Genomic DNA, 461,373 nt, shown 5'->3' on the forward strand with positions numbered 1-461,373 from the left:
TGCGGCGGACGCGAAGGACTCGAACGGTGTCGGTTCGATCGGACCCACCAATGGCACGGGACCGGAGACCGAGCAAACCGAATCCACCGAACCGAAGCAGGCCGGGCACAGCGTGCCGGGTGACGGCGGGGACGTACAGTCATGAGGATGCGTAGCTGGTATCCGAGGCGCACCTCGCTCCGGCTGTCCGCGCTCGGTGCGGCGGCCGTAGCTGCGCTGATGGTGCTCACCGGATGCGCGAGCCTGCCGGAATCCTCCGCACCGCAGGCGCTCGGCACCATCAATCGCCAGCCCACCTCCGACGGTCCGCCACCGCCCATCGGCGGTCGCGATCCGGACCTGTTGCTCCGCGATTTCCTGCAGGCCACCGCGGATCCGGCCAACCGGCACCTGGCCGCACGGCAGTACATGACACCGTCGGCGTCGGCGCAGTGGGATGACACGGCGGGCACGCTGATCGTGGACAGGGCCGATACCCTGCGCGAATCGCGCTCGGGCGATAAGGCGACCTATGTGATCCGGGCGCACAAGGTCGGCGAACTGGCCGCCGACGGCGCCTATCGGGCGATCGACGCGCCCTTGGAAAACAAGATCGAAATGACCAAGGTCGACGGCGAGTGGCGCATCGATGAGCTGCCCGACGGCGTGGTGATGGAGCAGACCGCCTTCGCCAAGTCCTACCGCCGCTACGTCCTGTACTTCATCGACCCGACCGGCACCACCGCCGTCCCAGATCTGCGCTGGATCTCGGTGGCCAAGAACCAGCTGGCCCAGCGCCTGCTCAGCCTGCTGGCCGAGGGCACCCAGCCCGCGCTCACCTCGGTCGTGCGCAATCAACTCGCACCACCGGTGACCCTGCGCGGCCCGATCACTAGGCCGAACAATGACGACAACGACGTCGGTGTCGGGCTCGGCGGCGTGCGCATCGATTTCGCCGGCGCCTCCGGGTTGTCCCCGCGCGATAAAGAACTCCTCGCCGGACAGGTGGTACTCACGCTGGCGGGTGCGGAAATTCTCGGACCGTACATGCTGCTCGCCGACGGCAAACCGTTCGACGATCGCTTCGCCGCCAACGGCTGGTCGGTCGCCGATGTCGAACAGCTGAGCCCAGCTGTCTACGCGCGCAACCAGATCGGGTTGCACGCGCTGCGCAACGGCTCGCTGGTGCAGGTCACCGACGGCGGGATGATCACACCGCCCGGCTACTTCGGTGCGGTGAACAATCTGCAGTCGGTCGCCCTCTCCCCGGACGGTCAATTGGTGGCCGCGGTCGCCGACGCCGGACGTCCGCCGCCGGAGCCGCCGCGCACACTGATGGTCGGCAGCTACGGCGGCAACGCCTTCCCGGTCGCCGAGGGTTCCACCATCAGCCGACCGTCCTGGAATGCCGACGGCACCGCCGCCTGGGCCGTGATCGACGGCGAACGGGTCATCCGCGCCGTCAACGATCGCGCCACCGGAAACGTCTCGGTACAGGATGTGGACATCTCGGCCCTGCTGGCCTCGGCACAGGGATCGGCGCTGCGGCTGCCGATCACCGAGTTGCGGGTATCGCGCTCGGGTGTGCGCGCCGCGCTCATCGCCGACGGCAAGGTCTATGTCGCGGTGGTCGAACGACGCCCGGACGGCAAATACGCGCTCACCTCGCCGGTGCCGCTCGCGCTCTCACTCAGCACCCGCGCGGTTTCGTTGAGCTGGCTCACCGCGGACACCATCGTCATTGCCAGGGAGGGCAATGTCGATCCGCTCTCGACCGTCTCCATCGACGGATCCCAGTTCGCCCCGCAGACCAGCCAGAATCTGACCGCGCCGGTCCGGGTGGTCAGTGCTTCGCCGGAGACCGAGTACGTCGGCGACTCGCGTGCGGTGCTCCAACTGCAGTACAGCGAGCAGACCTCCGACCGGTTCTGGCGCGAGGTGCCTGGCCTCAACGGCGACAACTCGGTACCGGTACTGCCCGGCTGAGAAGTCGCCGCCGGTCCAGCGCTTTCGGACCCAGGGAGCTCACGTCGACAATCGACGGCTCCATCGGTAGCGTACTTCGTTGTCAGGAGTGGTGTAAATGGCTCTGCTGCAACGGAATCAGCGCATTGGCTGACTGAGCCCCATGTTGTGCGGCCGTGGGTTTGTGGCCGACTCGGTCGATGAAATCTGTCGGTGGGTGGGCGCAGACTCGGGCGATGCGAACCCTGTTGGATCTGATCCTGGCGACGGCCTGTGCCGGATGCGGTGTGGCGGGTGCCGGCTGGTGTGTGGACTGTGCGGCCACCCTGGCCGGGCCGCCGATGCGGGTGCGGCCGCGCGCCGATCCGGATGTGCCGTGCTGGGCGCTGGCGCCGTATGCGGGCCCAGCGCGCCGGGTGGTGCTCGCGGCGAAGGAGCACGGGCGTCGCGATCTGGCCGAGCCGGTGGGGCTGGCACTTGCCTGTGCTCTGGCGCGACTGCGCGATGACGAGCGGTCGCTGGTATTGATCCCGGCACCGAGTCGGCGGGTGTCCGCGCGCCGCCGCGGCGGAGATCCGGTGGTGCGCACGACGCGGGCGGCGGCGCGGTGGCTGCCGGATAGCCGGGTGATACCGATGTTGCGGGTGTGGTGGGGTGTGCGCGATTCGGTGGGCTTGACAATCGGTGAGCGACAACACAATCTGCGCGGTCGGATCGTGGCCCGACCAGCCACCGGAGCCGGGGCCGAAATCGCGGCGAATGCCGAGGTCGTACTGGTCGACGATGTGCTCACGACCGGCGCTACGGCCCGCGAATCGGTGCGCGCACTCGACCGGATCGGGATACCGGTACGTGCCGTGCTGGTGACGTGTTCGGCTTGACTCCGGGAAATTTGCGTGAACAGTGGCGGACCTCGCGTTGACGTACTAGCGTCGCGATCACACACCCGAACCGGGAGTTTGGAGGTGGCGCCTCGGACATCATGTGCCGAGAGATTGTCTATCGGCACGGCTCATCCCGCCGCACGCACGCTGGTCTGTGCGGCCATATCCGGGAGGTACGCGTGACGACTTCTTCACGACCTTCAGTGAAAGACGCCCTCGCTGTGAAAGAAACACAGGCCTCGGTGCTCGATGACAGCACCTTGGATGCGACAGAGCAATCCACAGCGGACCGACCTCGCGCCCCGCGCGGCGATGTCGTGGTGAAGGGCCGCAATGTGGAGGTTCCCGACCATTTCCGAATTTACGTCGCGGAGAAACTCTCCCGTGTCGAACGCTTCGATCCTTCGATATTCATCTTCGATGTGGAGTTGTTCCACGAGCGCAATCGTCGTCAGCGTAAGGCCTGCCAGCGCGTCGAGATCACCGCGCGAGGCAAGGGCCCGGTCGTCCGGGCGGAGGCATGTGCGGACAGCTTCTATGCTGCCCTCGAATCGGTGACCGCGAAGTTGGAGAGCCGGCTGCGTCGGACCAAGGATCGCCGCCGCGTCCACTACGGGGACAAGACCCCGGTCTCGGTGGCCGAGGCGACCGCCGATCTGATCGATGACTCACTGTTCGCTCAGGCGGAGGGCGCCACCGCACACGAGCATCCCGAGGCCGAACGTAGCCGACACGAAACCGAGTCCCCGGATTACGCGGCAGGCCCCGGCCATATCGTACGAACCAAGGTCCATTCCGCGACCCCGATGTCGGTCGACGACGCCCTCTATCAGATGGAGCTCGTCGGGCACGACTTCTTCCTCTTCCAGGACAAAGAGACCGACCGACCGTCTGTCGTCTACCGTCGCCACGCATTCGACTACGGCCTGATCCGGCTCGCGTAGTACAGCGCTTCCCTGGTTCTCCGGGCATTCAGCGCGTCAGTTGAATGCCCGGAGAATCTTGTTGTTGTCTGTGTAACAACTGATTTCGTATGCACAGGGGTAACTCATCGGGGACGTCCAAACCTCAGCCAGGCTGTCGACCGCCGGTCCGCGACGGTGCTGCTGTGGCTACCGACGTCCGGCCTGAGGTTCGGGGAGGCGGGGGAGAAAAAGGTTCTGTGCAGCACGGAATCTCGGCGCTGCGGACGCATGGCCTGCAACATGACCAGGTCGGCGAAGGTTTCGGCATCACGTTCGCGGGCGGATGCGTAATCGCTGCGCCCGAGCACATAGGCAATGGACTCCGCGGAAATCGAGGGCAGTAGGTCCGCGAGGGCCGACATCGGTTGTGGCGCGGGGGTTTCGGTCCCCGATTCCGGTCCGTGGCCGAGCAGCATATGACCCAGTTCGTGGACGATGATGTGCTCGGCATGCCATTCGGTGGTGTCGGCGCCGTAGACGATGATGTCGCTGTCGCGCTTGGCAATCCACAGACCGCTGCCGGTGCCACAGCCGGTGCCCGCGAGCAATGCGGTGTCGACCGGTCGCAGGGTGATGGTGCGACCGCGGTGGTCGGCGACGGCATCGAGGTATGCGGTCAGATTCCACGGGGACGGTATCGGTACGTCCCGGGATACTTCCCGGAACCGGTTCTCCATACCCGGCATTCGTCGGCAATCTCCTACAGCGCTGCGGTCCCGCCCCATGCAACCGACGATGCTACCGACTGTTCGGAAACTGCCCGGTCTACGGTCGCTCGACCGGTTGATCCGCGCGGTGGATGAGCGCGGTCAGCGTGGTGAGATCGACGTCGGATCCGCGCAGCGCGATGCTGGCGACATTGGCATCGCGCATGGTGGCGAGCAATTCGAGTTCCCGATCGATCGCGGCCGCCGCCGCGCCGGTGGTGATCAGATAGTCCGCGCTCACGCCGAAGCACTGTGCGATGGCGCTGAGCAGTTCGGATCCGACCGGCGCCGAGTCGAATTCGCCGCGCCGCAACCGGTCGAGCTGATCCTGCGGGACGGTGCGGCCCAATTGCGCACCGACCTGTTCGGCCACCGCTGCTGTCGTGCGTTCGGGCTCCGACCGCGGGTGCACGGTCGCGAATAGTCGATTCACCTTGTGGCTGAGCGTCAGTCGCGCTCGGCTTGTCGCATCGTCGGTCATCTGTACTGCCCTCTACTGCTTGCCGTTTCGAATAGATGCCGCTCGGGGATCGGCTGCCAGCCAACGTGCGCGGAAGCGGCCCTCGGTGCCGGCGTCCACATCTTCCGCGCGTCCGGCCAGCCAGCGGCGATAGCGGCGTTCCTCGAGGTCGGCGGGGTCGCTGGACTCGGCGGGCACATCGAGCAGATGCGAGAACGCCATTGCGACCAGTGGATGCAGGGTTTTGCCCGGTCCGCCATTGCGTTCCAGCATTGCGGTGGCATAGCGCGCGGAGAGCCGGGAGACCACTGCGTTGAGTTCCGAAATAGCCGCCACCACATGGGGTTCGGTGGTCCGGCCGCGCTCGACCGCATCGTTGAGCCGACCCGCCGCCGCGAGCAGTCCGGTCAGGTCGGAGAGTTCGAAGCGGATCGAATCGGGTCCGGAGACGATCGACTCGTCGGTACCCGGGGTGTGCGTCGCGACCTCGTGCGTGGTCGGATCGCCGCCCGCATAGGTGCGCGCCGCGCTGCCGGGCAGCCAGCGCAGCGGCGCGTCGAGTTTGTTCAGCGTGTGCGTGCTGATGGTCGCATCGCCGTCTTCGATCTTGCGGATCGTCGGCGCCGAGGGCCCTCCCAGATCGCCGATTTGCATCTGGGTGAGGCCGAGTTCGTCCCGGCGTTCCTTGATGATTCGGCCGAAGCGCTTATGTCGCGACAGCTCCGAAGGGCTTTGCATAGTGAGCACCATGCTAGAGGTCCTTTGGTAGTAATGACAACTTCATAGAAAAAGTTTGAAAAACTAATAGAAAGATTGCTACTGTTTCCTCGCGCCGAGTGGTGTCGACGTCGACCTTGCGGGTTCCGGGACGAGCAGGGGCGTTCGCCGGGACAGGGCGCCGCTCATCCGCCTCCCGTGGCTTTGTTCGGTGCGGGGTGCCGCGACAGTGTCGTCGCGGGCCGGCGGTTGAGTGCCGGGTCCGCTTACGGGCGTGCCCGAGAGTTGCCGATGCGCTTGCGAAGTCGGGCGCAGCGGGACGGTTGAGAATGCCCGGCTCAGCGGCGATGGAGGGGATCGCTGAGCCGGGTACTCGCGGGTCTGGACCTCGAACTTACTTCCGAGTAAGTTTGTGGGGTAGATCTCTCGAGGAGGAAATTTCATGGCTACCAGTGCTGCTCGCCGTGCCGTCATCGTCTCCGGAGCGCGCACGCCATTCGTCAAGGCGTTCGGTGATTACACGCGGATGGATTCGATCGCGCTGGCCGATGCCGCGGTGCGTGGGCTGTTGGAGCGAACGGGTCTGCCCGGCGCGCAGGTGCAGGCAATCGTGTGGGGCGGGGTGATTCTGCCGAGCGCCGCACCGAATATCGCGCGGGAGATCGCACTGGATCTCGGTCTCGACCCCGGGTGCGAGGGGTACACGGTGACTCGGGCATGCGCCTCCGGACTCCAGGCGATCACGTCGGCGGTGGCGGCCATCGAGCGTGGCGAATACGACATCATGATCGCCGGCGGCAGCGATTCGACCAGTAATGCCGAGGTGAAGTTGCCGCAGAAGCTGGTGCACGTCGGCGCGCCGCTCGCATTGGGCAAGCCGAAACCGAAGGACTATCTGGCGGCGGCGCGTCAGCTCGCGCCCTTCACCGATCTGCTGCCCAGCCGACCGAAGATCGCCGAACGCACCACCGGCGAAGTGATGGGGGAATCGGCCGAGAAGATGGCCCGCATCCACGGGATCAGCCGCGCGGATCAGGATGAATTCGCCGCGCGCTCACACCACCGGGCCGCCGCGGCCATCGACTCGGGCCGCTTCGACGACGAGGTGCTGCGCGTGCGCACCCCCGAAGGCACGGAGGTCACGCGCGACGGACTGGTGCGCGCGAACGCCAGTGTCGAGAAGTTGGCGAAGCTGAGGCCGGTCTTCGCCCGCGACGGCAGCGTGACCGCGGGCAATGCCAGTCCGCTCACCGACGGCGCGGCCGCGGTACTACTGATGAGCGAGGAGCGGGCGCACGCCCTCGGCTACCGTCCGCTGGCCGCCTTCCGCTCCTGGAGCTACGTCAGTGTCGACCCGGCCGATCAGGTGCTGATCGGCCCGGCCATCTCCATGCCGCGCGCCCTCGACGAGGCCGGAATGTCGCTGGGAGATATCGATTTCGTCGATATCCACGAGGCATTCGCGGCCCAGACACTGTCCGTGCTCGCGGCCCTGAACAGCGACGAGTGGGCCAAGACCCGCCTCGATCGCGATAGCGCGGTCGGCGAGATCGAGATCGACAGGCTCAACGTGCACGGCGGTTCGGTGTCGCTCGGACATCCGTTCGGCGCGACCGGCGCACGCATGGTCACCACCATGGCAAACGAGCTGGCCCGCTCCGGCAAGAACGCCGCCCTACTCGGCATCTGCGCGGCGGGTGGCATCGGCGCGTCGGCCGTGCTGGAAGGCGTCTGATTGCCGCCTCCACCCCTGTTCCGCCGGATTCGACCATCGGGGCGAGGGGTGGGTTTCGCTAAGCGTGCTGCGGTGGATCCTGTTGTCCTGCACCGACTTCTCGGGGTCTTGCCGGTCCCGGAACGGTTCAGCGGTCTGTGGTTTGCCTTTAGCTCCCAGCCCACTCGACCGGCTGTGGTTGCGTTCTCGAGAGTTCGCCGAGCGTAGTCGAATGGTGGGTGGTGGGGTTTTGGGCCGCCGTCCGACTACCCGGGATGAGTCCGAAGCGCCACTTGACTGCGCTCGATCAGCTCAGGCGCGGAAGGTTTCGTGGTGGACTGCTTCGGTGAGGGGACGGCCGGTGCGCCAGGCGAAGCGTTCGAGGTCGGGTACGCGTTGGAATTCGTCTACCGGGCCGACGCACAGCCAGGCGACGGGGCGGATGCCGTCGGGTAGGCCGACGAGGTCGGTGAGGAATTCGGCGTCGTAGAACGAGACCCAGCCGACGCCGATCTGCTCGGCGGTGGCGGCCAGCCAGAGGTTCTGGATGGCGAGAACCGCCGAGTAGATGCCGGTTTCGGGGACGGTGGTGCGGCCGAGGACCTGCGGGCCGCCGCGGTCGTGGTCGTAGGTGACCACGATGCCGGTGCCGCTCTCGGTAATGCCCTCGATCTTGATCGGGTCGAAGGTCGCCGCCCGATCCGGCGGCAGTGCGTCGCGGAATTCGATCCGCTTCTGTGCGACGTGGTCGGCGAACTTCCGCAGCGTCGCATGCTCGCGCACCACGACGAAGTCCCACGGCTGCGAGTTGCCGACACTGGGCGCGCGATGTGCGGCATCGAGTATCCGCCACAGCGTCGCATCGTCGACGAGGTCACCGGTGAACTCGGCCCGTACATCCCGCCGCGTCCGGATGGCCTCGTAAACGCTCAGATCTTCAGCACACACACCCTCAGTCAACCAGCCGCAACCGGTGCTCCCGCCGAGGCCCAGGCGGATACCATGAGCCCGTCGCGCTCGGAGTGGCCGGCCCATCGAAAGACGAAGGCGCCCACGGACTTCCGTGGGCGCCCTCGGTGCGACTGTGCGTCAGGCGACGGAAACGGCCCGACGGGCGAACCGGCGGCGCCCATCCTTCAGCGCCGTGCGCAGCCCACGACGCTTACCGGTGGCCGGGTCGAAGCTCGGCATGGTGGAGCCGTCGAATTTGCGCTCCGAGGCGGTCTCGGGGGCGTCGTCGGCGGTTGCGCGCAGGTACTTGTTCGGCAGCGCCAGCTTCAGGATGGTGCGCCAGGACTTGAAGTACTGCACCGGAAGCGAGCCGGTGGTGTAGGGCAGGTCGTACTTCTCGGCCAGGGCGCGCACCCGGACCGCGATATCGGCGTAGCGGTTGCTCGGCAGATCCGGAAACAGGTGGTGTTCGATCTGGTGGCTCAGGTTGCCGGTCATGAAGTGCATGACCGGACCGCCGGATATATTGGCGCTGCCCAGCATCTGGCGCAGGTACCACTGGCCCTTGGATTCGCCGTCGATATCGGCCTTGGTGAATTTCTCCGCGCCGTCCGGGAAGTGGCCGCAGAAGATCACCGCATTGGTCCAGATATTGCGGATGATATTGGCGGTCAGGTTCGCGGTGAGCGTCGAGAAGAACGCGGGCCCGGTGAGCAGCGGGAACAGCAGGTAATCCTTACCGGCCTGCTTGCCGATCTTTACCAGCACCTCGCGGCGCTTGACCTCGAATGCGGCCCGCTCCGGCGAGCCCTCCTTCAACCGGTGCACCTTGCCGAGCTCGAGATGCTGGATCGCGACGCCGTATTCGAAGAACAGCTGCAGCACCAGATTGTAGACCGGATTGCCGATATTGAACGGCCTCCACCGCTGATCCCGGGTGACGCGCAGCAGGCCGTAGCCGATGTCGTCGTCCATGCCGAGCACATTGGTGTACTTGTGGTGCAGGTAGTTGTGCGTCTGCTTCCAGTGCTTGGACGGGCCGGTGTTATCCCATTCCCAGGTGCTGGAGTGGACTTCCGGATCGTTCATCCAGTCCCACTGCCCGTGCATGACGTTGTGCCCGATCTCCATATTCTCGATGATCTTGGCCGTGCTGAGCAGGGCAACACCGGCGAGCCAGGCGGGCGGCAGGAAACTGGCGAACAGCACCGTGCGGCCGCTGATCTCGAGCGCACGCTGCAGGCGGATGACATTGCGGATATACCGCGCGTCGCGATCACCGCGCGAGGACTCGATATCGCGCCGGATCGCGTCGAACTCCGCACCGAGTGCCTCTACATCGGCTTCGGTGAGGTGCGCGTATTCCTTGACATCCGAGATCGCCATGGCGGTTACAGTACCGTAAGTTACGAGACCGTAGGTTGCGAGGGCTGCCCAGGGGATGTGGCAAATCCCGCATTGCGAAAGCGGCTGGGAGATGCTATCTCATCGGCGGCGCCAGCCGCGAAGGATCGCTCGCTCGCGTATGGCCTTTCGCTGCAGTGTCGCCTTCTCCTGACGTGCCTTTTCCTGCAGCGCCAGCTTGGCCTCGTGCAGCACTTCCTTCTCGTGCCGAGCTTTTTCCCGCAACACCACCTTGGCCTCGTTGAGCGCCGAACGCAGGCCGCGACGCTTACCGGTCTCGGGGTCGACGGGCAGCCAGTGCGTCTCGTTCCACTTGTCGGCCCAGCGCTCGGCATTGGGCATCGACGGCATGGCGGGCAGTGAGACGCCGGCGAACTTGCGCTCCGAGGAGGTCTCCGGTGCGTCATCGGCGGTGCGCTTGAGGAAGCGGTCCGGCAGTGCGAGCTTGTGGATGGTCCGGAAGGCCAGCAGATACTGCTTGCCGAGCGAGCCGGTGGTGTAGGGCAGGTCGTACTTGTCGCACAGTTCGCGGACCCGCTCGGCGATTTCCGGATACCGGTTGCTCGGCAGGTCGGGGAACAGGTGATGTTCGATCTGGTAGCAGAGATTGCCGCTCATGAAGGCCATGGCGGGTCCGGCCTTGAAGTTGGCGCTGCCGAGCATCTGGCGCAGATACCATTCGCCGCTGGTCTCGCCCTCGAGCTGTTCGATGGTGAATTTCTCGGCGCCGTCGGGGAAGTGGCCGCAGAAGATCACCGCGTAAGCCCACAGGTTGCGTACCAGGTTGGCGGTCGCATTCGCCTTCAGCGTGGACTTGAACGCCGGTCCGGTGAGCGCCGGGTAGATCAGGAAGTCCTTGGCCACCTGACGGCCGATCTTGCGACCGAACTCTTTGTTCGGCTCCGACATCAGCTGTTTGGGCGGCGTGCCTGCGAGCTCTTTCTCGATGCTCCAGTCGTGCAGCGCGATACCCCATTCGAAGGTGGCCGCGAGCAGGATATTGGCCAGCGGCTGGATCAGGTGGATCGGCCGCCACTGCTCGTCGCGGGTCATCCGCAGGATGCCGAAGCCGAGGTCCTCGTCCTTGCCGAGCACATTGGTGTAGGTGTGGTGCGAATAGTTGTGCGCCCGCCGCCACTGCACCGACGGCCCGGTCATATCCCATTCCCACGTGCTGGAGTGGATTTCCGGATCGTTCATCCAGTCCCATTGCCCGTGGCTGATGTTGTGCCCGAGCTCCATATTCTCGATGATCTTGGCGACCGAGAGCAGAGCCGTCCCCGTCAGCCAGGCCCACCGGTTGCGGCTGCCGAACAGCACACCGCGCGCGAGCACTTCGAGCCCGCGCTGCGCCGCGATCGTGCGCCGGATGTACTTGGCGTCACGTTCGCCGCGGGACAACTCGACGGAGCGCCGGATGGAATCGAGTTCCTGCCCCAGTGTTTCGATGTCGGCCGCCGTGAGATGGGCGAACGCCTTGATATCGGTGATGGCCACCGGGGTCCTTTCCCTGACTGGATGTACCTCGAGGGTACCTGTCGGATCCCCCCGAGGGTGTGTCTGCGAGTGTCGCTGTCTCAGACGTCGAGTGCGCAGTCGCCCGCCGCGGCCGAGATACAGGTCTGTACCTTGTCGCCCTCGCGGCGCTCGTCGCCATTGCGCAGATCGCGGGCATGTCCGGAAGTCAGTGTGACGACACAGGTTTGGCAGATGCCCATCCGGCAGCCGAACGGCATCTGCACACCGACGGATTCGCCCGCTTCCAACAGACTGGTGGCGCCGTCGACCTCCACGGTGCGCCCGGTCTTGTCGAATGTGACCGTGCCGCCCTCGCCGACGGCGGAGCGCTCGATCTCGAAGCGCTCGACATGCAGCCGGTCGCTGATGTCGGCCGCACGCCAGTGCTGTTCGATCTCGTCGAGCATGGCGGCCGGCCCGCAGGCCCAGGTCTGGCGCTCGCGCCAATCCGGGAAGTGTTCGTCGAGTGTGGTGAGGGAGAACCGGCCCTGCTCGTCGGTGAGGTGCAGATGCGAGGAGAAGCTGGGGCGGCGAGCGTGCAGATCGCGCAGTTCGGCCCCGAACATCACATCGTCGCGGGTGCGCGCGGAGTGCACATGTACGACATCGGTGACCATGTCGCGGCGATCCAGCGCGCGCAGCATGGACATGACCGGGGTGATACCGCTGCCCGCGGTGAGGAACAGCACCTTTTCCGGCGGCGGCGACGGCAGCACGAAACCGCCCTGCGGTGCGGCCAACCGGACGATGGTGCCCGCGGCGACACCGCTGACAAGGTGGCTGGACAGGAAACCCTCGGGCATCGCCTTGACCGCGATGGAGATCAGCCGCTTGCCGCGGTGTTCCGGATCGGTCCAGTTCGGCGGGCAGGTCAGCGAGTACGAGCGCCAGTGCCAGCGGCCGTCGACCAGAATGCCGATGCCGATGTATTGACCCGGCTCGTATTTCCAGTCGAAGCCCCAGCCCGGCTTGATGACCAGGGTGGCCGAATCGGCGGTTTCCTTGCGCACCTCGACAATTCGGCCGCGCAGCTCACGCGCCGACCACAGTGGATTCGCCAGGTGCAGATAGTCGTCGGGCAGCAGCGGCGTGGTGACGCGCGCGACGGCGCCGCGCAGTACGTTCAGCCGTCCACCGCGTTCGGCGACTTCCGCCGCCGGAGCCTCCAGCCACTCCCGGACCGTGCGCACCGAGACTGCCGCTTTTTTCAAGACCATTGCCGCCGTTCGTCTCCCTGTCATTAGCGACCGGTGAAGCCGCCTCGCAGCCAGGTTACGGCATCGTAGGTTAGTGCGGGATGTGCAGGTTGCCGCGTCACTGCTCCACCTCGCCGGCGCTCGGCTCCGCCGTGCCCCGGAGGGCGCTGTGTTATTGGTTCACTCGTTGGCGCTCGCTCACAGTAATTCGAGCAGGAACGGCAGCTCCTGGGCGGCGTACCAGGCCAGCTGATGGTCCTCGGCATCGCCGAGCACGAATTCGGCATCGGCGTCGCCGAGGTCGGCGGCATCGACGACATCGACCGCCTTGGCCACCTCGGGTTCGGCCTCGGCCAGGTCGACGTGTACCGAGGCGATCCGGTCGTAGCCGATCGTTCCGGCCAATCGCACCACCGCGTCGTCGAGGTCGGGGCGCAGCTTCGCACCGGTCACATCGGCGGCGATGACCGCGCGGCGATAGACCGGGCTGTGGTAGGTGGTGGCTGGGTCGTCGGCGTCGCCGTCATCGTCGTCGGACGCCTCGGTCGCCTCCTCGCGCTCGGCGGCGAGCAGGCGCAGCGAGGCCCGCGCGGCCTCGGCCATCGCGACCTCGGCCAATTCTTCGTCGTCCCCGGAGGCATAGGCCTCGCGCAGTGTCGGCGTGACCGCGAAGGCGGTGCCGCCGGCGGGGCGCAGTTCCCGGTTCGCGACGAGCTCGCGCAGCATCGGCACGGTGGCGGGAATATAGACCCGCATGGTGTTCTCAGACGCAGGCACCGAGCATCTCCTCCATGGACTCGTGCACCGACGCGGCCAGCACGCCGATATCGGCCATCGCGTCGCGGTCGGCGTTGAGTCCGTAGAAGACGCGTCCGTCATAGGACGTGATCCCGATGCTCGAGGCCTGGTTGCGCAGCAGCGGCGACACCGGATACATCTCCAGCATCCGCGCGCCGCCGATATACATCGGGGTCTGCGGACCCGGTGCGTTGGTGATCACCAGATTGAACGTGTGCTCTGCGAACGTACTCGCCGCCCGCACACTCATCGCATGCAGGCTCGCCGGAGCGAAGCCGGCCAGGTGCACCAGGGTGCGCGCCCGCACGCCGCGCCGGTGCTTGCTGTTGGCCTCGGTGGCATGGGAGATATGCGATAGGCGCATCACCGGATTCGGTTCGCCCACCGGCAGGTCGATGAGGAACGAGGAGACCTCGCTGGTCGGTTTCAGCTGGTCGTCGATGCCTTCGACATAGACCGACATGGGCACCACCGCGCGCAGGACGGTCGATTCGGTGAGCGCCTCACCGCGCGAGAGCAGCCAATTGCGCAGCGCCCCGGTGACGACGGCCAGGATCGCATCGTTGATCGAGCATTCGAAGCGCTTGCGGATCTTGCGGTAGTCCTCCAGATCCGTGCGCACCACATCGAAGCGGCGGTTGCGCGAGGTCTTGGCGTTGAGCGGGCTGTCGGGTGCGCCGATGGTGGCCGCACGCACGGCCGAAACCATCGAATCCACCGCCTTGCCCGCGGCCTCGACCACCGAGAACGCGTGCGCGCTCGCGTCGCGCGCCACCTCGAGCGCCTCGCGCGGCTGCGCGGCCAAGTGGGTGAGCGCGCCGATCAGCAGTTCCATCTCGTTGGGTTCGCGCGGCGCCACCCAGGCGTCATCGGCGATACCGCGCGGTGATGCGCTGGTATCGAGGATGACGTGTCCGATCTCGAGTGCGGTATCCCCGTCGACGAGCGCCGAGTGGGTTTTGGTGAAGATCGCGGACCGGCCCTCGGCCAGGCCCTCGATCAAATACATCTCCCACAGTGGGCGGCTCTGATCGAGCGGTCGCGAAGCCAGCCGCGCAACCAGATCGTGCAGCTGACAATCGTTGCCCGGCTCGGGCAGTGCGGAGCGGCGGATGTGATAGGTGATATCGAAATGGCTGTCCTCGACCCAGACCGGGCGGCCGAGCGCGAACGGGACTTCGCGGACCTTCCTGCGATAGCGGGGGACCAGGGAAAGCCTGCTCTCCACCAGATCGACCAGTCCGTCGTAGTCGAGTGCCGTTTCCCCCTGTGCAGAGTCGCTACCTCGGACGATCGCGAGAGAGCCGATATGGATCGGATTGCTGCTCGACTCGAGCTGATAGAACGACGCGTCCTGCGGCGTCAATCTCGTGATCACGCTGCCCGGTGCTCCTTCCGATGTGGCTCCCACCCGAGCCGTCTCATCGCCCATTGTGGTCGCCCACAACGGTTCGTCCTGCCCCCTGTGGCATATCCAGCGATATTCGCGCAACCCTTTACCCACGTCTGGTTCCGTGGAAGGCTGCATCGGTTCGAGACCGGAGGAACTCGATTCGCACACATTAATCGGGGTGCCGCATAACGGATGCCTTTTGAGCTGCGCTGCCCCTTGGTGTCGTCACGTGCCGTCGGATGACGGGTCGTCCCTGGTAGGCAGGGCTCGCGGCGTCCGGCACGACGAACGACTTACATCGTATGACACCCGCGCTGAAACAGGTTCCGGTCCATCGGATTCCCAGCCGATCCGAGCGCCGACACACGGGTACGGTGAAAAGAAACGGCTGCCGCCTCGGCGGTAGCGGCGGATGCGGCGCTATGTCGCTGGTCATCGGCACCTACCATGGATGCCGCATTACCATGAAGCGTGCTGCGGATTCCGCCGTGCTCGGCGGGGGCCATGTGCACACTGCCCGCCCCGGGTGACGGCCGAACATTTGACACACCGACCAGAGGACTGACGAGACCCGTGCCTGCGCTGACACTGACGAGGTTGCTACGGATTGGTGAGGGACGCACGGTCAAGCGGCTCGCCCACCTCGCGGAAGAGGTCCTCGCGCTCGGGCCCGAGATCGAGGAGCTCACCGACCACGAGCTGCGTGCCAAGACCGACGAATTCAGGGACCGCTACGCCGACGGCGAAACGCTGGACGATCTGCTCCTGGAGGCGTTCGCGGTCGCCCGTGAGGCGTCCTGGCGGGTGCTGAACCAGAAGCACTACAAGGTGCAGATCATGGGTGGCGCGGCGCTGCACCTCGGCAATATCGCCGAGATGAAGACCGGTGAGGGCAAGACCCTGACCTGTGTGCTGCCCGCCTACCTCAACGCGATCTCCGGCGACGGGGTGCACGTCGTCACGGTCAACGACTACCTGGCCAAGCGCGATGCCGAGTGGATGGGCCGCGTGCACCGCTTCCTCGGGCTGAGCGTCGGCGTGATCCTGTCCGGTATGACCCCGGCCGAGCGTCGCGAGTCCTACAACTCCGACATCACCTACGGCACCAACAACGAATTCGGCTTCGATTACCTGCGCGACAATATGACCCACTCGCTGGACGATCTGGTCCAGCGCGGGCACAACTTCGCCGTGGTCGACGAGGTCGACTCCATCCTCATCGACGAGGCCCGCACCCCGCTGATCATCTCGGGCCCGGCCGACGCCTCCTCGAAGTGGTACGCCGAATTCGCCCGCATCGCACCGCTGTTGAAGAAGGACCTGCACTACGAGGTCGATATCAAGAAGCGCACCATCGGTGTGCACGAGGCTGGCGTGGAGTTCGTCGAGGATCAGCTCGGCATCGACAACCTCTACGAGGCGGCCAATTCGCCGCTGGTGAGCTACCTGAACAACGCCATCAAGGCCAAGGAGCTCTACCACCGGGACAAGGACTACATCGTCCGCGACGGCGAGGTCATCATCGTCGACGAGTTCACCGGCCGCATCCTGGTCGGTCGACGCTACAACGAGGGCATGCATCAGGCGATCGAGGCCAAGGAAGGCGTCGAGATCCAGCCGGAGAACCAGACCCTGGCCACCATCACGCTGCAGAACTACTTCCGCCTCTACGACAAGCTTTCCGGTATGACCGGTACCGCCGAGACCGAGGCCGCCGAGCTACACCAGATCTACAGCCTCGGCGTGGTCCCGATTCCGACGAACAAGCCGATGGTGCGTGCGGACCAGTCCGATCTGATCTACAAGACCGAAGAGGCCAAGTTCTCGGCCGTGGTCGACGATGTCACCGAACGGCACGAGAAGGGCCAGCCGGTGCTGATCGGTACCACCAGCGTCGAGCGCTCGGAGTACCTGTCCAAGCAGTTCACCAAGCGCGGCATCGCGCACAACGTGCTGAACGCGAAGTTCCACGAGAAGGAAGCCGAGATCATCGCCGAGGCCGGTCGCCCGGGCGCGGTCACGGTCGCGACGAATATGGCCGGTCGTGGTACCGACGTCGTGCTCGGCGGTAACCCGGACATCATCACCGACATCATCCTGCGCAAGGAGGGTCTGGATCCGGTGGAGACGCCGGAGGAGTACCAGGCCGCGTGGTTGCCGACGCTGGAGCGGGTCAAGGAGCAGACCGCCGAGGATGCCGACGCGGTGCGCGATGCCGGTGGTCTGTACGTGCTCGGCACCGAGCGCCACGAATCGCGGCGTATCGATAACCAGCTGCGTGGTCGTTCCGGCCGTCAGGGCGACCCGGGTGAGTCCCGGTTCTACCTGTCGCTGGGTGACGAGTTGATGCGGCGCTTCAACGGCGCCGCGCTCGAGGCCATCATGACCAGGCTCAACCTGCCCGACGATGTGCCGATCGAGGCGAAGATGGTCTCCAAGGCCATCAAGAGCGCGCAGACCCAGGTCGAGCAGCAGAACTTCGAGATCCGCAAGAACGTGCTCAAGTACGACGAGGTGATGAACCAGCAGCGCACCATCATCTACGGCGAGCGCAACCGGATTCTGCGCGGCGAGGATATGGAGGGCCAGGTCCAGGAGATGATCACCGACGTGATCACCGCCTATGTCGACGGCGCCACCGCCGAGGGCTACGTCGAGGACTGGGATCTGGACAAGCTGTGGACCGCGCTGAAGACGCTGTACCCGGTGAGCCTGGACTACAAGGAGCTGACCGGTGAGACCGGCGTCGGCGAAGCGGGCGATCTGACCAAGGACGAACTGGTCGAATCGCTGCTCGATGACGCGCACGACGCCTACGAGAAGCGCGAACAGCAGATCGACGGTCTGGCCGGCGAGGGTTCGATGCGCAATCTCGAACGCCAGGTACTGCTTTCGGTGCTGGACCGCAAGTGGCGCGAGCACCTCTACGAGATGGATTACCTCAAGGAGGGCATCGGCCTGCGTGCCATGGCGCAGCGCGATCCGCTGGTCGAATACCAGCGCGAGGGCTTCGACATGTTCGCCGCGATGCTCGAGGGCCTGAAGGAGGAGTCGGTCGGCTTCCTGTTCAACCTGCAGGTCGAGGTGCAGCAGCCGCAGCCCGAGGGCGTCGCGGTCGATCCTGGTCTGCGCTCGCCGGTCGGCGCCACCGCGCCGCGTCCACTGCCCACCCAGGAGGCGCCGGTCGGCAATGGCGCACCTGCGGCGTTGCGTGCCAAGGGGATCGGCGATTCCCGGGCCAACAACGGCTTCCACTATTCGGGTCCGGACGAGGGCGGCCACGCCGCGGTGCACAGTGACGCCGAGGAGTACGGCGACGGCAGCACTCGCCGTGAACGCCGCGAGGCGGCCCGCGCGCAGGCCAAGCCCAAGCGCGCACCGAAGACGCGTCGTCGGCACTGATTCGATCACGAAGGTGCCCATGGACTCGAGTCCATGGGCACCTTCGTCGTCGGTGAAGCTGATCCTTTCGAGCGACCTGCAAGCAGTCGCTAACGGCCACGAGGGGTGGTGTGGCGGAGTAGCTTACGAGGCGTGGACCGGGACGCTGTCGAGAAATGGGTCGGTGGTTATGAACGGGCCTGGCGTGCGCCGGGTACCGCGATGCTCGGGGAGCTGTTCACCCGCGATGTCGAGTATCTGGTGTCGCCGTGGGCGGATCCGATCGTCGGTCTCGAACCGCTCGAGGTGTTCTGGGAGGCCGAGCGCAGTGGGCCGGACGAGGCGTTCACGATGGCAGCCGAGGTTGTCGCGGTGGAGGATTCGACCGCCGTGGTGCGGGTGAGCGTGGAATATCGGTGGGACAGCCTGTCGCGCTGGCGGGATCTGTGGATATTGCGGTTCGACTCCGACGGTCTGTGCGACCGATTCGAGGAGTGGCCCTTCGCGCCTGAACAGGCCGACGGGCACTGACTACCAGGATTCGTTGGAGTTCAACGCGGTCAGCAGCAGGCGGATCGCGGCCACGCGGCGCTCCTTGCCGGGCAAGGAATCCAGCGCGCATTCAGGGTCCGCCGGAGGACCGAGATGGGTGCAGCCGCGGGGGCAATCCTCGATGGCGGCCGCCAGATCGGTGAAGGCGGCGATGACATCGTCGGGCGTGATGTGCGCCAGTCCGAAGGAACGGACACCGGGTGTGTCGATGACCCAGCCGCCCTGCGGGAGCGGCAGGGCGACGGATTGGGTTGAGGTGTGTTTGCCCTTGCCCACGCCGGAGACCTCGCCGACCGCGCGATCCGCATCGGGCACAAGGCGATTCACCAGCGTCGATTTGCCGACGCCGGAATGGCCGATGAAGGCGGTGAGTCGGTCGGTGAGCAGATCGAGGACCGGTTCGCTCGGGTCGTCGATGCCGCCGTAGATGATGGTGAGGTCGAGATCGTCGAAGGCTGCGGCGAATTCGGATTCGGCGGCCAGATCGTGTTTGGTCAAACACAGAATCGGTTGCAGTCCACCGGCATACGCGGCGACCATGGCGCGTTCGACGAAACCGGTGCGCGGCGGCGGATCGGCGAGGGCGACCACGATGAACAGCTGTTCGGCATTGCCGACGACGATCCGTTCGAACGGATCGGTGTCATCGGCGGTGCGGCGAAGGACGGTTCGGCGTTCCCCGACGCGGACGATGCGGGCCAGGGTATCGGGTCTGCCGGACAGATCGCCGACCACGTCGACCTGATCGCCGACGACGATCGGGGTGCGGCCCAGTTCCCTGGCCCGCATGGCGACGATCAGCTTGTCCGAATCGCCGCCGAGCACGCAACCCCAGCGACCGCGGTCCACCGAAACGACCATGGCCGCTTCCGCATCATTGTGCTGCGGACGGGTTTTCGTGCGTGGACGAGACGACTTGCCCGGGCGCACCCGGACATCCGACTCGTCGTAATCGCGTCTTCTCAGCGGGCCGCTCCCTGATCGGTGAGCGTGGGATCGAGCATCTGCTCCCACAGGCCGACGAATCCGGGCAGCGTCTTGGCCGTGGTACCGATATCCTCGATCGCCACGCCGGGCACCCGGAGTCCGAGAATCGCACCGGCCGTTGCCATTCGGTGGTCGGCATAGGAATGCCAGTTGCCGCCGTGCAGTGGGGCCGGGATGATCTCGAGTCCGTCCTCGGTCTCGGTGACATTGCCGCCGAGCCGGTTGATCTCGGTGGACAGGGCCGCGAGCCGATCGGTCTCGTGGCCGCGCAGATGGGCGATACCGCGCAGCCGGGACGGTGAATCCGCAAGTGCCGCAAGGGCGGCCACGGTCGGGGTCAACTCGCCGACATCGTGCAGATCGATATCGATACCGGCAAGGCGCTCGGGGCCGCGCACGGTCAGCACACCGTCGAACCGGGTGACTTCGGCGCCCATCCGAACCAGGATCTCCCGGATCACATCACCGGGCTGGGTGGTCAGGCGCGGCCAGTGCGGGATGCGGACCTCGCCACCGGTGACGGCGGCCGCGGCCAGGAAGGGCGTGGCATTGGACAGATCCGGCTCCACATCCCAGTTCACCGCGCGGATCGGGCCGGGTGCGACGGTCCAGGTCTGGGCCTTGCGGCTGTCGGCCGGAGAATCGACGGCGACCTCGGCGCGCCGCAGCATCTCCACTGTCATCTCGATATGCGGCATCGAGGGCAATGCCTTGCCGTCGTGGTGCACCACGATGCCCTCCTCGAACCGGGCTGCCGACAGCAGCAGTCCGGAGACGAACTGGGACGATCCGGAGGCATCGATGGTGACCGCGCCGCCGCGCAGCGCACCCTTGCCGTGCACCGTGAACGGCAGTGCGTCGCCCTCGATTTCCGCGCCGATCCGGCGCAGTGCTTCCAGGATGGTGCCGAGCGGACGAACCCGGGCCTGCTCGTCACCGTCGAAGGCGACATCGCCGGTGGCCAGGGCCGCGACCGGGGGCAGGAACCGCATGACGGTGCCGGCCAGGCCACAGTCGACGGTGCCGCCGTGCAGCGGCGCGGGTGTCACGGTCAGCGTGTCGGCGTCGCCCTCGATCCGTGCGCCCAATGCGCACAGCGCACCGATCATGAGTTCGGTGTCGCGGCTGCGCAACGCGCCGGAGATTGTTGAGGGACCCTCGGCGAGTGCGGCCAGGATCAGGGCCCGATTCGTGATCGATTTCGATCCGGGCAGGGTCACGGTCGCGTGCACGGGGACATCGACATAGGGCGCTGGCCAGAAACTCACCCGTCCATCTTCGCCCATCGCGCCACCGGACACACGGGCTGGGCTGTGTTTGATGGCAGCGCCTTCGGCGCTGCGTGTTCGCGGCCCCCTGGTGTCTCGCGTCCGAGCCGTCGAGACTCGCGACTTCGTCGCATGCGCTTCGACGGCTCGGACGCGAGACGGGCCGCGAACGGGTCGCTCGCAAGACTCGCTCCGTGGTGGTCGGTGATAGCGGATCGTTCGGCACCGATGTGTACGCGCCGGACGGTCGAGGCCCCGCACCTGCGGCGCATGCGCTTCGACGGCTCGGAACGAGACGGGCCGCGAACTCCCCGCTCGTAAGACTCGCTCCGTGGTGGTCACCGATAGCGGATCGTTCGGCACCGATGCGTACGCGCCGGACGGTCGAGGCCCCGCACCTGCGGCGCATGTGCTTCGACGGCTCGGACGCGAGACGGGTCGTGAACGGGTCGCTCGTAAGACTCGCTCCGTGGTGGTCACCGATAGCGGATCGTTCGGCACCGATGCGTACGCGCCGGACGGTCGAGGCCCCCACCTCCAGCGCATGCGCTTCGACGGCTCGGACGCGAGACGGGTCGTGAACGGGTCGCTCGTAAGACTCGCTCCGTGGTGATCACCGGTGGTGGATCGTTCGGCCACCGAGGTACGCGACGGGTGGTCGAGTCCTGCGGGTGCGGTGTGTTCGTTTCGGCCTCTCGGACGTGAGGCGGGTCGTGAACGGGTCGTTCGTAAGACTCTCTCCGTGGTGGTCGGTCGTAGACTCGCTCCGTTGTGAGTCGGCAGTGTGCGGGGGCTCGTCCGACATGCGAGCCCAGGGCCGAAGCTACTTGTGGCGTCCGTGCAGGATCGGGACCATGCGACGCAGCAGCTTCATGGTGGACTGGGTACGCGAGTAGCTGAGCAGTGCCATGCCGGGAATCGCGAAGCGCTGCACCGCGATCGAATGCGGCCGGGCGAATTCGCGCAGGCCGGGCTCGCCGTGGATGCGCCCGATTCCGGAATCGCCGACACCGCCGAAGGGCAGCCCCGCGATGGCGGCGAAGGCGAGTACGGAGTTCACCGAGGTCGCGCCGACGCGCAGCCTGCGCGCGATCTCCAGGCCGTTCTTCTTCGAGTAGACCGCCGAGGACAGGCCGTATTTGGACTTGTTCGCCAGCTCGACCGCTTCGTCGACGCCGTCCACTGTGCGAATGGTGACGGTCGGGCCGAAGGTCTCCTCGGCCACAGCCTCGGAGTTCTCGTCCACATCGACCAGCACGACCGGCTCGATGAACGGACCCTTGACCGACTCCGGCCCGCCGAGCACCGCGGTGCCGCCGTTCTTCAGCGCGTCATCGATATGGCGCCGCACGATATCGATCTGGCTGGGCATGGTCATCGGACCGTAGGAAGCATCGGCGTCCGAGCCCGGCTTGATGTCGGTCAGAATGCGCTCGACCTCGGCGACGAATTCGTCGCGCACCGAGCGGTCCACATAAACCCGCTCCACACCGGCGCAGGTCTGGCCACTGTTGGCGGTGGCGCCCCAGGCGACCGCATCGGCCGCGGCCTTCACATCGGCATCGCCCGCGACGATCACCGCATCCTTACCGCCGCATTCCAGCAGCACCGGGGTCAGCGATTCGGCGGCCGCGGCCATGATCTTCTTGCCGGTCGCGGTGGAGCCGGTGAACGCGATCTTGTCCACCCCCGCCTGAACCAGCGCTGCGCCGGTCGCGCCGTAACCATTGACCGTCTCGAAGACGCCTTCGGGCAGCTCCGGATTGGCCTTCTTGAACGCGTCGGAGAGGAAATTGCCGATGCCGGTGGAGAATTCGCTCGGCTTGAAGACGACGGTATTGCCCGCGGCCAGGGCATAGGCGATGGAGCCGTTCGGGGTATAGACCGGATAGTTCCACGGGCCGATCACGCCGATGACACCGAGCGGACGCTGCTCCAATCGCGCGGAGAAGTTCGCCATCAACGCGCCGGGGAAGATCTTCTTCGGCGACAGCACCTTCTTGGCGTTCTTGGCCGCCCAGGCGATGTGCTCGAGCGCGAGCATCAACTCCAGGAACGCGTCGTCGAGTGGCTTGCCGTTCTCCTTGTGGATGAGCGCGGTCAACTCCGCGGAGTCCGCGACCAACTGGCTCGACCAGCGCAGCAGATGTTTGCGCCGCTCGTCGAAGCTCAGTGCGCCCCAGGTGGCGGCGGCGGTACGGGCCTTGGCGACGGCGGCGCGCACCGCGTCCGCATCCGCGATGGTGTGGGTGGCGATGACCTCTCCGGTGGCCGGATCGACCGATGTCAGCGCCGTCTGTGGCGCCGCTGGGGTGGTCTCGATGGTTGTCACGGTTGGTCTCTCCTCTTGCCGAAATAAGTTAACGACCATTCTCTGAGATGATGCTATGCCACAACTCTCACCAGGTCACCCCTCCCGTCAATTCTTCCCGAGTCTGTCGGCGCCGCGTGGAAGTATCGAGATATGTGCGGCAGATATGCGACAACTACCGATCCCGGTCGGCTCGCCGCCGAACTGGACGCCATCGACGAGACGCCGGCCGTTGACAACGGCGGTTCCGCCAACTACAACGTGGCACCGACCACCCAGGTGCTGACCGTGGTGGAGCGCCATGAGCACGGCCACCCCGACGACGACCCCAGGTTGCGCGTCCGGCGGATGCGCTGGGGCCTGATCCCGGTCTGGACCAAGGCCGCCGAACCCGGCGTGCCGGTCAAGGGCAAACCGCTGTTCAATGCCCGCGCCGACAAGGCAGCGACCACGCCGTCGTTCCGCGATGCGGTGAAGTATCGCCGCTGTCTGGTTCCGATGGACGGCTGGTACGAGTGGTTGGTCGAACCGGATGCCGGGGCCAAGGGCAAGGTCGCGAAGCATCCGTACTTCATGGCGAATGCCGATGGCTCACGGCTGTATATGGCCGGATTGTGGTCGGTGTGGCGGGACCGTTCGCAACAGGACAGCGAACCGCTGCTGTCGTGCACCATCCTGACCACCGACGCCGTCGGTGAGCTCACCCGCATCCACGATCGGATGCCGCTGCCCATGCCGCAAGCGAATTGGGCGGCCTGGCTGGATCCGGATCATCCGGCACCGGCCACGCTGCTCGAGACGCCGACCGAGGAATCGGTGGCGGGCATTGTGGCGCGTCCGGTCTCGTCGCTGGTCAACAGTGTGCGCAATAACGGCCCTGAGTTGTTGGCGCCGTTGGACACTCGGCCCGGTACGGAAAAGGCCGGGCAGATCAGCTTGCTGTGATCGCCCGGCCCGCCGTTCATCGACTCACAGCTGGCACTTCACGCTGTTCGTCACGATATTCAGCACGCACTTGGCGATACCGCCGCCCAGGTCGATGACTTTGCGAGCCACGCCGCCGCCCAGGTCGATGACCTTGCCTGCGACGCCGCCGCCCAACTTCTCGGCCTTGTCGGCCTTCTCATCCTTCGTCGGGTTGTTGTTCTTCTTCGGCCCGTCGTCAACGACATGTTCGTCGAACGGGAAGTCGTTGACGTCGATCACCAGGGGGCTGCCAGGTGCGGCGGTGGCCGTGGGCGCTAGCAGCGCGACCGGGCCGTTGGTGAGCAGGAGAACTCCGAACAGGGTGACGATCACGGTGCTGCACAATCGCTGGCGCGCGGACATTTCACATCACATCCTCGAGTCGGACGATCTGGGCCCGTTCAGTAACGCACAAATGTTGCTGATGTGGTGCGGATTTATACGGATGTGACTGGTGCGGTTACTGCATCGGTGAGTCGGACAAGGTCCGCCGGTGCCAATTCGATCTCCAATCCGCGCCTTCCCGCGCTGCAAAGCATGCGGTCCCAGGCCAATGCCGAGGCATCGACCACGGTGGGCAGCAGCTTGCGCTGGCCCAGTGGGGAGATGCCGCCGAGTACGTAACCAGTGATTCGCTCGGCCTTCGCCTTATCCGCCATGGCCGCCTTGGGCGCACCGAGCGCCGCGGCAGCCGCCTTGAGCGACAAGGTATTCGGCACCGGTAGCACCGCGACTGCGAGCGCGCCGGTCGACAATTCGATCACCAGCGTTTTGAAGATCTGCGCCGCCGTCACCCCGACCTCGGCGGCGAGTGCGTCGACCGCCTCGGTGCCGTAGGAGTCGGCACGCGGATCGTGCTTGTACGCGTGCACGCGGTGGGCCACACCGGCCTTGGCCAGAGTGCGGATCGCCGGGGTCGAGGCTCCTGCCATGCCGGTCACCCTAATGGCGGTCCGCAACGCGTTTTTCGGTGCGGGGGTTCGCTATGGGAACACAGGCGAGCACGGACATGTTGCATGCGATACGGAAGCCGCTCGGCGGTTGTACGACGTGAAGGAGAGGTCGGTGCCGGTTCTGCTCGAAGAACGCCCGGTGACGTCGCAGGTGTCCGATTGGCGGCGCTCCCGGCGCCCTACGTGGTTACGCTCCGCTACCGCCTCCGGGCGCGTCGAGAGCACCGCGGGGGACTCTCAGTTCTCACTCGATCTGGTCACGCCTGTAGATTTGGCAGGTACGGCGATCGAAGGGATTGGTGTGACGAGCGACGATGACGTGGTGACCGACGGTGCGGTCGGCGCCGCGGTCGACGATACCGAGCTGGTGCAGCGATTCGAGCGCGATGCGCTCCCGCTGCTCGACCAGCTCTACGGTGCCGCGCTGCGCATGACCCGGAATCCGGCCGATGCCGAGGATTTGGTGCAGGAGACCTACGTCAAGGCGTTCCAGGGCTTCAAATCCTTCAAGGAGGGCACCAATCTGCGTGCCTGGCTCTACCGGATCCTGACCAACACCTACATCAACTCCTACCGCAAGAAGCAGCGCCAGCCCGCGCAGTATCCGACCGACGAGATCACCGACTGGCAGCTCGCCGCCACCGCCGAGCACACTTCGACCGGGCTGCGTTCGGCCGAGGTGGAGGCGCTGGACGCGCTGCCGGACGACGACATCAAGGCCGCACTGCAGGAACTGCCGGAGGAATTCCGGATGGCGGTGTACTACGCGGATGTCGAGGGTTTCCCATATAAGGAAATCGCCGACATCATGGGCACCCCCATCGGTACGGTGATGTCCCGGCTGCATCGCGGCCGCAAGCAGCTCAAAGGATTGCTCGCCGATGTGGCGCGCGAACGTGGATTCAACCGCAACGGCGCGGAACGCCAGGAGGTCAAGCAGGCATGAGCGAGCGTAGCGAGCGGACAATAGGCACAGCCGAGCATCGCTCGGTCATGGCGGAGCCGAGCGCCAGCGAGGTGGAGTCATGAGCGAGCGTAGCGAGCGAATCAAAGGCACAGCACCTTCCGGTGCGACGGAACCGAGCGCCAGCGAGGTGCAGTCGTGACGGAGCGTGACCCCGATATGGAGTTGGACTGCACGGCTGTGCTCGCCGATGTCTGGCTCATGCTCGACGGTGAATGTGACGACGCCACCCGGGCCCGCCTGCAGCACCACATGGATCACTGCTCACCGTGCATCGAGGCCTACGGCATCGAGGAGAAGATCAAGAGCCTGCTGAGCCGCAAGTGCGGCGGCGATCGGGCGCCGGATTCACTGCGCGATCGGCTGAGTCTGCAAATCCGCCGATCCGTCACGGTCACGCGGGTCGAGACCACCGAGTAGTTCCGGAAACAGAAAAAACACCGAGTGCCTACGGAAGATCATGGCCCTCGGTGTTTTTCGTCTGTTACGGCTCAGGCGTTAGGACGCTTGCCGTGGTTGGCCGCGCTTCCCTTGCGGCTGCGCTTCTTACGACCACGCTTACCCATAGGTAGTCTCCCTTCTGATTGAAGGCCATTGTTTCATGTGTGGTTGGCTGTAGCTTCAGCGGATACGGGCGAACGAGTGGATGAGGTGTCATGGCGGAGGAAGTGCTCTCGGAGCTGGTGTCGGTCGTGCAGCAGGTGGTCGTTGCCGAGGGTGACGAGGTACACGAGGGCGACACCCTGGTGATCCTCGAGTCGATGAAAATGGAGATCCCGGTGCTCGCCGAGAGCGGTGGCACGGTTACCTCGATCGGCGTCAAAGAGGGCGATGCGATCAAGGCCGGGCACCTGATCGCCGTCATCTCTTAACTTCTGAAGCGGGTAGATCGAAAATGGCGACACTGAGTGAGCTGCTGGCCGAACACACCGACCTACCCGGCGTCGCCGTGGACCATCTGCAGCGAGTGGTCGGCGATTGGCAACTGCTCGCCGATCTGTCCTTCGCGGATCTGCTGCTGTGGGTCGGTGCGGGACCGATCGCCGACGGCGCCGATATCGTCTGCGTGGCACAGTGTCGCCCGACGACCGCGCCCACTGTCCATCCGGAGGACCGGGTCGGTGGAACCGCGTTGCAGACCGATCATCCGCAGGTGTTCGACGCGCTGATGACCGGCAAGATCGTGCGCGCGGACAGTGATATCGAGGCCGAGGGCGTCTACCATCCGCATCCGGTGCACGCCATCCGCGAGGCCATTCCGGTGCGCTGCGGCGACGATGTCATCGCGGTGCTCAGCCGCGATACCGATCTGCAGCGCTCGCGCGTGCGCAGCACGCTGGAGATCGCCTATGTCGCCTGCGCCGACGATCTGTGCCAGATGATCGCCGACGGCACCTTCCCGACCACCGAGGACCGCGCCGCGACGCACTCCAGTCCGCGTGCGGGCGACGGCTTCATCCGGCTCGATACCGAGGGCATCGTCGTCTACGCCAGCCCGAACGCGCTGTCGGCGTATCACCGGATGGGGCTGCAGTCGGATCTGGCCGGTCAGGATCTGGCCGTCACCACCCGATCGCTGATCACCGATCCGTTCGACGCCCAGGAGGTCGTCGGCGATATCCAGGCCGCCCTGGCCGGCCGCACCGGGCGTCGCATGGAGGTCGAGGCGCGCGGCGCGACCGTGCTGCTGCGCACCCTGGTGCTGCGCCCGCACGGGGAACTGGCCGGGGCCGCGGTGCTGGTCCGCGACGTCACCGAGGTCAAGCGCCGCGACCGCGCGCTGCTCAGCAAGGACGCGACCATCCGTGAGATCCACCACCGGGTGAAGAACAATCTGCAGACCGTCGCCGCGCTGCTGCGGTTGCAGGCGCGCCGAACCGAGAACGAGGAGGCGCAGGTCGCGCTGACCGAATCGGTGCGCCGGGTCACCTCGATCGCCTCGGTGCACGAGATGCTGTCGATGTCGGTGGATGAAGAGGTCGATCTCGACGAAGTCGTGGACCGGCTGCTGCCGATCATGGCCGATGTCGCGACCGTGCACACCGCGAGAATCAAAGTGCGCCGGGCGGGTTCGCTCGGCGTGTTCTCCGCCGAACGTGCCACCCCGCTGGTGATGGTGCTCACCGAACTGGTGCAGAACGCCATCGAGCACGCCTTCGATTCCGGCGAAAACGGCACGGTGACAATCCGTTCCGAGCGTTCGGCGCGCTGGCTGGACGTGATCATCAGCGATGACGGCCGCGGCCTGCCGCCGGGTTTCAGCCTGGAATCCTCCGACCGCCTCGGCCTGCAGATCGTGCGCACCCTGGTCACTGCCGAACTCGGCGGCTCCATCGGCCTGCACCCCGGCGCCGACATAGGCACCGACGCAGTGCTGCGAGTCCCATTGGGTCGCCGCTCCGGGCGTTAGTCGAATTCGCCTGGCAAGCAATAAGACTCATCTTTCACGCACACCTGACCACCACGGAGCGAGTCTTACGAGCGACGTTCGCGGCCCGTCTCGCGTCCGAGTGGTCGAAGCGCATGCGCCGCAGGCGCGAGTCTCGGCCACTCGGACGCGAGACATCCAGGGGCCGCGAACACGCGGCGCCGCAGGCGCCGCAATTAGACACAGACACAAAATAGCCCGGCACCTGAGTGCCGGGCTTGACTGCGTTACCGGGCCGGGCTGAGAGGTCCGGTAACGCTGGTCGTCCTACTAGACGACGGTGCGGGTGCGCGTGCGGGCGTTGCGACGCTTGAGCGCCCGACGTTCGTCCTCGCTCATACCGCCCCACACGCCGGCATCCTGCCCGGACTTCAGGGCCCAGGACAGGCAGTCAGCGGTAACGGGGCAGCGAGCGCAGACCAGCTTGGCATCGGCAATCTGCGCGAGCGCCGGACCACTGTTACCCACCGGGAAGAACAGCTCGGGGTCCTCATCGCGACAGATGGCCTTGTGGCGCCAGTCCATTCCTCTGCTCCTTTGCTGGGCGCCGCAAAGGGCGCCTATGGTTTGTGGATCGTTCACTTGTGCGACTCGAATGTTTCCGCACGGTTGCTTGTGAATGCTTTCACGAACACCGTAGATGTCAATAGGTATCCGGTGCACCGTGGGGAAGCTCACGCTCTCAAGGAACCCCTTGGGGAACCTGCCCGGTCCTTTGTACTCGCTCTACCCGGTTTTCGCAGCACAACACCGAGTTTTTTCGCGCGTTTCGTGCTCATTTCGGGCGGGGAGCGACGACCTCGAGCACATCGGGCACGGCTGTGAAATCCACCATGTTGCGTTTTCCGATAAAGTCGCCGTCGATTTGCAGGCCGATCGGCTCACTGGCCTCGATGTGCACGGACGGCACATCGTCCTCACGAAATAGGTTGCGGGACTTGGGATTTCCATTGGCCGCGAGAAGCTGCCTGGCGAGCAGCAGGGTGGATACCACCGACATCGACCGCACGGCAAACACGCCGAGACCGGTTTCGAAGGCGGTACCGGGGTTGGTGTGCACCGGGGTGGCGTTCAGGTAGGTCCATGGGCTGGCGTTCGTTACGAAGGCGTAATGGACCTCACTGATGGGGTCGAATCCCGGGATCTCGATCCGGACGCTGGGCTCCTTGCGCTTCGACTTGAAAAACTGTCGGACAGTGGTGCGAACGTAGCGGCCGGGGGTGGCGGCATGGCCGTTGGCGCGACTGTTGTCGATCGCTTCGCAGACATCGGCGTCGAGGCCGACACCGGCGCTGAAGCCGAACCAACGGTCATCGGCGAGGCCGAGCCCGATTTTGCGGTCGTGGTCGAGGGTGAGCAGATCGATGAGCTGGTTGGTTGCGGTCACCGGATCCGGAGAGATGCCGAGGGCACGCGCGAACACATTCGCCGAGCCGCCCGGAATCACGCCGAGGCGCGGCAGCCAGGCCTGTCCGTCGTCGACCTGGGGCAGCGGCAGAAAGCCGTTGATGGTCTCGTTGACCGTCCCATCGCCGCCGTGCACGACGATCAGGTCCATCTCGTTGGTTGCTGCCCACTGCGCCAATTCCGCCGCGTGGCCGCGGTGCTGGGTATGCGCGACGGTCAGCTGAGTCCGGCTCTCCAACGCGTGCGCCAGCAGGTCCCGCGTCGCCGGCGTAGTCGAGGTGGCATTCGGATTCACGATCAGCAACGTCCGCACCTTCGGCAGCCTAATCGGCGCACGGCCCGGTCCGAAAAGCCGCCGAGTGCGTTCTAGGCTTGGCCACGTGGCGGACAGCGGCAAAGACGAGGTTTCGGCGGGTGTGCCCGCGACGGTGCGCGGTGCGGGCGGATTGGTCGCCCTGGAGGGGGCGGTGGCCGTGGTCGTGGCGATCGTGCTGATCGTGCGTGGCCTGCTCGGACACGATCAGAGCGCCGCGAGCGGATACGGCACCGCCGCGTGGTTCGGGATTCTCGGCGGCGCGGTGCTCGCGGCCGGGATCGGACTTTTTCTCGGGCACCGATGGGGCCGTGCCATCGCCGTGATCGCACAGGTGCTGCTGCTTCCGGTGACCTGGTCGCTGCTGACCGATTCGCATCAACCGGTGCTCGGCGCGCTGCTCGGCCTGGTCGTGGTGGGCGCGCTGGTGTTCTTGTTCGCGCCCGCGTCGAATCGCTGGATGGCTGAGGTGTACGGGATCGAACCGGAATCGAAGTAACCGGGATCAGGCGGTGACGGCGCGAAGTGCCTGACGGCACAGGTGATCGGCCCGGCGGGTGGTTTCCGGCTGACGGTAGCGCGGGGTGAGCGCGAGCACCTGGGTGCATGCGGTGTCCAGGTCGATGAGATGTCCGACCGAGACGAAGACCGGTTTGACGCCGCGCCGCGTGCGCAGCGCGCGCCCGACGACTTCGCCGTCGATCGCGATATCGCTGCCTGCGCCGCGCTCCGGACCGGGCTCGGCGTAGTCGCCCCACGGTGTCTTGGCTACGCCGATCGTCGGTGTGCCCGTGAGGATTCCGACGTGGCAGGCCAAGCCGAAGCGGCGCGGATGTGCGAGTCCATGGCCGTCGCAGATCAGCAGATCCGGTGTGGTACCGAGCTTTTCGAGTGCCGTGAGGGTTATCGGCAGTTCACGGAAGGACAGCAGGCCCGGCACGTAAGGGAAGGTGACCGAGCCGTGCGCTACCGCGGTATCGACGGGACCCAGTGTGGCACTGTCCAATACGACGACGGCTGCGGCGGCGATCCCGGTTTCGTCGTCGTAGGCGGAATCGAGTCCGGCCACGGTGCGGAAATGCGGTTTATGTGGGTCGGTCGTAATCACCAATGGCCGCAACGCATCCTGGATCGCCATGGCCTCGTCCGCGGTGGTCGGCCAATCCGTGGGGGCGGTAACCCTCACGCGCTCACCAGGCTTCGGCGGCGAGCTTATCGATGGCCGCGCCGGTGAGCCGGTAGCCGACCCATTCGTTCTGCGGTTCGGCGTCGATGGATTTGTAGAACTCGATGGCGGGCGTATTCCAGGTCAGCACGGCCCAGTCGACCCGGCTGTAGCCCTTGGCGGCGGCCTCCTCGGCGAGCGCCGCCAGCAGCGCCTTGCCGTAACCCTTGCCGCGGGTCTCCGGTTTGACGTACAGGTCCTCCAGGTAGATGCCGTGTACGCCGGTCCAGGTGGAGTAGTTCAGGAACCAGATCGCGCAGCCGACCACACCGGTTTCGTCTTCGACGACGTGGGCGAAAACCGCGGGCGACGGCCCGAACAGCGCGGTGTCGAGTTGCTCGGCGGTGAGCGTGCACTCCGCGCGGGACTTCTCGTACTCGGCGAGATCCTCGACCAGGCCGAGCATGGCGGGTACATCGGCGGGGGTGGCGCGTCGGATCTGGCCGGTGCGGGTCATAGTGCGGCTCCATGGTTTGCGGGAACTAGGTTGTGCGCCAGGATGGTTCGGTCGTCGTGTTCGTAACCGAGCACGGTGATCGCGGCGGTCGACATGGCGAAGCGCCGCCCCTCCCGGATATCCAGCTCGGCCCAGCGGGCGATCAGCGCCCGGGAGAAATGACCGTGGCCGACCAGCACGATATCCCGGTCCGCCAGTGCGGGTTCGACCGATGCCAGCACCCGATCGGCACGCGCACTGACCTGTGCGGCCGTCTCGCCGCCCGGCACGACTCCGGTCCAGATGGTCCAGCCGGGATCGTGCGCACGGATCTCGACGGAGGTCTGCCCCTCGTAGTCGCCGTAATCCCATTCGGCCAGATCGTCGTCGACGACGGTATCGGTCAGCCCCGCGAGCGCCGCCGTGCGCACCGCGCGATGACGCGGACTGGTGAGCACCAGCGGGTCGCGCAGCTTCAGCTCGCCGAGTAGCCCGCCCGCGGCGCGAGCCTGCTCCGCACCGCGCTCGGTGAGCGGCAGATCGGTGCGGCCGGTGTGGCGCCGCTGGCTGGACCAGGTGGTTTCGCCGTGCCGGAGCAGGACCAGTCGGGCGTCGTCGCGTGCGGACATGGCTAGTCCGCCGCCCCGAATCCTTTGCCGGTCGTCAGTGCCTCGATCGTCATTTGCCTGGCCGGCAGTAGGTGCGGCCGGGTTTTTGGGCGTTCCCGATGAGTTACCCATGTTCTTACTAAATCAGTAATCACGAGCCCAGTGCGAACATCTCGGCGCCACGTCTTTCCAGCACGGTTGTGCCGAGGACGGCCAGCGAGATGGGCGAGCCGTCGTAGCCGGGGCGGGCAACCGGAATGCGCGACACCTCGGTGCCCGAAGTGGGATCGAGGACCGCGATGGCGCCATCGACCGGCACGAGTAGTCGGCCCGCCATGAAGACGGGACTGCCGAGTGCGCCGGGGGCGGCCCAGATCGGATCGAAAGTGCCCGCGTTCAAGGCGATCAGGCTGTTGCCGGTGAATACCAGGAACAGCGAACTGATCCGAGTGGTTGTCGTCTTATCGCTCAGCGGTGCGGAAAGTTGGTGCACCACAAGCGCATTCCCGGTGCCGTCGAAGACCTCCAGCCGCGGTGAAATCGCCTCGGCGGTCGCGGTCGCGGGCGTATCCGGCAGGTAGAGCACGATTCGGTTGTCGGACACCGCGATTACCCGCCCGTCGGCAGAGTCCGCACCGGATCCGTTGAGCACATGCGAGCCGTACTCCTCGGGCACCGTATTGTCCTTCGGCGCCGGATTGAGCACGCTCAGCCGGTTGGACGGATCTTCGGGGCAACGTTCGAGGACGGCGAGCCGGGTGGAGCTCGAACTCGACGAGATCAGCTTGCAGCCCTTGCGCGGTTGGGTTTTCACGTTCACGGGTGCGTCGACGTAACCGTATTCGAGGGTGCGCACCAGATCCGAGCGCCACATCTCCAGCCGCCGCGGGCCCTGGGCCAGCACATAGGTGCCGTCGACCGATAGCTGCACGGTCGGGTCCATATAGCTGCTGCGGGCGGTCCGGCGGGAACCGTCCTCACCGGCCAGCAGCGTGGCCTGGCTGCAGCCGCGCTGATCCTTGTACACCGCGATCACCGTGCCGAACTGCGACTCCACGCCGCACAGGGGTAGGTCGCGCCGGTAGTGCCACACTTGCGCACCGGTACGCGGATCGTGTCCGGTGACCGTGCCATCCGCGCCTGTCACGACCGTGCCCGCGGCCACCAGCGCCCGGTTCGCCGCGGGGTCCGGCGCATGCCACAGTTCGCGCAGGCTCGTCGGAACCTGATCGGCGGCCGCGGGAGTGGAAACCGGATGTTCCGCCGTCACCGATTCGGTCCCCCTGGCATCACTGCGCGCCCACACGACCGCCGCCGCGATCACCACGACCACGGCGATCGCGACTGCGGAGATGATGTCGGCGCGCGTTCGCCGCTCGGGTGCGAGCACGTTTGCGAGACTACAACGTGTCGCCCGGGGGATGCGATCGGTCTCGCGTGGACGTTCGCCGACGTATGACGGCCGCAGCCGCTTTCAATGGCGCTCACCTGCCGGTATTTCCACGTTCGGCGACCCGTTGCCGCGAGCCAGGCGACCGTGCATCGGACGCGTCCGCGTCGCCGCGGCTGAGACGCCACGGGCGCGCCTGTCCATGACAGACGCGCCCGTGTATCGGACTATGCCGAGGCGGTCACCGTTTCGGGAGCGGTGTCCGCGGTCGCTTCGCCGGCAGCCGCTTCGCCTGCGCCCGCCTCGCCCGCGGGCTTGCGACGGCGGCGCCGACGGCGTGCGGGCTGATCGGTGGTTTCGGCGTCATCGGAATCGCTGTCCGAGTCCGACTCGGCGGTCACGCCGTTTCCGTTGTCTCCGTTGTCTTTCGACTCGGTGCCGTTCTCGGTGCCGTCTTCGGTGGCACCGGCGGACCTGCGGCGGCGACGGCGGCGACGCGCGGGCTTGTCCGCCGTCTCATCGTCGGTCGCATCGTCGAGCGGGGCTGCGGGGGTTTCGGTTTCGGCTTCATCGGTCTCGATGCCGTTGGTTTCGCCGTCGATCGGCTGACCCGCGCGGGTGCGGCGACGATTGCGCTTGCGTGGCGTGCGAGCGGGGCGCTCGACCACCTCGGCGTCCTCGTCGCGGACCGGCTTCGGCTTGCGGATCGTGCCGGTCACACCCTCCGGAATGCCGAGGTCGGAGAACAGGTGCGGGGACCGCGAATAGGTTTCGACCGGATCCGGGATGCCGAGACCGAGGGCGGTGTCGATGGACGCCCAGCGGTTCAGTTCGTCCCAGTCGATCAGCGTCACCGCGACACCGGTGCGGCCGGCCCGGCCGGTGCGCCCGATCCGGTGCACGTAGGTCTTCTCGTCCTCCGGGCACTGGTAGTTGATGACGTGGGTGACATCGTCGATATCGATGCCGCGCGCCGCGACATCGGTCGCGACCAGCACATTGATGGCGCCCTTGCGGAACTTGGTGAGCGCCTTCTCCCGAGCGATCTGCCCGAGGTCACCGTGTACGGCGCCGACGGCGAAGCCGCGGTCGGCCAGATCATCGGCGACCTTCTGCGCGGTGCGCTTGGTCCGGGTGAAGATCATGGTCGCGCCGCGGCTCTCGGCCTGCAGCACCTTGGCGACCAGCTCGCTCTTGTCCAGCGCGTGCGCACGGTAGACGAACTGCGCGGTGCGGTCGTGCACGGCGGAATCGTGCGGTTCCTCGGCGCGGATATGCGTCGGCCTGGTCAGGAAGGTCCGGGCCAGGGTGATGATCGGGCCCGGCATGGTGGCCGAGAACAGCATGGTCTGGCGCTGCGTCGGAACCATGCCGAGAATGCGTTCGATATCGGGTAGGAAGCCCAGGTCCAGCATTTCGTCGGCCTCGTCCAGGACGAGCACGCCGATCTTGCCGAGGATCAGATGGCCCTGATCGGCCAGGTCCATGAGTCGGCCGGGCGTACCGACGACGACGTCCACACCGGAGCGCAGCGCGGCGATCTGGGACTCGTACGGGCGGCCGCCGTAAATCGAGAGCACACGCAGCTGGCCCTGGTGGTTCTTCAGGTACTTGCTCGCGTTCTCCAGATCCTGGGTGACCTGGATGCAGAGTTCGCGCGTCGGCACGATGATCAGTGCCCGCGGGGTGCCGTCCAGCGGGGTCGTCCCCGTATCGGCGGTGGCGATCCGGTGCAGCAGCGGCACACCGAATCCGAAGGTCTTACCCATACCCGTGCGGGCCTGACCGATCAGGTCTTCGCCGGCGAGTGCCAGTGGCAGGGTCAGTTCCTGAATTGCGAATGTGCGTTCGATTCCGATCTCGCCGAGTGCTCGCACGATTTCATCGCGAACCCCCAATTCGGCGAATGTCGGAGCGGTGTGGGTTTCGTCCAGTTCGGCGGTCAGTAGCGTATCCGCCAGACCAGGTTCCTGTTCGACAGTGATCTTGCTCAGGTTCGTGCCTTTCCTCGTTATCGCGTCACGCGCGCACGAGGTGTGGGGCGGACCGGCCGGCCCGCGACAACCACATATCCGCCTGTGATACTCACCTCGGCCACTGCCCTGATGTCTGCGGGAGCTCGTCGTTTCGGCAGCTGACCTCGGCAGATATCGGCGCGGCGCAAGGGTGATGCGGATCTGGTGCGCGCACATATTCCCGGACTTCGAAAACCTCGTCGGCGACACTCGGGCGACCGTACGATCCGGCGACTCGACGGACGAAAATTTCCGTTGTCCGCAGAGATTGTAGCGTGATATTGTGCTGGGCTCGAATTCGACGTAACAGACCGCTGCCGTAGCGACTGCTTGCAGGTCGCTCGAAATGGTCGGTAATTCCGGACAAAATGCGCGGTTTCCTTGCGTTGACCGTCGACGTACGCTGCGCGACATGGCAATTCATCTGGCGCGTCGAATCTGGCACACTCTCGAACCCATCCACGATGTCGTGTATTTCGGCGCGGGCGTCAAGCAGGCCGGAGTTGCGCTCGGACTGCGCGGATTCTGGCAGACCTACTTCGCGTTCCGAGCCGCGCCACTCGGGGCGGTGGGCGCGGGCGCGGTACTGGCGACCTTCGCCGGATTCCATCCGGACATGGTGGCCAAGGCGGTGCCGGATGCCTGGGCCCGTGCGACGCCGGAGGCATGTCTGCAGGCCCGGCTCGCCTTTTCGGTCGGATTGTTGCGCGGGGCCGGAGCGGGTGACGCCGATTGCGCCCGTGCCGCCCAATTGCTCGAACCGGTGGCGCGCACGGCCGATCCGACCGGCCGCCCGTTGTATGCGGCGAATGCGGAATTGGCGCTGTCGGCCGATCCCGTGGCCGCGCTGTGGCAGCTCACGACCACGCTGCGCGAACATCGCGGCGACGGACATGTGGCGGCCCTGGTCGCCCACGGTCTGTCCGGGTCGCAGGCGCTGGTGCTGCAGGTGGCGGCCGGTAAGTCGCCCGAATCGGTGATGCGGCCCGCGCGCGGCTGGCCGGAGCGGGAATGGTCCGATATCGCCGACGAGTTGCGTGCCAGGGGTTTGATCGTGGGGGAGCCGATCAGTCCGGAGTTGACCGGCTCCGGCGCCGAATTGCTCGAACGAGTGGAGGCCGACACCGACGAGGCTGCGTGGAACGGCGCACTGGCGGCGCTCTCGCAGGACGCCATCGCCGAGCTGACCTACTTGCTCGAACCGTTGACGAAGCGTGTTCAGGAGAGCGTGGTGCCGCCGCTCAATCCGATCGGCATGAGGCGGGGTTGAGCGGTGCCCGATTGCTCACAAATCGGAGCTGCCTGTTACCGCCGGTAACGGGATGTGAGACATTCTCGAGGTGAGTTTCACCGACACCGTCACCATCGCGGCGCGCAACGCCTGGGCGCTGACCTTCGGCCAGGGCGTCGAGGCGCCGGATCCCGCCCCGTCGACGGTGCTGTGGGACGAACCGCATCGGCAGCTGCGTCGCTTCGAGGGTACCGGATCCGCCGCTGCCGCAACGGATTCGGCGGTGCTGCTGGTGCCGCCGCTGGCCGCACCCGCGAGCTGCTTCGATCTGCGTCCGGATCAGAGCCTGGCCCGATTCCTGCTGGAGACGGGCCGGGCGCCCTACGTCGTCGACTACGGCGAGATCAGCTTCGCCGACCGGCGGATGGGCTTCGAGACCTGGATCGACGAGATCCTGCCCGAGTCGATCCTGCGCACCTGCGCCGATCGCGACGGCCGTCCGGTCGATCTGGTCGGCTGGTCCATCGGCGGCACCCTCGCACTGCTGAGCGCGGCCGCCCACCCCGAACTGCCGATCCGCTCCATCACGGCGGTCGGCTCGCCGCTGGACTACGACAAGATGACCGGCATTCCGCAGGTGCGCGCGGTGGCCAAGCTGACCGGCGGCATCGCCACCTCGACCGCGGTGCGCGCAGCGGGCGGCATTCCGGCCACGCTGACCCGAATCGCCTACAAGGTCACCGCATGGGACCGCGAACTCACCCGCCCCTGGTTCGTCGCGAGCAATATCGCGCGCACCGAAACCCTGGCCAAGATGGAGTCCATCGACCGATTCATGTCCGAGATGCCCGGCTATCCGGGTCGCTTCTACGGCCAGCTGTGGGGCCGCCTGATCTTGAACAACGACATCGGCCGCGGTGTCGTGAAACTCGGCAAGCGCCGCATCGAATTGGCCGACGTGACCGCCCCGGTACTGCTGGTCGGCGGACCCGCCGATGTCATCACCCCCGCCGCCGCGGTGGCCGCCGGGCAGCGCATCCTCACCGGCGCGCAGTTCGTTCGCTACGAAACCGCACCCGGCAGCCACCTCGGCATCCTCACCGGCGAAACCGCGCGCGACACCACCTGGACCTATCTCGACAAGTTCCTGTCCGAGCTGTCCTGAACAAACGACGCTCCCGATGTTCGTCGGGATGACGGCGACATGTAACGGGATGACGGTGTCACGTAACAGACCGGGACTAGGCTGTGTCGACATGGGAGCACAGTCACCTGCAGCGGTAGGGGTTTCGTTGTCCGGCTCGTTCATTTCCGCCGACGATACGGGCGTGAACGACCTGTTCGCGGTGCTCGCCTATGGTGAGATCTCCGCGTTCTACCGGCTGGCCGAGGAGGCCAAGCTGTCGCCGACGCTGCGTGGCAAGGTTGCCGTCGCGAAGATGGCCGCCGCCGAGATGCGGCACTTCGAAACCCTGGAGTCCGCGCTGGCCCAGCGCGGTGTGGATATCTTCGACGCGATGGCGCCGTTCGTGCGCGCACTGGACGCGTACCACGACTCCACCGATCCCTCCACCTGGCTCGAGTCGATGGTGAAGTTCTATGTCGGTGACGGCATCGCCGCCGACTTCTACACCGAGATCGCCGGTGCGCTGTCTCCCGAGGTTGCCGCCGTGGTCCGGGATGTACTCGCCGAGACCAGCCACTCCGAATTCGTGGTGGAGGAGGTGCGCCGCGCGGTCGCGACGAGCCGCTCCGAGCGTGACCGGCTGACGCTGTGGGGTCGGCGACTGCTCGGTGAGGCGATCACCCAGGCGCAGTACGTGATGGCTCAGCGCGACGAACTCACCGAGCTGGTGCTCGCCGCGACCGGTGACCTCAACGGCATTGCCGCGCTGTTCGAGCGCATGCAGGCCAGCCACGCCGAACGCATGGCCGTCCTGGGAATCTGATTACTCGTTGACCGCGCGGACCAGTCGCAGGCCGGGTGATTGCGCCTGCGCCTGGTCGGTGAGCCAGACGACGATGCACTGATCCTTATCGGCGTTCAGTGCCTCGAACCGGATATCGATATGGCCGTACTCCGGGTGGTCGAACCGCATCGTGCCCGAGACCAGGTCGTCGATATGCTGTGGCTGCCAACGGCTTTCGAACTCCGGATAGGCGAGCAGCGCGTCGATCAGCTCGAGCAGCCGATGCTCGCCCGGCCAGCGGATCGTCGCGCGGCGCAGTACGGCCGAGAAGATATCGGCCACCTCGTCCCAGTTTCGCAGCACCTGCTTGGCGCGCGAATGCGCGAAGGTGAACCAGGCCAGATTCACGACCTCTGGATTGTCGAGCAACCCAACGGGTTTCGCGATGTTCTCCCAGGCCGGATTCCAGCCGAGCACATTGAGCCGCCGCCCGATCACGAAGGCCGGGGTGGGATGCAGTGCGCGCAGGATGGTCTCGATCGCGGGCGTCGGCTGCTCTTCGACGGATTCGGTGGTGGGACAGCGGGATTCGTTACTCGAAGTGACGGCGAGCCAACCGAAGTGGTGGCGGTCCTTACCCTCGATCAGCAGCGCCTGCGCGAGCGCGTCGATGACCGCGGGCGACGGATTGGTATCGCGGCCCTGCTCGAGCCGGGCCAGATAGTCGGCGCTCACCCCGGCGCGCACCGCGACCTCTTCGCGGCGCAGTCCCGGCGTACGGCGGCGACCGCCCTCGGAAAGTCCCACATCCGCCGGCCGCAATTGGGCGCGGCGGGCGATGAGGTATTCCGCGAAGGGATTGGCTGCCATACGTTTCATCGTGCCCCGTCCTGGGATGGTTATCCGCGCCCTGACGGGTCCAGGATAACGGCGGTCTGGCTAGCGGACCACGGTCCGGTCATGGTTTATGGCATGACATCTTCCGCTGAATCCACCACCACGCTCACCCCGGGCTCCTGGGCCCTGGACGCGATGCATTCCCAGGTCGAGTTCACCATCCGCCACCTCGGCATCTCCAAGGTCCGCGGCCGCTTCAACAAGTTCGAGACCGAGTTCGTCGTCGACGACAACGGTTTCGCCACCCTCGGCGCCACCATCTACCTCGACTCCTTCGACACCGGCAACGCCGATCGTGACAACCACGTCCGCACCGCCGACTTCCTCGATGTCGCCAACCGCCCCACCCTGAGCTTCCGTGCCGTCGAGCCTGTTCAGATCACCGAATCGTTCGAGGTCGAGGGCGAGGCCACGCTCGGCGGGATCACCAAGCCGGTCACCCTCGATGTCGAGTGGGGCGGCGTCCAGGTATTCGCCGGAACCGGCGACCGGCATGCCGGCTTCTCCGCGAGCGGCACCATCAAGCGCACCGACTTCGGCGTCGGCGGCCCGCTGCCCGGCATGCTCAGCGACACCGTCAAGGTCGAGCTGGAAATCCAGCTCATCGAGCCCAAGTAGCATTTTTTCGCTCTGAGCGCAGGCGGGCGTGCTACCGGCTACGGGGTGCTGCATTAGCCTTGAATTCGACAGCACACAGGACTCTAGGTTCGGAGGTTGGCCGTGGAGGTCAAGATCGGTATTTCGGATAGCCCGCGCGAACTCGTCATCAACAGCGGGCAGACCCCGGACGAGGTCGAGGCGCTGGTGTCCGGTGCGCTGGGCGGCGAGGGCGGCGTCGTCGCGCTCACCGACGAGAAGGGCCGCAAGTTCCTGATCCAGGCCTCGAAGGTCGCCTACGTCGAGATCGGCGCCGCCACCGGCGGTCGCGTCGGCTTCGCGGCGGTCTGAGCCGAACCGCGACGCAACAGACGAGAGCCCCCGCACTCGGGCGAGTGTGGGGGCTCTGCTGCCTCGATGCTCGATCAGTGGATCGGATGCAGCGGAACGTGCGACAGACCGCCCCATGCCAGCGCGACGGTCGTGTCGACCGCCTCTTCCTTCGGAATCGGCCGATCCGCCTCGAGCCAGTACCGTGCGGTGAACTGGCTGGTGCCGACCAGTCCGACCGCGAGGATCCTGGCCCGGTAGGGATCCAGACCGGAATCGTGGGCGACCAGGTCGAAGACCGCGTCCACGCAGGCCTCGGTGGCCTGCTCGACCCGGCGCTGCACCTGCGGCTCGCTGATCAGATCGGATTCGAAAACCAGTCGGAAGCCCTGCATTTCGTTGTCGACGAAATCGAAGTAGGCCTGTACCGCGGCGCGCACGCGCTGCCGGTTGTCGGTGGTCGAACGCAGCGCCTGGCGCACACTCGACACCAGCATGTCGACGTAGTTCTGCAGCACCGCCAAGTAGAGCTCGAGCTTGCTGGCGAAGTGCTGATAGAGCACCGGCTTGCTCACTCCTGCGCACTGTGAGATCTCGTCCATACCCGCGGCGTGGTAGCCGCGCTGGACGAACACCTCACTGGCGGCCGCGAGTAGCTGTTGACGACGCTCGTCGCGCGGAAGCCGGGTACCGCGCTTGGTCGGCGCCATGGCATCGGAGGACGCTTTGCGGGACGTCATCCGGTCCACGAGGTCAGTCATTTTTCGGCTCTCCCAGTCGATGCCCCGGCAAATTGGGGTGTACACCGGGTATCCCATGAACGATACCCGTTTGTATCTCGTCTGCCGATCGGGGCCGCAGATGCAGTCCACTCGGTGAGATATATCGCACCGCTGGCGACTGCTCGCAGGTCGCTCGAAAGGGTCGGCATCAGGCGTGGAGAACTGCTGGGTGAGGGGTATTGCGCCCTGTGAGACGCTGGTTGACGTGACCGACCGACCGGAAAGACCCTCCGGCGCCGGACGCAGTGCGTATCGCCGGGCTGGCTCCACCGCGTCCGGTTCCGTAGTCTCGGGCTCTGTGGAAAGGCCAGGCCCCGAGGTGCGTACGGGGGCAGCCACCCGAAACGGTGTCGCTGCCCGAGACGGCGCCGAGGGTGAGATCGAATGGAGATCCGGTTCGCCACCGCAGGATGAGAATGGTGTCGAGGTCTATGACCCGCTCGGCTTACGCGAACCAATGGTCGACCGTTCCTATCAACCGCTGCGGGCCCGCTGGGATCCCACCGCACCCGATGAGAGTCGTTCCCGCGCACCGAGACCCGAGCGTGACACCAAGAAACAGAGCGCGGTCGGTCGTTTCATCCGGACCTATGGTTGGCGTGCTTACGCACTTCCCGTACTTTTCGTGGTGACGGTGCTGGTGATCGTGGACGCGGTGCGCGGGGGCACCGATCCGGCCAATATGGCAGGCGGGGCACCGGGATTCGGACGATTGAGCCCGCGCGCGGCATCCGCGGGAATCATCGGCGCACCGCCCGGCGACGGCCACTTCCCGACGAATCTGCCGACCGGCGCGCTGCCCGACGGCGGACCGTTCACCGAAACCGGTACGGGCACATGGCATCTGGTGCCGGGGACCACCGCGCAGGTGGGCACCGGATCGGAATTCCAGTTCAAGTACACCGTCGAAATCGAGGACGGCGTGGACACTTCCGGATTCGGCGGGGACGAATCCGTGGCCAAGCTGGTCGACAGCACCCTCGGCAATCCCAAGAGTTGGGCGCACGACACCAAATTCGCCTTCCGGCGCATCGATCACGGCGAACCGGACTTCCGCATTTCGCTCGCTTCCCGCGAATCCGCGCGCAAGGCCTGCGGTTTCGACATTCCGATCGACTCCTCCTGCTTCAATGCCGATCTGCGGCGAGTGGTCCTTTCGGAGGTGCGCTGGGTGCGCGGTGCGCTGGCCTTCGAGGGCGATATCGGTTCCTATCGGCAATACCAGGTCAACCACGAGGTCGGCCATGCCATCGGCTACCACCAGCATCAGCCGTGCGAGACCGACGGCGGGCTCGCGCCGGTGATGATGCAGCAGACCTTCGGCACCAAGAACAACGACATCGCCGCCCTCGATCCCGACGGTGTGGTCCCGATGGACGGTAAGCGCTGCCGCTTCAATCCCTGGCCCTATCCCCGCGGCTGAGATATTGGCAGCGCCTTCGGCGCTGCGTGTTCGCGGCCCCCTGGTGTCTCGCGTCCGAGCCGTCGAGACTCGCGACTTCGTCGCATGCGCTTCGACGGCTCGGACGCGAGACGGGCCGCGAACTCCTCGCTCGTAAGGCTCGCTGCGTCGTTGTCGAGTGAGTGTGCAGGTCGGCGCCTGGGTATACCCGCTCAGGGGGTCGGGTTGGTGGTGCGAGAGCATGGTCGGGAAGAACGGCCCGATTGTCGGTGTTGAGTAATAAGGCGCTGAGCCACCACAGTGCGATCGGCCAATTGATTCGAGGAGCCCTGGACGTGTCATCACCGAAGTCCCTGCCGCCGCTGGTCGAACCGGCCGCGGAGCTGACCAAGGACGAGATCGCCCGCTATAGCCGTCATCTGATCATCCCGGACCTGGGTGTGGACGGGCAGAAACGGCTGAAGAACGCCAAGGTGCTGGTAATCGGCGCCGGCGGGCTCGGCTCTCCCGCGCTGCTGTATCTGGCGGCCGCCGGTGTCGGCACGCTCGGCATCGTCGAATTCGACGAGGTCGACGCTTCCAACCTGCAGCGCCAGATCATCCACGGCGAATCCGACATCGGCCGCCCGAAGGCCGACAGCGCGCGCGATTCCATCCTCGAGATCAACTCCGGCATCGAGGTCCGGCTGCACAAGATCCGCTTGGAGCCGGAGAACGCCGTCGAGCTGTTCGCCGAGTACGACCTGATCGTCGACGGCACCGACAACTTCGCCACCCGCTACCTGGTCAACGACGCCGCGGTGCTGGCGGGCAAGCCTTATGTCTGGGGCTCCATCTACCGCTTCGAGGGCCAGGTGTCGGTCTTCTGGGAGGACGCACCGGACGGCCGCGGCATCAACTACCGCGATCTCTACCCGGAGGCCCCGCCGCCCGGCATGGTGCCCTCCTGCGCCGAGGGCGGTGTCCTCGGCGTGCTGTGCGCCTCCATCGGTTCGATCATGGTGACCGAGGCGATCAAGCTGATCACCGGCATCGGCGAACCGCTGCTCGGCCGTCTCATGGTCTACGACGCACTGGATATGAACTACCGGACCATCAAGCTGCGCCGCGATCCGGAGCGTCAGCCGATCACCGAACTGATCGACTACGAGGCGTTCTGCGGTGTGGTGTCCGAGGAGGGCCAGGCCGCGGCCGCGGGTTCGACGATTACCGCGCGCGAGCTCAAGGAGCTGCTGGACGCGGGCAAGGAAATCGAGCTCATCGACGTACGCGAACCCGTCGAATGGGACATCGTGCACATCGAGGGCGCCAAGCTCATCCCGAAGGATCGGTTCCTCTCCGGTGAGGCGCTGTCGGATCTGCCGCAGAACCGTCCGATCGTCTTGCACTGCAAGACCGGCATCCGCTCGGCGGAGGTGCTCGCGGTCCTGAAGAACGCCGGTTTCGCCGACGCTTCGCACGTGCAGGGCGGCATCGTCGCTTGGGCGAATCAGGTCGACAAGTCACTGCCGGTCTACTAGACCGGGTACTCGTGCCGAGAGGTTGCTTCGCGGCGCAACCACCACGGAGCGAGTCTTGCGAGCGGGGAGTTGGCGGCCTTTCTCGCGTCCGTGTCGTCGAAGCGCATGCGCTGGAGGTAGGGGCCTCGACCGTCCGGCGCGTACACATCGGTGCCGAACGATCCGCTATCACCGACCACCACGGAGCGAGTCTTACGAGCGACCCGTTCGCGGCCCGTCTCGCGTCCGAGTCGTCGAAGCGCATGCGACGCAGTCGCGAGTCTCGACGGCTCGGACGCGAGACACCAGGGGGCCGCGAACACGCCGCGCCGAAGGCGCGGCCAACGATAGAGCACACGGCGCGCCGCAGGCGTGCCAAATTCAACACAGGTACCGTACGGCCGTGACTTCTGTGGAACCCCCCGAGCACGTGCGAGCCACGTTCGGTCTGCGCGAAGTGACCCCGGTTTCGCTGGGAGACTGGGACGGTGGCTGGCGGCTCGGTGATGTGGTGCTCAGCCCGATCGCCGATCATGCCAGGGCGGCGTGGTCGGCGAAGGTCCGCGAAACCCTGAAGGTGGACGGCCTACGCCTGGCCCGCCCCGTGCGTGCCACCGACGGCCGCTACGTGGTGTCCGGTTGGCGCGCGGATACCTACCTGGAGGGTGTGCCCGAGCCACGTTACGACGAGGTCGTCTCGGTTTCGTTGCGACTACACAAGGCCACGGCGGAGCTCGAACGACCACGGTTCCTGGTCCAGCCGCCGGTCGCCCCCTGGGTCGATGTCGACGTCTTCGTCGCCGCCGACCGCGCCGCCTGGGAGGCGGTCCCGCTGCGAAGTCTGCGCGCCGGTGGCATCACCCCGGCAACATCCCCCGACGGTCAACGCAGCATGGAACTGATCGGCCAACTCGCCACACTCCGCAAACCGATCCGAACACCCGCGCAACTGGTGCACGGAGACCTGTTCGGCACGGTACTTTTCGCCGGCGTCTTCACCCCCGGCCTCACCGATATCACCCCGTACTGGCGTCCGGCGCCGTGGGCCGCCGGTGTCATCGTCGTCGACGCACTCGCCTGGGGCGGCGCCGACGACGGCCTGCTCGACCGCTGGTCCGATCTACCCGAGTGGCCGCAGATGTTGTTGCGAGCGGTCATGTTTCGGCTTGCTGTACATGCGCTACACCCCCGCTCGACTCCCGAGGCGTTTCCCGGATTGGCGCGGACCGCCGACATGGTTCGCCTGATGCTCTGAGTTTCGTCCCGACCGCGCGATCTCCCGGTTACCCGATCTGCGCCGTGCGCTGCATCGGTTGCTCTATGCTCGGACAACCGCCATCAGGCGGCGTCGTTTTATTCGCTTTTCGGGCCACCGAATGCTGTGTGGTTGCCCGTGCTCGAACGGCCCCGCGACCGGTTCAGATGATGCCGGAATGGAACCGGATCGGACCCTCGTGGAGCAGCGTAAGCGTTGTGCCCGTGCTAATTTGACGTTCGTGGACGCGGTGAGGAGCGGCGCGCCTGCGACTTGGGGTGAGGACGGCAGCAGGTGAGAATCCAACCGAGGCAACAGATTCTGGATGTATGGCGCGCCATGCTCGCCGCGTGCTGGGATGGCAGGGACTGGCGCTGGGGCGGTCGGATGGACGCCAACTCTATCAGCGATTCCGAACAGTTGCTCTGCCTGCTGTATCCGGCCACCGAGATCGATATCTTCGCACTGGACAATCCGGATCGCATGGAGGACGACGTCAGTTCGGTCCTCGAACCGCTCGGCGGTCCGAAGCAGATCGGCAGCTTCGTGGTCTGGCTGCTCGAGCACTACATCGAGCAGAACACCCGTAACGACGGACAGCCGAACTTCTCCGCGGGCAGCTATCTGCGCTCCGCCGATGAGCGCGAACCCAATACGGCGCAGCGTGGTATCGAGGTCGTCGACTCGTACTCCATGTCGCTGACCGTCTGTATGGCAGGCCTGCGCTTCCTGCGCGCCTTCCGCGGTTGGGCGCGACCAGGGGAACTGACACAGCGGATCGATATCCTCTCCGGGCAGCTCAGTGCGCGGCTCACCGCCGCGATGACCGGACTGGTCCGCAGCTTCGTCGTCAATACCGTCAAGCCGAAATCCCCTGAGGGACAGGCGATTCTGGGGATGCTGAACCAGACCGGCGAGCCCGAGCAGGCCATGGTCGACGGTGTGCGGCGCAGTCTGGAACGGGTGCGGGCGCGGTTGCGCAGTGACGTCACCCTGGGCCAGGAGGAATCGGTCAAGGAACTCGAGGACGAGAACCTGCTGTTCGAATGCGGGTGGAGTTGGGGTGTGGTGCGCGACGCCACCGAGGTCGACTTCGTCGAGGCGCAGATCGCGAGTGAGAAGGGCATCGCCGATCCGCGCCCATATCTCTATTTCACCGTCGTCGCGTTGGACGGCATCAACGACCTGGTCTCCCCGCGCACCGGTGAGCTCGGTCTGCTCGACGAGAAACAGCACCGGCTGGCCCAGGCCCTGCGTACCCGCTGGGAGTTGACCCAGCGCTACTGGTCGACGGTCGCGCGGTTCGGCTCGGGCAGTTGGCCGCTGGAGGATATTCCGTGGCGCACCTCCGACGGCGAGCAGTCGGACTACTTCAGTCTCATCGTATCCGCGGTACTGATCCAGGATCTGGTCGCGCGCACCGCCTCAGATGACGACTTGACAAGGGCCGTGGCCATTTTCGACGAATTGGCCGGCCGGGGCCGGATCATTCGCCGGACCATGCGCGAGGACCCCGCGGTCGCGCTGCACACTCCCGGCGTGCGACTGACCCTGCGCGGCAGTGAGGGCGTCGAGGACGGACCGACACTGCAGTGGGAGGTTTCGGACTTCTCAGCGGTGCTGCTCAAGCGAATGTTGCAGGCGGCCAGGCTGTCCAACAATGTCGCGGCCCGCGACAAGCTGATGGAATTGGCCAAATCGGTGATGGAGCATCTGGATCGGCGCATGCTTCGGGCCGGTGCGCCCGGACTGTGGGACGATCCGGCGGGCGCGTTCGGGGAGAACGGCGATGCCGAGGTCACCAGGCCGTCCTGGTACATGACCGAACGCGTCGTCGAATGTCTGGTGGCCGCGGACCGCACCTACCGTGAACCGCCGCCCAACTGGCCGGATCTGCAGGACGTCGCGCGGGTCATGCTGAATACCGCCGAGCATCGGTTCGATCAGGAGATGCTCGGTGTGAGCATCGATGACACCTCGGGCAATCGGGCCGCGCTCGATCGCGTGGAGGACCATATCGATCAGGCCAGGCGTTTGGTGCGCGAGGATTCCGCGACCACTTTCGTGCACGCCCTCGACGCGCTGCGTGAACTCGACCGACTGGCCGCCGCCCGCCGCGATGCGACAAGGAACCCCTAGCGCATGATCGTGTTCGCAACCTCCGACAAGGGCGGCACCGGCCGCTCGGTGACCAGCTGCAATCTCGCCTATCGGATGTGTGTGCGGGGTAAGCGGGTCGCCTATCTGGATTTCGATTTCGGTTCCCCTACCGCGGGTGCGCTTTTCGAGATCAGCGGTGTGGAGCGCGGAATCACCGGTGGCGACGGCCTGCATTCCTATTTGCTCGGTCGCGGCGTCGCCACTCGAATCGACGTGCGGGACAATACCGATCGTCGCGAATTACGCAAGATGCGCACGCGCACCGGCAAGCTGTTCCTGTTGCCCGGCGATGCCGGTGGCGCGGAGTTCACCAAGATCGATGACCGCACCCTCGACAATTGCGCCCAGTTGCTGCTCGAACTCGATCAGGACTTCGACGTATGCATTGTCGATCTCAGCGCGGGACGCTCGGTGGCGATGGAAATCGCGCTCAAGGCAACGGCTTTGCCGCAGCTGGCCGCGCGAACGGTGCGTTGGTTGGTATTTCATCGCTGGACCCGTCAGCACATCATCGCCGCACACGGTCTGGTGCGCGGACAGTACGGGATCCTCGATTGCGGTGCGGGCGCGGGCCACGATCCCGAGGTGCTGCTGGACAACATCAGGTACGTGCGGACCGCGGTGCCGCAATTGAACGATGCGACCGAATCTCCTGGTCCGCAGGCGGCTTGGTTGCACCAGCAGGACTCCATGTTGAAACGGCTGGCATCGACGAACAAGGTCGGTGCGAGCGCGATGCTCGGCGAGACTCCGGTCGAGCCGGTATTGCAATGGCGCGAACAGCTGATTCTGGACATCGACGTGCAGAAGGAAATTGCCAACAAGGCAACCGTCGAGGCCTTCGACACGCTCGCCGATCGCGTGCTCGATCCCGCGACCTGGCGCCGGATCTGAATCGACCGAACTCGAGAACACCATCGGAGGAAAGGGATTTCGAGCACATGGAGCATGCCGCAGGCTACAGCGAGGCCACCGAGCACCCGCGCGTCGCCAAGGTGCCGCTGTCCCATGTTTCGATCGAGGTCGGACATTTCTATATGCACGATCTGGCCAATGGCGAGGAGAAGATTCGCACGCAGTTTCGTCGGATCGTACCGCTGGTCACGGCTTTCACCGAGGCCGCGAAAATCGAATTCGGTCCGCGCGCCAGGGTGAGCACCTGCTTTCTGGTCGACGACTATTTCCGGTCCGACACCAATCCCGGCGAAATACTCGACAAATTGCTGCGCAATGCCGACGAATGTGGTCTGAGCATCGACTATTTGGCGCGCGAGGCGGGCTGCTGGGAGGTTCCGGCCGCCGAATACGGCGCGGCGAGCGCGCCGCGTATCGAGCTGGCCGAGTTGGTCCGCGCCCGCATCGTGGCCGAACCGCCCGAGGGCGCGAACGGACGCAGACCGCCCACCGCGGAATCCGGCTGGCTGTGCAATGGTCGACGCGCCTCCGATGATCCCTCGGAGCAGGCCATGCACGACGAACCGTACGAACCGGCCGAGGAGTTCGGGCGGCGCGAGCATTCGATTTTCCTCGATGTCGAAATGTGGAGCAAACAGACCCGAAAGGTGAACGGGCGCAAGGAAGTCTTCACCAAATGGTCCTGCCCTTATCTGGCCTCCATCTGGCAGTTGCTGCGTCTGGGCATGCTGCGCTTCGACGGTATGCCGGTGGTCGAGCCGCAGCCGTGGGAGGCGGGTATGGCGTGGCCGAGCAGTTGGTGGGAGATGCCCGCGGTGGTCCAGCTGAATCCGCGGGCCAAACCTTTTGCCGCATATCGGTCACTTTCGCTGCTGCCGCAGCGATATCTGGGTATCGAGCACGCGGTGCGGGTAATACTCGATCACATCCAACTCGACGACGAAGTGGTGGATCAGATCGTCGCCAGGGGCGACGAGGAGGGTATCTACGTATCGCGCAAGGTGACCGAACGCCTCACCCATTTCCTGCTGGACGGATCCTGACGTGAACGAACCGAACGATTCGGCGGCGCGCCGGATGCGCACGGCCCGCTCGACGCCGCATCTCAGGCAGCTGCGTCGTGGCCGAGCCGTGCGCCTGCTGGTGCGCGCGGGTGCGGCACAGACCAGGACACCCACAGGCCCCCTGATCGTGTTCGGTGAAGTGGACACCTGCCTGCTGCCCGCGGCGGCGCCGCTGCCGCGCGGTGATCTCGAGCAACTGCTCGAGCTGGTGCCGGGCCGTCCGATGCTGTGGCGGGAGCGGCCGATGTCGCTCGCGGTTTCGCCGACTACCGCCGAGGGCGTCGATTGCCGGTTGGCCGCCCCTTCGCATCCCGATGTGCGGGCGATCGGCACGGTGGCAACGCATGCGGTCGTGGTCGGCGGACGGGTGCTGCAGAGTTCGGCACAGACCAGAGTCGTGCGCGCCGCAGGCGATCAGCGCCGGACGTGGTCGCACTATCTGAGCCAGGTCGGGGTGTCCGAGGTGATCACCAAGGTCACCGCCGAAACCGGTGTCCGGCTGGCCGAGGGCTTCCTGGCCGCGGGCCCGCCGCCGGTGGGCACCCTCGATCTCGCGTCGATCGCCAATCGGCTGCTCGGCCGCATTCGGATGGATCACCGCCTCGATCAGAACACGCCGGTGCAATCGGGAACGACCAGGCTGCGCTGGGCGGCGCGGATCGGTGATCCGGCGCAGCCGGTGGTGTGGTTCCGGTTGCAGAACGATACGGTCCGCACCGCGTTGATCTCCGTGCGCACCGAGGCGGAACTGGCCGATGTGCAGCGGTTCTGTGAGGATCTCGCGGTGCACGATTGGCTGCTGTCGGTCACCACCGCGGCGCTCGAGCAGTCCGATCTGTACCCGCCGGGCAGTGCGGAGTCGGTGGCGGTGCTCGCACCGGTATTGCATCACCTGGCACATCTGTGGGTGCCTGGCGCGCATACGCCGCCGGCGCTGCGTGGGCTGTGGACGCAGCTGAACACCGATCCGGATTTCTCCGCGGGACGGCGGGCGTTGATCGATCAGCTGCACAATCGGGTGCTGGTGGCGACACTGGATGCGGTGCGGCACACCAGGATCGGCACCGAGGACTACAGCGCGGATTAGCCTGCGCGGTGCCGATCAGATCCGGAACCATCGCCGGACCAGCAGTGCGAAGAACAGCGAATTGAGTACGAGTCCGGCATAGGCCTCGATGACCAGCAGTGTCCGTCCGGAGCCCCTGATGTCCTCGAGATCGCCGAGGCCGAGTGGATTCAGATAGTTGATCAGGCACATGTGCAGCGCGGTCGGGATGGGCTGGCCGTCGGTGGCCCACAGCACGACGGTGCCGATGAGCAGTACGGCGGCGATCCAGCAGAGCAGCCGGAACGGCCGAAAACCATAGCCGCACAGCACTTCCAGGGTCCAGTGCGGGATCCGCTTCCAGACCGGATAGACGGCGCGGCAGCGGGCCTGCGCCAAGGCGTGTCCGCAGCGGTCCTGTGCCTCGAAGTCCTCCTCCACGCGGTGCAGTCCCACCGCGCGTTTGAAGGCCAGTACGGCATGCTGGGGCAGCTCGGCCGCGATCAGCGCGCGGCCGAGCTGCTCATAGATTTCGGCGATCCGGGTGTTCTGGGTGCGGCTCAGCCGTCGTGGTCCACGGAATTCGACCTCTGCGGCGAGCAGAGCCGTCAATGCGCGTAATCGGCCGTCGGCGTCCGTGACGGGTTCCTGTGCCGCGGTGTAGATATGGGAGAAGACCAGGCTGTCGCCGGGCTGGGAGATCTTCACCGGGTCGTAGTCCAGCTCCAATGTCTCGACATGGGTGTTCAAGGAGTCGAGAAGCGGCTGTTCGGACCCGCCCTCGGCCTGTTGGAGGTATTCGGTGATCTCGCCCGCGTATCGGTCGGCATGGCGATCTATCAGCATGGTCATCGAATTGACCACAGGTGAGAGTTGGGATAGGCCCGCGTATTCGGTCATCGTGTGTTCCCCCGGGTGCAGCCGTCACGTTCGACGTGATACCCACCATACCAACGCGATTCGACTATCAATCCGGCGTACGACCGCCCTTGAGCCATCGCTTGTCGTTCGGTTCGGGGAACTGCGAGGCGGTAGGCCAGTGATCGATGCGGTGTACCAGCACATCTCGCGGTTCGTCCGCGCCGAAATAGCGCTGTTCGTATCCGGCCCAACGGAATCCCGCGTTCTTGTACAGCTTCGCCGTGCGCTGATCGGTCGGACGAACCGTGAGGTATACCGAATCCGCCTGTGCGGTGCGGCAACTCGTCACCGCCCGGTCCAGCAGCGCGCGGCCGAGGCCGCGATTGCGGTAGCTGGGTGCGACCGCGAGACCCATCACCCAGCCGCGGCGCCGGGTGCCGACGCCGACGAGCGCGTAGCCGCGCACTCTGCCGCCGATTTCGGCCACCACCCAATCGGGTCCGTGCAGGTCGAACAGTTGCCGCAGCGTCACATACGGGTAGCACAGGTCGCCGAAATGTTCTCGCTCCAGCGCGGCGATATCGTCGAGATCCGCCAATCGTGCGGTTCGGAACATCGGTTCCCCCGCCCCCTCGGAATTATCCAATGCCCACCCTCCCGTGTGAGGCTGCTTTCCAGCGTAAAGTGCTGGCGCAGTTGACGGACCGAGACCGCCAAATGCGATCCCTGCTCAGTCGCGGGGGTGCTATGGATGGACGGCCGAATGCCGCGCTGGGGACCTCGTCCAGCGCGGCATTCGGGTCTAGCCGGTGATGTGGTTATACGTTGGCGTGGGCCAGTGAGGGGACGCGGGCCACGGCGAACGAGGAGCGCAAGTAGAAGAACCAGGTGACCGCGGCCATGACCAGGAAGGCGCCGGCGTAGGCCCAGAAGGCCGGGTTCATGCTGTGAAAGTTGATGTTGGACAGGCGAAGTGCCTGCTGGAGCAGATAGCCGCCGGAGGCGCCGACCGCGCCGATGACACCGATCGCGGCACCGGCCTGACGCTTGGCCGAGGCGGCGGCGTCGGTGAGGTCGAGTCCGTGTTCGGATGCGTACTTCTTGGCTTCGGCGCTGAAGATGGACGGGATCATCCGGTAGGTCGAACCGTTGCCGATTCCGGTCAGCACGAACAGCAGCAGGAAGGCGACCAGGTAGAGCGGGAAGCTCTTGGCTTGCAATCCGGCCATGATCAGCACACAGGCGACCGCCATACCGCCGAAGACATAGATGGTCATCTTGGCGCCGCCGACCTTATCGGAGATCCAGCCGCCGAACGGACGGCTGAACGAGCCGACCAGCGCGCCGAGGAAAGCGAGATTACCGAGGGTGGTGATCCAGCCGATCTTGGCCAGATCCGGGAAGTTGGCCTTGATCAGGGTCGGGAAGGCGAAGGAGAAGCCGATGAACGAACCGAAGGTGCCGATGTAGAGGAACGACATCACCCAGGTGTGCTTATTGGTCAGCGCCAGTTTGTAGGACTTGCCGTCGGCCTTGGCGGTGCTGATGGCGTCCATGTACCGCAGCGCGCCGAACATGGCGACCAGGATGAACGGCACCCAGACCAGCACCGACAGCGTGATGCCGAAGCGGTAGCCCGCCGCGTCTTTGGCCATGATGTGTGTGCCGAGGGTGATCAGCAGCGGCAGCACCAACTGGGTCTGTGCCACACCGAGATTGCCGCCCGCGGCGTTGATGCCAAGGGCCGCACCCTTTTTCCCTTCCGGGAAGAAGAACGAGATATTGGCCATCGAGGACGAGAAGTTGCCGCCGCCGAAGCCGGCCAGTGCGGCAAGCACCATGAACACCCACATGGGTGTGCCGGGCTGGTTCACGAAGTAGGCCAGGCCGAGCGTCGGAATCAGCAGCATCCCCGCGCTGAATGCGGTGAACGCGCGTCCGCCGAACTTCGGAATGGCGAAGGTGTACGGAATGCGCAGCGCCGCACCGACAAGCGTCGGGGTCGAGGTCAGCAGCAGGGCATTGCTCACCGCGGTCGGGTTGCCCTTGCCGAGTCCGGCCAGGAAGTCGAAGCCCGCCAGGCCCATGCTGGTCACCACGGTGCCCCAGATGACCCAGACGCTGAAGCCGAGATTCTCGGCGAAGACGGAGAAGATCAGGTTCTTGCGGGCGGTGAGTTTGCCGCCCGATTCCCAGAATTCGGTGTTGTCCGGCTCCCAGTGATCCAGCCAGCGCCCCTTTTTCTGGTGCGTGAATACTGGGGTGTCCGACTGCTGGCCGGTGGCAGCTACTGCGGCAGTCATCGGCTTCCTCTCGATCTGGCTCGGTGGGTTCGCCGAGCTGCGGTCGAGACAAAGGTAAAAGCCGGTTGTTGCGTGTGAATGGCCTGAAGTGACGTTCCAGGCAAATCCGACTCACATGGCGGCGAGCCGGTCGGTGACCGATTGGTTACCTGTTGGGCGCAAGAGTTCTCGGTCGGTTGACCAGAAGTCTAGCGGTCCGGGTATTCGGCGATCAGCGAGGCGAGGAAGCACCGCGCGGCCTGGGCCGCGCGTTCCGGATCGCCATCGATAACGGCCTGCACCAATTCATTGTGCTCCGCGTCGTAGGCGTCGTCGGATTTCGCGGTCCGCGCCCGGATCACCTGTTCGATAATCGGCAGCAGTGAATCGTAGAACTCCAGATATACCGCGTTGTGGCTGGCGACGACGATCGCGCGATGCAGTTCGACATCGGCCTCGATGGCCGCGAGATTCTGTTCATCCCAGTGCTGCTGACTGCGTTCCTCGAGCAGCCGCCGCAGAGTGGCGATATCGGTCTCGTCGCGCCGGCGTGCGGCCAAGGCCGCGGCATTGGTGTCCAGGGCCATGCGCAGCTCCAGCACATCGCGTTCCTCCGCGTCGGCGAAGTACTTCGCGAGGGTGCCGCCGACCTCCGAGGCCGCTATGACATAGGTGCCCGAGCCTTGGCGACGCTCCAGCATCCCGGAGTGGACGAGAGCCTGCACCGCCTCGCGTACCGTATTTCTCCCGGTCCCGGTGAGCTCGGTGAGCTCGGGTTCGGTGGGGATTCGGGAGCCGATAGCCCAACGGCCGGAACGAATTTCGGCACGCAGCTGCTCGGTTACCTGGGCAATGAGGCTGGTCCGCCGGACGGGTTGCACGGCATCAGAGTACCGCCCGTCACAAATCCTTGCCTCCTATCATCGGGTCATCCTATGATTCCGCGGTGACTGCAACTCTCCCGGAAACTGTGACTCGCCCGGAATCCGTCCGGGTCGAGCGGCGCAAACGTGCACTGACGGAAGGCCGACTGCTCGTCCTCGCCGCCATCGTGACGTCCGCGCTCACCCTCCGGGTCGCCGTCACCGCATTCTCGCCGCTGGCCGAGCGCATCGGCGCCGACATCGGTTACTCGACGGCCGTCGTCGGTGTCTTCGGCATGATCCCGACCCTGATGTTCGCGGTTTCCGGTCTGCTCACTCCGCTTTTCGTGCGCCGGATCGGGCTGGAGCGCACCGCGCTCGTCGCGATGCTGATGGCCGGACTCGGCATGCTGATCCGGGCGGTGGTCGGCGGCACGGCCGAACTGCTGATCTTCTCCGCACTGGCCCTCGGCGGCATGGGTATCGGCAATGTGGTGATTCCGCCGCTGGTCAAGCGGTATTTCCCGGACCGGCTCGCGGTGGTCAGCTCGCTGTACATCACCATGGTCCAGCTCGGCACCGTGGTGCCCGCGCTGATCGCGGTGCCGGTTGCCGACGCGCACGGCTGGCGGATCTCGCTGGGGCTGTGGGCGATTCTCGGTTTCGCGGCCGCGCTGCCGTGGCTCGGTGTGCTGCGCGATCGCCGCGGCCACGATCGGGTCGACAGCACGGCGGTCCCGTCGCGAACCCAGGAGCCCAAGGGCAAGGTATGGCGTTCGCCGGTGGCCTGGGGCATGGCGGGCATGTTCGGCATGACCTCGCTGACCACCTACGCCATGTTCACCTGGCTGCCCAAGATCCTGTCCGAGGCGGGCGCGAGTGCCGGGTTCGGCGGAACCATGGTCGGTGTGTTCGCGCTGGTCGGTCTGGTGTCGGCGTTCACCGCGCCGACGGTGGTCGCGCGGTTCCGCAATCCGTTCCCGTTCGTAGTGGGTTGTGCCGTCTTCTTTTTCACCGCATTCGCCGGACTGCTGATCGCGCCGATGACTGTGCCGTTGCTGTGGGTCGTGCTGTTGGGCCTCGGCCCGAGCACCTTCCCGATGGCGCTGACGCTGATCAATATGCGCACCAGGACCCCGCAGGGTTCGGCCGCGCTGTCGGGCTTCACCCAGGGCGTCGGATATGCGGTGGCCTGCATCGGTCCGGTGCTGTTCGGCATGCTGCACAGCGCGACCGAGGGCTGGGGCGCACCGTTCGCGATGCTCGTCGTCGCGGTGCTGGTGCTGCTCGCCGGAGCCTGGCAGGCCTGCAAGCCGCGCATGCTCGAAGACACCTGGAATTGATCCCGCTTTCGAGTTGCGAGGTGGTGTGACCGCGCGCATGCTATGCGCGTCACACCTCACGAGCCGGTAATTCGGAGATCGGCTGTTTGTGACGTGTGGAAACCGGTGTGTCACCTGCCCGAAACATTTCGTTGAAACTCACCCGGCCTTCCCGGTAATCGTGAGCAACCGTTGATTTGACGGTCATTTGGGGCAGCATTTCGGCAATACCCGTTTCCTACCGTGGGGCTAACCGATTTTGGGAGGCCCCTGTTGAGCACGCTGACGCGTAACCACAACATCGAGCATTGGGATGCCGAGGATGTCGCGGCCTGGGAGGCCGGTGGCAAAGACATCGCCAAGCGGAATCTGATCTGGTCGGTCTTCGCCGAGCATGTCGGGTTCTCGGTGTGGTCCATCTGGTCGGTCATGGTGCTGTTCATGCCCACCGATAAGTTCGGCATCGATCCGGCGGGCAAGTTCTTCCTGGTCGCCATGCCGACGCTGGTCGGTGCGTTTCTGCGCATTCCGTACACCGTGGCCACGGCGCGCTTCGGCGGTCGCAACTGGACCATCTTCAGTGCCTCGTTGCTGCTGATTCCGACGCTGCTCACGCTGTACTTCATCAATCAGCCGGGCACCTCGTACACGACCTTCCTGGTGGTGGCCGCATTCGCCGGATTCGGTGGCGGCAACTTCGCCTCCTCGATGACCAATATCAATGCCTTCTACCCGCAGCGGCTCAAGGGATGGGCGCTCGGGCTGAACGCGGGCGGCGGAAATATCGGCGTGCCGGTCATCCAGCTGGTCGGTCTGCTGGTCATCGCCACCCTCGGCAACAGCTACGCCTCGCTGATCTGCGCGATCTACCTCGTGCTCGTCGCGCTGGCCGGTGTCGGCGCCGCGCTGTTCATGGACAACCTGAAGAACCAGAAGGCCGATCTCACCTACATGATCACGGCACTCAAGGTGCCGCAGTCCTGGGCGATCGCTTTCCTCTACATCGGCACCTTCGGTTCGTTCATCGGCTACAGCTTCGCCTTCGGTCAGGTGCTGCAGATCAGCTTCAAGGCCGGTGGTGACACCGTCGCCCAGGCCACACTGCATGCCGCGCAGATCGCCTTCATCGGTCCGTTGCTCGGTTCGCTGGCCCGGCCCTACGGCGGCAAGTGGGCCGACCGGATCGGTGGCAGCCGGGTCACCCTCTACACCTTCGCCGTGATGACCGCGGCCGCCGTACTGGTCGGCGTGGCGAGCACCGCGGGCGACCGCAGCGGCGGTGCGCCGAGCGGTGCCGCGATGGCGGCGCTGGTGGCCGGATTCATCGCGCTGTTCGTGGTGTCCGGTATCGGCAACGGCGCGGTCACCAAGATCATCCCGTCGGTCTTCGACGCCAAATCCAAGAGCCTGGACGCGAGTCCGGCCGCCCAGGCCGCCTGGTCACAGAACACCTCCGGTGCTCTCATCGGTTTCGTCGGCGCGATCGGTGCGCTCGGCGGTGTCGCGATCAACCTCGTCCTGCGCTCCTCCTACGCCTCGACCAAATCGGCGACCACCGCGTTCTGGGTCTTCATGGCCTTCTACGTGGTCTGCGCCGCGGTGACCTACCTGGTGTTCCTGCGCCGCCCGCGCGGCGCCGTCGACTCCGAGGTCGTCGCGGAGGCCGAGGCGCTCGTCCTCGAAGCCGAGGCAGGCAACCCGTCCCAGTCCACCAGCACGTCGGCCCGAGCCTGACGCCGAATCATCAACGGAGGACAGTCATGAACTCGACAGTCGACCCCACCCAGCGCAAGACCGTCGTGGTCGCCGGCCACGGCATGGTCGGGCACCGGTTCGTGGAGGCGCTGCGTTCTCGGGACGAGGCAGGCAAGTGGCAGGTCGTCATCCTCAGCGAGGAGCAGCTGCCCGCCTACGACCGCGTCGGACTCTCGTCGTACGTCGGCACCTGGGATCCCGCCGCGCTGGCGCTGCCCGGTAACGAATACGCCGGTGACGAGCTGGTCGAGCTGCGCCTGGGCCAGACCGCGCAGTCCATCGACCGCGAGGCACGCAAGGTCACCACCTCGGCCGGCGACGCCATCGCCTACGACGCCCTGGTGCTGGCGACCGGTTCGTACCCGTTCGTGCCGCCGGTGCCGGGGCACGACCTGCCGGAGTGCTTCGTCTACCGCACCATCGATGACCTCGACGGCATTCGCGCGGCCGCCGCCGCGGCCGGACCAGGTGCGGCCGGTGTGGTCGTCGGTGGTGGCCTGCTGGGTCTGGAAGCGGCCAACGCGCTGCGCCTGCTCGGAATGACACCGCATGTCGTGGAGTTCAACCCCCGTCTGATGCCCGCCCAGGTCGACGAGGGTGGTGGCGCCATCCTGGAGAAGCTGGTCACCGATCTCGGGCTGCAGGTGCACACCGGTGTCGGTACCGCATCGATCGAGGCCATCGCGGACGCGGAATCGGCTGAGCGCCTGAAGGTTACGCTCTCCGACGACACGGTGATCGACGCCGGAGTCGTGGTCTTCTCCGCCGGTGTCCGCCCGCGCGACCAGATCGCCCGCGACAGCGGCATCGAGGTCGGCCCGCGCGGTGGCATCATCACCGACCTCGGTCTGCAGACCTCCGATCCGAACATCTACGCGATCGGCGAATGCGCTGCGGTGGAAGGTGTTTGCTACGGCCTGGTCGCCCCCGGCTACACCACCGCCGAGATCGTCGCGGACCGATTGCTCGGTGGCGCAGGCGAATTCCCCGGCGCGGATATGTCGACCAAGCTGAAGCTGCTCGGTGTCGACGTCGCCAGCTTCGGTGATGCGCACGGCACCACCGAGGGTGCGCTATCGGTCGTACTGCACGACGCCGCCAAGGGCACCTACGCGAAACTCGTCGTCTCCGATGACGCGCAAATCCTGCTCGGCGGCATCCTGGTCGGCGACGCGACCGCGTACTCGGCGCTGCGTCCGCTGGTCGGACGTCCGCTGCCCGCCGAACCGGCCGCGCTGATCTCGCCCGCAGGCGCCGAACTCGGTGCCGACTCGCTGCCCGACGATGCCCAGATCTGCTCCTGCAACAACGTTTCCAAGGGTGCGATCTGCGGGGCCATCGCAGAGGGCGCCTGCGATATCGCGAGCGTCAAGAAGTGCACGTCCGCCGGAACCTCTTGCGGCGGTTGCGTTCCCATGCTCAAGAAGTTGCTCGAGCAGTCCGGCGTCGAGATGTCCAAGGCGCTCTGCGAGCACTTCTCGCAGTCGCGGGCCGAGCTGTTCCAGATCGTCCAGGTCACCGGCATTCGCACCTTCTCCGCCCTGATCGCCAAGCACGGCACGGGCACCGGCTGCGATATCTGCAAGCCGACGGTCGCCTCCATCCTGGCCTCCACCTCGAGCGATCACATCCTCGACGGTGAACAGGCCGCGCTGCAGGACACCAACGACCACTTCCTGGCGAATCTACAGAAGAACGGCACCTACTCGGTGGTGCCGCGGATGCCCGGCGGTGAGGTCACCCCGGATCAGCTGATCACCATCGGTCAGATCGCCAAGGAATTCGACCTCTACGTCAAGGTCACCGGCGGTCAGCGCATCGACCTGTTCGGCGCCCGCGTCGAACAGCTGCCGCAGATCTGGCAGCGCCTGGTCGATGTCGGCATGGAATCCGGGCACGCGTACGGCAAGTCGCTGCGCACCGTGAAGAGCTGCGTCGGCTCCACCTGGTGCCGCTACGGTCAGCAGGATTCGGTCGGCATGGCGGTGCTGCTGGAGAAGCGCTACCGCGGCCTGCGTTCGCCGCACAAGCTGAAGCTGGCCGTCTCCGGTTGCGCCCGGGAATGCGCCGAGGCGCGCGGTAAGGACGTCGGTGTGATCGCCACCGAGCAGGGCTGGAACCTGTATGTCGGTGGTAACGGCGGTCTGACCCCGAAGCATGCGGTGCTGCTCGCCGGTGAACTCGATGACGAGACGCTGATCAAGTACATCGACCGGTATCTGATGTTCTACATCCGCACCGCCGACCGGTTGCAGCGTACGGCGCCGTGGCAGGAGGCGCTGGAGGGTGGCATCGACTACCTCAAGCAGGTCGTGTGCGAGGACAGCCTCGGAATCGCCGCGGATCTGGAGGCGGCCATGGCCCAGCATGTCGCCGGTTACCGCGACGAATGGGCCGCGGTGCTCGAGGACGAGGAGAAGCTGTCGCGTTTCGTGTCCTTTGTCAATGCCCCGGAAGAGGCAGATCCGACCATTTCGTTCGACGAGACCGGGGAGCGGAAGGTGCCTGTGTTGCTCGGCATGCCGGAAATCCCGGTCGCCACACACGGGAAATAGCCGCTTAACCCCGAAGAAACAGGACGCCGGTACCAATGGGTAAGGCGTTTGGAGGATGACACCGATGACCGTGATCGATACCCCCGGCATTGCCACAGCTACCGCTGTGTTCACCCACCCCGTCGGCTCCGCCGACTTGCCATCCCGTTCGGGTTGGACGCAGGCGTGCCGACTCGACTACCTGATTCCCGGCCGCGGCGTCGCGGTGTTGCTGAAGGGCGGACGTCAGGCCGCTCTGTTCCTGATGACCGACGGCACGCTCGCGGCCGTCGGAAATATCGATCCGATCGGCCGCGCGGCAGTGATGTCGCGCGGGATCGTCGGTGACCGCGCCGGTATTCCGGTCGTGGCCTCACCGCTGCTGAAGCAGGCTTTTTCGCTGCTGGACGGGCACTGCCTGGACGACGATTCGGCGACGCTGCCGGTTTACGCGGTGCGCGTCGAAGACGGCATCGTTTCGGTTTCCAACGACCCGGTCGATGCCGGACTCGTCGCCGCGGACGGTGGATAAGCATGACGACAATCGATACGGGCGCCTGTCTGGCCGGTTTCACGGTCGGCGTCACGGCCGCCAGGCGGGCCGATGAGTTCGCCACGCTGCTCACCCGAAGGGGCGCCGGTATCGTCGCCGCTCCCGCCATCCGCATCATCCCGTTGGCCGACGACAACGAACTGGAGCGGGTGACCCGCGAGATCGTCGCCGATCCGCCGCAGATCGTGGTGGCCACCACCGGCATCGGATTCCGCGGCTGGATGGAAGCGGCCGAGGGCTGGGGCATTGCCGAGGATCTGCGGCTGACGCTGTCGTCCACCAGGATGCTGGCGCGTGGGCCGAAGGCCAAGGGCGCCATCCGCGCCGCCGAACTGCGTGAGGAATGGTCGCCCGCGTCGGAGTCTTCCGCCGAGGTGCTCGACCACCTGCTCGCCGAGGGCGTGGAGGGTGTGCGGATCGCGGTCCAGTTGCACGGCGCGACAACCGAATGGGAGCCGGTACCCGACTTCTGCGAGGTATTGCGTTGTGCCGGTGCGGATGTCGTCGCGGTGCCGGTGTACCGCTGGGTGCCGCCGGATGATCAGGGTCCGATGGACAACCTGATCGAGGCCGTCATCACCTCCAGCCTGGACTGCGTGACCTTCACCAGTGCGCCCGCTGTGGCGTCGATGTTGATGCGCGCCAAGGAAACCGGGCTGCTCGAGGGTGTGCTGCACGCGCTGCGCGGACGGGTGCTGCCCGCCTGCGTCGGACCGATTACCGCGGCTCCGCTGGAGGAGCTGGGTGTGGCGACCTCGATGCCGGGACGGGCGCGCCTCGGTGCGCTGGCCCGGCACGTCGCCGAGGAATTGCCGCGGCGCGCCAATCGAATTCAGGCCGCCGGACACACCATCAGCGTGCGCGGTGCGTGCGTCGTGGTCGACGGTTCGGTGCGTCAGCTCGCGCCCGCGCCGATGGCACTGATGCGATCGCTGGCGCGGCAGCCCGGCCGGGTGGTTTCCCGGGAGGATCTGCTCGCGGCGCTGCCCGGCGGCGGTGACGACACCCATGCCGTGGAGACCGCGATCGCGCGGCTGCGCGCCGGGCTCGGCACCCCGAAAGCCATTCAGACCGTGGTCAAGCGGGGTTACCGACTGGCGCTGGACGCCGCGGATTGCGCCGATGACTTTCCGCGCACCGTCGCCAACGGCCGTGCGCCGGTAGCGGGTATCGCTACCCCGGCCCGCGCGCCGAGGTACGCACAGCCTGCGGGGAGCTGGTGACGGCTCCGGCCCTGGTCCTGGTCGCACACGGCACCAGGAGCACCAGGGGTGTGCAGATGATCGCCGCGCTCGCCGAGGCGGTGGCTGATGAATTCAGCAGGACGGCAGCCGGTGTGGTTGGAGAGCGTGCGGGAATGGCGGCAAGCGGGGGTGAGCTCGGCGTCGCGATTTCGGGGCGCGACGCCGATACCTCCGCGGCTCCGGTTTGTGAACATCGCACCGTCGCTCGCGGGCCGGAGGCGGCCGAGAAGCCCTGGGTGCGTACCGCTTTCGTGGACGTGCTCGGTCCATCGCCGTCCGAGGTGCTGCGTGATCTGACCGATGCCCAAGGCGAATCCGTTCCCGCCGTGGTTGTTCCGGCCTTCCTCGCCTCCGGATACCACGTCTATCAAGATGTGCCGCGAGAGGTCGCCGAGAGCGGTCATCCCGAGGTCGCGGTCACACCCACGATGGGACCGGACCCGGCATTGGCCCGCATCATGGCCATGCGACTGCGTGCCGCAGGCTGGCGTCCGGGTGACGCGGTGGTTTTCGCGGCGGCCGGCTCATCGGATGCCCGTGCGCGCCAAGATGTTCGGCGTGCGGCGGGCATGCTGGCGGAACATCTCGGTGTTCCGGTTCGCATCGGCTACGTCGCCACCGGAGCCCCGCGCGTGCCGGAAGTCGTTGCCGAACTTCGCGAATCGGGTGCACAGCGTGTCTTCATCGCCTCGTATCTGCTGGCCCACGGCCTGTTCCAGCAGCGCCTGCACGAGGCTGGAGCCGATGGTGTTGCCGAGCCGATCGGCGTTCACCCGGCTGTCGTCCGTCTGATCGCCGACCGATATCGCACCGCCGCACGCGAGTTGGTCCGTGCGCGCCTTACAAGCGGGCGCTAGTTCCTCACCTGGGAGTTCCGCCTCTCTGTCGAATGGCGGTCGCCCACGCCGAATTCAACCGTCACAGAGAGGATGTGGGTGAGCACCTTCCGCCCGGGTCTGACCCACCATTATCACTACGCTCGGCGGACAGTCAGCTGTCTGGGCGCGGCACTCGCTAGCACGCCGCAGGCGTGTTGGCTCGAGGCCGAGAATTAGCGTGTGGTGCGGTGGGATCCACATTTGGCTGCCGCGCACCGATTCTCACGCCGCGCAGGTTTTGCCCTGCGAATTCGTGCGTGGCGTGCGAAAAGATGCGTGGCAGTCAGCATCGGGCCGCCCGGGTGTAGCAGATGTCGGCGAAACGTGTCCGGAGCAGATCGAGCTGTTGGGGCGCTAGGGAGTGTGCTCGTTTGCTGGTTCAGGAGATTGTCACTGGATCTGAATACCAGCGATGCTCTGGGCGTTCTGTTGGTCCTGCTCGGTGATCCGTTGAACCGATACCTTGATCGTGTCACGGATCAGCTTCACTACCTCGATGTGCTCGGCGAGCGCGGAATCGACGTCCCCGTCACCGCCAACGGCTTTCTCGCCCAGCATCTTCGCCAGCTGGTCCGAGCATTCGAATCTGCCCAGACCAGTGACGGTGCTCATTCGTTTGAGCAAATCCCGGCCGTCTTCATAGATCTGAATCTGCTTCTCGCAGGCTGCATAGCAGTCGTTTGCGACCGATGGATCGAGAGTCAGCCGACCCGCCTGGGCTTCATCCGCGAGGTGCCGCCAGCGAGTGATTTCTGCGTCCATGGACATAGCGGCCCCCAATATCGCCCGGTCACTGTGGCAATAATGGAACCACAATCTCGGCAACGGCGATAGCGCGGTCACACGGCGCCACCGGACTGCTTGCCTCCTGCTTCAATACCGTTACCAAGAACGCGCCCTGCCTGGCGGGGAACAACAGGTCGCATTGGTCACCACGCTTGTCGGCTGCTGGCCGGTACCGGACACCGGCGCGCCCCGCGACGTTGACGGGTACGAACTCAGTATCGGCTTCCTTCCTCTTGTAGTCCTCCATCGTGTGGACAGTTGAATACACGTCGACGTCGAACGTCCGTTCCGGCTTGGTGTCGTGGCCGCCGCACAGCTTGAACCCGGGTTCTTGCGTGCCGCCGATATCAGAAGTCAGTGTGGATGGGTCGACTCCCATCCTCCGCCAGACATCCTGTGGGATCTGGCAGGGATCCCACAATGCCGCTGTCGCGGCCGTAATGTCAGGAGTAGCAGTCGTGCTCGCGATGGGTTTGCCGTTGGTGGTCGACCCGCAGCCCCCGATCAAGAGAACCACCCCCGCCAAAACCGCGATGACCGTTGCTGCTCGCTGTCGCACCTGCACCCCTCCGTTCGGCATCCACGGGCCGCATCACAGTGTAGGTCAGGCTCACAGCCCCCGACATGTTCGACAAGCGCAGACGCATAGGGCACTGAGCTGGTCTGCTCGTCATCGAGTACGTCGGTTTGGTCCAGATCGTCATACGCGATCAGCCAGCCGTCCGCACCTACCGCACACAGTGAACCGTCCGCGAGCTGGCACAGCGTGACGCCATTGGTGGGAGCCAGTTCGAGCTTGCGTATTGTGCCTTCGTGGAAGGCGGTGAGCAGTGCCTTTACAGTGGGGTCGGTTTCTTCTCGGTGGCTCTCGATCTCATTCATCTGCGTTGTGGCCCAACGTGTTCGGAAAATCCGTCGCGCACAGCAGCGCGGTCCAGTAGTCATTGCGCACTGCGTCCCAAAGGTCGTCGTGCGCGGGCAGCAACTCGCGCGCGTCGGCCAGATCCGTATTTACGTCGAACAGAATGGTCCCGGGCTGCGCGTCCGGAAGTGGTGTGCGCGACGGCAGTCGATGCGCGATGAACGACTCGCGGGGAAACTCCACCCGCAGCACACGCGCCGAACTACGGATGAGCTGCCACACCGCAGCCTTACCGCCATCCTGAGTTCGACTGGTACGCAACATATCTCGCTGCATCAAGCGACCTCACTATTGGCACGTCCGATGCCGGGGGACTCGACACCCCGGCACCGGGACGACTCTGCGGGCGCGGGCTGGTTTGCCCACTCGTGAACCGCTTCGGCGAACAACTCGACTACATCGGCTGACGCACCGACGTAGTCAATGGGTGGCCCAATGAACGGATCGCGTTGGGGGAGCTCATGGTTCGACATCTCCGGTTCTCCCGTACCTCGATGGCTATAGTTGTGTGTCTGCGCCTCGGCAATCCCTGGATGTCTTCGGGGTGGAAGCGGATTGCTCGAGTGGAGCTGGCGCCCTGTCCGGCGCCTATGTAGAAGACCACCGAGCAGGCCGCTCGGAGCTACCGATCTGAAATTTCGCGAGAAGTCCTGCAAATGGCCTGCACGGATTACAGATATTTCGCGACGCTGCTTCAAATTGAAACGTCACAAAAGGGGAGATGGGCATGGATGAAACGGACGAACCGCAGTCGTTGCCGAAGCGTCAACTCGGCCAGTACCTTCGAGAGGCGCGCGAGGAGCAGGGCATGAGCCTTGCCAAGGCGGCCGAGCACATCAACCGCTCGGCCCCGACCCTGCTGCGGATCGAAAAGGGCATTACGAAAAAGCTTCAGCCGCTGGAGATCGAAGCGCTTTGTCGCCTGTACGGCTTCGATCGGGTGAAGACAGAGGCGATGAAAGGGCTTGCTCAGCAGGCGGATACGAAGAACTGGTGGCGCGAGTTCGATGACCTGATCCCGGCTAACTTCGACATCTACGTTGGACTGGAGACTGCGGCTCAGGAGATTGCCACATACCAACCCGATCTGATCCCCGGCCTGTTGCAGACTCCCGACTATGCCCGCGCACTTATGCGCAGCGCGTACCCGCTCGATGCGACAGAAGAGATCGAACGCCGGGTGCAATTAAAGGTGAGACGGCAGGTCCTCGTCACACGCAAGGTCAATCCGGTGGCCTTCCAACTTGTCATCCACGAGGGCGCGATTCGCCGCGTCGTTGGTGGCAGCAAGGTGATGGCTGCACAGTTACGCCATCTCGCCGACATGAGCACCCGCCCCAACATCACCGTCCAAGTACTTCCCTTCACTGCGGGCATCCCGCTGGGCGATCCTGTCGGATCATTCGTCATCTTGAGGTTCGGCGCGCGGGTGCGCACCGTCGTGTATGCCGAAATCTTCACCGGTGACCTCTACCTGGAGAAATCCGCTAGCCTGCGCCGGTATGCTGATGCGCACGAGGCCATTCAGCAAGCTGCGCTGAATGAGACCACAAGCAGGAGCCTGCTCCGGCAGGTGGCGAAGGAGTATCGAGGGTGAACGCTGATCTATCCGCTGCCAAGTGGTTCAAGAGCAGCCGGAGCACGGCGTCCAAGGAATGTGTGGAGGTTGCGTTCCTTGGTGGCGGCATGGTTGGTATTCGCGACTCCACGAATCCAACCGGCCCGGCGCTTGTATTCACCTCTGGCGAATGGTCGGCCTTCACCGCTGGCGTAAACGATGGCGAGTTCGCGCGCCGCTGACCTGGTAGGAGTACATGGCGTGAATGTTGATCTGTCCGGGGCCGAGTGGTTCAAGAGCAGCTACAGCGAGACCAGTGGTCAGTGTGCGGAGGTCGCTTTCCTCGATGGCGGCATGGTCGGTATCCGCGACTCCAAGAACCCAACCGGCCCAGCGCTCGTCTTCACGCCATCCGAATGGGATGCATTCACCGCTGGCGTGAATGGCGGCGAATTCGAACGCCCCTAACCCAATTCGAGACATGCGCCCCGCCTGACCCAGTGCTCAGGCGGGGCGTTCCTTTGCTCTGGACTTACGCTGTCCGTTCCGCGGCAACGTGGCGGGCGCTGCGCTGGCGAACTGTGGTGCGCCGGGGAATTCCGGGCGGACCGAGTTCCGACTGTCCAGAGAAATTCCGTGGCCCGATCACGAATCGGTTCCTCTGCCCCAGCTGCCGCAAATAGCTTGCTGCACAGACTGTTTCGGATCGGTGAGACGGTGCGAGGCGCTGTCGTCGCTGTTCATCACCCAGAGCTCACGGAACTCGGCTCCTTGTGTGGACTCCGGATCGCGGGTGGCACGGGTATAGATGATCTTTGTGCCGTCCGGTGAGAACGACGGGCCCCCGTCGTCGTTGAGCAGTCGGATGTGCTGACCATCGACGTCCATCACGTAGATCCCGGACCGGCCATTCCGAGCGCGGTTGCTGGCGAAGGCGATCCCGGTTCCGTCAGGGGTGAAGACCGGATCGGAATTGACATTCGGATCGCCCGGCAGCAATTGCCTCGTCTCGGTTCTATCCGATGCCATCACCCAAACAGCTCCGGATCTGGCGACCAGGATCTTCGAACCGTCCGGCGAGAATGCGGGACGATCCGTCGAGCCCTCGCTGTCAGGGTCCCCGACGCGATCTGTCGGAACAGGGACGTTAGTGCCGGGGATGACGATGCTGGGGAGGCCAGTCGGATCGGGATCGGGGATCACACCGAGTTGCTTGGGTTCGCCGCCATCGGCATTCATCGCGTAGACGGCACGACCACGAACGAACGCAATCCTGGCGCCGTCGGGAGAGAACGTCGGGTGGGTGTACCCACCGTGGGTGAGTTTCATGACGTTGCTGCCGTCTGGATTCATGACCGCGATCGTGTACCCGCCGACGACGGTTTGCGAGCCGTCACGGGCGAAGCTCGGACAGTCGCCGTCCCCGATCCGGGTGATCCCGGTGCCGTCGGGATACATTGCGAAGATCGAGTACCGGTCACCAGCGAACACGATCTGCGCCGGACGCGGCGACTGCTCGAGATCCGTACCGCAGCCGGCGGCCAGCCCCGACACGGCAACAGTGACGGCGACGACCCGCGCCAATCGGCTTCTTATCCCGCCCATGCCGATCACCTGGCTGGTCCGGTGTGTGATGGCGGCCCAGCGCGTGGGAGTGAGATGACTGCTCGACATGTCGAGCATCGTCTCCGGCCCCACCCCGCACGCTTTACCGGTCGCGGGAATCCCGGCGGCGTCCGCGGCAACATGGTGGTCTCACACAAGCTGGCAGGCGACACCGGAAACTCGAAACAACAAGACCAGCAATAAGATACATACCTTTGAGGAACGCGGTATCAATCGCGTCGGCCCGGCAATTCACCGACCGCGACGGCGCCCGGCATGGCCGGGTTCGGATATGCTCGCGACGCGCTGCGTGTAGGAAACAGGGGAGCTGGTGGCTCAACTGGATATCGGATCGTCCTTCGCCGATTTCGCTATCGAGGGGGTTTTGGGCCGCGGCGGCATGGGCTCGGTGTATCTGGTCCGGCATCCGCGGCTGCCGCGCCAGCTCGCGCTCAAGCTGCTCAATCAGGAGGTCTGTGCCGACCCGGAGATGCGCCGCCGCTTCGAGCAGGAAGCCAGCGTTGTTGCCCGCATGGAACATCCGGGAATCGTGGGGATCTACGATCGCGGGATCCACGACGAACAGCTGTGGATCGCCATGCAGTACATCCACGGGACCGATGCCGCGCGACTGTCACCGGATCAGCTGAGCATCGAGCGGGTGCTGCGGATCCTCACCGGCTGCGCCGCCGCGCTCGACTACGCGCACTCGCGCGCAGTGCTGCACCGAGACATCAAACCGGCGAACATTCTGCTCGCAGCCCCGGTGACCGGGCTCGAGGAACGCCCGGTGCTCACCGATTTCGGGATCGCGCGGGTACTGGGCGCCACCTCCCAGCTCACCGCGACCGGAACCTTCACGGCCACCCTCGCTTTCGCCGCGCCGGAACAGCTGGCCGGCTCCGAAGTGGATCATCGCACCGATCAATATTCGTTGGCTTGCACGCTTTTCACGCTGCTGGCCCACCGCACGCCCTTCGATGCCGAACATCCCGCGCAGGTCATCGCCGGACACCTGAGCATGCCGGCACCGCCGCTGACCCGATTCCGCCCCGACCTGCCGCCAGCGCTGGATCAGGTGCTGGCCCGGGGCATGGCCAAGCAGCGCGAGCAGCGGTTCGGCAGCTGTGTGGAATTCGCCGCGGCCGTGCAGGATGCGTTGCAGAGGCGGACGTCGGCGGAAACTGCGCGCACAGCGGAAACCGTTGTGGCGCAGGGATATCCGACCGCATCGCAGCAAGCCAAGGCGGCGCAGCATTTCACCGCACCGCCCACGGCAATCGGCGCCGGGTCACCTATGGTTGCGCAGACCCCCGCCGCGGCCATGCCTTCGATGCAGACTCCACCCGGATCGCCTCCCGCAGTGGCGGTTCCGGCGGGAGCAATTCCGTCCACCGCGTTCCCCGGCACCCGGTACCCAACCGCACCCCCGCGCAAGGCCAGCGGTCGCCGCGCTCTGTTCATCGGACTGGGATCGGTTGTGATGGTGCCGGTGCTGGCCGTGGCGGTGATGTTTTGCGCGGCGTTGTACGACTCGAAATATCCCAGTTGGAACAGTGACGAGCAGCGCATCGCCGCCGCCTTTCCGAAACTGGTGCCCGGCAAGCCGAAACAACCCGGCTGGCACGACACCACTTGCGACAGCCATGAGAAGGCAGTCATCTACTGCGTCAGCGCGAACACCGATTTCTCCCTCACCCTGGCCTATTTCGACACCCCCGAGGCCGCGGACCAACATATCCACGCGCCGTCAACGCATGAACAGTTGCGTACCGAAATCCACCCCGACGTCTCCGCACCGATGAAGCTGATATTCACCGACCCCTCGGATCAGTACAGCGTGATCTGCACCGGATTCAGCATGGATTCCGACCGCAACCGGTTCACGGTGGAAATCGAGCAGTACGAGACCCCCTCAAACGACGATCAGAAGCTGTCCCTCTGGAAGTCCATGCCGCTCGGTAAGTGACGCACGTCAGTCCCGAAGCCGTTCGCGCGGTTCGCTGTTGAGTTGCGCGGCAGCGTCGAACAGCAGATCACGGGTGTTTGCGCTAGAACCCCGAACGGTGGCAAACGACATTCGCGGATCTGCCACTCGCCGATGCTGGTGCGGGATCAGCTTGTCGATGACGGAGTGCGGGTGAAGGAGGCGCGGTAGGCGCTCGGGGGGAGGCCCACATGGCGGATCATGTGCTGACGCAGGGATTCCGCTGAGCCGATGCCGCTGTGGCGGGCTACCTGGTCCATCGGCAGGGTGGTGGATTCGAGGAGTTCGCGGGCGCGCTGAATGCGTTGGTGCAGTAGCCATTTCTGCGGGCTGAGGCCGGTTTCCTCGTGGAAGCGGCGGGTGAGGGTGCGCACGCTGGTGCGGGCGTGGGTGGCCAGCTCGTCCAGGGATAGGGGAGTGTCGAGACGTTCCAGGGCCCAGGTGCGGGTGGCCGAGAGCGTGCGGCCGTTCTCCGGCGGCAGTGGCGAGTCGACGAATTGGGCTTGGCCGCCGGGCCGTACCGGTGTCACCACAGCGGCGCGGGCCGCGGCATTGGCGACCGTCGCGCCGTAGTCGGTGCGAATCAGGTGCAGGCACAGGTCGATTCCGGCGGCGGCGCCTGCGGCGGTGGTCACCGGTCCGTCCTCGATGAACAGTGCGTCGGAGCGAACGGTCACCTCGGGAAACATCTCGGCGAGTTCGTCGGCCAGCCCCCAGTGCGTGGTCGCGATGCGGCCGGATAACAGCCCGGCCTGGGCCAATACGAATGCGCCACTGCAGATCGAGGTGACGCGCTTGCCTTGATCGACGGCCCGGCGCAGTGCCGCGATGGTGGCCGCATCGGCGGTCCCACGACTGCCGGTGCTCGGCACGATGACGGTATCCGCCTCGTCGAGCGCATCCAGTCCGCGCGGCACCACGACATCGAAGCCGCCAAGCGCACCGGGAACAATGCCGGGTTCGGCGGTGCACACCACCATCCGGTAACACGGCTCACCGTCCACCGTCACCGAGCCGAGCATGGTTGCGGGCATGGCGAGTTCGAAGGGCTTCACCGGCGCGACGGCGACAACGGCCACGGTCTTCATGGCTGGATCCTTGGGATAGATGGCTAACCGGCCACTAGTCTAGCGCTCCCGCACCGGGCAATGTTGACCGCACGCGATCGGCAAATTGCCTCGTTCGCGTGAATCATCTTGTCTCAGAAGGGAAGTCGCATGCCTTCGCATGTCATCATCGGCCGGGGCGCCACCGCCTCGGCAACCGCGGTCCGATTGGCCGAATCCGGCGACCAGGTGCGGATGATCAGCCGCAGCGGGACCGGCCCGCGGCATCCCGATGTCGAGCTGATCGCCACCGATGCCGTGGACGCGACTGCGCTCACCGATCTCGTCAGGAACGCGGACACCGTATTCAATACCGCGATGCCCGCCTATCACACCTGGCCGGAGGCGGTACCGCCATTGTTCAGCGCGATACTGTCGGCCGCGGAGCAGTCCGGTGCGAACTACGTGATGCTCGGCAATCTGTACGGCTACGGCCCGGTGGACGGTGTGGTCACCGACGACACACCGCTGGCGGCCACCGGACCCAAGGGGCAGGTGCGCGCGCAGATGTGGCTCGATGCCAAGGCGGCGCACGATGCGGGCCGGGTGCGGGTCACCGAGGTCAGGGCAGGCCAATTCCTCGGCCGCGGTGCGGTATCGCTGTTCTCGCTGCTGGTGCAGCCGAAAGTTGTTGCGGGCCAACTTGCTCTGGTACCGCAGGAGCTGGATCTGCCGCACTCCTACACCGCGATCGGTGACGTGGCCGCCGCGCTAGTGGCGGTCGCGCGCAGCGAAAACGCTTGGGGGCGTGCCTGGCTCGCTCCGACCGTTACCAGCACCCTGCGTGCGGCCGCCGAGCGCTTCGCCGTAACAGTGGATGCGCCGAAGCCTCGGCTCGAGGTGATGACGGACCGCGAACTGGCCCTGCTCGGCCACACCGACCCGTTCTGGGCCGAATTGTTCGAGACCTACCACATGTCGCATCGCGAGTTCACCGTCGACGACACCACCACCCGGGAGACCTTCGGCGTCACCGCAAGCAACCTCGACGATGTCTTCGCGGAGGTGGTTTCGGCATCCTGATCGGGCCTTACGACGGCGGTCGGCGGCGGCATTCCGGAGCGCGTCGAATGAGTTTCCGGTCGGCCATAGGCTCAGCCCTGGCCGGGGTCGATGAGCGCGTGTGCCTCAGTGCGTCCCGCGCGGGCATCCTCGGCGGACTGGAGCAACTTCACGCCGCCGTGGGTGCGCAGAACGTATAGCGTTTCCATGAGCGAGTTGTAATCGCTTTCGGCCATGAGTACGGCATTTTCGCCGCTCTTGGACACGACGGTCACCGTGTCGTGGTCGTCGTTGACCTGCCGCACCAGTCCGAACAGGTTCTTGCGCACGGTCGATATGGGTAGCGCTTTGGTCATCGCTCGCACCTCACACGGTAGTCGTACAAATTATTGTGCGTGTCTTGCCGTAGCCGGGCACCCTGTGTGTTGGGCGCCCGGCTATCAGACACGGTGCCCGGTCTCAGGCGTTGTCGTACGCGTCCTGCAGAACCTTGATATCGAGCTTGGACATGGACTGCAGCGTCGCGGCGGTGGCGGCGGTCTTGGTGGGGTTCGCACCGTCCATGAGGGTGAGCAGGGTTGCGGGGACGACCTGCCAGGACAAGCCGTAGCGGTCGGTGAGCCAGCCGCACGGCCCGGGCGCACCGCCATCGATCAGCGCGTCCCACAGGCGATCGACCTCGGCCTGGGTATCCACGATCACCTGGATCGACGCGGCATCCGTGAACGGATGTCCGGGACCACCGTTCATCAGCGTGTACGGGTGACCGTCGAGTTCGATCGAGACGATGAACGCCGAGCCGTCGGGGTGGCGATTGACATCCACGATGCGAGAGTTGGGGATCAGCGCGGTGTAACGGGTGGCGGCTTCCTCGGCGTCGTTGTCGAACCAGAGGAAAGTGTTGACCGACATGGTGGCTCCTTGGGTTGGTTATGACCTGCTGTCACCCTTCGGTCGGAGCTGCCCCGACGTCTTCGACGTATCTCCGCGAATTTTCTGAAGAAATTTTTCGTGCACGTCAGACGCTCGCGACGGCAATGAAGCGGTCTGGAGTGATCGTGATCAGTACCCGCGAGCGCTCCACCTCACCCAGCACCGGGCCGCTGCCGTACTTCTCCCAGATGCGCTGGGTCCACGCACCATCCGCATCGATGGTCAGTTCGGCATCCCCGATCACCCGCACCTGCCGATTCGGTCGCTGTCCGCCGTCCCGCGAGCCCACCACTTCCCGATCGATTACCAACCCGACCCGCGGATTCGCCAGAATCCGCCGTAAATGCGGCCGCCCGGCCCAGCTTGTCAGCCGAAAAGCCTGCTGATCCCACAGAAACCACATCGGCGTGACATGTGGATATCCGGCCGCGTCGATGGTGGCCAGATGCGCGACGATATCGCTGGCCAGCAACCCGGCAATCTCGGCTCGACGTAACGCCCGCATCCAGAACCCCTCGATTCGAACTTATGTTCGAGTCTACCTTGTGCTGGCGCGTCGAGTTTGCGGGCTCGACCGATCGGATCACGGTCCTGCCACGGGCGGTAGCACTGCCAACTGCTGCAGCAGCCCGAGCACGTCCTTGTCGGACCACTTCTCGGCGATCTTGCCGGCCTCGATCCGATGGATCGTGGTGCCGGTCATCTTCAACTCGTGGCCGGTCGCCGGAATCCCCGGTAGGTCCCCGGTGTGGCGACCGTAGGCGGTGATTCGGGTGACGACCCGGTCGCCCTCGGCGACCTGATCCTCGATTTCGTGCCGCCCCGGGGTGGCATCCCAGAACATGCGGAACGCATGCTTCAGCCCCTCCCGGCCCGGACCGATGCCGGGGAACGGAGGGGGCGAATGGTCCAGGTATTCCTCGGCTACGAGTTCATCCATGGCATCGATGTTTCCCGCATCGATCTCGTGATAGAACCGGCGGATCAGGGCCTTGTTGGCTTCGATCGACATGATCAACCTTCCTCCTCGATTGCCCGGCCGGCAGGTATGAGACAGTTTGCTCGAGAGTCGAGTACTAGAGGTCGCAGCAGAGCGGCGACGATCGTGTCAGCGCTGCACGATCGGCGCTTCGCCCGAGTTCCCTACGGAAAACCAATTCGGTGAAAGAGGCAGACCCTCGAATTCTCCATCGGCAATGTGCACGTGTCGAGCAAAGTGCAGGTCCATGTGTCGCCACCCGAAACCGGCATGAGCGTGCGTTGACGGGGAGCGACTGCCTGCCGGGCAGGGGCAGCGAATGTCGAACCGGCTACGCGCAGTCGGGGGCGTCGGCGTCTTCGAAGAGCGGCTTACCGGTGGGCGGCGCGTAGACGACGTCGAGGACGAGCGGATCGGGGCCGAGATTGCGACCGATGTGCACGTTCCAGGCGCCCTCGGGTTCGTAGATGAAATCGCCGGTGTGGAAGACCGGAGCCACGCAGTCGGGGCCAGGATGGGTGAGCGTGCCCGAGCGAACGAAGCCGAAGACCGGACCGTAGTGATAGTGCCAGCCGGTGGAACCTCCTGGCGCAATGGTGATTTCGCGGACGACGAGGTCGGTGCCCGCGACGAACGGCAGCAGGCCCGCGGGGATCTGCGCCTGGGCGAGGGTGACCGCGGTGATATCGGTACCGGGCGTCGCATGTGCGGTCGCGGCGCCGAATACGGAACCGCCCAGGACGACCGCCACGGCCGCCGCACGCGTAAATGACGTCATCGCCGCAGCCTAGTCCCGAAAACGCCGTCGAAAAAGAGTGAGATCACCACTGTCTCTGGGGCATTCGTTCCTTTTGGGCGAATTGCGTAGCCAAGTTTCGTGAGGGCCCGAGAGTTCATGAATTGTTCGTGCGTGGGAAGCGGTGTCGAGTTGCGTGATGCGCTGGGGCCGTAGAGCATCGGTGCCGTGCCGTCGAATCCGATGAACCCCGCTGGCGATCTTCCGGATACCGGAATTCCCGCTGCCAACGCCGCCCATATGACCATGGACGAGCAGCATGAGTGGCATCGGAACTACCTACGCCGGCACGCGGTCTCGCGCCGCAATGTATTGCGCGGTACCGCGGCGGCCGCCGCGGTCGCGGCCGTCGGCACCTCGCCGTTCGGCAGGCGCGCCTACGCCGAGGACGCGCAGCTCGCGGTCGGCGGTCGACGTGTCGGATATGGAGCGGATGCGACGAGTCAGCTCCGGTTCGCCGGTCAGCTCTCCCGGCCGCCGGCCGGTACCAAGGTCTTCCTGGACCACGGCCCGACGCCGGCGCTCGGCGGCACCATCGAGGCCGAGGTGCGCAATCTGCTGACCCAGGTTCCTTCCGCAGATGGCGGTGTCCTCGCGGCCGAACAGTTCTACGTGCACGCCCCCGTCGACGGCCTACCCGGACGCGTGCCGCACTTCTATCGCTGGCGCACCTCCGACGGCTTCACCGGCGATATCCGTGCCGCGGCACCCGCGATGCCGAGTGCGCGTAGCGCGATCCTGCCGTTCCGGTTCACCATGATGGGCGATCAGGGCACCGACGAGACGCCGGCGCTGCCGCAGGGCACCGTGTCCGGCGACTACGACGACAAGTACTACAAGGCCGATAACGATCCGAACGCACCGCACGCGAGCAATGTGCTGCGCCAAATCGCCGCCGCCAAACCGGATTTCCATATTCTCGCCGGTGATATCGCCTATGCCGACCCGTCCGGCGGGGGCAAGCCGAACGAATTCGTCGCCAACGGCGCGAAGCTCGAATCCGGTTTCGACAAGTACAACCCCTACGTCTGGGATGTCTACTTCGGGGCCATCGAACGCAGTGCCGCCGAGGCACCGTGGATGTTCGCCACCGGCAACCACGATATGGAAGCGACCTACGGCCAGCACGGCTACGGCGGACATCTGGCGCGGCTGGACTTCCCCGGCAACGGCCCCGCGGGCTGCCCGTCGGCGTACTCGTTCACCTACGGCAATGTCGCGGTGCTCTCGCTCGACGCTAATGACGTCAGCTATGAGATCAAGGCCAATACCGGGTATTCCGGTGGGGCGCAGACGAGTTGGGTGGAGCGCACTCTCGCCGCCTACCGCGCGGACCCGAACATCGACTTCCTGGTGTGCTTCTTCCACCATTGCGCGTACTCGACCACCGATGCCCATGCCAGCGACGGCGGCGTGCGCGATGCGTGGGCCGGATTGTTCGACCGGTATCAGGTGGATCTGGTGCTGCAGGGCCACAATCACGTCTACGAACGCACGGACCCGATCCGCGCCGGCGCCGCGACCAGGATCGCCGCGGACAATTCGATCGTCTACCCGGATACGGACGGCACGGTCTACTACACCGTCGGCGGTGGTGGCCGACCGCGCTACGACTTTCAGCCCGGTTCGCAGGAAACGTTCCGCGGCCACGAATTACCGGACACGACAGTCCCGAACAGCTATGTGTGGACCGCGTCCGGCGGCAAACAAGACGAAGCGGCTTCCTGGTCGCGAGTGCGGTTCCGCAACTACTCGTTCCTGCGCGTCGACGTCCGCCCCGGCATTTTCGCCAGCGAAATGGATGTGGTCGCGGTGGACGAATACGGTCGGGAATTCGACAAACTCACCTTCCGCCGCCTGGTCCACTGAACCGCTATTTCTCCTTCGGCGGCAGCGAACGCGCATAGCTGACGCCGCGGTCGACCCATTCATCGAGCGCTTCGTCATCGGCGACGGCCGCGCCGTCGACCCGCAGCCAGTTGTTCATTTCGCGACCGCCCATCACCATTGTGCCGACGTATTCGCGGGCGAGCAGGGTGGTGCTCTCCTGCGGGTCGACGCGGACGAGTAGACCGCCCGTCCGGCTCGCTGCCACCGCCATATTGCCGTTGATCAGGAAGGCGAGACCGCCGAACATCTTCTTTTCGCTCACCTCGGGTGTCGGGTCGATGAGCTCCCGGATTCGATCGGCGAGCACTTTGTCATAGGCCATACCGCATTGTCGACCAGGGCACCGACAAGTGTCGGCTATGCGCCCAGCGCGGCGGCGAACAGCGGCCAGGACTGGTGGAGGTCGTCCTGCCAGTACGACCAGGCATGCGTACCCGCCGGACGGAGATTCACGGTGGCGGGTATGCCTGCCTCGGCCAGCCGGTCCACGAAGGGGCCGGTGCAGCCATCGATGACGGTCTCCATGACACCGCCGACCAGCATGCGGTCGAGCAGCCGGACCGGATTGCCATCGATGCCGACATCGCCGAGGGTTTCGTGCACTCCCGGAGCGCCATTGCCCGACGAGACGTAGAGCGCCAAGCCACGCAGTCGGTCCACGTGCAGCATCGGATCGTGCTCGGCCCAGGCCGGATTGTCCGGGGCGCCCCACATGTTGCCCGCATTCGCGCCGAAGACCGCGAGCTGGGAATGCAGATAGGCGATGGCGGCGGGGTCACTGGTGCGCGGGCAGCCACTGTAGGCACCCACAGCCTGATAGCGGCCGGGTGCGCCGATGGCCAGATTCAGTGCCGAGGTCGCCGACATCGACAGGCCCGCAACGGCATTGCGCCCCGTCATACCGAAACGCGTTTCCAGCAGCGGCGGCAGCTCCTTGGTCAGAAACGTCGTCCACTTGTTGCGGCCCAGGACCGGATCGTCGTCGAGCCAATCGGTGTAGTAACTCGCGCGCCCACTCATCGGCACGATCACATTGACGTTCTTGTCCGCGAAGAAATCCGCGACATCCGTACGGCGCGTCCACGGACCGCCGTCCTCGCCGCCGTCGATCGCATTGAGCAGATAGAGCGCGGGCGCACCTGTACCGGGATGCGACATCCACAGTGTGATGGGCCGATTCATCGCCGCCGAATGGACCACGACCTCGAACTGTCGCCCGCCGAGCGGCCGGACATCGAGGATCTGGGAGCCGGGATCGGCTCCGGCGGTTACGGGAATGGTCGCGGCGTAGACCGCGAGGAGGAAAACCAGGCAGCGCGTGAGGGAGCGCAGCGAGCGAACCATCGGCACAGCGCCCATCGGGCGTGCCGGAGCCGAGCGCCAGCGAGGTGTGGGCACGAGCCGGTACATGGGTCGAATGTTTATCACGGCCGTGGGCGTGTCTTCGGGATTCGACAAGCGTGTTTGCCGGGAAAGCACACAGCCCCGCCCTCCTGATCAGGGCGGACGGGGCTGCGGGGCATCGGGTGAGAGGACCCGAACTCGGGGGTCAGCGCCAGGTTTCGGGCGTGACGGGAGCATCCCAGGCGCGCGCGTAGCGACGCTTGTCCGCGGCGTTGGATTCCTTTGCGCGGTACACGATGTACGGCCGGGTCAGGTAGCCGACAGGCGCACTGAACATGTGGACCAGCCGGGTGTAGGGCCAGATGGCGATGAGTGTCAGCACGACGAGACCGTGCAACTGGAAGGTCCACGGAGTGCCGACCATGAGTTCGGGCTCGGGATGGACCGTGAAAAGGCTACGGAACCACGGCGATACGGTCTCGCGATAGTTGTAGGTGCCCCACAGCAGATTGCTGCCCCAGGTATTGAGCAGACCGGTGATCAGCGCGGCGGCCAGCAGCACATACATGAGCTGGTCATTGCGCGTGGTGGCCTTGCGGACGGCGGGGACGGTGATGCGGCGGTAGAGCAGGATGCCGACGCCGAGGATCACCGCGAGTCCGGCGACCGAACCCGCCGCGACCGCGACCACGTGGTAGGTGTGCTCGGAGATGCCGACGGCGTCGGTCCAGGACTCCGGGATCAGCACGCCGAGCACGTGCCCGCCGATGACTCCGAGCATGCCGAAGTGGAACAGCGGGCTGCCCAGCCGCAGCAGGCGGCTCTCGTAGATCTGGGAAGACCGTGTGGTCCAACCGAATTGGTCGTTGCGATAGCGCCACAGGTGGCCGAGCACGAACGAGGTGAAGGCCACATAGGGCAGCGTCGTCCAGAAGGCGGTGGTCATCGGCGGGCTTCCGATCCGTCGAATAGCGATGGGTCCATGGCGAAGGGGTCGAGACCGACCTCTTCCTCGGGCGGTCCCTGGGCGGCGAGTTCGGCTATGCGTCGCCGGTCGGCGGTGGTCAGCGGCGGCAAGGTGGCGACGATGGCCGCCAGCACTCCGGCGTACGGGGAGTCGTTGTCTACCAGCGAAAGCCGCAGCAGTTCGATCACTGGAACGTGTTCGCCGAGCAGACGCTCACCGCCGATCGGGTCGACGGTCGCGGCGAATTCCAGCAGCACCGGCAGGTGGTCGGGCAATTCCTCGTCACCGAGTTCGACACCGGCGTGCCGGTAGGCGTGCTTGAACCGCAACAGCGCCATACCGCGTTTGCGGGTGTCACCGTAGGCGTAGAACGTCAGGTGCATGCTGGAACGGCGGCGCATATCGAAGGTTTCGACGTACTGCTGTGCCAGCGTGATCGGCGGGGTGGCGCGCAGATGGTGGATGAATTCCAGCAGCGGCGCGCCGACCACGTCCGGCAATTGCGTTGCGGCATCATCGATCTGGTCGACGGTCGCCAACATCTGCTCGCTCGGATAGTCGAGCAGCAGCGCGGCGATCCGCCACACCAGGCGGCAATCGCGCTCGGACAACTGAGCGACGGGCTCGGGCCTACGGCGCACCTTCAGCAGTGCCATCATGCGCCTCCGGGCGTCAGCGGATTCATTTGGTCGCTCCGGTCGGCGTCGGCGCGACGGAACCGTTGGTCGAGCCATTCGCGGCCGCACCGTTTTTCACCGAACCGTTGGTCCCGTTCGAACCGTGCCCATCGGCCCCATTGCCATTGCGCGCGGTCGGCAGCAGTCCGTCGGTGTTGCGCCCATCCCAGTTCAGCAAATTGATCCGATTCGACTTCTCCTCCGGCGCGGCGCCATTGGTATCGGTCAGATGGAACTTCTCCACCATCGTGTCGAATGCCGTCATACCCGGTCCGCCGTCGGTATCCAAGCTGCATCCGGTCGCCAGCGAATCCAGTTCGTGCGCCTGCGTAGTCGCGCCGTGCGGAATCACATACCGGTGTTCGTATTTCGCGATCGCCAGCAGCCGGTACATCGCCTCGATCTCCTCCGGCTCCAACCGCACCGACGGTGCGATCGACGGATCCGGCTCCATACCGAGATTCACCGAGCGCATGAACGACCGCATGGCCGCCAGCCGCTGCAGCGACGCCCGCACCGGCCCGATCTCACCGGCGGTGAAAAGCTCGGCCAGGTACTCGACCGGAATGCGCAGTGCGTCGATGGCGCCGAACAGATTCGACGCGTCCTCGGCATCGTGTCCGGTCTCGGCGAGGACATCCACCACCGGCGACAGCGGCGGCACGTACCAAACCATCGGCATGGTGCGGTATTCCGGATGCAGCGGCAACGCGATCTGGTAATCGACGATCAATTTGTAGACCGGCGAATTCTGCGCGGCCTCGATCCACTCCGGCGAGATCCCGGCCCGCTCGGCCTCCGCGATCACCCGCGGATCATGCGGATTGAGGAATACTCCGAGCTGTGAAGGGTACAGATCCTTGGTTTCGGTGACCGAGGCCGCCGCCGCCACTGCATCCGCGTCGTACAGCATGACGCCGATGTAGCGCAGCCGCCCGACGCAGGTCTCCGAACAGACTGTCGGAATACCGACTTCCACGCGTGGGTAGCAGAACGTGCACTTCTCCGCCTTGCCCGTCTTGTGGTTGAAGTAGATCTTCTTGTACGGGCAACCGCTTACGCACTGTCGCCAGCCACGGCATTTGTCCTGGTCGACGAGCACAATGCCGTCCTCGGACCGCTTGTAGATCGCACCCGACGGGCACGAGGCCACACACGACGGATTGAGGCAGTGCTCGCAGATCCGCGGCAGGTAGAACATGAAGGTCTGTTCGAACTCCAGCTTCACCTGATCCGACAGCTTGGCCAGCAGCGGGTCCTTGCCCACCTGCTCCGGCCCGGAGCCCAGGTCGTCATCCCAGTTGGCGCCCCAGGTGATCTTCGTATCCTGGCCGGTGATCAGCGATTTCGGCCGCGCCACCGGACTGGTGTCCATGGCGGGCGCGGACAGCAGATTGTCGTAGTCGTAGCTCCACGGCTCGTAATAGTCCGAAACCGTGGGCAGATCCGGATTGGCGAAGATATTGAGCAGCCGCTTCAGGCGCGAACCGGATTTGAGGGTCAGCTTGCCGCGCTTATTGAGCGTCCAGCCACCCTTCCACTTCTCCTGGTCCTGGTACTGGCGCGGATAACCCTGTCCAGGACGGGTTTCCACATTGTTGAACCACATGTACTCGGTGCCGCCGCGGTTTGTCCACGCCTGCTTGCAGGTGACGCTGCAGGTGTGACACCCGATGCACTTGTCCAGGTTCATCACCATGGCCATCTGTGCCATAACACGCATGTCAGTACTCCACTTCCTGCGAGCGACCATCGAGCGGAGCGTCGTGACCTCGTCGGGTCATGTCAGTACTCCACTTCCTGCGAGCGACGGCGAATGGTCGTGACCTCGTCGCGCTGATTTCCGGTGGGGCCGTGGTAATTCAGCGCGAAGGACTGCTGCGCATAACCGCCGATGAGATGCGATGGCTTGATCATGATGCGGGTCAGCGCGTTGTGAATGCCGCCGCGCTTACCCTTGCCGGGCTGCTTATCCGGTGCGCTCCAATCGAATCCGCCCGGCGCTCCCTCGATGCGCGGCACATCCACCGCCCGGTCCTGGGCGTGGTACATGAACACCGTGCCCTCTGGCATCCGGTGGCTGACGATGGCTCGCGCGACAACCACACCGTTGCGGTTCACCGCCTCGATCCAATCATTGTCCGACACACCGATTTTCGCGGCGTCCCGATCCGACATCCAGATCGACTGCCCGCCGCGCGAGAGCGTCAGCATGTGCAGGTTGTCCTGGTAGGCCGAGTGGATGGACCACTTGGAATGCGGGGTCAGGTACCGAACGGTGACGCCGTTGTCACCGACGGACCCCACCCCTGGCTCGCTGAACAGCGCGCTCATATCGAGCGGCGGCCGGAATACCGGCAGCTGCTCGCCGAGTTCGGCCATCCAGTCGTGATCGAGGTAGAAGTGCTGGCGCCCGGTCAGGGTGTGCCATGGCTTGAGTCGTTCGGTATTGATGGTGAACGGCGAATACCGCCGTCCGCCGGTCTCGCTGCCCGACCACTCCGGCGAAGTGATCACCGGCACCGGTCGGGATTGGGTATCGGCGAAGGTGATTCGCTTGCCCTCGTGCTCGGCGGCGAGATCGGCCAGCTCGGTGCCGGTACGCCGCTCCAGTGCATGGAAGCCCTCGACCGCGAGCCTGCCGTTGGTGGTGCCGGACAGGGCGAGGATCGCCTCGGCCGCGTGGGTGTCCTTGGCCAGCGACGGACGTCCCTGGGCCACACCGGAAACCACGGTGCCGTTCACGCCGGCGAGGTAGGCCACCTCTTCGTCCGGATGCGTGGTGACGCCCTTGGTGGTGACGCCGAGAGTATCGATCAGCGGTCCGAGCGCGGCCATCTTCTCCGCGAGCTTCGGGTAGTCCCGCTCGACCACGACCAGCTTCGGCATGGTCTTACCCGGAATCGGTTCGCACTCACCGGCTTTCCAGTCCAGTACGCGCCCACCGGCCTGCGCCAGCGCATCCGGCGAATCGTGCTGCAGCGGTACCGCGACGATATCTTTGCGCTTGCCCAGATGCTTCTCGGCCATCCAGGAGAATCCACGCGCGATCCGGTGGAATGCCTCGAAGTCCGTCTTGGCCTCCCACGGCGGGGAGATGGCGGGGGAGAAGGCGTGCACGAACGGGTGCATATCGGTAGAGGACAGATCGTGCTTCTCGTACCAGGTGGCGGCGGGCAGCACGATATCGGAGAACAGCGTCGTGCTGGTCATCCGGAAGTCCAGCGAGAGCAGCAGATCCAGCTTCCCGCTCGGTGCCTCCGCACGCCAGACCAACTCCTGCGGCCGCACCCCCTCGGCATCGGTGGTCTGCAGATTGGAATCCGCGCCGAGCAGGTGCTTGTGGAAGTACTCGTTGCCCTTACCGGAGGAGCCGAGCAGATTCGCCCGCCACACGGTCAGGCAGCGCGGAAAGTTCTCCGGCGCATCGGGATCTTCGCAGGCGAAGCGCAGGTCACCGGATTTCAGCCCGTCCACTACGTGTTCGGGCGCGGTCTTGCCGGCGGCCTCGGCCTCGTCCACCAGATCCAGCGGATTGCGGTCGAACGTCGGGTAACTCGGCATCCAGCCGAGACGACTGGCCAGCGCGATATTGTCCGCGGCGGTGCGGCCCGCGAATTTCCCGGTGCCCAGCGGGGAAGCGAAGGACTGGGCGGTGAACGGGTCGTAGCGCCACTGGTCATTGCTGAGGTACCAGAACACCGTGCCCTGCATCTGACGCGGCGGTCGCTGCCAGTCCAGGCCGAAAGCCAGGGTGGACCAACCGGTTACCGGACGGCACTTCTCCTGGCCGACGTAATGCGCCCAGCCGCCGCCGTTCACGCCCTGACATCCGGTGAGCAGAGTCAGCGTGAAGAAGGAACGGTAGATCTGGTCGGAGTGGAACCAGTGGTTGGTGCCCGCACCCATGAGGATCATCGAGCGGCCGCCGGATTTATCGGCGTTATCGGCGAATTCGCGGGCGATACGCTGCGCCTGTGCGGCGGGTACGCCGGTAATGGCTTCCTGCCAGGCCGGGGTGTAGGGCTGCGCGGCATCGTCGTAGCCGGTCGGCCACATGCCGGGCAGCCCGTCACGGCGCACGCCGTACTGCGCCAGCAGCAGGTCGAACACCGTGGTGACCCGCTTGCCCGCGACGGTGATCGTCGGCACGCCGCGCACCAGCACGCCCGCGGTATCGGTATCGAAACGCGGCAGCTGCACCGCGACCGGGTGCTGGTCGGCGCGGTCGTGCAGGGTCAGCAGCGGATCGACGCCCTCGAGATCCAGATTCCACTTGCCCGCATCACCCGCGGTGAAGCGATGTCCGAGCGAACCGTTGGGCACCACCGGATTGCCCTCGGCATCGAGCAGCACCATCTTGTGTTCGGCGGTCTCGTCGGTGTGGCCGAGATCGGCGGCGGTGAGGAATTTGCCGGGCAGCGCACCGTCGTGGTGGTAGTCGCCATCGGCGTCCCAGCCCTCCGGATCGTCGAGGCACACCAGGAACGGCAGGTCGGTGTAGCGCTTGACGTAGTCGAGGAATCGCGGCGTGCTGCGCTCGACGAAGAATTCCCTGAGGATTACATGGCCCATCGACATGGCAAGGGCCGCATCGGTTCCCGGTCGCGCGGGCACCCATTCATCGGCGAACTTGGTGTTGTCCGCGTAGTCGGGTGAGACCACGACGACCTTCTGACCGCGGTAGCGCGCCTCGGTCATGTAGTGCGCGTCCGGGGTCCGGGTCACCGGGACATTCGAACCCCACATGATGAGGTAACCCGCATCGAACCAGTCGGCCGATTCCGGCACATCGGTCTGATCGCCGAACACCTGCGGGGAGGCAACCGGCAGGTCGGCGTACCAGTCGTAGAACGACAGCATCGAGCCGCCGAGCATCGAAATGAACCGTGCGCCCACGGCATGGCTGACCATCGACATGGCCGGAATGGGGGAGAACCCGGCCACCCGGTCGGGCCCGTACTTCTTGATCGTGTGCACGTGTGCGGCGGCGGCGATTTCGGCGGCCTCCCACCATTCCGCGCGGACGAATCCGCCCTTGCCGCGAGAAGACTTGTAGCGCTTGGCCTTTTCCGGATCCTCCACAATGGATTCCCAGGCCAGCACCGGATCCTTGAGCCGCTCCTTCGCCTCGCGATACAGCTCGAGCAGGACACCGCGCACATACGGATAGCGCACGCGCGCGGGGGAATAGGTGTACCAGGAGAAGGACGCGCCGCGCGGGCAGCCACGCGGTTCGTATTCGGGCTTGTCCGCGCCGACCGACGGGTAGTCCGTCTGCTGCGATTCCCAGGTGATCACGCCGTCCTTGACGTAGATCTTCCAGGAGCAGGACCCGGTGCAGTTGACCCCGTGCGTGGAGCGCACGACCTTGTCGTGCGACCAGCGATCCCGATAGAACTCGTCGGCACTGCGCCCGCCCACCTGATGCAGGCTGCGCTGATCCGCCGAGACCTCGCCTCGGTGGAAATATTTGCCGAGACGCAGCAGTGCGTCACTTGCGTCGGTAGATTGCCGATCGGCCGAATCGGAGGACGCGGAAGCCTGAGTGCGCGAATTAACCACGACGCCCCCTTCGAGCTGTGAAACCGGGCTGTTGCACCGACTGTAAGGAGGCCGCGACGCACGTCCAAACGAATCTCTCACAGCCCGCACGCCGCGATCGTGAGCTGTGAGGTCGACGCAACGTGGCGGTCACCGCGCGATTGCCGCGAAATGCCGAAGACATCGATGTGACCAGGGCGGATCCGCTCTGACCGGCCGAAATACGGCTCGCGGATGATGTTTCGGGGGCTAGCCGGTGATGCTTTGGAAACCGCCGGTTCTCAGGCGGTTTACATTTGTTAACACGTCCGGCGAGGGGTCGGAAGGTCGATTCCGCACCCACGCGCGGTGGTCGAACCGCCCCGTGTGGAGCCGTTCTGCGTGTCGTCGATCCATTCGCTATCGGTTTGCCGACAGTTGAGGTGCTGGCGGATCCGGCCGCGGCGCCGGGGTGCGCGGGGCATTCGATGCGTTGTCGTTTCGACCCGCCGTGAACTCGTTACGGGGGTGAACGCGGCGAAGCGTCCGGCGATCCGGACCTGCCGCCCCGGGAAGGCGGTCGCCGCGGCGAGGTGTGCTACCGGCCGCTCGGCATGAATATTATTGCTGCTCAAGTACATTCGCACGCGGACCAGATGTCCGCGTGGCGGCCCCGACACGCGGGCGTTGGTCGGAAATTAGAGCAAACCCTTCGTTTAATATCGGATCGGCTCGCCTTGTGCAGAACTACCCGACTTTTCGATACACCTACAGCTTCATAGGAGTGGATTGCTGTGCCAAGCAGGTCGACCGATGGCCGTGACGGGGCTCCGGTGCGCCCGCCCACGTTCGGGGGTGAGTTGCGCAGACTGCGCGACGATCGACGTATTTCGCGCGAAAAACTGGCATTCGCCGCGGGTGTGAGCGCCAGCTATATCACCCACCTCGAGGGCGGCGATCGGGAACATCCCACCAGAACGGTGGTGAATGCGCTCTTCGGATATCTGGATCGGATCGCGCCGCTCACCGATGCCGAACGCCGACTGTTTTTCGATCTGGCCGGACTGGGTGTGGACAGATTTCCCTCGGTGCTCGAACTGCGCGATGAGATCGGCACGGATATGCGTGACGGACTGCGCCTGCACGAGCCGAATGCGGCGGGCTATGTCGATACCCGGTGGAATGTCCTGTCCTGTAATGACTCCTACGCCGCCGCATTTCCCGGTCTGGTCGACGACGTGAATGTGCTGCGCTGGTTCTTCGGCAACGAGCTGTCCAAGCAGGTCATGGTCGAATGGGAGCGCGAGGCCGCGCTCACCGTCGACTGGCTGCGCGGACTGATCGGTCAGTCCGGCGATACCGCCTGGTCCACCGAATTCCTCGACGAACTCGGCGCGTATCCGGAATTTCGAAGAATGTGGGCGGCGGGCGGTACCACCTACGGCCGGGATCGACCCATGCATGTGCGCGATCTCGGCTCCGGGGCGTGTTATCGACTCGATGCCCAACTGTTCCGCGTGGATTCGGGCAACCATCCGGGTAGAATTCAATTCTTCCTCGGCATCCGGAGCCTATGTGCCAGCCACCGACCGGTGTAGTTACCTCCTGGGGTGCTACGGATGTCACAATTGTCGGGACAGCGCCACACCGAACGTATTTGATCCGGTCATCGGAAAATCGAAAACGGGAGGCATTTCATGATCCACAATGCTCGTGGCACCGCCCAAACGGCCGTCGATCCCGGCGTCGAGTTGCGTTCCGCACTGGAAGCGCTGCTGCTGCACGACGCCGTCGGATTGGATGCCAAAATGCGCCACGCTATCGCCGCTGTGGTCCATTTGGCCGTTGACACCCCGCACGGCGCACCCGAGGACGCCGAGGAATTCCTCGGCCGCCTCGACGCCGCCTGGCTACTCGCCGCTTGGTCGGGCCGGGACAGCGAAATGTCGCTTATCGCAACCCTGGCCGCGGGTGATGTGCCCGCGCTGTCCTGGTGTGAACTCATGTTCACCACCGCCCTGGCCCCCTGGTCCATCAATCCGGCGGCGGTACACGCGCGGCGCATCTTCGCGACCGTTGAGCCCGGCCGCCTTGGCGCGGTCCGCCCGTCGATCGGCATCTCCGGTGCCTGATGCTCGCGCGGTGGCTCAGGGCAGGCTCAGTTCCGCGAACGAGGAGATCCAGTGATGCGGGGGACGTGGGGGATTCGGTTCACCAGGACGGTGGACACCGGTCACCGACCAGCCCGCGGTGACGGCGGCATCGAGTTCGTCGGGATGGTCGGACAAGAACAGGATGCGATCGGCGGGGGTGCCGATGGCGCTCGCGATCTTTTCATAGGAGGCGGGTTCGCGTTTCGGGCCCGCGCTGGACAGGTCGAAGTAGCCGCTGATCAGTGCGGTCAGCTCGCCGCCGCGGGCGAAGGTGAACCAATCCTGTTGGTTGCGTACCGATCCCGAGGAATAGACATAGAGCCGCAGACCGGCGGCGTGCCAGGCGGCGAGGGCGGGCGCGACGTCCGGGAAGAACTCCCCGTGTAGTGCGCCGTTGCGGAAGCCCTCGGCGCAGATGATGCCCTGTGCCGCCTTGAGCGGTTCGGCCTTCACATCGGAGCCGAGCCAGTCGCGCAGGATCGCGGCGATCTCGTCGGTGTCGGCATCGGGGCGGTCGGCGAGTTCGCGGGTGGCCACGATAATGGGAGCGGCCGCGGCCGTGCGGTTTTCGGCCAGCCATTCGGGCAGGCGGGCGCGGGTGTAGCCGTAGAGATCCTCGCGTACCGAACTTGTCGGGCTGGTCGTGCCCTCGATATCGATTACTACGGTGGCGATCACGGGGCCGTCAGCAGCTGATCGAGGGTCGGGAAACCCGCACTGATGGGGTCACCGGTGAAATCGCCGACCCACCCGTCTGCCTCTTCGAAGAAGCGGATGGCGATGAAGTCGGGGCGGGTGCCCATATCGAACCAGTGCAGGGTCCCCGCGGGGACCGAAAGCAGGTCCCCGCCTTCGCATACCGCCGCCACGACCTCGTCACCCAGATGCAGGTAGAAGCAGCCGCGGCCGGCCGCGAAGAACCGCACCTCGTCCTCGGCGTGCCGATGCTCGTTCAGGAACTTCTCGCGCGCGCCCTCGGCGATCCGCGGCCACTCCGGATTCGTGTCGTCGGGGTGGATGCGGGCGATATCGATATGCTTGTAGCGCCCGGAGGCATTGAGTTCGGCCACGCGGTCGTCGTATTCGGCGAGCAGTTCGTCCGAGGCGGTCTCGGTGGCGCTGTCCAGCACCGGCCAGCGGTCGAAAGTTATACCGCGGGCTGCCAATTCGGCGCCGATCACCGCATCGTCGGTGGTGCGCAGCAGTACCTTGTCGGCATCGTCGGCGGCCATAACCTGCAACAGCGTCATGATGTCAGTCCAATCTCGAGGATCTCGTTCGGATTGCGCGCTGATCGTTTCGAGCGACCTGCAAGCAATCGCTAGCGGTGAAGGCCTGCCGACGGCCGGTGCGGGACACCAGCTCACACAGGGCTTCGAGGCATTCGGCGCGGTCGCGTGCCTGGGAAAGATTGTCTCCCCATGTCGTGATCCCGTGTCCCGCGATGGCCAATACCGGTGCGGCGGTAGGATTTTCGAGCAGATAGGCCTCGATATCCGCGCCGATGCGCGCGACGTCGGGCCAGTTCGGGAAGACCGGTAGTTCGAGGACGGCCGGATAGGTGCCGTCCGGCTGCTCGGCCACCAGACCTTTGATGAGTTCGTAGTCGGTGATCCGCAGGATGGTCAATGCGTCGGGGGACCCGGAGCGGGTCGCGGCGGCCGTCGCGTAGGGCGGATGGATGTGGACAACGGCTGTGGCACTGGTGGTTCGGTACACCGCCGTGTGAATTGTGGTCTCCGCCGAAGGCTTTCGTCGCTGATCCGGTGTCGGCGCGGAGTCGGCGATGCGGACGGTCACCATATCCGCGTCGGTCAGTTCGCCCTTGGACAAACCGCTGCCGGTGATCACCGCGGTAGCGCCGGTGCGCACCGAGATATTGCCCGCCGTGCCCGGCATCCAACCGCGTCCGTACATCTCGCGTGCGATATCGGCGATGGCCGCACCTTCGGCATTCGCGCCGTACACGACACCCAGTTCGGTGACCACCGCCGTCACCAACTCCGCGGGCGTCACATCGAAGGCCGGATTGAAAGCCTCGGTATCGACGGGAGCCGTTGTGACACCGCCGAATCCGGTCACCTCGGCGGTGGCCCGCTGTTCGACGACGATATCCGCACCGGTCGCCATCTTCGGATCACGCGTCGACTCCGGCGCCACCACGATGAACGGAATGCCGTGGTGGTGGGCTGCGATGGCGAGGCCATAGGTGCCGATCTTGTTCGCGACATCGCCATTGGCGGTCACCCGGTCCGCGCCGACCAGCACACAGTCCACCTGACCGGTCGCCATCGCCCACGCGGCGGCGGAATCGATGGTGAGCCGATGGGGTATGCCCGCCTCGGCCAGTTCCCAGGCCGTCAGCCGGGCGCCCTGCAATAGCGGCCGGGTCTCGTCGACCAGGACATTCTCGATCGCGCCGCGCTCCGACAGCACCCGCATCGCCCCGATCGCGGTGCCGAAGGCGCTGGTCGCCAGCCGCCCGGTATTGCAATGCGTGAGCACTCGCAGCGGCCGGTCCGGGCAGAGCCGCTGCACCAGATCGGCGGCATGGGTCGCGGCGGTCCGGTTTACCCGGCCGTCCTCGGCCAGCATGGCCAGGGTTTCGGCGAGTACCGCATCCGCGCCGAGCGGCACCTTGGTCAGCACCCGCCGCACCGCCCAGGCCAGATTGACCGCGGTGGGCCGGGCATCCGCGATCCGCTGGGCATCGGCCTCGGCCCCCGCCACATCCATGAGACCGTCGGTGGTGTGCGCGGCGGTGGCGATGACCACGCCGAACGCACCGGCGATGCCGATCGCGGGCGCACCGCGGATGGCCAGGGTCTTGATGGCGTCGATCACCTGGTCGACCGTGCTGAGCCGCAGCTCGCGCACCTCGTGCGGCAGTTCGCGCTGGTCGATGGTGACCAGCGCACCGTCGTCCCAGATCAGGGAACTGTCGTTCATCAGGTGCATCCTTCGGTCGGGCAGAGCGGGGTGTTGTCCCTGGTCAACGGTATCGGACGGGCGGTGCCGCCGGAAATCCGCACCGCATGTGCAACCGGCTCATTCCGCGACGAACTCCGCCTCGCGTTCGACCGCCTCGATCCTCTGCTGTGGCACCTGGCGCATCAGCCACGACCGCGCGGTGGTCCACCAGGTCGCCGACCGCGTCGTGGTCCCACGTGAGGGTGCCGTCGTCGAAACCGGACCCGTCGCCGAGGTATTCGCCCCCCGGGCCGACTACACACACGCAACCTCCTGGAAGCAGTTCGGCAACGGACGAGTCGAAATGATCGCTTGTGCACGGGAGTCGCTGTTCGACTCGCTTCTATGCGCACGCAGAATTTTCTGCGGCAAAAGATAACTCGCCGGGCGTGGCCATCGGCGGTGTAATTCGAACCATGTGTGACCCGTTCGAAAGGGCGCGTCAAGCTTTTATGAATGATCGGCTGGAATGTATTGCCGTGAATAGTTTCCCAACGGCTGGCGAACCCGGAGACGGGGCGTAGCGAACCGGGCTGCGCACAAGCGGGCCGCCGGCTCACGTAGAGAACCGGCGGCCCGTTTCAGATCAGTGCTGTCCGGGTCGGCGCTGCTCAGCGCCTCGCCGTTCCGAGCTCGGCTCCCGCCGCTGCTCGTCACGGTCGCGATCGCTCATCGATCCGGATCGGTTCATGCCCTGGTCCTGGCGCTGCTGTTGCTGCTGCCGTTCCATCTGCTTGGGCATTTTCTTAGGCGCCTTCTTCGACTTTTCAGCCATCTCCACTCGGTCCTTTCCGAAGTGATGTTGGATTCGCCTAACCACCCCACAATAGCGAGCGGACATCATCAGTGGAAGAAGAACATCGATTATTTACGCCGGGAGCGGGAGGAATTCGACGAGGTCGTCGTCGGTGGCCTCGGCGGGGACGATGACCAGGCCGTCACGGTCGACGAGGCCGCCCAGATGGGTGGTACGGATCTGCGGATCGCCGAGCCAACCGCCGTATGGGGCGAGCCGAGCCGGGACGATGCGGGTAGCGGGTCCGGAGATCGCGCTCGCATTGCGCAGTGGCCCGATCAGCGGTCGCAGCGGATGGCTGCCGGTTCGGCCCTCGACGACCGCGGGGGACAGCGCCATAAGTATCGCCACGGCCGCGAATGGGTTTCCTGGTAGGCCGAGAACGGTTGTACCGCTCGATAATTCGGCGACCACAGTGGAGCCGCCCGGGCGCAATTTCAATCGGTGCACCAGGATTCGAGCTTCGGCACGCGCGATCGCCCCACGCAGTTGATCCGCCGCGCCGCCACCGGTCGCGCCGACGATGACCAGCAGATCGCAATCGTCCGCCGCGCCGAGCACCTCGTCGAAGCCGCGCGGGGTATCGCGCAGGTGTACCCGGTCGATCGCGCGAATTCCATACCAGGAAAGCACATCCGGCAGAATCGGTCCGATCGAGTCGCGGGTCTGACCGGTCTGCAGCGGGCCGGTGCTGCGGATCTCGTCACCGGTCATGATGATCCGGGCCCGCACCGGGCCACGCACCATCGCCTCGGTCACTTCCACACTGGCCGCGGCGGAGATCAGCCCGGCCGTGACCGGTGTGCCCTCGGGCGCGACGAGATCGCCCGGTGCCCGGTCCTCGCCGCGACGGCGAATATCGTTGCGCAGCGGGGAATCCTCGTGCTGGTAAAGCATTTCATCGTTTTCGATCCGCGCGTATTCGTCACGGAGCACCCGCGTGGTGCCGTCCGGCACATGTGCACCGGTAGCGATCCGCACCGCCTCACCGGGTAACAGCCCGACCGGCCGCCGGCCGCCCGCGAACCCGATATCGCGCCGCAGACGCCATGGTCCGTCACCGGCGACCGCGTATCCGTCCATGGCGGAGACATCGAAGCGCGGCAGTGCTCCGACGGCCGTCAGCGGCGCGGCGAGGGTCGCACCGCGCACGGAAGCCAGTTCGGCCCGGTACTCGGTGAGTCGAGAGATGTTGGTACGCAGGACATCCCGTGCCTCGTCGAGTGGCAGCGGCGTTGTGGGAACCGCGGCCGCCGGTGCGGGACGAGGCGCACCGACGGTACCGGCGTCCCAGGCCATCCTGGCGCTTCGCACCTGCTCCTCGGTATCGCAATCGGCGATACCGGGCATGGCGACGGTGATCGTATCGGCCGGTATCAGCGCCTTCATCGGCTGATTGATCAGCGAATCCAGCCGCGCCAGCGCCTGCGCCAGCGCCGTCCGTCGCCACACTCCGATCAGATACTGCGGCCGACCGGATTCATCGGCTGCGAAGACCGCGTCCGCCCCGGATTCGGTGCCGCGCCGGATCAGCTCGGTCACCGTCGTCTGCGACAGGAACGGCAGATCCGCCGCGAGCACCACCACCAGTGGCGCGGCGGTCGGGCCGAGCGCGCGCAATCCGGCTCCAACCGCGGCGACCGGACCCGAACCCGGCGGCACCTCGCGCACCTGCGCGATCCGCACGTCCAATTCGGGCCGATGCGGTCCGACCACCACGGTCCGCGCACACGGCGCCACCGCGGCCAACGCCGCATCGAGCATGGATCGACCACCGATGATGACGGCGGGCTTATCGACGCCCCCCATGCGGCTGGCGCGTCCGCCCGCGAGCACGATCGCGTCGGCGGTGGTCACCGGTCAGCGCCTGGCGCGAGAGAGGGCATGGCCGACATGCTAATTCGTCGGCTGTACAGATCCGGGGAGGGCGGTCTGGTTCCAGTGGTCGCAGGCCTAGAGCGTCGAATAGTCCGGCGCCGGTCGGTGCAGGCAGAACTCGTTCGTCTCCGGATCGGCGAGGACCACCCCGGGCGTGCCGTCGGCATCGACCTGGGTTGCGCCCGCCGCGCGCAGTCGAGCCACCTCGGCGGCCGGATCGTCGGCGGGAAAGGACACCAGGTCCAGACGCAGTCGATTGCGGCCGCCCTGCACATCCGGCGTCTGGACGAACTCCAGCCATGCTCCGAGCCCCGTCGCCGAGCGCAGCCCGGCCACCCGCGTGCCGCCGTAGGCGATCGGCCAGCCGGAGGCGGTGGACCAGAACTCGGCCAGCCGCGCCGGATCGTGCGTATCGATCACGATGGCGGCGACCGCTCCGGTATCCACGTACTCCTCGCGCGGCTCCAGCACGCAGAACTCGTTGCCCTCCGGATCGGCGAGCACCACCCACGGCACCGTGCCCTGGCCGATATCGACGGGCCGGGCGCCCAGCGCCAGTGCGCGGTCCACCTGCGCCCGCTGATGATCGAGCGAGCGACTGGCCAGATCCAGATGCATCCGGTTCTTACAGTCCTTGGCGCGCGCCTCGGGCCGGAAGGTCAGGGCCAGATCGTGGCCGTCCGGATCGGGCGCCGCCACATCGACCTGGTCGCAACGATCGATCGTCACCGCCCAGCCGAGCAACTCGGCCCAGAAATCCGCGACGAACCGGGGCCGGTCGGCATCGAAGACGACACACGCCAGGCGGGTGGACATGCTTCAACGTTAACCGCCGATCGACGGCGGCGTGGCCGTTTACGGCAGCGGAAAACGCGCGGCGCGCAGGTCGACTCGGCCGTCGCGGACCGGTACGCCCTCGGCGGCCAGTAGGCGCAATTGACGATCGGCCAGATGCGCGGCGGGCTTGCCGCCCGCGCCGATCACCCGATGCCATGGCAGATCGGCGGAGTCGGTGCGCATGATCCAGCCGACCGTGCGCGGGGTGGACAATCCGGCCGCCGCGGCGATATCGCCGTAGGTGACGACGCGGCCCGCGGGCACGGTCGCGACCAGCGCGCGTACCCGCTCGACCTCGGCATCGGTGGTGGCCATCCGACTACAGCACCGATCGGATCAGCGCCGCGGTCTCGGCCGGCCGGGCCTGGGCGACCATATGGTCGCAGTCCCATTCGAGCACGGTGAGATTCGCGCCCAGGTGCGCGGTGAGGGCGGTCCGGAACTCCGGGGTGACGAAGGGCGGCACCACCTTCATGGCCTGCACCAGGATCGTCGGCAGGTCGACGGGCGGCAGCACGTAGTGCCGGGCCAGCTGACCCCAGTAGGAGTTGACGGCGGGCAGACTGATTCGCCAGCCGACCCGGCCGTCGGCGGTGGGCATCAGATGTTCGGTGAGTTCGGCATCGAGCAGGCGCGGCTCCACCTCGCCCCAGCCGGTCGCGATTTTGTCCTGGCGGGCGTGCTCGACGGTGTCGTAGTCCGGTGAGGCCAGGCTGGACAGCGCGATATCCATCAGGCGCTCGGGGTCCAGCGCGATCGCCGAATCGAGCAGGATCAGCTTGCGCACCAGGTGCGGATGCCGATGCACCAGGTGCAGTGCACACGCACCGCCGAAGGAGTGCGCGACGATGACCACCGGTTCGTCGCTTTCCGCGGTGAGCAATTCGACCAGATCCTCGACGATGGTCTCGAAGTTCCACGGCGGCAACGAGGTCGAGCGACCGTGTCCGCGCAGGTCGGGGGCGATGAGCCGGACCTCGGGCAGATGTCGGGTGGCCAGTTCCTCCCAGCGTTTGCCATGGCCGGTGACACCGTGCAGGGCCAGGACCTTCGGCCCGTCGGCGGGGCCGAATCGATACACATGGAGAGGCGACACAGGTCTCATATTGACGCATCTGGGGATCCGTCGCAGATCCAGGCGTGTGTCCGACCTCACCGATCGGTGAATCGCCCGCGTGGCGTGTCGGAGGTGTCTGTTGCAATAGCCCGCGTGGTGCGATCGGATAGCGCGGTGCGACTTGTTCGCCGGAATGTGGCGGCACCCCCGGCTCGGACCTGGGGTGCCGATGTCCGCGCGCTGTTCGATGCCGCGGCGACGGTCGGCCCGATCCGGCCGGACTGGCTGCCGTGGCAGGTGCTCGGCGGGCCGGGAACCGGTAAGACCGCACTGCTGATCGATCTGGCCGCCGAGCGCATCGCCGCGGGGGCCGACCCGGAATCGGTGCTGGTACTGACCCATTCGAAGCAGGCGGCGAGCACGCTGCGCGACGCCATAACCGCCCGGCTGACCGATCCCGATTCCACAGAGGGCGGGGTGCCCGGCGCCACCAGGGAACCGCTGGTGCGCACACTGCATTCCTACGCTTTCTCGGTGCTGCGCAGACATGCGAGCGCACACGGCAATCCGCCACCGCGTTTGCTGACCGGTGCCGAGCAGGATGCCGTGCTGCGTGAAATGCTGCGCGGCGATCTGATCGATATCGCGGCCGGGGCGAGCGGTCTGTGGCCGGAACGGCTGCAACCAGCGCTCGGCCTCGGTGGATTCGCCGAGCAGTTGCGCGATCTCATGCTGCGGGCCACCGAACGCGGCCTCGGACCCGAGGATCTGGTGCGGCTCGGCCGCGAGCACGGTCGGCCGGAATGGGTGGCGGCGGGCAAATTCGCGGTCCGCTACGAGCAGTCGATGCTATTGCGCTGGTCGGTCGGGGTGGAAGCGCCCGAGGCGACAGCGCCAGCGCTGGATGCGGCCGAACTCGTCGGAGCCGCGCTGGACGCGCTGGCCGGCGACGCCGATCTGCTTGCCGCGGAACGGAATCGGATCCGATACCTGCTGGTCGACGATGCCCAGCATCTGGATCCGCAGGCCGCGCTGCTGGTGCGAGTGATGGGTACGGCCGCGCATACGGCGGTCGTTGCGGGCGATCCGGATCAGGGTGTATTCGCCTTCCGCGGTGCGGATTCGCGCTTCGTCGCCGAACTCGCCGCGCCGGATGGACAGCGAATCATCCTGCGGGACAACCACCGATCGGGCGGCGCGGTGGAACTGGCGCTCGCGCGAATCGCGGCCAAGTTGCCCGGCAGTGCGCCACAACGCTTTTCGGCACTCGAGCACACGTCGGCACCGAAGGCCGACGACACCGAGGTGCGCGTGCGGGTACTGGCCACCCCGGCGAAGGAAGCCGCCCTGATCGCCGACCATTTGCGCCGCGCCCACCTCACCGATGGTGTGCCGTGGTCGCGCATGGCGGTGATCGTCCGCTCGGTGCCGTTGTCACTGGCTCCGCTGCGCCGCGCCCTATTGGCGGCCGGAGTGCCCATACAACAGCCCGCACTCGACGCGCCACTGGCCCGTCGGCGCGGCGCGGCCTGGATGCTGCTCGCACTGCGCGCCGTGCTCGCCGAGGATGCGCAGCGGCGCCGGCGTCGACGTTCGGCCGAGGCAATGTTCTCGGCCGAAGACGCATTGGATTTGCTCGCCGGACCGCTCGGTGGCGCCGATCAGATCACTCTGCGCCGGTTACGTCGCGGTATTCGCCGCAGTGTGCTGGAGTCCGCACGCAGCGAAATCAAGGCCGCACGGGCGCGTGCGAGTTCCGCGCTCGGTGATGAACCCTATTGGGCCGGTTTGCCTCCGGATGAGGAGGCGTTCGCGCCGGAAGACGAAGGCTTCGAGTCCGTGGACAGCTCCGAGCGGAATGTCACGACGACCGAACGGAATATCAGCCAAGTCGAGCGGATCACCGACGATGCCGATTGGTATGGCATCGAGCCGGAGTTCAGTAGCCGAGATTTGGAATGGCAGAGCGATCAGCCCGAACCGGAAGTCGACGATTCCGATGACCCCGAACACAGTGGTGCGACACCGCAACGCGCAGATGGCACTGAAGGGGGCGCGGATGACGACGCCGCGCGAAGCTTCGGTGACCCTGAACGGGGCACAGACCAGGCCGAACAGGGCGCAAATGGCTCGGAGCCGGCCGCCGACGAGGCGTGGCGGAGGGTGGATGGTGCCGAGTCGGACGCCGATGCAACCGGGCGGCGTTCGGAAGGCGTCGAGCGGGCCGCGGGCGAGGCCGAGCGGAACTCGCTGCGAACCGAACACGGGAGCACGGATGGTTCCGAACGGAGCAGCGGCGATCCGGAAGGGGACCCGACGGCATCCGAACCGGACGACAGCGATTCCCCATGGCGCGCCTATGTCGACAAATCCTCCGCGGAGGTGCTGCGTGACCTGTTGATCGGCCGCGCGGATCGTCGAATCATGGAGCGGCTCACCGATGTCGAGGCGGCGCCGCTGAAGCGGGTGTTCGACGCGCTCGACCGGGCCATGAAGACTCGTCGGCGCGGCGCCGGTCTCGAGGATGTGCTGTGGGCGCTGTGGACCGGGTCGAGGCTGGAGCGCCGGTGGGTGGCGCAGTCCGAACGCGGTGGCGCGGCGGGTATGCAGGCCGATCGCGATCTCGATGCGGCTGTCGGGTTATTCGATGCCGCCGCCGCTTACGTGGATCGGCTGCCCCGTGCGAGCATCGAGGGCTTTGTCGAATTCCTTGTGCAGCAGGAGATTCCGCACGACACCAGATCGCTGATCGCGGCGGGGGAGGCCGTCGCGCTGCTCAGCGCGCACGCGTCCGCGGGCCGGGAGTGGGATGTGGTCGCGATTGCCGCTGTGCAGGAAGGTATTTGGCCGAATCCGCTTCCGCGCGGCACCCTGCTGCAGACCGAGGACCTGGTCGACCTCACCGCCGGCATCGTCGACGCGGGTGTGGTGGTGAGCCGCGCGGCCCCGATCATGGCCGAGGAACGCAGACTGCTGCTGGTCGCGTGCAGCCGGGCGCGGCGCTCGCTGTTGGTCACCGCGGTGGAATCGGTATCGGGCGAACGCGATCTCGTACCCTCACGATTCCTCGCTGAACTCCTCGGCCACGACGACGACAGCGAACCCGGCGCGCTCCCGGTCGCCGACCCGGGCCGCGCCCTTGTCATGCATGCGCTGGTGGCGGAATTGCGAGGTGTCGTCTGCGATTCCGAGGCCGAACCGGAGCGCAGACGTCGCGCCGCCCACGAACTCGCCCGGCTGGCCCACGCCGGGGTGCCGGGTACACATCCCGACGAGTGGTATGGCACAGCCGATCTCAGCTCGTCGCGTTCCCTCTGGGATGACGACGAGACCGCGGTTGCCCTGTCTCCGTCCACCGTCGAGCTACTGCGCACCTGTCCGCTGCGCTGGGCGCTGGAACGTCACGGTGGCACCGATGGCGACAACCCCCACGCCGTCAAGGGCAATTTGGTGCACACCCTCGTCCAGGCATTGGCGGGCAAGGTGCCCGAATCGCAGGTTCGCGCCGCGCTGGATAAGGCATGGCAGGCCATCGATCCCGGCACCGGCTGGCATTCCCGTCAGGAACTGCGCCGCACCGAGACCATGCTGGAGACCTTCATGGCCTGGGTGCAGAACACCCGCGGTGAGCTGACCCAGGCCGGTGTGGAGGTCCCGGTCGACTGTGTACTGCCCGCGCGCACGGAAGACGAACCCGCCGTGCGGATTCGCGGCCGGGTCGACCGACTGGAGCGCGATGCCTTCGGCCGGTTCGTCATCGTCGATGTGAAGACCGGGAAGTCGCCGGTCACCAAGCAGGCCGCCGCCGACCACGCCCAGCTCGCCACCTACCAGGTGGCGGCCGCCGCGGGCGCGCTCGACATCACCGTGGACGATGCTGATTCCGCCACAGGGGAATCCGGCTCTGCCGAACCCGGCGGCGCACGACTGGTCTATGTCGCCAAGCCGAGCAGCAAAGAAGGCGCCACCCAGCGCATGCAGCCCGCGCTCGACGCCGAGGCACTCGACAAGTGGCGTGGCACGATTCATGATGCCGCGGCCGCAACCCAGGGCCCGAGCTACCTCGCCATGCGCAACGATGGCTGCAGGCACTGTTCGGTCGCGGGCAGCTGCCCTGTCCAGGACACCGGAAGGCAGGTGACCGACGAGTGAGTGGCGCCGTATCGCCGAACCGGCTCGCGGAGGCGCTCGGCCTGCCACCACCCACCGAGGAGCAGGCCGCGGTGATCGCGGCACCACCGGGACCGACGCTGGTCGTGGCCGGTGCGGGCGCGGGCAAAACCGAGACCATGGCCGCCCGGGTGGTGTGGATGGTCGCGAATCGTCTCGTCCTGCCCGACGAGGTTCTCGGCCTGACCTTCACCCGAAAAGCCGCTCAGCAGTTGACCTCCCGTATCCGCACCCGGCTGGCCCGGCTGGCCGGTTCACCGCTGCTGCGCGACCTCGATACCGGCGGTGAGCTGCGCACCCAACTCTCCGGCGCCGAACCCGAGATCAGCACCTACCACTCCTACGCGGGCCGCCTGCTCACCCAGCACGGCCTGCTGCTGCCCGTGGAACCCGCCGCGACGCTGCTGACCGAAACCCAGCTCTGGCAGCTCGCTCACCAGGTGGTCCGCAACTGGGACGGTGACCTCGATACCGATCGCACCCCGGTCTCGGTGACCGAGGCGGTGCTCGCGCTGTCCGGCCAACTCGCCGAACATCTGGTGGAACCCGAACAACTCGCCGAGGCCCACACCGAACTCGAAAAACTGGTCCACACCCTGCCCGCAGGTCCGCGCCAACGCGGCGGACCGAGTCAGGCCCTGCAGAACATCGTCCAGGTGCAGCGCGAACGCGTCGCGTTGCTGCCCCTGGTCAAACAGCTTGCCGAGGCCTTACGCCGCCGCGGCGCCCTGGATTTCGGCGCCCAGATGTCGCTGGCCGCCCGTCTCGCCGCCGAACATCCCGAGGTCGCCGCCGCCGAACGCGCCCGCTTCCGACTGGTCCTGCTCGACGAATACCAGGACACCGGTCACGCCCAACGGATCCTGCTGGCCGCGCTGTTCGGCGGCGTGTCCCCGCAACCGCACGCGAAGCGCGCACGAAAACCCGCGGATAATCCGAAGTCGAGCGAGGATACTGCGGATTCACCTGCTCCCCATGGCGATGCGGCGCGGGGGCATCAGTCGGATGCCGAGCAAGGTGCGACCAGCCGTCGCGAACAGCGTTTGGCAGTGACCGCGGTCGGTGACCCGATGCAATCGATCTACGGCTGGCGCGGCGCATCCGCCGCCAACCTGCCCAGGTTCGCCACCGATTTCCCCAGCGCCCCAGGCCTTCCCGCGCCGATCCTGCCACTGCTGACCAGCTGGCGGAACCCACCGCAGGCGCTTGCCCTGGCGAACCTGGTCGCCGAACCCTTGCGCCGCAATGCCATCGACAGCGGCGGGGTGACCGTCGACGCATTGCGCGCGAAACCCGATGCCGAACCGGGTGTAGTCGCGCTGGCACTCACCGAAACTGTTGCCGACGAACGGAATTGGGTGGCCGTCCGGATCGCCGCGGAATGGGCGGCCAAACGCGAAGCAGGGGAGCCGCCGCCGACCTCGGCGGTACTCGTACGACGCAATGCCGATGCGGCCCCACTCGCGGAAGCCCTGCGCGAACAAGGACTTCCGGTGGAAATCGTCGGCCTCGGCGGCCTGCTCGCCACCCCGGAGGTCGCCGATATCGTCGCGACGCTGCGGCTCGTCGCCGAACCCGGCGCGGGCAGCGCCGCCATGCGCATACTTACCGGTGCCCGCTGGCGCATCGGTGTCGCGGACCTCGCCGCGCTCGCCCGCCGTGCCAGGGATCTGTCGATCAGCCGTCTGCACGGCAATGAAGTCGATGAAATCACCGATTCGACCGCGCTGGCCGAGGCATTGCGCGAGGTGGCGCCCGAACCGGCCGAACAGGCCGGGCTGGCCGATGCGATCGCCGATCCGGGCCCGCAGGAACAGTATTCGGAGCCCGGATTCGAACGCATCCTCGCATTGGGCCGCGAACTCGCCGCGTTGCGTGAGCGCAGCGGTCAACCGCTCGCCGAACTGGTGGCGGACGTGGAACGCACCATCGGCGTAGGCGTGGAAACCCAAGCCCGCCGTGCCATGCTCGGCGCAGGCGCTGGGCGTGAACATCTGGACGCCTTCGCAGAGGTGGTCGCCGGCTATGCCAGCGATTCCGGCGCCTCGCTCGGCGGCCTGCTCGCGTTCTTCGCTGCCGCCGAATCCGTCGAGAACGGCCTGGAGCCAGGCGAAGTCGAGGTCGCACGGGACCGCGTCCAGGTGCTGACCGTGCACGCGGCCAAGGGCCTGGAATGGGAGATCGTCGCGGTGCCGCACGTGACCCGCGGCGTCTTCCCCTCCGGCGCGGCCGCGGGCACCTGGCTCGGCGCACTCGCCGAACTCCCCACCTCCCTGCGTGGTGACCGCAGAAAGGACGATGCCGCCGAGGGCGTCCCCGTACTCGACCTCTCCGACCTCTACGACCGAGCGGACCTGGAACGAGCGATCAAGTCCCACAAGGAATCCCTGGACCGCCGCCGCGTCGACGAGGACCGCCGCCTGTTCTACGTAGCCCTCACCAGAACCGAACGCGTCCTGTTCGTCTCCGCCCACCACTGGGCCGAAACCGGCACATCCCCGAAGGGGCCATCGGATTTCCTGTTGGAACTCAAACACGCCGGCGAGGCCCCCGACAGCCCGGCCAATGGCGCGGTCACCATCGACCGCTGGGACGATGCCCCCGACGTCGACGCCGTCAACCCCTTCACCGATAACCCCGCAACGGCCGAATGGCCCCGTGACCCCCTCGGCAACCGCCGCGACCCGATCGAACAGGGTGCGTCCCTGGTCCGCGCCGCCCTGGCCGAACTTGCGGCGCAACCGGTAGGCGTCACCAGCCCTCCGGCCCGACCTTCGGCCCGTGACAAGGCAACTGCCTCAGTCGATTTCGCGAACCGCGCGCCCCATGACATCGACATGGCACCGACTGTAGCCCCTGCCACCGACAACTTTGCCGCCCCGACAACAACGGCCGCTCGCGCCGATGGTCCCGCGCCGGCCGCACTGTCGGTCGATCCGTATGCCGACGTTCCCCCACCCGACTTTCCCGATGCACCCGCAGCGTTCTACGACTCGTACGAACCGCCCGCGAGCGCCCCTGGAGCGCACGGCCAGGACGAATCTCAGCTGTCCCCACCCGAGTTCGAACCGCATCCCGACGAATTCGAGCCGCATCCCGACGAATTCGAGCCGCATCCCGACGAACTCGAACCTCGCCCCGACGAGTTCGAGCCGCCCCTCAACGAGTTCGAGCCGCCCTTCGACGACTTAGCGCCCTTCGACGAATTCGAACCACCCCCAGACGAATTCGCCCCATCCACCTCCGACCCCACACCGTCCCGCAACCATTCCACCGCCCCCGACTCCGACGACCCCGACGGCTGGTCCGCCGACGTCGACGCCCTCCTCGCCGAATTCGAAGCCGACCAAGCCATCGCCCAGGAAGTCGAACTCCCCGGCCAGATCGCCGCAACCGCCCTCGTCGAAATGCGCGCCGACCCAGCCAAACTCGCCGCCCGCCTGCGCCGCCCACTGCCGTTCCCGCCGAATCCACTGGCCCGCCGCGGCACCGCCTTCCACGCCTGGGTGCAGCGCTGGTTCGCCGCCGACCGCCTGCTCGGCTTCGACGAACTGCCCGGCGCCGCCGACAAGACGGCCGCCGACGCGGGTCTGGACACCGAGCTGGTCACCATGCAGGAGTCCTTCCTCAACTCGCCGTGGGCGCATCGCAGCCCGCTCGAGGTGGAGATCCCCTTCGAAACTTCCATCGCGGGCACGGTGATCCGCGGCCGGATGGACGCGGTTTTCGCCGAGCCCGGCGGCGGCTGGATCGTGGTCGACTGGAAAACCGGCGCTGAACCCGCAGCCGCCGACGAGCCCGCGGTCGCCATGCAGCTGGCCGTCTACCGATTGGCCTGGGCCAGGTTGATGGCGGCGCGCGATCACGGCACCGAGGCGGAAATGCTCGAACGCATCGGCGCCGCATTCCATTACGTGCGCACCGGACGCACCATCGCCCCGGTCGAACTCCCCGGCCCGGACGAATTGGCCGAGCTGATCCGGAATGCGGCGCCGACGCCCCCGGAATAATCCAGAGATTCACCAAGCGTTCGCGTCGGCATCAAGCGTCGCCCCCGGGACCCGGTAGGCTGCCGTGCGTGCCGGAGGGACAAGCAACGCCGGAGACGGCCAACGCCGTGGCGAGCACAGAGGCGGGTGCGTCCGGTGTTCGGTGATCGCGCACGCAGTGTCGGACTGTCCAGTCGTCCGGATTTCGCGCTGGTCGGGGTGCTGCGCGTCCCCGAAATCCAGACCAGCCCAGGGGCTTCGCTGATGCGCCGGGTGCTCTTCGCGATCGGCCTGCTGTTCACCGCGGCGCTCGTGGTGTACTTCGGACGCGATGGGTATCACGACAATTCCGGTGACGAGCTGTCCTTCCTCGACGCCTTCTACTACGCGACGGTATCGCTGTCGACCACCGGCTACGGCGATATCGCGCCGGTGACTCCCGAGGCCAGGCTGGCCAATATCGTCATCATCACCCCGCTACGCGTGCTCTTCCTCATCGTGCTCGTCGGTACCACCATCGGCGTGCTCACCGAGCGCTCCAGGCAGGCATTCAAGATTCAGCGTTGGAGGCGCAGCGTGCGTAATCACACCGTGGTCGTCGGATACGGGACGAAGGGCCGCACCGCGATCGATGCCATGCTCGGCGACGGCGTACAGCCCGCCGATATCGTCGTGGTCGATACCGATGCCCTCGCGCTGGAAGCCGCGGCGAATGCGGGCTTGGTGACGGTGCACGGTTCGGCCACCCAGTCCGATGTGCTCCGGCTGGCCGGTGCGCAGCGGGCCGCATCGGTCGTGGTCGCGGCCAACCGCGACGACACTGCGGTCCTGGTGAGTCTCACGGCGCGCGAACTCAATAAGAACGCCAAGATCGTGGTCGCCATCCGAGAGGCCGAGAACACCCACCTGCTGCGGCAGTCCGGCGCGGATTCGGTGGTCGTCTCCTCCGAGACCGCGGGTCGGTTGCTCGGCATCGCCACCACCACCCCGACCGTCGTGGAGATGATCGAGGACTTGCTGACTCCCGAACAGGGCTTCGCGGTCGCCGAACGCGATGTGGAACCGTCCGAGGTGGGCGGCTCCCCGCGCCATCTCGGCGATATCGTGCTCGGCGTGGTGCGCGGCGGCGAGCTGATCCGGGTGGGTGAGGCCGAGGTGGACGCGCTGGAAGCTACCGACAAGCTGCTCTACATCCGGCACGCAGGCCGGTAATACCGGCGCGATAGTCTCGAACCGTGGCCTCTGGATTTCAGCTCAATGGTGTTCCACTGCTTTCGCGTTCAGTGCTCGACCGGGCCCAGGAGATCCGGGCCGACGAACAGTCGCTGAAGGAGGGCTGGGCCGAGGCCGAGTTGCTCCGTATCAATAGGCGCGGGCAGTTCCGCTTCGACGCCGGTGCGCTGGTGCTGGAACCGGCGATCGAGCTGTCCGCCGAGCCGAGTCCGGTCGCGGTCTTCCTCGGCATCCATGGCGGCAAGCACGTGTGGGCGGTGCGTGATGCCGATCTGCAGGGCACGCTGACCGATCTGCGCGCGATGGCAGGCGGTCTCGACGATCTCACCGCCGACCTGCTCACCTCCGCCATGGCCCTGCTGAACTGGCATGACAAGGCGGGATTCGATGCCGCCGACGGCACCGCGTCCATCGCGACCAAGGGCGGCTGGTCGCGGGTCACCGAGAACGGCCACGAGGAGTTCCCCCGGATCGACCCGGCCGTCATCTGCCTGATCCACGACGGCGGCGACCGGGTCCTGCTGGCCCGTCAGCACACCTGGCCGAAGACGCTGTTCTCCCTGCTTGCCGGATTCGTGGAGGCAGGAGAGTCGCTGGAGCGGTGCGTCGAGCGCGAAATGCGCGAGGAGGTCGGGCTCGACGTGCGCGATATCCGCTACCTCGGCAGTCAGCCGTGGCCGTTCCCGCGCTCGCTGATGCTCGGCTTCGCAGCCATCGCGGATCCCGATCAGCCGCTTACCTTTTCCGATGGCGAGATCGCCGAGGCCTACTGGTTCACCCGGGCCGAGGTGCGCGAGGCGCTGGCTGTCGGTGACTGGTCCGCCCAGAACCAGGGCGCGCGGCTACTGCTGCCGGGTTCGATCTCCATCGCGCGCACCATCGTGGAGTCCTGGGCCGCGCTCTGATCGAAGACACGCAAAAGTTCCGTGCGGGCCGATCGGTCCGCACGGAACTATTGCAATCTGATCAGGCCAGCGCGGCCAATGTCTGCTTGACGGCGGCCAGCGACGGATTCGTCGCCGTGGACCCATCCGCGAACTTCACCGTCGGCACCACATGGTTGCCGCCGTTCACACTGCCGACGAACTCGGCCGATGCGGGATCCTCTTCGATATCGATCTCGACATAGCTGATACCGGACTCGTCCAACTGCTTCTTCAGCCGTCGGCAGTAGCCGCACCAGGTGGTGGAGTACATCGTCAAGGCGGGGGTCACGTCAGTCACGGACCGTTCAACATTTGACGGCTCGATCCTGTTCCATCGAACTCCGAGTCCAGGCTTGTCATTGATTTAATATGCGCGCATACTAAATCAATGGCTGCTACTGCAACGATCACCAAGTACTGGCTGGGAGTGGTCTCCCGGGAACATGTCCGCCGCGGTGTCGAACTGGGGATCGCCCAGGTCAACCATGGCAAGCGGACCTCACTCGAACGCATGCGTCCCGGCGACGGATTCCTCTATTACTCGCCGCGTGAAGGCATGCGCAGCGGTACGCCGATAAGGTCCTTCACCGCCATCGGCACCATCGAGGACCGGCCGGTCTGGCAGGCGGATCCGCAGGATGGCGGCTGCTTCCAGCCGTGGCGGCGCGCCGTGCACTACCGCACCGATGCCCATGAGATCCCCGTGGACGAACTTCGCGGTGAACTGGATCTCACGAGCACGCCGAATTGGGGCATGGTGCTGCGCCGTGGGCTGGTCGAACTGACCGCGCACGATTTCGCGGTAATCGAACAGGCGATGATCAGTGATAAAGGAGGCAGATGACTGAGGATCGCGGCCTGCGCAGCCGATTCGCCGAGGCGGACGAAAGTCCTGGCCTCTTGCTCTGGCAGGTGACCAACCGATGGCAGGCCGCTCAACGCGCGGCCCTCGCCCCTTTCGATCTCACCCATGTGCAGTTCGTCCTCTTGGCCGCGCTGACCTACCTCGCCGCCGGGCGCGACGAACCGGTCATGCAACGCGATCTGGCTGCCCACGCGGCCACCGACCCGATGATGACCTCTCAGGTGTTGCGCGCACTCGAGCAGAAGGGGCTGCTGGAGCGCCGCGACCATCCACACGACCGCAGGGCCAAAGCTCTGGCCCCCACCGAAGCTGGTGTGGCGCTTGCGAATCGGGCGATCGTCGCGGTCGAGAACTGCGATCACGAATTCTTCGGCCCGCTCGACGGCGATACGAGCGCGTTCGCGGGTGCACTGCGGCGTCTACGCGATCGCTAGGCGCGTCAGCGAGCCTGCGAAACCGCGGAATCCGATCCGGACCGGGTCCCTTGTGGCACGACATGTCGGCGGGCACTGCCATGATGTGTATCGTGTCGGCAACCAGTACGAGCGAGCCCACCCGCCCGGAGTTGGACTCGCTGGACCCCGAACAAGCCGCGGCAGTCCGCGCGCCACGGGGTCCGGTCTGTGTGCTCGCCGGTGCCGGTACCGGCAAAACCAGGACCATCACCCATCGCATCGCGCATTTGGTTTCCGCAGGACACGTCAAAGCCGACCAAGTGCTCGCGGTGACATTCACCGCGCGCGCGGCGGGGGAGATGCGCAACCGCTTGCGCGCGCTCGGCCTCGGTGGCGAGGCCAACCAGGTGCAGGCCCGCACCTTCCACGCGGCCGCGCTGCGCCAGCTCAAGTACTTCTGGCCGCAGATCGTCGGCGATGTGCCGTGGCAGTTGCTCGATCGCAAATTCCCGGTCGTGGCACAGGCCGCACATCAGGCCGGATTGTCCTCGCACACCGAAGCCGTCCGCGATCTGCTCACCGAAATCGAATGGGCGAAGGCCACTCTCATCGCACCGGAGGACTATCCGGCGGCCGTGGCCAAACACCGTCGCGAGCCGCCCTATGATCCGATGCGGGTCGCGGCCGCCTACAGCGGCTACGAAAAATTGAAGGCGACACCGGACGGTCTGCTGCTCGACTTCGACGATCTGCTGCTGCACACCGCCGCCGCGCTGGAGGACTATCCGTCGGTGGCCGACGAATTCCGCGGGCGCTACCGCAGTTTCGTGGTCGACGAATATCAGGACGTCACGCCGCTGCAGCAGCGGGTGCTCGATGCCTGGCTCGGCGACCGCGACGATCTGACCGTGGTCGGCGACGCGAACCAGACGATCTACTCGTTCACCGGCGCCACCCCGAGCTATCTGCTCGACTTCTCCCGGCGCTTTCCGGAGGCGACGGTGGTCCGCTTGGAACGCGACTATCGCTCCACGCCGCAGGTGGTCTCGCTGGCCAACCGGGTGATCGGCGCCGCGCGCGGTCGCATCGCGGGCACCCGGCTGCAACTGGTAGGCCAGCGCGACGACGGCCCGGAGCCGATGTTCGCCGAATTCGACGACGGCCCGGCCGAGGCCCGTGCGGTCGCGCGGTCGATCAAGAAACTGATCGCTGCGGGCACCCCGGCCGCCGAGATCGCGGTGCTCTATCGGATCAACGCGCAGTCCGAGGCCTATGAACAGGCGTTGACCGAACTCGGCATTGCGTATCAAGTCCGCGGTGGCGAGGGCTTTTTCGCGCGAAATGAGGTTAGGCAAGCCATATCTGCATTGCGTCAGGTGGCCGCTCGCGAGGATCTGCCGGGCCAGTCCCGCAGTGGTAAGCCCTTGGTTACCTTGGTGCGCGCCGCACTCGCGCCGGTCGGTCTCACCGCAACCGAACCCGCGGGCGCTCAGGCACGCGAACGCTGGGAATCGTTGATGGCGCTGGTGCGCCTGACCGAAGAGTTGGTCGATCAGGACGACGCACTCGACCTGATCGGCCTGCTGCGCGAGTTGGCCGCGCGTGCCGAGGCCAGGCACCCACCGACCGTCCAGGGCGTAACCCTCGCGTCGTTGCACGCGGCGAAGGGGCTGGAGTGGGATGCGGTATTCCTCGTCGGTGTCGCCGACGGCACGCTACCGATCGCGCATGTGCTGGGTGACGACGGTTCGGTCGCCGATCAGGCCGCCCTCGAAGAGGAACGGCGACTGCTCTATGTCGGTGTGACCAGGGCCCGCGAATTCCTGCAACTGTCCTGGGCGCTGTCGCGCGGCGAGGGCAGTAGGCGCACGCGGCGACGCTCCCGATTCCTCAACGGCCTGGTGCCCGACGACTCGCCGGCCTCGCGAATCGCCGCGCCGGTTGCCGACAGCGCGACGAATGGTGTGCGCCCCACCTGTCGGGTATGTGCGAAACCCTTGATCGGTACCTATGCCACCATGCTCGGCCGCTGCCGCCGCTGCCCGGCCGAACTCGATGCCGAGCTACTCGCGGCGCTGCAGGCGTGGCGCGAGGAGAAAGCGCAGGATCTGCGGGTGCGCGAGTTCGTCATCTTCACCGACACCACACTCACCGCGATCGCCGAGCAACTGCCCGCCGATGACAACGCACTCGCCGCGATCCCGGGAATCGGGGCGAAGAAGCTCGAGCAGTACGGGGCCGAGGTGCTGTCGATAGTGGCATCACGGCTGCGGTCAAGCCCACAAAACCGCAGGTAGAAAATAGGTTGTCGCGATGAGCGGCAACACATATGGTGGGATTCACGCACCGGGAGGTCATCTCGGCGCGCATAGTTACCGACACGAGTACAGGAGGGAGGCAGACCGATGAATGGCAATACGAACTTCAGCGCTACAGGCGTTGCAGTGAATGCTGCACCCGTCATGTCGGCCTCCCGGGGGATCCTCGCTGCTTTGCAGGGGATCGGTCTGTCCGGTGTCGGCGTATCCGGGGATCACGGCAAAGCCATGAGCATGCATTCCCCGATTTGCGTCGTCATTCAGGACAAGCCAAGCGCGGGCTGGCACCCGGCATTTGCCCACACGGCAGAAGCCGGTGTCTTCGCAGTCGAGGCCGGATATGCACCGGCAGATCTGCAGGCACGCCTCCGCCGCACCGCACACCCAGCGACCGTGATCAGGATTCGACAGAGATGTCGAACTAGGTAGGGAACACTCCCCGACCTCCTGGCCACGGATCGCCCGAAGCGAAACCGTGGCCAGTATTTTTTTACCGGCCCTTCAGCCACCACCGGCCTCGGTTTCGCGGAACGAACGAACGTACCGCTGCAAACGAGCTGAAGGAGAACGACGTGTTCACCGCAGAGAGGCTACAAGCCACTACTGACGTGACATGCCGAACCGTGGCACGGCCCACCCGTACCCGGGAGGTCACAAAGGTGCCTTGTCGAGCCGGAGATCCCGATCTCTGGTTCGCCGAGAGCCCGGTCGAGTTGGAGCAGGCCAAGGCGCTGTGCGCGTCTTGCCCCATCCGAAAGGGCTGCCTGACCGCGGCCATGGATCGGCGCGAGCCTTGGGGTGTCTGGGGTGGTGAGATCTTCGACCAGGGTGTCGTGATCGCCCGCAAGCGCCCGCGTGGACGTCCACGCAAGGTCGCGATCTCGGTATGAGACCTGTGATTCCCCTCCCTCCGGTCACTGAGGCCTATCCGGCCGGTTCGGATTCGGCCGAAACCGATCAGCACAGGGCCCAGGAACGAGAAAGCAAACAAGCCGCTCACCGTGAGATCCGGTGGGCGGCTCGTTTGCGTTCTCGGCCAATCCTTTCGGCTTTTCAGCTCGCGGATCGCTCCTCGCGGAAGCCTGGCATCCAGGCCCGCACCAATTGCATGAACGGCAGCTCCGCATCGAGCTGCGCCAGGATCCCGACCGAACCGCCGAGCACGCGGAAGATCATCACGTACTGCGCGGGCAGTTGCAGCGCCCGCGCGGTCTTCATATCCGGACTGCCGATATCGGAGGCCTTACCGGCCACCCGCTGCATCCACTTGCGGGTGAAGTGGAACGAATCGGTCTGGATCGGGTCGGTGAACGGCCGCAGGTAGTCGGCGATCTCCTTATCGGTGACGGTCCGGCCCGGAATCACCCAGCCGTTGTCGTACATGAGCTCGACCAGTTCATCGAAGCGTTCGTCGAGTTCCAGGGCCAGCATCCGGCCGAGGACCTCGGGGAAGCCGTCCGGCATGGGCGCGCAGGCACCGAAATCGATGACGGCCAGTTTGCCGTCGGGCAGCATCATGAAGTTGCCGGGATGCGGATCGGCGTGCAGCAGTCCGACGGTTTCCGGTGAGGAGAAGTGGAATTTGCCCATCAGTCCGGCGACCCGATTGCGCAGCGCACGCGTGCCTTCCGGATCCTCGGCCCCCTGTTTGATGATCTGTGAGACCGGGGTGCCGTCCAGCCATTCGGTCACGATCACCTTCGGCGCGCTGGCCACCACCTTCGGCACCACGATCTCCGGATGTCCGTCGAAGGCCTTGGCGAAGGTGCGCTGGTTGGCGGCCTCGTTGCGGTAGTCGAGTTCCTCCTCGGTGCGCTCGGTGATCTCGGCCAGCAGCGGCTTCACATCCGCGCCCGGGATCACCGAGGCGAGCAGACCGGTCATCCGCGACAGTGTCTTGAGGTCGGCGCGCAGCGCCTCGTCGGCGCCCGGATATTGCACCTTCACCGCGACGGTCCGGCCGTCCGACCACACCGCCTTGTGCACCTGGCCGATGCTCGCCGATGCCGCGGGGGTGTCGTCGAAGGATTGAAAGCGTTGCCGCCACTGGGTGCCGAGCTGCTGGTCCAGGACCCGGTGCACGGTCTCGGCGGGCATCGGCGGCGCGGCGGCCTGCAGTTTGGTGAGTGCCTCGCGATAGTGCTCGCCGAACTCCTCGGGAACCGCGGCCTCCATGACGCTCAGCGCCTGTCCGAACTTCATCGCACCGCCCTTGAGCTCACCGAGCACGGTGAACAACTGCTCGGCGGCCTTCTGGTTCAACTGGGCGTTGATCTCCCCCTTATCGCCACCGGCCAGCTTCTTACCTAACCCGACGGCGGCTCGTCCGGCGATACCCAGCGGAATCTTGGCTAACTTGGCATTGCGGGACGAGCGACGGCGCACGATCTCAGACACGTAACCCATCATGGCGGACGGACCCGTGGAATCGCCACGACAATCTTGATGTCCTTGCTTGGCGGGCTGTAAGAATCGACACTCTCATCCAGTGCCACCAGCGAAAATACGGCGGCATCCGCATCCGTCGTGCTGCGGCCATTCGCGGCGCGAGATCCGGTGTGTATCGAGTTCGAGTTCGATCGTGGTGTTCATGGTGTCGAGCTGGCGCTCGGGGGAACAGTGCATGATCGCTTCGAGTTCGCCCAGCAGCAAAGCCGCCGTCGCCAGGATCCCGGCAGGTGATGCGTGCCCGACTCGACCGAGCAACTGGCTCGCCAGCTGCGGCCATTCCGGGTCGTACTCGCAACGGGTCAGGTCGAGGCAGCGCAGACAGCTCGTCAGGCCCGGAAAGACCAGTGGCCCGACGATGCCCTTGTTGCCGTCGCGAATTCGGACCTGCAGATGCGGAATCCGGTGCAGCACCAGCTCATTGGCCAGGCGCGGTTCGATGACGAGCGAATCGGCCAGCACCACGAGTTCACCGTGCCAATCCAGCACCGAACCGTCGGCGCGGTAGCCGCGCGACCGGATCGGCCGCAGCCCGAGCCGCCGCAGCCCGGTCGCGACCGCATCCGAGAGCGGCCCGAGCCCGTGCACCCGCACCGAACGCACCCGCCCCAGGCGCGGATCCGGATGCAGCAGCAGCCCAGCGTCATCGATGCGATTCAGCAGCTCCGCCGCGTCCTCGGGTTCGATCCCACATTGCCCGGCCCGCCAGATGATCTGCGGGCGGCTGTGCATACCGTCCAGCAGCCGCAGAAAAGCGAGCACGGTGTCGGTATCCAATGCGGTCCGATCGAGCAACAGTGCCCGCTCCGGATCCCACCCCAACTGCACGACTCCGGACGACCGCACCAATACCGTCACTCGCGGCGCCAGCATCGGCCCGCACATCCGCCTCGTCGTCATGGCAGCAGTATGCGGATCGGGTCATCGGCGAAGCAGCGCGAAACTGCAGTAATCCACAGGAATTCGCGCTTATCAACAGGACACGTCTCAGGACGCGTCGGTGTCCTTGTCGAGGTTGGGGCCGGATTCACCGTCACCCTTCGCGGCCTCGCGTTCGGCCTTCTCGCGTGCCTCGGTTTCGGCCAACTGGGCCAGCGGATCGTCGAAGGCGTCCACGCCGCCGCCGATCACCGAATCGATGAAGCCCGCGGGGGAGTCCAGATCATTGGAATCCGGCAGCAGATCCGGATGCGCCCAGATGGCGTCCCTCGCGTCGATGCCCGCATCGGCGGTGAGCCGCCGCCACAGCGCCGCCGCCTCGCGCAGCTTGCGGGGCCGCAGCTCGAGTCCGACCAGCGTTGCGAAGGTCTGCTCGGCCGGACCGCCGGTGGCACGGCGGCGGATCAGGGTCTCGGCGAGCGCGCCCGCGCCCGGCAGGCGGTCACCGATCGCCTCGGTGACCACGACCTGTACCCAGCCCTCGATCATGGCCAGCAGCGTTTCCAGCCGCTCCAGGGCCTGCTTCTGTTCCGGGGTGGTCTGCGGTTCGAATGCGCCCTGGGACAGGATCTCCTCGAGCTTCGACGGATCGGTCAGCGACATCGGGTCGATATTCTGGGCCGCCGACTCCAGGGCGGAGAAGTCCATCTTGATGCCGCGCGCATAGTCCTCGACCGCGCCGAGTACCTGCTGACGCAACCACGGCACATGTGCGAACAGGCGCTGGTGGGCGGCCTCGCGGGCCGCGAGGAAGACCAGGATCTCGCTTTCCGGCTGCTCGAGTCCGGCGCTGAACTCCGAGATGGCCGCGGGCAGCAGCGCCGCGGTGCCGGTCGGGCCGAGCGGCAGTCCGATATCGGTGGAGGTCAGCACCTCCTTGGCGAGTTGGCCGAGGGCCTGCCCGAGCTGGGAGCCGAAGGCGAGTCCGCCCATCTGCCCGAGCATGCCGACCATGGGACCGGCGAACTCGCGCGCCTCCTCCGGCAACTGCGCGGTCCACATGCCGGAGATCTGCTCGGCCACCGGATCACACAGCCGCTTCCAGGTCGGCAGCGTTTCCTCGATCCAATCGTTGGCGGTCCAGGCCGCGGTTCTGGTGGCGCCCGCGGGCAGTGTGGTCGCGCCGTCGAGCCACAGTTCGGCCAGGTGCGCGGCATCGGCCACGGCCTTGACCGTGCTTTCGGAGACCGGCGTCACATTCGCGCCGAGCTGCTGGCGGGCCAATCGCTTGGCCACGTCGTAATTGACCGGGCCGGACTGCGCCGAACCCGGCTGTCCCATCCCACTGAGCATCTGGCCGAGCGAGGTGAGCATCTGTCCGAGCTGGGCCGGATCGAAACCGCCCGCGCCTGCCCCGCCGAAGCCGAACGGATCGTTCGCCCCGGCACCGCTCGGCTCGTCGCCGCGCTTGCGGTCGTCGTCATCGCGGTTCGAGAATCCGAAGGGGAGGTCACTCATACCCCAAACATTACGCGTGTGGTGTAGGGGGTCGATGTTCGCGCGGCGCGAAATCGCCGACACGCGTACGCCGGTAAATATGCGCCTCGCACGACCCGGCGCGGCGGCGATCATTACTGTGGTCCAGGTGAATCGTCGGATCCTGACCCTGGTGACCGCCCTGATCCCGGTGCTCGTCCTCGGTGTGGTGGGCAGTCTGCTCACTGTGCCCTTCGTCGCACTAGGGCCGGGACCCACGTTCAATACCCTCGGCTCGGTCGACGGCAAGCAGGTCGTCGACGTCCGCGGCGCCGAAGTGGACCCGGTGACCGGTCATCTGAATATGACGACGGTCTCGGTGCGCGACGGACTCAACATCTTCGAGGCGTTCGGTTTCTGGGTCAGCGGTGAGCACGGCCTGGTCCCACGCGCCGAGGTGTACCCGCCCGGCGTCCCGCGCGAGGAGATCGACAAGTCCAACCAGCAGGACTTCAAGGATTCCGAGGGCAATGCCGAGGTGGCGGCGCTGCACTTCATGAACCTGCCGACGGTGGTGCTGGTGCGCAAGGTCTCCGACGACGGGCCCGCCAAGGAGACGCTGCAGGCAGGAGACGAGCTGGTCAGCGTCAACGGCGCACCGATGACCGCGCCCAAGGATGTCGTCGCCGCGGTGTCCTCGCAGGCGCCCGGCGCGCAGATCACCGTGACCTACCGGCGCGAGAACACCGAACACACCGCGACCATCACCCTGGCCGCGCGCCCCGACGACGCGAACAAGGGCTACCTCGGCCTGACCCCGACCGAGGGCGCGCGCCCGCCCATGGAGGTCTCGTTCAATCTCGCCGATATCGGTGGGCCCTCGGCCGGTCTGATGTTCAGTCTCGCGCTGATCGACAAGCTCACCCCCGGTGAACTGGACGGCGGCAAGTTCGTCGCCGGGACCGGAACCATCGATCAGGACGGCAAGGTCGGCCCGATCGGCGGCATCCAGTACAAGATGATGGCCGCGCGCGACGCCGGTGCGGAGACCTTCCTGGTCCCGGCCGCCAATTGCAACGAGGCCAAACAGCGCACGCCCGACGGCCTGCGCCTGGTGAAGGTCGAAAACCTCAGCGGCGCAGTGCAATCCCTCAACGACATCAACGCGGGCCGGGAGACCGTCTCCTGCGGCTGATCACTCCATCGTGTGGTGCAGTGCCTCGATGAGGTTGGGCGCCAGATTCGGATAGGTGCGCAGGTCGAGATCGCCGAAGTCGTCGACATCGTCCTCGGGCTTGACCTGCAGCAGGCACAGATCCGCGCCGCTGCGAAGTACCGCGGCGAACAGCCGGGCCGTGCGCCGCCCAGGATGCGTCTCGGCCGCGGCGCGCGCGGCGGCGTCGGCGGCCTCGTGATCGGCGAGCAGCGGGGTGAGCGCGTCGTCGAGGGTGCTCTCGGCATCCGGCGGCAGCACGACGATCTCCTGGACGAGCACACAGCCGCTCACGGCATCGGGCCAGCTGGTGGTCGCGAGGAATTCGTCGAGCGCCATCGATCCGCCGGTGATGTCCTCCGGGAACGACTCCTGCGCAATGGGAGTCAGCTCGCTGCCCTGATCCAGCTGATCGAGCAACCCGGGCTCGGCCGCGACCAGATCGGCGGTCGGCACCAGCGCGAACATCTGCGGCGGTCTGCCCCAACCCTCGGCATCGACGAATTCCGCCACTTCACGGACGGAACGGGCGAGGACAAGTTCGGCGTGCAGGTCTGCGGTCACACTGGACATCCTCGCACCAGCAACTATGTGTATGTAGCCAGGGCGGGCGTGATCGCGCGACCACGACGGAGCGAGTCTTACGAGCGACCTGTTCGCGGCCGCAGCGCCGAAGGCGCTGCCAGTGTCACAGTCCGATTCCGTAGAGTGGGCCGAAACGGTCCCTTTGGACCACCTGCAACATCGGACTGCGGTGTCACGGCCGAGAACATCGGTGCGCGCGCCGCCGGACCTTGGAGAGTGGCATCGTGGGCATGCGGCCCCCCACCGGCTTACCTTCGTTGTCCCGACGCAGCCGAGTGCTGCTGGTGGCGGCCATCATTCTGGCGGCGCTGTTACTGCTGGGACCGCGGCTGACCGACACCTATACGAACTGGTTGTGGTTCGGCGAGGTCGGTTTCCGCAACGTTTATCTCACCGTGCTGCGCACGCGGATCCTGTTGTTCATCGCTGTCGCGCTGTTCGTCGGTCTCGTCGTCTGGTTGGCGCTGTTACTGGCCTATCGGACCAGGCCGGTATTCGTGCCGGTGGCGGGGCCGAACGATCCGATCGCGCGCTACCGCACCACCGTGATGAGCCGGCTCAAGCTGTTCGGTATCGGCATCCCGCTGCTGCTCGGCGTGCTCTCCGGTCTGGTGGCGCAGTCGAATTGGGTCACCGTGCAGCTGTTCCTCAATGGCGACTCGTTCGGCCAGAAGGATCCGCAGTTCGGTCTCGATGTCGGGTTCTATGCCTTCGACCTGCCGTTCTACCGGATGGTGCTGAACTGGCTGTTCGTCGCGGTGGTCATCGCATTCTTCGCCAGCCTGGTGACGCACTACGTCTTCGGCGGTCTGCGCCTGACCGGGCGCGAGGGCACGCTGACCCGGCCCGCGCGCATCCAGCTCGCGGTGATCGCCGGAATCTTCGTGCTGCTCAAGGCGATTGCCTACTGGTTCGACCGCTACGAGCTGCTGTCGAGCAGTCGTAAGGAGCCGACCTTCACCGGTGGTTCCTACACCGATATCAACGCCGTGCTGCCCGCGAAGCTGATCCTGCTGTCCATCGCGGTGATCTGTGCGATCGCCTTCTTCGCCGGTATCGTGCTGCGCGATCTGCGGGTGCCCGCGATGGCGGCCGCGCTGCTCGTGCTCTCCTCGGTTCTGGTCGGCGCGGTATGGCCGCTGGTCGTCGAGCAGTTCTCGGTGCGTCCGAACGCGGCCGACAAAGAGAGTGAGTACATCGAACGCAATATCGCCGCGACCAGGCAGGCGTTCGGCATCACCTCGGACAAGATCGAGTACAAGGACTACAAGGGCGACAGTTCGAAGAGCCCGCTGGAAGTTCCGGTCGACGCGGCGACCATCGGCAATGCCCGCCTGCTCGACCCGAATATCTTGTCGCCAACTTTCACGCAGCTCAAGCAGCTGAAGAACTTCTACGGCTTCCCGGAGTCGCTGGATATCGATCGCTACAACCTCAACGGCGATACCCAGGACTACATCGTGGCCGCCCGCGAGCTGCACCCGTCGGCGCTGAGCGGTAATCAGACCGACTGGATCAACAAGCACACCGTCTACACCCACGGCAACGGCTTCGTCGCGGCGCCCGCCAACCGGGTCAACCGGCCGCAGTACGAGGACCCCAACGCCAATACCGGCGGCAGCAGTGACAGCGGCTACCCGATCTTCCTGGTCAGCGACCTGTTCAACTCGACCGACCAGCAGCAGATCAAGGTCGAACAGCCGCGCGTCTACTACGGCGAGCTGATCTCGCAGTCCAATCCGGACTACGCGATCGTCGGCGCCGTGAACGGTTCGCAGCCGCGCGAATACGATTCCGACACAGCGCAATTCACCTACAACGGCAAGGGTGGCGTGTCGATCGGGAACTGGTTCAACCGGTTGGCCTTCGCGGCCAAGTACACCGAGCGCAATCTGCTGTTCTCCTCGGCCATCGGGGACAACTCCAAGATCATCTTCAACCGTAGCCCGCGCGAGCGGGTCCAGAAGGTCGCGCCCTGGCTGACCACCGACGGCAATGCCTATCCGGCAGTCGTCAACGGCCGGATCCAGTGGATCGTCGACGCGTACACCACGCTGGACAACTACCCGTACGCGCAGACCACCTCGCTGGAGGGCGCGGTCGAGGACAGCATCGATAAGAAGACCGGAAGGCTGTTGCCGCGCAAGGAGGTCAGCTACATCCGCAACTCGGTGAAGGCCACCGTCGACGCCTACGACGGCACGGTGACCCTCTACGAGGTGGACCCCACCGACCCGGTGCTGAAGGCCTGGCGCGGTGTGTTCCCTGGCGCGGTCAAGCCGCAGAGCGAGATCTCGCCGGAACTGCGCGCGCACTTCCGCTATCCCGAGGATCTGTTCAAGGTGCAGCGCGAAATGCTGACCAAGTACCACGTGGACAATCCGCGAGAGTTCTTCACCAACAATGCTTTCTGGTCGGTGCCGAGCGATCCGACCACCGAGGGCGGCACCTTCAACCAGCCGCCGTACTACGTGCTGCTGGGTGACGCGTCGGCGAACAATAAGCCGGTATTCAATCTGACCAGCGCCATGGTCGGCTACAACCGGCAGTTCCTGTCCGCCTATATTTCGGTGCGCTCGGATCCGGACGGCTACGGCAAATTCACGATCTTGCAATTGCCGACCGATACGCAGACACAGGGTCCGCAGCAAACGCAGAACAGTATGACGACGGCGCCCGAAGTCTCCAGTCAGAAAACGCTGCTGTCGAACTCGAACAAGATCAGATATGGCAATCTGCTGACCTTGCCGATCGCCGACGGCGGAATCCTTTATGTGGAGCCGTTTTACAACGAGAGAAATACCGGTGCAGGCAGTTCCACCTTCCCGCAGCTGCTGCGAGTACTGGTGAGCTATCGCGATGTGGCGGGCAGCGTGAAGGTCGGCTTCGCCTCCACCCTGGCCGATGCGCTGAATCAGGTGCTGCCGGGGACCGGTTCGCTGGCCACCCCGTTCGGCGGTGATCCGGCCAGCAGGCCGAAACCGGGTACCACTCCACCGACGGATCACGGCGCCACGCCGCCGACGCAGGGCACAACACCGCCGACACAGGGCAGCACGCCGCCGCCGGCGACCGGATCCGCCGCCAAGGATGCCGCGGCCGCGGAGCTGAGCAAGAAGATCGAGAATGTGCGAAATGCCATGAAGTCCGGGAACTTCCAGGACTTCGGCAAGGCGCTGGAGGAACTGGACGCCGCGGTGAAGGCGTATCAGGACGCCGGTCGCTGATCCGATGAGAACGGCCCCGTCACCCGGTTCGGGTGGCGGGGCCGTTCTCGTCGACGTCGAGCCGACGTCGATCTCGGCGCCGTTGCCGAGTGACGTCGGATTCCTACGTCAGCGACCGAACGAGTCGATCAGTGCACCGTTCTGGTCCAGCAGCTGCTGGTACTGGGCGTCGAGGCCGTTCTGCTTGGCCAGCTGGTAGCCCGCCGACTTGGCCTGCTCGATGGCGGACTTGACATTGGTGGCCGGGGCAGGGGCGGCTTCGGCGGGAGCGGCGGGCTCCGGCTCGACGACGGCCGGGGTCGGCTCGGACTCACCGGCACGCAGGTACTGACCGCAGACCGGCCAGGCGCCCGCTCCCTGGGTGGCGAGCACATTCTCGGCCACTCGGATCTGCTCTTCCTTGCTGGCATGGTTGGCGGAACCGGCGCCACCGTTGGCCGCCCAGGTGCTCTGCGAGAATTGCAGACCGCCGTAGTAGCCATTTCCGGTGTTGATACCCCAGTTGCCACCGCTTTCGCACTGCGCGACGCCATCCCAATTGTGGGTCGGGGCGGCGGCCGCGGTGCCGGCGGAAAGACCGAACGGGACGGCAACGATTGCGCCGGTGACAGCGGCATAGCCGAGGGCGCGGGTGCTGAGCTTTCGGTGCTTCGACATGTTGTATTCCCTCCCTGCGCCCACCGCCCCCGGTAATGCGAAAGCCGAGTCCCTGCCCCCAGGCGTGTCGGGGATCCTCGAACCGCGGGACAGGGTCGCCGGTGTTCGGCGGTTCGAGTTCGAGCCCATCACGTTTGATCCGGGCCGCGAATCGACGGTAACGAAGAAATCTCGGCAGATCACATCTTGATAACTTCGCAATTGCATGATGCGAATAGCGTGTATACCGGTGTTTGCGCAGGTCGCAAATGCCATAAGAATGGATTCTGGACGGTCGGTTATAGCACCGTTATGTGTTCGGGATCACTGTGAAATAGTGGCCCAGGTCACGTTTGAAACCATTGGTCGACCGGCCGGTTGCGTTCTGAACGACTTTCGCCGCCGCCCTCGCTCGGGCTCGGTGGATGGATTCGGGAGATGTCCGCTACGCCCCTCGGAGTCGTCTGTGCGCAACCTCACCTCGCTCGTCCCGTGACCCGCATTCGACCCGCTGACCAGGACAAACCACCTGGAAGATAAGCGATTTGCCTTCCGTGCGTAGACGTGTGTAATGTGGTGTTTACCGACGCGGGGTGGAGCAGCTCGGTAGCTCGCTGGGCTCATAACCCAGAGGTCGCAGGTTCAAATCCTGTCCCCGCTACTAGGGAAACGGCCCGGAACAGAAATGTTCCGGGCCGTTTTTCGTTGGTGTGCGAGCACATATCGGGAACCGTGGGCCGCCCCCTGATCCGGCTCGGGACCGATCAAACGGCCGATCGTTCGAGGTAGGCGACGATGGCGTTGGTCAATCCGCGCCGGGCCTTGTCGAGGTCGGCGTAGGTGCCGAGTTGGCGTTCGGAGTTGATGCCGCGCATTGCGCCCGGGATGAGCGCTGCGATCTCCTCCAGGCGCGAAGGGGCCACGCCGAGGTCTGCGAAGGCGTTTTGGCAGGTCTCGAGCCAACCCTGGCCCCAGGATGCGAGTTCGGCGGCGGTAATCACATCAAGTACCAGGGCATGGTCGACGGCGTTGCGCGGGATCGAGACGCATCTGGAGTGGCAGATGACCCCGCATCCGGCCAACTTCGCCTCGATCGGCGTGACCGTCACCGGCTTGCCCGCACTCAACGCGATCGCCGTTGTCGTCGCCGCCCCGCCGGGACTGCTGACCAGTGCGGACCTCCCGCTGCGCGGATTCGCCGGTCGATTCAAGAACCCCCGCGACTAGGAAACGGGGCGCACCCACTCATTTCCCTTCTCAACTTATAACGCATCCGGGGGGTTGCGGCAAGACCCGGGTCGTGCTGCAGAATCGCTGGCCGAGGCCAGAACCGGCGTGAGATGGGAAGTTACCGAATGCATGTGACCGACACCGATGTGATCATCGTGGGTGCGGGCCCGACGGGATTGATGCTGGCCGCCGAGCTGCGTCTGAGCGGTGTGCGACCGCTGGTGTTGGAGCGAAAGCCGCAGCCTCGGGACATCCCTAAGGCCGGTGGTATCGGCGGGCGGATCCTGGAACTGCTGCGCTACCGCGGCCTGCTGGAACGCTGTGAAGCAGCCAATACCGACCCTATCCCGGCTCCCCGCTTCCCGTTCGGTGGCGTGCACGTGGACTTGACGCGCCTGCCGGATCCACCGCTGCACGCGCTGCCGCTGGCACAGCATCGGCTGGAGGGTGTGCTCGCCGAACGGGTCGTTGAACTGGGCGTCGACATCCACCGCGGACACGAGGTGGTCGCGGTGAGCCAGGATGACGCCACGGTCACCGCGGACGTGCACGGGCCGGACGGACCGTATCGAGTGACCGCCCGATACCTGGTGGGCTGCGACGGCGGGCGCAGCCGGATCCGCGATATGGCGGGCATCGCATTCCCCGGCACCACGTATCCGGAGGTCAACCGGCTGGTTCAGGTTGCCGTGCACGATTCGGTGACCGTGCTCGACAACGGCGACCTCGAGGTCCCGGGGTTCGGCCGGATCCGTGCGGGCTTCACGCAGACAGATCGCGGTATGTTCGCGAACGGGTCGACCACCCCTGAACTGCTCGGGCTCTTCACCATGGAGGACGAGTCCACCGAATACGACGACGACGAACCGATGACTCTGACCGAGTTCCAGGACAGTGTCCGCCGGGTGCTCGGCGCGGATCTTCCGCTCGGAGAACCGATTCGACTGTCGCGCTTCACCTTCAAGGATCGGCTGGCCGAACGGTATCGCGCCGGGCGGATCCTGCTGGCCGGCGACGCGGCGCACCTGTTCCCCGCCACGGGTGTGGCGATCAATGCGGGCATGCTCGACACGGTCAACCTGGCCTGGAAACTGGCTGCCGATATCGAGGGCTGGGCACCGGACGGTCTGCTGGACACCTATCACGAGGAACGCCACCTCGCCGGCACGCGGACACTGCTGCATACTCGGGCCCAGGTGGCCTTGCGGCGGGGACAAGACCCGGCCGCCGAAGCACTTAGGCAGGTCTTCCAGGAACTGCTTCTCGACGAGCAGCCATTGCGCCGCGTCGGCGCCCTCATCGCGGGCACCGACATCCGCTACCCGCTACCCAACCCCAACGAACATCCCTTGACCGGTGCCTTCGCACCCGACCTCACCCTCTACACCGACCGAGGCGCCACCAGCGTGGCGGAACTGATGCACACCGCACGACCGATCCTGCTGGTCCTCGCCGACCGACCGGAGCTGCGTGAGATCGCCCGCGACTGGCAGCATCGCGTCGAAATCCACACCGCCGAAACCGATCACCGGCCAGCCGACGCTCTGCTCATCCGCCCGGACGCTTACGTCGCCTGGGCCGCGACCGTCGACGAGCCGACCGACACCGCCGAGCCCGCGCTGCGCGCAGCGCTCGCCGACTGGTTCGGCGCACCCGTGAAAACGCCGGTTCCCGCCGATCAGCCCGGCTGATTATCCATTGTCCCGCAACACTTCTCCCGCTATTTCCCGCTAGCGGCGAAGTGGCGAACCGTGCGGCCAGGCGGCTGTCACGGCAGGGTGCATTGGCTACGTGCGATGTCGAAGCTTGGCTCGTTATTCGCGCATCGGCCGCTGTGACGGCGAAAAGCGGTGTGCTGAGCGCGATTACGGCCGTCAGGCGGCGCAGGAGTGCGGCCTTCATGTGCTCATCGTCGATGGTGGAGGTTTCGGCGATTACTTCACTCGGCGCCTTCACCGGTGTGTCGTCAGGAACCGCGGGAAGTGGACGTTAGGTGAACAAATGGTTTCTTAAAAGTGTTGCCACGCAACAATAGTTGCGTCATGCTGAGGGGTATGGCCAGACGGTCGAAGAGGCGGCCGGTCCGGCCGAGGTGGGGATCCGAGGATCCGAAGGGGTGCTGTCCGCGCCCCGGTATGTCCCATGCAATTCGTTGGCGGCGACGCCTCGGCTGGGTGCTGGCCGTCATCCTCGTCCTATTCGTCTTTCCCGGAATCGTCGGCGCGGTGGCCAATGCGCAGTACCTGTCCGCGGCGACCGGCAGCAGTGTCTCCGAAATCGACGGCCTCAGCTGGATGCATATCCGCGATTCGTCCGGGGTGCCGCTGGCGAACTACTCCTTCGCGACCGACCGCGGCGGGGTGCTGGACCCGGGCTCGACGATCCTCTGGGCGATCCTCGGCTTCGAATTCATCGGCTATATCGCCATCGTGACGACCGCGATCTGGTTGATCGGCAATGCGCTGAGCTTCCAGTGGCTCAATATGTTCGGCTCGGCATTGACCGGCGTCGCGGACCGGCTGACCGGTCAGATCGCGACCCCGATGCTGCTGATCACCGCCGCTACGATCGGCGCGTTCTGCGTCGCCTGGTTCTGGTTGCGTGGCTATCACGCCAAGGCGGTGCTGCAGATCGTCACGATGCTCGGTGTCGCGGTGCTCGGTCCGATATTCCTGGCCGAACCACTCGGCGATGTGCTGTCCTCGGACGGATTGCTCGCCAAGGGCAGGGATTTGGGAATTTCGGTGGCGGCCGGGCTGAACGGCAACAACAACCCGAATCCGAACCAACTGGTGACGACCATGCAGCGCGATCTGGCGGACAACTTCGCCCGCCGCCCGGTGCAGGTGTGGAATTTCGGGCATGTGGTCGACGAGCAACCGGCTTGCCGGTCGGTCTGGTCCACGGGGATGACCGCGGGCGACGACGAACGGGTCCGCAAGGGCATGCAGAGCTGCGGTGATTCCGCCGCCTACGCCAAGGCACAGAATCCGACCATGGGTCAGGTCGGTACCGGTCTGATGCTGTTGATCTGCGGCGGCATCCTGTTGGTCTTCGCGGTGGTGCTCGGCATCAGGATCATCAAGGCCGCACTGGACGCGATCTACCACGGGTTCATGTCGATATTCGGTTTCGCCGCAGGCGGATTCGTCTACGGACCGACGCAGACCTTTCTGGTCCGCAATCTCGTCGACAGCCTTGTCGCCGCGGGCCGAATGACCGCCTACACCATCTTCCTCGGCATTTACGTGCTGTTCATGGGCAATCTGTTCGCGCAGGCGAAGGGGCAGACCATGGCGGTGATCGTCATCGCGGGCACCGTCGAGATCGTCGCCATCTCCCAGCTGAAACGGCTGAACCGCAGCCTCAGCCGGGGCAATGACTGGATCGCCAACCGGTTCGCGCTGGCGATTCAGGGGTCTGGAGCGCGCCCCGGCGGTGGAGGTGGCGGGGGATCGGCCCTCGGCATGGGTGATGCTCGCGCCGGCGGTTCGCTGCACGGCGGGTTGATGTCCGGGCTGGGCATGCTGAACACGATCAATGCGTCGCCCGCGACCGCGTGGCTCCTCGGTGCAACGGTGGGCCCGCTGAACCCGCTCTCGCGCAGGAAGAAGCGGATGGATCTCAACAACATCGCCGTCTCGCCGATGGTGCGGCAATTGCAGGAGTACAACCACGCCGGCCGCGGGAACTGGCGAGTCAAGGCCGCCGGGCGGTTGGATGGAATCGACGGCGGAATCAGGTCCGCTCTCGGTGTCGGAAATGTTTTGGACGGTCTTGGCGACAGCAAGGTCCCCGACTCGATGGTCGCGCCGATTCTGCTGGCGATGGGTGCGACCGATCAGCAGGTGATCGATGCCCAGCGCGCGTTGGCCGTCCAGAAGGCCAGCATGAAGGACTACAACCCGAACGGCTTCGCGCCCTTACAGAAGGCGCTCGCCGCGGGGTACGCGGTGGAGAACCACCAAGGCGTCGCCGCGCTGCCGGCATTCGCGTCGCAGGCCGTCGTCGCTGCGGACAACTTCGTGCGGCACTCCACCGCGCCGATGAACCAGGTAGATCCCAATCACGCGTTTGTGCAGCGGGTCATGAACAGCGACGAACATCAGCTCAGAACCATCACCCCGGACGAATGGCGCAACGCCGGGCGCGACGTTCGCCAACACATCGGACGGCAACTGGCGCTCGACCACCAGACGGCGGCCACGAACTACTACCACCACCAGGACGACCCGATTCTTCTCGAGGCGTTGCAGCGGTCGACCCGGCGTCTGGCCAACTTCAACAGCTTCGATCCGAATGGCGGACCCAACCCATGGTCTTCGTAGGCGGGCCCACCGATGGCCTGGTCAATGGTCCATGGGCGGGCTTGTCGGCACGCAACCTCGCCACTCGACAAGGAGATCCGTTCGCATAGACCCAAAACTTCGAGAAGCCTGTGGGTTGAACGCGATTGCCCGGGGGCACTAGAACCAGACGGGCCGTCAGTTATGGTGGCGGCCTATCGTTCGAGTACCCCGAATGACCGCGAGGCTCACCGTGCAGGACAGCGCTCCCACCACCTATCAGGAACTACGCGCCCTCCTCCAGCAGCGCCTTCCGGAACTGGCCGACGGCCAACAGCGCATAGCCAGGCTGGTGTTGGACGACCCGGAGGGAACCGCATTCCGCAGCATCGGCCGGAGCGCCGAACTCGCGGGCGTGCACCGTTCCTCGCTGGTGCGATTCGCGACCATGCTGGGGTTACCCGGCTATCCGGGCCTGGTCGAACTCTGCCGCAGACAACTCGCCGCCGAGGCGTATCTGGTGCGTAGACCCGCCGACGCGCCGCCGCCGAGCTCGAACGACGAGTTCTTCACCGCGATAACCGAATACGACGCCAACAATATGTCCCGTACCTTCGCGCGGATCGATCGCGGCGACTGGGATCGGGCCGTCGAGACGCTGGCGCATGCCTCGGCCGTGCACGTCATCGGGCTGCGGCGCTGTCTGGCGATCGCCTATGCCGCCACCTACCAGCTGCAGCTGGTGCGCCACCGGGTCCGCCAGCTCGGGGCGACGGCCCGGGTGCTGACCGACGAACTGCGCGATATCGAACCCGGCGACGCACTGATCGCGGTATCGATCCGGCGCTACAGCAGTGACACCGTGCGTGCGGTCGAATCGGCACGCCGCCGCGGCGCCACCACCATCGCACTCACCGATGACGCGTCCTCCCCGCTGGCCCGCATCGCCGATGTGACCTTCTATGCCGGGACCGGTTCGCTCACCGTCCTGCGGTCCCTGACCGCCTTCACCGCCCTGGTGCACGCCCTGGTCACCGCCGTCGCGATGCGCCTGGGATCCGTCGGCACCGATACCGACATCCTCGACGATCAATTGCTCGACTAGGCGCGCCGTTTGCCGGTGCTGTCCCCGGGTACCGCTGGGGTATGACGCCAAGCCATGATCTCCGGGGGCTCGGATTGCCCGAAACGATCTCGGTGGCGCTGTTCGACCTCGACGGTGTGTTGACCGATACCGCGGCGGTGCACCGGCGGGCGTGGAAGGCGGTCTTCGACGAGTTTCTGGCCGGTCGCAGCCCCGGCCCGTTCCATCCGTTCACCGATGCGGACTATCTGGGCTATGTGGACGGTCGCTCGCGGGCGGACGGTATCCGGGAGTTCCTGAAGTCGCGCGGGATCACACTGCCCGAGGGGGAACCCGATGCGGCCGAGGGGGAGCCGACCGTGCATGGGCTCGGTAATCGGAAGAATCGGCTGCTGCTGTCGTTCCTCGAACGCGACGGGGTGCACGTCTATCCGGGGTCGCTGACCTATCTGAACGGGGCACGCGCGGCCGGGCTACGAACGGGTGTGGTTACCGCTTCGGCGAATGCCCATGAGGTATTGGCGGTCGCGGATCTGACTCGGTTCGTCGATGTGTGTATGGACGGGGTCGAGATCGCCGGCCGCGGTCTGCGGGGCAAACCCGCGCCGGACCCATTTCTGGCGGCCGCGCAGGCGCTGGACGCCAAGCCGGAACAGGCCGCGGCATTCGAGGATGCCATCGCCGGGGTGCGGGCCGGTCGGGCCGCGGACTTCGGATATGTGGTCGGCGTCGATCGAGTGCGCGATGGCACGCAGGCCGAGGCATTGCGTCGGGCGGGTGCGGATGTGGTCGTCACCGATCTGGCCGAGCTCGGGCCACCGCAATGACTACCGACTGCCGTGGCTTCGAGATCGCGCCATGGCACTTACGTTGGTGTGGACTGGATCTCGAGGCATTGCACCGAACCGAGTCGATCTTCGCACTCGCCAACGGACATCTCGGGCTGCGCGGAACTTTTGAGGAGGGGGAGCCGGTCGGCAAGCCGGGGACCTACCTCAACGGCTTCTACGAGAATCGCCAATTGCCTTATGCCGAAGCGGGATACGGCTATCCGGAGGAGGGCCAGACCCTCGTCAATGTGACCGACGGGAAGATCATCCGGCTGCTCGTCGAGGACGAGCCGATGGATATGCGCTACGGCGAGGCCGTCGAACACGAACGGGTGCTGGACTTCCGGTCCGGCACGCTGCGGCGCAACACGGTCTGGACCTCGCCGACCGGTCGGTGCGTGCGCATCCGCTCGGAGCGCCTGGTGTCGTTCACCGAACGCGCCTTGGCCGCGATCCGCTACGAGGTCGAGCCGCTCGACGACGATCTCGAGCTGGTCATCCAATCGGATCTGCTTGCCAATGAACCGGTTCCGACCGCGCACAACGATCCTCGGCTCGCCGCGGCGCTGGACCGCCCGCTGGTGGCGGACTTCTGCGCGGCCCGTGATTTCGCCGCGGTGCTCGTGCACCACACCCGGCGCTCCGGGCTGCACATGGCCGCGGCCATGGACCACGAACTCGAGGTCGACGCGACCCCGCGCTGCGGTGTGCACGCCGAGGAAGACTTGGCGCGCTTGACGATTGCGGTCGATGTCGCGAAGGGCCGGTGCGTGCGGTTGACGAAGTATCTCGGCTACGGATGGTCCAGTCGACGCTCGGTACCGGCGCTGCGGGCCCAGGTGGACGCGGCATTGGCGGCAGGCCTCGAGACCGGCTGGGATACGTTGCTGGCCCGACAGCGCGAGTACCTGGACAACTTCTGGTCCACCGCCGATATCGAGATCGACGGGGATCCCGAACTCCAGCAGGCCGTCCGATTCGCGCTGTTCCACGTATTACAGGCGGGTGCACGCGGTGAGACGCGTGCGATACCGTCCAAGGGCCTGACCGGGCCGGGCTATGACGGCCATTCATTCTGGGACACAGAGACTTTCGTATTGCCGGTATTGACCTACACGGTGCCGGTGGCCGCGGGCGACGCACTGCGTTGGCGCCACGCCACCCTCGACCGGGCCCGTCGGCGCGCACACGAACTCGGCCATACCGGAGCGATGTTCCCGTGGCGCTCCATCAACGGCGACGAGGGTTCCGGCTACTGGCCGACCGGTACGGCGGCGGTGCACGTCAATGCCGATATCGCCGATGCGGTGGTCCGATACCTCGGCGCGACCGGTGATGAGCACTTCGAAAGAGGATGCGGTGTCGAGCTTTTGGTGGAGACCGCGCGCTCGTGGGTGAGCCAGGGCCATTACGACACGGCGGTGAACTTCCGGATCGACGGCGTGACGGGCCCCGACGAATACTCCGCGCTCGCCGACAACAACATCTATACGAATCTGATGGCGCAGCGGAACCTCGACGAAGCCGCCGAAGCCTGTGTGCGTCAACCGGATATCGCCGAGCAGTTGGCAGTCGATGCGGAGGAGATCCGCGGCTGGCGCGACCGCGCCAAATGTATGTACCTGCCCTATAACGAGAAACTCGGGGTGCACGAGCAATCCGAGGGCTTCACCGAACACGCCCGCTGGGACTTCGCCGCGACTCCGCCGGAGAAGTATCCGCTGATGCTGCATTACCCGTACTTCGACCTGTATCGCAAGCAGGTCGTCAAGCAGGCCGACCTGAGCTTGGCAATGTACTTGTGCCCCAAGGCTTTCACTCCCGAGCAGAAGGCACGCAACTTCGATTACTACGAGGCGTTGACCGTCCGCGATTCCTCGCTGTCGGCCGCCGGCCAGTCCGTTATGGCCGCCGAGGTCGGCCACCTCTCGCTCGCCTTCGACTATTTCGCCGAAGCCGCGCTGACGGACCTGCACGATCTGCATCACAATGTCGCCAACGGCCTGCATATGGCCTCACTCGCCGGAGCATGGCTCTGCTGCGTCTTCGGTTTCGGCGGCATGCGTGACCACGGTGGTGAATTGAGTTTCGCACCACGACTTCCCGCGAATATCGAGCGCCTGGCCTTCCGGATCATCTGGCGCGGCAGTGGTATAGCCGTCGATATCACCGGCGATTCCGCGACTTATCGACTGCTGTCCGGAGATTCGGTCGTCCTGCGCCACCACGGTCGCTACACGAGGCTCGGCGACATCGCGGTGACGCTGCCGATTCCGCGGCAATCCGATCGACCCGAGCCGTTGCTACCCGAGGGACGGGCACCGTATCGGCGGGGGTAGCGGTACGAAGGAGCGGTCATGCCATCGTTCACCGAATCCGAGTACTGGTTGGGCAGACTGGTTTTCCAGCACGGTCTGGCCGTTATCTATCTGATCGCCTTCGTCGCGGCGGCGCGGCAATTCCGGGCACTCATCGGTGCGAAGGGGATGTTGCCGGTGCCCCGATTCGTCCGGCGGGTCGAATTTCGCCGGGCGCCCAGCATTTTTCATTTCCACTATTCGGACCGGTTCTTCGCCGTGATCGCGTGGTCCGGTGCCGCGCTATCGGCCGCGGTGGTGGCGGGAGCGCTGAATCTGGTGCCGCTGTGGGCGGCGATGCTGATGTGGGCGGTGCTGTGGGCGCTGTACCTGTCGATCGTCAATGTGGGGCAGGCGTGGTATGCGTTCGGATGGGAGTCGCTGCTGCTGGAGGCCGGATTTCTGGCGATCTTCCTCGGCAATGATCGAGTCGCGCCGCCGGTGCTGGTGTTGTGGTTGGCGCGCTGGCTGCTGTTCCGGGTGGAGTTCGGCGCCGGTCTGATCAAGATGCGCGGCGATTCCTGCTGGCGCGATCTGACCTGTCTGTACTACCACCACGAGACCCAGCCGATGCCCGGCCCGCTGAGCTGGTTCTTCCACCGCCTGCCCAAACCGCTGCATCGGGTGGAGGTGGCGGCCAACCATTTCGCCCAACTCGTTGTGCCCTGGGGACTTTTCGCACCGCAGCCGGTGGCGAGCGTGGCCGCCGCGTTCATCATCGTCACGCAGCTGTGGCTGGTCCTTTCCGGCAACTTCGCCTGGTTGAACTGGGTGACGATCGTATTGGCCACCAGCGTGATCGATGTGTCCTCGGCGAAAGCGGTATTGCCCGTGCCGGATCCGCCGTCGATGCCCGGGGCGCCGCCCTGGTTCGCCGGTCTGGTGCTCGCGTGCACCGCCGTGGTGGTGTTGCTGAGCTACTGGCCCGCCCGCAATCTGCTTTCGCGCCAGCAGCGAATGAATGCGTCCTTCAACCCCTTGCACCTGGTCAATACCTATGGCGCGTTCGGCAGTATCGGCCGCACCCGTGAGGAGGTGGTGTTCGAGGGCACCGACGAAGAGGAGATCACCGACCGGACACTGTGGCGGGAGTACGAGTTCAAGGGTAAGCCGGGGGATCCACGCCGATGGCCACGGCAGTGGGCGCCGTATCACCTCAGGCTGGACTGGCTGATGTGGTTCGCCGCGATCTCCCCGTCCTACGCTCGCGGCTGGTTGCTCGCCTTCGTCGAACGACTGTTGCGCAACGACCCCGCGACGCTGCGATTACTGCGCCGCTGTCCCTTCCCCGACTCGCCACCGACCTTTGTGCGGGCGCGAATCTACCTGTACCGCTTCGCAACTCGTGCCGAACTCCAGCAGGAGCACATGCTGTGGCGGCGCACCCTGATCGGTGATTACCTCCCGCCGATGGCGCTCGGTCGGTAGAAGCTGCGGCCGGCGGGTCCGCCGGAGACCGACCAGACCTCGGTGATCAGCCCGGCGGCGATGCGCAGGATGTCGGTGCCGCTGATGTCGATCTGTTCGCCATCCGGTCCGGTGCGTGCCGCACCGTAGGGGCGTGCCACGAATCCCGTTCGGGTGTTGTCCATTTCGGCGACCGGCTCACCCTGGGTGATGAAGCGGACTCCGGGACGCTGCTCGCGGACTTCGGCGATCTTGGCGGCCAAGGTCTGTGGGTCGCGGATGGAGTCGTACTCGCTCGCGCCCGGTTGGGCATAGCGGAGGGTGAATTCGGGGGCCATGATCTTTTCCGCGAGCGCCAAGTCGCCGTTCCACATCGCGGTCCATTCGTCGAACAGGGTGATGCCGAAGTCGCGCACCATAACTCCTTAATAGTCTCATTGATACGGTCTCGATGGAACTAACCTATAGTCTCAGTGAGACGGTGTCAATGAGATGGAGGAGGCATGGCGGATCTCGGGCCGCAGGACCACATCGTGCTGGGACTCATCGCCCGGCACGGACCGCTCACGCCCTACGAGTTGAAGTCTCGACTCGAGGAAAGCGTCGACTACTTCTGGCCGGTGCCGCATGCGCAGCTCTACCGGATTCCCGTGCGCCTGGCCGAACAAGGACTGCTCGACGAGGAGGCCGAGCAGGGCGGGCGGCGGCGTCGACTTTTCCATCTGACGGATACCGGCCGGGCCGAGCTGAAGCGCTGGCTCGCCGATCCGCAGTGCCCGCCCGCCGAGACCCGGGATCCGGCACAGCTCAAGCTCTTCTTCGCGGATCTGGGCGCGCCGGGCGATGTGGTCGCCCTGGCGAACAGCGAGGCCGCGGAGCATCGCCGCCTGCTCGAGCTGTATCGCTCGCTGCACACCGATATAGATCCGAGCGACAAGGTGCGTGCGGTCTCCCGCGCGCGCATCCTCCGGCTCGGCATCCTGCACGAACAGGCCTATGTCGAGTTCTGGGAAGACCTCGCCGCCGACCCCGAATATCTCCGACCGGCGGCGGAAGTAGTGGGAGTCAGGCGCGGCGGGCGCGCTTGACGAAGCGGACGCTGAGGGCGATCAGCGGGTGAAGAAGATGACCGACAGGACCGGCGAGAGCCAGGCCATGGTATGGCGGCGACAAATCTGCCAACCATCACGGGCCCGGCATGACAACTGTCATGCCCGCCGCCTACCGATGTAGCTGCCGGATCGGTCTGCCTGCGAGCATGCGCACGAAGAGTACGGCGAAACGCAAGTGGCCCAGTGCCTCTCGCTTGGTGAAGGCCACCGACCACACCGTCTTCGTGCCCGCCGCGGGCAATGGACGATGGTCGAATCGATCCGCCAGCCAGTTCATGGTGACCGGTGCGCCGATGAACAGCAGCGGCATATGCAGGCTGAGGCGGTCGCGCAGATAGCGCACATGCGCGCCGCGGACCGCGTAGCGGGCAACGTGCCTGTCGATGTCGTCGACGGCGATGAGCTCGTCGTTTACGCCCTGGATGACCAGCATCGGCATGGCGGGCGCCTGCACACCGGGACGGATATCGGCCATGATCCGCCGCAGGCCGGGTTCGGCGAGTAGGTCGGCGAAGGTGCGGTGGCTGTAATCGTCGACGTTCTTGCCCATCAAGCGGAACAGCAGATGCAGTGTGGTCCGCGATTCGGCATCGGTGAGCAGATCGAGGAATTCGGTCTTCACATGGGCACGCAGGATGCGATCCAGATCCGCGTAGGCGCGGCGCAGTCCGGCCACGCACACCGTCGCGAAACCGGCGAAGAAGGTGCCGTTCAACCGCGCGAAGGCCGAACCTGGATCGCCGACCGGTGAGCCGGCGACCGCGCCGACGATATCGAGTTCCGGTGCGTATCCGGCGGCCAGTTCCGCGGCCCACGCCGTGGCGAGGCCGCCGCCCGAATAACCCCACAGCGCAACGGGAGTCGCCTCGCTCAGGCCGAGCGGCACGAAGCGCAGACTCGCCCGGATGGCATCCAGGGATCGGTAGCCGGGTTCACGCGGCACGCCGAAATGTCCGGCGAGCCCGCCGTGATCGGGCACCGAGATCGCCCAGCCGCGGGCCAGCGCGTAGGTGATGACGGGTAGTTCGATCTGCGGAATCGAGCCGAGTGCTCGCGCGCCGCGCCGAAGTGCATACGAGGGCAGACATTTCGAGCTGACGCCGTCGATGGCGCACTGGAACGAGACCAGCGGCCGCGGCTCGCGCGGGTCGGCGCCCCACGGCAGCAGCACCGTGGTCACCGCCGCCTCCGCGGTGCCGTGGAAGTTGCTGGTGCGGTACAGCAGCTGCCAGGCCGAAAACCGCAGTGGTACACGGCCGAACAACGCCAGCTCGACCCTGCGCGTCCGCAGGATGGTGCCGGGGGCGAAGCGTGCGAATCCGGCGGGCGGCCGATAGAACCGATCCAACTCCGGCTGTAGCGGCCGACCAGCAGGAAACATTTCGGCAATCGGGTACGCCGATTCCCTTCCGGCGTCGGCCTGCACGCTCATTCCTGTACATCCTTTCGAGGGCGCACCGGCACGGTGTTTTATTTGAAATGACGCCGGAATACCGATACTCAACGTAGCAATACGGGGGTGGGAAAATAATTGTCCCCGAAACACAATTGAGTATGGTGTTTTTCTCCGACCCACGGTGTTGACGGTGACCGACGTCACCCGGTAGTACCTGGGAACGCGCAGGTGAGCACCGTCATGTGAGATCTGCTGTCACTGCACGCGGGCGAGAAGAATCCGCGAAAATCTTGTGTTCGGAGACAAAAACCGAGCGGCTACGAGATTTATCTATAAATGGCATCGTTGGGTAACGTGCAACTCATGTCCGTTGTTCTGCCCCCGCTGTCCGGAGACGCGCCGATTATCGCCCGACTGGTCCGCCGGTTACCCGAAATCGCCGAACGCATGCTCGAGGCGGGCCTGGGCTCGACGCCACCGGCCGCGGATCTGCCGGACGGGCATTTCACCGGCGAGGTGCTACCCGCGATCGCCGGATGCGGTCAGGCCTTCCTGCGCGCGACCCAGGAGCAGCGGGTGTTCACCGGGGCCGAGGTGATCGAATTCGTCGGTCCGGTGGCTGAGCGGCATGCCGAAGACCGAATTCCGTTGGGGCTGTTGATGCATGCCGTCCATGGTTCCGGGCAGGTGATCCTGCAGGAAGCGGCGGCGGTGGCCACGCCCGAGGATATGAACGATCTGATCGCCTTCGGCGCTCGGCTGCTCGATCTGCTGCGGGATATCAATGTCGCGGTAGTGGAGGCGTATACCGATGTGGAGCAGTCGATCTACCACGCCGAACGTGAGGCGCGCCGGGCGCTGTGCTCGGCCCTGCTGCGTGGCCAGTCCGCGGAGGAACTGGCGGCACGCGCGGATGTCGTTCTCGCGGAACGCTATACGGTGCTCGCCATCCATATCCGCCTGGACGACCATCCGATCGTGGTCGCCGATCTGCTCACCCGCCGCCGAATCCGGGTGCTGCAGCGGGCATTGGACGGCATTGCCGGCACCAAGGCCTTGAGCACGTTCGACGGCACGACCGGAATCGCCCTGCTACCAAGCGGATCCGAATCCAAGGAGTACGAGCGGCTGGCCGCCGAACTCACCGAACAGTTCGGCGTTGATGTCTTCCTGGCCGAACGTCGCGCGGTCGAACGGGATCTGCTGCCGCATGCGGTGCAGGAGGCGACCGATCTGGCCGAACTGGCCCGGTTGCTCAACCGGCCGAGCGGACTCTACGACCTTGATGATCTGCTGCTCGAGTATCAGCTGACCCGGCCGGGTCCGGCGCGGGACCGACTGGCCGACCGCATTGCCCCGCTGCTGTTGCGCTCGCACCTGTTCGAGGCACTGGAAGCACATCTGCGGCACGGGTCCGATCGCAAAGCGGCTGCCGCCGAAGTGCATGTGCACCCCAATACCTTCAGCTACCGGCTCAAGCGCGTCGCCGAACTCACCGGTATCGATCCGAGTGAGCCCAATGGCTCGCGGCTGCTGGCGGCGGCGCTCACGGTGCATCGTTTCTATCCGGTGGGTGCGGCTGCGGAGGTTGTCGAGGGAGACTGATCGCTTCGGCGCGGGCACATCAGGCCAGGTCCACGCATCGAGACCGGCTGGGATCCGCGCTGGGGTATCGCCGCGGCGGCACCGCTGCCGCCGATCGCGGTGCCGGGATGAACCGTGTACCGCGCTGAACCGTGAGGTGAGGGAGATACTTGGGCCGCAACCGCCGCCGCGGTCACGAATTCCGGGAGTTGCCTCATGTCGACGATCAACGGGTTACCCGCCCATGTATTGCTGGTGCACCTCATCGTGGTCTTCGTGCCGCTGACGGCGGTGCTGCTCATCTTTTCGGCGGTGTGGCCTGCGGCTCGTCGGCGGCTGATCTGGCTGGTCACGGTCCTGGCCGCGATCACTGTCGCCCTGACGCCGGTGACGACCGAAGCAGGTCAGTGGTTCCAACACGAACTCGGCGGAACCCCCGCCATCGATAAGCATGCCGACCTCGGCAACACGATGATCTACTTCGTGGTGCCGCTACTGCTCGTCACGGCATTGCTCATCGTCGTCCACCTGCGCGACGAGCGTGGACGTCCGGTGGGGCGCGTAATCACCGTGCTGGCTGCGGTATTGGCGATTGCCGCAGGCGGTGCGGCCACCATCCAGGTGTACCGAGTGGGGGACTCCGGCTCGCACGCGGTGTGGGGTGCCCAAGCGCATTAGCGCCTTGCGCGTCCAATACCGAGTTGCTCGCTTGGTCGCATATCCAGGGAGTATCGCGTAAAGGCCGGAAGCGTGTGTGACGCAGCGATCGGATGTGCCACCGCCACGGTGTCAGTCGGACTTGGAAAGGCCGAAGATGCGGTTGGCGTTGCCGGAGAGGAACAGGTCGCGGCATTCGTCGTCCAGGCCGAGGTCGTCGAGGCCTGTGAGGGCGCGCTGTGGCGGGATCATCGGGTAGTTGGTGCCGAAGAGGACCTTGCCGCGGCCGTGGGACTTCAGGTACGTCACCAGCTCCGGCGGATATCTGCGCACCGTGTACGCGGAGGTGTCGATGTAGACGTTCGGGTATTTCGTCGCCATCGCGATCATTTCGGTGGTCCACGGATAGCCGATGTGCCCGCCGACGATGACAAGTTCGGGGAACTCCAGTGCGACATCGTCGAGATATGGAATCGGGCGGCCGGTTTCGGAGGTGCGCAGCGGGCCGGTGTGCCCGACCTGCGTACAGAACGGGATGCCGAGGTCGACGCATTCGGCGTAGAGCGGGTAGTAGCGCCGGTCGTTCGGCGGCAGCCCCCACAGCCATGGCACGATCCGCAGCGCCTTCATCCCGAGGTCGGTGACCGCACGACGGAGCTCGCGCACCGCGACCATCGGCTTGCGCAGGTCCACCGAGGCGACGCCGACCAAGCGCCCGCCGGATTCCGCGACGAATCCGGCCACCTCGTCGTTGGAGATCAGCACGCCCTCCGGCCCGTACCAGGCGTTGATCAATGCGGTCTCGACACCGCCCGCGTCCATGGCGGCGAGCGTCGTCGAGACCGGCGGCGGCTGGTCCGGGATGGTGTCGCCGGTCCAGCGGCGCAGCGAGTCCAGCATTTCGTGCTGGAGCAGCCGTACCGTCGGATGCTGGGCCCACGCATCGATGATCGCCATCACGTCACTGTATGACGCCTCAGATAACGAAGGGAATCAAAGCCTTTCGATCGGCCGGATAGTCGGCGAACTTCTCGCGATACCACTTGTGCGTGGCGAATGCGCGCGGCACCAGATTCCCCGCACCGAACCCCCGGCGCCGAAATTAGAACATGTTCTACCATGTGACGCAGTAGTTAGGAGGAATTGTCATGCCGCTGGATTCCAGAGCCAAGGACCTGATCGCGGCCGTTCAGGCGTCACCGCGTGCGGTGGCGGCCCACGACAAGGCGGCCTGGGTCGACCTGTTCACCGCCGATGCCACCGTCAATGATCCGGTCGGTTCCCGCCCGCATATCGGACGCGCGGCGATCGAACGGTTCTACGACACCTTCATCGGCCCGAACACCATCGCCTTCCGGGTCGACCACGACTTCGTCAGCCTGTCCACCGTGGTCCGAGACCTGATGATCCGCACCACCATGTCGACCGGCGCCACCGTCGCGGTGCCCATGCACCTGCGCTACGACCTCGTCGAGGAAGACGGCGTCTGGAAGATCACCCGGCTGGCCGCTCATTGGGAGTTGGCCGCGATGATCGTGCAGTTACTGCGCACTGGACTGCCTGGACTCGGCGCGGCACTGAAATTGGGTCCACAGCTGATCGCGAATCAGGGCTTCGACGGCATGCTCGCCATGATGCAGGCGCTGCGCGGAATCGGCCGATCGGGCAAACGCGCTGCGGCCCAGGTGTTCTCGGCCGCAGCGGCCACGGATATCTCGCGCGTCCGTCGCCTGCTCAGCGAGCGCACGGTTGTCGAACTTCCGGCCGGAACGAGGATTTCGCTGGAGGAGTTCACCAATCGGGCTCGGAATATGCAGTGGGACAAGCTGATCGCCGCCGGACGCACGGTCAGCGCCAGCGTCCGGCTCGACTCGGCCCAAGGTGTCGCCTTTGTCGACTTCGCCCCTGACAGTCGTCGTATCACCGCTATCCGCATATTCATTCACTCGATATAGAGATGGTCCGCGGCAATGGTGAGCCGCCGCGGCCATCGTGACGAAGCTAAGCGGCGATCGATCCCTCGCGCGCTGGTTCGGGTATGACCTCGTCGGCCTGCGCAGCTTCGGACCAACCGGGCGGCCCGAAGATGTAACCGAGCCGCCCACGCCACGTATTCGCATGGCGCACATCGCTGATCAGTGCACCGAGCTCGTGATAGTTGACCTTCAGCGGGTTATCGGTTCCGATGTTCTTGGTGAGGCCGTAGCGGATCGGTTCGCTCTCCGCGGCGAAGCTGCCGAAGAGCCGGTCCCAGATGATGAAGACGCCGCCGTAGTTCTTGTCGATATACGGCTGATTCGAACCGTGGTGGATGCGGTGGTGCGCCGGGGTATTGAACAGGAATTCGATCGGGCGCGGCAGGGTCCGGATGCGCTGGGTATGGATCGGGAACTGATAGAGCAGCCCGATGGTCTGCAGCAGGAAGATCATCCACGCGGGCAGGCCGATCAAAGCCGCAGGCACCCAGGCGAATCCGCGCACGATGGTGGCTGCCGGGTGCACCCACGGCAGGCGGATGGCAGTGGACAGATTGAAGTACTGACTGGAGTGGTGGACGCTGTGTGCGGTCCACAGCAGCCGCACCCGATGGTCGGCGCGGTGCGCCCAGTAGTAGCAGAAGTCGGTGACCACCAGGCCGAGCACCCACACCCACCATGTGGTCGGCGACAGGTGCAGCGGAGTGATCGCGGCCGCGACCACCACCGCCGAGAACGGAATCAGATACTGCAGCACCGGCTTCAGGAATCGGCCGAGCAGATAGGTTGCGACGTTGGAGGCCATATCGCGTCCGGAGTGGCCGTTGGCCGAGCGGTCCGGATCGCGGCGATAGTCGATCCACTCCACGAACATGAAAACGGCGAACGCCGGTAAGGCGTAGATGAATAACTGCGCACCGATCACGATGGCTCCTCCGCTCTGCTGCTTCATCGCCACGTTACGGGCGCTGGCCTGGGCAAACATCGCGCTGTCGAGGGATTTGCGATCCCCCGCTCGGGGGATGCGCCACGGCTGGGCAGCCGGGCAGAGTTCGGTCCGAGGAATACGGGCGAGCGCTGGGTAGGATCGCCCGCGGACGGCTCGACCCGGACTGTGCGAAGGTGGTGCGAACTGTTGGATGTGAGCAGATCGCTGGCCCGCCAATCACTGGTGGTCGCCGTTGCGGCCGCGGCGGTAGATGCCGCGATGTTGACGGTGAACGGGATCTTCGCGGTGGCCCCGTGGCAGACCACCGCGGTGCTGATCGCCATCGTCGCGGCCGATCTGGCATTGGCCGCGCCGCCGCGCACCGCCGGTGCGGTGGCCTTGATCCAAGTGGCGCTGCGCCTGGCCGAGGCCCTGATGCTGCACCGGCACGGCTTTGCCGCACGCTTCGCCGATGTCGGATTCCTGGTGGCGGGATATCGGGCGGGCGCCTGGATGGTCGGTCCGAAATCGGTGCTGACCGTCATCGCGATGAGTGCGGGCTTTGCGAGCGCGCATCTGCTGATCAGCAGCAATACCGCACACGATTGGCGGTTGCTGCTGGCCTCGACGGTGTCGGCCGGTGTGGTGCCATGGCTGGTCGGCCGATATACGGCGGCGCGGGGTGCATATATCGCCGATCTCGAGCAGCAGGCCAAATTGCGCGAACAGGAGCAGCGGACCGCACTCGCCCGCGCCGTCGCCGAGGAACGCGCCGCCATTGCCAGGGATCTGCACGATGTGATCTCCCATCACGTCAGTGCCATCGGCATCCACGCCGGTGCGGCCCGAATCGCCATGGCCGACACCGGGAATGCCGCCGCCACTCGATCGCTGACCGCGGTGGAATCGAGTAGCCGCGCCGCCATGGTCGACCTGCGCCGCCAGCTCGACCTGCTACACGGGCGCGAGGAGGACGGCCAGCGGCAGCCCGGACTCGCCGATATCGAGGATCTGCTGGAGCGGGTACGCGCAGCAGGTCTGGCCGTGGCATTCACCGTGCGCGGTGCGGCCGTCGAGCTGCCGGATTCGCTGAACCTGACGCTGTATCGCATCGTGCAGGAGATGTTGACCAACGCGTTGCGCCACGGCGACGGCGCGCACGCGCAGCTGATCGTGGACTATCAGCCGAACCGGGTGGTGCTGGAGTCGATCAATCCACTCGCCGACACCGCCACGGTGGGCGATACCGCGGAGCACCGTGGCCTCAGCGGTATTCGCCAACGTGCCGAATTATTCGGCGGCGAACTGCGATTCGGTCCGGACGAGACGCAAAACCATTGGCACACCAGGGTTTCCCTGCCGATCGGAGGTTCGTGAACGTACCGGTCCGTGTATTGATCGCTGACGACCACAGCATGTTCCGCTCCGGACTGCGCGCGGTCGTCGACAGTCAGACCGATCTCGAATGCGTCGCCGAGGTCGGCGACGGCCGCAGCGCCATCACCGAAACCGCTCGGCTGCACCCGGATGTCGCGATTCTGGATGTGCGCATGCCGAAGCTGGACGGACTCGCGGCCACCGCGGCGATCGTCGCGGCGGGCGGCACCCGTGTCCTCGTGCTCACCACCTACGACAGCGATGCCAACCTCTACCGCGCACTGCGGGCGGGGGCCAGCGGGTTCCTCTTGAAAAGCCTGCCACCGGAGGAATTGGTGGCCGCTATCCGGATCGCGGCCCGCGGTGACGCCCTGATCGATCCGTCGATGACCCGACGGTTGATTTCCCGGTTCGCGGGCACGCTCGCCCCACCCGACACCCCGGTCGAGGTCGAACAACTCACCGCGCGCGAGCGAGAAGTGTTGCTGCTCTTGGCCGATGCGCGCAGCAATGCCGAGATCGCCGCGGCACTCGGCGTCGGCGAAGAGACGATCAAAACCCACGTATCCCGGGTACTCGCGAAACTAGGCGTGCGCGACCGCATTCACGCCGTCGTCTACGCCCACAAGCACGGCCTCGTGCCTCCGCTCGGCCACTACTAGTGCACTCGCGCCGAGCCTCCTGGCTCGAACGTCCGACACGCCGTTGCGCGCGGTTAACCCGGCGCCCGGTTCGCGCGATAATCTTCAGCGAAGCCCCGGACCATCCCCTTCGGCCCGGGGCTTCGCCGAGCATCGGGGACTCATCCCATGGCACCCTGGCATCCGTGTCCGAATCGCCGAATCTCACAGGGCAGGGCCGAGTTGCGTCGGTACTGCGTTTTATGTCCGAACTCATCGCCTGGGTCGCGACGCCATGGGCGCTGGCCGGGTATTCGGTTGTACTAGCTGTGCTTTCGGTAGTTGTCCTGATCGGGCTGCCCACCGTGTTCGCCACATCCGGTGACAAGAAACAGGTGCTCGTCGCCGTACCGGGGTGGGGCACCATCGCACTGGTAGTGCTGCAACTGGTCGCGGCGGTCATCGCCGCCTGGGTTGCGTGGCCGGTGTCGCTCGCCGTCCTGGTCAGCGTGCTGGCGGTGCTCACCGTGATTGCGGAGCTCCCGCGTTGGCGCTGGCTGTGGCGTGCGGGAGGTCTTGCTATCCGGTAATGGGCGCGCGGACCGGCCACGGTGATCGCAGCTCGCGATGTCAGGTCTAGAACTCGCCGCTGGTCGCCGGGTCGGCCAGCGCGCCCTCCGCGGTTCGTAATCGGTCGGTGAGCGCAGTGAGCAGGTCCATGGACTCGGTGGATAGTCCGAGCGCCAGATGTACCAGGCGGCGCAGTGGCGGGCTCTTGATCTGACCGGCCACCAGAAGGTCGTGGTCACCAGGTCTATCGAGGTAGTCGAGATTCACGGCGCGGTTCTCACAATCTGTCAGCTGCGTCCGGATTACCCGTCGCTCCAGCGGTTACTCGCGCTACGGCAGGTACGGCCATCGGACCTCGGTGCGCAGGTCATGCGGTTCGAACACCCCGGCACTGTGACACACATCGCACAGGCCCCCGCGCTGTGCCGTGGTCGAATGTTTCGCGGTTGATCATGGACATTAGCGTCTAATATTCCGGCAAGCGGAGGCTACCCCTCCGATCGACCCCTACCGAAGGGCAGAACAGTGGCGTTCGCGGACTATCAGAACGAGATCTACTTCGCCGCCCTCGGCGGGCATGCCCCGGAGTTCCCGATGGACTTCGCGACGCTCGAGGCGAAGGCCTCGGCCGCACTGCCCGCGACGCTGTACTCCTATATCGCGGGCGGAGCCGGTGACGAGCTGACCCAGCGGCGCAATGTCGAGGCCTTCGAGGACTGGGGTGTGGTGCCGCGGATGCTCGTCGGTGCGACGGAGCGCGACCTGTCGGTGCAAGCTTGGGGACTCACCTTTTCCAGCCCGATCTTCATGTCCCCGGTCGGCGTGATCGGCTTGGTCGGCGATAAGCACGGTGACATCGCGGTCGCCGAGGCGGCCGCGAAAACCGGTGTGCCGGCGGTCTTCTCGACGCTCATGGAGGACCCGCTGGAGGACGTCATCGGCCACGCGGGTGCGACACCGAGCTTCTTCCAGCTGTACACGCCGAAGAATCGCGACCTGGCCGCGAGTCTGGTGAGCCGGGCCGAGGCGGCCGGATATCGCGGCGTCACGGTCACCTTGGACAGTTGGGTTCCGGGCTGGCGGCCGCGTGATCTGTCGATCGGGAACTTCCCGCAGCTGCGCGGGCACGTGCTGAAGAACTACACCTCCGATCCCGTCTTCCAGAAGATGGTCGGCTCCGACGATCCGCAGTCCATCGTGCTGCACTGGGTGCAGACCTTCGGAAATTCGCTCACCTGGGACGATCTCGAATGGCTTCGATCGCTGACCGAACTGCCGATCGTCCTCAAGGGCATCTCCCATCCCGAAGACGCGCGCCGCGCGATCGATGCGGGCGTGGACGGCATCTTCTGCTCGAATCACGGTGGACGCCAAGCCAATGGCGGTCTCAGCTCGCTGGAGACGCTGCCCGGGGTGGTCGAAGCCGTCGCCGATCGGGTGCCCGTGCTGTTCGATTCCGGTGTGCGCTCGGGCAGCGATGTGATCAAGGCGCTCGGCTTGGGGGCGACGATGGTCGGCATCGGCCGCCCATACGTGTACGGCCTTGCGCTGGGCGGGGTTTCGGGTCTGGTGCACGTGCTGCGGATGATCCTGGCGGAGGCCGATCTACTCATGGCGGTCAATGGCTATCCGGATATCGCTGCGGTGCGCGAGAATATCCGGCCGAGGCGCTGAATCACGGTGTCATCAGGCTGATCAGGAATCGGGTCAGTACCTCGGTGATCCCGGCGAGGTCGGTCTGCTCGTCGCCGGTGCTCCACTGGTGTACCAGCGCGAGCAGTGCGCCGACGAATCCGGTCACGGCGGTGTGGAACCCACCGGGCGGCACGAATTCGGGTCCGAGCGCCCGCCGCATCTGGTCCTCGAAGAAGTCCGTCCACAGCGCCCGCTGCTGCATCCTGCGCTGCTCGACCCGCTCACCGACTCCGACGACCTCCACATGCGCGATCCGGGCCACGCGCGGGTCACGCCCGATCGACTCCGCATAGGCCCGCACCGCCGCCTGCGCCAGACCGACCGCATCACCCGATGCCGCCGCCGTCGCGGCGGTGGCGGCCTGCCTGGCCTCGGTCTGGATCCGGTCGTACACCGCGACCAACAGATCCTCGCGGTTCTCGAAAAGCTCATAGAACTGGCTGCGCGCCAGTCCGGCCGCGCGGCACAGCGCAGTGATCGAACTGTGCTGGTACCCGCTCTCCCCGAATACCGCCACCCCGGCGGCCAGAAACCGCTCTCGCCGCTGTGCACGGCGGTCGGCGACGGGCCGTCCGTCGTACATCCGCGATGAGCCGCCAGCAGTCATCCGAGGACAGTACCGGTCTTGCCGAGCGGTGTGCGCCGCACGCGTAGTGCCACTACCGTGGGGCGGCGAGTCCGGACCCCGATCGCTGGGAGATGAGCGTGCCTGTATCGACGATCGAGAATGCGGCGGCGCCGACCGCGGCACCGCCCGAGCCCGAACGTCGCACCATCCCCACCACCGCGTTCTGGGTGATCTCGGTCCTCGGAACGGTCGCTGGTGTGTACTACGTCCATCAGGTGCGCGAAACGATGCAGGTGATGATGCATCTGATGGATCTGAGCGTCTACCAGATCGCCGGGCACCGGGTGGTCGACGGCGCCTCCATCTACGACACGCCGCTGCTGGGCCACACCCGCGGTGTCTGGGAGTTCGTCTACACACCGTTCGCCGCGCTGCTGTTCGTGCCACTGGTCAATCTGCACGGTGACGTCTTCACCTATGTCGGTGCGTTCGGCAACTTCGCCATGTTGACGGCGTCGGTGTGGGCGGCGCTGTCGATGCTCGGCTATCGGCGCGATCTGCGGCTGGTGCTGCTCGGCGTGCCGATCGCCGGACTGCTGATGTGGTGCGAGCCGGTGCGCGAGACCATGGCTTTCGGTCAGATCAATATCTTCCTGCTGCTGCTGGTCATCGCCGATATGGCGCTGCCGGATACCTCGCGCTGGAAGGGGGTGCTGACCGGGATTGCGGCGGGCATCAAACTCACCCCCGCCTTCTTCGTGGTCTATCTGCTGGTCACTCGCAGGTATCGGGCCGCTTGGACGGCCGTCGGTGCGTTCGTGGCGACCGTTCTTATCGGTCTCGCGGCCATGCCCAAGGATTCGCTGACCTTCTGGAGCGGCGCATTCGCCGACCCCAAGCGCGTCGGTGTACCGGAGAATCCACGCAACGAATCGCTGCGCGGGCTGCTCGCGCGGACCGTCGGCGTCGAGGGTGTGCACCAATTGCTCTGGCTGGCAGGCGCTTTCGCCATCGCGGCGGCCTGCCTGTACCTGGCACGCCGGCTGTCGCTGACCGGATTCGAACTGCCCGCGGTGGTACTGGTCGGACTCACCACCACCGCTGTGTCCCCGTACAGCTGGGTCCATCACTGGGTCTGGCTCGCACCGCTGCTGGTCTATCTGGCTGATCTCGCCTTGCGCAGGCGCGGTGTGGTCGTGTCGATCGGCCTGCTCATCGCAGTGGCGGTCGCATCGGGTGGTGTGATCGCCTTCTTCGAGCCGACGATGAGCAGCATTTACGACTATCCCGTGGGAAGCCATCTCGCGACATTTGTCCACAACGGATACATCTGGCTGACACTCGCATTATTCGCCGCCGCTACCGTTCAGCTGCGGCGTTCGGCACGTGACGCGCTACCCGCCGTGGTCCGGTAGCCAGCGTCAGGACTCCGACGCGGGAGCCTGCGCCCTGTCCTGTTCCGCGACCGCCGCGGCGTGTTTGGCGCCCGAGCCCCAGCCGACATGCAATTCGCTGCGCATGCGGTCGACCATGTGCGGGTAGTGCAGCTCGAATGCCGGTCGTTCGGAACGGATTCGGGGCAGTTCGTAGAAGTTGTGCCGCGGCGGCGGGCAGGTGGTGGCCCACTCCAGCGAGTTGCCGTAACCCCACGGATCATCGACGGTGACCACTTCGCCGTAGCGGTAGCTCTTGAAGACGTTCCAGATGAACGGCAGCATCGACGCACCGAGGACGAAGGCGCCGATGGTGGAAACCGTATTGAGCGCGGTGAATCCGTCGCCGGGCAGGTAGTCGGCGTAGCGGCGCGGCATGCCTTCGGCGCCGAGCCAGTGCTGCACCAGGAAGGTCAGGTGGAAGCCGACGAGTGTGGTCCAGAAGTGCCACTTGCCGAGGCGTTCGTCGAGCAGTCGGCCGGTGATCTTCGGGAACCAGAAGTAGATGCCCGCGAACGTCGCGAACACGATGGTGCCGAACAGCACGTAATGGAAATGCGCGACGACGAAGTATGAGTCGGTGACGTGGAAGTCCAGCGGCGGCGAGGCCAGGATGACACCGGACAAACCACCGAACAGGAACGTCACCAGGAAGCCGACCGAGAACAGCATCGGCGTCTCGAAGGTCAGCTGGCCGCGCCACATGGTGCCGATCCAGTTGAAGAACTTCACACCGGTCGGCACCGCGATCAGGAAGGTCATGAACGAGAAGTACGGCAGCAGCACGGCGCCGGTGGCGTACATGTGGTGCGCCCACACCGCGATCGACAGCGCGCCGATGGACAGCGTCGCGTAAACCAGGGTGGTGTAACCGAATAGCGGCTTGCGGCTGAAGACCGGGAAGATCTCGGTGACGATCCCGAAGAACGGCAGCGCGACGATGTACACCTCGGGATGGCCGAAGAACCAGAACAGGTGCTGCCACAGCAGGATGCCGCCGGTAGCCGGATCGTAGATGTGGCCGCCGAGGTGACGGTCGTAGGCCAGCGCCATCAGCGCGGCGGTCAGAATCGGGAAGGCCAGCAGGATCAGGATGCTGGTGACCAGGATATTCCAGGTGAATATCGGCATACGGAACATGGTCATGCCGGGGGCACGCAGACAGATCACCGTGGTGATCATGTTGACGCCGCCGAGGATGGTGCCGACACCGGAGACCGCCAAGCCCATGATCCACAGATCCGCACCCGCTCCGGGCGCGTGCTCGATGGTGCTCAGCGGGGTGTAACCGGTCCAGCCGAAGTCGGCGGCGCCGCCGGGCGTGACGAACCCCGCCGTGGCGATGGTCGCGCCGAACAGGTACAGCCAGTAACTGAAGGCATTGAGCCGGGGGAACGCCACATCCGGCGCACCTATCTGCAGCGGCAGCACGCAGTTGGCGAAGCCGAACAGGATCGGCGTCGCATAGAACAGCAGCATGATCGTGCCGTGCATGGTGAACAGCTGGTTGAACTGCTCGGTCGACAGGAACTGCATACCTGGGCGGGCCAGCTCGCCGCGCATCAGCAGCGCGATGAGACCACCGATGAAGAAGTAGGTCATCGCGGTGGTCAGATACATGACCCCGAGCACCTTCGGATCGGTGGTCGTGATCATTTTCCAGAAATAGGAGCCCTTCGGTCCGACCCGCTGTGGATAGGGCCGAACTACCTCGAGTTGAGTAGTGGTACTCACGGGCCGTCGCCACCTTCCGATCGCCGAGCAGCCTTGTCCGGATTATGCGCCTTTTCTATCTCCGACGTGCGCGGTTTGCCCCATTGCCGCCGTCATGTCTGCTGCCACGGTATGAGTCCGGCTGCGACCACGGTGGGATGTGCGCCGGTCGCGCGCGCCGTAGCTTGGATCACGTCGATCGGGGACGTTGGAGCGCAATGAAGAGCTTGATGCGATGGGCGATGCTGCACGGCACGCCGGGACTGTTTCTTCGGCTGCAGGCACGTCGCGGTGATCCGCTGGGCGTGCTGCTCTCGGACCCGCGGGCGAGAGAAATCCATATCCCTACGGCGACCGGATCCGCGAGCGAGGGCGCATTGTGCGCACCCCGTTCACCTGGGCCAGCGCCGATCACGAGATCTGCCGGAATATCCTGCGCGACAAGAATTTCGGTGCGACACCGCCCGAGAGCCTGCAGCTGCCGCGACGCGCCCGAACTCGGCGCCAGTCTGGCCCGGATGGAGGGCGCGATCGCCCTACGGACTTTGTACGAGCGGTTCCCGGATCTTCGGATCGTGGGTGACGCGCCGCACCGTGGATTGGCGAATCTGCGTGGCTATCAGCGCATTCCGGTTGCGCTCGGCTCCGCCCGCACACAAGATCCGGTGTCGCTGTGAACGCCGCAAACGCTGGTGTGCCGCATCTCACGAGTAACGGCTAATGCCCGGCTAACGACTATTCGGAGTGTGGGGACGCACCTGGTCACCGCATTCGGATCGAGCCGCAGGGAGGGCATTGCCGATGGATACCGCAACGGCCCCAACGTTTTTCGAAGATATCATCGAATCGCTGGACGCACTGCCCGGCTGCACCTTCCGCTTCGACGATGTGCCCTGCCGACATCGCGCCGAATGGCACATCCGCAAACGCCCATGCTGCCGGCGCAGCGGCGTAGACCTCATGTGCGACACCTGCTATTTCCGCATCCACGGTTTCTTCGCCATGGGCGTGCGATTCCAATGTTCCGGTTGCGGTGCGCTCTCGGACACCTTCGGTGCCATGTACCCCGTCGCCGTCCGGCTGTGACACCTGCCGGATCCGCGGTGTGAGCTGCGTCGCATCACCCGCGTCCCGGGAACCAGCGTCGGGCCGCGGCCGACCTGTGTGCGAGGGCTGGCACCTTCATTGCCCGATCGGTACCGAGGATTGGTGGAATACGTGCAGGTCAAGCGCTCGCCCGACCACCTCATCTGGCTGATCGCGGTGCTCGTCGCCGGTGCGCTCGTGCCGCTCTCGGTGCTCGCGGCCGGCGATATGCCCTACCGGTCGGCGGGTATCGCCTATCCCGGGTTCCTGGATGTCCTGCTCTATGTCGCGCTGCGGCTGGTCGCCGCGCTGGCGGGCGCGCTCACCCTCGGCGCGTTGATCTACGCCCTCTGCTGCACCGTTGTCACCGCGCGCGGCCGGGTCGATGTGGACGGGTATGCCGGGGTCCGGGTGGCGGAGCGGGCGAGTCTCGTGTGGCTCGCCTCGGCGCTGGTTCTGATTCCGGTGAGTGCGGCGAATGTGGGTGGGCTGTCGATGAGTGCGGCCCTGGAGCGGGGTGCGATCGGCGCGCTGATCGATGCGAGCGAGCAGCCGAAGGCCTGGATCGTGGTCGCGGTGCTGGCCGGTGTCGTCGCTCTGGTGACGCGGCTGACGGTGGCGTGGACCGGACTGGTGGTGCCGGCTGTGCTGGCGCTGATCGCGGTGCTGCCGCCCGCAATGGTCGGCAATGCGGGGGAGGGGCCGAATCACGACTTCGGCACCGGCGCGATGATCATCTTCCAATTGGCGGTCTCGGTGCTACCGGGGCTGGCATGGTGCGTGGCGGCACAGGTGCGGCGCAACGGTTTCCAGGTAGCGAGCGCGGTCCGGCGATACGTGCTCATCGGGTCACTGTGTCTGGGCGCGGCAACGCTGAGCGGGTTGGTGCTCGGTGCCATCCTGTTGCCGTGGTCGGCGCTGTTCAGTACCTGCTACGGTCGACTCACCCTGGTGGTCGTCGTATCGGCGGTCGCAATCGTGATCACGCTGAGCAGGATTACCGCCGAACATGTTTCGAGCGCCGTGATCTCAGGAACCGGCGCGCTGTCCGTGGTGCTGACGGCCGCACTGGTATCGATCGCCGTCCAACCGGCTCCGGCTTTCGCCGATCGCTCGTTCACCGCGCAGGAGGTGTTCCTCGGTTTCGATCTGCCGGGGGAGGCCGACCTCTGGCGGCTGATGACCATGTGGCGCTTCGATATCGTCCTCGGTAGCGCCGGTCTCGCCGGTATCATGCTGTACACCGCCGGAGTGCTGCGGCTGCGGCGACGCGGTGACACCTGGTCGCCATGGCGCACGCTGTCGTGGACGAGCGGCTGTGCGGCCCTGCTGATTTCGACATCGTCGGGCATCGGTACCTACGGCTACGCCATGTTCAGCATGCACATGATCACGCATATGGCGCTCAATATGTTCGTACCGGTGCTGCTGGTGCTCGGTGCGCCCGTGACCTTGCTGTTGCGCACCGTCCCCGCCGCACCCAGGGACGCGATTCCCGGTGTGCGTGAATGGGTGCTGTGGATTCTGCATTCCCGCCCAACCGCGATCCTGGCCCACCCCGGCACCGCGATCACGGCCTTCGTGCTGTCGCTCTACGGCCTGTATTTCACGCCGCTGTTCCAGAACCTGATCCGCTACCACTGGGGGCACGTCTTGATGAACGTGCACTTCCTGATCATCGGCTATCTGTTCTACTGGGCCATTATCGGCATCGACCCAGGTCCGCGCCGCCTGCCGCATCTGGGCCGGCTCGGTATGTTGTTCGCCATCATGCCTTTTCACGCCTTCTTCGGCGTCGCGGTGATGTCGATGAACACCGTCATCGGCGAGCGCTTCTACGAGCAATTCCAATTGCCCTGGCAGCTGGACCTGATGGCCGATCAGCGGGTCGGCGGCGGCATTGCCTGGGTTTCCGGGGAAGTCCCGATCCTGCTCGTGGTCGGTGCACTGCTGACGCAGTGGGTGGCCCAGGATCGCCGCACCGCGGTGCGCACCGATCGCAAGGATGACGAGTACGAAGATTCCGAACTCGCCGCCTACAACGCCATGTTGGAGAAGTTGGCGCAGTCGCGTCGCTGATTCAGCGCGCGAACCGAACCCGCCGCAGCCGCAGGCTGTTCGAGACCACGAAGAACGACGAGAACGCCATGGCCGCACCTGCGATCAACGGATTCAGCAGGCCGAGTACGGCCACCGGGATGGCGACCACGTTATAGCCGAAGGCCCACACCAGATTTCCCTTGATGGTGCGCAGGGTGGCGTGTGCGAGTTCGATGGCATCGGCAACGGCCGCGAGATCGTCGCGGACCAGGATGACATCGGCGGCCGCGATCGCGACATCGGTACCCGCCCCGATGGCCATGCCGAGGTCGGCGGTGGCCAGCGCGGCGCCGTCATTGATGCCGTCGCCGACCATCACGATCCGGCCGCCCTGCTCTTGCATGCGGGCGATCAGTTCGACCTTGCCCTCCGGAAGTAGTTCGGCGACAACCTCATCGATGCCGATCTCATCCGCGACCGACTGGGCGGCATAGGCATTGTCACCGGTGAACATCATGACGCGCAGACCGAGCGCGTGCAGCCGGGCGATGGCATCCGCGGCGCTGACCTTCACAGTATCGGCGACCGCGATCACCGCGTGCGCCGCACCGTCGATCACCACGAGCACCACGGTGCGTCCCGCGCGTTCCTCCTGGCGCACAGCACGACTCAGTGTCTGCGGCACATCGATGCCGCGATCGTTCAGCAGACGCAGGCGGCCGACCATCACCTCGCGACCCGCCACCAGACCGCACGCACCCAAGCCCGGCAGCGCTGTGAAGGATTCGACCTCCGGCACTTCGTCGAGCACAGCGTTCGCGTGCCGGGTGATGGCCGCGGCCACGGCGTGTTCGGAGGCCGCCTCTACCGCCCCCGCCAGTCGCAATACCGCGTCCTCGGTCACCGAATCCGTCACGGTCATCCCGACGACGCTCATCACACCATCGGTAACAGTGCCGGTCTTGTCGAACACCACCGTGTCCACATCGCGAGTGGCCTCGAGCGCCTGATGTCCCTTGATGAAAATGCCCAGTTGCGCACCGCGCCCGGAGGCCACCATCAGCGCGGTCGGAATCGCCAGCCCCAGCGCACACGGACACGCGACCACCAGCACCGCAAGGGCGGCCGAGGCGGCCACGTCGACACCGGAACCGAGCAGCCACCAGGTTGCGAAAGTGCCTGCCGCCACGGCGAAGACGCACGGCACGAAGACCGAGGAGACCCGGTCGGCCACGCGTTGCATGCGCGCCTTCCCGGTCTGCGCCTGCTCGACCAATCGGATCATGCCGGACAGCTTCGTATCCGCGCCCACCGCGGCCGCCTCCACGATCAGCCGACCGGTGACTGCGGTAGTGCCGCCGATCACCGCCATCCCCTCGGTCACCTCGACCGGAATGGATTCGCCTGTCATGGGACCGGCATCCACGCTCGACTCGCCCGAAACCACGAGACCGTCGGTGGCGATGGTCTCACCGGGGCGAACCACGAACCGCTGACCCTCGACGAGTTCGGCAATGGGGACCCGCATTTCGCGATTGTCGCGGGTAAGCACCGTGACCTCGCGGGCGCCGAGCGCGGCGAGCGCCCGCAGCGCACTGCCCGCCGAACGCTTGGCCTTCGCCTCGAAATACCGTCCGGCGAGTACGAATGTGGTGACGCCCGCGGCGGCTTCGAGATAGATCGAATCGCCGGACCAGAACGCATCCCACACACCATCCGGGACGTCGGTCCGGTCCGCGTGCAGGAACATGGTGTCCAGCGACCACAGCGTCGCCGTCGTCACGCCGACCGATACCAGCGTGTCCATGCTCGCGGTGAAATTCCTCGTGCCCGCCAATGCCTTGCGATGGAATGGGGCTGCTGCCCACACCACGACGGGCAGCGCCAGCACGGTCAGGATGATCTGCCAGCCGGTGATCCTGGTGGCCGGGACCATCGCGAACATCACCGACAGATCGGCGAGGGGGAAGAACAGCAGCAGCGCGACGACCAGGCGGCGGAACAGATCCCGGACCGCCGCCTCCTCGGGGGCGGAGGGTACGAGTCCGGTGCTACCGGTGATCGGCTCCGCGCCATAGCCGGCCGCGACCACCTCGGCGCAGAGCTGATCGGCCGAAATGTCCTCGGCCGCATCGACGGAGGCGACGCCGGTCGCGTAGTTCACCGAAGCGAGTACGCCGTCGACCTTGTTGAGCTTGCGTTCCACTCGGTTCGCGCAGGCGGCACAGGTCATTCCGGATACCGCGAGCGAAATGCGAGTGGTCGCAGCCTCGGGACAGGTGGCGAGATCAGTTGTCATGATTCCGTTCGGTCTCAGGCGGCAGGATCTTGGGTCGAGCGGAGATGGCCGGTGCGGCGGCCGAATCGCGCGCCGGGCGGCAGGACGAGTTCGGTGGGCGCGGGATGGCTGGTCCGGGCCGGCGGTGCGGTTTCCGGTCGGCGGGTGCGATGCACCACCGCGACCAGCACCAGCGCGGCGACCAGAATGCCGTGCGAGAGCACCCGGGAGATCGGCACGACACCGGAATACAGATCACCGATGACAAAGCCGGTGAGCGCTGTCACCAGTACGCCGAGCACCGGGAGCACACCGGAGGTGGCGTAGGGCCGCAGCGCGCAGTAGATGAATCCGATGCCGATCGCCAGGCTCCATGCCGTCGACTCGTTCATCAGGTGCCGGGTCATTGCGGCGCCGTGGTGGTGGGTCATACCGAAGTCGAATCCGGCGAACTGACCGATTGCCAGCGCACACTGCACGACACCGAGCAGGCCGAGCAGCAGCCTGGTCCAGCCCAACCCGAAAAGTGATGTCCACCACCTCGATCTGCGCGGGCGTCGCAGGTCTGCGGCCGCGAATATGGCGTCGGTGAGGTCGGGTGCGTACGCCGAACCGCCGCGCAGCAGGCGCGAGGTTTCCACGGCTGCCGCGTACCAGGAACAGCACTGTGCGCACTGTTCCAGGTGTTCGTCGACGCGCGCCGCGGGCACGGTTTCGCGTTCGCCATCGATCCGGGCCGACAATGCGGTCCGGCATACCTTGCACTCCACATCCAGATTGTCGGCTGTCAGAACCACAAAGTTCCCAGGGTTGCGTACGGGTTATTCTCGGGCCCATGCCGACGCCCGCCGAGGATGACGAGACGACTCAGCTGGCACTGGCGGCGGCGCGTGGGGATCGACGAGCCCTGGAAGCTTTTATCCGGGCCACCCAGAAGGATGTCTGGCGGTTGCTGGCCCATCTCACCGAGCTGTCGCGTGCCGATGATCTGACACAGGAGACTTATCTGCGTGCGCTGGGCAGCATCAAGCGCTTCGAGGGTCGCTCCAGCGCTCGAACCTGGTTGCTGTCCATCGCGCGTCGCGTCGTCGTCGATCAGGTGCGGATGGTCATGGCCCGGCCGCGTATCGCGCAGGGTGTCGATTGGGTGGCGGCGGCCGACCATCAGGTGAGTCGGCACGATGGGTTCGCCGACATCGTAGAGCTGAAGCTATTGCTCGAGGATCTGTCCGCCGAGCGGCGGGAGGCGTTGGTGCTGACGCAGGTGCTCGGGTTGTCCTACGCCGAGGCAGCGGCGGTGTGCGGGTGCCCGGTGGGCACGGTGCGGTCCCGGGTAGCACGTGCCCGCGAAGACCTCGTCGCCGCAACGCGCTTCGACGGTAAGCGCCGCGCGCACGGCTGACGGGTTAGAGAGCCAAAGGCGCTGCGGCGTAGCGCAATCGGACAACACCGTCATCGTGTAGTTCGGCAGTGGCTTTGACACCGAAGACATTCCGCAATAGCTCGGGTGTCATGACCTCGAGCACCGCACCCGCCGCGACAACCTTGCCGTGATCGAGCACGACCAGCTGATCACAGCAGCGCACGGCCAGATCCAATTCGTGCAGCACGGCCAGGGTCGTGATGCCGGTCGAGCGGACCAGGTCGAGCAGTTCGAATCGGGCGCGCACATCGAGATGGTTGGTCAGTTCGTCGAGGACGAGCAGGCGCGGCTGCTGTGCTAGCGCTCTGGCCAGCAGCACTCGCTGACGCTCGCCACCCGATAGCGAGCCGATCGGGCGTTCGGCGTAGTCGGTGACACCGGTGCGCGCCATGGCATCCGTGACCGCCGCATGATCGGCGGCGGTATCCCGGCTGAACAGCGCATGATGCGGATTACGACCGAGCCCGATCAGCTCCGTGACCGTCAATTCCGCTGCGCCCGAACCATTCTGGAGCACCGCAGCCGTGGTGCGCGCCGCCGCGCGCACCGACATCGCACTGATATCGGCGCCGTCGATCAGCACCATGCCCTGCTCGGGGCGCAGCGAGCGATAAATGGTGCGCAACAGCGTCGTCTTACCGCTCCCGTTCGGCCCTACCACTCCGACGAACGCCCCCGGCGGCGCCTGCAACGTCACCCCATCCAGCACCCGCGCGCGCCCGAATGCGATCGTCACCCCGACCACCGATAACTCGGTGATCCGGGCGCCCGGTGTTTCCACCGGGCGCACACCCGATTTATGGGCGGGGTGCCCGGTCATGCGAGACCTCCATCGCGCCGGAGTAACCAGAGGAAGAACGGCGCGCCGAAGGCGGCGGTGAAGATGCCGAGCGGGAGTTCGTTGGGGGCGTCGATGGTTCGTGACAGCAGGTCGACCAGGACCAGGTATGCCGCGCCGAGCAGAGCGGCAAGGGGGAGTACCCGACGGTGGTCCATGCCGAAGACCAGACGTATCAGATGCGGAATCATCAAGCCCACGAAGCCGATTCCACCCGCGACCGCGATCAGCACGCCGGTGAGCAGCGAGGCCAGGACCAGCAAAATGATCCGGGTGGTGCGGACATCGACGCCGAGCGCGATCGCCTGTTCATCGCCGGTGCCGAGCACGTTGAGGCGACGACCGAAGGCCAGCACAACGGCGACGACCACGAGGACCACCAGCGTCACCGGTCCCAGTCGCGACCAGCTCGCGCCGGAGACACTGCCCATGGTCCAGAACATCACCGCGCGCAGTTCGTTCGGGGTGGCCCGCAACTGGAGGTAGTTCGTCGCCGCCAGCAGCAGGTATCCGACGGCGACACCGGCGAGAACCAGACGGGTCGGAGCCAGGCTGCCGCGCCGCTGTCCGAGTGCGAAAACCACTGCGGCGGTGCCGATTGCGCCGATGAATGCGGCGGCCGAAACGCCGATGCCGCCGAGTGCCGCACCTGCGGTGACGATCACGGTCACCGCGCCGAGCGCGGCGCCGGAGGACAAACCGAGCACATACGGGTCGGCAAGCGGATTGTTCACCAGCGCTTGCAGAATCACGCCGGAAATCGCCAGGCCGCAGCCGCAGAGTGCGGCGAGGACGACCCGGGGCAGACGATAGTTCCAGACGATCTGGTCAACGGTGAAACCGACATCCGGTGACTTACCGGATAGATGGGCGAAGATGACACGGCAGGTATCGGCGATCGAGACCGTCACCGATCCCGCGCCGATGGATACCAGCAAGACCACGAACAGGATTGCCAGCGATACAGCAATCGCCAGCGGCCGGGGTGTCGTCGCCGGTAACCGCCGTTGTCGAAGCGTATTCGTCATGCGAACTGTTCGGGGTGTACGAGTCTGGCGATTTTGTCCACCGCGATGTCATTGCTCGGTCCGAGGTAGATCGCGTCCGACAACACCGTGTAGTTGATGTTCTTGCTCGCGGTCCACTGCGGGAACTGCTCGAGGATCCGCCTGGCCGCACCATCGATATCGGGATTGCGGTAGTCGACCACGATGAGACCGTCGATCGGGGTGACGGCGAGCTGTTCCTTGCTGATCGTCACGAAAGTAGTTCCATCCGTCCGATTGAACGGATTCACCGCATCGGCCTGTTCGATAATGTCGTTCCAGATGCCGCCCGCGGCGATGGCCGAAAAGTCGCCCCCATCGCCCATACCCATCCCCGGGAAGATGAGCAGCACATTCTTCTTGGGCTGTCCGGCCACCCGCACGGAGGTCTCGGCGATCTTGCGCTCGGTGTCATCGATGAGCTTCGCGGCGCGACTGGGTACATCGAAAATCGTGCCGAAATCGCGCAGCATGGCGTAGCTGTCCTCGATGGTCGGCGTGCCGGTGACCGCGCCGGTCACACCGCAATTAGACCGGGGCACATAGGTATTGGCACCCGCACCGGACAGCTCGGCGCGGGTGGCGAAACCCTGATCGGCAGAGAAGCCGCCGCCTCCGGTGGAGATGACGAGATCGGGATGCTGGGCGAGCATGGCCTCGCGAGGGATGTCCTGCAGGTTGTTCGGGGTGATATCGCCGGTCGGCAGGGCGGCGATGGCATCGGCGCGGCCGGACACATCGGATGAGCCGTAGGACTGGGCATTGGCGACGACGCGGTCCGCGACACCGAGAGCGACCAGTGACGAAACCTCGCCGATGGAGCCGCCGTTCATCACCACGACCCGCTTCGGTGCCTCGGTGAAGGTATAGGCCTTACCGCAGTTCTCCACGGTGACGGGATATTTCGTGACGCCCTCGGTCGCGGCGGCAGGTGCGGTGGTCGCGGATTCGGTGACTGTGGTCGAACATCCGGTGACAGCGATGGCGCCAACGGCTATGGCCAGCAGTGCTGTGTGCTGCATGAATACTTAGTCGTACGGTGCCGCGCCGTGGTTCCCGGAAATTTTTCGCATCCGTTACCGTGCGACGCGCAGGATCCCTGTACAGACCCGGCCGATCCTGCTTGACTTGTGTGACAGGTCCGACCGGACCGCAGGAGCCAGCGCATGTCGACCCATTTCGCTTATCCGGCAGGTAGACCCGCTGACCGTGACAAAACCGAACACGGTGAGCGCGTCGATATTTCGACCGTGCCCGGAGCTCGGATCATCCAATTCACGGTGAGCCATCCGCGTGGCGATGTCACGCTGGTGGTCGTCACGGGCGAGGTCGATCTGTGGACCGCGCCGCGACTACGGGACAAACTAGTGCGCGCCTTCGGTTCTCGGGGCTCGATCATGGTCGTCGACCTGTCCCCGGTCACCTTCTTCGCCGCAGCCGGACTGGCGACCCTGATCGAGGCTCAGGCGGCGGCCGAAAAGGCCGACCGCCGAATGGTTTTGATCACCACGGTGCGCTGTGTCGATCGGGCCATCGAGCTCACCGGACTCGCTACGAACTTCCGCCGCGTCGGCTCCTTGGCCGCGGCGCTCGCGGACCCTACACCGGGATGTGCCGCCCCGATGTAGGGTCCGCGTGATTCAGCGGAACCGCGCCTGCACGCGGGCACGCGCGTTGGCGATCCGTTCCTGCGCCAGCGCCGCCCGTTCCTCTGCCTTGTCGAGACGGCGCAGGGCCCGGTCGACCCGCGGCTGCGCCTTCTTCGCACGCCGCTCCGCCTTCTTGGCCAACCGTGCGCCGCGCTTCTGCGCCTTTTCCGAGATTTCGGTACCGCGTACGCGTGCGGTCGAGGCGAGTTCCGGCCCGCGTTCCCTGGCGAGTTCGGCGATCTCGGCGGCGCGGTGCTGGGCCATTTCGGCGATCTCGGCACCGCGGTGCTGGGCTATTTCCGCGATCTCGGTGCCGCGGTGCTGGGCCATTTCGGCGAGGTGCGCGCCGCGTTCGCGTGCCGTCGCGGCGATTCCGGGCCCGCGTTCCTTGGCGAGCTCGGTGAGCTCGATGCCGCGGTGCTGGGCCTTCTCGGCCCACCGAGCGCTACGTTTCTGTGCTTCGCCGGAGAGTTCGGCACCGCGTTCGCGTGCCGTCGAAGTGAGTTCCGGGCCGCGTTCCTTGGCGAGCTCCGCGAGGTGCACACTGCGCTCCCGTGCCGCCGCGGCGATTTCCGGCCCGCGTTCCTTGGCGAGCTCCGCGAGTTCCGCCGCCTTCTCGGCCCACTTCGCACCGCGTTCCTTGGCCAGCTCGGCCCACTCCGGACCGTGCTCCTTGACCGTCTCCGCGAGATCGGAGCCCCGCTCCTGCGCGACATCGCCGAACTCGCGGGCCCGCACGGCGGCGTCGTGCGCACGGCGGCGCAATGCGTCGCCGGTGGCCGAATCCGTTGCGGTGAACGGCAATGCGGCCGAAACCGCCGCCGTGGCATTGCTGGCGGCACGTCGGCCACGCCAGCCGAGCGACGGCCTGCCCTCGGTATCCGCGCTGGCGATCATCAGACCGCCGAGCAGACTCACATCCTTGACGAAGGCCTTGCGCTTGGCCGCCTTGCGTTCCGGATCCTTTTCCGCCCAGAAATCCTGTTCGGTGACCGTCGCGGGAATCACCGTCGCGGCCAGGGTGAGCGAGGCCAGGCGCGGAAACTTACCGAGGGCGAGCAGCACACCGGCCGAGACCTGGGTGAGCGCATTGATCCGCACGAATGTCCCGGGATCCGCTGGCAATTTCGCGGCGATATTGTCGGGCAGCGACTGCTGTCCCTGCTGGACCAGGGCCGATGCCGCTTGGGTGCGCGGCTCGGGGTGGACCAGCGCGTCGACCCCATCGGCGACGAACGCGGTCGCCAGCAGTGGTCGGGCAAATCGGCGTAGCAACATGACGTCCCTTTCCTCGATGGCTGAGGTTCGGGTAACCGCGTTCGGCGCCGTCAAACAACAAGATCAACACCCGAATCAAGGTTTGACCGGGTGTTCTGTCGCGCCGAACGGCCGTACCTCCGGACTGGACAGAAAGGTGGTGATGATGTTCGTTACGGTCTCTGGATCCTCCACCATAGGCAAGTGGCCGCATTCCGTGAGCTGAATTCGGGTGTGCGGATGCAGTGTGTCGTCGAGTCGGGCGCCGGCCCGGGCCGACAGGATGCGGTTCTGCTCGCCCCAGACGGTGCAGATCGGCGGGAATCCGGGGCCGGGGGTGAAAACATCGAGGTCGGCATAGGTCGGGAAGTCCTGCACCAGGCCGTGCAGCGCCTGCAACCGGCCCTTGTCGCCCCAGTGCGCCATGAGCCGCGGCGAGTGGTGCAGATCGCGGCGCCGCCCGTTCGCGCCGAGTTGGTCGGCGACGATCCGGGAGATGACCGCATCCGGCAGCGCCACCCTGCGGGCCACCGGCGCCAGCGGGAGTCTGGCATCGACCCAGGCCAGTCCGGACTGGCGTCCGGCGCGCATGGTGTTCCAGGTCAGGGGGTTGCACAGCACCAGAGCGCGCACGTTGTCCGGATGCGTCATCGTGTAGCGCAGTGCGGTGGCGGCCCCCAGACAGTTGCCGATCAGCACGACATCGGTGAGTGCCTGTTCGGTCAGGAAGGCCTCGAGCATGTGCACGTAATCGGCGAGGCGATAGCCGTCCGCGGGTTGGTCGGATTCGCCGTAACCGGGCAGATCCAGCGCGAATACCTCGTGCTCGTGCCGCAATTCGCCGACCTGCTCGTCCCAGATGTGGCGCTGGGCGCCCGCATTGTGCAGCAGGATGACCGGTGCGCCGCTGCCGACGCGGTCATAGACGACACCCCGACCGCGATGCGTGAAGATCGCCACGGCGCCTCCTTGCGAGTCGATAGGCGAACACCTGTGTTCGCCGGTAACCCTAAAGGTAGCGCTGATCCGACGGCGAAGCGAATTGCCCGGTGGGCGATCGGTACGGCCAGGTCAGGCACCCGCCCGGAGGAAGCGACCCGTGCGGCGGACACCGAGGACCGGTTCCGCCGCACCCCCGCCGAAGACGCACTCCCCGCCGACGAGCACCGCGACCACCGTCGCGTCATTGCGGTTGACCATGCGCGACAGGTTGTCGAATACCGCGATCGGTGCTTCGGCGTAGGCCTCGACGGTCTCGTCCAGATGTGCGGGATCGATGACGACCAGATCGGCTCGGTCACCGGGACGCAGATGTCCCGCATCGATGCCATACCAATCGGCGAGTTCACCGGTGATGCGATGCACCGCACGTTCGAGCGACAGGAACGGACGACCCGCGCGCTCGGCGTCGTACACCCTGCGCAGGAACCGCAGCCCGAAGTTGTAGAAGGCCATATTGCGCAGATGCGCGCCCGCATCCGAGAAGCCGAGCTGCACACCGGGATCGGCGGCGAATTTGTCCAGCACCCGCGGCCGATGATTGGAAATGGTTGTGCGCCAACGCACTTTGTCGCCGTACTCGACAACCAGGTCCAGGAATGCGTCCACCGGATGCAGGCCACCGCGATCCTGTCCGACCTGACCGAAGGTCTTGCCGATCACCGAGGAGTCCGGACACTCCACGATTTCGGCGTCGAAGAAATCGCGATGCCACACCCGCGGCCCGAACTTCTTGTCGTAATCCTTGCGGAATCGCCGTCGATAATCTTCGTCGCGCAGTAGCTCCCGGCGCTGCTCCAGCTGGTTGGACAGGTGCAGTGCCGCCGCGCCCGAACCGAATTCCTCGAAGACCGGCAGATCGATACCGTCGGAGTAGACCTCGAACGGCACCGGCAGATGCTGCCAGCGGAAGTCACCGCCCAGTCGATTGAGCACCCGCGCAATCAACGGAAAGATCTGGGCGACAGTGGGAATGGCCTTGATATCGGCGGCGGACAGCAGGCTGACCTTGAGTGGTTTGCGGAAGATGCCGAGGCTGCTCGCCGCCATCGCGACCAGACTCTGCGGCCGGGCCACATCCGGACCACCCTGTAGTGCGCGGCCGCGACGGCGCAGGATCGCATTGAGCCTGCGACGTTCTCGGGTGGTCGCATAGGTCGAGGGCAGCGTGCGTGAGCGGCAGACCTCACCGTCGAGCTTGTCGAAGAGCAACTGCTGGGAGGACATACCGACAAAGCCTGCGTCCAATGCCTCATCGAGTTTCGCTGCCATGGCGGCCAATTCGGCATCCGTCGGCCGAATCTCCTTGCGGGTGGCGCGATCCAGTCCCATCTCGGCGGCCCGGATATCAGAATGTCCGATGAAGGCGGCCAGATTCGGTCCGAGCGGGAGTGCCTCCAGTGCCTCGACATATTCCTGTGCCGAAGTCCAGGACTTGATTTCGGCCATCGCCTCGATGACGTGTTTGCGTGGAATGGCCTCCACCCGGCCGAACAGATCGCCGGCGTCCGATGCATCGACGTGCACCGTCGACAACGAGCACGACCCGAGCAGCACGGTGGTGATGCCGTGTCGAATGGATTCGGCCAGCGCCGGGCTCTGCAGCACCTCGACGTCGTAGTGGGTGTGGATATCGATCATGCCGGGAATCACCCACTTCCCGGCGGCATCGATGACGTGCGGACAGTCGGCCTCGTCGAGCGGTTCGGCCGAAACTGCGGCTATAGAACCTTCCCGGATTCCGAGATGGCGGACCGCCGACGGCGAGCCGGTGCCGTCGAACCACCGTCCGCCTTTGATGATCGTGTCGTACATGGCCTCACTCCGCGGCGGGATCGGACAGGGTTTCGGCGATCCCGGCGCGCACGACCTTGCCGGTCGCATTGCGGGTCAGGGGCGTTGTGGTGATCCGCCACTTGGCGGGCACCTTGTAGTACGCGATGCGCTGCTTCGCGAATTCGGTCAGCTCCTGTTCCGTTGTGGCGGAAGCGTTCTCGACAACCACCAGCGCCGCGATCACCTGGCCGAGATCATCGTCGGGCAGTCCGACGACGGCTGATTCGCGCACCGCGGGATGTTCGTCCAGGCACTGCTCGACCTCGGTCGGGTAGACATTCTCGCCACCGCGCAGGATGAGATCCGAACGCCTGCCGGACAAACGGAGTCGGCCCTGCTCCAGGATTCCGATATCGCCGGTGCGCAACCAGCGCTCGGGCGTGATAGCGGCTGCGGTCGCGGCCTCGTCCGCCCAATAGCCGAGCATCACATAGGGGCTGCGCACCCAGATCTCACCCTCGACGCCCTCGCCGACGGGTTCGCCGAGCGCATCGCGGATCTGCAGGTCGACTCCGATCACCGGGCGCCCGACGGTATCCGGGAAGGCGGCGAGTTCGGCCGGTGCGGCGATGGTCGCCGCGGTACTGCATTCGGTCATGCCGTAGCTGGTCACCAGCGCCGTCTTGGCGACCGGAAGTTGTTCGCGCAGTTTCTGTTGCAGTGCGGCCGAGGACGGCGCCGAGTTGAGCGAGAAGGCGGCCAGCGAGGTCAGGTCGTACTTCGACAGATCCACTTCGAGCAGGCGACTTGCCATGGTCGGCATCGCACCCCAGTTGCTGATCCGTTCCCGTTCGATCAGCCGCAGTATCCGCTCGGCATCGAACGCGCCCTGGTAGATGACGGCGGTGTCGCCGGTCACCATGCGCGGCAGCACCAGATTGTGCAGGCTCGCGATGTGGAACAGCGGGGAGGTGAGCAGGAAGCGGCGGCCCTTCGGACTGCCGTCGTCGACACCACCCTGGAAGGCGGCCGCGAGTGCGTCGTTGAAACGGTGATAGTCGATGACCGCCACCAGGTTTCGATGCGAATGCACCGCGCCCTTGGGGCGGCCGCTGGTGCCGCTGGTGTAGAGGATGACCGCGGGATCGTCCTTGTCCACCGGAGTATGCGGTAGCTCGCCGTCGCCGAATTCGGCGATCAGTGCGGGCAGGTCGTGCTCCATGGTGAGCACCGGGACCCGAACGTCCAGCTGCGCCACCTGAGCCGCGCGTTTCGCATCGACGATCAGGACCTTCGGGCCGGTGTGCTCGAGGCCGTAGGCGATTTCGCGCGGCATCCACCAGGCGTTGTAGCCGACCGCGATCGCACCCAACGTCTGCGCGGCCCAGAACGTCACCACCCATTCGGGAGTGTTGGCCGCGAGAATGCCGATCCGGTCGCCCTTTTCGACGCCGTACCGGTCCCGCAGCGCACGAGCCAGCGCACCGACGGCCGCCGCATGCCCGGCATAGGACATCCGCCGGTCCTCGGTGACCAGGTAGTCGCGATCACCCAGGGCGACCGAGGCCGCGAGCACTTCGCGCAACGAGTGCACTCGGTTCTTGATCACCGGAATCGGCGCGCCGAGTACATCTTCGACCGTCGTCTCGAATGGTCCGCCTGGACCGGTCAGCCGGGCAACGGCCTGCGCGGCCAATTCCTGTGGATCGAAAGACTTTGTCATAGAAGGCACTTCCTCGTGGGTTCAGGGCACCAGTACGGCGCGGCCGGTGATGAGCCCGCGCTCCAGTCGGTCGAGGGCGGCGCGACCGTCCGCCAGATCGAAGCGTTCGGTTTCGACGGTCAGCCGACCCGACTGGGCCAGGGCAACGGAGTTGATCAGGTCGGATTTGGTGCCGCCGTAGGACTTTCGGATCGAAGCGCCCCACGGCCAGCCCGGACCGCCCGCTGGTCCAGCCGTAATTTCCGGTGCGCCGCCGCCGAGCCCGATCATGCGGTACGCGCCATTGGGGGCAACAGATTCCACCGCCAGCCTGGCCGTCGCATCGACACCGACGAAGTCGAAGACCGCATCGGCACCACGGCCATCGGTGCGATCCAAGATTTCGCGCGCGGTTTCGGCGCCGGAGAGCAGACCCTCGGCCGCACCACAGCGAGCGGCCAGGGCGAGTTTGTCCTCGCTCACGTCAACGGCGATCACATGCGTCGCGCTGGTCGCGGTGAGTATCTGCACCGCGACATGGCCGAGTCCACCGATGCCGATCACTACCGCGACCGAACCGGGGTACAACTGCTCGCGCGCGCCGTCGATGGCGTGATAGCTGGACAGCGCCGCATCGGCCAGCGGCGCGGCCTGCAGGAAATCCAGCTCCCCGATGGGCACGAAAGAGCTTGCGGGGATGCGGATGTACTCGGCCATACCGCCGTCCGGACCGAGTCCGGGACAGGGCGGCATGGCAGTGCGCCCGGCGGCGCGGCACACATTCTCATTGCCGCGCACACACTCTCGGCAGACGCCGCACGACCAGCACAGATAGACAATGCCGCGCTCACCGACCACCCGGCCGTCGACAGCACTGCCGACCGCCTCGATGGTGCCCGCCACCTCGTGTCCGAGCGTCAGCGGATCCTCGCGCATCTTGAACGGAATATGCAGCACATGCAAATCGGAATGGCAGATGCCTGCCGCACCGACGCGCAGCAGCAGATCCGCCGGCCCGATCGTGGGTACCGCGACCTTGCGCAGTTCGAGCACACCGGGTTCGGTGAGCTGCAGTGCGCGCATCATCCGCGCACCACCGAAAACACCGCGCGCAGATAGGCATTCGCACGATCGGAGCCGATGAGTCCCGGCGCCATCTTGTTCATGGTGTAGGCGAAGGTGACTCGATGATCGAGATCGTTGACCACGATGGCGCCGCCGAATCCGGCCCACCAGCAGACCTTCCCGTCGGGCACCTCCGGCGCGGTCTGCGACTGGGGGAGGCCGTAACCGAGGCCGAAGCGCAGCGGCAGCAGCAAGGCCAGATCCGCGCCGTCGGACTGCTGTTCGAAGATCAGATCGATTGTCTTCTCCGACAAGAACCTTCGCCCGCGCAGCGCACCGCCGCAGGCGACCAGCGACTGCACTGCCGCCACCGAATGCGCATTGCCGTGTCCGTTCACTGCGCCGATCTCGGCCTTCCGCCATGCGGCACTATTGGCCTCCGGAATATCGAGCAGGGGACTGGTGAGTGTCTTGACCAGGATGCTGTCCTGATCAAGCGTGGCCATATCGAATTCCAGCAGCGGCGGCGGAACGAGTGGTGCGATGCGGTGATGATTTTCCGGTGCGGTGCCGATATGGAAATCGGCATCGAGCGGTCCGGCGAGTTCGTCGGCGAAGAACTGGCCGAGGGTGCGGCCCGTAATTCGACGGATCACTTCGCCGACCAGATGCCCGTAGTTCAGTGCGTGATAGCCCGATGCGGTGCCCGGTTCCCACCACGGCGGCTGGGTCGCGAGCCGTGCGCTCGCCGCCTCGGCGTCGTAGATATCGGCCAGCTCGATCGGCCGCTCCCAGCCCGAGACTCCGGAGGTATGGCCGAGTAGCTGGCGAATCTCGATATCGCCCTTGCCGTTCGCGGCGAATTCCGGCCAGTAGTGCGCGACCTTCTGTTGCACATCCAGCTCGCCCCGGTCCACCAGCAGCAGCGCCGACAGCGCGGTCATGGTCTTGCTGATGGAAAAGACGTTGACCAGGGTGTCCTCGGTCCACGGCACGGTCCGTTCGAGATCGCGGTGCCCGCCCCAGATATCGACGACCGGTTCGCCGTCGACGGTCACGCAGATCGATGCGCCGAGTTCCTCGCCCGAAGCGATCTGGTCGGCCAATTCTTGTCGCACACCGGCGAATTCGTCGGTACAGAAGCCTGATGTCGTCATCGCGGCGCCCTCACGCGTTCTCGAGCGCCCTGGCGGGCACCGGCAATGCATTGCCGGCAGCAGCGGCTCGCTTTGCGCCCTTTGCCATTTCCCGATTCATATCGCGCACATAGGGCTCGAACTCGACCTGAATCGTATGCCGGGGCGAGTTGTAATACCGTCCGGTGCGACGCTGTTCGGCCGCCGCGATCTCGGCAGTCATCTCCGTCTCCGACGGCGGCAGGTACTTACCGGTCAGGTAGGCCGCGACCAACTTGCTCTGCTGTTCGGCGAAATTCACCAGGGTCGGCAGCGGTTGGGCCAGACCGAGATAGAACAGATTGTCCACACCCGGCTTGATCATCTGCTTGAACAGCGGGATGCGATTCTGCTCGTCCGGCACCAGCTTCGGATCGGAGAAGAACGGGAAGCTGATGTGATAGCCGGTGGCACAGACGATTACGTCCACTTCTTCCGTGCTGCCATCGGCGAAGTGCACCTGCGTGCCCGCTAGAGCGGTAATGGCCGGTTTGAAGGCGATATCGCCGCAGCCCGCGCGATGCAGGAATTCCTCACTTGCCGACGGATGTGCCTCGAACGGTTTGTGATCCGGTTTCGGTAGTCCGTAGAACTCCATATCGCCGCGGAACTTGCGCACGAAGCGCTGCTTGAGCTTCAAGCTGACCTTGCGCGGAATCCACGGCGGCACACTCTGTTTGTCGCCGACCTTGCCGTTCACATACTTCGGCAGCACCCAGACCCCACGGCGCGCGGAGACGGTCAGCTTCTCGGCGACGAAGCGCTGCGACAGTTCCGAGGCGATATCGAGGCCGGAGTTGCCCATGCCGACCACCACGACCTTCTTACCTCGCATGTCCACCGGATCGAAGGGATCGTTGTAGGCGTGACTGTGCAGCAGCACGCCGTCGAATTCGCCCGGATAGTCCGGAACGCGCGGATCCCAGTGGTGGCCATTGCAGACGATCAGCACGTCGTATGCCCGGGTGCGGCCATCGCTCGCGGTGACCAGCCAGCTGCCGTCGTCCTGCCGCTCGGCCGCGGTGACCTTGGTATTGAACAGGATCTTGTCGCGGAAGCCGAAATGGTCCACGTAATCCTTGAAGTACTGGAACAGCTGCGAATGGTGTGGGAAGTCGGGCCAGTCCTCGGGCGCCGGATAATCCTCGAAGGCGAGCCGGAACTTGCTGGTGTCGATATGCAGCGACTGGTAGCAGGCCGACATCCCATTGGGATTCTTGAAATACCAATTACCGCCGACCTCATCGCTCGCCTCGAAGACCTCGAAGGGAATATCGAAGTCCTGCAGGCGTTTTGCGGCGGTGATTCCGGAGGGGCCCGCGCCGATGACGCATACCCGGGGCAGATTGCTGTGAGTCAATTCCGTAGTCCTCGTCCGAAGGATTGCCGTCACGTGGGCGGCACCGGATCCGGTGCGGCGAACCATCCCGCGCCGCCTGCGGCACGTGGAGTGACGTAGGCAACAAATTAGCACTGACTAGACGTAGTGTCTAGTGAATGACATGATGTCTACCATGCCGACCAAGTCGAACCCGCCCGGACTGAGCCTGCGCGACGAACAGAAGCTGCAGACCCGCGCCAGGCTGATGGACGGCGCCAAGGCGCTGTTCATCGAACGGGGTTATGCGGCGGTCCGGGTCGACGACATCGCCGCCGCCGTCGGCTGCAGCCGCGCCACCTTCTACCTGCACTTCAGCAGCAAGCTGGAGATCCTGCGCGCCATCGCCGAACAGAGCACCGCGCCGACCGCGCTGCACTTCTACGAGGATCTGGACCGGGTACTCGACACCGGCTCCCGCCCGGAATTCGTGGACTGGGTGACTCGCGCCATCGCCTGGTTCCACGAATACAAGGACCTGCTGCCCGCCTGGGACGAGGCCACCGCACTGGAGCCGGAATTCCGCGAAATCGCCCGCCGCGGCATCCTGGCCCTGCCCAACGCCATGACCTCCTACCTCGCCCGCTGGCCCGAGGACCGTCGCGACGAGGCGCGCCTACGCGTGGAACTCCTTGTCGCCCAACTGGAACGCTTCTTCACCCGCTGGGCCATGCAGGGCACCATCGATGTCTCCGCCGACCAGGCCGCCGAAGTCCTCACCGACATCTGGTTTCCGGCCCTGCAGGCCCCCGCCTAGCGGCGGCCGCGGAAGGTGCGGCGAAGGTCCTGGGTCCAGAGGTCCGGGATTTCCCAGGGAATGAAGTGGCCGCCCTGGTCGTGGGCGGTCAGGTTGACGAGGTTGTACCAGGGGCCGCGGTCGCTGGCGCGGAAGTGCTCGACGCGGTCGGCGGTGGTGACGCCGGGTGGATTCTCGTAGCCGACGAAGGTAATGCCGGTGGGTGCCTCGATGACGGGGTCGCGATCGTGGGACGGGGTCCAGGGGTACCGGTTGTTATTGGCGTAGGTGCGGATCGAGGTGCCGATGGAATTGGTGACCCAGAAGATCATCGCGTGGGTGAGCAGATCGTCCTTGCTGAAGACGGTTTCGATATCGCCGCCGTTGTCGCTCCACGCCATCCAGCGCTGGAGTATCCAGGCGAGCATGCCCGCAGGTGAATCGGAGAGGCCGAAGGCCAGGGTGCTCGGTTCGAGGACGTGCGCGGCGAGGTGGACGCCGAAACGGTGCTCCAGCTCGATGATTCGGTCGTAGACATCCTTGGGCAGGCCGTCCGGAATAGGACGCCCGCCGGTTAGGTCCCAGCCCCGGTCACCGTTGAACAGCGTCAGCTTCTGGCCCGAACCGATGTGGATGGCGTAGAGCTCATCGGCATATTTGTGGCCGAGCTGGCCGGTGACCAACGCGCCGACATCGCACCCTGCCGCGGCGTACTTGGGGTAGCCGAGCGTTTCGGTCATAAAGGTGTGCCAGAGGTCGGCGACCTTCCAGAAGTTCATATCCGGATGCTTCGACAGCGGACCGGAGAAGCCGAAACCGGGGAAAGACGGCACGATCACATCGAAGGCGTCGGCGGGGTCGCCACCGTACGCACCGGGATCGGCGAGCGGATCGATGACCTTGGACCAGTGCCAGAACGTCCACGGCCAGCCGTGGGTGAGGATCAGCGGTATCGGATTCGGGCCGACACCGGGCTTGCGCAGGAAATGCACCGGAACGCCATCGACGTCGACAAGGTAGTTGTCATAGGCGTTGATCGCGGCTTCGGCCTTGCGCCAGTCGTATTCGTGCTGCCAGTACTCGACGAGTTCTTGCAGGTAGCCGCGGTCTACGCCGTAGTAGCGGTCGTCATTGCCCACATCGTCGGGCCAGCGCGTCAGCGCGAGCCGCTGCCGCAGATCGGCGAGCACCGCATCGGGTACCTGAATCGGTGTCGGCTGGAGCGGGAACGGGTCGGCGTGGCTCAAAGATCTCTCCTGCAACCGCTTCGCGAATCTCGGATGCCTCGACCGTAGCACTGGCGAAATCGCGAACGAGTCATGCCTCGGGAGGGGAATCCTCCTCGCCGGCAGGCGCGTCCGCCTTGGTCGGCACCGCGACCGGCCGCAACAACACCCAGACCAGGAAGGCGAGCGCCACCGCTCCCATCCCGAGGCCGGCCCAGAGATTCACATTCACTCCGCCGGTCTTGGCTTCCTCGGCCCCGGTGTCATGAACCAGTCCGGTCACAACCAAAACGACGGCATAACTGCCCAGCAGCGCGCCGACAATGGTGCGGATATCGAAAAGCATCGACCGGCCTCCTTATCCGACAATGATATTCAGGACGATGACCAGTACCAGCGCGATCCCCGCGAGCAGCACCGGTCGCTGATACCAGGGCAGATTCGCCTCGTCCGGATCGTGCCGCAGTTCCTTCGGCGTCTCCGAATACACCAGCCCGACCAGTTCGGCATCCGGCTTCGACTGCGTCACCTGGGTAACCGCCACGCTGACCACGATATCCACGACGAACGCCACCCCCGCCGCGACGAAACTCGAACCCTGGCCGGACAATTCGAAGACGCCGGACTTGTGCAAGATGAAAACCACAATGGCCGAGGCGGTTCCGAAGACCAGCCCCATCCAGCCCGCCGTCGGCGTCATCCGCTTCCAGAACATACCGAGAATGAACGTCGCGAACAGCGGAGCGTTGAAGAAGCTGAACAGCGTCTGCAGATAGTCCATCATATTGCTGAAATTGCCCGCGATGAACGCGGTCCCGATCGCCGCGACGGTCGCGCCGACCGTGGCCAGTCGACCGACGTTCAGGTAGTACCCGTCCGGCCGATCCCGTCGCACATACTGCTGCCACAGGTCATAGCTGAACACCGTATTGAAGGCGGAGATATTGGCCGCCATACCCGCCATGAATGCCGCAAGCAATCCGGCGAGGCCGACGCCGAGCAGTCCGTTCGGCAGCACATCCTTCATCAGATACAGCAGCGCCTGGTTATAGGTGGCATCGCCGGAGTAGTTCGAACCCGCCGTCTCCGCCGCCTTGTACTCGCTCATCTGTGGTACCAGCACCGCGCTGATCATGCCGGGAATCACCACGATCAACGGAATGAACATCTTCGGATATGCGCCGATGATCGGGGTACGCCGCGCGGCCGAAATCGAGTGCGTCGCCAGTGCGCGCTGCACCTCGACGAAGTTGGTGGTCCAGTAGCCGAACGAGAGCACGAATCCGAGGCCGAAGACGATGCCGACCACCGAAAGGAAGTTATTGGAAAAGCCACTGAGCGCGTTACCCGGCCAGGATTCCAACTGCGCGCCACCACCGGGTGAAGCGGTCACCTTGTCCCGCAGCCCATCCCAGCCACCGGCCTTGTGCAGACCGACCAGCGTCAGCGGCAACAGTGCGGCGACGATCACGAAGAACTGCAACACCTCGTTGTAGATCGCCGCGGACAATCCGCCGAGGGTGATATAGGAGAGCACGATCACCGCGGCGACGATCACCGACACCCACAGCGGCCAGCCCAGCAGCACATTCAGAATCGAACCGAGCAGATACAGATTCACCCCGGCAATGAGCACCTGCGCGATCGCGAAGCTCAACGCGTTCACCAGATGTGCGCCGGTACCGAAGCGTCGCCGCATGAATTCGGGCACACTGCGCACCTTGGAGCCGTAGTAGAACGGCATCATCACCACGCCGAGGAACAGCATGGCAGGCACCGCGCCGATCCAGAAGTAGTGGAAGGTGGGGAAGCCGTATTCGGCGCCGTTGGCCGACATACCCATGATCTCGACCGCGCCCAGATTGGCGGAGATGAAGGCGAGACCGGTCACCCAGGCCGGCAGCGATCGTCCGGACAGGAAGAAGTCGATACTCGAAGAGACCCGCTGCCTGGCCAGCAGGCCGATACCGATTACGAAGACGAAATACAGCGCTACCAGCGCATAGTCGACGGGCTGCGCGTCCAGGCGCAGTGTCGTCTCGGCTTGTACCGAGACGGCGTCCAGCGCCGATGTGAAAACGGTCGAATCGGCAAGCGGCACAGCGTCGTCCCTCCAGGCGATGAAACCGGACGTCTCGCGTTCTACTGTGCGTGATTGTGCCGCACGCGCGTGGCACATTCACGCACAAAAGTTGGACGGTTGCTCAAGCGATGCGGTGCGCACCCGCATCGGGTACGACCACGAAAGTGCGCGGTACCTCGAAACCCGATCGCGCGAACCGATCTCGCACCGCGTCCGCGACCGCTGCGGTGTCGTCCCGATCGACCAGCGCGATCACGCTGCCGCCGAACCCACCGCCGACCATGCGCGCGCCGTGCGCCCCGGTGTCGAGCGCGGCGGATGCCGCGGCGTCCAGTGCCGGTGTCGAAACCTCGAAATCGTCGCGCAGCGACTCGTGCGCCGCGGTCAGGATCGGCCCGATCTCGCGCGGATCCACACCGCCTCGCAACTTTTCGGCAATCGTGAGCACTCGCGCATTCTCGGTTACCACATGTCGTGCCCGCCGCCGCAATACCACATCGCCGATGCGGTCCACGGCCGCCGGCGATTCGACATCACGCAGCGCGGGTACGTCGAGTGCCGCGGCGGCCGCCTCGCATTGGGCGCGCCGCCGCGCGTAACCACCATCGATCAGCGCATGCGGCTGTCCGGTATCGATCACCAACAGCTCCAGCCCGAATCGATCGAGATCGAACGGAATCTGTTCGTGCGCGACACCGTCGTGCGCGACCAACCGCCGCACATCCAGGAACAACGCATGCCCCGCCGTGCACAGAATCGATGCGGACTGATCGAGCAGTCCGGTCGGCACCCCGGCGTAGTCGTTCTCGGCGGCGCGGGCCAGGTCGATCAACTCCCGATCGGTGACGATGGGCGCGAACAGATCTCGCAGCGCGACCGCCACGGCACACGACAGTGCCGCCGAGGAGGACAATCCGGCGCCGATCGGCACCGCACCGTCCAACTCCAGGTCGATGCCTTCGCGGGCATATCCGCGCCGGGCGAATTCGGACACAACGCCCAGCGGATACCGCGACCACCCGGGCACCCGATCCCGTTCGGCGGCAAGCTCGCTCACCGCGACCAGCACCGTCTCACCCGGCCGCTGTCGCGAGACCACCCGGACCCGGCCGTCGGTTCGCGCTTCCGCCCGACACTCGACTACCAGCGGCAATGCGATGGGCAGCACGAAACCGTCGTTGTAATCGGTGTGTTCACCGATGATGTTGACCCGCCCCGGCGCCACCCACTTCGGCACGAATTCCTCGCTTCGTCGCATTGCCAGTGCCCACGCATGTCATCCCAGCAACCCTGGGCACCACACCCTACGAGACACGCCTCCGGAGCACGTCTTTCACCCCGCTCGGATGCGTGATCGATCGTCTTGACGCACAGTCGGTTTTGACGCAATACCGGCCTAAATAATCCGGCCGATGGTTACGGGAGGGCATTATGATTCAGACAACCCCACGCGGCGGCCTACTCGGGCTGCAGTGGATCGATCGACTACTCCCGCCCATGGGCAGGCCGGACCGCGGCGATCAGCGTGACTCCGGAGCTCCACTGACGATCGAGATCGGCGCGGCGACAGGGGTCGGCCCGACGGCTATGTCGGCCTTCGATGCGGCACTGCGTGACCTGGGAGTAGGTGATGCCAACTTGATCCGCCTGTCATCGGTCATTCCACCGCGCGCCGCTCTGGTCCGAAACGGTCGCGTCCGCAAGCAGATTCCCTGGGGTGATCGGCTCTACTGTGTCTACGCCGCGCAGCACGCGAATGCGGCGGGCGAACGCGCGGGCGCTGGCATCGGCTGGGTGCTGCGCGACGACGGTTCCGGCGCAGGACTTTTCGTCGAGCACGAAGCGGAGACGGCCGCGCAGGTCGCGACGCTGATTCGCGCGAGTTTGACGGATATGACCCGCAACCGGCCGCAGCGCTTCGGCCCGATTCAACTCTGCACCACCGAGGCCCGCTCCGATGGCACGCCGACCTGCGCGCTGGTGCTCGCGGCGTACCACACGACACCGTGGGGTCGACAATGACAGCATCGCGCAGCGCATCCATGGGCAGTGGTGGTCGGGCGACGGGCGGGCTGCCGGAGCTGAGAGTCACTATCGAATCGTCCATTCCGGACGACCGGATCGACATGTTCCACCTGCTGTACGAGGAGGCCTTCGGACCCCTGCGCACCAAGGCCATTGCCAGGCAGGTCCTGCACCGATCGGAATTCCGCGAGGAGATGATCGACCCGCGGGTCGCCAAACACGTCGCGCGCACCGCGACCGGCGAACCCATCGGCATGACGACTTTGACCAAACATCTCGAGACTGTCCCGTGGATCAGTCCGGAGTATTTCGCCGCCCGATATCCCGAGCATGCGGCGCGCGATGCGATCTATTACGCGGGTTTCACCCTTGTTGCGCCAAGTGCCCGACAAGGGGCGGCGTTTCATGCCATGATCAAATCAGTTGTCCAGGTATTGGTGGCCGAGCGCGCAGCGGTCGGTTGGGACATCTGCTCGTATAACAACACTCGGTTTTCCTTCGCCGACAGCATTCGAGCGGTGCTCGATGAGCAAGAGGCGAACGTCGAAGTCGCGGTGGAGGATTCACAGACCTACTACGCGGCGCGGTTCACTGGGGATGGAGCGACCAAGGGGGGCTGATGACCGTCCGCGAAGAGCAGCCGACCATCGTTCGGCACCGCCTCGAAATGCGGTGGTGCACAGTACTTCTCGCGCTGACAGCAATCGGACTCGCGGTGCTGCTCTGTATCGATGTCCGGCCGTTGTCGCTACTCACCATGGCTGCCGTGGTGCTCGGCGCGCTCACCATGATCTTTATCGGCCTGCGGCGATATCGTCCCGAGCGGCCGGTGCCCTGGTATCTGCTCTCGGCCTCGGCCGTGCTGTTCGCGGTGGGTACGGCCATCCGCGAGGCGGACGGCCACGCGCTGCACCCGGTCGACGACCTGTGCACTCTCGCAGGCTATTTCGGCACCGGGGTGGCCGCGGCGCTGTGGTTGCGCCCGCGCCAGGCCAGGCCCAACTACGATCTGCTGCTCGACTCGGCGCTCATCGGACTCGGCGCACTGCTGGCCTCGTGGACGTTTCTGATCTCACCGATCCTGCAGTCGCACGAGACCACCGCGAACACTGTGGTGGCCGCGACCTATCCGGTGCTCGACGCTCTGCTGCTGACCCTGGTCGCGCATTCGATGGCGACCGCGACCCGTTCGGAGACCTCGCTGCGTCTGCTGCACGTCGGGTTGATCGCGGTGCTGATCGGCGATTTCGGGTACAGCCTCGACGCCGTCGGTCGCGCACCCGTCGCGCACGAGTTGCTGCTGGTGCCGCTGCTGGTGGCCTATCCGATCGTCGGTGTCGCCGCGCTGCATCCGACCATGGCGAGTCTCGGTGCGCCACGGCACATCCACCCGCACCACTCGCGGCAGCGGGCCAGCTTCATCGCCGTCGCGTTGATCGTGGCCTCGCTGATTCCGGTGGTCGGCTCCAGTCTGGACACCCTCGATCGGGTGGTGGTCTCGTCACTGTGCGCGCTGCTGCTCATCGGCGTCCTGGTGCGCAGCGAGCGCGCGATCGTCCGCAGTGCGCGCAGTGAACGGCGTGCGCAGTACCAGGCTGACCACGACATGCTCACCGGCTTGCTGAACCGGTCCGCGCTGCTGCGCGCGCTGAATCGCAATCAGGAGCACTGGATCGAGCAGCCGCTGTGTCTGCTGTTCATCGATCTCGACGGCTTCAAGATGGTCAATGACAGCTACGGCCACGCGGTCGGCGACGAGCTGATCGCCAATGCGGCATCCCGGATCCGGCACATCATCCGGCGCGACGATGTGGTGGCCCGTTACGGCGGCGACGAATTCGTGGTGCTCGCACCGCTGGATCGACAGGAGGCCGCCATGCTCGCGGAGCGACTACTCGGCGCCTTCGTTCGGCCGTTCGAGCTGAGCGCGGGCGAAATTCCGATCACTGCGAGTGTCGGCCTGGCCTGCGGCAGCCCACGCAGCTCCGACGACACCATCTACGACCTCATCCGGGACGCGGATTCGGCGATGTACCACGCGAAGGAGTACTCGCTCGGCTATGCCTTCCACGACGATCTGCGCCACGGTGCGGAACCGCGACACAATACCGCCGACTCGGGACGCCGGATCTGGCGCCCGAGCGGCCGCTCCCATAACGCCAACGGTAAATCCGCCAGCACCGCGGTCTAGTCCGAGAGCTCGTCGAGCAGTCGCCGCGCTTCCTCCAACTCGGCCTGTAACTGCTGCACTTTGGACTCCTGGACCACCCGCGCCGCCTCCAGGATTCCGGCAACCACCTCGGCCACCTCCGGATGCAGCACCTTGGCCGCCTGCGCCACCGCGGAGCTGGTCACCGGCAGGCCGCGCACGGACTTCTTCTTGCCGCTGACCACATCGACCGACCATTCGCCATCCGCGGTACCGGTAAGCGTCACCGTGACCTCCGGCGCCTTCGCCTTGCTCCGCGCGGCGGTCGTGGCCTTCGCCGCGGGCTTCGCCGCGCCTGCGGGTGTCGCGGGTTTGGCCGGTTCCGCCGCAGCGGCAGCGGGTTTCGGGGCCGGGGCGGGCGGGGTGGGGCTCGGGGCCGGCCGGGGGGCCGGGGTCGCGGTGCTCGTCAAGGTCGACGGCTGGGTCACAGTGGATTCCTTCCTGGTTGTCGACTTCGGCTGGGCAGAGCTTGTGGTTGCCGCCTTATCCCGTGGCGGCTTGGTCAACGTGACTTCGGTCGGAGAAAAGGACAGTACATCCTTCGATCCGGTCGGCTTGACCCGCAGGAAGTCACTTTCGGATCGATCACCGATCTCGACTACCTTGCCGGACCGTCCCTCCGGCACGCCCACCGCGGCCGCGGTGAACCACACCATCGGCGGGCGGCCGCCGGCGATGTCCGTGGCGATCTGCTGAATCTCAGTGTCCGACAACGGCTGTGGTTTCGTTCGTGGGGACGGCATGGTGGCACTCCGAGCGGTATTCGTGGATGGCTGCGTGCACAGATGATGCCGTACGCCACCGACAGATTCACAGGCCACCACCGAATCCGCCCAGGATCAGCCAAGATTCCGTATTCCAGCGAACGCGCAGCAACAGTGCTGCCGCGCGTATTCGGATGGTCACCGGCACTCGTGCTCGACGATCCGCACGAGCGTGACGATCTGCGTCGGCCATTCCGCGCGCGGACAGTCTTCGTGCCCGGCAAAGTCGGCGAGCGCGGCCGAAAGCGCCTCTCCGCCAATACATTCTCGGCGGCGAGGCGCGTTGAACCATTCGACGTCAGATCAGGCATTGGTCCTCCAGGAGGTCTCATGCTCATCACTATGTCGTCCGCGTATCCGTTGGCCGCCCGCCCACAGCAGACATGAATCCCCCGAAATCCCGGTCGGACCTGGGATGATCGGGCCAACGATCTGGCTGCCGGCCAATGGTGCCGGTCATACGAGACCGGTCAGCTGTTGCGCCCAGCCGACGCAGTGGCCAGTTCCTCGTGCAGGTATGGGCTGATGTTGCGCATCGCGCGTGCCACGTAGTCTTGCTTCTCGCCGACCGGAGCGACGTAGTGCAGGGCGCTTTCGGCCGCTTCGACACTTTCCAGGCGGGCGATCAGCCAGGCCGCGAGGTAGTGCGATGCGAGGCAACCACCTGCGGTGGCGACGTTGCCCTTGGCGAAGAAGGGTTGTTCGAGCACGTCGACTCCGGCTGCCTGGACCCACGGTTTGGTCGTCAGATCGGTGCACGCGGGAACGCCGTCGAGCAGTCCGAGCTCGGCCAACACCAACGTCCCGGAACACTGTCCGGCCAGCAGTTGCCGAGAAGGGTCGAGTCGCAACCGCGCCATCAGTTCCTGGTCGGCGACGACTTCACGGGTCTGCGCCCCGCTGCCGACGATGACCGCGTCGGCGGTGCCGGCTTCCTCCAGGGTGGCCATCGACTCGATAACCACACCGTTCATCGATCGGATTCGTTGCGTAGGACTGGCGATCGATACCCGCCAGTCGGGCTTCTTGATTCGATTGAGAACTCCGAGCGCGATGAGGGAGTCGAGTTCGTTGTAGCCCTCGAAGGTGAGGATGGCGATATGCATGACGGTTGCCTTTCCCGGTCGCTACCAGGCACCGTATGACCCTGATCCAATACAATCAAGAAATTGTCGTGCATACAATCGGAGCGTGGCGGTCTCCAGATACAAAGGCGTCGTTGACGCGTTGGCGTCCGACATCCGAGCGGGGCGGTTGGCATCCGGGACGCGTTTGCCGACCCATCGCCAACTCGCGGCCAGGGAAGGGCTGGCATTGGTGACCGCGTCGCGGGTCTACGCCGAGCTCCAAGCCATGGGCTTGGTGAGTGGGGAACCCGGCCGGGGGACCTTTGTTCGCGAGATAGCGCTGTCGCCCAGCCAGGGCATCGACCAGCAGATAGCCGCCGCGGACGTGGTGGATCTCAACTTCAACTACCCCGCACTACCCGGTCAGGCCGACATGCTGCGGCAGGCACTGCGCCAGCTCGCGTCCTCGGGTGGCCTGGAGGCCCTGTTGCACTATCAGCCCCATGGCGGGCGCCAGGATGATCGGGCCACAGTAGCCCGCCATCTGCGGCGGAATGGGTTGCCGGTCGGCGGTGACCAGGCACTGATCGTCAATGGCGCGCAGCACGGACTGGCCGTTGCCGCCATGGCGACGCTGCAACCCGGAGACGTCGTAGCGGCCGATGCCCTGACTTATCCGGGCTTCAAAGTGCTGGCCACCGCGCTCCGGTTGGAACTGGCCCCGCTGCCAGCGGCAGGGCAAGCGCCCGATCTCGACTTCCTTGAAAAGCTCTGTGCGACGCGACGGGTCCGTGCCGTCTACACGATGCCGACGCTGCACAACCCGTTGGGATGGGTTACCACGATGGACCACCGCGAGCAGTTGGTCGAGATCGCGCGCCGCTACGGCTTGCTGATCATCGAGGATGCCGCGTACGCCTTCCTGGCCGAGCGGCCACCGCCCCCATTCGCGGCGCTCGCACCGGAAAGGACCGTCTACGTTTCGGGACTCTCCAAGAGCGTCGCGACCGGCCTGCGCTTCGGATTCGTAGCTGCCCCAACCACATTGGTGCCCGCCATCGAGCGCGCGATCCGCGCCACCGTATGGAACGCCCCCGCGGTGATGACCGCGATCGCGTGCCGGTGGCTCGATCAGGGCACAGTCACCCGGCTGGAGACACAAAAGCGCGATGATGCGAGGATCAGGCAGTCGATCGCCCACGCTGTTCTGGCGGGGCTACCGCTGGTCAGCCATCCGTCGTCGTACTTCCTCTGGCTTCCCCTGCCCGAGGACGTACGGGCCGACCAGATAGCGGCCGCACTCATGCGCGAACACGTATCGGTGTCCACGGCGGAGCCGTTCGCCACCTCCGCGCACGTGCCACACGCGCTCCGGCTGGCTCTCGGCTCGACAAATCTGGACACCCTGCGCGCAGCGCTGGACAAGGTAAAACGAATCGTCGATGCATACACCTATCGCTGAGTCGGCAAAGACAACCTCGCCGTTCCAGCTCGTAACGCGCTCTATCCAGGCGATCAGATCGTCTTCGACTTCTTCGCGATCGAGTTCCCTGTTCGAGACGATCGAGCTTATCGGCCACTCGGAATATGCGATTGATGGTGCGGCACATCACCTCCGATGCGCCGATCGATACCGGTCCTCCCCGCGAGACGGGGCGTATCCCTGCACAGCAGGGCGTGGTGCCGCTGGCGGAGACATTGCACGCCTTCCGCATCGGCTTCGAATTCCTGTGGTCGGAACTGTGCGGTTGGGTCCGCTCCTCGCGCTGCCGCGCGAGGAGCGGACCCGGCTGCTGGAAACCCGCGAGTATTGGTTCGCCGCAGGCGGTTCGGCCGCCGAAACCGGCCGCCGCCTGCACGTGCACGCCAATACGGTCCGCTACCGGCTCCGCAGGATCGAGGAGTTGACCGGTCGTTCCTTGGTCGATCCGCAGGCCGTACTCGATCTCGGTGCGGCACTACAGGCATTACCCGTCCGCAATGGTGCCGACGGTCCGCGCTGATCGGTCGAGCGTTGGTCACTTCCCCTGGAATGGGGAATTCACCGTGGTGAGGTACTGGATCGAGGCACCGATCGCGACCGGTGCGGTCACCAGGATCTGGCCGGCGAGCACACCGAGTGCACCGACCGCGACGATGCCGCCCAGGCAGCCGATGGCGGCGGCGGGAATGAACGGACCGAATAGGCCGACGATGGTGGCCGAGGCGACGGTTGCCCCGGCGATACCACCGAGTATGCAGCCGACGGCGCCGCCGCCGATACCGCCGACCAGGGTGCCGAGCGTGGCGCCCATGCCGATGGTGCTGGTCATGCGGGACCAGGCGGCCTGTTCGCGATCGTATTCGGTCTTCCAGGGTGCCTTGTCCTCGTAGGGCAGTGCGACCGGCTTATAGGTCGCGCGCGCGATGTCGAGCTGCGGCGTGAGAGTCGCTGTGTTATCGGCGATTTCGGCCGCGATCGGGAATTCGAATTCGTCGACCCGGAAGGTGAGCGGCGTGCCCGCGACGGTTGTTCCGTTGGCGGCCTTGATCTTCAGCGCGCCGTCCTCGACGCTCAGCGAACCGGAGTCGGTGGTGATGATCGACTGGGTGTCGGTGGTCTGGGCGGTGAAGTTGATCGAGTCGGCGGACTCGATCGGTTCGGCGGAGCTCGCACCGGCGGAAATCCCCATCGCGGTCGTCATGAACGCGGCGGCCAGGGCGAACTTATTGATCTTCATGAAATTGGTGAATCCTGTCTGTTCGAGGCATGGCGATACAACGGCCGTACCTCTGACGTTCGGTAGGTCGAATTGGTAACTGCCGGAGCCCCTCACGCCCCGGCAGTCGGTGCGTCGCGCGCTTTCGCCCGCCGCGCATGACATGGCGGCGTGATGACGTGCGCGGCACGTGAATCGGTGTGCGGGAACATCCCGCGGCACTAGGCCGTGGCGCGCTTACCCACCACTAGGCCGACGATGATGTCGACGCCGAGGAAGGCGAGCAGGCTCAGCCCGACCAGCGGCACGAACCAGCCGACAACCAGCGCGGCCGCCACGATGGGCACCGCGAGCCACGGCGAGGTCTGGCGCAATGCGCCGCGACGTGGTGCGCGTCCGATGGCGAACCGCGAAGCGCCGCGGGTCGGCCGCCGCTTCCACCACATCAGGTAGCCGAGCACGAGCACGACGATCAGCCCGATCATCACCGCGAGCAGCAGCAACTGGTTGAGCAGCCCGAACATCAGGCCCATGTGGAACTGGATGCCCCAGTTGGTGAGCTTGGCCATGATCGGCCAGTCGGCGTAGGCGAGCTTGTCGGTGACCGTGCCGGTCGCGCCGTCCACGGCGACCGCATCGACGGTGTAGGTGCCGGGCATGCGCCGTTCCTTCACCGCGAATGCGGCACCGGGTTTGGCCGGAATGGCGATCTCGCAACCCTGGGTGACGCCATTGGCGCGGGCCGCCGCATAAACCCCGTCGAGCTGCGCGATCCGGGTCGGGACATCGACCGGCGCGGGCGAATGGCCGCCGCCGTGGTGCTCGCCGCCGGCGTGTTCCTGCGTGGCCGCACCCGGCAGTGCGGTACTCACGGCAGGTGTGGTCCAGCTGAGCTGCTCGCGCAGTTCGGTGATGTTCTCACCGGCATAGGTCGACCAGGTCATCCCGGTCGCCGACAGCAGCAGGATCACCGGCATGATCCAAATACCGACGGCCCCATGCCAATTCATGGAACGCCCGCGACCCTTTTGGGAACCGTCCGGTGCCAGCAGCCAGGCGGCGGAGTTGCGGTTGCGGCGTCCGCGCACCCGGCGGATCCACAGCACCAGACCGGCCAGCGCCACGACCCACAGCCAAGAGGCGGCGAGTTCGCTGTAGACGCGTCCAGGCTCGCCCAAGTGCAGATCCCGATGCAGCCTATCGATCCAGGTGCGCATCGGAAGCGCACCCGAACTGCCGTACACCACGTCGCTGCCGACCGGCTGCGCGGTATACGGATTCACGAAGACCGCACGCCGTTCGGACTCGCCGAGGGACGGGTCGTCGAACAGCACGCGGGTGGTGTCGTCGGCCTCGGGTGCCGGTGCCACCGCGATCAGCTTCAGCTTCGGCTGGGTGGCGACGGCCGCGGTGACCTGTTCGGACAGCGGCCGCATCTCGCCGTTCGCCTCGACTCGCAACAGGTCGTGCGAGGTAATCGATTCCAGGGTCGGAGAGATGGCGTAGAGCGCTCCGGTGACCGCGGCGATCAGGATGAACGGTGCGACGAAGATGCCCGCATAGAAATGCAACCGCATCGCGAGTGGATAGAGGCCGTTGCGCGACCGTATTTCCTTTGCCGGAGCCGACGATTCGGCATCCGGCGGACTGGTGTCCGTAATGCTCATGGTTATTCGTTTCTGGAGTTCGGAAGAACCCGGGAATGGTCGAGCGCGCGACAACGTGATTCGCGAGAAATCCGCATGACGCTGCGAAATCTCACCAGCGAAAGATGTTGCGCGAAAACGACGACGCACGAGCCGAGCCCATGCACCGGGTAAGGGAAATCAGCTACCGAACGCCGGCGGCGGACCGCGTGTGCGCAGTGATTCCGCCGCGAATATGCGCAGAATCACACGATCGCGATGGGTCAGGCGCAGCGGCACCGGACCGGCAATCGCGGGCGGGTGATACCGCATCGGCAGCACCCGCGACAGCACCGCACAACCGATCCGATACGCGGTCTCCGCACCTCGGATCACCACCGCCGCAAGCATGGCCGCGACGAGGTGCGCGGCGACCATACCTGGCGTGAGCTGGGCATCGCCGTGATGCATATGCCCCGTACCCCAACCCATGGTGACGTGCCCGAGCAGCTGACCCGCGACGAGCACCGAGATCAGCCCGATCGAGGTATCGCGCAGCGGTGCGAGGCCGGCGACCAGTGCACCGACCACTGCGGAAGCGGCAACGAGGAGCGCGAGCGTGGTACTGCTCGGCGGCATCCCATCGGAGGCCCACCCGTGTGCCGCAACGGATATGGCACCGGAGATCGAACCGGCACATGCGCCGCGCACCCGCGCGACGGCGCTGCGATGCCCCGCAGCGGCCGGGCCGAACTCGATACTCACGCGCTGATGATAACCGACGAATTACCCACCGATTCCCACCCGAGTGGCGGCCGGGATGTACCGAGTTTCCAGCTGGAAGAAAAGCAAAAGCCGCACACCTGGCGAATTCGCAGGTGTGCGGCTCGGCCTCGAATCAGTCCGCGTCGATTTCCATCTCGATCAACGGCTTGCGCAGCAACTTACCGGTCGCATTGCGCGGCAGCTCATCGAGGAAGACCACTTCGCGCGGCACCTTGTACCGTGCCAGGTTCGCCTTGACATAATCCTTGATCTCCTGTGCGTCGCGCTTGGACTCCGGGCCGGGAACGACGAAGGCACGCAACCGCTTTCCGAATTCGCGATCGTCCACGCCGACCACCGCGGCCTCGAAGATATCGTCGCGGCCCGCGATCAGATTCTCCACCTCGAGCGGGAAGACGTTCTCACCGCCGGAGACGATCATGTCGTCGTCGCGGCCGTCGATGTAGAGCAGGCCGTCGGCATCGAAATGCCCGACGTCACCGCTGGACATCATGCCGTCGACGATCTCCTTGGTGCGGCCGTCGGTATAGCCGGTGAAGGCGAAACCGTTGTCCACGAAGATGGTCCCGGTGACATTCGGCTCGGTGATCGGCTTGCGGTTCTCGTCCAGCAGCACGATCCGGATGCCGACCGGCGCCTTACCCGCGGTGGTCGGGGCCTTGCGCAGATCCTCCGGGGTCGCGACGGTCATGACCGCGCATTCGGTGGAGCCGTACAGGTTGTAGAGGCTGTCGCCGAAGTAGTCGAGGGTGCGGGTGACCACATCGGGTGCGATGGCCGAACCGGCCGCGAAGATCACCTTGATGGTGCGCGGGTCGTACTTGGCCAGCACCTCGTCGCCGAGATCGAGGATGCGCTGCAGCATGGTCGGCACTACGACCAGCGAATCCGCTTGGTACTGCTGGATATTCGCGAGCGTCTTCTCCGGATCGAACCGGCGCTGCTGGAAGATCACCCGGTTGCCGAGGGCAAGACCCAGGGTGAACTGGGAAAGTCCGGTGCCGTGGAAGATCGGCGCGGCCATGATCATGGTCCCGTTATTGGGCAGCGGCACCCGGTGGACGAACTGGGCCGAGGCGAACGGGCTGACCCGGTCGCGCGGCGCGCCCTTCGGCGTGCCGGTGGTGCCGCTGGTCAGGATGACTATGCCGCCGGGCTTGGTGGGCGCGGGCAGCGGCGCGGTGGAGCGGGCCTTGATCAGCGATTCGATGGTCGAGACCGACGGGTCGACATCGTCCTTTTCGTCCACCCAGGTGAGCACCCGGGGGATCTCAGCCGGGATGGCGCTCATCAGGTCGAGGAATTCGCTGTCGTGCAGTACGGCCTTGACGTTCTCGCGCGCGGCCACATCGGCGAACTGCGGCTTCGCGAAGCCGGTATTCATCAGCACCGTGCGCACACCGAGTTTGCCGGTCGCGAGCAGGCTCAGCACCATGCCGCGATGGTCGCGCGCCAGCAGCGCGACGACGTCACCAGGCTTGATTCCCTGCGCTTCCAGCCCGCGAGCCAGGGCGCTGGACTGCTCGTTGAGCTCGCCGAAGCTCACCTCGCCACGCTCGTCGACGATGGCGGCCGCATCCGGTCTGGTCTGCGCCGCGTGCATGACGACACCGGCGAACGGGCCGAATTTGAGCACATTGAACGCGGACCGTGCCGCGTGATCGGGTCGGAGCGGATTGAACAAGCGCCGCTTGACCATGACATTCACGCCCTGGGCGAAATCGCCCGCCTTCCGGACGGAGTCATTGAGCGCAGGCAGGGATAGAGACATTCGTCAACGCCTTCCGCGGTCCACCCACCGGGACCGGGGGTGGTGTGGACCGCAACTTCGAGATCCAGTGCTGCCGCTAACAATAGCAAGCATCTGTGACTCGCTGTGTCACGTATCTCAGTTGTCCCTACGGCCCAGGTCTAAGCGTTGACTTCGTACTCCACGAGCACCCGTCGCAGCAGTTTGCCGGTGGGGTTGCGAGGCAGATCATCGAGGAAGACCACCTCTCGCGGCACCTTGTAGCGGGCCAGATTCTCCTTGATGTAGGCCTTGATCTCCTCGCCGTCGGGGGAGTGACCGGCCTCGGGGACCACGAAGGCGCGCAGGCGCTTGCCGAATTCCACGTCGTCGACGCCGACGACGGCCGCGTCGAACACATCCGGCCGCTCCAGCAGCAGGTTCTCGACTTCCTGTGGGAAGACGTTCTCGCCACCGGAGACGATCATGTCGTCATCGCGGCCATCCACCATCAGCAGGCCGTGCTCGTCGAAGTGGCCGACATCGCCGCTGGACATATAGCCGTCGATGATCTGCTTATGCCTGCCGTCGGTGTAGCCCTCGAACGGCGCACCGCTGCGGATGAAGATGCGGGCGGTGGTGTTGATGGCGTTGACCTGCTTGTCGTTGTCGTCGTAGAGCCGGACCTCACAGGTGATCGGCGCGCGGCCGACGGTGCCCGGTGCGGTGGCCAGATCGTCCGGGTTCGCGACGGTGGCGACGGCGCATTCGGTCGAGCCGTACAGGTTGTACAGGACCGGACCGAAGATCCGCGTGGCCTTGACGCACAACTCCGGCGAGAGCGCCGAACCCGCGAGCAGAATGCATTTCAGCGAGGTGGTGTCGTACTCGGCGCGGATCTCCGGAGCCAGTTCGGTCATCCGGTGCAGCATGGTCGGCACCGCGACCAGCATTTCGGCCTTGTGGTCGGCCACCATCTTCAGTGTGGCCTCGGCGTCGAAGCGGCGGCGCACCACCACTTTATTGCTCATGGCGGAGGCCACCAGGTAGGTGCCGAGTCCGGTGCTGTGGAAGATCGGCGACACGATGACCTGAGTTCCCCTGACCGGGAACGGAATTCGGTCCACCATCTGCGCGGTGGCCAGCGGGGTCACCTTGCTGCGCGGTGCGCCCTTCGGTAGGCCGGTGGTGCCGCTGGTGAGGATGACGAACCCGCCCGGCTTGGACGGTGCGGGCAGGTCCGCGGTCGAGTTGGCGGCGATGAGATCGTCGAGAGTCTGTGCGCCCTCGGGCAATTCGGTGCCCTCGTCCACCCAGGTGAGATAGCGCGGCAGATTCGGCGGCAGCGCGTCGAGCAGGCCGAGGAACTCGCTGTCGTGTAGGACGGCCTTGACCTTCTCGCGCTCACACACCTCGGCGAACTGCGGTTTGGCGAAGCCGGTATTCATCAGCGCGACCCGCACACCGAGCTTGCCCGCCGCGGCCATGGCCAGGATGAGACCGCGATGGTCGCGGGCAAGCACACCGACCACGGACCCCTCGGTCAGATTCGCCTGTCGCAGCCCGCGCGCGATCGCCGTCGACTGCTCGTCCAGTTGCCGGTAGGTCAGTTCGCCGCGCTCGTCGACCAGCCCCGGGGCATTGGGCACGACGCGGGCCGAATGCCGGATCAAGGTCGCCTGCGGCCCGTAGACCCGCGATTCCTTCACCGTCCGCAAGGTTTCCAGCGGCATCTTGGGATCGCTGACCCCGCGCGCCCGCAGCACCCCGAATGCCTTCACAATCTCCAGCGCATGCGCCAACTTCATCGTCGACCACCTCTACCAGCAACTCGCGTCGGCACTCGCCCAAGCGATCTGAACCACCGTCCTGTCTCATCAACCGTATCAGCGCTATGACCCACATCACATCAGAAGTCGGGTGGGCCGGAAAGAAACCGAGGCGGCGAAACGTGACAGGCTACCGCCACCAGTTCCACCTGGTCGCGATCATCTGCGCGCGGTAGCCAGCGCGACGAGTAGCGGGACGACCCGATTCGGTGGGACTTCGAAGTGGCCGTGGCCCACGGTGTGCAGCCAGCCGGTCGCTGCCAGTTGACGGAGGTGGTGGTAGATCTCGCCGGAGGTGCCCACCTCGCCGAGTTCGGTGAGTTCGGCGGCGGTTCTGCTGCCCCGAAGGATCTCCCGAAGAATGCGCAGGCGGACCGGACTGCCGAGGGCGGCGAGGCATTCGGCGGCATCGTCCCAGTCGTAGCCGACGATGTCATCGGTGCTGAACTGGACCTGCCAGTCGAACTGTTCCGTGCTGGGCAGTGCGCCCGAACCAGCGAACATCACCCCGCCATTGCGCAGGTCCGCGTTCGCGAACTCCTCATGCAGCCGCCGCAGCGCCCATCCTCCCTGCGCGGCGGATCCACTCGCTTGCCCGCTGCCATCCTTCATGAGGTCCTTGGCCGCGAGTCGGCGTTCGAGCTTCGCTAGTCGGTCCTCCACGCTCACGAGCGCAAACATACGGAGTTACGTAATTGCTGGCAATGGGTAGCTGATGTGACGCAAAAGCCCGGCACGAAAATCCGTGCCGGGCTCGCGTGCCGGATGGTCAGTTGTAGATCGATCCGAAGGACGGGACCGAGATGGTTGCGAGTTTGTACTGGAAACCGTCCGGGTTGGCGTCGCTGACCGGAACGGGCCAGCGGTGCAACAGGGTTCCGTAGACCGCGCCGACGATGACGCCGCCACCGGTGTCGACCGGGCGGGTGCGGATGGTCGTGTCGACCGCGGAATCGTTGTGCTCGGAGAGCACCTCGGTGCCGCTGCGGCCGTTGGACAGATTGATCCACAGGACCTCGAGCCTGGCCCCGGCCTGATTCGGTGCAATCGTGCCCGGCCCGCCGAAGAATCCGAATCGCAACCCGTCGTAGCCGAGCGCGATGCCCGACCCGTAGACGCCCGGCCCCTCACCGCGTCCGATATCGGACTGCGCCGGGATCTGGAACGGCTGTGCGGGCACTGCCACCTGGTTGGCGACCTGTCCGGATGCCAGCAGGCGTTCCACGGCCTGTTCGGCGGCGGGATGGCCGCTGGCGGCCTTGCGCAATTGCTGCGTCGCCACATTCCAGTCGAATGTCGTCGGCGCGGCAGTGGCATGACCCGCGAAGACGACGACGAATGCGGCGGTGGCCGCGACCGCGGCGGTGAAGCGACGTATCAAACCCAGCCTGTGCATAACCAGTCTCCTGTGGGGGTTCTTGGTACTGCTCGATGGAATTCGTCCGCTGATTCTCAGCAGGCAAGATACCGTGCGTCACTTCACCCATTTCGACGGGTGCCGCGGATCGCGCCGACCGCAGTCGTCCCCGGGGACGGGCTGAAACAAGAAAACCGGCGCGAGTCGCACCGGTTCCCTTGTAGCACTTGCTAGTTCGGCGTCACTTCAGCTCGGCGCTGGTCTTGCCGAGGATGCGGCGCGCCACGATCAGCTGCTGGATCTGCTGGGTGCCTTCGAAGATGTCGAGGATTTTCGAGTCACGGCCCCACTTTTCGAGCAGCGTGCGCTGGGAGTAGCCGATGGTGCCCGCGAGTTCGACGGCCTTGAGGGTGATGTCGGTGCCGGTGCGGCCCGCCTTGGCCTTGGACATCGAGGCTTCCAAGGAGTTCGGCTTCTTGTTGTCCGCCATCCACGCCGCGCGCAGCGACAGCAGGTACGCGGCCTCGTAATCGGCCTCCATCCGCAGGAATTCGGCGGCGGCCGCCGGCTGGTTATTGGCCGGGATGTCGTAGGACGGCTCGATGCCCGCATCCTTCAGAATCGCGCGCAACTCCTCCAGCGCCGCGCGCGCGACACCGACCGCCATCGCGGCCACGAGGGGGCGGGTGTTGTCGAAGGTCTGCATGACCCCGGCAAAACCCTTCTCCACGTTGACTTCCGGGCTGCCGAGAATGTTGTCCTTCGGAATCCGACAGTCCTGCAACAGCAGTACGGCGGTATCGGAGGCCTTGATGCCGAGCTTGTGCTCGAGCCGGGCCACCGAAAGACCGGGAGCATCGCGCGGCACGACGAACGACTTGATAGCCGCGCGACCGAGGCTGCGGTCCACCGAGGCCCACACCACGATGTGGGTGGAGCGCTGACCCGCGGTCACGAAGATCTTCTCGCCGTTGAGCACCCACTCGTCGCCGTCGAGTACGGCGGTGGTGGTGACGGCGGCCGAATCGGAACCGAAGGACGGTTCGGTGATGGCCATCGAGGCCCACACCTTGCCGAAGCGCTTCAGCTGTTCATCGGTGGCGACGGCCGCGATGGCCGCATTGCCCAGCCCCTGGTAGGGAATCGACAGCATCAGGCCAACGTCGCCCCAGGAGGTCTCCAGCGCGTTCAGCAGCGCGGACATGTTGCCGCCGTTGGTGTTTCCGAGCAGCTCGGTGGCGTGGGAGTCCCCGTCGGAACGGCCACCGGCCGCACCGCCGATCTTCTGGGTGCCGGAGTCGGCAAGGCCCTCGACCATGGCGGCCATGGTGTCCAGCTCGACCGGGTAGTCGTGTTCACCGAGGTCGTACTTGCGTGAGATCGGCCGGAAGATTTCCTGGGCGACCTGATGGGCCTGGTTGGCGCTGGCCCGCAGCTTCTTGGGGAGTTCGAGATTGATCATGGTGATGTCTCCTGGAAGTAAGGAACCAGCCGGTCAGACGAGCACGACACCTTCGGCGACGCCGATGGCCCGCAGATCGCGGTACCAGCGCTCGACCGGGTGTTCCTTGGTGAAGCCGTGACCGCCGAGCAACTGCACGCCGTCCAGACCGATCTGCATGCCCTTGTCGGTGGCGAGCTTGCGGGCCAGCGCCGCCTCGCGGGCGTAGGAGAGCCCCTGCTCCGCACGTGACGCGCCCCGCAGGGTCACCAGGCGCAGGCCGTCCAGTTCGATTGCCATATTCGCGACCATGAACGCGACCGCCTGGCGGTGCGAGATCGGCTCGCCGAACGCCTCGCGCTCGTTCACATAGGGAATCACGTAGTCGAGCACGGCCTGTCCGGTACCGATGGCCAGCGAAGCCCAGCCGAGGCGGGCCAGGCGCACCGCGTCGGCGTACTCCTCGGCGCGGGTCTTGGCATCGCCGTCGCCGAGGATGGCGTCGGTGCCGACCGCGACGTCGTTGAGCAGCAGGCGGCCGAGACCGGCGGCACGCAGACCCATGCTCGGATCGGCCTCCACGACCAGACCCTGGCTGTCCGACGGCACGATGAAAAGGGCGGGGCGGCCGTCGAGTTCGGCGGCCACGATGAATAGTTCGGCATCACCGGCGGCCGGGACCAGGCTCTTCACACCGTTGAGGCGGTAGCCGCTGGGGGCACGGGTGGCCTTGGTCTGCAGGGCGAACGGGTCGAACAGCGCGCGCGGCTCGTTGATCACGACCGAGGCCTGCGGCACGTTCTCGCCGGTGAAGGCGGGCAGGTAGGTCTGCTGCTGTGCGTCGGTACCCCACTGGGATAGGGCGACCGCCACACCGCTCGGCGCGAGAATCGGCAGGGCCAGACCCATATCACCGTGCGCGAGTGCCTCGGCGACCAGCGAGTTGGTGACCGCGCCGCGCTCGGCGGCCGCGCCTTCCAGCTCCTCGGGCACATTGATCAGGGTGATGCCGAGTTCGGCGGCGCGCTCGAGCAGGTCGCGCGGGGCCTTGGCGGCGTTATCGGCTTCGTAGGCGGCCGGGCGCAGGATCTCGGCGGCGAATTCCTTCACCGTCTCGACGATCATCTGCTGCTCGTCGCTCGGGGTCAGGTCGAAGAAGTCCTTTTTCTTGGACTCGTTGTCCGCCAAGCGTTTCGGCGCACCACCACCGGCGACCTTGCCGAATGCGCGAGTGGCGGCGCCGAGGGTGCGGAAACCGGTCTTGGTGCCTTCGTAGGTGACCCGCTCGATCGGCTTGCGCAGGTTGTACTTCTCGGCGAGCTCCGACCCGGTAATGGTCGTCATCACCCGCATTGCCGCGCCCATCCAGTCCCGCTTGGGGTGGTTCAGGCCGACCGCGGACGTGTCTGGACTTCGCTTCGTTGCGCTGTCTCGAGTGCTCATCATCACCTGTTTTCTCGGATGGGTGGGGTGAGGTCTGGTCCCAGCTATCTTACTCCTGAGTAAGGCTATCTTACTCCAGAGTAAGAAGTGCGTCGAGGTGCAGCCTACGCCGCCGAACTGTGTCAGGCTGGACAAGTGCCCAAAGTCGCGGGACGACCACTCTTCGTCGTCGCTGTGCTGTTCGCCGCATTGCTCACCGCATTCGCCACGCGCTACGGCTATCACCGGGACGAGCTGTACTTTCTGGCGGCGGGCAGGCATCCGGCTTGGTCCTACCCGGATCAGCCGCCAATGACCCCGCTACTGGCTCGCGCGATGTCCGCGATCGATGCCGACTCGTTACTGCTACTACGGCTTCCGTCGATCTCGGCGGCGACATTCGTTGTCGTCGCCGCAGGGTTGATGGCGCGCGAACTCGGCGGTGGGCGCGGGGCGCAAGTGTTGGCGTCGGTTGCCGTCGCGAGTGCGGCAATGGTGCTGGGGATCGGTCATCTGCTGAGTACCGCGTCGTTCGATATGGCGGCGTGGGTATTGGTTTGTCTGCTGGTGCTGGGGCTGCTGCGAGGTGCGCAGGGCTGGGGTGTCGACCGAAACGGGCGAAGACCCGAGGTGGATGAGAGCTCGGTCGGGCGCGGTCCCGCGGCGTCGGATGAGGGCGTGGATGGGCGCGTGGGGCCAGATGGGCGCGCGGGTGTCGGTGGATGGGGGCCGCGGTGGTGGCTGGCGGTGGGGCTGGTTGTCGGGGTCGGGTTGCAGAACAAGGTGCTGCTGATCTTTCCGGTGGCGGCGCTGGTGCTCGCGCTGGCTCTAGTCGGCCCGCGGAAGATATTCGCCACCAAGTACTTTCCGATCGCGGTCGGGTCGGCGGTGCTGATCTGGCTGCCATATCTGTTGTGGCAGTGGCGCAATGGCTGGCCCCAGTGGGACATGAGCCGGGCGATCGCGGGCGGGTCCTCCGGAACGTCGGATTCATCGCTGACGTTCGTGCTGTCGCAGTTCGGGCTGATGGGCCCGTTGCTGGTGCCGCTGTGGGCACTGGGGCTCTGGCGACTGTGGCGAGATCCGCGTCGGCGCGCGTTTCCGGTCGCGTATGCGGTGCTCTTCGTAGTTTTCCTGGTCAGCGGCGGGAAGGCGTACTACCTGGGCGGGATGTATCCGATCCTATCGGCCGCCGGTGCGGTACCTGTCGCCGCTCGGCTGGGGAATCGGCGAGCCCGTCGGGCGGCAGTGGGTTCGGTGATCGCGGTGAATGCGACCGTCTCGGCGCTGCTGTTCCTACCGGTTCTACCTATCGCGGTCCTGAAGGATTCGCCGGTCCTCGCGATCAACTACGACGCGGGCGAAACCATCGGCTGGCCGCAATTCGTGCGCCGAATCGCCGAGGTGCGCGCCATGCTCGGACCCGACGTCGCCATCCTTACCGACAACTATGGCGAGGCGGGTGCGATCGAACGCTTCGGCGGCGAATACGGATTGCCGACTCCGCACAGCGGCCACAACTCCTACTGGTGGTGGGGCCCGCCCAGCGACACAGCCTCCGCGGTGATCGTCGTCGGCCTTGATCGTGATCGCCTGACCGGGTACTTCGCCGAAGTAGAGCCTGCTGGTCAGGTCGACAACGGTCTCGGTATCGATAACGACGAACAGGGTCAACCGCTGTTCATCTGCCGCAAACCGCGAGCACCCCTGTCCGAAATATGGCCTGCGGCGAAACATCTGAGCTGAGCGTCGCGGTTGCAGCCATCCATGCGCCCGACCGCAACGAAGAACGATCGACGCCCATCTACAAAGGTGCCGTCCACAGTGCTCGGCCATGCTTTTCGTCGAGGCTGAATTCCGCTGTACGAGTGAGGAGATGTCATGGTTCTGCGCATTGTCGATCAGCTCGTCTCCGGAGTCGTCAATATGATCGCGACGCTGTTCATTCCGTGAGTCGAGTCGCCCGGGGCGGGCTGTCCGCCCCGGGCAACGTTCCAGCGCGGCTGTTAGGTTGTGCCGCATGGCAAGACGGCCGCAGAGTCGGCGACTGAAGGCAACGCTGCTGACCGCGGCGATTACGGCGGGCATTTTGTCCGCGACGACGGCCGGGGCGCAGCCGCCGTCCGGGTCGTGCGCGGATGGGTGGGACGTTTCGACGATCGTCGGCGGGGTCGGCAATCTGGAGAATCTCGATACCGATGGGTCGGGCGGTTTCTACGTCACCGGAATCGTCGACGGGTATCTGGCTCATATCGATGCCGCGGGCAGGTTCGCAAAGCTGGTCACCGGTCTGGATCACCCGGCGGGTGTGCGCGTCGTCGGGCGGTCCGTGTACTTCGTCACCGGCGACGGTTTGGCGGAGGCGCCGGGCACCCTGCAGCGCTACGACATCGACACCGGTGCGGTGACGATTCTGCTCACCGAGCTGAACGGTCCGAACGGGCTGCTCGAATTGCCCGACGGCGACCTCGTATTCGCCACCATCGGCATCAATGGCCCGCCGACCGGCATTTCGCGGTATCGACCCTCGACGGGGGAGTACACGCAGACCTGGTCCAACCTGCCCTGGACCAATGGACTGGCGCTCGCCCCCGACGGGAAGTCGATCTACACCGACAATATGACCCTGCGCGTCTTCCGCGTCCCGCTCGACGATCCCGATAACGCGACGGTCGTCGCCGGTGCTCCCGATCTGGTTGCGCTCCTCGACGATATGGAAGCGACCCGCGCGGGCCAACTCTTCGTCGCCGACCACATCCAGGGCGCGGTCTACCAGATCGACCCGGCCACCGGCGCGGGCTGCACGATCATCACCGGCCTGATCAAACCCGGTCCGATGCGCAACCCGCCGGACGGCGCGACCTCCGTGCGGATCGCTCGCGACGGTGACGGGTGGGCACTGTTCGTCACGAGCATGGACGGAACCTTGCGTCGACTACGTCCGCCCGCGGGCATCGACCTGACTCCGGCCGATTCGAGACGATAGAAAGTTCTCGAGGCTCAGTTCAACCGGGTAAGGACAGCGTCGTGGAGTAGGGAATTGGTGGCTATGGCGTCGCCGCCGTGCGGGCCGGGGGTGCCGGCGAGGGAGGTGAAGCGCCCGCCCGCTTCGCGGACGAGGATGTCGAGCGCGGCCAGGTCCCACAGGGAGACTTCGGGTTCGGTGGCGATATCGACCGCGCCCTCGGCGAGCAGGCAGTAGGTGAAGAAGTCGCCGTAGCCGCGGACCCGCCATACCGCGTCGGTGAGGTCGAGGAACTTCTCGCGCAGACCGCGTTCGCGCCAGCCCGACAGACTGGAGAAGGCCAGGCTGGCCGAACCGAGCTCACCGACCGCGGAGACCGAAATCGGTTTCGGCGCATCGGAATCGACGCAGGCCCAGGCACCGGAACCGGCCGCCGCCCACCACCGTCGCGCCAATGCGGGCGCGCTCACCACGCCGACCACCGGAACGCCGTCCTCGAGCAGCGAGATCAGCGTCGCCCAAATCGGCACCCGGCGCACGAAGTTCTTGGTGCCATCGATCGGATCGATCACCCACTGCCGCCCGCTGAACTCGACGTCACCGCCGAACTCCTCACCGAGCACCGAATCCGCGGGCCGCTCCTGCCCGAGCACCTGGCGTATCGCCTTCTCCACCGCCAGATCCGCATCCGACACCGGTGTCAGATCCGGCTTGGCGTCGACCCGCAGATCCAACGCCCCGAACCGCGCCCGGGTAATCCCATCGGCCTCATCGGCCAATCGCAGTGCGAGTTCGAGATCGGAGGAGTAGTCAGCCACCTCCGAACCCTATCGCCCATCCGCTGTCCCGCCAGAAACATCCCCGCTGTCGCATAAGCAGTGCCCACCTCGCATAGGACGTATACCTTGTGCGAGGCAGCCACGAGGTGCCCGCTATGCGGCGGCGGGGACGGAGCGGGCGGCGGTGAGGGCACTTGCCCACCAGTGGAGTTGGTCGAGCATGGACTGTGCGGCTGCGGCGGGTTCGGTCGGGTCGACGAGTTTGCCTTCGGCATCGAAGAGCAGGTAATAGCGAGGGAAGCTGACGTAGTTGCGGACGGTGTGGGCATTGAGTTCGTTGAAGACCTGGCGCAGGTGCTCGATGGCTAGCAGGCCGCCGCTCGCGCCGCTGTAGCCGACGAAACCGATTGCCTTGCTGTCCCATTGGGTGAAGTGCCAGTCGATGGCTGCCTTCAGCGCGGCGGGATAGCTGCGGTTGTAGTCCGGAGTGAGGATGACGAATGCATCCGCTTCACCGAGCCGCCTGCTGAGGTCGGTCATCCCGGCCGGGCGTTCCGGGTTGGGGTCCATCGCCGGGGAAACCGCGGGCAGTGCCAATGGCAGATCGGACTCGGCCAGATCGATCAGGTCGATCTCGAATTGTCCGTGCCGTGCGGCCTCCTCGACGAACCAGTTGGCCACGGTCGGCGCGAAGCGTCCCTCCCGGACGCTGCCGATGATCACCGCGAGCTTCAAGGACATCGTGTTCTCCTTCGATCAGGAATTGTTCGAATCCCAATCTGCTGCCCCGCATCGCCACCAGGAAGACCGCACGAAGAGTAGTAGTAGCAGGGACACCCTCGGCGCCGACCACGCTTGTACCGTCGAGGAGTGAGCGACAACGAGTTGGGTCTTTTCCTACGCACCCGCCGTGAGGCGGTGACCCCGGCCCAGGTCGGGCTGCCCACCGGACCGCGCCGCCGCACCCCCGGCCTGCGTCGCGCCGAACTGGCAACCCTCGCGGGCGTCAGCGTCGAATACATCACACGCCTCGAGCAGGGGCGCGACCGTCGACCCTCGCCGCCGGTGCTGTCCGCGCTCGCCGACGCCCTCGCGTTGACGCCGAGCGAACGCATCCATCTGCACCGTCTCACCAAGGGCGCCGATCCGGGTTTCAACTGCATGGGCGGTGCGCGACCGCCGCGCGAGGTGCGTCCAGCGGTCCGCGCCATCCTCGATCGCCTGGAACCCGCGCCCGCGCTGGTCGTCAACCGACTGCGTGCGGTGCTCGCCTGGACCGAGGGATTCGAACGCCTGATGGCGCCGATCGGACTGCTCGACCACGAACACCGCGCCAATCTCGCCCTGTTCGCCTTCACCGACCCGCGCGCCCGTATCGCCTATCCCGACTGGGACCACATCGCCGACGAACTGGTCGCCGCACTGAAACAAGGCCCGTTCCGCAGCGACCCGCACATCGCCGCCCTTGCCGACGAACTGACCGTCGCCGCCGGTGCCGAGTTCACCCGTCGCGTCGAATCCGTCCCCAGTCTCGCCGCTGCCACCGGAACCACCCGCATCACCCACCCCGAAGCGGGCAACCTGCGCCTCACCTACGAAACCCTCGAACTATCCGCCGACGACGACCAGCAGCTCATCGTCTACCTCCCCGCCGACGACGCCACCGCGGCCGCCCTCGACGCCCTCGCCGGTCGCCGTCCGGGCGGGCTGCGTGCCGTCTCCGGCTGAGGACGGCCACCCCCACACCACCGCGTGTTCCATCGTCTTCACCGCGCCCAGTAGGCTTGAGCATCGTGCATCCTGACGTCTCCGCTGACCTCGCCGAACTCGACGCAACGCTCAAGACCGTCGAGTCGGTCCTCGATGTCGAGGAACTGCGTCGACGGATCGATGAGCTCGAGCACCAGGCCGCCGATCCCGATCTGTGGAACAACCAGGAGCACGCGCAGCAGGTCACCAGTGAGCTGTCGCACGCGCAGAGCGAGTTGCGCCGGGTCGAGGAACTGCGCCAGCGCCTCGACGATCTGTCCGTTCTCTATGAATTGGCAGAGGAAGAGGAGGGCGAGGCGAGGGTGGCCGCGCTCGCCGACGCCGATGCCGAGCGGGCCACGCTGCACAGCGATGTGGAGGCCATGGAGGTCCGCACCCTGCTCTCCGGCGAGTACGACAAGCGTGAGGCGCTGGTCAATATCCGCTCCGGCGCGGGTGGCGTGGATGCCGCCGACTGGGCCGAAATGCTGATGCGCATGTACATCCGCTGGGCAGACCGGCACAAGTACTCCGTCGAGGTCTATGACACCTCCTACGCCGAAGAGGCGGGCATCAAGAGCGCCACCTTCGCGGTGAAGTCGCCGTATGCCTATGGCACCCTCTCGGTGGAGATGGGCACGCACCGCCTGGTCCGGATCAGCCCGTTCGACAATCAGGGCCGCCGCCAGACCTCCTTCGCCGAGGTCGAGGTGCTACCCGTGGTCGAGACCACCGACCACATCGAAATCCCCGAGGGCGAGGTCCGCGTGGACGTCTACCGTTCCTCGGGTCCCGGCGGCCAGAGCGTCAATACCACCGACTCCGCGGTGCGCCTGACCCATATCCCGACCGGCATCGTGGTGACCTGTCAGAACGAGAAATCCCAGCTGCAGAACAAGATTTCGGCCATGCGGGTGCTGCAGGCCAAACTGCTGGAACGCAAGCGGCAGGAGGAGCGCGCCGAAATGGATGCGCTCAAGACGAACGAGGGCGCGTCCTGGGGCAACCAGATGCGCTCCTACGTGCTGCATCCGTACCAGATGGTCAAGGATCTGCGCACCAACTACGAAGTCAACAACCCGACTGCCGTGCTCGACGGTGATATCGATGGTTTCATCGAATCCGGAATTCGTTGGCGAATGCGAGAGCAGGCGAGCTAGTTGGACGTACCCCAGGCTTTCTCCACGTCCACCGACTTCACCACCTGGCTGCGGTCCTCCGGTCTAGAGATCGTCCTGCTGCTCCTCGGCGCGGTGCTGTTCAGCCGTTTCGCCACCTTTGTCCGGGATCGGATCACCCGCAGGATCGACGCCGGATTCCGCAGCAGCGACGCACTGGTGCGTTCCGAGGCGGCCAAACATCGCCATGCGCTGGCCCAGGTGGTCACCTGGGTGGTGCTGACCGTCGTCTATGTCCTGGTCGGCATGGAAGTGCTGCGGCGGATGGGTTTCGCGGTCACCGGTCTGGTCGCGCCCGCGGCCGTGCTCGGCGCCGCACTCGGCTTCGGCGCACAGCGGATCGTGCAGGACATCCTTGCCGGATTCTTCCTGATTACCGAGCGGCAGTACGGATTTGGTGATGTGGTTCGCATCGCTGTCACTGGATCCGCGGAGCAGGCCGAGGGTACGGTCGAGGACGTCACGCTGCGGATCACCACGCTGCGCAATGCCGACGGTGAGGTGATCACCGTGCCCAACGGCCAGATCGTCAAAGTGACCAATCTTTCGAAGGATTGGGCGCGCGCCGCGATCGACGTTCCGGTCGCGGCCAGCGTCGACATCACCAGGATCAACGAGATCCTGCACGAGGTCGGTACAAAGGCGTACGAGGACCGCCGATTGAAGCCGCTGCTGCTAGACGAGCCCACCGTCATGGGCGTCGAAGACCTGACAGTGGACCAGATGAATATTCGAATGGTTGCCCGAACATTGCCGGGTAAGCAGTTCGAGGTCGGTCGCGAGTTGCGGGTGCGAGTCGCCGCGGCGTTGCGCCGGGAGGGAATCAGTGAGACCACGTAGATCCACCGCGATCCTTATGGCATCATGGGTCGCCATTTTCGTGCTGTATCTGTTCGTCAAGCCCGATCAACCGACTGTGACATCGCCGGAGAAACTCAACGTCGTTCCCGCAGTGCTGAATACGGCTACGCCCGGCCATTAGCGATTGCTTGCGGATCGCTCGAAGGCCGGTCGGCCACGATGTACCGACTGGCGGCGCGGCGGTTGCTGGTTACACTGGCCAACCGTGATCGCAATGCGGAACGTGACCAAGTCGTATCAGACCTCGACGCGACCCGCGCTGGACAACGTCACCGTCGATGTGGGTAAGGGCGAATTCGTCTTCATCATCGGCCCGTCCGGTTCGGGCAAGTCGACCTTCATGCGACTGCTGCTCAAGGAGGAGGCCCCGACCGCGGGCGAGATCCGAGTCGCCGACTTCCGGGTCGACCGGCTGCCCGGGCGGAAGGTGCCGAAGTTGCGTCAGCGCATGGGTTGCGTCTTCCAGGACTTCCGGCTGCTGCAGCAGAAGACCGTGGCCCAGAATGTGGCCTTCGCGCTGGAGGTGATCGGCAAGCGGCGCCAGTTCATCGACCGGACCGTGCCCGAGGTGCTGGATATGGTCGGGCTCGGCGGTAAGGCCGATCGGCTGCCGAACGAATTGTCCGGTGGTGAGCAGCAGCGTGTTGCGATCGCGAGGGCCTTCGTGAACCGTCCGCTGGTACTGCTCGCCGATGAGCCGACCGGCAACCTCGATCCCGACACCAGCGCCGACATCATGCTGCTCCTGGAGCGGATCAACCGCATCGGCACGACCGTGGTGATGGCGACCCACGACAATCACATCGTCGACGCGATGCGTAAGCGAGTGGTGGAGTTGGACCGGGGACGGCTGATCCGCGACGACGCGATCGGCGTCTACGGGGTGGGCCGGTAATGCGCGCTGGATTCCTGCTCAACGAGGTCCTCACCGGCCTGCGTCGCAACGTCACCATGACCATCGCGATGATCCTGACCACCGCGGTATCGCTGACCATGCTCGGCGGCGGTCTGCTCGCGCTGCGAATCGCGGACAAGACCCAGAACTACTTCATGGACCGGGTCGAGATCCGGCTCTACCTCTCCGATCTCGTCTCGGCGAACGATCGGGACTGTTCACTGAATCCGTGTCAGCAGCTGATGTCGGATCTGAAGAAGACCGACGGTGTGGTCTCGGTCCAGTTCATCAACAGCGACGAGGCGATGAAGGAAGCCACCGAGGTGACCTTCAAGGACCAGCCCGAAATGCTCGACATGATCAAGGACACCCGGTTGCCCGCGTCCTTGCGCGTGAAGATGATCGATGCCGATCAGTACCCGCGGATCTACCAGACGTTCAACGGTAAGGACGGGATCCAGAGCGTACTCAACGACAAGGACACCGTGGACCGCTTGGTCGGGGTGTTCGACGGCCTGCGGAACGCGGCATTCGCCTTGGCGGCATTGCAGGCTTTGGCGGCGTTGTTGTTGATCGCGAATATGGTGCAGATCGCGGCGTTCAGTCGACGCGAGGAGGTCGGCATCATGCGGATGGTCGGTGCGACGCGCTGGTACACGCAGTTGCCATTCCTCCTGGAAGCGGTGGTCGCGGCCTTGGCCGGATCGATTCTGGCGGTTGTCGGGTTGTTCCTCGCGCAGCCATTGGTGGTGAACCGCGGGCTCGGCGCGCTCTTCAACAGCAATGTCTTCCCGCACATCACAGGTGAGGACATCGCGCTGGTGTCATTGACCATCGCACCACTCGGCATCGTGTTCGCCGCGATCACGGCATACGGCACGTTGCGCTACTACGTGCGCGACTGACCTGCGTAATGACGGCCTCGCACAGGTTTGCAGCTTGTGCGAGGCCGTCCGTGGGTGTGCGACGAGCCTGCCACGCGGCGGTCGAAATTGGTTGTCCACATGTGGACAACTCGGCCGGCCACCTGGGATCCGCGCCGATGTAGCGGTTCCGTTGTCCGACCGCGCTCGTAGGATAGGCCGCGTGGAGTCCCCCGATGCTTTCGCGGCTGTTTTGACCGACGGCGCCCCGGTTGCCGAATCCGGTGCGGCACAAGAGGTTCTACGCCGGGTGTTCGGCTACGACAGCTTCCGCGGTGATCAGCGCGAGATCGTCGAGCACGTGGTCGGCGGCGGGGACGCGCTGGTGCTCATGCCGACGGGCGGCGGTAAGTCGCTGTGCTATCAGGTGCCCGCACTGGTGCGTCCCGGCGTCGGCGTAGTGGTATCACCGCTGATCGCATTGATGCAGGATCAGGTGGACGCGCTCAGCGCGCTCGGCGTGCGCGCCGGATTCCTGAACTCGACGCAGTTCCCGGACGAGCGGCGGATGGTCGAGGCGCAGTTCGTCGCGGGGGAGTTGGATCTGCTGTATCTCGCGCCCGAGCGGCTGCGCCTGGAGTCGACCACTGCCCTGCTGGATCGCGGCAAGGTGGCGCTGTTCGCCATCGACGAGGCGCACTGCGTATCGCAGTGGGGCCACGACTTCCGCCCCGATTATCTGGGCCTGTCGATGCTGCACGAGCGCTGGCCGGACGTGCCGCGCATCGCGCTCACCGCGACCGCGACCGCGAAGACCCGCGACGAGATCATCGAGCGCCTCGACCTCGGCGCGGCCCGCCGTTTCGTCGCCAGCTTCGACCGGCCCAATATCCAGTACCGGATCGAACCCAAAAACCGGCCGGATCGGCAGCTGCTGGACTTCATCACGACCGAGCACGCCGGAGATGCCGGCATCGTCTACTGCCTGTCGCGCAATTCGGTGGAGAAGACCGCGGCCTTCCTCACCGAGAACGGCGTCGAGGCGGTTCCGTATCACGCGGGCCTGGACTCGCGCACCCGCGCGGCCAACCAGGCGCGGTTCCTGCGCGAGGACGGCCTCGTCGTGGTCGCGACGATCGCCTTCGGCATGGGCATCGACAAGCCCGACGTGCGCTTCGTCGCCCATCTCGATCTACCCAAGTCCGTCGAGGGCTACTACCAGGAAACCGGACGGGCGGGCCGCGACGGGCTGCCGTCGACCGCGTGGATGGTCTACGGACTCGCCGACGTGGTGCAGCAGCGCAGGATGATCGACTCCTCCGACGGCGACGCCACCCACCGCAGGCAACTGCAGCTGCACCTGGACGCGATGCTCGCACTCTGTGAAACGGTGTCCTGCAGGCGAACTCAGCTACTGGCCTACTTCGGACAGTCGGGGCACTCGTGCGGCAATTGCGACACCTGCCTGACCGCACCGGAAACCTGGGACGGCACCGTGCCCGCTCAGAAGGTGCTCTCGACGGTGCTGCGGCTGAAGCGGGAACGCGGACAGAGCTTCGGCGCGGGCCATATCGTCGATATCCTACTCGGCAAGTCGAATCCCAAAGTGCTGCAACATGATCACCACGAGCTCAAGGTCTTCGGCATCGGCACCGATCTGCGCGATGTCGAATGGCGCGGTGTCATAAGGCAATTGCTCGCACAGGGACTACTCGCCGTGCACGGCGACTACGGCGTGCTCATCCTCACCGAGGCCAGCAACGAGGTGTTGTTCGACGGCCGGGAAGTGCTGCTGCGCCGCGAACCGGAGCGTGCGGCCAAACCAGCGAGGGCACCCAAGGCGGCGAAGGGCAAGTCCCCGGCCGCCGACCTGTCTTCGGCAGACGTGCCGCTGTTCGAGAAGCTGCGTGAATGGCGGGCCGCGACGGCCAAGGAGCAGGGCGTACCCGCCTATGTCGTCTTCCACGACGCGACGCTGCGGGAGATCGCCGCACGCAAGCCGGCGAGCCTGTCCGAGCTCGGGACGGTCGGCGGTGTCGGTGAGAACAAACTGGCCAAGTACGGCGAAGGAGTAATCGCCGTCCTGGCCGGAGAAGTGAGCGAAGCATGATCGGGCGGCGCGGGTTTCTGGCGGGCGCTGCCACGGCAGCCGCAGGTGCATCGCTGGTCGGTCTATCGCCCGCCGATGCGGTTCCGGTCGCGAGCGGTGTCACCAAATTCGACTTCCCGACCGACCGCACGGTGCGGGTGCTCGTCACCGGCGATGCGGGCACCGGCACCCGCACCCAGTGGGCCGTCGCCGACGCAATGCGGGATTGCCATCGCCGCCAGCCGTTTTCGCTCGCCGTCGGCCTCGGTGACAATATCTACGAGAGCGGTCCGTACAGCGCCGTCGATGCCCAGTTCGCGGATAAATTCGAAAACCCCAATGCGGCACTGGATTTCCCGTGGCTGATGGTGCTCGGCAATCACGACAACAGCTCGGTCCTCGGTGGCGACGGTGGCTGGCTGCTGCGCGGAAACAGTGAGGTCGAGTACCACGCGAAATCACCGCGCTGGTGGATGCCGAGCCGGTACTACTCGGTGCGGGTACCCGAGCAGCAGCCGGTGGTCGAATTCTTTGTGCTGGATGTCAATCCGCTCGCCGCCTACATCCCGCCGATCTTCGATCCGTACTGGGCGGTCGACGGCCAGTTCATGAACGAGCAGCGCACCTGGCTCGACCGCGCCATCGCCGAATCACCCGCTGAGTGGAAGATCGCCTGTACCCACCACCCGTACGTGAACAACGGTCCGCACGGTGACGCCGGTCGCTACGAGGGGCTTTCGGTGGCACCGATCAACGGCATCCACGCGAAGCAGTTCTTCGAGGACCATGTCGTCGGCAAATGCCACTTCATCCTCTCCGGGCACGATCATTCGCTGCAGGTGCTCGAGCCGACCGCGGAGTCGAAGGGCACTCGCCAGCTCGTCTCCGGCGCGGCTGCCAAAACCGTAGCGGCGGAACCGAAGCTGAATCCCGGCGGCTCCGGCAACGCCGCCCTGTTCGAGAACTATCACGAGCTCGGCTTCATGGTCATGGACCTCACCGCGAGCACCGTCGACCTCACGGTGGTCACCGTGGATCTCGCGGGCGGTGGTGCCGGTGTGGCGTTCGCGCACCGACTTGCCTGAATCGCAATGAAATTGCCCGGCGTCGAACCGATTCGGCGGCTAGCGTGCACGATATGGCATCCGGTGACAGCCCCGCCGACGACGGGTCCGACCTGGGCGGCTCGCCGTCCACGGACCCTGGCGATCCGCCGCCGTATCGGCGCGGCACCCACGACCCCGTGGTGGAATCCGTCTGGCTGCGCCATCGTCCGCCGCTACCACCGCGTCCGCGCGGCCTACCACGCATCACCACGGTATTGCTACTCGCGGCCTTCATCGCGGTGCTGCTGTTGTATCTCGCCGTCCGGCCGGGTGGCTAGGGCGATAGCCGCGGAATAATTCGGTTGCCGAGTCACTTAAAGTTGACCGTTATGAAGGAACAGGGGCGCAAGGTCATCGCGACCAACCGCCGGGCGCGGCACAACTACACGATCCTGGACACCTATGAGGCCGGGATCGCGCTGGTCGGTACCGAGGTCAAGAGTCTGCGCGAGGGTAAGGCCTCGCTGGTGGACGCCTTCGCGACCGTCGACAACGGCGAGGTGTGGCTGCGCGGTCTGCACATTCCCGAGTTCAGTCACGGCACCTGGACCAACCACTCCCCGCGCCGGGTGCGCAAGTTACTGCTGCACAAGCGCGAGATCGAGCGGTTGGTCGGCAAGTCGCGCGAGGGCAACCAAACGTTGGTGCCGCTGTCGATGTACTTCTCCGACGGCAAGGTCAAGGTCGAGCTCGCGCTCGCCAAGGGTAAGCAGGACTACGACAAGCGACAGGATCTGGCCAAGCGCACCGCCGAGCGCGAGGTCACCCGAGAACTGGGGCGGCGGATCAAGGGCATGCGCTGACCGCCGTCCTGTTGGCGCTGGTGGCCGCGGTCGGCTACGGCGTCAGTGATTTCTTCGGTGGGGTGGCATCGCGGCGGGTGACCGCCCTGCGCGTCGTGATCATTTCCTATCCCATGTCGGTGTTGTTCGTCCTCGCGCTGCTGCCGCTGTTCGATGGCACTCCGGACACCGCATCGATGCTGTGGGGGCTGGCGGCCGGTGTGGCCAGTGGCTTCGCGGTGTGGTGGTTCTATGCCGCGCTGGCCAGCGGTCCGATGGCGGTGGTTTCGCCGCTGACGGCCCTGCTGGTCGCCGGTATTCCGGTGCTGGTCGGGCTGGTGCTCGGTGAGCGCCCCGGCCCGCTCGCCGTCGCTGGCATCGTGTTCGCGCTCGGTGCGGTGTATCTGGTCAGCCGCGAGTCGCCCGATGACGTCACCGAGGAGATCACCGGTGGGCGTGAGCTGCGCTTCACCAGGAAGGTCGCGCTGCTCACCATCGGCTCAGGTGCGGCCTTCGGACTCGCCTTCGTCTTCCTGCACGAAACCAACGCGAGTGCTGGGGTCTGGCCGCTGCTGGCCCAACGCGGCGCGGCAAGCCCGATGGTCTGGCTCATCGCGTTGTCGGCGGGGGAGTTCCGGCCGCTGCGCGGCGAACCCCTGCGGTTGGCGGCCTACATCGCGGTGCTGGACACCATCGCGAATGCAGCACTGCTCTACGCCTTCCACGGCTCGCTGCTCTCGCTGGTCAGCGTGATCGGCTCGCTGTACCCGGCCGCGACCGTCCTGCTGGCGATGGTGCTGCTCGGTGAGCGGGTCGGCCGACAGCAACAGGTCGGGATGGTTTTGGCGCTCGCCGCGGTCGGCTTGATCGCGGCGGCCTGATCGCGTTCGCTGGGTCCTGACCCGGCACGCTGGAGCGACTGATGAGGCTGGATGTACGCCGGTGACATCACGGTGTGGTGCGCCCGACACTGATTCCGCCCAGGTCAGAGAACTGAAATCGGGTACGGGGATAATGGAATGAACAGCGGGTCACCGAGTGTTAACATGACTAGCCCGACAAGGTGTCGGGTCGTACGGGGCTGAACGGTTTCGACTGCGTACGTAGATTTAGGGGAAGCGTGTCGGTGCAGGCAAGAGACCACCGTAAGCGTCGCTGCAACCAATTAAGCGCCGATTCCAATCAGCGCGAGTACGCCCTCGCTGCCTAAGTAGCAGGTCGTCTCTGTCAGTCCGGGTTCGTCCCTCGACCCGGGTACTGGCATCAGCTAGAGGGAATTACCGTCCGGCTCGGTCGCGGAGTCGGACGGGACATCCAACAGCGACTGGGATCGTCATCCGAGCTTGTTCGCGAGACCCGGAGATCCAAGTAGAGACCTAGCGAACTGCACACGGAGAAGCCCTGAAGACGCGGCGGAGGACCCGGGTTCGATTCCCGGCAGCTCCACTTTCCGAGAAGCTGCAGGTCATATGCCTGCAGCTTCTTTTATGCCTCGCTCACAGCCCCGCTGAGCTGGTCCTTCCCTCACACCGTCGGTTCGATTCGCGTGATGTTTCCGCTTTGTGTCTAGTGTGAAAGCCTTTGGCGCAGTAGAGCGTCGGTCACTATTCTGCATTTCGTGACGGTCAACGATTCTCGGGCTTGGCAGCCATTCAGCAGCCGCAATGCGGGTCAGCCTTTCGACCTGGGTTGGCATGAAGGTGTCCCGCAATCGTTGGAACACTCGCTTCGAGAGTGGCTCGACCATCAGTTTCTGCTCGACCGCGGAGTTCGTCAGCGGGTTGCCGCACGCCTCCGGTATGTGCCGAGTGATCAGTGCTGGTATCACGACATGCGTGGGGTGCCGACAGAGGCCTTGTTGGATTGGGTTGATGCAACACTGCACGTCTGGACTGGCGATATGGGCTCTCACTCCGGCCGTAGCATCCGAGAACAGGTGAACCTGGTTGACGATGTCCTGCGTGACGGGCGCTCAGTGTGGATGGTAAGCGAAAAGCGTGACTCGTTGGAACGGAGGCAAGATCCGACGGTCACAGCTGCTGTGCGACAAGCGGGTGAAAGTGCTGTTGCAGCCAACCGCAATGCGGCCGCCACTCATCTGCAAGTTGCGTGGGACGCTGCCTATAGGCTTCATCCCGATCCATCTACGGCATACCGAGAAGCGATTCTTGCTGTCGAGGCGGCGGCGATCCCTGTCGTTGTACCCACCCAGGCTGGCGCAACCTTGGGGCACGTGCTGGGGCAACTCAGGAACCAGGGCCATTTGTACGCGCTGGCCATCCTCGACAAATCCGGAATCTCAATCCCCGTGACAGCAGTGGTGCTGATGATTGGGTTGTTGTGGGAAGGGCACACAGACCGGCACGAAGGCGTCAAACCTGCGCCTCCGATCACGCCCGAAGCTGCCCAGATGGCAGCCACGCTTGCTGTGGCTCTCGTTCAGTTGTTTACGACTGGAGCAATCCAGCGCCGCCCTTGAAGCTCGGACGCAGCCGGGTTCAGGCTGCGTCGGTGTGGTGACTGGTGAAGTTGACTCGGGTGTCGTCGGCGTCGAGGGTGATGTTCAGGGTGGCATCGAGGGCGTCGGCGAGTTTGGCGAGTAGGGGGAGGGTCGGCACGGTGTCAGAACCTTCGATGCGGGAGATCTTGGCCTGGGTGAGTCCGGCGCGTTCGGCGAGGTCGGCTTGGGTGAGGCCGAGTTCGGTACGGCGGTCGTAGACGGCTTGGGCAAGTGCCATGGAGAGCCGGACTTCACGTCGGGCCTCGGTGACATCGTCGGGTTCTGTGTAGCCCTCGGCGAGTTTGCGTTCCCGGAGGTTCTTCCAGTGTGCGTGGCTCATCGGTCCAGTTCTCCTCTCTCGATTGTGCGGATGAATTCTTGGTGGGCGGGTTCGTGTTCTGCCTGGCAGGTCTGTTGGGCGAGTTTCGCACGTTTGACCTCGGTGTCCTCTCGCATCCGGGTCTTGCGGAACACCGTGAGAAGGATGACCCGTCGTCCTGGTGCGAGCCAATAGGTGATACGGATGGCAGCACCGTCGAGTGTCGGGCGTAGCTCGCGGACCCCGTCACCGAGGTATCGGGCGAAGGGTTCGCTCAGCGACTCTGCTTGTTCGGCGAGCAGGCCGACGTATTCGTCGACCTCGAGGAAGTGCTTGGCTGGCAGTGCTTCAAGCCAGTCCCGCACCTCGGGCTCATTTCGATGGTGAACAGTTCACCCACGACAGCGACTGTATATGTCGTTGACGACATATGGCAAGGCGTCGGCCATGGCCGGCAGGTTGGCGGCAGTTGCCCACCTGCTGGATTGTCGCTGCAGGAATCGCCACCTCAGCGGCGCTGCCCGCCTCGCGGTCGGATCGTAACCCTGTTGTCTCGCAGTACTTTGGCCACTGTCCGCTTGGCCATGTGGTGCTCGACCTTCAACCGAGCCATCGACGCTCCCGCCTCGTACTTGGCGATGATCTCGGCGACTTCGTCAGGGCTTAGCTGCTTCTTTCGCCCACCCGGTGTCCGTGGCCACCGGACCGACATCTTGCAGGACTTCGCTGAGGTGCAGGAACGGATCGAGAAAAGCGGACCGCGCAGGTTCCAGCGATAGGTTCCCGCTATGTCCACTCGAAAGGCCCGGTCCACAAGGACCGGGCCTTCGTCGTTTCGGTGGATCGTTCGGAACTACAGGCAGATGCCGCCGAGGTTCATCGCGGTGACCGTGGTGTACCCGGCTGCTGGTTGGTAGTCGGGCGGGCCGTCGTAGTAGACGGCGCTGACGATGTGCTGGCCGACGGTGTCCGGAATCCAGAGGATGCTCGCGGTGCCGTTGGTGACCGGCACGGTTCCGACGATATTTCCGCCGAGGCCGGGCAGGCGGCTCGTGAATTCGACGACACCGCTTTGTACCGGAGTGCCGTCGGGGCGCTGCACGGTTGCCTGCGCGGTCTGCCCACAGCCGACCGCCGCGACACTGTTCGTACCGAGTGCCGGGCCGACCATCGCCACCGACAGCTTCGTGGCGATCGTCGCATTCGCTTGGGGTGCCAAGGTTGTCGGTACAGCCAGACACGCAGCCGCCAGCGCCACACCGGCCGCGCCGCGCGAGAGTCCGCCCATCATGCCCGCCTTTCGCTGTGTCGACCGAGCCGCTCATGGCCCGGGCGTAGGTCGTCGCACGGTACCTGAGACGCGGATCACGGCGGCGCAGGCCGCGCCGAGAATCTTCGGAAAGGTCGGAGCAGCGCCCGAGCTGACGGGTTGCCCGGCATTCCCGCCCGAAACCGTGTCGCACGGAGTTAGTGTTGCTCCGCGCTACATAGCTACGTTCCAGCAAACCTCGGACGGAGCGTTATGGGACACAGGACACGCATCGCCGGGTGCGTTGCGGCCGGGCTGTTGATCGTCACGGGTTGCGGAACGTCGGCGGACACCACAGGAACTTCGACGCAATCGACCGCGTCGGGCGCCGAGCCCGCATACGCCGCCGCTATCCGGCCGGTGATAACCACGCTGATGAAGGACAACGCTATTCCGGGCGCTGTGGTGGTCGTCAAATCGCCGAAGCAAGGCGATTGGGCCGCGGCATTCGGTACCCGTGCAATCGGCACGAGCGAGCCGATCGAAGTCGAGGACTACTTTCGAGTCGGCAGTAATACCAAGACGATGACGTCGACGGTCATCCTGCAGCTGGCGCAGGAGGGCAAGCTCTCGCTCGACGACCCCATCGACAAATATTGGCCCGGCGTGCCGAACGGTGATCGGATCACGATTGCTCAGCTGAACGAAATGCGAAGCGGGCTATACAGTTACACCTTCGACCCGCAGTTCAATGCCGCGCTCGACAACGAGCCGCAGAAGGTATACACGCCGGAGGAATTGCTGGCCATCGCGTTCGCGCACCCGGTGAACTTCCAACCCGGGGAAAAGTTCGAATACAGCAATACCAACTTCATCCTGCTCGGCCTGGTCATCGAGAAGCTCACGAAAATGACGGCCGCCGAGAGTTTTCAGAAGCGCATCTTCGAACCGCTGAGCCTCGGGCACACATCATTGCCTGCGCCCACGGACTCCTCGATTCCGGATCCGCATCCCCAGGGCTATGCCTTCGGCACCAACGTTTCCACCATCGACACCTACACACTTCCTCCCGCGGAACAGGCCGAGGCCGTCGCGGGCACCCTCAAACCGAGCAACCAAACAAATATCAACGTGTCCTGGGCGTGGACCGCCGGTGGTGCGATCTCGACGGCCGCTGATCTAGCGACGTATGTGAAGGCGCTCGTCGGCGGTGGCCTGCTCGATGCGAAGATGCAGAAGGCTCGGTTGGACAGCATCCAGCCGATCGATCCCGCCGATCCGGATCAAGCCGGATACGGCCTCGGCATCGTGCGATTCGGCACCCATCTCATCGGACACGACGGTCAACTCCCCGGTTTCATGACCTTCATGGGCCATGACCCGGCATCGGACCTCACGATCGTGGTCGCCACGAACCTTGCGACGGTTCCGTCGGGTGAGGGGTCCGCCCTGGTGCTGGTCAAAGGCATGCTGCCGACCTTCTACGGTGCTGATGCCCTGCCGGGGAAGGATGTGGCGACCACCGGCGCGAGTCCGACCAGCACCACCGAGACAACCACGCCCGGTCGATGACATGCAGGTGATGTCGGATGGCTGAGACCGACGTACTCATCGCAGGCGCAAGCCCGATCGGCCTGACCGCGGCGATCAAGTTACGCCGCAGGGGAGTGTCGTGCCGGATCATCGACCCACTGCTGGAACCGCCCCGGTACGCGAAAGCCGTTGGTATTCAACCCCGCACGCTCGAAGTGTTCGAGGGTATGGGCGTACTGCGTCAGGTGCGACTCGCGACACACAAATCTGGGTGATCCCTTCATATGCATGAATCAGCTGGAAACCAGGTGAGCTGAAATTACGCGCCGCCGACCCGGCCCGGAAGATAATGCGAGGTAGCAGGCACACGAGGAGGAAGACGTGCGGTACCGGGCCGAGCTGGAGGGCGAGGCGACATTGCGAGTCGCCGTCGAGTTCACCGATCCCGCGCGCCGATCGCTCGGCATCACCTGGTCGGCCGCCAACGCATCGGCTGCCCGCAAAAAGTTCGAGTACGCACGGATCTTCCTGGTGGCGCTCGGCGGCGATCCGCAGCGGATGTACCTGGACCTCGTGGACCGGCGGCCGTCGGCGTCGGTGCGGCTACCAGCTGATCTGGCCGCCGGCGAGTACGCCATCGAAATCGACGCCTATGGCAGCGCGAGTTGGGGCGATGGCAGGTTGGACGCCCGCGGTCGCAGCGTCTCTTTCACGATCGGCTCAAGTGAGTCAGCCTAGAAAGGCGAGGTGATCGGACCCCGCCGCGGCCCGTTTTCGTCGTGATCGGGGTTCAGTTTCCGCCTTCATCGGCGTAGCCTCGGTTCCGTGCTGCGCCGCCAGCGAATGCACCAGCTCGATCAGATTGCCTACGGTTACCAGACTGTGCACCTGATCATTTCGCAGTGGGTCGGCCAGTGAATCGCGGCGGAACTGCGGTAGTACTCGCTCGAGATGGGCCAACCCCGCCTCGCTGACCACCGCGCTCGGCGAATTCGTCGCGGAATATCGCCCCGCAACAGCGTGGCGACCTCGGCGCCGGAGATCTCCACACCGGAGTCCCGGAGGGTGCGAAACCACATATCCCACAGATCGATCGGCTCAGTGCCGAGTTCGTCGATCAGGGACGACTCCAGGCTGATCCGGGTTTCTTCCAGGCCGATCGCATCGGCGACGGACGTGATGACCGCGGCCGCAAGATCTTCGGCTCTCATGCGAAGACTCTGGCCGTGTACCTGGGCGTGGACCTCGAGCAAATTTCGAGCCTATCCGGACGTCCTGGTTGCCGGGCATAGCAAGTCAGATTGGTTGTGAATCAATGCAATTCGTCAGATCGAACCGCTACCATGGGGAAATGACCGCGATGCGGGTTGGTAACGGGACGTGGTCGATGCTGCGGGTCGCCTGCGCGGGCGTGGGCATAAATGCCGAAGGGGCCCAACTACTTCGAGTGGCCGACGAGATCGACTACCGGCTGCCCGGTGGTGTGGTGGCGCGGATCGGGGCACCAGGGCAGGAGGGTGCCGCCAAGCGTGCGGTCGATGTCGCTCGATGGCTCGAGTCCGCCGGAATTCCAGTGGCACAGGTGGTTTCCGATCTTCCGCAGCCGGTGGTGGTGGACGGTCGTGCGGTGACCTTCTGGCACGAGTTACCGCAACACCGCGCCGGCACACCCGCGGAGGTGGCTGCGGCGCTGACGCGACTGCACGGGTTGGCGCCGCCGGCCGATATGGAAATCGGACAGGTGGCGCCCTTCGTCGGACTCGATGAACGCATCGACGCCGCGCACACTATGAGCGCGGACGACAGATCCTGGATGCGTGGGCATTTGGCGCAACTGCGCGGTCGCTGGGCCGCGCTGCCGACCGGACGGCCGTGGTCGGTCATCCACGGCGCTGCGTGGAGCGGCAATGTGGTCGTCGCGGAGGACGACAGCGTGATCCTGCTCGATACCGGACTGGTGTCGATCGGCCCGCCGGAATGGGATCTGGTGCATGCGGCGATCGAATGCGCGTCGTTCGGCTGGATCACCGATGCGCAGTATGCCGAGTACTGCCAGGCCTACGGCTGTGACGTGATGCGCTGGGATGGCTTCTACCTGCTGCGCGATATCCGGGAGTTCCGGATGGCCACCATGGCCGCACAGGCGGCTGCCGCGAATTCGGAGTACCAGGAGCAGGCGGATCTTCGCCTGGCCTGTGTGCGCGGCGATATCGGCCCACGGGTGTGGGACGGATGGACGGCGCTGTCATAACGCGCTTCTGACGGGCGGACGTCCGGTAGGGACGTCCGCCGCATCGAGTTCAGCCCTGCTGGGTCGGTACGACGATGAGTTCGGCCACATTGACCCGCGGTGGTGCGGCGACGGCGTAGGCGATCGCATCGGCGATATCGTCCGAACGCAGGATTTCGAGTTCGCTGCGCCACTGGGTGAGCCCGGCCCGCTGGTCTTCATCGCGCATCCCGGCACCGAGTTCGGTTTCGACGAATCCGGGTTCGATGTTCTTCACCCGGACACCGCGTGGGCCGAGTTCCGCGCGCAGATTGCGGGTGAGATGGGCAACCGCGGCCTTCGTCGCGGTGTAGACGCCGTAGTTGGGGAAGACGGTATGCCCGCCGATCGAGCCGACATGCACCAGATCCGCGCGGCGGCCCTCGCGTGCCGCGGCGAGTAGGTCATCGATGAAAGCCCTTCCGGTGTAGAGCAATCCATTGATATTGGTCCCCACCATCTGATCCCATTCGTCGGTGTCCGCGGCTTCGAACGGCGCGGCGAGCATGACGCCCGCATTCGCGACCACCAGGTCCACCGGGCCGAATGCCGCGCGTATCGTTGCTGCGGCGTCGCGCATCGATGGCCGATCGGCCACATCGGCGACCACCGCTAGGGTCGGTCCGCCGATCTCGGCGGCCAGTTCTTCGATCCGATCCTTGCGGCGGCCGAGCAGCGCGACGCGGGCGCCGTTGTGTGCGAGCTGTCGGGCGGTCGCGGCTCCGATGCCACTGGATGCTCCGGTTACCACCGCGGTGCGGCCTTCGAGGTTGTTTGTCATGAGCACCACGTTCGTATCCGAGATCGCTAACCGCCAGGCTGCGGACTTCCTGGTAGTAGCGGGGCCACCCAGGCCCGGCCCGGTTGTCCTACCCTCGGATACATGGACTCCGAGAACCGATTGGGCGTGTTCCTACGCGCCCGCCGCGAACTGGCGCGTCCGGAGGAGTTCGGGATTCCGGGTGGCGGCCAGCGGCGAGTGGCCGGACTGCGCCGCGAGGAAGTGGCCATGCTCGCGGGCATGAGCGCGGACTACTACGTACGGCTGGAGCAGGGACGGGATAAGCATCCGTCCGAGCAGGTCGTCGAGGCATTGGCCCGGGTATTCGCGTTGGACGAGGAGGGTGTCGCGCACCTGCGCGAGTTGGCGCGGCCGGCGGCCCGGCGCAAGCGGGCGACGCGACGGCCCGAGCGGGTCGCGCCCGGGCTGTTGCGCCTGATGGATTCCTGGCCGAATACGCCCGCATTGGTACTCGGTCGGCATATGGATGTGCTCGCCGCGAATCCACTGGCCACCGCGGTCAACTCCTGTTCGGCCGAGGGCGTCAATATGGTGCGGGCGATCTTTCTGGACCCGCAGGCGCGTGCGTGTTATGCCGACTGGCCGAGCATTGCCGCCGATACCGTCGCCAGCCTGCGTGCCACCGCGGGCACCGATCTCGACGATCCGCGCCTGACCGAACTGGTCGGCGAATTGACCCTGAAGAGCGAGGATTTCCGGCGGCTGTGGGCTCGTCATGACGTGCGCGCGAAAACCGCAGGCGTCAAACGTTTTCGCAACCCGTTGGTCGGTGACCTCACACTGTCCTACGAAACGTTCACCGTCAACGGAGCTCCGGGCCAAATCCTCATCGCCTATCACGCCGAGCAGGATTCGGCCGATGCGCGCGCACTCGCGTTGCTCGGCATGATCGTTGCGGGTGAGGTGCCCGAATCCGCTTCCGTACCAGCGGATTCGGATAGCTGACTCGGTTTCGGAATCGGCGTTCACGTCACCTGTGACAGCAGGAATTCGATTGCGGCAGTGGGTTGCAAGCCCGCCGTGCTCTGATAGGCAGTGGTGAAGGCTTCTGCACCGAGTGCTTCGCGGGCTCGGTCTGCTGATGCGACGAGATTGTCGTACCCGCGTCGATCCTCGGTGCCGAGCATGGCGGCCGCCGCACCGAGTAAGTGGGCCGCGGCGGTTGCGTTGCCGTCCCGCATTGCCAAGGCGGCATACAGGTGCGCGAACATCGCCAAATCGTCCGGTTGTGCGCCGCTCGTGGTGATCATCGATCCGTCTCGATCGATGATCAGCGCCTTGTTCGCCGTATCGAGCACCCGCCGAGCCCGCACCGGATCATCGTCGAGAATCGCGATGAGCGCTCGAAAACCAGTACTCCGCGCCCGAATTCGAGTGTCGAAGGCAGAGTTCGCGAGACCGGTTTCGGCTCGCTCGAGTTCTCGCAGTGCTGCTTTGCGATCCCCGCGACGCAGCAGGTACTCTGCCCGCGCAAGCCGCACATACGTCGCGGTGCCCGGCTCTCCGGCGGCCTCGACGTGTCGTCCGGCCCTGGCCAGCGCAGCTTCGGCACGGTCGAGTTCGCCGAGTCGAGCCAGTGCGGTGGCCGATTCGGCACAGACGGCCGCAGCGTCACCCGCACTGCCGAGCTGTTCGAAGGCCGCGGCGGCACGGGTGAGCGAAGTGATCGCCTCGGGCAGATCACCATGGCGCAGCTGGTCCTCCGCGATCGACTGAAGTGTCGTCGACAGACCGAAACGTTCGCCCACCGACTCGAATTCCTTTTTCGCACTGACCAGTAAGCCTGCCGTATCGACAGTGGAGTCGACGTTCTGTTGGATCGGCTAACGACTGTGCGGGAGGATGCCGAGTGTCACGGCCAGTCCGGCCGCGATGCATCCGGCGGCCGCCGCGCTGGTCGGGAAGGAACGGGTGATGGTGGCGATGCCGGCCACGAAAATCAGGCAGGTTGCCGAGGCCAGCAGCGCGGTTCCGCGATCGACACCGGCAGGGCGGTGAAATCGCTTGTGCGTCACTGTCATGTTCACGGGGTACCCGATCGGCGAGTTATGAAACTGTTATCGACCGCGACAGGCCGAATCATTCCGTGACAACTGCCGTCTCCGGCGCATCTCGAGTGGTAGGACTGGCAGATGGGCAATGACGAGACGGACCCGGACCTGATCGAACTCGCCACCAAGATCTTCGATCTGGCTCGGCACGGCGATGCCGAGCGGCTCACGGCGTACCTCGATGCCGGTGTCCCGGTGAACCTCACCAACGACAATGGCGACACGCTGCTCATGCTGGCCGCCTATCACGGTCATCAGGACGCCGTTCAGGTGCTGCTCGCGCGTGATGCCGACCCGAATCGAGCCAATGACAAGGGCCAGACCCCGCTCGCCGGTGCGGTCTTCAAGGGCGAGACCGAGATCTTGCGGGCCCTGCTCGCCGCCGGTGCGGATCCGGATGCCGGGACACCGTCCGCGCGGGCCGCGGCCGCCATGTTCGGCAAGAACGATCTGCTCGGCTTGTTCGGGGCGTCCTGAGCGTTGACCGATTGCCATGAGCAAGAACGCGGATTCGGCTGCGTTCGTGCGGGTCGGTATAGTCGCCGCGGATGAGTAGTGTCACCACCCCAGATAGGTCGAAGCCCGTGAACCGACGATTCGGGCGCGCGGTGTGGCTGGTGCCGGTGCTGCTCGTCGGCTTCGTCACGTGGTGCCTGATGGCGCCGCTGTGGCCCTTCCACCGGATCACCGGTGGGTTCATCGACCTGCAGGTGTACCGGCTCGGCATCGAGGCGCTGCGCGACGGCGCGGATATGTACGGCCAGCTGCCGCAGACCACCATCGGTATCGGGCTGCCGTTCATCTACCCGCCGTTCGCCGCACTGGTGCTCAGCCCGTTCGCGCTGCTGCCATGGGATGCCGCGGCCTTCACCTTCTTCATCTCCTCGACGCTCGCGCTGGCCGTCACGCTGTATCTGGTCGCGCGGCGGCGCTGGCCCGAGCGCGGCGCGTTGCAACTCGCGCTGCTTGCCACCTCCTGCGCGACACCGCTGGCCATGCTGCTGGAGCCGGTCCGCTCCACGCTGGACTTCGGACAGGTGAACCTGCTGCTGATGGTGCTGGTCGCCGCGGACGCGCTCACCGCGAAGCCGAAGTGGCGGCGCGGCATGCTGGTCGGCGTTGCCGCCGCGATCAAGCTGACACCGGCGGCATTCGTGCTCTACTTCCTGGTGCGCCGGGATTATCGCGCCGCAGTCACCGCCGCGATCACCGGTGCGGTCGCGACCGCGCTCAGCTTCGCGATCCTGCCCAAGGAATCGGTCAACTACTGGTTCGGCGGACTCGGCAATGTCTCCGGACTCAGCGGCTCGTCCTTTCATACCAACCAGTCGATCCAGGCCGTGCTCGCCCGATTCGGCGTGGAGAAGCCGCTGTTCACCGTCCTGTGGCTGGTGCTGAGTGCGGCGCTGCTCGCGCTGGTTGTCCCGGCCATACGCCAGGCCGCCGAGGTGCCCGCGCTCGCGCTGTCGATCAACGCCGTCTTCACGCTGCTGGTATCGCCGATCTCCTGGTCGCATCACTGGGTGATGATCGCGCCCGCGCTGTTCGCGATGGTCTGTTACGCGACCACGCTGCCGCGCGGTCGGGCGATCGGCTGGTATGTGGCGATCGTTCTCACCACCGCGGCATTCGTATACGGGCCGCAGAACTGGCTGCCGGGCGACAATCGCCGTGAATTGGCTTGGACGCCTTGGCAACACCTGTGGGGGAACACCTACGTGTGGTTGAGCGTGTTGCTGGTCGTCGCGTATCTCGTTGCCGGCAAGCGGGCGAAGTCGCAAGCGGGCGAACGCGATTCCGCGCCGAAGGATATCGATCTCGTTGATCTGGCAGGTCCTCGCCCGGCGGCCTGACCGTTTCTGGGATGCTGGGTTTTTGGACGGAGGACGCCGCGTGGTCGCGATCGATATCGAACGGAATCCGAAGTCGGCGTGGCCGCTGACGCCCCTGCGTGCGGTGCACGCGCGCGGGCTCGGCGGGGTGCCGCCGACGGCACTGGTGCTGATCGGGATCGTCAGCGTGCAGGTCGGCGCGGCCCTGGCCAAACAGCTGTTCACCGCCACCGGGGCCGCGGGTGCGGTCACACTGCGCCTGTTCTTCGCCGGGGCGGTGTTGCTGGTCGTCTGGCGGTCCGCGCTGCGGATCGAGCGGCGCGCGCTACCGGTGGTGCTCGGCTACGGCACCGTGCTCGCCTCCATGAACCTGTGCTTCTACCAGGCCATCGACCGGATTCCGCTCGGTATGGCGGTCACCCTCGAATTCTTGGGGCCGCTCAGCGTCGCGCTGGCCGGCTCGCGGCGCTGGACCGATCCGGTGTGGGCCGTACTCGCCGGTGGCGGCGTACTGCTGCTGACCAAGGCGGGCGGCGATGTCGGCTGGTCGGGTGTGCTGTTCGCGCTGGCCGCGGGAGCGCTGTGGGCGAGCTACATTCTGCTGAGTGCCGCACTCGGTGACCGGACCAGCGGCGGTGGGGGATTGGCCATTGCGATGGCCTTCGGCGGTGTGCTCATGGTCCCGGTCGGCATTGCCGACGCGGGCGCCACACTGTTCCAGCCCTCGGTCCTCGCTGCCGGTTTCGCGGTCGCGATGCTGTCGTCGGTGCTGCCGTATTCCGTGGAACTCGAAGCGCTGCGGCGCATTCCACCGCGCGTCTTCGGCGTGCTGATGAGCCTGGAGCCGGCGGCCGCCGCACTCGCCGGACTGATCGTCCTCGGCCAGATCATGCACGCGGCGCAATGGGTGGGCGTCATCTGCGTGGTGGCGGCCTCCATCGGAGCCACCCGAACCGCACGGCGGAAATAGTCAGCAGTCCGCACTACCTGGCGCGAAGATCGGGATTTCGCACCACCACGGCTTGATCACCGGCGGTGTCGCCGGTGCGCCCGCGACGATCCAGTCGCCTTGTACCGATATCTCGCGGCGCGAGAGCGGTTCATTTGCCGGACCGGTCGCCACGGATCCGTCGAGATTGAATCTGCTGCCGTGACAAGGACAGTTGATGGTGCCGCCCGCGATTTTGTCGAGGGCACAGCCCTGATGTGTGCAGATCACCGAGAAGCCCTGGTAGTTACCAGGATTCGGTTGGGTCACCACGGTGTCGCCGAGGATGATCCCGGAGCCGACAGGTATGTCGGAGGAGCGGGCGAGGGCGTTCTGCGGTGCGCCCTCCTCGACTTGCGGCCCCGGTGCGGGTTGTTCCTGGACCTCTTGCCGTACGGCGGGTAGCGCCGCGAATGCGCCCGCGACGATCCATTCGCCCTGTACCGAGATGGTGCGCGCGGTGAGCGGTCGGGTGGCCGGACCGGTCGCCACGGAGCCGTCGAGATTGAATCTGCTGCCGTGACAAGGGCAATTGATGGTGCCGCCGCTGATCCTGTCGACCGCGCAGCCCGCATGCGTGCAGATCACCGAAAAAGCTTGGTAATTACCCGGACTCGGCTGAGTGACGACGGTATCGCCGAGTAACACCCCGGACCCGATCGGCACATCGGAGGTGCGGGCGAGTGCGGTGCCGGGGGTGGGTTCCGGCCCGGCCGGCACCTCGGTCGGGGGCGGCGGCGGTTCGGCGGCAACGGAACTCGATGTCGTCGTCGGTACTGCGGTGGAGGTGGAGGTGAGCTGCGTCCACGAGCTTTCGCTCGTGGAACAGGCCGCGACAACTGCCGCGGCCCCCGCTCCGATGACGATTGTTCGACGGTTGACGTGTTCGACGCTCATCATGACCTCGGCATTGTCGGCTCGTTGTTGTAGGGGTTACGAGATAGCCGCCGATTAGGTTCGAGGTCGTTTCGGATCCTTGCCGAAGTTGGCGCTGCCTACCGCCCGGGTGAGACTGGGACCGGACGGGGCAGCCACCGGCCATTGAACGCAACGGTTCTGAGACCAAGGGTGGGTGTTCGATGAGACTCTGCTGAGAAAACCTGGCGGCGCTACCCGTATGCGCGCGGTTCGACCCGTAGGCTGGGACGATGCGGGCGATTGCGTTCTACGAATTCGGCGGTCCGGACGTACTGCAGATCGTCGACATCCCGATCCCGGAACCGGGCCCGGGTCAGGTCCGAGTCGCGGTGCGGACCACCGCGGTGAATCCGGTGGATTGGAAGATCCGTTCCGGCGCACTGTCTTTCGGCGAACCGGTGTTTCCGCAGTATCCGGGTGGCGAGATCGCGGGGGTGGTCGATGCGGTCGGACCGGATGTCACCGATGTCGCGGTCGGCGACGAGGTGCTGGGCTGGGCGGTCGCGGCGTACGCGGAGTACACCCTCAGCAATGCCGTGGCGAAGAAACCCGAGGAATTGTCCTGGCCGGATGCCGCATCGCTCCCGGTCGCGGTGTCGGCGGCGGAGAAGTCATTGGCGGCACTGAAAATACAACCGGGCGAAACGCTGCTGATCAATGGTGCGTCCGGCGCGGTGGGGTCGATGGCGGTACAGCTGGCGGCGGCCGAGGGCGTCACCGTGATCGGCACCGCATCCGTGGCCAATCAGGACATTGTGCGCGAACTCGGTGCCACCGCGACCACCTACGGCGCCGGTCTGGTCGAGCGCGTCCGCGAACTCGCGCCGAACGGCATCGACGCGGTCTTCGACGCGGCCGGATACGGTGTGCTGCCCGCCGCCATCGAATTGCGCGGCGGCACCGACCGGATCGTGACGATCGTCGATCCGGCGGCCCGCGAACTCGGCATCACCTTCCTCGCGGGCAGCGGTCCCGAACGGCCTACCGAACTGCTCGAGCAGGTCGCCGAACGCGTCGCCAGCGGTGCGTTCCGACTGCCGGGCGAGGCGCGGACCTTCCTGCTCGAGCGGGCAGCAGCCGCACAGGAGGAGAGCGAAATGGGGCGTGGCCCAGGCAAGGTCGTGCTCAACGTGAGCTGACCCCGGTCTGGAACGCCTTGTTGCGAACGACAACCGGCGTACCATCTTTTCTTGCCGTGTGCCGATGGGAGCCGCGGCAAGGAGGAGGACGGGCGCGATGGTCGGTAGCCCATCGGCTGACGGAACGAGCCGCGGTGTGCTCGACGCCGGTTTCCAGATACTGGAGGCCATTTCGGCGGCGCCGGAGGGCTGTGGACTGTCCCAACTGGCCCGCACCACCGGATTGGCGAAGGCCACCGCATATCGGTTGGCCGAACAGTTGGTGGCGCTCGGTGCCGTGCAGCGGGTGGAGCAGCGGTATTTCGTCGGCGAGCGGATGGCGGAGTTGGGGCGGCATTGGCAGGCCGCGCCGATCCTGCGCCGGGCCGCGCAACGGCCCGCCCGGGTATTGTCCGCCTTGACGAATTCGACTGTCGCGGTGTGCATTCTCGACGCGGGCGAGGTTCGAATGGTCTCCGGGATCAAAGGTGCCGAGTTCTTCCTCAGCACCGCCGCGGATCCGGAGTTGGTATATCGCACCGCGCTGGCGCAGGTGCTCTTCGCGGGACGGGCCGACAATACCGTACCGCCGCCGACCTATGCGGCCGCCGAATGGCAGCGTGTCCGCTCCGGAATCGTCGATGCGGGAATGGTTTCCGTCGACCATCACAACCTGATCGCCGGGATCTGTTGTGCCGCAGCCGCAATCCGGCAACCAGGGATGTGCGATGCGGCCGCGATCGGCTGTATCTCACTGTCCCAACAGTTTCCGCCGAATCTGCCCGGACTGGTCGCACATACCGCCCGCGAAATCGAGAAGAATCTTCGCTGATCGGTTCGTTCAGTGGACCGCGCCATTCTGCCCGCTCGACGCGAATATCAGGATGGATGGGCTGTCGAACGCTGCGAGTAAGGGCCGATCCACCGATGCAAGACTCAGATCTCTGGGGCCACCGCTACGTCTCCTCATCCGTAACCGAGAATGGCCGACCACGATTCCTGCTCGGCGGTACCCGGATCACCCTGTGGTTCGTCGACGAGACCCGCCGCCTGTCCGCACACGCGGGCGCCAATACCGTGATGTTCGAGGTGGATGCCGACAGCGGCGTTCTGAAAACCCGATCCCCGTTCTCCACCGTGCTGTCCTATCCGCCGGAATTCGCCGACCAGGACTCCTGGCTCACCGAATTCCTGCTCCTCGCGCCCACATGGACCACCACCGGCGATGGCACTCTCATCCTCAGCGACGACCGGATCAGGATCGAGCTGCAGCAGACCGCCGACTGCCCCTGATACCTAGGTCGCCGGGATGAGGAAGCTTTCGACAACTCGGCGGACCTTGGGCACCGCGTCGACTTCGCCGAGGCGCAGTGCGGTATTGGCGGCACAGAGGACGGCGTCGATCTGGAAGGCGGCGAGATCGATATCCAGATCGGCGATTTCGCCCGCATCGACGGCGTACCGGAGTTCGCGCGCGATGGTCCCCACCCACTCCCGCTGCTCGCGGACCAGCGCGTCGCGCACCGGACCGGGACGGCTGTCGAACTCCGCCATATTCGCGACCCGCAAGCAGCCGCCGGCGAACAGCGGTGTCTGCGCGTAGACGATCCAACATTCGATCAGGGCGCGAAGTCGTTGCACCCCATGTGGTTGCGCACGGGCGGGACGGACGACGGCATCGATGAACATATCGCGGCCGAAGTCGAGCGCCGCGAGTTGCAGCGTCTCCTTGGTCTTGAACAGGGTCTGCACACCCGCCTTGCTGAGCCCGGTATCGGTCGCCAACTTGCCGAAGCTCAAACCCTCGAGACCGTCGAGGGATGCGGTGTCGACCGCTCGGCGCAGCACGAGCTGGCGGCTCCGTGCACCGCGCAGTAGGCGCTTGTCCTCCGTCGTCATGGCTAAAGAGTACGTCCGATCGTATGGTTAGACAATTGGCGGCACCATCGCCTGCAGCAGATCGCGCAGGGTCGGAGTGGATCTATGCGTCCTGCTGTCTTTGCGCTCATGCTGGTGGTCTTCAGCCTGACCACCGGTGAATTCGTAATCGCCGGAATCCTGCCCGAGGTGGCGGCCGGGCTCGCGGTGTCGATGCCAGCGGCTGGTCTGCTGGTGAGCGCATATGCGCTCGGCATGATCGTCGGCGGGCCGGTGGTGACCGTGGCGACGTCGCGGCTGCCGCGCAAACCGCTCGTGGTCGGTTTGGTCGCGGTGGCGCAGGTGGCGCTCGGTATGAATCTGGGCATTGTCGGCGGCACTCCGATCGGCGCCGCTGTCGGCCAAACTTTCGGCTGGCGTGCGACATTCGTGTCGGTCGCGGTGGGCGCGGCTGTCGCGCTGCTGCTCTTGCTGCGTTTCCTGCCGACGATGCCCGCGCAGTCGAGCGCATCGGCGCGCCGGGAGCTGCGCGTATTCGCCGATCGCCGTGTGCAATTGGCGATCGTACTTACCGCGCTCGGCAATGTCGGTGTGGTGACGGTCTTTACGTACTTCACCCCGCGGCTGCCGCTGTCCTAACGGTATCGGGATCGGCGATGGCGCTGTACATGCTGCGGCGTGATCACAAGCCGGCGTTGGAATCCGGCTGACCGGTACGCCGTTGAATCCGGTTGCTGCACAATCTGTCTCGAGCCGAGCCGCTATTATCTGGCTAGACGCTTACCAGCGTCGCCGATATCAGAAGAGGGGCACGACTGTGAGCATGATTCTCGCCGCGGCACATGACACGTATGGAGCAGTCCTGGCCCAACTCGGCAACCCGACACCTGAGGCGCCGCCCCTCGCGGACAAGATCCTGCAGATGGTGCGCTATTTCACCTGGTTCATCCTGCTGGCAGGCATTACCGCCATCACCTACGCGGGCGGTCGGTTCGCCTGGGAGAAGTGGTCCGGCGGCGGCCTGCAATCGCCGAAGATGGTGGCGGGAGCCATGATCGGCGGTGTCGTCGCGACCAGCGCGGGCACCATCATGAATGCCGTGATCGGCACCTAGGCGCGCCATTTGATGGAGCAACCCATGCTCGGCCGATGTGGCTCGGGCACGGGGGCTCCGGTGCGTACCGCCTCGACCGCGGCGCGTAATTCGTTGCCGGTCACCGGTTTACCGTTGCCCGGGGTGGATTCGTCGAATGCGCCGCGGTAGGCGAGTTCGAGGTGTGCGTCGTAGAGGAAGAAGTCCGGCGTGCACGCGGCCCGGAAGGCGCGACCCACCTCCTGTGTTTCGTCGATCAGGTAGGGGAATTTCCAACCGGCGCGATCGGCTTGGGCCCGCAGGTGCTCCCGTGCGTCATCCGGGTAGGCGTCGGCGTCATTGGTGCAGATCGCCACCGTCGGGATGGTGAGGGTGCCCAGCACCTCGCCGAGCTTCGACTCCAGGTGCCGCACATACGGGCAGTGGTTGCAGGCGAAGATGACCAGTAGCCCGGGCCCGTCCGCATAGTCGGCGCGGGTGTGCAGCTGACCGTCGAGGTCGGGCAGGCTGAAGTCCGGCGCGGGCGTTCCGATCGGGACCATCAGGGATTGAACCGACATGGTGTGCCTCCTCCGAGTCGATATCGAGCGTAGTGCGCTTACCGCGCCAGATCCGCCGGATCGGTATTGGCCCCGCACAGGACGACGCAGACCCGCTCACCGGGCTCGGGCCGATACGCATCGGTGGTCAGCGCCGCGACCGCCGTCGCGGCGGCGTGTTCCACCGCGAGTCGGCGGTCCTGCCACAGCGCCGACCGAGCCGCGACGATGTCGGCGTCGGGGACGAGTATCGAGGTCACGTTATAGTTCTGGGCCGCGTGCAGTGCCAATTCGGAGGCACGGCGGGCGCCGAGGGAATCGGCGGCGACCGAATCGACCGTCGCGTCGACGATCCGTCCGGCCTGGATCGCATCGTGCAGCGCACGGCAGCGTTGCGGCTCGACCGCGATCGTCCGGACGCCGTAGTGATCCGCGGCCGTGGCTACCCCGGCGAACAGGCCACCGCCGCCGACCGCGACGACGATGGTGTCCAGTCGGGGAAGCAGGTGGTGGATCTCCACCATCAGGGTGCCCGCTCCGGCCGCGATATAGGGGTTGTCGTAGGCGTGTGAGGGCAAAGCGCCACTGGTATCGGCGAATTCGCGACAGGCGGCGAGTGCGTCGGCGTATTCGACGCCGACCAGGCGCACATCGGCGCCGTAGCCGCGCAACCGCTCGACCTTCACCAGCGGCGCGGTGGTCGGCAGAAATACCGTTGCCCGTACTTCCTGTTCGCGGGCCGCCCACGCGCACGCGAGTCCGGCGTTTCCGCCGGATGCGATGGTCACGCCCGCCTCTGGCAGGGTTGCGTCGTCCTGGTGCGCCTGGATGAAGTTTCGGGCACCACGGGCCTTGAACGAGCCGGTGTGCTGCATGTATTCCAATGCCAGCCACAGTTCGCCGGTCGTCGTTATCCCATCCCCGGGTGCGATGGCAACCGGCCGCACGTGTCCGGCGATCCGATCGGCGGCGGCCTTCACGTCGCCGTAGCTCAGTTCCACTCGCGCTCCTGTCCTCACTGATCATCTTGCCCTCTCGTCAGGCGCTGGGGAACGCCCGGTGCAGGAGGTCGAGCAGATCGGTGAGGTGGCGGTGGTAGGCCGCCTGATCGAAGACCGGGGTGTCGCGCATGGTGAAACCGTGGCGGGTATTCGGGTAGACCACCGATGCATAGCGGACGTGCGCCGCGTCGAGGGCCTTTTCCAAACGGGTTATCTGCTCCGGGGGTATCGAATCATCTTGGCTCGCATGGGCGATCAACAATTCGGCGGTAATGCCCGCGGCGGTGTGATGCGGACTGTCGGGTTGTTCGTCGACCGCTAGGCGGCCGCCGTGAAAACTGGCGGCGGCCGCGATGCGACTCCCGAATGCGCCCGCGGTGCGCAAGGCGAGTCGGCCGCCCATGCAGTATCCGGTTACCGCCACTGGACCCGGTGTCACGAAGTCGGCCGCGTCCAGCCAATCGAGATAGGTTCGGGTGTCCTGCAATGCTTTTTCGGGAGTGAGCGCCGCCCGCGCCGGGCCCAGCGCGACAAAGAATTTCGCATGCCCTTCCGGATCGGCGGAATCGGGCATCGCGAGCACCGGAGCCGGACCGGTTCGGTAGAAAATATTGGGAGCCAACACGGTGTAGCCGTCGGCCGCGATTGCTTGCATCATTTCGCGCAGCCAAGGCCGCAGGCCGTAGGCGTCCATATTGAACAGCACCCCGGGGCGGGCGGTGCCGTCATCGGGTCGGGCCAGGTAGGCGTCGGCATTGCCGTCCGTGGTGCGAACATCGAGGGTGCTGAATGCGACCGGCATCGTCATGGCATATGACGCTATCGGAGATTTTCGATATCCGCCGAGTCCTCGTATTCGCGAACAAATTGCCGATTTTCGCGCCATGTAGTCTGCGTCCATCTGGAAGTTGTAGTCATGCTCTGTCGAAGAGAGGTTGACCTGTGAAACTGATCTGGATGACGGCGACGGCGGCGCTTGCCGTTACCGTGGCGGGATGCACCGATGACCAGTCCTCGACGGCCGCGTCGAGTTCGTCCGCGCCGGAAACGAGTTCGGTGAGTGCGACGCCCATCGAAAACGAGGAGCCGGACGGCGGCGTGCGAATTCCGTTGGGGGAGGCCAAGAAAGTGCCGATTCCCGCCGATGCCGTAATGGATATCAAGGTGCCCGTCGACTGGGGTGCGGCGAGCGGGAGCCTACGCTGCGCGGTAATCGACGGCACGGGCCGCAACGAAGACCTCCGTTCCACCAATACGAAAAAACAGGAAACAATTGGCGGAAAAGAGTGGATGACGCTGTGGACCTTTTCCTCACCCGCCGGCGCCGAGGTCACCGTCGGATGTAAGGATCCGGAGTCGAAAATCGCCGCGGGCGATGATCACCTGATCCGGGTCGTCCCGCGCGGCATCACCCCGCACTGAATCGCTGTGCCGCGGGCGCCGAGCCCGCGTCCCGAGCATACGAGATGCCTCCTCGGCGGTGTGCTCGATGCCACGACGTGGCTGCCGGGAATTCATCGGTGACCGATCACCAATCCCAGTAGACGCAAAGCGAGTTCGGTATCGCCTGTGACGTGCACGCGGTCGACCACATCCGCCGGATCGAGTTGGCGCGTGCCGAGGCGACCCAGGGTGTGCAGGTCGGTGGTGACGGTGGCATCGGCATTGCCGAGTTCGCCGGGGGTCACGGTGGCTCGGCCGTCGTCGATGACTATGGCTGCGGCGGAACCGTCGATGTGGAACTGGATCGTCGCCCGCATGTCGGCGGGCGGGTCGATCAGCGTTGCGAGGAAGACGAGCGTCCATTCGGCGCGGTAGCTCTCCTCGGGACGTCGAGGTTCGTCGAAATGATGTCGCATCCCCCACATGGCAAGGGGGACAAGCGCTGCCGCGAGTTCCCGACCGGCCGGGGTGAGTTCGTACACCTGCGACGCTGCCGGTGGCGGCAGGGTGGTCCGGCTGATCAGGCCGTCGTCGTCGAGCTGTTTGATGCGCGCGGCGAGCAGGCTGGTCCCGATGCCGTCGAGTGCATCGGCGAGGTCGGTGTAGCGCTTCGGGCCCGCCATGAGTTCGCGGATGATCAGCAGCGTCCAGCGTTCGCCGACGAGATCGAGGCTGCGGGACAGTCCGCAGTACTGGTTGTAGGTGCGCCGCGCCATCGCCATCCTCATAGTTCGAAATCATGGTGTACGTACTTCTAAATCTTATGTTAGCGTCGAGTCGGGGGTTGGTCGAACTCAGGAGAGACCCGTGACCGCATCACTGGCGAATTCCGCCGAACTCACCGCACTTTCCGCCGATATCCCGACTGACGTGCGCCACCACTTCGTTCAGATCGATGGCCTGCGCATCCACTACGCCGAGGCGGGCGCGGGTGAACCGCTCGTCCTGCTGCACGGCTGGCCACAGCACTGGTGGGAGTGGCGGCACGTGATCGCACCGCTCGCTCAGCGGTATCGGGTGATATGTCCGGATATCCGCGGCCTCGGGTGGTCCGAAGGATCAGGTGACGGCTATACGTTCGAGCGCTTGGCGCGTGATCTCGTCGAATTGCTGGATCGGTTGGAGGTGGATCGGGCGCGGGTAGTCGGACGTGATTGGGGCCTGGTCGTCGGCTATCGTGCCTGCCTGAACTGGCCGGAGCGGTTCGACCAGTTCGTCGCGCTGGCCGGTGTGCATCCGTGGACCATCGATGGGGTGCGTCCCGCGGTATTCACCAGACCGTGGCACGTCTACGCGCTTGCCGCGCTCGGGCGTTCGTCAGCACTGCAATCGGCGCTGACAAAGCGGAGCCTGCGCGCATGGCGGCACCAGGGGCGCTTCAGCGATGCGGAGACCGCGGTCTATCTGTCCCGGATGTGCACACCGGGCGCGCATGCGGCAACCATCGACTTCAATCGCAATGTGGTGTTGCACGAGGTACCGCATTTCGCGCGGCACTACCGCATGATGCGGATGCGAGTTCCGACCTTGCACCTCAACGGTGCCTGCGATCCGCTCTCCGAGGGGGTGCCGGACAGCTATCGCGATTACGCCGACGATATGCGGCTGGAACGGGTCCCGGACTGTGGTCACTTCGTGCCCGAGGAGCGGCCGCAGTGGCTGGCAGACCGGCTGCTGACCTTCCTCGGCGGAGGCACGAAGCGGCGCGGGTAGCCTCGGATTCGTGGCAGAGGTAGTGCCGGGATACCGGGAGCGGCCGTCGCGGCTCCCGGGTGCCGTGGTCTGGACGAATACCAATGTCACCGGGGCTGCGGCTTTACCGGTATTGCCGGACGGATGTATGGATCTGCTGTGGCGCAATGGCAAGTTGCTGGTGGCCGGACCGGACACCCGGGCGTATATGGCCGATGGTGCGCCGGGCACTGGATGGATCGGGATTCGATTCGCACCGGGCAGCGCGCCCGCACTGCTCGGGGTGCCCGCGCACGAATTGCGCGATAAACGGGTGGAGTTGGCGGATCTGTGGCCCGCGGCGGCAGCTCGGCGACTCGCGGAACAGGTCGGGGCGGCAGCGGATCAGACCGGCGCATTGGAGGCGATCGCAATGCGGCGGGCCTACGACACCGAACCGCCCGACCCGGTTTTGCTGCGGATCGTCGATGCGCTGGACGCCGGCTGGTCGGTCGCGGCGACGGCCGAGGCCGCGGGGCTCGGTGCGCGGGTGTTGCATCGACGCTCGCTCGCGGCCTTCGGCTACGGGCCCAAGACATTGGCGCGAATCCTGCGGCTGCAGCGGGCGCTCGCGGTGGCGCGCAGCGGAGTGCCGCTCGCGGACACCGCATTTCGTACCGGATTCGCCGATCAGGCCCATCTCGCGCGCGATGTGCGCGAACTGGCCGGCATGCCGTTGAGCGAGTTGCTCACCCGCTCATAGTCTCGGCTCAATCCGACAGCGGGGCGTACAGATCGACGCTATTGCCGTCCGGGTCAAGGATCGTCGCGTAGCGCTGGCCCCAGAAGGCGTCCCATGGCTTCAGTTCGCCGCGGTATCCGGCATCGATGAGTTCGCTGTAGACCGCGTCGACCTCGGCGGGGTCCGCGCACTGGAAGGCCAGGCCGAGTCGCCCCGCGGACCTCGGCGGCTGCCAGTCGGAGTGGAACGACTTGATCACGGCCTCGGTATCCAGCGTCAGGCGCATACCGTCGGGCAACGGTGCCTCCATATGCCCGTCATCCGCCTCCGGGAACTCGAGACCCAGGCGTCGGTAGAAGGCGAGCGAGGCGGCCATATCGCTGACGACGATGCCGATGACATTGAGTTGTGGAGTCATATTCGCAGCGTATGCGGCACTTCGGTAGACGTCTTGAACAAATCGGACTCAGCAGGCGGTGGCCGGGATCAGTTCCGCGATCAGGTTTTCCACCAGGATGCGGATCCGGTCGCGAATAGAGCGCACGATAGCGATGTCCTCGCCGGTCGCATCGGGCAGCATCCAGTCGCGGTAGCTGATACCTGGGAAGAACGGGCACGCATCACCGCAGCCCATGGTGACGACCACATCGGACATTGCCACCGCGTCCACGGTCAGCTGCTTCGGCGCGTGCGTCGAGATATCGATGCCGAGTTCGGCCATGACCGCCACGGCGGCCGGATTGATGACCTCGGCGGGTGTGCTCCCGGCGGAGTGCACATCGATGCGGTCGCCGGCGAGCGCATCGAGGAATCCGGCGGCCATTTGCGACCGGCCCGCATTGTGGACACAGACGAACAGCACGCTGGGCTTGTGAGCCATGTGCGGGAATACCTTTCAGGCTGGTGAATCGGAGCTGTGCCGTGGTTCTGGGCGCAATGTCGGGATGTCGGGGCTGCACCGGGTCTGCGTCGGAGGGTGCGTGATACGTATACCAGTACGGGGGATATATGTTTCGCGACGAGGGGGGCGACTTTGTCCGCCAAGGCATCTCGAGACCGGTCGCTCGAGAGTTGTTGCCGCACGCGGGATATCGACCGAGAAGAAACCGGTCGGTCAGGAAATCGGCATTTTGCCTGGATACAACGCGGCCCGCGGTGCCGGAGCGGCAACCGCGGGCCGTGGACGCGCGTGCGGCGTCACATGGGACGCAGATTGATGACCTTGCGCAGACGCGCGCGATCGCGCTCGAGCCGCCGGGCCTCGTAAGCGATCGGGAAGTAGCGCACCCGCTCCGGCAGCAGCGGCACCGTGCGGGCGATGAACCAGCCCAACGCCTTCAGCTTGCGCTCATCGGACTCCGACCACGTCAGGCCGAGCTTGCGCCGCGCCGCCTCCGGGGTGGTGCCGACGGTGACGAAATATTGCAGCCGGCCGACCGGTGCGACCACGCGCTTCCAGGCGGGGCGCAATGCGCGCGGCAATTGCCTCGGCGGCGCGATCGACTGGATCACCCGCAGGTAGTCATGCGCCGTACCGGTCTCCTGCAGGTGGTTCTCCACGATATCGGTGAAGAACTTCTCGAATTCGGTGTAGTTCGCCGGAATCTCCTTGGGCGCCACCATGAAATTGCGCAAGAGCTGCACCGTTTCCTGGTAGTAGGCGTCCTTCTCGGCCGGGGTCAGCGGGCGGCGGGCGAAGTATTCGGCGTTCTCGGTGAAGGCGAAGGTGCCGGTGTGCAGCACCCAGGCCCACGGACCGGAGGCCAGCGCCTTGTGCCGGACACCATCGGGGGTGGTGGTGTTGAGCGAGGCGTGCATCTTGCGCAGGCGATCCGCTTCGGCGATCGCCTCGTCGCCGCCGTAGATCCACATCATCACCGAACCGATGCTGCGCACCGCCCGTCCGAGCGGATCGGTGCGGAAGGTGGAGTGTTCGTCGACCACGGCGGCGATGGTCGGTTCCATGGTCTGCAGCAGAAAAGCCGAGCCGGCGGTGAGGGAGAAGGTGATCAGGCCGGTTTCGTCCCACATTCGAGTACCCGGTGCGAACGGGCGGCGCTGCGGTGCGGTCCGTGAATCGGCATCGAATGCGGCGGCGGTCATTGCGATCTCCTTTGATCAGCCATCCAAGAGCTTGAGAGATTTAGTGTAACAATCTCTCATGGACTTGGCTCGTCGACCGAGCGCCCTGGGCACTGATAACGCAGCCCCCTAGGCTGAATCGATGTGACGAGCGACTGGCGCAAACGGGACGGGCGGATCGGTGTGCTCACCGGCGCGGGAATCTCCACCGATTCCGGCATTCCCGACTTCCGCGGCCCCCGCGGCGTATGGACGAAAGATCCCATCGCCGAACTGTTGTCGACCTACGACGCCTACCTCGCCGATTCGGAGCTGCGCAAGCGCTCCTGGCTGGCCCGCCGCGACAATCCGGCCTGGCAGGCCCAGCCCAATGCCGCGCACGCCGCACTGGCCGACCTGGAGCGCGCCGGGCGCACCATCACGATCATCACCCAGAACATCGACCGACTGCACCAGCGCGCCGGATCCTCACCCGGCCGGGTGATCGAAATCCACGGCAATATGTTCGAAGTCGTCTGTGTCGGTTGCGAATACCAGACGAGCATGGCGGCCACGCTGGCACGGGTGGCCGCGGGCGAGGCGGATCCGCCGTGTCCGGCCTGCGGCGGCATCCTGAAATCCGCGACCATCATGTTCGGCCAGCAGATGGACCGCCGCACCATGACCAAGGCCGCGCTGACCGCCGAGGCCAGCGATATCTTCCTGGCCATCGGATCCTCGCTGCAGGTGGAGCCCGCCGCATCGATGTGCGCGATCGCCGTCGACAGCGGCGCGGATCTGGTCATCGTCAATGCCGAACCGACGCCCTACGACAGCATCGCCACCGAAGTCATCCGCGAACCCATCGGCACCGCCTTACCGCGCCTGGTCGCCGAGATACTCGCCAGCTGAACCATGCGGCTCGGCCACTAGAGCGAGTCTTACGAGCGACATTCTCGGCCCGTCTCGCGTCCGAGTCGTCGAAGCGCATGCACCGCAGGCGCGAGTCTCGACGGCGCCGCTGGCGACTGCTTGCGGGTCGCTCGAAAGGGTCAGCCGCGCCCATCGAACGCCGCCGGACGCAGTCCGTCATCAGTCTCTTGCGCTTGGACGAGCGAATGCGAGGCCACGGCACACCAGGGGGCCGGCGAACACGCAGCGCCGAAGGCGCTGCAAATTAGACACAGCCGAGTACTCGCTCGACGTAGGCGTTGGCGAAGCGGCCCTTCGGATCGAAGCGGCGGCGCACTTCGGCGAAGTTATCCCAGTCCGGGTAACGCGCCCGCAGTGTTTCGGCGGTCTGGAAGTGGCGCTTACCCCAGTGCGGCCGGCCGTCGTACTTGTCGAAAACGGTTTCGCAGGCGCGGAAATATGGTTCGAAGTCCATGCCGCGGTACTGGTGCACGGCGATGTAGCAGGTGTCGCGGCCACCGGCGGGGGAGAGGAACGCGTCATCGGGGGCGACCCAGCGCACCTCGATCGGCATCGGTGTATCGAACCGCGTCGCGAGGTCCTTGATCTCGCGGATGGCGGCGGCGGAATGTTCGCGCGGGATCGCGTATTCCATCTCGGTGAAGCGAATCAACCGGGGCGAGGCGAAGACTCGATAGGAGCGGTCGACCTGGCGGCGGTAACTGCCCGCATACGCCGCGCCGCGATGGATCCACGGCACCAGTCGTGGCCGGCGCTTGCCGAGTCGGCACAGTGCGTCGAATGCGTAGTTGGACATCAGGATGTCGGCGAACCAGTCGGCGGCCCGGCCGCGCGGCTGTTCCGGCAGGTCGACGGGGTTATTGCGCTTGGTCATCGCCAGCGGGCTGTGGCCGAACATGTAGAACTCGAAATGCTGGTTGCCCTCGACATAGGCGTCCAGCTCCGCGAGGACCTCCTCGACCGGCACCGGCCGCTCGATTCCCTCCAGCACGAACGACGGCACCAGCTGCACGGTGACCGCGCTGACCACCCCGAGCGCCCCGACGCTGACCCGCGCCGCGCGCCAGCCCTCCGGATCGGACTTCTCGTTCAACTCGACTCGGCTGCCGTCGGCGAGCACCAGTTCGATGGATTGCAGAGCGGCCGAGAGGTTTTGCAGCGTCGCACCGGTGCCGTGGGTGGCGGTGGCGGTCGCGCCCGCGATGGTCTGGACGTCGATATCGCCGAGATTGGGGAAGGCCAAGCCGAGTGGATGCAGTGCATTGCTCGCGGCATTGAGGGTGATGCCCGCCTCGACTCGAACGCGGCCGGTCTCCCGGTCCACGTGGAGGATGCGATTCAGTTTCGCCAGGTCGAGCAGGATGCCGTCGGTGAGTACGGCATCGGTGAACGAATGGCCCGCACCGGCGACGCGTACTGTCTGTCCGGTGGTGGCGGCGCGGCTGATGATCTCGGCCAATTCGTCGGTATTTCGCGGGGTGGCGACAGCGGCTGGCGTGCAGTGTTGATCCCCGGCCCAGTTCCCCCACGAGTTGGTCATACGTCCAACTGTAAGGGCTGGCTCAGATGAGCGCTAGATATGTCCGGTTTTTGCGCTAGCGCTTGCGGCCTGCGCAGACGAACGACTTGGCCTGTTCGACTTCCTCGTCCGTCAAGGGGGGTGCTGGTAGTGGTCGGCGCGGCGTGTCATCGCTGCGTACGCCGTTGAGAGCGATGGCCATATAGCGCTGCCAGGCATTCGGATTCACCGGCTTGGAGAACTCGGCGAGCGCGTCGACCATATGGATCAGCGCGAAGAAGTCCGAGGGCTCGATATCGGGCTGCAATGCGCCGGCCTCGCGCGCGCGATCGATGACCGCGGCGATGGTCGGCTTGATCCGGTCGCGCAACTGGGCGAAGCGCTCCATATCCTCCTCGAGTTCGAGCATCACCTCGCTGAAGCCGCGATTGGTAGCCAGATGGGTGCAGGCGTACTCGAAGAACTGGACCAACCCCAGCCAGGGGTCGGGATGCTTGGCCGCGGTCTCGGCGGCGACCGCGAATTCGCCGACGTTCTGTTCGAAGACCTCGGCGATCAATTCCTTCTTGTTGGCGAAGCGCCGGTAGACGGTGCCGACGCCGACCCCGGCGCGTTCGGCCACGTCATCGAGGGTGATCTCCAGACCGTGATCGGCGAAGAGCTGGCGAGCTGCCTCGACGATGCGCTGCTGATTGCGGGCAGCGTCGGCGCGTAGGCGCCGAGGTGGAGGCACGGTAGTGGCGGGATTCACAGGCACATCCTAGCAATAAGCGGGATTAAGTGGAGGAGATGTCTCCGTTATTGTGTTAGCTTATCTCAGTAAGCGGAGGAACCTCCTCCGGATCAAGCCTCGAGCAAAGGGGACACATGACTACCACGTTGGACCGTGGGGCACCCGCCCCCGAGAAAACTGACTCGGGCCGCCGCGGCTCGCACGCCCTGCGTTGGTGGGTGCTCGCCGTACTCGGCGTGGCTCAGCTCATGGTGGTGCTCGACGCGACCGTCGTGAATATCGCGCTGCCCGCAGCGCAACAGGACCTCGGTTTCAGCGATGGCGATCGGCAGTGGGTCGTCACCGGTTACGCCCTGGCCTTCGGCAGCTTGTTGCTGCTCGGTGGCCGACTCAGTGACCTGTTCGGCCGACGTAACACCTTCATTATCGGCCTGATCGGATTCGCCGTCGCCTCCGCGGTCGGTGGCGCGGCCACCAGCTTCGAAATGCTGGTCGCCGCCCGCGTCGGACAGGGCGTCTTCGGTGCGTTGCTCGCGCCCGCCGCGCTGTCGCTGCTCACGGTGACCTTCACCGAACCGGGTGAACGCGCCAAGGCATTCGGCATCTTCGGTGCGGTCGCCGGTGCGGGTGGCGCCATCGGTCTGCTGCTCGGCGGCATGCTCACCGAATGGGCCTCGTGGCGCTGGGTGATGTTCGTGAACCTCGGCTTCGCGGCGGTCGCGCTGGTCGGCGCTGTGCTGCTGCTGGCCAAGCATGTTGTCGCCGAGCGGCCCAAGCTCGACATCCCGGGCACCGTCGTGGTGACCGCCGCACTGTTCGGCATCGTCTACGGGTTCTCGCACGCCGAGTCGACCAGCTGGGGCAACCCGGTCACCCTCGGTTTCCTGATCGGAGGCGCGGCCCTGCTCGCGATGTTCGTGTGGATCGAGACCCGGGTCGCGAATCCGCTGCTGCCGCTGCGCATCGTGCTGGACCGCACTCGCGGTGGTTCGTTCCTGACAGTGTTCGTCATGGGCATCGGAATGTTCGCGATCTTCTTGTTCCTGACCTACTACATGCAGCTGAGCATGGGGTACTCGCCGATCAAGACCGGTCTGGCGTTCCTGCCGATGGTGGCGGGCATGGTCGTCTCCTCGACCACGGTGCCCTCGCTGCTGCTGCCGAAGGTCGGTCCGAAAATAGTGGTCGCCGGTGGCTTCCTGGTCGCTGCGGTCGGCATGGCATGGCTGACCCAGATCAGCTTGGACAGCGGCTATGTCGGGAATATCCTGCCCGCCCTGATCCTGATGGGTCTCGGTCTCGGTGGTGCGATGTCGACCGCCTTCCAGGGTGCGACGGCCGGTGTGCACCACGAGGATGCCGGTGTCGCCTCGGCGATGATCAACACCAGCCAGCAGGTCGGCGGTTCGATCGGCACGGCGCTGCTGAGCACCATCGCCGCCTCGGCCGCGACGGACTACCTGTCGTCGCATACGCCGGGTCCGCTGGTCGTGGCACAGGCCCAGATCGAGAGCTACACGACCAGCTTCTGGTGGGCCACCGCGATTTTCGTGGCCGGTGCGGTGATCACCGCATTCCTGATGCCGAATACGGTTCCGGCTCCGTCGGAAGGCGAACCGGTAATCGTGCACTGATCTGTTCCGCTCGAACAGCACAACGCCCGCATCGATGACGATGCGGGCGTTGTGTTTTCGGGATCGGTCCGCGGTTGCTCTTGCAGTCCGTGCCCGCGCCCGTGATGCCGAGTCGCCGGATCGAAAGTCCCCAGCTGCCGCGAATCGATCTGCCGAACAGTTGCTGGCGCTCGCTTTTCGCGTCTTTCGAGGCGCTTCGGGTATCGCCGATCGTGCCGCCGTCATCGCTGGCGACCTGTATCCGGAAGGGGAGGTCGGAAACCTTGCGGGCATTCGTGAGTTCTCGGTGCCGCCGTGGCGATGAATGACGCCGGTCATGGTGCGTGCCGTCGTCCCGGATGTTCGGGACCGGCGACCCGACCGTTAGCATTGCGCCGGTGGCATTCGGCTCGGCAGGAGGTCAGCGCATGGGGCAGCGAACCCGCACCCCTGCCGTCGAGCCGTTGGTGCTGGTAGTGATCTCCCTCGGCGGTGGTCTGGGCGCGCTGGCGCGCTACGGCATCGGCGTGTGGTGGCCTTCGCAACCGCATCAGGTCCCCTGGTCGACCTTCACGATCAATGTCGTGGGATGCTTTGCGATCGGAATTCTGATGGTTCTGATCACCGAGGTATGGGTAGCCCACAGACTGCTCCGTCCATTTGTCGGTATCGGCGTGCTCGGCGGTTTCACCACTTTTTCCACCTACAGCCTCGAGGTTCGTAGACTGCTCGAATCGGGTGCGGCGGTCGACGCGCTCGGCTATCTCGGGGGGACGGTGGTGGCGGGCCTGGGGGCGGTCGTGCTCGGCATGTTTTCGGCGCGGTGGACTACTGGCACGGCACGGCGGACGAGTTGAATAGTGGACAGCGCGACGGAAGGGGGTCAGGCGATGAAAGATTCACCGACGGGCACTGGTCCGGCGGCGGGACAGTGGCAGTCGGCGGCGCGGCTGACGGTGTTGCTCGACGAGGACGACACGTGGCGGCACGGGCCCCTGTACCACGAGATCGTGCGGCGCGCCCGCGACACCGGACTGGCCGGCGCAAGTGTGTGGCGCGGCGTGGAGGGTTACGGCTCGTCCTCGCGCATCCACACCAGTCGGATCCTCGATCTGGCCGAACACCTACCCGTGCTAGTGATGATCATCGACGAGGCCGAGCGGTTGCGCGCCTTCGTCGAACAGAACTCCGAGCTGCTCGTCGCGGTGAATGTCGCATTGTCCGAGGTAGAGACCTGGCAGCCGAGTCCAGGAGTCGCCCGATGACGGTGGTGCTCGTTCTGATCGGGGGCATGATCGGTGCGCCTGCGCGATATCTCATCGACCGCGCGGTGGCCGCGCGATTCGAATCTCTGCTGCCGCTGGGCACATTGACCGTTAACATTGTCGGTTCGGCGTTGCTCGGTGGACTGATCGGCGTCGGCGCGAACCACTGGCTGCTGGCCGCCGCGGGAACAGGTTTCTGCGGCGCGCTGACCACATTCAGCACGTTCGGCTACGAGACGGTCAGGCTCGCGGCCGAAGGGGCCTACGCCTATGCGGTGGGCAATGTGGTGCTCAGTGTCGTGACCAGTTTGACCGCGGTGTTCGTCGCCGCGGCCACGACCCAGTGGTTGTGGACATGATTTTGATGACGAGCCGGGCGCAGCCGACACGGAAGGGAGACCCGAGCATGGCCCATGATCGAGCCGGGCGACCCGCGCGTCCCACCGACCTGGAGGACATCGCGCGTCTGGTGACGGCCTACTACAGCCGCATCCCGGATCCGGCCGAGCCCGCGCAGCAGGTGGCGTTCGGCACCTCGGGGCATCGGGGCTCCAGCCTGGACACCGCGTTCAACGAGGCGCACATCCTGGCCATCACCCAGTCGATCGTGGAATACCGTGCGACGCGAGGGATTACCGGTCCGGTCTATCTGGCCCGCGATACCCACGCACTGTCCGAACCCGCGTGGACCACCGCGCTCGAGGTGCTCGCCGCCAACGACGTGACCGCGATGATCGACGCGCGCGATCGCTACACCCCGACGCCCGCGCTGAGTCATGCGGTGTTGCGGCACAACCGCGGTGGGGCAAAGCATCAGGCCGATGGCATCGTCGTCACCCCGTCGCACAATCCGCCGCGCGACGGCGGCTTCAAATACAACCCGCCGCACGGCGGTCCGGCCGATACCAAGGCCACCGACGCCATCGCCAACCGTGCCAACGAACTGTTGCGCAACGGCTTGGCCGGAGTACGGCGGACCACGCTTCGGCATGCGCTGGAAAACTGCGTCGAGCGCTACGACTATCTCGACCACTACATCGCGGATCTGCCGAATGTGTTGAACCTGGACGCCATTCGCGGCGCCGGGATCCGGCTCGGCGCGGATCCGATGGGTGGGGCCAGCGTCGACTACTGGGAGGAGATCGGGCAGCGCTACGACCTCGAACTCGAGGTCGTCAACCCGTTCGTCGATCCGACCTGGCGGTTCATGACGCTGGACTCCGACGGCAAGATTCGAATGGATCCGTCCTCGCGCTATGCGATGGCCTCGCTGATCGCCATCAAGGACGACTACGACATCTCCACCGGCAACGACGCCGACGCGGATCGCCACGGCATCGTCACACCCGATGGCGGACTGATGAATCCGAACCACTTCCTCGCGGTCGCCATCGAATATCTGGTCGCGAACCGGATGGGCTGGGATGCACTCACCAAGATCGGCAAGACGGCGGTGAGTTCGTCGATGATCGACCGGGTGGTCAGCGTGCTCGGGCGCGATGTGTACGAGGTGCCGGTCGGCTTCAAATTCTTCGTGCCCGGATTGTTCAGCGGCAGTCTGGCTTTCGGCGGTGAGGAGAGTGCGGGCGCATCCTTCCTGCGGATGGACGGCACCGTGTGGACCACCGACAAGGACGGCATCCTGCTCGCCCTGCTGGCCACCGAGATCGCCGCGGTCACCGGCCAGAGCCCGTCCGCGCGCTATGTCGAACTCGAGAAGCGCTACGGCAGTCCGGCCTATGCCCGCATCGACGCGGCCGCGACCGCGGAACAGAAAGCACTGCTCGGGAAGTTGACACCGGACATGATCACCACAAAGGAGATCGCCGGTGAGCCGATCACCGCGGTCCTCACCCGAGCTCGCGGCAACGGCGCCCCCCTCGGCGGCCTGAAGGTCACCACCGAAAACGCTTGGTTCGCCGCCCGCCCCTCCGGCACCGAAGACAAGTACAAGATCTACGCGGAGTCCTTCCAGGGCCCCGAACACCTCACCCAGGTCCAAGCGGCCGCGGAAGAAGTGGTCGGGCAGGCGCTGTCCGGTGAGTGATAGATCGACTGCGGGGTCGTCGGAGTCGCTAGGTTCGAGAGCTTCAGCGGGGGCGGCAGCGGCCTCGGGGTCGGTGGGGCCAGTGAGACCATGGATGGTGTGGGGGTCGGCGGAGGCGGCAGCGTCCGGTTCGGAGTGGGCCGGGGCGCTAGGTTCTGCAGCGTCGGCGGGCGCGTCGGGGGCGGCGGTGCCGGTGGCAACGGGAAAGGAGTTGGGGGCGGCAAGGGCGGCGGCGTCTGGTTCTGACGAGGCGGGTTCGGCAGCGGCGTCACGGCGAGCGGGCGCGTCGGATTCGGGAGTGTCGGTGGGTTTGGTGAAGGCGTCGGGGTCGGCAGCGGTGTCGGGTGGGGCGGGGTCGCTGGTTTCAGGAGCTTCGGTGGGAGCAGCGGGCGCGTCGCATTCGGGGGTTCCCGCGGAATTGGCGAAGGCGTGGAGATCGGCGGAGACCGCGGTGTCGGGTACCGATGGGGGTTCGGCTGCGGGGCAGGGCGGGGTGGCTGTTGGTTCTAGTGGGGCGGCGTCCGGGGCGTTGCCGATCGAGATCTGGGTGTTGGTCGGGGCGTCGTTTGTTATCGCCGTCGGGTTCGGTTTGGTGGCACCGGTTTTGCCGCAGTTCGCGCGGGGGTTCGGGGTTGGGGTTGCCGCAGCCTCGGCGATTGTCAGTGCGTTCGCGTTGATGCGGCTGTTGTTCGCGCCGGTCAGTGGACGGTTGGTGCAGCGGCTGGGGGAGCGGTCGGTATATCTCGGGGGCTTGTTGATCGTTGCGGTGTCGACCGGGGCCAGCGCGTTCGCCCAGAGTTATTGGCAGCTACTGGTTTTGCGGTCGGCGGGTGGGGTTGGGTCGACCATGTTCACGGTGTCGTCGCTGGCACTGGTGATACGGATGTCGCCGCCCGCGCAGCGCGGGCGGGTGTCCGGGCTGTGGTCGACGAGTTTTCTGATCGGATCGGTCAGCGGGCCGCTGGTCGGCGGTGCGCTCGCAGGGCTCGGGCTGCGGGCGCCGTTCCTGATCTACGCGGCGGCGCTGCTGCTCGCTACCGCGGTGGTCTATGTGAACCTGCGGCATTCGACCCTCGCCGCACCGGAATCGGTGGGCGGGCTGCGGCTGATGTCGTTCCGGGAGGGACTGGCACGGCCGGAGTATCGGGCGGTACTGCTGTCGAATTTCGCCAATGGCGCGGCGGTTTTCGGCGTGCGGATGGCGTTGGTGCCGCTGCTCGTTGTCGAAGTGCTGCATCAGCAACCGGGTATGGCCGGTGTCACGCTGACGATGTTCGCCGCGGGCAATGTGGCAGTGCTTTTCGCATCCGGCAGGCTCTCGGACCGCTTCGGGCGCAAACCCTTCCTGATCGTCGGATCTCTGATCTGTGCGGCCGGAACCGCCGGACTCGGTCTCGCGACGAACCTGCCCTGGCTGCTGGTGACCTCATTCGTGGCCGGTCTGGGCTCGGGCATGTTCACCCCCGCCCAGCAGGCGGCGGTCGCGGACGTCATCGGACCGAAGGCCCGCGGCGGCCCGGTGCTGGCGGGCTTCCAAATGGCGGCCGACCTCGGCACCGTCATCGGCCCGGTCGCGGTGGGCGCCGTTGCCCAACACTTCTCCTACGGCCTCGCCCTCGCCCTGACCGGCGCACTACTCGCCGTCGCGGCCGCGATCTGGGCGCTGGTCCCGGAACCACTGCACCGACGCGGTGTGGAATCGGAAGTGGAAGCCATCGCGGACAGTCCACCCGCCTACACCTACGGCCCCGAACGCCTCGTCGACGCCCCCGACTCGCAGGACAACAATTACGCCTCCCACTGATCTGGACGTCTGATCACTATGTAACCCGGGAGGGGCGCTCTCGACGTTTGCCTGCATCAATGCATGGTGATCAAGCACCCCATGCGTGGGGTTGGGTGTGGTTGGGGCAGAGTGTTCGGGGTGAGCGAATCGGGATCGAAGTACACGCCGCGGCCGATGTCCAGTGCGACCACATATGCCCTGGGTGGCGTGGCACTCGCGCTCATCGTGTTGATCGTGATCATCGCGTTCCGGTGGGGGCGCGACGACGCCACGATCCGCAATGACGGCTATGGATCGGTGCACAGCGCGGACGTGCGCGCGGTCCTGGACCAGAACAACGGCACGATTCTTCTCGGTCGCCCCGACGCCGCGAAGACCATCGATGTGTACGAGGATCCGCTGTGCCCGTCCTGCGGCGCGCTGGAGCGGCTCTACGGTCAGGAGATCGCGCAGCGGATAGACGAGGGCAAACTCGCGGTCCGCTACCACCTCGTGACCTTCCTCGACCCGAAGTCCAAGAGCAAGGATTACTCGACCCGCGCGGTCGCGGCGAACGAATGTGTCGCGGATACCGGTTCGGGGCCGGTGTATTCGAAATTCCACGCGCAGCTGTTCACCTCGAGGCAGCCGGACGAAGGCGGCGCGGATCTCAGCAATGACGATCTCGCGAATATCGCGAAGGAATCTGGTGTCTCGCTGGAGGCGGCGCAGTGCATCAGCTCGGGCGCGAAACTCGATGCGGCGAAGATCCACGCGCAGATGGCGCGTGCCGCGCTGACCGATGCCAATGGCGAGGTCGCCACGCCCGCGGTCTTCGACGGCAAAAACAAGATCGATGTGAACAACCACGAATGGGTCGTCGACCTGACCAAGTGATCGTGCCGGGCGGCGGTACCGCCCGGCACGACGCCGCTAACCGGCGGGTTCCGGCTCCGGCTCTTCCTCCGCGATCGCGGCCAGTTCGCGCTCGACGAGTTCGTCGTGCGCCTTGGCCTCGGCGGCCGCCTTCTTCGGGCTCCAGTGTCCGGCCATCAGGAAGACGAACGGCAGGAACACAACCTGAGCTGCCAGGCAGATCCACCACCAGCGTTCCCACTGCTTCGGCGAATCGGCTTGCGCCTGCTGCACTTCCTTGGCGTGCGCGGCCAGATAGGCCTGATCATCGGCCGGAATCGTGCCGACCGACTGCAACTGCGTAGTCGCCTGCACCAGTTTGGGGCCGACGGTCCCCGCCACCGCGAGATCGGCGGCCGGAATCTGCTGCACGGCTTGCAGCCGCGCGATCGCCTGATCCACCGGAATGCCGAACTTCTTCGCGACCTGTCCGACCGCGGCCAGACCCGCGTTCGCATCGGCCGGATTCGTGGTCAGCGTGGCCAGTGTCGCCGAATCGATCGCCTGCAGCGTCGCCAATTCCTGCGGGTAGCGGGTGTTGAGGCCGACGGTCGTCTGGATATCGGCCGGTGACGCGCCGGTCAGTTTGGTCAGCGCGGTGACCTGTGCGACCTGATCATTGGGGTTCTGCTGCAGTGCCGCAAGGGTTTCCGTGCCGACCGTTTGGATGGTCGCGAGTTGCTGGGCGTATTTGTGCGCGATCTCCGAGAGCCGTGGCCCGTAATTGACCAGCGGACCGGCGGCGTTCACCACGATCAGCAATCCGAACAGCACCACGGTGACGACGCTGCGCAGCGTGCCGCCCCACACCGCGAGACCCACCGCGGTCGCGGCCGGATTACGGGCCTCGACCGTCTCGGTGAAGCTCGCCATCCAGGTGGAGTAGGCGATGCCGGTGCCGACCGCGATCACCACGAAAACCGTTGCGAACGAGTAGTAATCGGTATCGGGCTGATCGGTGTAGCCGATGAACAGGTACATGCCGACGATGCTGATGAGCGCGCCGACGATCATGAACGGCTTGCGCACCTTGAGTCTGTCCGACACGATGCCGGCCAGCACCAGCGCTATCGCATTGGCGGCCCAGTACCAGTTGCCGAGTGCATTGGCCTTGGCCGGACTGAAGCCGAAGTTCGTCGCCATATACACCGGTAGGAACGACACGATGGTGTAGAAGAAGGCGAGGAAAAGGCTGATCGCCAATGCCGAGCCGATGATATTGGGGCGCAACATCTGTCGCCACACGCCCTGCTCGAGTTCCTTGACATCCAACCCGCGGGCCCGGGCCTCGATCAGCGCACGGTCGCGCAATGTCACCATGATCTGGTCGCGCAGTTGCGGACTGAGCTCACGCAATCCGATCACCGCGACGACCGCGATGACGAGACTGATCACACCACACAGCCGGTAGTGGTACTGCCAGTCCGGATGCGCGTCGAGCGTGTGGGTGGAGATCTGTGTGGTGACCAGGGCGCCGATGACCGGTCCCAGCGTCCAGAAGCCCATCGCCGATGCCCGGTCCAGCTGCGGGGAGAAGTCGCGGATCAGTGCCGGTGTGGCCACCAGCACCGCGCCCTCGACAATACTCACCAGGCAGTACACGAACAGGTACTGCTCCTTGGTGGTCGTCGCGGGCACCGCGAACAGGGTCAGCAGCGAGCAGATCACCACGCCGTAGGCGACGATATTCGCCCTGCCCCATCGATCCAGCACGCCCGCGAGCACCGAGGCCACCGCACCGAAGGCGGCGCCGATGATGAAGATCCAGACGAAGTAGGCGAAGGACAGGTCGAAGTAGCCGATGAGTTCATTGCCGACGGCGCCGGTGACGAACAATTGGTAGTAGAGCGCGATCGAGGCGATGACCACGACGGTCAAATACCAGGAGCGGGCGGGTGTATCGGGATAGTGCGGTAGCTTGCGCTGCCACAGCCCCGTGAGCAGGGTCGGCGGGTCTGCGGTCTGGGTCGAGCTCATGGTCGAGATGCCTTTCTAGCCACGGCATTCGTAAAGACCTGAACCGAGCGTGGATCAGGACGAGTTACCGGGTGGACACAGGGTAGTGAGATGGATCACTCCCCGTGGGTGTTTCGGACCATGAGAACGCTCGATTTGCGGAATTGAAACAGTCGGTACCGATGAGTGGGACTCTCGGTTGACGTCGCAGGCATTGCGAGCTGGGGTGGGAGTTATGAATTCTGCCGCAGCGGAGGGGTTTTCGATCCCGATGTGGATCGTGCGGTCGGTTGAATTGTGCGGCGGTTGCTCACTTGGTTGTTGCCGGAAATAATTCCGGCACCGGCGAATTCGTTCGATGTCTTCGACCGTACCGACGACAACGGGGCCCGTGCTCGATGGCACGGACCCCGTCAGGTCTATTCGGGCTTACAGGTAAGCGCCGCACACGGGCCAAGCGCCCGGGCCCTGGGTGGCGAGCACATTCTCGGCGACGCGGATCTGCTCCTCGCGGCTCGCGCCGCTCGGGCTGCCCGAGCCACCGTTGGCGGCCCAGGTGCTCTGCGTGAACTGCAGGCCGCCGGAGAAGCCGTTACCGGTATCGGTGTTCCAATTGCCGCTGCTCTCGCACTGCGCGACGGCGTCCCAGTTGTGACCGGAGGCCGATGCGGTGGCGGTGGACAGGCCGAACGGAACTGCGGCGATGGCACCGGCGACGGCGGCGAGACCAAGGGCACGGGTGAGCTTGCGGTTCTGAGTCATGTGGATTCCTGGCTGCGCCCGCTCGGCCCGGCGGACTTCCGCCGTGTCCCTGCCCCCAGCGATGTCGGGGACCCTCGAAACCGCGGGGCAGGGTTACCGGCGTTCAGCGATTCGAGTTCGAGCCCGTCGCGTTGATCCGGGCTGCCGACGACGCTAGCGAAGAATTCGCGACAGATCACGTTGGGATAACGTCCGAATTGCCTCGACCACAACCCCGGATTATCGGCATTCGCGCAGTTCGAATGCGTAAAAATGTATATATACGATCGTTCGTGATAGTTACGTTATGTGTTCGGGATCACTACGAAATGGTGATCCGGATCGCGTTTGAGCAACGAAACCTGCGAGGTATGTCCGGTTGCGCCACAGGCTCGGTGCACGTCCGATGCGGTACGGATGGTGAAATTGTTATCCGCTGGGGTGCTTGTGAATCCCCTCCACCCCTATTCGAGCTTCAACAAATCGAGAGCGATCCGGCACGCCGGTATTTCGGTGACGCTCGTGGGGGCGCTTCCCGGTGCCGAGTGTGGGTCTGGGCGCACAACAGGTCACCAGGCGGCCTTCGGCGGTGTCCCGCATGTCTGAGTGATGCCGACGGCGCATAGCTCTCGCCGACGGCACATGTTCAATCGGATATATGCCGGTCGTGAACGGCCATATCGGTCCCGAACGGGCAATTGCCGTCGCAAACGGCGGTATGGAGTCGGGTTTCGAGCGCGGTCACTTGCGCGCGTCAACCAGCTTTGGGCCGGGGAGGCCCGGTGAGTAGCTCGGATCGGGGCATCCGGCCTGTCCTGCCAGCAGCTTTGCGGAGCGGGATATCTGGTCGGCTTTGTGAGCTGCTCGCAGTGGGGCGGATATCTGCGTCCGCTCGGAGCGGAATTGCCCGTCAGCCCGCGGGAGGCACTCAGTGGATCAGGCACTCGGACAAACGTGTGAGCCGCTCGGGATGGATCGGGCATCTGGGCAGCCCATGTGCCGCTCGGAATGGAGCGGTATCTGGACGGCCTTGCGACGCACTCGGGGGTGGATCGGTCCGCGAGCTGCCTGCGCATCGCTCGAAATGCGGCACTCGACGGGCCTTGGCGACTTGCGCTGAGCGGATGGCCCGGTCAGGGGGCGGGGAATCGGGCTGGCTGGGGATGGTCGTCTGGGATCTCGTCTTCGGGGCGGATTCGCCGGAGTTGGCCGTGGACGACAATGTAGCCGTCGAGCGGGTAGGCGATGTCTTCGGCAGTTGGTCGGTCGGCGGGATGGATGGGGATTGCGGGAGTTTCGGGCGGTTCGGATCTGTGGTGGCCGGTGTAGGGCGCGGCGGGGGCGTCGGTGTCGGTGCGCGGAAATAGGTATCGCGCGCCCTCGCGGATCGTGGTGTGGATATCGCCGGTCGGGACGGTCCATTGCAGGCGATCCGTATCGGCGCGCCAGATGCGCCAGGGGAGTCTTTTGTTGTCCGCCAACGTTTTCAGGCGATGATGCCTCGTGCAGAGTGTGGCCACAATGGTGCGTCCGCTGCGGTCGAGGCGCTGGTGGTCGAACGGGTGATTGTGGTCCAGTTCGGATTCGGCGGCGGGCATGATGCATCCCGGAAAGCGACACATGCCGTCCATCGCCCGCACCTCGCGCTCCAGTCGCGGCGATGGCCGCCGAGGCATCGTTTCATCCACAGCGGTCGCCTCGTCGTCGGCGTTCGATCGTTCCGGTATGACCTGGAAGCGTGCGTGTTCAGCGAGAATCCGGGCCAGCGCCGCGTCGATCGGCCCATACCCTGCCAGAAATGCCGGTGCCTCCTGAATACCGAGCAGCGTGTCTGCCGCAATCCCGATCTGGATCAATGGTCTGCGCGGCTGTTCGATCGGCGCACCGAACTTCGGACAACGCTCACTGCGTCCGCACTGGCATTTCAGCCGTCCGGAACCATCCGCCAGCGCCACCAGAGCGTCTGCCCGGCGCTGCGGCATACTCCGCGGATCCGATGCGCACACCTGCGTACTCATCTCGCGCAGTCGCATCGCTACCGTCTGCGCCCCCGGCGCGGGCAGTAATCCATCGAATACAGCCATACTGTCTTGCACCGCTCGCAGCCGGACGTCGCGCTCGTCCTGCCGCAGTTCCCGCCGGCGCTGCGTGCCGCCGGGATCCAGCCGCGCCGCCCACCGCCGCGCCGCCTGCCGCAGCCGCACCGGATTGTTTCGTCCCGCCGCCTCGAGCAGTCGCGGCTCCAGCGCGTCCAGCACCTCCCTGGTCACCGCTCGGGTGCTGTCCACGATCACCCGCACCTTGGCCAGGTCGATCCGTCCCGCCGCGAAAGCAGCCCGCGTGCGCGGCAACGAATCCTCCAGTGCCAGACCGATATCGATCAACGCCCCGGCCGTCCCCTCGTCGACCTGCAATGCCACCGCGGCCTCGCTGGCGGCGAACTCGCCGGCCCGCACTCCGCCCGGCCCCGGCTCCGCAGTCTCGGCCCGATGCCGTCGATACAACTCCCGCACCGCGAACACCTCAGCGGCCTGCGCCACCGCCGCCCGCCCATGCGCCGCCCGCAGGGCCTCGATCAGCCCCTCGTCGGTCATGGCCCCGAAGTCCACGGATGAGAGATCATCGCCATCGAACATGTGTTCGATTCTACGATCGAACAACCCCCTCCGCTACCCCCGAATCAAGGCGATTTGGTTGCCGACACGCCAGTGGTGTAACTTCGTTCAGGCAGTCAGGGAAACCTGACAGCGACCCGCTCGGGGCTATGGCGCAGCTGGTAGCGCACCACACTGGCAGTGTGGGGGTCAGGGGTTCGAGTCCCCTTAGCTCCACAAAAACATCAGGTCAGGCTCGGTTTTAACCGGGCCTGACCTATTTTATTGGCCCAGCCCCAGGGAAACCCCACGGTTTGCATTCTGGTTTGAATCGGATTCTTCGGATGGGCCGGGGTGTGATGATCCAGGGCATCTGAAAGCGCGCGTTCGGTGCGCCCGATATGCGGCTATGAGCGGATGGTGCTCCTACGGCGAGGTGATCGTCGACCGGGCGGGTGCGGGCACGATTGCATCGAGACGGTGCGCCCGGCGGGCCTCGCTGGGCATGGCCAGTTTCAGGAAAGGGCCGGCAACGCCGAGGGGTTGGCTCCGCAGTCGGGCGTCGAGGTCGAGCATGAAGTTCATGAATGGCCGACCGAACACGACCGCCAGCCTGCGATCGGTTTGGTAGGTGATGCGCCGACTCCAGAACGCCATCACCACGTAGGTAACGATCATGTACATCGCCAGCCCCACCAGCCCACCCGCAAAGGCGGCTTGCCACGGCGGTGCGTCGATGTACCCGCCGACGCCGAGGAGCAGGAACGTCAGAAGCGCGAGCGTTATGACCATGATGGCGACGCGTGACTTGGGCCGTCCGGCTCGGAGCAGATCCAGGGCGACGAGGTGCTCAGCGAGCGCACCGTCCTGTTCGGCGACGGTGAGTCTTTCGAAGGCAGACCCGACCACGAGGACCGGCTGCTTTCGTATCCGCGCGTAAAGGCCGGCCGTGCACGACCGGGGCACGGTGCCTGTCTCGATCCGCGGCGGCTGTATCTCGAGTTTCGCTGCGAGTTCGGCGGTGCGGGTGCTGATCCGATCCAAATCCACATGACACATCATTGACCACGGAAGTGAAACGCGCGAGTTCACCAATACGCAGCAGGGCTGCCGCGATCGTCCCGTAATCGGCATGTCAGTGCGTGCACATGGCTGAGATGATCTCGCCGCGTTGACCTTTGGCCGCGACAGTTCGAGCCGCGCCTCGAGCTCGAACAGAAACCGCTACCTCATCGGCTATGGCGACCGGCCGCCTCCACCCCAGCTGAACCGGGTTCAGCGAATCGGGCCCGAAACACCTTCAGATCCACCCGCACCCAGGCTCGGCCTCAACCTGCCACCGCCACCGCCCGCCACGCCTTTCTGGCACGTGAGCGGACCCGCGGAGCGGCGTATTCGATTCGCCGACGCGCCTCGGAGGCGCTGATCCGCAGCAGATCACTCAATAGCTCCGCTGTGTCCCGGTAGCCGGTGTCGGCGGCGAGACCGCGACGCTCGGCCTCGGCGACGGCCGCGACCATGGCCGCACCCAATCGACGCCGGCGGCGTTCGGTTTCGACGAGGGTACGCAGCAAGTCGACATCGGCCAGTTCCGACCATCCTCGTGCCGGAGCATCCGGTGCCAATGCAGTCGAATGTGTGTTCACCCGAACTAGCCTACCGCATTCTCGAACGTTTGTTCGATAAAGGTCCGGCTGGGCATGCCATGTTCGGGCAGCACCCCGACGGAGTATTGGTGATGGCCGGGCCGGATGCTCGGGCTGTTGGCGCGCGCCGTGCCGAGTTTCAGCCGAATCCGACCCTACCGCTTCGCCGATCGACAGAAATGCACATCGGGAAACGTTGCCAGCCAACCCATTTCGGGTAACCAATTGACATGCAGTAGTCGGCAGTTCCGCACGTTCCGCACGTTCTGCGCGGACGCCAACGGCCCGAGCAACCTCGGGCCGTTGATCTTCGGACTGTTGCATCTGGCCGCCATGGAGGGGTGCCGACAGCATCCTCGATGACGAAATCCAGCTGGGGACTTCGAATATGCCGCTATTTGATCGAGTTGGCCAACTGATCGGCATAGGGGGCAGTGAATTTTCCGACGATGGGAAGCTCTGCCCGGACACCGCTGGTGTTGTTCGTCTGGAGCATGGCCATGATCCAGACGACGACCGCGAAGACCGCGACCGCGAGTCCGGCGAGGCTGAAGATGATCCCCAGGACTCCCAGGAGCGAGCCGAGGATGCTCAGAACAATATTGAGCACCGAGACCGCTCCGAAGAAGACGATCGATTGCGAGGCATGGAATTTCACATCGGGATCGTTCTTTCCCACGAATAGGAAGATGATTCCGGTGAGCCATCCCAGTGCGTAGGACAGGATGGCGCTGGTCTTTTTGTCCAAGCCGGCGGGCTGTGGTTGGTTCGTGGGAGGTTGAGAAGATGTCATGGGGTAAGTAGACGCCGCGCGCGCCACCTACCGATCCCAACTTTCAGCACGAACTCACAGGTCGCGGGCCAGCTGGCGACTGGGGTCCCCGGACGTGGTTCCTCGCGACGAGATGACTGCCGACGAGCTCGAAACGCCTGGGCGATGGTTCATTACACAATCGAGCACCGAAGGCCGCGCGGTAGCCGAGTTGGTCTCCGAGCGAGGAGCGCCGACCGCACCAGCGGCCAGCACGCTCACCTGCGGTCGCACGCTAGCGACGCGAGTTGCTCCTACGTCATGTAATGGGCTACCGCGTGTTCGCGGGAGCCGATTATCGAGTGGTAGGTGCACGAATCGGTCTTCCGGGTGGACCTCCGCCATGGCATCGGTGTGACTGGATTCGACGTCCGGGACTGCTTGTCGATGGTGGCGGATCTGCTCCCCGGCGAGCCGGCCGATCGCCGATGAAATCGGTCGCCCCGCGTCGTCGATATCAGTGATCCAACGGAGAGGAGAGCGCGATGAACGAGTCCGCCGACGAATCGGCACGCAAGCGCCTGGAGGTCTTTGTCGGGGAATGGACGATGGTGGCCGGACCTGCCGGCGGCCCACCGTGGCCTGGCACGGGCCGCGTCACCTTCGAATGGCTCACGGGCACACCGCTGCTGGTTCAGCGCTGGCATATCGACCTGCCCGAGGCTCCCGACGGTGTCGCAGTCATCGGTTGCGATGGCATGAGTGACACCTTCTATCAGCTCTACACTGACGACCGCGATGTACAGCGCATCTACGAGATGACCCTGACCGAGGGCATCTGGACGCTGCGGCGTGACGGCGATCCCTTCGCCCAGCGGTTCACCGGCAGATTCTCCGAGGATGGGAGCACGATTCTGGGGCGCTGGGAGCTGGCCGAGGACCGAAAGACCTGGAAGACGGACTTCGACCTGACCTACACCAAGGTCGCGTAGCACATGGGAGCGCCCGTCAACCAGATACGGCTCTACCACGTGCAGTAATTCGCTTGGTACACAGCGGTTTCCACTTGTGGTCGCGGTGTGGCTCGCGGCGGCGGCGACCGCCGTGGCACCCACGATGGCCTGCGGGTGCCGATGGGTGACCTCGGCGCAGCGCGCGGCTTGCGTGGCGGCTCGGCGCAGGTTTTCAGCGAAGTACGCCCCGAGTGGGGCGACCCGCATCGCGGCTCCGTTTCCCTATGATCCGTGCCCGCTGAAAGCAGCCGCGGCCGCTTCGTTCCAGGGGCGTTGGTCGCGAATCTGGTGCAGCACAACGACTGTGCCGCCGCGATAGCCACGATACGGTTCGCAGCGATCGGCGAAGGCGCCCGCTATCGCGTCGCGGTCGATACCCCGCGCCAACGGGTTTCCGAGCACACCGAACAGGCCATCTCGGTGTCGTCGGTCCACTGCCACGGCGCCGCGGGTGGGTGCCCGGCGAGCAGATTCGCGACGGAGTGGCCGGGCACGAAGAACTGGGCACCGAGCGCATCACCAACGGACTTGCATCGGTGACGAATAGACGATTGGACCGTAGGCAATCGTCACACCCCTGCCAATTTCCGATTCTTCGCCAACCCTCTGCGGCTGAAGGGATTTCATGGCCTATATCAGGTTTCGGAACTTGTTGTTCGGCCTATTGTCACTGGTGGAATTTCATGGCCCATGCGAGCTGATCACACGCCACCGTGTTGCATGGGCTGTGATCGGCATCACCGCGCGCACACCGTCATTCAGCTGGTCGGTGGTCGCGGCTTTTCGATCAACCTTCGGCTGCCCATGAGTTCACGCATCGCATGCGTTTATATTTCGATGTGGACACGATACCGAGGACTTTCGCACGCGCTCGCCGCGGTGCGCACACACTCGTACCGGCTCGAAGATCCAGTGATCACCTTTCATGCTTGGACACCTGTATAGGTTTGCTGACTCGAAAGGAACTGCGATATGAGCGTTTTGGGCACCCCACTCAAAAAGATCGTCGCCACCAGTGCAATTATCGGCGGGGCTGGAATGGCATACATCGGCCAAGCGTCCGCCGCTACCGATCAGGAATGGGACAGCCTCGCCGCCTGTGAGTCGGGTGGTAATTGGGGTATCAACACTGGCAACGGGTTTCAGGGCGGTCTGCAGTTCTCGCCGGGCACATGGGCCGCATATGGCGGTGCCGCGTATGCGCAGACTGCCGACAAAGCCACCCGTGAACAGCAGATTGCCGTCGCCGAGCAGGTACTCGCCGCTCAGGGCTGGGGCCCGTGGGCAGGATGTTCGGCAGCGCTCGGCCTCCGATGAGACAGCAGAGCTACCCGGCGGGTGCGACCGAGTCCCTCGTGCTCGACCCGTCGAGGTCACGGTCGGGAGCGGTTTTTCGCGACGGACAGCAGCGGCGGCTGCCGCATGGCTAACTGGCGGAAAGGACTCCGTCCACCACGACGCTGACCAGCTTTTCGGGAAGATCCGGCGTTATCGGCTGACCCGTCAGGATCACCCGCATCTGGATCGTGGCGAATAATGGCTCGAGCACATCAATGGCGGCAATTCCGGAGTGCACCTCGCCGCGGGTGATCGCGCGCTCGACGACGGGCTCCATCGCCCGAAGCCGGGTTTCGAAATACAGCCGTCGCGCCTCGCTCGTCGCGGGGTTGTCCCCCGCGGCGACACTCATTTGCAAAAGCGAACGTCCGACCGGGCTGCCGAGGTAAGCACACGCCTGTTTCATGAGATCGGTCAGATCTTCGCGCAGCGAACCGTGGTCGGGTACGACCAGCGACGCCTCGCTTCGTGTCGTCAGCGCGTCGAGGATCATGCGTTCGCGGGTCTTCCACCGTCGGTATACCGATGTCTCGTGTATGCCGGCCAGTCGTGCGACAGCCGCAACGGACACAGCGTGTACAGGGGTACCGTTCATGATTTCCGATAGCACCGCGTTGCGCACGGAAGTAACGATGTCCGGTATGTCGGTGACCTGGGGCACGCTGAAATTGTCAGGCATTTTCGCAGTATAACGGCGCTAGCGCATTGTTCCCGCCACAGGCATTCCATCGAGATTGCAGACAATGGGCCGGAGCCGACCGCACATCGGGCCGGACCGGTTCGGATAAAACACGGTCTCGAATTCGAGTGCGGGGCAACTCGATCCGCGCGCAGTGGCGGAAGTAGTCGCTGAGTTCGTCATGGTGCGTCCGATGCTCTGCGCCATCGCCCGGTCGACTGGTACTCGGCACCGGATGGCACTCGGGAGTCGTCGACCGGCGTGCTCTCGGCAAGCACCTCGCGGGGGCCGTATCCGGGCGCGCCGCAGGCGGAGGGATGCGCGGCGCCATGTGCCCCTCGGCGGATCCGCTTCGCTACCAGCAGGTTTCGCTCCCGACGGCATGCATCTACGCGGACTCTGACTATAGATGTCCATAGTTACAGAAACTCGTCTTGCGCAGTCGGGCGGACCCGATTATGGTCGTACGCAAGTCGACTTGCGCAACGCCGGGCGGGCCCGGTGGTGGGGATCTTGAAGCGCTTTTGGGTGTATATGCGGTGACCATGCGGCGGGAAAGTGCTGCGCCCGAAGAAAGTCGACTAGAGCGCGACATTGCTGTCGCCGCGTTCGACATTGCTGTCGCTACGTGCATTGTAATCAACCGGCCCGATGGGGCCGTTCTGCACAAGGGGAGATCCAGATGAGCCTCGAAACGGACGTGTACGGCGATATCGCCGACTACCTGGAAAATCACTACAGCATCGAGGTCGACAAGGTAGACCCCTCAGCGACATTCGAGGAAGTGGGCCTGGATTCGCTTGGGCTGCTCGGCATTGCCGAGATCCTGGAACGCAAATACACGATTGCGCTGAATGACGAGCGCATCGCCAGCATCAAGACGTTCGGAGAACTCGTCGATGCCGTGCGGTCACGCTCGGAGGATTCCAGCGCGAAGTCCCTATAACGGACCGAGCGACACATTCAACAGCATTGGAGTTTCCGGTGACCGCATATATCACCAGCACTGGCCGATTTCTACCAGGCGATCCGGTAACAAACGACGAAATCGAAGACTTCATCGGCAAAGCGGGGAACGCGAGTTCGGGCCTTCGGGACACGATTCTCGCGAATAGTGGCATCAAGACGCGCTATTACGCCCTGGATCGGGAACAGCAAACCGTGTTCTCGAATACGGAACTGGCCGCTCGGGCGGTGGAGGACGCCGTCGAACGATCGGAGATCGCTGCCGAGGATCTGCAGTTACTCGCCGCCGCCACGACATTGCCGGACCTGATGGGGCCTGGTCACGCGAGCATGGTCCACGGCCGCCTCGCCTATCCGCCCTTCGAGATCGTCACCGCGCACGGCATCTGCAGCTCGGGAATGATGGCGCTGAAGAACGCCTACCTGCAGGTCGCGATCGGCGAGAAGTCGGCCGCCGTCGCGGTCGCCAGCGAGTTCGCCTCCCGTGGCTTCAAGAGCAGCCGATATAAGGCACTCGAGAGCCGGACCGAGGATGGTTCGCTGCCCATGGAGACCGCGTTTCTGCGGTATATGCTCTCCGACGGCGCGGGAGCGGCGGTTGTCCAGGACAAGCCGAGGTCGAACGGGGTGAGCCTGCGCATCGACTGGATTTCGCTGACCTCGTATGCCAATACCGAGCAGGCATGTATGTATTTCGGCAGCGAGTCCAATGATGCCGAGAAGACCTGGATGGACTACGCCGACGCCACCGAGGCCGCGGTAGCGGGCACTCTCGTTGCCCGACAACGTCTCTCGCTGCTGCCGCATCTGGTCAAGGTCGGCATCGACGAGTACGAGCGGCTCCTCGACGCGGGCAAATTCGACCCGACTACCCTGAAATGGCTTCCGGCGCACTATTCGAGCGAGCGCATGAAGTCGATGGTGCTGGGCGAATTGTCGCGGCGCGATGTGCCGCGGCCGGGACCGGAAGTGTGGTACAGCAACCTTACCCGCGTCGGGAATATCGGTAGCGCAAGCATTTTCGTGATCCTGGACGAGATGCTGCGCGAAGAGCTCGTCACGCCGGGAGACACCATGCTCTGCATGGTCCCGGAATCGGGCCGTTTCGCGATTTCGTACATGCACCTCACGGCAGTGGACGGCGGCACGAGCGCATGAGTACCGCGCCAGCGGATCTACCCGTGCGGGAGGTCGGCGCCGAACCCGCTGTGATCGCGGTGTACTGGTACTCGCAGACCGGGCAACTGCGAGAGTGTCTCGAACATTTTCTCGAGCCGCTCGTTGCCGCAGGCTGTGAGGTCCGGTGGATCGAAGTCACCACCTCCGGTGACTTTCCGTTTCCGTGGTCACTCGGTCGCTTCTTCGGTGTGTTCGCGCAGGCCGCCGATGCCGAGTCGACCGTGGACATCTCCGTCGGAGACGGCAGTCGACAAATCGGCGATGACGTGGACTTGGTGCTGGTCGCGCACCAGGTGTGGTATTTGAACCCATCGATCCCGATGCGATCGTTGGTGCGGCACTACCCCGAGCGGGTGACCGGTCTGCCGGTGGTGCAGTTCATCGCCTGCCGCAATATGTGGGTGTCAGCGGCGGTGAGTATGCGCAGCATGCTGATCGCCGCGGGCGCTCTTCCGGTCGGCGTGATCGCGGTGACGGATACCGCCAATCAGCTCGTATCACTATTCACCACGCTGCGGTGGCTGTTGTTGGGGCGGCGGGAGGCATCGTTCGGTCTACGTGCCGCTGGTGTGCCCGATGCCGAGCATCAACGGCTGCGCAGGCTCGCGCGACAATTGGTCGAGGCCGGTGCGGGCTCGGGGGAGCAGATCACCGCGGTGCTGCCCGAGGTGTTGGCGCAGGCCGGATCGGCCCGCGAGAATGCCGCGGTGATCGGTCCGGATCTGCTGGCGGGCATGGCTTTTCGGTTCGCGTCACGACTGATCCGGCGCTACACCGAACCGGGTGGCCTCGGCGAGAAAACCGCACTGGCGGCCTTCGTCGGTGCATTGGGTGCGGGGATCGCCCTCGGCCTGCCGGTGGCCACGGTGCTGCGCATCGTCTTCCATCGGCGCGTGGACGCCGCCATCACGAGCTATCTCGACCGCACGCTGTTCGCGGTCGCCGACGCTGTGCCGGCCCGGCGCGGACACGAGGTGTGACCATGTCCGTCGACAATTGCGAAGTGTTGATCGTCGGTGCTGGTCCGACCGGTCTGGTCGCCGCACATCTATTGGGCCGCAATGGAATTCGCACTCACCTGGTGGAGAGCCGATCGAGTGCGTCCACGCATCCGCGGGCCACGATGGTCAATGTTCGTACCGCGGAGATACTGCGAGACCTCGAATTGCTCGGTCCGGCGCAGGAGGTCGGCACCAGTCTGGAGGCGTCCACTCGGGTCAGTTTCCACTCCAGTCTGGTCGGTGCCGAGCTCGGCGAGATCGACATGGTGGCAGACGCCGAGAAACTCATGCGGACGGTGTCGGCGAGTCCGGTGCTGCCGCTGATCTGTCCGCAGAACGAGTTGCAGACGCTCTTGCTGCGCGAGTTATCGGACTACCCCTCGGTCAGCGTCGAGTCGGGTGTGGAGATCACCGATCTGATCGCCGACCCCGAGGGGGTCGGCGCGGTACGAGCGGACGGTTCGGCACTACGCGCTTCCTATGTGATTCTCGCCGAGGGAATACACGGTCGGTTGCGTGCGCGCGTAGGCATCACGGTCCAGGCCAGCGCACCGCTCGGAACGATGTTGGACATCCATTTCACCGCCGATCTCGGTTCGGTCGTCGCGGGCAAGGAGAGCGCCCTGTACTGGGTCATCAACGATGACATACAGGGCGTGCTCATCACCGTCTCGCCGCGGCTCGGTACCTGGCTGCTCGAGCTGACCGGCATCGACATCGCCCCATCGGCGATGCCCGACAAGAGCGAATGCGAGCGCTTGGTCCGCACGGCCATCGGTGCGGCCGACATCGACATCACGATCGAGTCGGTCCGGACGTGGGCAATGGGTACGACAAGCGTCGACCGGTGGAGTGATGTCCACCAACGGGTGTTCGTGGCCGGCGACGCGGCGCACAGCTTCCCACCGACCGGTGGCTTCGGCATGAATACCGGCATCCAGGACGTGCACAACCTCGCGTGGAAGCTGCACGGTGTGCTGCGTGGTTGGTCGAGTCCACGGCTGCTGAACACCTATGAACCCGAGCGGCGACCCGTCGCGGATTTCAATGCCGAACGCAGCGTGCACAACGCCGTGGCCATGGACGAGTTCTTCGCATCGGCACGGTCGCTGATCGGATTCGGAAACGGATCGGTGCCCGAGATCAGCGATGCCGCCGCACTGGCCGACGGTATCGAACGACAACGGCCGCATTTCGACTTCTATGGTCAGGCAAGGGGATTCGTCTACTCCACCGACGAAGACCACCCGCAGCCGGTTGTCGCGGACGTGGTCGACTATCACCCAAGAGTGATAGTCGGTGCCGTCGCACCGCATGTGTGGCTGGAAGAGGATGGCAGGCGCACGGCCGTCGCCGATCTGACCAACGGGGCCTTCGCGCTGCTGACTTCGGTCGAAGGCGCGCCCGAATGGCAGGACTCGTTCGGTGCGTGGGCCTCGGTGCTCGGCGACATACCGCTGCGGGTGTGGCCGGTGTCCCCGGTACCGCGCCCGGACGCCTTACACGATTTCCGCGACGACGCCATCGAGATCTTCGGTTTGTCCGACGCGGCGGCGGTCGTCGTGCGTCCCGACGGCCACATCGGCGCGATATTGCCCGGTGCGGATCCGCACGGCGAATTGGCCCGATACCTCAACTCGATACTCGGCGAGAAAGCGGTGACCTCATGACCGACACTTCCCATGACGACACCTCCGGCGTCGATCCGCAGCTCGCGGCGGATCTGCTCAGCAATGACCGGGGTCGGGTCAAGCACGCGATCGAGAGCATCTCCGCGCAGCGGCTCGCGGACCATCTCGAAACCGACACCGGCACAGCGGGTTTGGTCGCGGCATTCGATTTGATGCCGACGTTCTATCGCGGCGGTCTGCCCGAGCGCGCGGTGATCCGCTGGGCCGTGACCCGGCGCTCGCACGGCAAACTCGAACGTGACGTCGAGCTGGCCCCCGACAGCTGCACGGTCGGCGAAAAGGGCGCCTTCGCCGCGCAACCGGCGGCGACACTTACCGCGCCCGCCTCGGCATTCGTCGCGCTGGCCTGCGGTGCGACGCGCGGTGTCGAATTGATGTCGCGGGGTGATCTGCGGGTCGCGGGCAACGTGCAGCTCGCCATGAAGATGGAGCGCCTGTTCGATCTCGAACCGAATGCGACATCGTCATGAGCGCGCCGAGCCTGCCGCGCGCGGTGAGCGCGCGGCGCAGGGTCGCCATCACCGGGATCGGCGTGGTGTCGCCAGTGGGAAACTATCCCGGCGTGCTGTGGGACAAACTGCTCGAAGGTCGTTCGGGCGTCGGTCCCGTCACTACGTTCGATGTCTCGAATAAACGGGTTCGGATCGCCGCGACGGTCGATGATTTCGCGGCGACGGACTGGATGGAGCGCAGGGATGCCATCCGGTTCGATCGTTTCTGTCAGCTCGCGATGGCAGCCTCCGACCTGGCACTCAAAGACGCCGGTGAGCTCAGCGCCGATCCGTCCGATGTCGCGGTCATCATCGCCAGCGCACTCGGCGGGGCCGACACGATTCGCGCCACGGTCGGCAACGACCCGGACGGTGAACGGATCCCCCCGACCTTCATCCCCGTTTCGATGTCCAATGTCGCCGCCTCGGTGGTGGCCCAACGCCACGATTTCGCCGGGCCGAGCTACTCGCCGAGCAGCGCGTGCGCGTCCTCGGCCGACGCCGTCGGCCAGGGCATGCGGATGATCAGGGACGGATACGCCGACGCGTGCGTTGTCGGCGGATCCGAAGCCTGTGTCAATCCCGTTGTCATGGCCGGTTTCGCCAGCATGCGTGCATTGTCGCGGCGCAACGACAGTCCCGAGCAGGCCGCGCGCCCGTTCGACGCCGACCGCGACGGATTCGTGTTGGGCGAGGGCGCGGCGGTGCTGATTCTCGAGGATATGGATCGTGCTCTCGCCCGGGGAGCGACCATATACGCCGAGATCGCGGGCTACGGGCAAACGAATGACAGCCACCATCTGACCGCACCGAGGGCCGATGGTTCCAGTGCCGCCCAGGCGATTCGCATCGCGCTGCGTGATGCGGGCATCGCGACAACCGATGTGGACTACATCAACGCACACGGCACGGGCACGATACTCAACGACCGCGCGGAAATGGCCGCGCTGCGTAGTGTTTTCGGTGCTGATCTCGCGAAAACCGTTGTGGCTTCTACCAAATCCATGACCGGTCACCTCCTCGGCGCGGGCGGCGCATTGGAGGCCGCCATCGCCGCCCTGGCCGTCAAGACCTCGATGATCCCGCCGTCGGTCAATCTGGACCAGGTGGCGCAGGACTGCATGGGCGCGTCGTTCGTCTCGGCATCGACCGAGTCCGATGTCGCTGCCGTGCTGACGAATTCCTTCGCATTCGGCGGCCACAACTCGTCATTGGTCCTGCGCCGTAACGACCCTTACCGCACACAGGAGTAGTCCATGGAATTGAAGTTCGAAGGTGAAGTCACCGCGTCACTGCATCCTCCTCGCATGGTGGGCAACACCCCGCACGGAATTCGCATGTTCATCGAGGTCGGTGAGGGAAAGCTGGAGGGTGAGCGCATCAAGGGGCGGGTGCTGCCCGGCGGTGGCGACTGGGTGCTGATCGGCACCGATCAGTGGGCGCGCGCCGATGTGCGCGTGCAGTTCGAGACCGACGACGGTGCGATCATCTACGCGCATTTCGGTGGGCTGATCGAGATGACCGACGCCGTGCAGACAGCGTTCGCGGACGGGGTACCCACCGCATTCGAGGACCAATACTTCCGAGTGCTACCGCGCCTGGAGAGCGGTGATCCCGACTACGAATGGGTCAACCAGACGCTTTTCGTCGGTGAGGGCCGATTCACCGAGGGCTTCGGTCTGCAGTACCGCTTCTACCGGATCACCTGACCCGACCCGACCGTCCCGCACAGTGTCACATCCTTCCTCTGTCCGAAAGTGAGGTGATCGGCCCGATGAATTCATCGGCTGCCGACTCGTCGTCGCGTGCGATCGACGTCCGGTCGGTGACTGTGCGACGGAAGCGGAAAACGATCCTCGACGACATCTCGTTCACCGTCGGCCAAGGCTCGGTGACGGGCTTGCTCGGGCCTAGCGGCTGCGGCAAGACCACACTGATGCGCACCGTCGTCGGCGTGCAGAAGTTCTCCTCGGGCACGATCACCGTGCTCGGTCAGCCGGCCGGGCATCGGCGGCTGCGCCGTGAGGTCGGCTACGTGACCCAGTCGCCGTCGATCTACGACGATCTGACCGTTCGGCAGAACGTTCGCTACTTCGGGGTGATGTACGGGGCGAAGGCCGAGTCGGTGGATCGGGCCATCGGGGACGTCGGTCTGCTCACCTACCGGGACACGCTGGCCGCCAAGCTTTCCGGCGGACAGCGTGCACGGGTGTCGCTGGCGTGCGCGCTGATCGCCGCGCCCAAGCTGCTGGTGCTCGACGAGCCCACCGTCGGCCTCGACCCGGTGCTGCGACGTGACCTGTGGGCCTCCTTTCACAGCCTGGCCGCGGGCGGCACGACGCTGTTGGTGTCCAGCCACGTGATGGACGAGGCCGAACGCTGTGATCGGCTGCTGCTCATGCGGGAGGGCAGCGTGCTCGCCGATTCCGACCCGGTCGGCTTGCTGCGGCGAACCGGCGCCGACACGTTGGAGGGCGCTTTCCTGCGGCTGATCGAGTCCGGCGACGGAGCACGATCCACCACCGCCGTGAATCACGTTGCGATTCATCAGGTTTCCGAAGAGACCCGGCCGGAGGTTTCGTTGTGAATGCCCACATGCTGTTGCACACCACCGCGCGTGTGCTCACCCAGATTCGCCACGACCGTCGCACGGTGGGGCTATTGCTCGTGGTGCCGAGCGTGCTGCTCACCTTGCTGCGCTTCGTCTTCAACGGTCGCCCCGACATCTTCGACCAATTGGGATTGATGCTGCTCGGCATCTTCCCGTACGTGTCGATGTTCATGGTCACCAGCGTCGCCATGCTGCGCGAACGCACCACGGGCACGTTGGAACGACTCATGAGCACGCCGCTGTCGAAGATGGACCTACTGCTCGGCTACGGATTGGCCTTCGCCCTGGTCGCCGTGGTGCAGGCGGCGGTCGCGGCCACGGTCGCCTACCAGTTCCTGGGGCTCGAATCGCAGGGATCCATCGCGGCAGTGCTGCTGATCGTCATCGCGACGGCCGTGCTCGGCTCCTCGACCGGCCTGCTGACCAGTGCGTTCGCGCAATCGGAGTTCCAGGCAATGCAGTTCATGCCCGCGTTGGTGATCCCGCAGTTGCTGCTCTGCGGTCTCGTGTGGCCACGGGAGCAGATGAGCGGCTTCTTGCAGGGGCTGAGCAACGTGGTGCCGTTGCGTTATGCCGCACAGGGGCTCACCGAAATCGGCACGTACCCACACCCGACCACCACCATGTGGATCGATCTGGCTGTCGTGGCTGCGTTCGCCGCAGCCTCCTTGCTCACCGGCGCGGTAACGCTACGCCGCCGCAGTTCGTAATCATCACCCGATCGCAGCAGGAGCTTCCACGTGACAGCACTTCGCGTTCTTCGCCGAATACTGCCCGTGCCCAGCCGAGCCGACGCGCTGTTCACACGCCGCGGCTTCCCGACCTCGGCGCCGATAACCAGCACGCTCGAACAGGTTGGCGTAGAGGTGATCCGGGGGTTCGAGATGGGCGCCGACATCGCCGACATCGATGACCTCGCCGCGGCTCTCGATCGCACCGACCCGTTCTATCGCAGCCTGGCTTACGAAGGGGCGGTGACCGCGCTCGTCACCCGCGATCTCATCGGCCTACGGCGGCGACATCTGGCCCGGCGATTCGTCGAGGGGCCGGGTGCCCCACACGCCTATATGGCTTATGTCGGCTATGGGCTGCTGATGCCGCGCCTGCCGAGGTTCCTGTGGCGACGGTGCACGCCGAACCTCGGCGACGATGCGGTGTTGTCGCAGCTGACGTGGCTGGCGGCCGACGGATTCGGTTTCGACGGAGCGTTTTTCCGGACGCGGCGATGGATCGACAAGCAGTGGCGGCCCAAGCCGTACCCATGGGAGGGGGATGGTTCCTACTTCCTGCGCGCAGTCGATCAGGGCGTCGGACGAGCGTTGTACTTCGTCAACGACGCGGACCTGGCGGCGATCGCCGACCAGATCGACCGCATGGATCCACACCGTAGAGCCGACCTGTGGAGCGGCATCGGCGCCGCCATCGCCTATCTCGGCGGCGTCACGGAGTCCGATGTGCGCACGGCGCAGCGACGCGCCGGGCTCGCGGCCGCGGACATGGCGCAGGGGGCCGCGTTCGCGATCAAGGCCAGGGCGCATGCCGGGTACATACCGGAATGCTCGGTATCGGCGGCGCGAGTTCTTTGTGATCGCGATGTCGATGCGGTCGTCGCGGTTGTCGACGAGGCGAGCACCCAATCGTTCACTACCGGCGAGCCCGGTTATGAGCAATGGCGACGCCGGTTACGTGAGTGCCTCGCGCCACCGACGCTATTGCACGCGGTCGATCAACCACGAGGAGCTTAGATGTCGCGCTTTATCGATGACGTACTGTCCAACAGCACCTCCGACCGGGGCTTCTCCTGCGGCGAGCCCGATGCGCTGCGCCGCAAGACGTGGGCGGAGTTGTTGCGGCACAGTCGATGTGCCGCGCAGTCGCTGACCGACCAAGGTGCGTCCATGGGTTCGCGGGTCGCCATCCTCGCCGGTGAACCCGAGGATGTCGTGGTATCGGTGCTGGCCTGCTGGTTGCTCGGAGCCTCGGCCACCATGCTGCATCAACCGACGCACCGAACCGATCTCACCGTCTGGGCGCGTGACACCGTCAGATCCCTCGATGTCATCGACGCCAAACTGGTGTTGATCGGAACCCCTTTCGACAGCGCGGCAGCCATCCTCGCCGAGCACGATGTGCCGAGTTTGTCGATCGCGCGGCTCGGCGCGTCGACACCGTTGGAGCCCGCCGATGTTCCGGATGACACCCTGGCGCTGCTTCAGCTGACCTCGGGGTCCACCGGTACCCCGAAAGCCGTCGCCATCACCCACGCCAACCTGTACGCCAGCGGCCACGCCATCGCGCGGGGCGCCGATATGGATCCGGCCGGCGAGGTCGGTGTGAGCTGGCTTCCGCTGTTCCACGACATGGGCATGGTCGGCTTCGTGGCGACGCCGGTGCAGTTCGGGGTCGAGGTTGTGTGCGTGAGTCCGACGCATTTCCTGCGTGCACCGCTGGTGTGGATGGATCTCATCACTCGATATCGCGGCACGATGACCGCCGCGCCGAACTTCGCCTACGAGATCGCGGCGCGGCGGATGGAGTTGGCTCCGGACGGGGCCTTCGACCTGTCGAGTATGAGGTTCGCGTTGAACGGTGCCGAACCGATCGATGCGACCGCGGTCGCGCGATTCATCGAGGCCGGAGCGCGTTTCGGCCTGTCCCCCGGTGCGGTGGTGCCCGCTTACGGTATGGCCGAGGCCACGCTCGCGGTGTCGTTCAGTCCGGTCGGACTCGGCGTACGAACCGACGCGGTGCGACCGGACGCCATCGAGACGACGGGTTACGCGCAGCCGACCGACGATGCGGCCACCCGGATGTTCGTGACGCTCGGGACGCCGTTGCCCGGTGTCGAGGCACGAGTGCTCGACGACACCGGCGCATCCGTCGGGCCGCGCACGGTCGGCGAGATCTTCATCTCCGGTGCCGCGGTCACCGATGGCTACTTTACCGAAAACGGTTACAGCTCAGCACGAAACGACGACGGATGGTTGCCGACCGGCGATCTCGGCTACCTCACCGAATCGGGGGAGATCGTCGTCTGTGGGCGCAAGAAGGACACCATCATCGTCGGGGGCCGCAATATCTTCCCCACCGATATCGAGCGCGCCGCCGCTACGGTGGCGGGTGTCCGACGCGGCAACACTGTCGCCGTGCGACTCGAACCCGGGGAAATCCGCGAAGGTTTCGCGGTCGCCGTCGAGTCCGCCGACTGGAACGACGACGAGCACGTCGCACGCATCCAACGGGAGGTGACTCGCGTCGTCCGCGACAGCGTGGGGGCGACACCGCGCTCGGTTGCCGTTGTCAGTCCGGGTTCGATACCGAAGACCCCGTCGGGCAAGGTGCGCCGAACGAACTCCGCCCACCTGATCCGATGATCGGTCGACGCGCCGTAATCGGCATCACCCTAGCCCTGCTGTTGCTGATCGGGGGCACCGCGTGCACCGCGGATGGCGGTCTGCCACGGCCCGCCCAGTTGCTGCGCAACGCCGCCGCGGCAGCGCGTGCGACGACGAGCGCGCACGTCACCTTGCAACTCAGCGGCGCGCCCCTGAGCGGAGTGAGTGTGCGGGCCATGTCGGCCGACGTGGTCCGCGACGGTGACGCGCGAGCAAAAGGACAGCTCGTGGTGCCGTCGGCATTCGGTGATGCTCGCCTCGATTTCGTCGAGATCGACTCGACCATCTATACCCGTGACGCCTCCGGGCGATTCGCGCCGGCGCCACAGCAGAACGGGTCGGCCAATCCGTTGCCCACCGCGCTGATCGACCCGCACCGTGGAGTCGCGAACCTGCTGTCATCGATGTCTTCGGTGCAGACCGAGGCCAGGGAGATCGTTGGCAACGTCGATGCGTTCCGTGTCACCGGACTCGTCGCGGCCCACGACATCGCGCAGGTGGTACCGAGCGTCACCACGGACGGCAAGTTGACGGTGTGGTTCAAGGTCGGTGGCCGACACGAGCCGGTCGCCACGCGGCTGGTGATCGGTCAGGGGGACCTCGCATCGCAATCCGTGCTCGATGTGATGGTCAGCGACGTCAACCGCCCCGTCCATGTCGCCGATCCGCGCAGTTGACTCCACATGACAACGGCCATGCACACCCGTGACAAACGACCGCGCCGCAGCCATTCAGCGGCCGATGGAGGGAATCCGATGGACGACATCACCAAGATCGACCCCGAGCAGGTCTCGCCGGGTGAGTTCAAGAACCTCATTACCAGCACCTCCGATGAACAGCTGCGCGCCGCGCTGGCTGATCCGCAATTGCGAAGCACCATGCTCGACACCGTTTTCCTGCGCATGCCGGACCGATTGAGTGTCGAGGAGGCACGCGGGGTCGATGCCACCGTGCTGTGGCGAGTAGGCCAGACTCCCGACGAGTGGTTGGTGACGATTCGCAACGGTAAGTGCACCGTGACGAAGGCGACGGCAGGTATCAAACCGACAGTGGCGTTGACGCTGGGCGATGTGCTGTTCCTGCGATTGCTGTCCGGACAGGCCTCGGGAACGAAAGCGATGCTTTCGGGCAAGCTGCGTGTCAAGGGTGACGTACTGTTCGCCAGGCGAGTGGAGAAGCTGTTCAACACGGATTGATCAGGTGTGACCGGCGTACTCGGCGGCCGGACTTCGGTCAGTTCCGTTTCAGGGCGCCGACACTCAGTGACCCGCTCGAAGCGGTCCGCAGCTTCTAACGCACTGTGGCATCCTGCAATTGGATACAGGCGCTGGCCGGGGTGTGGGCTCTGTCCGTGCGCTTCGAGTAGGGCGTCCAGAGTGGCGTCGGGGCCGAGTTCGGGCGATATCTCACCGGCGTCGATTGCGCGCGACCTCATGGCCCACCACCTCGGCCCACCGCCGAAGCGACTGCGGCGTCACTGATTTCGAGCAGGCGGCGGCGCGCCTTCGGATCGTCGGCCTGCGCGTGCGGACGGCTCTGGCGGGTGCCGTTGAAGTATCGGCCCGTCGTCTGCGCCAGGCCCGGATCGCAGATCAGCCGGACAGTGGCGTCCGCGCCCTCGGCGACCGTGCTGATCGGCGTGACTCCAGATTCCAGCACCATGGTCGTCGCCATGAGTGTGGCCGGGTGCAAGGCGTTCACCGTGACGCCGGTCCCGTCGAGTTCCTCGGCGTACTCGATGGTCGCCATGATCATCGCCAGTTTCGCGCGGCAGTACGCGGTGTACGCGTCGTAGCCGTGCTCGAGGTTCGGATCGTCGAAGTCGATCTCCCGCTGCCCGGCGGAGGCCACGTTCACCACCCGCGCCGGAGCCGATGCCCTCAGCAGTGGAAGCAGCCGCCGCGTCAGCCGATACGGGGCTAGATGGTTGACCGCCCACAGATATTCGTTGCCGTCGGCGCTGAGTTCACGTCTCCCGTTCGGCTGCCGACCGCCGGTGCCGGCATTGTTCACCAGCACCTCCAATCGTGAAGTGCGGGCGATGATCTCATCGGCCAGCCGGTCCACCTCCGCGAGCCGCGACAGGTCGGCCAGGATGATCTCCGGCGCGGGCCCGCTCGCGGCCGTCACCTCGGCTGCGAGCGCCGCGGCCCGATCGGCGTTGCGGCCGTGCAGAATCAACCGGGCACCGGCGGCCCCGAGTCGCACCGCGAGTTCCCGACCGAGCCCGTCCGTCGCGCCCGTGATCAGCACGGTGCGATCGACCATGTGATCGATATCGTTGTCGCTCATTGCCTTTCCTTGCAGTCTCATTTCCCGCCTTCGCTCCGGATGCTGACCGACGTGGCGGTCAGGTCGAGCGCGACGTGCGTGCCGAGGGGTGTGTGCACGACGCGCGGTTCGCCGGTGGTCGGCATCGGTATGCCGTTCACGATGACCTCGACCCAGCGGACGATGGCGTCGCCGTCGTTGCGCGAGTGGCGAACGATCTCGACTTCGCAGGGGATCGACTCAGCCACTGGAAGCCGCATATGACGATGAAACCGCGTTGGCGGTGGGACCGGCCCCGCGAACGGAACTCACATTGTCTCCGCTGTGGCGACGAGTGTCGCTCGGCCCAGGATGTGGCCGGCGATGGTGAACCCGAGCAGAGCCGGTGTGGAGTCGGAGGCGATGCCGATGTCGTCCACATCCAGAGCGTGCACGGTGACGAAATAGCGGTGCTCGCCGTGCCCTGCCGGCGGTGCCGCACCGATGTATCGCGGTAGGCGCGCGTCGTTCGGCAGTTGGAAGGAGCCGGCCGGCAACCCGATGCCGGCGTCGTCTCCGGCGCCCTCGGGCAAGCTCGTGATGGTGGCCGGGATGTTGGCGACAGCCCAATGCCAGAAGCCGGAGCCGGTGGGGGCGTCGGGGTCGTACACGGTGACGGCGTAGCTCTTCGTGCCTGCCGGAGCGCCACTCCAACTCAGCTGTGGGGAAACGTCTTTGCCCCCGGGGGCGCCGGAGGACCACTGCTCGGGTTGCCAGGCGGCACCGTTGCTCACGGTGGTGCTGGTGACCGTGAAAGAGGCCGCCTCGGGGAGGCGGGCGAAGGGATCGTTTGCGCTCATCGTGTCGCGCCTTTCTAGCCGTACCAACATGCAACATCGACGATATCAGAAATAATCGATGATTCGCCAAATCGTCTATATTTGAACTATGACAGTCCACGCCCCGACCCCGGCGGAGAAGCGGATGCTTTCCGAGCAGGTCTACGCACACTTGCGGACCGCGATCATGCGCGGCGAGTACGCGCCCGGTGACGCGCTCAAGCCGCAGGATCTATCCAGGCAACACGGCGTGAGCCTGGCCGTGGTGCGTGAGGCGCTGGTGCGCCTGGTCGGTGAGGGCCTGGTCGACCGGCTGACCAATCGCGGCTTCGCGGTCCCAGCGTTCTCCGACGACCGCTGGCAGCAGATCGGCGAGGCCCGCCGGGCCATCGAGCCGGTCCTGCTTCGCATGTCGATCGAAAATGGTGACGTCAAGTGGGAGGGCGATGTCCGAGCTGCCCACCACCGCTTGGCGCGCACGCCGGCATTCACTCCGGAAGAGGGCGAGTATTACAGCGAGACATGGGCCGAGGCACATCGAGTCTTTCACCGCACTCTGCTGGAAGGATGCGGCAACCTCGTCCTGCTGGAGATCTTCGACCGGATGTGGATCGCGAGCGAGCTGGCCCGCCGCTGGTCGACCCATCGCAACCCTGACCGGGACGGCAACGACGAGCATCGCCGACTGGAGGAGGCAGTGCTGGCCCGCGACCCCGACAGCGCAGTCGACATATTGACTCGACACCTCACCTTGACGACGGCCGGACTGGCAGCGCAAGAAGGCTGATACGTCCGACAATCCGTTCGACCGCGTCGCGATAGCGGTCGACCACCTCCGCCACGGTTCGGCCTGGAAGGTCGCCCGCCAGTTGGTTACCCGACATCCGAGCGCTCGACGAAGGTGAGATGCAGGAGCAGGCCGAGCAGGTTCGTCCCGACGGCACCGCGGCCGTTCACACCTGCGGTTCGGGGGCGCCCTCGCCGTCGTTGCCCGCGGATAGTCGAGTAAGCCGCGCAGCACCTCGGCTTCGCTGCCTCCAGACGGCGGAGTGTCGTTGCGGTACTCGGTGGTTGGCGCGGTGGTCTCCTTCGCAGGGCGGGTCAGGCGGTGTGGCTCCGTCGGCGGCGAGCCGGTCGGATTGCCGATGGTCGTGATGCTCCAACGGCGGCTGGCCGGGCCGGTTCGGCGGCCGCCCGGCCGCCCATTTCGGGGACGAACCGGGCCCGGTCAGCTCCGCGTGGCTGACACGCCGAGCTGCACCGCCAGTGCGGCGGCGGTTGCGGGGAACCGGTCGAGCAAACCGGTTACTTCGCGGTTTCCGGCAGGTCCGGCCTCCTGCCAGCCGCCCTCGACGCCGAGCAGTGCGGCGAGCGCGTCGCTGGCGGCCGGGTGGGCGGCCAGTAGTTCGGTGACCGGCCCGCGCGGTGCCGCCGCCACCGGCATTGCGGCCGTGGTGAATTCGACCGACCATGGCGGCACGAAGTTGTCCACGGCGGGGAGTGCGCCGGGGAAGGTGCGGCCCGCTTCCCGGACCAGTCCCGGGATCAGGTCGCCCGCCTGGTCCTTCAGGGCGGTGATGAGCTTCGGCAGCCACGGCAGCAGCACCGCGTCCGGCAGCGTGCCGAAGGCCTTCGACAATAGCTCCACCACAAAGGGTTTCAGCGCTGGTGCGGGGTCGATGGCCTGCACGAAACCGCTCACGTACTGCGGAACCGTCGGCAGCACCAGCGGATTGGCCAGCATCTCGTCGCACCGCTCGCGCAGTTCGGCCATGGTCAGCAGGCCGAGCTGGAACCGCGCCGCCCACAGCAGGGCCACCTTGGCCGGCGCCTCCGGATGCGATTGCAGCACCGCCAATTCCAGCTGGGTGTGATCGCAGCCCAGCGACAGCGCCAGATTCTCCATCCCGAACAGGAAGCCAAGCATGGCCGCCACCTGCGGCGGTCCGGTCTCTTCGGCGGCGAAGGCGGCGGGCAGCAGGGTGCAGTAGTGCGCGTACCCGGCCGTCACGAACCGTTCGCACCACGGTGGCAAGCCGTCCTCGGTGGAGCGGAAGTTGTTGAGCAGCGCCCGGATTCGCCGCAGCACGACGGGTGCGTCGTCCACTGTTCGTTCGGCGGCGAGGAGTTCCACCGCGCGATTTCCGAGCTCGTCGGCGAGCCGGACCGATCGCAGGTACACGAGCGCGTCCTCGACAGCGCCCAGCGCTACGGCGGTGGTCGCGTCCGGTGCCGTGACCGCCCGACGCAGGCGCTGCTCGAGCACCTGCTCCACCGACACACCCTCGTAGCCGAGCTCCACCAGGGACCGCTGATATTTGCCGAGCCCGATATCCCAGCTCTCCTGAATGGAGGTCTCGCCCAGTCCGCGCGAACCCATAATGGGGCGCAGCGCGTCCTGCGGCAGCAACCTGCGCAGCAGCCACAGCAGATCCGAGCACGGCCGCAGTTCCGGACTCGCTTTCAGATCCAGGAGCGCGCGCTGCAGTGTCCGCTTGGACAGATCCAGCCCCAGCGGTGCCAGCCGGTCGAGCGCATCGCGGGCCAGCGGTGGCAGCGCCGCGTATCCGACCTGGCCGATGCGGTCGCCGCCGAGCAGGATTTCGCACAGCCGCCGCACATCGCGCCGCCCCGGCACCCTGTCCTTTTCGATACAGGTGACGGCCGCGTCCTGGAAGTCATACGGCGTTGGACGGGCGCGATTGCGCAGGCCCGCCAACAGGATCGACGTCTCGAAGATGGCGATTGCGTCCGCGGTGCTGGCCAGGTAGCCGTTGCGCCGGGCCAGGCGGACGATATCCACCGACCATTCCAGGAGTTCGGCCTCATCGAGTGGATCCAGTACCGGCGGCCGTGACAGGAAGCCCGAAAGCTGGTCCGCCACTTCGGCTTCCGACGAGATCGAGAGCAGCGGCAGTTTCTTGGCGCGCTTCTTCGCCCCCTGCTGGCCCTCCAGCTGGAACGACTGCAATCTGCCGCGCCGCAATCCCTTCGCCCAGGTGGCCGCCGCGATAGACACCGCGCCGCCCGCCAGCCCGAACTGCGCCTCGATAGCGGAATGGCTGGACGGGATCAGCCCGTAGTGCCACTTGGTGGCCGAGCGCGGTGAGATCTCGAACGCCGCGTCCGACTCCAGCCCGAACTGTTCGACCGGGCTGGCCGCATGGGCCGCGCCGCACACGTACAAAACCTGTGCCGGATCGATGTCGTTGGCGGCCAAGTGTTCCCGCATGCGGGTCCACATGTGCCGCTCGCGGTCCTCGTCCTCGACGGTGCTGCCGCGCCGCAGCCGCCGGAACAGGCTGCCGATCATCACCATGACCTGGCGGTAGGTGTCGTAATCGGCGTCCACGAGGGGCTGCTCCACGTACTGGTCCCACCATTCCGACCAGTGCCGGACCTTGCCGTGGTGCAGCAGGTGTTCTTCCAGTTCGGCGAAACGCGGTCGCAGATCACCGATTTCGATGCCGACCGCGCCGCCGTGCAGGCCCTCGTCCTCGGACGGCTCGTCGTCGGCAGGTGTTTCCGACTCCGCCTTTTCGGGAGCCCACTGAAAGACGTGATCGGTGGACCGATCCACCAGCACCAGTTCCACGCCCGGCGTATCGAGCGCGTAGGCGATGGCCTGATATTCGGCCGACGATTCGGTGATCGGCGCGACCACCGACAGCGGTGCCCATTCCGTCGGGAAAGCCTCGATATCGGTGGCGAAGGCCTGCAAGGCGACCGGCAACCGGCAATTGCGCAGTTCGTCCAGTAGCGGCCGCATGTCTTCGCACAGTTCCAGGTAGATGACGCTCGGCTGCTTTTCGCGCAGCCGCCGCACCATGGCCAGACCGGAGGCGGGTGAGTGGTGACAGACCGGGAAGATCTCCAGCCGCTCCGACAGCGCCCGGTCGACATCGTCGACCATGCCCGTCAGGATCTCGCCCGCCGCCCCCGACATCCCGGCGAACGCGATGGCCGCGTCCGCCAACTGATCCCGCAGCGCGGCAAAGGTATTCGGCGTGGAGCGGGTATCGGAGACGATCACGACAGCCTCGCGATCGCTGCCCGGCCGCCCTCCAGGAATTCACCCCAGGCGGCATTGCCCTTCTTGTCCTTGGTACGCGGCTCGACCACGCCGTGCAGGTACTTGTTGAGAATGGCCAGGTCCTCGGGCGTGCGCCGGGCCAGGGACCCGACCAGCGAACCGGCCAGGGTTTCGGCGCGCAATTCCTTCGCACCGAAGAACTGGCTGTGCAAGATGGCGTCCTCGAGCACACCGATCTGCTCGGCGGTGGACAGCGCCGACTCCAGCTTTTCGTCGTCACTGGTGGCGGCGGCCGCGGCGGCGCGCAGATCGGCGAAGCTCTCCAGCAGGATGTCCAGCAGGGTGGGTGGCAGTTCCAGTTCGAGGGAATGGCGGCGCAGTAGTTCCGCGGTGCGGAAACGCACGATCTCCGCCTCGCTCTTCTTGTTGGACACCACCGGAATGCGCACGAAGTTGAAGCGCCGTTTGAGCGCCGAGGACAGGTCGTTCACACCCCGGTCGCGGCTGTTGGCGGTGGCGATGATGGAGAACCCCGGCTGCGCGAACACCACATTGTCGTCGTCGAGCTCGGGGATGGAGACGTACTTCTCCGACAGGATGGAGATCAGCGCGTCCTGCACGTCGCTGGTGGAGCGGGTGAGCTCCTCGAAGCGCCCGATTACGCCCTGCTCCATGGCGGTCATGATCGGGGACGGGATCATCGACTCCCTCGACTGCCCCTTGGCGATGACCATGGAGATGTTCCACGAGTACTTGATGTGGTCCTCGGTGGTGCCTGCGGTGCCCTGCACCACCAGTGTGGAATTGCGGCTGATGGCCGCGGCCAGCAGCTCGGCCAGCCAGCTCTTGCCGGTACCCGGATCACCGATGAGCAGCAGACCCCGGTCCGATGCCAGGGTGACGATGCTGCGTTCGACGAAGCTGCGGTCGCCGAACCACTTCTGCTCCACCTCGCGGTCCAGTCCGTCGGCGCGTTCGGAGCCGAGAATGAACAGCCGCACCATCTTCGGGCTCAGCCGCCACGCGAACGGCTTGGGGCCGTCGTCGACGGACTCCAGCCAATCCAGTTCCTCGGCGTACTTGACCTCGGCGGGGGCGCGCAAAACGTCGTTCATGATGGCTGGTCTCCTAGTCGAGAAAGTTCTTGAGCTCATGCACGAGCTTCTGGATGCGTCCGGAAATCACCGGGGTGCCAAGGTTTTTGAACCGTTCGCGGAACCACGGGTTGACGCTCTGGTGGCCGGAGCTGTTCACCGAGCCGACCGGGATCAGCTTCACCCCGGAGCGGTGCACCGCCTCCATGGCCTCGAACAGCGGCTGGGAGCGGTCGAACTCGTAGAAGTCTGAAATCCACACCAGCACAGTGTTTTTCGGGTCCGATATCTTGGGTTGGGCCATGGCCATGGCGACCGGGCCGTCGTTGCCGCCGCCGAGATTGGTGCGCAACAGCACCTCGAACGGGTCGTGCACCCACGGGGTCAGATCCAGGGCGCGGGTGTCGTAGGCGATCAGATGTACATCCACTTTGGGCAGGCCCGCGAAGATCGACGCCAGAATGGTGCAGTTCACCATGGAGTCGACCATGGAACCGGACTGGTCCACCACCACGATCATGCGGGCGGGGACGGTGCGCTTGGCGGTCTGGCGGTAGTAGAGCCGGTCGACGTAGAGGCGCTCATCCTGGGGATTCCAGTTGGGCAGGTTCTTCCAGATGGTCCGGTCCACGTCCAGGTTGCGCAGGATGCGCTTGGGCGGGACGGAGCGGTCGACGGTGCCGACGCTGGTCTGCTGCACCTGGGTGCGCAGGACTTCGGCGACCTCGTCGACGTAGCGGCGGATGAGGCGCTTGGCATTGGCCAGGGCCACGCCGGACAGATTGTGTTTGTCGCGCAACAGTTGTTCGATGAGCGACATGCTCGGGGTGAGCTGGGCGGCCAGGTGTGGATCGGCCAGCACTTCGCGCAGGCGCATGCGGGACACCAGTTCGCCTTCCAGACCGGTGAGCACGCCTTGCACGGCGCCGGCCTGCTCCGCACCCAGGCAGCGGCGCAGCCAAGTGGCATCGGACTGCCAGCCCGCCAGCTGGGTGGCGCTGACCTGACCGGAGCCGGTGGCGAAGACGTTCAGCAGCAGTTTGGAAACCAGTGCGGCGGTGCGGACATCGGCCGCGCCGACGGACCGGGGCGCAGCGGAGTCGGCCTCGTTCCCGGCGTCCTCGGCTGCGGAGTCCACGGTCTCGGCAGTGGAGTCCACGGTCTCGGCTGTGGAGTCAGCTGTCTCGGAGAAGTCGAGGCTTTCGAACTCCGCCTTCATCTCCGGATAGCGTTGCACCACATTGTCGATGGAAATGCCCGGATCGAGCACGGCCAGCGGCAACCCCAATTCGTCGACGATGCCCGCGCTCGCCTGTTCCAGCGTCGGTTGCTGATCGCCGGTGAAGACACCGGCCAGCAGACGCCAATACAGGATCTGACGTCGCGTCTCATGATTCGGCCCACCCGTCACCCGACCGCCACCCCCATTGAATCGCTTCGCGATGCTGTAGTCATTTGCGCAGCAACCGTCCCGCGCGTTCACGCAACACCGTCACGGCATCGCCCGACTTGGCCTGTGCCTTGGCGACTTTCGGGTCGGTCGGGCCGAGCGCCCAATCACCGTTGTGGAAGGCGGTGAGTGTGCTCTTGACCTTGCGCCGCACGGCCAGCGGTCGCACCGACCAGCCACTGGCATCCCAACGCAGCAATCCGATCATAGTGCTGGAGGCGGTCACCCCGGCCGGAGTGAGCGGACCGGCGGACGGCAGCGCGCCCAGTTCCACGCGAAGCCGCTGCTCGCCCAATTCCATTGCACCGTCGCGGAATCGGTACCCCTCGAGCAGAACCGGTTCGGCGATGTGCACCGGATCGGTGTCCAGCGGCGCGACGGCCGGGGCCTGCGCCTGCGGCAGCTGCACGGTGGCCGTGACGAACGGATCGGCGGCCGCCCCAGCCTTCGCCCGATCGTCATCCCACCGCAGGTCGCCGGTCGCCGTCAGCGGCATGTCGGTGAGCTCCAGCGCGCGCTGCTCGGCCAGCGCGGTGAGCAACTGCCGATGCGTACCCAGCAATTGCCAAACCGCCTGTCCCACAATGGTGTCCACCTTGGCCGCGGACACCGATACCCGCACCCGACGGGCCGGTGCGCCCGCCACCTCCAGCACGCCGTGCACCTGGGCCTGTACGGCGGTCCCATGCTCGTGTAGGTCCACGCCCAGCGGCAGCAGCCGACCCGAAACCGACTCGGTCACAGTGGATTCCGCGCCGCGCCAGGACAGCAGCATGGCGCGCGTCCACAGATCGGCCCAGCGTCGCGCGGGCACCCGGTCCATGGCGGCGATCGGCGCGGAAGCGCCCAGTTCGGCGGTGAAGCCGTCCAGCAGCATCGCCAGCCGACGCAGCGCGGCGTCTGCCAGAAGCGACTCCACGGTTTGAGCGGCGGCCGCCACCAGGTCGTGGTCCACGCCGCGCCATCCGGCGATGGCCAGTTCGCCCAGCCAGGCGCGAGAACCCGCCGCGAGTGGGCTCGGCGCGGTGGCATCCGGCGTGGCCGTCCACTCGGATCGATTGCGGCCCAGTGCCTTATCGGCCTGGTCGACCAGTGCGTCGTGCACCGCGCCCAGCAGGGCGGCACGGGCGGCGGCCAGCGCCGACAGCTCGTCGGTGCCGATCGCCCCCGTGCTCACCTTCGACACCGCCGCCGCCACCGCCTCGGCCAGTGGCGAACCCGCCACGGCTCCGGCCAGCGCCGCCAGTGCCGCGCTCTGCGGTTCGGAAACCCGGGCGAAGCCGTTGACCAGCGCGGTGTCGAAGCCGCTCACCGTGTCCAGGGCCGCCGCGACGCCGGCGGGCGCATCCGCCAGTGCGGCTAGTTGCACAGCCTGCATCAGCGACCCACCCCCGCAGGGAACCAGTGCAGTTCCGGGATCGGCGACGCGGATCCCGGCAGTTCCAGGTAGGTCAGATGCCGCAGAAACCGGCTGAACACCGCGGCGGCCGGAGCCGGATCGCGAGTTCCATCGAGGCAGTTCGCGAGTCGGGTGCCCTCGGGGACCTCGACACGCAGAAAGCGCGCCACCCGGTCCTGCCCGTACTGGAGCACCGCTTCGTCGATGAGTGCGTCCAGATGTTTGCAGACCCATCCCTGGTTCAACCCGCCGCACGGCCGGTTGTTATTGGTGCTACAGCTCAGCCCATGCGTTCCCGCGGTCACCGACGCCACATACACGCGCGAAATATCGGAGCCACTCGACACCACGCCCTGGAGGCGCCCGTCGGCCAGCTCCACGAACGGCACCTTGTTCAGTTTGCGCGGTGCGACAGCGGGCAAAACCCGTACGACAGAAGCGCTTTCCCATGCCGGTTCATCCGGCGTGGCACTCGGATTCGAGGCCATCGTTCTCCCTCCCGGTCGATCACGATGCGCCCAAGATAGGTGACGGCACCGACAAGTTCCTCCCAACCCGAATCGGCTGGTGAACAACACGCTTCCGCGTCGGCTTCCAAGCCCACCGGCGGCCGACGGCGACCGCCATGAACCGAGCACGCGCCGCCCACGGGCTGGTCCTATTCCCGTTCCCCGCAACGCAATTGCGATGCGAGTGCATAAGCGACCGCGGCGATCGGCTGGTCCACTGACCGCGGGGACGGCAGCGGAATGATCCCCGTCGGGAACGGCCGAGACAGCGACCAATTGCGGCAAGCTGATCCTCGCGGCGAAACCGTACGTCCGAGCTGCGCAGACCGTTGCAGGACATCAGGTACCCGGCGCGCCAACCGGTCCTCGATTGTCTGGTGGCGAAGATCTCCCACCTGCTCCTCGGTCCAGACATCCGAAGCGATGATCTTGGTGGGGCGCTGTCGGGGGCCTTGCGTCGGTCTCATTCATGGCGGACGAGCCGGCGTCGACAAGCAACTGGGGGCGTGCGCAATCTCGTCGCGCAGCGGACCGGCACGTTGCACAACCGCGGTGGAATCGGCGCCGACCAGCAGTGATGTGTCGGCACCCAGGGCGGGAGATGTTGCCCCAGGGGTGAAAACGATCGCCACCTATGGTGGCTATTCGGGACGAGCGCCGACGCCGAGGATTCTTGTCAAGGCTGCTACCAACGAAGCGGCAGACCTCATCCATCGCGCCGATACACGAACCAGCTGCCCAGGAGTTCACGAATGCCGTCCACCTTTGTCGCGGATGTTCGCGACCGAGCCGATGCCTACCGCGCTACACCTCTCGCCGCGAGGTGGGTCGCGAACCGGTCGCGGAGGTGGTGAACTACCGTGCACTCGACTCCGACGCACGAGCAGTGGGGGTCCGGCCACCGTGCCGCCCGGAGGCCGATCGGGCAGTGCCTTCTCCGCCCGGACGCGAGTTCCTGCGGGCGTGCTTCGCTCGCCCGTACGCCGGATCGATCGCAGTGCCCGCCGCGTGCCGCACGCTACGCCCAGCGTGCAGCGAACCAAATCCTCCAGGCAAGTCTGTGGCACGAGACGGTGCCCCCATCAGCAGTGAGGCACCAGCACTCGCAGGATGTGTCGGCGCGAGAGCCTGTCGACACCCGAGCAGTCGTAGTACGCCGGCCAATACCGTCGGACTACAATGTGAAGGGGCATAGATCGTGTGGCAGCGGGGTCGCGCTCTCGCCGAAGGGGCCGAGGCCGCGTCGTCGTTCGGCAGGCAAGTCGACAATGTTCAAGCGCCGATTCTCGATTCTGACCAACCCGCGCAGGTTACCCGCAACGCAGGCAAGGCAGTCGTGACCAACCTGCGGCCGCCACTGATGCCAGGGTCGACGTTCGGGAAATATCACCTGCGGCGGCTGATCGGTTCGGGCGGGATGGGCCGGGTATTCGAGGCACTCGACACCACCAAGGGCCGGGTGGTCGCGGTGAAGGTGCTGCCCGAACAGCTCGCCGACGACCCGGTATATCGGGCCAGGTTCCGGCGCGAATCCCACATTGCCGCGCTGCTGCAGGAACCCCATGTCATCCCGATCCACGACTACGGCGAGATCGACGGGCTGCTCTACATCGACATGCGGCTCGTGCAAGGCGAAAGCCTCCGCAACGTGTTGAAAACCCGCGGTCCGCTGCCACCTGAGCAAGCTGTTTCGGTGATCAGCCAGATCGCAGCCGGACTCGACGCCGCACACCACGACGGCCTGGTCCATCGTGACATCAAGCCGGACAACATTCTGCTCACCCATGACGGGTTCGCCTACCTGGCCGACTTCGGCCTGGCCAACACGAACACCGACGAACGCCTGACCCAGACCGGATCGGCGATCGGCTCGTTCAACTACATGGCACCCGAACGTTTCCGAACCGGCCCGGCCACCCCGGCTGTCGACGTGTATGCCCTGGCGTGCGTGTTGCACGAATGCCTGACCGGTACCCGCCCTTACTCGACCGACGGCGGCGACGCCGCCGTCATGCGGGCCCACATGGTCGAACTGCCACCCCGAACGAGCAGCTACGCACCGGGAATCCCGGTCGCGATCGACGCAGTCGTCGCGCGCGGCATGGCGAAGTCGGCCGACGAACGCTATTCCAGCGCCGGCGAACTGGCCGCCGCCGCCCACGCCGCACTTGCACCCTCTGCCGGTGCCGCCGAAGACCATAGTCCCCTCGCCGTACACGAATACGATCCGACCGTCGCGGCGAATCCCACACCCCGGGCGACCTCCACACCCGAGGCGAGAGCCGTTCCGGCGCCCAGACGCCGGCCACGCCGCCTCTGGATCGCCGCTGCCACGGCCGTCGCGGCCCTCGCGGCCGCTGGAGCCTGGCCGCTGCTCCACAACAAGCCCGCACCGCCGACCTCAGAGACGGCGAAATCCGAATTCTTCACCGACGACGACATCGCCCTGCTGAAGAATGTGCAAGATCCGTACAACCGCAGCGTCTGTCGTCACCAGCCCCCACAGGCGATTCTGGGGGAGACGGCCTATCTCACTTGCACCGAGATTCCCGAAATCCGCACGCCCAGAGCGCAGCTCCATCTGTTCCCCAACGCCGAGGCGCTAGGCAAGGCCTATCACGTCGTAGCGTTACAGGGAGCGTTACAGACCAGCAACTGTCCGGACGATCCACCCGGCCGCGACGGCCCCGCGACCAGAGACGGCAGGCAGGTTGGGCGGACGGCTTGCTTCACGGATCCCACGACGACACCACCGACCTCGGGGGTGATCCAAACCGACGACGCGGCCCTGAGCATGGCGGTTTTCTCCTTCCCCGAGTCGGTGGGCGGTAGCGCCCAGTTGTACTGGGCGCTGCACGACATCGGAGACGGAAATTCGCAATTCCTGACTACTCCGAGGGACCCGGACGAATACACCCCGGCCGACCGGAATCTGCTCGACAATCTGCCCAAAGCCTACGACCGACGATACTGTCGACACGAGTCACCCGTCAGCGATGCGACCGCCGCAATTCTATGCTTCGGCATCGAGTCTGGTCCGCCGACAGCAAGGTTCTACCAATTTCCCACCTATCCGAAAGCGACCCAGTTTTTCGATGGTGTCATGAGGAAGTCCGGCGGGCGCGCGTGCGACGGTGCGACGGGTTCCGAGCAACCGTCGAATCGACATGGCACGACCATCAGCCGGTTCACTTGCATCACCGCTCCCGTGCCGACGCTGATTGCGTTGGATCAGAGCAGCGGCATCGCCATCCGACTCTCATCCGTCGGTCCCGATTCCCCCTCGAACCGTCCCAAGACCGAACAGGCGTTGTTCGATTGGTTCAAAAAGAACCTGCTGTAGACGCCGAAGTCTCCGCCGCGTCGGCAAACCAGCGTCGACCATAGGTCGATAACTCGCGTCGTACGGAGTGACCAGGTCGACTGGTTTCGATGCCGATGCAATATGCGAATGGGGTCAGTCCGGGCGGGCCGCTGTCCGTTGCGATTCCCACCAGCACCGGCTGAGGCAGGGTTCGTGGCTCTGGAGAACCACCCCGCCGCCCGTAGAGAAGTCAGTCAGCAGTCGAAGCGAGGGCACTTGAGCATCGGTGGACGCCCGTCGCCGTGGCTATGCGAGGCGGCATCGAACGACGACGTGGAGGCCGCTGGTAGCACCGGTTGCGACTGCGACCCCGACATCCCCAAGACGCTGGGGCCGAGCAGCAGTAGTCCACCGGTAAGCGTCATCGACAACAGGATGCGGCGAGAAGACAGAAACTGAACAAGAGGCATCTGCATCACTTCCCTGGGCGCGGTATCGATCACGTCGTGTATAGGGCCAATCCTCGTCCGTGAACGGATCGCGCGACACCCACCCCAGGGTGAAAAACCGCACCCTCCCTGACTGGCGCGCCGATCGGAATTCGGTCAACAGGGCAACACCGGCTGTGACCGATTTGATGGTCACGCCGAACCGGTACAGGGGTCTGTATTCCCCGGCTGACGACCACCAGCTCGGCGACACGTCGCCGAGCTGGTGGCTGTGCATCAGAACTCGATCAGGTATTCGGGCTAGCCGACAGCTGGTGCGAGGTCACCGCCGATCCGCGCTTCCGACAGGAAATCTGGGAGCGAGACGGACAGGCGGGCGCTGATTTCGGTCAACCCGGACATCAACGCTTGTGCTGGTTCGGTGCCGGTCGTTTGGATGATGATCGGGGCGGGCTGTAGGCCCTCGATCCGTAGTCGACAAAAGTAGTCCGCGTCAGGTTTCGAAAAAGGCTGCGGCGCATCGACCGTCACAAGTATCGAGCGGCCGCTTCGCTGAATCCTCCTGATTACCAAAGCCTTTCCAAATCCGACAGTCATAGCGAGATAGTATGGCCTCGGGTGTATTCAGCCGAATACTGTGGGCGTGTCCGAGAACCAGGCGCGTCCTCGCCGATGACCGCAGGCCGACATTCGCTAACCCTGGTAGGGGTGGTTGGTGAACTGGACGGCACCGGCCTGCGGGAAGTGGGCCGCGTTGACGGTGACGGTGCCGACGAAGTTGTCGTGGCCGGGGCTGAACAGGGCCGAGTAGCCGCTGTTGCCCCAGAAGCCGGGGCCGTTGGCGTGCGCGGTGAAGCTACCGGTTTCGCCGGTATCGACATTGCGGTAGTTCAGGGTGATGTCGAGTGAACACTGACCGACGCCGATCATCTGGGCGGTCACGGTGAAGGCGGCCATGCCCGGATAGGCGTTGCCGTTGACCGACGAGTCGACGATCGCGACGCACGGGCCGTTGGTCAGCGAATAGATTGTCGCGAACTTGCCGCCACTCGCGTCCGCGGAAGCTGGTGCGGCCGTGGCGGTTACAGCCGCCGCGGTCATCACGGCGAGGGAGAAAGCAGTCACGGATCGGATCGAACGCATCATTACCCCCAGTGGTTGATGGTGGTCATGCCGACGCTATGCCGTGCGACGGTACCAGTCTTCCCGTCATCCCATGACCGTTCGGCGCGATGCGATCAGCCGAGGCTGAAGGGTTGGCCCCATAGGGTTTCGGAGTCGTCCATGACGTTGTCGTGCACGGTGACCGTTGTGTAGGCGCGTGCTTCGGCGGCTCCCGCACAACCTTCTATGGACAGTGTGTGGTCAACGTACTGGGTGATGCCCGATGTCCCCGCGAAGGTGTAGTCCTCGATTTCCTTGGTGGCTACCTTGCCGGGCTTCAACTGAACGCTGAGGGAGGGGTCGGCATAGGGCGAGATTCCTGAGTCACCTGCGGTGCCACCGGCATATCCGCCCGCGGTGACGCCGCCGTTGCCCCCGCCGCCCCCGCCGTCGCCGTTGTTGCCACCGTTGTCGGCACCCGCCGGCGCGTCGGTTTTCGGCTGGGGCGGCGGCGTATCGCCGCTGCCGTCCGCGTGTGTGCCACTGCCGAGATCGACTTGGCAGCCAACGAGGTAACCGGTCTCGATCCGACCGCCGCTGACGGTGATATCGGCGGGCACAGTGATGTGCACCGACGTCACGCCGGAAACCCACGCGTTGCGGGAAAGTGGGCTCGCGGCCATCGATCCGGAGATCGTCGCGTGTTCACCGGTGCGGTCGACCGCGACGACAAGGCCATCACGAGTGGTGAACTGATCGTGACCATCGGGCAGGGGGATCGAGGTATCGGCCTGTGCCGCACCGGATGTCACCAGTACGAGGGGTAGGAAGGCGCACGCCGATATCGCGGCGCCCAGTGAACGGCGCATCGCGCTGTTCCTCTCGTTCGATCGCATCACGCCGCTCATCCGACGCTGAACGGGTCGCCGTACAAGGTCACTTCGGCCGACCCCTGGTCGTTGCTCACTGTCAGGGCGCTGAACGCGCGCGCCTGCGCGTATCCGCCGCATCCACTCAGCTGGATGCCGCGATTGCGGTAGGCGATGCCGACGGCACCCGCCGCGGGATCGAGCTTCTTGGTGCCGAACTTCACCACCGCGACACCGCCGGGCACCAGTTTGATACTCGGGGTCAATTCCGGCGACACCGAGCCGGGCGACATGTAGACGTCACCGCCGAGTGACAGCCCGCCGGACAGATCTACCTGGCAGCCGATCAGATAACCGGTCTCCAGACTGCCCGCCGTCGCGCCCGGAGCCGTGGCGTACGCGGTCGCCGACAACTGCGCCGTGCGTGACATGCCGTTGGCGGCGAGGGACTGGGAGATGATCGCGGTCTCACCAGTCCTGGTCAGATCCACCGCAATCCCCGTCGCCGTCGTCAAGGCCTGCTCGCCGTCGGGCAGCGGCACCACCGTATCCGCATGCGCGAACCCACCTGCGAGCATCAGCACCGCCAACCCGACGCTGATACCGGCCGACCACCGGCCGACGCCATCGATCACCCTCATCGAACCCCATCCTCAACTGCCATCAGCTACGGGAGAACCTCGCATGCAAACCTGAGCGTCGGCTGGGAATCAGCAGTGTGGTTGCTGTCGGATCCCGCCACGCCGGGCCAATGGGGCGTGTGCGCTCATAGCTGGCTCCTAACTTGCTCTCATTTTCGACAGAGGTTGGGCCGCAACGATTCTCGTGTCGGGGCGGCAAGGATCGCACCCGACGGATCCAGAACCCGGAGGAAACGTATGGGAATCAAGTCGAAGCTGGTCACGGCGGCTGCGGCGGGCGTAGTGGTGTTCGGCGCACTGGGTGTCGCGGCCGGTGTCGCGAGCGCTGATCAGCCGCAGGGGCCGGCAGCGGGACAGCAGTGTCCGCCGCCGCCCGGCGATCACCAGGGTCCGCCGCCCGGCGACCAGCAGGGTCCGCCGCCCGGGGACCCGCAGGGCCCGCCGCCCGGATGCCCCGCGCCCGGACAGTGATCTGCAGCCCTATGTCCGCAAGGGCATAGGGCATTTTCATGCGGGCGTGCCCGCGTCATCACAACTATGGTGTGGGAGTGCGGATTCGACGGTGGCGGCGCGTGTACCTGGGCGCCGAATACGCGGCACTGTTCTTCGGCGGAACTACCGCGTACAACGCGGTATTACGAGGTAGACCGCCAATTCCCGCGCTGCTCGCATTGGCGGTCGGTGTAACCGGTTACCTGCGGCGTTCTTCGGACTTCGACCGCGCGGCGCTCTGGCGCTCGGAGGCGATTCACAAGCAAGCGCGTTCCATGAGTGCGCTGGCAGGTTCGAACGCGCTGGCGCTCACCGCGGCGGTCGCGGTGCTGCGGCGGGAAAATCTGTTCGAGTTGCCGCGCCGAAATCCCTGGCTGTGGCTGGCAGTCATGGTGCTGTATCCGGTGCTCAGTGTGTACCCGCAGGAGCTGATCTTCCGTTCGTTCCTGTTCCACCGGTACGCGCCGGTCTTCGGCGACGGCGTCGGGTTGGTGGCCGCCAGCGCGATCGCATTCGGTTACGTGCACATCATCTTCGGCAGTTGGCTCTCGGTCGTGCTGAGCGGTGTCGGCGGCTGGATTTTCGCCACGCGCTATTTGCGGACGCAATCGCTGTTCACCGCGTCCGTCGAGCATTCGGTCTACGGAATGCTCATCTTCACAGTCGGTTTGGGGCAGTACTTCTATCACGGTGCCGCTCCGGCGGCGCGCATTCAGCGTTCAGGCGCACCGGCGTGGGGCCTCGATAACGGTGCGCGCCGCATTGGGCGGGATGCGCTGGGCGCGTGAGGCGACGGCGAGCTTCCACGGAATCGTCTCGGCCGCTTCGGAATACACGGTGCCGGTTGCTCGGATGGCGACCGGCCTCGCCATGAGTGCGACGCCGAAATCGTTGGCGGCCAACTCCAATGCGAAAATTTGGTCCGCCACCGAGGAGCGCTACTCTGAGGTGCTCGCCTCGATCTTTACGCTCATCCGAACCACCCGGTGCTGCGACAGCGGATGGCGCTGGGTTTTCTTGGCATGGCGTACTTTTCGCTGGTGTGACCTCGATCGTCTTTCTGCTCGCCGGTACGCATTCCAGTCCGCACCACGACTCGGAGTCCAACCATCGGGCTTGCTCGGTCTGGCGGGGGTGGCTGGTGCGCCGGTGGTAGGCCGATCGCGGATTTCGGCGTGAGGTCACCACAGCGGTCTGGTGACGGTGCTTTCGAGCTTGGCGCTGTTGGCGTGGAGTGGGCACAATGTGGTGGCCTTGATTGCTGGGCTGCTGTTTCGACCTGGGTGTCCAGGGCATCCAGGTGTCGAATCAGAGCGCGATCCATGCCCTCGATCCGGCCGCCCGCAGTAGGCTGACCACCGCGGCGTGCGACGGTTTCTGAAGGGCCGCTAGGTGGTCGCGACCAGGAACTGCTCCGCGGTCGGGGGCCGCAGACCGTCTGTTCTGCCGGCGAAGTAGCGCTGGGTCAGGGTGGTTGTCGAAATGTGTCGTGCCGAAGCGAAACCCGCTGACTCGGCCAGCGCGATCAGTTCATCGGGACTGAACAGGCTGAGGAATGGAACTCCGCTTGCTCGCGCGGCGTTCTCGACGGCCTGCCGTATCGCGCGTTCCTCCGCGTCCAGCAGGTCCAGTGGCAGTTGGAAGGTCATGGCCAAGGTGGAGCCGGATGCGAGGGTCGAGATCCGCTGCAGTGTTTGGACATTCGCTTCGCGTGTGAGGTACATGGAGACACCGGTTTCGGCGACCACCGCGGGACGCGACGGGTCGAAGCCAGCGGAAATGAGCCGGTCCCACCAGGATTCGGCCTCGAAATCGACCGGGACGAGTCGTAGCCATTGCGGAATTCCGTAGCCGAGTTCGTCCAAGCGCTGCCGCTTCCATGCCTGCGGGCCGGGCTGATCTACCTCGAATACGGTTAGGTCGGAAGCGATTTCGGGACGGCGCTGCGCGAAGGTGTCGAGTCCGGCACCCAGGATGACGTACTGATCGACGCCGCGTGCCGCCTGCTCGACCACCAGATCCTCGACGAAACGGGCGCGCGCCACGACGCACGCGCGCGAGAGGCTGGTCGTTTCGGGATTCATATCCCCGCGGGCGCGCCATCCGGCGTCGGGGTCGATCAGCCGCAGCCCGATCTCGTCTTCGAGCACATGTGGCGCCGGATCGATCTCGACGTGCAAGGCGCGCCACAGCGCGACGCGCTCCGCCGTGCTCTCGGGTCCGATCACCTGCTGCATTTCAGCCGACCTTTCCGACCTGCAGACTCCAGACTCGGCCGTCCGGATCCCGCACCGTCATTTCCTTTATCCCGTAATGGGTTTCCTCGAATGGCGTGACCACCTCCACGTCATTGCTCGGCCGGAACGCATCCGGTTCGGTCACCGTCAGCACGAGCTGTGTCTGTGGGGTCTGACTGCGCGGGATCTCGGCGATGAATACATACGGACCATCGCCATTGCGGAACAGTCCGGAGTTGTGGTCGGTGGTGAATTCTGGTTCGAAACCGAGCGCCTGAAAGAACCGCGCCGCCTTGCCCCAGTTGTGCGTCTCGACGAAAACGCCTTCGATACCCTGCGTCGTCATATCGTCTCTCCTTCTTGCGCTCGCCGTTGCTGATCGTGGGTGTCGTCGAGGTATCCGCGCAGTGCCTCCGCCACCAGTGCCGACAGCGACATGCCGGACTCGATCGCCCGGAACTTGACCTGCTTGATCAACCCCACCGGCAAATACACGTTGAACTGCTTCACATCCTCGTCGCCCACATCCCGATGCTAGCATCCTAGGAAGCTAGGAACAAGATCATCATGTGCTGGTGGCGGCGAACGTCGAGAGGCGTGCGCAACCGATGCATGGTGATCTTGATCAGACGCCGGAGTGTGGGGGCATTCGGCGGGCTGCGGGGCGGCGCGATAACTTGAGCGGGTGATCGAGAGTTCGGTATCCACGACGGCGGGGGCATGGCGGGCAGGTGACGGCGTCCCGGTGACGTTGCGGGAGGCGACGGTGGCATGGGCCGTTGCGGCACATGCGGAGCTGTCCCAGATCGCCACGGGGTACGGGAACTTCATCACTGTCGATGAGTTGGCCGAGCGAGTGCAGGAGGCGTCCGGGGTGCAGACGGGTGCGCCGACGCGGACATGGATGGCGGCGATCCTGCGCAAGGTCGCGCGTCGTTGTCACAACGCGGGCGAACCGCCGCTGACCTCGCTGTGCGTGCAGGCGAACCACACCGTCGGCGACACCTACAAGTACGTGCTGGAACTCGCCGGACTGCCGATTCCGAAGGACCTCGAGTTGCACGCCTCCTACGCCCGCTGGCAGTGCTACGAGCACCACGGTGCCGCGATGCCCGCCGAGCTGACCGCCCCGCCGCTGACACCCAAGGTGGCGGGGCGCCGCTCGGCGAACACCACCACCACGCAGGAGGCCAAGCCCGAGCCTGCCCGCGCGGCGGTGTGCGACCAGTGCTTCATCCAGCTGCCTGCCAGCGGTACCTGCCAGTACTGCGTATAGCGGGCGTCAGGGCGCAACGAGCTTCCGGACGCTCAGTGCGCCATCCATATTCGCGTGATATCGGCAGTAGAAGGGGTGCGAGCCGACTTCGTCGGGTGCGGTGAAAGTGATGGTCTGGCCCGGGCCGATCTCGTGATCGAAGAGGCCGGGGCGTTTGCTGGTGATGCTGTGTTTCACCGAATCGAGGTTGACCACCGTGAGCACCGCACCCGGCGTGATGGGGGGCGTGCCGGTGTAGTTCTGATGGTCGATGGTGATGGTGACGGCGGGGATCGGGGCCGGACCCGATGACGTGGGCGGGGCGATTTCCTCCGACGTGCCGCACCCTGCCGCCCACGCGAAGGTGAGTAGACCGATCGCGAGCCCGAGCCGCCACGGCGAGTTTCGAGTGCTGTTCACCTGGACCGGCTGCCCACTATTCGAGCCGCCATGCCCAAAGGCTATAACAAGTTGGCGAGGTTGCTGGGGCATGCGTGACGGTGTTTAGGCCACAGCCGAAACATGGTGGGGGTGCCGCTCGCCGATTCCTAGGCTGCTGAACAGCGCGGATTCAGGAGACGGCGATGGTGGACGAAGTGGTGGCGCGGCCCGTATGGCCGGCGCTGGGACGGCTGAGCGTTGGTGCGGTGGTGGCCGGGCGGTGGAAACGGTGGTGGCCGAACGGGCTGCGCTGGACGGCGACATCGGCGGCCACCGATCAACTGTTGCGCGTGGATCCGGTCCTCGCGGTGATGGTGCGAGGTCCGCGATGATCGCGGGTACCGTGAGGTGCCTGAGCACGACGACGCGGGGCGGCGTATGAAGCGGATCTATTGCACACCAGAGGATCTGACGCGGATCCGGATCGGGGCACCCCTCGGTGCGATGGGCGAAACAATGCTGGCCACCCGGGTGGTGCAGCGCACCGACGCGCCGCTGTACAACGGCTGGCGCGGGCAGGTGCGGCGCGCGATGCCGGACAACTTCGGCGTGCTCGCGGATATCTTCCCGGGCGTGCACCACTTCGTCGACCTGATCACACCGACTCGTGGTGCACGGTCGATGTCGGCCGGAATCGAGGCATTGCATCTGGCCTCCCGTGACGAACTCCGCCGCGAGGTAGAGCACGCGGCTCGCCGGCGCGCGCTGACCGACCAGGCGCTCCCCGCGTGGACGCAGGACCTGTACGACCGCGATAGCGCCGCTCGCCGCGATGTCGCACGCGCCGTCGAGGCGTTCCATGCGGTGGCATTCGCTGGTCGGTGGGCACATATGCAGTCGTATCTGGAGGTGGCGGCCGAGCGGATGGCCCGCACCATTGCCGCCGAGGGTGTAGAACGGCTCTTCGCCGGGCTGGCGCCCTTCGCGCGGTGGCGGGCGCCCGCGCTCGAGGTGCTCACTCCGATCGAATGCCACGACGAACAGCTCGACGGACGCGGCCTGATCATCATTCCCTCGCTGTTCATCTGGCCCGGGCCGAAGCTGCTGAAGTCCACGATCGATAAGGACGCGCCGATGACGCTGGTGGTCCCGGTGCTGCGCGATATCGCCGATTTCGCCACGGCATGGGGTCCGCGTGCGATCAACGAGGCGTTGACCGCGCTGCTCGGCCGGACGCGCGCTGCCGCGCTGCAGGAGATCGCCGAGGGCTGCACGACCACCGAACTCGCACGCAGACTTGGTGTTTCACCCGCGACGGCCAGTGAACACGCATCGATACTGCGTGCGGCCGGGCTCGTCGAGAGCTGGCGGCATCGCAATTCGATGCGGCATCAGGCGACGACCTTGGGTATCGCATTGCTCGATGGTGATCTCGACGGTGGTGTGCGCATTGCTTAGTCCCGCGCCAGTATCGTCGGGCGGGTGCAGCTCATAACCGACCGTAAGACCGTGCTCCGGATGGGTGCCGGTCTGGTCGCCGGATCGGCGCTGGTCGTCGCGGGTGCCAATATCCGATTGTGGCTGGTATCGGCCGGATATCGGTCCGGACCCGCGGCCGCGCCGACGGTTCCGGTGGTGATCGTGCCGGGCGCGAAGGTCGGGCCCGATGGTGCGCCGATGGCCTATCTGCGCGGCCGACTCGATGTCGCGATCGAACTGCTGCGGGCCGGAAAGGTACGTGAGATTCTCGTATCCGGTGATGCGGCGGGCACATCCGGCGACGAAATCGCTTCGATGACAAAGTATCTCGCGGACCACGGCATCGATCCGGCGGTGGTGCGCTGCGATGGCGAAGGCTTGTCGACCCGGGCGACGTGCGCTCGCGCCAAGAATTTGTTCGGCATCGATCGTGCCATCATCGTCACGCAATACCAGCATCTGCCGCGGGCGGTCGCATTGTGCCGCGGCGCGGGCATCGATGGCCACGGTGTCGTCGCGTATTGTGAGTGCAGGCGAAAAACTCTTGTGCGCAACACTATTCGTGAATGGTTGGCCGCGCCCAAGGCGGTCGCCGCGCTGATCTGACGCTGATCCGAACCCTAGCGGGGGTCTGGAAGCGCGGGGTCCATCGGATCGACCGGACCACCGGGATTCGGGATCGGTGGCGGTCGCATCGGATCCGGCTGTGGCCGAGGATCGGGGATCGGCGGCTCCGGTGTCGGGCCGGGCTGCGGCGGCATCGGGTCCGGCGAGGGGCCGGGCACCGGCTCGGGACCGGGCTCCGGTGGTCTCGGGTCCGGCGAGGGACCGGGCACCGGCTCAGGGCCTGGCCTCGGCGGAATCGGCTGCGGCGCCGGACCAGGGAGCGGTTCCGGCTCCGGATGCGGTTCGGGCCCCGGCACCGGTTCGGGCATGGGCTTCGGCGGCACCGGATCCGGGATCGGCGTCGGTGGTACCGGGTCCGGAATCGGCGTCGGCGGGATAGGACTCGGATCCGGTGGTACGGGACGAGTCATGTGCATACCTCCTCGGCACAGCGATACCCATCCGATGGCGGGTGAATCAGCCGACGGGATCCAGGCGCGGTGACCCCGCGCATCGATTTGTTCCCTTCCCGGCCGGGATCGGTCGAGCGGGTTCCCGGCTGCGATTCGCGGTGCCGGTCGAGGAGATCCGCAATCTGCCGGTGCTCACGTAGAACGACCTAGCTGCATTCCCGGTGTATCTCGCCTGCCGCGCTCAATTGGTTCGGGCGGCGTATCCGAGCGGCAACTTCTGTGGCGGACAGTTGATCACCGTATCGTCGTCGAGATCCCGGGTTTCCAGGAAGGTGATGCGTCCGGACGCGGCGACCAGGGTGAGCGGGTAGGTCGGTCCCTTCTCGCGGTCGGCGATGATCGCGTCAAGATTGTCCTCGCATCGGGTGAGGGTGCTTTCGGGATAGTCGAGCATCCATTGCGGGTAGGAGATCGTGGTGTGCACCCGACGGTCGCCGAGCCAGATGATGAGCACCGTGGTAGTTCCGGTCGGCTCCACCCAGGCGATCTTGTACAGATCGTCATTGAGCTGGACCAGCTTCGCCGCCTGATTCTTGGCCCAGCGCCCGAGCATCGGTCCCATCAGACTTCGCGTTTCGATCGTCTGCGGGCCCCGCACGTACAGCTCGTATTTCCAGCCGTTCTCATAGGCGTAGATGAGATGTTTGCCGACAATTCCGGAGAGATCGCCGGTTAGTGCCGAGACCGTGTTCGCTGACTGCTGCGCGCTCATCGGTAACTCCTCTCGGTCGACCAACGCGGTCGGTACCTGCGTCTTTGTTGTCAGCCTAATCACCGGCGCGAGCATTGCGAATGGTTTGCCGGGAACGGCGCAGTCATATCCGAGCGGCCGCGTAGAGGACCTCGCGCATCCCGGGCAGTGATTCCTGATCCGCGCGCCACACCAGCCGCAGACTCAGATCGGGCACCGGGAAGTCCAAGCGGACGAGCGTGCCCTGCGCAAGGCCATCGGCGACCGCGAACTCGGGCAGCAGGGATATGCCGAGCCCGTGCTCGGCCCAGGCCCGCATGACCGGAACCGCACCGGCCCTCACTCGCCGCGGACCCGAGCCGAGTACCTTTTCACCCGCCATCCAGAACGAGCATTCGGGCACATTGACCAGCAGCCGTTCATCGACGAGGTCGGCGGGCGTCAGACCGGACCGCGCCGTCAGCGGGTGCGTCGGCGCGGCGACCAGGGCCAGCGGCACCGGGTCCAGGTCGAGGAACGCCAGCGGTTCGGCGGGGGCCGGGAAACCCAGATCACCAACGGCGCCACCGGAATCCAGCAGCAGTGCCGCGTCGAGATCGCCGCCGATCACATCGGCGAGCAGACCGTCGCGGGCGCGATCCGAGCGCACCTCGACCTCGATATCGGGCCGTCGCTCGGCCAGTCGCGCCAGCACCTGCGGCACATACGCGCCCGCGAGGGTTTCCAGCGCCCCGAGTCGCAGGACCGGTCGTTCTTCCCGCACGTCGCGCGCCGCCTGCTCTGCCTGTTCGAGCAGCCGCCGCGCCCAGCCGGTGAGCCGCTGGCCTGCCGGTGTGAGCCGCATGCCTTTGGGGTCGCGCACGAAAAGTGACACTCCGAGCGCGGTTTCGAGGGTGCGGATCTGCTGGGACACCGACGACGGTGCGAGCTCGAGCGCGACCGCGGCATCGGTGACCGTGCGGTGGCGCACCACGGCCTCGAAGGTCCGCAGCTGACGTAACTCCATGGCCTGGCCAACAGCGGCGCAGCATTCGGATATTCCGAATGCGGTATGCGCCGCAGCCGGTGGAGCCGTCGTGCCCGTCCGGCGAGAGTCGATCGGGTCATCGAACGAGCCGAGGAGTTGTCGCATCGGATGAGCATTCTGCAATCGCGGGCGAATACGTCCGCCACGTCGAATAGGGCACTGCTGGGGATATCCCTCGGGTACTTCATGGTGCTGTTGGATATGACGGTGCTTTCGGTCGCCGAGCCGGATCTGGCGGCGTCCCTGCACACCTCGGTCGCCGGACTGCAATGGGCGACCACCGGCTATACCGTCGCCTTCGCCGCGCTGCTGCTCTCCGCGGGTGCGGTCGCCGATCGCCATGGTGCGCATCGGGTATTCCGTTTCGGCACAGCGGCTTTCGGTTTGGTCTCGCTGCTGAGCGCCTTCGCGCCGAACCTCTGGGTGCTCGTCGCGCTGCGGGTGCTGTTGGGCGTTTCGGCGGCGGCGTGCGTGCCGGCATCGATGGCGATGATCACGCAGCTCTATCCGGATCCGGGCCGCCGCGCACGTGCGATTTCGACGTGGGCGGCGATCAGCGGCGCGGCGGTCGCGGCGGGGCCGATCGTGGGTGGCGCACTGGTGGGCCTGGCCGGGTGGCGGTCGATATTCGTTGTCAATGTTCCCATCGCGGTGTTCGTATTGGTGCTGAGCATGGGATCCGCGGTGACCTGTGCGCACGGTGATCGCCGCATCGACTGGCCGGCGCAGTTGACCGCGGCCGTCGCGCTGGCGCTGTGCACCGATGCGCTGATCGCGGCGGGTGCGCTGTCGTGGGGGCACACGGCGTGGTCGCTGAGCGGCGCGGTGCTGGCGGCGATCATCTTCGCCTGTCTCGAACGACGCAGTGCCACACCGGTATTGAATCGGGAACTGTTGCGCGCGGACCGCGTGCGGGCGGGGCTGCTGGTGGGTGCGGCGGTGAATTTCGCGCTCACCGGGGCACTGTTCGTCCTGCCATTGCTGCTGCAGCGACATCTGAATCCAATGCAGACCGGGCTCGCCTTCCTGCCGCTCACCGTGCCGTTCGCCGTCATCCCGCCGCTCGCAGGCAAACTCGTGGCCCGCGTCGGACCGCGCCGACCGATCCTGACCGGACTCGGCCTGCTCGCGACGGGTGGTGTGGTGTTGGCGGTTGCGGTGTTCGTGGACCTCGGCTATCCGGTGCTGGCGGTCGGCCTGCTGTTGTCGGGATTCGGTGTCGCCTTTGCCCTTCCGGCGTTGGTCACCGCCATTGTCAACGTGGCACCTCCGGGGACTGCCGGCTCGGTCGGCGGTCTGCTCAACGCCGTCCGACAAGTCGGCGCGACCCTCGGTGTCGCGATCATGGGCGCGCTCGTCACCCCCGGCATCGGCTGGTCCTTGCTGATCTCCGCAGCGGTCTGTGCACTCGCCTGCATCGTCTTCGGCTATCACCGCGCCGCCGAATCCTGACGTCGGTGAAGCGGAGCGCGGCCACGAAGTACGGTGTCGAATTGCTGGCCCGCAGCACGCGCGCACATTCGCTGCCCGGCTCGCCGAGTTCGACGATGGTTGACCATGCGCGGTTCGGCGGTGCATGGTTGGCCGATGACCGGCGAAGAGGTCCGTGCGGGTGTAAAGCTGACCAATCTCGACGCACCACTGTTCGACGGTGCCGACGCGACGAAGCGCGATCTGATCGACTATCTCGAATTCGTCGGTGATCGACTGGTCGGACAACTGCGCGATCGCCCGCTCTCGGTGGTGCGCATCCGGCCTGGCCAGGAACCGTTCATGCAGAAGAATCTGCCGAAATACACCCCGGACTGGGTGCGTCGGGTGACGGTATGGGCCGAGACTTCCAAACGCGAAGTGACCTACGCGCTCTGCGATGACGTGCCCACATTGCTGTGGTTCGGCAATCAGCGCGCGGTCGAATATCACCCGACCCTGCTGCCGGCCGATCACAGCGCGGGCCCGACCCACCTGATCCTGGATCTCGATCCACCCGAGGGCGGCCCCTTCCGGCAGGTCGTGCTTGCCGCCGAACTGATCAGGCAGGCGCTCGCCGATGACGGACTCGCGGGAGCGGTGAAGACCAGCGGCGCAAAAGGTGTGCACGTCTTCGTACCGATCCAGGCGCGCATTCCGATCGAGGATGTCGCCGCCGCCACCCGGGCGATCGCGGCCAGGGCCGAACGCATCGATCCGGATCTGGCCACCACCGCATTCATCCGCGAGGACCGCGCGGGCAAGGTCTTCCTGGATTCGACGCGGGCGGGCGGTGCGACCGTCGTCGCGGCCTACAGCCCGCGCGTGCGTCCGGATGTGCCGGTGTCCTTCCCGATCGAATGGGCTCAGCTCGCAGATATCAGTCCGGGCGACTTCACTGTGCGTACCGCACCGAAGCACCTGGGCGATCGGGATCCGTGGGCGCAGGAAATGCCCGCACCACAAGCCTTGCCTCCCGATCTCATCGAGGAAGGCCACACCATCCCGGTGGCTCGGGTCCAAGCGATGCACGAGGGCAAGCGCCGGGCCCGGGCCCGTAGGCAGAGTTAGCTTTTCAGTGCTCGACGACGGTGCGGAAGTGCGCCGCCCCATCGGTGATCGCGTCGACGGTGACCAGAACCCGGAATTCGACGCCGTCATCGGTGACCGTGCAGACCTCCGTCGCGCCGATATCGGCGTCGAGGGAGTCGGGGCAATGCAGGTCCCGCGGGGTGTGCCCGGTCTGGTCGGTGAAATCGATGGCGACCCGCCGGGCGAGCTGTGAACTGGAGATCGCGTCCATGTCGTCGTCATCATTGCCCCAGCCGACGGAGGTTTGGGCGAAGCTGCCGAGAATGCCGACGATGAGCATGACGATCAGCAGCGTCCGGCCGCCGCTGGAGAGCACCAGCGGGCGGGTCGGCGACTGAGCAGGTTCGGGCCCACCCGTCACCCGAGCACCACCCGTCATCGAATTGCCTGTATATGTCGGACCGGATGGGGCTGCCTGCTTATCGCCGAAAACACCCTTCAGGTACGTCGGGGTCAGCAGGTACGCATAGGCGGACACCCGCATCTCGATGCGCAGCACCGCCGAAGTGGCCTCGAAGATCGCTCCCGGCATCCGTCCGGTGATCAGAACGATCAGCCACAGAATGAACGAGATGATCCCCCATCCGGTGGTGAACCAGCCCGACAGCACCAGGATCGGGAAGGCCAGGATGAGCCGGAAAAGCACAGCGAGCCGGTTCAACGGCGTGGGCGCGGGGAACAGCAGTCGGATCGGATAGTCCGGCGCGGTCCAGGCGAATGGCGGGTAGTCGTCGACCAGCAACATGGCGTAGCCGTGCACCCGCACGGTGTATCCGTAATACCCGCGCAGGAACTCACCGCACCAGTCGGGCAATCGGCCGAGCACCAGCGCACCGAACCAGCCGCAGACGATCACCACGAAAGCGGCGATGCTCAGGAACCAGAGCACGATCAGCTGGGGTATGGCCAACAGCAGTCGCAGCAGAACGGTCCAGCGGCGGTGTTGCTCCGGCGGAAAGACATCCAGTTCGACCAATGGTTCGCTAATGGTCGGTGATCCTTCTTTCATTACCACGGCGATCCACTCACTTCCTTCGTCCAGCGGAATTGTCCAGAACTCGGATGAGTGAGATCGAATGTAGCCCGTGGATTGCCAATAGATCGGCAACCGCGCCGACCGAGCCGGACCGCGGTGCGACGAGCTCTCTGTTAAGGGATCTTAAATAGCCGTCTCCGGACAGGCGCCGCCGATGGGCACGGCGCACAATTCCGTTGTCGGAGAGAACGATCCGCTCCCGACAGTACGGGTCCTCAGTGGATCTGGTGAGACAGTTGTCAGCGGAGGAACCAGTGCCCCAACATGTGACCGTGATTCATAGAGTGCGCGGTGTCGACGTCCCCTACCTGGAGCGTATCGACCACAATGCCAATGTCGTCACCTACGTTTGCGCCAAGGATCTGATCGATGGAATTCCGCGGCATGCGGCCGCCGCCGTCGAATTACTCGAAGATATGGCGAACGCGCCAGATGCCGTGCGCGCGCTCGCGGCTCGATTCGGAACGCCGGACCGCATTGTCGCGCTGCACGAATTCGATTTGCTGATCGCGGCCCAGTTGCGGCGGGAATTCGATATCGCGGGTGACAGTCCGGACTATGTGCTCCCGTTTCGCGACAAACTGGTGATGGGTGCGACGGTCGCCACCGCGGGCGTGCCGGCTCCCGCCTTTACCCACGTCGGCGATGTCGAATCGATCATGGACTTCGCCGCGGTGCACGGCTTTCCGCTCATCCTCAAACCCCGTCTCGGCGCCGGGAGCAAGGACGTCATTCGGCTGAACTCCATCGATGATTGCGCGGCATTGCCCGATCTGAGCGCGGAACCGTTTCTCGTACAACGTTTCTGCTCGGACGAGGTCGGTGCCATCGACGGCGTGTGGACCGGCAGTGAGCTCGGTCCGTGGCGGGCTTCGCAGTATCTCGGCAACTGTCTCGAATTCGCCAATGGTGGCACAACCCTCGGTTACGTCGAGCTCGACGATCCGGAATTGCTCGAGCCGCTGGCGAGCTTCGCCGAGGCGGTGCTCACCGCGCTCAGCGCCGACGTGCCGACGGTCTTCCACCTCGAATTCTTCCTCGGCCGCCTCGGTGCAGCGCCGCGCATCCAGTTCCTCGAAGTGGCCGCGCGAGCCACGGGTGGCGAAACCACCCACATGTGGCGGGAGGTGCACGGCTACGACCTGCTCGGTGCGGCGGTCGATATCCAACTTGGCCGGATTCCCGCCACCGATCCGCTCAGTGATGCATCGGTAGCCGGTGAATTGCTCATCCACCCACTGGTGACCCCACCGTGCACCGTGGTGGACGTCCAGCTCCACGTACCGCAACAGCATGCGCCGTACCATGTCTCGGTCCCACAGCCGGGGACGACCATCACCCAGACCTTCGGCTACGCCGATATCGGTGCCGCGTTCCGTTTCCGGGGCAACTCCACGATGGAGGTCATGGACGCACTGCGACGCACTGCGGCGGGATTCCGGATGGATTGCGTAGCATACGATCCGGCCGCCGACCCGGCCATCGCCTGAGTCGCGGGAACGGATCGTGTCACGGTTCTCCGTTGCCGTGCCGCCAGTCGGCCCGCAGCGTGTGCTGACGCTGATCGCGGCGGCTTCCGCCGTCTTCAGTGGAATCTATCTGTCCACCGTCGTCCTCTACTTCACCCGGATCGTACACATCTCGCCGATGCAGGTCGGCATCGGCCTCAGCGTCGCCGGGGCCGTATCCATCGCCGTCTCGATACTGGCGGGAAAGCTGTCGGACCGACGCGGCCCGCTGGGTGTGCTGCGGGTCAGTCTGGTCCTGGCGGCCTGTGGCACCCTCGGCTTTCTCGCGGTCGGTGACTTCGCGTGGTATCTGGTCGTCATTCCGGCCACGGCGGCCGCGCAGACCTGTGTGCAGCTGATGATCTCGACGGTCATCACCCGCGTCGTCACCGAACGGGCCAATGAATTCCGCGCCTACATCCGTTCGATTCTGAATGTGGGCATCGCCATCGGCATCGGTCTATCCGCGGTTGCCGTGCAATGGGATTCGGCGAATTTCTATCACGCGGCCATCGTCATCGGCGCTGGTTGTGCTGCCGGGGCCGCCCTCATGGTCGAGCGGCTGCCGGCTTTGGGGCCGGTGGCGGTGGAGTCCGGTGCGCCAGTACAGCGCTGGGCGGTGCTGCGTGATCGGCCGTATCTGGCGCTCACCGTATTGGATGGAGTGCTGTCGTTGCAGTACCGGATTCAGTCGGTCGCGATTCCGCTGTGGATCATCGGTGCGACGACGGCGCCGCGGTGGTCGATCACCGCGATCGACATGCTCAATATCTTCATCGTGGTGTTCTTCCAGGTCCGCGCGAGCCGCAGCATCGATACCGCCCGCGCAGGCGGTGCCGCGCTGCGGCGCGCCGGGTGGGCATTCCTGCTGGCTTGCATTGTGCTGGCAGCGGCCCAAGGCCAGTCCGGCTGGCTCGCGGTGCTTACCCTCGCCAGCGGCGCGGCGGTCTTGAGCGTCGGTGAATTGTGGCAGACGGCAGGCGGTTTCGAGGTTTCGAATGCCTTGGCACCGCCGACGGCCATCGGTGAGTATCTAGGCGTATTCGGCACCGGACTCCGATTGGCCGATGCGCTCGGTCCGGCCTTGTTGACCTGGTTGTGCATCGGGATCGGTGTCGCGGGCTGGTATCTCGCGGGACTGATCCTGCTGGCCGCCGGTCTGCTCGCACCGGTGATCGTCGCGAAAGCGGAGGCAAGGCGGGACCGGTATGCCCTGGTGGCGGCATCGTAGGCCGCTACCCGGTGGCCGAGACCGCGGTGTCAGCCGGACCGATCGGTAGGACGAAGTACAGCTCGCTGCGCCGGGCCACCCCGAGTTTGCGATAGACGCGGGTGAGATGTTGTTCGACGGTGCTGGTGGTGATGGCGAGTTTGTCGGCGATCTCGCGATTGGCCTTGCCGCGGGCCGCCAGCTCCGCCACCCGGCGTTCGGCGGGGCTCAGCGTCGCGAGCCCGCCCGGAATCGGGCGCAGTGCGGGCATGGGTTGGGTCGGCTGCGTAGCGGTTTGGGGTTTGCCGTCGAGTAGATCGCGCAGCAGCACCCCGGCCCCGCAGGTTTCGGCGATGCGCGCCGCATCGCGGATCAGTGTGCGAGATCGCTCGTGATCGCCGACGCTGCGGTGCGCCTTGCCGAGTTCGCCTAGAGCCGTGGCCAATTCGACATCATCACCGCCGGTGCGGGCGATCGCGGCCGATTCACGCAGCAACCGGAAGGCTTGATAGCGATCGCTGGTGGCGGCGAGCAACCGGAGTGCGACGCCGCCGGAGCGGTGCCGGTCGGCGGTGCCGAGCAGCTCGAGATGTCTGGTCGCGAATTCCTGTGCCTGCCGGTGCTCGCCGAGTGCGAGGTGTGCGGCGGCGATGTCATTGCGCCACGGCACCAGCCAGGGGAAGTCCATATTCCATCGGTCCATGAGATAGCCGCAGCGGCGGAAACTGCGCAATGCCTCGTCGGCGCGGCCCACCGCGAGGTGATGGTGGCCCTGCGCCTGCAGATACGGCAGGCCGAAGCGCGATTCGAAAATCGTTCGAGGCACCGGCCTTTCGAGTTGGGCCGTGGCCTCGCCATGCCGACCGGCGATGGTCAACGCGTGCACCATGGTGGCGATCGGCGTGCCGATCCAGAGGCCGAGGTGTTCGGCGGGTACGTAATTCAGTGCCAGCGCCGCATCGCTGATCGCATCGCGAATGTTGCCCTTGCGCAGCATTGTTTCCGCGCGCAGCCCGGCGAAGATCGACTGCCAGGTCGGGGCGCGGCGGGCATCGGCCTCGGCCAGTAGCGATTCGCACCAGGCCGCCGCGGTATCGAGCCTGTTGCTGTAGATGAGGCAATGCACAGCCGCGACGAGGGTTTCGATCGTGGTCGAGGTGAGGCGATGGCTGGTGAGCAAACGCTGCGCGAGCGTGGCGATCTCGTCGAGCGGATGGGTGAACAGGCCGGTGAGCAGATCTGCGCCGTGACGATGCGGTGAATGCTGGTCGGTGCGCACCTTGGGCGGCCGGGCCGGGGCCGCGAAGAGTCGCGGATGACGTTGGACGTGCGGGGGATAGGAGTACCGCAGCCAGGCGCGCAGGAAGTCGATCTCCGGTGTCGCCTCGTCCGGTTCGCCGCGGTTCAATTGGCCGAGTGCGTGATCGGCCTGCTGCACCTGCCCGTGCCACAGCAGATACATGATGGCGGAGGGCAATTCGGGGTACGGCACCCGACCCGCGCGCAGCGCCGCCTTCAACCGCGTGAACTGGCGCGAGCGGGTCGATGGGTTGATCCGCCATTCCAGGCAGACGAGCCGGATCGCGATGGTGGCCCGCTCGCCCGCGTCCCGGGTGGCGCGATAGGCCAACTCCAGCCGATCTACCGCCGGTTCGATCTGGTCATTGGTTATCGCATCCTCGGCGGCGGCGCGCAGTACATCGACGGCCCACGGGTAGCCGGCGGCACCGGCGTCGACCAGGTGGTCGGCGACGGTGCTCGCCGGAAAACCCCGATGATGCAGCAGCTCCGCGGCCCGGCCGTGCAACTTCTGCCGGACCTGGTCGGGGGTGTTGCGCAGGATCCGCTCACCGACCTCCGGATGTTGGAAACGCGCGGTTTCGGCGAGTTGTCGGATGACCGCCCGCACCGCGGGCTCGTCCACCTCCAGCAACTCGGCGACCAAGCCGACCGTGCTCGCGGTGCCGAGCACGGCCATGGCCTGACCGACCCGGGATTTGGCGAAGTCGGCCCACTGGTCGCGCTGTGCTGGGTTGTCGCTGTGTGGCGGGACAGGCTGACACATACTCGGAGCCCTTCGTCGAGGTGGTGAGCCCGACTGAGGGAGAGCACCATCGAAAACGAGCAGCTCGGGTGCACTGAGGATGCGGCATCGTCGCAGCGGGAAGGACGCGTCCACGCGCCCGATGATCCAGCCGGTGAACACAGGTTAATTCGCCCGGCCGATCCTGTCACGACAACCGATGACACCTACGTAATATGAGGTTTTTCAATTCCTTTCGTGTCATTGACTCCCGGCGTGCGCGAATGCGTGCTGGTGGTAGGCCAGACAGGCGACCGAGGTGTCGTCGGCGGCCAGGAAAAGCACCGTGCGTGCCGCGTCGAGAGCGCCGCTGTCGCGCGCGCTCACGTACGCGTGCACCGGGGCTGCGGAGTACGGATTGTCCACCGAGGGGTCGACGCCGACCACCGATTCCGGTGTGAATCCGAGCGCCGCCGCCAAGCGGGCACGGAAGGCCAGGGTCCAAGTGGGTGCGAGCAGCACCGCGCGGCCCTCGGCGAAATCGGCGACGTCCAGTCCTTCGGCGGTCAGGCACTCGTGCACGGCCACCGCGGCCAATTCGACCAGATCCGCGGCACCGGCGCGGGTACTCATGGCCGAGCGACCGTTCGCGCCGGCCTCGCCCATCGCGACCCATGCGGTCGGATCGGCCGGCCCGGCGGTATGGGTGGCGTGCAGCCCACCGAATCCGCCTGCGGTGCCGGATGTTCCGAGCAGGATCGCGGCCGCGCTGGTGCTGTAGGGGAAGCCGTCGACATGACGCTCGGTCGAGGGATGTGTATCACCTGCGACCAGCAGCGCATACGACACATCGCCGCTGACCAGGAAGCATTCGGCGGTCGCGATCGCGTGTAGCAGTCCGGTCCCGCCGTTCATCAAATCGAAGGAGAAGGCGGGCACCCGGCCGGGGGCGTATTCGAGGCCGATGCCGACCCGCTTCTGGATCAGCGCCGATACCGCGGGTTCGGAGATGTTCTGATCGCGGAAGACCCCGGCATTGATCAGCATTCCGACCTGCTCCGGGGCAATGCCCGCCTGCTCGAGGCAGGAGGTGGCGGCCCGCGTCGCCAGGTCGAAATAACTGCCGGTATCGAGATCGGCATTGATGGCGGCTGCGAGAATGGTGGTCGGCATGGCTCAGGCCTCCAGACGGGAGATGGTGGCTGCGAGGTGTCCGGAGACGATGCCGGATGCCTCCGGAATCATCAGCACCTTGGAACCCTTGGGGATCTTCTGCTGCGCGAGGTGTTCGTGCAGGACCACGAAATGCGAGGTCGACGCGGTATTGCCGAAGTCGTGCAGCACATTCAGGGCTTGGGGCATCGGGGTGCCGAAGTGTTGCTCGGTGAGGTGCGAGATGTATTCGATGGCGGGCGCGCTGAACTGGTGGTGGATCCAGTAGTCGAACTTCTCGCTCTCCCAGGTGCGCCCGGTCTCCTCGAGGAAGCTGGACATGCGGTTGATGGCCTGCAGATAGCGGCCCTCGTTCTGCATCGCGCGGTTGTCGGTGTACAGCGCGATTCCGGGGGCCTGGTCGCTCGGCATGCCGATGCAGTGTTCGGCGCCGTCGGCGGAGGTCATCAGTTCGACGTAGTGGATTTCGTCGTCGTCGTCACCGCGATCGTCGAGCATTACCGCGACCGCCGCATCGCCGACGGTCAGCGCCGCGAACTGCGGGTCGTAGGGCTTGCTGATCTCACGCGCCGCGGTCTCCGCGATCGGCGTGATCTGTTCGCCGCTGACCACCAGCCCATTGCGGACCACACCGGCCTTGATCATGCGATCCAGTACCAGCACCCCGGTCATCATGCCCGCACAGGCATTCGAGACATCGAAATGGCGGGCCTTCGTCGTGCCGATCTCCTTGCCCAGCATGACCGCGAAAGACGGTGCGTAGCAGAAGATTTCCTTCCCGCGAGTGCGGGTGATGGAGGCGGAGACGACCACATCGATCTCGTCGGGGGCGTAATCGGAGTGCGCCAGGCAGTCCTCGATGGCGCGCAGGGCCAGATCGAAGGAGGATTCGTAGCCCTCGTCGCTGGAGTCGTAGACGCGCCGATTCTTGATACCGGTAATCCGTTCCAGGTCAAGGGATCTCGGCACCGCAAGTCCGGCGATGATCTCCTCGGTGGAACGGACGGTGGATGGTGTGTACGAGCCGATGGACTCGAAACGTGTGCGCAGCATTACCCCTGCTTTCTGTGTCGCATTTCTTCCCTGTTGCCAGGAGTTTCGACGGCGCTGTCGTCGTGGACGCCCTATTCGGGCAGCCCGACCAAACTCGCGCTCACCTCGCACAATTGGCGGGCCCGCGCATCGTCGCGGGCCAACCGCGACGGTTCGCGCTCGCGGGTCTTGCGGAAATAGGCACCGGTCACCTCGGCGACGCTCGGATCCGTCGCGAGAAAGGTGAGCGCGGCGGCGCCCTCGGCCGCGGTGATGAAGAACAGGCGTTTGCTCAGCGCGACGATCGGTTGCCCGAACCATGGCAGCGAATTCCAGATGCCGGTCGAGACCGCGCCGGGATGGAAGGCATTGACCGTCACACCGGTGCCCGCCAGCCGATCGGCCAGCGCGCGGGCATAGAGCACATTGGCCAATTTGGACCGGCTGTACGCCTTTTCGCCCGAATAGCCTTCACGGAACCCGAGATCGTCGAAATCGAGAGTCGCGCCGTAGTGCATCACCGAAGAGGTGAACAGAATGCGCGCGGGGGCGCTCTGCACCAGTAGATCGATGAGCAGTTCGGTGAGCAGAAATCCGCCGAGATGGTTGGTCGCGAAGGTCGCCTCGATACCGTCCTCGGTTTCGGTGCGCGTCTGGTGATAGCCGCCCGCATTGTTGGCAAGTACATCGATGCGGTCGTAGCCGGCTTCGACAGCCTTGGCGAGTTGGCGCACCGACGACTGTGATGCGATATCGCATTCCAGCGTATCGACCGCGCCTGCCCCCGCGGCCAGCACCAATTCCGCACTGTCGGCGACCTTCTGCGGATTCCGGCCGACCAACACCAGCCGATCGCCCCCTGCGGCGAGCTGTTGCGCGGCTTCGAGACCGATGCCCGAGGTGGCCCCCGTAATCAGGATCGTCTTCATGTTCGATCACCTTGCCATCTTTCGTATGGCCGAAATCCGCTCTCCGGGTTGCTTCGGCGAGTTGCCCGGTGTGTGCGGAAGGCCTGGTGGCAGCGCGTGATCGGTTGATCATGCAGATCAGCATGCGCGTGCCGAATTCGGTCCAATGATGCTGCGCCGTAGTTGTAGCCGTTGCGCATGACTGGCGATAGGGGTGGATAGGGGTAGGTCGTTCCATCTGATGGCAACCGGTGCCGAACCGGATTTCGGCGATTCCGCCGCTAACCGGAAATTTCGATATGTGGTTGGGCGACAGGCGCTTTCCGTCTTGATCGTCAGGCGTCGACCGGATCAGTGCGATGCGTCCATCCGGGCGATCTGTCCGGCCAGGGCGTCGGGGTCGGTGAGCAATTCCGTGGCCGGTGTCAGCCAACATTGCGCGAGCAGGTCGTACCCGATTCGACCGATCTCCGCATGCCGAGGCCATTGTTCACCCGTCCACGCGGGTTCGTCGCGATATGCGGCGACACCGCTGAGGTGATTGCCGACGAGTTCGAACTGCAGATCGCGACGCAAACGCAGTGCGGCTGGATCGGTCGGCGGCTTCGTACGCAGGATCTCGACCAGCTCCGCGGCCACTCGCAGCACCCTGGATTCGCTCCACCGCAGGTCATGTCGGTGCGCACGCGGCACTATCACCCACATCGCGGCAACCGCGACCACGCCGAACAGCGTCTCGATCAGCCGATCGCGGATGGGAACCAGGATCGGTCCACCCAGCGCGCCACCGATCAGCAGCGCCAACGGCGTAATGAAGACGACGGCGATCCCGTAATTGCGCACTACGAACAGATCCGTCAGGAACATCAGCGCCATGAGCACGAGCACGAGGACGACGCCCGACGGCGCGAGTGCGTGCAGCGCCGCGAACGCGATCAGCCCGATGACCGTGCCCCCGACGCGATGCAATGCGCGCACGGTGCCGACAATGCGATCCGGCCCCAGATTCAGCACCAGGACGGCGGTGATCACCGCCCAGTCCGGTCGGCCGAGGTCCAACAGCACGCTCAGGCCACCCGCGATCACGGAGGCGGCCAGCGTGCGCAGCGCTGTGGTCGCCGCGTGCGAGCGGATCGTCAGCGACCGACGCAGTCGCTGACCGACAGTCGGGCGGGTCATCGGCACCGGCGCATCGAGCACATCCGATGCGGAGTCCGCTATCCCGATGAATTGGCGATGCGCGGCCAGCAGCCTCCGGATGATCTCCGAATCCGGTGCGCGGGCAGGCAGACCCGCATCATGAACCGTGGCCCACGCCGAATGCAGCGCCGCGCCCGCCGCATGCCGATCGGCGGCGGAGGGCGGCCCGCTCTTGCGGCTTTCGACATAGGTATCGACGGCGCGCAAGGCCGCCACCGCAGCGGCGCTTTCCGGCGCACGCGCATCGCGCAGCATCGGACTCATCGAGACCAGCAGCGAACTCAGCACACCGAGCGCGGTATATCCCACGATCACCGGTACCGAAATACCGGCGGCGGCCATCCGCGTCGCCACCGCGCAGACCAGTACAAAGAAGAACATGCCCGGCGGTCCGGCCCGCGTCGCGACCATGACATAGCTCGCGACCAGCGCGACCACGGAAAGCGCCGCCACACCGATGATTCCGGCCGTGCCGTGCCACAGATCACCGATCACGGCACCGAGCGCCGCCGCCGTGAGGAAGCCCGCCCCCGCGATCAGCACTATCCGCCAACGCGTTCGGTACACGCGTGCCTCGCCGTAGAGCACAGCGAACGCACCCAGTGCGACGATCAACGCCTGCTGCTGATGACCCGCCGCGAGCACGATGAGCGCGGGCAACCCGAATGCGAGCGCGGACCGCGCGGCCACCGGCCACCGCCAACCCGTTTGCGCCGACCCGAGCAGCAGTGCGCGCCGCCGCGGTGGCGTCGGCACCGGATGGTGCGACGGATCGAAGGTCGGGTCGTCCACCAGGCCATTCAACACCAACCGACCATTGGGTTTTGTGTGTCGGGTCACGCGTTCGTCCCGTTTGCTCTAGCGTTGGCAAGGTTGCTGCCGAGAGGGGTTTTCGATGCGTACCGGGATGCTGGAGTTGGTGCAGTTGCAGGCGCTCGTCGAGGCGGGCGAGATCGACACGGTGCTGGTGGCAATGACCGATATGCAGGGCCGTCTACAGGGAAAGCGTTGTGCGGCAAGGTTTTTCCTGGACGAGGTGATCGGGCACGCGACCGAGGCGTGCAATTATCTGCTCGCGGTGGATGTCGATATGGCGACGGTCGACGGATACGCGATCTCTTCCTGGGAAACCGGCTACGGCGACTTCGTCCTGCGGCCGGATCTGAGCACCCTGCGGCTGGTGCCGTGGCAGCCGGGCACCGCGCTGGTGCTGTGTGATGTCGAGCACGTGGAACCGGCGCGTCAGCCGGTCACGGTTTCGCCGCGGCAGATATTGCGCGCGCAATTGGCACGGCTCGCCGAACGGGGGCTGCACGCCTACGTCGGGACCGAACTCGAGTTCCTGGTCTTCGACGACAGCTACGAGGACGCGTGGAATTCCGGCTATCGCGATCTGCGGCCCGCCAATCAGTACAACGTCGACTATTCGATGCTGGGGACCGCACGCATCGAGCCACTGCTGCGTCGCATTCGCAATGAAATGGCCGGTGCGGGACTGTATGTCGAATCGGCCAAGGGTGAATGCAATCCGGGTCAGCACGAAATCGCATTCCGCTATGACGAGGCGCTGGTCACCTGCGACAACCACAGCATCTACAAGAACGGCGCCAAGGAGATCGCCGCCCAGGAGGGGCGCAGTCTCAGTTTCATGGCGAAATACAATGAGCGCGAAGGCAATTCGTGCCATATTCACATAAGTCTGCGCGCCGAATCGGGTGCGGCGGTATTCGCCGGTGACGGCCCGCACGGCACCTCCGCGCTCATGCGGCATTTCCTGGCCGGGCAACTGGATTGCCTGCGCGAGTTCACCTATCTGCTCGCACCGAATATCAACTCCTACAAGCGATTCGTGCCAGGGAGTTTCGCCCCGACCGCACTGGCCTGGGGACGCGACAACCGGACCTGTGCACTGCGCGTGGTGGGCGAGGATCTGTCCCTGCGGATGGAGAACCGGATCCCGGGCGGCGATGTGAATCCGTATCTGGCAGTCGCCGCGACCATTGCCGCCGGATTGCACGGTATAGAGCACGCCCTCCCGCTCGAGCCGGAGTTCCACGGCAATGCCTACCGGTCCCAGCGCCCGCGGGTGCCGCGTACGCTGCGGGAAGCGGCGCAATTGTTCGGCGAGAGCAAGGTGGCACGAACAGCGTTCGGCGACGACGTTGTGGACCATTATCGGAATGCGGCACAGGTCGAGCTGGACGCCTTCGACGCCGCCGTCACCGATTGGGAGCGAATCCGTGGTTTCGAGCGGCTCTGAGCAGATCCATCCGGTCATCGGCCTGCCGACCTACCTGGAACAGGCCCGATTCGGCACCTGGGAGGTGCCGAGTGCGGTGCTGCCGCACGACTACGTGCAGTTGGTGGAGCGCGCGGGCGGCATACCGGTGCTGCTGCCACCCACCGGTGTGGCGCGCGCGGAGCTGGTTGACCGGCTCGACGGGTTGGTGCTGACCGGCGGCGCCGATATCGATCCGGCGCGCTACGGCGCGCCGGCGGATGCGGCCCTCGGCCCACTCCGAGCCGACCGTGACGATTCCGAGTTCGAGCTGTTGGCCTTGGCGCGCGCTGCCGGGTTGCCGATCCTCGCGATCTGTCGCGGCCTGCAACTGGTCAATGTCGCGTTCGGGGGCACCCTGATCCAGCACCTGCCGGATCTGCTCGGCCATGACGACCATTCCGGTACGCCGGGCGGTTTCCACCCGAACCGGGTCACGACAGTGCCGGACAGCCTGGTCGCCACGATCGCCGGACCGGAGGTGAAGGTGAATTGCCACCATCACCAGGCCGTCGCCATCCTGGCCGATGGCCTGGTCGCGACCGCACACGCGTCGGACGGCACGATCGAAGCGGCGGAGGCGCCGGACGGTCCGTTCCTGGTGGGTGTGCAGTGGCATCCGGAGGCGGATGCGACCGATACGCGATTGATGCGAGCACTGGTCCAGGCGGCGGTCAGCTATCGAAAGGAACGGAATTCGTGACGACAACGCAGGTGGTCAATCCGGCGACCGAGCAGGTCGTCACGACACTCGAACTGGTGAGCGCGGTCGAGACCGATGTGGCCATCGACAGGGCGCGGCGGGCCGGGGCCGATTGGCGCGCGATCGCGCCGGGGGATCGGGCTCGGTTGCTGCGGCGGTTCGCCGACGCCGTCGACGCGAATCTCGAGCAGCTGGCCCAGCTCGAGGTCGCCAATGCCGGGCACACCATCGGCAATGCGCGCTGGGAGGCGGGCAATGTCCGCGATGTGCTGCATTTCGCCGCCGGGATTCCGGAACGTCTGCTGGGCAATCAGATTCCGGTTGCGGGCGGGGTCGACATCACCTTCCATGAACCGCTCGGCGTGGTCGGGGTGATCGTGCCGTGGAACTTCCCGATGCCGATCGCGGCATGGGGATTCGGGCCCGCACTGGCCGCCGGGAACACGGTGGTGCTCAAGCCCGCCGAGCTCACGCCGCTCACCGCGATCAGATTGGGTGAGCTCGCGCTCGAAGCCGGTGTGCCGGAAGGGGTTTTCCAGGTACTGCCCGGTAAGGGTTCGGTGGTGGGGCAGCGGTTCGTGACCCATCCCGCCGTGCGGAAGGTGGTCTTCACCGGGTCCACCGAGGTGGGCAAGGAGATCATGGCCGGATGCGCGCGCCAGGTGAAGCGGGTCACACTCGAGTTGGGCGGTAAGAGCGCGAATATCGTTTTCGCGGACGCCGATCTGGAGCGCGCGGCGGCGACCGCGCCCTACGGTGTTTTCGACAACGCCGGGCAGGATTGCTGTGCGCGGTCGCGAATTCTGGTGCAGCGCAGTGTATTCGACCGGTTCCTGGAATTGCTGGAACCGGCGGTGCGTGGGGTCAGGGTGGGTGATCCCGCGGCGGAGTCCACCGAAATGGGGCCGCTGATTTCGGCCGCGCATCGTGCCCGGGTGGCCTCGTTCGTCGAGCCGTCGACCAAGGTGGCATTCACCGGTACGCAGCCCGACGGCCCCGGATTCTGGTATCCGCCAACGGTTGTGCTGCCCGACGCACCGTCGGATCGGGTGCTCACCGAGGAGGTGTTCGGACCGGTGGTCGCGGTGGTTCCGTTCGAGGACGAGGCCGATGCCGTTCGCATTGCCAATGACACCGAATACGGTCTGTCCGGCTCCATCTGGACCAATGATGTGGGCCGCGCGCTGCGGGTGTCTCGCGGTGTGGAAGCCGGGAATCTTTCGGTGAATTCGCATTCCTCGGTGCGGTATTGGACGCCGTTCGGCGGATTCAAACAGTCCGGGCTCGGTCGCGAACTCGGACCGGATGCGGCACTTGCCTTTACCGAGACCAAGAACGTCTTCATCGCCACCTAGTTAAGGAGATGTGTTGCAGCGCTTACAGGATCGAGTCGCCGTCGTCACCGGCGGCGGGAGTGGCATCGGCCTGGCCACCGTTCGCCGGTTCGCGGCGGAGGGCGCCAAGGTCGTCGTCGCCGATATCGATGCCGCCGCGGGCGAGGCCGCGGCCGGCGAAGTGGGCGGGGTGTTCGTGAAGGTGGACGTCACCGACGAGGCCCAGGTCGAGGCCATGTTCCAGACCGCCGTCGACACCTACGGCGGACTCGATATCGCCTTCAACAACGCCGGAATCTCACCGCCGGAAGACGATTCGATTCTGACCACCGGCATCGACGCCTGGCGTCGGGTGCAGGAGGTCAATCTGACCTCGGTGTATCTGTGCAGCAAATACGCCATCAACCACATGCTGGACCGGGGTAAGGGCTCGGTGATCAATACCGCGTCGTTCGTCGCGGTCATGGGTGCGGCGACCTCGCAGATCTCCTACACCGCATCCAAGGGCGGTGTGCTCGCGATGAGCCGCGAACTCGGAGTGCAGTTCGCGCGCAACGGCATTCGGGTCAACGCGCTGTGTCCCGGACCGGTGAACACGCCGCTGCTGCAGGAGCTGTTCGCGAAGGACCCCGAGCGCGCCGCGCGCCGCCTGGTGCACATCCCCGTCGGACGCTTCGCCGAGCCGGAGGAAATCGCCGCGGCCGTCGCATTTCTGGCCAGTGACGACTCCTCGTTCATCACCGCATCGCAGTTCCTGGTGGACGGTGGCATCTCCGGCGCATACGTCACACCGTTGTAAAGGTACGGTTGATTCGGGCGGACCGCTGAGCGGCAAGCCAGGATTCGCCATATGTCGCCGATCAGAGGGAGGCTCGTGAGATGAGTACGGAAGATGGGCGATCGCCCGGGCTGTTCAGTCACGACGCCCTGACAACCGAACAGTCCGTCCAAACCGACAACGGCGGTGCCGATTTCCGCCCGGTATTCAGCCGCAGTGACGGCAGCGCACCCGGTTCGTATCCCCAGCCGGATCAAGGAAACTGAGCACGCGTAGCGCCGCACTCAGTCCGGCGCTACGCCTACTTCTTCGGCACTTCGCCACCGCCGCCGCGGCCCAGGACAATCGCCCGAACAGATCACTCGGCGATGGCTGATCAGGTGCGGGTGTGGTGTTTGCGGCATGGTGAATCGGAGAATGTCGCTGCGGGGATTGCGGGTGCTGTGCCGTGGTCGGCGTTGACCGCGGCTGGTCGGCGGCAAGCTGCTGAGGCGGCCCGTAGGTTGGCTGATGAGCCGATTGTTCGGATCTATTCGAGTAGTGCGCTGCGTGCTCGGCAGACTGCCGCTGGGCTGGCATCGGTACGCGGGCTCGATGTCGTCGCGATGGACGAATTGGCCGAAGTCGGCATCGGTGAGTTCGACGGGAGCAGGGATCCGGCGATCCTCGGGCTGACCGCGAAAGTGCTGCGCGCGTGGATCGTTGAGGGTGATCTCGAGCAGCGCGTCGGCGATGGCGAGTCGGGGCGGCGGGTGGTTGCCCGGATGGCCGGATCGTTTCGGCGGATCGCGGCCGACCATGGTGGCGAGACTGTCGTTGTGGTCGGACACGTCGCCAGCCTGACCGTGACGTTGGCAAGATTGTGCGATCTCGGTGCTCGGGTGTGGGGAACTCCGTTGCCGTACGCCGAGCCGTTCCTCGTGGAATGGAATGGTACGACTTGGCGGTGCCTATCGTGGCCTGTGCCGCTGCGGCCGTAGTGCCTCGATGGACCGCAGATGCCCGTCGCGGCACGCGGAAGGTCGGCGGCGCGTCCCGACGTCGAAGAGCCCAGGACGGTCTTCAGGGAGTGTGCATCAGCTGACCGGCGAGCGTGAACAGGCGGCGGCCGAGCCGCATGACAGGGAGCCCCAGCGGAATGAGGATCAGCGTCACGCATAGCACCGCGCCGACGAGCCAGACCACGGCTGCGAGGATCCCGACGACCGTGCCGAGCACGGCTGTCAGGAGCCCCAACACTACGCCGAGCAGGCCCTTTAGCAGTTGCATCATGACCTCCTGATCCCATTCTGCGCTCATTCGAGCGCGGTGCCGAGTCCAGGAATGCCGGCCTGTGTCCATGCCGCGCTGGGCCGTTTCGCCGGTCTATGCCGTTGCCGATCGACGCGAGAGCGACGCCGAATCTGCCGTGTCCGTCGCGGGAGGCGCTACGGCTTGCGCAGGCGCCGCATGACCGCGCGATTGGTGCTCGCGATGGCCTGCGCGGTGTCGGCTGTCGCTAATTCCGCGGCTTGGGTGTTATCGGTCTCCGCCGTCGGCGCAATGCGTTGCCGAGCGCGCAAGCCCACCAGATCCGTCTGGTCCGGCGGCGCGTGCCTAGACTGACGGGGGAGAAGGAAGGACCGCTGATGAAGCGAAATCTGAACTGCCCCTGCGGCGAGCAGATCGTCGGGACGGATGAGGACGACCTGGTCGAGAAGACCAAGGCGCATCTGGCCGAGAATCATCCGGGGCACGACTATTCCCGGGACGAAATTCTGTTCATCGCTTACTGATCCACCACACCCGGCTTTTCGTCACCGCTTGTGACAAAAAGCCGGGCGAGGTGGGTTATTTGGGGGAGCCGAGGCGAGCGCCGCCGTCCACGCGTACCACCACGCCGGTGGTGAAGGTGTTGTCGGTGAGGAATTCGATGGCCTTGGCGATATCGTCGGCGGTGCCGATTCGGCCGACCGGGGTCTGGGCCGCGATTCCGGCGAACACCTCGTCGCGGGCGTCCTCGGGGAGGAAGTTCCACCATTCGGTGTCGATCACACCAGGGGATACGGCGTTCACACGCACGGGTGCGAGTTCGACCGCGAGCACGGGCACAATGGCCTCGACACCGGCATTGACGGCGGCCAGTGCGGCGGTTGTCGGCATTGCGCCGCCCGCGGATGCGGCGGAGACCAGCGTGACCGACCCGTCCCGCGCGAGATGGGGCAGCGCCGCCTGAATGGTGGCGACGTGCGGCAGCAGTTTGCCGGAGACGTGGGCCTGCAGATGGTCGAGGCCGAGTTCGCGGAACGGGGTGGTGCCGGACGGTCCGGTCACGGTGACCACCACATGGTCGACCGGCCCGACCTCCGAAAATAGTTGGGCCAGTTCATTTTCGGCGCGCGCGTCCACGACCTTGCCGGTGACCTGCGGGCCGAGTTCGGCCAGTGCGGTGGCGAGTCGTTCTGCGTTGCGTCCGGCGATGACGACCTGCGTGCCGTTCGCGGCGAGTCGGCGAGCGGTCGCCAGGCCGATTCCAGAGGTTCCGCCAACGATGACGGCTTTGTTGCTCATGACTGCGCCTCGCTGACGCTCGGCTCAGTCGTGCGTAACTGCGTGCTGTGTTTCTGGTTCGCTCGCTGATGCTCGCTCACAAGATCCTCCTGAGTTCGAACCACGATGATTTTCGAACCACCGTGCCTCGTTAATATATTCGAGGCACAGTGTCTTGTAAAGTGACCCGCATGACAGGAACCCGCGGTCGACCCCGCAGCGAGGACGCCAGGCGCGCGATCCTGCACACGGCGCTGGAACTCTGCGAGCGGGACGGCTACCAAGACCTGACCATCAAGGCCATCGCGGACGGGGCGGGCGTCGGGCGGCAGACGGTCTACCGCTGGTGGCCGGATAAGGCCTCGATACTGATCGAGGCGCTGATCGGATTGGCCGAAGAGAATGCGGCACTGCGGGTTTCGGATGAAACGGTGGATGTGGTCGTCGCGGTCGAGCGCCTGCTGACGGCAACTTTCGACCTCGCGCAGAAAGTGACGGGTCAGGCGCTGGTCGGTCTGATGGCCGACGCGCAGCGCGATCCGGCCCTGTCCGAACGATTGCAGGACACCGTGATCGGCCCGCGACGAGCGACACTGCGCGCACTGCTCCAGCGTGGTGTCGCCGCCGGAAAACTGACTCCGGCCGTCCCGCTGGATCTCGTCGTCGATTTCGTCTTCGGCGCCATGTGGTACCGGCTGCTCAGCCACCACGCGCCGGTGAATGCCGCGCTGGCGAAGGAGGTCACGAGCAGCGTCGCGACCATGCTCGCGCCGTGAGATCGCAAACCTGGGCAATGAACGCCTCACTCGCGAGGATGAGTGCCGGGTCATTCGGGCGGGGGAGGCGGTTTGGTTCGGGTGCGGGAGAAACTGGACTCGCTATGAGTTCTCCCGGTGTGCTTGCTCGGACCGTGTCCTGGTCGTCGAAGCGGCTGCGCGCGTTGCCGTCAGGTGCGGTCGATATCGTGATCGCCGCCGCGGTCACGGTTGCCAGCGTCGGGCCCGCGATCGTGACGCGTGCGCCGTGGTGGGTGATCGCCTGCTGCGTGCTCGCGTCGGCGCCGGTGCTGTGGCGGCGGCGCGCGCCGATCCTCGTATTGCTCGTGGTCGGACCCGCGATCACCGTGCTGGCCTGTTTGCACGCCATGCCTGCATTGCCGTACGGAACCATTATCTGCGTGTACACGATCGCGGCCTACAGTCCGACTCGACCGCGACGGTTCGCGCTGATCAGCGTAAGTGTCGGAATCCTCATCTCGCTGGTCATTCCGAACGAGAGTCCGGATTCCTATGGTTATGCGGCCATGTCGTTCGTCACGGCGTGGGCGCTCGGTACCGGGGTGCGGGCGCGCCGGCTGCAGATCGAGATGTTGGAGGAGCGGGCGCGGCGGCTCGAGGAGGAGCGGGGTGCGGCGGTCGCTCGGGAACGGCTGCGCATCGCGCGGGATATCCACGATATCGTCAGCCATTCGGTCGGGCTGATGATCGTCCAGGCCGAGACCGGGCCGCTGCTGACACGCACCGATCCGGAGCGCGCCGATGCCACCTTCGCGGGCATCGCCGATACGGGTCGCGAAGCGGTGCAACAGCTTCGGCGTAGTCTCGGTGCTTTGCGCGGCACCGACGATCCGCCGCACCAGCCCGGGATCGAGGCGATTCCCGATCTGGTGGCGATATCGCGGCGCAGTGGGCTGATCGTATTGTTCGACGAATTCGGTTCGCGCCGTGTGGTTTCCGGTGATATCGGAGTCACGGTGTATCGGGTGGTGCAGGAAGCGTTGACGAATACGATGAAGCATGCGGGAGTCGGCGATGTGCGAGTGTCGCTGCGGTGGTTCGAGGATCGGCTGATGGTGCGGGTCTGCGATGATGGTCCGGCAGGTGCGGTCGGCCGTGGTGGCATCGGTTCCGCCCTGGGGCATGGCTTGATCGGGATGCGCGAGCGCGTCACCAGCGCGGGCGGGCGGCTGCAGTACGGGTATTCGGCAAGTCCTGTCGGAGGCTTCGAAGTCACCGCCGAACTTCCTATCGCACAGGGGAATTGAGCATGCGCGTGCTCGTCGTCGACGACCAGGACCTGTTCCGTGCCGGCTTCCGGCTGATCCTGGACACCCAGCCCGATATCACCGTGATCGGTGAGGCCGCCGATGGACTCGAGGCCGTCGAGCAAGCTCTCGAACTACAACCGGATGTCGTGGTCATGGACGTGCGAATGCCGCGCATGGACGGCGTCGCCGCAACCGCTCGAATCTGCGCCGAGACTAGCGCAAAAGTGTTGGTACTGACCATGTTCCACTTGGACGAATATGTCTATGCCGCCCTACGCGCCGGCGCCGGCGCATTTCTACTGAAAGACCTACGTCGCGAACAACTGGTCGAAGCCGTACGCGTAATCGCAGCAGGCGACGCACTCCTCGCCCCAACCGTCACCCGACGACTCATCGCAGACCTGGCCCACCGCGGCCACCCGCGCCCAGACCTCACTCGCCAACTCGAAACCCTCACCGAACGCGAACGTGAAATCCTGCGCCACCTGGCCCGCGGCCTCTCCAACGCCGAACTAGCCGCCACCCTCGTGCTCAGCGAACACACCGTGAAATCCCACATCAGCTCCGTCCTCACCAAACTGACCCTCCGCGATCGCGCCCAAGCCGTCGTCTTCGCCTACGAATCCGGCCTGATAATCCCCGGCCGCGACTGAACTACCGCTGTGGGAACCGCTTCGCGATCGCCGCCGCGATCGCGTCCGGTGCGTGTTCCTGAATGAAGTGCCGCGCGTGCGGCAGCCGCCATCGAAATGGCCGTCGCCGGGGCGGGTTCTCGGCCCCTCCGCAGGAGCGAGGTGGGGTTCGCTCGTTTCGGCGATGTGGAGGGAGGGCGTGGGCCGGAAATATCGGAGACATCCGATCGAATGTGGAGTTCTCGATGAAGCGTTACTCGGTCCTGGCAGCCATCGTGGTGTCGGCACTGCTGTGGTACCTCGGCACAGGCCTACATCCGTTGCCGGGCTTGGTTTTTCTCGCACCGCTGCCGGTGCTGCTGGTAGCTCCGCGCGTCGGTGCGACCACAGCCTTCTTCGCCGGATTCCTGGCATGGTGTGGGAGCGGATTGCGGTATTGGCCGTACTTCATCGACACGATCGAGCAACCTGTCCTCGTCACGGTGCTGCTGCTAGGCGGAACCGCCGCTGTATTCGGCGGGTTGGTGGTGATGACGCGTGCGATGTTGGTGCGTGGCCGTGCGGGTCTGGCGGTGCTCGCGCTGCCGACTGGTTGGGTCACATTCGAATTCCTGGTATCGCTCGCCGGGCAGTTCGGTGCCTGGTGGAGCATCGCTTACACCCAGTTCGAACTGCTACCACTGATGCAGACAGCGGCGCTGACCGGTCCGTGGGGAATCACCTTCCTCATCATGCTGGTGCCCGCAACGGTTGCTGTCCTGACTGGGCCCGAAGTTACTGGTGCGCAACGGCTTCGGTTGACAAGTGCCGCCGCACTGCTACTGGTTGCGGTCGGCGCATACGGCTGGTGGCGCCTGGCCGATGCACCGGAGCGGGATACCGTGCGCGTCGGTCTACTCGCGGTTTCCCAACCGCCGGAATACGTTCCGGCAAGCTCGGCGGACGGTCGCGATATGGTCGCGCGTGTGGTGAGCGAGATCGATCGGCTCGCAGATCAGGGCGCGCAAGTTGTGGTACTTCCCGAAAAAGCCTGGGCCGCAGATGAATCGACGTTGAGCGTGCTATCCGCTCCGCTCACCGAGGTCGCCACGCGGCGCGGTATCCATGTTGTCGCCGGACTCGTGAGAACCACCGGCGGAATCAGTGTCAACGCCGCCATCGCCTACCCGTCGGGCGTCGAATACGCCAAACACCGCTTGATCCCGGGTCTGGAGGACGACCTCGAGCCGGGTTCCGGCTGGCAGCGTATTCCAGGCGAACCTTGGGCGCTGGCAGTCTGTTTCGACCTGGATGGTCCGGATCTGGTGCGCGAGAACCGGAATCGTGGAGCGACATTGCTGCTTGTCCCCGCCCTGGACTTCACCAACGATCGCTGGTTGCACAGCCGTATGGCCGTCATGCGCGGCATCGAATCCGGTGTCGGCATCGCGCGCGCACCCCAGCTCGGCGAACTCGTGGCCAGCGATTCGCGCGGCCATATCCTGGCGTCGGCGCGGACCGATGTCACGCTGACCCGATCGGTGCTCGCCACGATCCCGCTGGACTCGGATAAGACGGTCTACGCGCGATTCGGCGACTGGTTCGCATGGCTGTCCGTGGCTGCGTTCACGGCGTCAGCCATGGCCTCGTTCGGGCGGCGATCGCGCCTCCAGCGACGGCCGATAACGAACAGCATTCGTCGCTCGAGGGCGCAAGTGTGACCATGCTCACATTTGCCTGAGATCTCGCAGGTGGCGGCGGTCCCATCACCGGGTCGGCGGACCCGCCGCTTGTTTGCCCAGTTTGGAACCTGGGTACCGGTTAATTCCGTGCCTGCACTCGGAAAAACCGGATCGGGCCGGTCGAACGAATCGAGGCCCGTGACCTGGGCTGGTGAGGAGGCGCAGGTGACGGATCGCGAATCGGAGAAGAAAACCCTACGCCGATCGGTCGCCGCATCCGCGATGGGCAATGCCACCGAATGGTTCGACTACGGTGTCTACGCCGCGACCGCCACCTACCTCACCGACGCATTCTTCCCGGGTGAACTCGGCACCCTCGGCACCATGCTCGGCTTCGCCATCTCCTTCCTGCTGCGCCCGCTCGGCGGCATGGTCTGGGGACCGCTCGGCGACCGACTCGGCCGAAAAGTGGTGCTGGCCACCACAATCCTGTTGATGGCAGCTGCTACCGGATGCATCGGCCTGATCCCGACCCATGCCCAGATCGGTTGGTTCGCACCGGTTCTGCTCATCGCCCTACGCGTGGTGCAAGGCTTCTCGACCGGCGGCGAATATGGCGGTGCCGCAACATATCTGGCCGAATGCGCCAACGACCGCAAGCGCGGATTCCTCGGCAGCTTCCTGGAATTCGGCACCCTCGGCGGCTTCGTCGGCGGCTCGGCGGTCGTGCTGCTGTGTCAGCTCATCTTCGGTTCGGATGCGATGCACGACTGGGGATGGCGCGTGCCGTTCCTGTTCGCGGTGCCGCTCGGCCTGATCGGCTGGTATCTGCGCTCGCATCTGAACGAGTCGCCCGTGTTCACCGAGGTGGCCGATCAACCGCACCCGCCGGGCGGCGTGTGGCAGGTGCTGACCACCTACCGCCGCGAGACCTTGACGCTGATCGGCCTGGTGGTCGCCCTGAACGTGGTGAACTACACCCTGCTCACATATCAACCGACATACCTGCAGAACACCATCGGCGTCGGCGAATCGACCACCACCGCGATGATGCTGATCGGCCAGTTGGTGATGATGATCGTGCTGCCGTTTTTCGGCCGGTTGTCCGACCGGGTGGGCCGCCGACCGCTCTGGCTGGTCTCGTTGGTCGGACTCGCGATACTCGCGCTGCCCATGTATTGGCTGATGGGGCAGGGAACCGGTTGGGCCATAACCGGATTCATCGTGCTCGGTCTGCTGTACGTCCCCCAGTTGGCGACGATCAGCTCGACCTTCCCGGCGATCTTCCCGACGCATGTGCGCTATGCGGGCTTCGCCCTCGGCTACAACATCTCCACCGCCGCGTTCGGCGGCACCGCACCGCTGGTCAACGAGGCCGCGATCGAATCGACCGGCTGGTCGCTGTTCCCGGCCGCGTATATGGTGGGCGCCAGCCTGATCGGACTCGTCGCCTGGTCGTTCCTGCGCGAGACCGCGGGAACCTCGTTGCGCGGCACAGTCGTTCCCGATGCGCAGCAAGTGACGCCACCGATCGCGGCACAGACGGTCTGAACCTGGGATTCTGCTGAGCGCATACCCGTGCGAGTAGTGTCGGCATTGCCGACGGATTGCTGAGTTCGCGTTCCGCGAGTCGGTAACCGTGGGCAGACACCTATCGGATTGGAGACGCTCGTGCAGATTCAGGTCAACACCGGCAGCAATATCCACGGCGGCGCATCGCTGGCCGAGCGCGTGGAATCGACGCTCTCCTCGACGCTCGACCGCTTCGGTGAGCAGCTCACCCGACTGGAAGTTCATCTGACCGATCTGAACGCCGATAAAGGCGGTCCGGACGATAAACAGTGCGTGCTGGAGGCCCGGATATCCGGTCAGCCTCCGGTCGCTGTAACCCACCGCGCGGCCACGGTCGAAGAGGCTTATACCGGCGCCGCCGACGCCATGGCGAACCTCCTCGACAGTCGCTTCGGCCGCCTCCATCAGACAAAAGGTGGCGAATCCATCAGGCACATGAACGTCGAATAATAGACAACTTCGACCATATTCCCGCCAGTGGGAATCGGCATACGATATCGGCGCAGCAGGTTACCCAGCCGCCTACGGTCGTAACCATTCTCATAGATAAGTCCGCCGCGTCCCGAACTTGTTGGTACCGAACAGATTAAAAAGCCCACACCGGCACGGAACTCGTGTGTAATACCGATCGGTAACTGGTGTGTGGGGGCTGATGAGGGTCCGGTGATGCATGTGAATGCCGTCGATATCGCGCCTCGATCGGAGGGTCCGGTCAACCGTCGGCGTACGGGAGCTTTTTGGTTCGGTCTGGTCTTGACGGTGCTCGGCACCGGCCTGCACCTTCCGATGTATCTCATGGCCGGCGACATGGGCTATCGGTTGGCGGGCATGCCCATGGACGGCGCCATGATCACGGGGATGATCCTGATCGTGATCGGTTTGGGCGTCACCACTTACGGTCTGTTCCCGCAGCGCGCGGTGCACGACACGGTGGCCGGGCTGCGGGTGCGGGCACTCGACGACGCGCCGATCAATCGCGTGCACGTGGTGCTGCTGCTGATCATGGCCGCCGCGATCACCATCGACGTGATGAAGCCGACGACCCTGGCCTTCGTCGTTCCGGGCGTCGGCGCCGAATACCACCTGCGCACCCCGGCGAGCCCGCATCTGGACGCGCTGCCGGTGGCGCTGCTGCCGCTGTCCGGTATCACCGGGACGGTGCTCGGGTCGTTCCTGTGGGGTTGGCTCGGTGACCGCATCGGCCGCAAGGCGGCGATCCTGCTGGCCGGAATCTTCTTTGTGGGAACCGCGATCTGCGGTGCCATGCCGAGCTTCGAGCTGAATGTCGCGATGTGCTTCATCATGGGCCTGAGCGCGGGCGGGATGCTGCCGATCGCCTTCACGCTGCTCTCGGAGACCATCCCGGCGCGCCATCGCGGTTGGCTGCTGGTGCTGATCGGCGGCGACATCGCGGGTGCCTACGTCATCACCAGCTGGCTGTCCTCGACGATCGGCGAGACCTACGGCTGGCGCAGCATGTGGCTGATCGGCTTGCCCACCGGACTACTGCTGGTGCTGCTGGTCCGGTGGATTCCGGAGTCGCCGCGGTTCCTGATGGCCATCGGCAGGCACCGCGAGGCCGAAGAGGTGCTGCGCGCATACAACGCCGAGGTCGTCGAGGTCGCGCAGCCACAAGCCGCGGCCGAGGATGATCTCGAGGGCGGGTTCGATCAGCTGCTGCGCCGTCCCTTCGCCGGAATGACCATCGTGCTGGCGCTTTTGGGACTCGGGGTCGGACTGGTCACCTACGGCTTCCAGCTGTGGCTGCCGACGAATCTGCGCAGCCTCGGATTCACCGGCGTCACCGCCGACAAGATCCTGCGTGACTCCGCGCTGATCGGTTTCCCGCTGAACTTCCTGGTCGCCTACTGCTACCACCGCTCGACCAAGTGGACGCTGATCACGCTCAGCACGCTGCTCGCCGTCGCCCTCGGCGGTTTCGTAATCCTCGGTGACCACGTCGCCGACAACACCACGCTGCTGTATGCCCTTCTCGTGGTGCCGATCTGGGGTTCCAGCTCGGTGGTCGCGGTCATCGTCGCCTATGGCGCGGAGGTCTACCCGACCCGGATCAGGTCCCGCGGCAGCGGGGTCGCGGCGGCCATGACCAAGGCGGGCGGTGTGCTGGTCATCGCGCTGGTCGTGCTCGCCGTGGCCACGCCATCGATCACCGTGACCGCGCTGATCAGCGCGGCGCCGATCGCGATCGCGGCGGTGGTGGCGGTCGGGTTCATCGTCGAAACCCGCCGCAAGCCATTGGAAGAGATCACCGCCGAGGAGCTGGGCGTCGCGGCGGCATAGCAAGGACGAGCACTGCTAGGTGAGGTAATGATCGACACTGCAACTGCGTTGGAGCCCGCACTAACCGGCTCGATGCGCGATCGCCTGATAGCGGCCACAGTTCAACTCATCTCGACGGAAGGACTCGCCTCGTTGACCGTGCGTCGCGTGGCGCGGATATGCGGGGTCTCGACCATGGCGATCTATTCCAACTTCAGCGGTATGCCGGGCTTGATCCAGGCGGTCGGCTCGGAAGGTTTCGCGCAATTGGTCGCGCGCCTGGACGAATGCGAGGTCAGCGACGATCCGATCGCCGAAATCCTGGTGCTCGGCTTCATCTTTCGGGATGAAGCGGTGCGCAAGCCCGAACTGTTCCGGCTGATGTTCGCCACCGAGTCGCCGAAGGCCGAGGTGAAGGTGCACCGCGGCAATGTGCTGGCCGATGGCAGCGATTCCGACTTCGAGAACTTCGCGGAGAGCTTCGATTTCGTGGTGCGCGCGACCCGGCGGGCGCTGGAGGCGAATCTGTTGCACGGCACGAACGAGCGCTCGGCCGCTGCGCAGTTCTGGACCGGGCTGTACGGGTTCATCCAGTTGGATATGGCCGGCCTGTACGGCGACCAAGGCGTGTCGGAGGTGCTGTTGCCCTCGATCGTCAACATCCTGATCGGCATGGGTGCCGAACGCGCGACGATCGAGCGGTCGGTGGCGCGTGCCCTCGAGCAGGTCGCCACGCTGACCGGCCCGCACATGTGATCAGCCACGGAGTTTGACGGCGAGGCGCTGGGCGCGGGCCATGGCTCGTTCGGCGAAACCGTTGCGCTTGGGCAGCAATTCGAGTTGCAGCAGTAGTTCGTTCAGATCCCAGGTGGCCTTGCTGCGCCAGATGAGCCCGGAGCGGAACTGCCAGACGTCGACCACGAACAGGTCGAATTTCTTATTGGTGCCTGCGAATCCGGGCGGATCGATCATGCCGAGGTGAGTGCCCGTCATCCGCCACGGCACGATCGCCGCCAGCGCGTCCGAGGTGACGACCGGATCGAAGACGGTGGTGTAGTTGACATCTGGGAATGCCCGCTTGGTGTCGTGCACGAACTTCGCTACCCCGGCGCGGCCGATGATCAGCTCACCCTCGGACGGATCCAGCCAGCGGGTGTCCTCGGTGACGCAGGCCGCTACCGCGTCGCCGTCGCCGGTGTTCCACCCGGCGATGTAGCGCTCGACGAACCCGCGCAGCCAGTCGGGGTCCTCGATGGGCTCGGCGGCCGGGTCGAGCGCGAATTCACCAGATTTCATGGCCGACACCGTACTTGGATAACAATGTCATGGGTTCGAATTACATTGTTATTCGAACCCATGACATTGTTATTCTTCGATGTCGCTGTGCGGTGCTCCGACCTATAACACTGTCAGTCGATGCGATAACGATGTCATGGCGTGTCCGATAACATTGTAATTTCACTATGTGGACCCGATCCGCGCTTGTTGCAACAGGTTTCAGCCATTTTGCGCTGCCGATCGAATATCGAAAGTATGCTGCCTACCGTTCAATGCTCAGGGTAGAAATCGAGGACTGCGCAATGACCGATGCGGCAATCGTCGGTATCGGCTGTCGATTTCCGGGTGGAATCGACGGGCCGGGAGCCTTTTGGGATTTCCTGATCCGCAGGGGCGACGGCATCGTCGAGGTACCGCCGGATCGCTGGAGCCTCGACAAATTCTACGATCCGGATCCGGACGCGCCCGGCCGGATGTACACCCGCAGTGGCGGATTCCTGACCCAGTCATTGTGGGAGTTCGACGCCGACTTCTTCGGCATCTCCCAGCGCGAGGCCTCGATCATGGACCCGCAGCAGCGGTTGCTGCTCGAAGTCGCGTGGGAGGCGCTCGACGATAGCGGAATGGCCGGACGGGTCGCGGGGCGCGATATCGGCGTCTTCGTCGGCGGTTTCATGAACGACAATGCGGTGGGCCGCAACGTGGTCCGCTCCGCGATCAACAGCCACACGCCGACCAGCTCGTCGCACACCCTGCTCTCGGCGCGCATCGCCTTCCTGCTCGACCTGCACGGCCCGACCATGACCATCGACACCGCCTGCTCGTCGTCGCTGGTGGCATTGCATCAGGCCGTCCGATCACTGGCGCTCGGCGAATGCGGCTCCGCCATCGTCGGCGGTGCCAATGCCATGCTGCAGCCGGAAACCTTCATCTCCATGTGCAAGGGTCGATTCCTGTCCGTGGACGGTCGCTGCAAATCGTTCGACGCCTCGGCCGACGGCTACGGCCGCGGCGAGGGTGCGGGTGTGGTGATCCTCAAGCCGCTCGAGGCCGCGGTACGCGACGGTGACCGCATCTATGCGGTGGTCCGCGGCAGCGGTGTGAATCAGGACGGCCGCACCTTGGCCATTCCGGTCCCGAATCCCGTTGCACAGGAAGAACTTGCCCGGCGCGTGCACACCAGCGCGGGCATCGCACCGCATGAGATCGGCTACGTCGAGGCGCACGGCACCGGGACACCGGTCGGCGATCCGGCGGAGATGACGGCCCTCGGCAGGGTGTACGGCGCGATCGACGGCCGGACCGAGCCGCTGCCGGTCGGGTCGGTCAAGAACAATATCGGTCACACCGAGGCGGCGGCGGGTGTCGCCGGAGTCATCAAGGCGGCGTTGACCATTCACCATCGAACGATCGCGCCGCAGGCCCGGCTGGATCAGCTCAATCCCGAGATCGCGTTCGACGAACTGCGGCTGCGAGTGCCGATGGCGGCCGAACCGCTGGTCCGGCCAATGGTGGCGGTCAACAGCTTCGGCTACGGCGGCACCAACGCGCATGCGCTCATCGGCCCTGCGCCGACCACCGTCGAAACCCGTTCCGACACAGAGGTAATGCGTCTGCCGATCCTGCCGCTGTCGGCGCGCAGCGAACCGGCGCTGCGCACACTCGCCGCAGGGCTGTTGGCGGCGGCCGACACCGAATCGCTCGACAACCTGACCGAGGCAGCATGGGTGCGCCGCGCGCATCACCCGTTGCGAACCGCTTTCCGCTACGGCGATTCCGGCGAATTGCGTGCCCAGCTAGCCGAATTCGCCGCTGGCGGTGGTCAACCGCCCGCCCGTGCCATCGCCGAAGGCCACACCGATCCGGTATTCGTCTTCAGCGGTATGGGGCCGCAGTGGTGGGCCATGGGCCGCGGCCTGCTCGCGGGCGAAGGCCCGGCAGCCGAACTGGCGCGCGAAATCGATAGGGAATTCGCCGAACTCGCGGGCTGGTCGATCCTCGAGGAGATGGGCCGCGACGAGGCGGACTCACGGATGGCGCGCACCGAAATCGCGCAACCGGCCAACTTCCTGCTCCAGGCGGCGCTGACAGCGGAACTCGCCGATTTCGGCATTCGTCCCGCCGTCACGGTGGGACACAGCGTCGGCGAGGTGACGGCGGCCTATGTGTCCGGTGCGCTGTCGTTGACCGAGGCGGTCACGGTCAGTTACCACCGGTCCCGCCTGCAAGCCACCACGGCGGGGACCGGCGGCATGCTGGCGGTCGGGCTGACCGAGGTGGAGGCGCGCGAACTGCTGACCGACCTCGACGGCGTGTGTATCGCCGCCGTGAACAGTCCGTCGGCGGTCACCTTGGCCGGGGACAGTCAGGTGCTGGCGTACCTCGGGGAACGTCTCACCGCCGATGGGGTTTTCGCCAAGGCGCTACGTGTCGAAGTCCCGTACCACAGCCATCTGATTGACCCGATCCTCGACGATCTGCGCACCGCACTGGCGACGCTCGCACCGGGGGATGCCACCGTTCCCGCCTACTCGACCGTCACTGGTACGCAGGCGACCCAACAGGATTGGGGTGCGGAGTACTGGGCACGCAACGTCCGCGATCGGGTCCGGTTCGCGGACGCGATCGGCGAGCTGCTCGATGCCGGACATCGGGTTTTCTTGGAAGTCGGTCCGCACCCGGTGCTGAGCGGCAGTATTCGGGAAATCCTGGTGCAGCAGGGCATTACCGGTGCCGCGATCAGCACGCTGACGCGTGGCGGCGATGACAGCGAGAACATACTGACCGCGATCGGTGAGTTGTATCGGGCTGGGTCTTTGGACGGTGACCGCCTGCCGAGCGCGATCGATCCGGGTGCCGGGCACGTCGACCTACCGCACTACCCGTGGCAGCGCCGGTTCGTGTGGACCCAGGAGCCGGAAACGGAGCTGGATCGGATCGGCACCCCGAACGGATACGCCATGCTCGGCGATCGCACTGGCTCGGTGGCCACGGAATGGGAAGTCCAACTGTCGGTTTCGAACCTGCCGTGGCTGCGCGATCACGTCGTGGCCGGTGCCGTGGTGCTGCCGGGAGCGGCCTACCTGGACGCCGCCCTGAGCGCCATCGCACTACGCACCGGCCGGGATTCGTTCGGGCTCGAATCCATCGAATTCATCAGCCCGCTGGTCATCGACGAGCACGATGTGCCGGTCGTGCGGATCGGCGTGGAGGAGAGCACCCGCCGGTTCACCATCCAGTCCCGGCCCGCGGGTGGCGGGGGATGGACGCTCAACGCGCACGGCCGTCTCATCGAGGCGGACGCCGATGCCACCACCGTCGCCATCGCGCCGCCACGGAATTCGGTGGAGGTAGCGGTCGAGGAGCTCTACCAGAGCATGGCCGAGCACGGACTCCGCTACGGACCGGCCTTCCGGCTGCTGAGTCAGGTCTGGGTCGGACCGGATAACGTTGTCGCACACCTCGATTCGTCTGCAACGATCGGGCAGGGGCATCTCGCCCATCCGGCGATAGTCGATTCAGCGCTACAGTGCTTTGCCGCGCTGTATGCGCGAACGTCTGCGGCACAGCCGAATTCCGGAACCGACACCGAGGTGGTCGTGCCCGCCGCGATTTCCGGGATCCGTTGGACCGGTCCGATTCCGGTCGATCCGGTCGTGGTCCTCACCCGTGTACCCGGTAATCCGCTGCGCGCCGATATCCGCATCGCGTCCGTGAGCGGCGAGGTCGCAGTGACGATGTCAGGAGTGCAGTTCCGCGCTCTCACACCGCAGCCGGCGCTCACCGAACAGCTCGACGGGCTGTTCTACGAGCCGGTGTGGGAGATCGTGACCGACTCCGCGGAACCGGCGATGCAAGACCTGCCCGGTGCGGAGGAGTTCCTGCTCGTCGTCAACCTCGGCGCGGAAATCTCCCAGCGCGCCAAGGAAATCGCCAATGCGCGGATCCGGGCCGAAGTGGTGACGGTCGGCGAGCATGCCTCGGCGGCCGACCACGAACAGTTGCTCGACCTGCTGCGTACCGCGCATTCCCGGCCCGAGGTCGAGCGCCTGCGGCTCGTTGTCGTCGCCGGGTCCGAACTCGACGGCATGGGCAATGTGTACGGGCTCGCACAGGTAGCCCAGGCGATCAAGGCGCTGTTGTCCGACGAGCTGCCCCTCGTGGTGCACGCCGTCGTGGTCACCGAACATGCGTTGTGCCTGCCGATCGACCGGTTCGCCCGGCTCGAGCATTCGGTATTGACCGGAGCGCGTCGCGAACTGCTCAACGAACTTCCGTCCGGACAGTGGCGACTGGTGGATACCGAACCCGCCTCGGCGGCGGCCGACATCCTCGAGCAGATCTACACCGACACCACCATCGACGAGGTGGCGCTGCGTGCGGGCGCGCGCTGGACGATCCGTTGGCGACAGACGCTCACCGACCGGCTGGCCGGATGGGATGTGCCACGGCCGCTCACCGACCCCGAACAGTCCTTCCGGCTCGATATCCCACGTTCGCGACTGCTGCCGGAACTCGCACTGCGCACCTGTGATCGGGTCGCGCCGGCACCCGACGAGGTCGAGATTCGGATGCAGGCGGTCGGCCTGAACTACAAGGACACCCTCAAGGTGCTGGGTGTGCTCACCGAAAAGGAGTTGGACGGAACATTCTTCGGCACCGAGATCGGCATGGACGGCTATGGCGTCGTGACACGGGTCGGCAGCAATATCTCCGATATCGCACCGGGAGACGAGATTTCGGTCGTGGCACCGGGAATCGTGCAGCGCTATGTGACGATCCGGCCGGACACCGGCGCGACCACTCGGATGGATATCTTCCCGCCAGGCACCTTCGATCCGCTGCACTGCACCTCGGTAATGCCGCTTTTCACCGCCGAAATCGGGCTCGGCGAACTGGCTCGGGTGCAGCCGGGCGAAACGGTGCTGATCCACGGCGCGGCGGGCGGTATGGGCATGGCCGCGGTTCAAGTCGCGCTGCGGATGGGGGCGCGGGTGATAGCCACCGCCGGTACCGAGGAGCGGCGCGCCCGGGTGCGGGCGCTCGGCGCGCACGAGGTGCTCGGTTCCCGGTCGATCGGCTTCGTCGACGAGGTGCTGCGCCTGACCGACGGTGCGGGCGTCGATGTCGTCTACAGTTCCGCGCCGGGCGAGATCCTGCAGCAGAACTTCCGGGTCGCAGGCGAATTCGGCCGCATCGTGGATATCGGCAAGGCCGACATCTACGGCTCGGGCACCATCGACCTGCGCCCCTTCGACCGGAATCTGGCATTCTTCGCCGTCGATATCGACCGCATCCTGGCTCGGCGTCCCGCGCAGGTGCGCCGGGCGGCCCGGCGCGTGGTGGACGCGATGTTCCACGGCGAGTACACCGCATTGCCGAACACGCCGTTCGCACTCGACCAGCTGACCGCGGCATTCGAAACGGTGGCGCGCTCCGCCCAGATCGGCCGGGTGGTGCTCGATCTGCGCGAAGAACATCCGGCGGTACGTCACATCCCGGGCGAATTCGAATTCGACCCCGCCGCAAGCTATCTGGTTACCGGCGGCTTCGGGGCCTTCGGACTGGCCACCGCACGTCAGCTGGTGCGTGCCGGCGTGCGTCACCTGGTGCTCGTCGGTCGCGGTGGCGCGTCCACCGATGCGGCGCGAGAACAGTTGGCGCGGTTCGCGAACGAGGGTGTCGACGTGCGCGAGGAACGCGTCGATGTCGCAGACTACGACGCGGTCGCCGATCTCGTCGCGCGCATCCAGGCCGGCGGTGCACCGCTGCGCGGTGTCATCCATGCCGCGGGCGTGGTCAACAACACCGAGATTCCGGAGGTCACCGCCGAATCGCTGCGGGAGATCTTCGATCCGAAGGTGATCGGCGCAACCAATCTCGATCGGGCCACCACCGCCGCGGGCGTGGAGCTCGACCTGTTCGTGCTGTACTCCTCGGCGAGCGGTATCGCCGGGCTTTCGCCCCAATTGGGTTATGCGTCAGCCAATTCCGCACTCGACGCACTCGCCTGGGCCCGGCGCGCACAAGGCAGGCCCGCACTGTCGGTGGACTGGGGATTCATGCGCGGTGACGGCGGTATGGCCGACTCCCGGGCGGTATCGCGCTACGCCGAGATGACCGGATACGGCTCGCTGGATATGGATTTCGCGACCCTGCTGCTGCGGGAATGTCTGCGTTTCGACGTGACCCAGCTCGCCCTGCTCGACATCGACTGGGCGCAATGGGCACTCGCGCACCGCTCGTCGGCGCGCGCGCCGCGGTTCGTCGAACTGGTCACCGCCGCGGGCGGCGGCGCGGCGGGCACGAGCGCACTGCGCGCCGAAATCCTGGCGCTGGAGCCGGAATTCCGCGGCGAGGTGGTCGCTTGCCTGCTCGCCGAGCAACTCGCGGTCGTCCTCGGCGTCGACGCGGACACCGTCGATCTGGCGACTCCGACCCTGGAATTGGGGCTGGATTCGTTGATGGCCATGGAATTCGGTGCACGCGTCGTGAAAAGCCTCGGCGTCAAGATGTCGGTCCTCTCGATCGGGGCCGGACTCTCGCTGGCGGGCCTCGGCGTGAAGATCGCCGCTCAGATCGCGCACGAAGAAGCAAGTACCGAAACGACAGCAGCGTGAGGACTACTGCATGACAACTGAGAGCATCGATCCCCGTGCGCTCGCCCGTGCCCTGATGGCCAAGCACGATGTGGGCAATGGTGCCGGTACCAATCGGGCCGGCACGGCGACGGCGCCGGGACCCGAACGCGGTGCGGCCGATATGCGGACCGCTCGCGGCCCGAACCTGCAGACCTCCTTCCGCGATCATCCGGGTGTGCTCGAGGCCAACGAGAAGTTCGCCGCCTTCGACGCCTGGACGCGCGAGGCCGGTGTGCTCAATCCGTACTATCTGCCGCACGACGGCATCAGCGGGGCGGTGACCAGCTTCGCGGACCGGGACCTGTTGAACTTCAGCAGTTTCGGCTATCTGGATCTGGCCGCCGAGCCGCGCGTGCATGCCGCCGCCATTGCCGCGATCGGCCGCTACGGGACATCCGCGGCCGCGGTCCGGATGGTCGCGGGGGAGCTACCGCTCTACGGCGAGCTGGAACGCGAGCTCGCGCGGATCTACGACACCGAGGCCGCCATCGTGACGGCCAGTGGCTTCCTCACCAATGCGGCGGCCGTCGCCTTCCTGCTCGGAAAGCGCGATATCGCGGTCTGCGACTCACTGATCCACAACAGCATCGTCTCCGGTACCGAGTGGGCGGGCTGCAAACGCGTCACCTTCCGGCACAACGATCCCGAGTCGCTGGAGGCGATTCTGGCGATGTCGCGGCGCAGCTTCGATCGGGCCCTCGTGCTGATCGAGGGCGTGTACAGCATGGACGGCGATGTGGTCCGACTGCCCGAAATCATCGAGGTGGCAAGGAAATACGACTGCTCGATCATGATCGACGAGGCGCACTCGTTCGGTGTACTCGGTGAGCGCGGGCTCGGCGCGCGCGAGCTGTTCGATCTGCCGGGCGATGCCGTCGATGTCTGGATGGGCACGCTGTCGAAGGCGCTCGGCAGCGTCGGCGGCTACCTGGCGGCCAATCGCGAACTCGTCGAAGGGTTCAAATACTCCGCCGCTGGCCTGAGCATGTACACGGCCGCACCCGCGCCGTCCGCGGCGGCGGCCGCTCTGGAGGGTCTGGCCGTGCTGCACGACGAGCCGCAACGCGTCGCGGCACTGCGGCGCAACGCCGAGTACTTCCATCGCCGAGCCCGTGAACTCGGCTTCGATACCGGCAACGGCCAGGCCACACCGATCACCCCGATCATCACCGGCGCGAACGAACCCGCGGTGCGCGCCTCGATGGCACTGCTGGAGCGCAATGTGATGGCCAATGCCATCGGACATCCGGTGGTCCCTGAGGGCGAGGCGCGATTGCGGTTCTTCATCAACTGCCGTCATACCGAGGCGCAGCTCGATCACGCATTGGACACCCTGCGGTCGGTGTTCGACGGTCTCACCACGGAAGAGAGTCACCACTCGTGAAACTGCCCGTCAGTTCTTCTCTGTTGCGAAAAGCGTTGGTGCCATTGGCATCACTGACGCTGATGGCGGTGCTGTTCGTGCCGGCCCACTCGGCCATGATCGCCCCGGTCGAGACCGATCCGAACAGTCCGCTGGCGAGCCGGTTCCATTTCACCGAGATGCCGATCGCGCTGCCGCCGGGGCTGCCGGAGCGCAAGATCCGGCATATCGAGCCACGGTACGAGCACGTCGTCGCCTGGATGTCCTCGGTCAACTCCGCGGCGGCGATCAACGATATCGACGGCAACGGCCGTGCCGATGATCTGTGCCTGGTCGATTCCCGATCCGATACGGTGATCGTGACGCCGACGCCGGACAGCGACACCAGCCGCTACGCACCGTTCGCACTCGACCCGGCACCGCTGCCGACCGACGACCGGATGGCCCCGACCGGCTGTGTCCCAGGCGATTTCGACCACTCTGGGCGCGTCGGTCTGATGGTTTACTACGGCGGCCGCACGCCCATCCTGTACCTGCCGCGTGCGGGTGCCAAGCGTCTGGACAACAAGGCATTCCGGCCGGTGGAAATGGTGGAGCCGCCTGCCACCAAGGACGGCAGCTATCAGGGTGCGCGCTGGTTCACCCTGGCCGCCTCCGTCGCCGACTTCGACGGTGACGGCAACCCTGATGTTTACCTCGGAAACTATTTCCCGGACAGCGATTTCATCGGTCCGGACGGTCAGCACAGCCTGACCCTGAACGAATCGTTCTCCAAAGCGACCAATGCGGGGACCGACCGCATCCTCACCTTCCAGCAGGGCACCGGCGGTGCCGAACCGACCGCGATGTACCGCGAGGTGGTCGATGCGCTCCCGGAAGGGAAGGCGAACGGCTGGACGCTGGCTTCGGCCACCCAGGATCTCACCGGCGATCAACTACCCGAGCTGTATGTCGCCAACGATATGGGCCCGGATCGCCTGTTCGTGAACAAGTCGACACCGGGACACATCAGCTTCGGCCTGGCCGAAGGTGAGCGTGGCCCGACGGATCCGAAGTCCTTTGTGCTCGGCCATGATTCGTTCAAGGGCATGGGCGCGGACTTCGCCGATCTCGACGGCGACGGCATGCCCGATCTGTTCGTCAGCAATATCGCGCAACGCTGGGGCATCGTCGAAGCCAACCTCGCCTTCTACAACACCGCGGCCGATCCGAAACAAGCCGCGGCGCAATTGGAGTCGGGTATCGCCCCGTTCAAGAACCGGGCCGTGGAGAAGGGCATCGCCTGGGACGGCTGGTGCTGGGATACCAAGGTCGCCGACTTCGACAACAGCGGCCGACCACAGATCGTGCAGACCAACGGCATGTTCAAGGGTTCGAGCACGCGTTGGCCGCAGGTGCAGGAAATGGCCACGATGAACGACGACTTCAGCAAGTACCCGTGGGCCTGGCCGAAATTCACCGAGGAATCCGACCTGGCAGGCAATAACCGGATCGGTTTCTTCGCCCAGGACGACAACGGCAAGTTCACCAATATCTCCCCCGCCCTGGACACCTTCGCGGCGACACCCACCCGCGGCATCGCGGTCGGTGACTCGACCGGAACCGGCAACCTCAGCTTCGCGGTCGCCAGGCAGTGGGAAGCGCCGGTCTTCTACCGCAACGACGCACCGCATCCCGGGCAGTACCTCGGCCTGCGACTGTTGACTCCACCGACCACCGCTGCCGCCGGCGAGACAACGGTCGCGGGCAAGCCGGTGCTCGGGTCTGCGGCCCTCGGCGCCGAAGTCACCGTGACGATGCCGGACGGCAAAACCCATGTGGCACAGGTCGACGGCGGCAGTGGGCACGCGGGTAAGCGGTCCACCGATATCCACGTCGGACTCGGCGATATCGATCCCACTACCGCGCTGTCGGTGCAACTCGCGTGGCGCGACAACCATGGCGGCGTGCACACCCAGCAGCTGCAGCTGCAACCGGGGCAACACACCCTCGTACTCGACTCCGATGCCCGGGAGGTGCACCAGTGAGTGTTCAAGCACATTCGAACGGAACAGCCGTCATCGAAAACACCAACGGCTCCGAGCTCACCCCGGTGCAGACTTGGCGGCGAAAGTGGTTGGGCGTCAATATCGAAGGACGTGATCCGCGCTATCTCGCGCTGCGCAACTTCGCGGCCTCGCTGACGATCTTCAATATCCTGGGCTTCCTGTGGCTCGGGTTCGAACAGCCGTGGCTGTGGCCGTTCCTCAGTGCGGGTACCGCATACGTGGTGGAAATGATCCTGGAGACGCTGGCGGCATGGGCCTATCGCCGCCCGGCGGGCTACCGGGGCAACGGACTTCGCGGGCTGATCGTGTTCCTGCTGCCCGCGCACATCACCGGTGTGGCCTTCAACTTCCTGATGTACGCGGCAGACCAATTCCTGCCGATCATGTTCGGCATCACGGTCGCGGTCGGCACGAAGTGGGTGCTGCGAGCCAAGGTCAACGGCAAGGTCAAGCACTTCATGAACCCGTCGAACTTCGGGATCGTGGTTGCGCTGCTGGTCTTTCCGACGATCGCCGTGGTCGGTCCGTATCACTTCGTCGAGAACATCTCGGGTCCGGCCGATGCGCTGATCGTGCTCGGTCTGCTCGGCGCGGGCACCATGCTCAACGCCAAGCTGACCAAGAAGACACCGCTGATCATGGCCTGGCTCGGTGCGTATGTGCTGCAGGCGGTGGTGCGCGGCCTGCTGGACAGCAATATCTCGATCATCGCGGCGCTGCTGCCGATGACCGGTATCGCCTTCGTGCTCTACACCAACTACATGATCACCGACCCGGCGACGACACCGTTCGCCAAGCGCGATCAGATCATCTTCGGCGCCTCGGTCGGTTTGATGTACGGCGTGCTGATGGCCCTGCACGTCTCGTTCGGCTTGTTCTTCGCCCTGGTGCTCGTCTGCGCGAGTCGCGGAATGTTCTGGTGGAGCCGGAATATTCGGGAGTGGCTGGCAAACCGCGCGACCGTCGTTGTGGTGGACGTCCAGGAGGCGGCACCTGAGTCGGATGAATTGGCGGCGGTTGAGTCTGGTGAGTCGGTGGTGGTCGAGTCGGGTGAGGCGGTGGTAGCTGAGTCCGGGGAGCTGGTGGCTGCTGAGTCGGCAGAACTGGCGGTGGTAGCTGAGTCGGGTGAGTCGGTGGTGGTCGAGTCCCGAGAGCTGGTGGCAGCTGAATCGGGTGAGCCGGTGGCGGTTGAGTCTGGTGATTCGGCGGTGGTCGAATCGGGAGAGTTGGTGGCGGTCGAGTCGGACGAATTGGCGGCGGTCGAGTCGGGTGAGCCGCTGGTAGCTGAGTCCGGCGATTCGGCGGTGGTCGAGTCGGGCGAGCCAGTGGTAGTTGAGTCGGGAGTGCTGGTGGCAGTTGAGTCGGTTGAGCCGGTGGCTGTCGAGTCGGAAGAGCTGGCCGCAACAGGGTCGAAGGAACCGGCGGCTGTTGGCCCGGAGAAGGAACCGGCGCGGTCCTCATAGCCGAAACCAACACCGCCGCAACAGAATCGAGGTTCATATGCCATCACTGATCGGACCACTTCGCTCCACCCTGCTCGGCACGAATATCGAGCAGGAACCGCTGAAACGGCCTGGCTTCGCGACACCGAGCCCGGCGACCGCGGCCGAACTGGAGCGGGTCGCCACCCACCTGTCCACCAGCATCCACGTCGCGGTGTGCAGTAAGAACAACGCGGAGTTGATCGAGCAGATCCAACAGCTGCCCGAGCAGTACCAGGGCTTCGCATTCGAGGGCGCCGCAACGGGTCTCGCGGCCGTCGATTCGATCACCCCGTTCAGCCATCGCGCCGCGGACCTGTTCACCGGTCCCGCGGCCAAACACGACCTGACCATGTACGTCGGCGTCGGTCTTGCGATGGGCAAGATTCCGAAACCGATTTGGAAGAAGGTCTTTCCGAAGCATCCGGTGTACCGCTGGCTCGCGATCGACGGATACGGCTTCTACAACGCCTTCTTCCGCACCGAGAAATACATCGAGCGCCGGCACGTCGACCAGCGGTACCCGTCCTGGATGGGCGATACCGCACCATTGAAACGGGCTGCCGATCAGGGTATCGGGCGCGCACTCTGGTTCATCGGCGGCGGCTCGGTCGAGGGTGTCGCGGCCCGGATCGCGGAGTTCGACCCGAGCAGGCATGCCGACCTGTGGAACGGCATCGGCATCGCGACCACCTTCGCCGGTGGTGTGGAAGTCGCGGACCTGGAAGCGATTCGGTCACTGGTGCCGCAGTTCCATCAGCAGTTGGCGGCGGGATCGACCATGGTCGCGAAGATCCGGCAGCAGGCCGACAGCGCCACCCCGCACACCGAGGTCGCGGTGCGCACCTATACCGGCCGCACCATCGACGAGGCCGCGGCCCTGATCGACAAGGCGTTCGTCGGCATACCGGCGGACGGCACGGCCACCAGTTATCACGCCTGGCGCGACCGTCTCGGTGAGCTCGCCGTACCCGGCGGGAACTGAAAATGACTGTGCGCTGGACGGATAAGCATGTGATCGTCACCGGCGGCTCCGATGGCATCGGAGCCGCCGTGGCTGCCGCGTTCGCCATGCGCGGCGCGCGTGTCTCGGTCATCGCCCGGCGGGAGGAGCCGCTGCGCGCCACCGCCGAGCGGATCGGGGCCGACTGGCGCACCGCCGATGTCACCGACCGAACGGGACTGGCGGTCGCCGTAAAAGAACTGGAGGAACGCAACGGGGCCTGCGCGGTGATCGCGTGCTGCGCGGGTCTCACTCTGCCCGGACTGTTCCTCGATATCGACAGCGATGAGTTCGGCATCCAGAGCGATGCGAACTATCTCGGCTCGGTCAATGCCATTCGATGTGTGCTGCCCGGCATGGTCGAACGTGGCGAAGGGTGTGTCCTGCTGACCAGTTCGACGGCGGCCTTCCTCGGCATCCCCGGATATTCGAGCTACGGGCCGACCAAGGCGAGCGTCCGCCAGCTCGGGCTGTGCCTGCGCTACGAAGTCGAGCCCGCCGGGGTGACGGTTTCCGTGCTGTACCCGGCCGACACCGATACTCCCGGACTCGCCAGGGAGAACCTGCGCAAACCAGCCGAGACCAAGGCCATTACCGGTTCGATCAAGCCGATGCCCGCTGCCGAGGTCGGCGAAGCGGCGGTGCGTGGGCTGGAGCGGGGCCGCCACCACATCACGCTGGATCCACTGACCACGTTCTTCATGCGGTGGGCCAATCTTCCGGAGGATCTGTCCCGGCCGTTCTTCCGCCGCAGTATCGCCCGAGCACGTCGACATGCACAGCAGGAGCAGACCTGATGTCCACCACAGTCAGCGGCGGGGCGGCCTCGTTGCGTGCACAATTGCGCCGCATCTTCACCGCGGGCCCCGGCGAGGAGGGGCGTCCGCTGCCGCTGCGCACGAAGATCAACTATGCGCTGTGGCTGACCCGTCCGGAAATCGCGCCGATGTCGGGTGCGGTCATGGTGGCCGATGTCCTGTTCAGCGCGCACACCGGCGCTGAGATCTGGTCGGCGCCGATGATCGTGGCCGCGGTAATGCTGGCCGCCGCGATTCAACTGTTGCACGTCGCCAATTGCCTGGCCGATCGCTGGGTGGACGTCGAATACAAATCCAAGTTCTCCCGCATGGTTCGAGATCTCGGCGTGCGATTCGTGGCCTGGCAGATCTACCTCACCACCGCGGGCATCGGCGTCGGGTCCGTCTACCTCGCGGTGGCGACCGGGCATCTCGATCTGCTGTTGATCATTCCGGTCGGCACCCTGTTGTTGCTCGAATATTCGCTGCCACCTTGGCATTTCAAGGCCGCCGGATTCTGGCAGATCCCCTGGACCTACATCATGACCATGGTGTTTCCAGGCATTGTCGTGCTCCGGCTGTACGACCGGCCGATCGAAATACCCGCGCTCATCGCCATTCTCGGCTTGGGGCTGACGACCACCGGAGTTTTCGTCGCGAACACCGCCGAAGACATTCCGGAAGACACCGAGCACGGATTCCGGACCTCGGTGGTGGCGCTCGGTCTGCGCGTCTCGCTGTTCGAGTCGATGACGCGGGTCACCGTCGGCGCCGCACTCGTGGCGGGGTCCGTCGTCGCCATGGTGGGATTTACCTGGACATTGCTCGTATATGCCGTTGGCGTGTCGATCGTTGTCGGCTACCTGGGCTGGACCCAGCTCGGCACCTGGGGCAAGCCGCTGGACGACGCCATGCCGCTGGTCCGATCGCAGGCGAAACTGTTCGTATACATGGTCGCGCTCGTGGCCTGGGCGGCCGTGGTTCCGGCTGCCGCGGTGTTCTGCCGGCGATGAGCGGATCGCGAAAGACCACGGAGCCACGATCATCATGACCACCGAGATTCGCTCCGATCGCGAGGCTCTGCTCGTCGAACTGGTCGATGAGCACGGCCGCGCGATCGGATCACGTTCCGTGGCCGAGGCACACCGCCCGCCCGGGTATCTGCACCGCGCCTTCTCGGTACTGCTGTACGACGCGTCCGGACGGATCTTGCTGCAGCGCCGGTCGGCGGTCAAAACCCGCTTTCCGCAACGCTTTTCGAACACCTGCTGTGGTCATCCCGCACCCGGCCAGGATGTGGTCGCAGCAGCATCGATCCGGCTGATGGAGGAGCTGAACCTGACCGTCACCGAGTTGACCGAGGCGGGCATCTACCGCTATCGGGCCGCCGACCCACGCGGGGATCAGGTGGAGCACGAATGGGATCACGTGCTGGTCGGCGTCATATCCGACGGCCTACCCGACCCCAACCCGGCCGAGGTCTCCGAATGCGCCTGGGCCGACCCCGCCGAGCTGCTCGGACGTATCTCGACGGCACCCGAGTCCTATACTCCTTGGCTGCGGGGTGTCCTCGAGATCGCCACGCATGCAGCTGATTTCACTCATGTGGGCAACAAGAAGCCCTCAACCAGAGGCTCGGTCAGTGGGTCTTCCTGACGTGCGCCAGAGTGCGCTCTACTCAATAAGAGTGTAATGATATGTCCGAGAGCGCGTTGTCCTACCTGGGAAGTCTGCGACAGACTGCTAAATGGCGTCCAAAATATTCAAATGGGTATAAGGTACCTCGCTGGGATGGCAATAGGCAGTACCAGGAGAGGCTGAGATGACGAGCAGCGAGCTGGCCGGTATCGCGATCGAAGCGATGCGATTGCAGAACGCATATGCGCGTGCGATCGACACGCGCGACTGGGACCTCTTTCGGACGCTGTTCACCCCCGACGTTGTTGCGGAGTACCCGGGCATGCCGTTCTCGGGCATGGCGCACTGGTTGGAGTTCTTCGTCCCCTTCCACGACGACTGCACCTGGATCCAGCATGCGATGGCATAACCTACCCCCACTCCGTCCTCGACCTGGCCGACACAGCCACCACTACCGAAGTATCGGGCGAGAATGCGCTAATGGAGAGGCGCTCTCGACGTTTGCCGCCACCATTACATTCTCAGCCGATAGCTACCGAAGGTGACACCACCACCTAGTTCGCGTCGTCTTGCGGCCAACTGTCGCCGATGATCAGGCGGCCGGATCGCATTGCCTGCGTGTACTGTTCGGCGACGGCGGGGGTGGGGTAGGTGGGCCAGTAGGAGATGGCGCCGGTGGGTTTGTCGATGACGCAGACCGAACCGCCGATGGTCGGGGGCAGCGGGGGTTTGTGCGGGTCGATGCCCGGTGCGGGCGCGAAGATGGCGACGACGGTGAACCCCGCGTCGAATTCGGTGAGCAAGTTGCTGATGCCGACATCGGTGGACAGGTAGTGGTCGGCGAGGCGTTGTGCCTCGGCGAGATCCACGGGAGTGCTCGCCTCGGTGGGATAGGCGTGGATATCCATGCCAGAGAATTTACGGCCAAAGGCGAACGGGCCGTGGTCATTCGAAGTGGACGGTGGCGATCATCCGGCGGGCTAAGGTTTCGGGGTCGGAGCTGTCACCGAGTGCCGAATCCTGTAGTGCCCCTTCGCGCCACAGTGCCGCGAAGCCGTGGACCAGTGACCAGGCGGCGAGGCGGGTGGCTTGTTGCTGCTCAACGGTGTTGTCGGGCTGCATGACCGAGACTCCGGAGCGCAGCGCCGCACCCGCCGCCGTGCGGGCGGCGACCAAACGCTCGTCGTCGGCATGCAGGAGTTCGCGCCGGAACATCACATCGAAATGGCCGGGATGTTCGCGCGCGAAGCGCGTGTAGGCGACCGCGACCTCGCGGAATTCCGGTCCGGCCGCGGCCAGTTGCTCGGCGAGCAGGTCGAAACCTTCGATCGCGAGTGCGGTCAATAGCCCCGCGCGATCACCGAAGTGGTGCGCGGGGGCCGCGTGCGAGACATCGGCCCGGCGGGCCAGCCCGCGCAGCGATACCGCGTCGACACCGTCGGTCGCGATCTGATCGGCGGCCGCGGCCAGGATGGTGGCCCGCAGATCGCCGTGGTGATAGCTGCTCTTCGCCATGCCTCGATGGTCGCCCAAAATCTAGACATTGACAAGTTTCCCGCTCAGACCTAATCTAGTCACTGTCAAGATTTGGTGCTCGACCCACAGGAGACTCTGATGGCACCGCTGGTTGTACTCATCGTCATCGCCGGACTCGCTCGGTTCATCGGCTGGCTCGGCAACCTCGGTTGGCTCGACTCCTGGCCGCACGCCGCCGCACTCGGGCTCGCCGCGATGTTCGCCCTCACCTCGAGCGCGCACTTCGTCGAGCCGAAGCGCGGCGCACTGATCGCCATGGTGCCGCCGCGGCTGCCCAACCCGGCGGGCTGGGTGACTTTCACAGGCTTGCTCGAAATCGGCGGCGCGATCGGTCTTTTGATCCCGCCCGTCGCCAAACTGGCTGCTGGGGGCCTGATCCTGCTGCTGATCGTGATGTTCCCGGCGAATATCCGTGCGGCACGGGGGGATATCGGCATCAAGACCATGCCGCTGCCGCTACGCACCATCGTGCAGGGCATCTTCCTCGGCGCGGGCGCGCTCGTCCTGCTCGGCTGATCCGCGAAACCAGCGTCGGCACACCGAATTCCGGTGTGCCGACGCCTGTTGTGCAGCGCTACACGGGTTGCATGTTGCGGTTCTGATCGGCAGCACCGCGAAGTTCCCTTGGTACCGACCTGCGACAGCTGCGCGGCCCGACGCGTGCGGAGGCCAGCGGTCCGTAGCGCAATCCGAGTTCGCAGCGGTATCCGCCGACGGGCACGGTTGCGCCGCCGAGAGGATATCGATGTCATCACTGATTCCCGCGACACTCGGCTGGCTGGTGCTCGGCTACGTCGGCGCCATTACGCTGGTCGGTTGATGTTGTTGCGGGACACCATCATCGATCGGCTCATCAATCGCAACCTGGTCTGGAGCATCGCCGCCCTGCTGTGCTACCGATGCGCCCAGGCGAGTGTCACCAGTCCGGTCTACGTCCTCGCGCTGGGATGCGTGGAAATGACAACCATGCACCTGTTTGTCATAGGCCGATACATTCTCGCCGAGACCGATTCGACAGTGGTGTGGCGGCGGCTGCGTCGGTGCGGTTTCGTCGCCGCGGCGGCCACTGTGGTCATGTTGCTCGCCGGGATGATGGCACAGGACAACGGACGACCGGCCGATCTGAGCGCACACGGGCCCGCGGCGATCTTCGGGATCGCCTATGCCGCACCGCTTGCGGTCAGTATGGTCGTTTTCCTGCTCTCGGGCATCCACGAGCTGCGCTCGGGTGACCTCAGCGCCAAGATGCGGGTGGTCTGCTGGATTCTGGGCATCAGCGGCGGCTTCGTCGCGAGTAATCAGGCCGCGGACCCTGAACGGCCATAGGCTGTATCCATGACCTACAAGATCGTTTCTCGGCAGTTCGACCTCGATGTGGACGGCTCATCGCTGACCGGTTATCTGGCGCGACCGGAGGGCGACAGCACATTTCCGGCCGTCCTGGTCGGCGCCGAGTTGTGGGGACTCACCGAGGACGCGCGCCGGATCGTCGATCGGGTCGCCGAGCTCGGCTATGTTGCCTTCGTGGTGAACGTCTATCACCGCTCGGGTCCGGAAACGGCTGCGGGACTGGCCGAGACCGATGAGAACCGGACGCGTGCTTTCGGCCTGCTCGGCGAGCTCACCCGCGACGGTGTCGAGGCCGACTTCCGGGCCGCCATCGCCTACGCCCGCGAGCACGGCGGCGCCACCGACAAGACCGGCGTGCTCGGCTTCAGCCTCGGCGGCCATCTGGCCTACTTCGCAGCCACCCGGCTGGACCTGGATGCCGCGGCCATCTTCTACCCCGGTTGGCTGACCACGGCGGGCACCGCGCTGAGCAGGCCCGAGCCGCTGCTTGCGGTGACCGAGAACATCGCCAAGGGTGATGTGCGGCTGCTGCTGTTCTTCGCCGAACTCGATCACGTCATCGATGCCGAACAGCGCGAACAAGTCGAGGCGGCCTTGAATCAGGCCGGTGTGCGGCACGAATCGGTGGTTTACCCGTGCGCGAAGCACGCCTTCTTCTTCCCCGACCGGGAACCGTACGACGAAGCCGCCGCTCAGGATTCGTGGCAGCGCACCGCCGACCTGTTCGCCACCGAATTGAGCTGAGCCCGAACCGAATACGACGAGAGCCCGACCGGCCCTGTCTCCCCCTCCGAAGACAGGCCCGATCGGGCTGTAATAAATATTCCTCGGAGAGCTTGACAGGGCCTTAAAGGAGCCTTAATGGAGACGTGTCAAGCGGATCAGGGCCGCTTGGCGCCGAGCTGGGCCAGGAATTCCGCATTGGTTGGAGCCTGACGCAGGCCCTCCAGCAGTAGGTCGGTGGCTTGCTGACCGTCCACTGCGGCGAGGGTGCGGCGCAGCAGCTGGGTGGCCGCCAATTCATGCGGAGTGAGCAGCAATTCGTCCTTGCGGGTGCTGGACTGCGCGATATCGACGGCCGGGAAGACCCGGCGGCTCGCGGTCGCGCGATCCAGTTTCAGCTCGGCATTACCGGTGCCCTTGTACTCCTCGAAGATCACGGTGTCGGCCAGCGAACCGGTCTCCACCAGGGCGGTGGCGATAATGGTGAGCGAGCCGCCGTTCTCGAAATTGCGTGCGGCGCCGAGGAATTTCTTCGGCGGCGCGAGCGCCGCGGCATCGACGCCACCGGAGAGCACCCGCCCGGAGGACGGTGCGGCGTTGTTGTACGCGCGGGCGAGGCGAGTCAGCGAGTCGAGCAGCACGACGACATCCCTGCCCATTTCGGCCAGGCGCTTGGCATGTTCGATGGCGAGTTCGGCCAATGCGATCTGCTCGCGCGGGGTTTGGTCGAAGGTGGCGGCGGCGACATCGGCGGGTACCGACCTGGCCAGATCGGTGACCTCCTCGGGCCGCTCGCCGACCAGTACGAGCATCAGTTCGCACTCCGGGTGGTTCTTCGCGATACCGTGCGCGATCGCCTGCAGCACAGAGGTTTTGCCCGCCTTGGGAGGCGCGACGACGAGTGCGCGCTGGCCCTTGCCGATGGGCATGACCAGGTCGGTGACCCGCGTCGTCATGGCATGCGGTTCGGTTTCCAGACGCAACCGCTGGTTGGGGTAGATGGGGACGAGGTCCTCGAAGCTGGGCCGGGCGCGCTCGGGATCCTGACCGTTGAGCGATTCGATGCGGACCAGCGGATCGAGTTTGCCGCTACGTGCGGGTTCGGCGGTGCCGACAATGAAATCGCCACGGCGCAAACCGAATTCGCGGATGAGCCGGGGTGGCACGTGCACGTCGTCCGGGCCGGGAAGGTAGCCGTCGACCCGGAGGGCGGCGGCGCGATTGTCGGCGATATCGAGGATGCCGCTGACGGATCGTACGGGGTGCTGAGCGGTCTCGGCCGCCGCGTCCCCGTCTCGTGATACGGGAAATGTGTTGTCTTTCATGGGTTTCCTTTGCATGGGGGTACGGCGAACGGCCGTGTGAGGCAGCGGCGAGTGGGCGCGCTGCGGTGAATGTCCCTGTGGGCTCCGGGAACGAGGTGGACCACCATCGTGATCGGGAAGTCGAGAAATCTTGTGGGAGTTCGGCTCTGATCGGCCGGGATACCAACATCCACAAGGACAGGGCCGAGGATACATCGTCCAACAGGTGGCACGCAATGGTCACAGCTCGGTCACGGCGAACGGAGCAGGCCACGTTTCCGTATCGGTAGCCGCTCACGCGAACGGCGCGGCGGTGTGTCTCGTATCAGTCCATATCCGGCCAGGACCGACCGAAGGCAGGAGCTGCAATGGCCGACCTCGAACCGTTCTACCAGCAAGTCCAATCGCACTACGACGTCTCCGACGACTTCTACCGGCTATTCCTCGACCCGTCGATGACCTACAGCTGCGCCTACTTCGAGCGCGACGATATGACCCTCGAACAAGCCCAACTCGCCAAGATCGATCTCGCGCTCGGCAAACTGGACCTGCGACCGGGGATGACCCTGCTCGATATCGGGTGCGGTTGGGGCGCAACGATGTTCCGTGCGGTCGAGCGCTATGGCGTGAAAGTCGTCGGGCTGACCTTGAGCCGCAATCAGTACGAGCACGTCCGCTCGGAGATCGGTCGGCGCGGTGTGGCGGGCGTCGAGATCCGGCTGCAGGGCTGGGAGGAGTTCGACGGGGGTGTGGACCGGATCGTCAGCATCGGTGCGTTCGAACATTTCCGCCGCGAGCGGTACCCGGTATTTTTCGAGCGCTGCTACCGCATGCTCCCGCCCGATGGCCGGATGCTGCTGCATACGATCATCGGCCATACCCTCAACGACCTGCGTCGCATGAATATTCCGGTGACCAGGGAGGCCGCGCTTTTCCACATCTTCATCAGGCGCGAGATCTTCCCCGGCGGGCAGCTGCCCCAGCCCGCCGAGGTCACCCGCCTGGCCGGGCAGGCCGGATTCGGCACCGAGTGGATCCAGCCGCTGCGGATGCATTACGCACGCACGCTGGATCAGTGGGCGCACGCGCTGGCGGACCAGCACGACGAGGCGGTGCGGATCGCCTCGGAGGAGGTCTACGCCAGATATTTGAAGTACCTCACCGGATGTGCCCGGTACTTCCGCAGCGGGCACATCGATGTCATGCAGTTCACATTGGCGAAGTGAGGGATCAGAGGACGGCTTGGGTCTGGGTCACCTTGGCGACGAGTTTGTCCGCGTCATCACGGATTTCGGTCTCCACCACGATGAACGACCGTCCCGCGTGCAGCGGCCGCGCCGTCGCGGTCGCATAGCCGGAACGCACGGCTCGCAGGAAGTTCGTCTTGGATTCGACCGTCGTCGTGCCCTGCTTGCCCTCGGGCAGATTCAGGAACGCACACACCGCGGCGGTGCCATCGGCGAGCGACATCAGCACCCCGCCGTGCAGCACTCCGCCCAGCGTGCACAACGATTCGTCCCAGGCGATCCGACTGCGCACCAATTCGGTCCCGTGTTCGAGCACCTCGACTCCGAGACGCTCGGTGAACGGCATGGACTGGTGAAAGAGCTTGGTGCCCACTTCATCGATCATGAAGTCAGCCTGCCCGATGCACCCGGCGCGCGTCGATTACCCCCGAGGTAATCAGCAATACGAGCAGTACGGTCGCACCGCCGCAGAGCAGCACCGTCCCGGCCGATGTCCGATCCACGATCACCCCGCCGACCAGCGCACCGACACAGAAGGTCGCCTGGAACGAGGCGGTGAACAGCACCGACGCCACCTCCGGCGCATCGGGCAGCGCATCGGCGAACCAGGTCTGCAGCACCACCGGCACACCGCCGTATCCGATACCCCACACGATGAGCAGCGCGGTCGCACCGAACTCCCAGCGCCCCAACAACGGCAGCAGCAGCATCGCGGCCGCCATCGCACTCGCCGCGAAGCCGAGCGCGAGCCGGGGACGGCCGAGCAGGGCGCCCCCGAGGAAGTTCCCGGCAACACCGGCCACGCCGTAGATCAGCAGCAGCACCGTGATCGTGCCCGCACTCACCTCGGTGACCTGCTCCAGGAACGGCGTGACATAGGTGTAGGTGCCGAACTGTGCGATCACCACGAAAAACGTTGCCAGCAAAGCGATTCGAATACCCGGACCGCGCAGACCGATGCGCAGCGTGGTCAGGAGAAGGGCATGTTCAGCGGGTAGCGCGGGCAGTGCGACCGCGAGCAGCACCAGCACCACGGCGGACAGCAGGCCCAAGACCACGAACGCGGCCCGCCAGCCCGCGACATTGCCGACGAAGGTGCCCGCGGGCACGCCGAGCACCGAGCCGAGTGGAACGGAGGAGAAGATCACCGCGGTCGCCCGGTGCACCGACTCCGGCGGCACCAATCGGCCGGCCAGTCCGGCCGCGATCGACCAGTAGCCGCCGATGGTGAACCCGATCAGCACGCGGGAGGCCAGCACCACCCAGAACTCCGGTGCGAGCGCGGCCACCGCATTGGCGATCACCAGCAATAACGTGCAGCCGCACAGCAACAGTCGGCGATCGATCCGCGCGGCAGCGACGGTCACCAGCGGCGCGGCGATCGCGGCCAGCAGACCGGGCAGGGTCATCATCAGCCCCGCCATGCCGTCGGAGATCGTGAAATCGGCTCCGATCGAGGTCAGCAGGCCGATCGGCAGAATCTCGGTGGTCACGATCGAGAAGATGCCGAGCATCACGGCGACGACGCCGAGCCACCGGATCAGCGGCGGCCGGGCGACGGTGCTGGGGGAGGGCGCAAGAGCTGTGGACATGCGCTCCAGTCCAGCAATCCCGCCCGTCGACTTCTGGCGGGTTCGGGCCCTCGTAATGCGCTCAGCTCATCCGAGTGACGACCGCGCCGGGCAGATGCGGCAGCACCACATCGATGAGCCGCCACGGCCATCCCGGAACGCAGGCGCGAATCTTCTCGCGCTCGATCGCCCGCACCATCGCCGCGACGCCCTTCGCCAATGGCGTGACCATGCGTGCGTCACCGGCCTTCGCCGCCATATCGGTGGCGATGAATCCGGGAAGCAGTGTGGTCACCGCGATCGGTGAATTGGCGAATTCGACGGTGAGCGCCTCACCGAGCGCGGCCAGTCCGGCCTTGCTCGCGGAATATGCGGCCTTCTTGCCCGGCAGGCCGCGCACCGCGCTCATCGACGACACCAGCACCAGATGCCCCGACTCCTGGGCACGAAAGATCTCCAGTGCCGCCTCGGTCTGGGCGAGGGCGCTGACGAAATTGGTGGTGGCCGTGGCGATATTGGCATCCGCGCGGCCGGTGCCGATCCGCGCGCCCTTGCCGATGCCGGCATTGACGATCACCCGGTCCACTCCGCCGAGTTCATCGCGCAGTTCCGCGAAAACCCGTGGGACGGCCGAATGGTCATCGACGTCGAGCGCGCGGACCGCGACGGTAATGCCCGGGTGCGCGGCGGTGAGTTCGTCGCGCAGGGCCTCGAGCGCGTCCAGGCGCCGGGCGCATAGAGCGAGGTCACGGCCCATGGCGGCAAAATCTCGCGCCATGGCCGCACCGAGTCCGGCGCTCGCGCCGGTGATCAGGATTTTGCTCCGCGTCATGGTTGCGAACCATAGCGGCTACTGAACGCGAGTCAATATCGGAGTGGTGTTCGACTCAGCCGCCGAATGAGCCCGTGCTCGGTGGCACCATGTGCCAGGCGCCGCAGTTCACCGTCTTGAAGGCGACATCGGTCGGCGCGATCTCGGCACGGACCGGACGGTTTCTGGTGAAGTCGTTATTGATGATGTAGTGCTGATCGGTGTTATCGCCTTCGACCTTGCGCAGCCGCCGCCAGTCGCAGCCGACCGCTGGGTCGGGGGTGCCCTGGCCCTCCCAGGTACCGGGGAAGATGTCGACGCCGACCAGGTAGACACCATCCTCGGTTATGGTGTTGCTGGGCTGGGCGGCCGCGGTGCCGGTGCCCAGCAGTGTCACGGTGGACGCCATTGCCCCCGCGATCACGAGCGTGCTTGCACGCATACTGCTGTCTCCTCGAATTGTGCTCTGGCCGCCACTGGCGGCTGACCTGCGGAGATCCCCGTATCTCCGGGGGCAAGGTCTACCAGACTCAGTGGTCGATTTCGGTGGAATCGCCAGATTCCGCCTCGGGCGTGATTCCACTCGCCTCGATTCCCGCGATATCCCTTATATGAGTGGTATTTGTCCGGTGGTCGATGTCGCGGGCAGGCGGTCGACTTGCGGGGTGGCATGTGCTGGGCTCTGTACCGACGACGGGCTCGCCTCCGTGCTAGCCGCGGACCGGGCGCTACTGCATTGGCGCGCCATGCGCGGACTCGGCGATTCGGGCCTCGCCGAACACGCGGTGCAGGAGACGTTGCTGCGAGCCTGGCGTTCGTGCTCGGGGTTCGATGAACGCAAAGGCACGGTGCGCACCTGGCTGCTCGCCATCGAACGCAACGTCATGATCGATATCGCCCGCGCCCGCGCCGCCCGGCCCGCCGATACCGGATGGGATGAGATCACCGAGCTCAGCGATGTCCGCTTCGCGAATCCGGACTTCGCCGAACGTCTCGTCGACGGTCTGCTCGTCGCCGATCTACTCGCCAGGCTGCCCGAACTGCAGCGCACAGCCGTGGTGGAGGTGATCCTGCGGGACCGGGCCTATCAAGAGGTGGCCGATGACTTCGGCGTCCCGGTCGGCACGGTCAAGACCCGGGTGCACTATGCGCTGCGGTCGTTGCGCCGCTTGCCGATCGGGGCCTGAGCCCGCATCCGGCTGGCAATCCCCGTTTCACGGCGGTGTGAGCCGCATTTTGGTCGTCTGATCAGGGGGAATACGCTCGAGCGTATCGATAACATTTCGATAACGTAGCTTGCTTTGCTGGTGCTGACGTTGCCAGAGTGAACCACTGGGTTTGGTGTTACTAGTGGGAAGGGAGGGGTGCTCCGTCCCGGGGCACCGACACCGCACATGAAGCCAAGCATCATCAGCACCGGTATCTGCGGCGCCGTCACGGCCGCCGTGGTGGTGACGCTGTCGGGGCTGGCCCCGGCCGCGATCGCCGATCCGGCAGCGCCGGATATGTCCACGAAACTCGCAGGCAAGACGATATTCCTGGACCCGGGTCATCAGGGGCCCAACCACGCCGAGAATTTGGCAACGCAAGTGAGCAACGGTCGCGGCGGCACGAAGGACTGCCAGACCACCGGCATGACCACGGTCAACGGCGTGCCGGAGCACACCATCAACTGGAAGGTCGCCGACCTGGTCCGGGCCGCCCTGCAGGATCTGGGCGCCAAGGTGGTACTCAGCCGTCAGGACGACTCCGGATGGGGCGGCTGCGTCGATGAACGCGCGCGGGCCGCCAATGCCTCCGGCGCCGATGTCGCGGTGAGCATCCACGCCGATGGTGCGCCGGCGCAGGACCGCGGCTTCCATCTGATCGTGCCGCAGCTGCCGATCCCGGATCCGAAGGCCGATCAGATCCAGTCCGGACCCGGTCTCGCGGCGACGAAGGCGGTGCGCGACGCGTATCTCGAGGCCGGATTCCCGGCCGCGAATTACGCGGGCGCGCAAGACGGTCTGCAGACCCGCGCGGATGTGGCCGGTCCCGCACTGACCACCGTGCCCGACGTTTTCATCGAAATGGGCAATGGCGCCAATGTCGAGGACGCCGCACTGCTGGAGAGTCCGGAGGGTCAGGTCAAACACGCTCTGGCCATAACGACCGGCCTGGTGGGCTTCTTGCTCGGCGCACCGCAGCAGTCGACGGCAGCGCAGGGGACGGTTCCGGCGCAGACCGGGTCGACCGATCCACAGGCTCCCGCTGCACAGCACGCTCCTGGTGGAGCGCAGGCTTCGGCTATCCCGCAGCCGCAGGCCGTTCCCGAACCCGCGGTGGCCCCGAATTCCACGGGGCCGACCGCACCCGCATCATCGACTCCGCCGCCGGGGTACAGCCAGGCACCGGGCTACGCGCAGGTGCCGAGCACGCCCGATCCGCAGACACCGGGATCGGCGCAGTCGCCCAGCACTCCGCAAGCGGGTTCACCACAGCGCTACGGGCTCTCGCCCAACACGCCACAGTCGCAGGGTTTCGGGCTATTGCCGAATAGCCCGCAGTCGCCCGGTTCTCAGTTGTCGCCGGGCCAGACCGTGCCGAGCACGACAGCTACCCTGCCGGCCTTGGTCGGCACGATCATGCAACTGATGCTCCCGCTGGCGAAGTCCCTCGGCATGGACAACACGGTGATCACCTCGGAGCTGATCAACTTCGCCTACACCTTGGCCAGCACCCTGCTCGGCCCGACCAAGTAACACCGTCTCGCGTCCGAGTCGTCGAAGCGCATGCGCCGCAGGCGCGAGTCTCGATGACTCGGACGCGAGACAGAAGGGGGCCGCGAACACGCAGCGCCGCAGGCGCTGCCAATAGACTCAGCCGGGTGGCTGAGCGGATTCCTGTTCTCATAGTCGCCGGGTTCCTCGGATCCGGGAAGACGACGCTGCTCAATCATCTGCTGCGCAATAACCGGGGCACCCGGATCGGGGTGGTGGTCAACGACTTCGGGGCCATCAATATCGATTCCATGCTGGTGGCCGGGCAGGTCGATGCGATGGTGTCGCTCGGCAACGGGTGCGTCTGCTGTGCGGTGGACGTCGGCGAACTCGACGACTTGTTCACCAAGCTCGCGCAGCCGCGTGCCAAGATCGACGTGATCGTGGTCGAGGCCAGTGGACTGGCCGAACCGCGCAATCTGATTCGGATGGTGGTGGGCAGCGAGAACCCGCGCATCCGCTATGGCGGTTTGGTCGAGGTGGTCGACGCCGAGCAGTTCCCGGACAGTCGCGAGCGTCATCCCGAACTGGCCACCCATCTGCGCTTGGCGGATCTGGTGGTGCTCAACAAGGCCGATCGGGTGCCGCAGCATCGGCTGGACGGGTTGCGGCAGGAGATCACCGCGCTGATCGGGCAGGTGCCGGTGTACGCGACCACCCGTGGCCGCATCGACCCCGGCCTGCTCTTCGACGAGCCGCTGCGGGAAATCCCGCGGGTCGCCGAACAATTGAGCTTCGACGAACTGCTCCACGACCATGACCACGACCACCACGACCAAGCCGAGAACCGGCATCTACACGACGACTACACCAGCGTGTCCTTCAGCAGCGAGCGGGAATTGGATCCGCGCCGCCTGGTCGAATTCCTCGAGGATCCACCGCCCGGCCTGTTCCGCGCCAAGGGTTTCGCCGCCTTCGGGGTCGCCGCCGAACGTCGCAAGTTCGTGCTGCACATGGTCGGTCGTCATATCGTCTTCGAACCGGACTCCTGGTCGCGCGGTGAATCGCGCACGACCCGACTGGTGCTGATCGGTGCGGGTCTGCCCGCCGAGGCGGCACTGGCGCGGCTGCACGATACCGTGCACACCGCCGCCGAACCGCTGGACCAGCAAGCCATGCTCGGCGTCTGGCGCTACACCCCGCACTGACGCCGGGAAAAGTTGGCGCGTTCTGCTCGAAGCTGGCGCGTTCGGTACTTGGCGCGGCGATCGTGCGGACATAGAACTGAGACATTGCCCCGCCGCGCGCGGCATGTGCGCAACGGAGCGAACGTGGCGCGTGCGGTGTCGGTTCGACCCACGAACCGTGATCGACCGTATTTGTCTGTACGACCGATTGGAGAGTTCCGTGTCAGAGACCTGGGAGAGTGCCACCGCGTACGTGGTCGCCGCATTGGAGGCGAAGGGCACCGCGACGCGTGACGATTTCGACGTGCCCGCCATCGTCGCCGCATCCCGAGACATTGTCGACAGCTGGGATTTTCGCGCTATCGAGGATGCGACCTTCTGGCGCATCGCGGCGGCCTTCCTGAAGGTCTGACCGCCCGGCGTGACGGTAGCGGATGCGGCGTGGGGGGATGCGGCGGATCAGGCCGGTAGTTCCGATCGGTACATGAGCTGGGTCATGGATCGACGACGGGCCGCCCGCCGCATCGAACCCACATCGGAATATCCGAGTAGTTCGGCTTGGCGTGTTCGGCTCAGCACCGCGCCTTCGACGCTCGCCTGCGCGAGCCGGGCATTGCGCGCCCGCTCCAATTCCATCCGCCAAGTGGTGCCCGCCTCCATCAGCCGCCGCTGTAGCGTCCGCGGGCTGGTGGCGAGTCGGCGGGCCACCCGATCCAGCGAAACCGCACCGTCCGCCATTGCCTCGGCCAGCGCGGCCGCTACTCGATCCGGCCATGCGGTCGCCAGGGGCGGCGGTGGCGGCAGGGCGTCGGCGAGCGGCTGCAGCACGGCAGCCAGGACGGGATCGCTGGTGGTCAGTGGCAGATTCATATCGTCGGCGCGGAAGGTCATCGCATCGACCGGTGCGCCGAACTCGATAGCGGAGGTGCCGAATACCTCGACAAAGGTGTCGATTTTGGCAGGTGCCTGCTGCCGCAATGCCACCCGCAACGGGACGAGCCGGATCCGGACCACACGCCGTGCCCTGCTGAGCACCGCCGCCAGGCCCCAGACCTGGGTGAGATCGCGGCCGCGGCCTTCCCCATTGATCATGTCGAGGTAGAGCGTGACCTCGTGCTCGTTCTCGGCGACCAGTTCGAACCGATGATTGGTGGTCACCGCGCAGACGTAGGGACCGCAGGTCGCCAGGCCCGCGCCGAGGGTCGGCGCAGTGGCGAACAGGTAGTCGTAGAGGCCGAAACTGTTGAGTTTGTAGCGGCTGGCCACATGCAACGCGACATTCGGATCGCCGAGCCCGTGTTCGCCGAGCTCCCAGAGTCGCGAAAAGGTGTGGCTCGGCAGGTGTACGTCCTCGCCGACCATGGTCCATTCGGGTAGGCCGGTCTCTCGGAGCAGTCGATCCCGATCCAGCCCCGCATCCGTGAGCTGCGAGATGACGAATCTGTGCAGCAGCACCTGATCGGTTCCCAATGCGCCCCTCCTACCGCGGATCGACGTCCTCGTGCGGGAGAACGCTATCCCGCGCCTATTGAATCGTCACTGAATTCGCGTCACAGTGTTGTTTCGGGTAACAACTTCAGGCGCTCACATCGCCGTTATTCACAGGCAATGGGCCTTTACCCGCAGGCGTTCACCCATTCCGAGAGTCCGTCGGCGAAGAGCTGGCGCTTCCAGATCGGCACCTCGTGTTTGATCCGATCCACCAATTCCGCACAGGTGGCGAACGCTTCGGCTCGGTGCGGTGCGGCGACCGCGACGACGATCGCGAGATCGCCGACGGTCAACTGACCGATTCGGTGGACGGCCGCGACCGGAAGTCCGGAGCGCTCGGCGAGTTCCGCACAGCAATTTCGCAGGAACCGTTCAGCTTCCGGATGCGCCGAATATTCCAGAGCGGAAACCGCCTGTCCGCCATCGTGATTGCGCACCTTGCCGGTGAAAACCACTACGGCGCCGTGCTCCGGTCCGGTCACCGCCGCCTCGACCGCCGCCGGATCCAGCGGCTGATCGCTGATACCGGCTAGGCGTACGGCCGCGAATTCACTTGTTGTCATGGTTGCCGCCTCCGGCTACTTGCGCGAGCAGATGATCCAACAGCGGCTCGAGCACCGCCATGCCGTCTTTGACACCACCGGGAGAGCCGGGCAGATTCACCACCACCGATCGGCCGGCCTGTCCGGCCACGCCGCGACTGAGCGCGGCCAGTGGGAATTTCGCGGTGCCGCGTTGCCGAATCGCCTCTGCGATACCGGGTAATTCGCGATCCAGGACGGCCAGCGTCGCCTCAGGTGTCGCGTCGGTGGGGGAGGCGCCGGTGCCGCCGGTGCTGATCACCAGCGACGGCTCGAATCGCAGGGCGTCGGCCAAGCCGATGTCGATTTCGGCGTCGGCGTAGATCAGCGGGCCACGCACCGAGAAGCCGAGTCCGCCGAGCCATTGCGCGAGTACGGGACCGGTGGTGTCCGCTCTGGTGCCGATCGCGGCTCCGGTGGAGGCGACCAGGACGACGGCGGTGCGCTGGTCGGAATCCGAGAGCTCTTCCGGTGCAATGTCTTCCGTGGGCTCTGGTGCGTCGGCGAGTGTGGGGATGTCCACGGGCGCCTGCTCTGCGGGCCGCTCCCAATGTCCGTGTTTGCCGCCCTCTTTGGTGAGCAGCCGGATGCCGTTGAGCGTCGCCGCGGGGTCGACCGCCTTGACCATATCGTGCAGGGTGAGCCCGGCCACCGCCACCGCGGTCAGCGCTTCCATCTCGACGCCGGTGGGGCCCTTGGTTTTCGCGGTCGCCTCGATCGTGATGGTGTCCTCGGTGAAGCCGAATTCGACCTTCACCGAGGACAAGGCCAGCTGATGGCACAGCGGAATGAGTTCGGAGGTTTTCTTCGCACCCGTGATACCGGCGATTCGCGCGGTCGAGAGCACATCGGCCTTCGGCATATCGTCGGCCCGCACCAGCGCGACCACTTCGGCGGTGGTGCGCAGCTCACCGGCCGCGACCGCGATCCGAGTGGTGTCGGACTTCGCGCTCACATCGACCATGCGGGCGCGACCTTCCCGGTCGACATGGGACAACTCACTCATAGCGACCACACTCGCACAGGTGCGCCGACCGGCAGCGAGGTGACCTCGGCGGGCACATCGATCAATACATCCGCCCAGGCCATGCCGGCGATGAGATGCGAACCGGGGCCGGAGGCAACCTCGACGGCCGTCGGCCTGCGATGCAATCCCGGCGCCGCGGCATCGTCGCGCACCAGTCGACCGCGCAGGAATTGGCGTCGTCCCTCGGGGGAGCGCACCGGATTGCGCAGCGGTACTTCGTAGATCTCCACTTCGGGCAGGCCCGCGATATGGCGCAGCATCGGCCGCGCGAAGACCTCGAAGGACACCATGGTGCTCACCGGGTTCCCGGGAAAGCTCAGCACCGGCACACCGTTGACGACGGTAAGCCCTTGCGGCCCACCGGGTTGCACCGCGACCGAGCCGAATTCACCGCCCAGCGGTTGCAGTACGTCCTTGACCACCTCGAAGTCGCCCTTGGACACCCCGCCGGAGGTGAAGACGATATCTGCGGATTTAGTTGCGGCGGAAAGCAATACGCGAAATCTTGCCGGATCGTCGGTGCTGTGCTCCACCGACACGACGCTGACGCCGTTGGCGCTGAGCGCGGCCGCGAGCGAGATACCGTTGGAGTTGTAGATCTGGCCGGGGCGCAACGGTGTTCCGGCGGCGACCAATTCGTCACCGGTGGTGATGACCGCCGCCCGAATCGGTTGAAATACCGGCACATTCGGCAGTCCGACCGCTGCCAGCGCGGCGATGTGGCGGGGTGCCAGCAGGGTGCCCGCCCGGGCTAGCAGCTCACCGGTGCGCACATCGGTGCCCGGTTCGCGCACGAACTCACCCGCGGTGCGGCCCCGCTCGACGGTCACCGTCGCGTCATCGCTGTGCACATCCTCCACCGGCACCACACAATCGGCGCCGGGCGGAATCGGCGCACCGGTCATCACCTTCATCGCGCACCCCGCCGGAAGTGGGGTTTGCCCTGCCCCGCCTGCCGCGACCACACCGATCAACGGCAGCGTCACCGGAGTGACCACCACCGATGCGGCACGCACCGCGTAGCCGTCCATCGCCGAATTGCGGAACACCGGCAGGTCGATCGGCGCGTGGATATCGCCGGCCAGCTGTCGGCCCAGCGCCGCGGGCACCGCGACGGATTCGACCGCGCGGGCGGCCAGCGGGCGCAGCAGCGCCTCGATGGTGTCCCGGTAGGCGTCGACGGACCGGGCGGTGGCGGGCGAGCTGGACCGGTGGCCATCGGAGGTGTCGGCACGCGAGGTCATACGGTCAGCCTAATCGCCCAGCGGTAGCGAGTTCTCTTGTCGTATCGCACGAACGCTCACGCCCTGAACTCGGAGTTTGTGAGCCCAGGATGGTGCGGTCCGCCCATGGGCACATCGTGCGGACCGGTCATAATGGACTTGTGACGCTGGTCGAGATGGGGATTCCCGCCGTGCGGTCCAGGCTGCCCTCGCTCGACGGACGGCCGGACACGCCGTACCTGGTCGATCGATTCGGTCGTACCGCACGCGATCTGCGCGTATCGATCACCGAGAAGTGTTCGCTGCGATGTACCTACTGCATGCCCGAGGAGGGCCTGCCCGCGATTCCGCAGGACGAACTGCTGACGGTCGAGGAGATTGTGCGACTCGTCACGCTCGCGGTGCGCGAGTTGGGGGTGCGTGAGGTCAGGTTCACCGGCGGTGAGCCGCTGCTGCGCCGCGATCTCGAGCGGATCGTCGCGGGCTGTCATGAGCGGGTGCCCGGGGTCCCGCTGTCGATGACGACCAATGGCGTCGGACTCGCCCATCGGGCCCGCGGTCTCGTGGCCGCCGGGCTGAGCCGGGTGAATGTCTCGCTGGATACCGTCGATCGGCTCGGCTTCGCCCGCCTGACTCGCCGCGATCGGCTCGAATCGGTCTTCGCGGGCATCCGCGCGGCCAGGGATGCCGGACTGGCGCCGATGAAGATCAATGCCGTTCTGATGCGCGATACCCTCGCCGGTGCGCCGGATCTGCTGCGCTGGTGTCTGGACGAGGGCTGCGAACTGCGGTTCATCGAGGAGATGCCGCTGGACGCCGATCACGAATGGGCTCGCGCCAATATGGTGACCGCGGCCGAATTGCTCGACGTGCTCGGTACCCGGTTCACGCTGACCGAGGTCGGCCGGTCCGATCCCGCCGCCCCGGCGGAGAAATGGCTCGTCGACGGTGGGCCTGCCGCGGTCGGCATCATCGCGACGGTGACCCGCAAATTCTGCGACACCTGCGATCGGACCCGGCTCACCGCCGACGGCATGCTGCGGTCGTGCCTGTTCAGCGATCAGGAATTCGATGTGCGCCAAGCACTGCGGTCGGGCGCGGACGACGAGGAGATCGCGACCATCTGGCGTGGCGCCATGTGGAACAAATGGGCGGGACACGGGATCGATGCCGAGGATTTCGTCCCGCCGGAACGCACGATGGGAGCCATCGGTGGTTGAGATCCGCTACTTCGCCGCGATTGCCGACGTCGTCGGCAAGGACCGGGAAAACCTGGACTTTCCGGCCGGCGCCACCGTCGCCGACCTGCGCACCACCCTCGCCGAGTGCTACGGTCCCGACCTCGACAAGATGCTCGCCGTCTGTGCCTACCTGGTCGGCGACGAACTCACCCGTGACCCGTCGGTCGCACTGACTCCGCGCGTCGATGTCCTGCCACCCTTCGCCGGCGGCTGACGTGTGCGTGGGCATGTAGGCGCTCGTCGACCGGGTTAGCATCTGCGCCAATGCAGTTCGCCGGACCGGATCAGGAGTCGATATGTCCCAGCCGTCGAATCAGGTACCTGCGCGGCACCCGGTGGTGGTGCGGTTCCACGAGGTGCGAGGCGAGAGTCTGCAATTGCGGGTGGCGGACTGGATCACGAAGTTCGCCGGGTCGATGCGGTTCGTCTACATCCACGCCATCGGTTTCGCGATCTGGATGATCTGGGCCGAACAGAGTCCATGGCCGACGCTGACCCTGGTCGTCTCCCTGGAGGCGATATTCCTGTCCACCTTCGTGATGATCGGCCAGAATCGGCAGGCCGAGTTCCAGCAGATGAAGGCCGATCACGACTTCAACGAGCAGGAGTTGGAGCTCAAGACCAATACCGAGCTGACCAGGGCCATCCACGAGATGACCAAGGAACTGCACCGCAGGCTGCTGGAGACTCCGGATCAGAAGTAGTCAGCGCCACCAGGTGTCGAGCGGCGTGACCGGGACGGTGCGCTTGTGGCGGGTGTTCAGGAAGATCGTCTCGAGCTTCTGGGCGACCTCAGGCGTGACGTCCTTGCCCTCCAGATAGTCATCGATCTCGCTGTAGCGCAGGCCGAGCGCCTCCTCGTCGGGTAGGGCCGGGCGGTCGTCCTCGAGATCAGCAGTCGGCACCTTGGACCAGATGCTCGACGGCGCACCGAGTTCCTGCAGCAGCGCCGCGCCTTGGCGCTTGGTGAGGCCGGTCAGCGGGGTGATGTCGACGCCGCCGTCGCCGAATTTGGTGAAGAAGCCGGTGACCGCCTCGGCCGCGTGATCGGTGCCGGCGACGAGCAAATTTTCCTGACCGGCGATGGCGTACTGGGTGACCATGCGTTCGCGGGCCTTGATATTGCCGCGCACGAAATCGCGCAGCTTATCCACCTGCAACGCCGAGGCGACTTCGGCGGCAACGGCGTTGGCGCCGGGGCGGATGTTGACGACCACCGAGCGGTCGGGCTGGATGAACCGCAGCGCGATCCGAGCATCGGCCTCATCGGCCTGCACACCGTAGGGCAGTCGCACCGCGATGAAGGCGGCATCCGCGCCGTCGGCACGCAGTTCCTCGACCGCGAGCTGGCACAGTCGTCCGGTCAGCGCGCTGTCCTGACCACCGCTGATGCCGAGTACGAAACCTCGTGCGGGACTTGCGCTCAGATAGTCCTTGAGAAAATCGACTCGACGCCGAACCTCGAGCTTCGGTTCGATATTCGATTGGACGCCCAACTCGGCGATGATCTGTTCACGCAGGTTCCCCATGACGCATCACTCTACTGGCCGCGCCGAGATGACCACCCGCCGAACGAATGCCTCCCAGTTGTCGCCGATCTGGCATCGGTCGTAACCGAGGACATGCATCTGATGCATCACCAGTGCGGCGCCGAGCAGGCCGAGCAGACCATCGGCGACCAGTACGACATCGCCGTCGACCCGCGCCTGCCGCAGCAGCATCGTCACGTGCGCGCGCAGCAGTCCGTAGGGCGGACCGGTGAAGCGGTCGCCCGCCTCACCGATTTCCGCGGCGCGATGCAGTTCGCCCGCGACCTCGATATCGAGTAGCCGGGCCCGGCCGAAGGCGACCAGCCGCTCCACCGCCGGTGCGCCGGGCCCCATCGGCGGCGGTCCGAACATGAACTCTTCCTGGAACTTTCGCTCGGCGTGGTCCAAGAGCGCGCGCAGCAGCCCCGACCTGCTGCCGAACCGTCGGAAGACGGTGCCCTTGCCGACGCCTGCCCGCTTGGCGAGCGCGTCCATCGTCAGGCTGTCCACACCTTGTTCGCGCACGATCTCCTGCGCCGCGTCCAGGAGTAGCTGGCGGTTGCGCGCGGCATCGGCGCGTTCGTGATTTCCGGGCAGGGGCGCACCGATGCCGAGCAGTGGTCGCTCGGGCATCATTCCGTCCGACATGGATGTGCTGTAGCTCACAGGCCTCTCGCGGTTCTCCCGGGAATGGAATCGGACCATGGTCCGGTTAGTGTAGGCAAAAGAACGGACACCACATTCAGTACACCAGGAGAAAACATGAGCGCGACCCGGATTCTTACTCTTGTCGGCAGCCTTCGCGCCGCCTCGATCAACCGCAGGCTCGCCGAGGCCGCGGCGCAGACCGCGCCGGCGGGTGTGGAGCTCACCATCTACGAGGGCCTCGCCGACATCCCCTTCTACAACGAGGATCTCGACGTGCCCGGCTCGGTACCCGCCGCGGCGCAGGCGCTGCGTGACGCGGTCGCCGCATCCGACGGTCTGCTCCTGGTGACGCCCGAATACAACGGCAGCATCCCCGCCGTACTGAAGAACGCCATCGACTGGGCTTCGCGCCCGTACGGTACCGGCGCGCTCAAGGATCGGCCGGTCGCGGTGGTCAGCGGTTCTATCAGCCAGAATGCGGCCAAGTGGGCGCACGGCGATGTGGTCAAGGCGCTCGGCGTCGCGGGTGCCCGGGTTGTCGAGACCGCCCACCTGCACTTCGCCGGATTCGGCGAGCGGTTCGCCGCGTCGCATCCGCGCGAGGATGCCGAGGCGCTGACGCAGCTCGGCGCGACCGTGCACGAACTGGTGCAGGCGACCGGCGAACTGGTGTCCGCCTGAGCATCGAGTCTTGCCGTCAGGGTCGCCCCCGGCTCCATCCGTGGAGTGCGGGGGCGGCCCCTTTTTCGTTCGCCGAAAGAAGTTTGCTGGAAGGGCGCTACGGTACGAAATTGTGATCTGCGCCACTGTTGTGTCGGGTTGCGAATCGAGTGTCCAGGTACTTACCGCTTGGGAATTTCATCTTTGTGACTCGCAACATGTCGTGTTTTATGACTCTGTCGGCCACTAGGTGTAGTGTCTTCGGTACTGGAAGAGGGGATGAGATCAGCTTCGGCCGCGAGCGGCTGAGCAGCGGTTTCAGCTACCGATCCAGGAGTTTGCGCAGCGTACGTCGGATCAAAGCACTGCATACGGATCACAGGCTGTGGATCAGGCATAGGAGAGAGGGACATCATTGACCATCACCGTGTACACCAAGCCCGCTTGCGTCCAGTGCAATGCCACCTACAAGGCGCTCGACAAGGCCGGGGTGGACTACGAAGTCATCGACATCTCCGAGAACGACGAGGCGCGTGACTACGTCATGGCGCTGGGCTACCTGCAGGCTCCGGTCGTCGTCGCCGGTGAGGACCACTGGTCCGGCTTCCGGCCCGACCGCATCAAGTCGCTCGCTACCGTGGCGGCCTGATCGCATCCTGCTTTCCGGTGTATCCGATGGAAGGGGGAGGAGGTAGCCATGTCCACAGCGACAGCGCTGGTCTACTTCTCCAGCGCCTCGGAGAATACGCACCGCTTCGTCGAGAAGCTGGGACTCCCGGCGACTCGCATACCACTGCACACCGCTGACTCGCTGCGCGTAGACGAACCATACGTGCTGATCGTCCCCACCTACGGGGGCGGTCGGCACGTACTGGGGGGAAATAGATCCGATAAGGATTTCGTGCCGCGGCAGGTCGCCAAGTTCCTCAACGATCCGCACAACCGTGCGCTGCTGCGCGGCGTCGTCGCGGCGGGCAACACGAACTTCGGCGATACCTATTGCTATGCGGGCGAGGTGATCTCGCGTAAGTGCGGGGTGCCCTACCTGTATCGCTTCGAACTCATGGGAACCGCTGAGGACGTCGAGCGCGTCCGAGAGGGATTGGGATTGTTTTGGCAACAGCAACGACAGCACCGACCGGCAAAACGGCTCGCTTAGAGCAGCCACCGGTCCGTACCGCCGAGGCGGACGAGGTCATGGACTACCACGCCCTCAACGCGATGCTGAACCTGTACGGCGCCGACGGCAAGATCCAGTTCGACAAGGACCGTGAGGCCGCGCACCAGTACTTCCTGCAGCACGTCAACCAGAACACCGTCTTCTTCCACAATCTGGACGAGAAGCTGGACTACCTGGTCGACGAGAACTATTACGAGGCAGAGGTTCTCGAGCAGTACAGCCGTGCGTTCATCAAGACGCTGTTCCAACAGGCCTACGCCAAGAAGTTCCGGTTTCCGACCTTCCTCGGCGCGTTCAAGTACTACACCTCCTACACGCTCAAGACCTTCGACGGCAAGCGCTACCTGGAGCGGTTCGAGGACCGGGTTTGCATGGTGGCGCTGACGCTGGCGGCCGGTGACGAGGTGCTCGCGAGCAAGCTGGTCGACGAGATCATCGACGGGCGCTTTCAGCCCGCCACCCCGACCTTCCTCAACTCGGGTAAGAAGCAGCGCGGCGAACCGGTGTCCTGCTTCCTGCTGCGCATCGAGGACAACATGGAGTCGATCGGGCGCTCCATCAACTCGGCGCTGCAGCTGTCCAAGCGCGGTGGCGGAGTTGCCCTGCTGCTCAGCAATATTCGTGAGCACGGTGCGCCGATCAAGAAGATCGAGAACCAGAGTTCGGGTGTCATCCCGATCATGAAGCTGCTCGAGGATTCGTTCTCCTACGCCAACCAGCTCGGTGCGCGGCAGGGTGCGGGCGCGGTGTATCTGCACGCGCACCACCCGGACATCTACCGGTTCCTGGACACCAAGCGGGAGAACGCGGACGAGAAGATCCGCATCAAGACACTGTCGCTGGGTGTGGTGATCCCGGACATCACCTTCGAACTGGCGAAGAAGAACGAGGATATGTACCTCTTCTCGCCGTACGACGTGGAGCGCATCTACGGCGTGCCGTTCGCCGATATCAATGTCACCGAGAAGTACTACGAGATGGTCGACGACAAGCGCATCCGCAAGTCGAAGATCAAGGCGCGCGAGTTCTTCCAGACCATTGCCGAGCTGCAGTTCGAATCCGGCTACCCGTACATCATGTTCGAGGACACGGTGAACCGGGCCAATCCGATCGCGGGCAAGATCACGCACTCGAATCTGTGCTCGGAGATCCTGCAGGTGTCGACGCCGTCGCTGTTCAACGACGATCTTTCCTATGCCAAGGTGGGCAAGGACATTTCGTGCAATCTCGGCTCGTTGAACATCGCCAAGACGATGGATTCACCCGACTTCGCGCGCACCATCGAGGTGGCGATCCGGGCGCTGACCGCGGTATCGGATCAGACGCATATCTACTCGGTGCCCTCGATCGAGCAGGGCAACAACGAATCCCACGCGATCGGGCTCGGTCAGATGAACCTGCACGGGTACCTGGCCCGTGAGCGGGTGCACTACGGGTCCGACGAGGGTATCGACTTCACCAATATCTACTTCTATACCGTGGTGTATCACGCGATTCGGGCCTCGAACCTGATCGCGAAGGAGCGCGGCGCCTACTTCGGCGGCTTCCCCGAATCCAAGTACGCCTCCGGTGAGTACTTCGACAAGTACACCGATCAGGTGTGGGAGCCGAAGACCGAACGGGTCGCGCAGCTGTTCGCCGATGCGGGCGTGCACATTCCGACCCAGGACGATTGGCGTGAGCTGAAGGCCTCGGTCATGGAGCACGGCATCTACAACCAGAACCTGCAGGCCGTCCCGCCGACCGGTTCGATCTCCTACATCAACCACTCCACCAGCTCGATCCACCCGGTGGCGTCGAAGATCGAGATCCGCAAGGAAGGCAAGATCGGCCGCGTCTACTACCCGGCGCCCTACCTCGACAACGACAACCTCGAGTACTACGACGACGCCTACGAAATCGGCTACGAGAAGATCATCGACACTTACGCCGCCGCCACCCAGCACGTGGACCAGGGCCTGTCGTTGACCCTATTCTTCAAGGACACCGCCACCACCCGCGACCTCAACCGCGCCCAGATCTACGCCTGGCGCAAGGGCATCAAAACCCTCTACTACATCCGCCTGCGCCAAATGGCTTTGGAGGGAACCGAAGTCGAGGGCTGCGTTTCCTGCATGCTGTAGTCGATGTCCGAAAGGGGCGGTCTGGCGTTGCGTGGCCGCCCCTTTCGGCTCTCCTGTAAAACGGCTCAGCCGAAGAGTTGGAGGGGAGTTACTACGACGGTGAAGGTGCCTACGCACCAGAGTTTGATCAATTGCCAGAGGGTGGGGAAGGCGCCGTCGGGGTAGCGCAGGCGCAGGCCGAAGAAGGCTTTGCCGAGGGTTGTGCCGGTTACGCGTTGGATGAATGTGCGGTGCACGAAAGATGTTGCGACGGCGGCGGTTACGGCCAGGGGAATGGCCTGCCCGGGGTCTGGCGAGTATTCGGTGATCGTGAGCCAGACGATGCCGCCGATGGCTGCGTGCAGCAGCAGATCGATGGCGAAGGCGGTGAGCATCGGCCATCTCGGCTCTTCGATGGTGCCGTCGGGGCGCGGCCGACCGGCGTTCAGCGACATCGAATCATATTTTGCCGCTTCGGGTTTGCGCACCGGATCGACGTAGTGCAGTGACCCGTTCGGGTCGGGTTCGAACCGCGGCCGCACAGGCGGAGGCGGTGTGGGCGCGTCCGCATAGCCGCCCGGATTGCCATGCACCACAGGTATCTCCCGAGTCATCGTGTCGTGAGCTGATCGCCGACCATTGTGTCAGCGGTCCCAGTGGTGGGAAGTGCGAGGTCCGCAGGCGCCGCGGCCCGCGGACCTCGAGCGATTACCGCAGGGCCGGGGCTATTTCGCGTTCGAAGAGGTCGATTCCGCTGGTGTCGTAGGCGGCTTCGGGGAAGTTGAAGATGGCGTAGCCGAGGCCGAGTTCGCGGACGGCGGACAAGCGCTCGGTGATCTGTTCCGGGGTGCCGACGGCGGGGGAGGTACGGAGCATGCCGTCGACGAAGGATTTGGCCTGGTCGTCGCTGATCACCGTGGCCAAGCGGGTCTGCAGGGCCGAAAGGCGTTGCTCTACTTCGGCTTCGGTGGATCCGATGACGGCGTTGAAGTTCGAGGAGCGCACGATGGCATCGAAATCGGTGCCCACCTCGGCGCAGTGCGCGCGCAGGATCTCGGACTTGTGGGTGAATTCCTCCGGTGCGCCACTGAAGTTGGTGTACTGGGCGTACTTTGCCGCGATTCGCAGCGTCTTCTTCTCACCGCCGCCCGCGACCCAGATCGGAATACCGCCCTCCTGCAATGGAAGTGGCCGCACGATCGCACCGTCGACCTGGTAGTACCTACCGTCCAGTGTGGCCTTGCCCTCGGTCCAGGCTTGGCGGAAGATCTGTACGCCCTCGTCGAGCCGCCCGAGCCGCTCACCCGCCGACGGAAACCCGTAACCGTAAGCGCGCCACTCGTGTTCGTACCAGCCGCCGCCGATACCCATCTCGACCCGGCCGCCGGAGATCAGATCCGTGGTCGCGGCGACCTTGGCCAGATATGCCGGATTGCGGTAGCTGATCGCGGTACACATCTGCCCCAGCCGAATACGCGATGTGGTGGCCGCGAACGCCGCCATCAGCGTCCACGCCTCGTGCGTCGCCTCCTCGGTCGGCACCGGCACCGTGTGGAAGTGGTCGTACACCCATAGCGATTCCCAGGTATCTCCGGCATCCGCCCGCTGGGCGAGATCGCGCATCACCCCCCACTGCGCCGCCGGGTCGATATCGACCAAATCCAGTCGCCATCCCTGTGGAATGAAGATGCCGAAGCGCACAGATCTCTCCTTCATGTGTTTTCACCGAACCTAGGGGACGGCAGCCGGCCGCGCCGGCGGGGTGGGTAAGTACAGCCGCAACGATCCTCGCGGGCCTCCCATGATTGGTGCAGAGTTCGGCTCGGCCTGCGTCGAATCTCCTGCTGGCCGGGAATTCGCTGGCGGCGCGGGTGCGGTCCAGGTCATGCTGAAGGTCGATGAACAAAGAAACACAACAGCGACTCGGCATCGACTTCGGCCGGGTCATCCAGGGGGCGACCTTCGCTGTGGGCGCTGCGGACACCGTATTTCTGTCCGGGGGAATCGAGCAGGCGCTGGCATCCCCGCCAAGTGCCGACGCGTTCGAGGTATTGGCGCGGTTGGTGCGTCGGTTCGACGGCCAGGCATGGGTCATCTCGAAATGCGGGCCCCGGGTTCAGGAGCGCACCCTGCAGTGGCTCGACCACCACCAGTTCTACGACCGGACGGGCGTGCCGAAGGGCAACGTGCGGTTCTGCCGGGCAAGGGCGGATAAGGCGAAGCACTGCGCGGAATTGGGGATCACGCACATGATCGATGACCGTCTGGAGGTGCATCAAGCCCTGCGCGATCTGGTACCGAATCTGTATCTGTTCGGTGAACAGGACGCGCCGGTACCGGACTGGGTGGAGCACACGCCGACCTGGCCCGATGTCGAGATCGCCGTCGGCGCCACCTTGTCATCCTGACACTGGATGTGGGTCCGGTCATATTGGATCGAGATATCGTCGATCTTTACGCGATTCGAGTGTGAACACCGGCGTCACCGCATGTATCCTTCAACCGGAAGCTGTGCGGTCGGCCCGATCCGGGCGTCGCATTCGAGAAATCCGCAGGAGCGACGGCCCTGTGGTGGCGTTGAGGAGGTGGGGTTGCGATGCGCAGCGAACCTCCCAGTCGAAGGCCGCGCGGCGCCGCCCCTTCGTAAAACCGTCCTGTAGTAGTCGGTCCCGGGGTTGGTGCCCGCGGTGTGACTTCGTTCTTTCGATTCACTCGCTTATCTCGCCGTGTGCTGAGGACCTCCCATGTCGCAGACCGATCTCATCGAAGCACGTCCGACGCTGTCCGCATCCCTGCAGGACATCGTGGACACCCATCGTGTCGACGCCGCACTCGACTGGCTCGACAATCAGCAGCCGCATGTCATAGCGGACGAACTCGCACGCATGGACGCCGTCCAGGCGGGCGTCGCCTTCCGTCTCCTCGACAAGGATCTGGCGCTCGCCGTCTTCGAGGAGCTCGAACCCGTTGACCAGCAACAGATTCTGGAGGGTCTGCGCGATCAGAGCTTCCGCGATCTGGTCGAGGCGATGGATCCCGACGACCGCGCCAGGATGCTGCGCGAGGCGCCGGCGAAGGTCGCGAAGAAGGTGCTGGCCGGACTGAGCGCCCGCGAACGCCGGATGACCGCTGCACTGCTCGGCTATCCGGAAGGTTCGGTCGGGCTGTACATGACGCCGGAAGTCGTTGCGCTGCCGCGCAATCTGAGCGTGCCCGACGCTCTGCAGACGGTACGGATCAAGGGCATCAATGCCGAAACGGTGTACACGCTGCCCGTCGTCGACGCCGGTCGCCGGCTCACCGGGATTGTCGAACTGCGTGAGCTGGTGCTGAGCCGTCCCGAGACCATGGTGTCGGATCTGGTCGTCACCGAGCCGACTTTCGTGCGCGCGACCGACTCCGCCGAGAAGGCGGCGCGGCTGATGCGCGAAACCAATGTCATCAACCTGCCGGTCGTCGACAGTGAGGACCGGCTGGTGGGACTGCTCACCATCGATGACGCCGTGGAGGTTATCGAGGCCGCCGACAGCGAGGACGTCGCCAAGCAGGCGGGTTCGGCACCGTGGGAGGGCCACTACATGGCGGCCAAGGTGTTCCAGCTGGCCCGCTATCGCGCACTGTGGTTGCTGCTGTTGCTGTTCGCGGCCACCCTGACGGTCAGCGTCACCGACTTCTTCGAGGGCACCCTGCAGCAGGCGGCGCACCTGGCGCTGTTCATCCCGCTGCTCATCGGCGCGGGCGGGAATGCGGGGGCGCAGGCGGCGACCGCTTGTGTGCGTGCAGTCGCCGTCGGCGAGGTGCGCGGCTCCGACCTGTTCAAGGTGATCTGGCGCGAATGCCGCGTCGGCCTGGTGCTCGGCACCATGCTGGCCACCGCGGGCATCGCCATCGGCGCGCTGTTCGTCGATCCGGGCACGGCACTGGTCGTCGGCATCACCCTGGTCATCATCTGCGGCTGGGCCGCGACCATCGGTGGCACCATGCCATTGCTCGCGAAGCGATTCCACATCGATCCGGCGGTCGTCTCGGCCCCGATGGTCACCACTCTCGTCGACGCCACCGGCCTGATCATCTACTTCACCACCGCCAAACTGGTCCTCGGCATCTGAGGCGAAGACCAGAAATCCGGCTCGGTCCCCGCGGACCGAGCCGGATTTCATTGTGGGCGTGGGTGTTTCAGAACTCCCAGTCTTCGTCTTCGGTATTGACGGCCTTGCCGATGACGTAGCTGGAGCCGGAGCCGGAGAAGAAGTCGTGGTTCTCGTCGGCGTTGGGGGACAGGGCCGAGAGGATGGCCGGATTGACTTCGGTTTCGTCCTTGGGGAACAGGCCTTCGTAGCCGAGGTTCATCAGTGCCTTGTTGGCGTTGTAGCGCAGGAACTTCTTGACGTCCTCGGTCAGGCCGACCTCGTCGTAGAGATCCTGGGTGTATTCGACCTCGTTGTCGTAGAGCTCGAAAAGCAGCTCGAAGGTGTAGTTCTTGAGGTCGTCGCGTTCGGCCTGGCCGAGCAGTTCCAGACCCTTCTGGTACTTGTAACCGATGTAGTAGCCGTGCACCGCTTCGTCGCGGATGATCAGGCGGATCAGGTCGGCGGTGTTGGTGAGCTTGGCCCGCGAGGACCAGTACATCGGCAGGTAGAAGCCGGAGTAGAACAGGAAACTCTCCAGCAGGGTGGAGGCCACCTTGCGCTTGAGCGGATCGTCGCCGCGGTAGTACTCCAGCACGATCTCGGCCTTGCGCTGCAGGTTTCGGTTCTCCTCCGACCAGCGGAACGCGTCATCGATCTCGCGGGTGGAACACAGCGTGGAGAAGATCGAGCTGTAGCTCTTGGCGTGCACCGACTCCATGAACGCGATATTGGTGAGCACCGCCTCCTCATGCGGCGTCGCGGCGTCCGGGATCAGGCTCACCGCGCCGACCGTGCCCTGGATCGTGTCCAGCAGCGTCAGGCCGGTGAAGACCCGCATGGTCAGTTGCTTCTCGTCGGCGGTGAGGGTGTTCCACGACGGGATGTCGTTGGACACCGGCACCTTCTCGGGCAGCCAGAAGTTGCCGGTCAGGCGATCCCAGACCTCGGCATCCTTCTCGTCGGGCACCCGATTCCAGTTGATGGCCGACACCCGATCGATCAGTTTCATCCTGCCTCCACACCCTTCCCGAGCACGCTGCCGTCACGGAATTGCTACGCCCTGGACACTACTCCTTGGGGGTGACAAGTCCGTGGAGCACAACACCTTGTGTCGCAGCGGTGTCTTTCGCGATGGCGCAGATGCGCCGGTGACCACCGCCTGCGGCACCCATTGTGCGGCACGCGGTGCGAAATCCATGCATCGCGCCGGATGGGCGCAGAGTCACATTTTCACTCGCGGACGCAGGAGCCCGGCAGTAGCATGGTCCGACCGTGTGGCGGCAACCGAGGGGGCCCGATGTCCGCACCGACCGATCCGGATATGTCCGATCTGCTCGGCCGACTCGCGCGTGTGCCGAGTGGCCGGCGGAGCAAATGGGTGGTGCTCGGCGTCTGGATCATCGCCCTGCTGGCACTGGGCACCTTCGCCGGAAAGCTCACCGGGGCACAGAAGAACGACAATGTCACCTGGCTGCCGGACAGCGCCGAATCCACCCAGGCATTCAAGCTGGCCGAGAAATTCGGCAATAGCGACGATATTCCGGTGGTACTGGTGTACGAGCGCCGCGACGGGCTCACCGACGCCGATCGGCTGGCGGTCGGCGCCGATGCCAAACGGTTCCGGCAGGTCGAGCATGTCGTGCCCGATAAGGTGCTCGGCCCGATCCAGTCCGGCGATGGTCAGGGGCTGGAAATCCTGGTGCCGATCTCGATGGGATCCGAGGGCTGGAACCGCCTGACGAATGTGGTCGGTGCGATCAATGACGCGGCGGGGGAGCGCCCCGACGGATTGTCCTTCTATGCCACCGGACCGGCCGGGTACGCGGCCGAATTCGGCGAGGTGTTCAAGGGGATCGACGGTCTGCTGCTGTACTCGGCCGCCGCGGTCGTAATCGTCATTCTGCTGCTCACCTACGGTCCGATGCTGTGGGCGTTTCCGTTGATCACCGTCGGTTTCGCGCTGGTGATATCGCAGGCCGCGGTATTCGGCGCGACCCAGGTGGGGCTGACCGTCAACGCACAGAGCCAGGCCGTCCTCACGGTGCTGGTTTTCGGCGCGGGCACCGACTATGCGCTACTGCTGGTTGCGCGCTATCGCGAGGAACTGCGCCGCCATCCCGATAAACACGAGGCGATGGCGGTCGCACTGCATCGCGCCGGGCCTGCGGTGCTGGCCAGCGGTTGCACCGTGATCGTCTCGATGTTGGCGCTGCTGGTGGCGGAGATGAACTCGACCAAGGGCATCGGGCCGGTCTGCGCCATCGGAATCACGGTGGCGCTGCTGGCGATGTTGACACTGCTGCCCGCACTGCTGGTGATCGTCGGCCGGTGGATCTTCTGGCCTCGGCATCCGAATTTCGGCACCGTCAACGAGACCGAATCCGGCATCTGGGCGCGCGTCGGATTCGCGATTGCCCGGCGGCCGCGCACCGTCTGGATCGGCACCGCACTGGCGCTCGGCGCACTCGCACTCGGTGCCGGTGGGCTGGAGGCCGAGGGCATCGCGAACAAGGACGCCTTCGTCGGCTCATCCGCCGCGGTCACCGGAACCGAGGTGCTGGAACGGCATTTCGAGGCGGGCACCGGTCAGCCGGTGATGGTCGTCGCTTCGTCCGCGCGCGTCGATGCGGTCGCCACCGCCTTGGGCTCGATACCCGGAATTACCGCGCCGTCGCGACCGATCGTCAAGGATGATCTGGCCTATCTCGAGGGCACGCTCACGGATCCGCCGGACAGCCGGGCCGCCGAGGCCACCATCGATCGGGTGCGTGCGGCCGTGCACGCGGTGGATCCGCAGGCCAGGGTCGGCGGGCAGACCGCCGTCGTGCTCGACATCAAACGCGCTGTGGCGCATGACAATCGGGTCATCGTGCCAGTGGTGCTCGCCATTGTGCTGGCGATCCTGATGGTGCTGTTGCGTGCGGTGGCCGCGCCGATTCTGCTCACGGCGACCGTGGTGCTGTCCTATTTCGCCGCGCTCGGGCTGAGCCGCTGGATCTTCGATCTGGCCGGTTTCAAGGGTGCCGACGCCGGACTGCCGCTGCTGACCTTCGTCTTCCTGGTGGCACTCGGCATCGACTACAACATCTTCCTGATGTCGCGGGTGCACGAGGAGGCGCTCGAGCATCGCACCAAGGCGGGCGCGCTCATCGGCTTGGCCGCAACAGGCGGCGTGATCACTTCAGCCGGATTGGTCCTGGCAGGCACCTTCGCGGTATTCGCGACCATGCCGGTGGTGACCTTCGCCGAAATGGGCATTGTCATCGCCGTCGGCGTGCTGCTCGATACCTTGATCGTGCGTTCGATCCTGGTCACCGCCCTGACGCTGGATATCGGCGACCGGATCTGGTGGCCCAGCGCATTGGCTCGGCCCAGGGTGGCCGCGGAACGCGAGCCGGAGACCAGTCTCAGTAGGTGACCCGCCGCCGCGCTGCCGTATTTCGGCTGGGGCGAGGGTTACGTTGTGGCCGTCGGTTACCACGCGTTTCGCCAAGGAGGGTGTGTTATGACCAGTCCCGGCCCGACCAGAACCGGACCCGCGCTCAATGACATGACGATCTTCGCGGGCGTATTGATTCTGATCACCGGCATACTGCATCTGCTCGCCGCCATAGCGGCCATCGCCAAGCGTGACTTGTTCGTCCTGACCGAGGATCAGGTCTTCCAGGTGAATGTCTCGGCCTGGGGCTGGGTTCACCTGGTGATCGCGGTGTTGATCATTATCGCGGGCATCGGCATTATCACCGGACAGACCTGGGGTTATCTGGCGGGTATCGTGATGGCCTCGATCAGCCTGCTGGACAACTTCCTGTTCGCGCCGATGTACCCGTTCTGGTCGTTGGTGATGATCGCGCTCGACGTGCTCATCATCTGGGCGCTGGCGCGGCAGATCGGCGCTGAAAGCGGAGTCGCGCGCTAGGTTTCGCATAATCGGCCCTCGGCCCGTCGAGTACGCGCCGGGGGCCGACTTTTGTGCCTACCTCGTGCGCGGCGGCGGTCCGCCTTGTCCGCCAGGACCACCCTGTCCGCCGGGACCACCCTGTCCGGGTGGCGTGCCGCCATTGCCGGACTGCGTGTTCTGCGATTTCTCGGCGACGCCGATGGTGATCGAGACGGTCATACCCGAACTCGGAGTGCCGGTGACCGTGGCCATTTCGGCATCCCAGCCGTCGCCGAAGACATTGTCCGAGGCGAGTGAGATCTGGGAAAGATTGCTGATGCTCTGTGCGTATCCGGAGTCGGCGGCGAAGACGGTGCTGCACACGTCCTGTGGCAGTGCGATCTGTGAGGTGAGGCGGGCGTTCTCGCCCGCCACGGCGGTGCTGAGCGAGTCATAGACCTCGAAATGGATATGCGGCCAGCGACCGGAATAGCAGGCGGGGAAGATCGAGGTGAACTGCACCTCGCCATTGGCATCCGCGACCTGGACGCCGCGCAGATAGTTCTGGTCGGTAATGCTCTTACCGTAGAGCGAGTATTCGCCGGAGCGGTCGCAATGCCAGACGTAGACGGCCATGCCCGCGCCCGCTGCGCCGCTCTTGGCCACGTCCTGCAGCTTCAATCGCAGTGTCATCGGAACACCCTGTGCGACACCGGAATACGCACCGAAGCTGGTCGTGATATCGGATCGGACCACACCGGATTCGATCAGCACGTTGGGTCCGTTCGAGCCGTCGCCCGGGTACGGGCCCGCGGTCTCCTGCGGTGCGGCGGTGACCGTCCCGGTCCTGGTAGTCGTGGTACCGGTGGTGGTGGAGGAGGTGGTGCTGGTGGTCGTCGCCGATGCGCAGCCCGCCGCCACCGTCGCCGCCCCGGCCACGCCGAAGAAGGCCAGGGCGCGGCGGCGTGACATCACCTTCATATCGTGGGCGAGTCCGAGATCGTGCTCGTGTACGTCGCCGTCGCGGCGGTGCGCGGGCTGTGCGCTCACTGCGTTGTCCTTCCGTCGTCGCGGTCAGCTGTCGACCGTGACGCTATGGACGCAGGCTAGGCGGCATGTGGGCCCAGGCTGGGAGCAAGCTGTGAGTGGTGGTCATGTGCCCGGTTCCGGCGTCGGCGCCGCCGCGAGGTGCTCATCGAGTACCGGCGCGATGATCGAGAGTGCGTGCGGCGAGGTCAGGTCGTTGTGGGCGAGGTCGATATCGTGGTTGACGACCCGGCCGGAGGCGTAGGGCCGCCAGCCGTCCGGCCCGACCATATCGGAGCTGTCCACGGTGGCGCTGAAATAGAGCAGGTCGCCCCGGTAGACCGGGCGGTGGTAGCCGGTGCGGGTGCGCGCGGCCGCGTTGTAGGAAGCCGCCATTCGCTCGATGATCTCGGCGTCGATGAGTTCCATACCGAGCCGGGCCTCGATGAGTTCGGCGGCCTCCTGGGCGCTCGCCTCGGCGGGAACATCTTCGATGCCGAAGATCGCGCCGAAGGTATTGACGAATGCGCCCGCGGAAAGCTGTTCGATGGAATCGCTGTCGATATCGGCATGGTCGCTGTCCAGAAGTGCCACGACACCGACGGTTTCGCCCGCCGCCTGCAGTTTCGCCGCCATGGCGTGTGCGATGAGGCCACCGAAGGACCAGCCGAGCAGGTGGTACGGCCCGTTCGGCTGGACGGCGCGGATTTCGCGGATGTACCGGTCGGCGGACTCCTCGATGGAGCGCGCCGCCGGTTCGCGGCCGCTGAGCTCCGGGGCCTGTAGTCCGTAGATCGGGCGGCCCGGCCGCAGCCGTTCCGCGAATCCCAAGTAACTCCAGGACATTCCGGACGACGAGTGAATGCAGAACAGTGCGGGCTCGGTGCCGCCGAGCCGGATCGGCAGCAGCACATCGAGACCGAGTCCGCCCGGTGCGGCGGCGGCTTCGCGTGCCGCGACCTGTGCGGCTATCGTCGCGGCTTCCTCGTCGGCCGCGCGCTGCGCCGCCGGAGTATGCGCGAAATGGGCTGCCGCACTGAGAATCTCGTACCACAAGTGGGACAACTCGGCGATCTCGGAGCGGTCCACGAGTGTTTCCGGGAAGCGGAGATCCGCGTGTAACCGATCATCGATGACGACCGCGCTGATCTCGATCGCCGACGCGACCGGCAGTTCGGGATGCTCATCGGCGCGCAGGTCACCGAATTCGCCGGTGGCGGACCAGCCGAGCCCTTCGAGTCCGGCGGGAATATCGACATCCGAGTGCCGACCGAGGTATTCGAAGCTGATCCGGCCCGGCAGTCGAGTCGGAAGTTGTTCTGCTGCAGTGGGATCGAGGTAGCGCAGCATCCCGTATCCGATGCCCTTGTCCGGCACCGCGAGCAGCTGGTGTTTGATCGCGCGGATCGCCGCGCCCATCGCCGCACCGCCCGCGCAGGCATCATCGATATCGATCGCGGACAGATCCAGCCGCGCCGGGTAGATACTGGTGAACCAGCCGAGTGTCCGATTCAGATTCGCACCCGGGATCACATCCCGCCTGCCGTCGCCCGCCAAGCGCAGCAGAGCCGTCGGCTCGTCCGCATCCCGCCACCGCACCAGCGCCAATGTCAGCGTGGCGAGCAGAGCATCGGTGACCGCGCCCTGGAACAGTTCCGGCAGCGTGGCGAGCAGTGCGGTGGTGACCTCCTCGGAAACCTCGAATCCGACCGTGCGCAGTGTGTGCGCCCGATCGATCGCCGGATCGAGCTCACGGGAGCCGATCAGCGGATCGGGACCGGCGATCATGTCCTGCCAGTACTCGACTTCGGCGCTGCGCCGTTCGGTCCGTGCCTCCTCGACGAGGGCATGCGACCACCGGCGCATCGACGTACCGACGTCGGCGAGCACAGGTGTGTTCCCGACCGAAACCTGCGCCCACGCGGCGATCAAGTCCGCCACCAGAATTCGCCACGACGCACTGTCGACGGCGAGTCGGTGCGCAACCACGATCAGGCGGCCCGATCGCGTCCTGGCTCCGGCATCGCCGACCGGATCGAGCCAGACAGCTTGCAGCACAATGCCATTCGCCAGGGAGAGCCGATCTGCCGCGGAATCCAGCTCGGTGGCGGCATATTCGCGCAGATCGAGCGCGTCGGCTCCGGCATCGTATTCGATGCGGTGCACCAGCGCGTCCACATCGACCGAGCCCGGTTCGTCGACCCGCCACTGCCAGCCGTCCTCGGCTCGCCAGAGCCGCGAGCGCAGTATGTCGTGGCGATCGACCACCGCGGCGAGTGTCGCGACGAGTTGCGCACGCTCGACGCCGACCGGAAGTGCCAACGCCACGGACTGCGCGCAGCGGTCGATCTCGCCGCCACGCTCGACCAGCTCGTGCACGCTCGGGGTGAGTGGCAACTCGCCGATTCCGCCGCCGGGCAGTTCGTCGAGCGTCACGACCGGCCCGGACACCACAGCTGCCAATGCGGCGACCGTGCGATGTTCGAAGACCTGCAGCGGCGTGCACTGGATGCCGTGCATTTTCGCGCGGGAAACCAGTTTGATCGCCATGATGCTGTCGCCGCCGAGCGCGAAGAACGAATCGTCGACGCCGACCTTGTTGCGGTCGAGCAGCTCAGCGTAGATCTGCGCCAGGATTTCCTCCGTGGGAGTCGTCGGAGCGCGGTACTCGGTCTCCTCGACGACGAACTCCGGTTCCGGCAATGCTTTTCGATCGAGCTTGCCCACGGCGTTGAGCGGGATGGCATCCATGACCACGAACGCGGCGGGCACCATATACGCGGGCAAGGTATCGGCGGCGAACGCGCGCACGCGGGCGATATCGAGTTCGATACCGGGCTTGCGCACGAGATACGCGGCGAGCGCCGTGGATCCGGTGGGACCGGGAACGCCGAGGGTGACCGCGAAGTCGACCCCGTCCGCGCGCCCGAGAACCGCGTCGATCTCACCCAGCTCGATGCGCTGACCGCGCACCTTGACCTGGAAGTCGGTGCGGCCGATGTATTCCAACTCCAACCCGGCCGCCCGAATCCAGCGCACCAGGTCGCCGGTGCGGTACATGAGTTCGCCGGGACCGCCGAAGGGATTCGCGATGAAGCGCGTGGCGGTCAGGCTCGGCCGGGCGTGATAGCAGCGGGCCAGCGCGGAGCCCGCGAGGTACAACTCGCCCGCGACACCGACGGGCACCGGACGCAGCCGATCATCCAGGACCAGTACGGCAGCACCACGAATGGGCGCACCGATGGTAACCGGCGTACCCGCGGCGAGCGGCGCGGAACCTGTTGCCCAGATGGTGAATTCGGTCGGACCGTACAGATTCACCATGCTCCGGCCTGCGCACCAGCGTTCGACCAATTCGGCGCCGACCGCCTCGCCCGCCACGGCGAGCACCCGTACACTCGACACCTCGGCGGGATCGATGGTGGCCAGTGCCGACGGCGTGATCACCATATGCGTGACCTGTTCGGCGGCAATCAATTCGGCGAGTGCGCTACCGCCGAAGACCTCCGGCGGCGCAACCACCGACGCGCCGCCGGAGCCGAATGCCATCAGCGCCTCGAAGACCGATGCGTCGAAACTCGGTGAGGCGACCTGCAATACCCGCGAGTGGTCGTCGACGCCCAGCGATTCCCGTTGGGCCGCAATGAGGTCGGCGATACCGCGATGGGAGACAGTGACGCCCTTGGGTGTTCCGGTCGAACCCGAGGTGTAGATCATCCAGGCGGGATTGTCCGGACGGATCGACCGCGACGACAACGCTGCGTCACTTGCTGCCTGTCGGCGGCCGCTGAACTCGGCATCGTCGAGCACCAGCCATTCGGTGCTGTCGGGCAGCAGTGGCCGATAGGCGGCGAGGGTGAGGCCCACCCGCGCACCGGAATCGGTGAGCATGTGATCGATCCGGTCCACCGGATGTTTCGGATCGACCGGCAGGAAGGCGGCACCGGCCTTCGCGGCCGCCCACATGCCGATCAGCAGTTCGGCGGAGCGGGGCAGGCCGAGAGCCACGACGGTTTCCGTGCCGACGCCCGATTCGAGCAGGAGACGAGCCAACCGGTTCGACTGAGCGTCGAGTTCACGGTAGGTCGTCGTGCGTCCGTCGGCGACCAAAGCCGGGCGGTCCGAATAGGAGGCGGCCGATGCGGCGAGCGCGTCGGTGAGGGTGGTGGTCCCCGCGGTCCCGGTGCCGCGCACCGGAACCAGTTCGGTGCGTTCGGATTCGGCGAGGATATCGATATCGGCCAGGCGGATATCGATGTCCGAGACGATCGCGGCGAGCACGCGACGCCATCGATCGACGAAGGTCGCCACCGTGGCTTCGTCGAAAAGGTCCGTCGCGTAGGTCAATACACCCTCGACGCCGTCCGGGCCGTCTGCGGTGAAACGTTCACGCAGGTCGAGCGTCAGGTCGAATTGCGAGGCGCCGCGATCGAAATCCTCCACCTCGAACCGCAATCCGGGCAGTTCCAGGACCGGTTCGACGAAGTTCTGCAGTGACAGTGACACCTGGAATATCGGGTGGTGTGCGGTCGATCTGGTCGGATTGAGCACCTGGACGAGCCGTTCGAACGGGACATCGGTATTGCCGAAGGCATCCAGGTCCGCGGCCCGTACGGTCGCGAGGAACTGCCGGAAGCCGGTTCCCGAATCGACCGGCGTGCGCAGGGCCAGCGTATTGACGAACATGCCGACGAGTTCGTCGAGCGCCTCCTCGCCACGGCCGGCCACGGGCGTGCCGATCACGACATCGTCGGTACCGCCGAGCCGGGCCAGCAGCACCGCGAGCGCGGCGTGCACGACCATGAATACGCTGACATTGTTCGCGGCCGCGAATTCGATGATGGCGCTGTGCAATTGCGCGTCCAGCGTGAAATCGACGTCGGCGCTGCGCATCGACTGCACTGCCGGGCGCGGGCGATCGGCGGGCAGCTCCAACACGTCCGGCGCACCGCCGAGGATATCGGACCAGTACCGGATCTGCCGTGCCGCAAGCGATTCCGGATCCGACTCGTCACCGAGCAACTCCCGATGCCACAGCGCGAAATCGGCGTACTGCACGCCGAGCGGCACGCGGGTCGTGTCGGCACCGCTGGTCCGCTCCGAGTACGCAGCCACCAGATCGGCAGCCAATGGCGCCATCGAGGCGCCGTCGGCGCTGATGTGATGGACCACGAGCACGACGACATGCACCGAGGGGGGCTCGACCACAACTGGCGCCTCGGCCACGAGGGGACCCGACGACACCGGCGGAACATCCATCGAAGCGTGCGACGACACCGGCGGAACGCCCGCGCCGGCGCCGGAGGACACCGGCACCGATCCCTTGCCGTTCGCACCGGTACCGTCGCCGATCCGGAAGATGCCGACCCGCAGCGGCGGCTCCTTGGCGATATCGAATCCGGTGCCCGCCAAGGCATTGATCCGATGGCGCAGGGCCGCGGTGTCTCCGGTGTCGATCACGGTCAACTCCGGCGCGGCGGCCGCCGTACCGATCACCACCTGACGGGGTCCCTCCGCATCGGCGGGGTAGATGGTGCGCAGGCTCTCGTGCCGCTCGACCACATCGGCGAGCGCATGTTGCATCGCCGCCACATCGAGGTTTCCGGTGAGCCGCAAGGCGACCGCGATGTTGTACGCGGGCGAGGCCGGGTCCATCCGATTGAGGACCCACATGCGCTGCTGGGCCGGGGACAACGGAATCCGGTCCGGACGGATGCGTGGTGCGAGCGTGAACCGGCCCGGCTTGCCGTCGGTGGCCGGGATGACCCGCGCGGACAGTTGGGCGACGGTCGGCGCGTCGAACAGATCGCGCAGCGCGATGGTGGAGCCGAGGGACGAATTGATCCGGGCGACAACCTTGGTCGCGCTGAGTGAATTACCGCCGAGTTCGAAGAACGACTCGTCGGCGCTCACCTGCTCGCTGCCGAGCACCTCGCCGAATACCTCGGCGACCGCTCGCTCGACCGGTGTCCGCGGCGCGAGATACGGCCGCTTTTCCACCGAGAAGTCCGGCACCGGAAGGGCTTTGCGATCCAGCTTGCCGACCGGGGTCAGCGGAATGTCGTCGAGCACGACCAGGTATCCGGGCACCATATAGCTGGGCAGTTCGGCCGCCACCTGCTCCCGCAGGCGCTCGGGATCGAGTTCGGTGCCCGTGGTCGGCAGGACATACGAGACCAGCACGGTCGCGCCCGCCGGACCGGTGACGCCGATGGTCACCGCGTATTCGACCTGTTCGTCGCGTGCGAGCACGGCATCGATTTCGCCGAGTTCGATCCGCAAACCACGGATCTTGACCTGGAAGTCGCTGCGGCCCAGATACTCGAGCTCGAGCGCGTCATCGGCACCGGTGACCCATCGGACCATATCGCCGGTCCGATACATTCTTTCCCCGGCCGCGCCGTATGGATTCGCGATGAAGCGCGCCGCGGTCATCTCGAACCGATTGAAGTAACCACGCGCCAGCGCCGGACCGGCCAGGTACAGCTCACCAGCGATGCCCACCGGTACCGGGCGCAGCCAGGTATCCAGCACCAAATTCGACGCGCCGCGGATCGGCCCGCCGATGGTGATCGGTTTCCCCGGCAGCAGTTCGGCGGGGCTGGTCGCGCAGACGCTGAATTCGGTGGGGCCGTACAGATTCACCATCCGCCGCCCGACCGCCCACCGGTCGACCAGTTCGGGTGAGGTGGCCTCGCCCCCGACCCCGAGCACCCGCAGGTCGGCCAGATCGGTCGGTTCCATGGTCGCCAGCGCCGACGGCGTGATCGCGGCGTGGGTGATCCGTTCGGTGCGCAGCAGATGTTCGAGATCGCTGCCGCCGTAGACATCCGGTGGCGATACCACCAGGCGGCCACCGGTCGAATGCGCCATCAGCAACTCCATGACCGATGCGTCGAAACTCGGCGAAGCGACCTGTAGCGAACTGATAGAGGGATCGAGTTCGAGGCCGTCTTGTTGTGCGGTGGCCATATTCGCGAGGCCGCGATGGCTGACCAGGACAGCCTTGGGCTTACCGGTGGAGCCCGAGGTATAGATCAGGTAGGCGGTCTGGTCGATATTGATAGGGCCGCCGCGCTCTTCGTCTGTGATGGGTGCGTCGGAGACGAGCATGACTCGTCGAATCGTGTTCAGGTCGTCGAGCAGGAGCCAGTCGATGGTGCCGGGCAGTGTCTCACCGGTCGCCGTAACCGTCACGCCGATCGGGGCCTTCGAATCGGTGAGCATGTGCTCGATCCGCTCCACCGGATAGCTCGGATCCAGCGGTAGGAAGGCCGCACCGGACTTGGCCAGCGCCCAGACGGCCACCACCGATTCCAGTGATCGGGTGAGTGCGAGTATGACGAAGACCTCCCGACCGACACCGCGACCGAGCAGTACCCGGGCGAAACGGTTGGACCAGGCGTCGAGTTCGCCATAGCTCATGCTGAGATCACCCGCGGTGATCGCGATGGCATCCGGATCGATGCGCGCGGCCGCCGACAGGATGTCCGGAAGTGTCTGCGGCGGAACCGATTCCGCACCGCGCACGGGTGCCAGTGTCGCCAGTTCGGCGTCGTCGCAGTATTGCAGTTGGGAGACGAGGGCATTCGGATTGTCGGCGAGTTGGGTCAGTAGCCGGACGAAGCGCTCTAGCAGTGGTTGTGCCGCCGTGCGATCGAGCTGGTCGGCCATGAATTTCAGGTTGATGCGCAGTGTGTCGTGCCCGTCTTCGCCGTGTACCGGAATGACCATGAGGCCCAACGGGTAGGGCGTCGCGTCGGTGCCCGCGATATCGAGCACCCGCATACCCGCGATATCGAGCGCCTTCGACAGCGCCTCCCGGTCGATCGGATACGACTCGAATACGGTGAGCGTGTCGAAGAGTTCGGCGAGGCCGACGGCCCGGTGGATGGCGGCCAGCCCCACATGCTGGTGGTCCAGCAGGCGCGCCTGCTCGGCCTGGATGCGGGTCAGCAGGTCGGCGACCTTCTCCGTGGGATCGAGCTGGACCCGTACCGGGAGCGTATTGATGAACAGTCCGACCATCTCTTCGACACCGGGCAGCTCCGGTGGCCTACCGGATACGGTGCCGCCGAACACCACATCCGTGCGCCCGGTCGACATGGCGAGCAGCATCGCCCATGCGGCCTGCACCACCGTGTTCACCGTCGCGCCGGATTCGCGTGCGGTGGTCTCCAGCCGCTCGACCGTGGCCCGGGTCAGGTCGTGCGTGATCATTCCGGCCTCGGTCGATTCGATCCCGGCCAGCGAAGGGACCGCGCGCGTCGGCGAATCCACGCCGGCCAGCGATTGCGTCCACGCCGCGAGCGAGGCCTCGTTGTCCTGCTCGTCGAGCCACGCCAGGAACTCCCGGTACGAGTGCGCGGGCGGCAGTGCGGAGGTGTCACCCCTGGTGACGTAGAGCGTCAGCAGCTCGCGCACCAGCAGTGGCGTCGACCAGCCGTCCAGCACCAGATGGTGATTGGTCATGACCAGCCGATAGATATCGGTCCCGGTGCGGATCAGGGTGAAGCGGATCAGCGGTGGGCGGTCGAGTTCGAATCGGGTGCGGGCATCGAGGGCGATGAGGCGGTCGAGTTCGCGGTCGCGTTCGTCGGCGTCGGCGATATCGGTGAGATCGATATCGTGCCAGCGGATTTCGCCGCCGGCGAGAACGAGCTGGCGCGGACCGTCGTCGGTTTCGGCGAAGGCGACGCGCAGGTTCTCGTGCCGCTCCAACAAGGCCTGTGCCGCACTGCGCAAGCGGGCGGCGTCGACGGTGCCCGCCAGGGTGAGCAGTGATTGGACGGTGTAGTCGTCGGCGGTATCGGTGTCGTAGAGCGCATGGAAGAGCAGACCGTACTGCAACGGCGAAAGCGGCCAGACGTCGACGAGATTCGGGTAGGCGCGTTCCCAGCTCTCGATCTGCTGTTGCCGCACCGGGACCAGTTCGAAGTCGGACGGGGTGCGTCCGCCCGCGCCCGGCGAGCCCGCGTGCGCCGCGAGCGCGCGCAGCGCCTGCGACCACAGCTCGGCGAGCTGAGCGACATCCGCCTCGTCGAGCAGCCGCGTGGCGTAGGCCCAGGTGACCTCCAAGCCGACATCGGTGAGCACGGCATTGATATCGACGACCGCGGCCAGCGGCGCCGACTCGTTGTGCGTCGCCGCGAAACGCTGTGGCAGCCACGCTCCCGCGTGCCCGCCGGTGAGCGCACGGCCGAGATAGTTGAAGCTGAGCTGCGGGATCGGCGCGTCGGCGAGGGCGGCGGCGGACTCCGGATGCTGATAGCGCAGCATGCCGTAGCCGATGCCCTTGTCCGGCACCGCACGCAGCTGTTCTTTGACCTTCTTGATCGCGGTGCCCGCCGCGGCGCCACCGGCGAACGCGTCGTCGAGATCGATGCCGGTCACATCGATGGCCACCGGGTAGATGCTGGTGAACCAGCCTGCCGTGCGTGCGATATCGGCGCCGGGCAGCAGCGTCTCGGAGCGGCCGTGGCCTTCCAGGGTGAGCAGTGCGGTATTGCGATCGCGCCAGCGGCTCACCGCGAGGGCGAGTCCGGTGAGCAGAAGATCATCTGCGCCGCAATGGAATTGGTCGGGCAGGGTGGCCAGTACCGTATTGGCGATCTCGGGGTCGACGGTGGTCCGGCACTGGCCCATGGTGGCGACGACGTCGACCGCGGGATCCAGTGCCGCCGAGCCGATGACCGGATCCGGGGTGGCCAGCATCTGTTGCCACAGTGGCAGTTCGGCCACCCGCTCGGGCGCCTGTTCGGCTTGACCGTATGCCCACCGCCGGAACGAAGTGCCGACGGGCGCGAGTGCGCCGCCCGCCGCCGCGATCGCCAGGTCCGGCAACAGGATTCGCCAGGAGACGCCGTCGGTCACCAGATGGTGCAGCACCAGCCAGCACAGTGGATCGGCCCCCGCCCGCTCGATCAGCACGAAGCGCGCGACGACACCCGCCTCGGGATCGAGCAGATCCGCCGCCTGTTGTAATTCGCGTTCGTAGCTGTCGTCGGAGTCCGCGTCGACCGCGACTACCTCGATCAAATCATCGGCGGTTATCGAATCACGCTCGGCGACAACCCATTCCCAGCCTTGCTCGGTGTGCCGCAGGGTGGAGCGAAGCACATCGTGATGGTCGATGAGCGCTTGGACCGCGGCGCTGAGCTGGTCGCGGCCGAAAGCCTCCGGGAGACCGATCAAGACGGCCTGACCGAAGCGGTTCCAGGTCGGTCCCTGCTCCACCATGGCGTGCACGATCGGCGTGAGCTCAACGGTGCCGACCCCGCCGCCGGGCAGTTCGTCGACCGTCTGCGCGCGCACGTCGGTCGCGATCGCGGCCAGCGCGGCAACGGTCTTGCGCTCGAACACATCTCGTGCACTGAAGCCGATCCCCGCGGCCTTCGCGCGCGATACCAGCTGGATGGAGACGATACTGTCACCGCCGAGTGCGAAGAAGCTGTCGTCGACACCGACCGTTTCGAGTCCGAGGACGTCGGCGAACAAGTCGGCCAGTGCCGCTTCGCGCGGCGTCGACGGCGCCCGGCTCACCACGGCTCGGACACTGAAATCCGGTGCGGGCAGGGCCCTGCGGTCCACCTTGCCGAGCGGTGTCAGCGGAATGCTGTCGAGCACCATGATGACCGAGGGGACCATGTAGGCCGGAAGCGTTTCACCGGCAGCGGCTTTCAGTGCCTCCGGGTGAATCTCGGTGCCGGGCTTGCCGAGCACGTACGCCACCAGTGCGGTCACTCCGGTGGGAGTCTTCGCGCCGATGGTGAGTGCGAAGTCGACATCGGGCTGCCGTTGCAGCGCGGCATCGATCTCGCCGAGTTCGATGCGGAACCCGCGCACCTTGACCTGGAAGTCGCTGCGGCCCTGGTACTCCAGTTCGTCGTCTGCGGTCCACCGCACGAGATCGCCGGTGCGATACATCCGCTCACCCGGCGCGTACGGGTTGGCCACGAAACGGCTGGCGGTCAGCCCGTTGCGCTGGTGATAGCCGCGCGCGACGCCCGCGCCGGCCAGATACAGCTCACCGACCGCGCCGCGGGCCACCGGCCGCAGCCACGGGTCGAGCACGACAGCGGTGACGCCGAGCACGATGCTGCCGATGGTCACCGGCCCGCCGGGGCGCAACGGCCCGCTCAAGGTCACGGTGACGGTGGTTTCGGTGGGCCCGTAGCCGTTCAACAGCGTCCGCCCGGACCAGGTGGTCACCAACTCCGGCGGACACGCGTCACCACCGACGACGATCGTCCGCAGATCCGGCAGCGTCGCCGGGTCCAGCGAGCCCACCACTGCCGGGGTGACATTGAGATGGGTGACCCGGTGCACGCGTAGAACTTCGGCCATCTCCTCGCCCGCATACGCCGACGGCGGCACGACGGCGAGCGTCGCACCCGCGGCGAGGGTGACCAGGATCTCCTCGACGGAAATATCAAAACTCGGCGAAACCGCGTGGGCCACTACCGAATCGGCGTCGACACCGAATCCGGCGCCGGAACCGGTGACCAAATTCGCCAGGCCGCGATGCGACACCAGCACACCCTTGGGCAGTCCCGTCGATCCGGAGGTGTAGATGATGTAGGCGATCTGATCCAGGCGTACCGGTCCACGGCGTTCGGCATCGGTGATCGCCGCCGAATCTTGCGCTGCCACCGTTTCGGCCGTCGCGTCGTCGTCGAGCAGTAGCCAATTCACGCGGTCCGGCAAGGACTTTCGCGCCGGATGCACGGTCAAGCCCGCGACGACCCCGCTGTCGCCGACCATATGCTCGATCCGGTCGGCGGGATAGGTCGGGTCGATGGGGACGAACGCCGCACCGGATTTCGCCACCGCGAGCGTGGCGAGGACGGATTCGACCGAACGCGGAATCGAAATCGCGACGGTGCGTTCGGGTCCGGCGCCCGCCGCGATCAGCACGCGGGCCAGACGGTTGGTGTACTCGTCGACCTGACGGTAGGTCATGCTGGTGTCACCGCCGCGCAGCGCCACCGCCTCCGGATCGAGTGCGGCACCGGCCGCGATGATTTCGGGAAGGGTGCGCGGTGTGACCGCCTCGGGTCCGCGCGCGGGCACCAGCCGATCCTGCTCCTGCGCGGAGACGACCTGGACGGTACTCAGCGGCGCATCCGGTCCGGCGGCCAGAAACGCGTGCAGGAACATCAAGAAGCGAGCATGGTGTGCCGCCAATTCATCGGTGCTGTACAGGTTTCCGTTGCCCTGCAGATCGATGTGGGTGCTCTCGCCGCCGACGCCCGGATACAGGTTGAAGAACACGTCATCGATCAACCCGGATGTGAGTACGTGCAGTCGTCCGGTGACCGAGCCGAGCTGAATCCTGGTGTCCACCATCATCAAATTGACGGCCGGACCGAACGACGAAGCCTCGTCCATCGACCAGCCGAGATCACGGACGATGTCCTCTTGCCGGTAACGCTGTCTGCGCAGCGCCCCGGTCAGCTCACTCTGCGCTGCCCGGATCACGTCGCCGACCGTCGTGGTCGGTGACAACATCAGGCGCATCGGAACGACATTGGCGACCATGCCGCCGGAGCGGCGCAGTGCCGCCGTGGTGCGCCCCGAAACCGGCAGGCTCAGCACCACTTCGGGCGCACCGGTCATCGCGGCGAGATAGGCGCCGAAGGCGGCGACGATGGTCGGCGCGGCGTTCGAGCCGGCCGCCTTCGCCACGGTATCGAGCAATTCGGCCGTCGCGGCGGGCAGTGCGCCCGAGACCCGGCTCGGCGGCGCGTCGACATCGGCCTCGCGACCCGCGAGGTTGACCGGGTCGGCCATCCCGGCCAGATGCTCGCGCCAGTACTCGCGGTCGGCGTCGAATCGGTCCGAGCCGCGGTAGGCCAGATCGGCTTCGGCTATTTTCTGCAGTGGTTCGGCCTTGGCGGGCGGCGCCTCGCGGCCCTCGATGGCCGCGTTGTAGATCTCGCCGGTGCGCTGTACCAGTGCGAGCGCACCCATTCCGTCCAGCACGATGTGGTGCATGCGCGAGTACCAGAACCAGTGGTCATCGGCCAGCCGCAGCATGGCCACCGCGACCAATCGGTCGTGCATCAGATCCAGCGGCGCCGAGTACTCCGCGCGCATCCAGGCATGTGCCGCTGCCTCGGGATCGGGTTTATCGCGCAGGTCGATGATGGTGAGTTCGTCGGCAATGGTGGTGTCGACGAGCTGGTACGGCTGACCCTCGACATCGAGCAGCCGGACATATCCGGTCCCGAACTCGCGCCCGGTCTGCTTGGCGGCCGCGGCGAGTGCGTCGAGATCGAGTTCGCCGATCAGTTCGACGTACTGTGCGATCGAGATAGGCGTATCGCCCGCGATGTGCTGGGCGAACCAGATGCCGCGCTGAGCCGCCGACAGCGGGAACGCGCTGTCGGGCGGTGCGGTGCCTATTTTTCCGTTCGAGGACGATGGCTGTTGCATAAGCACACCTGCGTTCTGACGTCTGGAGCGGTGGTGCACCGCTGGTCCCGACCGTCGCGTAGTAGCAAGTTCATTTTGGACCGGTGCCGAGCCGACCGAAGGCGTATTGACAACACTGTGTTCGATCGACGCCGTCCCAGGGAGTTGAGTTGCCGCGCGGCGCTGCCGCCTTTGGCCCTGGCATACGCGCCGCAGCGCGCCCGAACTCCGTGGGTTCGGGCGCGCAGGCTGAATAGCGGGTCAGGCGGACTTCCGCTCGGTCAGCCGATCGGCATCGGTGATCGGGGCGTCGGAGCTGACCAGGTAGCGCTGCAGCGTCGAGCGGTCGTCCAGGAGCAGCCAGTCGATGGCATCGCTGAGCTCAGGGCGGCGGGCTTTGGTGGTGATGCCGATGTAAGCACCGGAGACAGCGGTCGCGTCCTCGGCCACCGATGCCGGAGTCGCCCCGAGCTTGACAACGGCGGATGCGGCAACCGTGGTTTCGATCTGCGGGTCGATCGCCAGCGCGATTCGCGTGTTCACGGCGGCGCCGCGGTTGATCAGCACTCGGGCCAGCCGGTTCGCCCACCGATCCAGCTCGACGTTGGCGAGCGTCCCGGAGTTGTTCGGGACCGCACACAGCTCGAGCTCGGCCGCTTTCCGCAGGCGCGGCTGCAGCTGGATGACGTTGGTGGCGGGCGCTTCGACCAGAGTGCTCATTTATGATCCCCTCACAGGTTCCGTCTTTGTTTTCGATGCCCTTCTAATCTCGCTGCCGGGAGGGTTTGGCGACAGCAACCCAAGCGCTGGTGGGAGCACTCCAAGGGTGAGCGAATCCATACCCAAGGTGTGTCGGACCGACCGACGAAGCAACCCGAAACCACAACGGAGCGGTCTTACGAGCGAGGAGTTCGCCGCCGGTCTCGCGCCCGAGTGGTCGAAGTGCATGTGCTGGAGGTGTTGCCTCGACGGTCCGGCGCGTAGGCGTCGGTGTCGAACGATCCGCTATCGGTGACCACCACGGAGCGAGTCTTACGAGCGGGGAGTTCGCGGCCCTTTTCGCGTCCGAGTGGTCGAAGTGCATGTGCTGGAGGTGTTGCCTCGACGGTCTGGCGCGTAGGCGTCGGTGTCGAACGATCCGCTATCGGTGACCACAATGGAGCGAGTCTTACGAGCGAGGAGTTCGCGGCCCGTCTCGTTCCGAGCCGTCGAAGCGCATGCGCTGGAGGTAGGGGCCTCGACCGTCCGGCGCGTACACATCGGTGCCGAACGATCCGCTATCACCGACCACCACGGAGCGAGTCTTACGAGCGACCGTTCGCGGCCCGTCTCGCGTCCGAGCCGTCGAAGCGCATGCGACGAAGTCGCGAGTCTCGACGGCTCGGACGCGAGACACCGGGGGGCCGCGAACACGCAGCGCCGAAGGCGCTGCCAAAGACTCAGTCGGTGACGAAACCGTTCAAGCTGGTGCGCAGGTCGGCGAGCAGTGCGCGGGCCGCGGTGAGGCCGTCGCCGTGCCACACGGTGTCTTCGACCGCGAAGACGCGCTTGTCGGCGGAGGCGCCGAGATCCTTCCAGGCATCGCTGCGCAGCACCGACTTACCGTGCGCTTCACCGGCCTCGCCCGCGAAGACGACGTAGATGATGTCGCCCTCGACCTTCGTCAGGTCCTGCTCGGTCACGTCGAAGGAGGTGCCGCGCTGCGCGGTCGGCCGCTGTACGCCGACATCGGCGAGGACCTGTCCCGCGAAGCTATTGCTGCCCTGGACCTGGTCGTGATCGGCGGTGAAGCGGACCACCGAGGCCTGGGACTGGCTGGCGGCCAAGGCATTACCGGTCTCACGTGCCTCGGTGCGGTAGTTCTCCAATGCCGTTGTCGCGGCAGCGCGACGGCCGAGGCCCGCTGCAAGCGTGCTGAATTCGGTCTGCCAACCGCTGTCGGGATCGGCGAGTACGGTCGGCGCGATCGCCTGCAATGCGGCGAAACCGCCTGGGCCGCTCGACATATCGCCGATGATCAGATCGGGATGCAGGGCGGCGATCTGCCCGAGATCGGGCTGTGCCGCCGAACCGACGGCGGGAATCTTCAGCACGCCGTAGCCGAGATACATGGGCTGCGATCGGGGTCCGTCGATCGGAACCGCGCCGACGACCCGCTCCCACAGGCCGACCGCGCAGGTGGCGTCCAGCGCTGAGGTGGACAGCACCACGACGCGCTGCGGATCGGCGGGCACCTCGGATGTGCCCGCGGCGTGGGTGACGGTGCGGGTCTTGCCGTTCGACGGATCCGGTGCGCTCGGCAGCGGGCAGGCCTTCGAGGTGTCGCGCTCGAGGCCGACCACACCGGCACCCGCGATATTCGTCGTGGTGCGAATGATCGAGCTGGCGTCGTCCTTCTGACTGCAGCCCGCGACCAGCAATGCGGCGCAGAGCAGGGCGACCGCGGTGCCCCCGTGCCGGACCGCGCGATTCCTGGCGGTGCCGTATCGGGGGGAGTCCGTGCGGTTTCGGGTGCGAACAGGGGCGCTCACCGGCATGCGGGTGAGGGTACCGGGTGGCGTGGGTGCCGGGACGCGAAGGCTACCGCCGCGTGCACATCGCATCCGGGCCGCCTTCGCGACCGCGCGGAATTCCGCTGTCGTACAGCGGATTCCGCGCGGTCGTCGGATCGGCTACGCGGCGTTGCCGCCGATGCTGAACCGTGCCCCGGTCGGATCGGCGACCTGTGCGATCCGGCCGTAGGGGGTGTTCTCGGGCTGGGCCTGCACGGTGCCGCCCAGTTCGACGACCTTCGCGACGGCCGCGTCGACGTCATCGGCGCCGAAATAGACGGTCCAGCCCGCCGGTACACCCTCGGGCAGGAAGGCCGAGGCATCCATGACACCGCCGAGCATGGGGGTGGTGGCATGGATGGTGGTGTAGCGGAACTCCGGGGAGTCGGAAATGGCGAAGGTATCGCTCCAGCCGAAGACCTCGCGGTAGAAGTCGAGCGAGCGGGCGTAGTCACGGGTGTGCAGTTCGAACCAGGACGGGATGCCGACGTGGTCGCTCCAGGTGCCGCCCGAGGCGATGCCGATGGTCTCGAATCCGCCGAAGGTGCCGGTCTGCCAGATGCCGACGCCCGCGCCGCCGACATCGCCGAGCACGGCCATCGCGCCGAGATCGCCCACATCCATGGGCGCCACGACGACCGCGCCGCCGTGCTCGGCGGCCGCATCGGCGGTGGCCTTGGCATCGGGCGAGGCGAGGTAGACCGTCCATTGATCGGGTCCCTCGGCTCCGTCCGCGGTCTTGCCCATGCCGCCCGCGACGGCCTTACCGTCCTTGCGGAAGGTGATGTAGCCGCCGAACTCGTCGTCCGCGCGGTCGGCGGTCCAGCCGAACAACTGGCCGTAGAAGGCGATGGCCCGGTCTGGATCAGAGGTGTAGATGTCGACCCAGCAGGGATCGCCGGTCTTGGGTGCGGGCCCACCCGTCGCCCGACCGCCGCCCCTCGTCGAATCGCTACGCGATGCAGTACTCATCAAAGGTCTCCTTGCGAGAGTGGATCACTGTCACCGATAGAGACGTCGGCTGCCTGGGAAAGTCATCGCTAGCGACTGCTTGCAGGTCGCTCGAAACGGTCGGCGCACAAGGTGCGGGATTTGATGGTCGCCGGATCAGTGGGTTGGCGTCGCCCATACCGCGAAATACGACACAGAGTAGGACCCGTGCGGATGGCTGTCGCAGCACGGTTTACGATCTCAGGAGCGCAAGCGAACTCCTCGTCTGTCCCCGGTAGTGGGGCGGATGCGAGCAGCGGAGCCTGCGGAGCGACCTAAAGGCACCTTTCAGGAGGATCAGTGACTGCCGTAGAGCCAAAGCCAGTCCCTCAGTTGGAAGCGACTCGGCCGTATCCGGCTCGGACCGGGCCGAAGGGCTCGTTCATCGTCAAGATGGTCACCACCACCGACCCCAAGGTCCTCGGTGTCATGTACCTGACCACCTCGATGGCGTTCTTCCTCATCGGTGGTCTGATGGCCCTGCTGATGCGTGGTGAGCTGGCCCGGCCGGGCCTGCAGTTCCTGTCCCCCGAGCAGTTCAACCAGCTGTTCACCATGCACGGCACGATCATGCTGCTGTTCTACGCGACCGCGATCGTGTTCGGCTTCGCCAATATCGTCCTGCCGCTGCAGATCGGCGCACCCGACGTCGCCTTCCCGCGACTGAACGCCTTCAGCTACTGGCTCTACGCATTCGGCGCGACCATGGCGACCGCGGGCTTCATCACCCCCGGTGGCGCCGCTGACTTCGGTTGGACGGCGTACGTCCCGCTGACCGACATCCTGCACTCGCCCGGCGTCGGCACCGACCTGTGGATCCTCGGCCTCGCGGTCTCCGGTCTGGGCACCATCCTCGGTGGCGTCAACATGCTGACCACCGTGGTCTGCCTGCGTGCCCCCGGTATGACCATGTTCCGTATGCCGATCTTCACCTGGAACATCGCCGTCACCAGCGTGCTCGTGCTGCTCGCCTTCCCGCTGCTGACCGCCGCGCTGTTCGGCCTGGCCTACGACCGCCACCTCGGCGGCCACATCTACGATCCGGCCACCGGCGGCATCCTGCTCTACCAGCACCTGTTCTGGTTCTTCGGCCACCCCGAGGTGTACATCATCGCGCTGCCGTTCTTCGGCATCGTCTCGGAGATCTTCCCGGTCTTCTCGCGTAAGCCGATCTTCGGTTACACCACACTGGTCTACGCGACCCTCGGCATCGCGGCGCTGTCGATCGCGGTGTGGGCGCACCACATGTACGCCACCGGCGCCGTGCTGCTGCCGTACTTCTCGTTCATGACCTTCCTGATCGCAGTGCCGACCGGTGTGAAGTTCTTCAACTGGATCGGCACCATGTGGCGCGGCCAGCTGACCTTCGAATCGCCGATGCTGTTCTCCCTCGGCTTCCTTGTCACCTTCCTGTTCGGCGGTCTGTCCGGTGTCATCCTGGCCTCGCCGCCGCTGGACTTCCACGTCACCGACTCATACTTCGTCGTCGCACATTTCCATTACGTGCTCTTCGGCACCATCGTGTTCGCCACCTACGCCGGCATCTACTTCTGGTTCCCGAAGATCACCGGACGCATGCTGGACGAGCGCCTCGGCAAGTGGCACTTCTGGACCACCTTCATCGGCTTCCACACCACCTTCCTGGTGCAGCACTGGCTCGGCGCCGAAGGCATGCCGCGCCGCTACGCCGACTACCTGCCCAGTGACGGATTCACCACGCTGAACACCATTTCCACGATCGGCGCCTTCATCCTGGGCGCGTCGATGCTGCCGTTCATCTGGAACGTCTTCAAGAGCTACCGCTACGGCGAGGTCGTCACCGTGGACGATCCGTGGGGTTACGGTAACTCGCTGGAGTGGGCCACCACCTGCCCGCCGCCGCGGCACAACTTCTACGAACTGCCGCGCATCCGGTCCGAGCGTCCCGCCTTCGAGCTGCACTACCCGCACATGGTCGAGCGGATGCGGGCCGAGGCGCATGTCGGTTGGGGTTCGGGCAAACATGCCACCGAGGTGCACGAAGGCGCCCTGGCAAAGCACTAGGCGGTGGCCGGACATTCGTCCGTCCAAGCGCGCAGAGAGTGAGCTCACCAGGTGAGTGAGCAACTACATTGTCCGGCAGAGAGGTACCCGGCAATGCAGTAGCGTCGCCATGATGAGTGTGCACCTACTGATCATCAGTGGGTGCACACTCATTTGTGGGAGAAGCACCAACCGGAGCGTTGCGACATCGGGGTCCAGCACAGCGCCGGCAAACAACTAACTTGGAGCAGCTCAGTTGGCCGACACCACCGTCCTCGCCACCGTCACCGGACCCGACCGGCCCGGTGTGACCTCCGTGCTGCTCGCGGCCATGTCGCGGCATCACGTGAGCCTGCTGGATGTGGAGCAGGTCGTCATCCGCGGCCGACTGACCCTCGGCGTGCTGGTCACCTGCCCGAGCGATCCGGAGGCGCTGCAGGACGAGCTCGAAGAGGCGATGAATACCGTCGGCATGCATGTCGACGTCGAGGTCGACGCACAGATCGGCAGGCAGCCGATGTCGACCCATGCGGTGGTCATCCTCGGCGCGCCGGTGACCGCGCGCGCATTCAGTTCGGTCTCCCGTCAGCTCGCGGCGCTCGGCGCCAATATCGACACCATCCGCGGCATTGCCGACTACCCGGTGACCGGCATGGAACTCCTGGTCACCGCGACCGACACCGGCCCCGATTCCGATGCCCGCCTGCGCACCGCGCTGGCCGAGGTCGCGGTCGCCGAACAGGTGGACGTGGCGGTGGAGCGGGCCGGGCTGGCCCGCCGTGGCAAGCGGCTCATCGTCTTCGACGTCGATTCGACCCTGATCCAGGGCGAGGTCATCGAGATGCTCGCCGCGCACGCCGGGGTGGAGGATCAGGTCCGCGAGGTCACCGAGGCGGCCATGCGCGGCGAAATCGACTTCGCCGAATCGCTGCGTCAGCGGGTGGCGACCCTCGAGGGGCTGGACGAATCGGTGATCGAGGAGGTCGCCGACCGGATCGAGCTGACCCCGGGCGCGCGCACCACCATTCGAACCCTGCGCCGCATCGGATTCCGCTGCGGTGTGGTATCGGGCGGCTTCCGTCAGGTGATCGAACCGCTCGCGCACGAACTGGAATTGGACTTCGTGCAGGCGAATACGCTCGAGGTCGTGGACGGCAAGCTGACCGGCCGGGTGGTCGGCGAAATCGTCGACCGCGCCTTCAAGGCCACCGCGTTGCGTAAATTCGCGGCGGAGGCCGGCGTGCCGATGGAGCAGACCGTTGCCGTCGGCGACGGCGCCAACGACATCGACATGCTCAATGCGGCCGGACTCGGCGTCGCCTTCAATGCCAAGCCCGCGTTGCGCGAGGTCGCCGATGCGGCCCTATCGCATCCTTATCTGGACGCGGTCCTGTTCATCCTCGGCGTGACCCGCGACGAGGTGGAGGCCGCCGACGCCCGCGACGGCGGAATCCGTCGCGTCCCGCTCGTCGGCAGTTGATGCCGTCAGTGGGTGGACCGGCCCATTCGGCTCGGTAGGCGCGCTGGGAGTTGATCATCGGTGAACGGCGCGAGTCCGGTAAACCTCTATCGGGAATGCGGCGGGCCTCACGAAACTTGCAGTCATACGTCCGGCGGCCGAAGGTCGGAGCCGACCCCGCACAAATGGTTTCATCGACGATCAAGGTGGAGTGATGGCGAGTTTCCCGGAGGGCACTGCCGGAGTCCGGGACAGCGGTGACGCGGCGGAGGCCGAATTGTCCACGGGCATTGCGGGATTCCGCATTCGGCATGCGGAGCTGGCTCGCGGCTACGGCGGTCTCGGCGATCCCGAGGATCCCGCCATGGTGCAGGCCATGCAGATGGTGCTGCACATTCCGAAGATCGATCCGCCGCGGCGCGGTGCGCTGCTGGAGGCCGCGGCGGCGGCCACGGTGGCGCTGTGCCTGGATGAGCGGGTCGGGCCCGACGGGGAGTGGGAGCAGCGGTTCCTGGCCTGGAAGCGGTCGCGGATCCGCAAGGTGGCGCGGCGGGCGCGTGGTGCGCAGTGGCTGGCCGCCAACGAGGTGGACGGGGTGACCGTCGAGGTGGACGGTGCGCAGGCGCGGGCATTCGTGCCGGGGCGGGTGGGCGAGGTCGATCTGCGGATCAGGCGGCTGCAGATCAACGGCACCGACCTCGAACACGACGATCCCGGACCCGCCGATCCCGACCTGCCGGTGCTGTGGGTGAATGCGAAGCTCGGTATGACCCTCGGCAAGGCCGCCGCCCAGGTCGGTCACGCCAGTATGTTGCTAGCCGGTGCGCTCACCGTGGACGAGGCACTGCGGTGGTCGCAGCGCGAGTTCCGATGCGCGGTGCGCGAATCCGGACCGGAGCAGTGGGCGTCGCTGTGCGAGCAGGTGTCTCGCGGGCAGGCGGTCGCGGTGCGCGACGCCGGTTTCACCGAGGTCGCTCCGGGCTCGATGACTGTGATCGCGGTGCCCGGACAATACTGATCGGCTGGGGGTGAATTGCCTCGCATCCGATTTACACCGCAGGTTCCGCAAGCGATTACGCGGTGTAGATGTTTCGCTGTTCGGCGCTAAGGGGATTCACCCGAGCCCGATCTGGGTACGTTCGACGCAATAGGACCGCCGCAGACCACTCGCCGGAGGCCATCATGATGACGACGCTGTTGGTGATACTCGCCGTTTGGGTAGGTTGTTCGATTCCGCTGGCGCTGATCGTCGCGCGGATGTTCCGCTCCACCGATGAGCCGCCGAAAAATCCGCCGGGAGCGGTGCGCGCACCGTCCGCGCAGGCACGTCGTGGCGGGCGAATGGCCACGTCGTGGCTACCGGCATGGGTCGGTCGTACGAACACAGCGCATTTGAGCCAAGATGGAGCCCGTGCCGCAACCGGATCCCGATCTGCTCATTGATTTCACCGACGTGACCATCCGACGCTCGGGTCACACCCTCGTCGGCCCGGTCACCTGGCAGGTCGAGCTCGACGAACGCTGGGTTGTCCTCGGACCCAACGGCGCGGGCAAGACCTCGCTGCTCCGCATGGCCGCCGCCGAAGTGCATCCGACCTCGGGCATCGCCCACCTGCTCGGTGAAGTCATCGGCAAAACCGATGTCAACGAGCTGCGACCGCGCATCGGCTGGTCCTCGGCCGCGGTGGCCAGCCGGATTCCGCGCGACGAGAAGGTCAGCGATCTGGTGGTTTCCGCCGGTTACGCGGTCCTCGGTCGCTGGCGCGAGCGTTACGACGATGTCGATACCGACCGCGCCATCGATATGCTCGAAAGCCTCGGCGCCGAACATCTTTCCGATCGCACCTACGGGACGTTGTCCGAGGGGGAGCGCAAGCGGGTGCTGATCGCCCGCGCGATGATGACCGATCCGGAGCTGCTGCTGCTCGACGAGCCCGCCGCCGGTCTGGATCTGGGCGGCCGTGAGGAGTTGGTGGAGCGCCTCGGCGATCTGGCCTCGGATCCCGATTCCCCGGCCATGGTCCTGGTGACCCACCATGTCGAGGAGATTCCGCCGGGCTTCACCCATGGCCTGCTGCTGAACGAGGGCGCGGTCATCGCGCAGGGATTGTTGCCGGATGTGCTCACTGCCGAGAACCTGAGTGAGGCCTTCCGTCAGTCGATCGCGCTGGATCGCGTCGATGGCCGGTACTTCGCGCGGCGCGCGCGTCGCTTGGGGCGGCACCGTTCGCGCTGAGCCCGTGATGGGGATTACGGCGTAAAGCAAGCAGGCGTTAGGGTGCAGGAGTGAGCGAGCGTCAGCGAGTGAACCATCAGTACAGCGTGCAATCGCGCACGACGGAGCCGAGCGTCAGCGAGGCGCAGTCGTGAGTGAGACGAACGCGCAGGAGCCCATTCCGCCGCTCAAGGACGCGTCGACGGTGATGTTGGTGCGTGACGGTGCCACCGGGCCCGAGGTGTTCCTGCAGCGCCGGGTCGGGGCGATGGCCTTCGCCGCCGGCATGACCGTTTTCCCGGGCGGCGGTGTCGATCCGTCGGACGGAACCGCCGATATCGAATGGGCCGGACCCGAACCCGCTTGGTGGGCGGCGAAATTCGGCACCACCGAGCCGAGGGCCAAGGCGCTGGTCGCCGCCGCAGTGCGCGAAACCTTCGAGGAGTGCGGGGTACTGCTGGCCGGGACGACGGCCGACACCGTCGTCTCCGATACCACGGGCTACCACGATGCCCGGGCTCGACTGGAGCGGCGCGAAGTGTCGCTGGCCGACTTCCTCGCCGAAGAGAAACTGGTGCTGCGCGCGGATCTGCTGCGGCCGTGGGCGAATTGGATCACCCCGGTGATCGAGCCGCGGCGCTATGACACCCGTTTCTTCGTCGCGGTGCTGCCGCAAGGGCAGTTGGCCGACGGCGCTACCACCGAGGCGGCCGAGGTGCAATGGCGCACCGCGGCGGACGAACTCGACCGCTGGCGGGCGGGCACCGATGTGCTGTTGCCGCCGACCTGGTCGCAGCTCGACGCCATTGCCGAATTCGCTTCCACGGCGGAGATTCTGGCCATCGACCGGGTGATCGAACCGATCATGCCGGTGCTCACCGGGGACAGCGGGCGGCAGGTGCTCCAGTTCCCGGACAACCAGCGCTATTTCGCCGCACTGCCGGATACCAGCAGGCTCAGGGGATCCGCGCGTCCATGAGGCAGTAGGTTTCCTGCCATGGCCGAATTCGTGACCCTGGAGTTGCCCGAGGATCCCGCCGTCCGTGGCGTTGCCGTCCTCCGGATCGACCGTCCGCCGCTGAACCTGCTGAATGCGCAGCTGGTCCGTGAGGTGGCCGAGGCGGCGGCGGTTGTCGCCGCACACCCCGGGGTCGCGGCATTGGTCGTCTACGGCGACGAGCGGGTCTTCTGCGCGGGCGACGACCTCGCCGAACTGTCCGGGCTCGGCCCGGATCAGGCCGAAGCCATGGCCGCCGATCTGCAGGCGGCACTGGGCTGCCTGGCCAAGGTGCCCCAGCCCACCGTCGCGGCGATCAGCGGCTACTGCCTCGGCGGCGGCCTGGAACTGGCGCTCGCCGCCGATCGCCGCATCATCGGCGACAACGTCAAACTCGGCCTGCCCCAAATCAAAGCGGGCCTCATTCCCCTCGCAGGCATCCGCCGCCTATCGCTGCTGATCGGCACCGGCCCAGCCAAAGATCTCGTCTACACCGGCCGCTTCGTCGAGGCCGAGGAAGCGCGCACCCTCGGTCTGGTGGAGGAGGTCGCCGCCCCCGACGACGTCTACACCGCCGCCATCCGCTGGGCGCAACAATTTACCGACGGCCCCACCCGCACCCTCGCCGCCGCGAAAGCCGTCTTCGAAGCAGGCCCCCACGGCCTGGACCGCGCCCGCACCGAATGGGCCACCCTCTTCACCACCGAAGACCACCGCATCGGCACCGAGTCGTACCTGGCCGACGGTCCGGGCTCGGCGACTTTCGTCGGGCGCTGACGGGCACACGGCTCGGTCGCGTCGGTGGTGTTCGTGAGGTCTCGGTCGATCTGCCCAGGTGGGTCTGGCGGCTCGATCGTGCTCGCATCGGATGGACCGTGCTCTTCGCCGCTGACGGCCGCCGCATCGGCACCGAGTTGTACCTGGCCGGTGGTCCGGGCTCGGCGACTTTCGTCGGGCGCTGACGGGCACACGGCTCGGTCGCGTCGGTGGGGTTCGTGAGGTCTCGGTCGATCTGCCCGGTCAGGTCTGGCGGGCTCGATCGTGCTCGCATCGGATGGACCGTGCTCTTCGCCACTGACGGCCGCCGCATCGGCACCGAGTCGTACCTGGCCGGTGGTCCGGGCTCGGCGACTTTCATCGGGCGCTGACGGGGCACACGGCTCGGTCGCGTCGGTGGGGTTCGTGAGGTCTCGGTCGATCTGCCCGGTCAGGTCTGGCGGGCTCGATCGTGCTCGTACGGAATGGGCCCCGCTCTTCGCCACCGGGGCCCGCATTGGCACTAGTCGTACCTGGCCGACGGTCCAGGTTCGGCAACCGCAGTCGGACGCTGACGGGCACCGACGCAACCAGCTGAGGGTTCGGTTTGGCCTGCTTGTTGTTACTGGTCGGTAGTCAGGATCTGCGGTGCCGTGATCGGTCGGGTCGGCGTTGGGTGATCGGAGTGCCGATGCGGACGATAAACAGGAACACGTTCCTGGTCGGTGCATGGTGTGACTTTCGCGGCACTCGATGATCGTGAGTCCCACTCGAGCCCCAGGTTGCTGACCGCATCTGGGACACGTGGCGGTGCGGAGGTAGATCGTCGGTCAGGTTCAGAACCAGAACGAGTCTCGGGGGAGGGTGCGGGGGGCGAAATCATGTCCTACTCACTGGTCCGCTGCAGACGTGCGGCGCAGGGTTGGCTAGGCTAGCCCACCATGACGGTCCACCCCGATGACCCGGCGCCGAACCCGCATGCCACCGAGGCCGAGGTCGAAGCAGCGCTGAAGGATACGAAGCTCGCCCAGGTGCTCTATCACGACTGGGAAGCCGAGACCTATGACGACAAGTGGTCGATTTCCTATGACGAGCGCTGTATCGACTATGCCCGCGGCCGGTTCGACGCCGCGGTCGGCCCCGCGCCGCTGCCGTACGAGCGCGCGCTGGAACTGGGCTGTGGCACCGGCTTCTTCCTGCTGAACCTCATGCAGGGTGGCGTCGCGAAATCCGGCTCGGTCACCGACCTGTCGCCGGGCATGGTGAAGGTCGCACTGCGCAATGCCGAGAACCTCGGGCTCGATGTCGACGGCCGGGTCGCCGACGCCGAGACCATCCCGTACGAGGACGACACCTTCGACCTCGTCGTCGGGCACGCGGTGCTGCACCACATCCCGGACGTGGAACTGGCGCTCAAGGAGTGCCTGCGCGTGCTGAAGCCGGGCGGGCGTTTCGTCTTCGCCGGTGAACCGACCACCGCGGGCAACTTCTACGCTCGCTGGCTCGGCCGCATCACCTGGAAGGCCACCACCACCGTGACCAAGCTGCCCGCACTGTCGGGTTGGCGGCGTCCGCAGGCCGAACTGGACGAGTCCTCGCGCGCTGCGGCGCTGGAGGCGGTCGTCGACCTGCACACCTTCGATCCGAGCGACCTCGAGGCTATGGCCCGGCGCGCCGGCGCCACCGAGGTCAAGGCGAGCACCGAGGAGTTCGCGGCGGCGCTGTGGGGCTGGCCGGTGCGCACCTTCGAGGCGGCTGTCCCGGACGAGAAGCTCACCATGGGCTACCGGATGGCCATGTACCGCGCGTGGCTGCGGCTGAGCTGGTTGGACGAGAACGTCATGCGCCGCGTGGTGCCGCGTCAGTTCTTCTACAACGCCATGATCACCGGCGTGAAGCCGGGCGCTGCCGCCAAGTAGTGGGTTACCGCTTCGGCCGCGAGGATGTCGTCTTCCTCGGCAGCGCGGCGGGTTGCGCCGCGCTGGCCGAGGTGGATCGGCTGGAGCTGACTCCCGCGACGCACCTGCGCGATTTGGAGCGGGTGCGTCGCGAATTCGGCGAGCGGTCGGCCGCGCTGGTGGAAACGGTGCGTCTGCGCCGTCGTGCCGCGGCCAAGCTCGTCGATACCGAACAGTGGCTGTTCACCGATGACGCGCTGCAACAGGCGACGCCGACGCTGGTCGCCCGCCACCGCGCCGCGCGGCTCTCCGGACGTGCCGTACACGATGTGACCTGCTCGATCGGCGCGGAACTCGCCGAACTGGCCCGCACCTGCCCTGTCGTGCTCGGCAGCGACCTCGACGACGTGCGCCTGTCCATGGCCGCGCACAATCTCGCCGCATCCCGAAATGTCCTGCTGGCCAAGGCCGATGCCCTCGTCCCGACCAGCACCGGCACCGTCGTCGTCGCCGATCCGGCCCGCCGCGCGGATGGTCGCCGCACCCATGATCCGGCCAAACTGCAACCCCCGCTCCCGGATCTGCTTGCCGCCTATCCCGGCCGTGACCTGGCTGTAAAGTGTGCTCCCGGACTGGATTTCGACCGCCTGGACTGGCCGGGCGAGGTCGAGGTCGTCTCCCTCGACGGCGCGGTCCGCGAGGCCTGCCTGTGGTCGCCGGGCCTTTCCGGCAGCGACGTCACCCGCCGCGCGACAGTCCTCACCTCCCGCGGCGAATCCGTCACCTACACCGACGCCGCCCCCGACGAGATTCCGGAACAGCCCCCCGGCGAGTGGATCATCGACCCCGACGGCGCCATCGTCCGCGCAGGCCTGGTGCGCCACTACGCCGCCGAACACGGCCTCTGGCAACTGGACCCGCAGATCGCCTACCTGACCGGCAACACCGTCCCCCCCGGCGTCCGCGGCTTCCGCATCCTCGACCGCCTGGAATTCCGCGAAAAATCCCTCCGCCAAGAACTAACCCGCCGCAACTGCGGCCCCCTGGAAATCCGCATCCGAGGCCTCGACATAGACCCCGACGCCCTCCGCAAACGCCTAAAACTCCGCGGCACCCACCCCTACACCCTCATCCTCACCCGCCTCTCCCGCACCGCCGCCGCCTTCCTCTGCACCTAACGCCCCCATTACTCCGCCGCCCCCCGCACCCGCTGGCCTCGAGACCCCAACACCGTCGACTTTGCCGGTGCCCACCCGCCGCTCGCATGCGTCGAGAATGTATTGGTGGCGGCCCACTTTCGATGCTTCCCGCCACCAGCACATCGTGATCAAGGGACCAAGACCGCGCTACACCCCCCAGCACCCCACCCGCCGCTCGCGTGCGTCGAGCATGTAATAGTGGCGGGCCATTCTCGGTGTTTCCCGCCACCAGTGCATGGTGATCAAGGGTTTAGGACCGCGCTGTATACCCGGTGCCGTTATTTGCTGGTGCTTCGCTTGGGGGGCGGGGGTTCGATGGGTGGCTATTGTTCGGGTTTGAAGGTGAAGAGTTCGCCGATGCGGGTGGCGAGGACTACCTCGCCCTTGGAGCCGATGGAGGTGCCGGTGGTTGTGCCCTTGGCAGCCGGGAGGACGTCCGAGTCGACGGTTGCGCCGGTCTTGGTGTCGAAGGTGATCAGGTTGATGCCGTCGCCGATGGCGGCGGCGGTGTAGCCGGTGTCGCCTGCGGTCTGGACGGGGGTGCCGCGCAGGGCGAGATCCTTACGCTCCCAGGCGATTTCGGCGGTGTCGCCCTTGTCGCGCAGGGCGAGCAGGTGGCCGTCGTCGCCGGCTGGGATGATCAGGCCGTCGCCGGAGACCGAAATGCCGCCGCGCGGGGCCCAATCCAGCGGCTGCACCCATTTGGTCCGGCCGTCGGCGGCGTCGACCGCGATGAGGCGCTTGGAATTGTCGCCGACGTATACGGTCCGGCCGTCGGCGGACAGCGTCGGGCTGGTCGCGCTGCCGTCGGTGAGCAGGTCCGCGCTCCATTCCTGCTGAATCTTATTGTCCGCGTAGCGAAGTGCGACCAGTGCGGCGATCGGCTTGCCCGGCTTCCACAGCGTGACGAAGAAGCGGCCGCTGGACACCTCGATCGGCGAGATATTGGCGACCGGGCACTGCGGCCCGCCGCTCGGGCAGTCGTCGAGACCCTGTCCGGACGCGGGTCGGGTGAGATCGGGGTACTCCAGGAAGTCGGGATCGCCCAGCAGTTGGGCGGTACTGACGACGCGCTCACCGGTCTGGCGGCTCAGCACATCCATCTGACCGGACTGGGTGACCGTCAGGATATTCCCGTCGCCGGTGAACTGCGCCGAAACCGGTACGCCCGCAACGGCAGTCCGCCAGCGCGGCTGGCCGATCGAGTTGAACGCACTGACCCCGCTGTCGTCGCCGACGTAGACATTGGTGCCGCTGTCGACCACCGAGGGCGCGGCGATCGCATTCGGTCCCAGCGCATTACAGAAGCGCTTGCGACCGGTCGGCATCTGCAGCGAGAGAATGGCGCAGTTGCTCGGGGTCAGGGTGGTGACGAACATTTGCCCGTCCGGGCCGAGCGTCACGGGTTCCTCGATCGGCCCACCGACTGGCCGCGACCAACTCAGCGATAGTTTGCGCGAGCCGGTGACCGGGCTGAAGCCACTGTTGCGGCCGTCATGGTGCGCGGTGGTCCAGCCCTTGCCCGATCCGACGGTGATGTCGTCGACGTCGGTACCGCACCCCGTCAACACCAGTGCACCGATGGCCGCCGCCGCGCCCAGTCGGGACAGGGTGAGCCCGCGCGCCGGGTTGGCCAGTACGCCGCCGCTTCGCACCTGCTGCACTCCTGTCGTCGTTGCCCGCTGGGGACGTGACCGAAAGCGTGTCGACCCCCGGGTACGCGCACCACCGCCCGCGTGGAGGTTCGCCGCCGCCGTCGGCGGCGCAGCGATCACTGTACGGGAGGGTCCGCCGACGTTGTACGGGTCCCGGCGGTGTTTTCCGACGGGATAAGCTCTAGCCGTCGCGACCGGGACGGTCGCCATGTCAAGGACCACGACAGGAGATGACTTCGTGACGAGCATGTGGGGCGCACCGTTGCGCTCGCGGTGGCGCGGCTCGCGTCGCCGGGATCCGCAGCAAGCGCGATTTCTGACGCTGGCGTCGCTGCGCTGGGTGCTCGCGAACAAGGCGTACACGCCTTGGTATCTGGTGCGGTACTACCGGCTGTTCAAATTCAAGGCGGCCAATCCGCATATCGTGCTGCGCGGCATGGTCTTCCTCGGCAAACGCGTCGAAATCCACGCGACCCCCGAATTGGGTCGGATGGAAATCGGCCGCTGGGTGCATATCGGCGACGGCAATGCCATTCGCTGCCATGAGGGTTCGCTGCGCATCGGCGACAAGGTCGTCTTCGGCAAGGACAATGTCGTCAATACCTACCTCGATATCGAGATCGGTGAATCCACGCTGGTCGCGGACTGGTGCTACATCTGCGACTTCGACCACCGCATGGACGACATCAATATGCCGATCAAGGATCAGGGCATCGTCAAGAGCCCGGTCCGCATCGGGCCGGATACCTGGATCGCCGCCAAGGTGACGGTGCTGCGCGAAACCCGCGTCGGCCGCGGCTGTGTGCTCGGTGCGCACGCGGTGGTCAAGGGCGAGATTCCGGACTACAGCATCGCCGTCGGCGCGCCCGCCAAGGTCGTCAAGAACCGCAAGGCGACCTGGGAGGCCGGCGCCGAGGAGCGCGCCAAATACGTTGCCGCGCTGGAAGATATCGAGCGCAAGAAGAACGGCGCCACCCAGTCGGCATGAACCCACCGAGCCCCGGGATCCGGAACGGACCCGGGGCTCGTGCCATCTCGGCCGAGTATTCCGGTATGCGTCGGTGGCAGTCGGTACGGTCACGTCATGAACAGGTACGCGGCGCTGTTGCGCGGGATCATGCCGACGAACCCCAATATGAAGGGGGAGAAGCTGCGCGGGGTGTTCGATGGGCTCGGATTCGAGAAGGTCGCCACGGTATTGGCCAGCGGCAATGTGGTCTTCCGTACCGCGGACACCGATATCGCGGAGTTGGAAGCCCGCATCCAGGACGCGCTGAACAGCGAACTCGGAATTCCGGGCGGCACCATCGTGCGCACCTATGACGAATTGCGCGACCTGCTCGACACCGATCCGTTTCCGGGCCTGACCCACGGCCGCGGCACCTACCTGACCGCGACCTTCCTCAAACAGGCACCGCCGAACGTCGCGAAAGAACTGCGCAAGCACACCGAACCCGGTGTCCGGATCGTCGGCTACGACACCGCCGCCCGCGTCGTCCTCTCGGTCATCGACAACACCGAACCGCGCACCCCGAATTTCATGGCCTGGATGGAGAAGACCTACAGCAAGGAGATCACCACCCGCACCTGGCTCACCATCCAGAAGATCGTCAAGAAGATGGAGAGCTAGGCGCTACTTCGGATCGCGCTCGGGGAGGGGACGTTCGATGATGGTAGGGCGGCCGATGGGGTTGCGGACGCGGCGTTTGGCCGAGGAATACACCAGGGCGGTTTCGGCAGCGACCACATCCCAGGCGAAGTCGGCGGTGAGGCGTTCGCGCGCGGCGTAGGCGCGGTCCTGGGTGGCGGCCGGATCGTCGAGGGTGGCGCGCACGGCTTCGACGATGCCGTCCACATCCGCCGGTGCGAAGGATGCGCCGGTGACGCCGTCGATGACGGCCTCGCCGAGACCACCCGCGGTGGAGGTGATCAGCGGGGTACCGGCGGCGGCCGCCTCGAGCGCGACGATGCCGAAGGGTTCGTAGCGGCTCGGCAACACGATGGCATCGGCGCCGTGCAACCAGCCGAGCAGTTCCTCGTGATCGAGCTGACCGGCGAAGGTCACCGCGCGCGCGACCCGATGTACCCGGGCGCGTTCGCGCAGCCATTCGAACTGGGTGCCGATACCGGCGACGGTCAGCGTGGTGCCGGGGTGGGCGCGGCGGATGCGCGGCAGCGCGGCGATCGCATCCTGCACACCCTTCTCGTACTCGAGCCGACCCACATAGAGCAGACGCGGCGGACCGGTGCGCGGTGCGCGCGGCCGAAAGGTCCACGCGCCCACATCGATTCCGTTGCGGATGACCGTCATCGGCACCCGCTCGGGCCGGTAGAGCCGCTCCACCTCGTCCTGCATGGAGGTCGAGCAGGTGATCAGCGCATCCGATTCATTGGCCAGCCACCACTCGACCGAATGCACCTGCTTGTTGACCCGGCCCGAGACCCAACCGCTGTGCCGCCCGGCCTCGGTGGCGTGGATGGTCGAAACCAGCGGCACGTCGTAGTACTCGGCCAGCGCGATCGCCGGATGCGCGACCAGCCAGTCGTGCGCGTGCACGACATCCGGGACCCAGCCGTCGCCGATGCCGGGCTTGCCGAGGGCCACACCGGCGCGCACCATGGCATGGCCCATGGCCAGCGTCCAAGCGAGCATGTCTTCGCCGAAGTCGAAGCACGGCGGATCCTCCGCGACCGCGACCACCAGCACGCCCTCGGCGATGAAGGAGTGGGTGGGGTGGGTCACGGAGTCGGTGCCGGAGGGGCGGCGGGCGAGCACGACCACTTCGTGACCGGCCGCTGCCAGTTCGACCGCCAGGTGATGCACATGCCGGCCCAACCCACCGACCACAACCGGTGGGTACTCCCACGACACCATCAAGATCTTCATGAATGTCCTTATCAGGCGGAGTCTCGGTCCGCGATCGCCAGCCGCCGTGCGTCCAAACTCGGGAAGAAGCCGTCGGCCGCCCCCCATCCTGCCGCCAACTGGTGTGCTTTGGCGACTTGGCCCGCCCCGACGGCGGCGGCGATTTCCCGTACGGCGTGGGCGTGTCGGTGCGCGCGGTCGCGTGCGTAGCCGGCCGCGGAGTCCTTGCTGACCATGAATGCCCAGTCGCTGGAGACGGTGAGGATGGCCTCGCGCAGCAGTTGATCGGCAACCGGGTCGCGCAGCGCGGCGCCGCCGTCCGCGGCCCGCATCTTGTCGACCGTATCGAGGGTGACCCGGACAATATCGTCGTTCAGATCCACCAGGTCTTTCACCTGGTCACCGGCCCATACTCGCCAATCCTTACCCGAACCCCAGGACGAATCGGCAAGCGGCACCGGCTCGCCGACGAACCCGCGCGCCCTGGCATCGGCCAGCGTGCCGACGGTGACGCCCGCCTCGGGCAGTGCCCGCAACACCTGGTCCAGCCACTGCGGACCCTCGTGCCACCAGTGTCCGAACAATTCGGTATCGAATGCGGCGACGACCAGGGCCGGACGTCCGATGCGCGCCGATTCCCCGATCAGCCGTTCGCGCACGGTCCGCACGAAATCGTCGACATCGCGGACCACCGCCGCAGCCGCCAGTTCCGGGTCGTACGGGGCCTTGTCCGGACCGGCGACCGTCTTGCCGGTGACGCGGGCGGGCTTGAGACCCGTCGCGTGGTCATAGTGATGAAAGTCACGGTATGCGCTCTGCCCGGGATAGCCGGACTTGGGCGACCAAACCCGGTAACTCACTTGCAGATCCCGCCCGAAGGCCACCACATCCGATTCCCGGACCGGTCGGCCGAGGGTGGTATCGCCGCGCAATGCGGGTCCGTCGACCATGAAATGCGTCACACCCGCGGCCGCGTATCCGGTCTCCATGCCGGGGGTGTAGCCGCATTCGGGCGCCCAGATGCCGGTCGGGGTGTGGCCCCAGCGCTGCCGGGCATCGGACAGGCCCGCGCTGAGCTGGAAGGCGCGCAGTCGCGGGTGCAGCAGCGGCTGAAACGGGTGCGCGAGCGGGCCACCGAGCAGTTCGATGGCCTCGGCGTCGATGAGCTGCCGCCACACCGGCGCCGCGCCGTGACGCCAGTGCTGTTCGAATTCCGCGAGTGCCGCCGCCGCCAGCCGGTGCTCATGCCTGCCGAGTGCGATATTGCCCGCCATCGCGGCCTCGTCGGCGCGCAGTTGCCAGTTGCCGAGCCAATGATGCATGCCCGCAAGGCAATGCGGATCGTCCAGCTGGGCGGCGAGCACCGGCGTGATGCCGAGGCTGAGCAGGTGCGAACGGCCTTCCGCGGCAAGGGTTCTCAGCACATCGACGACCGGAAGGTAAGAGGCGGCCCAGGATTGGTAGAGCCATTCCTCGCCGACCGGCCAGCGGCCGTGGTTGGCCAGCCAGGGCAGATGGGAATGCAGGACCAGAGTGAACTGGCCGGGAACTTCTTGTCTGCTCACGACTGCGCCTCGCTGACGCTCGGCTCCGTCGTGCGCAACGCGCGCTGTGACATGGTTCGTTCGCTGCGCTCACTCACGACTGCGCCTCGCTGACGCTCGGCTCCGTCGTGCGCAACGCGCGCTGTGACATGGTTCGTTCGCTGCGCTCACTCACGACTTCACCGCGATGGCGACCAGATCGAGGCTCGCATGGATGTCCTCGGTGATCAATGCGAAATCGTCGATGGCGACCGCGGCGACATCGGCGGTCAGCTCGGCGGGCCACGGCTCCCCGGCCAGCGCGCGCTCGATCTGCGCATCGATGAACGAGCCACCGTGCTTGGCGTCCAACGCCTTCAGCGTCGATCCGTGATGCACTCCGGTCATGAGCGTGACTTGGAAACCCGCGTCGACGAGCAGTTCGGTGAGTTCGTCGGCATTGAGTTCGCGGGTGTGGAACGGGTTGAGCGGGGTATCGCGCCCGGGGGAGAAGGTGATCCGATTGGGCGTGCTGATCAGCAGTTCACCGCCGGGTCGCAGCACCCGCAGGCATTCCCGGATGAACTGGCCCTGGTCCCAGAGGTGTTCGATCACTTGGAAATTCACCACGACATCGACCGACTCGTCTTCCAGCGGCAGCGCGGCGAGGTTGCCCTGGATCATCTCCACGCGCGGGTAGCGTGCGCGCACGTGCTCGACCGCGCTGGTGTCGTAGTCGAGGCCGATCACCTTGGTGGCCACATCGGCGATCATGTTCGCGCCGTAACCCTCACCGGATCCCGCCTCCAGCACCGTCTTTCCGGCGCAACGCTCGAGCAGGCGTGCGTAGACGATCTCGTGCCGACGGAACCAGTAGTTCTCCTCGGCGATGCCGGGTACGGTCCGCTCGCCGGTCAGCGGCAACGGCTCCACGACCGACTCGGGAGTAATGCCCGGGGTGGTGCCCACTGCGGCAGGGATCACAGCCTCGCTCATCGCTCCGACGTTACTGGTAAGGCGGCCGCAGAGTATCGCCAGGACCACCGTTGTGAGAGAGAAGCGACTAAGTTACCCGTGAGTAACTTAACGTAGGGTAGTGTCACGCCCTGAGCTACAAACTAAGGACGTACGGCGCCGCTCGTGCGACCACCACACACGTGTAACCAGAACAGGAGGTCGACGAAGACCGATGCCGAACATCGTCGTACTCATCAAGCAGGTTCCCGACACCTGGTCCGAGCGCAAGCTGACCGACGGTGACTTCACCCTCGATCGCGAAGCCGCCGACGCCGTCCTCGACGAGATCAACGAGCGCGCCGTCGAAGAAGCGCTGCTGATCAAGGAGGCCCAGGGCGGCGAGGTCACCGTGCTTGCCGCCGGTCCGGACCGTGCCACCGAGGCCATTCGCAAGGCGCTGTCCATGGGCGCCGACAAGGCCATCCACATCAACGATCCAGCGATCCACGGCTCCGACGCCGTGCAGACCGCCTGGGTGCTGGCCAGTGCGCTGGGCCAGGTCGAGGGTGTCGAGCTGGTCATCGCGGGCAACGAGGCCACCGACGGTCGCGCAGGCGCCGTGCCCGCGATCATCGCCGAGTACCTGGGCCTGCCGCAGCTGACGCACCTGCGCAAGCTGAGCGTCGACGGCGACAAGATCACCGGTGAGCGGGAGACCGACGAGGGCGTGTTCAAGCTGGAGGCCACCCTCCCGGCCATCGTCAGCGTCACCGAGAAGATCAACGAGCCGCGCTTCCCCTCCTTCAAGGGCATCATGGCCGCGAAGAAGAAGGAAGTGCAGACCTTCACGCTGGCCGACCTGGGCGTCGACCCGTCGACCGTCGGTGTCGCCAACTCGGGCACCGCCGTCACCGCGGCCACCCCGAAGCCCCCGCGCACCGCGGGCGAGAAGATCGCGGACGAGGGCGACGGCGGCACCAAGATCGCCGCGTACCTGGTCGGTCAGAAGATCATCTGATCCCGCCCGAGACTGCTCCCGCGGTGGGAGCTCAGCGCCCGGAGGAGGTAGCGAAGCGTGACCACGCAGGGCGTAGCTCACACCGCAAATTAGACTCAGGAGAACACAAATGGCAGAAGTACTTGTGCTCGTCGAGCACGCCGACGGTGCGATCAAGAAGGTCAGCACCGAACTGCTCACCGCCGCGAGTGCGCTGGGTGAGCCCGCCGCAGTCGTGACCGGCCCGGCCGGTACCGGCGAGAAGCTGGCCGACGCGCTGGCCGCCGCGGGCGCCGCGAAGATCTACATCGCCGAATCCGACGATGTCGAGAACTTCCTGGTCACCCCGAAGGTCGACGTGCTCGCCGGTCTGGTCGAGTCGATTTCCCCGGCCGCCGTGATCGTCGCCGCCACCGCCGAGGGCAAGGAGGTGTCGGGCCGCCTCGCCGCGCGCATCGGCTCCGGCCTGCTCGTCGATGTCATCGACGTCAAGTCCGACGGTTCGGTCGTGCACTCCATCTTCGGTGGCGCGTTCACCGTCGACGCCAAGGCCACCGGCGACGTGCCGGTGATCTCGGTGCGCCCGGGCGCCGTCGAGGCCACCGCCTCGGCCGGTGCGGGTGAGAAGGTGACCGTCGAGGTGCCCGCGCAGGAAGAGGGCGTCGTGAAGGTGACCTCGCGCGAGCCGGTCGTCGGTGGCGACCGTCCGGAGCTCACCGAGGCGAGCATCGTCGTCTCCGGTGGTCGCGGTGTCGGTTCCGCCGAAAAGTTCTCGGTCGTCGAGGCGCTGGCCGATTCGCTTGGTGCCGCCGTCGGTGCCTCGCGTGCCGCGGTCGACTCGGGCTACTACCCGGGCCAGTTCCAGGTCGGTCAGACCGGTAAGACGGTCTCCCCGCAGCTCTACATCGCCCTCGGCATCTCCGGCGCCATCCAGCACCGCGCCGGTATGCAGACCTCGAAGACCATCGTCGCGGTCAACAAGGACGAAGAGGCCCCGATCTTCGAGATCGCGGACTACGGCATCGTCGGCGACCTGTTCAATGTCGCCCCGCAGCTGACCGAAGCTGTGAAGGCCCACAAGGGCTGACACAGCACTGCTGCTCGAGTGGCCCCGGCTGGGAAACGGCCGGGGCCACTTTCGTTTTCATACTGTCCACACCGGGTGGGATAACCTGCGGATATGGCTGTTCCTACGACTCGGATGCTGGTGCTCGCCGTGGTGCGACTGCTGGCGCCGGTACATGGTTACGACGTTCGTCGGGAGTTGCTGTCCTGGCGGGCGGACAATTGGGCGAATGTGAAACCGGGTTCGGTGTACGGCGCGCTGAATACCTTGCAGCGCGACGGGCTCATCGCGGTGGAGGGCGTCGGGCAGGACGGTGCGCGGCCGGAGCGCACGACCTATCGGCTCACCGCCGAGGGGGAGAAGGTCTTCGCGCAGCTGCTGCGCGACGCACTGTGGGATGCCGAGCAGCCGAAGCATCCCTATGCCGCGGCGATCGCGCTGCTGCCGCAGGCGCCTCGCGACGAGGTCGTCGCCGCGCTGCGCAGCCGGATCAAGAAATTCGAGGCCGAACTCGAGCAACTCGATCGTGAGGAGCGTCGCGTGATGGCCGGTAGCGGCGATCCGGCGGAGACCGAACCGCATCACGTCGCCGACGCGATCCGGTTGGCCTCCGAACATGTCCGCGCCGATCTGCGCTGGTCGCGGAAAACATTGGAACGCATCGAAAGTGGCGAGTTGGAGGTCTGGGAGCGGTTCTCGACGCGGGTGGACGGCCGGAGCGCCATCATCGACTGATCAAGACTGAATAATAAAGCTTGACTATTTGGTCGATCGTTTCTACCGTTGTTCAGGTGGAAACGATCGACTCCGTTCGTGATCGCACTCGCACCTCGGTGATCCGGGTACGCAGGCTGGCGCGGACGTTTGAAACCAAAAGTGGCCCCGTCCAAGCGGTTACGGGCGTCGACTTCGATGTGTACGAGGGCGAGATCCTCGGTCTGCTCGGCCCCAACGGCGCGGGTAAGACCACGACACTGCGGATGCTCAGCACCCTCATCGCCCCGACCGCGGGCAAGGCGGTCATCTCCGCCGCTGATCTACGGGCCGAGCAGCGAACCGTGCGCTCGCGCATCGGCTACGTCGCCCAGGGCGGAATGACCAATGACGATGCCCTGGTCATCGACGAATTGGTGCTGCAGGCAAGGCTTTTCGGATTGACCAAGGCGCAGGCCACGGCCAATGCCGAAGAACTACTCGTCGCACTCGACCTGGACGGCCTCGGCCGCCGCAAATGCAACCAGCTCTCCGGCGGTCAGCGCCGCCGCGTCGATATCGCGCTCGGCCTGGTGCACGGCCCGACGCTGATCTACCTCGACGAGCCGACCAGCGGCCTGGATCCGCAGAGCCGCGCGAATCTGTGGGAGCACATCCGGCGCCTGCGCGAGCGGGGCACCACGGTCGTGCTCACCACCCACTATCTGGACGAGGCCGACGCACTGTGCGACCGGCTGCTGATCATGGACCACGGTGGCATCGTCGCCGAGGGCTCGCCCGACGAACTCAAGCGTCGCATCTCCGGTGACGTGGTGAGCTTCGAAATCGACGACGGCCATGCGGATCTCGCACTCCAGGTCGCCCAGTCGGTGCTCGAGGTGCGCTCGCTGGTGCGCTCGGAGGAAGCCGGTGCGAACCGTATCGGTGCGACGCTGGTGCATCTCACCGTGGATCGCGGCGATGCCGCGGTCGTGCCGCTGTTGCGTGCCATGGACGAGCGCGGTCTCGTACCGGGTGCGCTCACTGTCAAACGTCCCAGCCTCGACGATGTCTTTCTCACCATTACGGGGCGTTCGCTGCGGGAGGCGAGTCACTCATGAGGTTCATGCGCGAGACCGGACTGATCTTCTGGTCCCAACTGCGGGCAAATCTGCGAAATCCGGTGTGGGTCTTGATCGGTCTGTCCCAGCCGGTGCTCTATCTGGTGCTGTTCGGGCCGCTCGTCAAGGGCATCGCACCGTCGCTCGGCGCGGATTCCGATCCGTGGAAGCTGCTCACGCCCGCATTGGTCATCCAGACCGGGCTGTTCGGCGCCATCTACGTCGGATTCAGCATTGTGGCGGAATTGCGCGCGGGGGTCGTCGAACGGCAGCGGGTCACACCGGCGAGCCGGGGCGCGCTGCTGACCGGGCGCGTGCTCAAAGATATGGTCGTGCTCGTCGTCCAGGCGCTGGTGCTCGTCGGAGTTGCCATGGCGGCCTTCGGGGTTCGGCCGGATCCGCTCGGCGTGGTGCTGTCGGTGTTGTTGATCGCGGTCATGGCAGCAGGTTTGGCTGCGGCGTCCTATGCGCTGGGTCTGTGGGCCAAATCCGAGGATGTGCTCGCCTCGGTGCTCAACAGTCTCGCGGTGCCGCTGATGCTGCTGTCCGGCATTCTGCTGCCGTTGAGTGTCGGGCCGAGCTGGTTGCGCACGATCGGCAAGGTGAATCCGTTCTCGCACACCGTCGATGCGGCCAGGGCCCTGTTCCGCGGTGACTACGGTGCGTCCGAGGTGTATCTCGGGACCGGGCTCACGCTGGCGGTCGCCGCGGTGGCGATGGTGATCGGCGCACGTAGCTTCACCCGCGAGAACGCCTGACACCGATGCCGCGAGATCTGCTCGGTGACAGCAGATCTCAGCGGCGGTGCAATCCGGACAGCAGCGTGGTGAGGATCGGCGAGCGGCGCGCATCGCTGCGCAAGACGGCGGAGACCGGAATACGTAGTCGGTGCTCGGCGAGGTGCAGGACGACCAAGCCCTCGGTCGGGCTGTCGGCATAGAGCACCGTCCACGCGTCCGGGCGATTGATCAGCTCCATGGTCGCGGTGTGGTCCGGTGGAATCGGCGGACCGAAGGTGGGGCCCGCCGACAGTTCGGCGAAGGCGGCCCGAATCACATTGTGCAGCAGGACCTGTTCCTGCTCGGGCGGGAGCAGCAGTGGATACGGGCTCAGATCCGCCAGCGTCACCTGGTCGTGCGGGGCCAGCGGATGGGCGGCGGAGGTGGCGATGACGAGGTCCTCGATCCACAGCTTCTCCACCGCGAGGCCGGGCTCGTCGACACTGCCGCGGATGAGTGCGAGATCGCAGTCGCCGTCGGCCACCGCGGTGATTCGTTGCCGGAACGGTTTGATGACGAATTCGATCTCGGCATCCGGATGCGCGGCGCGCGCCCCGGCGATCGCGGACAGGGATCGGGTCGCGAATGACATATTGGCGGCCAGCCGGATGCGGTGCCCCGAGGTGCGCACGGTGGCGCGGATGGCCGACTCCAGACTGAGCATCTGTTTAGCCAGGGGAAGTAGCCGCATGGTCGCGTCGGTCGGCACAACGGCCCTGGTCGAACGCTCGAACAAGGCTACGCCGAGGTCACGCTCCAATCGGGCGATCTGATGGCTGATCGCCGATTGGGAGATGTAGCAGCGGGCCGCGGCCCTGCTGAAACTCAGCTCCTCGCACACCGCGACGAAGTAGGTGAGCTGGCGAAGCTCCACTTGATCTCCAATTCATGAGTGATCCAGATAAGAGTCATATCTATTATGCGCCTGAACACCTGAAATATCTGCGGCTCGAATGACGGTTGGTAATGAGAGAAGGAGGCTGTCATGGAACACGCAGATGTTGTCATCGTTGGATCGGGATTCGGGGGGCTTGCCGCCGCTAAGCAGTTGGCCAAATCGGGCATCAATTACGTTCTTATCTCGAGCACTCCGGAGCATCTCTTCCAGCCGTTGCTCTACCAGGTCGCGACAGGTGTGCTGGCATCGCACGAGATCGCGCCGCCGATCGCCTCGGTACTGCGCAGGCACAGGGAAGCCGACGTCCGGCTCGGCAAGGTCGTCGCCATCGACGCCGACAACGCGGTGCTCACCTACGAGCACGACGGCGAGCGCACGCAGATCCGCTACGGCTCGCTGATCGCCGCCACCGGCGCCTCGCAGTCGTACTTCGGCCGCGACGATTTCGCCGATAAGACGTTCTCGCTCAAGACCATCGACGATGCGAAGTTGCTTCGAGCACAGATCGAACGCGTCTTCACCGAGGCCGAGGGCGCGGATGCGGAGACCCGCAAGCGACTGCTGAGCTTCGTGGTGGTCGGCGCGGGCGCGACCGGTGTCGAGGTTGCCGGTCAGCTGAAGGAACTCGCGAAACGGCACTACCACCAAGAAGTTTCGGTGACCCTGGTCGAGGGTGCGGGCGAGGTGCTGCCGCCCTTCGGTGGCGGACTCTCGGAATACGCGAAGGCATCGCTGACCAAGAGCGGTGTCGAGGTGCTGCTGGGCACCTTCGTGACCGATATCGAATACGGCAAGGTGACCGTCAAGGACAAGCAGGGCATCGAGCGCCGGATCGCGGCCGAGACGGTGGTCTGGTCGGCGGGTGTGCAGGCGGGCGGGTTCGCACAGATCCTGGCCGAGGCCACCGGCTGCGAAACCGACCGCGCCGGAAGGCTTTTGATCAATCCGGACCTGACCGTCGGCGGACATGCCGATATCTACGCCATCGGCGATATGACCTCGCTCAACGGCTATCCGGGCCAGTCGCCGGTCGCCATGCAGGAGGGCAGGCACGCCGCCGACATCATTCGCCGCAAGCAGCTGCCGGGCACCCCGTTCAAGTACTGGGACAAGGGCAGCATGGCGGTGATCAGCCGGTTCAGCGCGGTGGTGAAACTCAACGAGCACATCACCTTCCGCGGCGTCATCGCGTGGACCATGTGGCTCGCGGTGCACCTGCTGTACCTGGTCGGGTTCCGCAACCGTTTCGCCGCCGTGGCCTCGTGGCTCGTCGCCTTCATCGGCACGGGTCGTCCCGGTTTCGACGAGGTGGACACGGTGCGGGATCCGGTGCGGATATCGGAGCGCGACGCCGCCTGATCTGCTGGCGAAAAGGTCACGGATCAGGCAAAAGGCGGCGGTAGCGATGCGGGAGACGGAACGCGACGCGACAGTTCGGTGAACGCTCGGTGTGATCATCATCTCGTTCACCGAACCGGCATCGCGGCGACACTTCGAGGTTGCTAGGGCGCAGTTTCGGACTGGCTTCATCACGGATATGACTATTTCGTCCGTGTTGACAGCCCCGGCTCGACCGACGGACTCCGGGGCGGAACGGTCTCGGTATTCGCTGGTCGTCTCCTCCGATTCGGCGCACCGACTGGCCGCGCAGCGCCTGCGCTACGGCGTCTTCGCCAGTGAGCCCGGCTTCCGGATTCCCGACAACGGAACGGGTCTGGACGCGGACCATTTCGACGAGCACTGCGACCACCTGCTGGTCCGCGACGACCGGACCGAGGAATTCGTCGGCTGCTACCGAATGCTGCCGCCGGACAAGGTGACTGCCGCGGGCGGCTACTACACGGCCACCGAATTCGATCTGGCCCAACTGGATCCGGAGGGCAACCGGATCGTGGAAATGGGCCGTGCGTGTGTGGTGCCCGACCACCGCAACGGCTCGGTGCTGACCCTCATGTGGGCGGGCATCCTGCACTACATCCAGCTCACCGGATACGAATGGGTGATGGGCTGCGTCTCGGTGCCCATGCAGGACACTCCCGCCGATCCGGCCGGTGTGAATGTGCGCGGCGTGCGGGATATGTTGCTCGGCCGCCACGGATCCGATCCGGAGCGACGGGTGCACCCCCATCGCCCGGTGGTCGTCGACGGGCTGACGCTGGACCAGATGACACCGCCCGCCCGCCCGAAGCTGCCCCCGCTGCTGCGCGGCTACCTGCGGCTGGGCGCGGAGATCTGCGGTGAACCCGCACACGATCCGGATTTCGCGGTCGCCGATTTCGTCGCGCTGCTCGGTCTGAACACGATCAACACCCGCTACCTCAACCGATTACAAGACGCGGCCAATGCACTCGACGGGGGACGGTGAGTCAGATGGTGTTCGACGCGCCGCCCGCAGAGCGCACCGCACATTCCTGGATGCCGTCGAGCCCGTGTGGGCCCGGCTGCATCGATCCGGTCGATGAGATCGGCACCGCACGGGTGATCGGCCGGCTATTCGGCGTGGCCGGGTTGCTGGTCAGCTTTCCCGTTGTCAATGTCGTGACGCCGCGCCGACGGCGCGAACAACTGCAGCGGCGTTATGCGCGAACTCTGCTCGGCTGTCTCGGGATTCGGTTGCGGGTTGTCGACAACCGGTCGGCGGCGAACCGGGTCGGCGTCGGCCTCTCCGATGCGGGCGAGTCGAGCGACACACGCTTCGCTGATCCTGGCGAAGGTCTGCTGATCGTGGCGGGGCATATCGGCTGGACCGATGTCGTCGTCATGGCCGCCGTGCAGCCACTCGGCTTCGTGGCCCGCGCGGATATGGTCGATTGGCCACTGCTCGGCGGCCTGGCGAAGCTGATGCGGGTCATTCCGATCGAACGCGAACGGCTGCGCGAATTGCCCGGTGTGGTGGCCTGTCTCGGTGAACGGCTGGCGGCGGGGGACCGGGTCGCGGTATTCCCCGAGGGAACTACCTGGTGTGGCCGCGCCTACGGCACTATGCGGCCCGCGCTCTTCCAGGCGGCGGTGGATACCGGAACATCGGTGCAGCCGGTGCGCCTGCGGTATCTGGACGCACACGGCACCCAGTCGACCATTCCGGGATTCGTCGGTGACGACACCTTCGGCACCTCGGCGAAGCGGGTTCTGCGCTCGCGCGGCATGGTGGCCGAGGTGGTGCTCGAGCCGGTCGAGAATCCGGGACTCGATCGCCGTGATCTGGCTCGCCGGTGCGAACAGGTGGTGCGTGGCGCGGACCTGTCGCGCCACGGTGCCATCGAGGCATCGGATTGGATCGAGGCGACGGCAACTCGCGTACAGGATCCGGAGTCGGCCGAGGCGCAGCAGCAACGGCCGTCGCGGCGGTTGCGACCGTTCCGGCGCAGGGGAGTCGGCCACCAGGTTGCCGAGTCCGCAGTGTCCACAGACTGATCGAAGGGCACGGCACGAGGCCGACCGGGCGAGTGCCCGGTCGGCCTCCGCCGTTTCGGCCGCGAAAGCGTCGGCGTGGGTGGCTGCGGGATTGCTGGCCCGGGTCGCGCTCGGTTCGGGTACGTTGACCCAAGGCGAGTACGTGATCGGCGATGCCCCAACGGGGCGGATTCGTTGCGTGATCGAACTCGGCGGGCGATCGGCGGCACCTTCCCAGAGGGAGCGGCGCTATGGATCTCAATACGATCACCGATATCGTTCGGCGACCTTCCGACCGACCGGGCGCGGCCTGGCGCGATGGCGACGCGTGGCTGGCCGGGGGAACGTGGTTGTTCTCGACCGAGCAGCCGGAGCTGCGCCGTCTCATCGATCTCACCGCACTCGGCTGGGACAGCCTGGTGCCGAGTGCAGCGGGCCTGGAGATCGGCGCGACGTGCACCATCCGCGAGCTGAATTCCTATGCGCCGCCGAGTGACTGGCCCGCCGGGATGCTGTTCACCACGTGCTGCGAGGCTTTCCTGTCCTCGTTCAAGGTCTGGAACGCGGCGACGGTGGGCGGCAATATCTGCATGTCGCTGCCCGCGGGCCCGATGATCACGTTGACGGTCGCGCTCGAAGCCACATACACGGTGTGGGCCGCCGACGGATCCGAACGCACCGTCGATGCCGCCGACTTCGTCCTCGGCGACCACCGGAACGTCCTCGGCCCCGGCGAGATCCTGCGCCGCATAGATATCCCGATCACCGCGCTTCGCAAGCGGTGTACGCACCGGCGCTTCAGCCTGACGCGCCTCGGCCGCTCGACGCTTTTCCTGATCGCCACCCAGTCGCCAGGGGCCGCGGACCTGCTGCTCACCATTACCGCAGGGACCACTCGTCCGGTGTGCTTGGCGTTCGACACCATGCCCGACGCCGATGTGCTGCGCGAGCGCATCGATGCCATCCCTGAAGACCTGTGGTTCAGCGACCCGAACGGCACGCCCGACCATCGGCAGCATCTGGCCGGGTACTTCGCCGAGGAGATCCGCGTCGAGTTCATCGAAGGCGGTCCGCCGTGACATACACCGTGAACGGAAATACCTTCGACGCCGAGCCGAATCCGGGTCAATGCCTGCGCACATTCCTCCGCTCGCTCGGCTGCCACGGTGTCAAGAAGGGGTGCGACGCGGGCGATTGCGGCGCCTGCACGGTATGGCTGGACGGCGATCCCGTACACAGCTGCATCACGCCCGCATTCCGTGCCGAGGGACGTGCGGTCACCACTATCGAGGGCCTCGGTTCGCCGCAGGACATGCACCCGATGCAGCGACAGTTCCGCGACGGTCCCGGCTTCCAATGCGGCTTCTGCACCGCGGGCATGATCATGACCGCGGTGGCGCTCACCGACTCCCAGCGGCAAGACCTTTCGCGCGCGCTCAAGGGCAACCTCTGCCGCTGCACCGGCTACCGGGCGATCGAAGACGCGGTGCACGGTGTCGCCGAGATCGAGGTCGCCCGGCCGGGCAGAGTAATCGGGACGAGCGTCGGTGCTCCGGCGGGCGCCGAGGTGGTGACCGGTCGCGCCGAATTCACCATGGACACCGCGATCGACGCCATGTTGCACCTGAAGCTGCTGCGTTCTCCGCACGCCCATGCCCGCATCGTGTCGATCGACAAGACCGCGGCGCTCGCGGTTCCCGGTGTGCATCGCGTCTATACCTGGGAAGATGTGCCGCGCAAGCGCTTCACGACCGCGATCCACAACGATCATCTCGTCGATCCCAGCGACACCTACATCCTCGACGACGTGGTGCGCTTCGTCGGTCAACGCGTGGTCGCGGTGCTGGCCGACACCGTCGCGGCCGCCGAGGAGGGCTGCCGCAAGGTGGTCGTCGAGTACGAGGTGCTGCCCGCGGTTTTCGATCCGGAAGCGGCGATGGCCGACGGCGCACCCCAACTGCACGGCTCGCACGACCCGTTCGTGCACGATCCCGAGCACAACATCCTGCTCGAGATCCACGGGCATGTCGGTGATGTCGAGGCGGGCTTCGCCGAGGCCGATGTGATCCACGAGGGCACGTATTCCTCGCCGCGGGTTCAGCATGCGCATCTCGAGACGCACGGATCGATCGCGTGGATCGAGGACGGTCGCCTGCACGTACGGACCAGCTCCCAATCGCCCTCCATCGCCAAGAACAAGCTCGGCTATCTCTTCGACCTGCGTCCAGATCAGGTGCGCGTGTTCTGCAAGCGGGTCGGCGGTGCGTTCGGCGGTAAGCAGGAGGTCATCACCGAGGATTTGGTCGCCCTCGCCGCATTGGATACCAGGCGGCCGGTCTGTTTCGAGTTCACGCGCGAAGAGGAGTTCACGACCGCCTCACCGCGGCATCCGATGTCGCTGACCGTGAAGCTCGGCGCGCGAACCGACGGCACGCTCACCGCGATCCAGGTCCGCAACGTGTCCAATACCGGTGCCTACGGCAACCACGGCGGCGAGACACTGTTCGCAGGCGGGGCCGCCGTCGCGTGCTACCGCTGCGCCAACAAGAAGTTCGATGCGTATTCGGTCTATACGAACAGCGTGCCCGGCGGCGCGCTGCGCGGCTACGGCATGACCCAGCCCGCATTCGCGATGGAGTCGGCCATGCACGAGCTGGCCGTCGCGCTCGATATGGATCCGCTCGAGCTGCGGCGGCGCAATATCGTGCGTCCCGGCGATGGTCTCGTCGCATTCGACGACGGCCCGGACGATGTCATGTTCGGCGAGGACGGCCTCAGCCGATGCATCGATCTCGTCGATGACGCGTTGCGGCGCAACGCCGTCGAGCCGCCACCCGGAGCCGAGTGGCTCATCGGCACCGGCACCGCCAGCACGCTGCACGAGACCGCGCCCCCGACCGACCACCTCGCCGAGGCCTGGCTGACCCTCGGTGACGACGGCAGCTACGAACTCGCCATCGGCACCGTCGAATTCGGCGAGGGCACACTGACCGCCCACGTGCAGATCGCGGCCGACCGGCTCGGCACCACACCGGCAAGGGTGCGCCTGGTGCAATCCGATACCGACCGAACGGGTTTCGACACCGGCGCATTCGCCAGCGCGGGTCTTTTCGTCGCCGGGAACGCGGTGCTGCGGGCGGCCGAGGCGCTGCGCGATCGCATGCTGTTCTTGGCGGCCGAACATGCGGGTGTCGATATCGCTTCGTGCGCAATGGACGACACCGGGATCGTCTGCGGTGATCGCCGCGTATCGCTGTCGGAGCTGATCGAGGTGGCGCGCGGTCGCGGCATCCGATTGACCGAGGCGCGCAAGGCCTTCGGGTCACCGCGCAGCGTCGTCTTCAACACCCACGGCTTCCGCATCGCCGTGCACCGCATGACGGGGGAGATCCGCGTCCTCTACAGCGTGCACGCCACCGACGCCGGCGTCCTCATCAACCCGGCGCAGGTACGCGGCCAGATCGAGGGCGGTGTCGCGCAGGGCATCGGTTTCGCGCTGACCGAGAACTTCCACGTCGACACGAACGGCGTGATGGTCAACCCGAACCTGCGCAACTACCGCATCCCGGCCTACGCCGACATTCCCCGCACCGAAGTACTGACGGTCGACTCCGCCGATTCCGTCGGGGCGATGCACTCGAAAGGCATCGCGGAGTGCTGCATCAACCCGGTCGCGCCCGCGCTGGCAAATGCGCTCGAGGACGCGACGGGCGTCCGATTCCGCGCGCTGCCGCTCACGCCCGAGCGCATCTATCGGCGACTCATACCGGTTCCGGTTCGACCCGAGCCGTGCGGGAACTGAGATGGGAGCCGGGAAACTCACCGACAGCGTCGCGACGGTCATCATCGGCCAGAAGGTGCGCCCGGGTTCCGAGGAGGCCTTCAGGTCCTGGCAGGAGGACCTGAACGCCGCGGCATCGGGTTATCCGGGATTCCTCGGAGCCGAGATCGCCCCTGCCACCGCGGTGCAGCCCGAATGGGTCGTGGTCTACCGCTTCGACTCCGTCGGTCGTCTCCAGGATTGGATAAACAGCGCCACCCGTCAGGAATTCCTCGATGTTGGGCGGCAATACTTCGACGGCCCCGCGACCCAGCAGGTCATCAGCGGCGGCACGCGACCGGTGGACCCACTCGTGACGGTCGTGGTCACCCATCGCGTGACACCCGACAGCGTCGCGGATTTCCTTGCGTGGCAAGCAGATCTGAGCCGGGAGGAGGCGAAATTCGAAGGCTTCCGCGGCACCGAGCTGTTCCGCCCGATCGAGGGTGTGCAGGACGAGTGGACGGCGCTCTACCGCTTCGATACCGCGGCGAACCTGGCCACCTGGCTCACCTCGAAGCGGCGGCAAGAACTCCTCGCCGAGGGCGAGAAGTTCAGCGACTTCGAGTTGCGCACCATCGATAACTCGTTCGGCAGCTGGTTCGCCTTCGACGAGAACGGCAACGAGACTGCGGCTCCGTCGGATACCAAGACCGCCATCGCGGTATGGGTGGGTCTCTACCCGACCGTCGTGCTGCTCACCCTCGCACTGTCGCCCCTGAAGATGCCGCTCTGGCTCGGGTTGCTCATCGGCAACCTGTTGTCCAGTTTCGTGATGAGTTTCTTCACGATGCCGTACTACGTGAACCGGTTGCTGCGACGGTGGCTGCGCCCGCCCTCGGATACACCGGCGGCCGAGACGAACCGCCATGGCATCGCCATTGTCGTCGCCGTCATGCTGGCGTGGGTCGTCATCTTCTACCTGGTGACGACCAAGCTGTGGTCGTTGCCCTAACGGCCGCCTAGCGGTGAAGGCGCAATCGGTGCGGGAATGTGACGAGGGCGACCGTGCCCTGATGCGCCGACAGCCGTACCTCGAGAACGCCGTCCTTGCTTGTCAGCTTGACCGGCTCCCGGTACGCGACCGGGGCGGCATCGGGACCGGCGGTACTACCGCCCGATGTCGTGGACCGGTCGGACGTGCACGCTGCGATCAACGCGGCGACCGCCACGATCGTGACGATCGGCCTGCTGCGATGAGTGACCATGGGTTCGCGTTTTCCACACCAGCGGCTGGTTTCCGAAGCATCGATCGACTACCCGAACACTACTCAGGAAGCGGATCCGCCGGCTCGGATTTGCCGCCGGGACGGGGCGCTGACCATCGAGGACGCGCCGGGACGGGGAATACCGGAAGGTGGTCATCGGGTTGCGCATCGGGGGTGAGTCGTGGGCAAATAGGCGACTGCGGCGGGATACCCCGAAGATGTGCAGGTCAACGGTGGGATAGGCTTTGACGGTCATGAAGTCGGCTTTTGCGGGTCCGGTCCATGGGGCGCCCCAGACGGTCTACCTCGATCATGCGGCGACCACTCCGATGGTGCCTGCCGCGATCGAGGCGATGACGGCTGCCCTCGGGATGGCGGGCAATGCCTCGTCACTGCACGGTTCGGGACGTGCGGCCCGGCGGATGCTGGAGGAGGCACGCGAGTCGATCGCCGCCGATCTGGGCGCCCGGCCCTCTGAGGTGATCTTCACCTCCGGTGGGACCGAGAGCGACAATCTGGCGATCAAGGGCATCTACTGGGCCCGCCATGATGCCGAACCGCGCCGGACCAGGATTATCGCGGGTTCGACCGAACATCATGCCGTCATCGATGCCGTCGAGTGGCTGGAGCAGCACGAGGGCGCGCAGGTGACCTGGCTGCCGGTCGACTCCGACGGTGTGGTGTCGCCGCGGGTGCTGCGCGATGCGCTGGCCGAACATGTCGACGAGGTCGCACTGGTGTCCATCATGTGGGCCAATAATGAGGTCGGCACCATCGCGCCGATCGTCGAATTGGCCGCGGTGGCACAGGAATTCGGTGTGCCCATGCACAGTGACGCGATCCAGGCCGCCGCGCAGCTGCCGATCGATTTCGCGGCCAGCGGGCTTTCGGCGGCGAGTTTCGCCGGGCACAAGGTCGGCGGACCGCACGGTGTCGGCGTGCTGCTGCTCGGCAGGCAGGTGCCGTGTGTGCCGCTCCTGCACGGCGGCGGGCACGAGCGCGATCTGCGCTCCGGGACTTCCGATACCGCCGCGGCCGTCGGACTCGCCACCGCACTGAACTACACGGTGACCGAGTTGCCGACGCGCACAAAGGAATTGACCGCGCTGCGGGACGAGTTGATCAAGGGCATCCGCGACGCCGTGCCGGATGCGGTGCTGAGCGGTCCGGACGGTGCGCGACGGTTGCCCGGCAATGTGCACTTCACCTTCCCCGGCTGCGAAGGTGACTCGCTGCTCATGCTGCTGGACGCGGCCGGGATCGAATGCTCTACCGGGTCGGCCTGCAATGCGGGTGTGGCCACCCCGAGTCACGTGTTGATCGCCATGGGCGTGCAGCCTTGGCAGGCCCGCGGTTCACTGCGCTTTTCGTTGGGGCACACCTCGACGCGCGCCGATGTGGACGCGGTGCTGAATGTCTTGCCCCAGATTGTGGAAAGGGCCATGGCCGCGGGTCTGGCCGGCGCGAAGGGAGGTGTCTGATGCGGGTACTCGCCGCGATGAGTGGTGGTGTGGATTCGGCCGTGGCGGCGGCACGTGCCGTCGACGCTGGTCACGAGGTGGTCGGTGTACATCTGGCACTGTCCGCGACACCTGGCACCCTGCGCACCGGCTCGCGCGGTTGCTGCTCGAAGGAGGACGCGGGCGACGCCAGGCGGGCCGCCGACGTGCTCGGAATCCCCTTCTACGTCTGGGATTTCGCGGACCGCTTCAAGGAAGACGTGATCGACGATTTCGTCGCCGCCTACGCCGCGGGTGAGACGCCCAACCCGTGCCTGCGCTGCAACGAGAAGATCAAGTTCTCCGCCCTCGCCGACCGTGCGGTGGCCCTCGGCTTCGACGCCGTGGTCACCGGGCATTACGCCCGGCTCGCGGACGGTGTGCTGCGCCGTGCCGTCGATGCGGACAAGGACCAGTCCTATGTGCTCGCGGTGCTGACCGCGCAGCAGCTGTCGCGGGCCATATTCCCGGTGGGCGACACCCCTAAGCCGCAGATCCGCGCCGAGGCCGCCGAGCGCGGGCTCGCGGTGGCCAATAAGCCCGACAGCCATGACATCTGCTTCATCCCGTCCGGTGACACCCGTGCCTTCCTCGGCGCGAAGATCGGCATCCGGCCCGGTGCGGTTGTCGATTCCGACGGGCAGGTGCTCGCGAATCACGAAGGCGTGCACGGGTTCACGATCGGTCAGCGCAAGGGGCTCGGACTGCCGGGACCGGCTGCCGACGGTAAGCCGCGCTATGTCACCGAGATCGATCCCGACTCCGGTACCGTCCGCGTCGGCTCGGCCGAGGACCTGCAGGTGTGGACCGTAGCGGCCGAGCGCGCCGTCTGGACCTCCGGCACTGCTACCGAGGGGCCGATCGAGTGCGTGGCGCAGGTGCGCGCGCACGGTGGAACCGCAGCGGCCGTGGCCGAGGCGGTCGGCGACGGGCTGATCGTGCGACTGCGCGAGCCGCTGACCGGTGTGGCCCGCGGCCAGGCCGTCGTGCTGTATCGCCCGGATGCGTCGGGAGACCAGGTGATCGGCAGCGGCACCATCACCGGCACCGCGCGCGATGCGTCGGACTCTGTGAGTAGCGCGGGCGCGAGCACAAGGCAGTGAGTGACGCCGACATCGGACGGCGCGGCAAGCGAAATCGCTTCGTCCCGGTGCGGACCGGGATCCACCACACAATGGGGTGCATACCCCGCACAATGGGGTGCATACCCCGCGTAGGGGCAACGCAGTGAGCGAGCGGCAGCGAGTGAACTATCGACACAGCGAGCGTCGGCGACCGAGCCATCAGTACAGCGTGTACTCGCGCACCATGGAGCCGAGCGTCAGCGAGGCGCAGTCGTGAGTGAAATCGCCGAGGAATCAGGCAAAATCCCGGCGCAGGCACCCGTGCGTATTCCGGGCGGGATCGCGACCGCCGTCGGCTCCTGGCCGGGGACCGAGCCGCGGGAGGCCGCGGCGACCATCATCGGTGAGTTGCCGGATCTGCCACATCTGGTCGAATTGCCCGGACGCGGTGTGGGTTCGGACATGATCGGCCGTGTATCGGCACTCCTGGTGGATATGCGGTTCGACACCACCACGCGGGGTTATCGGCTGGCGGCCAGGCCCGGTGCGGTCTCGCGGCGTGCGCGCGATCTGCTGAGGTCGGATCTGGACGCACTCGAAGAGGCCTGGGCGACAGCGGGTTCGGTAGGCACGGTCAAACTGCAGGCCACCGGTCCGCTGACGCTCGCGGCCCAACTCGAACTGCCCGTAGGACACCGCGTGCTCACCGATTCCGGTGCGGTGCGCGATATTTCGGAATCCCTGGCCGAAGGACTTGCCCAGCATGTGGACGAGGTGCGCAAACGTCTCGGCGCGGAAGTCGTTCTGCAACTGGATGAACCATCACTGACCGATGTGCTGAACGGCTCCCTGCGCGGCGTCAGTGTGCTCAACACGGTGCGCGCGGTGCCCGAACCGGAGGCACTCGCGGTGCTGGACGCGGTCATCACCGCCCAAGCCGCCCCGGTCCTGGTCCACACCTGCGCCGACGCGCCCGCCCTAGCCTGCCTCCGTAACAGCGCGGCCACCGCGATCGGCTTCGATATGGCTACCATCACCACCAGCGCACTCGACGATATCGGCGAAACGCTCGACGCGGGAAAGCAATTGGCCCTGGGCCTCGTTCCCGCGACACAACCCGGCAAACCCCCGACCTGGCGAGATATCGCAGAACCCGGCGTCCGACTCATCGACCGCCTCGGCCTGCGTCGCACCGTCCTGGCCTCCCAGATCCTGGTCGCTCCCGCCTGCGGCCTGGGCGGTGCCCCACTCGAATGGGCCCGCCGAGCCCTGCGCCTCTCCACCGAGGTGGCCCGCGCCTTCGCCGAAGAGCCGGAGTCCCTGGACTTCTCCTGACGCCCGGTGCCGCGGCGTACGAGACGGAGATGATCGACTACGGATTCGCGGCGGTGCGGGCGGGCGCTATCAACGGGCAACGTCACCTCGGACAGGATCCGCTGCCCGGATAGTCCGCCGCGACGTGCGGGAATGTGGCGGTGACTTGTCGGTGGGCTCGACTAGTGTGCGTTGGGTGAGTGACAGCGACATTGCGGCGGAGCCGGCCACGGCGGAGCAGCGGGTGGAGTGGCAGCGGCTTGCGGACGAGGTTCGGGAGCACCAGTTCCGGTATTACGTGCGGGACGCGCCCATCATCTCCGACGGTGAGTTCGACAAGCTGCTGCGGCAACTGCAGGCGCTCGAGGACGCACATCCGGATCTGCGCACGCCCGATTCGCCGACCCAGCTGGTCGGCGGCGGATTCGCGACGGATTTCACCGCCGTGGACCACCTCGAGCGAATGCTGTCGCTGGACAATGTCTTCGACTTCGACGAGCTGCGCACCTGGGCCGGCCGGGTCGAAGCCGAGACCGGGTCGAATCTGCACTACTTGTGCGAGGTGAAGATCGACGGTGTCGCGCTGAACCTGGTGTACGAGAAGGGGCGACTGGTGCGCGGCGCGACCCGCGGCGACGGGCGCACCGGTGAGGACGTCACGCTCAACGCGCGCACCATCGAGGACATTCCGGGCGAACTGACCGCGACCTCGGAGTTCCCGATCCCGGAGCTGCTCGAGGTGCGCGGCGAGGTCTACTTCAGGCTGGAGGATTTCGAGACCCTCAACGCGGCGATCGTGGCCGAGGGCAAACCGCCGTATGCGAATCCGCGCAACACCGCGGCGGGTTCGCTGCGCCAGAAGGATCCGGCGGTCACCGCGCGGCGGCGGCTGCGGATGATCTGCCACGGCTTCGGACGCATCGAGGGCTACACCCCGACCTCACAGCACGAGGCCTACCGCGCGCTCGCCGCATGGGGTCTGCCGGTCTCCGAGCACACCAAATTGGTGCAGGGCATCGATGCGGTGATCGAGCGCGTCAATTATTGGGGCGAGCACCGTCACGATATCGAGCACGAAATCGACGGCCAGGTGATCAAGGTCGACGAGATGGCGCTGCAGCGCAGGCTCGGCTCGACCTCGCGTGCCCCCCGCTGGGCGATCGCCTATAAGTACCCGCCCGAAGAGGCCACCACCAAGCTGCTGAATATCGAGGTGAACGTCGGGCGCACCGGCCGGGTCACCCCGTTCGCGGTGATGGAACCGGTCTCCATCGCGGGCTCCACGGTCGCCATGGCCACCTTGCACAATGCCTCCGAGGTCAAGCGCAAGGGCGTGCTCATCGGCGACACCGTCACCATCCGCAAGGCCGGCGACGTGATTCCGGAGGTGCTCGGCCCGGTGGTCGACGCACGCACCGGCGACGAGCGCGAATTCGTCATGCCGACGCACTGTCCGGAATGCGGCACCGAGCTGGCGCCGCAGAAGGAGGGCGACGCCGATATCCGTTGTCCCAACCAGCGGTTCTGCCCGGCACAGCTGCGGGAGCGGGTGTTCCATGTGGCCGGTCGCGGTGCGTTCGATATCGAATCGCTCGGCTACGAAGCCGCCAATGATCTGCTGAAGTCGAGTGCGATCACCGATGAGGGCGATCTGTTCGACCTCGACGAGGCCCGACTACTGACCACCACGCTGTTCGCCAACAAGGACGGCGGTCTGTCCGCCAACGGCAAGCGACTGCTGGAGAACTTGCAGACCGCCAAGAATCGGCCGCTGTGGCGGGTGCTTGTCGGGTTGTCCATCCGGCACGTCGGGCCGACCGCGGCACGGGTGCTGGCAAGGGAGTTCGGCAGTCTCGATCGGATCCAGGATGCCGCGGTCGAGGAACTGGCCGCCGCCGACGGTGTCGGCCCGACCATTGCCGCCGCCGTCGCCGAATGGTTCACCGTCGATTGGCATCGCGCGATCGTCGACAAGTGGCGTGCCGCAGGCGTTCGGATGGCCGATGAACGCGACGAGTCCATCGCGCGCACGCTCGAGGGGCTATCGATCGTGGTAACCGGGTCGCTGGAAGGGTTTTCCCGCGACGGCGCCAAGGAGGCGATCCTGGTGCGCGGCGGTAAGGCCGCGGGTTCGGTCTCGAAGAAGACGGCATTCGTGGTGATCGGTGATTCGCCGGGCTCCAAGGCCGCGAAGGCGGAGGAACTCGGTGTGCCGATCCTCGACGAGGACGGGTTCCGCAAGCTGCTCGAGGAGGGCCCGGCGGCGGTGACACCGGAGACGGCCGCGGAGGATGCCGAAGCCGAGGAGTAGATATGCCCTCGGCGAATACTCCTTGACCTGAACCTGGCTTCAGGTATGACGATCGACTGGTAGGTAACTATCAGGAGATTCGATATGACTCACCGCTCTACCGCTCTGATCACCGGTGCTTCGGCGGGATTCGGTCTGGCTCTTGCGCGCTCGCTCATCGGGCGCGGCTGGCGGGTGATCGGCACCGCCCGTCGCGCCGAGCGGCTGGCGCGGGCGGGGGCCGAACTCGGCGAAGCATTTTTCGCGGTGCCGGGCGATATCACCGATCCGGCGCACCGTGCCGAGCTGGCCGAGGTCGCGGGCGAATTCGGACATCTCGACCTGCTCGTGAACAATGCGAGCAGGCTCGGGCCCAGCCCGATGCCGCGCCTGGCGAACTATCCGCTCGATCAGCTCGAGCTGGTGTATCGGACCAATGTCATTGCCCCGCTCGCGGTTCTGCAGTTCGCGCTGCCACTGCTCGACCCGGATGGGGTCGTGGTGAATATCAGCTCCGACGCGGGCGTCGAACCATATCCGGACTGGGGCGGCTACGGCTCGTCGAAGGCCGCCCTGGATCAACTGACCGCCGTCCTGGCCGCCGAACATCCGGAGCTGTCGATCTACGCCTTCGATCCCGGCGATATGCGCACCGAAATGCATCAGGCGGCCTTTCCCGGCGACGATATCTCCGATCGTCCCGAGCCCGAGACCGTCGTGCCCGCGCTGCTGCGCTTGATCGAGCAGCGACCCAAGAACGACCGTTATACCGCCGCCGATTTCGCCGCGGGGGTCGGTAGATGACAACCGCGTTGAATGAATGGCCCGACGTTCTGCCACCCGAACGCAATGCCGCCGCTCCGCCGGAGGCGCGGGGGCTGGTCCGCGACGAGGTACGGATCCTGGTGGCGGCGGATCGCCTCACCCACAACACCTTCCGTGAACTGCCGCGGCATTTGCGCGCGGGTGACCTTGTGGTGGTGAACAATTCGGCGACGCTGGCCGCAGCGGTCGACGGCACCCTCGACGACATGCCGGTCACACTGCATCTGTCCACCTGGCTCAACGCGCCCGTCGACGGAGCGAGCGGGCCACCGGACACCTTCGGCGGTTGCGACGGACTGTGGGTGGTGGAGGTGCGCACCCGCGAGCACACGCCCTATTCGCGTGACCTCCACCCGGGCAGCGAGATTCAGCTGCCCGAAGGTGCCATCGCCACCCTGCGTGAACCCTGGCTGCCGGGTGCGCGCCGACTCTGGATCGCCGAACTGAGCGCCGATCCCACCTGGCTGCTGACGACCCACGGCTATCCGATCACCTATTCGTATGTGCCACAACGCTGGTCGCCTTCGTACTACACGACCGTCTTCGGTCGGATCCCGGGCAGCGCCGAAATGCCGAGTGCGGCACGGCCGTTCACACAAAAACTGGTGCTCGATCTGGTGACCTCGGGCGTCGCGATCGCGCCGATCACCCTGCACACCGGCGTCTCCTCACCCGAGGCGGGCGAACCGCCGAGCCCGGAGCGGTTCGCGGTATCGGCGACGACCGCACGTCTGGTGAACGACACCAAGGCGGCGGGCGGCCGCGTCATCGCGGTCGGCACCACGGTGACGCGAGCATTGGAGACCACCGCCGATCACAACGGAATCGTGCATCCGGCCCGGGGGTGGACCGAACTGGTCCTCGGCCCGCGACATCCGGCCCGGGTGGTCGACGGCATCATTACCGGCTGGCACGCACCCGGCGCATCGCATCTGGAGTTACTCGTTGCGGTCGCGGGCGAGGCCACCGTGCACGAGGCGTATGCCACCGCACTCGATACCGGATATCTCTGGCACGAGTTCGGTGACAGCGCCTTGCTGTTCGGCCCCGACGCTAGGAGGGGCTGATACTCACGGTGGAGTCGAGCTGGCCACCGACCTCGATCCGGCCGCACTTACCGTTGCTGAGATCGAGATGGGCGGTCCTGGTCTTGGTCCGGCTCTTCTGGATGGTGGTGTCGACGATGACCTGGACCTTGCCCACCGAGCACACCTTCACGAGCGCGGGTGAGCCGTCGAAGCTGTAGGTGCCGCCACTCTGGCAGGTGTTGGTCTCGTCGTGGAAGAAGATCCGGGCGGTTCCGTCCGGACAGGGCGCCTCGGCGGCAGCTTGCGGCGATCCGAGCACGACCAGCGGGCCGAGTGCGAGCGCGGCCGCGACGGAGCTGCGGGCCACTAGACGACTAATCGTCAGGTCCATCGTTGAATCCCTCATCAGTACATTTCCGGCAGATGCCAGCGGGTAGCCGCGGCGCCTGCATGATAACGCGTGACGTGCGCATTTGTCCGGTGTAAGCCTCCTGAGCGACGTCTGTCCAGGCCCGTGAAGCGGGTGCGGTGTCGCGGTGCGCCGGGCGAACCGACAGGATGGCGGGATGCTGCGCAGTTTTCAGGTGACGAATCACAGATCGCTGGCCGAACGGCAGGACTTGCGTTTGAGCCGGGGGAGCGGACCGGTCGCGGTGCCGGTGACGGCGGTGCACGGTGCGAGTGCCGCGGGCAAGACGAGCTTGATCGATGCGCTGGGGCAGATGCGCGATGCGGTGCTGCATTCGGTGACCGGCTGGGACCCCTACGCGGGACCGGTGCGCGCACCGCACCGCGGATTCCCGGATCGCCCTTCGGAATTCGTGGCGAGCTTCGTCGCGGAGGGCGTGCCGTACACCTACGGGTTCCGCCTGGACAGCGCCGATGTGACGGCCGAGTGGCTCTACACGCATCCGCGTTCGCGCAAGCGAATTGTGTTCGAGCGCAACCGCGAACAGATCAAGATCGGCCCGATGTTCGAGGCCGCGCGTTACGGTATCGCCGCATTGTTGCCGCTGGTGCGGCCGAATGCGTTGCTGCTGAGTCTGGCCGGGCAGATGTATGCCGAGGCGCTGGTGCCGGCGTATCGGTGGTTCTCCGCGATGCTCGAAGTGCAGCACGGCGCGACGGATGCGACGGCGGTCGCGCATCGGCTCGGCAGTCATTTGTCCGCGGCACCGGACCATGCGGTGCGGCTGCTCATGCTGCTGCGCACCGCCGAACTGGGCATTACCGATCTGCTGATCGCCGAGCCGGACCCTATGTATGCGGACTATCTGCGTGAACTAGATGGCGATATCGCAGGGACCGCCAAACAGGTGGAGTTGTGTGCGACCTCGCCGGCGCATGCTGACCAGTTGCTGCGGGACAACGGCATCACCGAGGTCATGCTCGAACGCGAGCTGAGCAATCTGAAGGCCGCGCGCGATGCCCTCTACACCCGGATGGTCGAGCGGCGCGGCGTCGGCCTCGGACTGGTGCACGCCGGCATCGAGTCCGCCTTCGACATCACCGACGAATCCGCCGCCACCCTCTCGATGCTGCGCTTGCTGCCGACCATGCTCGACGCACTGGACTCCGGCCGGGTGCTCGCGATCGACGATATCGGCGCGCACCTGCCGGTCGAGGAGACCGATCGGCTGATTCAGCTCTTCCAGAATCCGGAGACCAATTCCCGCGGCGCGCAATTGATCTTCACCACGAACAATCGGTCGCTGATCGATCGCGCGAACGGTCGCTCCCAGCGCACCCGCACCGCGGTCTGGCAGATCCGGCGCACCGATCACGGCACCAGCGAACTTGCCTCGCTGTAGTCCGTGCCCTCAGGCCGCATGAGCCGTCGATCGCTGCCAGTTGGCGTGTCGCGCTGCCAGTGCTGCGGTTTGTGTGTCCGGATGAGCGCGGGTGACGTGGTGCAACTCCGGGATGCTGACGTGCCCAGCGGCGCCGCGGCATGCGCGCCTGGACCAATAGCATGGGTGCCATGGTGCAGTTCGCGATGCTGGTGATCATGGTCGGCGCGCTGGTGGCGATGGTCATGCTCTACCTGCGTGGCCGCAACGGTGTCCGGCTGTCGAATCCGGAGACGGGGACGCTGTATGTCACCGGGGTGAGTCCGCGGCCCGACGCGACCGGTGAGCAGTACGTGACCATCACCGGCAATCTGACCGGCCCGTCGGTGCCTGGCACCGTGGTGTACGGCCGCCTGGTGTGGGACGTGAACAGTTGGCCTGCCATCGGGGATTTCATCCCGGTCGTCTACCCGTCGGGGAAGCCGGAACGCTGGCAGATCTCGAATCCGGGCGCGCGTCCGGGCCTCGGTTCCTGACCCGGGGCGGTATCTCCGCGGCCGGTCCCGCATCGATGCGGCGAGTCCGGTCGACCGACCGGGTTGTTCGGGGGTGGCTGCCTGGGCGGTGGGAGGATGCCGGTATGGATGTGCAGGACTCCCAGGTCGTTGTTCGCGACGCTCGCCCGGACGAATACGACGCCGTCGGTGACCTGACGGTCGAGGTCTATGTCGGGGAGGGCTATGTACGTCCCGGCAGCCCGTATGTCACCGAACTCGCCGATATCACCCATCGCGCGGGTGCGGCGCAGGTGCTGGTCGCGGTGCACGACGATCGGGTGGTCGGTTCGCTGGCGGTGGCTCGGCCGGGAACGCCGTACGCCGAGATCGCCCGTCCGGGAGAGTTGGAGTTCCGGATGCTCGCCGTGTCGAAGTCGGCGCGCGGGCTCGGCGCGGGAACGGCGTTGGTGCGCACCGTCATCGAGACCGCACAGGCCGAATCCTTTGCCGCCGTGGTGCTTACCACGATGCCCGCCATGGTCGGCGCGCGGCGGATCTATGACCGATTCGGTTTCGTCCCTGCGCCGGAACGGGATTGGAAGACCGACGCGGGCGAGTGGCTGTCGGTGCTACGGCTGGATCTGCCAGCCTGAATATCCGACCGCACCGACCGGCGCGGCGGTCGGCATTCGAGCATGCTCATCCCAATACGGTCGCGACGATCCCCGCGAGATAACCGAGTCGCGCCACCTCGGACGGGCGGAAGTCGGGCCCACCGGGACGTCCGAGCAGCAGCACCTTGCCGGTATTTCCGAGCGGCGCGGCGGCCAGCTTCGTGTCCATATCGCGCCAGATCTGCGGCACCCAGCCGCCCTCGGGGTCCAGGACGGCGGGCTTCTCCAACGGCATCCACGGCGCCGAACCCGCCTGCGTCTGCGGCGCGCTCTGGCTGCCGACGACGCGGTAGGCCCCCTGCGGACCCATATCGATGATCGTGCTCCAGCCGACGCGCAGCACTCGCGGCACTCCGTCGACGAGCACCTGTAGCCGATCGTCGCGGGCACTGGCGACCTGATCGATCAACTCGAGTTCGCGATGGGTGTCCAGCACACCGGAGTACGGGCGGATGGAGTCCACGTGCACGTCGCCGATCGATTCGGCGGCGGTGATCAATGTGTCGGGTAGTGCACCCTGCGGCACCTCGACCACGAGATCGTCGACCGCGAATCCCGCACCCCGCTCGACCACGTCGAGGGAGAGGATGTCGGCGCCGACGGAGCCCAGTGCGAGCGCGAGCGCACCAAGGCTTCCCGGTCGATCCGGAAGTTGCACGCGGAGCAGGTAAGACACGCGCGTTCCTTTCCTTGGCGGCCGAGGCTCTGAAACGAATACCCGGGTCACGCAATACTTACACCCCCAAGTCCGAGTTATCGACTCGAAGTACCGGCGGTGACGGATGCCACAGCGCGAATCAGCGCGGAAGCGGCGTGTCACGCTAGCTGGTGGGGTGTGTCGTTGCATGCGCGGCTCCTGTGACAGTTGTCGCCGTAGCGACTGCTTGCAGGTCGCTCGAAAGGGGCCGTAGCGACTGCTTGCAGGTCGCTCGAAAGGGCCAGCGGGGAGTCGCTAGGCTGTTCGGTGGCCGTTCACCAAGCTAAATCATGCCGAAAGGGGTCCGCGGTGCCCGCCATCTCCCGCGACGAGGTCGCACACCTCGCCCGGCTGTCCAGGCTCGCCCTGTCCGAAGCCGAACTGGATCAGTTCGCCGGTCAGTTGGATTCGATCCTGAGTCACGTGCGGACCATCTCCGAGGTCGCCGCCGCCGATGTGCCTGCGACCGCGTCGCCGAATCCGGCGACCAATGTGACGCGTCCGGATCAGGTCATCCCGTGCCTCTCCCCGGACGAGGCGCTCTCGGGCGCCCCCGCGGTCGAGGACCAGCGGTTCCTGGTTCCGCAGATCCTGGGAGAGGGCGAATGAGTTCAGCATCGCGTAGCGATTCCGTGAGGGGTGGCGGTCGGGCGACGGGTGGGCCTGACCTGACTGCGCTGCCTGCCGCCGAGTTGGCGGCGAAGATCCACGGCCGCGAGGTGACCTCGGTGGAGGTCACCCAGGCGCATCTGGATCGGATCGCCGCCGTCGACGGCGAGTACCACGCATTCCTGCACGTGGCACGCAACGAGGCGCTCAGCGCGGCGGAAGCGGTGGACGCCGCGCTCGCCGCGGGCGATGCGCCCGCCTCGCCGCTGGCCGGAGTTCCGTTGGCGCTCAAGGACGTTTTCACGACCACGGATATGCCGACCACATGTGCCTCGAAGATTCTCGAGGGCTGGGTTGCACCGTATGACGCGACGCTGACCAGTCGGTTGCGTGCCGCAGGCATCCCGATCCTCGGCAAGACGAATATGGACGAGTTCGCGATGGGCTCCTCCACCGAGAACTCGGCCTTCGGTCCGACCCGGAATCCGTGGGATACCACCAGGATTCCGGGTGGTTCGGGCGGTGGCTCGGCGGCCGCACTTGCTTCGCATCAGGCGCCGCTGGCGATCGGCACCGATACCGGTGGGTCGATTCGGCAGCCCGCCGCGGTGACCGCGACCGTCGGCACCAAGCCGACCTATGGCACGGTCTCCCGGTTCGGTCTGGTCGCGTGCGCGTCTTCGCTGGATCAGGGTGGTCCGTGTGGTCGCACCGTGCTCGATACCGCGCTGCTGCACGAGGTGATCGCCGGATACGACCCGCGCGACTCCACTTCCCGCAATGTGCCGGTGCCGCCGGTGGTCGCCGCGGCTCGCCAGGGTGCCACGGGCGATCTGCGCGGCGTGAAAGTCGGTGTGGTGAAGGAACTGCACTCCGACAGCTACCAGCCGGGCGTCATCGCATCCTTCGATGCGGCGGTCGGTGTGCTGAAGGATTTGGGCGCCGAGGTCGTCGAAGTATCTTGTCCCCACTTCGAATACGCGCTCGCCTCGTACTACCTGATCCTGCCGAGCGAGGTGTCCTCGAACCTGGCGCGCTTCGACGCGATGCGCTACGGCCTGCGCGTCGCCGACGACGGCAACCACAGCGCCGAGCAGGTCATGGCCGCGACCCGCGCGGCCGGATTCGGTCCGGAAGTCAAGCGCCGCATCATGATCGGCACCTACGCGCTGTCGGCCGGATACTACGACGCCTACTACGGTCAGGCGCTCAAGGTGCGCACGCTGATCGCCCGCGACTTCGACAGGGCCTACGAGCAGGTCGACGTCCTGGTCTCCCCGACCAGCCCGTTCACCCCGTGGAAGCTGGGTGAGAAGGTCGACGATCCGCTGGCGATGTACCTCTCCGACCTGTGCACCCTGCCCACCAACCTGGCGGGGCATCCGGCGATGTCGGTGCCGTCCGGATTGAGCAAGGACGACGGCATGCCGGTGGGTCTGCAGATCATGGCTCCCGCACTTGCCGATGATCGGTTGTACCGCGTCGGTGCGGCGTATGAGGCCGCGCGGGGTCCGGTCGGGTAAGAAGTGTTGACCTGAGCGCCGATTCCTGTCTCGACACATGCGGGATTCCGCGTGAACTCGACAGGAATCGGCGCTCAGCACATCCCTATGCGGGCCAGACGAATTCGGGGTCGCTGAGGTAGTCCTGGCGGCGCTGATCCAATGCCATTGCGACCATTTGGTGCGCACCCGGGCCGATTACCTTGCGCACCGGTGGTTTCGGCATATTCACCAGCGCGATCAGCTCCGCCGCAGCGACTTCCGGGGCCGCTTCCACCCACTCGGACTCGGCATCTGTCTCCGGCGGTGGGGCGGTCGGGTCGGGGTAGTCCGGCATGCCAAGGATCCCGGTGCGCAGTTCTTTGTACGCCGCATGCGCCTTCGCGAACTTCATGCTCGACTTCGCCCAATCGGTATCGAAACCGCCGAGCTGTGCCAGCGTGACGTGAATTCCGAAGGGCCGCAGCTCATCCGCGAGTGACGCGCCGAAACCCTCGAGCGCCCATTTGCTGGCGTTGTACATGCTGAACAGCGGCAGGCTGCCGACCGCGCCGACGGTCGAGATCTGCACGATATGCCCCGAGCCCTGTTTGCGTAGATGCGGCACTGCGGCCTGCGAAACCCACAGTGCGCCATAGAAATTGGTATCCATCTGAGCGCGGATCTCGGCTTCGGTCAGTTCCTCGACCGCACCGACCAAACCGTATCCGGCGTTGTTCACGATCACCTCGATACTGCCCGCGATCGCGAATGCCTCGTCCACCGTGGCGATCGCGCGGTCGCGGTCGCGAACATCCAAGGGCAGCACCGTCAATCGGTCGTCGCCGATATCGGCCATCGATCGTGGGTCGCGAGCGGTCGCGACAACGCGGTCGCCACCGGCGAGCGCGGCGAGCGTGAACGCCCGCCCCAGCCCGCGGTTCGCGCCGGTGATGAACCAGGTTCTGGTCATTGTCGATCCTTTCGTCGCGAGACGCTCCGTCTCGTTTGACGACCATGCCAATATGATCCGGACTTGTCAAGACGAGACGTTTCGTCTCGTCTTGGGTACAGTTTCGTCATGGCCGAAGCACCCAGCGCCGCCAGGCGCAGCGAACGAGCGCGTGCCGCGATTCTCGGCGCAGCCACCGAGCTGATCCGTGAGCTGCCCTACGCGAAGTTGAGCGTCGAAGCCATCGCATCCCGCGCCGGGGTCGGCAAGCAGACGATCTACCGTTGGTGGCCGTCGAAGGGGGCCGTCGTATTCGACGCGATGCTCGAACTGCATTCGGGTCCGGATGGTCTCGTACTTCCCGATACCGGCGATATCCGCGTTGACCTGCGTGAACTGCTCCGCGGCGCGATCGCCGAGCTAACCGATCCGAGTTTCGAGGCCTTCCTGCGGGCGATGTACATCGAGATACAACAGGATCAGGAACTCGCCCACGCGTACCGCGAGCGACTCCTGCTCCCACAGCGTGCCGCCATCGCCGAACGCTTGGCCGCTGCCGTCCGGGCCGGGCAACTGCGCCCCGACCTCGATCCGGACTTCGCCATCGATCTGCTGCTCGGTCCGATCCAATCCCGCTGGTCCCTGGGACTGCCCGGCCTGACGGAGTCCTACGCCGACGCCACCCTCGAGGCGGCCCTGTCTCACCTTGTGGCCTGACCACCGTCCCCTGAACGGTCGCAACGCATCGGCCCCTGCACACCGTCACCCTGAACGCGCTCATCAGGGGCGCGGCGATAACTCTGGCGATGCCGCCGCGCCCTCCCGCTGGGCGCTGGTGTGGCGTACCGCCGCGGAGAGTCCAGTGATCCCGGCATTCGCCGAAACCGTGTCCGATGTCGTCGATGCGACAAGCTGATTCGGTGCGGCGGGTCAGCGGATGTCGGTGAGGTCGACGGTTGCGGCCATGGTGCGGTACCCGGCGTCGTTGGGGTGCAGGTGGTCGCCGCTGTCGTAGGCGGGGGCCAGGCGGTGCGGATCGGCCGGGTCGGCGAGGGCGGCGTCGAGGTCGACGATGGCGTCGTATTCGCCTGCGGTGCGGATCCATTCGTTGACGGCGAGGCGCTTTCTTTCGGCCGCATCGTTGAAGTAGGGCGAGTCGCCGAAGGGGGGCAGCGTCGCGCCGAGCACGCGGAGCCCGGCCGCGCGGGCCTGGCCGATCAGGTCGCGGTAGGTGGTGATGAGCTGCTCCGGGGAGACGTCGACGACGGTGTCCACCGCGGTCAAGCCGGAGCTGAGGCCGATGTCGTTGGTGCCCTCCAGGATGATCACAGTGCCGACGCCGGGCTGGTCGAGCACGTCGTGCCGGAACCGGGTCCGGGCGCTCTCACCCAGCCAGCTGGAATCCACGGTGACGCGATTGCCGCCGATGCCCTCGTTGAGTACGGCACGCGGTATGCCTGCCGCGGCCAGGCGTTCGGCGAGTTCGTCCGGGTAGCGATTGTCGGAATTGCCGGTGGAGCCGACGCCTTCGGTGATCGAGTCGCCGAAGGCCACCAATGCCGAGCGCGGCGGCGCGACATTCGCGACCTCGACGCCGGTCAGGTAGTACCAGGATTGGCTGGTCTCGGTGAAGGCCGCGGCGGTAGCGTCGGCGCGGTGGTCGCCGTTTGCCCGATAAGTGGTGGCGAAGGACTGGGCGTGCTGGGTCGCCGGGCCGGTGGGTTCGGCCAGGTACAGGGTGATCGTCACCGACTCCAGCGGCGCCGGCGACAGTGCGGCCGGATCGGTCACGAGATCGGCTCCCGGTGCGATGCGGAACGACGGTGCGAGGCCGACAGTCAGATTCTGCACGCTGTCCGGATCGATCGCGCCATCGGCGGCGCTGCGGGCAATCGTCGCGCCCGCGACCGCGAGCGGTGTCGTCCCGTAGCGGTTGGTCAGCCGCACCCGAGTGGTCAGACCGCCGTCACTGACCCGAATCACCTGGCGCACTGTTTGATTCGTGAATCCGCTTTCCGCCCAATTGGCCACGAATGCCTTGCTCGGCTGATGTGCCGAGGTCGCCCAGACCGTCGTCCAAACGAATGGTTTCGGTGGATTCGCGCTCGCGGTGCCGACGGTGGCGGGCAACAGCACCAGCAGCAGAGCTACCAGGGCACGAACTGTACGCACGACGAAACCCTTCTGTGGCAGTGGATCCGATCCGCTCGTCGGACGGTCCACACAACCACCCGACCCGAACCCGCATTCCCCCACCCCGCCTTTACCCCGAAGAGGCCCCGACCACACCCGCCCGACCTTCGTTCGAACGTGGCTCGGATATCTCGGTGTTCGGGATCGAACTCGAAATAGTCGATCCGTGCGCTCACGCGCATCGGCGCGGATGGGGCTCGGCGCGTCGGGCGGCAGGTCGGCCTGCGACCTACCCGGGAGGTGTGCGGCAGCCGCGCAGGGGTTTTGGATCAGCGGGGCGTGCGGTCAGTGCCGCGTGCGATCAGTTGGCGCGGAGGGACTCGGCTTGCTTTTGGATGCCTTCGGTCATGCCCGCGAAGCCGCGTCGGAGGTTTTTGCCGAGAGCGGCTACGACCACGGGGTGCAGCCAGCCGCCGAGTTCGAAGTGGGATTCATAGCGGGTGCGGTCGGGGCCGAGTGCGGTGACGCGGTGTGAACGCAGGCTGTGCAGGGCGCCGAGGGGGACCGGCTTCATCGAGTAGCTGAGTTCGGTGCCCGGGGTGTGCGAGACCATCCATTCGCGCTGGCGGCGCGGGCTGGAGCCGGAGAGCGCGACCAGCATATCGATCGGTTCGCCGGGGACGAGGGTGCTGCGGCATTCGATGCAGAAGGGGTTCCACTCGCCGTAGCGGGGTAGGTCGGTGATCACCTGCCACACCAGTTCGGCGGGGGCGTCGATTTCCACGGTGGCATCGATGACAAAGGGCATGGTTAGCAAATTAGAACATGTTCTATATCCGATCAAGCCTCTCAGCAGGAAAGTCGCGGGTCAGCAGGCGCCCATGGCGGTGCCCTGATCGGTGCCGTATCGGTGACCGTGGCCCGGCGGCGCGTTCAGTGCGGCGAGCAGATCCGCGCTGGTCTGCAGGAAGCTGATCACCGGAAGCCATTGTGGCACAGGGGCATCCAGCCGAACGTCGCGGAGCTCGGGTGCGCGCCACAGCAGCGACGGCGACCAATGCACCACCGGATCCGAGCTGTTGGCCAATACCGTCGCGCCCGCCCGATGCACCTGACCGGCGGGTGGGCCCGCCCAGAGCGCCGCGCAGGTCCGACGGTCCTGGTCGGCGTCGTCGGCGAATATCGAGCTCCCACCGAGCGCGCCGAGACTCTGCCCGTAGACGTAGAGCTCGGGCTTGTGGTCGAGCGTGTCGATGCGGCGCTCCACGGCTTCGAACAGCGCTCGCGCATACGCGACCGCATCGTCGCGCCCGAAGACGAAGGTCACCCAACTGGGGGCGTAGGAGTACTGCATCCCGACGAGTGCGACATCACCGCCGAAGCGTTCGTAGAACCCGTGAACCGCATTCGCATCGATCCATCCGGACCCGGTCGGCACCGCGAGCACGATATTCGTCCGCTCGAATCCACCGGATCGTTCCAGCTCTCGAACAGCCAGGGCCACACGGGAATCGAGATCGGGTGCGGAGTCGAGTCCGACGTACACCCGGATCGGTCCCGCGGGCGATCCGGTGACGAACTTGCGTCCCTCCGCGCCCAATGAAGGCCAGCTGACGGCAGATTCCGCGCTCCCGGACCGAACATACGAAACCGGTTGCACCAGCGCGGGATCGATCGTCGCATTGGCGGCGGCGTAGGCACTGCGTCGCCAATCGGCAGCCGCGGGTACTCCTGCGAGATAGAGCACCGACACCGCCACCACGCCCACGGCGACGCTGCGCGCCGAACCCAGCTTCCGCGCGAACCATCCAGTCGCGCGCGCGATTCCGGCGACGACCCCGATGATCGCTACGGATACGAGCGCCCAGCGCAGCCAATAGTCCGGACCGATCAGCGCGGTATCCATCGCCGTACGCAACCGGTTCTGCCAATGGGTTCCCTGCACGAGCAGGCCGACGACCGCGAGCGCGGCCACGCCGAGCAACGGTGTGCGGAATCGATCCATCCGACGGTTGATATCGAAATCACAGCGCCGCAACGCAAACCGAAGAACCCCCGCGACCGCCAGCGCAACTGCGGCGAGCAGCCCGGTCAACATCGCCTGAGCGCTCGGTGTGCGTGGAAGCAGGGCGGGGGCCAGGGATATCGAGGTGCCGAAACCGATTCCGAGCGTCGTGCCGATTCGCGGCCGCACAGCACACCGAAATCCTTTGGTGATGAGCGTCTTCCATCGATTCCCCGGTGCAGGTGAAAGGCTCGAGCTGGGCGACGCGCCCGAATCATTCCGGGTAGAAATCGGTCTGGCGGCGGTGAGCGTGCTCATGCCTGAACCCCCAGAGCAGCAATGCGATTCGAAGGTCGTACCGAGGAACGACGTCGATCCCGCGCATCGGCCGGCCGCCGCCGGACAGACGGCAGGAACCCGGCCGCCCCGAGCCCGACCAGACCGCCACCGACGATCCACCCGCTGCTCCCGGAACCGTCCGCCCCGAAGCCGGATTCGACAACCGGCACGCCATAGTCCTGCCGCCGCGAATTCAGATCGACGAACGAATTCGCGATGCTCGCCATCGCATTGCACCGAGCCCGCGAGAATCCGTCCGCCCGAGCCGCGCACGCCTCGTGCATATGCACGGCCAGCGTCGCATCCAGCGCCTGCCTGGCCCACCCGCCCAGCGGCTGATTCTGCGCGCCCGCATAGCGCAGCAGGTCATACCCCAAATCGTGTGCCTTGCAAGCGGTCTCGAACGCACTGGGCAACGTCACCGGCGACGAGCAATCCCCAGCCGGATTCACCAGCAGCCCATCCACAACAGCTGGTCGATACCCGAACCGCTCCGCGAAATCGGCGGGAATCACATCGATCGACCCCGGCCCGCCCGAGGTCAGGCCGATCACCGCGGCACCGGCCGACGCATTCTCCACCGGCCGCTCGACGGTGGCGGCATGCGCCGCGGGCGCCAGCATGATGGTGGCCGCCATGGTGGTCAGTGCGGCCGCTGTGAGTGCGGCACAGCGTCGTGCGATGAATCGGGTTCGGGCGCCGGCATCGATGGTCGGTGTGCTCATGGTGCTCGACGGTAGGAATCCATCCCGCTACGCCACCTCACGCCGCGGAGCGGTTTCCCGGCCCGTGCCGCCGGGGGAGTGCGTGCGAGTCCTCCTACTCAGGTATCGGACCGGAATTCACCCGTGGGTATGAGGACCTGGACCGCTCGGGCTTCCTACTGTCGTAGCCATGAGGGAAAAACGTCGTGGCTGGGTCAAGGGGATGAACGCGCGGATGTGGTTCGACGCGTTCACCGTGCTGCTCGCGGTGATCTTCTACGCCGTCGCGTGGCCGACACTGCACCTCACCCATCACGTGCCGGTCGCGGTGCAGCCGTTCATCGCCGCACTCGCCGCCTTCCCTATCCTGCTGATCCGGCTCAACCCGGCGCTGGGCTGGGCGATATCCGCGGGTTCGGCCCTGCTCATCGCCCTTGCCATCCCGAATCAGCCGGACAATGAGATACCGATCCAGGTCGTGCACATCCTGTGCCTGTTCGCGCTGCTGTTCGCGGTGGCCCTGCGCGCGGCGGTCCAGATCGTCGTGGTCGCCTGGGGTGCCACCTCGCTGCTGCTGGCCACCACGATGACCAGCGACGGTGACATCTCCGGCGGCGCGTGGGCCTGGCCGATCGCCTTCGCCGCCGTCGTGCTGTTCGCGATGCTGGTGCGCTGGCTGGTGCAGTCGCGCAAACAGTTGCTGGCCCAGGAGGAGGAGAACGAACTGGAGCGGGCCCGGCGCGCCATCCTGGAAGAGAAGGCCCGCATCGCCCGCGACCTGCACGATGTCGTCGCCCACCACATGTCCCTCGTCGTGGTGCAGGCCCAGACCGCGCCCTATCGGGTCGAGGGCGTGAGTCCCGCCGCTCGCGCGGAATTCGAATCCATCGGCGCGACCGCCCGCGAGGCATTGAACGAGATCCGCGGCATGCTCGGTGTGCTGCGCAGTGACGGTCAACTGCCCGAACACGCACCGCAACCGAAGGCCGCCGAGGTGCTCGGCCTGTTCGAGGGCGCCCGCCGCGCCGGGGTGCGCATCGATTGGACTGTCGACGGATTGCTGGATCCGGTCCCGGATTCGGTCGGCCTCGCGCTGTACCGGATCGTCCAGGAGTCGCTGTCCAACGCCTCCCGGCACGCCCCGGGCGCACCGGTGCAAGTAGCGATCGTGGTCGGCGCCGACGCACTGCAGCTGAGCGTCGGCAACGCCCTGAGCGCTACTGTCGCCCGACCGGTCGGCAACGGCGGTCACGGCATCGCGGGCATGCGGGCGCGTGCGCTCGCGGTCGGCGGCGAGGTATCGGCGGGTCCGCGTGCGGACGGCGGTTTCGAGGTGCGAGCCCGGCTGCCGATCGCTGCGGCGTCCGGGTCGGCTCTCGACCCGACGATGATCGCCACGGTTACTGCTGCCGAAGACATTTGAGCATACTGCACCCTGAGAATGCCTACCGGGCAATTGATTTCGAATCGACACAGCCGACACGCCCGGTCGCCCGAACTTGCCGCGCACCTGAAGGTGACGCAGGTGGTACCCAACTTGTCCGGCCTGAGTGGGCGGATAGGCTCTGTTGGTGGCAATTACTGTTCTGATCGCCGACGACCAGGCCATGGTGCGTCAGGGTTTCGGCGCCTTGCTCGCCGCCCAATCCGATATCAGCGTGGTCGGTGACGCTCCGGACGGCAAGGTCGCCGTCGCCGAGGCCAAGCGGCTGCGCCCGGATGTGGTGCTGATGGATGTGCGCATGCCGGAGATGAACGGCCTCGACGCCGCGCGCGCCATCCTCGCCGCCGGCTTCGACCCGCCGGTGCGGGTCCTCATGCTGACCACCTTCGATATCGACGATTACGTCTACGAGGCGTTGAGCATCGGCGCCAGCGGATTCCTGCTCAAGGACGCGCCCGCCGAGGAGTTGGTGCGCGCGGTCCGCGTGGTCGCCGACGGCCAAGCCCTGCTCGCCCCGACGGTCACCCGCCGACTGATCGCCGACGTCACCCGCCGCCGTAGCGCGAGCCGCGTCAAAGCCACACCCGCGCTGGCGTCACTGACTCCGCGTGAACGCGAGGTGCTGGAGTTGATCGCCAAGGGCATGTCCAATACCGAGATCGCCACCGCGCTGTTCGTCGCCGAGCAAACCGTGAAAACCCATGTCTCCAAGGTGTTTTCGAAGTTGAATCTGCGCGACCGCGCGCAGGCGGTCGTACTCGCCTACGAATCCGGTCTGGTCACCCCTGGCTAGCGCGGCTGCTGCTGGCACTTACCGCCGTTGAGATCGTCGAGGTGTCGCGACAGCAGTCGGGCCAGCCGATCGAGCAGGGCGGTCGCATCCTCGAAGGTGCCCGAATCCGCCTGTGCCGCAAGCGCGACCGCGACACCGCCGGATCGGGTCGGCACGATGCCGAACTGACGGACCGTGTAGACGCCGGTTTCGTCGTCGGGCCCCCAGCCGCCCTTGAATTCGGTGCCCTCGATGGTGCCAAGGCCCCAGCGCTGTTCCGGCGTGATTTGTTCCATCAACTCGAGCACGGTGGTGGACTCGGGCAGGCACGGCAGCTGCGAGGCGAAGCGCACCTGATTGGCCAGCGTCCATTCGGTCGCGCCGAATGCGATGTAGTCCATGCTGGTCTTCGGTCCGTACACATTGGTCAGCGCGTCGCCTGCCTCGTCGAGGACCTCCTGAACGGCCCGCGCGGCCTCTTCGCCGTCACCGAGTGACTCCCAGAGTGCTTCGGCCGCATCGTTATCCGAGACGGTGATCGCCTCGTGCGCGTATTCGACGACGCCGGTCGGGTCGTGCCGCAGCGCGGCGATGGCCAGCGGCACCTTGATGGTGGACCAGGCGATGCCGCTGGTCCAGTCGCCGAAGATGGTCATCCGGCCGCCGCCGACCGGCATGATGGCCATCCCGACCTGCCCCGACAGATTCGGCTGCAGTTGGGTGAAATCGGCGGCCAGCGAATCGGGCCGCGAGATCGACCAGCCGGGATGCCAGGATCCGGGCCGTTCGACGGGTAGCGTCGGCTCCGCGGGTGCGTCGTGGGTGCTGGGTAAGAGGGAACAGGAGGTGAGCGTGACCAAAACCGTGAGTGCCGCGCCGCGCAGCGCCACCCGATAATTCACCATCGTTCTTGTAGACCTCACCGCCGCGTTCTCCGCACCACCACAACCTGACACCCGTTGTTCCATCGGCGGTGCGAAAAACATCCTCGTCACACCCGCCCGGTCGGTGACCGGACGTCGCGCAATCAGCACCGAGTCGTGCAAGGAGCCGACCCGGTGCTGACGCCCTGTTGATAGTTTCGCCGATTTTCCCGGAGAATTCGAAACGGCGTGGCCAAGGGGCTACCCGGTAGGCTCACAACCGCCGTAGCGACTGCTTGCAGGTCGCTCGAAAAGATCGGCTTACGCGCTCGGACGACCGATGTCCGAGGGCCGCAGTCACCTGAAGGGGGTCGCGTTGCTGAACAGCGGTGAGGTGTTCGCCGGGTTCACCGTGGAGCGGCTGCTCGGCCAGGGGGGCATGGGCTCGGTATACCTGGCCAGACACCCCCGCCTCGGTAAGCAGACGGCGCTGAAATTGCTGAATCGGGAGTTGTTCACCGACGCCGAGGTGCGTGCGCGCTTCGATCGGGAGGCCGATCTGGCGGCGCATCTGGACCACCCGAATATCGTCGCCGTCTACGACCGCGGCTCCGAGGACAATCAGCTCTGGATCTCCATGCAGTACATCGACGGTGTCGACGCGGCGACCGTCGACCCGATGACACTGCCGCCGGAGCGGGCGGTGCAGATCATCGAGGGTGTCGCGGCGGCACTGGATTACGCCCACGGCATGGGTGTGCTGCATCGGGATGTGAAGCCCGCCAACTTCTTGCTGGCTCGTTCCACCGGTGGGCAGGGCGAGCGGGTATTCCTGACCGACTTCGGCATCGCCCGGTTGCGTGAGGACTCCACGCACTTGACCCAGACCGGCATGTTCAGCGCGACCCTGTCCTATGCCTCGCCGGAGCAGATGACCGGCGCCAAGCTGGACAACCGCACCGATCAGTACTCGTTGGCGTGCGCGCTGTACTGGCTGTTCACCGGCATGGCGCCATTCGACGCGCCCGATCCGAACGACATCATCCGCGGGCATCTGCAGCATGTCGCCGCGCCATTGGCGACCCGACGCCAGGGTTTGAATCCCGCGCTGGACGGCGTGCTCGCCAAGGCGATGGCCAAACGTCCCGAACATCGGTACGCGACATGTGTCGAGTTCGCCGCCGCGGCCCGCAAGGCATTGACCGCGCCGCCGGTCGCCACCGTGCAGGTGAATCCCGGCTTCCCACCCGTGTATCCGGGACAGGCCGTCGGATCCGCGCCGCCCGCACCGGGATTCGGTGTGCCCGCTGATCAGGGGGGCTTCGCGCAGTCCACGCAGGCGGTCGGGCCCGCTGGATATGGTGCTGCGCCGCAGGCCTATCCACCGCTACCGCAACCGATGGCGCCGGGGGTGCCGCAGGCCGCGGGTTACCCTGCGCAGCACGCGGCGCCGCAACCGGGTGCACCGACGACGCAGGGGCCACCGGCGCAGGGGACACCGCAGGCCGCGGGGTACTCGTTGGCGCCTGCGCAGCCGGGTGTGCCACCGGCGCAGGGTGCACCGCAGGCTGCGGCCTATCCGGCGGCTCCACCTCAGCCGGGGGCAGCGCAAGCGGCGGCATATCCGGCGGCATCGCAGCAGGCGGCTCCGCCTCAGCAGGGCGCCCAGGGGCAACCGGCGCAGGGCCAGCCCATGCCGGGCGTGCCGGTACAGGGCCAACCTGTGCAGGCTCCAGCGGTGCAGGGCGCACCGATTCCGGGCCAGCCGACTCAGGGACCACCGATACCGGGTCAGCCGCCGCAACAGCCGCCGTCTGCGATGCCGCCTGGCGCGACGCCATCCCCCTTCGAGCCGAATGCCGTTGGCGCGCAACCGACTGCGGACCATGGCCGGAGTACGGCCGTGCTGGTCGGCTGGATCGCCGTCGGCATCGTGGTCGCGGTGATCGCGGTAATGGGCACGCTCGTGGTCGTCGGCTGGGAGTCGGAAGGCCCGCCCGATGCCGCCGTGCCGCCGCCCGTCACCGTCACGACGGCGGCCGCTCCGTCCGATGTACTTGCCAAGAGCCGCAGGCTTTTTCCGAATCTGGTGCCGCAGGGCAAGGACGATTTCGGCGAGGCCTATCAAGACGCGCGCTGCATGGCATCGGCGGCCGGGGAGCCGCTGGGGATCGAGGACGAACCCTTGAGATCGAGTCCCTGGGTCACCGCGTGGGAATGCCATCGCGAAACCCAGGCCACCACGCAGATGAGCTACACCATTCTCGAATACGCCTCCGCCGCAGACGCCCGAGCCGTGGTCCAGGCACTGCCCGCCAATGTCGCAACGGCGGGCAAGAAAAGCGGAATCCCGGTCAACACTCACCGCTGGGTCGTGGAAGACCCACCCGGCCCCCTCCAGCCCTTCTACCACACCGCCAAACTGGTAGTGAGCTTCGAATCCGACCCGGTCCGCTCGAATTTCCTGGTGTACGTGAGTAACCACGGCACCGCCGGAGGAGTGCAAACCGTGCCACCGAACCCTACGGCCCAGGACGCACTCACCGCGTGGTGGGACGCAGCACCGCTGTAATCACCTGCAGGACAGTTGAACTGGTGTCGGCTCGGAAGTCTGGATGTTGGCCGCGCCACTCGCAACCGATCCACCTGGTGCCGCCCGGACCCCCGCAACTGACTCGAGCTGAGTGCATTTGCGTGCCCGCTCACCATCGCGGTGCTCTGCACGGCCGTACCGCTTGCCGAACAAGCCGACCGGGCCGCCGCACGCCATGCGGAAGGCCGATCGGATTCAGTCGACCGCCAACGCCTCCACGATCGGCATGCGTGCCGCACGCAACGCGGGCGGAATCGATCCGAGTAGCGCCAATGCGAGTGCGGCGGTGCCGTACACCAGCAGCATCGGGCTCGGCTGGTACGCGATGTCGATTGTCAGCGCGTGCCCGACGGCGACGGTGGCCAGATATTGGATCGCCGCGCCGGCTGCGAGACCTATTGCCGCGCCGATGAATCCGATGCCGACGGCCTCGGCGAGCACCGAGCGCAGCAAGAATTTGCGGCTGGTGCCCATGGCCCGCAGTACGCCGAGTTCGCGGCGGCGTTCCAGGACCGAGAGCATCAGGGTGTTCAGCAGTGCCACGGTGGCCACCAACACCACGATCCACAAGATCGCGTAGCTGATCGCCGAGCCCTGCCGCAGGCTGGAGGAGATGGCGACGACCGCTTGCGCGCCGGTGTCGACGTGGATATCGGCGGGTACCACGCGCCGCACGGCGGCCTGCACCGCCGACTTGTCCACGCCCGGTTGGAAATGCACCGCTAGTACGGTTTCACCCGGTCGCTGATACCACGCGCGCAGCTGGTCGAGATTCATCACGACCACACCCGAGATGGCCGAGATATACGGAATCACGTCCAGCACCCGCACGGTGTGGTTGCCGGTCGGGGTCGGCAGGGTCAATTCGGCCCCGGCGCCGACGCCGAGCGATCGCGCGACATCGCGAGATATCGCCACCCCGTTCCCGGTGGCCAAGTGGGCCATGACTTCTCGACTCACCGAGCCGGTCTCGGATTCGTCCGCCTCGCTCGGATATCCCTGCAACATCACCCGCCCGGTGCCGAGGGTGGCGAAGGCCATCTGTGCGGGCCCGACCTCCCTGACACCGGGCACCTCGGCGATCTTCTCGCGTAATCCATTGGGCAGCAACGGCCCCGTCGGAAACTGCTCCATCGAGCTGGTGCTGACGAACAGATCGGTGTCGTTGAAGCCCGCGAAGGAGGCGGTGGCCGAATCGACCATATTGCGCGAGCCCCCGCCCATCGCGACGGTGGCGGATACGCCGATCATCACCGTCATCGCGGTGGCCCACACCCGCCGCGGTGCGCGTTCGAGGGTGGTGGCCCCGAGCGTGCCCGGTGCGCCGAAGCGTCCGGCGATCGCCGCGGCGGCCCGCACGATCGGTCCGGTAGCGGCGAAGCACAGCGTCACCGCCCCGGCGAACGACATCGAGATCGACGCCAGCGATATGCGGCCCAGATCGGCCTCGGCAATGACGATCGCGCCGACGATGAGGCCGACGCCGAGCACGATCGAGGTCCAGCGCAGTGCCGCACTCGTGGTATCGGTGCGCGCCACCCCCACCGGCGCCAGCGCCTCGATCGGTTCGACCTTGTACACCTGGCGCGCCGCGATGGCAGCCGCCAGCACACTGGCCACCACGCAGGCGCCGATCGCCACCGGAATCGCGTACCCGGGCACCATGTATTCGGTGCGCGCCTCCACCGATTGCATGATGGCGGTGGGAAGTTTGCCGATCGCGACGCCACCCATGGCGGCGCCGACCACCGCGCCACCCAACCCGCCGAGTACGCCGAGCAGCGCCGCCTCGACCAGCAGATCGCGCACCATCGGCCCGCGTTTGCCGCCGATCGCCCGCAGCATGGACAACACCGGCCTGCGCTGGGCGACCGCCATACTCATCGCGTTGTAGATCAGGAATGCCGAGACGATCAGAGCGGCCGCCGAGGCCATGAGCGTCGAGTACCGCACGATCTGGATGGCGCCACCGGCCTGTGCGGTGCGCAGCGCTGGATCGGCGACCACGGCGCGTCCGTCGACCACCTTGGTCAGCGTCTCGCGCAACTGGTCGACATCGGTGCCGTCGGCCGCGATGATCTGGATCGAGTCCAGCCGCCCGACGCGGTCGGTGAGTTTCTGCGCGAGCCCTAGCGGTGCGGCAATGATGTGGCCACCGTTGAGCTGCTTCGAGGTCTTTTTATCGAGAACCGCTGCGACAGTGACGGTTCCAGAACCGAGTGGGAAGTGTTCGCCCTCGGCGCGCCCCATCCCGGATCCGACAAGGACACCGTTGGGCACGGTGAGCAATTTGCTCGCCTGCGCGGCCATCGGCCCGCCCAGATCGCTGCCTAGTGCGGTGATGCTGGTGTCGGCGCCGATCAGCAGCGCCTTATCGGCGCCCGATCCGACCTGCGCGCGCAACATCGGCACTGCCTTGTCGACGCCGGGGGTGGTCGCGATGCGTTGCAGTTCCCGCTGATCGAAGCCCGCGTCGGTGATCCCGGTGACCTCCAATACGGCATTGCCGCCGAGACTGCGGGTGAGCCGGTCCACCGAACCGGTGACCGAACCGGCGATGCTGAACACCGCGACCAGCAGCGATGCCGAAATGGACAGCACCGCCAGTGACATGAGGGTGCGGCCGCGGTGGGCGAGCAGTTCACCGATATTGAACAGCCGCAGCCGATCCCATGCCGCGCCGATCACGCGCGCACCGTCCGGGCGGCGATGTCGACCTTGTCATTGGAGCCGATCTGCCCGTCGCGCAACGTGATCACCCGGTCGCAGTATTCGACAGCGCCCATATCGTGGGTCACCATCACCACCGAATTTCCGTTGCCCGCAATATCGCCGAGCAGTTTCAGGATGGACGCACCGGTCTTGGAATCCAGATTGCCGGTCGGTTCGTCGGCCAGGATCAGCGGCGGATCCATGATCAATGCCCGCGCCACCGCGACGCGCTGCATCTGACCGCCGGACAATTCGGCGGGCCGGTGGGTGGCGCGTTCACTGAGCCCGACCAGGTCGAGCAGTTCCAGCGCGCGCGGTTTGGCCTTGCGCAATCCGGTGCCGTCCAACAGCTTCGGAATGGCGACATTTTCCCAGGCGGTGAGGGTCGGCAGCAGATTGAAGAACTGGAAGATGAAACCGACGCGGTGGCGGCGGAATTCGGACTGCCGCTCGTCGTCGAGGCCGCCGATCTCCGCACCCCGAAAGCGGATCGACCCGGAGTCGGGGGTATCGAGTGCGCCGAGCAGATGCAACAGCGTGCTCTTACCCGAGCCGGACGGCCCGATGATCGAGGTGAATTCACCGGATTCGATACGCAGGCTGATGCCGTCCAGTGCGCGCACCGTCTGTTCGCCGACGCGATATTCCTTGGTGATATCGGTCAGTTCCAGCATGGCCTGGTCCGACATGGCGGTCCCCCACCCTCTTTCTCAACTATTCGATCTTGGACGATTGTGGCGCACCGCAGTGTCGCACCTGCGCGTTATCGCGCCATCGCCTCGGCCGCCTCAACTCGGCGGCGATACTGTGCGTCGAGCACGGCGCGCAGGACCGGTTGTTCGGCGGCGAGTTCGAGATAGGCCTCGACCGTAGATTGGCCCTGCACCAGCGCCTGGTCCAATTTCGCGTCGAGATGGATATTCCACCGATATCGCAACGCGAGCAAGAGACCCTCCGGTCCGCCGAACAGCCGGTCCAGTTCCGGGATCTCCGCGAACAGGTCGGGGCTGGCCGGATCGATGGCCGCGCGGGTGAGCACGGTGTGCACGATCTCGGTTCGGCGGTGGTGATCTTCCCATCCGTTGTGACTGTGTCGCTCGGAATGATCGCCGTAGCGATTGCTTGCAGGTCGCTCGAAATGATCGGACATCGCATATGCCCTTCCGTGATTTGGTAGATCTCACGCTACGGACGACGAAATACGGTGTCTTCGTGCCAGGGACGCGAATCGATCTCCTACCGCGGTAGGAGCCGCGGCCCGCTCCGAGCACGATGCAGCGGCCCCGACCTGGCGGTTAGCCTTACAGGATGGATGTGACCCACGCCATTGCATCGTCGGCGGGCGCCCAACCGGCGATACCGTTCCGCGAGAGTGGGCGCGTCCGGGATCGGTTCGTGGCTTTCGTGCGCAACCCGGTCGCGGTTTTGCGCCGCAATCTCGAAGAGCTGCCGTTCGACTATCCACCCTCGGTGATGATCAGCGCCGATGCGGCTCTGCTTGTGGTCGGTGTCGGCGCGGTCATTCAGCGCCACGAATATTTTCCGACCGCGCTGCCGATTCTGGCGCTCGTCCTGGTCTTCGTCTCGGTGCCGCTGTTCTGCTTCTTCGGTGTGACGCCGAGCCCGATCCTGCTCGCGGTCTCCGGCCTGGTCGCGACGGCGATCATGCTCACCCAGCCGGTGTCGTCCGACCTTTCTCCGTTCATCCTGGTGGTGATGGTCGGCGAGGTCGCGGCCATCGTGCGAAAACGCTTCAGCGCATTGTTCGCGGTGGTCGCGGTACTCGAGTTGATGGCCTTCGACGCGGCCGGTCACCTGATATGGAGTGTGTCGGGTCAGCGGTTGGCCGGCCTGCAGATGTACATCGTCGGGATCGCTCTCGGCTGGCTGGTCGGCGTGATGCTGCAGTACCAGCGCAAATTCCTTTATCAGGAACGCGAGAGTCAGCAGATCCGGGCCGAACGCGCCGCCGACGCGGAGCGCAGCCGGATCGCGCGCGAGGTGCACGATGTCATCGCGCATTCGCTGAGCATCACCCTGCTGCATCTGACCGCGGCCCGGCACGCGCTGCAGACCGACCGTGATGTGGACGAAGCGGTGGACGCACTGGTCGACGCCGAGCGACTCGGCAGGCAGGCCATGGCCGATATCCGCCGCACCATCGGCCTGCTCGACGCACGGCCGTCCAAACTCGTTCCGGAGCCCGGCATCCGCGATATCGATGATCTGGTCGGTGATTTCGCCGGGGCCGGATTGGATGTTCGCTATACCCGTACCGAGGATCTGTCCGCGGTGTCGGCGGCGGTCGGACTCGCGCTCTATCGGATCGGCCAGGAGTCCCTGGCCAATGTGATCAAACATGCGCCCGGCGCGACCGCGACCGTGCTGTTGGAAGTGGACTCGTCGGTGGCCCGGCTCATCGTGAACAATTCGCTGCCCAAGGGATTGCCGCCGGATCTGGGCGGCGGGATGGGATTGTCCGGTATGCGCCAGCGTGCCGAACTGCTCGGTGGCCGCATCAAGACCGGGCCCTACGACGACGGCTGGACGGTGCGAGCCGAATTCCCGCTCAGCGGCGCGCGGGCCTGGTCGATGTCGTGCGGACTGCCCGCGTGATCCATGGGGCCGCGAGTGCGGTGCGTGACATGCGGCGCGACGGCGCGGTGGGGGAGGGCGCGTGACGACAGGGCCTGCGGCCGGTGGCGAGGAGACGGTCACCGTGCTGGTCGTCGACGATCAGGAACTCGTCCGCGGCGGGCTGCGGCGCATACTGCGGCGGCGCGACGGTTTCCTGGTCATCGAATGCGCCGACGGCGACGAGGTACCCGCCGCGATAGCGGCCAACCGACCCGATGTCGTGCTGATGGATCTGCGCATGAAGCGCGTCGGCGGCATCGACGCGACCCGCATGCTGCGTGCGCGCGACGGTGCGCCGCCGGTGCTGGTGCTCACCACCTTCGACGACGACCAGCTGCTTTCCGGCGCATTGCGGGCCGGAGCGGCCGGCTTCATCCTGAAGGATTCGCCCGCCGAAGATCTCATCCGGGCCGTCCGCACAGTCGCCGTCGGCGGGGCCTGGTTGGACCCGTCGGTCACCGGTCGGGTGCTCTCGGCATATCGGACGGTTCGACCCGCCGTCACCCGCGACGACAGCCGACTCTCCGAACTCACGGCACGCGAGTACGAGGTGCTCGAATTGATCGGGCGCGGGCACGTCAATGCCGAGATCGCACGCGACCTCGGCATCTCCGAAGTCACCGTCAAGAGCCATGTCGGACATATATTCGGCAAACTGGAGCTGCGGGATCGGGCCGCCGCGATCGTGTTTGCGTTTGACCACGGGGTGGTCGCACCAGGACAATCCACGGGTTGACGGGCAGCCGGATCGCGCATACCCGGAGCTGGTGATGGGCGATCTTTGCCCGGGATGTGGAGGAATGACGGGGTGGACGGACCTGGATGGAGAGTCGGCAGTCGGTTCGGGCCGTATGAGCTCAGAGCGCTGCTCGGCAAAGGGGGTATGGGCGAGGTCTACGAGGCGTACGACACGGTGAAGGACCGCGTGGTCGCGGTCAAACTGCTGTCCGACGAACTCGCCAGGGACCCGGTCTACCAGGTGCGCTTCCGTCGCGAATCACAGGCGGCGGCGCGACTGGCCGAACCGCACATCATCCCGATCCACGACTGGGGCGTGATCGACGGTGTGCTGTTCATCGATATGCGGCTGGTGCCCGGCACCGATCTGCGCGAGATCCTGCGCAATCAGGGGCCGATGAGCGCCGAGCGCGCGATCGGCATCATCGAGCAGATCGCGGCCGGTTTGGATGCCGCGCACGCCGACGGTCTCGTGCACCGCGATGTGAAGCCGGCCAATATCCTGGTCACCGAGGCGGATTTCGCCTACCTGGTCGATTTCGGCATCGCCCATATCGACGGCGATAGCGCGGTCACCCAGGCGGGCATGGCCATCGGTTCCTACACCTACATGGCCCCGGAGCGATTCGATTCCGGACGGGTGACCGGTCGCGCCGATATCTACTCACTCGCCTGTGTACTGCACGAATGCCTCACCGGAGCAACACCGTTCCGGGCCGGGAGCATGAGTGGACTGATCCGGTCGCACCTCACCGAGGCGCCGCCGCGACCGAGCGTGCAGCGACCGGGCGTCCCTGCGGCGATGGACGAGGTGATCGCCCGCGGCATGGCCAAGGAGGCCGCCGATCGCTTCCCGACCGCGACCGATCTCGCGCGCGCGGCCAGGGCCACGCTCGGCACCGCGCCCGCCGCGAATACGCCGACCTTGATCGTGCGGCCGCCCGATCCGTCGCGCGGACCGTCGGATCAGGCTGTGGTGCACCGCAGTCCGGCCTCGCCCGCGGAGTCGACGGGAACGATTCCGGCGGTGATCCATCCGACCGGGCCGACGGTGGTCTCGCCCGCCGATCTGCAGTTCACGCCGTTGCCGCCGCAGCAGCCCGCGGGTCCGCCGTTCGGGTCGCCCGGGGTCGGCCGGCAGGTGCGGCCGTTTCCGGATGCGCATTTGTACGAGGAGTCGCCGCCGGAGTTTCCGCAGCACTTGCCGTCACCGCGCTACCCGGGTGATCCGGCGGCTCCGCCGACTCAGCGGTATCCGGAATCGCATTACCCCGAAGCGGGGTACCCGGAGGCTCGATACCCGGCGCGGCAGTATCCGGAACAGTATGGTGCGCAACAGGATTCGTCCGCTCCGGAGACGCGCCGGATCCCATTGCCGGAACCCTTCTCCGGCACACCGCCATTCGAGCCGCCGCGCGGTCCCGCCCATGCGGCGCCCAACCCCTATCGGCCATCGCCGCAACCGGCCGAGTATTCGCCGCAGGGCTATGCCGAACCCGACTACGAAAACGATTACTACGCACAGGATCCCGCCGCGGATCCGGATCAGCGGGATCGATCGGTCATGCTGCCGATCATGGTCACCGTCTTCGTCATCGTGGTGCTTGCGGTCGGCGGTGCCATCGGCTGGCAAGTGCTCGGCTCCAGCAAGTCCGGGGATTCGACTGTGCAGGCAGGTGCGCAGGTGACCACGACGGCCGCCATCGGCACCGCAGGCGGTTCGACCACATCGCCGTCGACCTCGACCACCAAGGCCGCACCCACCTCGGTCACCCTGCCCGCTGGCGCGACGAACTGCACGAACGGTCAACCCGTCGCGGGCAGCTTCACCCAGTCGGCCACCGGATCCGCGGTCACCAGCTGCGGTTTCGCCGAAGCGGTCCGCAAGGCCTACGCCGAATCCGCCGCCACGAACGTCTCGCGCTCATCGCGCTCGGTAGTGGCAGCCAGTCCGGTTACCGGCCGGACCTACACCATGAATTGCGTCGCGGAGGGACAATTGGTGACCTGCACCGGCGGTGAAAACGCTGTGGTCTACATCTACTGACACCGGAAAGTGACCGCACGGCTGTTGCGGTTGAACGGACCTCAGTCGGCGAGATAGCGCAGCATCACCACGGTGTTGAAGTGCCTCGTCTCGGCCAATCGAAGCTGGATGCGCTTGTCCAGCAATGGGAACAGCGGTGTGCCGCCCCCGAGCACCACGGGCGAGACGAACAGCTGGTACTCGTCGATGAGCCCGTGTGGCATCAGCGAGGCCGCGAGGCTCGCGCCACCGACCTCCATGACGCCATCGCCTCCAGCCTTGAGCCTGCGCACCTCCTCGACCGCGTTCTCGCTGATCAGCGTGCTGTTCCAGTGGACCTCGGTGAGCGTCCGGGAGAAGACGACCTTCGGCTTCTCCGTCCAGAGCCTGCTGAATTCACGCTCGATTCGCGGCGCGTCCTCGGCTATGTGTGGCCAGTACTCGGCCATCAGCTCGTACAGGCGACGGCCGTGCAGCGAGACCTCGATCTCGCGGTAGCGGTCGTTGTGGAACTGGTGCAGCTCATCGTCCGGGTTGGTCCAGTCGATGCTGCCGTCGCGGTCTTCGATGTAGCCGTCGAGGGACACGGTCAACCCGTAGATCAGTTTCCTCATGACCGGTTAGACCTCCTACGCGCTCGAAATTCATCGGCGCTCGTCGGACAAAAAGAGTGGCTCCGTGGCATCCGGTCCCGGAGCCTCCACAAAAACCCGTTGGCGGACCACGGTGACCACTGCTACTTTTCCGGAGGCCGTGCAAGACAACGAGGAGGTGGTACCCGTGAACGCAGTATCGACATGGGTGCTCCCCTGCGGGGTCACGGTCGGGCGATAGGTCGTCCGGGAGCGCCGTTCAACAGCACTCCCGAAAGGCACGACCGTGCAATTCATTACCGAACAGCGCCTCGACGACGACATCCTCGAGCGCGAATTCACCCTCGGTGAGATCCCCGGCATCCTCTGGACTGCCGGATCCGCATCCAAACCGGTGCCGCTTATCCTGGTCAGCCCCCCTCCCGTCGGGCTGCGCAAGGCGTACCCGAGACTGCTGGCCAGGGCCCGGCAGGCGGTGGCGCAGGGTTACGCCGTGGCCACCATCGAGCTCCCGTGGAGCGGTGACCGGCCCCGTTCGGCCGCCGCCGATCAGGCCCTCACCGACCTGCACCGGGCACTGGCGGCCGGCGGGCCGGTCGAGGACGAGATCGTCGACCGGCTCATCCTCCCGCTCGTCGACAAGGCTGTCCCGGAATGGCGGGCCACCCTGGACGCCCTCCTCGCGCTGCCCGAGATCGGCGGGCCGGTCGGGTATTCGGGCGGGGTGATCTCCATCGGCACCCGGCTGGCGGTGGTCGAGCCGCGCATCGCGGCCGCGGTTCTGTTCGCCGGGAGTTTCGTGCCGCGCGCCATACTCGAGGAGGCCGGGCAGGTCACCATTCCGCTGCATGTCCTGCTGCAGTGGGACGACGAGGGGAACGACCGGCAGATGGCCCTGGACCTGTTCGACGCCTTCGGCTCCGAGGAGAAGACGTTGCACGCCAATATGGGCGGACACACCGGCGTCCCACAGTACGCGGGCGAGGAGGGGAACCGGTTCTTCGCCCGGCACCTGAAGTGAGTGATGCGATATCGGCCCCGGTTCAGCGGGTGGCGATGATTGCCGAGCCGTGGCCGAAGAGGCCCTGATTCACCGCGATGCCTGCACGGGCGTTCTCCACTTGGCGGCTGTCGGCTTGGCCGCGCAGTTGCCAAGTGAGCTCGCAGATCTGAGCGATCGCCTGTGCGGGGATCGCCTCACCGAAGCAGGCCAGCCCACCACTGGGGTTCACCGGCACACGTCCGCCCAAAGTCGTCGCGCCGCTGCGCAACAGTTCCTCGGCGCCGCCCGTGTCGCAGAGCCCGATGTCCTCGTACCAGTCCAACTCCAGCGCGGTCGAGAGGTCGTAGACCTCCGCGAAGGACAGGTCGGAGGGGCCGAGTCCGGCCTCCTCGTACGCGGCGTGCGCGATGGCGGAACGGAAGGCGTGCGGCGGGGGCTCGACGGCCACGGCGGAGTCCGTCGCGAAATCCGGCAGGTCGAGCACGGTTTTCGGGAACGTCGGCGTGACGGTCGACAGCGCCCGGATCCGGACCGGGTCGGTGACGCCGTGGCGACGGGCGTACTCCATCGAGGTCAGCACCAGTGCCGCACCGCCGTCACTGGTCGCGCAGATGTCGAGCAGCCGCAGCGGGTCCGAGACGATCGCCGAGCCCGCGACCTCCTCGGCCGAAACCTCCTTGCGGTAGCGGGCGTACGGGTTGTTCAGGCCGTGCTTGGCGTTCTTCACTTTGACCGCGGCGAAATCGTCGAGCGTGGCACCGTGCAGCGCCATCCGGCGACGGGCATAGAGCGCGAAATAGATGGGGTTGGTGGCACCGAGCAGGTGGAAGCGCAACCAGTCCGGATCGTCGCGGCGTTCACCGCCGACCGGCTGGAAGAAGCCCTTCGGGGCGGCATCCGCGCCGACCACCAGCGCTACATCGGTCAACCCGGCCAGGATCTGGGCACGCGCATTGGCGATGGCTTGCGCGCCGGAGGCACAGGCGGCGTAGCTGCTCGAGATCCGCGCACCCGACCAGCCCAACGCCTGGGCGAATGTCGCACCGGATACGAAACCGGGGTATCCGTTGCGGATCGTGTCCGCACCGGCGATGTAGCCGACGTCGAGGTGGTCCACCCCGGCATCGGCAAGCGCAGCGCGCGCCGCGACCAGCCCGTATTCGACGAAATTGCGCCCCCACTTGCCCCACTGGTGCATGCCCGCACCGAGGACGGCAATGTCGCGATCATTCGTGTCAGGCATCGACCGGCCTCCACATCCACACCGTGTGCTCGGCGTCCTCGTCCTCGTACAGCACTCCGACGGTCAGTTCGACCGGCATGCCGACGGCCAGGTCGTCCACCGTGAGGCCGCGCACGACCTGCCCGAGAATCACCATCTGCTCGACCTCGAGCTCCACCGCCGCGACTACATACGGCTCGAACGGATCGGGCGAGACATAGGGTGGGGGCGGCTTGTACCTGGCATCCGCGTATGACCAGATCCGGCCACGCCTCGAGAACAGGTACTCGACCAGCTCGGAGCCGTCCTTCGGACTCGCACACCGCGGGTTGCGGCAGGCCAGCGTGTTCCGCGGGAAATACGGTGTGCCGCACACATTGCAGCGAGTTCCCACGAGACGTACCGCGCCGTCGTCCGCAGTGAACCAATCTGCCACCGCAGGGCGTTGTTCTTTCTGCACAAACCCGACGTTATAGGAACACGTTCTATTTTGGGGCGGAAATCTGCTCCGTCGATGTACGCGCGGAGGTACCGTGAGTGCGGATTGAGGACGCGACGCGACCCTCGAGTCGACCTGGAGTACCACAACGCCGATGGGCACCAAAGCCATTGACCCGCAGTCGATCCGCAACGTCACGATCATTGGGGACCCCGACGAGACGAAACGGGTCGTCCACCGCCTGTTCCGCCGTTTCGCCGGAACCGGGTCCGGCGCGGCGGCCACGGTCCACTGGGTGACGGGCCGCGTCGATCACACTATTCATAACGCCGAGCTGTCGAGCCACGCGCCCATCGCGGATCTGGAGCGGTCCATCCGGGTAGCCGACGGGGTGATCGCGGTCGTGAACGCCGCCGTGAGGAGCACCCCGCGACTCGGGACGATACTGCGGCTTGCCGACGACCATCAGGTCGCACGGCTGTCTCTGGTGACCGGACTCGATCATGCCGCCGCCGACTTCGACCGCTGCGTCCGCACGATCACCGAGACGCGCGGGGCGGTGCCGTTGGCGCTGCAGATTCCTATCGGCATCGGTACCGACTTCGAAGGCGTCATCGATCTGGTCCCGATGTGGGCGCTCGAACCGATGGCCGTCGAATTCTACGGCAGCCATTGGAAAGTCGCCGAGCAGTGGTACCGCAACCTCGTCGCCACGGTGATGGATCGGGATGCGGCAGATTTGGACGCCGTCCTCGGCCTGCGCGAGATCCCACCACCCGAACAGTTGCACGAGCGCATCCGCTGCCTCACACGCATCGGTGACGTCGTGCCCGTCCTGTGTGATGCGGCGCCATGGAGTGACGACATCGCCCCGCTCCTGGACGCCATCGTCCGGTATCTGCCGTCTCCCATGCACGTCTGTCAACCGGAACATGCCCTCGACTATTGACCGACGCTGCCATAGAGCGGTGTTCGTGCCGCGATCGCTGCCCTGCCGAATGCGCGGCGGTCCGCTAATTTTGATGGTCGGCCGATATACGCACCCCGACGCTCGGGTCCGCTTCGAGGTTTTGAACCACGCCGGACGAAGTCTTCAGTTGAGCTCCTCGACCAGCCCGATGATGATGCCGTCGGGGCCGCGAAGGTAGCAGTACCGGCAGATGTCCCCGTACCGCGCCACCTCGCCCACGAGTTCGGCGCCGTGGGCGCGCAGGCGGTCGAGGGTGTCGTCGACGGCGTCGACGACGAAAGTGAGGCGAGGGATGCCCGGGGTGTTTACCGGCGCCTTCGGCGCATTGGTGGTGGCCACCGGCGTATGGAACGTCGACAGCTCGACCCGGCCGTGGCCGTCCGGGGTCCGCACGACGGCGATATCGGCTTTGACGCCGTCCAGCCCGACGACCTGATCCACCCATTCACCCTCGACTGCTGTCTCGCCCTCCAGTTCCAGGCCCAATTCGATGAAGAACGCGATAGCGGCCGCGAGATCTTCGACCACCACGCCGACATGATCCATCCGGTAGATCATCAATCCTCCTGTGTTACGCGGCCCGTGGTGGCCGCTCGTGCCCCTGGGACGGAGCTGACGCAATGTTCTCGACACGATGACATCTGTGATGGCCATCACATGCATGGCCCGCATCTCGCGGCGTAGCCGGGACCGCGCATCTGTGTGCCGTAGCTGGTCGTCACGGTTCCGATCTACCGGTCCCGATTCGCCTGGCAACGCATCCCTGCTGTTCAGTTGGCCGCAACCGTTCGTTGCTAACCTGCGCCCGTGCCCGCACGACTGGTGGTGAGTGTCCATGATGTTGGTCCGGCGTCCGAGCGGGAAACCGCGCGCTGGTGCGCCGACGCCGACGCCTTCGGCATCCCGCTGTCGATCCTGGTGATCCCGGGTCCATGGCGGGGTGCGAGCCTGGCCGACGCGCCCGACTACGGACAGTTCCTGCGCGAGCGCCGCGCTCACGGCGACGAGATCATGCTGCACGGCTGGGAACACCGGGCCCCGAAGGAGGGTTCGTTCGCCCGCCGCGCGGTCGCCCGGATGGTGGCACGCGGCGCCGCTGAATTCGCCGCGCTCGACGTCGCCGCGGCAGACGCCCGGCTCCGGCAGGCCATCGCGGTCATGAACGAGATGGGCCTGACCACAACGGGTTTCACCCCACCGGGCTGGCTGTCCTCGCCGGCCTCGGACTTGGTGCTGCGTCGGGCGGGCTTCTCGCACACCACCGATCATTTCGGCGTGCGGGATCTGCGGACCGGCCTTCGGGTGCGGGGGTTCGCGCTGTCGCAGCGCCCCGGCGGATGGGGTGAACGCACCGCGGCCGGGCTATTGCCCCGGCTGGCCGGACGTGCCGCGAAGCGCGACGGCCTGGTCCGAATCGCCCTGCACCCCGACGATCTGCACTACCCCGGGCTGCGCGACGCCGCGCTGCGGGGAATCGATGCCGCGCTATGCGCAGGTGCGCGCCCGGCAACCTATGCGGAGGTGATCGGCTGATGCGGATTGTGCAGGTCGCCAACTTCTACACCCCGGCGTCCGGAGGTTTGCGCACTTGCGTCGATGAGATCGGTCGCGGTTATCTCGCTGCGGGACACGATCGCGTGCTGGTGGTGCCGGGCCTGTCCGACGCCGACGTGCTCACCTCGTCCGGGCGCCGGATCACGGTGCGCGGCCGCCGATTCGGTGCGGCGGGCTACCATGTCCTCACCTCCGCGCGTACCCTCCCGATACTGGAGAGCGTGGGCCCCGAGGTGCTCGAATGCAGCGACAAACTGAGCATGCGCTGGCTCGCACCGTGGGCTCGCCGTAACGGCATACCAGTGGTGCTGTTCTCACACGAACGCATCGACGCCATCCTGCGCACCCGGGTACCACCTGGGTTTCCACTCGTCACCGCCGCGGATCTGGCCAACCGCCAGCTGGCCGCACGCGCCGAACATATCGTCGTCACCTCGGGTTTCGCGGCTGCGGAGTTCACCCGCATCGGCGCCGCGAATGTGCGCCGGATCCCGCTCGGGGTTGATCTGCACACGTTCCGCCCGATCGATCCCGGCGTGTTCGGTGCGGTGGGCGGGCGAGGGTACACGACGACGATCGCCCCGGTCTCGCGTTCCACGCCGGTGGTCCAGCCGTCGGCGCTGCCGCGAAAGGGCAGCAGCACAACGCATTCCGCCTGCCACCGCGCGCAGCGCACACGATGGTTGCCGCGCATAGTGCGTCCGTCACGCGCGTCGAACACGGCATCGGGCCCCGGCGAGATCCATCTTCCGAATCGCTCCGGGCGAACCCCGGTGGACTGCACAGGTCACTCTTCGGCAGATCCCGCCGCGAGCGCACGACACCTCGGCCGGTCCGCACCGTGGAATTCCAGCCCGAATGCGCTGCCGCACTGGCAGTTCCACTCGGCGCAGCACTATCCGAACAGCACGGTACAGCTCGTTATGGTGAGCAGGCTGTCCCGCGAGAAGTGTCCCGACCGGGCGATCGATGCGGTCCGGCTGTTGTGTGACAGCGGTATTCGGGTCAGGTTGACCGTGGTCGGCGACGGACCGCTGCGGGAAGGCCTGCAGCGCCAGTCGGCCGACCTGCCGGTGACCTTCCGAGGCTATGTCGCGGACCGAAATCTGGTGGCGGCCACACTCGCGAACGCCGACATCGCCCTGTGCCCTTCCCCCGCCGAGACATTCGGCCTAGCCGTGCTCGAGGCGCTCGCATGCGGCACGCCCGTGGTGGTCCCGCGCGACGGTGCCGCCCGCGAACTGCTCGGTCCCGCGGGTTCCGGCGTCGACTGCGACGGCACTCCCGCCGGTCTCGCCGACGGTGTGCGCACCTTGCTCACTCATCCCGCCGATCGGCGCCGCCAGGCCGCCCGCCGCAGCGCCGAACGTTTTTCCTGGTCGATCACCGTCTCCGGAATGCTCGCGCTCTACGCCGACCTCGAACCCGGTGCGATATCCAGCGGTCCCCGCGAGAAACGAATCCGAGCACCCAGAACGGATTTCACGACACCTGGTCGATAGCCAAGGTATCGCCATCGCGTCGGTCCCGGATGCCGCCCGCACGTTGTCCGCGAACGTCGCCGCCATGCCCGTCTTCGGCACTGCCAGCGCGTCCACCGCGAAGTTCACCATCGGGTGCGTTGTGGATGTCGCCGTCGTGTCGGCCGGGAATGGTGCTGTGACGGTGGTCGTGGATGTCGCTGTCACGCTCGTCGTGCAGGGTGGGTGAATTCCCGAGCAGTGCAACGCCTCCGAGGATCAGGGCGGCGGCACCCGCCAGGGGGAGCGGGTGTGGTTCGGTGGCCGCGGCGAAGAGGGTGCGGCCGGCGACGTAGCTGAGTACCGGATCGGCGATGGTCACAGTGGTCAGCGCGGTCGGCAGGGAGCCGTGCGCGAATGCCTCCTGGATGAGGATGCCGCCGATGATGGTGGTCACCGGAACGCCGAGCAGTATCCAACCGTACCGATGCGGCTCCGACGTGCCGACGGACACCAGCACCGCGGTGCTGGTGACGCAGAACCCTGCCGCCATGGCGGTCAGCGAGGCGCGCAGCTGGGTCGGCCGGGCCGCCCGGGACAGCAGGAACAACACGACCACCGCTGTCACCACCACCATGCCCGCCCGCGGCAGCGTCTCCGGTCGCGGCACCCCATGGGGGACACCCTGCGCGATCAGCAGGACCAGTCCGGTGCACACGATGGCGGCGCCCACCCAATCCCGGCGCAGCAGTCGGCGCTTGCGCTGTCGCGCGGCCAGCGGTAACGCAAACAGCAGCTGCACCACCAGCAATGCCTGCACCATCGGCAACGCGCCCAGCCGCAGCGCCACCGCATGGCATCCGAACCCTGCGACGCTGAAGCCCTGGCCGATCAGCCAGCGCCGGCTGGTCAGCATCCGGCGCGCAAGCGGACCCACCGCCAGTACGCGCACGCCGCTCGGCTCCGCGGTCGCCGCCTTCCGCACGGTGTCCTGCTGCAATGCCGCAGCGACGGCGAACAGCACCGCGGACACCAGAGCACAGGCGATACTGCCGGCCATGCCGTGTCCGTTCGCTCCCGCCACACCGCACATCCTTGACACCCCGTATGAACCACGGTTGTCCCCGGGGTTACGGCTACGCCCTTGCCTTTGATGACGGACAGGCGCACGCTCGACCACACCCGTTCCTGCATCCGTCCCGCCCACTGACACAGCAACCGCAGCGAATATTCGCTGGCCGTAGTCGGCCTGGACGCGGGATCATTGTTCACCTGTGTCGCTCGTTCGATTCGAGACGGGGGAGCATGAGTTCACGCGCGACGGCGGTAAAGCTGGTGCTGCGTTTTTATGGTCGGGAAATGGCCTCTCGCAAGGCCACAACGATTCCGGCGCTGCTCGGGCCGGCGCTCGGCAATATCTGCAACCTGTACATCGCTCCGCTGATCGTCGCCATGATGGTCGGGCGGGTCGCGGTGACCGGGGATACGAGTTTCGGGGCTCTGGCTTCGTATACCCTCGCCTTCGGCGGCACCTTGTTGCTCGCGGAACTGCTGTGGCGCATCGGGATTCACTGCTTGAACCGAGTCGACGCCTATGGCATCGAGCGCCTGTATGTGTTTGCCATGGACGAGCTGCTCGCCAAGGACGCGACGTTCTTCCACAACAACTTCGCAGGTTCGCTGACGAAGCGTTCGCTCAGCTTCGCGGCTCGGTTCGAGCAGTTCGTGGACACCCTTGCCTTCGAGATTCTGGCGGCGCTGGTGCCGCTGCTGTTCGCCTCGGTTGTGTTGTGGCGCTATAACCCCGTACTGGTGGCCGTGCTGATGGCGATGATCGTGGTGACCGCGCTGGTCATCCTGCCCTTGATCCAGCGCCGCCAGAAGCTGGTGGACGACCGGGAGGCCGCCATTGCGCTGGTCTCCGGGCATCTGGCCGACAGCCTGGCCAATATGCAGGTGGTGCGTGCCTTCGCTGCCGAACCACAGGAGGCGGCCGAGCATCAGCGGCGGGTGGCCTCGGCGCGGCGAAAGTCGTTGCGCTCCTGGGATTACGCGAACCTGCGAATAGATACGCTGGTGGCGCCTCTGGTGGCGCTCACCAATGTGATCGGCCTCTTGATCGCGTTGGGGCTCAGCGGCGGGAATGCGGGGGTGGAGGCCATTGTGGTGGCATTCACCTATTACTTCAATGCCACCGGGATCATGTTCCGGTTCAATCAGATCTACCGGCGGTTGGAGACCGTGCTCACCGAGGCGGCGCAGTTCACCGAACTGCTGCTGGAGGAACCGAAGGTGCTCGATACCGAACATCCGGAACCACTGCAGCCCAAGGGCTTCGACGTGCGGTTCGAGACAGTGAACTTCACGTATAGCGGCGCGCGGCAGCTGTTCCACGAATTGGACCTGCACGTGCCGAGCGGCACCAAAGTAGGTCTGGTCGGACGATCCGGTGGTGGCAAGACCACCATCACCCAACTACTGCTGCGGTTGATGGATATCCAATCCGGCACCATCCGCATCGGCGGGCAGGATATAGCCCGGCTGCGGCAGGCGGATCTGCGCAGTCTGATCGCCTACGTGCCACAGGATCCGGCCATGTTTCACCGGACCCTGAGCGAGAACATCCGGTTCGCACGTCCGAGCGCCACGGACGAGGAGATCCTGCGGGCCGCCAAGGCCGCGCACGTCACCGAGTTCGCGGACGCGCTGCCGCAGGGTATGGAAACGCTCATCGGCGAGCGCGGCGTGAAACTGTCCGGGGGCCAGCGTCAGCGGGTCGCGCTGGCTCGGGCCATCATCCGGGACGCGCCCATCCTGCTCCTGGACGAGGCCACCAGCGCCCTCGACTCGGAAAGCGAATTGCTCGTGCAGCAAGCGCTTTGGGAGTTGATGCGGGGGCGCACGGCGCTGGTCGTCGCGCACCGGCTGAGCACTGTGGCCGGAATGGACCGGCTGGTGGTGCTCGACCACGGGCGCATCGTCGAGGCGGGAACACACGAGGAGTTGCTCGCTGCGCGAGGAACATACGCGCAGCTGTGGCGGTACCAGTCGGGCGGATTTCTCGGCGAGGACGTGGTTGCCCATTGATCGTGCGCCGCGTTGCCACCACCGAATGCACGTTGCGCGAGCAGTCCCGGACAGCCACCTGCCCCGCACGGTTTCGAATGCGATCGGTGAGAATTGACGATTGGACCGTAGGCAATCGTCACACCGCCGTCAATTTTCGATTAGTTCCGTTTCAGGGTGCCGACACTCAGTGACCCGCTCGGAGCGGTCCGCAGCTTCTTCTCTGCTTCGCGGACGTAGCTGGCGGGATCCTTGTCCACGGGCCGAACGCCGCCGTAGTTGCGCGCCTCGTATGCGGCGAACGCGACGGCTAGCTGGTGGCGGCGCGCCAGCCCGGTCAGGCGGCGAAAGTCGGTGAGGCCCTCGCGTTCTTCCTCGGCCATGTGATCGCTGTTGGCTGTGTTCGCTGCCGCGACGGCCGCGTACCAGTCTTCGGTGCCGACTTGATGGTGCGCCACTTCGGCGATCGCGTCCCTGATCTGGTTGTGGTCGTGGATAGCGTCGAGTGTCTCGTCTTCGACCCCGCCCGCGCGCCGGGCCGCGATACCCGCCTGCAGTAGGGCGGGATAGAAGATCTCCTCCTCGGCCTGCGCGTGCAGCTCGAGGAAGGCGGCCAGCCTGTCCCAGATGGCGGAAAGCGGCCCCGTGTCCGAGCGATCGATCTGCTCCAGGATCGCGAACAGCCGCCGCTGCTCATGGTGGTCATCAAGGATCAGTTGGGTAATGTCCACGATTCCTCCCTTGGGAAGCCGACGATAACGCACCTCCGAGGCGCCCGGCGGCTGACGCACCGACGTGCGCCCGCGGCTCGTCTCGCCCGTGAACTTGACATTGTCATTGTGTGAAGGCCTTCACTGGCAGTCGGAGGTGGTCCACATCAATTCGACACACAGGAAACAGGACATGCGACTGCTCGACGCATTGGCGGCTGGGAACTCGTCGACGCGGCTCGAGGCGGCTCTGGCAGTCGGCACGCATCCCGAGCCCGGGTTCGTCGATGCGCTCTTAGAACGGTGCGCGATCGAGCCGGACTTCTTCGTGCGCGACATGCTCACGTGGGCGCTGACCCGTCTCCCGCCGGATATCACGGTTGCGAAACTCCGCGCGGAACTTCGTTCCGAACGCGCGCAGGCCCGCAGCCAAGCGCTGCATACGCTGTCCAAGATCGGGGACAGGGACGCATGGCCCGCAATCACGCGGTCATTGCTGCGCGATGCCGACGACGAGGTCGCGCGGAGTGCATGGCGCGCTGCTGTCGTTCTCGTGCCCGACGGCGAAAAGCAAGGGCTGGCCGCGGAGCTGGCCACGCAATTCGGTCGCGGTGACCGGGAGGTACGACTGAGTCTGAGCCGTGCCCTCGTCGCGCTCGGCGACGTGGTCGAGCCGATCCTGCTGGAGGCACTGGGAAGTCACGACCCGATCGTGCGTGCGCACGCGAGCGCTACGCAGCGGCTCCTGCATGACCCGGATGCCGGATTCGACCTCGCCGTCGAGGTGGCCAGACGGGTCGTCGCGCTCGGTCCGGACCGAGCGGAGACACCTGCGTGCTGATCGGTGAGGTGGCGCGCCGCTCGGGGGTGAGCGCCCGGATGCTCAGGCATTACGACTCGCTCGGGCTGGTACGACCGACCGGCCGCACCGTGGGTGGCTACCGCGAATACTCTCCCGAAGACATCCGGCGGATCTTCCATGTGGAGGGGCTGCGGTCCCTTGGCCTGTCACTGAGCCAGATCGGACGCGCTCTCGGCGGTCCCGGATTCACCCCGTCCGGACTGGTCGGCGACCTCATCCGAAAGACCGAGGAAAGACTGAACCGGGAGCGAGAACTCCTCGACCGGCTCCGTACGGTCGATGCGGCCGAGCCCTCCGACTGGCAAGACGTCTTGCGCATCGTCGAGCTCCTGCACGGACTCGGTTCGCAGAGTGCCGCCCGGCGGCAGCAGGCCGTCCTGGCCTCGGCCGAGGACGTGCCGGTGCCTGCCGAGCTGCTGGCCGAGGCGGTCCTCACCGAATCCGATCCGAACGTCGCGGGGGCCCTGCGGTGGGCCCTCGCACGGGCCGGCGGTGACGGTGTGGCGAGCATGGCATCCGGCATGGTCTCCGAGGATGTGGACGTCCGGCGGCGCGCGGTCCTGGCGCTCGCCGAGCTCCCGGGCGACGCGGCGATCGCGGTGCTCACCGACGCGCTCGGGGACGCGGACGCGACGGTCCGTAGACATGCTGCTCTCGCATTGGGTGCACGGGGCGTGACCCGGGCTGTGCCGGAACTTGTCGGCACGGTGGTCGAGGGACCGAACGATGTCGAGGCGGCCGAGCTTCTGGGAGCGTTGGCACGGGACGCGAAGTGGGCAGACCGGATCATGAGAGCGCTGGTCGACGAGCTCACCGCACAGACAGCGGACTCGGCGGTGCGGATCCGACTGACCCAGGCACTCGCCGAGATGCCGGGAACCGTCGCGCTGAATACCCTGCGGCAACTGGCCCACGACGATGATCGGGCCGTGGCCCTCATCGCCTCGGCCCTCGTGCAAAGGCTCGAAGAACGGTCGGAAGATGAGCTCGGGTAGCCCTGGAGACGTTCGCTCATCGCTCGTGCGGTGGTGACCGGTCACGTACCCCTTGATACGGTCGTTCGTGCAGACAGCAACGGCCGCATACCGCGTGACACGGCCCCAGTGGGTGTAGCGCTCGGAAGCCGAGTTCGGTCGTCTTTGTCAATTCGGTAGCGTGCGCAGATCGGCCATTCCGAGCTGAAACAGTTTGCCTCGGAACTGATTTCGGTACGTCTACTGGCACATAACGGTTCGGTTCAGGCGGGTGCGGATCGCCTGCACGGTCGCGTTGAGCCGGGCCTGGTGCGATCCCTCCCAGTAGATCCGTCCGCACGTGCGGCACTTCCGGAACGTGTCGTAATGGCGGCGGGTGAGCGGTTGCAGCCGATCTTCGACCTCGGCTTTGGCGACCGCGACGACGGCGCCACCACAGCGCAGGCAGCGGGTGAACGGGGCCAAGTGCTCGACGAGATCCAATCGTCGGATCACCTCGACGATCTGATCGACCGGCTGGTCCGATCTGATGTACACGCCGTGAGTTACGTTGCGCCGCTTCAGCAGTCCACGGTCGCGGGTCAGCAGGATCCGGTGCTCGGCCGCCGACAGCTCGGCCAGTACGGCGTCGTCGGCGTCCCATCGACAGTGCACGTCCAGCCCCATCAGCCGCATCAGCTTGGCGAGGCCGCCGAGATTGACGTCGGCGACGAAGCGCGGCTCGCGCAGTGGGTGTGGGCGCACCCTGGTAACCCGGCCGATGTCCAGGGTCTCGAATACGGGATAGGCGGTGATCCGATCGCCTTCGCGGGGGCGCTGGCCGAAGGTGACGGGTTGCCCGTTGACCAGAACCAGGTCGACCTCGGTGTGCGGGATACCGGCCGCCTCGATGACGTCCTTCA

At 65.9% G+C, this 461,373-nt stretch carries 417 protein-coding genes, 2 tRNA genes, 1 other RNA gene and 8 pseudogenes (2 of these 428 only partly in view); 233 read left to right on the forward strand and 195 right to left on the reverse strand.

From position 1 onward, the window contains the following. The 4 genes from mtrB to hpf all read left to right on the forward strand — a co-directional run. On the forward strand, positions 1–145 hold the final stretch of the coding sequence (gene mtrB / locus ACQPYR_RS08420; RefSeq protein WP_433635062.1) for an MtrAB system histidine kinase MtrB. Its footprint begins 1,751 nt before the window's first position; the window shows 145 of its 1,896 coding nt (coding positions 1,752–1,896); its start codon lies off the left edge, out of view; the stop codon is at positions 143–145. 2 nt (positions 146–147) lie between these two features. After that, positions 148–1,965: an MtrAB system accessory lipoprotein LpqB gene (gene lpqB, locus ACQPYR_RS08425; protein ID WP_433629609.1), complete on the forward strand. Its 1,818-nt coding sequence runs from the start codon at positions 148–150 to the stop codon at positions 1,963–1,965. A 215-nt stretch (positions 1,966–2,180) separates the two neighbouring features. Next, complete coding sequence (locus tag ACQPYR_RS08430) at positions 2,181–2,825, forward strand: ComF family protein (RefSeq protein ID WP_433629612.1); 645 nt, start codon at positions 2,181–2,183, stop codon at positions 2,823–2,825. A gap of 245 nt (positions 2,826–3,070) precedes the next feature. After that, positions 3,071–3,772 (forward strand): ribosome hibernation-promoting factor, HPF/YfiA family, encoded by a 702-nt coding sequence (hpf, locus tag ACQPYR_RS08435; protein ID WP_387297029.1) that lies wholly within the window; start codon positions 3,071–3,073, stop codon positions 3,770–3,772. 104 nt (positions 3,773–3,876) lie between these two features. Here hpf and ACQPYR_RS08440 read toward each other — a convergent pair whose 3' ends face one another. From ACQPYR_RS08440 to ACQPYR_RS08450, 3 genes are all read right to left on the reverse strand, one after another. Then, on the reverse strand, positions 3,877–4,479 hold the full coding sequence (locus ACQPYR_RS08440; protein ID WP_433629615.1) for a hypothetical protein: 603 nt from the start codon (positions 4,477–4,479) through the stop codon (positions 3,877–3,879). A 79-nt stretch (positions 4,480–4,558) separates the two neighbouring features. Further along, on the reverse strand, positions 4,559–4,981 hold the full coding sequence (locus ACQPYR_RS08445; RefSeq protein WP_433629618.1) for a hypothetical protein: 423 nt from the start codon (positions 4,979–4,981) through the stop codon (positions 4,559–4,561). Between the two features lie 12 nt (positions 4,982–4,993). Further along, positions 4,994–5,698, reverse strand: coding sequence for a helix-turn-helix domain-containing protein (locus tag ACQPYR_RS08450; protein WP_433629621.1), 705 nt, complete (start codon positions 5,696–5,698; stop codon positions 4,994–4,996). Between the two features lie 421 nt (positions 5,699–6,119). On the opposite strand from ACQPYR_RS08450, the gene ACQPYR_RS08455 reads away from it, so the two are divergent. Continuing rightward, positions 6,120–7,412 (forward strand): acetyl-CoA C-acyltransferase, encoded by a 1,293-nt coding sequence (locus ACQPYR_RS08455; RefSeq protein ID WP_433629624.1) that lies wholly within the window; start codon positions 6,120–6,122, stop codon positions 7,410–7,412. Positions 7,413–7,703: 291 nt separating this feature from the next. Here the strand turns inward: ACQPYR_RS08455 and bluB are convergent, their stop codons facing one another. The 6 genes from bluB to ACQPYR_RS08485 form a co-directional block, all read right to left on the reverse strand. Next, complete coding sequence (bluB, locus tag ACQPYR_RS08460) at positions 7,704–8,324, reverse strand: 5,6-dimethylbenzimidazole synthase (RefSeq protein WP_433635063.1); 621 nt, start codon at positions 8,322–8,324, stop codon at positions 7,704–7,706. Positions 8,325–8,480: 156 nt separating this feature from the next. After that, positions 8,481–9,728, reverse strand: a complete 1,248-nt coding sequence (locus ACQPYR_RS08465) for a fatty acid desaturase family protein (protein WP_433629627.1) — start codon at positions 9,726–9,728, stop codon at positions 8,481–8,483. A gap of 99 nt (positions 9,729–9,827) precedes the next feature. Beyond that, positions 9,828–11,243: a fatty acid desaturase family protein gene (locus ACQPYR_RS08470; protein ID WP_433629630.1), complete on the reverse strand. Its 1,416-nt coding sequence runs from the start codon at positions 11,241–11,243 to the stop codon at positions 9,828–9,830. An 80-nt stretch (positions 11,244–11,323) separates the two neighbouring features. Then, on the reverse strand, positions 11,324–12,481 hold the full coding sequence (locus ACQPYR_RS08475; RefSeq protein WP_433629633.1) for a ferredoxin reductase: 1,158 nt from the start codon (positions 12,479–12,481) through the stop codon (positions 11,324–11,326). A 177-nt stretch (positions 12,482–12,658) separates the two neighbouring features. Then, a complete protein-coding gene (locus ACQPYR_RS08480) occupies positions 12,659–13,216 on the reverse strand; it encodes a DUF6912 family protein (protein ID WP_433635064.1) in 558 nt (185 codons plus the stop codon). Between the two features lie 7 nt (positions 13,217–13,223). After that, a complete protein-coding gene (locus tag ACQPYR_RS08485; RefSeq protein WP_433629637.1) occupies positions 13,224–14,636 on the reverse strand; it encodes a WS/DGAT/MGAT family O-acyltransferase in 1,413 nt (470 codons plus the stop codon). Positions 14,637–15,224: 588 nt separating this feature from the next. Here ACQPYR_RS08485 and secA point away from each other — a divergent pair. Continuing rightward, positions 15,225–18,053 carry a preprotein translocase subunit SecA gene (secA, locus tag ACQPYR_RS08490; RefSeq protein ID WP_433629640.1) on the forward strand — a complete coding sequence of 943 codons (2,829 nt, stop codon included), beginning with the start codon at positions 15,225–15,227 and terminating at the stop codon, positions 18,051–18,053. A 132-nt stretch (positions 18,054–18,185) separates the two neighbouring features. Further along, on the forward strand, positions 18,186–18,563 hold the full coding sequence (locus ACQPYR_RS08495) for a nuclear transport factor 2 family protein (RefSeq protein ID WP_433629643.1): 378 nt from the start codon (positions 18,186–18,188) through the stop codon (positions 18,561–18,563). On the opposite strand, the gene rsgA is transcribed toward ACQPYR_RS08495, so the two are convergent. From rsgA to ACQPYR_RS08510, 3 genes are all read right to left on the reverse strand, one after another. Further along, positions 18,564–19,550 carry a ribosome small subunit-dependent GTPase A gene (gene rsgA / locus ACQPYR_RS08500; RefSeq protein WP_433635065.1) on the reverse strand — a complete coding sequence of 329 codons (987 nt, stop codon included), beginning with the start codon at positions 19,548–19,550 and terminating at the stop codon, positions 18,564–18,566. After that, entirely contained in the window at positions 19,547–20,857 is a 1,311-nt protein-coding gene (aroA, locus tag ACQPYR_RS08505) for a 3-phosphoshikimate 1-carboxyvinyltransferase (RefSeq protein WP_433629646.1), read from the reverse strand. The genes rsgA and aroA overlap by 4 nt, the downstream gene beginning before the upstream one ends. An 805-nt stretch (positions 20,858–21,662) precedes the next feature. Beyond that, the gene (locus ACQPYR_RS08510; protein WP_433629649.1) at positions 21,663–23,210 is read right to left on the reverse strand and encodes an aldehyde dehydrogenase family protein; all 1,548 of its coding nucleotides are present in this window, start codon (positions 23,208–23,210) and stop codon (positions 21,663–21,665) included. A gap of 93 nt (positions 23,211–23,303) precedes the next feature. Here ACQPYR_RS08510 and ACQPYR_RS08515 point away from each other — a divergent pair, with 93 nt between their 5' ends. Continuing rightward, positions 23,304–24,095 carry an SOS response-associated peptidase gene (locus tag ACQPYR_RS08515; protein WP_433629652.1) on the forward strand — a complete coding sequence of 264 codons (792 nt, stop codon included), beginning with the start codon at positions 23,304–23,306 and terminating at the stop codon, positions 24,093–24,095. A 24-nt stretch (positions 24,096–24,119) separates the two neighbouring features. On the opposite strand, the gene ACQPYR_RS08520 is transcribed toward ACQPYR_RS08515, so the two are convergent. Beyond that, a complete protein-coding gene (locus ACQPYR_RS08520; protein WP_433629655.1) occupies positions 24,120–24,449 on the reverse strand; it encodes a hypothetical protein in 330 nt (109 codons plus the stop codon). 104 nt (positions 24,450–24,553) lie between these two features. Next, on the reverse strand, positions 24,554–25,048 hold the full coding sequence (gene ybaK, locus ACQPYR_RS08525; RefSeq protein WP_433629658.1) for a Cys-tRNA(Pro) deacylase: 495 nt from the start codon (positions 25,046–25,048) through the stop codon (positions 24,554–24,556). Positions 25,049–25,370: 322 nt separating this feature from the next. Here ybaK and ACQPYR_RS08530 point away from each other — a divergent pair, with 322 nt between their 5' ends. After that, positions 25,371–26,015 (forward strand): sigma-70 family RNA polymerase sigma factor, encoded by a 645-nt coding sequence (locus tag ACQPYR_RS08530; protein ID WP_433629660.1) that lies wholly within the window; start codon positions 25,371–25,373, stop codon positions 26,013–26,015. A 156-nt stretch (positions 26,016–26,171) separates the two neighbouring features. Further along, positions 26,172–26,453 (forward strand): mycothiol system anti-sigma-R factor, encoded by a 282-nt coding sequence (rsrA, locus tag ACQPYR_RS08535; protein WP_433629663.1) that lies wholly within the window; start codon positions 26,172–26,174, stop codon positions 26,451–26,453. 71 nt (positions 26,454–26,524) lie between these two features. Here rsrA and ACQPYR_RS08540 read toward each other — a convergent pair whose 3' ends face one another. Next, positions 26,525–26,599, reverse strand: a complete 75-nt coding sequence (locus ACQPYR_RS08540; RefSeq protein WP_095887907.1) for a 50S ribosomal protein bL37 — start codon at positions 26,597–26,599, stop codon at positions 26,525–26,527. 90 nt (positions 26,600–26,689) lie between these two features. On the opposite strand from ACQPYR_RS08540, the gene ACQPYR_RS08545 reads away from it, so the two are divergent. Further along, a complete protein-coding gene (locus ACQPYR_RS08545) occupies positions 26,690–26,905 on the forward strand; it encodes a biotin/lipoyl-binding carrier protein (RefSeq protein WP_040694864.1) in 216 nt (71 codons plus the stop codon). A 23-nt stretch (positions 26,906–26,928) separates the two neighbouring features. Continuing rightward, the gene (locus ACQPYR_RS08550) at positions 26,929–28,443 is read left to right on the forward strand and encodes a sensor histidine kinase (RefSeq protein WP_063041132.1); all 1,515 of its coding nucleotides are present in this window, start codon (positions 26,929–26,931) and stop codon (positions 28,441–28,443) included. Positions 28,444–28,731: 288 nt separating this feature from the next. Here the strand turns inward: ACQPYR_RS08550 and ACQPYR_RS08555 are convergent, their stop codons facing one another. Further along, positions 28,732–28,986 carry a WhiB family transcriptional regulator gene (locus tag ACQPYR_RS08555; RefSeq protein ID WP_011211115.1) on the reverse strand — a complete coding sequence of 85 codons (255 nt, stop codon included), beginning with the start codon at positions 28,984–28,986 and terminating at the stop codon, positions 28,732–28,734. Positions 28,987–29,236: 250 nt separating this feature from the next. Next, on the reverse strand, positions 29,237–30,181 hold the full coding sequence (locus tag ACQPYR_RS08560; protein WP_433629668.1) for a diacylglycerol/lipid kinase family protein: 945 nt from the start codon (positions 30,179–30,181) through the stop codon (positions 29,237–29,239). Positions 30,182–30,248: 67 nt separating this feature from the next. Here ACQPYR_RS08560 and ACQPYR_RS08565 point away from each other — a divergent pair, with 67 nt between their 5' ends. Then, on the forward strand, positions 30,249–30,680 hold the full coding sequence (locus ACQPYR_RS08565) for a hypothetical protein (RefSeq protein WP_433525210.1): 432 nt from the start codon (positions 30,249–30,251) through the stop codon (positions 30,678–30,680). A gap of 6 nt (positions 30,681–30,686) precedes the next feature. Here ACQPYR_RS08565 and ACQPYR_RS08570 read toward each other — a convergent pair whose 3' ends face one another. From ACQPYR_RS08570 to ACQPYR_RS08590, 5 genes are all read right to left on the reverse strand, one after another. Further along, on the reverse strand, positions 30,687–31,367 hold the full coding sequence (locus ACQPYR_RS08570) for an endonuclease V (RefSeq protein WP_433629671.1): 681 nt from the start codon (positions 31,365–31,367) through the stop codon (positions 30,687–30,689). Positions 31,368–31,371: 4 nt separating this feature from the next. Then, the gene (locus ACQPYR_RS08575; RefSeq protein ID WP_433629674.1) at positions 31,372–31,863 is read right to left on the reverse strand and encodes an N-acetyltransferase family protein; all 492 of its coding nucleotides are present in this window, start codon (positions 31,861–31,863) and stop codon (positions 31,372–31,374) included. Further along, positions 31,860–32,471: an acid phosphatase gene (locus ACQPYR_RS08580; RefSeq protein WP_433629677.1), complete on the reverse strand. Its 612-nt coding sequence runs from the start codon at positions 32,469–32,471 to the stop codon at positions 31,860–31,862. Before ACQPYR_RS08580 ends, ACQPYR_RS08575 begins: the two co-directional genes overlap by 4 nt. 130 nt (positions 32,472–32,601) lie before the next feature. Further along, entirely contained in the window at positions 32,602–33,840 is a 1,239-nt protein-coding gene (locus ACQPYR_RS08585) for an Rv3212 family protein (RefSeq protein ID WP_433629680.1), read from the reverse strand. A 227-nt stretch (positions 33,841–34,067) separates the two neighbouring features. Next, complete coding sequence (locus tag ACQPYR_RS08590; protein WP_433635066.1) at positions 34,068–35,855, reverse strand: DEAD/DEAH box helicase; 1,788 nt, start codon at positions 35,853–35,855, stop codon at positions 34,068–34,070. A 412-nt stretch (positions 35,856–36,267) separates the two neighbouring features. Between ACQPYR_RS08590 and ACQPYR_RS08595 the strand changes: the two genes are divergently transcribed. From ACQPYR_RS08595 to ACQPYR_RS08605, 3 genes are all read left to right on the forward strand, one after another. Continuing rightward, positions 36,268–37,125, forward strand: a complete 858-nt coding sequence (locus ACQPYR_RS08595) for an SCO6745 family protein (RefSeq protein ID WP_433629683.1) — start codon at positions 36,268–36,270, stop codon at positions 37,123–37,125. A 70-nt stretch (positions 37,126–37,195) separates the two neighbouring features. Next, positions 37,196–38,251 (forward strand): alpha/beta fold hydrolase, encoded by a 1,056-nt coding sequence (locus ACQPYR_RS08600; protein WP_433629686.1) that lies wholly within the window; start codon positions 37,196–37,198, stop codon positions 38,249–38,251. Between the two features lie 91 nt (positions 38,252–38,342). Beyond that, positions 38,343–39,035 carry a ferritin-like fold-containing protein gene (locus ACQPYR_RS08605; RefSeq protein WP_433629688.1) on the forward strand — a complete coding sequence of 231 codons (693 nt, stop codon included), beginning with the start codon at positions 38,343–38,345 and terminating at the stop codon, positions 39,033–39,035. Here the strand turns inward: ACQPYR_RS08605 and ACQPYR_RS08610 are convergent, their stop codons facing one another. After that, positions 39,036–39,866, reverse strand: coding sequence for a helix-turn-helix transcriptional regulator (locus ACQPYR_RS08610; RefSeq protein ID WP_433629691.1), 831 nt, complete (start codon positions 39,864–39,866; stop codon positions 39,036–39,038). It lies immediately after the preceding gene. Positions 39,867–39,968: 102 nt separating this feature from the next. Here ACQPYR_RS08610 and ACQPYR_RS08615 point away from each other — a divergent pair, with 102 nt between their 5' ends. Together ACQPYR_RS08615 and ACQPYR_RS08620 are read left to right on the forward strand one after the other, a co-directional pair. Then, positions 39,969–40,511, forward strand: a complete 543-nt coding sequence (locus ACQPYR_RS08615; protein WP_063041154.1) for a YceI family protein — start codon at positions 39,969–39,971, stop codon at positions 40,509–40,511. A 102-nt stretch (positions 40,512–40,613) separates the two neighbouring features. Next, the gene (locus tag ACQPYR_RS08620) at positions 40,614–40,841 is read left to right on the forward strand and encodes a DUF3107 domain-containing protein (protein ID WP_433603372.1); all 228 of its coding nucleotides are present in this window, start codon (positions 40,614–40,616) and stop codon (positions 40,839–40,841) included. A gap of 74 nt (positions 40,842–40,915) precedes the next feature. Here ACQPYR_RS08620 and ACQPYR_RS08625 read toward each other — a convergent pair whose 3' ends face one another. Next, positions 40,916–41,581 carry a TetR/AcrR family transcriptional regulator gene (locus tag ACQPYR_RS08625; protein WP_433629694.1) on the reverse strand — a complete coding sequence of 222 codons (666 nt, stop codon included), beginning with the start codon at positions 41,579–41,581 and terminating at the stop codon, positions 40,916–40,918. A 319-nt stretch (positions 41,582–41,900) separates the two neighbouring features. Here ACQPYR_RS08625 and ACQPYR_RS08630 point away from each other — a divergent pair, with 319 nt between their 5' ends. The 7 genes from ACQPYR_RS08630 to ACQPYR_RS08660 all read left to right on the forward strand — a co-directional run bounded on the left by ACQPYR_RS08630 (position 41,901) and on the right by ACQPYR_RS08660 (position 50,984). Beyond that, on the forward strand, positions 41,901–43,025 hold the full coding sequence (locus ACQPYR_RS08630) for a DUF3152 domain-containing protein (RefSeq protein WP_433629697.1): 1,125 nt from the start codon (positions 41,901–41,903) through the stop codon (positions 43,023–43,025). A gap of 314 nt (positions 43,026–43,339) precedes the next feature. Then, a complete protein-coding gene (moeZ, locus tag ACQPYR_RS08635) occupies positions 43,340–44,524 on the forward strand; it encodes an adenylyltransferase/sulfurtransferase MoeZ (protein WP_387299143.1) in 1,185 nt (394 codons plus the stop codon). A gap of 382 nt (positions 44,525–44,906) precedes the next feature. Continuing rightward, on the forward strand, positions 44,907–45,758 hold the full coding sequence (locus ACQPYR_RS08640) for a TIGR02569 family protein (RefSeq protein ID WP_433629701.1): 852 nt from the start codon (positions 44,907–44,909) through the stop codon (positions 45,756–45,758). Between the two features lie 294 nt (positions 45,759–46,052). Then, a complete protein-coding gene (locus ACQPYR_RS08645) occupies positions 46,053–47,897 on the forward strand; it encodes an SCO2524 family protein (protein WP_433629704.1) in 1,845 nt (614 codons plus the stop codon). A gap of 3 nt (positions 47,898–47,900) precedes the next feature. Continuing rightward, positions 47,901–48,812: an SCO2523 family variant P-loop protein gene (locus ACQPYR_RS08650; RefSeq protein WP_433629706.1), complete on the forward strand. Its 912-nt coding sequence runs from the start codon at positions 47,901–47,903 to the stop codon at positions 48,810–48,812. 47 nt (positions 48,813–48,859) lie between these two features. Next, the gene (locus ACQPYR_RS08655; protein WP_433629709.1) at positions 48,860–49,876 is read left to right on the forward strand and encodes an SCO2522 family protein; all 1,017 of its coding nucleotides are present in this window, start codon (positions 48,860–48,862) and stop codon (positions 49,874–49,876) included. Position 49,877: 1 nt separating this feature from the next. After that, positions 49,878–50,984 carry an SCO2521 family protein gene (locus ACQPYR_RS08660; RefSeq protein WP_433629711.1) on the forward strand — a complete coding sequence of 369 codons (1,107 nt, stop codon included), beginning with the start codon at positions 49,878–49,880 and terminating at the stop codon, positions 50,982–50,984. A 15-nt stretch (positions 50,985–50,999) separates the two neighbouring features. Here the strand turns inward: ACQPYR_RS08660 and ACQPYR_RS08665 are convergent, their stop codons facing one another. From ACQPYR_RS08665 to ACQPYR_RS08680, 4 genes are all read right to left on the reverse strand, one after another. Further along, entirely contained in the window at positions 51,000–51,842 is an 843-nt protein-coding gene (locus ACQPYR_RS08665) for a hypothetical protein (protein WP_433629713.1), read from the reverse strand. Between the two features lie 67 nt (positions 51,843–51,909). Then, the gene (locus tag ACQPYR_RS08670; protein ID WP_433629716.1) at positions 51,910–52,449 is read right to left on the reverse strand and encodes a GNAT family N-acetyltransferase; all 540 of its coding nucleotides are present in this window, start codon (positions 52,447–52,449) and stop codon (positions 51,910–51,912) included. Positions 52,450–52,621: 172 nt separating this feature from the next. After that, positions 52,622–54,106: an MFS transporter gene (locus ACQPYR_RS08675; RefSeq protein ID WP_433629719.1), complete on the reverse strand. Its 1,485-nt coding sequence runs from the start codon at positions 54,104–54,106 to the stop codon at positions 52,622–52,624. Positions 54,107–54,294: 188 nt separating this feature from the next. Beyond that, positions 54,295–54,966, reverse strand: a complete 672-nt coding sequence (locus ACQPYR_RS08680; protein ID WP_433629722.1) for a FadR/GntR family transcriptional regulator — start codon at positions 54,964–54,966, stop codon at positions 54,295–54,297. A gap of 65 nt (positions 54,967–55,031) precedes the next feature. Here ACQPYR_RS08680 and ACQPYR_RS08685 point away from each other — a divergent pair, with 65 nt between their 5' ends. The 6 genes from ACQPYR_RS08685 (at position 55,032) to ACQPYR_RS08710 (ending at position 63,213) form a co-directional block, all read left to right on the forward strand. After that, on the forward strand, positions 55,032–56,291 hold the full coding sequence (locus ACQPYR_RS08685; RefSeq protein ID WP_433629725.1) for a CynX/NimT family MFS transporter: 1,260 nt from the start codon (positions 55,032–55,034) through the stop codon (positions 56,289–56,291). Positions 56,292–56,540: 249 nt separating this feature from the next. Then, a complete protein-coding gene (locus tag ACQPYR_RS08690) occupies positions 56,541–58,004 on the forward strand; it encodes a nitrate/nitrite transporter (protein WP_433635067.1) in 1,464 nt (487 codons plus the stop codon). 26 nt (positions 58,005–58,030) lie between these two features. Beyond that, positions 58,031–60,580, forward strand: coding sequence for a nitrite reductase large subunit NirB (gene nirB / locus ACQPYR_RS08695; RefSeq protein WP_433629727.1), 2,550 nt, complete (start codon positions 58,031–58,033; stop codon positions 60,578–60,580). Between the two features lie 64 nt (positions 60,581–60,644). Continuing rightward, entirely contained in the window at positions 60,645–61,091 is a 447-nt protein-coding gene (gene nirD, locus ACQPYR_RS08700; RefSeq protein WP_433629730.1) for a nitrite reductase small subunit NirD, read from the forward strand. Positions 61,092–61,093: 2 nt separating this feature from the next. After that, positions 61,094–62,335, forward strand: coding sequence for a uroporphyrinogen-III synthase (locus ACQPYR_RS08705; protein ID WP_433629733.1), 1,242 nt, complete (start codon positions 61,094–61,096; stop codon positions 62,333–62,335). Further along, entirely contained in the window at positions 62,332–63,213 is an 882-nt protein-coding gene (locus ACQPYR_RS08710; RefSeq protein ID WP_433629735.1) for a sirohydrochlorin chelatase, read from the forward strand. Before ACQPYR_RS08705 ends, ACQPYR_RS08710 begins: the two co-directional genes overlap by 4 nt. A 411-nt stretch (positions 63,214–63,624) precedes the next feature. Here the strand turns inward: ACQPYR_RS08710 and ACQPYR_RS08715 are convergent, their stop codons facing one another. The 3 genes from ACQPYR_RS08715 to ACQPYR_RS08725 form a co-directional block, all read right to left on the reverse strand. Then, the gene (locus ACQPYR_RS08715) at positions 63,625–63,996 is read right to left on the reverse strand and encodes a hypothetical protein (RefSeq protein WP_433629738.1); all 372 of its coding nucleotides are present in this window, start codon (positions 63,994–63,996) and stop codon (positions 63,625–63,627) included. Between the two features lie 28 nt (positions 63,997–64,024). Further along, on the reverse strand, positions 64,025–64,600 hold the full coding sequence (locus tag ACQPYR_RS08720) for a DUF3558 domain-containing protein (protein ID WP_433629741.1): 576 nt from the start codon (positions 64,598–64,600) through the stop codon (positions 64,025–64,027). 294 nt (positions 64,601–64,894) lie between these two features. Then, positions 64,895–65,218, reverse strand: coding sequence for a hypothetical protein (locus tag ACQPYR_RS08725; RefSeq protein ID WP_433629743.1), 324 nt, complete (start codon positions 65,216–65,218; stop codon positions 64,895–64,897). Positions 65,219–65,669: 451 nt separating this feature from the next. On the opposite strand from ACQPYR_RS08725, the gene ACQPYR_RS08730 reads away from it, so the two are divergent. From ACQPYR_RS08730 to ACQPYR_RS08740, 3 genes are read left to right on the forward strand one after another with little or no spacing between them, the layout of a single operon-like run. Then, a complete protein-coding gene (locus tag ACQPYR_RS08730) occupies positions 65,670–66,539 on the forward strand; it encodes a helix-turn-helix domain-containing protein (protein ID WP_433629745.1) in 870 nt (289 codons plus the stop codon). Further along, positions 66,536–66,742 carry a DUF397 domain-containing protein gene (locus ACQPYR_RS08735; protein ID WP_433629747.1) on the forward strand — a complete coding sequence of 69 codons (207 nt, stop codon included), beginning with the start codon at positions 66,536–66,538 and terminating at the stop codon, positions 66,740–66,742. The genes ACQPYR_RS08730 and ACQPYR_RS08735 overlap by 4 nt, the downstream gene beginning before the upstream one ends. A 19-nt stretch (positions 66,743–66,761) precedes the next feature. Then, positions 66,762–66,968, forward strand: a complete 207-nt coding sequence (locus ACQPYR_RS08740) for a DUF397 domain-containing protein (protein ID WP_433629749.1) — start codon at positions 66,762–66,764, stop codon at positions 66,966–66,968. Between the two features lie 177 nt (positions 66,969–67,145). On the opposite strand, the gene ACQPYR_RS08745 is transcribed toward ACQPYR_RS08740, so the two are convergent. Beyond that, the gene (locus ACQPYR_RS08745) at positions 67,146–68,174 is read right to left on the reverse strand and encodes a TolB family protein (protein WP_433629752.1); all 1,029 of its coding nucleotides are present in this window, start codon (positions 68,172–68,174) and stop codon (positions 67,146–67,148) included. Positions 68,175–68,436: 262 nt separating this feature from the next. Between ACQPYR_RS08745 and ACQPYR_RS08750 the strand changes: the two genes are divergently transcribed. After that, a complete protein-coding gene (locus ACQPYR_RS08750; protein WP_433629755.1) occupies positions 68,437–70,074 on the forward strand; it encodes a serine/threonine protein kinase in 1,638 nt (545 codons plus the stop codon). A gap of 146 nt (positions 70,075–70,220) precedes the next feature. Here the strand turns inward: ACQPYR_RS08750 and ACQPYR_RS08755 are convergent, their stop codons facing one another. Continuing rightward, on the reverse strand, positions 70,221–71,180 hold the full coding sequence (locus tag ACQPYR_RS08755; RefSeq protein WP_433629758.1) for a GlxA family transcriptional regulator: 960 nt from the start codon (positions 71,178–71,180) through the stop codon (positions 70,221–70,223). A gap of 129 nt (positions 71,181–71,309) precedes the next feature. On the opposite strand from ACQPYR_RS08755, the gene ACQPYR_RS08760 reads away from it, so the two are divergent. Then, positions 71,310–72,221 (forward strand): NAD-dependent epimerase/dehydratase family protein, encoded by a 912-nt coding sequence (locus tag ACQPYR_RS08760; protein ID WP_433629761.1) that lies wholly within the window; start codon positions 71,310–71,312, stop codon positions 72,219–72,221. 71 nt (positions 72,222–72,292) lie between these two features. Here ACQPYR_RS08760 and ACQPYR_RS08765 read toward each other — a convergent pair whose 3' ends face one another. The 5 genes from ACQPYR_RS08765 to ACQPYR_RS08785 all read right to left on the reverse strand — a co-directional run bounded on the left by ACQPYR_RS08765 (position 72,293) and on the right by ACQPYR_RS08785 (position 74,890). Next, complete coding sequence (locus tag ACQPYR_RS08765; RefSeq protein WP_433629764.1) at positions 72,293–72,556, reverse strand: type II toxin-antitoxin system Phd/YefM family antitoxin; 264 nt, start codon at positions 72,554–72,556, stop codon at positions 72,293–72,295. Positions 72,557–72,659: 103 nt separating this feature from the next. After that, complete coding sequence (locus ACQPYR_RS08770) at positions 72,660–73,112, reverse strand: VOC family protein (protein ID WP_433629767.1); 453 nt, start codon at positions 73,110–73,112, stop codon at positions 72,660–72,662. Positions 73,113–73,218: 106 nt separating this feature from the next. Continuing rightward, a complete protein-coding gene (locus tag ACQPYR_RS08775) occupies positions 73,219–73,638 on the reverse strand; it encodes a pyridoxamine 5'-phosphate oxidase family protein (RefSeq protein ID WP_433629770.1) in 420 nt (139 codons plus the stop codon). A gap of 78 nt (positions 73,639–73,716) precedes the next feature. Then, positions 73,717–74,145: an ester cyclase gene (locus ACQPYR_RS08780; protein ID WP_433629773.1), complete on the reverse strand. Its 429-nt coding sequence runs from the start codon at positions 74,143–74,145 to the stop codon at positions 73,717–73,719. A gap of 298 nt (positions 74,146–74,443) precedes the next feature. Continuing rightward, positions 74,444–74,890 (reverse strand): cupin domain-containing protein, encoded by a 447-nt coding sequence (locus ACQPYR_RS08785; RefSeq protein WP_063041205.1) that lies wholly within the window; start codon positions 74,888–74,890, stop codon positions 74,444–74,446. Between the two features lie 186 nt (positions 74,891–75,076). Here ACQPYR_RS08785 and ACQPYR_RS08790 point away from each other — a divergent pair, with 186 nt between their 5' ends. Next, a complete protein-coding gene (locus tag ACQPYR_RS08790; protein WP_433629776.1) occupies positions 75,077–76,777 on the forward strand; it encodes a metallophosphoesterase in 1,701 nt (566 codons plus the stop codon). Positions 76,778–76,781: 4 nt separating this feature from the next. Here the strand turns inward: ACQPYR_RS08790 and ACQPYR_RS08795 are convergent, their stop codons facing one another. The 6 genes from ACQPYR_RS08795 to ACQPYR_RS08820 all read right to left on the reverse strand — a co-directional run bounded on the left by ACQPYR_RS08795 (position 76,782) and on the right by ACQPYR_RS08820 (position 85,351). Next, the gene (locus ACQPYR_RS08795) at positions 76,782–77,120 is read right to left on the reverse strand and encodes a TfoX/Sxy family protein (protein ID WP_433629779.1); all 339 of its coding nucleotides are present in this window, start codon (positions 77,118–77,120) and stop codon (positions 76,782–76,784) included. A 35-nt stretch (positions 77,121–77,155) separates the two neighbouring features. Then, the gene (locus ACQPYR_RS08800; protein WP_433635068.1) at positions 77,156–78,130 is read right to left on the reverse strand and encodes an alpha/beta hydrolase; all 975 of its coding nucleotides are present in this window, start codon (positions 78,128–78,130) and stop codon (positions 77,156–77,158) included. Positions 78,131–78,347: 217 nt separating this feature from the next. Then, positions 78,348–79,088, reverse strand: a complete 741-nt coding sequence (gene narI, locus ACQPYR_RS08805; RefSeq protein ID WP_433629781.1) for a respiratory nitrate reductase subunit gamma — start codon at positions 79,086–79,088, stop codon at positions 78,348–78,350. Next, a complete protein-coding gene (narJ, locus tag ACQPYR_RS08810) occupies positions 79,085–79,765 on the reverse strand; it encodes a nitrate reductase molybdenum cofactor assembly chaperone (protein WP_433635069.1) in 681 nt (226 codons plus the stop codon). The genes narI and narJ overlap by 4 nt, the downstream gene beginning before the upstream one ends. Positions 79,766–79,790: 25 nt before the next feature. Next, positions 79,791–81,509, reverse strand: a complete 1,719-nt coding sequence (gene narH / locus ACQPYR_RS08815; protein ID WP_433629784.1) for a nitrate reductase subunit beta — start codon at positions 81,507–81,509, stop codon at positions 79,791–79,793. A 62-nt stretch (positions 81,510–81,571) separates the two neighbouring features. After that, positions 81,572–85,351: a nitrate reductase subunit alpha gene (locus ACQPYR_RS08820; protein ID WP_433629786.1), complete on the reverse strand. Its 3,780-nt coding sequence runs from the start codon at positions 85,349–85,351 to the stop codon at positions 81,572–81,574. Between the two features lie 752 nt (positions 85,352–86,103). Between ACQPYR_RS08820 and ACQPYR_RS08825 the strand changes: the two genes are divergently transcribed. Next, positions 86,104–86,907 (forward strand): helix-turn-helix transcriptional regulator, encoded by an 804-nt coding sequence (locus tag ACQPYR_RS08825; protein ID WP_433629789.1) that lies wholly within the window; start codon positions 86,104–86,106, stop codon positions 86,905–86,907. Positions 86,908–87,006: 99 nt separating this feature from the next. Then, positions 87,007–87,441 (forward strand): hypothetical protein, encoded by a 435-nt coding sequence (locus ACQPYR_RS08830; protein ID WP_433629792.1) that lies wholly within the window; start codon positions 87,007–87,009, stop codon positions 87,439–87,441. A 15-nt stretch (positions 87,442–87,456) separates the two neighbouring features. On the opposite strand, the gene mtnC is transcribed toward ACQPYR_RS08830, so the two are convergent. The 8 genes from mtnC to ACQPYR_RS08870 all read right to left on the reverse strand — a co-directional run bounded on the left by mtnC (position 87,457) and on the right by ACQPYR_RS08870 (position 95,048). Continuing rightward, complete coding sequence (gene mtnC / locus ACQPYR_RS08835; protein WP_433629795.1) at positions 87,457–88,140, reverse strand: acireductone synthase; 684 nt, start codon at positions 88,138–88,140, stop codon at positions 87,457–87,459. Next, positions 88,137–88,712 carry a 1,2-dihydroxy-3-keto-5-methylthiopentene dioxygenase gene (locus tag ACQPYR_RS08840; RefSeq protein ID WP_433629798.1) on the reverse strand — a complete coding sequence of 192 codons (576 nt, stop codon included), beginning with the start codon at positions 88,710–88,712 and terminating at the stop codon, positions 88,137–88,139. The genes mtnC and ACQPYR_RS08840 overlap by 4 nt, the downstream gene beginning before the upstream one ends. 4 nt (positions 88,713–88,716) lie before the next feature. Then, positions 88,717–90,411 (reverse strand): S-methyl-5-thioribose-1-phosphate isomerase, encoded by a 1,695-nt coding sequence (gene mtnA, locus ACQPYR_RS08845; protein ID WP_433629801.1) that lies wholly within the window; start codon positions 90,409–90,411, stop codon positions 88,717–88,719. 607 nt (positions 90,412–91,018) lie between these two features. Further along, the gene (locus tag ACQPYR_RS08850; protein ID WP_157124294.1) at positions 91,019–91,207 is read right to left on the reverse strand and encodes a hypothetical protein; all 189 of its coding nucleotides are present in this window, start codon (positions 91,205–91,207) and stop codon (positions 91,019–91,021) included. 93 nt (positions 91,208–91,300) lie between these two features. After that, the gene (locus tag ACQPYR_RS08855) at positions 91,301–93,085 is read right to left on the reverse strand and encodes an NTP transferase domain-containing protein (protein WP_433629804.1); all 1,785 of its coding nucleotides are present in this window, start codon (positions 93,083–93,085) and stop codon (positions 91,301–91,303) included. A gap of 96 nt (positions 93,086–93,181) precedes the next feature. Beyond that, a complete protein-coding gene (locus tag ACQPYR_RS08860; RefSeq protein ID WP_433629807.1) occupies positions 93,182–93,922 on the reverse strand; it encodes a VOC family protein in 741 nt (246 codons plus the stop codon). 39 nt (positions 93,923–93,961) lie between these two features. Then, positions 93,962–94,258, reverse strand: a complete 297-nt coding sequence (locus ACQPYR_RS08865; RefSeq protein WP_433629810.1) for an MGMT family protein — start codon at positions 94,256–94,258, stop codon at positions 93,962–93,964. A 4-nt stretch (positions 94,259–94,262) separates the two neighbouring features. Continuing rightward, positions 94,263–95,048 carry an alpha/beta fold hydrolase gene (locus ACQPYR_RS08870; RefSeq protein ID WP_433629812.1) on the reverse strand — a complete coding sequence of 262 codons (786 nt, stop codon included), beginning with the start codon at positions 95,046–95,048 and terminating at the stop codon, positions 94,263–94,265. A gap of 108 nt (positions 95,049–95,156) precedes the next feature. Here ACQPYR_RS08870 and ACQPYR_RS08875 point away from each other — a divergent pair, with 108 nt between their 5' ends. The 4 genes from ACQPYR_RS08875 to nudC all read left to right on the forward strand — a co-directional run bounded on the left by ACQPYR_RS08875 (position 95,157) and on the right by nudC (position 105,297). Continuing rightward, positions 95,157–99,152, forward strand: a complete 3,996-nt coding sequence (locus ACQPYR_RS08875) for a PD-(D/E)XK nuclease family protein (protein WP_433635070.1) — start codon at positions 95,157–95,159, stop codon at positions 99,150–99,152. Further along, the gene (locus tag ACQPYR_RS08880; RefSeq protein ID WP_433629815.1) at positions 99,149–103,180 is read left to right on the forward strand and encodes a UvrD-helicase domain-containing protein; all 4,032 of its coding nucleotides are present in this window, start codon (positions 99,149–99,151) and stop codon (positions 103,178–103,180) included. Before ACQPYR_RS08875 ends, ACQPYR_RS08880 begins: the two co-directional genes overlap by 4 nt. A gap of 135 nt (positions 103,181–103,315) precedes the next feature. Next, positions 103,316–104,371 (forward strand): potassium channel family protein, encoded by a 1,056-nt coding sequence (locus ACQPYR_RS08885; protein WP_433629818.1) that lies wholly within the window; start codon positions 103,316–103,318, stop codon positions 104,369–104,371. Positions 104,372–104,394: 23 nt separating this feature from the next. Then, entirely contained in the window at positions 104,395–105,297 is a 903-nt protein-coding gene (gene nudC, locus ACQPYR_RS08890; protein WP_433629821.1) for an NAD(+) diphosphatase, read from the forward strand. A 61-nt stretch (positions 105,298–105,358) separates the two neighbouring features. Here the strand turns inward: nudC and ACQPYR_RS08895 are convergent, their stop codons facing one another. Further along, positions 105,359–105,589, reverse strand: coding sequence for a mycoredoxin (locus ACQPYR_RS08895; protein ID WP_040694747.1), 231 nt, complete (start codon positions 105,587–105,589; stop codon positions 105,359–105,361). Between the two features lie 117 nt (positions 105,590–105,706). Here ACQPYR_RS08895 and ACQPYR_RS08900 point away from each other — a divergent pair, with 117 nt between their 5' ends. From ACQPYR_RS08900 to ACQPYR_RS08915, 4 genes are all read left to right on the forward strand, one after another. Beyond that, the gene (locus tag ACQPYR_RS08900) at positions 105,707–106,162 is read left to right on the forward strand and encodes an EVE domain-containing protein (RefSeq protein ID WP_433629823.1); all 456 of its coding nucleotides are present in this window, start codon (positions 105,707–105,709) and stop codon (positions 106,160–106,162) included. Continuing rightward, on the forward strand, positions 106,159–106,617 hold the full coding sequence (locus ACQPYR_RS08905) for a MarR family winged helix-turn-helix transcriptional regulator (RefSeq protein ID WP_433629826.1): 459 nt from the start codon (positions 106,159–106,161) through the stop codon (positions 106,615–106,617). The genes ACQPYR_RS08900 and ACQPYR_RS08905 overlap by 4 nt, the downstream gene beginning before the upstream one ends. Before the next feature lie 80 nt (positions 106,618–106,697). Next, complete coding sequence (locus tag ACQPYR_RS08910) at positions 106,698–108,875, forward strand: ATP-dependent DNA helicase UvrD2 (protein WP_433635071.1); 2,178 nt, start codon at positions 106,698–106,700, stop codon at positions 108,873–108,875. A gap of 593 nt (positions 108,876–109,468) precedes the next feature. Further along, positions 109,469–109,786: a WhiB family transcriptional regulator gene (locus tag ACQPYR_RS08915; RefSeq protein ID WP_433629829.1), complete on the forward strand. Its 318-nt coding sequence runs from the start codon at positions 109,469–109,471 to the stop codon at positions 109,784–109,786. A 163-nt stretch (positions 109,787–109,949) separates the two neighbouring features. Here ACQPYR_RS08915 and ACQPYR_RS08920 read toward each other — a convergent pair whose 3' ends face one another. The 3 genes from ACQPYR_RS08920 to ACQPYR_RS08930 form a co-directional block, all read right to left on the reverse strand. Next, complete coding sequence (locus ACQPYR_RS08920) at positions 109,950–111,302, reverse strand: ABC1 kinase family protein (protein WP_433635072.1); 1,353 nt, start codon at positions 111,300–111,302, stop codon at positions 109,950–109,952. Positions 111,303–111,377: 75 nt separating this feature from the next. After that, positions 111,378–112,244: a hypothetical protein gene (locus tag ACQPYR_RS08925; RefSeq protein ID WP_433629831.1), complete on the reverse strand. Its 867-nt coding sequence runs from the start codon at positions 112,242–112,244 to the stop codon at positions 111,378–111,380. A gap of 87 nt (positions 112,245–112,331) precedes the next feature. Then, on the reverse strand, positions 112,332–113,741 hold the full coding sequence (locus ACQPYR_RS08930) for a zinc-dependent metalloprotease (protein ID WP_433629834.1): 1,410 nt from the start codon (positions 113,739–113,741) through the stop codon (positions 112,332–112,334). 127 nt (positions 113,742–113,868) lie between these two features. Here ACQPYR_RS08930 and ACQPYR_RS08935 point away from each other — a divergent pair, with 127 nt between their 5' ends. After that, on the forward strand, positions 113,869–114,894 hold the full coding sequence (locus tag ACQPYR_RS08935; protein WP_433629836.1) for a YlbL family protein: 1,026 nt from the start codon (positions 113,869–113,871) through the stop codon (positions 114,892–114,894). Here the strand turns inward: ACQPYR_RS08935 and ACQPYR_RS08940 are convergent, their stop codons facing one another. Then, positions 114,895–115,476: a PPA1309 family protein gene (locus ACQPYR_RS08940; protein ID WP_373864749.1), complete on the reverse strand. Its 582-nt coding sequence runs from the start codon at positions 115,474–115,476 to the stop codon at positions 114,895–114,897. 245 nt (positions 115,477–115,721) lie between these two features. Between ACQPYR_RS08940 and ACQPYR_RS08945 the strand changes: the two genes are divergently transcribed. Next, positions 115,722–118,724, forward strand: a complete 3,003-nt coding sequence (locus ACQPYR_RS08945; protein WP_433629839.1) for a UPF0182 family protein — start codon at positions 115,722–115,724, stop codon at positions 118,722–118,724. Positions 118,725–118,832: 108 nt separating this feature from the next. Here the strand turns inward: ACQPYR_RS08945 and ACQPYR_RS08950 are convergent, their stop codons facing one another. Further along, on the reverse strand, positions 118,833–119,381 hold the full coding sequence (locus ACQPYR_RS08950; RefSeq protein ID WP_433629841.1) for a transglycosylase family protein: 549 nt from the start codon (positions 119,379–119,381) through the stop codon (positions 118,833–118,835). Positions 119,382–119,947: 566 nt separating this feature from the next. On the opposite strand from ACQPYR_RS08950, the gene ACQPYR_RS08955 reads away from it, so the two are divergent. After that, a tRNA-Met gene (locus tag ACQPYR_RS08955) sits at positions 119,948–120,021 on the forward strand. A gap of 103 nt (positions 120,022–120,124) precedes the next feature. Here the strand turns inward: ACQPYR_RS08955 and ACQPYR_RS08960 are convergent. Next, positions 120,125–120,355: pseudogene (locus ACQPYR_RS08960) on the reverse strand (TetR/AcrR family transcriptional regulator); the annotation flags it as partial. Between ACQPYR_RS08960 and ACQPYR_RS08965 the strand changes: the two are divergent. The 7 genes and pseudogenes from ACQPYR_RS08965 to ACQPYR_RS08995 all read left to right on the forward strand — a co-directional run. Next, positions 120,350–120,587, forward strand: a pseudogene (locus ACQPYR_RS08965) (dihydrodipicolinate reductase); the annotation flags it as partial. The pseudogenes ACQPYR_RS08960 and ACQPYR_RS08965 overlap by 6 nt on opposite strands. Before the next feature lie 134 nt (positions 120,588–120,721). Further along, positions 120,722–122,281 carry an FAD-dependent monooxygenase gene (locus tag ACQPYR_RS08970; protein WP_433629843.1) on the forward strand — a complete coding sequence of 520 codons (1,560 nt, stop codon included), beginning with the start codon at positions 120,722–120,724 and terminating at the stop codon, positions 122,279–122,281. A gap of 444 nt (positions 122,282–122,725) precedes the next feature. Beyond that, complete coding sequence (locus tag ACQPYR_RS08975) at positions 122,726–124,918, forward strand: hypothetical protein (protein ID WP_433629845.1); 2,193 nt, start codon at positions 122,726–122,728, stop codon at positions 124,916–124,918. A gap of 193 nt (positions 124,919–125,111) precedes the next feature. Continuing rightward, a complete protein-coding gene (locus tag ACQPYR_RS08980) occupies positions 125,112–125,981 on the forward strand; it encodes a MurR/RpiR family transcriptional regulator (RefSeq protein ID WP_433629848.1) in 870 nt (289 codons plus the stop codon). Positions 125,982–126,022: 41 nt separating this feature from the next. After that, positions 126,023–126,787 carry an HAD family hydrolase gene (locus ACQPYR_RS08985; RefSeq protein WP_433629851.1) on the forward strand — a complete coding sequence of 255 codons (765 nt, stop codon included), beginning with the start codon at positions 126,023–126,025 and terminating at the stop codon, positions 126,785–126,787. Beyond that, positions 126,784–129,129, forward strand: a complete 2,346-nt coding sequence (locus ACQPYR_RS08990) for a glycoside hydrolase family 65 protein (protein ID WP_433629853.1) — start codon at positions 126,784–126,786, stop codon at positions 129,127–129,129. The genes ACQPYR_RS08985 and ACQPYR_RS08990 overlap by 4 nt, the downstream gene beginning before the upstream one ends. 18 nt (positions 129,130–129,147) lie before the next feature. Beyond that, entirely contained in the window at positions 129,148–130,575 is a 1,428-nt protein-coding gene (locus tag ACQPYR_RS08995) for a lipase maturation factor family protein (RefSeq protein WP_433629856.1), read from the forward strand. Here the strand turns inward: ACQPYR_RS08995 and ACQPYR_RS09000 are convergent. Beyond that, on the reverse strand, positions 130,545–130,973 hold the full coding sequence (locus tag ACQPYR_RS09000) for a nuclear transport factor 2 family protein (protein ID WP_433629858.1): 429 nt from the start codon (positions 130,971–130,973) through the stop codon (positions 130,545–130,547). The genes ACQPYR_RS08995 and ACQPYR_RS09000 overlap by 31 nt on opposite strands. An 84-nt stretch (positions 130,974–131,057) precedes the next feature. On the opposite strand from ACQPYR_RS09000, the gene ACQPYR_RS09005 reads away from it, so the two are divergent. Then, the gene (locus tag ACQPYR_RS09005; RefSeq protein WP_433629860.1) at positions 131,058–131,642 is read left to right on the forward strand and encodes a PadR family transcriptional regulator; all 585 of its coding nucleotides are present in this window, start codon (positions 131,058–131,060) and stop codon (positions 131,640–131,642) included. A 133-nt stretch (positions 131,643–131,775) separates the two neighbouring features. Here the strand turns inward: ACQPYR_RS09005 and ACQPYR_RS09010 are convergent, their stop codons facing one another. Continuing rightward, positions 131,776–133,098, reverse strand: coding sequence for a lipase family protein (locus tag ACQPYR_RS09010; protein ID WP_433629863.1), 1,323 nt, complete (start codon positions 133,096–133,098; stop codon positions 131,776–131,778). A 327-nt stretch (positions 133,099–133,425) separates the two neighbouring features. On the opposite strand from ACQPYR_RS09010, the gene ACQPYR_RS09015 reads away from it, so the two are divergent. Continuing rightward, positions 133,426–134,667, forward strand: coding sequence for a PucR family transcriptional regulator (locus ACQPYR_RS09015; RefSeq protein WP_433629866.1), 1,242 nt, complete (start codon positions 133,426–133,428; stop codon positions 134,665–134,667). 195 nt (positions 134,668–134,862) lie between these two features. Next, complete coding sequence (locus ACQPYR_RS09020) at positions 134,863–135,324, forward strand: DUF2231 domain-containing protein (protein ID WP_433629868.1); 462 nt, start codon at positions 134,863–134,865, stop codon at positions 135,322–135,324. A gap of 111 nt (positions 135,325–135,435) precedes the next feature. On the opposite strand, the gene ACQPYR_RS09025 is transcribed toward ACQPYR_RS09020, so the two are convergent. Beyond that, positions 135,436–136,260, reverse strand: a complete 825-nt coding sequence (locus ACQPYR_RS09025; RefSeq protein ID WP_433629871.1) for an amidohydrolase family protein — start codon at positions 136,258–136,260, stop codon at positions 135,436–135,438. 19 nt (positions 136,261–136,279) lie between these two features. Then, a pseudogene (locus ACQPYR_RS09030) lies at positions 136,280–136,384 on the reverse strand (3-oxo-5-alpha-steroid 4-dehydrogenase); the annotation flags it as partial. A 67-nt stretch (positions 136,385–136,451) separates the two neighbouring features. On the opposite strand from ACQPYR_RS09030, the gene ACQPYR_RS09035 reads away from it, so the two are divergent. Next, positions 136,452–137,258, forward strand: a complete 807-nt coding sequence (locus tag ACQPYR_RS09035; RefSeq protein WP_433629874.1) for a nuclear transport factor 2 family protein — start codon at positions 136,452–136,454, stop codon at positions 137,256–137,258. A 46-nt stretch (positions 137,259–137,304) separates the two neighbouring features. Here the strand turns inward: ACQPYR_RS09035 and ACQPYR_RS09040 are convergent, their stop codons facing one another. Continuing rightward, the gene (locus ACQPYR_RS09040; RefSeq protein ID WP_433629877.1) at positions 137,305–138,204 is read right to left on the reverse strand and encodes a sterol desaturase family protein; all 900 of its coding nucleotides are present in this window, start codon (positions 138,202–138,204) and stop codon (positions 137,305–137,307) included. A gap of 216 nt (positions 138,205–138,420) precedes the next feature. On the opposite strand from ACQPYR_RS09040, the gene ACQPYR_RS09045 reads away from it, so the two are divergent. The 3 genes from ACQPYR_RS09045 (at position 138,421) to ACQPYR_RS09055 (ending at position 140,794) form a co-directional block, all read left to right on the forward strand. Beyond that, positions 138,421–139,584, forward strand: coding sequence for a sensor histidine kinase (locus ACQPYR_RS09045; protein WP_433635073.1), 1,164 nt, complete (start codon positions 138,421–138,423; stop codon positions 139,582–139,584). Further along, positions 139,581–140,246, forward strand: coding sequence for a response regulator (locus ACQPYR_RS09050; protein WP_433629880.1), 666 nt, complete (start codon positions 139,581–139,583; stop codon positions 140,244–140,246). The genes ACQPYR_RS09045 and ACQPYR_RS09050 overlap by 4 nt, the downstream gene beginning before the upstream one ends. A gap of 221 nt (positions 140,247–140,467) precedes the next feature. Continuing rightward, on the forward strand, positions 140,468–140,794 hold the full coding sequence (locus tag ACQPYR_RS09055) for a hypothetical protein (RefSeq protein WP_433629883.1): 327 nt from the start codon (positions 140,468–140,470) through the stop codon (positions 140,792–140,794). A gap of 46 nt (positions 140,795–140,840) precedes the next feature. Here the strand turns inward: ACQPYR_RS09055 and ACQPYR_RS09060 are convergent, their stop codons facing one another. Beyond that, positions 140,841–141,041 carry a hypothetical protein gene (locus tag ACQPYR_RS09060; RefSeq protein WP_433629885.1) on the reverse strand — a complete coding sequence of 67 codons (201 nt, stop codon included), beginning with the start codon at positions 141,039–141,041 and terminating at the stop codon, positions 140,841–140,843. Positions 141,042–141,299: 258 nt separating this feature from the next. On the opposite strand from ACQPYR_RS09060, the gene ACQPYR_RS09065 reads away from it, so the two are divergent. After that, a complete protein-coding gene (locus ACQPYR_RS09065) occupies positions 141,300–142,448 on the forward strand; it encodes an alpha-hydroxy-acid oxidizing protein (RefSeq protein WP_433629888.1) in 1,149 nt (382 codons plus the stop codon). Position 142,449: 1 nt separating this feature from the next. On the opposite strand, the gene ACQPYR_RS09070 is transcribed toward ACQPYR_RS09065, so the two are convergent. Then, positions 142,450–143,076, reverse strand: coding sequence for a TetR/AcrR family transcriptional regulator (locus ACQPYR_RS09070; RefSeq protein WP_433629891.1), 627 nt, complete (start codon positions 143,074–143,076; stop codon positions 142,450–142,452). Between the two features lie 98 nt (positions 143,077–143,174). On the opposite strand from ACQPYR_RS09070, the gene ACQPYR_RS09075 reads away from it, so the two are divergent. After that, on the forward strand, positions 143,175–144,452 hold the full coding sequence (locus tag ACQPYR_RS09075) for a glycosyltransferase 87 family protein (protein ID WP_433629894.1): 1,278 nt from the start codon (positions 143,175–143,177) through the stop codon (positions 144,450–144,452). 6 nt (positions 144,453–144,458) lie between these two features. On the opposite strand, the gene ctaD (ACQPYR_RS09080) is transcribed toward ACQPYR_RS09075, so the two are convergent. Then, positions 144,459–146,204 (reverse strand): aa3-type cytochrome oxidase subunit I, encoded by a 1,746-nt coding sequence (gene ctaD, locus ACQPYR_RS09080; protein ID WP_433629897.1) that lies wholly within the window; start codon positions 146,202–146,204, stop codon positions 144,459–144,461. Positions 146,205–146,701: 497 nt separating this feature from the next. Here ctaD (ACQPYR_RS09080) and ACQPYR_RS09085 point away from each other — a divergent pair, with 497 nt between their 5' ends. From ACQPYR_RS09085 to ACQPYR_RS09095, 3 genes are all read left to right on the forward strand, one after another. Then, positions 146,702–146,860 (forward strand): hypothetical protein, encoded by a 159-nt coding sequence (locus tag ACQPYR_RS09085; protein ID WP_433629900.1) that lies wholly within the window; start codon positions 146,702–146,704, stop codon positions 146,858–146,860. A 124-nt stretch (positions 146,861–146,984) separates the two neighbouring features. Beyond that, a complete protein-coding gene (locus ACQPYR_RS09090; RefSeq protein ID WP_433629902.1) occupies positions 146,985–147,269 on the forward strand; it encodes a hypothetical protein in 285 nt (94 codons plus the stop codon). A 123-nt stretch (positions 147,270–147,392) separates the two neighbouring features. After that, entirely contained in the window at positions 147,393–149,348 is a 1,956-nt protein-coding gene (locus tag ACQPYR_RS09095; RefSeq protein ID WP_433629904.1) for a cytochrome c oxidase assembly protein, read from the forward strand. A 1-nt stretch (position 149,349) separates the two neighbouring features. On the opposite strand, the gene ACQPYR_RS09100 is transcribed toward ACQPYR_RS09095, so the two are convergent. Both ACQPYR_RS09100 and ACQPYR_RS09105 read right to left on the reverse strand, forming a co-directional pair. Next, positions 149,350–151,608, reverse strand: a complete 2,259-nt coding sequence (locus tag ACQPYR_RS09100) for a heavy metal translocating P-type ATPase (protein WP_433629906.1) — start codon at positions 151,606–151,608, stop codon at positions 149,350–149,352. A gap of 14 nt (positions 151,609–151,622) precedes the next feature. Then, positions 151,623–152,357: a DUF2275 domain-containing protein gene (locus ACQPYR_RS09105; protein ID WP_433629908.1), complete on the reverse strand. Its 735-nt coding sequence runs from the start codon at positions 152,355–152,357 to the stop codon at positions 151,623–151,625. 65 nt (positions 152,358–152,422) lie between these two features. Between ACQPYR_RS09105 and sigC the strand changes: the two genes are divergently transcribed. Beyond that, positions 152,423–152,989, forward strand: a complete 567-nt coding sequence (gene sigC / locus ACQPYR_RS09110; protein ID WP_433629911.1) for an RNA polymerase sigma factor SigC — start codon at positions 152,423–152,425, stop codon at positions 152,987–152,989. 4 nt (positions 152,990–152,993) lie between these two features. On the opposite strand, the gene ACQPYR_RS09115 is transcribed toward sigC, so the two are convergent. Genes ACQPYR_RS09115 through ACQPYR_RS09125 form a run of 3 tightly spaced genes read right to left on the reverse strand, consistent with a single transcriptional unit; the run spans position 152,994 to position 155,916 of the window. After that, complete coding sequence (locus tag ACQPYR_RS09115; RefSeq protein WP_433629914.1) at positions 152,994–153,830, reverse strand: ABC transporter ATP-binding protein; 837 nt, start codon at positions 153,828–153,830, stop codon at positions 152,994–152,996. Beyond that, positions 153,827–154,876: a FecCD family ABC transporter permease gene (locus ACQPYR_RS09120; RefSeq protein WP_433629917.1), complete on the reverse strand. Its 1,050-nt coding sequence runs from the start codon at positions 154,874–154,876 to the stop codon at positions 153,827–153,829. Before ACQPYR_RS09120 ends, ACQPYR_RS09115 begins: the two co-directional genes overlap by 4 nt. Beyond that, positions 154,873–155,916, reverse strand: coding sequence for an ABC transporter substrate-binding protein (locus ACQPYR_RS09125; RefSeq protein WP_433629920.1), 1,044 nt, complete (start codon positions 155,914–155,916; stop codon positions 154,873–154,875). Before ACQPYR_RS09125 ends, ACQPYR_RS09120 begins: the two co-directional genes overlap by 4 nt. A gap of 144 nt (positions 155,917–156,060) precedes the next feature. Here ACQPYR_RS09125 and ACQPYR_RS09130 point away from each other — a divergent pair, with 144 nt between their 5' ends. Continuing rightward, positions 156,061–156,522 carry an STAS domain-containing protein gene (locus ACQPYR_RS09130; RefSeq protein ID WP_433629923.1) on the forward strand — a complete coding sequence of 154 codons (462 nt, stop codon included), beginning with the start codon at positions 156,061–156,063 and terminating at the stop codon, positions 156,520–156,522. A 12-nt stretch (positions 156,523–156,534) separates the two neighbouring features. Here ACQPYR_RS09130 and ACQPYR_RS09135 read toward each other — a convergent pair whose 3' ends face one another. The 7 genes from ACQPYR_RS09135 to ACQPYR_RS09165 form a co-directional block, all read right to left on the reverse strand. Continuing rightward, entirely contained in the window at positions 156,535–157,821 is a 1,287-nt protein-coding gene (locus ACQPYR_RS09135; protein ID WP_433629926.1) for a DoxX family membrane protein, read from the reverse strand. 75 nt (positions 157,822–157,896) lie between these two features. Continuing rightward, positions 157,897–158,760 (reverse strand): alpha/beta fold hydrolase, encoded by an 864-nt coding sequence (locus ACQPYR_RS09140; protein ID WP_433629928.1) that lies wholly within the window; start codon positions 158,758–158,760, stop codon positions 157,897–157,899. A gap of 111 nt (positions 158,761–158,871) precedes the next feature. Next, on the reverse strand, positions 158,872–160,614 hold the full coding sequence (locus tag ACQPYR_RS09145) for an N-acyl-D-amino-acid deacylase family protein (RefSeq protein ID WP_433629931.1): 1,743 nt from the start codon (positions 160,612–160,614) through the stop codon (positions 158,872–158,874). Positions 160,615–160,618: 4 nt separating this feature from the next. Further along, positions 160,619–162,298, reverse strand: a complete 1,680-nt coding sequence (locus ACQPYR_RS09150; RefSeq protein ID WP_433629934.1) for a class I adenylate-forming enzyme family protein — start codon at positions 162,296–162,298, stop codon at positions 160,619–160,621. A 21-nt stretch (positions 162,299–162,319) separates the two neighbouring features. Then, positions 162,320–163,360, reverse strand: a complete 1,041-nt coding sequence (locus tag ACQPYR_RS09155; RefSeq protein ID WP_433635074.1) for an NAD(P)-dependent alcohol dehydrogenase — start codon at positions 163,358–163,360, stop codon at positions 162,320–162,322. Next, complete coding sequence (locus ACQPYR_RS09160; RefSeq protein ID WP_433629937.1) at positions 163,360–164,499, reverse strand: serine hydrolase domain-containing protein; 1,140 nt, start codon at positions 164,497–164,499, stop codon at positions 163,360–163,362. Before ACQPYR_RS09160 ends, ACQPYR_RS09155 begins: the two co-directional genes overlap by 1 nt. A 10-nt stretch (positions 164,500–164,509) precedes the next feature. Further along, positions 164,510–165,877, reverse strand: a complete 1,368-nt coding sequence (locus ACQPYR_RS09165) for a flavin-containing monooxygenase (RefSeq protein WP_433629940.1) — start codon at positions 165,875–165,877, stop codon at positions 164,510–164,512. A gap of 154 nt (positions 165,878–166,031) precedes the next feature. On the opposite strand from ACQPYR_RS09165, the gene ACQPYR_RS09170 reads away from it, so the two are divergent. After that, entirely contained in the window at positions 166,032–166,652 is a 621-nt protein-coding gene (locus ACQPYR_RS09170; protein ID WP_433629943.1) for a TetR/AcrR family transcriptional regulator, read from the forward strand. On the opposite strand, the gene ACQPYR_RS09175 is transcribed toward ACQPYR_RS09170, so the two are convergent. The 4 genes from ACQPYR_RS09175 to galK form a co-directional block, all read right to left on the reverse strand. Beyond that, positions 166,649–167,878: an epoxide hydrolase family protein gene (locus ACQPYR_RS09175; protein WP_433629946.1), complete on the reverse strand. Its 1,230-nt coding sequence runs from the start codon at positions 167,876–167,878 to the stop codon at positions 166,649–166,651. The genes ACQPYR_RS09170 and ACQPYR_RS09175 overlap by 4 nt on opposite strands. 70 nt (positions 167,879–167,948) lie before the next feature. Beyond that, entirely contained in the window at positions 167,949–168,203 is a 255-nt protein-coding gene (locus ACQPYR_RS09180; protein ID WP_387289832.1) for a hypothetical protein, read from the reverse strand. Between the two features lie 12 nt (positions 168,204–168,215). Beyond that, a complete protein-coding gene (locus ACQPYR_RS09185) occupies positions 168,216–169,922 on the reverse strand; it encodes a sodium:solute symporter family protein (RefSeq protein WP_433635075.1) in 1,707 nt (568 codons plus the stop codon). Positions 169,923–170,061: 139 nt separating this feature from the next. Then, entirely contained in the window at positions 170,062–171,198 is a 1,137-nt protein-coding gene (gene galK, locus ACQPYR_RS09190) for a galactokinase (RefSeq protein WP_433629949.1), read from the reverse strand. Positions 171,199–171,371: 173 nt separating this feature from the next. Here galK and ACQPYR_RS09195 point away from each other — a divergent pair, with 173 nt between their 5' ends. The 3 genes from ACQPYR_RS09195 to ACQPYR_RS09205 are packed head-to-tail and all read left to right on the forward strand — an operon-like array spanning position 171,372 to position 174,156. Beyond that, positions 171,372–171,962, forward strand: coding sequence for a pyruvoyl-dependent arginine decarboxylase (locus ACQPYR_RS09195; protein WP_433629951.1), 591 nt, complete (start codon positions 171,372–171,374; stop codon positions 171,960–171,962). Further along, on the forward strand, positions 171,959–172,585 hold the full coding sequence (locus tag ACQPYR_RS09200) for a hypothetical protein (RefSeq protein ID WP_433629953.1): 627 nt from the start codon (positions 171,959–171,961) through the stop codon (positions 172,583–172,585). The genes ACQPYR_RS09195 and ACQPYR_RS09200 overlap by 4 nt, the downstream gene beginning before the upstream one ends. Continuing rightward, a complete protein-coding gene (locus tag ACQPYR_RS09205) occupies positions 172,585–174,156 on the forward strand; it encodes a diguanylate cyclase domain-containing protein (protein ID WP_433629956.1) in 1,572 nt (523 codons plus the stop codon). Before ACQPYR_RS09200 ends, ACQPYR_RS09205 begins: the two co-directional genes overlap by 1 nt. Here ACQPYR_RS09205 and ACQPYR_RS09210 read toward each other — a convergent pair. Beyond that, positions 174,153–174,887, reverse strand: a complete 735-nt coding sequence (locus tag ACQPYR_RS09210) for a DUF6319 family protein (RefSeq protein ID WP_433629959.1) — start codon at positions 174,885–174,887, stop codon at positions 174,153–174,155. The genes ACQPYR_RS09205 and ACQPYR_RS09210 overlap by 4 nt on opposite strands. A gap of 521 nt (positions 174,888–175,408) precedes the next feature. Then, positions 175,409–176,044, reverse strand: a complete 636-nt coding sequence (locus tag ACQPYR_RS09215; protein ID WP_433629962.1) for a DJ-1/PfpI family protein — start codon at positions 176,042–176,044, stop codon at positions 175,409–175,411. Positions 176,045–176,129: 85 nt separating this feature from the next. Between ACQPYR_RS09215 and ACQPYR_RS09220 the strand changes: the two genes are divergently transcribed. After that, positions 176,130–177,467 (forward strand): PLP-dependent aminotransferase family protein, encoded by a 1,338-nt coding sequence (locus ACQPYR_RS09220; RefSeq protein ID WP_433629965.1) that lies wholly within the window; start codon positions 176,130–176,132, stop codon positions 177,465–177,467. Next, positions 177,448–177,912, forward strand: a pseudogene (locus ACQPYR_RS09225) (helix-turn-helix domain-containing protein); the annotation flags it as partial. The gene ACQPYR_RS09220 and the pseudogene ACQPYR_RS09225, both read left to right, overlap by 20 nt. A gap of 111 nt (positions 177,913–178,023) precedes the next feature. On the opposite strand, the gene ACQPYR_RS09230 reads toward ACQPYR_RS09225, so the two are convergent. From ACQPYR_RS09230 to ACQPYR_RS09270, 9 genes are all read right to left on the reverse strand, one after another. Beyond that, entirely contained in the window at positions 178,024–178,725 is a 702-nt protein-coding gene (locus ACQPYR_RS09230; protein ID WP_433629968.1) for a hypothetical protein, read from the reverse strand. 200 nt (positions 178,726–178,925) lie between these two features. After that, complete coding sequence (locus tag ACQPYR_RS09235; RefSeq protein ID WP_433629971.1) at positions 178,926–180,371, reverse strand: PepSY-associated TM helix domain-containing protein; 1,446 nt, start codon at positions 180,369–180,371, stop codon at positions 178,926–178,928. A 159-nt stretch (positions 180,372–180,530) separates the two neighbouring features. Beyond that, on the reverse strand, positions 180,531–181,094 hold the full coding sequence (locus ACQPYR_RS09240) for a hypothetical protein (protein ID WP_433629973.1): 564 nt from the start codon (positions 181,092–181,094) through the stop codon (positions 180,531–180,533). A 133-nt stretch (positions 181,095–181,227) separates the two neighbouring features. Continuing rightward, positions 181,228–182,886, reverse strand: a complete 1,659-nt coding sequence (locus ACQPYR_RS09245) for an acyl-CoA synthetase (protein ID WP_433629976.1) — start codon at positions 182,884–182,886, stop codon at positions 181,228–181,230. A gap of 140 nt (positions 182,887–183,026) precedes the next feature. Next, a complete protein-coding gene (locus ACQPYR_RS09250) occupies positions 183,027–184,652 on the reverse strand; it encodes an acyl-CoA synthetase (RefSeq protein WP_433629978.1) in 1,626 nt (541 codons plus the stop codon). Between the two features lie 180 nt (positions 184,653–184,832). Further along, positions 184,833–185,342 carry an ArsR/SmtB family transcription factor gene (locus tag ACQPYR_RS09255; protein ID WP_433629981.1) on the reverse strand — a complete coding sequence of 170 codons (510 nt, stop codon included), beginning with the start codon at positions 185,340–185,342 and terminating at the stop codon, positions 184,833–184,835. Positions 185,343–185,442: 100 nt separating this feature from the next. Further along, complete coding sequence (locus ACQPYR_RS09260; RefSeq protein ID WP_433629984.1) at positions 185,443–186,069, reverse strand: hypothetical protein; 627 nt, start codon at positions 186,067–186,069, stop codon at positions 185,443–185,445. Between the two features lie 202 nt (positions 186,070–186,271). Further along, positions 186,272–187,492 (reverse strand): acyl-CoA dehydrogenase family protein, encoded by a 1,221-nt coding sequence (locus ACQPYR_RS09265; RefSeq protein ID WP_433629987.1) that lies wholly within the window; start codon positions 187,490–187,492, stop codon positions 186,272–186,274. Positions 187,493–187,525: 33 nt separating this feature from the next. Then, complete coding sequence (locus ACQPYR_RS09270) at positions 187,526–188,920, reverse strand: acyl-CoA dehydrogenase family protein (RefSeq protein ID WP_387289804.1); 1,395 nt, start codon at positions 188,918–188,920, stop codon at positions 187,526–187,528. Positions 188,921–189,049: 129 nt separating this feature from the next. Here ACQPYR_RS09270 and ACQPYR_RS09275 point away from each other — a divergent pair, with 129 nt between their 5' ends. Further along, complete coding sequence (locus ACQPYR_RS09275) at positions 189,050–190,639, forward strand: glycosyltransferase family 39 protein (protein ID WP_433629989.1); 1,590 nt, start codon at positions 189,050–189,052, stop codon at positions 190,637–190,639. 274 nt (positions 190,640–190,913) lie between these two features. Beyond that, positions 190,914–191,879: an SMP-30/gluconolactonase/LRE family protein gene (locus tag ACQPYR_RS09280; RefSeq protein ID WP_433629992.1), complete on the forward strand. Its 966-nt coding sequence runs from the start codon at positions 190,914–190,916 to the stop codon at positions 191,877–191,879. A 14-nt stretch (positions 191,880–191,893) separates the two neighbouring features. On the opposite strand, the gene hisN is transcribed toward ACQPYR_RS09280, so the two are convergent. Continuing rightward, complete coding sequence (gene hisN, locus ACQPYR_RS09285) at positions 191,894–192,676, reverse strand: histidinol-phosphatase (protein ID WP_433629995.1); 783 nt, start codon at positions 192,674–192,676, stop codon at positions 191,894–191,896. A 114-nt stretch (positions 192,677–192,790) separates the two neighbouring features. Beyond that, the gene (locus tag ACQPYR_RS09290; RefSeq protein WP_433629997.1) at positions 192,791–193,378 is read right to left on the reverse strand and encodes an NADPH-dependent FMN reductase; all 588 of its coding nucleotides are present in this window, start codon (positions 193,376–193,378) and stop codon (positions 192,791–192,793) included. A 129-nt stretch (positions 193,379–193,507) separates the two neighbouring features. On the opposite strand from ACQPYR_RS09290, the gene ACQPYR_RS09295 reads away from it, so the two are divergent. The 12 genes from ACQPYR_RS09295 to ACQPYR_RS09350 all read left to right on the forward strand — a co-directional run bounded on the left by ACQPYR_RS09295 (position 193,508) and on the right by ACQPYR_RS09350 (position 204,639). Continuing rightward, the gene (locus tag ACQPYR_RS09295) at positions 193,508–194,365 is read left to right on the forward strand and encodes a helix-turn-helix transcriptional regulator (protein WP_433630000.1); all 858 of its coding nucleotides are present in this window, start codon (positions 193,508–193,510) and stop codon (positions 194,363–194,365) included. 65 nt (positions 194,366–194,430) lie between these two features. Continuing rightward, complete coding sequence (prfB, locus tag ACQPYR_RS09300) at positions 194,431–195,546, forward strand: peptide chain release factor 2 (protein ID WP_063041428.1); 1,116 nt, start codon at positions 194,431–194,433, stop codon at positions 195,544–195,546. Then, a complete protein-coding gene (locus tag ACQPYR_RS09305; RefSeq protein WP_433630004.1) occupies positions 195,547–196,404 on the forward strand; it encodes a mechanosensitive ion channel family protein in 858 nt (285 codons plus the stop codon). Between the two features lie 235 nt (positions 196,405–196,639). Next, complete coding sequence (gene ftsE, locus ACQPYR_RS09310; protein ID WP_433635076.1) at positions 196,640–197,320, forward strand: cell division ATP-binding protein FtsE; 681 nt, start codon at positions 196,640–196,642, stop codon at positions 197,318–197,320. After that, positions 197,320–198,225 carry a permease-like cell division protein FtsX gene (gene ftsX, locus ACQPYR_RS09315; RefSeq protein WP_433630007.1) on the forward strand — a complete coding sequence of 302 codons (906 nt, stop codon included), beginning with the start codon at positions 197,320–197,322 and terminating at the stop codon, positions 198,223–198,225. Before ftsE ends, ftsX begins: the two co-directional genes overlap by 1 nt. A 181-nt stretch (positions 198,226–198,406) precedes the next feature. Next, the gene (recQ, locus tag ACQPYR_RS09320; protein WP_433630010.1) at positions 198,407–200,293 is read left to right on the forward strand and encodes a DNA helicase RecQ; all 1,887 of its coding nucleotides are present in this window, start codon (positions 198,407–198,409) and stop codon (positions 200,291–200,293) included. After that, positions 200,290–201,357 (forward strand): metallophosphoesterase, encoded by a 1,068-nt coding sequence (locus ACQPYR_RS09325; RefSeq protein WP_433630013.1) that lies wholly within the window; start codon positions 200,290–200,292, stop codon positions 201,355–201,357. The genes recQ and ACQPYR_RS09325 overlap by 4 nt, the downstream gene beginning before the upstream one ends. Positions 201,358–201,410: 53 nt before the next feature. Further along, a complete protein-coding gene (locus ACQPYR_RS09330) occupies positions 201,411–201,656 on the forward strand; it encodes a hypothetical protein (RefSeq protein ID WP_433630016.1) in 246 nt (81 codons plus the stop codon). Between the two features lie 51 nt (positions 201,657–201,707). Next, on the forward strand, positions 201,708–202,181 hold the full coding sequence (smpB, locus tag ACQPYR_RS09335; protein ID WP_040694424.1) for an SsrA-binding protein SmpB: 474 nt from the start codon (positions 201,708–201,710) through the stop codon (positions 202,179–202,181). Positions 202,182–202,189: 8 nt separating this feature from the next. Beyond that, a complete protein-coding gene (locus tag ACQPYR_RS09340; RefSeq protein WP_433635077.1) occupies positions 202,190–203,041 on the forward strand; it encodes an EamA family transporter in 852 nt (283 codons plus the stop codon). 196 nt (positions 203,042–203,237) lie between these two features. Then, positions 203,238–203,609, forward strand: a transfer-messenger RNA (tmRNA) gene (ssrA, locus tag ACQPYR_RS09345). Between the two features lie 169 nt (positions 203,610–203,778). Continuing rightward, positions 203,779–204,639: a hypothetical protein gene (locus ACQPYR_RS09350; RefSeq protein ID WP_433630019.1), complete on the forward strand. Its 861-nt coding sequence runs from the start codon at positions 203,779–203,781 to the stop codon at positions 204,637–204,639. Positions 204,640–204,658: 19 nt separating this feature from the next. Here ACQPYR_RS09350 and ACQPYR_RS09355 read toward each other — a convergent pair whose 3' ends face one another. The 3 genes from ACQPYR_RS09355 to ACQPYR_RS09365 form a co-directional block, all read right to left on the reverse strand. Continuing rightward, positions 204,659–205,000 carry a helix-turn-helix domain-containing protein gene (locus tag ACQPYR_RS09355; protein WP_433630022.1) on the reverse strand — a complete coding sequence of 114 codons (342 nt, stop codon included), beginning with the start codon at positions 204,998–205,000 and terminating at the stop codon, positions 204,659–204,661. Then, on the reverse strand, positions 204,997–205,344 hold the full coding sequence (locus ACQPYR_RS09360; protein ID WP_433630025.1) for a type II toxin-antitoxin system RelE/ParE family toxin: 348 nt from the start codon (positions 205,342–205,344) through the stop codon (positions 204,997–204,999). The genes ACQPYR_RS09355 and ACQPYR_RS09360 overlap by 4 nt, the downstream gene beginning before the upstream one ends. A 488-nt stretch (positions 205,345–205,832) precedes the next feature. After that, a complete protein-coding gene (locus ACQPYR_RS09365; protein WP_433630028.1) occupies positions 205,833–206,270 on the reverse strand; it encodes a hypothetical protein in 438 nt (145 codons plus the stop codon). Between the two features lie 231 nt (positions 206,271–206,501). Here ACQPYR_RS09365 and ACQPYR_RS09370 point away from each other — a divergent pair, with 231 nt between their 5' ends. From ACQPYR_RS09370 to ACQPYR_RS09380, 3 genes and pseudogenes are all read left to right on the forward strand, one after another. After that, positions 206,502–207,800, forward strand: a complete 1,299-nt coding sequence (locus tag ACQPYR_RS09370; RefSeq protein ID WP_433630030.1) for a serine hydrolase domain-containing protein — start codon at positions 206,502–206,504, stop codon at positions 207,798–207,800. A 17-nt stretch (positions 207,801–207,817) separates the two neighbouring features. Continuing rightward, positions 207,818–208,009, forward strand: a pseudogene (locus tag ACQPYR_RS09375) (FAD-dependent monooxygenase); the annotation flags it as partial. Between the two features lie 133 nt (positions 208,010–208,142). Beyond that, positions 208,143–208,499, forward strand: a complete 357-nt coding sequence (locus ACQPYR_RS09380) for a hypothetical protein (protein WP_433630032.1) — start codon at positions 208,143–208,145, stop codon at positions 208,497–208,499. Positions 208,500–208,633: 134 nt separating this feature from the next. On the opposite strand, the gene ACQPYR_RS09385 is transcribed toward ACQPYR_RS09380, so the two are convergent. Further along, the gene (locus ACQPYR_RS09385; RefSeq protein ID WP_433630035.1) at positions 208,634–208,972 is read right to left on the reverse strand and encodes a hypothetical protein; all 339 of its coding nucleotides are present in this window, start codon (positions 208,970–208,972) and stop codon (positions 208,634–208,636) included. Between the two features lie 140 nt (positions 208,973–209,112). Here ACQPYR_RS09385 and ACQPYR_RS09390 point away from each other — a divergent pair, with 140 nt between their 5' ends. Then, positions 209,113–210,012 carry a phosphotransferase family protein gene (locus tag ACQPYR_RS09390; protein WP_433630038.1) on the forward strand — a complete coding sequence of 300 codons (900 nt, stop codon included), beginning with the start codon at positions 209,113–209,115 and terminating at the stop codon, positions 210,010–210,012. A gap of 49 nt (positions 210,013–210,061) precedes the next feature. Here ACQPYR_RS09390 and ACQPYR_RS09395 read toward each other — a convergent pair whose 3' ends face one another. After that, positions 210,062–210,811, reverse strand: coding sequence for an SDR family oxidoreductase (locus ACQPYR_RS09395; protein ID WP_433630040.1), 750 nt, complete (start codon positions 210,809–210,811; stop codon positions 210,062–210,064). A 102-nt stretch (positions 210,812–210,913) separates the two neighbouring features. On the opposite strand from ACQPYR_RS09395, the gene ACQPYR_RS09400 reads away from it, so the two are divergent. After that, positions 210,914–211,777 (forward strand): helix-turn-helix transcriptional regulator, encoded by an 864-nt coding sequence (locus ACQPYR_RS09400; RefSeq protein ID WP_433630043.1) that lies wholly within the window; start codon positions 210,914–210,916, stop codon positions 211,775–211,777. A 20-nt stretch (positions 211,778–211,797) separates the two neighbouring features. Here ACQPYR_RS09400 and ACQPYR_RS09405 read toward each other — a convergent pair whose 3' ends face one another. Next, the gene (locus ACQPYR_RS09405) at positions 211,798–212,580 is read right to left on the reverse strand and encodes a hypothetical protein (RefSeq protein WP_433630046.1); all 783 of its coding nucleotides are present in this window, start codon (positions 212,578–212,580) and stop codon (positions 211,798–211,800) included. Between the two features lie 75 nt (positions 212,581–212,655). Further along, the gene (locus tag ACQPYR_RS09410; protein WP_084508582.1) at positions 212,656–212,853 is read right to left on the reverse strand and encodes a hypothetical protein; all 198 of its coding nucleotides are present in this window, start codon (positions 212,851–212,853) and stop codon (positions 212,656–212,658) included. Between the two features lie 111 nt (positions 212,854–212,964). On the opposite strand from ACQPYR_RS09410, the gene ACQPYR_RS09415 reads away from it, so the two are divergent. The 3 genes from ACQPYR_RS09415 to ACQPYR_RS09425 all read left to right on the forward strand — a co-directional run bounded on the left by ACQPYR_RS09415 (position 212,965) and on the right by ACQPYR_RS09425 (position 215,685). Continuing rightward, the gene (locus tag ACQPYR_RS09415; RefSeq protein ID WP_040694299.1) at positions 212,965–213,360 is read left to right on the forward strand and encodes an ankyrin repeat domain-containing protein; all 396 of its coding nucleotides are present in this window, start codon (positions 212,965–212,967) and stop codon (positions 213,358–213,360) included. Between the two features lie 71 nt (positions 213,361–213,431). Next, positions 213,432–214,736: a glycosyltransferase 87 family protein gene (locus ACQPYR_RS09420; protein WP_433630049.1), complete on the forward strand. Its 1,305-nt coding sequence runs from the start codon at positions 213,432–213,434 to the stop codon at positions 214,734–214,736. 40 nt (positions 214,737–214,776) lie between these two features. Then, positions 214,777–215,685 carry an EamA family transporter gene (locus ACQPYR_RS09425; RefSeq protein WP_433630052.1) on the forward strand — a complete coding sequence of 303 codons (909 nt, stop codon included), beginning with the start codon at positions 214,777–214,779 and terminating at the stop codon, positions 215,683–215,685. Here the strand turns inward: ACQPYR_RS09425 and ACQPYR_RS09430 are convergent, their stop codons facing one another. Then, on the reverse strand, positions 215,686–216,603 hold the full coding sequence (locus ACQPYR_RS09430) for a ubiquinol-cytochrome c reductase iron-sulfur subunit (protein WP_433630055.1): 918 nt from the start codon (positions 216,601–216,603) through the stop codon (positions 215,686–215,688). A 248-nt stretch (positions 216,604–216,851) separates the two neighbouring features. Here ACQPYR_RS09430 and ACQPYR_RS09435 point away from each other — a divergent pair, with 248 nt between their 5' ends. The 3 genes from ACQPYR_RS09435 to ACQPYR_RS09445 all read left to right on the forward strand — a co-directional run bounded on the left by ACQPYR_RS09435 (position 216,852) and on the right by ACQPYR_RS09445 (position 219,032). Beyond that, complete coding sequence (locus ACQPYR_RS09435; protein WP_433630057.1) at positions 216,852–217,760, forward strand: NADP-dependent oxidoreductase; 909 nt, start codon at positions 216,852–216,854, stop codon at positions 217,758–217,760. Positions 217,761–217,857: 97 nt separating this feature from the next. Further along, positions 217,858–218,571 carry a helix-turn-helix domain-containing protein gene (locus ACQPYR_RS09440; RefSeq protein WP_433630060.1) on the forward strand — a complete coding sequence of 238 codons (714 nt, stop codon included), beginning with the start codon at positions 217,858–217,860 and terminating at the stop codon, positions 218,569–218,571. A 95-nt stretch (positions 218,572–218,666) separates the two neighbouring features. Beyond that, positions 218,667–219,032, forward strand: coding sequence for an META domain-containing protein (locus tag ACQPYR_RS09445; RefSeq protein WP_433630062.1), 366 nt, complete (start codon positions 218,667–218,669; stop codon positions 219,030–219,032). Between the two features lie 3 nt (positions 219,033–219,035). Here ACQPYR_RS09445 and ACQPYR_RS09450 read toward each other — a convergent pair whose 3' ends face one another. Then, a complete protein-coding gene (locus ACQPYR_RS09450) occupies positions 219,036–219,638 on the reverse strand; it encodes a TetR/AcrR family transcriptional regulator (protein WP_433630065.1) in 603 nt (200 codons plus the stop codon). 84 nt (positions 219,639–219,722) lie between these two features. Between ACQPYR_RS09450 and ACQPYR_RS09455 the strand changes: the two genes are divergently transcribed. Then, complete coding sequence (locus tag ACQPYR_RS09455) at positions 219,723–220,256, forward strand: MFS transporter (protein ID WP_433630068.1); 534 nt, start codon at positions 219,723–219,725, stop codon at positions 220,254–220,256. Between the two features lie 184 nt (positions 220,257–220,440). Next, positions 220,441–220,731 (forward strand): hypothetical protein, encoded by a 291-nt coding sequence (locus ACQPYR_RS09460; protein WP_174415132.1) that lies wholly within the window; start codon positions 220,441–220,443, stop codon positions 220,729–220,731. On the opposite strand, the gene ACQPYR_RS09465 is transcribed toward ACQPYR_RS09460, so the two are convergent. From ACQPYR_RS09465 to ACQPYR_RS09475, 3 genes are read right to left on the reverse strand one after another with little or no spacing between them, the layout of a single operon-like run. Further along, positions 220,728–221,270, reverse strand: coding sequence for a thioredoxin family protein (locus tag ACQPYR_RS09465; RefSeq protein ID WP_433630070.1), 543 nt, complete (start codon positions 221,268–221,270; stop codon positions 220,728–220,730). The two genes, ACQPYR_RS09460 and ACQPYR_RS09465, sit on opposite strands and share 4 nt — an antisense overlap. 38 nt (positions 221,271–221,308) lie before the next feature. Next, positions 221,309–222,250: a threonine/serine dehydratase gene (locus ACQPYR_RS09470; protein ID WP_433630073.1), complete on the reverse strand. Its 942-nt coding sequence runs from the start codon at positions 222,248–222,250 to the stop codon at positions 221,309–221,311. 37 nt (positions 222,251–222,287) lie between these two features. Then, positions 222,288–223,058 (reverse strand): dienelactone hydrolase family protein, encoded by a 771-nt coding sequence (locus ACQPYR_RS09475; protein ID WP_433630076.1) that lies wholly within the window; start codon positions 223,056–223,058, stop codon positions 222,288–222,290. A 134-nt stretch (positions 223,059–223,192) separates the two neighbouring features. Here ACQPYR_RS09475 and ACQPYR_RS09480 point away from each other — a divergent pair, with 134 nt between their 5' ends. Then, entirely contained in the window at positions 223,193–223,672 is a 480-nt protein-coding gene (locus tag ACQPYR_RS09480; protein WP_433630079.1) for a hypothetical protein, read from the forward strand. 92 nt (positions 223,673–223,764) lie between these two features. On the opposite strand, the gene ACQPYR_RS09485 is transcribed toward ACQPYR_RS09480, so the two are convergent. Beyond that, entirely contained in the window at positions 223,765–224,421 is a 657-nt protein-coding gene (locus tag ACQPYR_RS09485; protein ID WP_433630082.1) for a winged helix-turn-helix transcriptional regulator, read from the reverse strand. On the opposite strand from ACQPYR_RS09485, the gene ACQPYR_RS09490 reads away from it, so the two are divergent. Next, positions 224,396–225,406, forward strand: coding sequence for an alpha/beta fold hydrolase (locus ACQPYR_RS09490; protein ID WP_433630085.1), 1,011 nt, complete (start codon positions 224,396–224,398; stop codon positions 225,404–225,406). The genes ACQPYR_RS09485 and ACQPYR_RS09490 overlap by 26 nt on opposite strands. A 10-nt stretch (positions 225,407–225,416) precedes the next feature. Further along, positions 225,417–226,127: a helix-turn-helix domain-containing protein gene (locus tag ACQPYR_RS09495; protein ID WP_433630088.1), complete on the forward strand. Its 711-nt coding sequence runs from the start codon at positions 225,417–225,419 to the stop codon at positions 226,125–226,127. A 7-nt stretch (positions 226,128–226,134) separates the two neighbouring features. Here ACQPYR_RS09495 and ACQPYR_RS09500 read toward each other — a convergent pair whose 3' ends face one another. From ACQPYR_RS09500 to ACQPYR_RS09510, 3 genes are all read right to left on the reverse strand, one after another. Further along, positions 226,135–226,524: a VOC family protein gene (locus ACQPYR_RS09500; RefSeq protein ID WP_433630090.1), complete on the reverse strand. Its 390-nt coding sequence runs from the start codon at positions 226,522–226,524 to the stop codon at positions 226,135–226,137. 48 nt (positions 226,525–226,572) lie between these two features. Then, a complete protein-coding gene (locus ACQPYR_RS09505; RefSeq protein WP_433630093.1) occupies positions 226,573–226,986 on the reverse strand; it encodes an arsenate reductase ArsC in 414 nt (137 codons plus the stop codon). 317 nt (positions 226,987–227,303) lie between these two features. Then, the gene (locus ACQPYR_RS09510) at positions 227,304–228,209 is read right to left on the reverse strand and encodes an oxygenase MpaB family protein (RefSeq protein ID WP_433630095.1); all 906 of its coding nucleotides are present in this window, start codon (positions 228,207–228,209) and stop codon (positions 227,304–227,306) included. A 123-nt stretch (positions 228,210–228,332) separates the two neighbouring features. Here ACQPYR_RS09510 and ACQPYR_RS09515 point away from each other — a divergent pair, with 123 nt between their 5' ends. Further along, on the forward strand, positions 228,333–229,079 hold the full coding sequence (locus ACQPYR_RS09515; protein ID WP_433630098.1) for an SIR2 family NAD-dependent protein deacylase: 747 nt from the start codon (positions 228,333–228,335) through the stop codon (positions 229,077–229,079). Between the two features lie 265 nt (positions 229,080–229,344). Here ACQPYR_RS09515 and ACQPYR_RS09520 read toward each other — a convergent pair whose 3' ends face one another. Both ACQPYR_RS09520 and ACQPYR_RS09525 read right to left on the reverse strand, forming a co-directional pair. Continuing rightward, on the reverse strand, positions 229,345–230,640 hold the full coding sequence (locus ACQPYR_RS09520) for a D-arabinono-1,4-lactone oxidase (RefSeq protein ID WP_433630101.1): 1,296 nt from the start codon (positions 230,638–230,640) through the stop codon (positions 229,345–229,347). Between the two features lie 55 nt (positions 230,641–230,695). Further along, the gene (locus ACQPYR_RS09525; protein WP_433630104.1) at positions 230,696–231,370 is read right to left on the reverse strand and encodes a TetR/AcrR family transcriptional regulator; all 675 of its coding nucleotides are present in this window, start codon (positions 231,368–231,370) and stop codon (positions 230,696–230,698) included. A gap of 116 nt (positions 231,371–231,486) precedes the next feature. Here ACQPYR_RS09525 and ACQPYR_RS09530 point away from each other — a divergent pair, with 116 nt between their 5' ends. The 7 genes from ACQPYR_RS09530 (at position 231,487) to ACQPYR_RS09560 (ending at position 238,939) form a co-directional block, all read left to right on the forward strand. After that, the gene (locus ACQPYR_RS09530; protein WP_433630107.1) at positions 231,487–232,986 is read left to right on the forward strand and encodes an MFS transporter; all 1,500 of its coding nucleotides are present in this window, start codon (positions 231,487–231,489) and stop codon (positions 232,984–232,986) included. A gap of 407 nt (positions 232,987–233,393) precedes the next feature. Next, positions 233,394–233,822, forward strand: coding sequence for a fluoride efflux transporter CrcB (gene crcB / locus ACQPYR_RS09535; RefSeq protein WP_433630109.1), 429 nt, complete (start codon positions 233,394–233,396; stop codon positions 233,820–233,822). Positions 233,823–233,855: 33 nt separating this feature from the next. Further along, positions 233,856–234,230, forward strand: a complete 375-nt coding sequence (locus ACQPYR_RS09540) for a DUF190 domain-containing protein (RefSeq protein WP_433630112.1) — start codon at positions 233,856–233,858, stop codon at positions 234,228–234,230. Continuing rightward, entirely contained in the window at positions 234,227–234,589 is a 363-nt protein-coding gene (gene crcB, locus ACQPYR_RS09545; RefSeq protein ID WP_433630115.1) for a fluoride efflux transporter CrcB, read from the forward strand. The genes ACQPYR_RS09540 and crcB (ACQPYR_RS09545) overlap by 4 nt, the downstream gene beginning before the upstream one ends. Before the next feature lie 47 nt (positions 234,590–234,636). After that, positions 234,637–236,277 (forward strand): phosphoglucomutase (alpha-D-glucose-1,6-bisphosphate-dependent), encoded by a 1,641-nt coding sequence (gene pgm, locus ACQPYR_RS09550; protein WP_433630118.1) that lies wholly within the window; start codon positions 234,637–234,639, stop codon positions 236,275–236,277. A 493-nt stretch (positions 236,278–236,770) separates the two neighbouring features. Then, positions 236,771–238,081, forward strand: a complete 1,311-nt coding sequence (locus ACQPYR_RS09555; RefSeq protein ID WP_433635078.1) for an MFS transporter — start codon at positions 236,771–236,773, stop codon at positions 238,079–238,081. A gap of 120 nt (positions 238,082–238,201) precedes the next feature. Next, complete coding sequence (locus tag ACQPYR_RS09560; protein WP_433630121.1) at positions 238,202–238,939, forward strand: DsbA family protein; 738 nt, start codon at positions 238,202–238,204, stop codon at positions 238,937–238,939. Positions 238,940–238,975: 36 nt separating this feature from the next. Here ACQPYR_RS09560 and ACQPYR_RS09565 read toward each other — a convergent pair whose 3' ends face one another. From ACQPYR_RS09565 to ACQPYR_RS09575, 3 genes are all read right to left on the reverse strand, one after another. After that, the gene (locus ACQPYR_RS09565) at positions 238,976–240,934 is read right to left on the reverse strand and encodes an MFS transporter (RefSeq protein ID WP_433630124.1); all 1,959 of its coding nucleotides are present in this window, start codon (positions 240,932–240,934) and stop codon (positions 238,976–238,978) included. Between the two features lie 408 nt (positions 240,935–241,342). Next, positions 241,343–241,675: a transglycosylase family protein gene (locus ACQPYR_RS09570; protein WP_063046924.1), complete on the reverse strand. Its 333-nt coding sequence runs from the start codon at positions 241,673–241,675 to the stop codon at positions 241,343–241,345. Between the two features lie 1,112 nt (positions 241,676–242,787). Continuing rightward, the gene (locus tag ACQPYR_RS09575; protein ID WP_433630126.1) at positions 242,788–244,290 is read right to left on the reverse strand and encodes a DUF222 domain-containing protein; all 1,503 of its coding nucleotides are present in this window, start codon (positions 244,288–244,290) and stop codon (positions 242,788–242,790) included. 122 nt (positions 244,291–244,412) lie between these two features. Between ACQPYR_RS09575 and ACQPYR_RS09580 the strand changes: the two genes are divergently transcribed. After that, positions 244,413–244,485 (forward strand) — tRNA-Ala (locus ACQPYR_RS09580). A gap of 189 nt (positions 244,486–244,674) precedes the next feature. Here the strand turns inward: ACQPYR_RS09580 and ACQPYR_RS09585 are convergent. The 3 genes from ACQPYR_RS09585 to ACQPYR_RS09595 all read right to left on the reverse strand — a co-directional run bounded on the left by ACQPYR_RS09585 (position 244,675) and on the right by ACQPYR_RS09595 (position 246,687). Next, positions 244,675–245,298, reverse strand: a complete 624-nt coding sequence (locus ACQPYR_RS09585; protein WP_433630127.1) for a hypothetical protein — start codon at positions 245,296–245,298, stop codon at positions 244,675–244,677. 278 nt (positions 245,299–245,576) lie between these two features. After that, a complete protein-coding gene (locus tag ACQPYR_RS09590) occupies positions 245,577–245,894 on the reverse strand; it encodes a DUF222 domain-containing protein (protein ID WP_433630129.1) in 318 nt (105 codons plus the stop codon). Positions 245,895–246,288: 394 nt separating this feature from the next. Beyond that, positions 246,289–246,687, reverse strand: a complete 399-nt coding sequence (locus tag ACQPYR_RS09595) for a DUF4870 domain-containing protein (RefSeq protein WP_433630132.1) — start codon at positions 246,685–246,687, stop codon at positions 246,289–246,291. 503 nt (positions 246,688–247,190) lie between these two features. Between ACQPYR_RS09595 and ACQPYR_RS09600 the strand changes: the two genes are divergently transcribed. Further along, complete coding sequence (locus tag ACQPYR_RS09600; protein WP_433635449.1) at positions 247,191–247,637, forward strand: hypothetical protein; 447 nt, start codon at positions 247,191–247,193, stop codon at positions 247,635–247,637. Positions 247,638–247,742: 105 nt separating this feature from the next. On the opposite strand, the pseudogene ACQPYR_RS09605 reads toward ACQPYR_RS09600, so the two are convergent. Beyond that, a pseudogene (locus ACQPYR_RS09605) lies at positions 247,743–247,865 on the reverse strand (ADP-ribosylglycohydrolase family protein); the annotation flags it as partial. A gap of 24 nt (positions 247,866–247,889) precedes the next feature. On the opposite strand from ACQPYR_RS09605, the gene ACQPYR_RS09610 reads away from it, so the two are divergent. Together ACQPYR_RS09610 and ACQPYR_RS09615 are read left to right on the forward strand one after the other, a co-directional pair. Then, a complete protein-coding gene (locus ACQPYR_RS09610) occupies positions 247,890–248,198 on the forward strand; it encodes a hypothetical protein (protein WP_433630133.1) in 309 nt (102 codons plus the stop codon). A 432-nt stretch (positions 248,199–248,630) separates the two neighbouring features. Then, positions 248,631–248,969 (forward strand): annotated as a pseudogene (locus tag ACQPYR_RS09615) (transglycosylase family protein); the annotation flags it as partial. A 115-nt stretch (positions 248,970–249,084) separates the two neighbouring features. Here ACQPYR_RS09615 and ACQPYR_RS09620 read toward each other — a convergent pair. After that, the gene (locus tag ACQPYR_RS09620) at positions 249,085–249,675 is read right to left on the reverse strand and encodes a TetR-like C-terminal domain-containing protein (RefSeq protein WP_433630135.1); all 591 of its coding nucleotides are present in this window, start codon (positions 249,673–249,675) and stop codon (positions 249,085–249,087) included. Between the two features lie 682 nt (positions 249,676–250,357). On the opposite strand from ACQPYR_RS09620, the gene ACQPYR_RS09625 reads away from it, so the two are divergent. The 13 genes from ACQPYR_RS09625 to ACQPYR_RS09685 all read left to right on the forward strand — a co-directional run bounded on the left by ACQPYR_RS09625 (position 250,358) and on the right by ACQPYR_RS09685 (position 262,205). Then, a complete protein-coding gene (locus ACQPYR_RS09625; protein WP_433630136.1) occupies positions 250,358–250,621 on the forward strand; it encodes an acyl carrier protein in 264 nt (87 codons plus the stop codon). Positions 250,622–250,659: 38 nt separating this feature from the next. Beyond that, entirely contained in the window at positions 250,660–251,799 is a 1,140-nt protein-coding gene (locus ACQPYR_RS09630; protein ID WP_433630138.1) for a StlD/DarB family beta-ketosynthase, read from the forward strand. Further along, complete coding sequence (locus ACQPYR_RS09635; RefSeq protein ID WP_433630140.1) at positions 251,796–252,800, forward strand: hypothetical protein; 1,005 nt, start codon at positions 251,796–251,798, stop codon at positions 252,798–252,800. The genes ACQPYR_RS09630 and ACQPYR_RS09635 overlap by 4 nt, the downstream gene beginning before the upstream one ends. 2 nt (positions 252,801–252,802) lie before the next feature. Then, on the forward strand, positions 252,803–254,491 hold the full coding sequence (locus ACQPYR_RS09640; protein WP_433630142.1) for an FAD-dependent monooxygenase: 1,689 nt from the start codon (positions 252,803–252,805) through the stop codon (positions 254,489–254,491). Then, positions 254,488–254,982, forward strand: a complete 495-nt coding sequence (locus tag ACQPYR_RS09645) for an SCP2 sterol-binding domain-containing protein (RefSeq protein ID WP_433630144.1) — start codon at positions 254,488–254,490, stop codon at positions 254,980–254,982. The genes ACQPYR_RS09640 and ACQPYR_RS09645 overlap by 4 nt, the downstream gene beginning before the upstream one ends. Then, entirely contained in the window at positions 254,979–256,256 is a 1,278-nt protein-coding gene (locus tag ACQPYR_RS09650; protein WP_433630145.1) for a beta-ketoacyl-[acyl-carrier-protein] synthase family protein, read from the forward strand. The genes ACQPYR_RS09645 and ACQPYR_RS09650 overlap by 4 nt, the downstream gene beginning before the upstream one ends. A gap of 3 nt (positions 256,257–256,259) precedes the next feature. Beyond that, positions 256,260–256,712 carry a DUF3237 domain-containing protein gene (locus tag ACQPYR_RS09655; RefSeq protein ID WP_433630147.1) on the forward strand — a complete coding sequence of 151 codons (453 nt, stop codon included), beginning with the start codon at positions 256,260–256,262 and terminating at the stop codon, positions 256,710–256,712. A 65-nt stretch (positions 256,713–256,777) separates the two neighbouring features. Beyond that, a complete protein-coding gene (locus ACQPYR_RS09660) occupies positions 256,778–257,590 on the forward strand; it encodes an ABC transporter ATP-binding protein (protein ID WP_433630149.1) in 813 nt (270 codons plus the stop codon). Further along, a complete protein-coding gene (locus tag ACQPYR_RS09665) occupies positions 257,587–258,324 on the forward strand; it encodes an ABC transporter permease (RefSeq protein ID WP_433630151.1) in 738 nt (245 codons plus the stop codon). Before ACQPYR_RS09660 ends, ACQPYR_RS09665 begins: the two co-directional genes overlap by 4 nt. Before the next feature lie 30 nt (positions 258,325–258,354). Then, a complete protein-coding gene (locus ACQPYR_RS09670) occupies positions 258,355–259,359 on the forward strand; it encodes a DUF1702 family protein (protein ID WP_433630153.1) in 1,005 nt (334 codons plus the stop codon). Further along, on the forward strand, positions 259,360–260,988 hold the full coding sequence (locus tag ACQPYR_RS09675) for a fatty acyl-AMP ligase (protein WP_433630156.1): 1,629 nt from the start codon (positions 259,360–259,362) through the stop codon (positions 260,986–260,988). It begins immediately after the preceding gene. After that, complete coding sequence (locus ACQPYR_RS09680; RefSeq protein ID WP_433630159.1) at positions 260,985–261,686, forward strand: LppX_LprAFG lipoprotein; 702 nt, start codon at positions 260,985–260,987, stop codon at positions 261,684–261,686. The genes ACQPYR_RS09675 and ACQPYR_RS09680 overlap by 4 nt, the downstream gene beginning before the upstream one ends. A gap of 78 nt (positions 261,687–261,764) precedes the next feature. Then, a complete protein-coding gene (locus ACQPYR_RS09685; protein ID WP_433630162.1) occupies positions 261,765–262,205 on the forward strand; it encodes an SCP2 sterol-binding domain-containing protein in 441 nt (146 codons plus the stop codon). A gap of 235 nt (positions 262,206–262,440) precedes the next feature. Here the strand turns inward: ACQPYR_RS09685 and ACQPYR_RS09690 are convergent, their stop codons facing one another. The 3 genes from ACQPYR_RS09690 to ACQPYR_RS09700 are packed head-to-tail and all read right to left on the reverse strand — an operon-like array spanning position 262,441 to position 264,119. Continuing rightward, positions 262,441–263,301 carry an SDR family NAD(P)-dependent oxidoreductase gene (locus ACQPYR_RS09690; protein ID WP_433630165.1) on the reverse strand — a complete coding sequence of 287 codons (861 nt, stop codon included), beginning with the start codon at positions 263,299–263,301 and terminating at the stop codon, positions 262,441–262,443. Positions 263,302–263,318: 17 nt separating this feature from the next. Next, positions 263,319–263,528 carry a hypothetical protein gene (locus ACQPYR_RS09695; protein ID WP_433630168.1) on the reverse strand — a complete coding sequence of 70 codons (210 nt, stop codon included), beginning with the start codon at positions 263,526–263,528 and terminating at the stop codon, positions 263,319–263,321. 60 nt (positions 263,529–263,588) lie between these two features. Then, complete coding sequence (locus tag ACQPYR_RS09700) at positions 263,589–264,119, reverse strand: YbhB/YbcL family Raf kinase inhibitor-like protein (RefSeq protein WP_433630171.1); 531 nt, start codon at positions 264,117–264,119, stop codon at positions 263,589–263,591. A gap of 88 nt (positions 264,120–264,207) precedes the next feature. Here ACQPYR_RS09700 and ACQPYR_RS09705 point away from each other — a divergent pair, with 88 nt between their 5' ends. Next, a complete protein-coding gene (locus ACQPYR_RS09705) occupies positions 264,208–264,885 on the forward strand; it encodes a GntR family transcriptional regulator (protein WP_433630174.1) in 678 nt (225 codons plus the stop codon). 441 nt (positions 264,886–265,326) lie between these two features. Here ACQPYR_RS09705 and ACQPYR_RS09710 read toward each other — a convergent pair whose 3' ends face one another. The 5 genes from ACQPYR_RS09710 to ACQPYR_RS09730 are packed head-to-tail and all read right to left on the reverse strand — an operon-like array spanning position 265,327 to position 272,562. Continuing rightward, positions 265,327–268,131, reverse strand: a complete 2,805-nt coding sequence (locus ACQPYR_RS09710) for a DUF5682 family protein (RefSeq protein WP_433630177.1) — start codon at positions 268,129–268,131, stop codon at positions 265,327–265,329. Next, positions 268,128–269,246 (reverse strand): ATP-binding protein, encoded by a 1,119-nt coding sequence (locus ACQPYR_RS09715; RefSeq protein WP_433630180.1) that lies wholly within the window; start codon positions 269,244–269,246, stop codon positions 268,128–268,130. Before ACQPYR_RS09715 ends, ACQPYR_RS09710 begins: the two co-directional genes overlap by 4 nt. A 13-nt stretch (positions 269,247–269,259) precedes the next feature. After that, positions 269,260–270,636, reverse strand: coding sequence for a vWA domain-containing protein (locus tag ACQPYR_RS09720; protein WP_433630183.1), 1,377 nt, complete (start codon positions 270,634–270,636; stop codon positions 269,260–269,262). A 40-nt stretch (positions 270,637–270,676) separates the two neighbouring features. Then, positions 270,677–272,053 carry a hypothetical protein gene (locus ACQPYR_RS09725; protein ID WP_433630186.1) on the reverse strand — a complete coding sequence of 459 codons (1,377 nt, stop codon included), beginning with the start codon at positions 272,051–272,053 and terminating at the stop codon, positions 270,677–270,679. Then, positions 272,053–272,562, reverse strand: a complete 510-nt coding sequence (locus ACQPYR_RS09730; RefSeq protein ID WP_433630189.1) for a hypothetical protein — start codon at positions 272,560–272,562, stop codon at positions 272,053–272,055. The genes ACQPYR_RS09725 and ACQPYR_RS09730 overlap by 1 nt, the downstream gene beginning before the upstream one ends. Positions 272,563–273,781: 1,219 nt before the next feature. Here ACQPYR_RS09730 and ACQPYR_RS09735 point away from each other — a divergent pair. Further along, on the forward strand, positions 273,782–275,926 hold the full coding sequence (locus ACQPYR_RS09735) for a serine/threonine-protein kinase (RefSeq protein ID WP_433630191.1): 2,145 nt from the start codon (positions 273,782–273,784) through the stop codon (positions 275,924–275,926). A 710-nt stretch (positions 275,927–276,636) separates the two neighbouring features. Here the strand turns inward: ACQPYR_RS09735 and ACQPYR_RS09740 are convergent. From ACQPYR_RS09740 to ACQPYR_RS09755, 4 genes are all read right to left on the reverse strand, one after another. Continuing rightward, positions 276,637–276,933 carry a hypothetical protein gene (locus ACQPYR_RS09740; RefSeq protein WP_433630193.1) on the reverse strand — a complete coding sequence of 99 codons (297 nt, stop codon included), beginning with the start codon at positions 276,931–276,933 and terminating at the stop codon, positions 276,637–276,639. A gap of 96 nt (positions 276,934–277,029) precedes the next feature. Beyond that, a complete protein-coding gene (locus ACQPYR_RS09745) occupies positions 277,030–277,461 on the reverse strand; it encodes a hypothetical protein (protein ID WP_433630195.1) in 432 nt (143 codons plus the stop codon). 113 nt (positions 277,462–277,574) lie between these two features. Next, positions 277,575–278,309 (reverse strand): MspA family porin, encoded by a 735-nt coding sequence (locus ACQPYR_RS09750; RefSeq protein ID WP_433630198.1) that lies wholly within the window; start codon positions 278,307–278,309, stop codon positions 277,575–277,577. 35 nt (positions 278,310–278,344) lie between these two features. Continuing rightward, entirely contained in the window at positions 278,345–278,950 is a 606-nt protein-coding gene (locus ACQPYR_RS09755) for an MspA family porin (RefSeq protein ID WP_433630200.1), read from the reverse strand. Positions 278,951–279,187: 237 nt separating this feature from the next. On the opposite strand from ACQPYR_RS09755, the gene ACQPYR_RS09760 reads away from it, so the two are divergent. Together ACQPYR_RS09760 and ACQPYR_RS09765 are read left to right on the forward strand one after the other, a co-directional pair. Further along, positions 279,188–279,421, forward strand: a complete 234-nt coding sequence (locus tag ACQPYR_RS09760) for a hypothetical protein (RefSeq protein ID WP_433630203.1) — start codon at positions 279,188–279,190, stop codon at positions 279,419–279,421. 77 nt (positions 279,422–279,498) lie between these two features. Beyond that, entirely contained in the window at positions 279,499–280,230 is a 732-nt protein-coding gene (locus tag ACQPYR_RS09765) for a CPBP family intramembrane glutamic endopeptidase (RefSeq protein WP_433630205.1), read from the forward strand. Positions 280,231–280,830: 600 nt separating this feature from the next. Here the strand turns inward: ACQPYR_RS09765 and ACQPYR_RS09770 are convergent. From ACQPYR_RS09770 to ACQPYR_RS09780, 3 genes are read right to left on the reverse strand one after another with little or no spacing between them, the layout of a single operon-like run. Beyond that, positions 280,831–281,679 carry a class I SAM-dependent methyltransferase gene (locus ACQPYR_RS09770; protein ID WP_433630208.1) on the reverse strand — a complete coding sequence of 283 codons (849 nt, stop codon included), beginning with the start codon at positions 281,677–281,679 and terminating at the stop codon, positions 280,831–280,833. A 1-nt stretch (position 281,680) separates the two neighbouring features. Next, positions 281,681–282,025 carry a VOC family protein gene (locus ACQPYR_RS09775; RefSeq protein ID WP_433630211.1) on the reverse strand — a complete coding sequence of 115 codons (345 nt, stop codon included), beginning with the start codon at positions 282,023–282,025 and terminating at the stop codon, positions 281,681–281,683. Then, complete coding sequence (locus ACQPYR_RS09780; RefSeq protein WP_433630214.1) at positions 282,022–282,204, reverse strand: CopG family transcriptional regulator; 183 nt, start codon at positions 282,202–282,204, stop codon at positions 282,022–282,024. Before ACQPYR_RS09780 ends, ACQPYR_RS09775 begins: the two co-directional genes overlap by 4 nt. A gap of 160 nt (positions 282,205–282,364) precedes the next feature. On the opposite strand from ACQPYR_RS09780, the gene ACQPYR_RS09785 reads away from it, so the two are divergent. Beyond that, a complete protein-coding gene (locus ACQPYR_RS09785) occupies positions 282,365–282,955 on the forward strand; it encodes a hypothetical protein (RefSeq protein ID WP_433630216.1) in 591 nt (196 codons plus the stop codon). A 6-nt stretch (positions 282,956–282,961) separates the two neighbouring features. On the opposite strand, the gene ACQPYR_RS09790 is transcribed toward ACQPYR_RS09785, so the two are convergent. After that, positions 282,962–283,354 carry a cupredoxin domain-containing protein gene (locus ACQPYR_RS09790; protein WP_433630219.1) on the reverse strand — a complete coding sequence of 131 codons (393 nt, stop codon included), beginning with the start codon at positions 283,352–283,354 and terminating at the stop codon, positions 282,962–282,964. 164 nt (positions 283,355–283,518) lie between these two features. Between ACQPYR_RS09790 and ACQPYR_RS09795 the strand changes: the two genes are divergently transcribed. From ACQPYR_RS09795 to ACQPYR_RS09805, 3 genes are read left to right on the forward strand one after another with little or no spacing between them, the layout of a single operon-like run. Further along, the gene (locus tag ACQPYR_RS09795; RefSeq protein WP_387289649.1) at positions 283,519–283,707 is read left to right on the forward strand and encodes a hypothetical protein; all 189 of its coding nucleotides are present in this window, start codon (positions 283,519–283,521) and stop codon (positions 283,705–283,707) included. Positions 283,708–283,723: 16 nt separating this feature from the next. Continuing rightward, positions 283,724–284,773 (forward strand): ArsR/SmtB family transcription factor, encoded by a 1,050-nt coding sequence (locus ACQPYR_RS09800; protein ID WP_433630223.1) that lies wholly within the window; start codon positions 283,724–283,726, stop codon positions 284,771–284,773. A 24-nt stretch (positions 284,774–284,797) separates the two neighbouring features. Then, positions 284,798–285,400, forward strand: coding sequence for a SanA/YdcF family protein (locus ACQPYR_RS09805; RefSeq protein WP_433630226.1), 603 nt, complete (start codon positions 284,798–284,800; stop codon positions 285,398–285,400). A 14-nt stretch (positions 285,401–285,414) separates the two neighbouring features. Here the strand turns inward: ACQPYR_RS09805 and ACQPYR_RS09810 are convergent, their stop codons facing one another. From ACQPYR_RS09810 to ACQPYR_RS09820, 3 genes are all read right to left on the reverse strand, one after another. Then, positions 285,415–285,831, reverse strand: a complete 417-nt coding sequence (locus ACQPYR_RS09810) for a hypothetical protein (protein WP_433630229.1) — start codon at positions 285,829–285,831, stop codon at positions 285,415–285,417. Between the two features lie 223 nt (positions 285,832–286,054). Next, entirely contained in the window at positions 286,055–286,585 is a 531-nt protein-coding gene (locus ACQPYR_RS09815) for a phenolic acid decarboxylase (RefSeq protein WP_433630231.1), read from the reverse strand. Positions 286,586–286,688: 103 nt separating this feature from the next. Beyond that, the gene (locus ACQPYR_RS09820) at positions 286,689–287,696 is read right to left on the reverse strand and encodes a LysR family transcriptional regulator (RefSeq protein WP_433630234.1); all 1,008 of its coding nucleotides are present in this window, start codon (positions 287,694–287,696) and stop codon (positions 286,689–286,691) included. A 3-nt stretch (positions 287,697–287,699) separates the two neighbouring features. On the opposite strand from ACQPYR_RS09820, the gene ACQPYR_RS09825 reads away from it, so the two are divergent. Both ACQPYR_RS09825 and ACQPYR_RS09830 read left to right on the forward strand, forming a co-directional pair. Beyond that, on the forward strand, positions 287,700–289,043 hold the full coding sequence (locus ACQPYR_RS09825) for an MFS transporter (protein WP_433630237.1): 1,344 nt from the start codon (positions 287,700–287,702) through the stop codon (positions 289,041–289,043). A gap of 135 nt (positions 289,044–289,178) precedes the next feature. Further along, a complete protein-coding gene (locus ACQPYR_RS09830) occupies positions 289,179–290,132 on the forward strand; it encodes a DNA polymerase domain-containing protein (RefSeq protein WP_433630240.1) in 954 nt (317 codons plus the stop codon). Positions 290,133–290,136: 4 nt separating this feature from the next. On the opposite strand, the gene ACQPYR_RS09835 is transcribed toward ACQPYR_RS09830, so the two are convergent. Next, a complete protein-coding gene (locus tag ACQPYR_RS09835; RefSeq protein WP_433630243.1) occupies positions 290,137–291,162 on the reverse strand; it encodes a DUF4389 domain-containing protein in 1,026 nt (341 codons plus the stop codon). 299 nt (positions 291,163–291,461) lie between these two features. On the opposite strand from ACQPYR_RS09835, the gene ACQPYR_RS09840 reads away from it, so the two are divergent. Continuing rightward, on the forward strand, positions 291,462–292,679 hold the full coding sequence (locus ACQPYR_RS09840) for an ATP-grasp domain-containing protein (RefSeq protein WP_433630246.1): 1,218 nt from the start codon (positions 291,462–291,464) through the stop codon (positions 292,677–292,679). A 16-nt stretch (positions 292,680–292,695) separates the two neighbouring features. Beyond that, on the forward strand, positions 292,696–293,928 hold the full coding sequence (locus tag ACQPYR_RS09845) for an MFS transporter (protein WP_433630249.1): 1,233 nt from the start codon (positions 292,696–292,698) through the stop codon (positions 293,926–293,928). 4 nt (positions 293,929–293,932) lie between these two features. On the opposite strand, the gene ACQPYR_RS09850 is transcribed toward ACQPYR_RS09845, so the two are convergent. The 5 genes from ACQPYR_RS09850 to ACQPYR_RS09870 form a co-directional block, all read right to left on the reverse strand. Next, on the reverse strand, positions 293,933–295,972 hold the full coding sequence (locus ACQPYR_RS09850; RefSeq protein ID WP_433630252.1) for a helix-turn-helix transcriptional regulator: 2,040 nt from the start codon (positions 295,970–295,972) through the stop codon (positions 293,933–293,935). Positions 295,973–296,191: 219 nt separating this feature from the next. After that, positions 296,192–297,103, reverse strand: a complete 912-nt coding sequence (locus ACQPYR_RS09855; protein ID WP_433630255.1) for a hypothetical protein — start codon at positions 297,101–297,103, stop codon at positions 296,192–296,194. A 3-nt stretch (positions 297,104–297,106) separates the two neighbouring features. After that, positions 297,107–298,156, reverse strand: a complete 1,050-nt coding sequence (locus tag ACQPYR_RS09860; RefSeq protein ID WP_433630258.1) for a 3-oxoacyl-ACP synthase III family protein — start codon at positions 298,154–298,156, stop codon at positions 297,107–297,109. A gap of 71 nt (positions 298,157–298,227) precedes the next feature. Further along, complete coding sequence (locus ACQPYR_RS09865) at positions 298,228–299,064, reverse strand: SDR family oxidoreductase (protein WP_433630260.1); 837 nt, start codon at positions 299,062–299,064, stop codon at positions 298,228–298,230. A 330-nt stretch (positions 299,065–299,394) separates the two neighbouring features. Next, positions 299,395–301,035, reverse strand: a complete 1,641-nt coding sequence (locus ACQPYR_RS09870) for an FUSC family protein (RefSeq protein ID WP_433630263.1) — start codon at positions 301,033–301,035, stop codon at positions 299,395–299,397. A gap of 103 nt (positions 301,036–301,138) precedes the next feature. On the opposite strand from ACQPYR_RS09870, the gene ACQPYR_RS09875 reads away from it, so the two are divergent. The 6 genes from ACQPYR_RS09875 (at position 301,139) to ACQPYR_RS09900 (ending at position 306,316) form a co-directional block, all read left to right on the forward strand. Then, positions 301,139–302,503 carry a glutamine synthetase family protein gene (locus ACQPYR_RS09875; protein ID WP_433630266.1) on the forward strand — a complete coding sequence of 455 codons (1,365 nt, stop codon included), beginning with the start codon at positions 301,139–301,141 and terminating at the stop codon, positions 302,501–302,503. Beyond that, complete coding sequence (locus ACQPYR_RS09880; RefSeq protein ID WP_433630269.1) at positions 302,484–303,224, forward strand: gamma-glutamyl-gamma-aminobutyrate hydrolase family protein; 741 nt, start codon at positions 302,484–302,486, stop codon at positions 303,222–303,224. The genes ACQPYR_RS09875 and ACQPYR_RS09880 overlap by 20 nt, the downstream gene beginning before the upstream one ends. Continuing rightward, positions 303,221–304,579, forward strand: a complete 1,359-nt coding sequence (locus ACQPYR_RS09885; RefSeq protein WP_433630272.1) for an aldehyde dehydrogenase family protein — start codon at positions 303,221–303,223, stop codon at positions 304,577–304,579. The genes ACQPYR_RS09880 and ACQPYR_RS09885 overlap by 4 nt, the downstream gene beginning before the upstream one ends. 10 nt (positions 304,580–304,589) lie before the next feature. Continuing rightward, a complete protein-coding gene (locus ACQPYR_RS09890; RefSeq protein WP_433601863.1) occupies positions 304,590–305,357 on the forward strand; it encodes a 3-oxoacyl-ACP reductase in 768 nt (255 codons plus the stop codon). Between the two features lie 80 nt (positions 305,358–305,437). After that, on the forward strand, positions 305,438–305,602 hold the full coding sequence (locus tag ACQPYR_RS09895; protein ID WP_433630275.1) for a hypothetical protein: 165 nt from the start codon (positions 305,438–305,440) through the stop codon (positions 305,600–305,602). A gap of 102 nt (positions 305,603–305,704) precedes the next feature. Then, positions 305,705–306,316 (forward strand): histidine phosphatase family protein, encoded by a 612-nt coding sequence (locus tag ACQPYR_RS09900; RefSeq protein ID WP_433630278.1) that lies wholly within the window; start codon positions 305,705–305,707, stop codon positions 306,314–306,316. An 82-nt stretch (positions 306,317–306,398) separates the two neighbouring features. Here ACQPYR_RS09900 and ACQPYR_RS09905 read toward each other — a convergent pair whose 3' ends face one another. Beyond that, positions 306,399–306,605: a hypothetical protein gene (locus ACQPYR_RS09905; protein ID WP_433635079.1), complete on the reverse strand. Its 207-nt coding sequence runs from the start codon at positions 306,603–306,605 to the stop codon at positions 306,399–306,401. A gap of 359 nt (positions 306,606–306,964) precedes the next feature. Between ACQPYR_RS09905 and ACQPYR_RS09910 the strand changes: the two genes are divergently transcribed. Continuing rightward, positions 306,965–307,111, forward strand: a complete 147-nt coding sequence (locus ACQPYR_RS09910; protein WP_063721623.1) for a DUF1059 domain-containing protein — start codon at positions 306,965–306,967, stop codon at positions 307,109–307,111. Between the two features lie 55 nt (positions 307,112–307,166). Here ACQPYR_RS09910 and ACQPYR_RS09915 read toward each other — a convergent pair whose 3' ends face one another. Next, positions 307,167–307,886 carry an SDR family oxidoreductase gene (locus tag ACQPYR_RS09915; RefSeq protein ID WP_433630282.1) on the reverse strand — a complete coding sequence of 240 codons (720 nt, stop codon included), beginning with the start codon at positions 307,884–307,886 and terminating at the stop codon, positions 307,167–307,169. 170 nt (positions 307,887–308,056) lie between these two features. Here ACQPYR_RS09915 and ACQPYR_RS09920 point away from each other — a divergent pair, with 170 nt between their 5' ends. The 8 genes from ACQPYR_RS09920 to ACQPYR_RS09955 all read left to right on the forward strand — a co-directional run bounded on the left by ACQPYR_RS09920 (position 308,057) and on the right by ACQPYR_RS09955 (position 316,813). Further along, positions 308,057–308,641 (forward strand): TetR/AcrR family transcriptional regulator, encoded by a 585-nt coding sequence (locus ACQPYR_RS09920; protein WP_433630285.1) that lies wholly within the window; start codon positions 308,057–308,059, stop codon positions 308,639–308,641. A 104-nt stretch (positions 308,642–308,745) separates the two neighbouring features. Beyond that, positions 308,746–309,909: a sensor histidine kinase gene (locus ACQPYR_RS09925; protein ID WP_433630288.1), complete on the forward strand. Its 1,164-nt coding sequence runs from the start codon at positions 308,746–308,748 to the stop codon at positions 309,907–309,909. Beyond that, a complete protein-coding gene (locus ACQPYR_RS09930) occupies positions 309,906–310,565 on the forward strand; it encodes a response regulator (RefSeq protein WP_433630291.1) in 660 nt (219 codons plus the stop codon). Before ACQPYR_RS09925 ends, ACQPYR_RS09930 begins: the two co-directional genes overlap by 4 nt. Before the next feature lie 224 nt (positions 310,566–310,789). Next, entirely contained in the window at positions 310,790–312,244 is a 1,455-nt protein-coding gene (locus tag ACQPYR_RS09935) for a nitrilase-related carbon-nitrogen hydrolase (RefSeq protein WP_433630294.1), read from the forward strand. A 243-nt stretch (positions 312,245–312,487) separates the two neighbouring features. Next, positions 312,488–313,756 (forward strand): MFS transporter, encoded by a 1,269-nt coding sequence (locus ACQPYR_RS09940; protein ID WP_433635080.1) that lies wholly within the window; start codon positions 312,488–312,490, stop codon positions 313,754–313,756. A 120-nt stretch (positions 313,757–313,876) separates the two neighbouring features. Then, positions 313,877–314,227: an HPF/RaiA family ribosome-associated protein gene (locus tag ACQPYR_RS09945; RefSeq protein WP_433630296.1), complete on the forward strand. Its 351-nt coding sequence runs from the start codon at positions 313,877–313,879 to the stop codon at positions 314,225–314,227. A gap of 216 nt (positions 314,228–314,443) precedes the next feature. Next, positions 314,444–316,078, forward strand: a complete 1,635-nt coding sequence (locus tag ACQPYR_RS09950) for an MFS transporter (protein ID WP_433635081.1) — start codon at positions 314,444–314,446, stop codon at positions 316,076–316,078. A 27-nt stretch (positions 316,079–316,105) separates the two neighbouring features. Beyond that, complete coding sequence (locus tag ACQPYR_RS09955; protein ID WP_433630299.1) at positions 316,106–316,813, forward strand: TetR/AcrR family transcriptional regulator; 708 nt, start codon at positions 316,106–316,108, stop codon at positions 316,811–316,813. Here ACQPYR_RS09955 and ACQPYR_RS09960 read toward each other — a convergent pair whose 3' ends face one another. Further along, positions 316,814–317,353 carry an ester cyclase gene (locus ACQPYR_RS09960; RefSeq protein ID WP_433630302.1) on the reverse strand — a complete coding sequence of 180 codons (540 nt, stop codon included), beginning with the start codon at positions 317,351–317,353 and terminating at the stop codon, positions 316,814–316,816. 284 nt (positions 317,354–317,637) lie between these two features. On the opposite strand from ACQPYR_RS09960, the gene ACQPYR_RS09965 reads away from it, so the two are divergent. The 9 genes from ACQPYR_RS09965 to ACQPYR_RS10005 all read left to right on the forward strand — a co-directional run bounded on the left by ACQPYR_RS09965 (position 317,638) and on the right by ACQPYR_RS10005 (position 332,715). Then, complete coding sequence (locus tag ACQPYR_RS09965) at positions 317,638–323,955, forward strand: type I polyketide synthase (protein WP_433630304.1); 6,318 nt, start codon at positions 317,638–317,640, stop codon at positions 323,953–323,955. Between the two features lie 10 nt (positions 323,956–323,965). Next, positions 323,966–325,360, forward strand: a complete 1,395-nt coding sequence (locus ACQPYR_RS09970) for an aminotransferase class I/II-fold pyridoxal phosphate-dependent enzyme (RefSeq protein ID WP_433630307.1) — start codon at positions 323,966–323,968, stop codon at positions 325,358–325,360. Then, a complete protein-coding gene (locus ACQPYR_RS09975; protein WP_433630309.1) occupies positions 325,357–327,366 on the forward strand; it encodes a CRTAC1 family protein in 2,010 nt (669 codons plus the stop codon). Before ACQPYR_RS09970 ends, ACQPYR_RS09975 begins: the two co-directional genes overlap by 4 nt. Beyond that, entirely contained in the window at positions 327,363–328,850 is a 1,488-nt protein-coding gene (locus ACQPYR_RS09980; protein ID WP_433630311.1) for a hypothetical protein, read from the forward strand. The genes ACQPYR_RS09975 and ACQPYR_RS09980 overlap by 4 nt, the downstream gene beginning before the upstream one ends. Positions 328,851–328,887: 37 nt before the next feature. Continuing rightward, a complete protein-coding gene (locus tag ACQPYR_RS09985) occupies positions 328,888–329,853 on the forward strand; it encodes a DUF1702 family protein (protein WP_433630314.1) in 966 nt (321 codons plus the stop codon). A 2-nt stretch (positions 329,854–329,855) separates the two neighbouring features. Beyond that, a complete protein-coding gene (locus ACQPYR_RS09990) occupies positions 329,856–330,668 on the forward strand; it encodes an SDR family oxidoreductase (RefSeq protein WP_433630316.1) in 813 nt (270 codons plus the stop codon). Then, positions 330,668–331,681, forward strand: coding sequence for a UbiA family prenyltransferase (locus ACQPYR_RS09995; RefSeq protein ID WP_433630319.1), 1,014 nt, complete (start codon positions 330,668–330,670; stop codon positions 331,679–331,681). Before ACQPYR_RS09990 ends, ACQPYR_RS09995 begins: the two co-directional genes overlap by 1 nt. Positions 331,682–331,715: 34 nt before the next feature. Beyond that, entirely contained in the window at positions 331,716–332,324 is a 609-nt protein-coding gene (gene idi, locus ACQPYR_RS10000) for an isopentenyl-diphosphate Delta-isomerase (RefSeq protein ID WP_433630321.1), read from the forward strand. 166 nt (positions 332,325–332,490) lie between these two features. Continuing rightward, positions 332,491–332,715, forward strand: a complete 225-nt coding sequence (locus ACQPYR_RS10005; protein ID WP_433630323.1) for a nuclear transport factor 2 family protein — start codon at positions 332,491–332,493, stop codon at positions 332,713–332,715. Between the two features lie 145 nt (positions 332,716–332,860). Here ACQPYR_RS10005 and ACQPYR_RS10010 read toward each other — a convergent pair whose 3' ends face one another. Together ACQPYR_RS10010 and ACQPYR_RS10015 are read right to left on the reverse strand one after the other, a co-directional pair. After that, entirely contained in the window at positions 332,861–333,214 is a 354-nt protein-coding gene (locus ACQPYR_RS10010) for a hypothetical protein (protein ID WP_433630325.1), read from the reverse strand. A gap of 37 nt (positions 333,215–333,251) precedes the next feature. Continuing rightward, positions 333,252–333,821, reverse strand: coding sequence for a TetR/AcrR family transcriptional regulator (locus ACQPYR_RS10015; RefSeq protein ID WP_433630327.1), 570 nt, complete (start codon positions 333,819–333,821; stop codon positions 333,252–333,254). A gap of 99 nt (positions 333,822–333,920) precedes the next feature. On the opposite strand from ACQPYR_RS10015, the gene ACQPYR_RS10020 reads away from it, so the two are divergent. From ACQPYR_RS10020 to ACQPYR_RS10030, 3 genes are all read left to right on the forward strand, one after another. Continuing rightward, positions 333,921–334,358: a DoxX family protein gene (locus ACQPYR_RS10020; protein WP_433630329.1), complete on the forward strand. Its 438-nt coding sequence runs from the start codon at positions 333,921–333,923 to the stop codon at positions 334,356–334,358. A 300-nt stretch (positions 334,359–334,658) separates the two neighbouring features. Then, complete coding sequence (locus tag ACQPYR_RS10025; RefSeq protein WP_433630331.1) at positions 334,659–335,168, forward strand: hypothetical protein; 510 nt, start codon at positions 334,659–334,661, stop codon at positions 335,166–335,168. A gap of 9 nt (positions 335,169–335,177) precedes the next feature. Then, positions 335,178–335,936 (forward strand): dienelactone hydrolase family protein, encoded by a 759-nt coding sequence (locus tag ACQPYR_RS10030; protein ID WP_433630334.1) that lies wholly within the window; start codon positions 335,178–335,180, stop codon positions 335,934–335,936. A gap of 137 nt (positions 335,937–336,073) precedes the next feature. On the opposite strand, the pseudogene ACQPYR_RS10035 reads toward ACQPYR_RS10030, so the two are convergent. Further along, positions 336,074–337,174, reverse strand: a pseudogene (locus tag ACQPYR_RS10035) (transcription termination factor Rho, short form); the annotation flags it as partial. 413 nt (positions 337,175–337,587) lie between these two features. Here ACQPYR_RS10035 and ACQPYR_RS10040 point away from each other — a divergent pair. After that, positions 337,588–338,445 carry a cyclopropane mycolic acid synthase family methyltransferase gene (locus ACQPYR_RS10040; RefSeq protein WP_433630336.1) on the forward strand — a complete coding sequence of 286 codons (858 nt, stop codon included), beginning with the start codon at positions 337,588–337,590 and terminating at the stop codon, positions 338,443–338,445. A 4-nt stretch (positions 338,446–338,449) separates the two neighbouring features. Here ACQPYR_RS10040 and ACQPYR_RS10045 read toward each other — a convergent pair whose 3' ends face one another. From ACQPYR_RS10045 to ACQPYR_RS10060, 4 genes are all read right to left on the reverse strand, one after another. Continuing rightward, positions 338,450–338,851, reverse strand: a complete 402-nt coding sequence (locus ACQPYR_RS10045; RefSeq protein WP_040693984.1) for a PaaI family thioesterase — start codon at positions 338,849–338,851, stop codon at positions 338,450–338,452. Positions 338,852–338,855: 4 nt separating this feature from the next. After that, positions 338,856–340,058 carry an MFS transporter gene (locus tag ACQPYR_RS10050; RefSeq protein WP_433630339.1) on the reverse strand — a complete coding sequence of 401 codons (1,203 nt, stop codon included), beginning with the start codon at positions 340,056–340,058 and terminating at the stop codon, positions 338,856–338,858. Positions 340,059–340,119: 61 nt separating this feature from the next. After that, the gene (locus tag ACQPYR_RS10055; RefSeq protein ID WP_433630341.1) at positions 340,120–340,869 is read right to left on the reverse strand and encodes an SDR family oxidoreductase; all 750 of its coding nucleotides are present in this window, start codon (positions 340,867–340,869) and stop codon (positions 340,120–340,122) included. A gap of 55 nt (positions 340,870–340,924) precedes the next feature. Continuing rightward, positions 340,925–341,290 (reverse strand): hypothetical protein, encoded by a 366-nt coding sequence (locus ACQPYR_RS10060; RefSeq protein ID WP_387289550.1) that lies wholly within the window; start codon positions 341,288–341,290, stop codon positions 340,925–340,927. A 265-nt stretch (positions 341,291–341,555) separates the two neighbouring features. Here ACQPYR_RS10060 and ACQPYR_RS10065 point away from each other — a divergent pair, with 265 nt between their 5' ends. From ACQPYR_RS10065 to ACQPYR_RS10080, 4 genes are all read left to right on the forward strand, one after another. Then, entirely contained in the window at positions 341,556–342,035 is a 480-nt protein-coding gene (locus ACQPYR_RS10065) for a sigma-70 family RNA polymerase sigma factor (RefSeq protein ID WP_433601907.1), read from the forward strand. Positions 342,036–342,242: 207 nt separating this feature from the next. Continuing rightward, the gene (locus ACQPYR_RS10070) at positions 342,243–343,589 is read left to right on the forward strand and encodes an N-acetylmuramoyl-L-alanine amidase (RefSeq protein WP_433630344.1); all 1,347 of its coding nucleotides are present in this window, start codon (positions 342,243–342,245) and stop codon (positions 343,587–343,589) included. A 125-nt stretch (positions 343,590–343,714) separates the two neighbouring features. Continuing rightward, positions 343,715–344,755 (forward strand): CobW family GTP-binding protein, encoded by a 1,041-nt coding sequence (locus tag ACQPYR_RS10075; protein WP_433630346.1) that lies wholly within the window; start codon positions 343,715–343,717, stop codon positions 344,753–344,755. Positions 344,756–344,954: 199 nt separating this feature from the next. After that, complete coding sequence (locus ACQPYR_RS10080; protein WP_433630348.1) at positions 344,955–345,146, forward strand: hypothetical protein; 192 nt, start codon at positions 344,955–344,957, stop codon at positions 345,144–345,146. A 47-nt stretch (positions 345,147–345,193) separates the two neighbouring features. Here ACQPYR_RS10080 and ACQPYR_RS10085 read toward each other — a convergent pair whose 3' ends face one another. From ACQPYR_RS10085 to ACQPYR_RS10100, 4 genes are all read right to left on the reverse strand, one after another. Next, positions 345,194–346,204, reverse strand: coding sequence for an AraC family transcriptional regulator ligand-binding domain-containing protein (locus ACQPYR_RS10085; protein ID WP_433630350.1), 1,011 nt, complete (start codon positions 346,202–346,204; stop codon positions 345,194–345,196). A 146-nt stretch (positions 346,205–346,350) separates the two neighbouring features. Further along, positions 346,351–346,788 (reverse strand): molybdenum cofactor biosynthesis protein MoaE, encoded by a 438-nt coding sequence (locus ACQPYR_RS10090; protein WP_433630352.1) that lies wholly within the window; start codon positions 346,786–346,788, stop codon positions 346,351–346,353. Continuing rightward, positions 346,775–347,812, reverse strand: coding sequence for a bifunctional molybdenum cofactor biosynthesis protein MoaC/MoaB (gene moaCB / locus ACQPYR_RS10095; protein WP_433630355.1), 1,038 nt, complete (start codon positions 347,810–347,812; stop codon positions 346,775–346,777). The genes ACQPYR_RS10090 and moaCB overlap by 14 nt, the downstream gene beginning before the upstream one ends. Continuing rightward, entirely contained in the window at positions 347,809–349,077 is a 1,269-nt protein-coding gene (locus tag ACQPYR_RS10100; RefSeq protein WP_433630357.1) for a molybdopterin molybdotransferase MoeA, read from the reverse strand. Before ACQPYR_RS10100 ends, moaCB begins: the two co-directional genes overlap by 4 nt. Before the next feature lie 155 nt (positions 349,078–349,232). On the opposite strand from ACQPYR_RS10100, the gene moaA reads away from it, so the two are divergent. From moaA to ACQPYR_RS10115, 3 genes are all read left to right on the forward strand, one after another. Then, on the forward strand, positions 349,233–350,276 hold the full coding sequence (moaA, locus tag ACQPYR_RS10105; protein WP_433635082.1) for a GTP 3',8-cyclase MoaA: 1,044 nt from the start codon (positions 349,233–349,235) through the stop codon (positions 350,274–350,276). Then, the gene (locus tag ACQPYR_RS10110; RefSeq protein WP_433630360.1) at positions 350,269–350,511 is read left to right on the forward strand and encodes a MoaD/ThiS family protein; all 243 of its coding nucleotides are present in this window, start codon (positions 350,269–350,271) and stop codon (positions 350,509–350,511) included. The genes moaA and ACQPYR_RS10110 overlap by 8 nt, the downstream gene beginning before the upstream one ends. Positions 350,512–350,593: 82 nt before the next feature. Continuing rightward, the gene (locus ACQPYR_RS10115; RefSeq protein WP_433630363.1) at positions 350,594–351,001 is read left to right on the forward strand and encodes a DUF1003 domain-containing protein; all 408 of its coding nucleotides are present in this window, start codon (positions 350,594–350,596) and stop codon (positions 350,999–351,001) included. Here the strand turns inward: ACQPYR_RS10115 and nadE are convergent, their stop codons facing one another. Together nadE and ACQPYR_RS10125 are read right to left on the reverse strand one after the other, a co-directional pair. Further along, the gene (gene nadE, locus ACQPYR_RS10120) at positions 351,002–351,826 is read right to left on the reverse strand and encodes an ammonia-dependent NAD(+) synthetase (protein ID WP_433630366.1); all 825 of its coding nucleotides are present in this window, start codon (positions 351,824–351,826) and stop codon (positions 351,002–351,004) included. 6 nt (positions 351,827–351,832) lie between these two features. Continuing rightward, complete coding sequence (locus ACQPYR_RS10125) at positions 351,833–352,474, reverse strand: TetR/AcrR family transcriptional regulator (protein ID WP_433630369.1); 642 nt, start codon at positions 352,472–352,474, stop codon at positions 351,833–351,835. Positions 352,475–352,588: 114 nt separating this feature from the next. Here ACQPYR_RS10125 and ACQPYR_RS10130 point away from each other — a divergent pair, with 114 nt between their 5' ends. The 4 genes from ACQPYR_RS10130 to nrdE all read left to right on the forward strand — a co-directional run bounded on the left by ACQPYR_RS10130 (position 352,589) and on the right by nrdE (position 356,437). Then, on the forward strand, positions 352,589–353,155 hold the full coding sequence (locus ACQPYR_RS10130) for an NAD(P)H-dependent oxidoreductase (protein ID WP_433630372.1): 567 nt from the start codon (positions 352,589–352,591) through the stop codon (positions 353,153–353,155). Between the two features lie 394 nt (positions 353,156–353,549). Beyond that, the gene (locus ACQPYR_RS10135) at positions 353,550–353,783 is read left to right on the forward strand and encodes a redoxin NrdH (RefSeq protein ID WP_040693941.1); all 234 of its coding nucleotides are present in this window, start codon (positions 353,550–353,552) and stop codon (positions 353,781–353,783) included. Between the two features lie 48 nt (positions 353,784–353,831). After that, entirely contained in the window at positions 353,832–354,293 is a 462-nt protein-coding gene (gene nrdI / locus ACQPYR_RS10140) for a class Ib ribonucleoside-diphosphate reductase assembly flavoprotein NrdI (protein WP_063046323.1), read from the forward strand. A 38-nt stretch (positions 354,294–354,331) separates the two neighbouring features. Further along, on the forward strand, positions 354,332–356,437 hold the full coding sequence (gene nrdE, locus ACQPYR_RS10145; protein WP_433630376.1) for a class 1b ribonucleoside-diphosphate reductase subunit alpha: 2,106 nt from the start codon (positions 354,332–354,334) through the stop codon (positions 356,435–356,437). Between the two features lie 65 nt (positions 356,438–356,502). On the opposite strand, the gene ACQPYR_RS10150 is transcribed toward nrdE, so the two are convergent. Both ACQPYR_RS10150 and ACQPYR_RS10155 read right to left on the reverse strand, forming a co-directional pair. Then, the gene (locus tag ACQPYR_RS10150; protein ID WP_433630379.1) at positions 356,503–357,012 is read right to left on the reverse strand and encodes an RDD family protein; all 510 of its coding nucleotides are present in this window, start codon (positions 357,010–357,012) and stop codon (positions 356,503–356,505) included. A 112-nt stretch (positions 357,013–357,124) separates the two neighbouring features. Further along, positions 357,125–358,117, reverse strand: a complete 993-nt coding sequence (locus ACQPYR_RS10155; RefSeq protein WP_433635083.1) for an LLM class F420-dependent oxidoreductase — start codon at positions 358,115–358,117, stop codon at positions 357,125–357,127. Between the two features lie 197 nt (positions 358,118–358,314). Here ACQPYR_RS10155 and ACQPYR_RS10160 point away from each other — a divergent pair, with 197 nt between their 5' ends. Together ACQPYR_RS10160 and mgtE are read left to right on the forward strand one after the other, a co-directional pair. Next, complete coding sequence (locus tag ACQPYR_RS10160) at positions 358,315–358,824, forward strand: hypothetical protein (RefSeq protein WP_433630382.1); 510 nt, start codon at positions 358,315–358,317, stop codon at positions 358,822–358,824. 336 nt (positions 358,825–359,160) lie between these two features. Further along, positions 359,161–360,525, forward strand: a complete 1,365-nt coding sequence (gene mgtE, locus ACQPYR_RS10165) for a magnesium transporter (RefSeq protein ID WP_387289515.1) — start codon at positions 359,161–359,163, stop codon at positions 360,523–360,525. A gap of 67 nt (positions 360,526–360,592) precedes the next feature. Here the strand turns inward: mgtE and nrdF are convergent, their stop codons facing one another. Next, positions 360,593–361,555, reverse strand: coding sequence for a class 1b ribonucleoside-diphosphate reductase subunit beta (gene nrdF / locus ACQPYR_RS10170; RefSeq protein WP_364393736.1), 963 nt, complete (start codon positions 361,553–361,555; stop codon positions 360,593–360,595). Between the two features lie 288 nt (positions 361,556–361,843). Between nrdF and ACQPYR_RS10175 the strand changes: the two genes are divergently transcribed. Together ACQPYR_RS10175 and ACQPYR_RS10180 are read left to right on the forward strand one after the other, a co-directional pair. Beyond that, positions 361,844–363,964 carry an MMPL family transporter gene (locus tag ACQPYR_RS10175; protein ID WP_433630386.1) on the forward strand — a complete coding sequence of 707 codons (2,121 nt, stop codon included), beginning with the start codon at positions 361,844–361,846 and terminating at the stop codon, positions 363,962–363,964. An 87-nt stretch (positions 363,965–364,051) separates the two neighbouring features. Continuing rightward, positions 364,052–364,465 (forward strand): DUF7144 family membrane protein, encoded by a 414-nt coding sequence (locus ACQPYR_RS10180; protein WP_433630389.1) that lies wholly within the window; start codon positions 364,052–364,054, stop codon positions 364,463–364,465. A gap of 57 nt (positions 364,466–364,522) precedes the next feature. Here the strand turns inward: ACQPYR_RS10180 and ACQPYR_RS10185 are convergent, their stop codons facing one another. The 5 genes from ACQPYR_RS10185 to ACQPYR_RS10205 form a co-directional block, all read right to left on the reverse strand. Beyond that, positions 364,523–365,476, reverse strand: coding sequence for a dioxygenase (locus ACQPYR_RS10185; protein ID WP_433630392.1), 954 nt, complete (start codon positions 365,474–365,476; stop codon positions 364,523–364,525). A 102-nt stretch (positions 365,477–365,578) separates the two neighbouring features. Next, positions 365,579–378,889 (reverse strand): amino acid adenylation domain-containing protein, encoded by a 13,311-nt coding sequence (locus ACQPYR_RS10190; protein WP_433630395.1) that lies wholly within the window; start codon positions 378,887–378,889, stop codon positions 365,579–365,581. A 240-nt stretch (positions 378,890–379,129) separates the two neighbouring features. Next, positions 379,130–379,588 (reverse strand): AMP-binding protein, encoded by a 459-nt coding sequence (locus ACQPYR_RS10195; protein ID WP_433630398.1) that lies wholly within the window; start codon positions 379,586–379,588, stop codon positions 379,130–379,132. A gap of 719 nt (positions 379,589–380,307) precedes the next feature. Next, the gene (locus tag ACQPYR_RS10200) at positions 380,308–381,405 is read right to left on the reverse strand and encodes an ABC transporter substrate-binding protein (RefSeq protein ID WP_433630401.1); all 1,098 of its coding nucleotides are present in this window, start codon (positions 381,403–381,405) and stop codon (positions 380,308–380,310) included. A gap of 135 nt (positions 381,406–381,540) precedes the next feature. Beyond that, on the reverse strand, positions 381,541–382,392 hold the full coding sequence (locus ACQPYR_RS10205; RefSeq protein ID WP_433630404.1) for a VOC family protein: 852 nt from the start codon (positions 382,390–382,392) through the stop codon (positions 381,541–381,543). A gap of 318 nt (positions 382,393–382,710) precedes the next feature. Here ACQPYR_RS10205 and ctaD (ACQPYR_RS10210) point away from each other — a divergent pair, with 318 nt between their 5' ends. The 8 genes from ctaD (ACQPYR_RS10210) (at position 382,711) to ACQPYR_RS10245 (ending at position 392,935) form a co-directional block, all read left to right on the forward strand. Next, on the forward strand, positions 382,711–384,453 hold the full coding sequence (gene ctaD / locus ACQPYR_RS10210) for an aa3-type cytochrome oxidase subunit I (protein ID WP_063046341.1): 1,743 nt from the start codon (positions 382,711–382,713) through the stop codon (positions 384,451–384,453). A gap of 235 nt (positions 384,454–384,688) precedes the next feature. Continuing rightward, on the forward strand, positions 384,689–385,912 hold the full coding sequence (gene serB, locus ACQPYR_RS10215; RefSeq protein WP_433630407.1) for a phosphoserine phosphatase SerB: 1,224 nt from the start codon (positions 384,689–384,691) through the stop codon (positions 385,910–385,912). Positions 385,913–386,105: 193 nt separating this feature from the next. Continuing rightward, positions 386,106–386,909 (forward strand): peptidyl-tRNA hydrolase, encoded by an 804-nt coding sequence (locus tag ACQPYR_RS10220; protein ID WP_433630410.1) that lies wholly within the window; start codon positions 386,106–386,108, stop codon positions 386,907–386,909. A gap of 384 nt (positions 386,910–387,293) precedes the next feature. Then, the gene (locus tag ACQPYR_RS10225; protein WP_433630413.1) at positions 387,294–388,127 is read left to right on the forward strand and encodes an ABC transporter ATP-binding protein; all 834 of its coding nucleotides are present in this window, start codon (positions 387,294–387,296) and stop codon (positions 388,125–388,127) included. 187 nt (positions 388,128–388,314) lie between these two features. After that, positions 388,315–389,085, forward strand: coding sequence for an NUDIX hydrolase (locus tag ACQPYR_RS10230; RefSeq protein ID WP_433635084.1), 771 nt, complete (start codon positions 388,315–388,317; stop codon positions 389,083–389,085). A gap of 18 nt (positions 389,086–389,103) precedes the next feature. After that, positions 389,104–389,880: an enoyl-CoA hydratase-related protein gene (locus ACQPYR_RS10235; RefSeq protein WP_433630416.1), complete on the forward strand. Its 777-nt coding sequence runs from the start codon at positions 389,104–389,106 to the stop codon at positions 389,878–389,880. A gap of 920 nt (positions 389,881–390,800) precedes the next feature. Further along, positions 390,801–391,778, forward strand: coding sequence for a class I SAM-dependent methyltransferase (locus ACQPYR_RS10240; protein WP_387289492.1), 978 nt, complete (start codon positions 390,801–390,803; stop codon positions 391,776–391,778). Then, positions 391,778–392,935 (forward strand): THUMP-like domain-containing protein, encoded by a 1,158-nt coding sequence (locus tag ACQPYR_RS10245; protein WP_433630419.1) that lies wholly within the window; start codon positions 391,778–391,780, stop codon positions 392,933–392,935. Before ACQPYR_RS10240 ends, ACQPYR_RS10245 begins: the two co-directional genes overlap by 1 nt. A gap of 344 nt (positions 392,936–393,279) precedes the next feature. Here ACQPYR_RS10245 and ACQPYR_RS10250 read toward each other — a convergent pair whose 3' ends face one another. Beyond that, positions 393,280–394,611, reverse strand: a complete 1,332-nt coding sequence (locus ACQPYR_RS10250; RefSeq protein ID WP_433630422.1) for a PQQ-binding-like beta-propeller repeat protein — start codon at positions 394,609–394,611, stop codon at positions 393,280–393,282. A 238-nt stretch (positions 394,612–394,849) separates the two neighbouring features. Between ACQPYR_RS10250 and ACQPYR_RS10255 the strand changes: the two genes are divergently transcribed. Then, on the forward strand, positions 394,850–395,599 hold the full coding sequence (locus ACQPYR_RS10255) for an acyltransferase (RefSeq protein WP_040693897.1): 750 nt from the start codon (positions 394,850–394,852) through the stop codon (positions 395,597–395,599). Positions 395,600–395,695: 96 nt separating this feature from the next. After that, complete coding sequence (locus tag ACQPYR_RS10260; protein WP_433630425.1) at positions 395,696–396,241, forward strand: DUF1697 domain-containing protein; 546 nt, start codon at positions 395,696–395,698, stop codon at positions 396,239–396,241. A 3-nt stretch (positions 396,242–396,244) separates the two neighbouring features. Here ACQPYR_RS10260 and ACQPYR_RS10265 read toward each other — a convergent pair whose 3' ends face one another. The 3 genes from ACQPYR_RS10265 to ACQPYR_RS10275 all read right to left on the reverse strand — a co-directional run bounded on the left by ACQPYR_RS10265 (position 396,245) and on the right by ACQPYR_RS10275 (position 399,996). Further along, the gene (locus tag ACQPYR_RS10265; RefSeq protein WP_433630428.1) at positions 396,245–397,498 is read right to left on the reverse strand and encodes a glycosyltransferase family 4 protein; all 1,254 of its coding nucleotides are present in this window, start codon (positions 397,496–397,498) and stop codon (positions 396,245–396,247) included. Positions 397,499–397,509: 11 nt separating this feature from the next. After that, the gene (locus ACQPYR_RS10270; protein ID WP_433630431.1) at positions 397,510–399,042 is read right to left on the reverse strand and encodes a 1,4-alpha-glucan branching protein domain-containing protein; all 1,533 of its coding nucleotides are present in this window, start codon (positions 399,040–399,042) and stop codon (positions 397,510–397,512) included. Positions 399,043–399,192: 150 nt separating this feature from the next. Next, entirely contained in the window at positions 399,193–399,996 is an 804-nt protein-coding gene (locus tag ACQPYR_RS10275) for a class I SAM-dependent methyltransferase (protein WP_433630434.1), read from the reverse strand. A gap of 193 nt (positions 399,997–400,189) precedes the next feature. Between ACQPYR_RS10275 and ACQPYR_RS10280 the strand changes: the two genes are divergently transcribed. The 5 genes from ACQPYR_RS10280 to ACQPYR_RS10300 all read left to right on the forward strand — a co-directional run bounded on the left by ACQPYR_RS10280 (position 400,190) and on the right by ACQPYR_RS10300 (position 404,592). Then, positions 400,190–400,975 carry an electron transfer flavoprotein subunit beta/FixA family protein gene (locus tag ACQPYR_RS10280; protein ID WP_063047271.1) on the forward strand — a complete coding sequence of 262 codons (786 nt, stop codon included), beginning with the start codon at positions 400,190–400,192 and terminating at the stop codon, positions 400,973–400,975. A gap of 109 nt (positions 400,976–401,084) precedes the next feature. Then, positions 401,085–402,041: an electron transfer flavoprotein subunit alpha/FixB family protein gene (locus ACQPYR_RS10285; RefSeq protein ID WP_433630438.1), complete on the forward strand. Its 957-nt coding sequence runs from the start codon at positions 401,085–401,087 to the stop codon at positions 402,039–402,041. A gap of 93 nt (positions 402,042–402,134) precedes the next feature. Beyond that, entirely contained in the window at positions 402,135–402,755 is a 621-nt protein-coding gene (locus ACQPYR_RS10290) for a PadR family transcriptional regulator (RefSeq protein ID WP_433630441.1), read from the forward strand. 56 nt (positions 402,756–402,811) lie between these two features. Then, a complete protein-coding gene (locus ACQPYR_RS10295) occupies positions 402,812–403,834 on the forward strand; it encodes an ATP-binding cassette domain-containing protein (protein WP_433630444.1) in 1,023 nt (340 codons plus the stop codon). Beyond that, positions 403,831–404,592 (forward strand): ABC transporter permease, encoded by a 762-nt coding sequence (locus ACQPYR_RS10300; RefSeq protein ID WP_433630447.1) that lies wholly within the window; start codon positions 403,831–403,833, stop codon positions 404,590–404,592. The genes ACQPYR_RS10295 and ACQPYR_RS10300 overlap by 4 nt, the downstream gene beginning before the upstream one ends. A gap of 37 nt (positions 404,593–404,629) precedes the next feature. Here the strand turns inward: ACQPYR_RS10300 and ACQPYR_RS10305 are convergent, their stop codons facing one another. Beyond that, positions 404,630–405,487 carry a LysR family transcriptional regulator gene (locus tag ACQPYR_RS10305; protein WP_387289476.1) on the reverse strand — a complete coding sequence of 286 codons (858 nt, stop codon included), beginning with the start codon at positions 405,485–405,487 and terminating at the stop codon, positions 404,630–404,632. A 111-nt stretch (positions 405,488–405,598) separates the two neighbouring features. Between ACQPYR_RS10305 and ACQPYR_RS10310 the strand changes: the two genes are divergently transcribed. The 6 genes from ACQPYR_RS10310 to ACQPYR_RS10335 all read left to right on the forward strand — a co-directional run bounded on the left by ACQPYR_RS10310 (position 405,599) and on the right by ACQPYR_RS10335 (position 413,679). Then, on the forward strand, positions 405,599–406,870 hold the full coding sequence (locus ACQPYR_RS10310; RefSeq protein WP_433630451.1) for an NAD(P)/FAD-dependent oxidoreductase: 1,272 nt from the start codon (positions 405,599–405,601) through the stop codon (positions 406,868–406,870). Between the two features lie 178 nt (positions 406,871–407,048). Beyond that, entirely contained in the window at positions 407,049–407,876 is an 828-nt protein-coding gene (locus ACQPYR_RS10315; protein WP_433630454.1) for a GNAT family N-acetyltransferase, read from the forward strand. Positions 407,877–407,881: 5 nt separating this feature from the next. Next, positions 407,882–408,925 carry a lysophospholipid acyltransferase family protein gene (locus tag ACQPYR_RS10320; protein ID WP_433630457.1) on the forward strand — a complete coding sequence of 348 codons (1,044 nt, stop codon included), beginning with the start codon at positions 407,882–407,884 and terminating at the stop codon, positions 408,923–408,925. Between the two features lie 230 nt (positions 408,926–409,155). Then, a complete protein-coding gene (locus tag ACQPYR_RS10325; protein ID WP_433630459.1) occupies positions 409,156–409,983 on the forward strand; it encodes an FAD binding domain-containing protein in 828 nt (275 codons plus the stop codon). After that, positions 409,980–412,706: a molybdopterin-dependent oxidoreductase gene (locus ACQPYR_RS10330; RefSeq protein ID WP_433630461.1), complete on the forward strand. Its 2,727-nt coding sequence runs from the start codon at positions 409,980–409,982 to the stop codon at positions 412,704–412,706. The genes ACQPYR_RS10325 and ACQPYR_RS10330 overlap by 4 nt, the downstream gene beginning before the upstream one ends. Position 412,707: 1 nt before the next feature. Beyond that, positions 412,708–413,679, forward strand: a complete 972-nt coding sequence (locus ACQPYR_RS10335; RefSeq protein ID WP_433630463.1) for an antibiotic biosynthesis monooxygenase — start codon at positions 412,708–412,710, stop codon at positions 413,677–413,679. 7 nt (positions 413,680–413,686) lie between these two features. On the opposite strand, the gene ACQPYR_RS10340 is transcribed toward ACQPYR_RS10335, so the two are convergent. Beyond that, positions 413,687–413,932: a hypothetical protein gene (locus tag ACQPYR_RS10340; RefSeq protein WP_433630465.1), complete on the reverse strand. Its 246-nt coding sequence runs from the start codon at positions 413,930–413,932 to the stop codon at positions 413,687–413,689. A 254-nt stretch (positions 413,933–414,186) separates the two neighbouring features. Between ACQPYR_RS10340 and ACQPYR_RS10345 the strand changes: the two genes are divergently transcribed. From ACQPYR_RS10345 to ACQPYR_RS10370, 6 genes are all read left to right on the forward strand, one after another. Beyond that, on the forward strand, positions 414,187–415,413 hold the full coding sequence (locus tag ACQPYR_RS10345; RefSeq protein WP_433630467.1) for a cysteine desulfurase family protein: 1,227 nt from the start codon (positions 414,187–414,189) through the stop codon (positions 415,411–415,413). Beyond that, positions 415,413–416,534, forward strand: coding sequence for a tRNA 2-thiouridine(34) synthase MnmA (gene mnmA, locus ACQPYR_RS10350; protein ID WP_433630470.1), 1,122 nt, complete (start codon positions 415,413–415,415; stop codon positions 416,532–416,534). Before ACQPYR_RS10345 ends, mnmA begins: the two co-directional genes overlap by 1 nt. 243 nt (positions 416,535–416,777) lie before the next feature. Continuing rightward, a complete protein-coding gene (locus tag ACQPYR_RS10355; RefSeq protein ID WP_433635085.1) occupies positions 416,778–417,830 on the forward strand; it encodes a methionine synthase in 1,053 nt (350 codons plus the stop codon). A 175-nt stretch (positions 417,831–418,005) separates the two neighbouring features. After that, positions 418,006–420,120, forward strand: a complete 2,115-nt coding sequence (ligA, locus tag ACQPYR_RS10360; RefSeq protein ID WP_433630473.1) for an NAD-dependent DNA ligase LigA — start codon at positions 418,006–418,008, stop codon at positions 420,118–420,120. An 84-nt stretch (positions 420,121–420,204) separates the two neighbouring features. Then, on the forward strand, positions 420,205–420,903 hold the full coding sequence (locus ACQPYR_RS10365) for an SDR family NAD(P)-dependent oxidoreductase (RefSeq protein ID WP_433630476.1): 699 nt from the start codon (positions 420,205–420,207) through the stop codon (positions 420,901–420,903). Then, a complete protein-coding gene (locus ACQPYR_RS10370; protein ID WP_433630479.1) occupies positions 420,900–421,991 on the forward strand; it encodes an S-adenosylmethionine:tRNA ribosyltransferase-isomerase in 1,092 nt (363 codons plus the stop codon). Before ACQPYR_RS10365 ends, ACQPYR_RS10370 begins: the two co-directional genes overlap by 4 nt. Here ACQPYR_RS10370 and ACQPYR_RS10375 read toward each other — a convergent pair. Beyond that, entirely contained in the window at positions 421,978–422,343 is a 366-nt protein-coding gene (locus ACQPYR_RS10375; RefSeq protein ID WP_433630481.1) for a hypothetical protein, read from the reverse strand. The two genes, ACQPYR_RS10370 and ACQPYR_RS10375, sit on opposite strands and share 14 nt — an antisense overlap. A 175-nt stretch (positions 422,344–422,518) precedes the next feature. Here ACQPYR_RS10375 and ACQPYR_RS10380 point away from each other — a divergent pair, with 175 nt between their 5' ends. From ACQPYR_RS10380 to ACQPYR_RS10390, 3 genes are all read left to right on the forward strand, one after another. Beyond that, a complete protein-coding gene (locus ACQPYR_RS10380) occupies positions 422,519–423,763 on the forward strand; it encodes an AAA family ATPase (RefSeq protein WP_433630483.1) in 1,245 nt (414 codons plus the stop codon). Positions 423,764–423,933: 170 nt separating this feature from the next. Continuing rightward, positions 423,934–424,278, forward strand: a complete 345-nt coding sequence (locus ACQPYR_RS10385; protein ID WP_433630486.1) for a hypothetical protein — start codon at positions 423,934–423,936, stop codon at positions 424,276–424,278. 104 nt (positions 424,279–424,382) lie between these two features. Further along, positions 424,383–424,892, forward strand: a complete 510-nt coding sequence (locus ACQPYR_RS10390; RefSeq protein ID WP_433630489.1) for a GNAT family N-acetyltransferase — start codon at positions 424,383–424,385, stop codon at positions 424,890–424,892. 46 nt (positions 424,893–424,938) lie between these two features. Here the strand turns inward: ACQPYR_RS10390 and ACQPYR_RS10395 are convergent, their stop codons facing one another. Continuing rightward, a complete protein-coding gene (locus ACQPYR_RS10395) occupies positions 424,939–425,589 on the reverse strand; it encodes an amino acid-binding protein (protein WP_433630491.1) in 651 nt (216 codons plus the stop codon). 330 nt (positions 425,590–425,919) lie between these two features. Here ACQPYR_RS10395 and gatC point away from each other — a divergent pair, with 330 nt between their 5' ends. Both gatC and gatA read left to right on the forward strand, forming a co-directional pair. Next, positions 425,920–426,219: an Asp-tRNA(Asn)/Glu-tRNA(Gln) amidotransferase subunit GatC gene (gene gatC / locus ACQPYR_RS10400; protein WP_433630493.1), complete on the forward strand. Its 300-nt coding sequence runs from the start codon at positions 425,920–425,922 to the stop codon at positions 426,217–426,219. Then, complete coding sequence (gatA, locus tag ACQPYR_RS10405) at positions 426,216–427,742, forward strand: Asp-tRNA(Asn)/Glu-tRNA(Gln) amidotransferase subunit GatA (protein WP_433630496.1); 1,527 nt, start codon at positions 426,216–426,218, stop codon at positions 427,740–427,742. Before gatC ends, gatA begins: the two co-directional genes overlap by 4 nt. A gap of 85 nt (positions 427,743–427,827) precedes the next feature. On the opposite strand, the gene ACQPYR_RS10410 is transcribed toward gatA, so the two are convergent. Further along, entirely contained in the window at positions 427,828–428,673 is an 846-nt protein-coding gene (locus ACQPYR_RS10410) for an SDR family NAD(P)-dependent oxidoreductase (RefSeq protein WP_433630498.1), read from the reverse strand. Between the two features lie 108 nt (positions 428,674–428,781). On the opposite strand from ACQPYR_RS10410, the gene ACQPYR_RS10415 reads away from it, so the two are divergent. After that, complete coding sequence (locus tag ACQPYR_RS10415; protein WP_433630501.1) at positions 428,782–429,369, forward strand: TetR/AcrR family transcriptional regulator; 588 nt, start codon at positions 428,782–428,784, stop codon at positions 429,367–429,369. Between the two features lie 213 nt (positions 429,370–429,582). Here ACQPYR_RS10415 and ACQPYR_RS10420 read toward each other — a convergent pair whose 3' ends face one another. The 4 genes from ACQPYR_RS10420 to ACQPYR_RS10435 form a co-directional block, all read right to left on the reverse strand. Further along, entirely contained in the window at positions 429,583–430,824 is a 1,242-nt protein-coding gene (locus tag ACQPYR_RS10420; protein WP_433630503.1) for an SGNH/GDSL hydrolase family protein, read from the reverse strand. Positions 430,825–431,146: 322 nt separating this feature from the next. After that, positions 431,147–431,593, reverse strand: a complete 447-nt coding sequence (locus ACQPYR_RS10425) for an SRPBCC family protein (protein ID WP_433630506.1) — start codon at positions 431,591–431,593, stop codon at positions 431,147–431,149. Positions 431,594–431,653: 60 nt separating this feature from the next. Next, positions 431,654–432,979, reverse strand: coding sequence for an alpha/beta-hydrolase family protein (locus ACQPYR_RS10430; protein WP_433630509.1), 1,326 nt, complete (start codon positions 432,977–432,979; stop codon positions 431,654–431,656). Between the two features lie 125 nt (positions 432,980–433,104). Next, on the reverse strand, positions 433,105–433,854 hold the full coding sequence (locus tag ACQPYR_RS10435) for a hypothetical protein (RefSeq protein WP_433630512.1): 750 nt from the start codon (positions 433,852–433,854) through the stop codon (positions 433,105–433,107). Positions 433,855–434,023: 169 nt separating this feature from the next. On the opposite strand from ACQPYR_RS10435, the gene ACQPYR_RS10440 reads away from it, so the two are divergent. Both ACQPYR_RS10440 and ACQPYR_RS10445 read left to right on the forward strand, forming a co-directional pair. Continuing rightward, positions 434,024–435,256 (forward strand): sensor histidine kinase, encoded by a 1,233-nt coding sequence (locus ACQPYR_RS10440; protein WP_433630514.1) that lies wholly within the window; start codon positions 434,024–434,026, stop codon positions 435,254–435,256. 148 nt (positions 435,257–435,404) lie between these two features. Continuing rightward, positions 435,405–436,070, forward strand: a complete 666-nt coding sequence (locus ACQPYR_RS10445; RefSeq protein ID WP_433630517.1) for a response regulator — start codon at positions 435,405–435,407, stop codon at positions 436,068–436,070. On the opposite strand, the gene ACQPYR_RS10450 is transcribed toward ACQPYR_RS10445, so the two are convergent. Next, on the reverse strand, positions 436,067–436,954 hold the full coding sequence (locus ACQPYR_RS10450; protein WP_433630520.1) for a hypothetical protein: 888 nt from the start codon (positions 436,952–436,954) through the stop codon (positions 436,067–436,069). The genes ACQPYR_RS10445 and ACQPYR_RS10450 overlap by 4 nt on opposite strands. Positions 436,955–437,252: 298 nt before the next feature. Between ACQPYR_RS10450 and ACQPYR_RS10455 the strand changes: the two genes are divergently transcribed. Then, on the forward strand, positions 437,253–439,484 hold the full coding sequence (locus ACQPYR_RS10455) for a protein kinase domain-containing protein (protein ID WP_433630522.1): 2,232 nt from the start codon (positions 437,253–437,255) through the stop codon (positions 439,482–439,484). Positions 439,485–439,700: 216 nt separating this feature from the next. Here the strand turns inward: ACQPYR_RS10455 and ACQPYR_RS10460 are convergent, their stop codons facing one another. The 3 genes from ACQPYR_RS10460 to ACQPYR_RS10470 form a co-directional block, all read right to left on the reverse strand. Then, complete coding sequence (locus ACQPYR_RS10460) at positions 439,701–442,193, reverse strand: FtsX-like permease family protein (protein ID WP_433630525.1); 2,493 nt, start codon at positions 442,191–442,193, stop codon at positions 439,701–439,703. Then, complete coding sequence (locus tag ACQPYR_RS10465) at positions 442,190–442,906, reverse strand: ABC transporter ATP-binding protein (RefSeq protein ID WP_433630527.1); 717 nt, start codon at positions 442,904–442,906, stop codon at positions 442,190–442,192. The genes ACQPYR_RS10460 and ACQPYR_RS10465 overlap by 4 nt, the downstream gene beginning before the upstream one ends. Positions 442,907–442,980: 74 nt before the next feature. Further along, the gene (locus tag ACQPYR_RS10470) at positions 442,981–443,367 is read right to left on the reverse strand and encodes a hypothetical protein (protein ID WP_433630530.1); all 387 of its coding nucleotides are present in this window, start codon (positions 443,365–443,367) and stop codon (positions 442,981–442,983) included. Between the two features lie 158 nt (positions 443,368–443,525). Here ACQPYR_RS10470 and ACQPYR_RS10475 point away from each other — a divergent pair, with 158 nt between their 5' ends. From ACQPYR_RS10475 to ACQPYR_RS10485, 3 genes are all read left to right on the forward strand, one after another. Beyond that, positions 443,526–444,833 (forward strand): sensor histidine kinase, encoded by a 1,308-nt coding sequence (locus ACQPYR_RS10475; protein ID WP_433630532.1) that lies wholly within the window; start codon positions 443,526–443,528, stop codon positions 444,831–444,833. Between the two features lie 103 nt (positions 444,834–444,936). Beyond that, on the forward strand, positions 444,937–445,590 hold the full coding sequence (locus tag ACQPYR_RS10480) for a response regulator (RefSeq protein WP_433635086.1): 654 nt from the start codon (positions 444,937–444,939) through the stop codon (positions 445,588–445,590). Between the two features lie 72 nt (positions 445,591–445,662). After that, positions 445,663–447,639 (forward strand): protein kinase domain-containing protein, encoded by a 1,977-nt coding sequence (locus tag ACQPYR_RS10485; protein WP_433630535.1) that lies wholly within the window; start codon positions 445,663–445,665, stop codon positions 447,637–447,639. A 41-nt stretch (positions 447,640–447,680) separates the two neighbouring features. Here ACQPYR_RS10485 and ACQPYR_RS10490 read toward each other — a convergent pair whose 3' ends face one another. Next, positions 447,681–448,232 carry a dihydrofolate reductase family protein gene (locus ACQPYR_RS10490; protein ID WP_433630537.1) on the reverse strand — a complete coding sequence of 184 codons (552 nt, stop codon included), beginning with the start codon at positions 448,230–448,232 and terminating at the stop codon, positions 447,681–447,683. 265 nt (positions 448,233–448,497) lie between these two features. Between ACQPYR_RS10490 and ACQPYR_RS10495 the strand changes: the two genes are divergently transcribed. After that, a complete protein-coding gene (locus tag ACQPYR_RS10495; RefSeq protein WP_433630540.1) occupies positions 448,498–449,232 on the forward strand; it encodes a dienelactone hydrolase family protein in 735 nt (244 codons plus the stop codon). A 22-nt stretch (positions 449,233–449,254) separates the two neighbouring features. On the opposite strand, the gene ACQPYR_RS10500 is transcribed toward ACQPYR_RS10495, so the two are convergent. Then, positions 449,255–450,457, reverse strand: a complete 1,203-nt coding sequence (locus tag ACQPYR_RS10500; protein WP_433630543.1) for a lipid-transfer protein — start codon at positions 450,455–450,457, stop codon at positions 449,255–449,257. After that, positions 450,450–450,872 (reverse strand): Zn-ribbon domain-containing OB-fold protein, encoded by a 423-nt coding sequence (locus tag ACQPYR_RS10505; RefSeq protein ID WP_433635087.1) that lies wholly within the window; start codon positions 450,870–450,872, stop codon positions 450,450–450,452. The genes ACQPYR_RS10500 and ACQPYR_RS10505 overlap by 8 nt, the downstream gene beginning before the upstream one ends. Before the next feature lie 157 nt (positions 450,873–451,029). On the opposite strand from ACQPYR_RS10505, the gene ACQPYR_RS10510 reads away from it, so the two are divergent. Continuing rightward, complete coding sequence (locus tag ACQPYR_RS10510) at positions 451,030–451,824, forward strand: GTP-binding protein (protein WP_433630545.1); 795 nt, start codon at positions 451,030–451,032, stop codon at positions 451,822–451,824. Positions 451,825–451,968: 144 nt separating this feature from the next. Here the strand turns inward: ACQPYR_RS10510 and ACQPYR_RS10515 are convergent, their stop codons facing one another. After that, positions 451,969–452,403 (reverse strand): VOC family protein, encoded by a 435-nt coding sequence (locus tag ACQPYR_RS10515; protein WP_433630548.1) that lies wholly within the window; start codon positions 452,401–452,403, stop codon positions 451,969–451,971. Positions 452,404–452,652: 249 nt separating this feature from the next. Between ACQPYR_RS10515 and ACQPYR_RS10520 the strand changes: the two genes are divergently transcribed. Together ACQPYR_RS10520 and ACQPYR_RS10525 are read left to right on the forward strand one after the other, a co-directional pair. Continuing rightward, positions 452,653–453,378, forward strand: a complete 726-nt coding sequence (locus ACQPYR_RS10520) for a DUF2334 domain-containing protein (RefSeq protein WP_433630550.1) — start codon at positions 452,653–452,655, stop codon at positions 453,376–453,378. Further along, a complete protein-coding gene (locus tag ACQPYR_RS10525; protein WP_433630552.1) occupies positions 453,378–454,901 on the forward strand; it encodes a glycosyltransferase in 1,524 nt (507 codons plus the stop codon). The genes ACQPYR_RS10520 and ACQPYR_RS10525 overlap by 1 nt, the downstream gene beginning before the upstream one ends. On the opposite strand, the gene ACQPYR_RS10530 is transcribed toward ACQPYR_RS10525, so the two are convergent. Continuing rightward, positions 454,882–455,943, reverse strand: a complete 1,062-nt coding sequence (locus ACQPYR_RS10530; protein ID WP_433630554.1) for a DMT family transporter — start codon at positions 455,941–455,943, stop codon at positions 454,882–454,884. The genes ACQPYR_RS10525 and ACQPYR_RS10530 overlap by 20 nt on opposite strands. Before the next feature lie 275 nt (positions 455,944–456,218). Here ACQPYR_RS10530 and ACQPYR_RS10535 point away from each other — a divergent pair, with 275 nt between their 5' ends. Continuing rightward, on the forward strand, positions 456,219–457,946 hold the full coding sequence (locus ACQPYR_RS10535) for an ABC transporter ATP-binding protein (RefSeq protein WP_433630556.1): 1,728 nt from the start codon (positions 456,219–456,221) through the stop codon (positions 457,944–457,946). A gap of 140 nt (positions 457,947–458,086) precedes the next feature. Here the strand turns inward: ACQPYR_RS10535 and ACQPYR_RS10540 are convergent, their stop codons facing one another. Then, positions 458,087–458,716: a hemerythrin domain-containing protein gene (locus ACQPYR_RS10540; protein ID WP_433630559.1), complete on the reverse strand. Its 630-nt coding sequence runs from the start codon at positions 458,714–458,716 to the stop codon at positions 458,087–458,089. Between the two features lie 112 nt (positions 458,717–458,828). Here ACQPYR_RS10540 and ACQPYR_RS10545 point away from each other — a divergent pair, with 112 nt between their 5' ends. Together ACQPYR_RS10545 and ACQPYR_RS10550 are read left to right on the forward strand one after the other, a co-directional pair. Beyond that, positions 458,829–459,476 carry a HEAT repeat domain-containing protein gene (locus ACQPYR_RS10545; protein ID WP_433630562.1) on the forward strand — a complete coding sequence of 216 codons (648 nt, stop codon included), beginning with the start codon at positions 458,829–458,831 and terminating at the stop codon, positions 459,474–459,476. Next, positions 459,470–460,492: a MerR family transcriptional regulator gene (locus ACQPYR_RS10550; RefSeq protein WP_433630565.1), complete on the forward strand. Its 1,023-nt coding sequence runs from the start codon at positions 459,470–459,472 to the stop codon at positions 460,490–460,492. Before ACQPYR_RS10545 ends, ACQPYR_RS10550 begins: the two co-directional genes overlap by 7 nt. Before the next feature lie 219 nt (positions 460,493–460,711). On the opposite strand, the gene ACQPYR_RS10555 is transcribed toward ACQPYR_RS10550, so the two are convergent. Then, on the reverse strand, positions 460,712–461,373 hold the 3' portion of the coding sequence (locus tag ACQPYR_RS10555; protein WP_433630567.1) for a Mut7-C RNAse domain-containing protein. It continues 100 nt past the right edge of the window; the window shows 662 of its 762 coding nt (coding positions 101–762); its start codon lies off the right edge, out of view — the gene reads right to left on this strand; the stop codon is at positions 460,712–460,714.

This window comes from Nocardia sp. CA-120079, from assembly GCF_050955745.1.
GTDB lineage: Bacteria > Actinomycetota > Actinomycetes > Mycobacteriales > Mycobacteriaceae > Nocardia.

Excerpts from the sequence above, each read along its gene's own strand:
- lpqB (WP_433629609.1), top strand. The coding sequence starts at position 148 with ATGCGTAGCTGGTATCCGAGGCGCACCTCGCTCCGGCTGTCCGCGCTC.
- ACQPYR_RS08430 (WP_433629612.1), top strand. The coding sequence starts at position 2,181 with ATGCGAACCCTGTTGGATCTGATCCTGGCGACGGCCTGTGCCGGATGC.
- ACQPYR_RS08440 (WP_433629615.1), bottom strand. The coding sequence starts at position 4,479 with ATGCCGGGTATGGAGAACCGGTTCCGGGAAGTATCCCGGGACGTACCG.
- ACQPYR_RS08445 (WP_433629618.1), bottom strand. The coding sequence starts at position 4,981 with ATGACCGACGATGCGACAAGCCGAGCGCGACTGACGCTCAGCCACAAG.
- ACQPYR_RS08450 (WP_433629621.1), bottom strand. The coding sequence starts at position 5,698 with ATGCAAAGCCCTTCGGAGCTGTCGCGACATAAGCGCTTCGGCCGAATC.
- ACQPYR_RS08455 (WP_433629624.1), top strand. The coding sequence starts at position 6,120 with ATGGCTACCAGTGCTGCTCGCCGTGCCGTCATCGTCTCCGGAGCGCGC.
- ACQPYR_RS08465 (WP_433629627.1), bottom strand. The coding sequence starts at position 9,728 with ATGGCGATCTCGGATGTCAAGGAATACGCGCACCTCACCGAAGCCGAT.
- ACQPYR_RS08475 (WP_433629633.1), bottom strand. The coding sequence starts at position 12,481 with ATGGTCTTGAAAAAAGCGGCAGTCTCGGTGCGCACGGTCCGGGAGTGG.
- ACQPYR_RS08480 (WP_433635064.1), bottom strand. The coding sequence starts at position 13,216 with ATGCGGGTCTATATTCCCGCCACCGTGCCGATGCTGCGCGAGCTCGTC.
- aroA (WP_433629646.1), bottom strand. The coding sequence starts at position 20,857 with ATGGGCGAAGATGGACGGGTGAGTTTCTGGCCAGCGCCCTATGTCGAT.
- ACQPYR_RS08510 (WP_433629649.1), bottom strand. The coding sequence starts at position 23,210 with ATGGTCGTTAACTTATTTCGGCAAGAGGAGAGACCAACCGTGACAACC.
- ACQPYR_RS08515 (WP_433629652.1), top strand. The coding sequence starts at position 23,304 with ATGTGCGGCAGATATGCGACAACTACCGATCCCGGTCGGCTCGCCGCC.
- ybaK (WP_433629658.1), bottom strand. The coding sequence starts at position 25,048 with ATGGCAGGAGCCTCGACCCCGGCGATCCGCACTCTGGCCAAGGCCGGT.
- ACQPYR_RS08545 (WP_040694864.1), top strand. The coding sequence starts at position 26,690 with ATGGCGGAGGAAGTGCTCTCGGAGCTGGTGTCGGTCGTGCAGCAGGTG.
- ACQPYR_RS08550 (WP_063041132.1), top strand. The coding sequence starts at position 26,929 with ATGGCGACACTGAGTGAGCTGCTGGCCGAACACACCGACCTACCCGGC.
- ACQPYR_RS08555 (WP_011211115.1), bottom strand. The coding sequence starts at position 28,986 with ATGGACTGGCGCCACAAGGCCATCTGTCGCGATGAGGACCCCGAGCTG.
- ACQPYR_RS08575 (WP_433629674.1), bottom strand. The coding sequence starts at position 31,863 with ATGACCCGCACCGGCCAGATCCGACGCGCCACCCCCGCCGATGTACCC.
- ACQPYR_RS08580 (WP_433629677.1), bottom strand. The coding sequence starts at position 32,471 with ATGTCCGCACGCGACGACGCCCGACTGGTCCTGCTCCGGCACGGCGAA.
- ACQPYR_RS08595 (WP_433629683.1), top strand. The coding sequence starts at position 36,268 with ATGGCAATTCATCTGGCGCGTCGAATCTGGCACACTCTCGAACCCATC.
- ACQPYR_RS08605 (WP_433629688.1), top strand. The coding sequence starts at position 38,343 with ATGGGAGCACAGTCACCTGCAGCGGTAGGGGTTTCGTTGTCCGGCTCG.
- ACQPYR_RS08610 (WP_433629691.1), bottom strand. The coding sequence starts at position 39,866 with ATGGCAGCCAATCCCTTCGCGGAATACCTCATCGCCCGCCGCGCCCAA.
- ACQPYR_RS08615 (WP_063041154.1), top strand. The coding sequence starts at position 39,969 with ATGACATCTTCCGCTGAATCCACCACCACGCTCACCCCGGGCTCCTGG.
- ACQPYR_RS08625 (WP_433629694.1), bottom strand. The coding sequence starts at position 41,581 with ATGACTGACCTCGTGGACCGGATGACGTCCCGCAAAGCGTCCTCCGAT.
- ACQPYR_RS08650 (WP_433629706.1), top strand. The coding sequence starts at position 47,901 with ATGATCGTGTTCGCAACCTCCGACAAGGGCGGCACCGGCCGCTCGGTG.
- ACQPYR_RS08655 (WP_433629709.1), top strand. The coding sequence starts at position 48,860 with ATGGAGCATGCCGCAGGCTACAGCGAGGCCACCGAGCACCCGCGCGTC.
- ACQPYR_RS08665 (WP_433629713.1), bottom strand. The coding sequence starts at position 51,842 with ATGACCGAATACGCGGGCCTATCCCAACTCTCACCTGTGGTCAATTCG.
- ACQPYR_RS08675 (WP_433629719.1), bottom strand. The coding sequence starts at position 54,106 with ATGACTGCCGCAGTAGCTGCCACCGGCCAGCAGTCGGACACCCCAGTA.
- nirB (WP_433629727.1), top strand. The coding sequence starts at position 58,031 with ATGAACTCGACAGTCGACCCCACCCAGCGCAAGACCGTCGTGGTCGCC.
- nirD (WP_433629730.1), top strand. The coding sequence starts at position 60,645 with ATGACCGTGATCGATACCCCCGGCATTGCCACAGCTACCGCTGTGTTC.
- ACQPYR_RS08705 (WP_433629733.1), top strand. The coding sequence starts at position 61,094 with ATGACGACAATCGATACGGGCGCCTGTCTGGCCGGTTTCACGGTCGGC.
- ACQPYR_RS08715 (WP_433629738.1), bottom strand. The coding sequence starts at position 63,996 with ATGGACGCAGAAATCACTCGCTGGCGGCACCTCGCGGATGAAGCCCAG.
- ACQPYR_RS08720 (WP_433629741.1), bottom strand. The coding sequence starts at position 64,600 with ATGCCGAACGGAGGGGTGCAGGTGCGACAGCGAGCAGCAACGGTCATC.
- ACQPYR_RS08725 (WP_433629743.1), bottom strand. The coding sequence starts at position 65,218 with ATGCAGCGAGATATGTTGCGTACCAGTCGAACTCAGGATGGCGGTAAG.
- ACQPYR_RS08730 (WP_433629745.1), top strand. The coding sequence starts at position 65,670 with ATGGATGAAACGGACGAACCGCAGTCGTTGCCGAAGCGTCAACTCGGC.
- ACQPYR_RS08745 (WP_433629752.1), bottom strand. The coding sequence starts at position 68,174 with ATGTCGAGCAGTCATCTCACTCCCACGCGCTGGGCCGCCATCACACAC.
- ACQPYR_RS08755 (WP_433629758.1), bottom strand. The coding sequence starts at position 71,180 with ATGAAGACCGTGGCCGTTGTCGCCGTCGCGCCGGTGAAGCCCTTCGAA.
- ACQPYR_RS08760 (WP_433629761.1), top strand. The coding sequence starts at position 71,310 with ATGCCTTCGCATGTCATCATCGGCCGGGGCGCCACCGCCTCGGCAACC.
- ACQPYR_RS08765 (WP_433629764.1), bottom strand. The coding sequence starts at position 72,556 with ATGACCAAAGCGCTACCCATATCGACCGTGCGCAAGAACCTGTTCGGA.
- ACQPYR_RS08770 (WP_433629767.1), bottom strand. The coding sequence starts at position 73,112 with ATGTCGGTCAACACTTTCCTCTGGTTCGACAACGACGCCGAGGAAGCC.
- ACQPYR_RS08775 (WP_433629770.1), bottom strand. The coding sequence starts at position 73,638 with ATGCGGGCGTTACGTCGAGCCGAGATTGCCGGGTTGCTGGCCAGCGAT.
- ACQPYR_RS08780 (WP_433629773.1), bottom strand. The coding sequence starts at position 74,145 with ATGTCGATCGAAGCCAACAAGGCCCTGATCCGCCGGTTCTATCACGAG.
- ACQPYR_RS08785 (WP_063041205.1), bottom strand. The coding sequence starts at position 74,890 with ATGACGTCATTTACGCGTGCGGCGGCCGTGGCGGTCGTCCTGGGCGGT.
- ACQPYR_RS08795 (WP_433629779.1), bottom strand. The coding sequence starts at position 77,120 with ATGGCCTATGACAAAGTGCTCGCCGATCGAATCCGGGAGCTCATCGAC.
- narI (WP_433629781.1), bottom strand. The coding sequence starts at position 79,088 with ATGACCACCGCCTTCTGGACGACGCTGCCCTATGTGGCCTTCACCTCG.
- narJ (WP_433635069.1), bottom strand. The coding sequence starts at position 79,765 with ATGGCACTGCTGAAGGTGCGCCGTAGGCCCGAGCCCGTCGCTCAGTTG.
- narH (WP_433629784.1), bottom strand. The coding sequence starts at position 81,509 with ATGCGTGTTATGGCACAGATGGCCATGGTGATGAACCTGGACAAGTGC.
- ACQPYR_RS08830 (WP_433629792.1), top strand. The coding sequence starts at position 87,007 with ATGATCCACAATGCTCGTGGCACCGCCCAAACGGCCGTCGATCCCGGC.
- ACQPYR_RS08840 (WP_433629798.1), bottom strand. The coding sequence starts at position 88,712 with ATGACGCTGTTGCAGGTTATGGCCGCCGACGATGCCGACAAGGTACTG.
- mtnA (WP_433629801.1), bottom strand. The coding sequence starts at position 90,411 with ATGAACGACAGTTCCCTGATCTGGGACGACGGTGCGCTGGTCACCATC.
- ACQPYR_RS08850 (WP_157124294.1), bottom strand. The coding sequence starts at position 91,207 with ATGGCTGAAAAGTCGAAGAAGGCGCCTAAGAAAATGCCCAAGCAGATG.
- ACQPYR_RS08860 (WP_433629807.1), bottom strand. The coding sequence starts at position 93,922 with ATGTCCACCCGCCTGGCGTGTGTCGTCTTCGATGCCGACCGGCCCCGG.
- ACQPYR_RS08865 (WP_433629810.1), bottom strand. The coding sequence starts at position 94,258 with ATGGCCACCACCGATGCCGAGGTCGAGCGGGTACGCGCGCTGGTCGCG.
- ACQPYR_RS08870 (WP_433629812.1), bottom strand. The coding sequence starts at position 95,048 with ATGAGACCTGTGTCGCCTCTCCATGTGTATCGATTCGGCCCCGCCGAC.
- ACQPYR_RS08895 (WP_040694747.1), bottom strand. The coding sequence starts at position 105,589 with ATGTACTCCACCACCTGGTGCGGCTACTGCCGACGGCTGAAGAAGCAG.
- ACQPYR_RS08900 (WP_433629823.1), top strand. The coding sequence starts at position 105,707 with ATGGCTGCTACTGCAACGATCACCAAGTACTGGCTGGGAGTGGTCTCC.
- ACQPYR_RS08905 (WP_433629826.1), top strand. The coding sequence starts at position 106,159 with ATGACTGAGGATCGCGGCCTGCGCAGCCGATTCGCCGAGGCGGACGAA.
- ACQPYR_RS08910 (WP_433635071.1), top strand. The coding sequence starts at position 106,698 with ATGATGTGTATCGTGTCGGCAACCAGTACGAGCGAGCCCACCCGCCCG.
- ACQPYR_RS08920 (WP_433635072.1), bottom strand. The coding sequence starts at position 111,302 with ATGGGTTACGTGTCTGAGATCGTGCGCCGTCGCTCGTCCCGCAATGCC.
- ACQPYR_RS08925 (WP_433629831.1), bottom strand. The coding sequence starts at position 112,244 with ATGACGACGAGGCGGATGTGCGGGCCGATGCTGGCGCCGCGAGTGACG.
- ACQPYR_RS08930 (WP_433629834.1), bottom strand. The coding sequence starts at position 113,741 with ATGAGTGACCTCCCCTTCGGATTCTCGAACCGCGATGACGACGACCGC.
- ACQPYR_RS08950 (WP_433629841.1), bottom strand. The coding sequence starts at position 119,381 with ATGTCGAAGCACCGAAAGCTCAGCACCCGCGCCCTCGGCTATGCCGCT.
- ACQPYR_RS08975 (WP_433629845.1), top strand. The coding sequence starts at position 122,726 with ATGTCCCATGCAATTCGTTGGCGGCGACGCCTCGGCTGGGTGCTGGCC.
- ACQPYR_RS08980 (WP_433629848.1), top strand. The coding sequence starts at position 125,112 with ATGACCGCGAGGCTCACCGTGCAGGACAGCGCTCCCACCACCTATCAG.
- ACQPYR_RS08985 (WP_433629851.1), top strand. The coding sequence starts at position 126,023 with ATGACGCCAAGCCATGATCTCCGGGGGCTCGGATTGCCCGAAACGATC.
- ACQPYR_RS08990 (WP_433629853.1), top strand. The coding sequence starts at position 126,784 with ATGACTACCGACTGCCGTGGCTTCGAGATCGCGCCATGGCACTTACGT.
- ACQPYR_RS08995 (WP_433629856.1), top strand. The coding sequence starts at position 129,148 with ATGCCATCGTTCACCGAATCCGAGTACTGGTTGGGCAGACTGGTTTTC.
- ACQPYR_RS09000 (WP_433629858.1), bottom strand. The coding sequence starts at position 130,973 with ATGGTGCGCGACTTCGGCATCACCCTGTTCGACGAATGGACCGCGATG.
- ACQPYR_RS09005 (WP_433629860.1), top strand. The coding sequence starts at position 131,058 with ATGGCGGATCTCGGGCCGCAGGACCACATCGTGCTGGGACTCATCGCC.
- ACQPYR_RS09010 (WP_433629863.1), bottom strand. The coding sequence starts at position 133,098 with ATGAGCGTGCAGGCCGACGCCGGAAGGGAATCGGCGTACCCGATTGCC.
- ACQPYR_RS09015 (WP_433629866.1), top strand. The coding sequence starts at position 133,426 with ATGTCCGTTGTTCTGCCCCCGCTGTCCGGAGACGCGCCGATTATCGCC.
- ACQPYR_RS09020 (WP_433629868.1), top strand. The coding sequence starts at position 134,863 with ATGTCGACGATCAACGGGTTACCCGCCCATGTATTGCTGGTGCACCTC.
- ACQPYR_RS09025 (WP_433629871.1), bottom strand. The coding sequence starts at position 136,260 with ATGGCGATCATCGATGCGTGGGCCCAGCATCCGACGGTACGGCTGCTC.
- ACQPYR_RS09035 (WP_433629874.1), top strand. The coding sequence starts at position 136,452 with ATGCCGCTGGATTCCAGAGCCAAGGACCTGATCGCGGCCGTTCAGGCG.
- ACQPYR_RS09055 (WP_433629883.1), top strand. The coding sequence starts at position 140,468 with ATGTCCGAACTCATCGCCTGGGTCGCGACGCCATGGGCGCTGGCCGGG.
- ACQPYR_RS09070 (WP_433629891.1), bottom strand. The coding sequence starts at position 143,076 with ATGACTGCTGGCGGCTCATCGCGGATGTACGACGGACGGCCCGTCGCC.
- ACQPYR_RS09085 (WP_433629900.1), top strand. The coding sequence starts at position 146,702 with ATGGAGGGCGCGATCGCCCTACGGACTTTGTACGAGCGGTTCCCGGAT.
- ACQPYR_RS09090 (WP_433629902.1), top strand. The coding sequence starts at position 146,985 with ATGGATACCGCAACGGCCCCAACGTTTTTCGAAGATATCATCGAATCG.
- ACQPYR_RS09100 (WP_433629906.1), bottom strand. The coding sequence starts at position 151,608 with ATGACAACTGATCTCGCCACCTGTCCCGAGGCTGCGACCACTCGCATT.
- sigC (WP_433629911.1), top strand. The coding sequence starts at position 152,423 with ATGCCGACGCCCGCCGAGGATGACGAGACGACTCAGCTGGCACTGGCG.
- ACQPYR_RS09115 (WP_433629914.1), bottom strand. The coding sequence starts at position 153,830 with ATGACCGGGCACCCCGCCCATAAATCGGGTGTGCGCCCGGTGGAAACA.
- ACQPYR_RS09120 (WP_433629917.1), bottom strand. The coding sequence starts at position 154,876 with ATGACGAATACGCTTCGACAACGGCGGTTACCGGCGACGACACCCCGG.
- ACQPYR_RS09125 (WP_433629920.1), bottom strand. The coding sequence starts at position 155,916 with ATGCAGCACACAGCACTGCTGGCCATAGCCGTTGGCGCCATCGCTGTC.
- ACQPYR_RS09130 (WP_433629923.1), top strand. The coding sequence starts at position 156,061 with ATGTCGACCCATTTCGCTTATCCGGCAGGTAGACCCGCTGACCGTGAC.
- ACQPYR_RS09135 (WP_433629926.1), bottom strand. The coding sequence starts at position 157,821 with ATGTTGCTACGCCGATTTGCCCGACCACTGCTGGCGACCGCGTTCGTC.
- ACQPYR_RS09145 (WP_433629931.1), bottom strand. The coding sequence starts at position 160,614 with ATGTACGACACGATCATCAAAGGCGGACGGTGGTTCGACGGCACCGGC.
- ACQPYR_RS09150 (WP_433629934.1), bottom strand. The coding sequence starts at position 162,298 with ATGACAAAGTCTTTCGATCCACAGGAATTGGCCGCGCAGGCCGTTGCC.
- ACQPYR_RS09155 (WP_433635074.1), bottom strand. The coding sequence starts at position 163,360 with ATGCGCGCACTGCAGCTCACCGAACCCGGTGTGCTCGAACTGCGCAAG.
- ACQPYR_RS09160 (WP_433629937.1), bottom strand. The coding sequence starts at position 164,499 with ATGACGACATCAGGCTTCTGTACCGACGAATTCGCCGGTGTGCGACAA.
- ACQPYR_RS09170 (WP_433629943.1), top strand. The coding sequence starts at position 166,032 with ATGCCGACCAAGTCGAACCCGCCCGGACTGAGCCTGCGCGACGAACAG.
- ACQPYR_RS09180 (WP_387289832.1), bottom strand. The coding sequence starts at position 168,203 with ATGCTTTTCGATATCCGCACCATTGTCGGCGCGCTGCTGGGCAGTTAT.
- galK (WP_433629949.1), bottom strand. The coding sequence starts at position 171,198 with ATGCGACGAAGCGAGGAATTCGTGCCGAAGTGGGTGGCGCCGGGGCGG.
- ACQPYR_RS09195 (WP_433629951.1), top strand. The coding sequence starts at position 171,372 with ATGATTCAGACAACCCCACGCGGCGGCCTACTCGGGCTGCAGTGGATC.
- ACQPYR_RS09200 (WP_433629953.1), top strand. The coding sequence starts at position 171,959 with ATGACAGCATCGCGCAGCGCATCCATGGGCAGTGGTGGTCGGGCGACG.
- ACQPYR_RS09205 (WP_433629956.1), top strand. The coding sequence starts at position 172,585 with ATGACCGTCCGCGAAGAGCAGCCGACCATCGTTCGGCACCGCCTCGAA.
- ACQPYR_RS09215 (WP_433629962.1), bottom strand. The coding sequence starts at position 176,044 with ATGCATATCGCCATCCTCACCTTCGAGGGCTACAACGAACTCGACTCC.
- ACQPYR_RS09230 (WP_433629968.1), bottom strand. The coding sequence starts at position 178,725 with ATGAAGATCAATAAGTTCGCCCTGGCCGCCGCGTTCATGACGACCGCG.
- ACQPYR_RS09235 (WP_433629971.1), bottom strand. The coding sequence starts at position 180,371 with ATGAGCATTACGGACACCAGTCCGCCGGATGCCGAATCGTCGGCTCCG.
- ACQPYR_RS09245 (WP_433629976.1), bottom strand. The coding sequence starts at position 182,886 with ATGTCTCTATCCCTGCCTGCGCTCAATGACTCCGTCCGGAAGGCGGGC.
- ACQPYR_RS09250 (WP_433629978.1), bottom strand. The coding sequence starts at position 184,652 with ATGAAGTTGGCGCATGCGCTGGAGATTGTGAAGGCATTCGGGGTGCTG.
- ACQPYR_RS09260 (WP_433629984.1), bottom strand. The coding sequence starts at position 186,069 with ATGCACAGGCTGGGTTTGATACGTCGCTTCACCGCCGCGGTCGCGGCC.
- ACQPYR_RS09265 (WP_433629987.1), bottom strand. The coding sequence starts at position 187,492 with ATGATCAATCTCGAACTCCCCAAGAAGCTGCGGGCCAGCGCCAACCAG.
- ACQPYR_RS09280 (WP_433629992.1), top strand. The coding sequence starts at position 190,914 with ATGGCAAGACGGCCGCAGAGTCGGCGACTGAAGGCAACGCTGCTGACC.
- ACQPYR_RS09290 (WP_433629997.1), bottom strand. The coding sequence starts at position 193,378 with ATGTCCTTGAAGCTCGCGGTGATCATCGGCAGCGTCCGGGAGGGACGC.
- ftsE (WP_433635076.1), top strand. The coding sequence starts at position 196,640 with ATGCGGAACGTGACCAAGTCGTATCAGACCTCGACGCGACCCGCGCTG.
- ftsX (WP_433630007.1), top strand. The coding sequence starts at position 197,320 with ATGCGCGCTGGATTCCTGCTCAACGAGGTCCTCACCGGCCTGCGTCGC.
- ACQPYR_RS09325 (WP_433630013.1), top strand. The coding sequence starts at position 200,290 with ATGATCGGGCGGCGCGGGTTTCTGGCGGGCGCTGCCACGGCAGCCGCA.
- ACQPYR_RS09330 (WP_433630016.1), top strand. The coding sequence starts at position 201,411 with ATGGCATCCGGTGACAGCCCCGCCGACGACGGGTCCGACCTGGGCGGC.
- smpB (WP_040694424.1), top strand. The coding sequence starts at position 201,708 with ATGAAGGAACAGGGGCGCAAGGTCATCGCGACCAACCGCCGGGCGCGG.
- ACQPYR_RS09355 (WP_433630022.1), bottom strand. The coding sequence starts at position 205,000 with ATGAGCCACGCACACTGGAAGAACCTCCGGGAACGCAAACTCGCCGAG.
- ACQPYR_RS09365 (WP_433630028.1), bottom strand. The coding sequence starts at position 206,270 with ATGATGGGCGGACTCTCGCGCGGCGCGGCCGGTGTGGCGCTGGCGGCT.
- ACQPYR_RS09370 (WP_433630030.1), top strand. The coding sequence starts at position 206,502 with ATGGGACACAGGACACGCATCGCCGGGTGCGTTGCGGCCGGGCTGTTG.
- ACQPYR_RS09385 (WP_433630035.1), bottom strand. The coding sequence starts at position 208,972 with ATGAGAGCCGAAGATCTTGCGGCCGCGGTCATCACGTCCGTCGCCGAT.
- ACQPYR_RS09390 (WP_433630038.1), top strand. The coding sequence starts at position 209,113 with ATGACCGCGATGCGGGTTGGTAACGGGACGTGGTCGATGCTGCGGGTC.
- ACQPYR_RS09395 (WP_433630040.1), bottom strand. The coding sequence starts at position 210,811 with ATGACAAACAACCTCGAAGGCCGCACCGCGGTGGTAACCGGAGCATCC.
- ACQPYR_RS09400 (WP_433630043.1), top strand. The coding sequence starts at position 210,914 with ATGGACTCCGAGAACCGATTGGGCGTGTTCCTACGCGCCCGCCGCGAA.
- ACQPYR_RS09410 (WP_084508582.1), bottom strand. The coding sequence starts at position 212,853 with ATGACAGTGACGCACAAGCGATTTCACCGCCCTGCCGGTGTCGATCGC.
- ACQPYR_RS09415 (WP_040694299.1), top strand. The coding sequence starts at position 212,965 with ATGGGCAATGACGAGACGGACCCGGACCTGATCGAACTCGCCACCAAG.
- ACQPYR_RS09420 (WP_433630049.1), top strand. The coding sequence starts at position 213,432 with ATGAGTAGTGTCACCACCCCAGATAGGTCGAAGCCCGTGAACCGACGA.
- ACQPYR_RS09430 (WP_433630055.1), bottom strand. The coding sequence starts at position 216,603 with ATGATGAGCGTCGAACACGTCAACCGTCGAACAATCGTCATCGGAGCG.
- ACQPYR_RS09435 (WP_433630057.1), top strand. The coding sequence starts at position 216,852 with ATGCGGGCGATTGCGTTCTACGAATTCGGCGGTCCGGACGTACTGCAG.
- ACQPYR_RS09440 (WP_433630060.1), top strand. The coding sequence starts at position 217,858 with ATGGTCGGTAGCCCATCGGCTGACGGAACGAGCCGCGGTGTGCTCGAC.
- ACQPYR_RS09445 (WP_433630062.1), top strand. The coding sequence starts at position 218,667 with ATGCAAGACTCAGATCTCTGGGGCCACCGCTACGTCTCCTCATCCGTA.
- ACQPYR_RS09450 (WP_433630065.1), bottom strand. The coding sequence starts at position 219,638 with ATGACGACGGAGGACAAGCGCCTACTGCGCGGTGCACGGAGCCGCCAG.
- ACQPYR_RS09455 (WP_433630068.1), top strand. The coding sequence starts at position 219,723 with ATGCGTCCTGCTGTCTTTGCGCTCATGCTGGTGGTCTTCAGCCTGACC.
- ACQPYR_RS09460 (WP_174415132.1), top strand. The coding sequence starts at position 220,441 with ATGATTCTCGCCGCGGCACATGACACGTATGGAGCAGTCCTGGCCCAA.
- ACQPYR_RS09465 (WP_433630070.1), bottom strand. The coding sequence starts at position 221,270 with ATGTCGGTTCAATCCCTGATGGTCCCGATCGGAACGCCCGCGCCGGAC.
- ACQPYR_RS09475 (WP_433630076.1), bottom strand. The coding sequence starts at position 223,058 with ATGACGATGCCGGTCGCATTCAGCACCCTCGATGTTCGCACCACGGAC.
- ACQPYR_RS09485 (WP_433630082.1), bottom strand. The coding sequence starts at position 224,421 with ATGAGGATGGCGATGGCGCGGCGCACCTACAACCAGTACTGCGGACTG.
- ACQPYR_RS09500 (WP_433630090.1), bottom strand. The coding sequence starts at position 226,524 with ATGACTCCACAACTCAATGTCATCGGCATCGTCGTCAGCGATATGGCC.
- ACQPYR_RS09505 (WP_433630093.1), bottom strand. The coding sequence starts at position 226,986 with ATGGCTCACAAGCCCAGCGTGCTGTTCGTCTGTGTCCACAATGCGGGC.
- ACQPYR_RS09510 (WP_433630095.1), bottom strand. The coding sequence starts at position 228,209 with ATGACCGCCGCCGCATTCGATGCCGATTCACGGACCGCACCGCAGCGC.
- ACQPYR_RS09520 (WP_433630101.1), bottom strand. The coding sequence starts at position 230,640 with ATGACCAACTCGTGGGGGAACTGGGCCGGGGATCAACACTGCACGCCA.
- ACQPYR_RS09530 (WP_433630107.1), top strand. The coding sequence starts at position 231,487 with ATGACTACCACGTTGGACCGTGGGGCACCCGCCCCCGAGAAAACTGAC.
- crcB (WP_433630109.1), top strand. The coding sequence starts at position 233,394 with ATGGGGCAGCGAACCCGCACCCCTGCCGTCGAGCCGTTGGTGCTGGTA.
- ACQPYR_RS09540 (WP_433630112.1), top strand. The coding sequence starts at position 233,856 with ATGAAAGATTCACCGACGGGCACTGGTCCGGCGGCGGGACAGTGGCAG.
- crcB (WP_433630115.1), top strand. The coding sequence starts at position 234,227 with ATGACGGTGGTGCTCGTTCTGATCGGGGGCATGATCGGTGCGCCTGCG.
- pgm (WP_433630118.1), top strand. The coding sequence starts at position 234,637 with ATGGCCCATGATCGAGCCGGGCGACCCGCGCGTCCCACCGACCTGGAG.
- ACQPYR_RS09565 (WP_433630124.1), bottom strand. The coding sequence starts at position 240,934 with ATGAGCTCGACCCAGACCGCAGACCCGCCGACCCTGCTCACGGGGCTG.
- ACQPYR_RS09570 (WP_063046924.1), bottom strand. The coding sequence starts at position 241,675 with ATGACTCAGAACCGCAAGCTCACCCGTGCCCTTGGTCTCGCCGCCGTC.
- ACQPYR_RS09575 (WP_433630126.1), bottom strand. The coding sequence starts at position 244,290 with ATGTTCGATGGCGATGATCTCTCATCCGTGGACTTCGGGGCCATGACC.
- ACQPYR_RS09595 (WP_433630132.1), bottom strand. The coding sequence starts at position 246,687 with ATGACATCTTCTCAACCTCCCACGAACCAACCACAGCCCGCCGGCTTG.
- ACQPYR_RS09600 (WP_433635449.1), top strand. The coding sequence starts at position 247,191 with ATGAACGAGTCCGCCGACGAATCGGCACGCAAGCGCCTGGAGGTCTTT.
- ACQPYR_RS09620 (WP_433630135.1), bottom strand. The coding sequence starts at position 249,675 with ATGCCTGACAATTTCAGCGTGCCCCAGGTCACCGACATACCGGACATC.
- ACQPYR_RS09625 (WP_433630136.1), top strand. The coding sequence starts at position 250,358 with ATGAGCCTCGAAACGGACGTGTACGGCGATATCGCCGACTACCTGGAA.
- ACQPYR_RS09635 (WP_433630140.1), top strand. The coding sequence starts at position 251,796 with ATGAGTACCGCGCCAGCGGATCTACCCGTGCGGGAGGTCGGCGCCGAA.
- ACQPYR_RS09640 (WP_433630142.1), top strand. The coding sequence starts at position 252,803 with ATGTCCGTCGACAATTGCGAAGTGTTGATCGTCGGTGCTGGTCCGACC.
- ACQPYR_RS09645 (WP_433630144.1), top strand. The coding sequence starts at position 254,488 with ATGACCGACACTTCCCATGACGACACCTCCGGCGTCGATCCGCAGCTC.
- ACQPYR_RS09650 (WP_433630145.1), top strand. The coding sequence starts at position 254,979 with ATGAGCGCGCCGAGCCTGCCGCGCGCGGTGAGCGCGCGGCGCAGGGTC.
- ACQPYR_RS09655 (WP_433630147.1), top strand. The coding sequence starts at position 256,260 with ATGGAATTGAAGTTCGAAGGTGAAGTCACCGCGTCACTGCATCCTCCT.
- ACQPYR_RS09660 (WP_433630149.1), top strand. The coding sequence starts at position 256,778 with ATGAATTCATCGGCTGCCGACTCGTCGTCGCGTGCGATCGACGTCCGG.
- ACQPYR_RS09675 (WP_433630156.1), top strand. The coding sequence starts at position 259,360 with ATGTCGCGCTTTATCGATGACGTACTGTCCAACAGCACCTCCGACCGG.
- ACQPYR_RS09680 (WP_433630159.1), top strand. The coding sequence starts at position 260,985 with ATGATCGGTCGACGCGCCGTAATCGGCATCACCCTAGCCCTGCTGTTG.
- ACQPYR_RS09685 (WP_433630162.1), top strand. The coding sequence starts at position 261,765 with ATGGACGACATCACCAAGATCGACCCCGAGCAGGTCTCGCCGGGTGAG.
- ACQPYR_RS09690 (WP_433630165.1), bottom strand. The coding sequence starts at position 263,301 with ATGAGCGACAACGATATCGATCACATGGTCGATCGCACCGTGCTGATC.
- ACQPYR_RS09700 (WP_433630171.1), bottom strand. The coding sequence starts at position 264,119 with ATGAGCGCAAACGATCCCTTCGCCCGCCTCCCCGAGGCGGCCTCTTTC.
- ACQPYR_RS09705 (WP_433630174.1), top strand. The coding sequence starts at position 264,208 with ATGACAGTCCACGCCCCGACCCCGGCGGAGAAGCGGATGCTTTCCGAG.
- ACQPYR_RS09715 (WP_433630180.1), bottom strand. The coding sequence starts at position 269,246 with ATGAACGACGTTTTGCGCGCCCCCGCCGAGGTCAAGTACGCCGAGGAA.
- ACQPYR_RS09725 (WP_433630186.1), bottom strand. The coding sequence starts at position 272,053 with ATGCAGGCTGTGCAACTAGCCGCACTGGCGGATGCGCCCGCCGGCGTC.
- ACQPYR_RS09730 (WP_433630189.1), bottom strand. The coding sequence starts at position 272,562 with ATGGCCTCGAATCCGAGTGCCACGCCGGATGAACCGGCATGGGAAAGC.
- ACQPYR_RS09740 (WP_433630193.1), bottom strand. The coding sequence starts at position 276,933 with ATGACTGTCGGATTTGGAAAGGCTTTGGTAATCAGGAGGATTCAGCGA.
- ACQPYR_RS09750 (WP_433630198.1), bottom strand. The coding sequence starts at position 278,309 with ATGCGCCGTTCACTGGGCGCCGCGATATCGGCGTGCGCCTTCCTACCC.
- ACQPYR_RS09755 (WP_433630200.1), bottom strand. The coding sequence starts at position 278,950 with ATGAGGGTGATCGATGGCGTCGGCCGGTGGTCGGCCGGTATCAGCGTC.
- ACQPYR_RS09760 (WP_433630203.1), top strand. The coding sequence starts at position 279,188 with ATGGGAATCAAGTCGAAGCTGGTCACGGCGGCTGCGGCGGGCGTAGTG.
- ACQPYR_RS09770 (WP_433630208.1), bottom strand. The coding sequence starts at position 281,679 with ATGCAGCAGGTGATCGGACCCGAGAGCACGGCGGAGCGCGTCGCGCTG.
- ACQPYR_RS09775 (WP_433630211.1), bottom strand. The coding sequence starts at position 282,025 with ATGACGACGCAGGGTATCGAAGGCGTTTTCGTCGAGACGCACAACTGG.
- ACQPYR_RS09795 (WP_387289649.1), top strand. The coding sequence starts at position 283,519 with ATGGTGGACGAAGTGGTGGCGCGGCCCGTATGGCCGGCGCTGGGACGG.
- ACQPYR_RS09810 (WP_433630229.1), bottom strand. The coding sequence starts at position 285,831 with ATGACTCGTCCCGTACCACCGGATCCGAGTCCTATCCCGCCGACGCCG.
- ACQPYR_RS09815 (WP_433630231.1), bottom strand. The coding sequence starts at position 286,585 with ATGAGCGCGCAGCAGTCAGCGAACACGGTCTCGGCACTAACCGGCGAT.
- ACQPYR_RS09820 (WP_433630234.1), bottom strand. The coding sequence starts at position 287,696 with ATGCGACAACTCCTCGGCTCGTTCGATGACCCGATCGACTCTCGCCGG.
- ACQPYR_RS09825 (WP_433630237.1), top strand. The coding sequence starts at position 287,700 with ATGAGCATTCTGCAATCGCGGGCGAATACGTCCGCCACGTCGAATAGG.
- ACQPYR_RS09830 (WP_433630240.1), top strand. The coding sequence starts at position 289,179 with ATGACCGGCGAAGAGGTCCGTGCGGGTGTAAAGCTGACCAATCTCGAC.
- ACQPYR_RS09835 (WP_433630243.1), bottom strand. The coding sequence starts at position 291,162 with ATGAAAGAAGGATCACCGACCATTAGCGAACCATTGGTCGAACTGGAT.
- ACQPYR_RS09850 (WP_433630252.1), bottom strand. The coding sequence starts at position 295,972 with ATGTGTCAGCCTGTCCCGCCACACAGCGACAACCCAGCACAGCGCGAC.
- ACQPYR_RS09855 (WP_433630255.1), bottom strand. The coding sequence starts at position 297,103 with ATGCCGACCACCATTCTCGCAGCCGCCATCAATGCCGATCTCGATACC.
- ACQPYR_RS09860 (WP_433630258.1), bottom strand. The coding sequence starts at position 298,156 with ATGCTGCGCACACGTTTCGAGTCCATCGGCTCGTACACACCATCCACC.
- ACQPYR_RS09865 (WP_433630260.1), bottom strand. The coding sequence starts at position 299,064 with ATGAAGACGATCCTGATTACGGGGGCCACCTCGGGCATCGGTCTCGAA.
- ACQPYR_RS09875 (WP_433630266.1), top strand. The coding sequence starts at position 301,139 with ATGCGTACCGGGATGCTGGAGTTGGTGCAGTTGCAGGCGCTCGTCGAG.
- ACQPYR_RS09895 (WP_433630275.1), top strand. The coding sequence starts at position 305,438 with ATGAGTACGGAAGATGGGCGATCGCCCGGGCTGTTCAGTCACGACGCC.
- ACQPYR_RS09900 (WP_433630278.1), top strand. The coding sequence starts at position 305,705 with ATGGCTGATCAGGTGCGGGTGTGGTGTTTGCGGCATGGTGAATCGGAG.
- ACQPYR_RS09905 (WP_433635079.1), bottom strand. The coding sequence starts at position 306,605 with ATGCAACTGCTAAAGGGCCTGCTCGGCGTAGTGTTGGGGCTCCTGACA.
- ACQPYR_RS09910 (WP_063721623.1), top strand. The coding sequence starts at position 306,965 with ATGAAGCGAAATCTGAACTGCCCCTGCGGCGAGCAGATCGTCGGGACG.
- ACQPYR_RS09915 (WP_433630282.1), bottom strand. The coding sequence starts at position 307,886 with ATGAGCAACAAAGCCGTCATCGTTGGCGGAACCTCTGGAATCGGCCTG.
- ACQPYR_RS09920 (WP_433630285.1), top strand. The coding sequence starts at position 308,057 with ATGACAGGAACCCGCGGTCGACCCCGCAGCGAGGACGCCAGGCGCGCG.
- ACQPYR_RS09925 (WP_433630288.1), top strand. The coding sequence starts at position 308,746 with ATGAGTTCTCCCGGTGTGCTTGCTCGGACCGTGTCCTGGTCGTCGAAG.
- ACQPYR_RS09935 (WP_433630294.1), top strand. The coding sequence starts at position 310,790 with ATGAAGCGTTACTCGGTCCTGGCAGCCATCGTGGTGTCGGCACTGCTG.
- ACQPYR_RS09940 (WP_433635080.1), top strand. The coding sequence starts at position 312,488 with ATGGGCAATGCCACCGAATGGTTCGACTACGGTGTCTACGCCGCGACC.
- ACQPYR_RS09950 (WP_433635081.1), top strand. The coding sequence starts at position 314,444 with ATGCATGTGAATGCCGTCGATATCGCGCCTCGATCGGAGGGTCCGGTC.
- ACQPYR_RS09955 (WP_433630299.1), top strand. The coding sequence starts at position 316,106 with ATGATCGACACTGCAACTGCGTTGGAGCCCGCACTAACCGGCTCGATG.
- ACQPYR_RS09960 (WP_433630302.1), bottom strand. The coding sequence starts at position 317,353 with ATGAAATCTGGTGAATTCGCGCTCGACCCGGCCGCCGAGCCCATCGAG.
- ACQPYR_RS09965 (WP_433630304.1), top strand. The coding sequence starts at position 317,638 with ATGACCGATGCGGCAATCGTCGGTATCGGCTGTCGATTTCCGGGTGGA.
- ACQPYR_RS09970 (WP_433630307.1), top strand. The coding sequence starts at position 323,966 with ATGACAACTGAGAGCATCGATCCCCGTGCGCTCGCCCGTGCCCTGATG.
- ACQPYR_RS09985 (WP_433630314.1), top strand. The coding sequence starts at position 328,888 with ATGCCATCACTGATCGGACCACTTCGCTCCACCCTGCTCGGCACGAAT.
- ACQPYR_RS09990 (WP_433630316.1), top strand. The coding sequence starts at position 329,856 with ATGACTGTGCGCTGGACGGATAAGCATGTGATCGTCACCGGCGGCTCC.
- ACQPYR_RS09995 (WP_433630319.1), top strand. The coding sequence starts at position 330,668 with ATGTCCACCACAGTCAGCGGCGGGGCGGCCTCGTTGCGTGCACAATTG.
- idi (WP_433630321.1), top strand. The coding sequence starts at position 331,716 with ATGACCACCGAGATTCGCTCCGATCGCGAGGCTCTGCTCGTCGAACTG.
- ACQPYR_RS10005 (WP_433630323.1), top strand. The coding sequence starts at position 332,491 with ATGACGAGCAGCGAGCTGGCCGGTATCGCGATCGAAGCGATGCGATTG.
- ACQPYR_RS10010 (WP_433630325.1), bottom strand. The coding sequence starts at position 333,214 with ATGGATATCCACGCCTATCCCACCGAGGCGAGCACTCCCGTGGATCTC.
- ACQPYR_RS10015 (WP_433630327.1), bottom strand. The coding sequence starts at position 333,821 with ATGGCGAAGAGCAGCTATCACCACGGCGATCTGCGGGCCACCATCCTG.
- ACQPYR_RS10020 (WP_433630329.1), top strand. The coding sequence starts at position 333,921 with ATGGCACCGCTGGTTGTACTCATCGTCATCGCCGGACTCGCTCGGTTC.
- ACQPYR_RS10030 (WP_433630334.1), top strand. The coding sequence starts at position 335,178 with ATGACCTACAAGATCGTTTCTCGGCAGTTCGACCTCGATGTGGACGGC.
- ACQPYR_RS10040 (WP_433630336.1), top strand. The coding sequence starts at position 337,588 with ATGGCCGACCTCGAACCGTTCTACCAGCAAGTCCAATCGCACTACGAC.
- ACQPYR_RS10045 (WP_040693984.1), bottom strand. The coding sequence starts at position 338,851 with ATGATCGATGAAGTGGGCACCAAGCTCTTTCACCAGTCCATGCCGTTC.
- ACQPYR_RS10050 (WP_433630339.1), bottom strand. The coding sequence starts at position 340,058 with ATGTCCACAGCTCTTGCGCCCTCCCCCAGCACCGTCGCCCGGCCGCCG.
- ACQPYR_RS10055 (WP_433630341.1), bottom strand. The coding sequence starts at position 340,869 with ATGACGCGGAGCAAAATCCTGATCACCGGCGCGAGCGCCGGACTCGGT.
- ACQPYR_RS10060 (WP_387289550.1), bottom strand. The coding sequence starts at position 341,290 with ATGCGTGCAAGCACGCTCGTGATCGCGGGGGCAATGGCGTCCACCGTG.
- ACQPYR_RS10070 (WP_433630344.1), top strand. The coding sequence starts at position 342,243 with ATGAAGCCAAGCATCATCAGCACCGGTATCTGCGGCGCCGTCACGGCC.
- ACQPYR_RS10090 (WP_433630352.1), bottom strand. The coding sequence starts at position 346,788 with ATGACAACAAGTGAATTCGCGGCCGTACGCCTAGCCGGTATCAGCGAT.
- moaCB (WP_433630355.1), bottom strand. The coding sequence starts at position 347,812 with ATGAGTGAGTTGTCCCATGTCGACCGGGAAGGTCGCGCCCGCATGGTC.
- ACQPYR_RS10100 (WP_433630357.1), bottom strand. The coding sequence starts at position 349,077 with ATGACCTCGCGTGCCGACACCTCCGATGGCCACCGGTCCAGCTCGCCC.
- moaA (WP_433635082.1), top strand. The coding sequence starts at position 349,233 with ATGGGGATTCCCGCCGTGCGGTCCAGGCTGCCCTCGCTCGACGGACGG.
- ACQPYR_RS10115 (WP_433630363.1), top strand. The coding sequence starts at position 350,594 with ATGTCCCAGCCGTCGAATCAGGTACCTGCGCGGCACCCGGTGGTGGTG.
- nadE (WP_433630366.1), bottom strand. The coding sequence starts at position 351,826 with ATGGGGAACCTGCGTGAACAGATCATCGCCGAGTTGGGCGTCCAATCG.
- ACQPYR_RS10125 (WP_433630369.1), bottom strand. The coding sequence starts at position 352,474 with ATGTCGGACGGAATGATGCCCGAGCGACCACTGCTCGGCATCGGTGCG.
- ACQPYR_RS10130 (WP_433630372.1), top strand. The coding sequence starts at position 352,589 with ATGAGCGCGACCCGGATTCTTACTCTTGTCGGCAGCCTTCGCGCCGCC.
- nrdI (WP_063046323.1), top strand. The coding sequence starts at position 353,832 with ATGTCCACAGCGACAGCGCTGGTCTACTTCTCCAGCGCCTCGGAGAAT.
- nrdE (WP_433630376.1), top strand. The coding sequence starts at position 354,332 with ATGGACTACCACGCCCTCAACGCGATGCTGAACCTGTACGGCGCCGAC.
- ACQPYR_RS10160 (WP_433630382.1), top strand. The coding sequence starts at position 358,315 with ATGAACAAAGAAACACAACAGCGACTCGGCATCGACTTCGGCCGGGTC.
- mgtE (WP_387289515.1), top strand. The coding sequence starts at position 359,161 with ATGTCGCAGACCGATCTCATCGAAGCACGTCCGACGCTGTCCGCATCC.
- nrdF (WP_364393736.1), bottom strand. The coding sequence starts at position 361,555 with ATGAAACTGATCGATCGGGTGTCGGCCATCAACTGGAATCGGGTGCCC.
- ACQPYR_RS10175 (WP_433630386.1), top strand. The coding sequence starts at position 361,844 with ATGTCCGCACCGACCGATCCGGATATGTCCGATCTGCTCGGCCGACTC.
- ACQPYR_RS10180 (WP_433630389.1), top strand. The coding sequence starts at position 364,052 with ATGACCAGTCCCGGCCCGACCAGAACCGGACCCGCGCTCAATGACATG.
- ACQPYR_RS10190 (WP_433630395.1), bottom strand. The coding sequence starts at position 378,889 with ATGCAACAGCCATCGTCCTCGAACGGAAAAATAGGCACCGCACCGCCC.
- ACQPYR_RS10195 (WP_433630398.1), bottom strand. The coding sequence starts at position 379,588 with ATGAGCACTCTGGTCGAAGCGCCCGCCACCAACGTCATCCAGCTGCAG.
- ACQPYR_RS10200 (WP_433630401.1), bottom strand. The coding sequence starts at position 381,405 with ATGCCGGTGAGCGCCCCTGTTCGCACCCGAAACCGCACGGACTCCCCC.
- ACQPYR_RS10205 (WP_433630404.1), bottom strand. The coding sequence starts at position 382,392 with ATGAGTACTGCATCGCGTAGCGATTCGACGAGGGGCGGCGGTCGGGCG.
- ACQPYR_RS10220 (WP_433630410.1), top strand. The coding sequence starts at position 386,106 with ATGGCGAGTTTCCCGGAGGGCACTGCCGGAGTCCGGGACAGCGGTGAC.
- ACQPYR_RS10225 (WP_433630413.1), top strand. The coding sequence starts at position 387,294 with ATGGAGCCCGTGCCGCAACCGGATCCCGATCTGCTCATTGATTTCACC.
- ACQPYR_RS10230 (WP_433635084.1), top strand. The coding sequence starts at position 388,315 with ATGTTGGTGCGTGACGGTGCCACCGGGCCCGAGGTGTTCCTGCAGCGC.
- ACQPYR_RS10235 (WP_433630416.1), top strand. The coding sequence starts at position 389,104 with ATGGCCGAATTCGTGACCCTGGAGTTGCCCGAGGATCCCGCCGTCCGT.
- ACQPYR_RS10240 (WP_387289492.1), top strand. The coding sequence starts at position 390,801 with ATGACGGTCCACCCCGATGACCCGGCGCCGAACCCGCATGCCACCGAG.
- ACQPYR_RS10260 (WP_433630425.1), top strand. The coding sequence starts at position 395,696 with ATGAACAGGTACGCGGCGCTGTTGCGCGGGATCATGCCGACGAACCCC.
- ACQPYR_RS10265 (WP_433630428.1), bottom strand. The coding sequence starts at position 397,498 with ATGAAGATCTTGATGGTGTCGTGGGAGTACCCACCGGTTGTGGTCGGT.
- ACQPYR_RS10275 (WP_433630434.1), bottom strand. The coding sequence starts at position 399,996 with ATGAGCGAGGCTGTGATCCCTGCCGCAGTGGGCACCACCCCGGGCATT.
- ACQPYR_RS10280 (WP_063047271.1), top strand. The coding sequence starts at position 400,190 with ATGCCGAACATCGTCGTACTCATCAAGCAGGTTCCCGACACCTGGTCC.
- ACQPYR_RS10285 (WP_433630438.1), top strand. The coding sequence starts at position 401,085 with ATGGCAGAAGTACTTGTGCTCGTCGAGCACGCCGACGGTGCGATCAAG.
- ACQPYR_RS10290 (WP_433630441.1), top strand. The coding sequence starts at position 402,135 with ATGGCTGTTCCTACGACTCGGATGCTGGTGCTCGCCGTGGTGCGACTG.
- ACQPYR_RS10300 (WP_433630447.1), top strand. The coding sequence starts at position 403,831 with ATGAGGTTCATGCGCGAGACCGGACTGATCTTCTGGTCCCAACTGCGG.
- ACQPYR_RS10310 (WP_433630451.1), top strand. The coding sequence starts at position 405,599 with ATGGAACACGCAGATGTTGTCATCGTTGGATCGGGATTCGGGGGGCTT.
- ACQPYR_RS10315 (WP_433630454.1), top strand. The coding sequence starts at position 407,049 with ATGACTATTTCGTCCGTGTTGACAGCCCCGGCTCGACCGACGGACTCC.
- ACQPYR_RS10320 (WP_433630457.1), top strand. The coding sequence starts at position 407,882 with ATGGTGTTCGACGCGCCGCCCGCAGAGCGCACCGCACATTCCTGGATG.
- ACQPYR_RS10325 (WP_433630459.1), top strand. The coding sequence starts at position 409,156 with ATGGATCTCAATACGATCACCGATATCGTTCGGCGACCTTCCGACCGA.
- ACQPYR_RS10335 (WP_433630463.1), top strand. The coding sequence starts at position 412,708 with ATGGGAGCCGGGAAACTCACCGACAGCGTCGCGACGGTCATCATCGGC.
- ACQPYR_RS10340 (WP_433630465.1), bottom strand. The coding sequence starts at position 413,932 with ATGGTCACTCATCGCAGCAGGCCGATCGTCACGATCGTGGCGGTCGCC.
- ACQPYR_RS10345 (WP_433630467.1), top strand. The coding sequence starts at position 414,187 with ATGAAGTCGGCTTTTGCGGGTCCGGTCCATGGGGCGCCCCAGACGGTC.
- mnmA (WP_433630470.1), top strand. The coding sequence starts at position 415,413 with ATGCGGGTACTCGCCGCGATGAGTGGTGGTGTGGATTCGGCCGTGGCG.
- ACQPYR_RS10365 (WP_433630476.1), top strand. The coding sequence starts at position 420,205 with ATGACTCACCGCTCTACCGCTCTGATCACCGGTGCTTCGGCGGGATTC.
- ACQPYR_RS10370 (WP_433630479.1), top strand. The coding sequence starts at position 420,900 with ATGACAACCGCGTTGAATGAATGGCCCGACGTTCTGCCACCCGAACGC.
- ACQPYR_RS10375 (WP_433630481.1), bottom strand. The coding sequence starts at position 422,343 with ATGGACCTGACGATTAGTCGTCTAGTGGCCCGCAGCTCCGTCGCGGCC.
- ACQPYR_RS10380 (WP_433630483.1), top strand. The coding sequence starts at position 422,519 with ATGCTGCGCAGTTTTCAGGTGACGAATCACAGATCGCTGGCCGAACGG.
- ACQPYR_RS10385 (WP_433630486.1), top strand. The coding sequence starts at position 423,934 with ATGGTGCAGTTCGCGATGCTGGTGATCATGGTCGGCGCGCTGGTGGCG.
- ACQPYR_RS10390 (WP_433630489.1), top strand. The coding sequence starts at position 424,383 with ATGGATGTGCAGGACTCCCAGGTCGTTGTTCGCGACGCTCGCCCGGAC.
- gatA (WP_433630496.1), top strand. The coding sequence starts at position 426,216 with ATGAGTTCAGCATCGCGTAGCGATTCCGTGAGGGGTGGCGGTCGGGCG.
- ACQPYR_RS10410 (WP_433630498.1), bottom strand. The coding sequence starts at position 428,673 with ATGACCAGAACCTGGTTCATCACCGGCGCGAACCGCGGGCTGGGGCGG.
- ACQPYR_RS10415 (WP_433630501.1), top strand. The coding sequence starts at position 428,782 with ATGGCCGAAGCACCCAGCGCCGCCAGGCGCAGCGAACGAGCGCGTGCC.
- ACQPYR_RS10425 (WP_433630506.1), bottom strand. The coding sequence starts at position 431,593 with ATGCCCTTTGTCATCGATGCCACCGTGGAAATCGACGCCCCCGCCGAA.
- ACQPYR_RS10435 (WP_433630512.1), bottom strand. The coding sequence starts at position 433,854 with ATGAGCACACCGACCATCGATGCCGGCGCCCGAACCCGATTCATCGCA.
- ACQPYR_RS10440 (WP_433630514.1), top strand. The coding sequence starts at position 434,024 with ATGAGGGAAAAACGTCGTGGCTGGGTCAAGGGGATGAACGCGCGGATG.
- ACQPYR_RS10450 (WP_433630520.1), bottom strand. The coding sequence starts at position 436,954 with ATGGTGAATTATCGGGTGGCGCTGCGCGGCGCGGCACTCACGGTTTTG.
- ACQPYR_RS10455 (WP_433630522.1), top strand. The coding sequence starts at position 437,253 with ATGTCCGAGGGCCGCAGTCACCTGAAGGGGGTCGCGTTGCTGAACAGC.
- ACQPYR_RS10465 (WP_433630527.1), bottom strand. The coding sequence starts at position 442,906 with ATGTCGGACCAGGCCATGCTGGAACTGACCGATATCACCAAGGAATAT.
- ACQPYR_RS10470 (WP_433630530.1), bottom strand. The coding sequence starts at position 443,367 with ATGTCCGATCATTTCGAGCGACCTGCAAGCAATCGCTACGGCGATCAT.
- ACQPYR_RS10475 (WP_433630532.1), top strand. The coding sequence starts at position 443,526 with ATGGATGTGACCCACGCCATTGCATCGTCGGCGGGCGCCCAACCGGCG.
- ACQPYR_RS10490 (WP_433630537.1), bottom strand. The coding sequence starts at position 448,232 with ATGAGGAAACTGATCTACGGGTTGACCGTGTCCCTCGACGGCTACATC.
- ACQPYR_RS10500 (WP_433630543.1), bottom strand. The coding sequence starts at position 450,457 with ATGCCTGACACGAATGATCGCGACATTGCCGTCCTCGGTGCGGGCATG.
- ACQPYR_RS10510 (WP_433630545.1), top strand. The coding sequence starts at position 451,030 with ATGGGCACCAAAGCCATTGACCCGCAGTCGATCCGCAACGTCACGATC.
- ACQPYR_RS10515 (WP_433630548.1), bottom strand. The coding sequence starts at position 452,403 with ATGATCTACCGGATGGATCATGTCGGCGTGGTGGTCGAAGATCTCGCG.
- ACQPYR_RS10525 (WP_433630552.1), top strand. The coding sequence starts at position 453,378 with ATGCGGATTGTGCAGGTCGCCAACTTCTACACCCCGGCGTCCGGAGGT.
- ACQPYR_RS10535 (WP_433630556.1), top strand. The coding sequence starts at position 456,219 with ATGGCCTCTCGCAAGGCCACAACGATTCCGGCGCTGCTCGGGCCGGCG.
- ACQPYR_RS10545 (WP_433630562.1), top strand. The coding sequence starts at position 458,829 with ATGCGACTGCTCGACGCATTGGCGGCTGGGAACTCGTCGACGCGGCTC.